This window comes from Micromonospora ferruginea (assembly GCF_013694245.2).
Lineage (GTDB): Bacteria > Actinomycetota > Actinomycetes > Mycobacteriales > Micromonosporaceae > Micromonospora > Micromonospora robiginosa.
Genome location: NZ_CP059322.2, coordinates 2,687,139 through 3,042,500, shown reverse-complemented (window position 1 = coordinate 3,042,500; position 355,362 = coordinate 2,687,139). Strand labels below are relative to the sequence as shown.

The 355,362-nt window shown below is 74.0% G+C and carries 311 protein-coding genes, 1 tRNA gene, 2 rRNA genes and 3 pseudogenes (2 of these 317 running past the window's edge); 199 read left to right on the top strand and 118 right to left on the bottom strand.

The annotated features are described in order from the left end of the window. The 5 genes from H1D33_RS12890 to H1D33_RS12870 all read left to right on the top strand — a co-directional run. Window positions 1-2,877 (top strand): 23S ribosomal RNA (locus H1D33_RS12890); it begins 233 nt to the left of the window's first position. A gap of 74 nt (window positions 2,878-2,951) precedes the next feature. After that, window positions 2,952-3,068, top strand: a 5S ribosomal RNA gene (gene rrf, locus H1D33_RS12885). A gap of 203 nt (window positions 3,069-3,271) precedes the next feature. After that, on the top strand, window positions 3,272-4,957 hold the full coding sequence (locus H1D33_RS12880) for a hypothetical protein (protein ID WP_181572960.1): 1,686 nt from the start codon (window positions 3,272-3,274) through the stop codon (window positions 4,955-4,957). 35 nt (window positions 4,958-4,992) lie between these two features. Next, window positions 4,993-6,000, top strand: a complete 1,008-nt coding sequence (locus H1D33_RS12875) for a Replicase polyprotein 1ab (protein WP_246412226.1) — start codon at window positions 4,993-4,995, stop codon at window positions 5,998-6,000. Window positions 6,001-6,062: 62 nt separating this feature from the next. Then, on the top strand, window positions 6,063-7,055 hold the full coding sequence (locus tag H1D33_RS12870) for an HAD-IIA family hydrolase (protein WP_246412228.1): 993 nt from the start codon (window positions 6,063-6,065) through the stop codon (window positions 7,053-7,055). 12 nt (window positions 7,056-7,067) lie between these two features. On the opposite strand, the gene H1D33_RS12865 is transcribed toward H1D33_RS12870, so the two are convergent. Continuing rightward, window positions 7,068-7,403 (bottom strand): SCP2 sterol-binding domain-containing protein, encoded by a 336-nt coding sequence (locus H1D33_RS12865; RefSeq protein WP_181567837.1) that lies wholly within the window; start codon window positions 7,401-7,403, stop codon window positions 7,068-7,070. A gap of 111 nt (window positions 7,404-7,514) precedes the next feature. Between H1D33_RS12865 and H1D33_RS12860 the strand changes: the two genes are divergently transcribed. The 13 genes from H1D33_RS12860 (at window position 7,515) to H1D33_RS12800 (ending at window position 23,013) form a co-directional block, all read left to right on the top strand. Next, window positions 7,515-8,117 carry a phasin family protein gene (locus H1D33_RS12860; protein ID WP_181567838.1) on the top strand — a complete coding sequence of 201 codons (603 nt, stop codon included), beginning with the start codon at window positions 7,515-7,517 and terminating at the stop codon, window positions 8,115-8,117. Then, window positions 8,114-8,362 (top strand): hypothetical protein, encoded by a 249-nt coding sequence (locus H1D33_RS12855; RefSeq protein WP_181567839.1) that lies wholly within the window; start codon window positions 8,114-8,116, stop codon window positions 8,360-8,362. The genes H1D33_RS12860 and H1D33_RS12855 overlap by 4 nt, the downstream gene beginning before the upstream one ends. Window positions 8,363-8,385: 23 nt before the next feature. Further along, entirely contained in the window at window positions 8,386-9,234 is an 849-nt protein-coding gene (locus H1D33_RS12850; protein WP_181567840.1) for a TlyA family RNA methyltransferase, read from the top strand. After that, entirely contained in the window at window positions 9,231-10,115 is an 885-nt protein-coding gene (locus tag H1D33_RS12845; RefSeq protein WP_181567841.1) for an NAD kinase, read from the top strand. Before H1D33_RS12850 ends, H1D33_RS12845 begins: the two co-directional genes overlap by 4 nt. Window positions 10,116-10,566: 451 nt before the next feature. After that, window positions 10,567-12,324: a DNA repair protein RecN gene (recN, locus tag H1D33_RS12840; protein ID WP_181567842.1), complete on the top strand. Its 1,758-nt coding sequence runs from the start codon at window positions 10,567-10,569 to the stop codon at window positions 12,322-12,324. A gap of 118 nt (window positions 12,325-12,442) precedes the next feature. Then, the gene (steA, locus tag H1D33_RS12835) at window positions 12,443-13,621 is read left to right on the top strand and encodes a putative cytokinetic ring protein SteA (protein ID WP_181567843.1); all 1,179 of its coding nucleotides are present in this window, start codon (window positions 12,443-12,445) and stop codon (window positions 13,619-13,621) included. Window positions 13,622-13,649: 28 nt separating this feature from the next. Further along, window positions 13,650-14,591: a copper transporter gene (locus H1D33_RS12830; protein ID WP_181567844.1), complete on the top strand. Its 942-nt coding sequence runs from the start codon at window positions 13,650-13,652 to the stop codon at window positions 14,589-14,591. Between the two features lie 61 nt (window positions 14,592-14,652). After that, window positions 14,653-15,516 (top strand): hypothetical protein, encoded by an 864-nt coding sequence (locus tag H1D33_RS12825; RefSeq protein ID WP_181567845.1) that lies wholly within the window; start codon window positions 14,653-14,655, stop codon window positions 15,514-15,516. Between the two features lies 1 nt (window position 15,517). Next, window positions 15,518-17,215, top strand: coding sequence for a murein biosynthesis integral membrane protein MurJ (gene murJ, locus H1D33_RS12820; protein ID WP_181567846.1), 1,698 nt, complete (start codon window positions 15,518-15,520; stop codon window positions 17,213-17,215). Further along, entirely contained in the window at window positions 17,212-18,345 is a 1,134-nt protein-coding gene (locus H1D33_RS12815; protein WP_181567847.1) for a glycosyltransferase family 4 protein, read from the top strand. Before murJ ends, H1D33_RS12815 begins: the two co-directional genes overlap by 4 nt. Continuing rightward, complete coding sequence (locus tag H1D33_RS12810; RefSeq protein WP_246411403.1) at window positions 18,345-20,783, top strand: hypothetical protein; 2,439 nt, start codon at window positions 18,345-18,347, stop codon at window positions 20,781-20,783. The genes H1D33_RS12815 and H1D33_RS12810 overlap by 1 nt, the downstream gene beginning before the upstream one ends. Continuing rightward, window positions 20,681-22,411: a CTP synthase gene (locus tag H1D33_RS12805; protein WP_181567848.1), complete on the top strand. Its 1,731-nt coding sequence runs from the start codon at window positions 20,681-20,683 to the stop codon at window positions 22,409-22,411. The genes H1D33_RS12810 and H1D33_RS12805 overlap by 103 nt, the downstream gene beginning before the upstream one ends. After that, window positions 22,408-23,013 (top strand): NUDIX domain-containing protein, encoded by a 606-nt coding sequence (locus H1D33_RS12800; protein ID WP_181567849.1) that lies wholly within the window; start codon window positions 22,408-22,410, stop codon window positions 23,011-23,013. Before H1D33_RS12805 ends, H1D33_RS12800 begins: the two co-directional genes overlap by 4 nt. A 67-nt stretch (window positions 23,014-23,080) precedes the next feature. On the opposite strand, the gene H1D33_RS12795 is transcribed toward H1D33_RS12800, so the two are convergent. Beyond that, entirely contained in the window at window positions 23,081-23,395 is a 315-nt protein-coding gene (locus H1D33_RS12795; RefSeq protein ID WP_414685539.1) for a TM2 domain-containing protein, read from the bottom strand. Between the two features lie 228 nt (window positions 23,396-23,623). On the opposite strand from H1D33_RS12795, the gene ald reads away from it, so the two are divergent. The 9 genes from ald to H1D33_RS12750 all read left to right on the top strand — a co-directional run bounded on the left by ald (window position 23,624) and on the right by H1D33_RS12750 (window position 32,407). Next, the gene (gene ald / locus H1D33_RS12790) at window positions 23,624-24,739 is read left to right on the top strand and encodes an alanine dehydrogenase (protein WP_181567851.1); all 1,116 of its coding nucleotides are present in this window, start codon (window positions 23,624-23,626) and stop codon (window positions 24,737-24,739) included. Next, window positions 24,736-25,722 (top strand): site-specific tyrosine recombinase XerD, encoded by a 987-nt coding sequence (locus H1D33_RS12785; protein WP_181572765.1) that lies wholly within the window; start codon window positions 24,736-24,738, stop codon window positions 25,720-25,722. The genes ald and H1D33_RS12785 overlap by 4 nt, the downstream gene beginning before the upstream one ends. Window positions 25,723-25,891: 169 nt before the next feature. Continuing rightward, a complete protein-coding gene (locus tag H1D33_RS12780; protein ID WP_091070788.1) occupies window positions 25,892-26,815 on the top strand; it encodes a ParA family protein in 924 nt (307 codons plus the stop codon). A gap of 41 nt (window positions 26,816-26,856) precedes the next feature. Next, complete coding sequence (locus H1D33_RS12775) at window positions 26,857-27,825, top strand: segregation and condensation protein A (RefSeq protein ID WP_181567852.1); 969 nt, start codon at window positions 26,857-26,859, stop codon at window positions 27,823-27,825. 4 nt (window positions 27,826-27,829) lie between these two features. Then, window positions 27,830-28,840, top strand: coding sequence for an SMC-Scp complex subunit ScpB (gene scpB / locus H1D33_RS12770; RefSeq protein ID WP_181567853.1), 1,011 nt, complete (start codon window positions 27,830-27,832; stop codon window positions 28,838-28,840). Next, window positions 28,827-29,597: a pseudouridine synthase gene (locus H1D33_RS12765; RefSeq protein WP_181567854.1), complete on the top strand. Its 771-nt coding sequence runs from the start codon at window positions 28,827-28,829 to the stop codon at window positions 29,595-29,597. Before scpB ends, H1D33_RS12765 begins: the two co-directional genes overlap by 14 nt. 172 nt (window positions 29,598-29,769) lie before the next feature. Then, entirely contained in the window at window positions 29,770-30,450 is a 681-nt protein-coding gene (cmk, locus tag H1D33_RS12760) for a (d)CMP kinase (protein ID WP_181567855.1), read from the top strand. A gap of 333 nt (window positions 30,451-30,783) precedes the next feature. Then, window positions 30,784-32,166 (top strand): ribosome biogenesis GTPase Der, encoded by a 1,383-nt coding sequence (gene der, locus H1D33_RS12755; protein ID WP_181572766.1) that lies wholly within the window; start codon window positions 30,784-30,786, stop codon window positions 32,164-32,166. 167 nt (window positions 32,167-32,333) lie between these two features. Further along, window positions 32,334-32,407: transfer RNA gene (locus H1D33_RS12750), tRNA-Pro, on the top strand. 25 nt (window positions 32,408-32,432) lie between these two features. On the opposite strand, the pseudogene H1D33_RS12745 reads toward H1D33_RS12750, so the two are convergent. The 4 genes and pseudogenes from H1D33_RS12745 to H1D33_RS12730 form a co-directional block, all read right to left on the bottom strand. Next, a pseudogene (locus H1D33_RS12745) lies at window positions 32,433-32,888 on the bottom strand (tyrosine-type recombinase/integrase); the annotation flags it as partial. A 178-nt stretch (window positions 32,889-33,066) separates the two neighbouring features. After that, the gene (gene cutA, locus H1D33_RS12740; protein ID WP_246412232.1) at window positions 33,067-33,282 is read right to left on the bottom strand and encodes a divalent cation tolerance protein CutA; all 216 of its coding nucleotides are present in this window, start codon (window positions 33,280-33,282) and stop codon (window positions 33,067-33,069) included. A gap of 591 nt (window positions 33,283-33,873) precedes the next feature. Beyond that, a complete protein-coding gene (locus H1D33_RS12735) occupies window positions 33,874-34,095 on the bottom strand; it encodes a hypothetical protein (protein WP_181567857.1) in 222 nt (73 codons plus the stop codon). A gap of 620 nt (window positions 34,096-34,715) precedes the next feature. Then, window positions 34,716-35,060, bottom strand: coding sequence for a hypothetical protein (locus H1D33_RS12730; protein WP_181567858.1), 345 nt, complete (start codon window positions 35,058-35,060; stop codon window positions 34,716-34,718). A gap of 94 nt (window positions 35,061-35,154) precedes the next feature. Here H1D33_RS12730 and H1D33_RS12725 point away from each other — a divergent pair, with 94 nt between their 5' ends. From H1D33_RS12725 to H1D33_RS12710, 4 genes are all read left to right on the top strand, one after another. After that, entirely contained in the window at window positions 35,155-35,424 is a 270-nt protein-coding gene (locus H1D33_RS12725; protein ID WP_181567859.1) for a hypothetical protein, read from the top strand. A gap of 406 nt (window positions 35,425-35,830) precedes the next feature. After that, window positions 35,831-36,337, top strand: a complete 507-nt coding sequence (locus H1D33_RS12720; RefSeq protein ID WP_181567860.1) for a type 1 periplasmic-binding domain-containing protein — start codon at window positions 35,831-35,833, stop codon at window positions 36,335-36,337. Window positions 36,338-36,576: 239 nt separating this feature from the next. Continuing rightward, window positions 36,577-47,958: a LamG-like jellyroll fold domain-containing protein gene (locus H1D33_RS12715; RefSeq protein WP_181567861.1), complete on the top strand. Its 11,382-nt coding sequence runs from the start codon at window positions 36,577-36,579 to the stop codon at window positions 47,956-47,958. Window positions 47,959-47,999: 41 nt separating this feature from the next. Then, complete coding sequence (locus H1D33_RS12710) at window positions 48,000-48,755, top strand: hypothetical protein (RefSeq protein WP_181567862.1); 756 nt, start codon at window positions 48,000-48,002, stop codon at window positions 48,753-48,755. A 499-nt stretch (window positions 48,756-49,254) separates the two neighbouring features. On the opposite strand, the gene H1D33_RS12705 is transcribed toward H1D33_RS12710, so the two are convergent. From H1D33_RS12705 to H1D33_RS12680, 6 genes are all read right to left on the bottom strand, one after another. Continuing rightward, window positions 49,255-50,979, bottom strand: a complete 1,725-nt coding sequence (locus H1D33_RS12705) for a PQQ-dependent sugar dehydrogenase (RefSeq protein WP_181567863.1) — start codon at window positions 50,977-50,979, stop codon at window positions 49,255-49,257. Window positions 50,980-51,013: 34 nt separating this feature from the next. Continuing rightward, a complete protein-coding gene (locus H1D33_RS12700) occupies window positions 51,014-51,868 on the bottom strand; it encodes an SMP-30/gluconolactonase/LRE family protein (protein WP_246411408.1) in 855 nt (284 codons plus the stop codon). Between the two features lie 418 nt (window positions 51,869-52,286). Then, window positions 52,287-54,077 carry a vWA domain-containing protein gene (locus H1D33_RS12695; RefSeq protein WP_181567865.1) on the bottom strand — a complete coding sequence of 597 codons (1,791 nt, stop codon included), beginning with the start codon at window positions 54,075-54,077 and terminating at the stop codon, window positions 52,287-52,289. Between the two features lie 85 nt (window positions 54,078-54,162). Further along, a complete protein-coding gene (locus tag H1D33_RS12690; protein ID WP_181567866.1) occupies window positions 54,163-55,428 on the bottom strand; it encodes a serine/threonine-protein kinase in 1,266 nt (421 codons plus the stop codon). Between the two features lie 246 nt (window positions 55,429-55,674). Further along, a complete protein-coding gene (locus H1D33_RS12685) occupies window positions 55,675-57,132 on the bottom strand; it encodes an SDR family NAD(P)-dependent oxidoreductase (RefSeq protein ID WP_181567867.1) in 1,458 nt (485 codons plus the stop codon). Between the two features lie 156 nt (window positions 57,133-57,288). Continuing rightward, window positions 57,289-57,795: a hypothetical protein gene (locus H1D33_RS12680; RefSeq protein ID WP_220138666.1), complete on the bottom strand. Its 507-nt coding sequence runs from the start codon at window positions 57,793-57,795 to the stop codon at window positions 57,289-57,291. 179 nt (window positions 57,796-57,974) lie between these two features. Here H1D33_RS12680 and H1D33_RS12675 point away from each other — a divergent pair, with 179 nt between their 5' ends. Next, window positions 57,975-58,391: a DUF7919 family protein gene (locus tag H1D33_RS12675; protein ID WP_181567869.1), complete on the top strand. Its 417-nt coding sequence runs from the start codon at window positions 57,975-57,977 to the stop codon at window positions 58,389-58,391. Window positions 58,392-58,476: 85 nt separating this feature from the next. After that, on the top strand, window positions 58,477-59,001 hold the full coding sequence (locus H1D33_RS12670) for an HAD domain-containing protein (RefSeq protein ID WP_181572767.1): 525 nt from the start codon (window positions 58,477-58,479) through the stop codon (window positions 58,999-59,001). A 211-nt stretch (window positions 59,002-59,212) separates the two neighbouring features. Here the strand turns inward: H1D33_RS12670 and H1D33_RS12665 are convergent, their stop codons facing one another. Next, window positions 59,213-59,419 (bottom strand): hypothetical protein, encoded by a 207-nt coding sequence (locus H1D33_RS12665; RefSeq protein WP_181567870.1) that lies wholly within the window; start codon window positions 59,417-59,419, stop codon window positions 59,213-59,215. A gap of 341 nt (window positions 59,420-59,760) precedes the next feature. On the opposite strand from H1D33_RS12665, the gene H1D33_RS12660 reads away from it, so the two are divergent. Together H1D33_RS12660 and H1D33_RS12655 are read left to right on the top strand one after the other, a co-directional pair. Continuing rightward, window positions 59,761-60,249 (top strand): hypothetical protein, encoded by a 489-nt coding sequence (locus H1D33_RS12660; protein ID WP_181567871.1) that lies wholly within the window; start codon window positions 59,761-59,763, stop codon window positions 60,247-60,249. Between the two features lie 183 nt (window positions 60,250-60,432). Continuing rightward, the gene (locus H1D33_RS12655; RefSeq protein WP_181567872.1) at window positions 60,433-61,548 is read left to right on the top strand and encodes a hypothetical protein; all 1,116 of its coding nucleotides are present in this window, start codon (window positions 60,433-60,435) and stop codon (window positions 61,546-61,548) included. Between the two features lie 158 nt (window positions 61,549-61,706). On the opposite strand, the gene H1D33_RS12650 is transcribed toward H1D33_RS12655, so the two are convergent. The 8 genes from H1D33_RS12650 to H1D33_RS12615 all read right to left on the bottom strand — a co-directional run bounded on the left by H1D33_RS12650 (window position 61,707) and on the right by H1D33_RS12615 (window position 69,350). Next, a complete protein-coding gene (locus tag H1D33_RS12650) occupies window positions 61,707-63,476 on the bottom strand; it encodes a CocE/NonD family hydrolase (protein WP_181567873.1) in 1,770 nt (589 codons plus the stop codon). Window positions 63,477-63,639: 163 nt separating this feature from the next. Beyond that, entirely contained in the window at window positions 63,640-64,881 is a 1,242-nt protein-coding gene (locus H1D33_RS12645) for an MFS transporter (protein WP_181567874.1), read from the bottom strand. An 8-nt stretch (window positions 64,882-64,889) separates the two neighbouring features. Beyond that, complete coding sequence (locus H1D33_RS12640; RefSeq protein ID WP_181567875.1) at window positions 64,890-65,147, bottom strand: hypothetical protein; 258 nt, start codon at window positions 65,145-65,147, stop codon at window positions 64,890-64,892. Between the two features lie 7 nt (window positions 65,148-65,154). Then, entirely contained in the window at window positions 65,155-66,393 is a 1,239-nt protein-coding gene (locus H1D33_RS12635) for a YcaO-like family protein (RefSeq protein ID WP_181567876.1), read from the bottom strand. A gap of 172 nt (window positions 66,394-66,565) precedes the next feature. Continuing rightward, on the bottom strand, window positions 66,566-66,976 hold the full coding sequence (locus tag H1D33_RS12630; protein ID WP_181567877.1) for a DUF4260 domain-containing protein: 411 nt from the start codon (window positions 66,974-66,976) through the stop codon (window positions 66,566-66,568). Between the two features lie 63 nt (window positions 66,977-67,039). Then, window positions 67,040-67,726, bottom strand: a complete 687-nt coding sequence (locus H1D33_RS12625) for a GOLPH3/VPS74 family protein (protein ID WP_181567878.1) — start codon at window positions 67,724-67,726, stop codon at window positions 67,040-67,042. Further along, window positions 67,723-68,442: an ABC transporter permease gene (locus H1D33_RS12620; RefSeq protein ID WP_181567879.1), complete on the bottom strand. Its 720-nt coding sequence runs from the start codon at window positions 68,440-68,442 to the stop codon at window positions 67,723-67,725. The genes H1D33_RS12625 and H1D33_RS12620 overlap by 4 nt, the downstream gene beginning before the upstream one ends. A gap of 26 nt (window positions 68,443-68,468) precedes the next feature. Then, entirely contained in the window at window positions 68,469-69,350 is an 882-nt protein-coding gene (locus tag H1D33_RS12615) for an ABC transporter ATP-binding protein (protein WP_181567880.1), read from the bottom strand. Window positions 69,351-69,457: 107 nt separating this feature from the next. On the opposite strand from H1D33_RS12615, the gene H1D33_RS12610 reads away from it, so the two are divergent. The 3 genes from H1D33_RS12610 to H1D33_RS12600 all read left to right on the top strand — a co-directional run bounded on the left by H1D33_RS12610 (window position 69,458) and on the right by H1D33_RS12600 (window position 72,614). Further along, on the top strand, window positions 69,458-70,612 hold the full coding sequence (locus tag H1D33_RS12610; protein ID WP_181567881.1) for a sensor histidine kinase: 1,155 nt from the start codon (window positions 69,458-69,460) through the stop codon (window positions 70,610-70,612). Continuing rightward, a complete protein-coding gene (locus tag H1D33_RS12605) occupies window positions 70,609-71,211 on the top strand; it encodes a response regulator transcription factor (RefSeq protein WP_181567882.1) in 603 nt (200 codons plus the stop codon). The genes H1D33_RS12610 and H1D33_RS12605 overlap by 4 nt, the downstream gene beginning before the upstream one ends. Window positions 71,212-71,405: 194 nt before the next feature. After that, window positions 71,406-72,614, top strand: coding sequence for a phthiocerol/phthiodiolone dimycocerosyl transferase family protein (locus H1D33_RS12600; protein WP_181567883.1), 1,209 nt, complete (start codon window positions 71,406-71,408; stop codon window positions 72,612-72,614). 33 nt (window positions 72,615-72,647) lie between these two features. Here H1D33_RS12600 and H1D33_RS12595 read toward each other — a convergent pair whose 3' ends face one another. Continuing rightward, window positions 72,648-73,310 (bottom strand): TetR/AcrR family transcriptional regulator, encoded by a 663-nt coding sequence (locus H1D33_RS12595; RefSeq protein WP_181567884.1) that lies wholly within the window; start codon window positions 73,308-73,310, stop codon window positions 72,648-72,650. A 70-nt stretch (window positions 73,311-73,380) separates the two neighbouring features. On the opposite strand from H1D33_RS12595, the gene H1D33_RS12590 reads away from it, so the two are divergent. Together H1D33_RS12590 and H1D33_RS12585 are read left to right on the top strand one after the other, a co-directional pair. Then, window positions 73,381-74,649 (top strand): FAD-binding oxidoreductase, encoded by a 1,269-nt coding sequence (locus tag H1D33_RS12590; protein WP_181567885.1) that lies wholly within the window; start codon window positions 73,381-73,383, stop codon window positions 74,647-74,649. A gap of 15 nt (window positions 74,650-74,664) precedes the next feature. Further along, the gene (locus H1D33_RS12585; RefSeq protein WP_181567886.1) at window positions 74,665-75,396 is read left to right on the top strand and encodes a helix-turn-helix domain-containing protein; all 732 of its coding nucleotides are present in this window, start codon (window positions 74,665-74,667) and stop codon (window positions 75,394-75,396) included. Window positions 75,397-75,510: 114 nt separating this feature from the next. Here the strand turns inward: H1D33_RS12585 and H1D33_RS12580 are convergent, their stop codons facing one another. Next, window positions 75,511-76,224, bottom strand: coding sequence for a DUF3159 domain-containing protein (locus H1D33_RS12580; RefSeq protein ID WP_181567887.1), 714 nt, complete (start codon window positions 76,222-76,224; stop codon window positions 75,511-75,513). Window positions 76,225-76,511: 287 nt separating this feature from the next. Between H1D33_RS12580 and H1D33_RS12575 the strand changes: the two genes are divergently transcribed. Both H1D33_RS12575 and bla read left to right on the top strand, forming a co-directional pair. After that, the gene (locus H1D33_RS12575) at window positions 76,512-78,029 is read left to right on the top strand and encodes an alpha/beta hydrolase (protein WP_181572768.1); all 1,518 of its coding nucleotides are present in this window, start codon (window positions 76,512-76,514) and stop codon (window positions 78,027-78,029) included. Between the two features lie 170 nt (window positions 78,030-78,199). Further along, window positions 78,200-79,108 (top strand): class A beta-lactamase, encoded by a 909-nt coding sequence (gene bla / locus H1D33_RS12570; RefSeq protein WP_414685522.1) that lies wholly within the window; start codon window positions 78,200-78,202, stop codon window positions 79,106-79,108. Window positions 79,109-79,182: 74 nt separating this feature from the next. On the opposite strand, the gene H1D33_RS12565 is transcribed toward bla, so the two are convergent. The 3 genes from H1D33_RS12565 to H1D33_RS12555 form a co-directional block, all read right to left on the bottom strand. Further along, a complete protein-coding gene (locus H1D33_RS12565) occupies window positions 79,183-80,097 on the bottom strand; it encodes a serine hydrolase (protein ID WP_181567889.1) in 915 nt (304 codons plus the stop codon). Continuing rightward, window positions 80,094-81,011, bottom strand: coding sequence for a LysR family transcriptional regulator (locus tag H1D33_RS12560; RefSeq protein ID WP_181567890.1), 918 nt, complete (start codon window positions 81,009-81,011; stop codon window positions 80,094-80,096). Before H1D33_RS12560 ends, H1D33_RS12565 begins: the two co-directional genes overlap by 4 nt. Window positions 81,012-81,080: 69 nt before the next feature. Next, entirely contained in the window at window positions 81,081-81,950 is an 870-nt protein-coding gene (locus H1D33_RS12555; protein WP_181567891.1) for a Rossmann-fold NAD(P)-binding domain-containing protein, read from the bottom strand. 288 nt (window positions 81,951-82,238) lie between these two features. Here H1D33_RS12555 and H1D33_RS12550 point away from each other — a divergent pair, with 288 nt between their 5' ends. The 3 genes from H1D33_RS12550 (at window position 82,239) to H1D33_RS12540 (ending at window position 84,999) form a co-directional block, all read left to right on the top strand. Continuing rightward, window positions 82,239-83,066, top strand: a complete 828-nt coding sequence (locus tag H1D33_RS12550) for an SAM-dependent methyltransferase (RefSeq protein WP_181567892.1) — start codon at window positions 82,239-82,241, stop codon at window positions 83,064-83,066. Window positions 83,067-83,105: 39 nt separating this feature from the next. Further along, window positions 83,106-84,056: a hypothetical protein gene (locus H1D33_RS12545; RefSeq protein WP_181567893.1), complete on the top strand. Its 951-nt coding sequence runs from the start codon at window positions 83,106-83,108 to the stop codon at window positions 84,054-84,056. A gap of 202 nt (window positions 84,057-84,258) precedes the next feature. Next, entirely contained in the window at window positions 84,259-84,999 is a 741-nt protein-coding gene (locus H1D33_RS12540) for an alpha/beta hydrolase (protein ID WP_181567894.1), read from the top strand. 106 nt (window positions 85,000-85,105) lie between these two features. On the opposite strand, the gene H1D33_RS12535 is transcribed toward H1D33_RS12540, so the two are convergent. Continuing rightward, window positions 85,106-87,037, bottom strand: coding sequence for an ATP-binding cassette domain-containing protein (locus H1D33_RS12535; protein ID WP_246411410.1), 1,932 nt, complete (start codon window positions 87,035-87,037; stop codon window positions 85,106-85,108). Between the two features lie 209 nt (window positions 87,038-87,246). Here H1D33_RS12535 and H1D33_RS12530 point away from each other — a divergent pair, with 209 nt between their 5' ends. The 3 genes from H1D33_RS12530 to H1D33_RS12520 are packed head-to-tail and all read left to right on the top strand — an operon-like array spanning window position 87,247 to window position 90,729. Then, the gene (locus H1D33_RS12530; protein ID WP_181567895.1) at window positions 87,247-87,438 is read left to right on the top strand and encodes a hypothetical protein; all 192 of its coding nucleotides are present in this window, start codon (window positions 87,247-87,249) and stop codon (window positions 87,436-87,438) included. A gap of 42 nt (window positions 87,439-87,480) precedes the next feature. Next, on the top strand, window positions 87,481-90,069 hold the full coding sequence (gene lanL, locus H1D33_RS12525) for a class IV lanthionine synthetase LanL (protein ID WP_181567896.1): 2,589 nt from the start codon (window positions 87,481-87,483) through the stop codon (window positions 90,067-90,069). Between the two features lie 24 nt (window positions 90,070-90,093). Next, a complete protein-coding gene (locus tag H1D33_RS12520) occupies window positions 90,094-90,729 on the top strand; it encodes a GyrI-like domain-containing protein (protein ID WP_246411412.1) in 636 nt (211 codons plus the stop codon). A gap of 49 nt (window positions 90,730-90,778) precedes the next feature. On the opposite strand, the gene H1D33_RS12515 is transcribed toward H1D33_RS12520, so the two are convergent. After that, the gene (locus H1D33_RS12515; protein WP_181567897.1) at window positions 90,779-93,190 is read right to left on the bottom strand and encodes a glycoside hydrolase family 10-like protein; all 2,412 of its coding nucleotides are present in this window, start codon (window positions 93,188-93,190) and stop codon (window positions 90,779-90,781) included. Window positions 93,191-93,358: 168 nt separating this feature from the next. On the opposite strand from H1D33_RS12515, the gene H1D33_RS12510 reads away from it, so the two are divergent. From H1D33_RS12510 to H1D33_RS12440, 15 genes are all read left to right on the top strand, one after another. Beyond that, window positions 93,359-94,669: an ABC transporter substrate-binding protein gene (locus tag H1D33_RS12510; protein ID WP_181567898.1), complete on the top strand. Its 1,311-nt coding sequence runs from the start codon at window positions 93,359-93,361 to the stop codon at window positions 94,667-94,669. A 67-nt stretch (window positions 94,670-94,736) separates the two neighbouring features. Beyond that, window positions 94,737-95,621 (top strand): carbohydrate ABC transporter permease, encoded by an 885-nt coding sequence (locus tag H1D33_RS12505; protein WP_220138668.1) that lies wholly within the window; start codon window positions 94,737-94,739, stop codon window positions 95,619-95,621. A gap of 35 nt (window positions 95,622-95,656) precedes the next feature. Beyond that, window positions 95,657-96,571: a carbohydrate ABC transporter permease gene (locus tag H1D33_RS12500; protein ID WP_181572771.1), complete on the top strand. Its 915-nt coding sequence runs from the start codon at window positions 95,657-95,659 to the stop codon at window positions 96,569-96,571. Beyond that, the gene (locus H1D33_RS12495) at window positions 96,568-97,296 is read left to right on the top strand and encodes a GntR family transcriptional regulator (protein ID WP_181567899.1); all 729 of its coding nucleotides are present in this window, start codon (window positions 96,568-96,570) and stop codon (window positions 97,294-97,296) included. Before H1D33_RS12500 ends, H1D33_RS12495 begins: the two co-directional genes overlap by 4 nt. After that, window positions 97,293-98,207, top strand: coding sequence for an ROK family protein (locus tag H1D33_RS12490; protein ID WP_181567900.1), 915 nt, complete (start codon window positions 97,293-97,295; stop codon window positions 98,205-98,207). Before H1D33_RS12495 ends, H1D33_RS12490 begins: the two co-directional genes overlap by 4 nt. Continuing rightward, window positions 98,204-99,682 carry a DUF4127 family protein gene (locus H1D33_RS12485; RefSeq protein ID WP_181567901.1) on the top strand — a complete coding sequence of 493 codons (1,479 nt, stop codon included), beginning with the start codon at window positions 98,204-98,206 and terminating at the stop codon, window positions 99,680-99,682. Before H1D33_RS12490 ends, H1D33_RS12485 begins: the two co-directional genes overlap by 4 nt. Beyond that, window positions 99,669-101,339 carry an FAD-dependent oxidoreductase gene (locus H1D33_RS12480; RefSeq protein ID WP_181567902.1) on the top strand — a complete coding sequence of 557 codons (1,671 nt, stop codon included), beginning with the start codon at window positions 99,669-99,671 and terminating at the stop codon, window positions 101,337-101,339. The genes H1D33_RS12485 and H1D33_RS12480 overlap by 14 nt, the downstream gene beginning before the upstream one ends. Further along, complete coding sequence (locus H1D33_RS12475; protein ID WP_181567903.1) at window positions 101,336-102,025, top strand: N-acetylmannosamine-6-phosphate 2-epimerase; 690 nt, start codon at window positions 101,336-101,338, stop codon at window positions 102,023-102,025. The genes H1D33_RS12480 and H1D33_RS12475 overlap by 4 nt, the downstream gene beginning before the upstream one ends. Then, the gene (locus tag H1D33_RS12470) at window positions 102,022-104,532 is read left to right on the top strand and encodes a glycoside hydrolase family 38 N-terminal domain-containing protein (protein ID WP_181567904.1); all 2,511 of its coding nucleotides are present in this window, start codon (window positions 102,022-102,024) and stop codon (window positions 104,530-104,532) included. Before H1D33_RS12475 ends, H1D33_RS12470 begins: the two co-directional genes overlap by 4 nt. 103 nt (window positions 104,533-104,635) lie before the next feature. Continuing rightward, the gene (locus tag H1D33_RS12465; RefSeq protein WP_246411415.1) at window positions 104,636-105,445 is read left to right on the top strand and encodes an ABC transporter ATP-binding protein; all 810 of its coding nucleotides are present in this window, start codon (window positions 104,636-104,638) and stop codon (window positions 105,443-105,445) included. After that, the gene (locus H1D33_RS12460; RefSeq protein WP_181567905.1) at window positions 105,430-107,283 is read left to right on the top strand and encodes a hypothetical protein; all 1,854 of its coding nucleotides are present in this window, start codon (window positions 105,430-105,432) and stop codon (window positions 107,281-107,283) included. Before H1D33_RS12465 ends, H1D33_RS12460 begins: the two co-directional genes overlap by 16 nt. An 89-nt stretch (window positions 107,284-107,372) precedes the next feature. Continuing rightward, a complete protein-coding gene (locus H1D33_RS12455) occupies window positions 107,373-108,548 on the top strand; it encodes a cellulose binding domain-containing protein (RefSeq protein WP_181567906.1) in 1,176 nt (391 codons plus the stop codon). A gap of 88 nt (window positions 108,549-108,636) precedes the next feature. Next, window positions 108,637-109,263 (top strand): M23 family metallopeptidase, encoded by a 627-nt coding sequence (locus H1D33_RS12450; protein ID WP_246411418.1) that lies wholly within the window; start codon window positions 108,637-108,639, stop codon window positions 109,261-109,263. Window positions 109,264-109,417: 154 nt separating this feature from the next. Then, entirely contained in the window at window positions 109,418-111,364 is a 1,947-nt protein-coding gene (locus tag H1D33_RS12445) for an elongation factor G (protein WP_307755402.1), read from the top strand. A 107-nt stretch (window positions 111,365-111,471) separates the two neighbouring features. Further along, window positions 111,472-112,314: a hypothetical protein gene (locus H1D33_RS12440; protein ID WP_181567909.1), complete on the top strand. Its 843-nt coding sequence runs from the start codon at window positions 111,472-111,474 to the stop codon at window positions 112,312-112,314. Between the two features lie 92 nt (window positions 112,315-112,406). Here H1D33_RS12440 and H1D33_RS12435 read toward each other — a convergent pair whose 3' ends face one another. The 3 genes from H1D33_RS12435 to H1D33_RS12425 are packed head-to-tail and all read right to left on the bottom strand — an operon-like array spanning window position 112,407 to window position 114,816. Further along, window positions 112,407-112,871 (bottom strand): OsmC family protein, encoded by a 465-nt coding sequence (locus H1D33_RS12435; RefSeq protein WP_181567910.1) that lies wholly within the window; start codon window positions 112,869-112,871, stop codon window positions 112,407-112,409. Between the two features lie 50 nt (window positions 112,872-112,921). After that, a complete protein-coding gene (gene def, locus H1D33_RS12430; protein ID WP_181567911.1) occupies window positions 112,922-113,455 on the bottom strand; it encodes a peptide deformylase in 534 nt (177 codons plus the stop codon). Window positions 113,456-113,508: 53 nt separating this feature from the next. Beyond that, window positions 113,509-114,816, bottom strand: a complete 1,308-nt coding sequence (locus H1D33_RS12425; protein ID WP_181567912.1) for an alpha/beta hydrolase — start codon at window positions 114,814-114,816, stop codon at window positions 113,509-113,511. Between the two features lie 166 nt (window positions 114,817-114,982). Here H1D33_RS12425 and H1D33_RS12420 point away from each other — a divergent pair, with 166 nt between their 5' ends. After that, window positions 114,983-115,831 carry a hypothetical protein gene (locus tag H1D33_RS12420; RefSeq protein ID WP_181567913.1) on the top strand — a complete coding sequence of 283 codons (849 nt, stop codon included), beginning with the start codon at window positions 114,983-114,985 and terminating at the stop codon, window positions 115,829-115,831. Between the two features lie 7 nt (window positions 115,832-115,838). Here H1D33_RS12420 and H1D33_RS12415 read toward each other — a convergent pair whose 3' ends face one another. Both H1D33_RS12415 and H1D33_RS12410 read right to left on the bottom strand, forming a co-directional pair. Beyond that, window positions 115,839-117,806 carry an acyl-CoA dehydrogenase family protein gene (locus tag H1D33_RS12415; protein ID WP_181567914.1) on the bottom strand — a complete coding sequence of 656 codons (1,968 nt, stop codon included), beginning with the start codon at window positions 117,804-117,806 and terminating at the stop codon, window positions 115,839-115,841. Window positions 117,807-117,889: 83 nt separating this feature from the next. Further along, window positions 117,890-119,299: an alpha/beta fold hydrolase gene (locus H1D33_RS12410; RefSeq protein ID WP_246411419.1), complete on the bottom strand. Its 1,410-nt coding sequence runs from the start codon at window positions 119,297-119,299 to the stop codon at window positions 117,890-117,892. A gap of 136 nt (window positions 119,300-119,435) precedes the next feature. Between H1D33_RS12410 and H1D33_RS12405 the strand changes: the two genes are divergently transcribed. Then, window positions 119,436-120,113, top strand: a complete 678-nt coding sequence (locus H1D33_RS12405; protein ID WP_181567916.1) for a DUF6891 domain-containing protein — start codon at window positions 119,436-119,438, stop codon at window positions 120,111-120,113. Here H1D33_RS12405 and H1D33_RS12400 read toward each other — a convergent pair. After that, window positions 120,102-121,064, bottom strand: coding sequence for a hypothetical protein (locus H1D33_RS12400; RefSeq protein ID WP_181567917.1), 963 nt, complete (start codon window positions 121,062-121,064; stop codon window positions 120,102-120,104). The two genes, H1D33_RS12405 and H1D33_RS12400, sit on opposite strands and share 12 nt — an antisense overlap. A gap of 172 nt (window positions 121,065-121,236) precedes the next feature. Between H1D33_RS12400 and H1D33_RS12395 the strand changes: the two genes are divergently transcribed. The 7 genes from H1D33_RS12395 to H1D33_RS12365 are packed head-to-tail and all read left to right on the top strand — an operon-like array spanning window position 121,237 to window position 127,852. Then, on the top strand, window positions 121,237-124,071 hold the full coding sequence (locus H1D33_RS12395; RefSeq protein WP_181567918.1) for a Na+/H+ antiporter subunit A: 2,835 nt from the start codon (window positions 121,237-121,239) through the stop codon (window positions 124,069-124,071). Beyond that, window positions 124,068-124,532, top strand: a complete 465-nt coding sequence (locus H1D33_RS12390; protein WP_181567919.1) for a Na(+)/H(+) antiporter subunit C — start codon at window positions 124,068-124,070, stop codon at window positions 124,530-124,532. The genes H1D33_RS12395 and H1D33_RS12390 overlap by 4 nt, the downstream gene beginning before the upstream one ends. Further along, window positions 124,529-126,100, top strand: coding sequence for a Na+/H+ antiporter subunit D (locus tag H1D33_RS12385; protein WP_181567920.1), 1,572 nt, complete (start codon window positions 124,529-124,531; stop codon window positions 126,098-126,100). Before H1D33_RS12390 ends, H1D33_RS12385 begins: the two co-directional genes overlap by 4 nt. After that, the gene (locus H1D33_RS12380; RefSeq protein ID WP_181567921.1) at window positions 126,097-126,702 is read left to right on the top strand and encodes a Na+/H+ antiporter subunit E; all 606 of its coding nucleotides are present in this window, start codon (window positions 126,097-126,099) and stop codon (window positions 126,700-126,702) included. Before H1D33_RS12385 ends, H1D33_RS12380 begins: the two co-directional genes overlap by 4 nt. Then, a complete protein-coding gene (locus tag H1D33_RS12375; RefSeq protein ID WP_181567922.1) occupies window positions 126,699-126,962 on the top strand; it encodes an MrpF/PhaF family protein in 264 nt (87 codons plus the stop codon). The genes H1D33_RS12380 and H1D33_RS12375 overlap by 4 nt, the downstream gene beginning before the upstream one ends. Then, window positions 126,959-127,384: a monovalent cation/H(+) antiporter subunit G gene (mnhG, locus tag H1D33_RS12370; RefSeq protein ID WP_181567923.1), complete on the top strand. Its 426-nt coding sequence runs from the start codon at window positions 126,959-126,961 to the stop codon at window positions 127,382-127,384. Before H1D33_RS12375 ends, mnhG begins: the two co-directional genes overlap by 4 nt. A 42-nt stretch (window positions 127,385-127,426) precedes the next feature. After that, window positions 127,427-127,852 (top strand): cold-shock protein, encoded by a 426-nt coding sequence (locus H1D33_RS12365; protein WP_414685538.1) that lies wholly within the window; start codon window positions 127,427-127,429, stop codon window positions 127,850-127,852. On the opposite strand, the gene H1D33_RS12360 is transcribed toward H1D33_RS12365, so the two are convergent. Together H1D33_RS12360 and H1D33_RS12355 are read right to left on the bottom strand one after the other, a co-directional pair. After that, window positions 127,849-128,892: a polyprenyl synthetase family protein gene (locus H1D33_RS12360; RefSeq protein WP_181567925.1), complete on the bottom strand. Its 1,044-nt coding sequence runs from the start codon at window positions 128,890-128,892 to the stop codon at window positions 127,849-127,851. The two genes, H1D33_RS12365 and H1D33_RS12360, sit on opposite strands and share 4 nt — an antisense overlap. A gap of 7 nt (window positions 128,893-128,899) precedes the next feature. Further along, window positions 128,900-129,310: a hypothetical protein gene (locus tag H1D33_RS12355; RefSeq protein ID WP_181567926.1), complete on the bottom strand. Its 411-nt coding sequence runs from the start codon at window positions 129,308-129,310 to the stop codon at window positions 128,900-128,902. Between the two features lie 163 nt (window positions 129,311-129,473). On the opposite strand from H1D33_RS12355, the gene H1D33_RS12350 reads away from it, so the two are divergent. The 5 genes from H1D33_RS12350 (at window position 129,474) to H1D33_RS12330 (ending at window position 134,706) form a co-directional block, all read left to right on the top strand. After that, window positions 129,474-130,436, top strand: coding sequence for a hypothetical protein (locus H1D33_RS12350; RefSeq protein WP_181567927.1), 963 nt, complete (start codon window positions 129,474-129,476; stop codon window positions 130,434-130,436). An 82-nt stretch (window positions 130,437-130,518) separates the two neighbouring features. Then, window positions 130,519-132,072 (top strand): phenylacetate--CoA ligase family protein, encoded by a 1,554-nt coding sequence (locus H1D33_RS12345; RefSeq protein WP_181567928.1) that lies wholly within the window; start codon window positions 130,519-130,521, stop codon window positions 132,070-132,072. A gap of 3 nt (window positions 132,073-132,075) precedes the next feature. Beyond that, window positions 132,076-132,516: a DUF4188 domain-containing protein gene (locus H1D33_RS12340; RefSeq protein ID WP_181567929.1), complete on the top strand. Its 441-nt coding sequence runs from the start codon at window positions 132,076-132,078 to the stop codon at window positions 132,514-132,516. Further along, window positions 132,513-133,595 (top strand): GNAT family N-acetyltransferase, encoded by a 1,083-nt coding sequence (locus H1D33_RS12335; RefSeq protein WP_181567930.1) that lies wholly within the window; start codon window positions 132,513-132,515, stop codon window positions 133,593-133,595. Before H1D33_RS12340 ends, H1D33_RS12335 begins: the two co-directional genes overlap by 4 nt. Window position 133,596: 1 nt before the next feature. Continuing rightward, window positions 133,597-134,706 carry a nitroreductase family protein gene (locus H1D33_RS12330; protein WP_307755401.1) on the top strand — a complete coding sequence of 370 codons (1,110 nt, stop codon included), beginning with the start codon at window positions 133,597-133,599 and terminating at the stop codon, window positions 134,704-134,706. Here the strand turns inward: H1D33_RS12330 and H1D33_RS12325 are convergent. Then, window positions 134,646-135,686, bottom strand: a complete 1,041-nt coding sequence (locus H1D33_RS12325; protein WP_181567931.1) for a LacI family DNA-binding transcriptional regulator — start codon at window positions 135,684-135,686, stop codon at window positions 134,646-134,648. The genes H1D33_RS12330 and H1D33_RS12325 overlap by 61 nt on opposite strands. A gap of 405 nt (window positions 135,687-136,091) precedes the next feature. Between H1D33_RS12325 and H1D33_RS12320 the strand changes: the two genes are divergently transcribed. The 3 genes from H1D33_RS12320 to H1D33_RS12310 are packed head-to-tail and all read left to right on the top strand — an operon-like array spanning window position 136,092 to window position 141,623. Then, window positions 136,092-137,480: a glycoside hydrolase family 43 protein gene (locus H1D33_RS12320; RefSeq protein ID WP_181567932.1), complete on the top strand. Its 1,389-nt coding sequence runs from the start codon at window positions 136,092-136,094 to the stop codon at window positions 137,478-137,480. Window positions 137,481-137,491: 11 nt separating this feature from the next. After that, on the top strand, window positions 137,492-138,778 hold the full coding sequence (locus H1D33_RS12315; protein WP_181567933.1) for a CE1 family esterase: 1,287 nt from the start codon (window positions 137,492-137,494) through the stop codon (window positions 138,776-138,778). 22 nt (window positions 138,779-138,800) lie between these two features. Beyond that, entirely contained in the window at window positions 138,801-141,623 is a 2,823-nt protein-coding gene (locus tag H1D33_RS12310; RefSeq protein ID WP_307755400.1) for a glycosyl hydrolase family 95 catalytic domain-containing protein, read from the top strand. Window positions 141,624-141,686: 63 nt separating this feature from the next. Here the strand turns inward: H1D33_RS12310 and H1D33_RS12305 are convergent, their stop codons facing one another. After that, window positions 141,687-142,403: a hypothetical protein gene (locus H1D33_RS12305; RefSeq protein WP_181567935.1), complete on the bottom strand. Its 717-nt coding sequence runs from the start codon at window positions 142,401-142,403 to the stop codon at window positions 141,687-141,689. A gap of 73 nt (window positions 142,404-142,476) precedes the next feature. On the opposite strand from H1D33_RS12305, the gene H1D33_RS12300 reads away from it, so the two are divergent. Next, a complete protein-coding gene (locus H1D33_RS12300; RefSeq protein ID WP_181567936.1) occupies window positions 142,477-143,304 on the top strand; it encodes a PIG-L family deacetylase in 828 nt (275 codons plus the stop codon). A 19-nt stretch (window positions 143,305-143,323) separates the two neighbouring features. Here H1D33_RS12300 and H1D33_RS12295 read toward each other — a convergent pair whose 3' ends face one another. Both H1D33_RS12295 and glnA read right to left on the bottom strand, forming a co-directional pair. Further along, window positions 143,324-144,463, bottom strand: coding sequence for a carboxylate-amine ligase (locus H1D33_RS12295; RefSeq protein WP_181567937.1), 1,140 nt, complete (start codon window positions 144,461-144,463; stop codon window positions 143,324-143,326). A gap of 158 nt (window positions 144,464-144,621) precedes the next feature. After that, window positions 144,622-146,046, bottom strand: coding sequence for a type I glutamate--ammonia ligase (glnA, locus tag H1D33_RS12290; protein ID WP_181567938.1), 1,425 nt, complete (start codon window positions 146,044-146,046; stop codon window positions 144,622-144,624). Window positions 146,047-146,203: 157 nt separating this feature from the next. On the opposite strand from glnA, the gene H1D33_RS12285 reads away from it, so the two are divergent. From H1D33_RS12285 to H1D33_RS12275, 3 genes are read left to right on the top strand one after another with little or no spacing between them, the layout of a single operon-like run. Then, a complete protein-coding gene (locus tag H1D33_RS12285; protein ID WP_181567939.1) occupies window positions 146,204-147,985 on the top strand; it encodes an N-acetylglutaminylglutamine amidotransferase in 1,782 nt (593 codons plus the stop codon). An 18-nt stretch (window positions 147,986-148,003) separates the two neighbouring features. Then, window positions 148,004-148,267 carry a YegP family protein gene (locus H1D33_RS12280; protein WP_181567940.1) on the top strand — a complete coding sequence of 88 codons (264 nt, stop codon included), beginning with the start codon at window positions 148,004-148,006 and terminating at the stop codon, window positions 148,265-148,267. 50 nt (window positions 148,268-148,317) lie between these two features. Continuing rightward, window positions 148,318-149,193 carry an alpha/beta fold hydrolase gene (locus H1D33_RS12275; RefSeq protein ID WP_181567941.1) on the top strand — a complete coding sequence of 292 codons (876 nt, stop codon included), beginning with the start codon at window positions 148,318-148,320 and terminating at the stop codon, window positions 149,191-149,193. On the opposite strand, the gene H1D33_RS12270 is transcribed toward H1D33_RS12275, so the two are convergent. From H1D33_RS12270 to H1D33_RS12220, 11 genes are all read right to left on the bottom strand, one after another. Then, complete coding sequence (locus tag H1D33_RS12270) at window positions 149,133-149,876, bottom strand: aspartate/glutamate racemase family protein (RefSeq protein ID WP_181567942.1); 744 nt, start codon at window positions 149,874-149,876, stop codon at window positions 149,133-149,135. The genes H1D33_RS12275 and H1D33_RS12270 overlap by 61 nt on opposite strands. Continuing rightward, complete coding sequence (locus H1D33_RS12265) at window positions 149,876-151,153, bottom strand: NAD(P)/FAD-dependent oxidoreductase (protein ID WP_181567943.1); 1,278 nt, start codon at window positions 151,151-151,153, stop codon at window positions 149,876-149,878. The genes H1D33_RS12270 and H1D33_RS12265 overlap by 1 nt, the downstream gene beginning before the upstream one ends. 12 nt (window positions 151,154-151,165) lie before the next feature. After that, window positions 151,166-152,044 (bottom strand): family 3 encapsulin nanocompartment shell protein, encoded by an 879-nt coding sequence (locus H1D33_RS12260; RefSeq protein ID WP_181567944.1) that lies wholly within the window; start codon window positions 152,042-152,044, stop codon window positions 151,166-151,168. A 14-nt stretch (window positions 152,045-152,058) separates the two neighbouring features. Next, window positions 152,059-152,898 (bottom strand): class I SAM-dependent methyltransferase, encoded by an 840-nt coding sequence (locus H1D33_RS12255; RefSeq protein WP_181567945.1) that lies wholly within the window; start codon window positions 152,896-152,898, stop codon window positions 152,059-152,061. 31 nt (window positions 152,899-152,929) lie between these two features. Further along, window positions 152,930-153,760 carry an SDR family NAD(P)-dependent oxidoreductase gene (locus H1D33_RS12250; RefSeq protein ID WP_181567946.1) on the bottom strand — a complete coding sequence of 277 codons (831 nt, stop codon included), beginning with the start codon at window positions 153,758-153,760 and terminating at the stop codon, window positions 152,930-152,932. Between the two features lie 5 nt (window positions 153,761-153,765). Further along, entirely contained in the window at window positions 153,766-154,728 is a 963-nt protein-coding gene (locus H1D33_RS12245; protein WP_181567947.1) for a sulfotransferase, read from the bottom strand. Further along, window positions 154,725-155,903 carry an MFS transporter gene (locus tag H1D33_RS12240; RefSeq protein WP_181567948.1) on the bottom strand — a complete coding sequence of 393 codons (1,179 nt, stop codon included), beginning with the start codon at window positions 155,901-155,903 and terminating at the stop codon, window positions 154,725-154,727. Before H1D33_RS12240 ends, H1D33_RS12245 begins: the two co-directional genes overlap by 4 nt. Continuing rightward, a complete protein-coding gene (locus H1D33_RS12235; RefSeq protein WP_181567949.1) occupies window positions 155,900-157,213 on the bottom strand; it encodes a DegT/DnrJ/EryC1/StrS family aminotransferase in 1,314 nt (437 codons plus the stop codon). Before H1D33_RS12235 ends, H1D33_RS12240 begins: the two co-directional genes overlap by 4 nt. Window positions 157,214-157,936: 723 nt before the next feature. After that, window positions 157,937-158,671, bottom strand: a complete 735-nt coding sequence (locus tag H1D33_RS12230) for a protein kinase family protein (protein ID WP_181567950.1) — start codon at window positions 158,669-158,671, stop codon at window positions 157,937-157,939. A gap of 42 nt (window positions 158,672-158,713) precedes the next feature. Beyond that, window positions 158,714-159,715, bottom strand: a complete 1,002-nt coding sequence (locus H1D33_RS12225; protein WP_181567951.1) for an Acg family FMN-binding oxidoreductase — start codon at window positions 159,713-159,715, stop codon at window positions 158,714-158,716. Between the two features lie 163 nt (window positions 159,716-159,878). Next, window positions 159,879-161,108 (bottom strand): PucR family transcriptional regulator, encoded by a 1,230-nt coding sequence (locus tag H1D33_RS12220; protein ID WP_181567952.1) that lies wholly within the window; start codon window positions 161,106-161,108, stop codon window positions 159,879-159,881. Between the two features lie 83 nt (window positions 161,109-161,191). Between H1D33_RS12220 and H1D33_RS12215 the strand changes: the two genes are divergently transcribed. The 11 genes from H1D33_RS12215 to H1D33_RS12165 all read left to right on the top strand — a co-directional run bounded on the left by H1D33_RS12215 (window position 161,192) and on the right by H1D33_RS12165 (window position 173,784). Continuing rightward, window positions 161,192-162,283: a ferredoxin reductase gene (locus H1D33_RS12215; protein ID WP_181567953.1), complete on the top strand. Its 1,092-nt coding sequence runs from the start codon at window positions 161,192-161,194 to the stop codon at window positions 162,281-162,283. Window positions 162,284-162,295: 12 nt separating this feature from the next. Then, a complete protein-coding gene (locus H1D33_RS12210) occupies window positions 162,296-163,435 on the top strand; it encodes a fatty acid desaturase family protein (protein ID WP_181567954.1) in 1,140 nt (379 codons plus the stop codon). Between the two features lie 173 nt (window positions 163,436-163,608). Next, complete coding sequence (locus H1D33_RS12205; protein WP_307755426.1) at window positions 163,609-165,132, top strand: glycosyltransferase family 4 protein; 1,524 nt, start codon at window positions 163,609-163,611, stop codon at window positions 165,130-165,132. A gap of 680 nt (window positions 165,133-165,812) precedes the next feature. Beyond that, complete coding sequence (locus H1D33_RS12200) at window positions 165,813-166,985, top strand: alanine--tRNA ligase-related protein (RefSeq protein WP_181567955.1); 1,173 nt, start codon at window positions 165,813-165,815, stop codon at window positions 166,983-166,985. Window positions 166,986-167,050: 65 nt separating this feature from the next. Then, window positions 167,051-168,523: an ATP-binding protein gene (locus H1D33_RS12195; protein WP_181567956.1), complete on the top strand. Its 1,473-nt coding sequence runs from the start codon at window positions 167,051-167,053 to the stop codon at window positions 168,521-168,523. A 17-nt stretch (window positions 168,524-168,540) separates the two neighbouring features. After that, complete coding sequence (locus H1D33_RS12190) at window positions 168,541-170,352, top strand: acyl-CoA dehydrogenase (RefSeq protein WP_181567957.1); 1,812 nt, start codon at window positions 168,541-168,543, stop codon at window positions 170,350-170,352. Window positions 170,353-170,423: 71 nt separating this feature from the next. Continuing rightward, window positions 170,424-171,614 (top strand): helix-turn-helix domain-containing protein, encoded by a 1,191-nt coding sequence (locus H1D33_RS12185; protein WP_181567958.1) that lies wholly within the window; start codon window positions 170,424-170,426, stop codon window positions 171,612-171,614. 89 nt (window positions 171,615-171,703) lie between these two features. Beyond that, the gene (locus tag H1D33_RS12180; protein ID WP_307755399.1) at window positions 171,704-172,069 is read left to right on the top strand and encodes a hypothetical protein; all 366 of its coding nucleotides are present in this window, start codon (window positions 171,704-171,706) and stop codon (window positions 172,067-172,069) included. Window positions 172,070-172,142: 73 nt separating this feature from the next. After that, window positions 172,143-172,361, top strand: a complete 219-nt coding sequence (locus H1D33_RS12175) for a hypothetical protein (RefSeq protein ID WP_181567959.1) — start codon at window positions 172,143-172,145, stop codon at window positions 172,359-172,361. Between the two features lie 42 nt (window positions 172,362-172,403). Beyond that, window positions 172,404-173,126 (top strand): GNAT family N-acetyltransferase, encoded by a 723-nt coding sequence (locus tag H1D33_RS12170; RefSeq protein ID WP_181567960.1) that lies wholly within the window; start codon window positions 172,404-172,406, stop codon window positions 173,124-173,126. Window positions 173,127-173,130: 4 nt separating this feature from the next. Beyond that, window positions 173,131-173,784, top strand: coding sequence for an AAA family ATPase (locus tag H1D33_RS12165; protein ID WP_181567961.1), 654 nt, complete (start codon window positions 173,131-173,133; stop codon window positions 173,782-173,784). An 18-nt stretch (window positions 173,785-173,802) separates the two neighbouring features. Here H1D33_RS12165 and H1D33_RS12160 read toward each other — a convergent pair whose 3' ends face one another. From H1D33_RS12160 to H1D33_RS12150, 3 genes are all read right to left on the bottom strand, one after another. Further along, window positions 173,803-174,384, bottom strand: a complete 582-nt coding sequence (locus H1D33_RS12160; RefSeq protein WP_181567962.1) for a dihydrofolate reductase family protein — start codon at window positions 174,382-174,384, stop codon at window positions 173,803-173,805. 64 nt (window positions 174,385-174,448) lie between these two features. Beyond that, a complete protein-coding gene (locus tag H1D33_RS12155; RefSeq protein WP_246411422.1) occupies window positions 174,449-174,850 on the bottom strand; it encodes a helix-turn-helix domain-containing protein in 402 nt (133 codons plus the stop codon). A 103-nt stretch (window positions 174,851-174,953) separates the two neighbouring features. Further along, on the bottom strand, window positions 174,954-175,361 hold the full coding sequence (locus H1D33_RS12150; protein WP_181567963.1) for a nitroreductase family deazaflavin-dependent oxidoreductase: 408 nt from the start codon (window positions 175,359-175,361) through the stop codon (window positions 174,954-174,956). 69 nt (window positions 175,362-175,430) lie between these two features. Between H1D33_RS12150 and H1D33_RS12145 the strand changes: the two genes are divergently transcribed. From H1D33_RS12145 to H1D33_RS12130, 4 genes and pseudogenes are all read left to right on the top strand, one after another. Next, entirely contained in the window at window positions 175,431-175,970 is a 540-nt protein-coding gene (locus H1D33_RS12145; protein WP_181567964.1) for a P-loop nucleotide/nucleoside kinase family protein, read from the top strand. A 68-nt stretch (window positions 175,971-176,038) separates the two neighbouring features. Next, window positions 176,039-176,389, top strand: a pseudogene (locus tag H1D33_RS12140) (MFS transporter); the annotation flags it as partial. A gap of 65 nt (window positions 176,390-176,454) precedes the next feature. Next, on the top strand, window positions 176,455-177,264 hold the full coding sequence (locus H1D33_RS12135) for an MFS transporter (protein WP_307755425.1): 810 nt from the start codon (window positions 176,455-176,457) through the stop codon (window positions 177,262-177,264). Window positions 177,265-177,462: 198 nt separating this feature from the next. Beyond that, window positions 177,463-178,287, top strand: a complete 825-nt coding sequence (locus H1D33_RS12130; RefSeq protein WP_181567965.1) for a hypothetical protein — start codon at window positions 177,463-177,465, stop codon at window positions 178,285-178,287. Window positions 178,288-178,306: 19 nt separating this feature from the next. Here the strand turns inward: H1D33_RS12130 and H1D33_RS12125 are convergent, their stop codons facing one another. Further along, window positions 178,307-178,912 (bottom strand): YdeI/OmpD-associated family protein, encoded by a 606-nt coding sequence (locus H1D33_RS12125; protein ID WP_181567966.1) that lies wholly within the window; start codon window positions 178,910-178,912, stop codon window positions 178,307-178,309. 22 nt (window positions 178,913-178,934) lie between these two features. Between H1D33_RS12125 and H1D33_RS12120 the strand changes: the two genes are divergently transcribed. The 5 genes from H1D33_RS12120 to H1D33_RS12100 all read left to right on the top strand — a co-directional run bounded on the left by H1D33_RS12120 (window position 178,935) and on the right by H1D33_RS12100 (window position 182,360). Continuing rightward, window positions 178,935-179,840, top strand: coding sequence for an aminoglycoside phosphotransferase family protein (locus tag H1D33_RS12120; RefSeq protein ID WP_181567967.1), 906 nt, complete (start codon window positions 178,935-178,937; stop codon window positions 179,838-179,840). A gap of 34 nt (window positions 179,841-179,874) precedes the next feature. Then, on the top strand, window positions 179,875-180,519 hold the full coding sequence (locus H1D33_RS12115) for an alpha/beta fold hydrolase (protein ID WP_181567968.1): 645 nt from the start codon (window positions 179,875-179,877) through the stop codon (window positions 180,517-180,519). Between the two features lie 155 nt (window positions 180,520-180,674). After that, entirely contained in the window at window positions 180,675-181,073 is a 399-nt protein-coding gene (locus H1D33_RS12110; protein ID WP_220138671.1) for an OsmC family protein, read from the top strand. Between the two features lie 9 nt (window positions 181,074-181,082). Beyond that, on the top strand, window positions 181,083-181,691 hold the full coding sequence (locus H1D33_RS12105; RefSeq protein ID WP_181567970.1) for a class I SAM-dependent DNA methyltransferase: 609 nt from the start codon (window positions 181,083-181,085) through the stop codon (window positions 181,689-181,691). A 63-nt stretch (window positions 181,692-181,754) separates the two neighbouring features. Beyond that, the gene (locus H1D33_RS12100; protein ID WP_181567971.1) at window positions 181,755-182,360 is read left to right on the top strand and encodes a GNAT family N-acetyltransferase; all 606 of its coding nucleotides are present in this window, start codon (window positions 181,755-181,757) and stop codon (window positions 182,358-182,360) included. Between the two features lie 4 nt (window positions 182,361-182,364). On the opposite strand, the gene H1D33_RS12095 is transcribed toward H1D33_RS12100, so the two are convergent. Further along, window positions 182,365-183,345, bottom strand: coding sequence for a HEAT repeat domain-containing protein (locus H1D33_RS12095; RefSeq protein WP_181567972.1), 981 nt, complete (start codon window positions 183,343-183,345; stop codon window positions 182,365-182,367). After that, complete coding sequence (locus H1D33_RS12090; RefSeq protein WP_181567973.1) at window positions 183,342-184,640, bottom strand: MFS transporter; 1,299 nt, start codon at window positions 184,638-184,640, stop codon at window positions 183,342-183,344. Before H1D33_RS12090 ends, H1D33_RS12095 begins: the two co-directional genes overlap by 4 nt. Window positions 184,641-184,731: 91 nt before the next feature. On the opposite strand from H1D33_RS12090, the gene H1D33_RS12085 reads away from it, so the two are divergent. The 4 genes from H1D33_RS12085 to H1D33_RS12070 are packed head-to-tail and all read left to right on the top strand — an operon-like array spanning window position 184,732 to window position 187,408. Then, window positions 184,732-185,676, top strand: a complete 945-nt coding sequence (locus tag H1D33_RS12085) for a LysR family transcriptional regulator (RefSeq protein WP_181567974.1) — start codon at window positions 184,732-184,734, stop codon at window positions 185,674-185,676. Between the two features lie 33 nt (window positions 185,677-185,709). After that, window positions 185,710-186,348, top strand: a complete 639-nt coding sequence (locus H1D33_RS12080) for a class I SAM-dependent DNA methyltransferase (RefSeq protein ID WP_181567975.1) — start codon at window positions 185,710-185,712, stop codon at window positions 186,346-186,348. A gap of 18 nt (window positions 186,349-186,366) precedes the next feature. Next, window positions 186,367-187,023, top strand: a complete 657-nt coding sequence (locus H1D33_RS12075; protein WP_181567976.1) for a hypothetical protein — start codon at window positions 186,367-186,369, stop codon at window positions 187,021-187,023. A gap of 22 nt (window positions 187,024-187,045) precedes the next feature. Further along, window positions 187,046-187,408, top strand: a complete 363-nt coding sequence (locus tag H1D33_RS12070) for a hypothetical protein (RefSeq protein ID WP_181567977.1) — start codon at window positions 187,046-187,048, stop codon at window positions 187,406-187,408. Window positions 187,409-187,515: 107 nt separating this feature from the next. Here the strand turns inward: H1D33_RS12070 and H1D33_RS12065 are convergent, their stop codons facing one another. Beyond that, the gene (locus H1D33_RS12065) at window positions 187,516-188,607 is read right to left on the bottom strand and encodes a winged helix DNA-binding domain-containing protein (protein ID WP_181567978.1); all 1,092 of its coding nucleotides are present in this window, start codon (window positions 188,605-188,607) and stop codon (window positions 187,516-187,518) included. A gap of 65 nt (window positions 188,608-188,672) precedes the next feature. Beyond that, window positions 188,673-188,900: a hypothetical protein gene (locus tag H1D33_RS12060; RefSeq protein ID WP_181567979.1), complete on the bottom strand. Its 228-nt coding sequence runs from the start codon at window positions 188,898-188,900 to the stop codon at window positions 188,673-188,675. A gap of 625 nt (window positions 188,901-189,525) precedes the next feature. Here H1D33_RS12060 and H1D33_RS12055 point away from each other — a divergent pair. Further along, on the top strand, window positions 189,526-190,200 hold the full coding sequence (locus tag H1D33_RS12055) for a hypothetical protein (RefSeq protein ID WP_181567980.1): 675 nt from the start codon (window positions 189,526-189,528) through the stop codon (window positions 190,198-190,200). Between the two features lie 16 nt (window positions 190,201-190,216). Here the strand turns inward: H1D33_RS12055 and H1D33_RS12050 are convergent, their stop codons facing one another. The 8 genes from H1D33_RS12050 to H1D33_RS12015 form a co-directional block, all read right to left on the bottom strand. After that, a complete protein-coding gene (locus tag H1D33_RS12050; protein WP_181567981.1) occupies window positions 190,217-191,896 on the bottom strand; it encodes a long-chain-fatty-acid--CoA ligase in 1,680 nt (559 codons plus the stop codon). 90 nt (window positions 191,897-191,986) lie between these two features. Continuing rightward, window positions 191,987-192,166, bottom strand: a complete 180-nt coding sequence (locus tag H1D33_RS12045; RefSeq protein WP_181567982.1) for a hypothetical protein — start codon at window positions 192,164-192,166, stop codon at window positions 191,987-191,989. A 72-nt stretch (window positions 192,167-192,238) separates the two neighbouring features. Then, the gene (locus H1D33_RS12040; protein WP_181567983.1) at window positions 192,239-192,949 is read right to left on the bottom strand and encodes a polyamine aminopropyltransferase; all 711 of its coding nucleotides are present in this window, start codon (window positions 192,947-192,949) and stop codon (window positions 192,239-192,241) included. 81 nt (window positions 192,950-193,030) lie between these two features. Continuing rightward, on the bottom strand, window positions 193,031-193,639 hold the full coding sequence (locus H1D33_RS12035; RefSeq protein WP_181567984.1) for a class I SAM-dependent methyltransferase: 609 nt from the start codon (window positions 193,637-193,639) through the stop codon (window positions 193,031-193,033). Then, window positions 193,578-194,474: a sulfite exporter TauE/SafE family protein gene (locus H1D33_RS12030; protein ID WP_181567985.1), complete on the bottom strand. Its 897-nt coding sequence runs from the start codon at window positions 194,472-194,474 to the stop codon at window positions 193,578-193,580. The genes H1D33_RS12035 and H1D33_RS12030 overlap by 62 nt, the downstream gene beginning before the upstream one ends. After that, window positions 194,471-195,058, bottom strand: a complete 588-nt coding sequence (locus H1D33_RS12025; protein ID WP_181567986.1) for a rhodanese-like domain-containing protein — start codon at window positions 195,056-195,058, stop codon at window positions 194,471-194,473. The genes H1D33_RS12030 and H1D33_RS12025 overlap by 4 nt, the downstream gene beginning before the upstream one ends. Window positions 195,059-195,132: 74 nt before the next feature. Further along, complete coding sequence (locus H1D33_RS12020) at window positions 195,133-196,533, bottom strand: MBL fold metallo-hydrolase (protein ID WP_181567987.1); 1,401 nt, start codon at window positions 196,531-196,533, stop codon at window positions 195,133-195,135. 126 nt (window positions 196,534-196,659) lie between these two features. Beyond that, window positions 196,660-196,929 (bottom strand): metal-sensitive transcriptional regulator, encoded by a 270-nt coding sequence (locus tag H1D33_RS12015; protein ID WP_181567988.1) that lies wholly within the window; start codon window positions 196,927-196,929, stop codon window positions 196,660-196,662. A gap of 145 nt (window positions 196,930-197,074) precedes the next feature. Here H1D33_RS12015 and eccB point away from each other — a divergent pair, with 145 nt between their 5' ends. Next, window positions 197,075-198,457 (top strand): type VII secretion protein EccB, encoded by a 1,383-nt coding sequence (gene eccB, locus H1D33_RS12010; RefSeq protein ID WP_181567989.1) that lies wholly within the window; start codon window positions 197,075-197,077, stop codon window positions 198,455-198,457. 13 nt (window positions 198,458-198,470) lie between these two features. Here eccB and H1D33_RS12005 read toward each other — a convergent pair whose 3' ends face one another. From H1D33_RS12005 to H1D33_RS11990, 4 genes are all read right to left on the bottom strand, one after another. Further along, window positions 198,471-199,073 (bottom strand): class I SAM-dependent methyltransferase, encoded by a 603-nt coding sequence (locus H1D33_RS12005; RefSeq protein ID WP_181567990.1) that lies wholly within the window; start codon window positions 199,071-199,073, stop codon window positions 198,471-198,473. A gap of 63 nt (window positions 199,074-199,136) precedes the next feature. After that, entirely contained in the window at window positions 199,137-200,003 is an 867-nt protein-coding gene (locus H1D33_RS12000) for a carbohydrate ABC transporter permease (protein WP_181567991.1), read from the bottom strand. Continuing rightward, window positions 200,003-200,962, bottom strand: coding sequence for a carbohydrate ABC transporter permease (locus H1D33_RS11995; RefSeq protein ID WP_181567992.1), 960 nt, complete (start codon window positions 200,960-200,962; stop codon window positions 200,003-200,005). Before H1D33_RS11995 ends, H1D33_RS12000 begins: the two co-directional genes overlap by 1 nt. Beyond that, on the bottom strand, window positions 200,959-202,350 hold the full coding sequence (locus H1D33_RS11990; RefSeq protein WP_181567993.1) for an ABC transporter substrate-binding protein: 1,392 nt from the start codon (window positions 202,348-202,350) through the stop codon (window positions 200,959-200,961). The genes H1D33_RS11995 and H1D33_RS11990 overlap by 4 nt, the downstream gene beginning before the upstream one ends. A gap of 122 nt (window positions 202,351-202,472) precedes the next feature. Between H1D33_RS11990 and H1D33_RS11985 the strand changes: the two genes are divergently transcribed. The 3 genes from H1D33_RS11985 to H1D33_RS11975 are packed head-to-tail and all read left to right on the top strand — an operon-like array spanning window position 202,473 to window position 205,672. Next, window positions 202,473-203,510 (top strand): zinc-binding dehydrogenase, encoded by a 1,038-nt coding sequence (locus H1D33_RS11985; RefSeq protein ID WP_181567994.1) that lies wholly within the window; start codon window positions 202,473-202,475, stop codon window positions 203,508-203,510. After that, a complete protein-coding gene (locus H1D33_RS11980; RefSeq protein ID WP_181567995.1) occupies window positions 203,511-204,332 on the top strand; it encodes a sugar phosphate isomerase/epimerase family protein in 822 nt (273 codons plus the stop codon). Continuing rightward, on the top strand, window positions 204,314-205,672 hold the full coding sequence (locus H1D33_RS11975; RefSeq protein WP_307755398.1) for an MGH1-like glycoside hydrolase domain-containing protein: 1,359 nt from the start codon (window positions 204,314-204,316) through the stop codon (window positions 205,670-205,672). Before H1D33_RS11980 ends, H1D33_RS11975 begins: the two co-directional genes overlap by 19 nt. 25 nt (window positions 205,673-205,697) lie before the next feature. Here H1D33_RS11975 and H1D33_RS11970 read toward each other — a convergent pair whose 3' ends face one another. After that, window positions 205,698-206,402 carry a CBS domain-containing protein gene (locus H1D33_RS11970; RefSeq protein WP_181567996.1) on the bottom strand — a complete coding sequence of 235 codons (705 nt, stop codon included), beginning with the start codon at window positions 206,400-206,402 and terminating at the stop codon, window positions 205,698-205,700. A gap of 307 nt (window positions 206,403-206,709) precedes the next feature. After that, window positions 206,710-208,890 (bottom strand): molybdopterin-containing oxidoreductase family protein, encoded by a 2,181-nt coding sequence (locus H1D33_RS11965; RefSeq protein ID WP_246411424.1) that lies wholly within the window; start codon window positions 208,888-208,890, stop codon window positions 206,710-206,712. A 97-nt stretch (window positions 208,891-208,987) separates the two neighbouring features. Here H1D33_RS11965 and H1D33_RS11960 point away from each other — a divergent pair, with 97 nt between their 5' ends. The 11 genes from H1D33_RS11960 to H1D33_RS11910 all read left to right on the top strand — a co-directional run bounded on the left by H1D33_RS11960 (window position 208,988) and on the right by H1D33_RS11910 (window position 238,304). Further along, window positions 208,988-209,719 carry a maleylpyruvate isomerase mycothiol-dependent enzyme family protein gene (locus tag H1D33_RS11960; RefSeq protein WP_307755397.1) on the top strand — a complete coding sequence of 244 codons (732 nt, stop codon included), beginning with the start codon at window positions 208,988-208,990 and terminating at the stop codon, window positions 209,717-209,719. A 92-nt stretch (window positions 209,720-209,811) separates the two neighbouring features. Continuing rightward, window positions 209,812-210,207: a DUF2267 domain-containing protein gene (locus H1D33_RS11955; RefSeq protein WP_307755396.1), complete on the top strand. Its 396-nt coding sequence runs from the start codon at window positions 209,812-209,814 to the stop codon at window positions 210,205-210,207. A 338-nt stretch (window positions 210,208-210,545) separates the two neighbouring features. Then, complete coding sequence (locus H1D33_RS11950; RefSeq protein WP_307755395.1) at window positions 210,546-214,001, top strand: AMP-binding protein; 3,456 nt, start codon at window positions 210,546-210,548, stop codon at window positions 213,999-214,001. Beyond that, window positions 213,998-217,225, top strand: coding sequence for a thioesterase domain-containing protein (locus H1D33_RS11945; RefSeq protein ID WP_181567998.1), 3,228 nt, complete (start codon window positions 213,998-214,000; stop codon window positions 217,223-217,225). Before H1D33_RS11950 ends, H1D33_RS11945 begins: the two co-directional genes overlap by 4 nt. After that, window positions 217,222-219,528, top strand: a complete 2,307-nt coding sequence (locus H1D33_RS11940) for a lantibiotic dehydratase (RefSeq protein WP_181567999.1) — start codon at window positions 217,222-217,224, stop codon at window positions 219,526-219,528. Before H1D33_RS11945 ends, H1D33_RS11940 begins: the two co-directional genes overlap by 4 nt. Continuing rightward, the gene (locus tag H1D33_RS11935) at window positions 219,525-223,025 is read left to right on the top strand and encodes a non-ribosomal peptide synthetase (RefSeq protein WP_181568000.1); all 3,501 of its coding nucleotides are present in this window, start codon (window positions 219,525-219,527) and stop codon (window positions 223,023-223,025) included. The genes H1D33_RS11940 and H1D33_RS11935 overlap by 4 nt, the downstream gene beginning before the upstream one ends. Before the next feature lie 36 nt (window positions 223,026-223,061). After that, entirely contained in the window at window positions 223,062-228,521 is a 5,460-nt protein-coding gene (locus tag H1D33_RS11930) for a type I polyketide synthase (protein WP_181568001.1), read from the top strand. Window positions 228,522-228,555: 34 nt separating this feature from the next. Then, a complete protein-coding gene (locus tag H1D33_RS11925) occupies window positions 228,556-229,509 on the top strand; it encodes a TauD/TfdA family dioxygenase (protein ID WP_181568002.1) in 954 nt (317 codons plus the stop codon). Between the two features lies 1 nt (window position 229,510). Then, a complete protein-coding gene (locus tag H1D33_RS11920; RefSeq protein WP_181568003.1) occupies window positions 229,511-229,699 on the top strand; it encodes an MbtH family protein in 189 nt (62 codons plus the stop codon). Then, window positions 229,696-232,815 (top strand): non-ribosomal peptide synthetase, encoded by a 3,120-nt coding sequence (locus tag H1D33_RS11915; RefSeq protein WP_181568004.1) that lies wholly within the window; start codon window positions 229,696-229,698, stop codon window positions 232,813-232,815. Before H1D33_RS11920 ends, H1D33_RS11915 begins: the two co-directional genes overlap by 4 nt. Further along, on the top strand, window positions 232,815-238,304 hold the full coding sequence (locus tag H1D33_RS11910) for a non-ribosomal peptide synthetase/MFS transporter (protein ID WP_181568005.1): 5,490 nt from the start codon (window positions 232,815-232,817) through the stop codon (window positions 238,302-238,304). The genes H1D33_RS11915 and H1D33_RS11910 overlap by 1 nt, the downstream gene beginning before the upstream one ends. Window positions 238,305-238,388: 84 nt before the next feature. Here H1D33_RS11910 and H1D33_RS11905 read toward each other — a convergent pair whose 3' ends face one another. Then, window positions 238,389-239,147 (bottom strand): GNAT family N-acetyltransferase, encoded by a 759-nt coding sequence (locus H1D33_RS11905; RefSeq protein WP_246411426.1) that lies wholly within the window; start codon window positions 239,145-239,147, stop codon window positions 238,389-238,391. Window positions 239,148-239,397: 250 nt separating this feature from the next. Between H1D33_RS11905 and H1D33_RS11900 the strand changes: the two genes are divergently transcribed. Next, window positions 239,398-239,682: a DUF2277 domain-containing protein gene (locus H1D33_RS11900; protein WP_181568006.1), complete on the top strand. Its 285-nt coding sequence runs from the start codon at window positions 239,398-239,400 to the stop codon at window positions 239,680-239,682. A gap of 15 nt (window positions 239,683-239,697) precedes the next feature. Here the strand turns inward: H1D33_RS11900 and H1D33_RS11895 are convergent, their stop codons facing one another. Further along, window positions 239,698-240,807 (bottom strand): FAD-dependent oxidoreductase, encoded by a 1,110-nt coding sequence (locus H1D33_RS11895; RefSeq protein ID WP_181568007.1) that lies wholly within the window; start codon window positions 240,805-240,807, stop codon window positions 239,698-239,700. Between the two features lie 30 nt (window positions 240,808-240,837). Here H1D33_RS11895 and H1D33_RS11890 point away from each other — a divergent pair, with 30 nt between their 5' ends. The 5 genes from H1D33_RS11890 (at window position 240,838) to H1D33_RS11870 (ending at window position 244,846) form a co-directional block, all read left to right on the top strand. Further along, window positions 240,838-241,557 (top strand): TetR/AcrR family transcriptional regulator, encoded by a 720-nt coding sequence (locus H1D33_RS11890; RefSeq protein WP_246411427.1) that lies wholly within the window; start codon window positions 240,838-240,840, stop codon window positions 241,555-241,557. A gap of 89 nt (window positions 241,558-241,646) precedes the next feature. Beyond that, window positions 241,647-242,084, top strand: a complete 438-nt coding sequence (locus tag H1D33_RS11885; RefSeq protein ID WP_246411428.1) for a GntR family transcriptional regulator — start codon at window positions 241,647-241,649, stop codon at window positions 242,082-242,084. After that, entirely contained in the window at window positions 242,081-243,085 is a 1,005-nt protein-coding gene (locus H1D33_RS11880) for an ABC transporter ATP-binding protein (RefSeq protein ID WP_246411430.1), read from the top strand. Before H1D33_RS11885 ends, H1D33_RS11880 begins: the two co-directional genes overlap by 4 nt. Beyond that, window positions 243,082-244,242, top strand: a complete 1,161-nt coding sequence (locus H1D33_RS11875) for an ABC transporter permease (protein WP_246411432.1) — start codon at window positions 243,082-243,084, stop codon at window positions 244,240-244,242. Before H1D33_RS11880 ends, H1D33_RS11875 begins: the two co-directional genes overlap by 4 nt. A 46-nt stretch (window positions 244,243-244,288) precedes the next feature. Next, a complete protein-coding gene (locus H1D33_RS11870) occupies window positions 244,289-244,846 on the top strand; it encodes a DinB family protein (RefSeq protein ID WP_181568008.1) in 558 nt (185 codons plus the stop codon). Here the strand turns inward: H1D33_RS11870 and H1D33_RS11865 are convergent. Next, entirely contained in the window at window positions 244,792-246,009 is a 1,218-nt protein-coding gene (locus H1D33_RS11865) for a serpin family protein (protein WP_181568009.1), read from the bottom strand. The genes H1D33_RS11870 and H1D33_RS11865 overlap by 55 nt on opposite strands. A 40-nt stretch (window positions 246,010-246,049) precedes the next feature. Further along, window positions 246,050-246,562, bottom strand: a complete 513-nt coding sequence (locus H1D33_RS11860) for an NUDIX hydrolase (RefSeq protein ID WP_181568010.1) — start codon at window positions 246,560-246,562, stop codon at window positions 246,050-246,052. Between the two features lie 114 nt (window positions 246,563-246,676). Here H1D33_RS11860 and H1D33_RS11855 point away from each other — a divergent pair, with 114 nt between their 5' ends. Then, the gene (locus H1D33_RS11855) at window positions 246,677-247,414 is read left to right on the top strand and encodes a class I SAM-dependent methyltransferase (RefSeq protein WP_181568011.1); all 738 of its coding nucleotides are present in this window, start codon (window positions 246,677-246,679) and stop codon (window positions 247,412-247,414) included. Between the two features lie 129 nt (window positions 247,415-247,543). Next, window positions 247,544-248,032, top strand: coding sequence for a type II toxin-antitoxin system PemK/MazF family toxin (locus H1D33_RS11850; RefSeq protein WP_181568012.1), 489 nt, complete (start codon window positions 247,544-247,546; stop codon window positions 248,030-248,032). Window positions 248,033-248,107: 75 nt separating this feature from the next. Here H1D33_RS11850 and H1D33_RS11845 read toward each other — a convergent pair whose 3' ends face one another. Continuing rightward, window positions 248,108-248,743 (bottom strand): GGDEF domain-containing protein, encoded by a 636-nt coding sequence (locus H1D33_RS11845; protein WP_181568013.1) that lies wholly within the window; start codon window positions 248,741-248,743, stop codon window positions 248,108-248,110. Window positions 248,744-248,964: 221 nt separating this feature from the next. On the opposite strand from H1D33_RS11845, the gene H1D33_RS11840 reads away from it, so the two are divergent. From H1D33_RS11840 to H1D33_RS11825, 4 genes are all read left to right on the top strand, one after another. Beyond that, window positions 248,965-249,222: a DUF397 domain-containing protein gene (locus H1D33_RS11840; protein ID WP_181568014.1), complete on the top strand. Its 258-nt coding sequence runs from the start codon at window positions 248,965-248,967 to the stop codon at window positions 249,220-249,222. Window positions 249,223-249,323: 101 nt separating this feature from the next. After that, window positions 249,324-250,211, top strand: a complete 888-nt coding sequence (locus H1D33_RS11835) for a helix-turn-helix domain-containing protein (protein ID WP_181568015.1) — start codon at window positions 249,324-249,326, stop codon at window positions 250,209-250,211. 93 nt (window positions 250,212-250,304) lie between these two features. Beyond that, window positions 250,305-251,153 (top strand): SAM-dependent methyltransferase, encoded by an 849-nt coding sequence (locus tag H1D33_RS11830; protein ID WP_181568016.1) that lies wholly within the window; start codon window positions 250,305-250,307, stop codon window positions 251,151-251,153. Between the two features lie 72 nt (window positions 251,154-251,225). Beyond that, complete coding sequence (locus H1D33_RS11825; RefSeq protein WP_181568017.1) at window positions 251,226-252,659, top strand: serine/threonine-protein kinase; 1,434 nt, start codon at window positions 251,226-251,228, stop codon at window positions 252,657-252,659. A 38-nt stretch (window positions 252,660-252,697) separates the two neighbouring features. Here H1D33_RS11825 and H1D33_RS11820 read toward each other — a convergent pair whose 3' ends face one another. Next, window positions 252,698-253,390: a carbon-nitrogen hydrolase family protein gene (locus tag H1D33_RS11820; protein WP_181568018.1), complete on the bottom strand. Its 693-nt coding sequence runs from the start codon at window positions 253,388-253,390 to the stop codon at window positions 252,698-252,700. 65 nt (window positions 253,391-253,455) lie between these two features. On the opposite strand from H1D33_RS11820, the gene H1D33_RS11815 reads away from it, so the two are divergent. Further along, window positions 253,456-254,202: a DedA family protein gene (locus H1D33_RS11815; RefSeq protein ID WP_181568019.1), complete on the top strand. Its 747-nt coding sequence runs from the start codon at window positions 253,456-253,458 to the stop codon at window positions 254,200-254,202. On the opposite strand, the gene H1D33_RS11810 is transcribed toward H1D33_RS11815, so the two are convergent. Then, the gene (locus tag H1D33_RS11810; protein WP_181568020.1) at window positions 254,166-255,554 is read right to left on the bottom strand and encodes an alpha/beta hydrolase family protein; all 1,389 of its coding nucleotides are present in this window, start codon (window positions 255,552-255,554) and stop codon (window positions 254,166-254,168) included. The genes H1D33_RS11815 and H1D33_RS11810 overlap by 37 nt on opposite strands. Before the next feature lie 88 nt (window positions 255,555-255,642). Continuing rightward, window positions 255,643-256,974 (bottom strand): NADP-specific glutamate dehydrogenase, encoded by a 1,332-nt coding sequence (gdhA, locus tag H1D33_RS11805; RefSeq protein ID WP_181572781.1) that lies wholly within the window; start codon window positions 256,972-256,974, stop codon window positions 255,643-255,645. Window positions 256,975-257,067: 93 nt separating this feature from the next. On the opposite strand from gdhA, the gene H1D33_RS11800 reads away from it, so the two are divergent. Genes H1D33_RS11800 through H1D33_RS11790 form a run of 3 tightly spaced genes read left to right on the top strand, consistent with a single transcriptional unit; the run spans window position 257,068 to window position 259,266 of the window. Then, on the top strand, window positions 257,068-257,412 hold the full coding sequence (locus H1D33_RS11800) for a MazG-like family protein (RefSeq protein ID WP_181568021.1): 345 nt from the start codon (window positions 257,068-257,070) through the stop codon (window positions 257,410-257,412). Window positions 257,413-257,441: 29 nt separating this feature from the next. Then, window positions 257,442-258,278: a hypothetical protein gene (locus tag H1D33_RS11795; protein ID WP_181568022.1), complete on the top strand. Its 837-nt coding sequence runs from the start codon at window positions 257,442-257,444 to the stop codon at window positions 258,276-258,278. A gap of 16 nt (window positions 258,279-258,294) precedes the next feature. Then, a complete protein-coding gene (locus H1D33_RS11790) occupies window positions 258,295-259,266 on the top strand; it encodes a pirin family protein (RefSeq protein ID WP_181568023.1) in 972 nt (323 codons plus the stop codon). Window positions 259,267-259,547: 281 nt separating this feature from the next. Here H1D33_RS11790 and H1D33_RS11785 read toward each other — a convergent pair whose 3' ends face one another. Continuing rightward, window positions 259,548-259,817, bottom strand: coding sequence for a DUF2795 domain-containing protein (locus H1D33_RS11785; protein WP_181568024.1), 270 nt, complete (start codon window positions 259,815-259,817; stop codon window positions 259,548-259,550). Window positions 259,818-259,961: 144 nt separating this feature from the next. Here H1D33_RS11785 and H1D33_RS11780 point away from each other — a divergent pair, with 144 nt between their 5' ends. Then, on the top strand, window positions 259,962-260,369 hold the full coding sequence (locus H1D33_RS11780) for a DUF2267 domain-containing protein (protein ID WP_181568025.1): 408 nt from the start codon (window positions 259,962-259,964) through the stop codon (window positions 260,367-260,369). A 452-nt stretch (window positions 260,370-260,821) separates the two neighbouring features. Here H1D33_RS11780 and H1D33_RS11775 read toward each other — a convergent pair whose 3' ends face one another. Together H1D33_RS11775 and H1D33_RS11770 are read right to left on the bottom strand one after the other, a co-directional pair. Further along, window positions 260,822-261,979, bottom strand: a complete 1,158-nt coding sequence (locus H1D33_RS11775; protein WP_281370366.1) for a CaiB/BaiF CoA transferase family protein — start codon at window positions 261,977-261,979, stop codon at window positions 260,822-260,824. Between the two features lie 22 nt (window positions 261,980-262,001). Further along, window positions 262,002-262,852, bottom strand: a pseudogene (locus H1D33_RS11770) (IS5 family transposase). Between the two features lie 285 nt (window positions 262,853-263,137). On the opposite strand from H1D33_RS11770, the gene H1D33_RS11765 reads away from it, so the two are divergent. From H1D33_RS11765 to H1D33_RS11750, 4 genes are all read left to right on the top strand, one after another. Beyond that, a complete protein-coding gene (locus H1D33_RS11765; RefSeq protein ID WP_181568027.1) occupies window positions 263,138-264,172 on the top strand; it encodes a TerC/Alx family metal homeostasis membrane protein in 1,035 nt (344 codons plus the stop codon). A 111-nt stretch (window positions 264,173-264,283) separates the two neighbouring features. After that, complete coding sequence (locus H1D33_RS11760) at window positions 264,284-264,883, top strand: sulfite oxidase-like oxidoreductase (RefSeq protein WP_181568028.1); 600 nt, start codon at window positions 264,284-264,286, stop codon at window positions 264,881-264,883. Window position 264,884: 1 nt separating this feature from the next. Then, window positions 264,885-265,640: a ferredoxin reductase gene (locus tag H1D33_RS11755; RefSeq protein WP_181568029.1), complete on the top strand. Its 756-nt coding sequence runs from the start codon at window positions 264,885-264,887 to the stop codon at window positions 265,638-265,640. 17 nt (window positions 265,641-265,657) lie between these two features. Continuing rightward, window positions 265,658-265,951, top strand: coding sequence for a DUF6510 family protein (locus H1D33_RS11750; RefSeq protein WP_181568030.1), 294 nt, complete (start codon window positions 265,658-265,660; stop codon window positions 265,949-265,951). 10 nt (window positions 265,952-265,961) lie between these two features. On the opposite strand, the gene H1D33_RS11745 is transcribed toward H1D33_RS11750, so the two are convergent. Then, window positions 265,962-267,656, bottom strand: coding sequence for a glycosyltransferase family 2 protein (locus H1D33_RS11745; RefSeq protein ID WP_246411433.1), 1,695 nt, complete (start codon window positions 267,654-267,656; stop codon window positions 265,962-265,964). Window positions 267,657-267,827: 171 nt separating this feature from the next. Next, window positions 267,828-268,484 (bottom strand): C39 family peptidase, encoded by a 657-nt coding sequence (locus H1D33_RS11740; RefSeq protein ID WP_181568031.1) that lies wholly within the window; start codon window positions 268,482-268,484, stop codon window positions 267,828-267,830. A 683-nt stretch (window positions 268,485-269,167) separates the two neighbouring features. Here H1D33_RS11740 and H1D33_RS11735 point away from each other — a divergent pair. Beyond that, the gene (locus tag H1D33_RS11735; RefSeq protein WP_246411435.1) at window positions 269,168-269,695 is read left to right on the top strand and encodes a GNAT family N-acetyltransferase; all 528 of its coding nucleotides are present in this window, start codon (window positions 269,168-269,170) and stop codon (window positions 269,693-269,695) included. 12 nt (window positions 269,696-269,707) lie between these two features. Here the strand turns inward: H1D33_RS11735 and H1D33_RS11730 are convergent, their stop codons facing one another. Beyond that, window positions 269,708-271,153, bottom strand: coding sequence for a M20/M25/M40 family metallo-hydrolase (locus H1D33_RS11730; protein WP_181568033.1), 1,446 nt, complete (start codon window positions 271,151-271,153; stop codon window positions 269,708-269,710). Between the two features lie 101 nt (window positions 271,154-271,254). Here H1D33_RS11730 and H1D33_RS11725 point away from each other — a divergent pair, with 101 nt between their 5' ends. After that, window positions 271,255-272,553, top strand: coding sequence for an NAD(P)/FAD-dependent oxidoreductase (locus H1D33_RS11725; protein WP_181568034.1), 1,299 nt, complete (start codon window positions 271,255-271,257; stop codon window positions 272,551-272,553). A gap of 9 nt (window positions 272,554-272,562) precedes the next feature. Here the strand turns inward: H1D33_RS11725 and H1D33_RS11720 are convergent, their stop codons facing one another. The 3 genes from H1D33_RS11720 to H1D33_RS11710 all read right to left on the bottom strand — a co-directional run bounded on the left by H1D33_RS11720 (window position 272,563) and on the right by H1D33_RS11710 (window position 275,665). Then, window positions 272,563-273,744 (bottom strand): AI-2E family transporter, encoded by a 1,182-nt coding sequence (locus H1D33_RS11720; RefSeq protein ID WP_181568035.1) that lies wholly within the window; start codon window positions 273,742-273,744, stop codon window positions 272,563-272,565. 79 nt (window positions 273,745-273,823) lie between these two features. Continuing rightward, on the bottom strand, window positions 273,824-274,609 hold the full coding sequence (locus tag H1D33_RS11715) for a spermidine synthase (protein ID WP_181568036.1): 786 nt from the start codon (window positions 274,607-274,609) through the stop codon (window positions 273,824-273,826). 84 nt (window positions 274,610-274,693) lie between these two features. After that, window positions 274,694-275,665, bottom strand: coding sequence for a DUF2267 domain-containing protein (locus H1D33_RS11710; protein ID WP_181568037.1), 972 nt, complete (start codon window positions 275,663-275,665; stop codon window positions 274,694-274,696). A 186-nt stretch (window positions 275,666-275,851) separates the two neighbouring features. Between H1D33_RS11710 and H1D33_RS11705 the strand changes: the two genes are divergently transcribed. Beyond that, window positions 275,852-276,151 (top strand): hypothetical protein, encoded by a 300-nt coding sequence (locus tag H1D33_RS11705; RefSeq protein WP_181568038.1) that lies wholly within the window; start codon window positions 275,852-275,854, stop codon window positions 276,149-276,151. Window positions 276,152-276,227: 76 nt separating this feature from the next. On the opposite strand, the gene H1D33_RS11700 is transcribed toward H1D33_RS11705, so the two are convergent. Beyond that, a complete protein-coding gene (locus tag H1D33_RS11700; RefSeq protein ID WP_181568039.1) occupies window positions 276,228-276,575 on the bottom strand; it encodes an STAS domain-containing protein in 348 nt (115 codons plus the stop codon). 43 nt (window positions 276,576-276,618) lie between these two features. Further along, a complete protein-coding gene (locus H1D33_RS11695) occupies window positions 276,619-277,005 on the bottom strand; it encodes an STAS domain-containing protein (RefSeq protein ID WP_307755394.1) in 387 nt (128 codons plus the stop codon). 204 nt (window positions 277,006-277,209) lie between these two features. On the opposite strand from H1D33_RS11695, the gene H1D33_RS11690 reads away from it, so the two are divergent. The 5 genes from H1D33_RS11690 (at window position 277,210) to H1D33_RS11670 (ending at window position 281,495) form a co-directional block, all read left to right on the top strand. After that, a complete protein-coding gene (locus H1D33_RS11690; RefSeq protein ID WP_181568041.1) occupies window positions 277,210-278,973 on the top strand; it encodes a PP2C family protein-serine/threonine phosphatase in 1,764 nt (587 codons plus the stop codon). Further along, entirely contained in the window at window positions 278,970-280,022 is a 1,053-nt protein-coding gene (locus H1D33_RS11685; RefSeq protein WP_181568042.1) for a cobalamin B12-binding domain-containing protein, read from the top strand. The genes H1D33_RS11690 and H1D33_RS11685 overlap by 4 nt, the downstream gene beginning before the upstream one ends. Before the next feature lie 76 nt (window positions 280,023-280,098). Next, a complete protein-coding gene (locus H1D33_RS11680; protein ID WP_181568043.1) occupies window positions 280,099-280,446 on the top strand; it encodes an STAS domain-containing protein in 348 nt (115 codons plus the stop codon). 68 nt (window positions 280,447-280,514) lie between these two features. Beyond that, on the top strand, window positions 280,515-280,961 hold the full coding sequence (locus H1D33_RS11675) for a response regulator (protein WP_181568044.1): 447 nt from the start codon (window positions 280,515-280,517) through the stop codon (window positions 280,959-280,961). A gap of 120 nt (window positions 280,962-281,081) precedes the next feature. Then, on the top strand, window positions 281,082-281,495 hold the full coding sequence (locus tag H1D33_RS11670; RefSeq protein ID WP_246411437.1) for an ATPase: 414 nt from the start codon (window positions 281,082-281,084) through the stop codon (window positions 281,493-281,495). Window positions 281,496-281,573: 78 nt separating this feature from the next. Here the strand turns inward: H1D33_RS11670 and H1D33_RS11665 are convergent, their stop codons facing one another. Further along, the gene (locus H1D33_RS11665; protein WP_181568045.1) at window positions 281,574-282,410 is read right to left on the bottom strand and encodes a hypothetical protein; all 837 of its coding nucleotides are present in this window, start codon (window positions 282,408-282,410) and stop codon (window positions 281,574-281,576) included. A gap of 329 nt (window positions 282,411-282,739) precedes the next feature. Here H1D33_RS11665 and H1D33_RS11660 point away from each other — a divergent pair, with 329 nt between their 5' ends. Beyond that, a complete protein-coding gene (locus tag H1D33_RS11660; protein ID WP_246411441.1) occupies window positions 282,740-283,690 on the top strand; it encodes an endonuclease/exonuclease/phosphatase family protein in 951 nt (316 codons plus the stop codon). Between the two features lie 9 nt (window positions 283,691-283,699). Here the strand turns inward: H1D33_RS11660 and H1D33_RS11655 are convergent, their stop codons facing one another. Both H1D33_RS11655 and H1D33_RS11650 read right to left on the bottom strand, forming a co-directional pair. After that, window positions 283,700-284,128, bottom strand: coding sequence for an OsmC family protein (locus H1D33_RS11655; protein WP_091058427.1), 429 nt, complete (start codon window positions 284,126-284,128; stop codon window positions 283,700-283,702). A 75-nt stretch (window positions 284,129-284,203) separates the two neighbouring features. After that, window positions 284,204-285,151: a serine/threonine-protein kinase gene (locus H1D33_RS11650; RefSeq protein ID WP_181568046.1), complete on the bottom strand. Its 948-nt coding sequence runs from the start codon at window positions 285,149-285,151 to the stop codon at window positions 284,204-284,206. Between the two features lie 136 nt (window positions 285,152-285,287). Here H1D33_RS11650 and H1D33_RS11645 point away from each other — a divergent pair, with 136 nt between their 5' ends. Further along, complete coding sequence (locus H1D33_RS11645; protein ID WP_181568047.1) at window positions 285,288-285,512, top strand: hypothetical protein; 225 nt, start codon at window positions 285,288-285,290, stop codon at window positions 285,510-285,512. A 6-nt stretch (window positions 285,513-285,518) separates the two neighbouring features. Here the strand turns inward: H1D33_RS11645 and H1D33_RS11640 are convergent, their stop codons facing one another. After that, on the bottom strand, window positions 285,519-286,316 hold the full coding sequence (locus tag H1D33_RS11640; RefSeq protein WP_181568048.1) for an alpha/beta fold hydrolase: 798 nt from the start codon (window positions 286,314-286,316) through the stop codon (window positions 285,519-285,521). After that, window positions 286,313-287,206 carry an SDR family oxidoreductase gene (locus tag H1D33_RS11635; protein ID WP_181568049.1) on the bottom strand — a complete coding sequence of 298 codons (894 nt, stop codon included), beginning with the start codon at window positions 287,204-287,206 and terminating at the stop codon, window positions 286,313-286,315. Before H1D33_RS11635 ends, H1D33_RS11640 begins: the two co-directional genes overlap by 4 nt. A 129-nt stretch (window positions 287,207-287,335) precedes the next feature. Here H1D33_RS11635 and H1D33_RS11630 point away from each other — a divergent pair, with 129 nt between their 5' ends. The 5 genes from H1D33_RS11630 to H1D33_RS11610 all read left to right on the top strand — a co-directional run bounded on the left by H1D33_RS11630 (window position 287,336) and on the right by H1D33_RS11610 (window position 293,993). Then, entirely contained in the window at window positions 287,336-288,076 is a 741-nt protein-coding gene (locus H1D33_RS11630) for a response regulator transcription factor (protein WP_181572784.1), read from the top strand. Continuing rightward, window positions 288,054-289,547 (top strand): sensor histidine kinase, encoded by a 1,494-nt coding sequence (locus tag H1D33_RS11625; protein ID WP_181568050.1) that lies wholly within the window; start codon window positions 288,054-288,056, stop codon window positions 289,545-289,547. The genes H1D33_RS11630 and H1D33_RS11625 overlap by 23 nt, the downstream gene beginning before the upstream one ends. A gap of 45 nt (window positions 289,548-289,592) precedes the next feature. Beyond that, the gene (locus H1D33_RS11620; protein WP_307755393.1) at window positions 289,593-291,947 is read left to right on the top strand and encodes a glycosyltransferase family 39 protein; all 2,355 of its coding nucleotides are present in this window, start codon (window positions 289,593-289,595) and stop codon (window positions 291,945-291,947) included. Between the two features lie 3 nt (window positions 291,948-291,950). Continuing rightward, on the top strand, window positions 291,951-293,174 hold the full coding sequence (locus H1D33_RS11615; RefSeq protein ID WP_414685520.1) for a glycosyltransferase: 1,224 nt from the start codon (window positions 291,951-291,953) through the stop codon (window positions 293,172-293,174). 93 nt (window positions 293,175-293,267) lie between these two features. Then, the gene (locus H1D33_RS11610) at window positions 293,268-293,993 is read left to right on the top strand and encodes a helix-turn-helix transcriptional regulator (RefSeq protein ID WP_181568052.1); all 726 of its coding nucleotides are present in this window, start codon (window positions 293,268-293,270) and stop codon (window positions 293,991-293,993) included. An 11-nt stretch (window positions 293,994-294,004) separates the two neighbouring features. Here the strand turns inward: H1D33_RS11610 and H1D33_RS11605 are convergent, their stop codons facing one another. Next, window positions 294,005-294,394, bottom strand: coding sequence for a VOC family protein (locus H1D33_RS11605; protein ID WP_181568053.1), 390 nt, complete (start codon window positions 294,392-294,394; stop codon window positions 294,005-294,007). 179 nt (window positions 294,395-294,573) lie between these two features. Here H1D33_RS11605 and H1D33_RS11600 point away from each other — a divergent pair, with 179 nt between their 5' ends. From H1D33_RS11600 to H1D33_RS11585, 4 genes are all read left to right on the top strand, one after another. Then, complete coding sequence (locus tag H1D33_RS11600) at window positions 294,574-294,723, top strand: hypothetical protein (RefSeq protein ID WP_172967795.1); 150 nt, start codon at window positions 294,574-294,576, stop codon at window positions 294,721-294,723. A gap of 4 nt (window positions 294,724-294,727) precedes the next feature. Then, window positions 294,728-296,143, top strand: a complete 1,416-nt coding sequence (locus H1D33_RS11595) for a class I SAM-dependent methyltransferase (RefSeq protein ID WP_181568054.1) — start codon at window positions 294,728-294,730, stop codon at window positions 296,141-296,143. Next, window positions 296,136-298,178: a sulfatase-like hydrolase/transferase gene (locus H1D33_RS11590; RefSeq protein WP_181568055.1), complete on the top strand. Its 2,043-nt coding sequence runs from the start codon at window positions 296,136-296,138 to the stop codon at window positions 298,176-298,178. The genes H1D33_RS11595 and H1D33_RS11590 overlap by 8 nt, the downstream gene beginning before the upstream one ends. Window positions 298,179-298,331: 153 nt before the next feature. After that, a complete protein-coding gene (locus tag H1D33_RS11585; RefSeq protein WP_181568056.1) occupies window positions 298,332-299,615 on the top strand; it encodes a citrate synthase in 1,284 nt (427 codons plus the stop codon). A gap of 178 nt (window positions 299,616-299,793) precedes the next feature. Here the strand turns inward: H1D33_RS11585 and H1D33_RS11580 are convergent, their stop codons facing one another. Beyond that, window positions 299,794-301,191, bottom strand: coding sequence for a glycosyltransferase family 4 protein (locus tag H1D33_RS11580; RefSeq protein WP_181568057.1), 1,398 nt, complete (start codon window positions 301,189-301,191; stop codon window positions 299,794-299,796). Window positions 301,192-301,479: 288 nt separating this feature from the next. On the opposite strand from H1D33_RS11580, the gene glgX reads away from it, so the two are divergent. The 6 genes from glgX (at window position 301,480) to H1D33_RS11550 (ending at window position 309,509) form a co-directional block, all read left to right on the top strand. Further along, window positions 301,480-303,600: a glycogen debranching protein GlgX gene (glgX, locus tag H1D33_RS11575; protein WP_181572785.1), complete on the top strand. Its 2,121-nt coding sequence runs from the start codon at window positions 301,480-301,482 to the stop codon at window positions 303,598-303,600. A 3-nt stretch (window positions 303,601-303,603) separates the two neighbouring features. Beyond that, complete coding sequence (treY, locus tag H1D33_RS11570) at window positions 303,604-305,904, top strand: malto-oligosyltrehalose synthase (RefSeq protein WP_181568058.1); 2,301 nt, start codon at window positions 303,604-303,606, stop codon at window positions 305,902-305,904. Then, a complete protein-coding gene (treZ, locus tag H1D33_RS11565) occupies window positions 305,901-307,634 on the top strand; it encodes a malto-oligosyltrehalose trehalohydrolase (RefSeq protein WP_181568059.1) in 1,734 nt (577 codons plus the stop codon). Before treY ends, treZ begins: the two co-directional genes overlap by 4 nt. Before the next feature lie 34 nt (window positions 307,635-307,668). Next, window positions 307,669-308,055, top strand: a complete 387-nt coding sequence (locus H1D33_RS11560) for a VOC family protein (RefSeq protein WP_181568060.1) — start codon at window positions 307,669-307,671, stop codon at window positions 308,053-308,055. A 162-nt stretch (window positions 308,056-308,217) separates the two neighbouring features. Next, window positions 308,218-308,862, top strand: a complete 645-nt coding sequence (locus H1D33_RS11555; protein WP_181568061.1) for a maleylpyruvate isomerase family mycothiol-dependent enzyme — start codon at window positions 308,218-308,220, stop codon at window positions 308,860-308,862. A 38-nt stretch (window positions 308,863-308,900) separates the two neighbouring features. Beyond that, window positions 308,901-309,509 (top strand): DUF6518 family protein, encoded by a 609-nt coding sequence (locus H1D33_RS11550; RefSeq protein WP_246411443.1) that lies wholly within the window; start codon window positions 308,901-308,903, stop codon window positions 309,507-309,509. 9 nt (window positions 309,510-309,518) lie between these two features. Here H1D33_RS11550 and H1D33_RS11545 read toward each other — a convergent pair whose 3' ends face one another. Further along, window positions 309,519-310,997 (bottom strand): glutamate-cysteine ligase family protein, encoded by a 1,479-nt coding sequence (locus tag H1D33_RS11545; protein ID WP_181568063.1) that lies wholly within the window; start codon window positions 310,995-310,997, stop codon window positions 309,519-309,521. Window positions 310,998-311,220: 223 nt separating this feature from the next. On the opposite strand from H1D33_RS11545, the gene H1D33_RS11540 reads away from it, so the two are divergent. Continuing rightward, window positions 311,221-311,568 (top strand): DUF3817 domain-containing protein, encoded by a 348-nt coding sequence (locus tag H1D33_RS11540; RefSeq protein ID WP_181568064.1) that lies wholly within the window; start codon window positions 311,221-311,223, stop codon window positions 311,566-311,568. A 47-nt stretch (window positions 311,569-311,615) separates the two neighbouring features. On the opposite strand, the gene H1D33_RS11535 is transcribed toward H1D33_RS11540, so the two are convergent. Further along, window positions 311,616-312,164 (bottom strand): hypothetical protein, encoded by a 549-nt coding sequence (locus tag H1D33_RS11535; protein WP_181572786.1) that lies wholly within the window; start codon window positions 312,162-312,164, stop codon window positions 311,616-311,618. A gap of 144 nt (window positions 312,165-312,308) precedes the next feature. Between H1D33_RS11535 and H1D33_RS11530 the strand changes: the two genes are divergently transcribed. Genes H1D33_RS11530 through H1D33_RS11520 form a run of 3 tightly spaced genes read left to right on the top strand, consistent with a single transcriptional unit; the run spans window position 312,309 to window position 316,282 of the window. Further along, window positions 312,309-313,433: a baeRF2 domain-containing protein gene (locus H1D33_RS11530; RefSeq protein ID WP_181568065.1), complete on the top strand. Its 1,125-nt coding sequence runs from the start codon at window positions 312,309-312,311 to the stop codon at window positions 313,431-313,433. Next, window positions 313,426-315,183 carry a thiamine pyrophosphate-binding protein gene (locus H1D33_RS11525; RefSeq protein ID WP_181568066.1) on the top strand — a complete coding sequence of 586 codons (1,758 nt, stop codon included), beginning with the start codon at window positions 313,426-313,428 and terminating at the stop codon, window positions 315,181-315,183. The genes H1D33_RS11530 and H1D33_RS11525 overlap by 8 nt, the downstream gene beginning before the upstream one ends. 55 nt (window positions 315,184-315,238) lie before the next feature. After that, the gene (locus tag H1D33_RS11520; protein ID WP_181568067.1) at window positions 315,239-316,282 is read left to right on the top strand and encodes an iron-containing redox enzyme family protein; all 1,044 of its coding nucleotides are present in this window, start codon (window positions 315,239-315,241) and stop codon (window positions 316,280-316,282) included. 53 nt (window positions 316,283-316,335) lie between these two features. Here the strand turns inward: H1D33_RS11520 and H1D33_RS11515 are convergent, their stop codons facing one another. Next, on the bottom strand, window positions 316,336-316,542 hold the full coding sequence (locus H1D33_RS11515; protein WP_181568068.1) for a CDGSH iron-sulfur domain-containing protein: 207 nt from the start codon (window positions 316,540-316,542) through the stop codon (window positions 316,336-316,338). A gap of 160 nt (window positions 316,543-316,702) precedes the next feature. Here H1D33_RS11515 and H1D33_RS11510 point away from each other — a divergent pair, with 160 nt between their 5' ends. Together H1D33_RS11510 and H1D33_RS11505 are read left to right on the top strand one after the other, a co-directional pair. After that, window positions 316,703-318,118, top strand: a complete 1,416-nt coding sequence (locus H1D33_RS11510; protein ID WP_181568069.1) for a hypothetical protein — start codon at window positions 316,703-316,705, stop codon at window positions 318,116-318,118. A 226-nt stretch (window positions 318,119-318,344) separates the two neighbouring features. Next, window positions 318,345-319,478, top strand: coding sequence for a SigB/SigF/SigG family RNA polymerase sigma factor (locus tag H1D33_RS11505; RefSeq protein WP_181568070.1), 1,134 nt, complete (start codon window positions 318,345-318,347; stop codon window positions 319,476-319,478). 91 nt (window positions 319,479-319,569) lie between these two features. Here H1D33_RS11505 and ctaD read toward each other — a convergent pair whose 3' ends face one another. From ctaD to H1D33_RS11480, 5 genes are all read right to left on the bottom strand, one after another. Next, on the bottom strand, window positions 319,570-321,573 hold the full coding sequence (gene ctaD / locus H1D33_RS11500; RefSeq protein ID WP_181568071.1) for an aa3-type cytochrome oxidase subunit I: 2,004 nt from the start codon (window positions 321,571-321,573) through the stop codon (window positions 319,570-319,572). Window positions 321,574-321,661: 88 nt separating this feature from the next. Beyond that, the gene (locus H1D33_RS11495) at window positions 321,662-322,393 is read right to left on the bottom strand and encodes an ATP-binding protein (RefSeq protein ID WP_181568072.1); all 732 of its coding nucleotides are present in this window, start codon (window positions 322,391-322,393) and stop codon (window positions 321,662-321,664) included. A 113-nt stretch (window positions 322,394-322,506) separates the two neighbouring features. Beyond that, the gene (locus tag H1D33_RS11490; protein ID WP_181568073.1) at window positions 322,507-322,971 is read right to left on the bottom strand and encodes a DUF4383 domain-containing protein; all 465 of its coding nucleotides are present in this window, start codon (window positions 322,969-322,971) and stop codon (window positions 322,507-322,509) included. Between the two features lie 105 nt (window positions 322,972-323,076). Beyond that, on the bottom strand, window positions 323,077-324,231 hold the full coding sequence (locus H1D33_RS11485; protein WP_181568074.1) for a glycosyltransferase: 1,155 nt from the start codon (window positions 324,229-324,231) through the stop codon (window positions 323,077-323,079). 28 nt (window positions 324,232-324,259) lie between these two features. Beyond that, window positions 324,260-325,240, bottom strand: a complete 981-nt coding sequence (locus H1D33_RS11480; RefSeq protein ID WP_246412236.1) for a glucosyl-3-phosphoglycerate synthase — start codon at window positions 325,238-325,240, stop codon at window positions 324,260-324,262. A 220-nt stretch (window positions 325,241-325,460) separates the two neighbouring features. Here H1D33_RS11480 and H1D33_RS11475 point away from each other — a divergent pair, with 220 nt between their 5' ends. The 7 genes from H1D33_RS11475 (at window position 325,461) to H1D33_RS11445 (ending at window position 334,025) form a co-directional block, all read left to right on the top strand. After that, window positions 325,461-326,462: a Gfo/Idh/MocA family protein gene (locus tag H1D33_RS11475; protein WP_181568076.1), complete on the top strand. Its 1,002-nt coding sequence runs from the start codon at window positions 325,461-325,463 to the stop codon at window positions 326,460-326,462. After that, entirely contained in the window at window positions 326,455-327,543 is a 1,089-nt protein-coding gene (locus tag H1D33_RS11470; RefSeq protein WP_181568077.1) for a zinc-dependent alcohol dehydrogenase, read from the top strand. Before H1D33_RS11475 ends, H1D33_RS11470 begins: the two co-directional genes overlap by 8 nt. Before the next feature lie 29 nt (window positions 327,544-327,572). After that, the gene (locus tag H1D33_RS11465) at window positions 327,573-329,318 is read left to right on the top strand and encodes an ABC transporter ATP-binding protein (RefSeq protein ID WP_181568078.1); all 1,746 of its coding nucleotides are present in this window, start codon (window positions 327,573-327,575) and stop codon (window positions 329,316-329,318) included. A gap of 53 nt (window positions 329,319-329,371) precedes the next feature. Next, entirely contained in the window at window positions 329,372-331,666 is a 2,295-nt protein-coding gene (gene secA2, locus H1D33_RS11460; protein WP_181568079.1) for an accessory Sec system translocase SecA2, read from the top strand. Window positions 331,667-331,873: 207 nt separating this feature from the next. After that, window positions 331,874-332,590 carry a GAF and ANTAR domain-containing protein gene (locus H1D33_RS11455; protein ID WP_414685537.1) on the top strand — a complete coding sequence of 239 codons (717 nt, stop codon included), beginning with the start codon at window positions 331,874-331,876 and terminating at the stop codon, window positions 332,588-332,590. 76 nt (window positions 332,591-332,666) lie between these two features. Next, window positions 332,667-333,173, top strand: a complete 507-nt coding sequence (locus H1D33_RS11450; protein WP_181568080.1) for a DUF2231 domain-containing protein — start codon at window positions 332,667-332,669, stop codon at window positions 333,171-333,173. 93 nt (window positions 333,174-333,266) lie between these two features. After that, entirely contained in the window at window positions 333,267-334,025 is a 759-nt protein-coding gene (locus H1D33_RS11445; protein ID WP_181568081.1) for a class I SAM-dependent methyltransferase, read from the top strand. Here H1D33_RS11445 and H1D33_RS11440 read toward each other — a convergent pair. Beyond that, the gene (locus tag H1D33_RS11440) at window positions 334,003-334,977 is read right to left on the bottom strand and encodes a DUF3500 domain-containing protein (protein WP_181568082.1); all 975 of its coding nucleotides are present in this window, start codon (window positions 334,975-334,977) and stop codon (window positions 334,003-334,005) included. The genes H1D33_RS11445 and H1D33_RS11440 overlap by 23 nt on opposite strands. 25 nt (window positions 334,978-335,002) lie before the next feature. Next, window positions 335,003-335,395 carry an ankyrin repeat domain-containing protein gene (locus H1D33_RS11435; protein WP_181568083.1) on the bottom strand — a complete coding sequence of 131 codons (393 nt, stop codon included), beginning with the start codon at window positions 335,393-335,395 and terminating at the stop codon, window positions 335,003-335,005. Window positions 335,396-335,462: 67 nt separating this feature from the next. Between H1D33_RS11435 and H1D33_RS11430 the strand changes: the two genes are divergently transcribed. The 10 genes from H1D33_RS11430 to H1D33_RS11385 all read left to right on the top strand — a co-directional run bounded on the left by H1D33_RS11430 (window position 335,463) and on the right by H1D33_RS11385 (window position 341,407). Then, on the top strand, window positions 335,463-335,840 hold the full coding sequence (locus tag H1D33_RS11430; RefSeq protein WP_181568084.1) for a cupin domain-containing protein: 378 nt from the start codon (window positions 335,463-335,465) through the stop codon (window positions 335,838-335,840). A gap of 106 nt (window positions 335,841-335,946) precedes the next feature. Next, window positions 335,947-336,399, top strand: coding sequence for a cysteine dioxygenase (locus H1D33_RS11425; RefSeq protein WP_181568085.1), 453 nt, complete (start codon window positions 335,947-335,949; stop codon window positions 336,397-336,399). Then, window positions 336,353-336,940, top strand: coding sequence for a rhodanese-like domain-containing protein (locus H1D33_RS11420; RefSeq protein ID WP_307755392.1), 588 nt, complete (start codon window positions 336,353-336,355; stop codon window positions 336,938-336,940). The genes H1D33_RS11425 and H1D33_RS11420 overlap by 47 nt, the downstream gene beginning before the upstream one ends. 52 nt (window positions 336,941-336,992) lie before the next feature. After that, a complete protein-coding gene (locus H1D33_RS11415; protein WP_181568086.1) occupies window positions 336,993-337,583 on the top strand; it encodes a winged helix-turn-helix domain-containing protein in 591 nt (196 codons plus the stop codon). 291 nt (window positions 337,584-337,874) lie between these two features. Continuing rightward, window positions 337,875-338,480: a winged helix-turn-helix domain-containing protein gene (locus H1D33_RS11410; RefSeq protein ID WP_181568087.1), complete on the top strand. Its 606-nt coding sequence runs from the start codon at window positions 337,875-337,877 to the stop codon at window positions 338,478-338,480. Between the two features lie 89 nt (window positions 338,481-338,569). After that, entirely contained in the window at window positions 338,570-339,199 is a 630-nt protein-coding gene (locus H1D33_RS11405; RefSeq protein WP_181568088.1) for a nucleoside/nucleotide kinase family protein, read from the top strand. Between the two features lie 187 nt (window positions 339,200-339,386). Beyond that, window positions 339,387-339,785: a TraR/DksA family transcriptional regulator gene (locus H1D33_RS11400; protein WP_181568089.1), complete on the top strand. Its 399-nt coding sequence runs from the start codon at window positions 339,387-339,389 to the stop codon at window positions 339,783-339,785. 31 nt (window positions 339,786-339,816) lie between these two features. Further along, window positions 339,817-340,686, top strand: a complete 870-nt coding sequence (locus tag H1D33_RS11395; RefSeq protein ID WP_181568090.1) for a DUF72 domain-containing protein — start codon at window positions 339,817-339,819, stop codon at window positions 340,684-340,686. Window positions 340,687-340,787: 101 nt separating this feature from the next. After that, the gene (locus H1D33_RS11390) at window positions 340,788-340,973 is read left to right on the top strand and encodes a hypothetical protein (RefSeq protein WP_181568091.1); all 186 of its coding nucleotides are present in this window, start codon (window positions 340,788-340,790) and stop codon (window positions 340,971-340,973) included. Between the two features lie 5 nt (window positions 340,974-340,978). After that, window positions 340,979-341,407: a DUF2267 domain-containing protein gene (locus tag H1D33_RS11385; protein ID WP_181568092.1), complete on the top strand. Its 429-nt coding sequence runs from the start codon at window positions 340,979-340,981 to the stop codon at window positions 341,405-341,407. Between the two features lie 51 nt (window positions 341,408-341,458). Here the strand turns inward: H1D33_RS11385 and H1D33_RS11380 are convergent, their stop codons facing one another. Beyond that, the gene (locus H1D33_RS11380; RefSeq protein ID WP_181568093.1) at window positions 341,459-342,202 is read right to left on the bottom strand and encodes a PIG-L deacetylase family protein; all 744 of its coding nucleotides are present in this window, start codon (window positions 342,200-342,202) and stop codon (window positions 341,459-341,461) included. A 190-nt stretch (window positions 342,203-342,392) separates the two neighbouring features. On the opposite strand from H1D33_RS11380, the gene H1D33_RS11375 reads away from it, so the two are divergent. Beyond that, entirely contained in the window at window positions 342,393-342,695 is a 303-nt protein-coding gene (locus tag H1D33_RS11375; protein ID WP_181568094.1) for a hypothetical protein, read from the top strand. Between the two features lie 9 nt (window positions 342,696-342,704). Further along, window positions 342,705-343,976: a cupin domain-containing protein gene (locus H1D33_RS11370; protein WP_181572789.1), complete on the top strand. Its 1,272-nt coding sequence runs from the start codon at window positions 342,705-342,707 to the stop codon at window positions 343,974-343,976. Window positions 343,977-344,092: 116 nt separating this feature from the next. On the opposite strand, the gene H1D33_RS11365 is transcribed toward H1D33_RS11370, so the two are convergent. The 5 genes from H1D33_RS11365 to H1D33_RS11345 all read right to left on the bottom strand — a co-directional run bounded on the left by H1D33_RS11365 (window position 344,093) and on the right by H1D33_RS11345 (window position 349,136). Further along, entirely contained in the window at window positions 344,093-344,764 is a 672-nt protein-coding gene (locus tag H1D33_RS11365; protein ID WP_181568095.1) for a hypothetical protein, read from the bottom strand. Further along, the gene (locus H1D33_RS11360; RefSeq protein WP_181568096.1) at window positions 344,761-347,433 is read right to left on the bottom strand and encodes an FtsK/SpoIIIE domain-containing protein; all 2,673 of its coding nucleotides are present in this window, start codon (window positions 347,431-347,433) and stop codon (window positions 344,761-344,763) included. The genes H1D33_RS11365 and H1D33_RS11360 overlap by 4 nt, the downstream gene beginning before the upstream one ends. Beyond that, entirely contained in the window at window positions 347,426-348,304 is an 879-nt protein-coding gene (locus H1D33_RS11355) for a hypothetical protein (protein ID WP_181568097.1), read from the bottom strand. The genes H1D33_RS11360 and H1D33_RS11355 overlap by 8 nt, the downstream gene beginning before the upstream one ends. 10 nt (window positions 348,305-348,314) lie before the next feature. Beyond that, a complete protein-coding gene (locus H1D33_RS11350) occupies window positions 348,315-348,575 on the bottom strand; it encodes a hypothetical protein (RefSeq protein WP_181568098.1) in 261 nt (86 codons plus the stop codon). A gap of 183 nt (window positions 348,576-348,758) precedes the next feature. Further along, a complete protein-coding gene (locus tag H1D33_RS11345) occupies window positions 348,759-349,136 on the bottom strand; it encodes a hypothetical protein (protein WP_181568099.1) in 378 nt (125 codons plus the stop codon). Between the two features lie 115 nt (window positions 349,137-349,251). Between H1D33_RS11345 and H1D33_RS11340 the strand changes: the two genes are divergently transcribed. Genes H1D33_RS11340 through H1D33_RS11330 form a run of 3 tightly spaced genes read left to right on the top strand, consistent with a single transcriptional unit; the run spans window position 349,252 to window position 352,388 of the window. Further along, window positions 349,252-351,804, top strand: coding sequence for an ATP-dependent Clp protease ATP-binding subunit (locus tag H1D33_RS11340; protein WP_181568100.1), 2,553 nt, complete (start codon window positions 349,252-349,254; stop codon window positions 351,802-351,804). A gap of 60 nt (window positions 351,805-351,864) precedes the next feature. Then, window positions 351,865-352,038 (top strand): hypothetical protein, encoded by a 174-nt coding sequence (locus H1D33_RS11335; RefSeq protein WP_181568101.1) that lies wholly within the window; start codon window positions 351,865-351,867, stop codon window positions 352,036-352,038. After that, window positions 352,038-352,388: a DUF3140 domain-containing protein gene (locus tag H1D33_RS11330; protein ID WP_181572790.1), complete on the top strand. Its 351-nt coding sequence runs from the start codon at window positions 352,038-352,040 to the stop codon at window positions 352,386-352,388. Before H1D33_RS11335 ends, H1D33_RS11330 begins: the two co-directional genes overlap by 1 nt. A gap of 38 nt (window positions 352,389-352,426) precedes the next feature. On the opposite strand, the gene H1D33_RS11325 is transcribed toward H1D33_RS11330, so the two are convergent. From H1D33_RS11325 to H1D33_RS11315, 3 genes are read right to left on the bottom strand one after another with little or no spacing between them, the layout of a single operon-like run. Further along, a complete protein-coding gene (locus H1D33_RS11325; protein WP_181568102.1) occupies window positions 352,427-352,663 on the bottom strand; it encodes a hypothetical protein in 237 nt (78 codons plus the stop codon). An 18-nt stretch (window positions 352,664-352,681) separates the two neighbouring features. Beyond that, a complete protein-coding gene (locus tag H1D33_RS11320) occupies window positions 352,682-353,668 on the bottom strand; it encodes a LysR family transcriptional regulator (protein WP_181568103.1) in 987 nt (328 codons plus the stop codon). Window positions 353,669-353,717: 49 nt separating this feature from the next. Beyond that, a complete protein-coding gene (locus H1D33_RS11315) occupies window positions 353,718-354,335 on the bottom strand; it encodes a hemerythrin domain-containing protein (protein WP_181568104.1) in 618 nt (205 codons plus the stop codon). 130 nt (window positions 354,336-354,465) lie between these two features. Between H1D33_RS11315 and H1D33_RS11310 the strand changes: the two genes are divergently transcribed. Beyond that, window positions 354,466-355,362 carry the 5' portion of a M20/M25/M40 family metallo-hydrolase gene (locus H1D33_RS11310; protein WP_181568105.1) on the top strand. It continues 423 nt past the right edge of the window, so 897 of the gene's 1,320 nt are visible here — the first part of the coding sequence; its start codon is at window positions 354,466-354,468; its stop codon lies beyond the right edge, outside the window.

Sequence of the window (355,362 nt, the reverse complement as noted above, 5' to 3'; positions counted from 1 at the left end):
AGTGATTCCGTGAGTAGTGGCGAGCGAAAGCGGATTGAGGCTAAACCGGCGGCGTGTGATACCTGTCAGGGGTTGCGTGGTCGGGGTTGTGGGACCCTGCTGATTGTGCTGACACACAGTCGAGAAGTTACAAAGCCAGTGGTTAGTCGAACAGTCTGGAATGGCTGACCGTAGACGGTGATAGTCCGGTAGGTGAAAGCTGCTGGTCTTCTGTGGGTGTTCCCGAGTAGCGGCGGACTCCTGAAATCTGCCGTGAATCTGCCAGGACCACCTGGTAAGCCTAAATACTTCCTGGTGACCGATAGCGGACGAGTACCGTGAGGGAATGGTGAAAAGTACCCCGGGAGGGGAGTGAAATAGTACCTGAAACCGTTCGCCTACAATCCGTCGGAGCCTTACGGGGTGACGGCGTGCCTTTTGAAGAATGAGCCTGCGAGTTAGTGGCATGTGGCGAGGTTAACCCGGGTGGGGGAGCCGTAGCGAAAGCGAGTCTGAATAGGGCGTATTCAGTCGCATGCTCTAGACCCGAAGCGGAGTGATCTAGCCATGGGCAGGCTGAAGCGCGGGTAAGACCGCGTGGAGGGCCGAACCCACCAACGTTGAAAAGTTGGGGGATGACCTGTGGTTAGGGGTGAAAGGCCAATCAAACTCCGTGATAGCTGGTTCTCCCCGAAATGCATTTAGGTGCAGCGTCGCGTGTTTCTTGCCGGAGGTAGAGCACTGGATGGTCTAGGGGGCCCACAAGCTTACCGAAATCAGCCAAACTCCGAATGCCGGTAAGTGAGAGCGCGGCAGTGAGACTGCGGGGGATAAGCTTCGTAGTCGAGAGGGAAACAGCCCAGATCACCAGCTAAGGCCCCTAAGCGTGTGCTAAGTGGAAAAGGATGTGGGGTCGCATAGACAACCAGGAGGTTGGCTTAGAAGCAGCCACCCTTTAAAGAGTGCGTAATAGCTCACTGGTCAAGTGGTTCCGCGCCGACAATGTAGCGGGGCTCAAGCACACCGCCGAAGCTGTGGCATTCACATTTTAACTTCGCCAGGTCTTGATATCTGGTGCAGGTGTGTGGATGGGTAGGGGAGCGTCGTGCCGGGGGTGAAGCGACGGGGTGACCTAGTTGTGGACACGGCACGAGTGAGAATGCAGGCATGAGTAGCGAAAGAAGGGTGAGAAACCCTTCCGCCGGATGACCAAGGGTTCCAGGGCCAGGCTAATCCGCCCTGGGTGAGTCGGGACCTAAGGCGAGGCCGAGAGGCGTAGTCGATGGACAACGGGTTGATATTCCCGTACCCGCGAAAGAGCGACCCTGACGAACCTCGTTGTGCTAACCACCCGAGCTGCCGGATACCTTCGGGTTGATGGTGGGGAGCGTGGGAACCTGGCGGGTAGTAGTCAAGCGATGGGGTGACGCAGGAAGGTAGCTGAGCCCGGCCGGTGGTTGTGCCGGGGTAAGCGTGTAGGCCGTGCCGTAGGCAAATCCGCGGTGCATGTAGGCTGAGACGTGATGCCGAGCCGATTCAGGTGAAGTCAGTGATCCTATGCTGCCGAGAAAAGCCTCTAGCGAGTTCTTAGCGGCCCGTACCCCAAACCGACACAGGTGGTCAGGTAGAGAATACCGAGGCGATCGGGCGAACTGTGGTTAAGGAACTCGGCAAATTGCCCCCGTAACTTAGGGAGAAGGGGGGCCGGAGACGTGAAGCCCCGCGCGGGTGGAGCGTTGTATGGCCGCAGAGAGCAGGGGGAAGCGACTGTTTACTAAAAACACAGGTCCATGCGAAGAAGTAATTCGATGTATATGGACTGACGCCTGCCCGGTGCTGGAACGTTAAGGGGACCTGTTAGCTCTTCGGGGCGAAGCGGAGAACTTAAGCGCCAGTAAACGGCGGTGGTAACTATAACCATCCTAAGGTAGCGAAATTCCTTGTCGGGTAAGTTCCGACCTGCACGAATGGCGTAACGACTTCCCCACTGTCTCAACCACAGGCCCGGCGAAATTGCATTACGAGTAAAGATGCTCGTTACGCGCGGCAGGACGGAAAGACCCCGGGACCTTTACTATAGCTTGACATTGGTATCTGAATTAGCTTGTGTAGGATAGGTGGGAGCCGGTGAAGTCCATACGCCAGTATGGGTGGAGGCAATCTTGAAATACCACTCTGGTTGATTTGGGTATCTAACTTCGGACCGTTATCCGGTTCAGGGACAGTGTCTGGTGGGTAGTTTAACTGGGGCGGTTGCCTCCTAAAGGGTAACGGAGGCGCCCAAAGGTTCCCTCAGCCTGGTTGGCAATCAGGTGTTGAGTGCAAGTGCACAAGGGAGCTTGACTGTGAGACTGACAGGTCGAGCAGGGACGAAAGTCGGGACTAGTGATCCGGCACTGGCATGTGGAAGCGGTGTCGCTCAACGGATAAAAGGTACCCCGGGGATAACAGGCTGATCTTCCCCAAGAGTCCATATCGACGGGATGGTTTGGCACCTCGATGTCGGCTCGTCGCATCCTGGGGCTGTAGCAGGTCCCAAGGGTTGGGCTGTTCGCCCATTAAAGCGGTACGCGAGCTGGGTTTAGAACGTCGTGAGACAGTTCGGTCCCTATCCGCCGTGCGCGTAGGATACTTGAGAAGGGCTGTCCCTAGTACGAGAGGACCGGGACGGACGAACCTCTGGTGTGCCAGTTGTCCCGCCAGGGGCACGGCTGGTTAGCTACGTTCGGAAGGGATAACCGCTGAAAGCATCTAAGCGGGAAGCTCGCTTCAAGATGAGGTATCCCACCCACATTGTGGGGTAAGGCCCCCAGCTAGACGACTGGGTTGATAGGCCGGAAATGTAAGCCCGGTAACGGGTTCAGTTGACCGGTACTAATAGGCCGAGGACTTGACTACCAAGCTGCTACGCGTCCACTGTGCAACTCAGAACAAACAAACAACCCGAGGGTTGGTTGACATGTTCATAGAGTTACGGCGGTCATGGCGGAGGGGAAACGCCCGGTCACATTCCGAACCCGGAAGCTAAGCCCTCCAGCGCCGATGGTACTGCACTCGGGAGGGTGTGGGAGAGTAGGACACCGCCGGACAATCTTTCAGTCGAGGGCCGCCCCAGTAGGGTCGGCCCTCGACTGCGTTAGCGTTTCTGGCGGAAACGCCATCAGGAAGGATGCACCTGTGAGCTCTGGACCGCACGGCGGGGACGGCCCCCGCCGCTACGAGGATCGCGCCGACCGTGGCCAGGGGCGCGGCGACGCCCGCCGCGATGACCGCCCCTCGTACCGGGGTGGCCGTGACGACCGCGCCGGCGGCAACCGTGGCGGTGACCGCCGCGAGGGCGGCTACAGCCGCGACAACCGTGCCGGCGGTGCCCCCGGCGGCGAGCGTCGCGAGGGCGGTTTCCGCGGTGGCGAGCGTCGCGAGGGTGGTTTCCGTGGCGGTGACCGTGACGGTGGTTTCCGTGGCGGTGACCGCCGTGAGGGTGGTTTCCGTGGCGGTGACCGCGAGGGTGGTTTCCGTGGTGGCGACCGCCGTGAGGGTGGTTTCCGCGGTGGTGACCGCGAGGGCGGCTTCCGCGGTGGTGACCGCGAGGGCGGCTTCCGCGGTGGCGAGCGTCGTGAGGGTGGCTTCAGCCGGGACAGCCGTCCGGGGGGAGACCGCCGGGACGGTGGCTTCCGCGGCGGTGACCGCCGCGAGGGTGGCTTCCGGGGCGGCGACCGTCGTGAGGGCGGTTTCCGCGGCGGGGACAGCCGTCCGAGTGGTGACCGTCGCGAGGGTGGCTTCCGGGGCGGCGACCGCTCCGGTGGTGCGCCGGGTGGCGACCGCCGTGAGGGCGGCTTCCGCGGTGGCGAGCGTCGCGAGGGTGGTTTCCGTGGCGGTGACCGCGAGGGCGGTTTCCGCGGTGGCGAGCGTCGCGAGGGTGGCTTCAGCCGGGACAGCCGTCCGGGGGGAGACCGCCGGGACGGTGGCTTCCGCGGCGGCGACCGTGACGGTGGCTTCCGCGGCGGCGACCGTGACGGTGGCTTCCGCGGTGGCGAGCGCCGCGAGGGTGGCTTCCGGGGCGGCGACCGCTCCGGTGGTGCGCCGGGCGGTGACCGCCGTGAGGGCGGCTTCCGCGGTGGTGACCGTGAGGGCGGTTTCCGCGGTGGTGACCGCCGTGAGGGCGGCTTCCGCGGTGGTGACCGCCGTGAGGGTGGCTTCCGCGGTGGTGACCGCCGTGAGGGTGGCTTCCGCGGTGGTGACCGCCGTGAGGGTGGCTTCCGCGGTGGTGACCGCCGTGAGGGCGGTTTCCGCGGTGGTGACCGCCGTGAGGGTGGCTTCAGCCGGGACAGCCGTCCCGGTGGTGACCGTCGTGAGGGCTACGCCGGCGGCGAGCGTCGTGAGGGCGGTTTCCGCGGTGGCGAGCGTCGCGAGGGTGGCTTCCGGGGCGGGGACAGCCGTCCGGGTGGTGATCGTCGTGAGGGCTACGCCGGTGGCGAGCGTCGCGAGGGCGGTTTCCGCGGTGGCGAGCGTCGTGAGGGCGGTTTCCGCGGTGGTGACAGCCGTCCGGGTGGTGACCGTCGTGAGGGCTACGCCGGTGGAGACCGCCGTGAGGGCGGCTACCGCGGTGGCGACCGTCGTGAGGGTGGGTTCCGCCGGGACGACCGTGACGGCGGCCACCGGGGCGGCGACCGCCGTGAGGGCTACGCCGGTGGCGAGCGTCGCGAGGGTGGTTACCGCGGTGGGCGTCCGGAGCGGGACGGGGAGCGCCGGGGCTACGGCGACCGGCCGGACCGGGACGACCGCCGGCCGGGTAACTTCGGGCCGCAGCGTGAGCGGCAGGACGAGCGGGGCGAGGGGCGTACCGGTGAGGCGCCGGAGCTGCCGGACGACGTGGTCGCCGCCGACCTCGACTCGACCGTCCGGGCGGAGCTGCTCTCCCTCGCCAAGCCGGTGGCGGAGACCGTCGCCCGGCACCTCGTCGCGACCGGTCTGGTGATCGACGAGGACCCGACGTTGGCGCTGGCGCACGCGATGGCGGCCCGTCGGCTCGCCTCGCGGATCGCCGCCGTGCGGGAGGCGGTCGGGCTGGCCGCGTACCACGCCGGGGAGTGGCAGACGGCCATCGCCGAGCTGCGGACGTACCACCGGATGACCGGCCTCCAGATCCACCTGGCGGTCCTGGCCGACTGCGAGCGGGCGCTGGGCCGGCCGGAACGGGCGATCGACCTGTTCCGCGGCGCGGACCGGGAGAAGCTCGACCGGGCCGTCGCGATCGAGCTGCTGATCGTGGCCGCCGGTGCCCGGGGCGACCTGGGTCAGAAGGACGCGGCCGTGGCGATGCTGCAGGTCCGCGAGCTGACCGCCGAGTCGACCGAGCCGTGGGCGGCGCGGCTGCGTTACGCGTACGCGGACGCCCTGCTCGCGGTGGGCCGGCGCGAGGAGGCGCGGGAGTGGTTCTCCCGGGCCGCCGACATCGACTCGGAGGGCGAGACCGACGCCGCCGAGCGGCTGTTGGAGCTCGACGGCGTGCTCATCGAGGGTGACGACGAGGACGACGAGCCGGAGGGCGACGGGACCGCGTCCGCGCCGGCGGCGGGGACCGACGCCGACGACCTCGACGAGGACGACGACCGCGACGACGAAGACGATGACGACCTCGACGACGAGGACGAGGACGACGACCTCGACGACGAGGACGACGACCTTGAGGACGAGGACGACGACCTTGAGGACGAGGACGACGACGACCTCGAGGACGAGGGCGACGACGAGCGGGACGACGCGCGGTCCGTGCGGGCCGGCGACGACCGGGCCGACACGGCGGATGCCGGTGACGCCGCTCGGGCCGGCTACCGGGACCGCGACGCCGGCGACCTCGCCGACGACGCGCTGACCGACGCCGAGGCCGGCGCGCTCGCCGCTGCCGACGCGCCCGTCGAGGCGGACCGCGACCGGCCGGCGACCGAGGACACCCGGGCCGATGACGCCCGGGTGGACGACGTGCGGGCCGGTGGGGACGAGGCGGCGGAGCGCCGGTGACCGGGCAGGCCGGGGACTCCGGTCCCGGCGCGGATCGTGACCGCGCCGGGACCCACGGGCGGCTGGTCGACGGGTACGCCCTCGTCGCCTTCGACCTCGACGGCGTCATCTACCTGATCGACCGGCCGATCCCCGGCGCCGTCGAGGCGGTCGGCCGGCTGCGCGCGGAGGGGCGGGCGATCGCGTACGCGACGAACAACGCCTCGCGCCGCTCCAGCGAGGTGGCCGACCTGCTCACCGGCATGGGTGTGCCGGCCGAGCCGGCGGAGGTGCTGACCTCCGCGGCGGCCACCGCCGAGCTGCTCGCCGACCGGTTGCCGGCCGGCGCGCCGGTGCTGGTGGTCGGCGCGGAGGCGCTGCGGGCCGAGCTGCGCGCGGTGGGCCTGCGGCCGGTGTCGACCGCCGAGGAGCAGCCCGCCGCGGTGGCCCAGGGGTACGGCCCGCAGGTGGGCTGGTCCGACCTGGCCGAGGCGTCGCTGGCGGTACGGGCGGGCGCGCCCTGGTACGCCACCAACACCGATCGCACGCTGCCCAGCCCGCGTGGCCCGCTGCCCGGCAACGGTTCGCTGGTGGCGGTGCTGCGTACCGCGCTCGACCGGGACCCGGACGTGGTGGTGGGCAAGCCGGAGCCGGCGTTGTTCGCGACCGCGGCCCGCCGGGCCAGGACCGGTCGCACCCTGGTGGTGGGCGACCGGCTGGACACCGACATCGAGGGCGCCCGCCGGGCCGGGCTGGACAGCCTGCTGGTGCTGACCGGCGTGAGCGACGCGGCCGAGCTGCTGGCCGCGCCCGATTCGCGCCGGCCGGCGTACGTCTCCTTCGACCTGGCCGGGCTGTTCGACCCGGAGGCCGTGGTGGCGGTGCCCGGCCGGGCGCGGACCGGCGGCTGGTCGGTGACCGAAGCCGGCGGGGAGTTGACGCTCGACGGCGCGGGCCGGCCGTTGGACGCGCTCGCGGCGCTGTGTGCGGTGGCCTGGTCCACGTCGGCCGGACCGGTGCGGGCCGCGTCCCCGGCGGCGGCGGAAGCGCTCGCCGCGTTCGGCCTCGGCGACTGAGCGGGCGGCTCCTCAGAGCAGCTTGCGGAGCTTCATCAGGTCGAACGGGTTCGCCTTGACCGAGACCCGGCGGGACGCCACCGCGGACATGATGTCGAGCTTGCCGTGCACCAGGGCGACCAGGTCGTCGCTGGCGGTGCTCAGCGCGATCTTGGCCTTGGGGTCGTCGCCGTCGGTCAGCCCGAGCAGCCGGCCGCCTTCGAGACGCCCGTGGAACGCCGTGTCCAGGTCGGTGATCCGGCAGGCCAGGGTGCGGTCGAGGTCGATGCGTCCCTGTGCCTCGACGTGCCGGTCGAGCCGGTCGGCCAGGTCCTGCAACGCCTGCCGGCAGTCGTCCACGCTGGCCACATCGTCTCCTCACCACGAGCCGTACCGTTGCGGGCACCGTACCGCAACGGTGCGTCCCAGGTGCCCGGTAGCGTGGCACCTGCACACCCCGCCCCGCGGAAGGAATCAGGCATGCAGGACGCGTGGCGCGCCTACCTCGAGCTGGCCATGGGCCTGACGGAGGCGCCCCGGAAGAAGGCGCAGGACGCGGTGAAGCGGGTCGTCGGCCAGGGTGGCGTGACGGCCGGTCAGCTCCAGTCGCTCGCCGAGGAGCTGGTCGCCACCGGCCTGGCGAACCGGGAGGCGCTGACCAAACTGGTCCGCTTCGAGGTCGACCGGGCCCTCGGCGCGGTCGGGCTGGCCACCGCCGACGAGGTCGCCGAGCTGACCCGTCGGGTGCACGACCTGGAGCGGCAACTGCGCGAGGCACGGACCGTCCCGGTGCCGGCCGCCGCCGGGACGTCCGCCCCGCCCGCCGCCGACGCCGGGAGCCGGTCTGACGCCGGGAGCCGGCCTGATGCCGGGAGCCGGCCTGATGCCGGGAGCCGGCCCGGTGCCGCGAGTCCGGCCGGTTCCGCGCCGGCGACGAAGGCCGTGGCGAAGAAGGCGGTGGCCAAGAAGGCGATCGCGAAGAAGCCCGCCGCGACGGTGGCCCGCACGCCGGCCGACGGGGCGCCCGCCACGCCGGCCCGGCCGGCGAAGAAGACCGCCGGGCGCCCGGCGGCCGCGTCGTGACCGCGCCCCACCGGCCCGGCCCGCCGCCGCGTCCCGGCCCGCCGCCGGGGGCCCGCCCCGGCCTGCCGCCCGGGATCCGCGCGGCGGCGGTCGAGGAGGTGGGCGAGGCGTCGCACCCGGCCGTGGACGCCGCGGTACGCGGCATGGCCAACGCCGAGGCGCTCGCCCCGGCCGACCAGATCGCCCAGTACGAGGCGGCGTACGAGACGCTGCGCGAGACGCTGGCCAGCATCGACCAGGCCTGAGCAGAGGCGGAGAACGAACACCGATGGCTCGTCGTACCCGGTTGGACGCGGAACTCGTCCGGCGTGGCCTGGCCCGCTCCCGCGAGCAGGCCGCCGCGCTGGTGGAGGCCGGTCGGGTCCAGTTGCGTGGAGTGCCGGCCCGCAAGGCCGCCGCGATGGTCGACCCGGCCGACCCGTTGCTGGTCACCGGCGAGGACCCGGCGGAGGACTACGTCTCGCGCGGCGGCCACAAGCTGGCCGGGGCGCTCGCCGCGTTCGCCCCGGGCGGGCTGGCCGTGGCCGACCGGCGGTGCCTCGACGCGGGCGCCTCCACCGGCGGCTTCACCGACGTGCTGCTGCGCGCCGGCGCGGCCGAGGTGGTGGCCGTCGACGTCGGCTACGGGCAGCTCGCCTGGCCGCTGCGCACCGACGAGCGGGTGCGGGTGTTCGAGCGCACGAACGTGCGTACCCTCACGCCGGAGGCGATCGGCGGCCCGGTCGAGCTGACGGTGGCCGACCTGTCGTTCATCTCGCTGCGGCTGGTGCTGCCCGCGCTGGCCGCCTGCACCGCGGCAGAGGGTGACCTGGCCCTGATGGTCAAGCCGCAGTTCGAGGTGGGCAAGGAGCGGGTCGGCGCCGGTGGGGTGGTGCGCGATCCGGCGCTGCGCGCCGAGGCGGTGCTCGACGTGGCCGCCGCCGCCGCGCGTCTCGACCTGGGCCTGGCCGACGTGGCGGCCAGCCCGCTGCCCGGCCCGAGCGGCAACGTCGAGTTCTTCGTATGGTTGCGGCGGGGCGCGCCGGCCGCCGACCCCGACCGGGTGCGTGCGGTGGTGGCCGCCGGCCCGCAGGGCGCCGCCGCGACGGCGGCCACGACCGAGGAGGTGTCCGGGTGAGTCGGACCGCGCTGCTGGTGACGCACACCGGCCGGCGACGCAGCACCGAGCACGCCCGCGCGGTGGCCGCCGACCTGATCGCCAACGGCTTCGAGGTGCGGGTGGTCGCCGAGGAGGCCGACGACCTCGACCTGCCCGGGGTGGTGCCGGTGACCGGCCCGGAGGCGGCCGATGGCGCGGAGATCGTCTTCGCGCTCGGCGGGGACGGCACGTTCCTGCGCGCCGCCGAGCTGGCCCGCCCGGCCAAGGCGCCGTTGCTCGGCATCAACCTGGGCAAGGTCGGTTTCCTGGCCGAGGCGGAGATCAACGACCTGGACACCGCGGTGCGCGACGTGGTCGGGCGCAACTACACCGTGGACGAACGCCTCACCCTCGACGTGACCGCCGAGTTCGACGGCGGGCCGACCATCGAGTCGTGGGCGCTCAACGAGATCAGCGTGGAGAAGGGCGAGCGGGCCCAGATGCTGGAGCTGCTCGTCGACGTGGACGGCCGGCCGCTGTCGCGCTACGGCTGCGACGGCGTGGTCTGCGCGACCCCGACCGGCTCCACCGCGTACGCGTTCTCCGGCGGGGGGCCGGTGGTCTGGCCCGAGGTGGAGGCGCTGCTGCTGGTGCCGATCAGCGCGCACGCGCTGTTCAGCCGCCCGTTGGTGACCGCGCCGACCTCCACGTTCGCCATCACGGTCGACCCGTTCACCACGCTCGCGGTGCTGTGCTGCGACGGCCGGCGGGTCTACGACCTGCCGCCCGGCGCCCGGGTCACGGTGCGCCGGGGCGCGTTGCCGGTGCGCATCGTCCGGCTGCGGGCGCGCCCGTTCACCGATCGGCTGGTGGCCAAGTTCGACCTGCCCGTGCAGGGTTGGCGCGGCAACCGACGCTGATCGGCGGCTCAGGACGACGCGATTCGGCGGGTGCGCGGGTTACGGTGGGCGTACGGGCCGCGTCGAGGTGAGTCCGGGTGCGGCGGTGAGGCCCGCCGTCTCGGGCGACGCGCGGCCCGCGGGTCGCGGCTCAGGCCAGGGGGTGGTCGGGCCGCGACGGGTCGGGGCGCCGGAGCGTCGCGGCCGGCCGCGGCGGGCGGACCGGCGCGCCGTGCCCGGTCGGGTGTCGACCCCGGTCGGGCCGACAGGTCGACGAGCCGCCGCCGGAGGAAGCGGCGGCACGCGAGCTGGGCGACGACGCGACGCCGGGCGCCCCGACCACCCACCCGCCGACGGGCGCCGTCGCGGGTGGACCGTCGGGCCGCCCGCGACCAGGTGTGACCGGCACGCCGTCGGCGGGACACCGTGCCGGCTGGTCAACTGTCACCCGGCGGGGCTACTGTCGGGTGCTGTGCTGGAAGAGCTGCGCATCACCGGACTGGGCGTCATCGAGGACACCACGCTGCCGCTGGCCGGCGGGATGAACGTCATCACCGGCGAGACCGGCGCCGGCAAGACCATGGTGGTGACCGGCCTCGGCCTGCTCTTCGGCGGCCGGGCCGACGCCGGGCGGGTGCGGGCCCAGCCAGGCCGCGCGCTGGTGGAGGGGCGGCTGCGGCTGCGCGGCCGGGTGGCCGAGTCGGTGCACGCCCGCATCGTCGACGCCGGTGGCGAGCCCGACGACGACGGCTCGCTGCTGCTCAGCCGCAGCGTCACGATCGAGGGTCGGTCCCGGGCGCACCTGGGCGGGCGCAGCATGCCGGTGGCGACACTCGGCGAGGTCGGCGAGCAGGTGCTGGCCGTGCACGGCCAGTCCGACCAGTTGCGCCTGCTGCGTCCGGCGGAGCAGCGCGCCGCGCTCGACCGGTTCGCCGGCGGCGAGCACGAGAAGCTGCTCGACGGGCTGCGCGAGGCGTACGGGCGGTGGCGGGCGGTGGTCGACGACCTGGCCGACCGCCGGCGCAACGCCCGCGAGCGCAGCCAGGAGGCCGACCTGCTGCGGTTGGGCCTCGACGAGATCACCCGGGTCGACCCGCAGCCGGGGGAGGACGACGAGCTGAAGGCGGAGGCGCAGCGGCTGGAGCACGCCGAGGGGCTGCGCACCGCGGCCCAGCTCGCGCAGCAGTGCGTGGCCGGCGGGGTGGAGGCGACCGACGACACCCCGGACGCGGCCGTGCTGCTCGGCACCGCCCGCCGCACGCTGGAGGCGCAGGCCGGCACCGACCCGGCGCTCGGCGAGCTGGCGGCCCGGCTGGAGGAGGCCGCGACGCTGGTCACCGACGTGGCCGCCGAGCTGTCCACCTACCTGACCGCGCTGGACGCCGACCCGGCCCGCCTGCAGACGCTCTACGAGCGCCGCGCCGCGCTGCGCGCGCTCACCCGCAAATACGCCGACGACGTCGACGGCGTGGTGGCCTGGGCCGAGCGGGCCCGGACCCGGTTGTCCGATCTGGACACCTCCGACGAGCTGCTGGACGAGTTGGACCGGGAGGCGGCGCGGCTGGCCGGTGAGGTGGCCGACCTCGCCGGCCGGGTGTCGGCGTCCCGGCAGGAGGCGGCGGTGCGGTTCGCCGAGCAGGTCACCGTCGAGCTGGCCGGCCTGGCCATGCCGCACGCCCGGATCGAGGTCGCGGTGCTGCCCCGGCCGGCCGGGCGGGCCGAGCCGAGCCTGCCGGTCAACGGCGCCGAGGCGGGCGTCGGCCCGGACGGCGCCGACGAGGTGGAGCTGCGGCTGCTGGCCCATCCGGGCGCGCCGGCGCTGCCGTTGCAGCGGGGCGCCTCCGGCGGTGAGCTGTCCCGGGTGATGCTCGCCATCGAGGTGGTGTTCGCCGGGTCGGGCGGGCCGCCCACGCTGGTCTTCGACGAGGTCGACGCCGGTGTCGGCGGTCAGGCCGCGGTGGAGATCGGCCGGCGGCTGGCCCGGTTGGCGCGCAGCCACCAGGTGCTCGTGGTGACGCATCTGCCGCAGGTCGCCGCGTTCGCCGACCGGCACCTGGTGGTGGCGAAGGACACCGGCGGCGCGGTGACCACGAGCGGCGTGCGGGTCGTGGAGGACACCGAGCGGTCCCGGGAGCTGGCCCGCATGCTGGCCGGTTTGCCGGACTCCGATCTGGGTATCGCCCATGCCGAGGAACTCCTGGCCGTGGCGGCCAAGGAAAGGCGTCCGTGACGCCCCGATTGTGAGCGCAAGCACACCGGGGTGCGCTCCGGTGTGCTTCCCTGGGTAGGCGGCCCTGCTCAGGCATGTCGCGACAGCAGAACCTGCCCCACATGCCAGGATGGTCACGATGCGTCTACCCACACTGCGCCGGAGCCGGAACGCGGAACCGGGCTCGATCCTCGGCACCGCGCGCCTCGACCGCCGGACGAAACGGCTGGTCGGTCGCCTGCGTCCCGGTGACATCGCGGTCATCGACCACGTCGACCTGGACCGGGTGGCGGCCGATTCGCTCGTCGCGGTGGGTGTCGCCGCGGTGCTCAACGCCAAGCCGTCGGTGTCCGGCCGTTACCCCAACCTCGGGCCGGAGGTGCTGGTCGCGGCCGGCATCCCGCTCCTGGACGACCTCGGCGAGAGCGTCTTCGAGCAGGTGCGCGAGGGCGACCTGGTGCGGATCGAGGGCAACACGGTCTTCGTCGGCGCCGAGCCGGTGACGCACGGCGCGTTGCAGGACGCCGAGACGGTGGCCAAGTCGATGGCCGACGCCCGCGAGGGCCTGTCGGTGCAGTTGGAGGCGTTCGCCGCCAACACGATGGACTATCTCCGGCAGGAGCGCGACCTGCTGCTCGACGGCGTCGGCGTGCCGGAGATCCAGACCCAGGTGCAGGGCCGGCACTGCCTGATCGTGGTCCGGGGTTACGACTACAAGGCCGACCTGGACGTGCTGCGTCCCTACATCCGCGAGTTCAAGCCGGTGCTGATCGGCGTCGACGGCGGCGCCGACGCGCTGGTCGAGGCCGGCTACACGCCCGACATGATCATCGGCGACATGGACTCGGTCACCGACGACGTGCTGCGCTGCGGCGCCGAGGTGATCGTGCACGCCTACCCGGACGGGCGGGCGCCGGGGCTGGCCCGGGTCAACGGCCTGGGTGTGCCGGCGATCACGTTCCCGGCGGCGGCCACCAGCGAGGACCTGGCCATGCTGCTGGCCGACGAGAAGGGCGCGTCGCTGCTGGTGGCCGTCGGCACCCACGCCACCCTGGTGGAGTTCCTCGACAAGGGCCGCGGCGGCATGGCCTCGACGTTCCTCACCCGGCTGAAGGTGGGCGGCAAGCTGGTCGACGCCAAGGGCGTCAGTCGGCTCTACCGGCAGAGCATCTCCGGCTCCTCGCTGCTGCTGCTGGTCCTCTCGGCGGTGGCCGCGATGGCGTCGGCGGTGGCGGTCTCCACCGTCGGGAAGGCGTACCTGGGCGTGGTCTCCGAATGGTGGGACAATTTCGTGTTCCAGCTCGGCCAGCTCTTCTAGCTCCCCCGACGATCAAGAGGCTGCAAGCGTGATCAACTTCCGCTACCACGTGGTGTCCCTGACCGCGGTCTTCCTCGCGCTGGCGATCGGCCTGGTGGTCGGCACAGCCGCCCTCAACGGCCCGGTCGCCGACTCGCTCCGGGAGAACGTCAACGGCCTGCGCAAGGACAACTCGCTGATGCGCCAGTCGGTCAACAGCATGCAGAAGCAGCTGGAGACCGAGGAGGACTTCGCCGCCGAGATGGCCGAGGTCGTCCTGCCCGGCAAGCTGACCGGCCGCCGGGTGGTGGTGGTCAGCCTGCCCAGCGGGCGGGACCAGACCGAGGGCGTGGTGAAGATGCTCCGCACCGCCGGCGCCGACGTCACCGGCCGGGTCGACGTGCAGGACAAGTTCATCAACCCGGACAGCAACAACAACCTGCTGGAGCTGGCGGTCACCGCCGCCCGTCCGAACAGCGCGTCGACGACCAACCTGCCGGGCAACGGGCACGGCGTGGAAACCTCCAGCGCGCTGCTGGCCAACGTCCTGCTGGACCGCCCGGCGGGCAGCCCCGCGGTCAGCGAGACCGACCGCCGCAGCGTGCTCCAGCAGTACGCCGCCGCCGGCTACCTCACCCCGGAGGACAAGATCTCCGGCCCGGCCGAGGCGGTGGTGCTGGTCACCGGCCAGCCGTACGTGGACAAGGACTCGGCGAAGAAGGACGAGTCGGTCGTGAAGATCGCCGACATGTTCGACCGCGCGGGCGCCCTCGTGATCGCCGGCATGGGCTCGACCGGCGGCAACGTGGTGGCCGTGGTCCGCGGCGACCCGACGCTGTCACAGACCATCTCCACCGTCGACAACGCCAACACGGTGCAGGGCCAACTGGTCACCAGCCTCGCCCTCGCCGAGCAGGTGGGCGGCAAGAAGGTCGGCCAGTACGGCGTGGGCGACAACGCCGCCTCGCGACTGCCTAAACTGCCCCAGTGACCGCGCCGGGCCGGAAGGTCCGTGCCGCGTCGCGTGGAGAGTCCGGATCAGGAGGGGTCGCGTGAGACTGGGTCGGCTGCTGGCCGTGGGCGCGGGGGCGCTGGCCGCCCGCTACGCGCTACGGGAGGTGCGTACGTCGCCCGGCGCGCCGGCGCTGGAGCGCACCAACTACCGGGGCCGCACCGTGACCCTGGCCGCCGGCCCGGCCCTGGCGGTCGGCGCCGCGACCGCGGGCGCGCTGGGCGCCGGCAGCGCCCCGGCCGGCGCCGCCGCGCTGCTGGCCGGCGTCGGCGCGGGCGCGGTCGGCCTCTACGACGACGTCGTCGGCGCGCGCCCGGAGCAGAAGGCGGCCAAGGGCTTCGCCGGGCACCTCGCCGCGCTGCGCGCCGGGCGGGTCACCGCCGGGCTGGTCAAGGTCGCCGGGGTGGGCGCGGCCGGGCTGGGCGCGGCGATGCTGCTCGCGGCCGACGCCCGGGTCGCCGCGCACCCCCGCCGGCAGCGCGCCGGCACGCTCGGCCGAGGGCTGGACGTGCTGCTCGGCGCCGGCGTGGTGGCCGGCACGGCCAACCTGGTCAACCTGCTCGACCTGCGGCCCGGCCGGGCGTTGAAGTCCGGCATGCTGCTCGGCGTCCCGCTGTCCACCGGCCCGCACGGCGGCATCGCCGCGGGCGCGGTCGGCGCCGCCGCCGGGCTGGTCGGCGACGACCTGCACGAGCGGGTGATGGTCGGCGACAGCGGCGCCAACGCGCTCGGCGCGCTGCTCGGGGTGAGCCTCGCGGCGCGCACCGGGCCGCTGGGACGCGCCGGCACGCTCGCCGTGCTCGCCGCGCTCACCGCGGCCAGCGAGAAGGTCAGCTTCACCCAGGTCATCGCGCGGACCCCGGGGTTGCGACACCTCGACGAGCTGGGTCGGCTCGCCGACTGACGTGACGAAACCGGCACCCCTCGCCGCCGCCGGCCGCGTCGCCGGGGCGGCCGCCCTCATCGCCGTGCTCACCGTGGTCAGCCGCCTCGCCGGCTTCGGGCGCACCGCCGTGTTCACCTGGACGCTGTCCACCAGCGACCTGGGCGGCGCCTACCTGGTCGCCAACTACGTCCCGAACTTCATCTTCGAGATCGTCGCCGGCGGGGCGCTGGCCAGTCTGGTCGTACCGCTGCTGGCCGGCGCGGTCGAGGCGGGCGACCGGCGGGCGGTCGCCGCCACCACGGGGGCGCTGCTGACCTGGACGCTGAGCCTGCTGGTCCCGCTGGCGGTGCTGGTGGCGGTGTTCGCCGACCCGCTGATGGGGCTGCTGGGCCACGGCCTGAGCGAGGCCCAGCAGGCGTCCGGCGCGCGGATGCTGCGGCTGTTCGCCCCGCAGTTGCCGCTCTACGGCGTGGGGATCGTGCTCACCGGCGTGCTCCAGGCGCACCGGCGCTTCGCCTGGCCGGTGATCGCGCCGCTGCTGTCCAGCGTCACCGTCATCGCCGTCTACCTCAGCTTCACCGCCGTCGAAGGGCTCGGGGCCACCATCGGCGAGGCCGGTCGCGCCGGCGAGCTGCTGCTCGCCGGCGGCACCACCCTCGGTGTGGTGGTGCTCTCGCTGTCGCTGCTGATTCCGCTGCGCCGGCTACGACTGCGGCCCCGGCCGGGCTACCGGTTCCCGGCCGACGCCCGGGCCCGGGTCGGTGGGCTGGTGGTCGCCGGGGTGGTCACCGTGGCCGCGCAGCAGATCGCCCTCGCCGTCACGCTCAACCAGGTCACCTACGGCCGGACCGCCGACGTCGTCGTCTACAACCTGGCCCAGACCGTCTACTTCCTGCCCTGGGCGGTGCTGGCGGTGCCGCTCGCGATCGCCGCGTACCCGACGCTGGTGGCGGCCCGGGCGAGCGGCGACGAGCGCGCCTACCGCGACACCCTGGCCCCGGCGGTGCGCGGGGTGGTGCTGTTCAGCCTGCTGGGCGCCGCCGCGCTGGTCGGCGTCGCGATCCCGGTCGGGCACTTCTTCTTCGCCGACCCGGTCGCCGCCCGCACCGCCGCCGCCGGGATCGCCGGATTCGCGCCCGGCCTGCTCGGTTACGGGCTGTTCGCGGTGCTCACCCGGGCGCTCTACGCCCGGGGCGAGACCCGCTCGGCCGCCGTCGCCACCGCGCTCGGCTGGCTGAGCGTGCCGGTGCTGGCGATCCTGCTCGGCCAGGTGCTGCCGCTGGCCGACCGGGTGCTCGCGGTGACGCTTGCCACGTCCGCCGGCATGGTGCTGCTCGGCGCGCTGCTGGTCGCCGCCGTGCGCCGCGCCGCCGGGCCGCGGGCACTGGCCGGCCTGGGTCGGGCCGCCGCGGCCGGGCTGCTGGCCGCCGTGGTCGCCGCGGCGGGCGGAGCGGCCACCGCCGGGGGGCTCGCCGGGGCGACCGGCGGGACCCCGACGACATTCGAGGCCCTCGCGCAGGGCATGCTGTCCGGGGTCGTGGTCGGCGTCCTGTTCCTCGCCGTCGCCTGGCTGACCGACGCCCGCGACCTTCGGCCGCTGCTCGCGGCCGTGACCCGCCGGCTGCGGCGCCGGCGAGCGGCCGGCCCGGCCGACGGCCCGTCGGCAGGCCAGCACCCCGGCGACCGGGGTGACGGAAAGGAGACCGTTTCCTCATGACGGACGCCTCGCCGGCACCGCGCTGGCCCGGCTCGGTCGCCCTGGTGCTCGCCTCCAGCACCGGCGGCGTGGGGCAGCACGTCCGCTCCGTCGCCCGGGGGCTGACCGAGGCCGGCGCGACGGTGCTGGTCTGCGGGCCGGCCGCCACCCAGGACCAGTTCGACTTCACCGGGGCGGGTGCCCGGTTCACCCCGGTGGAGATCCCGGCCACCCCCACCCCCTCCGACGCGCGGGCGGTCACCGCGCTGCGCCGGGCGCTGGCGGACACGCCGGTCGACGTGGTGCACGCGCACGGGCTGCGCGCCGGCCTGGTCGCGGCGCTCGCCCGTCCCGCCGTGCCGCTGGTCGTGACCTGGCACAACGCCGTACTCGCCGGTGGGCTGCGGGGCGCGGTGTCCCGGCTGGTCGAGCGGATCGTCGCCCGGTCCGTCCGGGTCGCGCTGGGCGCCTCCGCCGACCTGGTCGAGCGGGCCGCCGCGCTGGGCGCCTCCGACGCCCGGCTGGCCCCGGTCGCCGCGCCGACGCTGCCCGCGCCGCGCCGCCGCCGCGCCGCGGTGCGCGCCGAGTTCGGCGTGACCGGCGAGCGGCCGTTGATCGTGTCGGTGGGCCGGCTGCACCCGCAGAAGCGGTACGACGTGCTGATCGACGCCGCCGCCCGGTGGCGCACCCGGACCCCCGCCCCGGCGGTGGTGATCGCCGGCAGTGGACCCGCCTACCTGCCGCTGGCCGCGCGGATCTCGGCGGCCCGCGCGCCGGTGACGCTGCTCGGGCACCGCACCGACGTGGCGGACCTGCTGGGCGGCGCCGACCTGGCGGTGGTCACCAGCGACTGGGAGGCCCGCCAACTGTTCGCGCAGGAGGCGCTGCGCGCCGGCGTACCGCTGGTCGCCACCGCGGTCGGTGGCCTGCCGGAGCTGGTCGGCGACGCCGCGGTGCTGGTCCCGGCCGGGGACGTGGACGCCGTCGACACGGCGGTGCGGGCGCTGCTCGACGACCCGGCGCGCCGCGCCGAGCTGGGCCGCCGGGGCGCGGCCCGGGCCGCGGCGTGGCCCACCGAGGCGGACACCGTGGCCGCGCTCGCCGACCTGTACGCCGAGCTGACGCCGCAGCGCGCACCGGGAACCCGCTGATGCTGCGCCGACTGACCCCGGTGCTGCTGACCCTGGCGGTGGTGGTGCTGGGCGTCACCGCGCTGGCCGCCCGCCCGGACGACGGCACGCCCCGACGCAGCGCCGACTTCGTGGTGCTCGTCGGCGCGGCCGGCCTGCGCTGGGACGACGTGGACCCGCAGAACACCCCGACGTTGTGGAAGATGGCCGAGCAGGGCGCGATCGGCTCGCTGTCGGTGCGCTCCGCGCATCGCCCCACCTGCCCGGTGGACGGTTGGCTGACCCTCGGCGCCGGCAACTTCGCCGCCTGGAACGGCAGCCGTCCGGGTGGCGGCTGCCCGGCCAGCGGGGTGACCGTGGAGGAACCCGACGGCATCGGCGCCAACCTGCCCGACCAGCCCGGCGTCGTCGCGTACAACCAGGACAAGCTGGCCTGGGGCGCCACGCCGGGCGCGCTGGCGGAGTCGGTGCGCTGCTCGGTGGCGGTCGGCCCGGGCGCCGCGGTGGCCGCCGCGCGCCCGTTCGGCCGGGTCGACCGGTACGAGGCGAAGCTGCCCGACGACCCGGCGGAGCTGCTCGGCTCCTGCGTGCTCAGCATCGTCGACGTGGGCACGGTCGACGACGACGACCCGCGGGTGCGGGCCGCCCAGGCGCGCCAGGCCGACGAACGGCTCGCCCGGGTGCTCGCCGCCCGGCCGCCACGCTCGCTGGTGCTGGTGGCCGGCGTCTCGGACACCGACACCCCGGCGCGGCTGCACGTGGCGGTGGCCGACGGACCCGGCTGGAACGGCGGCTGGCTGTCCTCGCCCAGCACCGCCCGCTCCGGCTACCTGCAACTGGTCGACCTGGCGCCGACCGCGCTCGCCGCGCTGGGCCGGCCGATGCCGGAGCGGCTCTTCCTCGGCCGGCCGGCGGTGACCGTCGACGACCGGCCGGACGACCTGCGGACCGCGATCGAGGCGCCGGCCGACGCCGACCGGGAGGCCGCCGCCCAGCGGCGGGTGGCCGGCTGGTTCTTCACCCTGCTCGCCGCCGCCCAGATGGCGCTCGCGGTGGCGGTGCTGCCGCTGCTGCGCCGGGCTCGCCGGCTCGCCGGCCCGCACTCGCCTGCGCCGGTGTCCCCGCGGGTGGTGGCGATGGTGGAGCTGCTGCTGATCGCCGCCGCGCTGGCCGTGCCGGCGGCGTTGCTGGCCGACGCGGTGCCGTGGTGGCGGGGGCACCACGCCGGTTGGTGGTTCGCCTCGGTGACCGCGCTGCTGATCGTCGGCGGCACCGCCGCGGTGCGGTTCACCCCCGGGCACGACCGCACGCTCGGGCCGCTCGGCGCGGTCGCCGGGTTGGCCACCCTGGTGGTCGGCGTGGACGTGCTCACCGGCTCCCGGCTGCAACTCAACGGGGTGGTCGGCTACTCCGCGCTGGAGGGCGGCCGGTACGCCGGGCTGGGCACGGTGGGGCTGGGCGTGTTCATCGCCGGCTCGCTGCTCTGCGGCGGCTGGCTGGCCCAGCGGGTACGCCGTGGCTGGCGGCCGGCCGTCCTGGTGGCGGTGGGCGGCGCGGCCGTGGTGGTGGTGGGCAGCCCCTACCTGGGCGCCGACTCGATCGGCGCGATCGCGTTGACCGCCGGGTTGAGCGTGGCGGCGGCGATCTGCACCGGCGGCTGGCTGACCGTCAGCCGGCTCGCCTGGGCGACCATGGCGGGGTTGGCGGTGACCATCGGTTTCGCGCTGGTGGACCTGGACCGGCCGGCGGCCGAGCGGGGCAGCCTGGGCCGGTTCCTGGCCGCGCTCGGCGACGGCACCGGCGGGCTGACCGTGCACCGCTCCAGCACCTCGAACTTCCAGACCCTGGTGAACAGCCCGCTGACCGTGCTGGCGCTGGCCGGGGCGGCGCTGGTCTGGCTGGCGCTGCTGCAGCCGTGGGGCGGCCTGATGCGGCTGTTCGGCATCTACCCGGCGATCCGGGCGGCGATGGCCGGCACCGGGGTGGCCGCCGGGCTCGGCGGCGTGCTGGGCGGTTCGGCGCTGGACGTGGCCGGCGCGGCGGGCGCCCTGGTGGTGCCGATGGCGGCGCTGGCGGCGTTGCGCGTGCTCGACCACTCCACCGACCGCACCGTGCCCGACGGCGGGCGCGGCGGGGGAGAGGGCGGCGCGGCGCCGCCCCGCGGTTCCGGCCCCGGGGACACCGGTCCGTCGGGTGGGTCGGGAGCGCCGGATCGGGCCTCACGTGCGCCGACAGCGGGTGCGACGGCAGCTCACGGTCCGGAAGGTGTTACCGTGGAATCCCGTGGATCGCGTGATCACTTGGCTGATCGGCACGGCGGTTCGCACGACCGCTACGGACGACACGGGAGCAGGCCTTGGCCCCTTCAGCACGGACGACCAGGCACATTTTCGTCACCGGGGGAGTCGCCTCCTCGCTGGGTAAGGGCCTCACCGCCTCCAGCCTCGGCAACCTGCTGACCGCGCGCGGTCTGCGCGTGGTGATGCAGAAGCTCGACCCGTACCTGAACGTCGATCCCGGCACGATGAACCCGTTCCAGCACGGCGAGGTGTTCATCACCGAGGACGGGGCCGAGACCGACCTCGACGTCGGCCACTACGAGCGGTTCCTGGACCGGGACCTCTCCGGCAAGGCGAACGTCACCACCGGGCAGATCTACTCGGCGGTGATCGCCAAGGAGCGGCGCGGCGAATACCTGGGCGACACGGTCCAGGTCATCCCGCACATCACCAACGAGATCAAGGCCCGGATCCTCGGCATGGCCGACCCGGACGCCGACGGCCAGGTCCCCGACGTGGTGATCACCGAGGTCGGCGGCACGGTCGGCGACATCGAGTCGCTGCCGTTCCTGGAGTCGATCCGCCAGATCCGGCACGACCTGGGCCGGGACAACTGCTTCTACCTGCACGTGTCGCTGGTGCCCTACCTGGCGCCCTCGGGCGAGCTGAAGACCAAGCCGACGCAGCACTCGGTGGCGCAGCTCCGCAGCATCGGCATCCAGCCCGACGCGCTGGTGCTGCGCTGCGACCGGGAGATCCCGGACAAGGTCAAGGAGAAGCTGTCGCTCTACTGCGACGTCGACCGGGAGGCGGTCACCGCCGCCCCGGACGCGCCGAGCATCTACGACATCCCGAAGGTGCTGCACCGCGAGGGCCTGGACGCGTACGTGGTGCGCCGGCTCGGCCTGTCGTTCCGCGACGTCGACTGGACGAGCTGGGACGACCTGCTGGAGCGGGTGCACCAGCCGCGCCACACGATCACCGTCGCCCTGGTCGGCAAGTACGTCGACCTGCCCGACGCCTACCTGTCGGTGAGCGAGGCGATCCGGGCGGCCGGCTTCGGCCACCGCGCCCGGGTGCAGCTCAAGTGGGTGCCCAGCGACGAGTGCGTCACCCCGGCCGGCGCGGCCGCCGCCCTGGCCGGCGTAGACGGCGTCGTCATCCCCGGCGGCTTCGGGGTGCGCGGCATCGAGGGCAAGGTGGGCACCGCCCGCTACGCCCGGGAGAACGGCGTCCCGCTGCTCGGCCTCTGCCTCGGCCTGCAGTGCATGACCATCGAGGTGGCCCGGCACCTGGCCAACCTCGACGGCGCGAACTCGCTGGAGTTCGACGAGGAGGCCGTGCACCCGGTCATCGCCACCATGGCCGACCAGGAGGACATCGTGGCCGGCCGGGGCGACCTGGGCGGCACCATGCGGCTCGGGGCCTACCCGGCGACGCTGGCCGAGGGTTCGATCGTCGCCGAGGCGTACGGCAGCACCGAGGTCAGCGAGCGGCACCGGCACCGCTACGAGGTGAACAACGCCTACCGCGACCAGCTCACCAAGGCCGGCCTGACCATCTCCGGCACCTCGCCGGACGGCCGGCTCGTCGAGTTCGTGGAGCTGGACCGCAACCTGCACCCGTTCTTCGTGGCCACCCAGGCGCACCCGGAGCTGAAGAGCCGCCCCACCCGCCCGCACCCGCTGTTCGCGGCGTTCGTGGGCGCCGCGGTCGCGTACTCCGAGGCGGACCGGCTGCCGGTGGACCTGGACGGCGCGCCGAAGAAGACCGGCCGCGGCGGCGCCGCGAAGGCAACCGCCCAGTGAGCGGCGTGGAGCACCGGTACGAGGTGACCACGCGTCGCGACGTCTGGTCCGGCCGGATCTTCTCAGTGGTCAGCGACGACGTGACCATGCCCGGCGGCGGGACCGCGACCCGCGACTACGTGCGGCACGTGGGCGCGGTGGCCGTGGTGGCGCTCGACGACGCCGGCCAGGTGGTGCTGATCCGGCAGTACCGTCACCCGGTCGGCCGGCACCTGTGGGAGCTGCCGGCGGGCCTGATGGACGTCAGCGGGGAGGACCTGGCCGCCGCGGCGGCACGGGAGCTGGCCGAGGAGGCCGACCTGACCGCCGGGCGCGTCGACGTGCTTGTCGACCTGCACAGCTCGCCGGGCTTCTCCGACGAGGTGGTCCGGGTCTTCCTGGCCCGCGGCCTCGCCGAGGTGCCCGCCGGCGAGCGCCACGAGCGCAGCGATGAGGAGGCCGACCTCCAGGTGGTCCGCGTCGACCTCGACGAGGCGGTCCGGATGGTCCTGGCCGGGGAGATCACCAACGCGTCCTGCGTGGCCGGGCTGCTCGCCGCCGCGCGGGCCCGGGAGACCGGCTTCGCCGAGCTGCGCCGCCCGGAGGCGCCGCTGCCGCGCTGATCGGGAACCGACGACGAAAGGGGCCGTGCGGCGTGTGCCGCGCGGCCCCTTTTCGGTGTCGCCCCGATCAGTCGCGCAGCGGGCGGCCCTGGCCGTCCACGCCGCCGTTGACCAGGATCAGGATGCCGTCGATGAGACCCCAGATGGCACCGAAGCCACAGGTCACGAGCGTGACCACGAGCTGGATCACGCCGGTCTTGGTGTCGCCCATGTAGAAGCGGCCGATACCGAAACCGCCGAGGAGGATCTGGAGGATGCCCGCGACGACCTTGCTCTTGTCCGAGACGCCGTACGGGTGCTGCTGGTAAGGAGTGGTCATGAGCGGACACCATAGTGATCCACTCGCGTCCTGTCCGCATCGGCACCCCGACGGTGCGAGGATATTTACCGAAGTCTGTCCTGTCGGCTGACGGCCTCTCGGCCGGCCGGCCCGGCCCATGCCTGACACTCCGTCAGCACCACCGGGCACCGGATGTCACTGTGTTGGCGTCCGCCGGCCGCCCGCACGCCTAGACTGCCGCCGGCGGGACCGGTGGACCGCGTCGGCAACGGAGCCGGCGGGACGCCGTGCTGTCGGGGGTGAGCCGCCCCGGAGGAAGGTGTCTGCATCGTGAAGGTCGGAATCCCCCGCGAGGTCAAGAACCACGAGTACCGGGTGGCGATCACGCCGGCGGGCGTCAACGAGTTCACCCGCCACGGCCACGAGGTCTTCGTCGAGGCGGGCGCCGGGGTCGGCTCCAGCATCACCGACGACGAGTTCGCCGCCGCCGGGGCGAAGATCCTCGCCACCGCCGACGAGGTCTGGGAGACCGCCGAGCTGGTGCTCAAGGTCAAGGAGCCGATCGCCGAGGAGTACCACCGGATGCGCGAGGGGCAGGTGCTCTTCACCTACCTGCACCTGGCCGCCTCCCGCGACTGCACCGACGCGCTGGTCGAGAAGAAGGTCACCGGCATCGCCTACGAGACGGTCGAGCTGCCCGACCGGTCACTGCCGCTGCTCGCCCCGATGTCCGAGGTGGCCGGCCGGCTCGCCCCGCAGGTCGGCGCGTTCTACATGATGCGCACCGGCGGTGGCCGGGGCGTGCTGCCCGGCGGCGTCTCCGGCGTGTACGCGGCCAAGACCGTGGTCATCGGCGCCGGCGTGTCCGGCCTGAACGCCGCCGCCATCGTGCTCGGCCTGCAGTCCGAGGTGCTGCTGCTGGACAAGAACGTGGCCCGACTGCGCTCCGCCGACGCCATCTACCGGGGCCACCTGCAGACGGTCGCGTCCAACGCGTACGAGATCGAGCGGGCCGTGCTCGACGCGGACCTGGTCATCGGCGCGGTGCTGGTGCCCGGCGCGAAGGCCCCGAAGCTGATCTCCAACGAGCTGGTCTCCCGGATGAAGCCGGGCAGCGTGCTCGTCGACATCGCCATCGACCAGGGCGGCTGCTTCGAGGACTCGCGCCCGACCACGCACGCCGACCCGACCTACAAGGTGCACGACTCGATCTTCTACTGCGTGGCGAACATGCCCGGCGCGGTGCCGAACACCAGCACCTACGCGCTGACCAACGTCACCCTGCCGTACGCCCTCGAACTGGCCAACCAGGGCTGGCGGGAGGCGCTGCGCGCCGACCCGGCGCTGGCGCTGGGCCTGAACACCCACGACGGCAAGGTCGTCTACGGCCCGGTCGCCGAGGCGCACGGCATGGACGTGCTGCCGCTGGCCGAGGTGCTGAGCTGACCGAGACGACGCCACGGGCCGGCGCGCAACCCGCGCCGGCCCTGCGTCGGGCGGTCCGCGGCTACCTGGACCACCTCACCGTCGAGCGCGGGCTGTCCGGCCACACGCTCGCCGCGTACCGCCGGGACCTGGACCGCTACCTGACCACGCTGGCCGACGCCGGGGTGACCGACCTGGCCGCCGCCGGCGCCGCCCAGGTCGAGGCCCACCTGGCCCGGCTGCGCGCCGGCGACGACGCGCACCCGCCGTTGGCCGTCTCGTCCGCCGCCCGGGCCGCCAGCGCGGTCCGCGGCCTGCACCGCTTCGCGCTGCGCGAGGGCCTGACCGGCGACGACCCGGGCCGCGACGTCCGGCCGCCCACGCCGCCGCGCCGGCTGCCCCGGGCGCTGCCGGTCGACGCCGTCCTGCGGCTGCTGGAGGCCGCCGGCGCGACCGCGGCCACCGGCGACGACGCGCCCCGCGCGCTGCGTGACCGGGCGCTGCTGGAGTTCCTGTACGGCACCGGCGCGCGCATCTCCGAGACGGTCGGCGCGGCCGTCGACGACCTCGACCTGGACGCCGGGACGGTGCTGCTGCGCGGCAAGGGCGGCCGGACCCGCCTCGTCCCGGTCGGCGGGTACGCCGCCGACGCGGTGCGTGCCTGGCTGGTCCGCGGCCGGCCGGCGCTGCTCGCCGCCGGGCGGGGCACCCCGGCGCTGTTCGTCAACGCCCGCGGCGGACCACTCACCCGGCAGGGGGCCTGGGGCGTGCTGCGTGCCGCCGCCGGCCGTGCCGGCCTGCCGGTCGACGGGCCGGAGGCGGTCTCCCCGCACACGCTGCGCCACTCGTACGCCACCCACCTGCTCGACGGCGGCGCGGACGTGCGCGTGGTGCAGGAACTGCTCGGCCACGCGTCGGTGACCACCACCCAGGTGTACACATTGGTCACGGTGGAACGGCTGCGCGAGGTGTACGCGACCGCGCACCCGCGCGCCCTGCCCTGACGGGTCGCCGACACGCCGACCCGGTGCCGAAGCTGCTGCTGGCCCGTGGCGTACAGTCGGCATCGGCGCGGGCCTCCAGGTGCGACGGACCGGGGGTGCGCAGCGGCGCCGCGAGGGACGTCGGACGGCTCCGACGCCGGGGTGGTCGTCGGGAGGGGGCAACGAGGACATGGCAGGAAACGGTGACCGTGCCGAGACCTGGACGTCGGAGCTCCGTGAGCAGCAGGCGACGCTCGGCGCCGACCTCGGCCCCGCCGACCCGGCGGCCTACACCATGCGCAAGCCGATCCCCGAGCCGATGCCGACCGACCGGCACGGCCCGGCGCGGATCATCGCGATGGCCAACCAGAAGGGTGGCGTCGGCAAGACCACGACCACCATCAACCTGGGCGCCGCCCTCGCGGAATACGGCCGCAAGGTGCTCCTGGTCGACTTCGACCCGCAGGGCGCCCTCTCCGTCGGCCTGGGCGTCAACCCGCACAACCTCGACCTGTCGGTCTACAACCTGCTCATGCAGGACGACGTCACCGCCGAGGACGTCCTGATCAAGACCGACGTGGCCGGGCTGCACCTGCTGCCGGCCAACATCGACCTCTCCGCCGCCGAGATCCAGCTCGTCAACGAGGTCGCCCGGGAGATGGCCCTGGCCCGGGTGCTGCGCACCATCCGCAAGGAGTACGACTTCATCCTGATCGACTGCCAGCCCTCGCTGGGCCTGCTGGCGATCAACGCGCTGACCGTCGCGCACGGCGTGCTCATCCCGCTGGAGTGCGAGTTCTTCAGCCTGCGCGGCGTGGCGCTGCTGCTGGACACCATCGACAAGGTGCGTGAGCGGCTCAACTTCGACCTGGAACTCGAAGGCATCCTCGCCACCATGTACGACAGCCGCACCACCCACTGCCGGCAGGTGCTGCAACGGGTCGTGGAGGCGTTCGGCGACAAGGTCTACCAGACCGTCATCACCAAGACCGTGAAGTTCCCCGAGTCGACGGTGGCCGGCGCGCCCATCACTACCCTCGACCCAGCGTCCTCCGGCGCGCGCAACTACCGGCAGCTCGCCCGAGAGGTGATCGCCGCCGAGGCGGACCGGTAGGGCGCACGCCGCCCGCCCGCCGCGTCGACTACGGTTTCCCGGTGACCGCGCCGCCCCTCGACCCGCACGCCGGTCCGGCGGACGTCGCCGGACTGGCCGCCGAGGTCGACGGCGTCGTCCCCGCTGACGCCGCCGTGGTCGAGGAGACCAGCGGCTTCACCGTCCGGCTGGACAACTTCACCGGCCCGTTCGACCTGCTGCTCCAGCTCATCAGCAAGCACAAGCTGGACGTCACCGAGGTCGCCCTGCACAAGGTCACCGACGAGTTCATCGCCTACCTGCGGGCCATGGGCGACCAGTGGGACCTGGACGAGACCAGCGAGTTCCTGCTGGTCGCCGCCACCCTGCTCGACCTCAAGGCGGCCCGGCTGCTGCCCTCGGCCGAGGTGGAGGACGAGGAGGACCTGGCGCTGCTGGAGGCGCGCGACCTGCTCTTCGCCCGACTGCTGCAGTACAAGGCGTACAAGGAGGCGGCGGCGCACATCGCCGAGCTGGAGTCCGTCGGCGGCCGGCGCTACCCGCGCGCGGTCACCCTGGAACCCCGGTACGCCGAGGCGCTGCCCGACCTGGTGCTCGGCATCGGCCCGCAGCGGCTGCTCAAGCTGGCGGTGAAGGCGATGAGCCCGAAGCCGGTGCCCGAGGTGTCCATCGCCCACGTGCACATGGTCCGGGTCAGCGTCCGGGAGCACGCCGGCATCATCGCCGACCGGCTGCGCCGCGCCGGAGTGGCCACCTTCTCGCTGCTCTGCGCCGACTGCGAGATGACGCTGGAGGTGGTGGCCCGGTTCCTGGCGCTGCTGGAGCTGTACCGGCAGGGCCTGGTCGCGTTCGTGCAGGAGCAGGCGCTGGAGGAGCTGACGGTCCGCTGGACCGGCCCGGTTGACGGCGACGCCGAGCTGACCGTCGACGAGTACGCCGGCTCGCCGGAACCGGCGGACGCCGCACCACCCGCTGCCGCCGCGCCGCCCACGGGCGGGCCGGCGGACGAATCCGCACCGACGCAGGAGTGAGCTGATGAGCGACGAGGAGCGCGGGGACTCCCTGGCCGACCAGGCGGCCGCCTGGGTGCCGCCGTGGGCGCGCCCCGCGCCCGATCCTGCCCCCGACGACGCCTCCGTCGCCGAGCAGGAGGCCCCCGAAACAGATCGTGGAAGCGGAGGGCCCCCAGAGGGGCCGCATCCTTCCAAGATCGCCGCAGCCGGGTCGGATCTTGGTACGGGGGCGCCCTCGGAGGGGCGGGACCGTACCAAGATCTCGGAGTCGGGCGGGACTGGGGACGCCGGTCTCATCGCGGGCGGCGGAGCCGGGGTCGGGGTCGGGGCTGGCCTGGCTGTCGAGTCCCTTGCCCAGGTGGCTGTCGACGCCGGCGTCGAACCGGCTGTCGACCGCGTTGCCGGCGCCGCCGACGCGGGTGGGGGCGTACCCCAGAAGCGCGGACGGCGGCGGGCGGCGCCGGAACCGCCGCCCGCGCCGGTGCTGGACGACGCGGAGCTACGCGGCGCCCTGGAGGCGATCCTGCTGGTGGTGGACCAGCCGGTCAGCGAGCTGGTCCTGGCCGACGTGCTGGAGCAGGCCCCGGAGCGGGTCGGGGCGATGCTCGACGAGATCGCCGCCGGCTACACCGCCGCCGGGCACGGTTTCGAACTGCGCCGGGCCGCGGGTGGCTGGCGTCTCTACACCCGGCCGGAATACGCCACCTATGTCGAGAGGTTCGTGCTGGACGGGCAGTCGGTCCGGCTGACCCAGGCCGCGCTGGAGACCCTGGCCGTGGTCGCCTACCGCCAGCCGGTGACCCGGTCGCGCATCTCGGCCATCCGGGGTGTCAACTGCGACGGGGTGCTCCGTACCCTGGTGGGTCGCGGCCTGGTCGAGGAGTGCGGCACCGAAGCGGACAGCGGTGCGTTCCTCTACCGGACCACCACCATGTTCCTGGAGAAGCTGGGGCTCAACTCGGTGGACGACCTGCCGCCCCTGGCCCCGTTCCTTCCCGACGACGTAGAAGAGCTTGCCGATGCGACGCGATGACCGTGCCCCGAAGCCCGACGCCCCCGTCTACGAGGGCGCCGAGCGCCTGCAGAAGGTGCTCGCCGCCGCGGGGGTGGGCTCGCGGCGCGCCTGCGAGGACCTGATCTTCCGGCGGCGGGTCACGGTCAACGGCCGGGTGGCGCAGCTCGGCGACAAGGCCGATCCGGCGCGCGACGTGATCTTCGTCGACGGGGAACGGCTCCAGGCCGACGTCCGCCTGGTCTACGTGGCGATGAACAAGCCGCGCGGCGTGGTCACCACCATGGCCGACGAGAAGGGCCGCACCGAACTCGCCGACTTCATCGGCGCGCGGCTGGAGCAGCGGGTCTACCACGTCGGGCGACTGGACGCCGACAGCGAGGGCCTGCTCCTGCTCACCAACGACGGCACCCTCGCCCACAAGCTCATGCACCCGTCGTACGAGGTGCTCAAGACCTACCTCGCCGAGGTGTCCGGGCCGATCCCGCGCAACCTGGGCAAGCGGCTGACCGGCGGCGTCGAGCTGGAGGACGGGCCGGTGAAGGTCGACGGGTTCAAGGTGGTCGACACGCTGGGCAAAACCGCCCAGGTGGAGCTGACCCTGCACGAGGGGCGCAAACACATCGTCCGGCGCCTGATGGCCGAGGTGGGACACCCGGTGTCCCGGCTGATCCGTACCTCGATCGGCCCGATCAAGCTCGGCGACCTGCGCACCGGGCGGCTGCGGCGGCTGACCAACGCGGAGGTCGCCGCCCTGTTCAAGGCCGTGGGTGACTGACCCGGTCGATCGGGTACGGCTCCCGGTAGGCTTCGACGCGGCCCGCCGGCCGGCACGCACGCGCCCCGGCGGGACGCCCGCGCGGCGCGGGCATGATTGACGACGAGAACCATCCGCTCAACGGCGCCGGGGAGACCGGCGACCCGCGAGGTACGGGCTGAGGAGGACAACGGTGGAGGAAAACGTACCGGCCGGGCGATGCGTGGTCGCAGTGGACGGACCGTCCGGTTCGGGGAAGTCCACCGTGTCGCGGCGACTGGCGGTGAGCCTCGGCGCCCGCTACCTCGACACCGGCGCCATGTACCGGGCGCTGACCTGGGCCGTGTTGCGCTCCGGGGTCGAGCTGACCGACGCCGAGTCGGTGGCCAAGGTCGCCGGCGAGGCCGACCTGCGCATCGGCACCGACCCCCAGGGGTACGCGGTGACCGTCGACGGCACCGACGTGTCCTCGGACATCCGCGGCGCCGAGGTGACCGGCGCGGTCTCCGCGGTGGCCGCCGTCGGCGCGATCCGTGAGCTGCTGGTCGACCGGCAACGGCGGCTGATCGCCGAGGCCGGCCGGATCGTGGTGGAGGGCCGCGACATCGGCTCCGTGGTGGCGCCCGACGCCGACCTGAAGGTCTACCTGACCGCCTCCGAGGCGGCGCGCGCCCAGCGGCGCAGCGCCGAGGACGCCGCCGACGTCGCGGCGACCGCCGCCGACCTGGCCCGGCGCGACCGGCTCGACTCGACCCGCACGGTCAACCCGCTGCAGCAGGCCGCCGACGCGGTGGTGCTGGACACCACCGAGCTGGGCATCGACCAGGTCGTCGCCCGCCTGCGCGAGATGCTCACCGAGCGGGGCGTGGCGTGAGCGCGAGGAGTGAGCCGGTGTTGCGAGCCCCGCAGTCGCGAACGAAGGGTGGCGTGGCGTGAGCGCGAGGAGTGAGCCGGTGTTGCGAGCCCCGCAGTCGCGAACGAAGGGTGGCGTGGCGTGAGCGCGAGGAGTGAGCCGGTGTTGCGAGCCCCGCAGTCGCGAACGAAGGGTGGCGTGGCGTGAGCGCGAGGAGTGAGCCGGTGTTGCGAGCCCCGCAGTCGCGAACGAAGGGTGGCGTGGCGTGAGCGCGAGGAGTGAGCCGGTGTTGCGAGCCCCGCAGTCGCGAACGAAGGGTGGCGTGGCGTGAGCGACGACGACTTCGGCGGCTGGGTGGAGCTGCGCGAGCCGGAGGTCGACGCCGGCGAGCCCACCGGCCCGCAGCCCGTGGTGGCCGTGGTGGGCCGCCCCAACGTGGGCAAGTCCACGCTGGTCAACCGCATCATCGGCCGCCGGCAGGCGGTCGTCGAGGACATCCCCGGCGTGACCCGGGACCGGGTGCCCTACGACGCGCAGTGGAACGGCCGTGCGTTCACCGTGGTGGACACCGGCGGTTGGGAGCCCGACGCCAAGGACCGCGCCGCGGCCATCGCCGCCCAGGCGGAGACCGCCGTGGTCACCGCCGACGTGGTGCTGTTCGTGGTGGACGCCATGGTCGGCTCGACCGACGTGGACGAGGCCGCGGTGAAGATGCTGCGCCGCAGCGCCAAGCCGGTGATCCTGGTGGCCAACAAGGCCGACAACACCACCATCGAGATGGAGGCGACCTCGCTGTGGTCGCTCGGTCTCGGTGAGCCGTTCCCGGTGTCGGCGCTGCACGGGCGCGGCTCCGGCGACCTGCTCGACGCCATCATGGCCGCGCTGCCCGAGGCACCGAAGATCGTGGAGAACCGCCCGCGCGGCCCGCGCCGGGTGGCCCTGGTGGGGCGCCCCAACGTCGGCAAGTCCAGCCTGCTCAACCGGTTCTCCGGCGAGGAGCGCGCGGTGGTCGACTCGGTGGCCGGCACCACCGTCGACCCGGTGGACAGCCTGGTCGAGATCGGCGGCGAGACCTGGCAACTGGTGGACACCGCCGGGCTGCGCAAGCGGGTCGGCAAGGCCAGCGGCACGGAATACTACGCCAGCCTGCGTACCGCCTCGGCGATCGAGGCGGCGGAGGTGGCCGTGGTGCTGCTGGACTCCAGTGAGGTGATCAGCGAGCAGGACCAGCGGATCCTCACCATGGTGGTGGAGGCCGGCCGGGCCCTGGTCATCGCGTTCAACAAGTGGGACCTGGTGGACGCCGACCGCCGCTACTACCTGGACAAGGAGATCGACCGGGAGTTGCGGCGCATCCCCTGGGCGATCCGGCTGAATCTGTCCGCGCAGACCGGCCGCGCCGTCGACAAGCTCGCCCCGGCGCTGCGCAGGGCGCTGGCGAGCTGGGAGACCCGCGTCCCCACCGCCCACCTCAACCAGTGGCTCACCGCGTTGGTGCAGGCCACCCCGCACCCGGTACGCGGTGGACGCGCCCCGCGCATCCTGTTCGCCACCCAGGCCGGGGTGGCGCCCCCGCGGTTCGTGCTGTTCACCACCGGCCCGCTGGACGCCGGCTACCAGCGGTTCGTGGAGCGCAAGCTGCGCGAGGAGTTCGGCTTCGAGGGCAGCCCGATCGACATCTCGGTCCGGCCGCGCAAGAAGCTGGGCCCGGGCGGCCGAGGCAAGGCGCACGGCTGACCGTTCCACCTGGAAGCCGCCGGGGCACCGCCCCGGCGGCTTCTTTCCTAGGACGCTCTAGGGGGAGTGGCGTGGTGGCGCGCGGCGCGGTGGGGGCCTGTGCGTACCGTGCGAAGATCTTGCGCTAAGCTGTACCGGCTGCTGCGGGGGAGACCCCGCGGGGGCATCGGGACGTGGCGCAGTTTGGTAGCGCACTTGACTGGGGGTCAAGGGGTCGTCGGTTCGAATCCGGCCGTCCCGACGCAGGTGGAAGGGCATTCGCGCGATCATGCGATGCCCCGCTGGGGACCTTTTGGGGACCTCAGGCCGGTGAGATGCGAAGACAGCGCCTCACCGGCGGCCCGGATCGACTGACGATCTGGATGCAGATACCGCTGGGTCGTCATCAGCGAGCCGTGACCGGCGATCTTCCGTAGGACGTGCACCGGCACGCCGGCATCCGCCATCCAGGTCAGCCCGGTGTGCCGCCGCAGGTACTCGAAGCCCAGCGAGCTGACCACCTCGTCCCAGTGCGTCGCGTCGCGCAGCACCGCCGTGCTGATCCGGCCGCCGCGCGGGCCGACGAAGAGCCGGCCGTCGTCCTCGGCGATCCGGTCGAGCTTCGCGGCCACCATCGGCCGCAGCTCGTCGATGATGGGCATCTGCCGTGCCCGCTTGCCCTTGGTGCCCTTGTCGACCAGGCCGCCGGGGCCGGTGGTGGTCTGCCGGCGCACCGTCCACAGGCCATGGCGGGGGAGCCGGAGGAAGCCGCCCGGGTCGCCGGCCGCGTACTCGACCTCTCCGAAGGCGTTGCCTCCGTGCGACCACGCCAACGTCTCAACCCGGTCCTACAAACGGCTCAGGGACCATGCCGCTATGCCGGGAGTGCGAGAGGTGCTGGAGCGCGCCAGGGGGTAGCCGCTACAGCTCCACGTCGAGCAAGAGCGTCCTGCTGACCCAGGCAACGTACTCGTCCGAACTCATCACGACCGGCACCGCCGCGATCTCGGGGTTCTGCCAAGGGTGGTTGTCCTGGAGAAGCGCCCGCAGGTCCTCGAAGCGCTGGGCATGCGTCTTCAGGAGAAGCTGCCACTCCTCGCCCGTGCCGAACTCGCCCTGGCGCCAGAAGGCGGAGATGACCGGCCCGACGATCTGCGCGCCGGCCGCAAGCCTCGCCTCAACGACGAGGCGCGGCTTGCTCGACGGCCGCGTCCCGCGTCTCCATCGCCGTCGAGACTTGCAGGACAGTCCAGGGCTGACCGTTGCTCACGTCAGCGGCGCGACCTCCCGGGCCGGGGGCGACCCTCGTGCCATGACGTGATCGTCTGCGGGCGCCACAGGTGGGTGCGGCCGAGGGTCTTGTCAGGCTCCGGCATCTGCCTGCGGTTTCGGTAGGAACTTACGGTGCCGACTTGGACGCCGAGGTACTCGGCGACCTCCGACGTCGTCCACCACTCCGCGTCTGGATCAGGGCTCGTCAACGTCTGTCATTCTGCCTGGGTTGGGCGATCAACGCACCTGCGCATCCCGCCGCTCTTGGGGCCACCCCGCCGCGCATGTAGCGATCAGGCAAGACGAATAGGGTGCGACTGTCCATATGGCCCTAGCTCCATCAAGGCGGTCGCGCAGCGTTCGAAGCTCAGGGTGTGCCGGCTCGTGATCTCGGCGCAAGAAGGAAGGGGACTCGCACCAGATGTTGCGAGGCCCCTTTCTTCTTGCAATTGATGTCTAGCAGTTAATCCTGACGCCGTCGATCTGGTTTACCAACTTAAACTGCCAGCCGACACTCCACGCGGGCACGGTTCCCCAGTCGACCCACTTGGATCCGTCCCAGTTATACACGGTCATGCTGTTGCCGTGGGTCGTTGCCGAATTGGCCCAGTCGTTGTAGTAGAGGCCTGAACCGTCGTCCCGCCAGTACGTGCCCAAGTTGTAGAAGCCGCAGGTCATTTCGATATGGTATTGGCCGGAGCCATAGTCGCCGTTGAAGAGGCAGGGGTATCCATAGCGGCAGCCCTCCCAAGTGGAGTACCGCCACAACGGAAGGTCGGTCCCCACTTGCAGCGCGCCAGACGGCGCGAACGATGCCCTGTCCGTCGTTGTAGCGCCAAGGGCCGGACGCGCCGCAACCCGAGGAACAGCGGACCCGGACCCGTCCGCATGCGCCGCCCCCGCCGTGACGGCGGTGCTCGCGACGAGCAGTGTGGCGATCGCAGCGAGCTTCAGGAACCTTGCTCTGAACACAGAATTTCTCCGCTCCCCCGTGTGCCCGATGATCTTTATCGGCCAGCGTTGCCGAATAGTATCCCATCTATCTATGTGAACCGGGGACCCACACGGTGCGGGTTGGCGTCTCGGCAGACCGGGCGTGGCGCGGCGGCCCTTGGTGATCGCCGATGTGGCCTTGCCGGTGAGAACTTTCCACACGTCTTCAAGGTGGCCCTTCGGGCCGCGTAGCCGGACCCTGCCGGTTCCGCCTTATTGCCTGTGGCAACGGCGGACCGGCAGTCGGGCGCAAGGATGCCCCGCGCCGCTTGGAACTCAGCGCAGGGCATCGAGGATCGGTTGGGTCAGCCCGGCTCAGGCGCACCCGGCTCAGTGCGGTGTCGACTCATCTCGGCGAAGGCCAGTCGCTCAAGGCGTCGCTGGATCGCACTTGGCTGCCGCTCGAATGACACCGCCAGCTCGTCAATGCTGCGTCCAGCCAGGTAGCCCTTCACCAGGGCCGAGTCAGCCTGACGTGTCCATTTGTCGTACGCCTGTGGGTGATGCTGCCGGATCGCGGCGATCCCAGACGGGTGGCCGTTGGGGCCGGTGCCCGTGTCGGCCAGGTCGTACCCGTCCTCCCCGGCCGGCGGGTCGTAGACCCAATCGGGCTCGCCCCGCTCCTGCTCGTTCCAGTCCGGTTCATCCATGACTATCAAGGTAATGACACCACCGTGAGCAGGGAAGCACAGATCGTGACAGCGGCATGCCGATCAGTGAAGTTGAACCGGAGGAGGACGAGGCGTGAGCTACGAGGACGACGGCTGCGTGGCGTACGTACCCGTGAAGGTCTACGACGGCGGACTGGCAGTGCCGTCAGGGACCAAGTTCTACACCGACCGGGAACAGACGCAGGCGTACGTCGCCTGCTTGAACGCGAAGGCGAAGGCAGAAGGTGACGACGCCAGTTACCGCGTGGGAGGGCTCGCACCGCTTCGCGACGTCCCGATCGGCCGCGACTACACCGGACCGTTTCACTCCATGACTGACGACTGCTCCCATGGTGACCAGTAGGTAGGAACCGGTCGGGGACCACCCGTCTGACACGGACCGCAACGGACAGCCCAACCGCCGACGATGTGCCGCCGGGCAAACCTTTGCCTGCCGCTTCGTCTGTGTTCTGGACGGGGCGGCATTGTGTTCTCTTGATTCCGCGTCAAGAGCTTGCAGCTGTTGCAGCCTGTCGCTACGTCGTGTGGCTCGACGGTCGACTGCGTGCGACGGGATCGTCGGCTGGACCCTCTCGGGGTTCCGGTTGGTTGACTGCGGGCCAGGGGTGCCCGCATCGACGTCGAAGGGCCAGGCCGGCTGGATGCCTGGCAGCGGTCGAGGAATCGCTCGTCTAGGATGCGCGGCGCCGGTCGCTCACCCCTGTGAGTTGCCCGTGAAGCAGTTCGGCATCGGGAGTGAGGGGTAGGGGATGACTTCTGCGATCCAGTGGCGTCGTTGGGGCCCGGTGGTCGCCGTGGTGGTTGCGGTGCTGGCAGTAGTGATTTGGATTACAGCTAAGGGTGAGGAGCAGCCGCGCGCCCGCCAGTACAAGGCCTTCACCAGCTGTCTGCTGACTGACGACCGCGGGGTGGCCGGGGACCTCGCCGTGCAGGTGTGGTCCGGTATGCAGGACGCGTCGCTCGCGACCAGGACCAAAGTGGAGTATCTCTCCGTGATCGGCCCGCAGACCGCTGACAATGCGGGCACCTACCTCGCCAGTCTTGCGCAGTTCCACTGTGACCTCGTCTTCTTGGCCGGTGCCGCGCCGACATCTGCCGCACTGGCGGGAGCTGCCCGCTTTCCCGACCAGCGCTTCATTGCGGTCGGTGACCGGCCGGCGGAGGGTCGGCCGAACGTCACCTGGCTGGGCGGGTCGTCGCAGGACGTGCGCCGCGCGGTGTCATCGGCCATTCGCGAGGCGGCAGGGCGGGACTAGCTTCCCGACCACTCCATAGCAGAAGGGGAGCCCGGACGACCTGTCCACTCAGGTCGACTTCTCCAGCGCTTCAGCTCTGGCTCGCAACCGCTCGTGTCTCCATGATTCCTTCTCGTCACTGTTGGACCATACGGGGAGGTCCGTCGATGTCGCGACGCCTGTCGTCAGCTGGGCGGTATCGACGGCGAACGCCGAGCCGTCGCGTCAAGGGTCGGTTGGCCGTCCTCACCGCGGTGGTCATGGCACTGACGGTGGCGGTTCCGCCCGGGGCAGTGCCGGTTGACGGTGACTTCCCGCTGTCCTGGCTGTGGTCCTGGCTGCCGCAGCGGGCCGCCTGGTCGGCTCCGGGGCCGGACGGTCCGCAGCAACGGGCAGCCGGCGGGGCGGATGGTCGATCCCACCAGGCCTCGGCGGCGCAGACCACAGCGAACGGCGGTCGCGGTCGCGCCCCCGGGCACAGCCCGCAGGCCGCTCCGGCTGATAAGCGCGTCCCGCCGAAGGTGGCAAAGGCGACCACACCGTCGATCCCTGGGCGGACGGGGTTCGACCCGCGGCGCAGCCAACGCGCGACCGACAAGACCGAGGCCCGCGCCGACGTCTACGAGAACCCCGATGGCTCGGTCACCCGTCAGGTGCACGAGTTGCCGGTCAACTACCGCCGCGCCGATGGCTCCTGGCAGCCTATCGATCGCACCCTTGTCCGCTCGGGTGGTCGACTCAAGCAGAAGGCCAGCCCCCTGCCTGCCGATCTCGCGGCGACCGCCGCTGATCCACGTCTTGCCACGCTCGGCCTCGGCGAGGAGCGATCCCTGTCCTACGGCCTCCAGGGGGCGGCTCCGGTCGCGGCCGAGATCTCTGGGGCGTCCGCCCTCTACCGCGCGGCCCTGCCGGAGACCGACCTTCGGCTCACCGTCCGCTCAGGTGGGGTCAAGGAAGAGTTGATCCTGCATTCCGTGACCGCTGGCAACTCCTGGGTGTTCCCCCTCCGCGCGAAGGGTGTGACACCTACCGTGGAGCAGGACGGTTCCGTCGCCCTGCGGAATCGGTCCGGCGAGGTGGTCGGCCAGATCCCGGTGGGCTTCATGCACGACTCCTACATGGCACCGGGGTCCGGTGAATTCACCAACTCGCACGCCGTCGCGTACGACCTGACGACGACGGAGAGTGGTCAGCCGGCCCTGCGAATGACGGCGGATGCCGAATGGTTGCGCGACCCGGCCCGCGTCTTCCCCGTCACGGTCGACCCGTCGGTCACCGCCGGATACGACACCACCGATGACACCTACGTTCAGTACGGCGACGACACCAACCATTCCGGGGACGACAACCTCGCTGTCGGCACCTGGGACAGCGGCACCCACCGGTCGATCTCGCTGCTGGCCTTCTCAAACTACGGATCAGCCTTCAACTACAAGAAGCTCAGCTCGGTCAAGCTGAAGCTCTACCTGACCTGGCAGTACAACTGCACCGCTCAGGAATTCTGGGTGCAACCGCTCACCACGAGCTGGTCCGCCTCGACCGCCCGCTACAAGGGCCTTCCGTACGCCGGGCCCGGCCTCGGCAGCGAACTGGTCCGCGCGTCGCCGAACTCCGCGAAGGCATGCGGCAACAAGGTGGGTGACCGGTCCGTCGGTGAATGGGTGACGGTGAATCTGCCGATCGCCACTTTCCAGGACTGGGCCAACGGCGGCGCCAACTACGGTCTCGCGCTGAACACCAGCCAGACCAACAACCCCCAGTTCAAGCGGTTCACCTCGCGTAACGGTCCGAACGCCGTCTTCACGCCGTACCTGGAGATGACCTACACCGACAACGTCGCGCCGCAGGTGAACTCCCAATATCCGCCGCACGGCCACCAGGTGAGCACCCTGACGCCGGAGTTGCTGGCCAACGCCTCTGACCCGGACCTGTTCCCCTCCGCGTTGAGCTTCGACTTCCTGGTCTACGACCGCACCGCCACGAAGATCGCCGAGTCGGGCTGGCAGCCGTACATGACGTGGGCGGTGCCGGCGGGCAAGCTGAAATGGAGCGAGGCCTACACCTGGACCGTCATCGTCAAGGACGGAAATCAGGCCAGCACCTCCCAGAAGCTCCAGTCGTTCAGCACCGGGGCGCAGCAGCCGCTGCTGACCGGCGAGTTGACGCAGAACGGCGAGCGGCGCTTCGACCCGGGCAAGGGCAACTACACCTTCTCGGCCACCGACGCGGCCGTGCCCACCGCCGGCCCACCCCTGTCCATCGTGCGCTCCTACGACAGTCGCTCGGCCCGTCGCGGAGCGTTCGGCGAGGGCTGGTCCAGCCTGCTCGACATGCGCGTGGTGGACCCCTGGTCATCCATCAAGAGCCCACCGCCGCACGTCCTGGTCACCTACCCGACCGGTCAGGTGGTCTCGTTCGGCCGCAACCCGGACGGCAGCTTCGTTCCGCCGTCGGGCCGGTTCGCCACCTTCACCGAGCAGCCGGGTGGTTACGAGCTCGTCGACAAGGACGGCACCACGTACACCTTCCGTGGCGGCATCTCGGTGCCCGGCCAGTACGACATCAGTGCCATCACCGACAGCAACGGCCGTACGCTGACCTTCCACTACACCTTCGACTCGGTGGTGGGGCGGGCGACCACCATCACCACCTCGTCGGGGCGATCGCTGCGGCTGCGCTGGAGCACGGGCGCCGCGCAGCGCGTGCTCTCGGTGACCACGGACGCCGCCACCCCGGGCGATGACACCACATCGTCCACGTGGAACTACGCGTACACCGATGGCCTGCTCACCCAGGTCTGTCCCCCGACGTCGACGACCAGGTGCACCACCTACACGTACGCGACGAACAACCGTTATCCGGCGGCGGCGCTCGACGCCCGCCCGCGCGATTTCTGGCGGCTCGGCGAGTCGTCGGGGACGACGGCGGCCAACGGGGTGCCCGCCTCCACGGGTATCCGCAACGGCACGTACTCCGGGGTGACCCTCGGCCGGCCCGGCGCGTTGCCCGGCTCGTCCGCCACGGCGGCCGGATTCAACGGCAGCTCCTCCTACGTGAGCCTGCCGGTGCAGGACGTGGACCCCGCCGGCTACAAGTCGGTCAGCCTGTGGTTCCAGATGACGGCCGGCTCGACCGCGGGCGGTACCCTTTTCGCCTACCAGACGGTGCCGATCACCTCGGCTGCCGCGCAGAACTGGACGCCGGCGCTCTACGTCGGCACGGACGGCAAGCTCCGCGGCGAGTTCTGGACCGGAGCGGTCGAGCCGATGGTCTCCGGCAGCGTCGTCAACGACGGAAAGTGGCACCACGCCACCCTGGTCGGCGACAAGACCAGCCAGACGCTGTACCTGGACGGGGCTCCGCAGGCGACGCTCGCCAAGCCGCTCGTCCAGACCCCGACCCTGGCGAAATACGTCTACGTCGGTGCGGGCGAGACCTCAAGCTGGCCGTCGCGGCCGACCAACAGCAAGGGCTTCTTCCCGGGCTCGATCGGCGAGGTCGCCTACTTCGACCGGGCGCTCAGCCGGTTCGACGTCAACGATCTGGACAGCGCGAACATCGCCGCTCGGCCGGTCGAGTCGGTCGTCCGTCCCTCCGGCAACGTCGAGGCGACGGTCACCTACGATCCGGCGGCCTCGCGGGTCACCCAGGTGGTGGACGAGAACGGCGGAGTCTGGAAGGTCGGCGCCGGCAGCGTGACGGGCTCCTACGCGGTGCACTCCGGGGCGGTGCTCGGCGCGAACCCGGCCGACTACTGGCGGTTCGCCGAGAGCGGCACCACCGAGGCCGTCAACGAGGTCAACGGGGGGACCGCCACCTACAACGCGGTCACCCTCGGCACCCCCGGCGGGCCGTTCGATGATCCCGCCCGCGGCGACGACGACACCACCGTCGCGACCTTCAACGGCACCTCCTCCTTCGTCGAGCTCCCCGTCGAGGACGTGCCAGGTGTCGGCCCGCAGTCCGTGGCGCTGTGGTTCAAGACGCCCGCCGGCTACACGGGTGGTGGTGTGCTGTTCGGTTCGCAGGTCAACGACGTCGACGGCGCGGCGTCGCAGACCGGTGGCTACAGCCCGAATCTGTACGTCGGCACGGACGGAAAGCTGCGCGGCAAGTTCTGGAACGGCGCGAACACGCCCATCACGTCGACGGCTCTGGTGAACGACGGCAAGTGGCACCACGCCGTGCTCAGCGCGAAGAGCACCAGCCAGACGCTCTACCTGGACGGGGTGCCCGTCAGCACGATGGCCGGCAACCTGGCCAGCTACGGCGCCCTGAAGGCGTACGTCGGTGCCGGGCAGGCGGCGACCTGGCCCGCAGCCCCGACGAACACGCGCGGCTACTACAAGGGTGACATCGCGGAGGTCTCCTACTACCGCGCCGAACTCACCGCCGCGGACGCCGCGGCCCAGTTCGCCGCCCGATCGAAGTCGTCCGGCGTACTGGTGAAGACGTACGAGGTGACCGACCCGGGCAACAAGCGGCTCCGCTACGTCCACGACCTCGCCGATCGCAAGATCGAGGAGACGGACGCGCTGGGTGGCAGCACCAGGTACGGCTATGACGTCAACGGGTTCCTGCGGACCACGACAGACCCGAACGGCAATGTCACCACCACCGAGCACGACCCGCGCGGCAACGTCGTCTCCTCGACGACCTGCCAGGACCGGTCGGCCAACAAGTGCTCCACGAACTACTACACGTACTTCGTCAACTCGACCACACCGGCGATGTGGAACAACACGTCATTGCTCTTCTCCCCGGGTGACTTCGACGGCGACGGCGACACCGACCTCATCTACCGGAACGACACCGACACCCAGCTCTACCTCATGCGGGGCAACGGTGAGGGCGGCTGGTTGACCAGCGTCCCGGTGCAGATCGGGGCACCGGGCTGGAACACCGTCGACCAGATGCTGTCTCCGGGTGACTTCGACGGCGACGGCAAGCCGGACATCATCTACCACCTGACCGGAGACGCCAACTTCTACCTGCTGCGTGGTGATGGGAAGGGATGGTGGAAGTCGAGTGAGTCCCTCAAGATCACCTCGACGTTCGGCGCCACCGCCCAGATGGTCTTCTCGCCGGGCGACTTCGACGGGGACGGCAAGCGCGACATCCTCTTCCGCAAGTCGACCGACAACAACCTCTACCTGGTGAAGGGCAACGGCGCCGGCGGCTGGCTGACGGGTACGCCGGTGCAGGTCGGCACCGGCTGGGGCAGCGCGGAACTGATCTTCTCGCCGGGCGACTTCGACGGGGACGCGAAGCCGGACGTCCTCTACCGCAAGTCGACTGACAAGGGCCTCTACATCGTCAAGGGCAACGGCACCGGCGGCTGGTTGACGGGCACCTCCGTTCTGGTGACCGCCGGATGGTCCGGTTTCGACGCGCTCCTCTCGCCGGGCGACTTCACCGGCGACCGTAAGGCTGACGTGATCCGCCGCGGCAGCACCGACCGGGACCTCTACCTGCTGCGCGGCAACGGAACTGGTGGTTGGGCCACCGGAAGCCAGGAGAAGCTCGGCGCGGGCGGCCCGGACCCGCGCAACGACGCACTGCTGACGGTCCGCGACGGTCGCTCGTCGTCGGCCACCGACAACCAGTTCCTCACCAGCTACGGCTACGACCGCGGTGGCCACCGGATCTCGGTGACCGATCCGCTGGGACGGGTGACCGCGACCTCGTACACCGACGGTGCCGACCCCGCCCAGGGCGGCGGCGTGGCACCGGCCGGCCTGGCCTCCGTCGTCACCTCGCCCGGTGGGGCACGGCAACGGATCACCTATTTCAGCAACGGGGACATCGCCCGGATCGTCGACGCCGTGGGCAAGGTGACGGAGTACACCTACGACGGCCTCGGTCGGGTCCTCACCAAGACCGAGAAGACCGAGACCTTCCCCGCCGGCCTCGTGACCCGGTTCGAGTACGACGGCCTGGGACGCGTCGTGACCCGCACCGATCCGGCGGTCACCAACCGGGTAACCGGGGCCGTCCACACCGCGGTCACCACCAGCACGTACGACGACGACGGCAACATGCTCTCCGAGACGGTCAGCGACGCCACCGGCGGGGACGCGTCGCGGACCGAGTCGGCCACCTACAACAGTCGAGGGCAGCAGGAGACGTCGACCGATGCCCGGTCGAAGACGACCCGGGTGGAGTACGACAGCTTCGGTCGGCCGGTGAAGGAGATCGCGCCCGACGGCGGCGAGGTCGTCACCGAGTACGACGCCAACGGCCAGCAGGTGTCGACCACGCTGCGCGGCTGGACCGGCAACCCCGGCAACCCGTCGCCGCCCCGTGACCTTGTGCTCTCCTCGCGAGCGTACGACCCGGCGGGTCGGCTCGCGTCGGAGACGGACGCGATGGGCTGGTCGACGGTGTACACGTACACGGACAACGGGCTGACCGCGACCGTGACCCGGAAGGACCCGAGCAACGGTGCGACGTTCGTGGCCGAGCGCACCGAGTACGACGGTGCGGGCAACCCGTCCACCCGTACCACCAACGATGGTGCCACCACCGTGGTGAACACGGTCGACGCCGCCAACCGGGTCACCCGGAGTCTGCTGGACCCGAACGGGCTCAAGCGCTACACGGACTACGAGTACTCGGCGGATGGCCAGGTGGCCGGCCGTCAACTCTGGACCCCCGAGGCCACCTGGGCCCGCTACCAGACCCACTACGACGCGGCCGGCCGGAAGCTGGCGGAGACCGTCTACCTGGGCGGCGCGCCGCTGGGCCGGTGGAAGTTCGACGGCACCACCGACGCGGCGCGTACCTCCGACGGGACCGGCAACAGCTCGTTGACGGCCAACGGCACCGTCGCCTGGTCCGCCGACCGCGACGGGGCGGCGGATCTCTCCGGGGCGGGTAGCCTCAGCACCCGGTCCGCGATGATCGACGCGGCGCGGGACTTCACCGTCAGCGCCTGGGCGTCGCCGGCGGACGTGACCGGCACCCGAAAGGTGCTCGCCGGGAGCGGAACCGCCCAGGACGCCTTCGACCTGCGTCTCGACGGTGGCCGATGGAAGTTCGTGCTGCGAGCGGTCGACGACCCGGACGCCACCACGGTGGCGGCGACCTCGACCAGCACCCCCACGGCCGGTGCCTGGACGCACCTGGCGGGCACGTACGACGTCAAGACCGGAACCATGCGGCTCTACGTCAACGGGGTGCTCGAGGACACCCGTACCGGTGCCCGGTCCTTCACCACGCGGGCGCCGTTCCGGATCGGCGCCGGCTCGTCCGCCGGAGTGCCGGCCGACCTGTGGACCGGCAAGATCGACGACGTCCACGTCTATCAGCGACTGCTCTCGGACAGCGACATCGCCAGGGTGACCGCGGGCACCGCCCCGGCGGGCAACGAGTCCGTCCAGCGCACCAGCTACACGGTCGACAACGGCGGCCTGGTCCGTTCGGTCACCGACGCCAACGGCCTCACCACGGACACCGAGTTCGACGAGGCAGGCCGTCCCACGGTGACCGTCCAGCCCGCCGTCAACGTCGAGACCGGGGGATCGTCACCGGTCAGCGCCCGCCCGATCTCCTCAGCCGGATACGACACCTTCGGCTCGGTCGTCGAGACCAAGGACCCCAACGGCAACGTCACCGTGCAGGACTACGACGCTGCCGGCCGGGTCACCGCGACCCGGATGCCGAGCTACACGCCACCAGGGGGCACCCCCGTCGAGCCCGTCGTCAGGCGCAGCTACGACGCGCTGGGGCAGCTCGAGACCGAGACGGATGCCCTCGAGAAGGTCACCGACTACGAGTACGACCAGTTGGGCCAGCTCACCGCGGTGACCGCGCCGGACGGTGGCGTCACCCGTTACACCTATGACCTGGCCGGAGACCGGTTGTCCACGACGGACCCTACCGGCGGACGTACCGAGGCGACCTACGACTACATGGGCCGCGTCCTGACGTCCACCGACGTGGTGCGGCAGACCGGAGCCAGCTACTCCAGCTCGTACTCGTACGGGCCGGGCGGCTGGCTGGCGTCGCAGACCTCGCCGGACGGGGTCACCGGCGCCACCACCTACAACGCGGCCGGGGAGGCGATCACCCAGACCGACGGCGCCGGGAAGACGACCCAGTTCGGCTTCGACGGAATCGGTCGGCCGAACCGGACCACCCTTCCGGACGGCACCTACACCACCGCAACCTACGACATGGCGAGCCAACCGTTCACCACCACCTCCTGGAGCGCGACCGGTAGCTCCCTGCGGACCGAGAAGCGGTACTACGACCGGGGCGGTCGAGTGGTCTACCAGGTCGATGCCCGGGAGACTGCGACCCGCTTCGGATACGACGCGGCGGGCCGCCTCAGCTTCCAGGTCGAGCCCATCTCCGCCTCCGACAACATCACCACCTTCTTCGGCTACGACGCCGCCGGCAACCAGACCCGGATGACCGACGGGCGGCAGAACCGGTTCATCACCACGTACAACTCGTGGAACCTGCCGGAGTCCCGCATCGAGCCGGCCACCTCCGCCACCCCGGGCGCGGCCGATCGCACCTTCACGGTCAGCTACGACGCGAGCGGCAGGGCGGTCACGCAGCGGTCTCCCGGTGGGGTCAGCGTCACCAACAGCTACGACGAGGTCGGCCGGCTGACCCAGCAGGTCGGCGCCGGCGCCGAGGCGACGAGCCCGGACCGCGTCTTCGACTACGACCGTGCCGGCCGGCTGACCTCGGTCTCCGGCACCACCGGCACGAACACCTTCACCTATGACGACAGAGGGCTGTTGCTCTCGACCGAGGGGCCCTCCGGTGCCTCGTCGTTCGCCTGGTCAGGCGACCGCAAGCTGGCAAGGCGCACCGACGCGGCCGGCGTGACCACGTTCGGCTACGACTCGGCGGGTCGACCGGCGACGGCGTCGAACCCCACGACCGGAGTCGCGACGAGCTACACCTACAACCTGCTCTCGCAGGTGCAGACCATCGGGTACGGCTCGGGTGGCAACGTCCGCACGCTGTCGTACGACGACCTGCACCGGCTGACCGGGGACGTGCTGAAGACCGCGGGCGGGCAGACCGTCGCATCTGTCGGCTACGGCTACGACGCCAACGGCAACGAGACGTCGAAGACGACCACGGGCTTCGCCGGATCGTCGACCAACACCTACACCTACGACCTGGCGAACCGCCTGACGGGCTGGGACAACGGCTCGACGCCGGTGGTCTACGCGTACGACAAGTCAGGTAACCGGGTCCAGGCCGGTTCGGTCACCTTCAGCTACGACCAGCGCAACCAACTGACCAGCTCCAGCAACGGAACCACCTACCGGTACACCCCGCGCGGCACGCTGGCCTCGGCCACCACGGCGGCCGGCGAGATGCTCACCGCCACGGACGCCTTCGGTCAGGTGCGGTCGCAGGGCCTGAGCGGCGGCGGCAGCCAGGCCTACGACTACGACGGTCTCGGGCGGCTCGTCCGCGCTGGATTCCAGTACACCGGAACGGGCAACACGCTCGCCGCCGACGGAGTCGCCCTCTACACCCGAGACATGACCGACGACCTGGTCGGCGTACGGTCGGCCGAGGAGAACCGGTACGCGTGGACCGACCGCCACCAGGACGTGGTGGGTCAGTTCGGCGGCACCGACCCGGCGCTGAGCGGCTCCACCGCGTACGACCCGCTCGGCCGCAGGCTCGCCGGCAGCGGGATGCTCGGCAACCTCGGCTACCAGTCGGAGTGGACCGACTCGTCGAACGGCCGGGTCAACATGTGGTCGCGTTGGTACAACCCGGATACCGGCCAGTTCGACACCCGCGACTCGGCCACGCTGTCGCCGACACCCACGTCGGTCACGGCCAACCGGTTCGCCTACGCGGACAACAACCCGCTCACGGTCACCGACCCGACCGGTCACTGGCCCAACTGGGGCAACACCTTCTCGTCGATGAAGTCCGGCCTGAGCAGCGCATGGAACTCCACCGCGAGTTCGCTCTCATCGGCCTGGCACGCGACGACAAGCACTCTGTCGTCCGCCTGGAACGCCACCACCAACTGGGCCTCACAGCAGTGGAACAGGGCGAAGAGCTGGGCCTCACAGCAGTGGGACAGGGCGAAGAACTGGGGGTCGCAGCAGTGGAACAGGGCGAAGAACTGGGCCACCGACACCTATCACAAGGCGCAGAAGAAGGTCGATGACGGTCGCAAATGGCTGGCCCAGAAGGCCGCCGAGGCCAAACGCAAGGCACAACAGCTAGCCAGCAACATCAAACAGGCCGGTAAGAACATGGTCACCAAGGTGATGAGCAACAAGCTCGTCGCCAAGACCGTGAACGGCATCGCCGACGCCTACAAGGCGACCGAGAAGTGGGTCCAGGAGCACAAGGCCGACATCGCCGGGTTCATCGTCGGCGCGGCCGTCGGCATCGGCTGCGGCGCCTTGATCGGCTGGACCGGCGTCGGGGCTATCGCCTGCGGCGCGCTCGCCGGGGCGGCCGGCTCACTGGTGACCGGCCTGATGAACGGTGAGCGGGGCATGGACCTGCTCAAGACCACCGCGCTGGGCGCTCTCGGTGGGGCGGTCGGTGGTCTTGGTGGCATCGTCGGGGGCCGGCTCGCCGCCGCCGTGGGCAGCCGTCTCAGCGGCTTCGCCGGAACCCTCGGCGGACGGGTGTTGGGCGGCGCGATCGGTGGTGGCACCGCGGATGCGATGACCCAGTTGGCCACCACCGGCCGGATCAACGTGACGCAGGTGGCGCTCGCTACGGGCGTCGGCGCCCTCGCCGGTGGTCTGAGCAAGGGTCGCGGTTCCTGCCACAGCTTCGAACCCGGAACGCGCGTCCTGATGGCGGACGGGACCACCCGTCCGATCAGGGACGTCAACATCGGGGACAGGGTCAAGGCGACCGATCCGACGACGGGCAAGACGGTGGCCAAGCCGGTCACCGCGCTGCACCTCAACCGAGACCGCGACCTGGCCGACGTCACGGTCTCCATTCGCCCCAAGGGCAAGGCTGCGACGCAGGCCACGCTCAAGACCACCCAGAATCACCCGTTCTGGAGTCAGTCCGGACGTCGATGGGTGACGGCCGGCGCGTTGGCGGTGGGTACCGCCCTGCTGTCCATCGGCGCGAGCAGTGCTGCCGTCGCCGACGTCCGCAGCCACACCGGCGCCCAGAACATGCGGGACCTCACGGTCGCCGACGTTCACACGTACTATGTCCTCGCTGGCACAACCCCGGTGCTCGTCCACAACTGCGGCACGGAGCCGATCAAACCGACCCGTACATTCCGCACCGAATCAGCCATTGACAATGAGCCGCAAGGTCCGCTTCCCCGGTCAGCCTTCAACGAGAATGGCCGGAACTTGGCGGATGGTGACCATCATTACGTGGTAATGAGGGACAATTCAGTGCGATCGATGCACAGCGACGATATGTTCGCGATCGACGAAACGTCTGGTCATACCAGCCTGTCGGGGGGTGAGCCAGTTTTCATGGCTGGGCACTTCCAGGCCTCGGGGGGTCGTATTAGCGAGTTTGACAACTGGTCCGGTCACTATTCACCGAACAATGCAATTCCGGGTTATCGGCCTATTTCGGACGTTGCCAGAGCGGCCCTTGAAAATAACGGATTCCCAGGCGCTCGAAGTGCGGCATGGGATGATATTACGGAGTGAGATTTGCAGATCTATCCATAGTGAAAGGCACCGGTTGTCCAATGAATCGTGATGGACGCACGGCGGATCGGGCGAACTTCCTGGCGATGATCGAGCGGCTTTCCCGGGCTCGCGGTGAGGGCCTCGGCGATTTGATGCGAGTCGGCGGAGTTGATCAGTCCATGATTGAAGCGGCCTTCAAGGTTGACGTGTTCGGTCAACCGGGCCTTCAGCGCCTTGCGCATGCGCTTGGTATGCATGCGGCTGATCTCTTCGTGCTGGCCGGCATCGAAGTGCCGAACAACCTTGCGCCATCCTCGACTCCGGCTGATTCGATCTTGGATCGTCTCGTGAGAACGGCTCTTCGCCTGCCCGCGGAGCGGCGTGAGCAACTTCTCGGGGTGGCGAGATCGGTGCCACGACGGGACTCGGTTCCGTCGATGGTCCGAAAGCGCGACAACTTTCCCTACGGGCCGGGATCGATGATCGTCGGCATGCTTCGTAACCGAAATTTGAACAACTTAAACTCGGTGAAGATGTTGTATCGTTTAGCTCGAATCGGGCCGTTGTCGGCGGCAACAATACACGCTTTTGGATCCGGCCGCAAAGATATTAGTCCGGAATTTCTATTCGGTTTCGCGACTGTGCTCGGCTTCCGGCCCGATGAACTGTCGGCGCTGCTCGATATCGAGTTTGTTAACGTTCGAAAGCCCGTGGATGCGGCAACACGTCAGATGGCGGAGTTGCTTTGGGACGTACGCGACATGAACTCCGATCAGCTCCGCAACCTTTACGAGGAATTCGGCCCGGTCGGCTGATCGTAACGTCTTGGACGGGGTTGGTGAGACAATTTTGAAAGGCGACTGCTAAAAGCGCGCTTCGGTTTGCTGCCGATCAGGCGTGTTCGAGGTTAGATCTTCGATCCTCGTCCACATCGGCGAGGGTCCGGAACGGCCTGGTATCGCTAGTATGCGGCCCGCAGTCGGCGGCAACGCGAGCCACCATTACCAGGTCGCGAACCTGGCCCCTGCGAGCGGATCTGCATCCGGCGCAGGATTGAGGTCTCGGCCGATGGGAGTGAGGGCGTCAACACGCATCCTGGATGCGAAAGTATGTCGGCAATTCTGGTCGTAGCCCAACCGTTCTCGGTTTTGGAGGTGCCGGACAGGACTCGCGGCTTCATCAATGCGAAGACTGAGGGCGAGTTCAACAGGTAGGCCGACATGTCGTTGCAGTACCAGCCAGGAACGGCCGGAGGGTGCCCGCGCGGCGCGGGCACCCTCCGAGGGCTGGCGGTGCGGGAGCCCCGGCTCGCCCTCAGTTCGTGGGGCTGGACGCTGCCCCGCCGAGGGTCACCTTGAGGATCTTCTCGTTGCTGTTGTTCGGGATGCTGTCCTTGTCGCCGCCGGTGCTCGTGGTCAGCCAGAGGTTGCCGTCCAGGGTCGGCTCGACGGTGCGCAGCCGGAAGTACGTCCCGACGAAATACTGCTGGATGTTGGTGAGCGTGCTGCCGCTGATCTCCGCACGGTACATCCGGTTGCCACGCAGGCAGGCGATGTAGAGCACGTCCCGGACGATCGCGATGCCGCTGCATGAGCCTTCGGCCACCGGGTACGTCCGGACCGGGGCCCTGAAGTTCGGGTTGGCGCAGTCGCCGGAGGTGCCCTCGCAGGCGGGCCAGCCGTAGTTGCCGCCCTTGACGATGATGTTGGTCTCGTCCATGACGTTGTTGCCGAACTCCTGCTCGAAGAGTCGACCCTGGGAGTCGAAGGCGAGTCCCTGCGGGTTGCGGTGGCCGTAGCTCCACACGTAGTTGCCGAAGGGGTTGTCCGCCGGCACGGTGCCGTCGGGGTTGAGCCGCAGCACCTTGCCGCCCAGGTTGTCGGTGTCCTGGGCCACGTCCGGGTCCTGTCCGTCGCCGGCCGAGGCGTAGAGCTTGCCGTCGGGGCCGAAGCGTAGCCGGCCGCCGTTGTGGTACTTGTTGCGCGGGATCCCCGTGACGAGCACCTGCTCGGTGCCGGTTTGCAGCGTGCCGTCGTAGCGGATGCGCACGATCCGGTTGTCGGTCGTGGTGGTGTGGTAGATGTACAGCCAGCGGTCGGTGCTGAAGGTGGCCGGGACGGCCAGCCCGAGCACGCCGCCCTCGCCGTTGGTGCCGGCCACGTTCGGCACGGTGCCGATGCTGCGCTTGTCGGTGCCGTCCGGTCTCATGGCGACGATGTCGAACAGGTCGCGCCGGCCGTAGAGGACCGTGCCGTCGGGCAGTTGCACCAGGCCCCAGGGCAGGTCCTTCTCGGTGGTGATCGCCGTGGCGCCGCAGACCGGGCTCGTGCAGCCCGAGCCGGTGTGCGCGGTGACCACGGCGCTCGCCCCCGAGACATTGCCCTGGGCGTCCCGGGCGGTCACCGTGTACCGGTAGTCGGTGTCGGGCGTCAGCCCGGTGTCGGTGAACGTGGTCGCCGGCGGGTTGCCGGCGGTGCCGGTGGTGGAGCCGACCGCCGTACCGTTGCGCAGGATGGTGTAGCCGGTGACCGCGACGTTGTCGGTGGAGGCCGACCAGGTGAGGGTCACGGCCGTGCCGTTGACCGTCGCGGCCAGGTTGGTCGGTGTGCTGGGCGCAGATGTGTCCTGCTGGCAGAACGGCGGGGTGACCGAGAGCGTGGAGCTGGCCTGCGAGACGTTGCCGGCGGCGTCGCGGGCGTTGACGTACCAGCCCCAGGTGACACCCTGCACGACACTGAGCGTGGCGGTCAGCGTCCGTCCCGAGACCGAGGTGACGAGCTGGCCGTCGTGGTAGATGTCGTAGAAGGCGACGCCGACGTTGTCCCGGGAGGCGTACCAGGAGAGCGTGACGGACTGGCAGGTCAACCGGGTGCTACGCAGGCCGGTCGGCCGGGTGGGCGGGCTGGTGTCGGCGGCGAGCCGGGCCGCCGGCCGGCTCCCGGTCGCCGGCGCGGCGTTGGCGGGTACGCCGGTCAGAAGGGTGCCGGCGCAGATCAGCAGGGCGAGCGGGACGCGGTGTCGGAGCTTTCGAGGAGTCATCCGCACGGGTGCTCTTCCTTTCCGGGGTGCTTGGTCAGTACGGGTAGCCGGGGACGTTGAGTCGCACGCTGTACAGCCCGGAGTCGTTCGTTCGGCCGGAGGTGATGTACAGGGTCTGCCGGTCGGGTCCGCCGAACGCCACGTTGGTGGTGCCGGCGCCGCCGGAGCGGATCGTGCCGAGCTGCGCGCCGGCGGGCGAAAAGGCGTGGATCAGCCCGTCCGAGCCGGAGGCCCAGTACACGTTGCCGGCGCAGTCGATGGTGACCCCGTCGGGACCGCCGAGGTAGTTCACGAAGACGCTGCGGGCCCCGGTGCTGCCGTCGGGCCGGACGACGTACTTGTAGATCTTGTTATCGGAGTAGGCGCCCACGTAGAGCGTGCTGCCGTCGGGGGAGAGCGCGATGCCGTTGGGTTGCCGCAGCCGGTCGTCCACCAGCGACACCTGGCCGCCGGAGACGCGGAAGACGCTGGTACGTCCGCTCATCTGGTCGGGTCGGTTGCCGCGCTGGAAGGTGGGGTCGGTGAAGTAGACGACGCCGTCGGAACGGACCGTGACGTCGTTGGGTGAGTTGAACGCCCGGCCCTGGTAGTCGGCGGCGACGGTGCGGCGGGTCTGGTCGCTCAGCCGGTATGCGGAGACGCTCCGCTGGTCGTGGGTGGCGGCGATGATCTGCTGCGCGTCGGGGCTGAGCGCCAGGCCGTTGCTGCCGGCGTCGGCGACGAAGGTGTCGAAGGTCGACGGCGGGGTGAACCGGCGGATCGTGGAGGGCTGTACGTTGTTCGGCCCGGTGCCCGCGGCCATGTCGGACATCAGCAGGTAGCCGCCGTCGGCGATCCAGACCGGTCCTTCGAGGAACGAGAACCCGCTCTGGATCTTCGTCGCGGACAAGGAGCTGGCCGGCAGGGGCGGGCCGTACCCGGTGCCGCCCGGGCAGACCCCGAGGGGCGCGCCGGGTGGGCCGGCGAGCGGGTTGGTGTGAGCGTTAACATGAACAGTGCGCCGAGGCGACGGGGGTGCGGGTGCGGCACTGGCGGGGCCTGGTGTGGTGGCGAGTGTGAGGCACAGGCCGGTAACCGCGGCGATAGCTGGACGCCAGGTCGTCATCGGAGTACTCCAATCAGGATCGGTGGGCGCGAGGCCGGTGGTTGGCGGTGAACTGGCCCCGGTCACCTACACCTATCATCGACCATCTTCGATGCGTATGGGACGCAGCCTAGGCGAGGAAGCGGCGCCCCGCATCAGTTCCCCGCGACCACCTTCGGCGCATGCCCCGAAGGCGCCCGGCGGCGACGTCCTCGGCGGAGCCTCAGAAGCTGCTGACCAGTTTGACGAACGCTTCATCGATCTTGGCGGGATCGGTCGCGTCGAAGGCCTTGCCTGACGACGCCTTGGCGATCCGGTCCAGCGTGGCGAAGTCCGACTCGCGGTCGAAGGCGATGCAGAACACCTTCACCGGGCGCTGCGGATCGAGGGCGACCTCGGCGAGCAGCCGGTCCAGATCGTTGTCCTTGCCGTACTCGTTCTTGCCGTCGGTGAGCACGACGATCGCGTTGATCCGCTGTGGGTCGTACCGGTCGAGCAGTTCTCGGTGCGCGGCCCGGACCGTCGCGTAGAGCGCGGTGCCGCCCGCGACGTGCAGGCCGGCGATCTTGCTGTTGATCCGCTTCTGGTCGAACTCGCCGAGGGGAACCTCCGTCCGGTACGGGCTCTTCGGCCGCTGCTTGGTCTCCGAGGAGAACGACCAGAGCCCCACCCGGTCCTCGGTGTTGAGCAACGCGAGACCCTTGCCCGCCGCCGCCGAGGCGACCTGGAAACGGGTGCGGGTGCCGACCGTCACCTGCATCGAGCCCGACGTGTCCAGGGCCAGCAGGATGTTGGCCTTCTTGCGGAGTGTGCGCCAGCCGTCGAGCATCGCGCCGACCACCTGGGGGTCCGGGGGCTCGAAGTAGGTCAGGCCGCCGGTGGGCTCGGCGCCGACACTGGCGAGCAGTTCCGCCGAGGCTCGGCGCTCGTGGTCCCGGAAGCCGAGGCGGGCGAAGCTCTCCTGCTGGGCGTCCTCGGTCAGGAAGTCCTGGAAGTCGGCCGCCGCCGCGCGTTGCCGCTCATCGGCGGAGGGCAGCACCACGAACGGATGGTCCAGGTTGAAGGTGCCCTCCTTGGGATGGACGGCGACGAGCGGGACGTTCGGCCGCCGACCCCGCTCCTGCCCGTCCTGCCGGGGGCTCAGCGCACCCGTGTTGTAGAGGTCCACGAGTTCCTCCTGCAGGACGATGGCACTCATGTCGCCGGTACTGCCCGCGCCGCCGGACAGGTCCGCCTCGGCGAGGCTGCGCAGCAGGTCCACCGAGTCGTCGCTGTAGTGCGACACGTTGGCCTCGATCCGGCGGACGAACTGGGTGACCGCGGGGTCGGCCAGATCGGACCTGGTCAGGTCGCTGGACCGTTGCACCGCCGCGTAGTAGGTGGCGATGGTCGCCGCCAGACCGGAGGTGGACAGGTTGGGGTTGTCCTTGCCGAAGGTGAAGCGGCCCCACTCCGGTTTGCCGAAGCCGGCCCACCCGTTCCGCCCGGAGAGGCCCAGGATCTCTCCCCAGCCCAGCGGTCCGTGCTGGCGCACCAGGTCGGCCTTGGGTCGCGGCATCGCGATCACCAGCGGGCTGTTGGCTATCGACGGGTACCGGTCCGGTGTCTGCGGCGCCCGGCCGGCGGCCTGGTCGAGCATCCGGAGCTGGCCGGTCCACAGGCTTGACGTCGGCAGCCAGACCTGCGGCTGTGGTAGGCCGGTGCCGGTCCAGCCGCTGGCCAGCGCCTCGGTGGCCCGGCCCGAGTTGAGCGCGCTGACGTGCACCCGGGCGCAGCCACCCCCGTCGATCGACCGGTCGCTGCGGTTGTACCGCTCGGCCAGGTCGATCACCAGCGCCGCCTTCTCTGTCGAGGAGTTCACCTCCAGGACGGTGGCGCAGTTGCCGTGGGCTTCTCCGCCGCCCGCTTCGCGCTGCCGGACGAAGACGAACGCCCCGGCGACGACCACCAGTCCGGCGGTGACGGCGGCGGTGTAGGGCAACCACTGCCGGGTACGCGTAGCGGACAAGGCCATCGGGAGGTCCTCCTCGGCGGGCGGCTGGTGGCAGTCAACCTATCGATCCGGCGCCAGCCGGCGGCCCACACCCCACCGCAGCGCGTCACCCGCGGTCGGGCCCACCGCCGACCGCCGCCGCGACCAGGAGCCGAACCAGGTAGACCACGACGAAGGCGACCGCCCCGGCCGCGGCGGCCGGACCGATCGCGCTCGACGCGACGTAGCCGGCGGCGGCACCCGCCGAACCGAGGAAGATCGCCGTCGAGATGCCCCAGGCGTCAAGGGCCTCACCGCGTATCCGTCGCCACGCTCCGCCGGGCCCGGCACCGACGCGGGGCTCCACCGCCGTCAGGTGTGCCGGCGGCGTCGGCGGGCCCTGGAGTGGAACCGTCGGTCGAGCCGGAGCGTGCGGCGATGTGGGGCGCGGCTGCGGTGCCGTCGGCGCGGGTTGCGGAAGCGGGTGGTTCGGCGTCGGTGCGCCCGCCGTGTCGTTGCCGACCTCGAGGAGGCTCTCCCGAGGCAGCGGCGCGGTGACCGTGGCGTCCTGCCGGAGCAACCGCACCAGCACCCGCTCGGCATCCGGCCGATCCGCCGGATCCTTGGCCAGGCACTCCCGGATCAACTCGTCGAGCACGGGAGGCAACGCGGGCAGCTCGGGTGGATCGTGCAGCACCCGGTGCATCACGGCGAAGAGGGAATCGCTGCCGAAGGGTGGAGAACCGCCGGCGGCGAAGGCGATCGTGGCCGCCCAGGCGAAGACATCGCAGGGCGGACCGACCGCGTCGTTGCGGAACCGCTCGGGCGCCATGTACGCAGTCGTGCCCATGACCCGGCTGGACGCCGTCTCGGTCACGCCCAGCGCACGGGCGATGCCGAAGTCGATGACCCGAGGGCCGTCCTTCCCGAGCACCACGTTGTCCGGCTTCAGATCGCAGTGCACCACCCCCGAGCCGTGGATGGCGGCGAGCGCGGTGGCCGTACCGACCGCGAGTCGATGCAGGGCGTTGCCGGTCACCGGGCCGCGCTCGCGCACGTGCCGGTGCAGAGTCGGGCCCTCGATGAACTCGCTGACCACATAGGGCTGCTCACCGTTCACCTCGGCGAAGAGCACCTGCGCGGTGCAGAACGGTGCGACGCGGCGCGCGGCGGCGATCTCCTTCACGAACTGCGACCGCGTCCGTGGATCACTCAGGTCGATGTTGACCACCTTGACCGCGACCCGGTTGCCGGCGTCGTCCTCGCCGAGATAGACGACCCCCTGCCCGCCCGCGCCCAGCCGGCCGAGCAGCCGATAACGACCGGCGGTGGTCGGATCGTGTGTCCACAGCCTCGTCAAGCCCGGAACGGGCGCGCCGGCCAGTTCTGCCATCCCGACTCCATCATTGTCGTGCCCGGCCACCGGCGGCGCAGGACACGGCCATCGTGTCACGTCCCCGGCGGTGGCCGAGCGAGCCGGACCTCGGCTCAGGGCCGGCGGACGCCGCTCGCACGAGCGCGTCCCGCGGAATTGTGCAGGTCACCACGACGTGGGCTTCCCGATCGCGTCCGAGATCGACATTTCGGAGAGGCGGGCGCAGCGGGCGCCGGCAGGCATGGGTGGTCGTGGGCGTGCTGATCACCAGGCGCAGGGCGCGTAGTCCTTCAGGAAGCAGCCGTAGAGGTCTTCGCCCTGTTCGCCGCGGACGATCGGGTCGTAGACCCGGGCCGCGCCGTCGACCAGGTCCAGGGGGGCGTGGAAGCCGGCGTCCGCCAGCCGCATCTTCGTCGGGTGGGGTCGCTCGTCGGTGATCCAGCCGGTGTCGACGCTGGTCATGAGGATGCCGTCGGCCAGCATCTCCTGGGCGCTGGTTCGGGTGAGCATGTTCAGCGCGGCCTTGGCCATGTTGGTGTGCGGGTGCCCCGGCCCCTTGTAGCCGCGGGCGAACTGGCCCTCCATCGCCGACACGTTCACCACGTACTTCCGGCGGGCGGTCGCTGCGGCCATCGCCGGTCGCAGTCGGCTGACCAGCACGAACGGCGCGGTCACGTTGCAGAGCTGCACTTCGAGCAGTTCGACCGGGTCCACCTCGTGCACCCGCTGCACCCAGCTGTTGACCGGGTCGAGGTCCGGCACCAGACCGCCGGCGTCGATGGCGGTGGCTGCCGCGATCCGTTCCGGCGAGGCGGAGCCGCTGGTCAGCGCCAGCGCGGTGAGCGCCTGCGGGGTGACCGTGGCCGACTGCGGCGGGGCGATCATTCCCGCCGGGTCGCTTTGGCCGGTAGGTTTGGCGAACGTGATCAGCTCCGGCAGGGGGCCGTCCGGCAGGGCCGCCGCCTCCGCGGCGACGAGCTGCGCGTACGCACCGGGCGTGCGGCGGACGGTCTGCGCCGCATTGTTGATCAGGATGTCGAGTGGTCCCTGGGCGCTGACCGAGTCGGCGAGGGCGATCACCTGGGCGGGGTCGCGCAGGTCGATCCCGACGATCCGCAGGCGGTGCAGCCAGTCCCCGCTGTCCGGCATCGCGGCGAATCGGCGGACCGCGTCGTGCGGGAACCGCGTGGTCACCGTGGTGTGCGCGCCGTCGCGCAGCAGCCGCAGCGCGATGTACATGCCGATCTTGGCTCGGCCGCCGGTGAGCAGCGCGCGCCGGCCGGTCAGGTCGGTGCGGGCGTCGCGGCGCTCCCGGTTGAGCGTGGCGCAGGGCGGGCAGAGCTGGTGGTAGAACGCGTCCACCTCGTGGTAGCGCTGCTTGCAGACGTAGCAGCCGCGCGGATTGTGCAGGAATCCGGCCGTGGCGCCGACGGTGGGGGAGGCGAGCGGGATGCCCTGGGTCTCGTCGTCGATGCGGCCCGGGGCTCCGGTGGCGGTGGCCGCCGTCACCGCGCGGTCGGCCGCCGCGATGGCATCCCGCCGTTCCTCGCGTCGCCGTTGCTTGATCACCTTGTAGAGCTTCGCGGTGGCCCGTTGCACCCGCACCACGTCGGGATGATCGGGAGGCAGGGACTCCAACGCCTCGAAGACGCTGAGGCAGGTCTCCAGCCGTTCGCGGTCGATGCCGTGGTGACCTGTTTCGGTAATGTTGTCCGGCGTCATGCGTCGTCGTCTCGTCCCGTTCCCTGTGCCGGATCCTCCCGGCCACCCCAAGTCCGACCCGGAACTGTACGCACCGCACGGCCTCCGACGCATTCCTGCGTCTGTTCCACAGCCTCGTCCGGTGTACGGAGCGCTTGACACGAAGACGCCGCCCGGTCAGTCCGGCAGTTCGACGATCGGTCGGTCGCTGACCACCGCCACGATGATCATCGGGGCGTCGCCGTCGCACTGGTTGACGGACATCGCCACCCATCGCCGGTCGGCGGCCACCGGGCCCCACACCGCCAGGTCCCCGTAGCAGTCGGCGTCGCACAACGCCCGGAACAGCGGCGGCATCGGCTCGCCGGCCTGGGCGCGGAACAACGGCACCCGCATGGAGACCGACCGGTGGGGGCCCCACCGGCGCTCCAACTCCCGGACGACGAGGGCCAGGTTCTCCGTCGCCGCCTCCTCCGCGTCGGTCCAGGCACTCCCGTACACGCCGGTCAACGCGTCGCTCTCCCAGATCGGCCTGATCCGGAAGCCGTCGCCGCTGGTGGCGGTCCATTCGCCGGTCTCCGGGTCGCCCTCGCTGACCGTCGGGCCTCCGATGGTCAGGTCCACGGCGAGCAGCGCCTCGACATCGGATACGGCCAGGTCTGGGGAGAATGCCACCTCTCGCATGCCGTCCATTTTCCGCTCGTGCGTGGGCAGGACACCGCCGGGTCCGAACACAGAATTCGGCCGGACGGGATCGTCCGGCTGCATCCCCGCCGCGTGCGTGGCCGCCGGGACATAGTGAGCGCTCTCGGCTCTGCCGATGGGAGTGCGGTAGGTCCGTGCCCGAGTGCAATGATCGACGCGTGACGCACATCCCGGATCTGGCGCCCTATGACTACTACCCGGGTGCCCCGGACGCCGTCGCCATCGGTTGGCTGGATTCGAGCATGCCCTTCACCACAGGAGTCTGCCCGCAAGACGTTCGGGACCGCTTGGTGAGTCTCGGCGCCAGTCCGGTACGGCTCATGCGTGGGTACCACTACTGTCAGTTCTGCCTGGCTGTGACCGAGCCTCCGCGCCGGGCGGATGGTCGGTTCTACGAGGCTCCCGATGTTGCCCGCGGGAACGGCGAGATCTGGCTCACCGGTGGGGACGGGACGAACTTCGCCGCACCGGCGCTGATCGGTCACTACGTTGACGAGCATCGCTACCTGCCACCTGGCGGCTTCATCGAGGCGGTTCGGGTCGGTGTCCCCACCCCCGGCGTCGCACAGCGGTGATCCGGCTTCTGGTGCGGCTCGACGTTCGGCCGTACCGAGAAGGGGGCAGGTGCCCGGATCGGCGCCACGATACGGTTCGAGCGTGATGCCCGGCCTGACCCACCGACCCTTGATCTTCCTCGATGTGGACGGACCACTGATCCCGTTCAGAGCCCGGCCGGACGGCCGCAGAAGCTCCTTGAGCGGTGCCGGCACGCAGCCACCGGAACGGACCGGTAATCCGCTGCTCGATCGGCTCGACCCACGTGACGGTCGCAGGCTGTTGGCCCTGGGATGCGAGTTGGTCTGGGCAACGACGTGGATGGCGGATGCGAACGAGATCGTCGCGCCACGGCTCGGGCTGCCGGACCTCCCGGTGGTCGATTGGCCGGACGGCGACCAGGACCCGGGGCGCGGCCTGCACTGGAAGACCGTGTTCCTGACCCAGTGGGCCGCAGGACGATCATTCGTCTGGCTCGACGACGAGACAACCGATGCCGACCAGCGATGGGTCATGGCCCATCACCCCGCGCGGGCGCTGCTGCACCGAGTCGACCCGTACACGGGCCTGACCGAAGCGGACTTCTCAGTCATCGGTCAATGGCTGGCGCAGAATGGCAACGCGGCTTGACCGCCTACACGCTCACGCCGTCCGTCCAGGAGTACGGCCCGAGCAGCACTCGAAGGACAAGCCGCTACTCGCCCGGGGAGGCGATCCAGGTGGCTCGGACAGGGCCGTGCCGCTGCGTCTCCACCCGGGTGCCGATCAGCGCTGCGGCGCTGATCGGCCCGGTGGGAGCGAACCTGAACCCCGTGTCGTGGACGTCGAGCCGGTCCGACGATCAGCCGCTTCGACGGTTGCCGTACTGGCGAGGACTCTGCACCGTGCCGGAACGGCCGTGGGCGCGGCTCGCGGTACCCCCGATGTGGTTGGCGGTGGCCTTGCCCTTGGACCGGCGTGCCGCTCGGTTCTCGAAGGGCTGCGGCTGCTCCTCGGTTCCCGCTTCGGCGTCAGCGGTGGGATCGGCGTCGCTGGTGGCGTCGGCCATCGGTGTCTCCTCGTGTTGTTCAGGACTGGGCTATTTCGCTGCGGATCTGGAAGCGTGGCGCGATACGCAGACGGTAGCGGGCAGGCCGACCTGAGTCGGGACCGACTGCCCATCCGAGCACCCGGTTTTGCCGCGCCCTGCGTAACGGAGCGTAGCCGGCTGACGCCGGGTTGGGGCGTCCGGACGTGTCGATGTGAGTGCATCGACCTGGGCGGCACCCGATCACCCAACGCAAACGGCCGCCGAGAACTCCCATACGATCTCGGCGGTGGGGGCGGCCCTCCATCGCATCTTGAGACGGCTTGTCACCATGCCGCCGGACTCGCGACGCAGAGGGTGGGATGAGCGACCTCTATATCCGGGTAATCCCCACGGATCCGGCATGGCAGCCGACGTCCGAGGCGGCCGCTCGCGCGGCGAAATACATCGCTGATCTCTTCGCCGGGCCGGGCGATCATGTCGAGGTGGTCGAGCCGGTGTTCCACGAGCGCATCACTTTGATCGATGGCGGGGAGTACATGGAGGAGGTCTTCTGCCCTCGGTGCGACGCCGCCATCGGGCTGGACTGGTTCTGGGATCTGCTGATCGCGAGAAACGGCGGGCGGTGTGTCGACGAACCGACCATCGACGACCTGGGTGTGACGGTTCCATGCTGCGGAGCAGCGCTTTCGTTGCTCCAACTGCGCTTCGAGGCGCCGGTCGGATTCGCGCGGTTCGAGGTGAGCGCGATGAACTGGACCCGGCATGTCTGGGACCTCAGCGACAAAGAACTGACCGCCGCCGGTGAGATCCTGGGCCATCCGGTGACGCAGGTCCACGCGCACTACTGAGCAGGCATCACCCGTGCGCACGCGCATCGCGATCGGACATGCCTTGGCGGTCGGCGCCGTGGCGTACGCGGTGACCGGCGGCCATGGTCACGCAACGGGAGCTGGGGTGGACCGGTTGCCCGGACCGGTTCCGGCTGGAATCATCATCTCCATGATCGACAGAATCGAGTCCTCCGTCCGCCGATGAGCGAGACGACCGCGCCTGGCTCGGCCGGACCCCACACCACCCTGTTCGCCCACGCCCTGCGGCTGCACCGGCAGCACCCGGACTCACCCGTGCCGCGTGACGGGGAGCCGTATCCGGACGACGACCGGCACGACCGCCGGCGGTGGCGACCGCCCACCCACGAGGATCGGCGGCTCGACGGCGCCGACGTCGCCGCCGTCCTCGACAGGCACTTCAGCAGGCCCGACGCGTCACCGCGTGACCTCGCCGAGGCGTTCCACGATCTCGACGTGCCGATCCACCGCAACGAGCACATCACGGCGGCGGCGTTGCGCGCGGACCGGCAGCGGGTCCGGCTGACGGGCCGGTGGCTGGTGCGGCACAGCACGGACCGCTGCGCGGCCACCGTCGGGCTGGCGCTGCTCGCCGCGGACTGGACATCTGAGGACATCCCGCTGATCCAGACGATCGGCCTGCTGTCCAACCGGTTCGGGCCGCTGGCCGCCGAAGCGCTCGGGCGCCGGCGCGACGGCGGGGAAGCGTTGTTGTGGCTGGCCCAACGCGTCGCCGGGTGGGGCCGGGTCTACGTCATCGAGGCGCTCTGCCGCAGCAGCACCCGGAGCTCGCGTTCGTGGCTGCTGCGCCATGCCTGCGACGGTGACTTCCTCAACGGCTACTTCGCCGGCGAGGTGGCCACCGCGGCTCACCTGCACGAGGCGATCGTGGGTGGCGAGGTCGACGACGAGCTGGTCGACCACACCGGCCGCCTGCTGAGGATCATGGCCGGCTGCGGCGGCATGGGCATGACCCTCGAGCACTATCCGCCGGCACCGGTCGTCCTCGCCGCGCACGTCGCTCACCTGGCCCGCCAGGCACCCACCGTCGACAGGTACGTCGACGCGGCGACCATCGCCGACCACCTGGCCGACAACGCACCTGACCGGTCCGGATGCACCAGCGGGCAGCGAGACGAGCTGGTGCGGCAGTACCTCGCGGTCCTCGATCGGCGGGACTGGTGCGACACGGCTCGCGGCGGCCTGGACCCGACCAGCGACTTCTTCGCCTGGTTCGCTGCCCAGGTGGCCGCGCGACTGCACCTGCGAGCGTTTGCCGACCTGACCGGTGGTGACTGATGCGTACCGCGTAGGTCGACGGTTCGATTCCGTCAGGCGGCTCAAGGAGAGGCCCTGACCAGCATCAGCGCTGGTCAGGGCCGCATCATCGATGAGGACTCGAGTCGCCCCCGAAAACGCCCGCCGGTGCCAGCGGAGTGGGCGGTCCCATCTCGGGTTCAGCGACGGGGTGCGGGGACGGTGAAGCTGGGCTTGCCGACGGGCATCTTCCCGGTGGTGGAGAGAGCGGTGTAGGTGTCGAGGTACACGGCCCGGTCGCCAGCCGTCGGGCGGTCGTCGCGCGGGTCGTCCAGGTCGAGGTGGAGCCGGACGTCCTCGACGGTGATGGTCCGGTTGGAGGGCGTGTCGGTCCAGTCGCTGAACAGTCCGGGGGCTTGGATGGTGCCGATCTGCACGGCGAGGCGGTGGCCGGCGGCGAGGGTCCAGTCGTTCGATTTGAGGTCTAATGCGAGCCTGCCACCGTTCACCAGCGCCACCTGTTCGTTGAAGAAGACCCCGGTGCCGTCGGGGGCGACGTCGTAGAGCCGGACCATCAGGTTGCCGTGGCCACGGGCGGTGAGGGAGAGGCGGGGGGTGCCGGTCACCCGGGTGGCCTGGCGCAGCGGCCGCGACCAGCGGTAGAAGCTGTTGCCGGTATCGACCTCGGGGTCGCCTTCGGCGCTGTCGTCGAGGTATCGACCGCCGGGCAGCGCGAGGGTGGGCGAGCTGTCCACGACCGGCCAGGTGTCCTGGGCGCGCCACCGGCCGTTGTTGTCCTGGATGGCGTACGGGGGATAGGCGACCGTCGGCTTGACGCCGAGCAGGTACTGGTCGAAGAAGGAGATGGTTTCCGCGAACCAGCCGTCGCGGCCCATTTCCAGCCGGCCGTCGGCGGCACGTTCGTTACCCCGCTTGTGGTCCCACGGTCCGAGCCAACCCCGCTGCGGTCCCTGGTGGTTGGTGAGATATTCCTCCATCGCCTCGGGTTCGGTGTTCCACTCGGTGAAGCCCTGGGTGATGAACAGCGGGGTGTCGCTGCCCTTGGCCTGCCGGGCCAGGTCGCGGGTCTGCCAGAACTCGGACTCGTAGGCGGCGGTCAGGTACTGGATCGAATTGACCGCCACGCAGGGGTGCGTCTTCTCGTACGCGGCGTTGGTCCGGTAGCGCTCGTCGTCGTCGGGCAGTGGGGGCAGGGTGGCGATCCGGTTGTAGCTGGTGGCCACGTTGCCGATGGTCGAGCGGGGCACGCCGTTGGAGCGGATGTTGCGGTACAGGTCCCAGATGGGTTCCTGGGCGACGACCGCCTTGAGGGCATCCTGGTTGAGGTTGTTGCCGATCAGGCCGGTGATGGCGTCGTAGGACTTGCCGTACATGCCGACGGCGCCGGTGGACCAGGGCTGGGTGGCGGCCCAGTCGATCGCCGCCTTGACGTCGGCCTGCTCGCCGGGGCCCTGGAAGTCGAGGCATCCGGTGGAGCCGCCGAAGCCGCGCTGGTCGACCATGACGAACGCGTAGCCGCGGGAGAACAGGTCGGTGCCCTCGATGAAGTCGTAGAAGCGGTTCGAGGGGCCGGTGTGCGGGTGCTTCTCGTCCTCGAGCTGCCCGGAGTGCCCGAAGTAGGCGCCCACCGACAGGACCACCGGCACCTTCTCGCCCTCGGGCAGGTTCTCGGGCAGCAGGACGTCGGCGTGCAACTCGACGTCCGACCCGTCGGAGGAGGGGAAGTAGTGCTGTGTCCACCGGGCCCCCTTGGCCACCCGCTCGTTCTCGGCGTGGGTGACCGCATCCTCGGCGGTGGCGACCGCCGGCGCCGCCGAGGAGGACTGCGACCAGGCGCCGAGGCCGACCAGCAGGGACATCGCGGCGCCGGCAGCTACGAGGCGGGCCGCAGTGATCCGCGATGTGGGCGGCTTCTTCGGGTTGACGTCGATGACGGGTGAGGTGGACATGCACCCATCACAGCGCGGACGACGCCGGCCCGGCAGTGGCGCCGCGTCACCGCCGGATGTGACGTGGTGTCACTGCCATGGTCCGTGGGCCACCTGCGCCGACGCGGTTCGCTGCGCGGACGGGCCACGGCGGCGACCACGGGATGCGGACGATCGCCGCAAGCTAGTCGACCCTGATCCGTAGGCCGGGCACCGGTGAGGCGATGACCAGGGCCAGGCTGAGCACGACGGGCACCGCCAACAGAAGGTACGCGACCCGGGCCCCGTAGGCGTCCGCGGCCAGCCCGCCGATCAGGGCGCCGAACGGCGTACCGCCCCAGGCCAGCATTCGCCCGGTGGTGTTGACCCGGCCCTGCAGCGCGTCGGGTGTGAGCAGTTGGCGCACGGTGATGCCGTTCGCGTTCACGGTCAGGCGTGCCACGGCCCAGACCGCCCACCACACCAGCGCCAGGGCGAACACCGACGTGCCGGCCAGGCCGACGAGGGCCGCGACGAAGATGACGAGCCCGGTGACGGACACCGTTCCCTGGCCGGCCCACCGGCTGGCCCTGGGCAGGATGACGGCGGCGACCAGTGAGCCGACCGCGGCGGCCGCGTAGAGCAGACCCAGGCGCCGGTCCTCCGGGCTGAGGTCGAGCACCTCGTCGGCGTGGACGACGAGCAGACCCACCACACCGCCGGCGGCGACGTTGAGTCCGAAACCGGCAGCGGTCAGCGTTCGTAGGACCCGCGTCCGCCAGAGGTGGCGCAGTCCCTCGGCGATCTCGGCGCGCAGCCGGCGGGCCACCGCCGGTTCTGGATCCAACCCGGTGCGGATCCGGGCGAGCAGCGCCGCGGACGCCAGGTAGGTGGCGGCGTCGACGGCCAGCACCAGGGTGGGGTCGGCGATCGCGGCGAGCAGTCCGGCGGCGGCGGGCGCGGCGATCTCCAGCACGATCTCGGTGGACCAGATGAGGCTGTTCGCCCGGGTGACCCCCGGCTTGCCGACGATGCGGACGAAGGCGCCCCACGCCGCGGCGTCGAACCAGCAGAAACCGCAACCCACGCCGAACGCCACGACGAGCAGGTAACCGGGGGTCAGCACGTCGAACAGCGCGGCGAGCGGCACGGTGGCGAGCAGCAGCGCGCAGCACACGTCCGCGACGATCATCATGCGCCGACGCCGCAGGCGGTCGGCGGCGGCGCCGGCGAAGAGCCCGAACAGCAGGTACGGCAGGGCTTCGAGCCCGACCACCGCCGCGGTCAGCGTCGGGGACGCGCTCGTCCGGTAGACGAGCAGCGGCAGGGCGACGGCGCTGGCGGCGGTCCCGGCGACCGAGATCGACCGGGCGAGGTACCAGAGGCAGAAGTCACGGTGAAACAGCCGGCGTCCGTCGACGCCGGCTGTCTCGACGAGCCGTGTCACGACCTGCGTCAGGCCAGCACGGCGAGTTGCTGGTCGTCGATGCCGGTCAGCGCGAGGTGCAGGTCCGCCGCCAGATCGTCGGCGAGTCGCTCCGTCGGCGTGCCGTCCGCGTCACCCGGGTGGAAGCAGGCCTGGCCACCACCGCCACCGGGGCCGACTGCGAGGTGCTGAGCCGTCGGCTCGTCGATGTCGTCGCCCGGGTGGAAGCACAGGTTGCCGCCCGGGCCGCCGGGCCCGGGGTGGAGGTGGTTCTCCTCAGTGGACATGTATCCCTCATCTCGTTCGGACCGGGTGTGGTCGGCTGATGATCGCCCGGTCCGGCGACGGCCACAAGGGCCATCCCCGCCCGGTCGGGATGACGGGCACCCCGTGCCGCACCAGGCTGAAGCGCTCCAGCCCCGGGGCGATGGTGGTGGCCACCGCGATCGGGGAGCCGACCGGCGCGACCTCGCACACGTGGTCGACGATGCCGTGACGGGCCAGAGCCCGCCGGACGCCCGCCAGCCCGCCACCCGGGCTGCCGTCGCCGACGCCGTCCGCGCGCAGCGGCACCGTCCGCACCGGGCCGGAGAGCAGTTCGTCGAGTGGCATCAGGGCGCATCGTCGCAGCGCCGGCCACTTCGCCAGACGCTGCGCCGCGGGCAGGCCGGCGCCGGACGGGGAGAGCGCACAGACCTGGATCAGCTCGTCGAGGGCTCGCGACGCGGCGTCGGTGGCCCAGAGCGAGGCGCCGGCTCCGAGCCGGGTCGGCTCGCCGCCGGCCGCCGGGCTGACCGCCAGGTACACCGGCACGTCCAGGTCGGTCGTCACGTCGAGCAGGTGTACGGGTGCGCCGGCCGCCCGTACGGCCCGCTCGTGCAGTGCCCGCAACCCGTCCGGCAGCTCCCCGACCGGCACCAGGTCGACGTCCGGCACCCCGGCGACGTACCACCGGAGCAGCGCCTGCCCGAGCCCGTCGTGTTCGATCAGCTCGCAGAGGCCGTGATAGACGGCCTCCGCCAGGTCGACGCCGGCGGCGGTGCCCAGACTGGACGAGTACCGCAGCAGACCGCGGTACGGCCGGACGTCGTCACCCGCCACCGGCCACCGGTAGTAGCGCGGGTCCGTGAGGAAGGTGGGATAACGGACCTCGCCGTACGGCGCGCATGCCGCGACGGAGTCCGGGAACTCCGTCGCCCACCGCCGCACCACCAGATCGGGCTCCAGGGCGGACTGCCCGGCCACGACGCGCGCCGGCAGGAGCCTGGTGGCGTCCGTACTCCATCGGCGGTTGTCCCGAGCCGACATGAAATAGCGCTCCAGGGCCTCGAAGTGCGCGCTCGCCGCACCCTGCGGACCCGCTCCCTTTCCCGCGCCCACGGCGACCCGTGTCCCGTCCCGGAACAACGCGACGCGCATGGTCGGCGACGCGGCCGGGCCGTGGACCGCCACCCGTGCCGTGAGGCCGAGCCGGTCGATCTCGGCCGAGGCGGTGGCGAGGGCGGACTCGGCGGGCACGGATCGGAAAGGCATCGCGACCTCCCCCCGAGCACTCACCGGTCCGGACTGTGTCAGCGGACCGCATCGATGTCAACGGTCGGCGGAAGGATCGATGCCTGCCCGGCGGCCTCCTCGGTGCGCGAGGGTCTGGCGGCGGCGATGCGGGGCAAGCCACGCATCGACTTCCCGCCGGCGCCGGCGGACCTCACGAGCTGGTGACCGACCCGGACCGCCGGGACCTGCCGATCAGACCGAGGTGGGTGTGCTCGAATCCCTCGGCCGTCTTCAGGCCGTAACCGAGTCCACGATCGACGGCGATGTGGAACACCCAGGCGAGGGCCAGGACTCCGAGCCAACCAGCCCGGTCGTCGAACCCCGCCGTGGCCACGGCTACCGCGCCCAGCACCGCCGGCAGCGTGTAGGAGTGCGCCAGGTTGTAGCAGAGGGCACCGAGCCGTGGCCCGCCCAGGTAGCCGAGCATGGACAGGTCGAAGACGAGGAAGAGGGCGAGCAGCGACCACCACGGGTATCCGGCGGTGACGGTCACGACGACGGTGAGGGCCGCGACGGCGAGGCCCTCGACGCGCTGGGCGGCGATCGGACTCAGAAACGGCATCTCACACCTCGATGTCGGTCACGGAAGGTGGCGGGCGGTGACCCTCCCGCGAGGGTACGGGCATCAGCTTCGGGGCAGCACGGTGATGGCCGCGATGGCGCCGTTGACGACCGTCGCCGTCACGGTGCGGGTCACCGCCTGCGCCGCGGCGTCGGCGCCCCAGTCGCCACGTTCGAGTTCCTTGGCCCGGGTGATCACCGGCGACGTCCACGGGATCTCGCGGTGGAACTGCGGGAGCGTGCCGCTGGCCGAGAGCAGCGCCGCGAGCGCGGCGACGCGGATCGACGGTTGCGTACCGTCGGTGAGGGCGCGCCGGACGTCGGCGAGCAGACCGGCCCGGCGCCCGGTCCCGCCCTCCCGCAGGGCCGTCGTGCGGAACAGGCCGAGCACCCTGCGCGGCGCGCGGGCGATGTCGCCCCGCGCGACGAGCCGGTCCAACACCGGCTCGCGCAGCGGCGGACCGATCGCCGCGAGCACGGTCTGCGCGCCCCTCGGCTTCTCGGCGAGGTAGTCCCACGCCGGGCGCAGCAGGTCGTCCGACGGTGGGCGACCCGCCACGCCCCGGACCCGACCCCGGTCCTCGACGGCCAGGTGGTCGCCGAGGGCGAGCTCCGCGAGGACGGCTCCGCCGAGGACGTAGAACAGCGTGTTCTCGCCCGCGACGGTCCCGGAGTCGGGTTGGAACAGGAGCAGCAGGAGATCTTCCGCCAGGGTCGGCGGGTGGACCGGCGGGTGGGGCTCGGTGGTCATCGGCGGGGCTCCCAGCGGAAGAGTCGGGTGGCGAGGGTGACGGCGACGGCGACCCAGGCCAGGGTGGGCGCGAGCAGGAGCAGGGAGTCGGCCACGGCGACCCCGCCGTTCCAGGCGTTCAGGGTCAGTTCGGTGGCGGCGCCGCCGGGCAGGAGTCGCTTGAGCCAGGTGAGGTCGGTGGTGCCGGTGATGCCGATCCAGGTGCACACCGCGATCACGCCGAGCGTGACGGGCAGGGTGGTGACCTGGGCGTGCTCGGGTGAGTTGGTCAGCCCGGCGGTGGCCAGGGCCAACGCGGTCATCATGGCCAGGGTGGCGATGGTCGCCACCACGAGCAGCATCACGTCGGCCGGACCGCCGGCGACCAGGGCCAGGGCGATCAGGATCGCCGTGATCTGGAGCACGGCGAGGACGACGACGGGCAGCAGCAGGCCGGCGAGGATGCCGGTGTCGCCGGCGGCGGTGGAGCGCAGCCGCTTGAGGAAGAGGTTCTGCCGTCGGGAGGCCAGGGTGGTGACGGCGGTGGCGTAGAGCCCGAACGCGGAGATCGTGAACATCACGATCGCGGCGATGTAGCCGAGGCTGCCGAGGGCGGCGTAGGTCTCGTGCTGGCGGACGAAGAACGCGCTGACGACCACCGGGATGATGAGGCTGGTGATCAGCACCAGCCGGTTGCGGAAGATCTGGATCAGCTCGCTCGCGGCGATGGGCAACACGGTGTCACTCCTGTCGGGACGGCGGGTCACTTGCTGATGGCGCGGAAGACGTCGTCGAGGCGGGTCGGCCCGGCCTCCAGGCCCTGCAGTTCGATGGCGTGGTCCTGGGCCCATCCGAGCAGGACGTGCAGGTCCTTCTGCAGGGCGAAGGTCTCGACCACGACGTTCCCCTCGGCCTCGGTCGCGGCCGGGAGCGGCAGCGCCCACGCCCCGGCCGGGAGGGAGAAGCGGATGACGGCCGGCAGGGTGCGGGTCAGCTCGGCCACGGTGCCCTCGCGGTGGAGGGTGCCCTGGTGCATCAGCCCGATACGGTCGGCGCGCTGCTGCGCCTCCTCCAGGTAGTGGGTGGTCAGCACGATGGTCGCACCGTTCTCCCGGAGCCGGTCGACGGTCGCCCACACGGCGTCGCGGGACTGGATGTCCAGGCCCGTGGTCGGCTCGTCCAGGAAGATCAGCTCCGGGGTGCCGTAGACGGCGGTCGCGAAGTCCAACCGCCGCTTCTCGCCGCCGGAGAGCTGCGACACCTTCCGGCCGGCCCGGCCGGTGAGGTCGACCAGGTCGAGCACCCGCTCGACGTCGTCGCCGCGCCCGCTGAGCCGGCCGATGAGTCGGACGGACTCACGAACCGTGAGGTCCGGGGAGAATCCGCTCTCCTGGAGCATGACGCCCATCCGGGGACGGACCTGACGGCGGTCGCCCGGGTCGTGCCCGAAGACGCGCGCCGTGCCGGACGTCGGCCGGCGGTGGCCCTCGATGATCTCCAGGGTCGAGGTCTTCCCGGCGCCGTTGGTGCCCAGCAGGGCGTACAGCTCGCCGGGGCGGACCTCGAAGGTGAGGTCCTTGACGGCGGGGAAGTCGCCGTAGGTGAGGTTCAACCGGTCGACTTCGATGACGGGTGTGGTGGACATGCACCCATGACAGCGCGGGCGCGGCCGACCCGGCAGTGGCACCGCGTCACGACCGGAGGTGACGTGGTGTCACTGGTCGTGGCCGGTCGCTGCCGGATACTGGGACGGTGACCGCACGATCGCCGCGCTTCACGGAGTCGACGCAGGGACGACTGCGCCGGCTCAACCTGGTGGCGTCCCTGCCGCCGGTCGCGATCGCCGCCGTGGTCCTGCTCTACACCGACGCGCGGAGCTGGTGGCACCTGCTCGTCCTGGCCCCGGGCGCGGTGGCGGCCCTGGTGGCCTTCGAACGGTGGACGGCCAACGACCTCGCCCGGTTCGTGCTGCCCTGCCTGGTGGTCGCGGGAGCGGTGTGGCCGCTGGGGGTGCTGGTGACCGGCAGCCCCAACGCCTACTGGGGGTTCTGCGCCGTCGGGTCGCTCGCCATGCGGGAGGTACGGCGGCGTCGGGTCCTGGCGATGGGCGGGCTGTTCGGCTACGTCGCCGTCGTCGGCGCGGCGCGGCTGCTCGTGCAGCGCGACGACGTGGCCGGCGTGCTGGTCGCCTACGTCCTCGTGCCGACCGGGCTCACCGTCGTCGTGACGGTCCTGACGGTGCTGGGGGAGCGGTTCTACGACCTCATCCGGGAGCTGGAACAGACCCGGGAGCGGGAGGCGGAGCTGGCCGTGGTCCGGGAGCGGGTCCGGTTCGCCAGCGACCTGCACGACATCCAGGGGCACACCCTGCACGTGGTCAAACTCAAGATCGCGCTGGCGCAGCGGCTGCTGGACCGCGACACCGCCCGGGCGGAGAAGGAGTTGCGGGAGACGTACGCGCTGGTCAGTGACACCATCGCGCAGACCAAGGAACTCGCGTACGCCCAGCGGCGGCTGAACCTCACCGCGGAGATCGAGAACGCGAAGAACCTCTTCGAGGCCGCCGGCATCCAGGTCCGGGTGAGCCGGGAGGCCGAGGTCGACACCCGCGTCAGCGAACTGCTCGGCCAGGTGCTGCGGGAGACCACCACCAACATCCTGCGCCACGCGCAGGCCACCCAGGTGCGGATCACGCTCGCCGAGACCGGCATCACCATCGTCAACGACGGCGTGACCGCCGCCGGGCCTCCCGAGCTGAGAGGACTGGCGGCGCTGCGGCAACGGGTGGCCGGCGACGGTGGCGAGCTGTCCGTGGAGGAGTGCGACGGGCGGTTCCGTACGGCTGTGGTCTTCCCACCCGTCCGCGCCGGCGCGGCCCCGACGGTTTCGAGGGAGGACGCCCGATGACGACCATCGTGCTCGCCGACGACGAGGCGTTGTTGCGGACGGCCCTGGCCGCGCTGCTGCCGATGGAGGGCGACGTGACCGTGCTCGCCGAGGCCACCGACGGCCGGACGGCGGTCGCCGCGACCCTGCGACACCAGCCCGACGTGCTGGTCATCGACCTGGAGATGCCGGGCATGGACGGCCTGGACGCGGTCGCGGAGATCCGTCGCGCGCGGCCGGAGCAGGTGATCCTCATGCTGACCCGGCACGCCCGCCCGGGCGTGCTGCGCAAGGCGTTGCGACTCGGTGTGCAGGGCTTCGTCAGCAAGTCCGCCGAACCGGCGCACATCACCTCGGTCCTCGCCACCCTGCACGCGGGCCGGCGCTGGATCGACCCGGACGTGTCCGCGCTCGCCGTCACCGAGGACTGCCCGCTCACCGAGCGGGAGGCCGACGTGCTGCGGGTCACCGGTGAGGGCTACTCGGTCACCGACATCGCCGCCCGGCTGCACCTCGCTCCGGGCACCGTGCGCAACTACCTCTCCAACGCCATGCGCAAGACCCAGACCCGGACCCGCCACGACGCGGCCCGGTACGCCCGCGAACACGACTGGCTGTGAGCGCGCCGATCGGACGGCGGACCATCGACCTGTTGACATGGATCACACGAGTGCGGGCTTGAGTGTGCCGCTACGGCCGGGTGTCTGATCGAAGCCGTACCTGGCCGCCGATGTCGCCGCGAGCGTCGGCACCGGGCCGGGCGGTCCGCGGACCGACGCGGCCAGCCGATCCACCCGTCGATCCGAAGGACAGCATGCGCCACTTCTCCGCACACCGGACCGTCCGCCCGCTGGGTGCGTTCGAGCACATCATCGACCTCTACATCAGTCGCAACCCCGTACAGTTCACGCTCGTCGTCGAACTCGCGTCGCCGATCCCGGCACCCCGGTTGGAGAGCGCGTTGGCGCGTCTCCAGCAGACGCACCCGCTGTTGGCCGTCGGCATCGATCGCACCGGCGACCGCCCGACCTTCCGGGAGTCGACCGAGCCGGTCCCGTTGCGGCAGGTCCGTGCAGACGACTGGCGCGAGGTGGCGGCGCAGGAGCAGACGCTCCCCGTCGACGCCGGCGGGAGCCCGTTGGCGCGGGCGACGCTGGTCAGTGGCGCCACCGACGACCGGGGAACCGTCCTCCTCCTCACGTTCTCCCACCAGATCACCGACGGACGCGGTGCGCTGCGCGCAGCACATGACCTGCTCGCGATCCTCGACGGGCAGATCCTCGCGGCCCGACCGGCGCCCGTCGACCAGGAGAGCCTGCTCGCGCGCCTGCCCCAGGTCGAGCGGCCGGCCGCTGCCGGCCCGGCCCCGACGGCCGCGCCGACGGTCGCCACGATCCGCCCGTTCGACGGCGCGGCACCGACCGTCGAGATCGCCGAACTCGATCCCGCGACGACCGCGCACCTTCGTTCCACCGCGCGCGCCAACGGGTCGACCGTCCAGGCCGCACTCTGCGCCGCCGCGGCGCAGGCACTCTCCGCGACCACCGGTGCCGAGAGCTTCCGCATCAACGTCCCCATCGACCTCCGCTCCGCGCTCGGCCTGGACGACGACGTCGTGAACCGCTTCACCGCGACGACCGTGGTGCTGCGGGAAGTCGCCGACCGCACGCTGTGGTCCCTCGCGCAGGACGCGACGGCGCAGCTGCGCGCGGCACGCGACACCGCGCGCGAGGCGGCACTGATGTTGGCCTCGCTCGATCCCGCCGACGCGGTGCAGGCAGAGGCGGCGATGCTCGCCGCCACCGGCGCCGACCTGGAGATCACCAACCTGGGGGTGACCGGGCCCGACACGTCGTCCGCGGTCGCGATCTGGGGGCCGACGATGACCACGCAGGTCCGCGACGAGCGGATCCTGGGCGTCGTCACGCACGCCGGATCGCTGCGGCTCGTACTGACGGCGCACGGCGAGGTCAGTGGGCTTCCCGCCGACATCGCCGGTCGCCTGAGCGCCCTTCGGGGTTGAGGCGACCGGGTTCGGGTGGCCGTGCCGCCGAGGCTAACCGCGACCCGACCGGCCGGTCAGACCCGCGGCCGGCCCGGTGGCGGCCGGTTCTCCGCGGAGCGCCGTGGCGGCCTGGGCGACCAGCCAGCGTTCCGAGCGCTCGAAGGTCCAGCCGTTGTCGTCGAGCAGGGTGAAGTAGCCGGAGTATCCGAAGTAGAACCAGAGGATGTCGGTCGCCTCCGCGACGCCCATTCCGGCATCGAGGCCGCCGACATCGCGCAGTCGGACGGCGACGACTTCGACGGCGTCCCGGTAACGTCTCGTGGCCAGCCGCAGGGCCTCGGCGACCTCGGGGTGGTGCGGCGCCGTCGTCAGCATCAGTCGGATGATGTCGCCGTACGTCTCGCGCATGGCGCGGACCGTGGCCGCCGTGTTCCGCAGGATCTCGTCCGGGTCGGTGAGGGTCTCGTGCCGGGCGAGGGTCTGCGCCACGATCGGCGCTTCGCTCCACAGGTCGACCAGGGTCCGGATCAGCCCCTGCTTGCCACCGGTCACCGCATACACCGTGGCCGGTGCGACGCGGGCCTCCGCCGCGATGTCCTCGATCTTCGTCGCGAAGTATCCGTTGCGGGCGAAGAGCAGGCGCGCCGCGTCGATGATCGCGGCGCGGGTGGCCGCGGCGTACTCCGCCCGGCGGCTTTTCGGTGCTTCTGTCATGGTCGGCCGAGCATAGCCCGAACCACTCATCAGAGTTGGACTCTGACGAGTAGATGGCTACCATGATCACATGGGTGACATGCTGACGTCCGGAACGGAATACGAGGCGGCTCGGACGATCTGGAACGGCGCGGTGACCAGCCGCCCGCTCGCCGTCCTCCGGTGCGCCGACGCGGCCGACGTGCAGGCCGGGGTGCGGACCGCCCGGGAAAGAGGCCTCGCCCTGTCGGTGCGTGGTGGCGGGCACGACTGGGCCGGGCGCGCGCTCGCCGACGCCGGCCTGACGCTGGACCTGAACCCGATGCGGCAGGTGAGCGTCGACCCGGAAACCGCGGTCGCCACCGTGGCCGGCGGCGCCACCTCGGCCGACGTGGCCGTGGCCGCGCAGCGGGCCGGTCTGGTCGCGGTGACCGGGACGGCCGGTTCGGTCGGCATGGTCGGTCTGACGCTCGGCGGTGGTTACGGGCCGCTGAGCGGCCGGTTCGGCCTGGCCGCCGACAACCTGCTGTCGGCCGAGGTGGTGCTCGCCGACGGCACGCTGGTCACCGCGGACGAGGAGCACGATCCCGAGTTGCTCTGGGCGCTGCGCGGCGGGGGCGGCAACTTCGGCGTGGTCACCTCGATGCGCATCCGACTGCACGCGGTGCCGGCGATCCTGGCCGGGATGATCATGTTTCCGTTCGACGTGCTGCCGGCGTTGGAGGAGTCGCTGCTCCGCGGGCCGGACGAGCTGACCGTGCAGGCCGGCTTCATCACCGCCCCGACCGGTGAGCCGGTGCTCTTCGCCGCGCCGACCTGGTGCGGCGACCCCGAGGTCGGGACGACGGCGCTGCAGCGGCTCACCGAGCTCGGCGAGCCGCTGACGGCGCAGGTGGGCCCGACCACGATGACCGACCAGCTCGCGCAGATCGACGCGATGTTCCCGGCGGGCCGCCACGTCGAGATCGGGTCGCGCACGGTCACCGGGTTCGACCGTACCGTCCAGGACGTCCTGCTCGACGCCGCCCGCGCCAAGACCTCGCCGCTGTCGGCGATCTCGCTGCACAGCCTCCACGGCGCAGCCGCCCGCGTCCCCGCCGACGCCACCGCCTTCCGCAACCGGACGCCGCACCTGATGGTGGAGACCATCGCGGTCTGGGAACCCGGAGACGCCGCCGAGGATCGACACCGGACCTGGGTACGGGGAACCGACCGGCTCCCGGGCGGCTATCCCAACCTGCTCGGTCCGGACGACACCGAGCGCACCGCCGCCGCCTTCGGGTCGAACGCCGAGCGCCTGCGCGCCGCCAAGAAGCGGTACGACCCCGACCTGGTGTTCCACGCCCCGGGACGGCTCTGAGAACGGAGGTGCGCAGTGGCCTGGAGCACCCGGGAGATCGCTCAACTCGCCGGCACCACGCTGCGGGCGGTACGCCACTACCACGACATCGGCCTGCTGGCGGAACCCCACCGCCGCGCCAACGGCGACAAGCAGTACGGGGTGGCCCACCTCGTCCGGATCCTGCGGATCAGGCGCCTGACGGAGCTGGGTTTCTCGCTGACGCAGATCGCCGCCATGCCGGACACCGACGATCAGCCGGTCGAGGCGCTGCGCACCCTCGACGCTGAACTCGCGGCCACCATCGAACGGCTCCAACGGGCCCGCCTCGAACTCGGCGCCATCCTGCGGCAGCCCACGTCGGCGGAGTTGCCACCCGGCGTCGTCGCACCCGGTGTCGTGTCGACGATGCCGCACGCCGACCGTTCCTTCATCGTCGTGCTGACCCGGGTGCTCGGCACCGAGACCATGCGGGCCTGGGCGGACATGCTCCACAAGCCCGTCACCGACCCGGTCGCCGAACGATTCACCACGCTTCCCGCCGACGCCGACGAGCAGACCCGCGCCGCGGTGGCCCGGGACCTCGCCCCCTACGTGAGAACGCTGTACGCGCAGAACCCCGGCGCGCGGATCACGAACGCCGGCACCCGGTACAGCGCGCACTACGTCCAACAGGCCGTCAGCAAAGCCCTGGCGGAGCTCTACAACCCGGCGCAGTTGGACGTCCTGCGGCGCACCAACCGCCTGCTGTCCGAGCCGCACGACTGATCCTCCGTGGCTCGACGCCCGCTGGCGCTCGCCGTACCAGCGGTCCCGGCGGTGCGCGGCGTGGCCGCCTGTGCGTCGCCGGACCGGCCGGGCACGACGTCGGCCGCCCGAGGCTCAGCGGTCGCCCGACACCTGGTCGGGTCGCCGGTCGCGGCCGGCGCTGCCGGCCGCGGTGAGGCGTCTGGTGCTGCGCCGGAAGCTCCACACGACGACCAGCGCGGCCAGCACGGTGAGCGGCGTGCCCATGACGATCCGGGCGACGCCCAGCCCGCCGGTGCTGTCGCTCAGATAGAGCCACTGCTGCACCACGAACCGCGAACCGAACACCGCCGCCGCGGCGAGGGTCGCGAGATCGTGGGCCACGCGTACGGCCCGGTCGGCCCGCCACGCGTGCCCTCCGCCGTGCAGGACGTTCCAGATGACACCGGTCAGCGGCCGACGTGCCAGCAGCGACCCGAACGTGACGACGAACCCGGCCAGCGAGGCCCAGATCCCGATCACGAAGAAGTCCCGCGCGGAGCCGGTCCACGCGACGAGCCCGGCGGCCACCGCCACGCCGAGCAGGCTGCCGAGCGCGGACAGGGGACGCTCGCCGCGCCGCAGCCGAATGACGAACAGCGCCAGCCCGGTCGCGAGCGCGACCCCGATGGCCACCGGCAGCGGCAGGAACGCGTTCGCCGTCACGAACACGATCACCGGAACCGTCGAGTAGACGAACCCGGCCACGCCGCCCATCTGGTGCAGCAGGGCGGGCTGGGCACTGCCGTCGGGACGGGTGGGGCTGTGGTGCCGCTCCGGCAGCCCGTTCGGTTCGACCTCGTTCAGCATTGATCCATTAGCTGGTGTGCCGCAGCGGCATACTCAAGCCCGTACGACACGGTGTGTCGAACCTCATGGGGCGACCGGGCGTCACCGAACAGATCACACCCGGGCGGGGTTGAGTGTGCCGCTACGGCCGGGTGTCTCGTCGAGGACGCACACCTCCAGGACGACTCGATTCGGAGAATCCGATGGCCCTGTTCGACTCCGGCCCACCCATGGGCCGATCCGCCCCGCCTGCTTCCCGGCGTACCGCCGCTCGCGTCGGCACCGGGGTGGGGGTGACGGCGGTGCTCATGCTGTCGGCCGCCTGCACCGGCGCCCCGACCTCGGCGGAGTCCGAGCCGCGGCCGTCCGCCGGCGGGCTGGAGGCGTACTACGGGCAGAAGCTGTCGTTCGGCTCGTGCGCGGACTACGGCACCACGCCGGGGGAGAAGAAGCAGTATGTCGCGCCCTTCGAGTGCGCGCGGCTGACGGTGCCGCTGGACTACCAGGATCCGAAGGGCAGGACCATCCAGGTCGCGGTGCTCCGGCTCCCCGCCCAGGGCGATCCCGGGCAGCGCATCGGGTCGCTGGTGCTCAACCCGGGCGGTCCGGGCGGTTCGGGCATGGCCCAGACGCCGGCCTTCAGCGTCGCGCACGCGAAGAGCCCACTGCTGCAACGGTTCGACGTGGTGGGGTTCGATCCGCGCGGGGTCGGCTCGTCCACGCCCGCGATCAGATGTTTCACCGACGCCGAACGCGATCGCGGTGAGGACCAGACCACCCTGCTGGCGTCCGCGGGCCAGTGGACCGGGGAGGACACCCGGCGCCTGGCGGAGCGCTGCGCGAAGGGCTCCGGCGGGACGGAGATGCTGGCTGCGGTCGGCACCCGCAACGTCGCCCGGGACATGGACGTCCTGCGCGCGGCCCTCGGTGATGACAAGCTCACGTTCGCCGGGCAGAGCTACGGCACCCGCCTCGGCGCGGTCTACGCCGAGATGTTCGGCAAGAACGTGCGGGCGATGGTGTTGGACGGCGTGATCGACCCCACCCTGCAGAACCCGCAGCGGCGGCTCACCCAGCAGGCCGGGTTCCAGCAGAACTTCGACAAGCTGGCGGCCGCCTGCGCGGCCGGCAAGGACTGCCCGCTGGGCGCCGACCCGACCCGGGCCACCGAGGTGTTCCAGAAGCTGGTCCAGCCACTGATCGACAAGCCCGTCCCGGCCGGCGACGGGCGCACACTGAACTTCAACCAGGCCATCGGCGGCGTGACCGCCGGCCTCTACTATCCCGAGGCGTGGCCCGCGCTCATCAAGGGCCTCGCCCGGCTCAAGCAGGGCGACGGGTCGCAGATCGTCAAGGTCGGCGAGGTGTTCGGCGGTCGGGACCCCTCCGGCGTGTGGACCAACTTCCTCGAGGCCAACCTCGCCGTCAACTGCAACGACGAGGTGCGCCGCACCCCCGAGCAGGAAGCCCGGCTGCGCGCCGACATCATCCGGATCAGCCCGTACGTGGCCACCGGTCGAGAGGTCGACGGGGTCACCCGGGACGCGTGCGAGTCCTGGCCGGGCAAGCCCAGCCTCGGCATCCCCTACGCGCAGGACGTCAAGGGCCTGCCCGCGAGCCTGATCATCTCCGTCACCGGCGACCCGGCCACCCCGTACGCCGCGGGCAGGGTGCTGGCCGACGAGATCGGCGGCACGGTGCTCACCGTCGAGGGCGCCCGGCACACCGTCGCGCAGGAGGGGGTCAACCCCTGTGTCAACGCCGCCTTCGCCGCCTACCTGGTCGACCTGAAGGTCCCCGCGGAGGACCGACGCTGCCGGCTCTGACCGGACCGCCGGCCTGACCTCGCCCCGGGACCGCCCTCGCCGTGCGTCGATACCCGATCAGCATGAACCCCGCTGCTTCTGTCTTCGACCGCATGGCGGACCACTGGCAGGGTCAGATCCGACCCGACCGGGGCCGTCCGGCCTCCGGCCCACCCATCGACCGAGGAGCATTGATGGTGTCTTCGACACGCCGCCTGGTGGCCGCGGTTGCAGTGGTCTCCCTGGCCGCCTGCAGTCCCGCTGACGCCGCCGAACAGCCGGCACGAGACAGCGCGACGACCGCCCCCGCGTCGTCCGCGCCGGACCGGGACCGCGAGTTCCGGCAGTTGGAGGAGAGGTTCGACGCGCGGCTGGGGGTGTACGCGATCGACACCGGCACCGGCCGGACGGTGCAGTACCGGGCCGATGAGCGGTTCGCGTACGCCTCGACGTTCAAGGCGTTGGCCGCCGCCGAGGTCCTCGACGAGACCACCGACGCCGAGCTGGACAAGGTGGTGCGGTACTCGGCGGACGACCTGGTCACCTACTCGCCGATCACGGAGCAGCACGTCGACGAGGGCATGACGCTGCGCGCGATCGCCGACGCGGCGGTGCGCTACAGCGACAACACCGCCGGCAACCTGATGTTGCGTCGGCTCGGTGGACCGCAGAAGTTCGAGAAGGAACTGCGCGAGATCGGCGACAAGGTCACCGACCCGGCGCGCTGGGAAACCGCGCTCAACGAGGCGAGGCCCGGTGACCGGCGGGACACCAGCACCCCGCGGGCCATGGCCGGGTCGCTGCGGGCGTACGCCGTCGGGAACGCCCTCGAACCGGCGGACCGTGACGTGCTCACCGGTTGGCTGCGGGGCAACACCACCGGCGGTGAGCTGATCCGCGCCGGCGTTCCCGCCGGGTGGGTGGTCGGGGACAAGACCGGGTCCGGCGGCTACGGCACCCGCAACGACATCGCGGTGATCTGGCCCCCGGACCGCGCACCGATCGTCCTCGCCGTGCTGTCCAGCCGCGGCGAGAAGGACGCCGAGTACGACAACGCCCTGATCGCCCGGGCGGCCGAGGTCGTGGTCGCCGCGTTGTGACGGCGCGGTCCGACCTCGCCGTGGTGGCGCTGGTCCGGCTCCGCGACCGGCGCCCTTCCGGAGGTGGGCGCGGGCTAGCCCCACCAGGGCGGGGCGCCGGTGCGGAGGTGGTCGTGCAGGGAGCGGGCGACCTGCGCCATCGTCGCCTCGCTGCCGGGCTGGGCGACGGCGGGCACCCGGGAGGCGGTGAACGCGGCGACCGCGTACGACTGCCCGTCGGCGTGGTCGACCACGCCCACCTCGTGGCGCAGGTGCAGCAGGGTGCCGGTCTTCGACGACCATCGGGAGGCGTCCGAGGTGAAGTCCGGCGCGAGCCGCTGCCGGTGCAGGTTGTCGCCGAGCAGGGCGCGTACCCGGGCCGCGGTGTCCGGGTGGATCGCCGACGGCCGCCAGAGGGCGTGCAGCAGGTCGACGAAGGCCCGGGCCGACCCGGCGTTGGCGCGGGTGACGTCGAGCTGTGCGACCGGGTGGCCCTGCCCCGGGGTCGCCGCGCCGATGGCGAGGGAGTGGGCCAGGTGCACCTGGTCGGGGCCGAGGCGTTCCGCGGGCGTGTCGGTGAGGTCGGCGGCACGGTGCCGGACGGTGATGCCGTCGATGCGCAGTCGCCGCAGCTCGTCGGCGACCGCGGCCGGTGGGACGAGGTCGAACAGGGCGTCGGCGGCGACGGAGTCGCTGACCGAGGTGCTCAGGTAGAGCAGGTCGTCCACGGCGATCCGCGCCGGATGGCGGAATCGGCTCAGCCCGGTCGGGCCCGGTGTGGTGATCCGGCCGGGCCGGACGTCGACAGGCGTCGCCGGGTCGAGGTCCCCGCGCGCGATCCGTTCGAGCGCGGCGACCGCCAGCGGCACCTTCACCAGCGACGCCGTCGGGTACGGGGTGTCCGTCTCGAAGCCGATCTCCGCGCCGGTGTCGAGGTCGCGGACCAGGAACGCGCCGTCGAGTCCCGCCTCGTCGAGCAGGTCCCGCGCGTGCCGCACGACCGCACTCACGTGGGTTCCCCGGCCGCACGGCCCCCGGCCGGACCCGGGTCCGGGTCGGGCGCGCCGAGGCAGTGGGCGATCTCCGCGTACAGGACGGTGCCGAGCTGGTCGCGGTCCTCGCGGACGCCGCCGGCGACGTCGTAACCCCGCACCAGGCGGGGGTCGGCGACGGGGCGCCAGTGCAGGGCGAAGTCCTCGGCCTGCTGACGGGAGCAGAGCAGCAGGTCGGGGGAGCCGAGGGCCGCCGCCGCGGCGTCGACCAGCGACGGCGCGACCGTCACCTGGGCCGGCACCAGACCGGCGAACTGCCCGGCCCGGGTCAGCGGGTCCCGCAGGTGCGCGACGTCGTCCTCGGGTTGGATCAGGATCCGCCGGCGGGCCTGCGTCCGGGACCGTCCGCTGCGCAGCGTCTCCAGGAACACCGCCGGCGCCGGGATGGGGGTCCGGGCGGCCAGCCCCAGCGGCACCCGCCAGGCCGCCGTCGCCTCCGGAACCGCCACGATCCCGGCACCCACCTCCAGGGTCCGGCAGAGCCGTTCCCGTTCCGGCGGGCCGGCCGGTCGTACCTCCAGGTGGATCCGCTGCCGCCGGGCCGCGACCACCAGCTCGGCGAGGCGGCGCGGCGGGCAGGTCTCGGGGACGGCGACCCGCAGCGGACGCAGCCGGGCCCGCTCGGCGTCGTCGCCCATGGCGTCGGCCAGGTCCACCAGCCGTCGCGCCGAGGGCAGCATGTCCTGCCCGAACGACGTCAACCGCACCGCCCGGGACGACCTGTCGAACAGCCGCGCCCCGAAGTGCTCCTCCAGGGCGGCGACGCGGCGACTGGCGACCGACTGGGGGATGCCCGCGGCAGCGGCGCCGGAGGTGAAGCTCCCGTGCCCGCTGACCGCGACGAAGGCCCGGCAGGCAGCGACCACATCCACCTGTCGAACCTATACCCGGGAAGCATGGACGAGCCGGTGCGGTGCGGCCGGCGCCGGCCCGTTCCCCCGTCAACGGCTCCCGGGTCGCACCATCGGGCCGGTGTCGGCGAGGAAGTCCCGCAGCGTCCGCGCCGGCCGGCCGGTGACCCGCGCGACCGTGTCGGTCGTCGCCGCGAAGCGGCCCGCCCGGACACGCTCGAACGTCAACACGGAGAGATCCCGCTCGAACCCCGCCATGCCGGCGACCGCCTCGGCGACGGTCACCTCGCGGTGGGTGACCGGCCGCCCGGCGGCGGGCGAGAGCAGGGTCGCGGTGCTCGGCAACGACAACGACTCCGGGCCGGAGAGTTCGTACACCCGACCGTCGTGCCCCTCGTCGAGCAGTGCCCGCTCGGCCACGGCCGCGATGTCCCGCGCGTCGATCCAGGCCACCGTCGCGCCCCCGCCGGGGAAGGGAAGTTCCCCGGTGTCGACGATCGGGTCGCGGTAGAAGCGCGGGTCGGTGAAGACCTGCATGAACCAGCTCGGTCGCAGGATCGTCCAGGTCCGGCCGCTGTCGCGTACCGCGCGCTCGGCACGCGGCGCCCAGCCGTCCGGCCCGGTGTGGTCCGGGTCCCGTTCGGAGAGCAGCACGACCCGGGCCCGCGCCGGCATCTCGGCCAGCAGCGCGCCGATCAGCTCCGGCGCGTCGGCCCGATCCGGCCGGACCACGTACGCCGCGTCGACGTCCCCGGCCGCCGCCGCCCACCCGGACGGATCGTCCCAGGAGAAGGCGGTCGGACGGACGCCGGCGAGGTGGACCGTCGACGGATCGCTGCTTCCGCCGCGCACCTCGACGCCGGACCGCGCCCCGAGCAGCTCCGCCAGCGGCACCCCCGTCTTGCCACGGACCCCGGTCACCAGCACGCGCGTCGTGCCGGCCGAGTTCGCGTCCCGCACTGTGCACCACTCCTCAGGTCGTTGATCAACGACGGTGCCGGTCCCCGCCGGCTGTCGATGGCCGGGTGGCGCCGGGCCCGCGCCGCCGCCCACGGCGACGGCGCGGTCACCACCTCCACTATCGGCCACCCCGCCCGGCCCGACACGCCGGTCGGCGTCGATCGGCGTGCTTCCTGGTCGCGGGGCCGATCCGCTGGGAGCGATACCAGCGGGGCGACGATCCCCACCGTCCGATCGCTACACTCCCGGAAAAGTCGGAGTCGCCCACAGAATCGGACGGAGAAGGCGTTGACCCGCGACAAAGCCGCACCCCCCGGAATCGACCTCACCGTTCCCAGCGTGGCCCGGGTCTACGACTACTTCCTGGGCGGCAAGGACAACTTCGAGGTCGACCGGCAGGTCGCCCAGCACGCCTTGCGGATCACTCCGGACGGGCCGGCCGCCGGCCAGGCGAACCGGGCCTTCCTGCGTCGGGTGATCCGCTTCCTGGTCACCGAGGCCGGCATCGACCAGTTCCTCGACATCGGGTCGGGGTTGCCCACCCAGGGCAACGTGCACGAGGTCGCCATCGAGCACGACCCGGGCGCCCGGGTGGTTTACGTGGACAACGACCCGATCGTGCTGACGCACGGGCGGGCGCTGCTCGCCGCGGAGGGCACCGCGACGGTGGTCCAGGCCGACGTCCGGCGACCCCGGGAGATCCTCGACGATCCGGACGTGCGGCGGTTCCTCGACTTCGACCGGCCGATCGGTCTGCTGCTCTTCGCGATCCTGCACCACCTCGGCGACGACGAGCGGCCGCGGGCGGTGTCGGCGGAGTTGATCGACGCACTGCCGTCGGGCAGTTACGTGGCGATCTCGCACTTCCGCGACCCGGGGGAGCGGGACCCGGAAGGCTCCCGCAAGGCCCGCGAGGTCGAGCGGGTCTTCAACGAGTCGCTGGGCACCGGCCGCTGGCGTACCGACGAGGAGATCCTCTCCTTCGCCGACGGGCTGACGCTGGTGGATCCGGGGTTGGTGCCGCTGGCCGAGTGGCGCCCGGACCCGGGCACGCCCGCGCCGCAGCAGACCGACACCTACCACACCTTCGTCGGACTGCTCGCCCGCAAACCGTAGGGCCGCCGGCGCGTCGGTGGGTCTCGCTAGCATCGCCGGGTGATCGAGGAGCTGATCGACAAGGCCGCCGGCGGCGACGACGAGGCGGTCGAGGAGCTGTGCGTGATCGCCGACGCGGATCCGGGCAGGCTGACGCCGCACCTCGGCGCGCTGCTCGACCGCGACGTGCTGTGGCCGGGGAGGCTTTACCGGGCGGCGGACGCCGAGGTGGTCCGCCGGGTCGTCGAGCGCGTCGACGGCGGTGCGACGCCGAGCCGGCTCAACCAGTTGCTGGTGATCCTGGCCCACTCCGGTCACCCGGTGGCCGAGAGCGCGCTGCGTCGCTGGTCGCAGCGCCGGCCGGCCGGCGCGGACAAGCTGCACGTCGACGCGCTCGCCTACGCGCGGGAGGGCGGCTGGACGGTCGGGCCGGACGGGCGCCGGCGGGAGCTGTGCGGCGACGCCGCGTACGCCTGGGTCATGGATGGGGCGCGGCGCCGGCCCGACGGCGCGACCTGCCCGTGGTGCGCGTCGCCGCGGTGGACCGCCGCGGAGCTGGACACGGCGGACCCCGCCGTCGGCACGGCGCTGGCCCACACCGGCTGGTCCGGGCGGCTGCTGATCGAGACCTGCCACTTCTGTGCCTGCTACGCGACGCTCTACAGCCGGGTCGACCCGGCCGGCGGCAGCGTCTGGTGGTCCGGCAACGCCCGTCCGAGCTACCTCGGGGTCACCGAGCCGGAGGACCCGCCGGCGTCGGTGCCGGTCCCGGGAGAGCCCCGGCCGAGCCCCTACCAGGCCAGCGCCTGGGCGCGGGGCGGTTCGACGCTGGGTGGCCGGCCCGACTGGATCCAGGACGCCGAGCACCCCGACTGCCCCGGCTGCGGCCAGCCGATGGACTACCTGGGTCTGATCGGCGGCGCGGACCTGGACGACTACGGCGAAGGCGCCTACTACCTGCACCTGCACCAGCCGTGCGGGTTCGCCGCGGTGAACTACCAGCAGAGCTGACGCCGACGATCCCGGGTCCCGGCACCCCGGCGGAAAACGGTTGGCGGATCACGGCGGCCGTTGCTAGGTTGCGGAGGCCGTGCGAGAGACCGAGGAGGTGGTACCCGTGAACATGTCGACGTGGGTGCTCCCCTCCGGGGTCACGGTCGGGCGGTAGGTCGTCCGGGAGCGCCGTTCTCGAGCACTCCCGAAAGGCACGACCATGCGATTCACCTCTGAGCAACACCTGGCCGACGGCGTCCTGGAACGCGAGTTCACCCTCGGCGACATTCCCGGCTTCCTGTGGACGCCCGCATCCGCGTCCCCGTCCGCGCCGCTGCCGCTGATCCTGCTCGGCCACCCTCCGCTCGGCCTGCGCCGGATGTATCCCCGCCTGGTGGCCCGGGCCCGGCACGCCGCGGCGGAGGGCTTCGCCGCCGCCACCGTCGAGCTGCCCGGCAGCGGCGACCGGCCGCGCTGGCCGGCACTCGATGAGGCCCGCGCCGACCTGCGCCGGACCATGGCGGCCGGTGAGCCGGTCGTCGACGCGCTCGTCGACGCGCTCGTCCTGCCCCTCGTCGACCGGGCGGTGCCGGAGTGGCGGGCCACCATGGACGCCCTCCTGTCACTGCCCGGGATCGGCGGCCCGGTCGGATACTCGGGCGGAGTGATCTCGATCGGGGTCCGGCTCGCGGTGGTCGAGCCGCGCATCGTGGCCGCCGGCCTCTTCGCCGGAAGTCTCGTACCGCGCGTCATGTTCGAGGAGGCCCGGCAGGTCACCATCCCCCTGCACGTCCTGCTGCAGTGGGACGACGAGGGCAACGACCGGCAGGCGGCCCTGGACCTGTTCGACGCCTTCGGCTCCGCGGAGAAGACGCTGCACGCCAACATGGGCGGACACGCCGGGGTGCCGGAGTTCGCCGGGGAGGACGCGGCCCGGTTCTTCGCCCGGCACCTGCGCTAGCCGTGGGCGGGGCGCCCGCCCGGCACCGGTGGGCGCCCCGGTCCGGCGGTGCCGGACCGCCAGCAGCGCGGTCACCACCTCCGACGGCCGCTGGTCGTCGGTGTCGTCACGCGCGGTAGCCCGCCGCCTGCAACGCGAACAGCTCGGCGTACCGGCCGTCGGCGGCGACCAGGTCGTCGTGGCTGCCCTCCTCCACGAGCGCGCCGTCGTGCAGCACGAAGATCCGGTCGGCGTGCCGGACGTTGGCCAGACGGTGGGTGATGAGGATGGTGGTGGCGCGCCCCTGCCGCTCCCGGATCGCCTGGAACAGGGCCTCCTCGGCGCGCGGGTCGAGAGCGGAGGACGGCTCGTCCATGATCAGCAGGTCGGCGTCGCGCAGGAAACCCCGGGCCGCGGTGATCCGCTGCCACTGCCCGCCGGAGAGGTCCTGGCCGTGGGCGAAGGTGCGGTCGAGCAGCGTCTCGTACCCGTACGGCAGCTCCGTGATCATCTGGTGGGCGGCGGCCCGGTCCGCCGCGGCCTCGATGCGCTCCCGGCGGGGCTCGCCGCCGACGTCGCCCAGCGCGATGTTGGTGGCCGCGGTGAACGGCCAGCGGTGGTGGTCCTGGGTGACCACGGCGATCCGCGACCGTAGGTCGTCGGTGTCCCACTCGGCCAGCGGTCGCCCGTTCCAGCAGACGGCGCCGGCGGTGGGCGTGCGCAGCGTGGCGATCAGCGCGGCCAGGCTGGTCTTGCCGGAGCCGTTCTCCCCGACCAGGGCCACCGTCTCGCCGGCCCGGACGGTCAGCGTCACGTCGCGCACGGCGGTGTCGTCGCGGCCGGGATAGCGCAGGCCGGCGTGACGGACGCTCAGCTCGCGCAGCGGTCCGGGCCGGTCCCCGCCCGCGGCGTCCGGCAGGTACGCCGCCGCGCGGGTCAGGAACCCGGTGTAGTCGGCGAAGTGCAGCCCCTCGGTGTAGACCTTGTCGGCCTGCGTGGTGGCGGTGGTCAGCGAGCGCTGCGCGGCCTGCAGGGCGAGCACGCAGGTCGCGGCCGCGGCGAGCGGGATGTGCCCGCCCACCAGCAGCAACCCGAGCAGCAGGTAGACCGCGCCGGTCGCCACGCCGCCGGTCAGCGAGCCCACGGTGGTGGTCGTGGTGACCCGGCGGGCGAGGGTGAGCTGGACGTCGGTCTCCGCACCCATCACGCGGTCGTACTGGTCGAGCAGGAACCCGCGCAGCCCGTAGGAACGCAGCTCCGGCGCCGAGACCCGCTCGGCCATCAGGCGGTGCAGGATCCAGATGCGGCGCCGGCGCACCGAGCCGGCCGCGTACGTCCGGTACTGCAGGTGCCCCGCCCGCAGCGCGGCCCAGGCCCGGGGCAGCGTGGCGATCAGCAGCGCCGGCAGCAGCAGCGGGTGGATGACCACCACCGCGACCGCGACGGCGGCCAGCCCGGCCAGGCCGGCCAGCAGGTTCGTGGCGGCCTGCACCAGCCCGGTCGCCGACTCCGGGCCCCGCGACGCCCGTTCCATGTCGTCGGCGAACGCGTCCGCGTCGAACGCCTCCAGCCGCACGGCCGTGCTGGTCTCGAACAGGCGGCGCTCCACGTCCCGGCTGACCCGCGGCGTCAGCCCGTTCTGCGCGTACCCGGTGGCGATGCCCAGGCCGGCGCGCAGCGCGGTCGCGCCGGCCAGCGCCGCGAGCGCGGGCAGCGCGGCGACCACCTTGTCGGCGGTCGGGCCGCCGGCGAACAGCTCGACCAGCACCCGCTGCGTGGCCAGCAGCCCGAATGCGGCGAGCAGGCCGCCGCCGACCGTCGCGGCGGCCACCGTCGCGGTGCGGGCCCGGTCCGCCCGCCAACTGATCCGCATCGCGGCGCCGACCAGGCGGGGCAGCTCGGCCAGCACGGTCAGCAGGCCGGCCTCGGCCCGGGCCCGCAGGCCCGTCTCCCACCACATCTCGCGCAGCTCCGGCAGCACCGACTCCGCGGCGGGCGGGCCGCCCCCGGGGGTACGCGGGCCGGCCTGCCGGTCGTTCGCGACGGCGGCCTCGGTCATCGGTGCGCCTCCTCCCGCTGCCGCCCGGCCGCGCCGGGGCCCGGGCTGGAGGTCGAGAGTAGAGCATCGCCGGCGTCGATGGCTCGACACCCTTCGTGATCACCTCCTCATTCTTAGTGATTGCTTAGCGGGCTGCACTAGCGTCCCGAACACCCCAGGGGCCGGTCGGCAACCAGGCCGTCGTGCCCCGCTACCTCGATGGAGGCGACATGACCCAGAGACTGCAGGCGACCCTGCTGGAGCTCGCGCCGCGCAGCGGCGGACCGGCCACCGTGGAGCCGCGGATCCACTTCGAGGAGGTGCAGCAGTCGCTGCACTCCGCGAACCGCTGCCCGTACACCTGCGGGCCGTGCACCGACCGCTACAGCGACCGGTGCGTCGCCACCGGGCGCACCGTCTGATCCCGGCCTGACCGCCCCTGCTGTCCGAGGAGGTAGATCTCCGTGTCCGACTGGGAACCCGCGCCGTTCATCCAACGGCTCGTCGACGAACGGTACGGCGGCCGGTTCACGGTGCGCCTCGGGCCGCAGTGGTGCTATGTCGACCGCGAGGGCGTGCGGCTTCCGGACCACGGCTGGAAGCTGCACGTCTCCTCGCGGGCCGAGGACTTCCCGGCGCTCGCCGCCCGGGCGGTGCCGTTCCTGCTCGACGCCGGGTGCAGCTTCAAGCTCGCCGCCGGCGGCGACGTGCTCACCGGGTTGAACTACGGCATCGACTCGCCGGCCACCGTCGGCAAGGCGATGACGATCTACCCGGAGCCGGACCGGGTCCGCGAGCTCGGCCTCGCGCTGGCCGCGCTGCTGCGCGGGCACCCGGGCCCGCGGGTGCTCAGCGACCGCCGGGTCGCCGACGACGCCCCCGTCTACTACCGCTACGGCCCGTTCGTGGCCCGCTGGTACCGGGGCGAGCGGGGACGCCTGGCGATGCGGATCCCGGGACCGGACGGGGAGTCGTTCGACGCCGTCGCCGACCTGGACTACCGCCAGCCGGACTGGGTGAGCGACCCGTTCCGGCCGGACGACGACGAGACGCCGGCGCTGCTCGGCGACCGCTACCGGCCGGAGGCCGGCCTCCAGCGCACCGCGCAGGGCAGCGTCTTCCGCGCCCGGGACACCGCCACCGACCGGGTGGTCGTCGTCAAGCAGGCCCGGGCGTACGTGGGGGACTCCGGCAACGGACTCGACGCCCGCTCCCGCCTGCGCAACGAACGCCGGGTGCTCACCGCCTGCGACGGCGTGCCGGGGGTGCCCGGGTTCGTCGACCACTTCGCCCACGGCGAGGACGAGTTCCTGGTCACCACCGACGTCGGCGAGCAGGATCTCGCCTACCGGGTCGGCAACCGCGGCGCCATGCTGCGCGCCGGCACGCCGGTCTCCGCCGAGTTCACCCGGACGGCGGGCGAGCTGGCGCGTACCGTGCTGGCGCTGCACGAGCGCGGCGTGGTGATGCGCGACGTCACCCCGCGCAACGTGGTGCTCGGCCCGGACCGGGCCCACCTGGTGGACTTCGGCATCTCCGCCCTCGACGGGCTGCACGTGCCCGGCGGCACCCACGGCTACGCCTCCTGGGACCAGATGCGTGACGGGCCGGCGACCGTCTCCGACGACCACCACGGCATCGGCATGACCCTCGCGTTCGCCGCCACCGGCCTCGCGCCGGTCGTCGGCGAGACCGAGCGCGGCCTGTCGGCGCTGCGGACGCTGCAGTCGCTGGACCGCATCCTCGGCCCCGCGCACGCGGCCTTCGTCGACCTGGTCGACGACCTGCTGCGGGGTGCCCCGGCGCGGGCCGACGAGGCGCTGCGGGCGCTGGCCGGCGAGCGGTGGGCGACGGGTGCCGCGCCGGCCCGCCGCCGGGCGGCGCCGCACGCCGACCCGGTCGCGGTCGAGCGGCAGGTGCTCGCCGAGCTGATGCGCGACGTCGACATGCGGCAGTTGCGGCAGCCGGCGTCCGCGTTCGCCAACGTGGACGGCAGCGTCTACACCGGCAGCGCCGGGGTGGGCCTGGAACTGCTGCACCACCTGGACACGCCGGGCGTGCCGGAGCTGCTCGACCGGCTGGCCACGCACACGGTCCGGGCCAACGCCCGTACCGACGTGCCGCCCGGCCTGTTCCTCGGCTCCACCGGCAGCCACCTCTTCCTCGCCCGGCTGCGGCAGGCCGGCTTCGATGTGACGTTGCCCGCGATCCCGGCGACGCCGTACGACACCGACGACGAGCACGACGACATCATGACCGGCACGGCCGGCGCCGGCCTCGGCCACCTCCACCTGGCCGACGTGCTGGACGACGCGGCCCACCTCGACGCCGCCCGGGTCTGCGTCGAGCGGCTCCTCGGCAAGAGCGAGCTGACGCTGTCGGTGACGCTCGACGCCGGCCTGCCCGAGGAGATCGACACCGACCCGACGGCCAGCTACTCCCACGGCCGGGCCGGGCTCGTCGACCTGTTCCTCGCGTACGCCGCGCGCACCGGCGACCCGGGCGTGCTCGCCGCCGCCGGGGAACGGTCCCGGGAGCTGCGCGAGCGCACCGAGGTGCTGGTCGCCCGCGCCCGTGACCCGCGCGCGATCCCGCTGTCGGTGTCCTGGTGCCAGGGCCTCGCCGGGATCGGCCGAACCCTGCTGCACGCCGCCGAGGTGCTGGACGACAGCCGGTTCACCGAGACCGCCGTGGCGGCGGCCGACGCGTGCGCCGACTGGATTCCCCGCCTGGCCAACCTCGGCCAGTGCTGCGGCGTGACCGGTGTCGGCGGGTTCCTCGTCGACTGCGCCCGGCACACCGGCGACGACCGGCACCGGCGGGCCGCCCACGCGGTCGTCGCGCACCTGCTCACCCGCAGCCACGGGCCGGACGACGCGCCACGGTTCGTCGACGCCGAGCGGCAGGACGCGCCGTGGTCCTGGGCCACCGGCAACGCGGGGGTCCTCTGCTTCTTCCGCCGGCTCAACCGTCCCGACACCCCGGAGGTGGTGCCGTACAGCCACCTGCCGCGCGCCCGGGCGGGGGAGCGCCCCGCACTGGTCCGCGGCTGAGCGTCGCGGCACTAGACTGCCGCGGTGACCGACCCCACCCCGGGCAAGGTCGACTTCAGGAGGACGCTCGACGCCTACCGGGCGCGACGGGGCGTGTTCCGGACGGTCGACGTGCCGGACATGCGCTATCTCATGGTCGACGGCCAGGGCGACCCGAACACCTCGCCGGCCTTCACCGGGGCGGTCGAGGCGCTCTACCCGACGGCGTACAAACTGAAGTTCGCCAGCAGGCGCGATCTCGGGCGCGACTACGTCGTCCCGCCGCTGGAAGGGCTGTGGTGGGCCGACGACATGGCCGCCTTCACCACCGCGCGGCAGAAGGCCCGCTGGCGCTGGACGCTGATGCTGATGGTCCCGGACTGGATCGGCGAGTTTATGGTCGCCGCCGCCGTCGAGCAGGCGGGGGCCGGGAACCGGCCGGCGCGCCTGGACGACGTCCGGTTGGCGGGCCTGTCCGAGGGGCGGTGCGTGCAGACGTTGCACGTGGGCTCCTTCGACGACGAGGCCGACGTGCTCGCGCGACTGCATCACGGGTACGTCCCCGACCACGGGCTGCGCCTGGCCGGCACCCACCACGAGATCTACCTCAGCGACTTCCGGCGGGTCGCGCCGGAGCGGCGACGCACCATCCTCCGGCAGCCGGTCGCGCCCGCGCGGTGACACGGGCGGTGGGGCGCGCCGACTCCCGGCACGCCCCACCGCCCACCGGTCAGGCCAGGTCGGCCCAGCGGGCGTACATGCGCAGGTCCCGAGCGGTGCGCCGGCTCAGCTCCGGCTGCACCGCGTCGCCCCAGCCGGCCGCCGATTCGGCGGCCTTCGCGAGTTGCCGGGCCGCCGCGTCGACCGCCGGGGCGGGCATCCCGTCGGCCAGCAGCCGCTCGGCCGCGGCGAGCCGGGCCCGGACCTCGGCGGTACGCGCCGCGGGCGCGCAGCCGGTGGCCCGCTTCAGCGTGGAGCGCAGCGCGGCGACCCCGGCGCGCGCGGCGGCCCGGTAGTCGGCGTGCGGGACCACCGCGCGGGTCCGGAACGTCCCCTCCCGCAGCGCCTCCTGCTGGCGGGCGTTGAGCTGGTTGTACGCGAACAGCGCCGCGCCGTCGGAGTCGGCGTCGTTCACCGCCTGCACCTGGTCGAGCATCAGATCCGGCGAGGTGCCCCGCAACGGCCCGTAGGTGGCGGTGTAGAGCGGCACGTCCCCGACCCGCTTCCGCATCACGGCGGTGTCGTGGCCGACGGAGTCGGCCGAGGTGCCGAACGACATCCCGGTGAGGAAGTCGAGCGTGCCGGCGTCGACCCAGGCGCCCCAGTTCTGGAACTTCTTGGCCAGGCCGTCGGTCGGGTCGGCGAAGACGGCGGCGGAGAGCTGCCGGTCGGCGGCGACCCGCCGCTGCATCGTGCGGACCTGGTCGACGAAGGTGGTGATCTGCTTCTCCCGCCAGGCGTTCCAGGTGGGCCACTGCGGCGAGTCGGGCGTCAGGGTGTACGGGTCGACGCCGTGCTCGGCGGCGAACGTGGTGCGGCTGTACGCGGAGTAGGAGAAGTCCGCGCCGTAGGGCAGCGAGACCGGGTAGCGGATGTAGTCCAGGTGCAGCCCGTCGACGGCGTAGCCGCGCAGGATCTCCTCGAACGTGGCGAGCACGTGGCTGCGCACCGCGGGCAGGGCCGCGTCCATCCAGTAGTAGCCCGGTTCCATCCGGGACGGCTGCGGACCGGCCTTGCCGACGTCCTCGCGCTCCACCGCGGCCCAGTCGGGGTGGGCGGTCAGCACCGGTCCGCCGCCGCTCTCCACGCCGACGAAGAAGGTGTGGGTCCAGGCGTGCAGCTCGATGCCCCGGGCGTGCGCCTCGTCGACCCAGACCTTCAGCGGGTCGAAGCCGCGCATCTCGGGCCGCTGCGCCGGCATGCCGGCCCGTTCGGCCACCGCGCTCGGGTAGATCGTGTATCCGCCCCAGACCGTCTCCAGGAACACCATGTTGAAGCCGGCGGCGGAGATCCGGTCGAGTGAGGCGCGAATCTGCTCCGGGCTGGTCTCGATGGGGCGTACCCACAGGCCGCGGCCCTCGACGGGGCGGGATTCCCGGCTGCGGTAGCCGGCCACGTCCGCGCGGCGGGTGGCGTCGCGGGCCAGCTCGGCGGCGCGTTCCGGCGCGTCGCCGGCCGCCTCCCGGGCCCGGGCGAGCAGCTCGGTGGCCTCGCCGAGCGCGGCGTCCACGGCGGCCGGGTCGATGTCGAGGCAGCTCGCCACCGCGGCGGTCTTCCCGGCGCGGGCGGCGGACACCGCCCGCTCGGCGCCGAGCAGGAAGCTCTGCGCGTCGACGTCCACCGTGACGGCGTCGCCGTCGACGGTCACCTTCGCGCCGAGCGGGGCGTTGCCCTCCAGCCACGAGCCCCGCGAGCCGTGCCCGGAGAGCACGAACCCGCCGGCCGGGATGGCGCTGTCGCCGCCCTGCCGGGAGACGACCCGGCCGTCGCGTACGCCGATCTCGAACCCGTAGTCGTTGGTGCCGGTGCGGTCCCGGCCGGCCGCGGGCGTGTAGGCGACGAGTTGTTCGGCGCCCCGGCACCCGGGGAAGCACTCGCCCTTGGCCGGGTCGACGCCGGGCGGGTTGCTGGCGGCGGTCGGGTCGGTGGCGTCGAGGGTGGCGGTGGCGCGCCGGATCAGCAGGTTGCGCACCTGCACCCGGTCGCCGGCACGCAGGTGCTCGCGCAGCCACCGGCGGTCGTCCACGCCGCCGGTCTCGGGCGGGGACGCGGAGAGCACCATCCCGTCGGACGGGATGGCGTTGTTGCCGGGTTTCGGGCAGGAGTCGAGCGCGGTGCAGACGCTCACCACGTCGTACGCGCCGTCGCCGGCGGCGCGCAACACCGCCTCGCCGCCGAACGCGTTGGTCTTGGTCTCGGCGCCGGAGTCGGGCGTGTAGAGGGCGAGGACACCGGCTGCCCGCGAGGACGGGTCGAGGGCGTCGATGGTGGCGGTGGCGCCGTCGGCGGCGGTGACCGTGGGCAGGCCGGGATCGGCGGTGGGCGCGGCGCCCGCCGCGGCGGGTGCGGCCAGCAGGCCGAGCAGGACCACGCCGGCGGCCGCGGAGACGGCGGTCCGGCGCAGGGGTGTGGGGGATGGCATACGGCCCATCGTTGGCGCACTGGTACGGACAAGTCAAGGGTTCTCGTCGATGTCGAAACCGGATCCCTTATGTAAAAGCTCAGCTAGGGCTTGACCCGGCGGCGATCATGAGTAAAGCTCTGGCTCACTGGTCCGTACCACTTCACCCCCCTTGCATGGAGGACCCACATGAGGCGTACCCGCGCCTTCGCCGCGGCCGCAGTGGCCGCCGCGCTCTTCCTCAGCGGCTGCGGCCTGTCCAGCGGCGACGACGCCGGTTCGGCCGGCTCCGACGACAAGATCAGCGGCGAGGTGAAGGGTGAGATCACCTTCGCCACCCTCGCGCTCAAGCCCACCTTCGACGACTACATCAACGGCCTGATCGCCGACTTCCAGAAGCAGCACCCGGGCACCACCGTGACGTGGATCGACCTGCCGTTCCAGGGCGCGCAGGAGAAGATCACCAACGACGCGCAGGCCGGCACGCTGCCCGACGTGGTCAACCTGAACCCCAACTTCGCCCAGAAGCTGGAGAAGCAGGGCGTCTTCGTGGACATGGAGACCAACGCCGGCGACGCGAAGAGCACGTTCGTGCCCGGCGCGTGGGACGCCTTCAAGGTCCCCGGCCAGCCCGGCTCGTACGGCCTGCCGTGGTACCTCACCAGCGAGGTCACCATGTACAACAAGGACCTCTTCGCCCAGGCGGGGATGGCCGACGCCGCCCCGCCGAAGACCGTCGACGAACTGCTCACCCAGGCGGAGAAGCTCTCCGCCGCCGGCAAGGGCCGCTTCTACGGCTGGCACCCGGCGCTGGAGAACAGCTTCGTGCCCAACCTGGCGAAGCTCGGTGTGCCGCTGCTCAACGACGACGCCACCGCGTGGACGTTCAACACCCCCGAGGCCGTGCAGTACGTGACCCGGGTCCGCGACCTGTACGCCAAGAAGGCCATCGCCCCGGACTGGCTGACCCAGGACCACGCCAAGGAGACCGAGGCGTACTCCGCCGGGCGGGTCGCGCTGTTCCCCTCCGGGCCCAACTTCCTCAAGGTGGTCGGCCAGAACGCCCCCGCCGTCGCCAAGGCCACCGGGGTCGCCCCCCAGATCGCCAGCGCCGACGGCACCACGAACATGTCGGTGATGGGCCTGCTCGTGCCGAGGAAGAGCAAGAACCCGGCGACCGCGCTGGAGTTCGCGAAGTTCGTCAGCAACGCGCAGAACCAGCTCGCCTTCGCCAAGATCGTGACGATCCTGCCGTCCACCGCGGACTCGCTCAAGGACCCGTACTTCACCCAGGTGGACCCGGCCGACCCGACCTCGCCGGCCCGCAAGATCTCCGCCGAGCAGATCGCCAAGGCCGAGAACCTCACCCCGGTGCAGTGGGACGACCGCACCAAGGCGGTGGTGATCGGGAAGATGCAGCTCGCCGTCAAGGGCGACCTCGACCCGAAGGCCGCCCTGGACCAGGCCGTGGCCGAGGCCAACAAGCTGCTCGCCCGCTGACCGCGCCCGGCGCCGCCCGGCACCCCGCCGGGCGGCGCCACCACCCCGACGACAGGAGCTTCCCGACGTGATCGGCCGTCGCTGGTACGTACCCTGGCTCTTCCTGGCTCCGGCGCTGCTCGTCACCGCGCTGATGACCTGGGGACCGCTCGCCAACACCGGCGTGCTGGCGTTCACCGACGCGCAGGCGCTCGGCGGCGGGCAGTTCACCGGGCTGGACAACTTCGTCCGCCTTGCCGACGACACCGACTTCTTCCGGGCGCTCGGCAACACCGCGCTCTACCTGGTCGTCGTGGTGCCCGCGCTGGTGCTGCTGCCGCTGCTGCTCGCGCAGCTCGTGCACGCCAAGCTGCCCGGCATCGGGGCGTTCCGGGCGGTGTTCTACACGCCGGTCATCGCCTCGATGGTCGTGGTCGGGCTGATCTGGAGCTGGCTGCTCTCCTCCGACGGCCTGGTCAACGCCGTGCTGGTCAAGCTGCGGGTGGTCGCCGAGCCGCTGCCGTTCCTCACCGACGCCACCCTGCTGCTGTTCTCCTGCATGCTGGTGACGGTCTGGAAGGGCCTCGGCTACTACATGGTCATCTACCTGGCCGCGTTGTCCAACGTGCCCGGCGAGCTGCACGAGGCCGCCCGGGTCGACGGCGCCGGCGCGGTCCGCCGGTTCCGCTCGGTCACCGTGCCCACCGTCCGCCCCACCATGCTGCTGGTCGGCACGCTCGCCGCGATCTCCGCGACCAAGGTCTTCGCCGAGATCTACGTGATGTCCTCCGGCACCGCCGGACCCGGCGGGCAGGCGAAGTCGATCGTCTACTACATCCGCGAGGTCGGCCTCGGCGTCGACGGCGAGATCGGGTACGCCTCCGCGATGAGCCTGACGCTCTTCGTCGGCACGCTCGGCCTCTCCGTCCTGGCGCTCGTGCTGCGCCGCCGCAGCGAGAGGAACACCGCATGAGCGAGCGCACCGAGCGGAGCGAGGGCCGTGAGGGCATGCCTGGTGGGCAGGGCGTGAGCGAGCGCACCGTGCGCGAGCGGGCGCCCGAGCCCTCGGCGGTCCGCCCGGCCCGGCGACGTGCCGGCGTCGGCCGCGTCGCCGGACCGGCCCTGCGCTACCTGCTGCTGCTGGCGATGGCCCTGCTGCTGGTCGGGCCGTTCCTCTGGCAGCTCTCCACCGCGCTGAAGGGCACCGGCGAGCCGATCTACGGGCCGGACACGACGCTGCTGCCGGCCGAGCCGACCCTCGGCAACTTCGGCAAGGTGGCCGAGGTCATCCCGGTGTGGCGCTACATCGGCAACTCGGCGCTCGTCGCGGTCGCCAGCGTGCTGACCAACTGCCTGCTCGGCGCCATGGCCGGTTACGCGCTGGCGCGGATGCGCTTCCGCGGCCGGGGCGCCGTCTTCGCCGCCGTGCTCGCCTCGCTCGTGGTGCCGTTCGAGGTGATCATGGTGAACGTCTTCCTCACCGTCCGCAGCCTCGGGCTGGTCGACACGCTGCTCGGCGTGCTGCTGCCCGGCGCCGTCTCCGGACTGTCCATCCTGGTCATGCGGACCGCCTTCCTCGCCCTGCCGAAGGAGACCGAGGAGGCGGCGGCCATCGACGGGGCCGGGGAGTGGGCGCGGTTCTGGCGCGTCGCGCTGCCCAGCGTGCGCGGCTCGCTCGCGGTGGTCGGCGTGTTCAGCTTCCTGTTCGCCTGGGACGACTTCCTCTGGCCGTTGATCGTGCTGAAGAGCCCGGACAACTTCACCCTCACCGTGGGGCTGCAGTATCTCTCCGGCACCTTCACCAACGACCAACGCGTGGTCGCCGCTGGCACGATGATCGCAGTCATTCCGTTGCTCGCCGTCTTCTTCGCCCTGCAGCGGATGTTCTTCCGCGGCATCGGAGAGGGAGGGGTGAAGGGGTGACCGCCACCGGCAGCAGGACCGCCTTCAAGCACGAGGCGCTGTACACCGCCCTGCGCACCGAGATCGGCTCGTCGTTGCGACCGCACGACCCGCTGCCCAGCGAACGGGAGCTGGTCACCCGGTTCGGGGTCAGCCGGGCCACCGTCCGGCAGGCCGTCGGCCGGCTGGAGGAGGAGGGCCTGGTCTACCGCGCCCAGGGCGCGGGCACGTTCGTGGCCGACCCGGCGACCATCTCCAAGTCGCTGGCCCTGACCTCGTTCAGCGAGGACATGCGCAGCCGCCGGCTCAGCCCCGACTCGCGCCTGCTCGACCTCACCGTCGTACCGGCGGGCGTGGCGGTGGCCCGCGAGCTGTCGCTGTCACCCGGCGCGCGGGTGGCCCACGTCCGGCGGCTCCGGCTCGCCGACGGGTTGCCGATGTGCGTCGAGGACGTGTGGCTGCCCACCGAACGGGTCGGCGACCTGGACGCGGTCCTGGTCAGCGGCTCGCTCTACGAGGTGCTCGCCGCGCGCGGGGTCCGGCCGGACCACGCCGACCAGGTGATCTCCGCGACCGTGGTCGACGCCGACCAGGCCGCGCTGCTCGGCGTGGCGCCGTACTCGCCCGCGCTGCGGGTGGACCGGACCACGTACGACGACGCCGGGGTCGCGGTCGAGCGCGCCGAGAGCATCTACCGCGCCGACCGCTACGACTTCCGCATCACCGTGACCCGAAGGACGCCGTGACCGCCCCGCTCCTGGCCGCGCTCGACATCGGCGGCACGAAGACCGCCGCGGCCCTGGTGCGGGCCGGCGCCGTGCTGACCCGTACCCGGGCCGCCACGCCGGCCCGCGACGGCGCCACCGCCGTCCTCGACCACGCCGCCGCCCTGGTCCGCTCGCTCGGCGGGGAGCCGGTCGCGGTCGGCGTCGGCGCCCCCGGCCTGGTCGACCCGGCGACGGGCCTGCTCACCGCCGCCACCTCCTCGATCAGTGACTGGTCCGGGGTGGACGTGCCCGGCGGGCTGCGCGACCGGCTCGACCTGCCCGGCGTCGTGCTCAACGACGTGCAGGCGTTCACCCTCGGCGAGGCCGTGCACGGCGCCGGGCGCGGGTTGCCCACCGTCGTCGGGGTGGCCGTCGGCACCGGCATCGGTGGTGGCGTGCACGCCGCCGGCACCCTGCTCACCGGCCGGTCGGGCGCCGCCGGGCACGTCGGCCACCTGCCCGTGCCGCAGGCCGTCGGGCGGCCCTGCCCGTGCGGCGCCACCGGGCACGTGGAGGCCGTCGCCGCCGGTCCGGCCGTCGCCGCCGCCTACACCGCGCGCACCGGTGAGCCGGTCGACCTGCCCGAGGTGGTGCGGCGGGCCCGCGCCGGAGACGAGATCGCCCGCGCTCTGCTGGCCGACGCGGGCGCCGCGCTCGGCACCGCCCTCGCCGGCCTGGCCAACGTCCTCGACCCGGACCGGATCGTGGTCGGCGGCGGCGCCGCCGTACCGGAGCTGCTCGCCGCCGCCGCGCCGGCGTTCGCCGCCGCCTGCATGCCGGTGCTCGGCCCGGTGCCGCTGGTCCCGGCCGCGCTCGGCGCGGACGCCGCCCTGGTCGGCGCCGCCGAGGCCGCGCTGCGGGCGCTCGGTTCCGGCGCGGTGACCCGATGATCGACATCGCGCTCGTGCCGCTGGACGACCGGCCGGTCTGCCGCACGCTGCCGGCCATGGTCGCCGCCGTCGCCGGCGCGCGCGTGCACACCCCGCCGGCCGACCTGCTGCCCGCCGGGCGTCGACCCGGCGACCCGGACGGGTTGGCCCGCTGGCTCGCCGAGCGCCGCGCCGACGCCGCCGTGGTCGCGCTGGAGACGCTCGGCCTCGGCGGCCTGATCGCGTCCCGGCTGCGCGACGACCCGGTCGGAGTCGTGCTGCGCCGGTGGGGTGCGCTGGCCGAGGGACCCACACCGGTGTACGCCGCCACCGTCGTGCAGCGCACCCCGGACGCCGACGACGCCGGCGAGGAACCCGACTACTGGGCGCGGCACGGCCGGGCGCTGCACGCGTACTCGGCGCGGCTGCACCGGGCCGTCGGGACGCCGGACCTGCCGACCACCGACGTGCCGGCGCCGATCCGCCGGGACTTCCTGCGCCGGCGGCACCGCAACCACGTGCTCAACCAGGCCGCGCTGGGCCTCGCCGCCCAGGGCGTGCTGGACACGCTCGTGGTGGGCGCCGACGACACCGCCGTCGCCGCGGTCGGCACCGCCGAGTGGCAGTGGCTGCGGACCTGGACGTCCTGGCTGGAGGTCGGCGACCGGGTGCTGGCCCACCCGGGCGCCGACGAGATCGGCGCGGTGCTGGTGGCCCGCGCGCTCACCGCCGCCGCCGGCCACGCGCCGCGGATCGCCGTCGCCTGCGCCGAACCGGACGGCCTGGCGCGGGTGGCCCGCTACGAGCCGGTCAGCATCGGCGACGGCATCGCCAGCCAGGCCGCCGCGACCGGGGCGCACCTGGTCGACCGGGCCCACGCCGACGCGGTGCTCGTGGTCCACCCGCCGCAGCCCGGCGACGCCGACTGGGCCACCGCCCCGCCCTCCGACACCGACCCCGCCGCGGCCGCGCGTACCGCAGCCCTGGTCCGCCGGCTGCTCGCCGAGGGACGACCGGTCGCGCTCGCCGACTGCGCGCTGGGCAACGGGGCCGACCCGCGCCTGGTCGCCGACCTGACCGGCGACGGCGGTTACGCCGGGCTGGTCGGCTTCGCCGGCTGGAACACCGCCGGCAACACCGTCGGCAGCGCCCTCGCCACGCTGGTCGCGTACCAGGTCGGCGCGGTCACCGGCACCCTCGACGCGACCGCCGCGCGGCGGCTGCTGGCGCACCGGCTCGTCGACGACCACGTCTGGATGTCGTACGCCCGGCCGCGGTTGCGCCACGAGCGCGGCACCGACCCCACCCGCCACGACCACGTGCCGGACGCGGAGACCGCCGTGGTCACCGCGCGGATCGAGCGGTTGCTGCGCGAGCGGTGGGGACAGCTCGCCGCGTTGCCCGGGTGGTCCGTCGCGCCCGGCTCGGTGACGCTGCCGTGGCACCGCACCTACGAGATCGACTTCGTCCTGGAGGAGACCGGTGAGCAGTCCTGACCCGACCCTGACCGCCGACGTGGCCGTGGTCGGCGGCGGGCTCGGCGGGGTGGCCGCCGCGCTCGCCGCCGCCCGGGCCGGCGCCTCGGTGGTGCTCGTGGAGGAGCTGTCCCGGATCGGCGGCCAGGTCACCACGCAGGCGCTGCCCGCCCTCGACGAGCACCCGCACATCGAGAGCTTCGGCGCCTCGGCGAGCTACCGCGCGTTCCGCGACGCCGTCCGCGCCCACCACGGCGGCGTCGCCAACCCCGGCGGCGGCTGGGTGAGCCGGCTCTGCTTCGCGCCGGCCGTCGCTCAGCGGGTGCTCGACGCCGCCCTGGCCGAGGCGGGCGTGACGGTGCTGACCGGCCGGGCGGTGGCCGCCGTACGGGCCGAGGCCGGGCGGGTCCGCGACGTGACGCTCACCGACGGCACCGTGCTGGCCGCCGCCGTCTTCTGCGACGCCACCGAGCGCGGTGACCTGGCCCCGCTCGCCGGGTTCGCCACCGTGACCGGCTCCGAGGGGTGCGACGCGCACGGCGAGCCGGACGCGGTGCCCGGCGGCCCCGACCCCGCCGCGCAGCAGTCGTTCACCTGGTGCGCCCTGGTGGAGCACCACCCCGGCGCGGACTTCACCGGCCCCGAACCGGCCCGCTACGCCGAGCTGCGGCACCGGCTGTCCTTCGACATCGCCGGCTGGGACGGCGGCGTGCACCGCTACCGGATGTTCACCGACGGTCCGGACGGCCGCCCGCCGTTCTGGACCTACCGGCGGCTGCGCGCCACCGCGCCGGAGCTGGCGGTGCTGAACTGGGCGTCCAACGACTGCGCCGGCCAGGACCCGATCGGCGATCCGGCCGGCGCGGAACGGGCCGGCCGGGAGCTGACCGCCGCGTTCGTGCACTGGCTGCGCACCGAGGCGCCCCGCGAGGACGGCGGCCGGGGCTTTCCCGGGCTGCGCCTCGCCCCGGAGGCGGCCGGCACGCCGGACGGCTTCGCCGAGGCGCCGTACCTGCGCGAGTCGCGGCGGATCGTGGTCGACCGGCTGGTCACCGGCCACGACCTCGCCCCGGTGGCCGGGCAGGCCCGGGCCCGCCACCTGCCCGGCTCGCTCGGCGTCACCTGGTACCACGTCGACCTGCACGAACGCACCGGCCACCCGGAACCGGTCTACCGGGAGACCGCGCCGTTCACCATCCCCGCCGGCGCGCTGGTCCCACGCGGCGCGGTCAACCTGCTGGCCGCCGCGAAGAACCTCGGCGCCACCCAGGTCGCCGCCGCCGCGTACCGGGTGCACCACGGCGAATGGGCGGTCGGTGAGGCGGCCGGCGCGCTCGCCGCGCGGGCCGCCCTGGACCGCCGCCCGGTCGGCGCGGTCCGCGACGACCCCGCCTTCCTGCTCGCCGTGCAGCGCGACCTGGTCGCCGCCGGCGTGCCGCTGGCCTGGGTCGCCGACGTGCCCGCCGGCGACGCGCGGTTCGCCGCGGTGCACCTCGCCGCCGCCCACGGCGCCCTCGGCGGTGAGCGGGCCGCCGGGCTGGCCGTCGAACCCGACCGGCCCGCCGGAGCGCGGGACCTGGCGGCGCTGCGCGCGGCCGCCCGGACGCTGGGCGCCGACCCGTCCACGGTCGACCCCGAACGCGCCTTCGGCGCACTGATGGAGGACCTCACCCGATGACCGTGCTCGACACGATCCACGGCCGGCTGGTCGTCTCCTGCCAGGCCGACCCCGGCGAGCCGCTGGACGACCCGGCGCACATGGTGGCGCTGGCCCGCTCCGCGCTGCGCGGCGGCGCCGCCGGGATCCGCGCCCAGGGCCTGCCCGACCTGCGCGCCCTGCGGGCGGCCCTGCCCGACACGCCGCTGATCGGGCTGGTCAAGCACGGCGGCAGCGGCGTCTACATCACCCCGACCCTGGCGCACGCCGACGCGGTCGCCGCGACCGGCGTGGACGTCGTCGCGCTCGACGGCACCCGCCGTCCCCGCCCGGACGGGCGCACGCTCGCCGAGACGGTCACCGAGCTGCGGCGACGTCACCCGCGGGTGCTGGTGATGGCCGACGTCGCCGACGCGGCGGACGCCTACGAGGCGGTCGCCGCCGGCGTGGACCTGGTCGGCACCACGCTCTCCGGGTACACCGGCGGCGCGGTGCCCCACGACCCCGACCTGGCGCTGATCGCCACGCTCGCCGGCGCGCTGCCGGTGCCCGTCGTGGCGGAGGGCCGGATCAACACCCCCGACGAGGCCGCCGCCGCGCTGCGCCACGGCGCGCACGCGGTGGTGGTCGGCACCGCCATCACCCGGCCCGCCGTGGTCACCGCCCGTTTCGCCGCCGCGCTCGTCACCGACCGGGAGATGTCATGACCGTGCACGTCGTCAGCCACACCCACTGGGACCGTGAGTGGTACCGGCCGATGGAGTCGTTCCGCGCCCGGCTCGCCGAGCTGGTCGCCCGCGTCTGCGACCAGCTCGACGCGGGCGAGCTGGGCCGGTTCCACCTCGACGGGCAGACCGTCACCGCCCTGGACGCGCTCGCCGTCCGGCCCGACCTCGCCGACCGGATCCGCGCCCACGCCGCCGCCGGACGGTTGCACGTCGGGCCGTGGCACGTGCTCGCCGATAACCAGCTCGTCTCCGGTGAGAACCTCATCCGTAACCTGCTCGCCGCCCGCCGGGTCGCCGCCGACCTCGGGCTGGCCCTCGCCGATGTCGGCTACTGCCCGGACGCCTTCGGCCACCCCGCCGACCTGCCCCGGGTGCTGCGCGGCTTCGGCCTGGACACCGCCCTGGTCTGGCGGGGCGCGCCACCGCACCTGGCCCGGTTCCGCTGGCGCGCGCCGGACGGCTCCGAGGTGCTCGCGGTCAACCAGGGCTACTACGAGCCGGAGGTGCTCTGGGAGGCGGCGTCCGCGCCGGACCGCCTCCGCGCGTTCCGGGAGAAGCAGGCCGGCCGGGACGCCGACGGGCCGTACCTGCTGCTCAACGGCGGCGACCACCTCGCGCCGCGCCCGCTGCCCGCCGGGCTCGCCGACGGCGTGGCGGTGGAGAGCACGCTGGCCGACTACTTCGACGCGATCCGCGACACGGTCCCGGCCGGTGACATGGTCACCGGGGAACTGCGGTATCCGGGGGACTGGCTCACCTTCGTGCTCGCCGGCACCCTGTCCGCCCGCCTGCACCTCAAGCAGGCCAACGCCGCCACCGAGACGCTGCTGGAGGCCTGGGCCGAGCCGCTGACCGTACGCGCCGGACGCGCCGAGTCGGTCGGGCTGCTCCGGCACGCCTGGGACCAACTGCTGCAGAACGCGCCGCACGACTCCATCTGCGGCTGCTCGGTCGACGAGGTGCACCGCGAGAACGAGGTGCGCTTCGCCCGCGCCCGGCAGGCCGGCGAGCACCTGGTCGAGCGGGCCCTGCTCGACCTCGGGCTGGACACCCGGCTCGCCGGCGACCCGGTCGCCGACGCGGCCGCGGTCGTGGTGGTCAACCCGCACGCCGCGCCGGTGCGCGGGCCGGTCGAGGTGGACGTGCACACCGCGCCCGGGCACACGCTCACCGGCCTGCGCGACGCGGCCGGCGCGCCGGTCGCGTACGAGCTGCGCGAGACCGAGCCGACGCCGCTGTTCTGCGCCGACCTGGACATCCTCCCGGACACCCGGGACACGCTGCGGCACCGCGTCGCGTTCGTCGCCGACGCGCCGGCCGGCGGCTGGACCGGCTACACCGCCACGGTCGCCGCCGGGGAGCCGCCCGCCGTGCCGGCCGGCGTCCCGGGCCGCACGGTGACCCGAGGCGACTGGACGCTGACCGTCGCCGACGACGCCTCGTTCACCCTGACCGACGCGGCCACCGGCCGTACCCTGCCGGGGCTGGGCCGCCTGGTCGACTCCGGCGACGCCGGGGACACCTACACCTACGACCCGCCCCGGGCCGACGAGACGGTCACGCCGGTGCTGCGCGAGGCGTGGGTGCACGACAGCGCGGTCGCCTCCCGCCTCGTCGTCCGGGCCGACCTCGACATCCCGGCCGGCCTCGACGCGGACCGCGGGTCCCGCGCCGCCGAGCGGGTGGTGCTGCCGCTGACCGTCACCGCCACCATCTGGGCCGGCGTGCCGGAGCTGGACTGGCGGCTGGAGTTCGACAACGCCGCCGACGACCACCGGATCCAGGCCCACTTCCCGACCGACGCGCCGGCCACGAGCTGGACCGCCGACGCCCACTTCAGCCTGCTCACCCGGCCGCTCAAGGCGCCGCTGGGCCCGCTGCCCGAGGAGCGCGGCCACGAGGCCGACGCCGGGGTCGCCCCGGTCCGCTCCCTGGCCACGCTGCCCGGCCTGGCGGTCCTCGCTCCCGGACTGCCCGAGGTCCAGGGCATCGCCGGCGACCGTCCGTCGCTGGCCGTCACCGTGCTGCGCGCGGTCGGCTGGCTGTCCCGGCCGGACCTGCGCGCCCGCACCGCCGGCGCCGGCCCGCAACTGCCCACGCCCGAGGCGCAGTGCCGCCGCCGGATCACCGCCGCCGTCGGCGTACGACTCGACGACGGCGAGGCCGCGGTGACCGAGGCGGCGGCCCGTCGACGCGCGCCGCTGCGGGCCTGGCAGTTGCGTCCCGGTGCCGCGACGCCGGCCGCGACGCCCGGGCTGCGGGTGGACGGGGCGCAGGTGTCGGCGTACAAGCCGGCCGAGGACGGCGACGGCGCGGTCCTGCGACTGGTGAACCCCACCTCCGCGGAGGTGGTGGCCACGGTGTCCGGGGTGGACGGGCGGCTCGTCGAGTGCGACCTCGCCGAGCAGCCGGTGGGCGGGGCCGCGGCCGGCGCCGCGATCACGCTCGGCCCGTTCGCCACGCGGAGCTTCCGGGTCACGGGGTGAGCGGCGGCCGGCCGGTCGACCGACCCGCCCGGCGCCGTCTGCTTCCCTCCACCGGGCACGTCGGTGAGACTGGGGCCGCCACCTAGTCGCACCGAGGGGATCCATGGAGTCGTCGACCACGCAGTACGCCGCAGCGGACGATCCGGACGCGGACGGGCGGCCGGCGGCGCTGCGGCTGTCCGGTCTGCACAAGCGGTTCGGCTCGACCACCGCCGTCGACCACGTCGACCTGGTGGTGCCGCAGGGCTCGTTCTTCGGCCTGGTCGGCCCGAACGGGGCGGGCAAGACGACCTCGTTGTCGATGGCGGTCGGGTTGCTCCGCCCGGACGAGGGCACCGCGCGGGTGTTCGGGGTGGACGTGTGGGCCGACCCGGTCGAGGCGAAGGCGTTGCTGGGCGTGCTGCCCGACGGGCTGTCCATGCCGGAGCGGCTGACCGGGCGCGAGCTGCTGACGTACCTCGGGCAGTTGCGCGGCATCGAGGCCGGCGTGCTGGCCGGCCGGGTCCAGGAGCTGCTCGACGTGATGGAGCTGGGCGCGGCGGAACGCACCCTGGTGGTCGACTACTCGACCGGCATGCGCAAGAAGATCGGGCTGGCGACGGCGCTGCTGCACGGTCCCCGGCTGCTGGTGCTGGACGAGCCGTTCGAGGCGGTCGACCCGGTGTCCGCGGCGGCCCTCAAGGCGATCCTGAACGGGTTCGTCGCCGCCGGTGGCTCGGTGGTGCTCTCCAGCCACGTGATGCCGCTGGTCGAGCAGTTGTGCGACACGGTGGCCGTGATGGCCGCGGGGAAGGTCGTGGCGGCCGGCCCGCTGGCCGAGCTGCGCGGCGACAGCACCCTGGAGCAGACGTTCGTCCGGCTGGTCGGCGGCGACGAGCACACCCGGAAGGGACTGTCGTGGCTGGCGTCCTGATCCGGATGAAGCTGTCGATCATCAGGAACTCGATGACCGGTGGCCGCGCCGCGTGGATGCTGGTGGGGGCGGTCCTCGGCCTGCTGTTCGCGGCCGCCACGATCTGGCTGTCCCTGGTCGACCTGCCCGACGAGGTGCTGGGCGACCTGCTGGCCGGAGTGTTCGGAATGTGGACGCTCGGCTGGCTGATCGGCCCGCTGTGGGGCGGCTCGGCGGTGCTGCGCGCCGACCACTTCACGCTGCTGCCGGTGCCGCGCCGCCGGCTCGCGGTGGGGCTGCTCGGTGCGGCGTTCGTCGGGATCACCACCGCGGTCACCGCGCTGGGCTTCGTCGGCCTGATCACGTACGCGGCGCGGCAGGGCCTCGGCCCGGCGCTGCTGGCGGTGCCGGTCGCGACGCTGCAACTGGTCTTCGTGGTGCTGCTGTCCCGGGTGGTCCACGCGCTGTTCGGCGTCGTCGCGGCGTCCCCGGTGGGCGCGGCGATCACCGGCGTGCTGTTCGCCGCGATGCTCGTGCTCACCCAGTCCGGCTGGATGATCGTCGTGGCGGTGATGTACTCCGACGTCCTGCGGACCGGGTTCTCCGACACCACCACCGTCACGCTGCGGGCGGTCCCGTCGAGCTGGGGCGTGGTGGCGGTGGACGCCGCCGGGCGCGGCGACTGGCCGCTCGCGCTCGCCGCGCCGGCCGGCCTGGCCCTGCTCTGCGTGCTGCTGCTGCTCGTCTGGTCGGTCGAGCTGGGCACCCCGCGCCGCGCCCGGGTCACCGTCCGGGGTGGCGCCGGGCGCGCCCCGGTCGCCGGCGGCCCGCTCGCCGGCGCGACCGGCGCGGTCGTCCGCAAGGAGCTGCGCACCTGGTGGCGGGACCCGCTGCGGACCACCACCGCGGTGGTGCCGGTCGTCTGGGCGCTGGGCACCGTGCTGCTGCCGCTGACCTTCGACGCGCGGCTCCTGCTGCCGTGGGCCGGTCCGGCGGTCGCGCTCTTCGCGATCACGTCCGCCTGCAACCTCTACGGCCAGGACGGCACCGCGCTCTGGCAGACCATCACGACCGGCACCGAACGCGCCGACGTGCGCGGGCGGCAGTGGGCGTACCTGCTCGTCTTCGCGCCGCCGGCCGTCGTCCTGGGCGTCGCGTCCGCCTGGTGGAGTCCGATCGCCTGGACCTGGCCGTGGGTCGCCGCGGCGGTGCCCGCCCTGCTCGGCGGCGGCGCCGGCCTGGCCGTCCACTCGTCGGTGTTCGGCCTGGTCCCGGGCCCGGACGCGCACAAGCGGCCGAGTAACCCGCTCGAGCGCGCCGACACCACCGGCCGGTCCAACGTGCTGTTCTGGGTCGGGCTGCTGCCACCCGCGCCCGCGCTCACCCTGGTCTACCTGGGCACCCGGTTCGACAGTCCGTGGCTGACCTGGTCCGGGGTGCCGGTCGGCGTGCTGACCGGCGTCGCGGTCGCCTGGGCGCTGGGCGCGGCGGCGGCCCGCAAGCTCGGCGCCGACGGGTCCGACCTGCTGCACACCATGCGCACCGGCCGGCCCACCGTGGTCCGGACCGCCGGCGCCGACGGGTCCCGCAGGGGCGGCACGGTCGAGGGACTGAGCTGGGGCCTCGGCTCGATCCTGCTGATCCCGCAGGGGATCGTCCCGCTGGTCTTCATCCTGTCCGGCGTCACCGTCAGGTCCTGGTTCCTGGCGATGTACGTGCGGCCGGCCTTCGGCGTGCCGATCGCGGTGGCGAGCATCCTGGCCGGCCTGGCCCTGTACGCGCGGGCGCTGATGACCCGGGTCGACAAGCGGGCCGACGCGCCGGCGACGGCCGGGGACCGCGAACTCGAATCGGTCTGACCGGCGACCGGCCCACCGTGCTCCGGACCGCCGATCCGAGTCGTGGGACACGTTGGCGATCATCGATGCGTTGGCGGCATCGTCGAGGCATGACAGGCGTCCTCCCGTCCCCGTTGCTCCGCCGGCTGCGCCCCGGCCCGCTGGCCGCCGCCGTCGCGGTGTCGGCGACGATGCTCGCCACCGCGCTGGTCGCCGTGCCGGCCGCCGGCGCCGGCGCCGCCGCGCCCGCCGCGTACCCCCGGGTCGCCCCGGCGCCCGGCGGGGCGGCCGCGCCGGCCGCGGAACCGACGCCGACCACGGCGGCCAGCACACCGAACACCTCGCCGTTCCCGCCGAGCGCGCCCACCAATCTGACCGCCACCGCGGTACGGTCCGGGTCGGTCACCCTCGCCTGGACGGCCGCCACGCCCGGCTGCTGCGCCATCGCCGGCTACGACATCACCTACTACCAGGCGTTCGACGACGTCGTCTACAGCGCCAGCGTCGGGGCCGTCACCACCACCACGATCACCAACTACCTTCAGCCGGGCCGGCAGTACTCCTTCCGGGTGGCCGCCCGGGACACCCTCGGACACCGCTCGCCGTCGACGGACACGCTGACCGTGGTCACCCCGGTGACCGACACCGGCGGAGACACCACCCCGCCGAGCGCGCCGCGGGACCTGACCGTCGGCGAGGTGACCGCGTCCACCGCCGGCCTGTCCTGGTCGCCGTCGACGGACGACGTCGGCGTGCTCGGATACAACGTCTACCGCTTCGACGGCTGGTTCTCCTCGACGCTCGTCGCCACCGTGCCGGGCACCACGTACACGGCGTCGCTGCCCCCGTCGACGCCGCTGCGCAACCTCTACTACGTCCGGGCCCGGGACGCCGCCGGCAACGTGTCGATCGCGTCGAACACGGTCACCCTGCCCACCACGTCCACCCCGACACCCCCACCGCCGTCGACCTGCCGGGTGACCTACCGGAACCAGTCCGAGTGGTCCGGCGGCTTCGTGGCCACCGTGACGGTGCAGAACACGTCGACGGCGCCCGTCGACGGCTGGATCGTCACCTTCGGCTACCCGGGCGACCAGCAGGTCACCTCCGCGTGGAACGCCACCGTCGGCCAGACCGGGGCCGCCGTCACCGCCCGCAACGTCGACTGGAACCGCGTCCTCGCGCCGGGCGGCTCCGCGACGTTCGGCGTCCAGGGCCGCTGGGGCGCCAGCGACGCGCCGCCGACCGGCTTCTCGCTCAACGGCGCCGGCTGCGCCGTCGGCTGAGCGAGGCGAAGGAAGTCCCATACGCGCCACGTCGTCGGCCCGCGCGGACGCCCTGACCGTCGCGGACGCGCGTGTCATGCTCGGAACGGTGACCGCCGAAGCTCCGCAGAACGTCCGCCCCCGCCGCCGGGCGGCCCGCGCGGCGGCGGTCGTCGTCGCCCTCGCGGCGCTGGTCGCCGGCGCGGTGCTCGTGGTGCCGCTGCTGACGCGACCCGGTCCACGGCCGGCGTTCCAGCTCCCGGTGGCCTGCGGCGAGACGTGGCGGCTGTCCACCTATCCCGGGCACGACGACTACGACGTCGACCTGTTCCCGACCACCGGCGCGGCCTGGGGCCGGCCGGTGCTGGCCTCCGCCGACGGCACGGTCGGCGTGGCCGGGATCAACGGCTCGCTCGGCGGCCGGACCCCGCAGGACCCGGACGGGCCGAAGGGCCGGGGCGGCGGCTACTGGGTCACCCTCGACCACGGCGGGAGGTGGGAGACGCAGTACCTGCATCTGCTGGAGCCGCCGCTGGTGCGCGCCGGGCAGCGGGTGGCCCGCGGCCAGCAACTCGGGCGGGTCGGCAGCACCGGCGACTCCGGCGCGCCGCACCTGCACTACGAGCAGCGTCGGGGCTGGACGAAGGTGGAGACCCACTTCGACGGTGTGCCGTCCGGCATCACCTCCGACGACCGCGAGCGTACGGTCCGGCGGAACAGCGCGAACTGCCCGTAGTGGCGGAGCCGAATTCGGTGGCGACGGCCGCCGGTCGCGTGTGAGCCTGGTGACGGCACACCGCCGCGACCACCACGACGAGGAGAGACGATGCGAGCAGCTTCCACGCCCCGGACCCTGACCCGTCCTACCGTGGAGTTCTGCCTTGGCGTTGTTGAACCTCGGAATCGTCGCCCATGTTGACGCCGGAAAGACCAGCCTGACCGAACGCCTCCTCTACGAGGCGGGCGCCGTCACCCAGCTCGGCAGCGTCGACGCCGGCACCACCCGCACCGACTCGATGGAGTTGGAACGCCGGCGTGGCATCACCATCCGCGCGGCCGTCACCTCCATCGCGATCGGTGACCTGCGCGTCAACCTGCTGGACACCCCCGGTCACCCCGACTTCATCGCCGAGGTCGAGCGGTCGCTCGCCGTGCTGGACGCCGCCGTGCTCGTGGTGTCGAGCGTGGAGGGGGTCCAGCCGCAGACCGTCGCGATCTGGCGGGCGCTGCGCCGCATCGGCGTACCCACGGTGTTCTTCCTCAACAAGGTGGACCGCCGGGGCGCCGACGTCGACCGGGTGACGGCCCAGATCCACCAGCGGCTCGGGGCGCGACCGGTTCGGCTCAGCGCGGTCACCGGCCAGGGCGCCGTCGAGGCCCGGGTACGCCCGGTGGCCCTCGACGCCGCCCCGGTGGTGGAGGCCGTGGCCGAGATCGACGACGCGGTGGCCGCGCGGTGGTTGGCGGACGAGCCGGTGCGCGTACGCCACGTCCGGCGCGTGATCCGCGACGCGGTGCGCCACGGCCGGCTCAACCCGGTGGCGTGCGGCTCGGCGATCACCGGCGCCGGGGTCCGGCACCTGTGCGACCTCCTCGCCGACCTGCTGCCGCGGGGCGCGCAGCGGGACGGCGCACTGGCCGGCACGGTCTTCGCCGTCGACCGGGACGGGCAGGGCCGGCGGGCCTGGCTGCGGTTGTGGTCCGGGCGGTTGCGGGTGCGCGACCGGGTGCGCCTGGCCGACGCCCGCCCCCAGACGGTGACCCAGATCGCCGTCATCGAGCCCGCCGGCGTCCTCGTGCGCCCGTCGGTCTCCGCCGGGCAGATCGCCGCGGTACGCGGTGTGTCGGCCCGAATCGGCCAGCACATCGGGGAGCCCCCGCGACGGCACGCCTACCGGTTCCCGCCGCCGACCAGGCAGGCCGTCGTCGAGCCGGTCGAACCGGCGCAGCGCCTGGCGATGTTCGCCGGCCTGGCCGAGCTGGCCGACGAGGACCCGCTGGTGGACCTGCGACTCGACGAGGCGCAGGCGGAGGCGGTGATCCGCCTGCACGGCGAGGTCCAGAAGGAGGTGCTGGCCGCCCTGATGGCGGACCGGTACGGCGTCCGGGTGCGGTTCTCCGGCACGTTGACCGCGTGCATCGAGCGGGTCGTCGGCGCGGGGTGCGCCGACGAGCGGGTCCGCGAGCGCGGCAACCCGTACCTGGCGGGGCTGGGGTTGCGCATCGAGGCCGCCCCGGTCGGGCACGGCATCGAGTTCCGTCCCGGCGTCGAGCCCGGCCGGCTCCCACCGGCCTTCGTCGCGGCCACCGAGGAGGGCGTGCGGGCGGCGTTCCGTCAGGGCCGGCACGGCTGGCCGGTCACCGACTGCGTCGTCACCATGACGGCGTCGACGTACTGGCCGCGGCAGAGCCGGCCGCACCAGAAGTTCGACAAGTCCATCTCGACCGTGGCGGCGGACTTCCGCCACCTCGCCCCGGTCGTGGTCGCCGCGGCGCTGCGCGCGGCCGGCACCCGGGTGTGCCAGCCGATCGAGCGGTTCGACGTCAACCTGCCGCAGCACACCGTGGAGGCGGTGCTGGCGTTGCTGGGCCGCCGGGGCGCGATCGTGCACGACACCGCCGTCGCCGGCGGATACCTGGAGGTGAGCGGCACCCTGCCGTCGGCGCGGATTCCGGAGGTCGTTGCCGCGCTTCCCGACCTGACCGGCGGCGAGGCGGTCCTGACCACCACCTTCGACCACTACGCGCCGGTCACCGGGGAGGAGCCGCCGACGCTGCCCCGCCGGGGACCCGACCCGGAGGACCGGGAGGTCTGGTTCCGGGCCGTGCCGCGGTAGGCCGGTGGACGTTCGGTCAGCACGGGCAGATCGGCTGCCTGGTCACCGTCGAAGCGCTGGTCAGGGGGCCGGTCTCCCCGGGTCGGGCTCGTGACATGATGGCGTCCATGGGGAAGCGGCAGGGCGTCGGCGATGGCAGCGCGGCAGCGACCGGCGACGGTGTCGACGGCCGGCTCGCCCTCGCGCGGGACCCCGCCACGACACACCTGACCCTCATCGACCTGGCGGCCGACCCGTCGGCCGTGGTCCGCAAGGCGGTGGCGACCCGCACCGACGCGCCGGCGCAGGCGCTCCGACCGCTGGCCCGGGACCACGACCGGCACGTCCGGGAGGCCGTGGCGAGGAACCCCTCGACCTCGGTCGGCAATCTCCTCCGACTGGTCAAGGACGCCGACCGATGGGTCCGCTGGGCGGTCGCCGGCAACCCGGCCTGCGACGAGTCGGTTCGCCGGGTGATGGCCGAGGCCCCCGACAAGGAGTTGCGCGGTCTCCTCGCGGAGACGCGCGAGTTGGAGCCCGAGCTGGCCGCGCGGCTGGTCGACGACGTCTCGCCGGAGGTCCGGGAACGGCTCGCCACCCACACCCACGACCCCGACGTGATCACGGCCCTGACGGCCGATCGGACCGCACGCGTACGCAAGGGGCTCGCCCGTAATCCGCGAACCACCACCGCTCAGCGCAGCGCGCTCGCCCAGGACCCGGTGGTGGACGTCCGCGTCGCGCTAGTGCTCGCGGTCGAGCTGGACGAGGTGGACCTGCGGCGCCTGCTCGACGACCGCTCGGTGCAGGTCCGGATGGCGATGGCGAGGTCGGAGGTGGTTCCGGCGCACATCCGGCAGGCGCTCGCTCGCGATCCCGACGAGATGGTCGCCGACGTCGCGCGCGAGTTCCGCCCCGGGTCGAGCGGCACCCCTGTGGTACGCACCGGCCACCGTTCCTCCGGCACCTGACCCACCAGCGCTAACCGGCGTCGTGCCGCGCCGCCGTCGGCCGATGGCAGGGCCGACGCCGGCGACGGGATCGCGGATGTCCGCGACGTCGGTCACGACGGGGACGGCAGGGCTGCGTCGTCGCCCGCGTCGGCGACGTCGACGATGGTGACCGGCGTGCCAAGCTGCACCGTCCGGGAGACGGTGCAGAGCCGGTCGTGCGACTGCCGCAGGGAGCGCGGCAGCGCCTCGCGTGCCCGGTCGCCGTCCGGTCCCGCCGGGAAGGCCACGGTGAACTCCACCCGGATGTCGCGCATCCGGTTGCCGCCGGACTCGTCCTTGATCTTGTCGCCGCTGACCACGACGGAGAAGCCGTCCGGCTCGGCGCGACGGCTGGTGATGTGGTCGACGTCGACGGCGGTGCATCCGCCGATGGCGGCCAGCAGCAGCTCCACCGGGGTGAAACTGTCGCCCTGGCCCGAGCCCATGGAGATCGACCCGCCGCGGGCGTTGCGGACGGTGTAGCTCGCCAGGCCGGTGCGCTCGATCTCCACCGAGCGGAACGTGTCGTCACTCATGACCACGAACCTACCGAGGCGCGCCGGACGCCGGACGCGGTGCCCGGGCCTCAGTGCGGGCTGGTCCGGATCCGGGCGTCCGCCCAGGCCGCCTCGCGCAGGGTGGCGAGGATGCGTTCCTGGCCCTGCGGATCCTGCCGGTCGATGAACAGCACCCCGTCGAGGTGGTCGGTCTCGTGCTGGATGCAGCGGGCCAGCAGGCCGGCGCCGACGACCTGCACCGGGTCACCCTGTTTGGTGAACCCTCTGGCCGCCACGTTCATCCGTCGTCTGGTGTCCAGGTAGATCCCGGGAATGGACAGGCAGCCCTCGGGCCCGTCCTGCTCCTCGTCGTCGGGGAAGTCGAGGCCCGGGTTGACGAGGTGGTCGAGCCGCAGCTCGTTGCCGGGCAGGTCCGGGTTGATGGCGAAGACCCGGAGGCCGACACCGATCTGCGGGGCCGCCAGGCCGGCGCCACGCGCGGCGGCGAGCGTCTCGGTCAGGTCCCGGACCAGCGTGGCCAGCTCCGCGTCGAACGTGGTCACCGGGTCGGCCACCCGGCGCAGCACCGGGTCGCCGACCCGACGGATGTCCAGCACGGTCATCGGAACACCTCCGCCGCCAGGCTACTTGTGTCCGTGCCGGTTCCGCCGGTCTGTCAGGGGACGAAGACGACGTCCGGGAGGCACCGGGACGGCCCGTCCAGCAGGTGGCCGTCGCGGTCCCGCAGCCACCTGTCGAAGAACGCGGCGACGAAGGTCTCCTCGCTGCGGACGGCCCGGTGCGGGTCGACGTCCCCGATGACCCCGGTGACGAAGCTGTCGGGAAGGTCGAGCTGCCGGGCGATCTGGGGGAGCAGCGGCACGGTGTCCTTGTAGGAGTCCTCGCCCCTGGCCCCGGCGAGGTGCAGGTCGACGCGCCAGCCCGTGCTGTTGTCCCACACCATCCGCCACGACGGCGTCCGGTGGTGGTCGGCCCCGGGGTCGCCGACGAGCATGAACGGGCGGTCCAGGCCCTGCCGCGCGACCGGCCACAACCCGATCGGGTCCGGGACGAGCGGTGACTCGATGGTGCCGCCGAGGTCGGCCGCGGCCCGGATCCGTGGTTCGTCGTGCATGGCCTGCAACGCGGTGAGCCCACCCGCGGAGATGCCGACCATGCCGGTCCGGCGCAGGTCCAGCGCGCCGGCCAGACCGGCAGGCAGCGCCCGCCCCTGCGCATCCGGGTTGGTGCCGCCACCCAGGGCCGCCAACCGGTCGAGCACGAATCGGGTGTCGGCGAGCCGCGTGTCGAACACCGTGGCCGCCAGCCGCTGGAAGTCGTCCGGCTGCTGGGCCTCCTGGGACAGCCGCGCCAGCATGCCGGTGACGACCCGGCCGCCGGGGAACTCCACCTCGGAGGTCTCGTGGGTGTGGTCGACGGTCACCACCACGTACCCGCGGCTGGCCAGGTCCTGCACGAGCGTGGTGGCCCAGGTGCGCGGGTCGCCGGCGCCGGGCGAGTACAGCACCACCGGGAACGGCCGCCGGTGCCGCGCCACCGGCGCGCCCAGGTGACCGGCGGTCCGGGTCGCGGCGAAGTCCACCCGCCCGGCCGGTATGCCGTACAGGGCGGACGCGGCGCCGTCGACGCCGCCGAAGTGCGCCGCCGCCCCCGGCGCCATGTGCGGTGCCCGGGGGAAGCGGCCCACGTCGCGGGCCGGGTACCAGACGCTGACCATCAGCTCGCGGTGGGTCGGGACCGCCGTCCACGGATCGCTGCGGGAGCGGTCGACCAGGTGCAGGTCCGTCGTGCCGACCGGGTACGGGCCGGTCGGCGCCGGCAGGGTCAGCCGAGGCGCCCGCTCGTCTCCCACCGGGCCCGGTGGCCCGCCCCGGTGGGAGGCGGACGAGGGTGTCGCCGCGGTGACCGTGAGCGTGCACGCGACCAACGACGCGACGAGCGCCGCGCGGATCCTCCGTACCATGACTGCCTCCCGGACCGGGGGCCGCGCCGACCGGCGGCCCGTCACGCATCACGCTATGGACCTCGCGGGCCGGGGATAAGGAGGCCAGCACCCGTCTCCGGCCCGGGGGAAAGCCCCCGGCGTCCGGCCCGGCGACGTGGTGGCGGTCGATGCCTACCCTGACCCGGTGGGCTTTCTGACGGTCGTTGTCGCGGTCGCCGGATTCTTCGGATACGCGATGCTGGTGCTGACGCCGGTCCTGCTCGCGCTGGCCGTGTCGGAGGGCCGCCAGCACCGGTGGGTCCGCCGGCACGCCGTCGCACCGTGTGCCGCGTTGCGCCCCGGGACCGGCCTGCCCCGCCGGTTCGCCGTGTACGGCCGGACCGTGCCCGGCCCCGACGGGACGGTCGTCGCGCCGTTGTCCGGCACCGAGGCGGTGTGGTTCCGTACCATCGTGTATTCCACCGTCAGCGTCGGCGACCCCGGCCTCACCCAGACCGAGATCCTCTGGGAACGGTCCGCGGGCGACCCGTTCGGGGTGGCCGACCGCACCGGCACGGCCGCCGTGACGGCGAAGCTGCTCCAGGCGTCCGTCACCGACCCCCACCTGTCGCTGTGGGCGAGCACCCGGCTGCCGGTGGCGCACGCCGCTCCCACGCCGGTGCTGACCGTCGTCAGCGAGGAGACCACCAGCCATCGCCGCAACGGTCGGTGGCTCCAGCACCTCGTCGACCGGGGAGCGGTCCCGGCGGACGCGGCGAGGCGCGTGGACGCGGTGTGGGTGGTCGAACAGATCGTGCCGGCCGGCGTCGAACTGCACGTGATCGGCCAGCCCGTGGTCCTCGCCAACGGGCTCGCCGCGCTCACGCTGCCCAGGACCGGCCGCTACCTCGCGGTGAGCCAGGAACCCGCGGAGACCGTGCGGAAACTCGCCGGCGACCGCACGTACGGCATGGGGTGTGCGCTCTGGGCCGCGGTGGCCGGCGTCGCCTGCCTCGCCGTGGTCTGGGTGGTCAGCTCCGCCGTGGGCCGGTGACGAGGGGTCAGCTCGTGGCGTCGTGCGCGGCCATGCTCTCCTGCCGGTCGGGTTCCTCGCGCAGGATCGCGCAGTGCAGCCAGGCGTCCGGGATGGCGAAGCCGTCCACCAGCGTCCGCATGTGCGGGCGCAGCTCCTTGAGCAGGCCGTTGACCACCCCGGTGATCGCCTTGGCCCGGGCCGGGGTGAGCCGGCCGTGCTCCAGCAGCCAGCCCTTGTCGGCCTCGATGACGCCGAGCGCGTACAGGTCGCAGACCCGCGACAGCAGCGCCCGCGCGGCCGGGTCGGCGGTGGCGTCGATGCCGGCGACGAACGCCTCCAGGGTCACCCGGTCGATGTGCGCGGCGGCGACGGCGAGGACGTGGTCCTGCACGTCGTTGAAGATGTCGAACGGGTGGTCCTTCTTCGTGGCGGCGCCGTTGCGCAGGCGGCGGACCGCGCCGTCGAGGCGGTGCCGCTCGCGGTCCTCGAAGACGGTGAGCTGCCAGCCCCGGTCGGTGACGGCGACCTCCTCGTCGCGGCCGGGCACGGCGCTGACCAGCCGCTCGATCAGCGCCCGCGCGGCGGTGCGTTCGAGGACCATGTCGCGGACCTGCTCGGCGACGAACGAGGCGCGACCCCAGCCGTCCAGCGAGCCGAACTCGTCGCGGTGGCCGGTGAGCAGTCCCTTGGCCACCAACTGCAGCAGCACCGTGTTGTCGCCCTCGAACGTGGTGAACACGTCGGTGTCGGCCTTCAGGCTGGGCAGCCGGTTCTCGGCCAGGTAGCCGGCGCCGCCGCACGCCTCCCGGCACATCTGGATGGTGCGCGTCGCGTGCCAGGTCTGCGCCGCCTTGAGGCCGGCGGCCCGGGACTCCAGCTCCCGCTGCCGGTGCTCGTCCACCGGCCCGTCGCCGCCCTGCACGTCGCTGAGCGCGGTGACCAGCTCGGCCTGGGCGAAGGTCAACGCGTACGTGGTGGCCAGCGCGGGCAGCAGCTTGCGCTGGTGGGCCAGGTAGTCGTTGAGCAGCACCTCGCGCTCGGCGTCGGGCGTGCCGAACTGGCGGCGGATGTCGCCGTAGCGCACCGCGATGGTCAGCGCCGCCTTGGTGGCGGCCGAGGCGGCGCCGCCGACGCTCACCCGGCCCCGGACCAGGGTGCCGAGCATGGTGAAGAACCGTCGGGAGTCGTTCTCGATCGGGCTGGAGTAGGTCCCGTCCGCCGCCACCTGGGCGTAGCGGTCGAGCAGCATGTCGCGTGGCACCGTCACGTGGTCGAAGCTGAGGCGGCCGTTGTCCACGCCGAGCAGGCCGGCCTTCGGTCCGGCGTCGCCGATGGTCACGCCGGGCAGCGGGTCGCCCCGCTCGTCGCGGATCGGGACCAGCCACGCGTGCACGCCGTGCCGCCGGCCGTCGATCACCAGTTGGGCGAAGACCACCGCCATCCGGCCGTCGCGGGCCGCGTTGCCGATGTAGTCCTTGCGTGCCGCCTCGTGCGGGGTGTGCAGGTCGAACGTCTGCGTCGCCGGGTCGTACACGCAGGTGGTGCGCAGTTGCTGAACGTCGGAGCCGTGGCCGGTCTCGGTCATCGCGAAGCAGCCGAACAGCTCACCCGAGACGATGTCGCGCAGGTAGGCGTCGTGGTGTCGCCGGGTGCCCAGGGCGGCCACCGCGCCGCCAAACAGCCCCCACTGCACGCCCGCCTTCACCATCAGCGACAGGTCCACCTGGGCCAGCATCTCGATGGCGACGATCGAGGCGCCGACGTCGGCGGCGCCGCCGTACTCGGTGGGGAAGCCACCGCCGATGCCCAGCTCGACCGGAAGCTCGCCGAGCAGCCGGCTGATCCGCTCGCGCGCCTGGTCACCGGTCTCGCCGTACACCGGCAGGAACCGCTCGTCGAGGTGCGCGCGGTGCGCGTCGCGGACCCGCGCCCACGGCCCGTCGAGCACGGCCCGCAGGTGGGCCGGGTCGACAGGGCCGGGAACGCTGCTCATGGCTACCTCGAGAGACGACGTCATGGGTACCGCTCGTACCCGGTCAACGCCGGTGACCTGCCAGGGTGACGCGGTGAGAACCGTCACGGCGCGGCCGGGCAGCGGGCGCCGGGCGCGGGGAGCACGCCGTCGACGAGATAACGGTCCACCACCGCGGTCGTGCAGTCGGTTCGCTGGTAGGTGCCGTGGCCCCACCCCTCGTAGGTGACCAGCCGCCCGTGCCGGCCCAGTTGTCGCGCGACGTTCGTCGCCCAGGCGTAGCCGGTGCGCGGGTCGTGGCGGGCGTTGAGCAGCAGCAACGGGGTGCGGGTGTGCACGCGCAGACGGTGCGGCGGATTCCGGACCGGGGCCGGCCAGCCGAGGCAGGTCTGCACCGCCAGCAGCCCGGCGCCGTAGCGGACGTCCGGCGCGGCGGCCGTCGCCTCCCGCACCAGACCGGCGTACTCGTCGTAGTCGCGCACCGGTGCCGGCCAGTCCGCGCAGAACACGCCGACCGCGACCGACAGCCTGAGCTCGCCCGGCGGGCTGCCGGCGTCCATGCCCCGGATCTCCGCGGCCAGTTGCGGCCAGCGCGGGCCGGCCAGCATGCCGAGGGCCACGGCCGTGACGTCGAAGGCGGTACGCGGCGCGTACTCGCCACGGTCGGCGCGGGCCAGCACGCCGGCCCAGACCGACCGCACGTCCCGCCCGTGCAGCACGCACTCGACCGACCGGTCGCACCAGGCGACGAACTCGTCGAACGCGTCCTGCAACGCGGCGGCCTGGGTGCGCACGAACGCCCGCACGCCGAGGCTGTGGTCGAACACCCCTTCGAGCACGACCGCCCGCACCCGGTCGGGGTACCGTTCGGCGTACTGCTGGCCCAGCAACGTCCCGTACGAGCTGCCGTGGAACGTCAGCCGCCGCTCGCCCAGCGCGCGGCGCAGCGCCTCCAGGTCGTGCACGGTGCTCAGCGTGTCGGCGTGGTCGAAGACGGCGCTGGTCGGACGGCAGCGTTCCCACAGCGCCTGGTTCCAGGCGACCGCGGCGGCGAAGTCGGCCGGACCGGCCAGCGGGATCGGCGGCCGGCGCGGCGCCGGATCCGGCGCGCAGACCGGCGCGGCGCTGCGTGCCACCGTACGCGGGTCGAAGCTGACCAGGTCGAACCGGTCGAGCAGTTCGTCGCTGAACCGGTCGCCCCGGCGGATGCGCTCCACCCCGGAGTCGCCCGGGCCGCCCGGCCCGAACACCAGCGTGCCCACCCGCCGCGCCGGCACGCGCGCGGCCCGGCGCGCCACGGCCAGCTCGAACGTCGGCCCGTGCGGTCGGGACCGGTCCACCGGCAGGCGCAGGCGGGCGCACCGCACGGCCGGGTCGAGCGGGACGTTCGGCAGGTCGTCCGCGCACTCGCCCCAGACCAGGCGCGGCGGCGCGGGGTCGGCGCGGGCCGGTGCGGGGGCCCCGCCGATCAGGACGAGCACGGCGACGGCCAGGGCCGACGATCGACGGTTCACGGCGCCTCCTGTGATGTGGACGTCCGTCCATCCTCGACCGGCGCCGCACCCGACCGGCATCGGCGAACACCCGGATCCGACCCTGAGGTTCGGGGTCCGGGCCGGGTTGTCACAGGCGCATGTGAGGATCCTCGCCGTGACCGACTGGATCTACAACGACCGCCCCGAGGGCGCGCGGTTCCTCACCGACCGGATCGCGGAGCCGGGCCGTGCCCGGATCGAGGATGAGATCTGGAGCTGGGTGGTGCGGGGCGAGGACGACGCCGCCGAGTTCGTCGACTACTTCGACGACGAGGAGGACCGGCACGGCGCCACCGACGAGGAGCTCACCGCGGCCTACGGGTCGGCGCTCGCGGCGCGGCGGGAGCAACAGCGCGGGTGGGGCGCGGTGGGCAGCAACCTGACCCACGCGTTCGCCGAGCTGAACGAGGCCGGCGTGCTGGCCCGGGCAGACTTCAGTTGCTGCGGCACCTGCGCGTCGGCGGAGATCCACGACGAGCGGGACGACTCCCGGCACTGGCTGGGCTATGTGTGGTTCCACAACCAGGACACGGAGTCGCTGATCGCGAGCGCCGACGGCGAGGTCTATCTGGGCTACGGGGCCTACCCGCCGGCCGACTTCGACGAGGCCGCCTACGACGCGCTGCCGCAGGCCGAGCAGCAGGCCCGTTACCAGGCCGACCTGGAACGGCTGCTGGACGACAGGGTCTTTCCGGTGCTGCGTCGGCACGGCATGCGGGTGCAGTGGAACCGCCAGCAGTCGAAGCGCGTCCTGGTCACCGGCGCCCAGTGGTATGCGCCGCTACCTGCGTGACGCCGCCGCCGGGTCGACGACGAGCGCCGGGCCGACCCGCCGCTCACCTCCGGGCCCCTGGGTGAGCCGCTGCGCCGCTCGCGCCGGGTCGTCGTCGCGGACCATCTGACCGAGCATCGTCGCCGGGTCGTCCCGGTGTGCTTCGGCGACGACGGCGACGCGCCGGGCGGTGACCGGGGTGGGCGTCACCCCGTCGGCCGTGGCGGTCGACCCGATCGCCGGGCCCGCCGGCACCCCGGCGAGGCTCGCGTGGTCCCGGCCCGCGACGACGAGGTCCGGTGAGCCGCAGCGCGCCGCCTCCACCTGCCCGTCCCGGTCGACCTGGACGATCGTGGCGCGCAGGTGCCCGGCCGGCGCGATCTCGCGTACCACGGTGTCGAGTGCCTCGACCACCTGCGGCAGCGACCGGCGGGTCCGGCCGGCGTGACGGCGGAACGCCAGCTCGATCGCCCGCCGGCCGGCGGGCGTGGCCAGCGTGGGGCCGGTCACGGTGCCGACCAGGACGCGCAGCCCGCCTCCGCGCAGCGGGACGGCGGCGCCGATCTCGCCGGGCGTGCCGCAGATCGCCAAGGCGGCCCGGCCGGGGCCGGCCGGCATGGTGAACACCGCGACGTCCGGCGGCGTGGTGGCGCGCACCACCGCTGCCGACCGGCGGCGCCGCCGGGCCCAGGCCAGGGCGGGCGCCGCGGCCAGGGCGAGCGCGGACGCGACCAGCGCCGTCGGGTCGCTGCGGTGACCGGGCACGACCGGTACGACCACGGACGCCAGCACCAGCACCCCCGCCCAGGCCGACACCAGCGCGGCGACCCGGGGCCGGGCGGACACGCCGAGCAGGCCGGGCAGCAGCACCCAGCCGAGCGGGCTGCTGATCTCGGCGGCGCCCATCAGCATCGCGTTCCCGGTGGTGCCGGCCAAAGCGGTCCGCGTGGACAGCAGGGCCTTGCGGGGCATGATGCCGTCTCCTCGTCGTCTCGCCGGGCGGCGAGCCTATCCGGGAAACCTGGGTTCCTACCCGGCCCGGCCGGCGCCGATACGCATCGGCGGAGGTGACGCTCTCGACGTGGTCGATCCCGTCGACGCCGGTTAGGGTTGACTAACCGGATGTCGATCTTGAGGGGGATGTGTGCTGGTTCTGGTGGCGGTTCATGCGCTCGCAGCCGTGGCCGCCCCGGCGCTGGTACGCATCTGGGGACGGCACGCGCTCTACCCGCTGGCGGCCGTGCCCGCCGCGGCCGGGATCTGGGCACTGACCCGCACCGGCCAGGTGCGCTCGGGCACACCGGTCGTGGAGACCGTCACCTGGGTGCCGCAGCTCGGCCTGGACCTGGCCCTGCGGATGGGCACGCTCTCCTGGCTGATGGTGCTGCTGGTCGGTGGCGTCGGCGCCCTGGTGCTCGCCTACAGCGCCCGCTACTTCTCCTCCGACGACCCCGGTCTCGGCCGCTTCGCCGCGGTCTTCGTCGCGTTCGCCGGCGCGATGCTCGGCCTGGTGGTCGCCGACGACCTGCTGCTGCTCTACGTCTTCTGGGAACTCACCACCGTCTTCTCCTACCTGTTGATCGGCAGCGACCCGGCGAAGCGGGCCAGCCGGCACGCCGCGATGCAGGCGCTGCTGGTGACCACGCTGGGCGGGCTGGCGATGCTCGCCGGGTTCGTGATGCTCGGGCAGCACGCCGGCTCCTACCGGTGGTCGGAGATGTCGCAGAACCTGCCCGACGGCGGCTACCTCACCGTCGCCCTGGTGCTGATCCTGCTCGGCGTGACCAGCAAGTCGGCGATCTTCCCGTTCAGCTTCTGGCTGCCGCGCGCGATGGCCGCGCCCACACCGGTCAGCGCGTACCTGCACGCCGCCGCCATGGTGAAGGCCGGCGTGTTCCTGGTCGCGCTGATGGGGCCGGCGGTGGGTCAGGCCACCGCCTGGCGGGTGGTGCTGGTGGCCGGCGGCCTGGTCACCCTGTTCCTCGGCGGTTGGTCGGCGCTGCGGCAGACGGACCTGAAGCTGTTGCTGGCCTACGGCACGGTGAGCCAGCTCGGCCTGCTGATGGTGGTCCTCGGCGCCGGCACCCGGGACACCGCGCTGGCCGGCGCCGCGATGGTGCTGGCGCACGCCCTGTTCAAGGCCACCCTGTTCCTGGTCGTCGGCGTCGTCGACCACGTCGCCGGCACCCGCGACCTGCGGGAGCTGAGCGGCCTGGGCCGGCGGGCGCCGGCGCTGGCGGTGGTCGCCGGGCTGGCGGCGGCCTCGATGGCCGGGCTGCCGCCGCTGGCCGGCTTCGTCGCCAAGGAGGCGGCGCTTGAGGCGTTCCGGCACGGCGGCGCCGTCGACCTGGTGGTCCTCGCCGGGCTGGTGGCCGGCTCGGCCCTGACCGTCGCCTACACGGGGCGCTTCCTCTGGGGCGCGTTCGCCGGCAAGCCCGACGTGCCCGACACCCGACCCGGGCCGCTCGACCGGGCGTTCGTCGCGCCCGCGGCGGTGCTGGCGGTCGCCGGCCTGGCCGTCGGCGTCCTCGCCCCGGCCGTGGACCGGGTGCTCGCGCCGTACGCGGACCAGTACCCGAGCACCGACCCCGGCTACCACCTGGCGCTCTGGCACGGCCTGACCCCGGCGCTGGGGCTGTCCGCGCTGGCCGTCGCCGCCGGCGTCGCGCTGTTCCTGCTGCTGCACCGGCGTCGGCCGCGCCTGCCGCGCCTGCCCTTCGACGGCGCGACCGGCTACGACCGGATGGTCGCCGCCGTGGACCGCGCGGCGGTGGAGCTGACCGGCGCCACCCAGCGTGGTTCCCTCCCGTTCTACCTGGGCGTCATCCTGCTGGTGCTGGTCGTCCTGCCCGGCGGCGCGCTGCTGGTCGGCGTGCCGTGGTCGCAGCGCCACCAACTGTGGGACACGCCGTTACAGGCCGCCGCCGGCGCGGCGATCGTGGTGGCGGCGGTGGCGGCGGCACGGGCCCGGCGCCGGCTGACCGCGATGATCCTCGTCGGGGTGACCGGCTACGGCACGGCGCTGATGTTCGTCCTGCACGGCGCGCCGGACCTGGCGCTGACGCAGTTCCTGGTGGAGACCGTCACGATCGTGATGTTCGTGCTGGTGCTGCGGCGGTTGCCGAGGAAGTTCTCGGCCCGCCCGATGCGCTCCAGCCGGCGGGTGCGCGTCGCGCTCGGCGTGGCGGTCGGCGTGGTCACCGCCGGCATGGCGTACGTCTCGGCGGGCGCCCGGGTGGCCACGCCCATCTCGGTCGGCTTCCCCGAGGAGGCGGTGTCCTACGGCGGGGGCAAGAACGTGGTCAACGTGACGCTCGTCGACATCCGGGCCTGGGACACGATGGGCGAGATCGCGGTGCTGGTGGTGGCCGCGACCGGCGTGGCCAGCCTGATCTTCCGCCGCTCCCGGGCGCTGGACATGCGCAGCGGCATCCCCGGCGCGGGCCGGCAGAGTTCGGTGCGCCCGCGCTGGCTCACCGGCGGCGCCACCACGCGTGCCCAGTCGGTGATCCTCCAGGTGGTCACCCGGCTGCTGTTCCACGCGATCCTGCTCTTCTCGATCTACCTGCTGTTCTCCGGCCACAACCAGCCCGGTGGCGGGTTCGCCGCCGGGCTGGTCGCCGGGCTGGCGCTGGCCGTGCGCTACCTGGCCGGCGGCCGTACCGAACTCAACGGCGCGGCGCCGGTGGACGCCGGTCGGGTGCTCGGCGCGGGGCTGTTCGTCGCCGTCGGCACCGGGGTCACCGCGATGCTGCTCGGCGGTGAGTTCCTGCAGAGCGCGATGCTCGACCTCCACCTGCCGGTGCTGGGTGACGTCCACTTCGTCACGTCGGTCTTCTTCGACGTCGGCGTCTACCTCATCGTGGTCGGCCTGGTGCTGGACATCCTGCGCAGCCTGGGCGCCGAGATGGACCGCCAGCAGGAGGTCGACCAGGACGAGAGCGCCCCGAGCGACGTACGGGAAGAGGAGTTGGTGTGAGCCCGAACCTGGTCTACGTCGTGGTGGTCGGCGTCCTCTTCGCCGCCGGGGTGACGCTGCTGCTGGAGCGCAGCCTGACCCGGGTGCTGATGGGGGTCATCCTGCTCGGCAACGGCGCGAACCTGCTGCTGCTCACCGGCGGGCGGGCCGGCGGCCCGCCGATCGTCGGCACCACCGCCGAGGGGGAGATGGCCGACCCGCTGCCGCAGGCGATGGTGCTGACCGCCATCGTCATCACGCTCGGCATGACCGCGTTCCTGCTCGCCCTGGCCTACCGCAGTTGGCACCTCAACGGGCACGACGAGGTGCAGGACGACGTCGAGGACCGCCGGATCATGGAGCTGGCGGACCGGGACGAGGGTCCGGGCACGGCCGACCCGGAGACCACCGACCGGACCCCGGCGGCCGTGGCGCACGACGACCGGCCGGTGGCCGCCGGTGGGTCGGGGAGGACCCGATGACCTGGCTCGTCCCGCTGCCGGTGGTGATGCCGCTGTTCGGCGCCGCCCTGACGCTGCTGCTCGTGGGCCGGGCCCGCGCCCAGCGGTGGGTCAGCATCACCGTCCTCGCCGCCACGGTGGCGGTCGCGGCGCTGCTGCTGGTCCGCTCCACGCTCGACGGCCCGCTGGTGGTCGAGGTGGGTGGCTGGGTCGCGCCGCTGGGCATCGTGCTCGTCGCCGACCAGCTCGCCGCGCTGATGCTGGTGGTCTCCGCCGCGGTCACCCTCTGCGTGCTGGTCTACTCCATCGGGCAGGGCATGGCCGACGGCAACGAGGAGACACCGCTGTCGGTCTACCACCCGACCTATCTGGTGCTGACCGCCGGCGTGTGCAACGCGTTCCTCTCCGGCGACCTGTTCAACCTCTACGTCGGCTTCGAGATCCTGCTGGTGGCGAGCTACGTACTGTTGACGCTGGGCAGCACCGAGAACCGGATCCGGGCGGGCACCACGTACGTCGTGGTCAGCCTGCTGTCTTCGTTGATCTTCCTGGTGGCGATCGGCCTGATCTACGCGGCCACCGGCACGCTCAACCTGGCCCAGCTCGTCGACCGGCTGGACGCGCTGCCGGACGACCTGCGCCTGGTCCTGCAGGGCATGCTGCTGCTGGCGTTCGGCATCAAGGCGGCGGTGTTCCCGCTGTCGGCGTGGCTCCCGGACAGCTATCCGACCGCGCCCGCGCCGGTCACCGCGGTCTTCGCCGGCCTGCTGACCAAGGTCGGCGTCTACGCGATCATCCGCACCGAGACGCTGCTGTTCCCCGGCGGCCGCACCGCCGACCTGCTGCTGGTGATCGCGGCGCTGACCATGGTGGTCGGCATCCTCGGCGCGGTCGCCCAGTCGGACATCAAACGGCTGTTGTCGTTCACCCTGGTCAGCCACATCGGCTACATGCTGTTCGGGGTCGGCCTGACCACCGCGCTCGGCCTGTCCGCCGCGATCTTCTACGTGGTGCACCACATCACCATCCAGACCACCCTGTTCCTCGCCGCCGGCCTGGTCGAACGCCGCGGCGGCAGCACCGCGCTGGACCGGCTCGGCGGGCTGGCCCGGCTGTCGCCGGTGCTGGCGGTGCTCTTCTTCGTGCCCGCCCTCAACCTGGCCGGCATCCCGCCGTTCTCCGGGTTCCTCGGCAAGGTCGGCCTCGTGCAGGCGGGCGTGTCCGACGGCGGCGTGCTGGCCTGGGCGCTCGTCGCCGGCGGGCTGCTCACCAGCCTGCTCACCCTCTACGCCATCGCCCGGGTGTGGAACCTCGCGTTCTGGCGCGCCCCGCACCCGGACATGCCCGAACCCGGCGACGGCGTCCGGTCGGCGCGCACCGACGGCGCGGAGCAGCCGCACGACGACGCGGCGCCGTCCGGCGCGGCGCTGCCCCGGCTGATGACCGCCTCCACCGCCGCCCTGGTGGTGCTCGGGCTGGGGCTCACCGTGGTGGCCGGGCCGCTCTTCGACATCAGCACCGACGCGGCCGACGACCTGCTGCGCCGCGCCCCGTACGTCGAGGCCGTGTTCCCGGGGGGTACGCCGTGACCACTCATCCGCGTGCCCCGCTGACCCGACGCGTCCGGTGGCGCAACCGGGCCGTCGCGGTGACCGGACTGGTCACCGTCTGGGTGCTGTTGTGGGGCACCTTCACCTGGGCCAACGTGATCAGCGGCCTGGTGGTCGCGGCCGTGCTGCTGGTGGTCTTCCCGCTGCCGCCGGTGACGTTCGCCGGGCGGCTCCGGCCGGTGCCGCTGCTGCGGTTCCTGGCGCGCTTCCTGTGGGATCTCGTGGTCGCCTCCGCCCAGGTCGCCTGGCTGGCGGTCCGGTTCGGGCACACCCCGCGCGGGGCGATCATCGCGGTGCGGCTGCGGGTGAACACCGACCTCAACCTCACCCTCACCGCCGAGGCGCTGTCGCTGGTGCCGGGCAGCCTGATCCTGGAGGCCGACCGGGAGACCGGCACGCTCTACGTGCACGTCATCGGCGTCCGCACGCGCGACGAGGTGGAACGGTTCCGGCACGGCGTGCGGGAGCTGGAGGAGCGCGTCGTCGCCGCCGTCGGCTCGGCCGAGGAGCTGAGCCGGCTCCGCCAACCCGATCCCACCGGCCCGAGCGAGCCGGTCGACCTGGAAGGGGCACCGACGTGACAGTCGTCGCCGTGATCGTCACCGCGCTGCTCACCGTGGCCGGTGGACTGACCCTCGTCCGCATCATCCGCGGGCCGTCGATCCTCGACCGGGCCGTCGCCACCGACGTGCTGCTCGCGGTCGCGGTCGCCGCCATCGCCACCGAGGCCGCCTACAGCCGGGACGCCACCGCGCTGCCGGTGCTGGTGGTCCTCGCCATCGTCGGCTTCGTCGGCTCGGTCAGCGTCGCGCGGTTCGCGGCGCGGAGGGACCCGAAGTGACGGTCGACGCCGTCCTCGACACCGTCGCCGGCGTCTGCCTCGTCGCCGGCGCGCTGCTCAGCCTCGCCGCCGGCATCGCGCTGGTCCGCTTCCCGGACGTGCTGTCGCGGATGCACGCCGCGGCCAAGCCGCAGGTCCTCGGGCTGCTGCTGGTGCTGCTCGGCTGCGCGCTACGGCTGCGGTCCGGGGTGGACGTCACCACGCTCGTGCTGGTCGGCATGTTCCAACTGGCCACCGCGCCGGTGGCGGCGCACATGGTCGGGCGGGCCGCGTACCCCCACCACGACATCCGGCGGGACCTGCTGGTCACCGACGAACTCGCCGGCGACCTCGACCGGCTGCGCGCCCGGCGGACCGGCGGGCCGGAAGGAGCCGCGAGCCGTACGGCGGTGGGCACCCCCGGACCGGCGTCCGGTCGGTAGGCTGTCCACGGCGTTGTTTCTGGTTCGGGTGGTGGGGTGGTTGTGGTGGAAAGAGGCACGATCGTTCGTTTCGACGACGTTCGCGGTTACGGGTTCATCGCGCCGGCACGCGGCGGTGACGACGTGTTCGTGCACGCGAACGACTTCGGCGACCAGCGGCACACGGTCGCCGTCGGGATGAAGGTGAGCTACGAGGTCGTGCAGTCTGACCGTGGTCTCAAGGTCGCGAGCGTGACGCTGGACGCGCCGCCGGTGTCGCTGGGCACGGCGAGTCAGGCCGTGCCGGCGCGCGCCGCGTCCTCGCCGGTGGCCGACGACGAGTTCGACGTGCTGACCGTCGGGCAGTTCGAGGCCTCGTTCACCGAGCTGCTGCTGGCGAACGTGCCCACCATGACCGGCGCGCAGATCGTCCAGGCCCGGCGGGCGCTGGTCGCGATGGCCCGGCAGCACGGCTGGGTCGAGGACTAGCGGTTGCGCTCCACCACGTAGTCGGTCAGGTCGAGCAGGAAGCGGCCGTCTTCGGTGTCCGCCGCGGCGCCCAGCGCCTGTTCTCCCGCGCGTCGCGCGGCCCGCGCGAGTTGCCGGGCGCTGTCCCGCGCCGCCTCCACGCAGTCGTACGCGAGCAGGCGCCCGTGCAGCCAGCGCACCTCGGAGGCGGTGCGCTCCGCGCGGGTACGGCCCAGGAAGGCCGTCACCCGGTCGCGTTCGTCCGGGGTGCATCGGCGCAGGAAGTCGATCAGGATGAGCGTCCGCTTGCCCTCGAACAGGTCGCCCGCGATCTCCTTCCCGTAGCTGGCGTAGTCGCCGGTCAGGTTGAGCGCGTCGTCCTGGATCTGGAACGCGGCGCCCAGGTACCAGCCGTAGCGGTCCAGCACGTCGACCGCGTTCTCCCGGCCGGTGGCGACGAGGATGCCGGTCCGGCACGGATAGATGCAGGTGTACCAGGAGGTCTTCTTCAGGCACATCCGGTAGTAGTCGTCGGCGTCCAGGTCGCACGCGTTGTCGCGGATCCAGCCGATCTCGATCGCCTGGCCCTCCAACGAGTGGCGCATCATCAGCTCGGTCTCGGTGAACAGCCGCCAGGCGATCCCCGAGCCGAGCGCCGCCCGGTTCGCGGCGAGCCGCCGCAGCGCCAGCAGGTTCGTCATGTTGCCCACGTTCAGCGCCACGCCGACGCCGTACTCGGCGTGCAGGGTCGCGGCGCCCCGCCGCTGCTCGCTTTCGTCCTGGATGTCGTCGTGGATGAGGAACGCGTTGTGGAACAGCTCCACGGTCACCGCGGCGTTGAGCCCCACGACCTGCCCGCCGCCGAACGCCCGGCAGGTGGCGAGGCACATCGCCGCCCGCAGCCCCTTGCCCCACCGGCGCGGATACTCCGCGACCAGGTCGTAGAGGTAGCGCGGCCCGCCGTCGGGCAGGTCGTCGAGCAGCGCGTCGAGGGCGAGCCCGCGGTAACGCTCCAGCACGGCGGCCACGGACCCGCCGGCCACCCCGGTGGTCGGCGCCATCGCGCGGCTACCGGTCCGTCGTGCTTCTCGGTGCCGGCGGGGCCAGCCGGTCCGCGAGCCCGTTCGCCACGTCGGGCGCGAGCCGGGCGAGATTGAGTACGGTGTCCAGCGCGTCGTGCGCGTCCGACGTGTACCGCCGGATGACCTCGCCACGCTGGTCGTCCGCCATCTTCACCTGCCCGACCACGGTGTCGATCAGGGCGTGCCCGTCGGTGCGGACCCGCGCGACGAGTTCGTCGAACGCCTCCGGGTCCACCCGCCGGCTCTCGCTCAACTTCTCCTCGAGCCGCCGGGCACCGGCCAGCCCCGCCGCGAGTTCCTCCTCCAGCACGGTGGCCGCGTGGGTCACCGTCTCGGAGGTCTCCTCGGCCACCTTCTCGAAGCGCTCGTTCGTGCGCTCACGCTCGCCGTCTGTCATGGCCGAAGTGTCACCGGGCCGCTGGTGGCACGCCAGAAGAGTGTCGCGATGGTGACTCAGCGTCGCCGGTCGGCGGGTGGGCGACCGGACCGGCCGAGTCGGTCAAACCGGTGGCCGGGGCGCGGCGGGTCGGCGACCATGGTCGGATGACGCGGGACCGGGCATGAGGCTGCCCCTACAGGGTGGCCTGCCGCCGACGGAGGCGCCCACCGGCGCCGTCGTGGAGATCGCCTGCGACGAGTCGGGGTTCTCCGGCACCAACCTGCTCGACCCGGCCACCCCGCTGATCAGCCACGCCAGCGTCGACCTGACCGTCGAGGAGGCCACCCGGCTGCTCGCGTCCCTGCGCTCCGGCTTCCCGTGGTCGGCGCACGAGTTCAAGTCCCGGCAGTTCCTCCGCCGGCCGGAGGCGGCCGACGCGCGGGAGTGGTTCCTCGCCCAGTTGCGCTCACGGGCGCACGTGCACCTGGTCGACAAGCAGTTCTTCCTGGTCACCCGCGTGGTCGACCTGTTGCTGGAGGAGCCGTCCTACGCCGCCGGCACCCGCCTGGCCCCGGCGCGCCGGGCCGACGCGCTCGCGCTGCACCGGGCCTGCCGCGCCGCCGGTCCGGACGGGGACGCCTTCCTGGCGGCGTTCGTGGAGATGCTGCGGACCAAGCGGCGGGACCGCTCCGGCGACGGCAGCGTCGACCGGTTCTTCGCGGCGCGCGACGCGCTGCTGCGCCACGCCCCGGCCGACGCGGTGCTCCACGCGCTCGACCGGTCCCGGGTGGCCGACGTGCAGGCCCGGCTGTACGCCGAGGACCGGTCGATCCCGCCGCCGCTGGAACCGCTGCTGCCGGCGCTGGCCGAGACCGTCCTGTTCTGGAGCGGCGGCCGGCGGCGGGTGCTGGTGACGCACGACGAGCAGAGCGCGCTCACCGCCGACCGGTTGCGCCGCCTCCAGCGGGCGCTGGCCGAGGGCGGCGGACTGCCGGCGGGGGAGTCGCCGCTGGCCGGGCTGGTGATGACCGACTCCCGCGACGACCCACGGGTGCAGGTCGCCGACCTGTTGGCCGGCGTGGCCCGGCGGATGCCGGGCGGCGTCGACGACGGCCCGCGCCGGCCGCTGCTCCCGTCGCCGTAGCCGCCGCTGGGTACCCGTACTCAGCCCGATTCCCGTCCCACGGCTCAGGTGCCGGCGCCGCCGCGTCGGCAGGATCCTTGTCATGGCCGAGACACTGCACCGACCCGCCGCCCTGCGTACCGTCGAGATGTCGTTGCCGGGGGAGGAGGCCGCCGGGCGCACGGTGGCCGCGCTGGTCCGGCTGGTCGGCCGGCATCCGGCCGGGTGGCGGTGGCTGGCCCGGCGGCATCACCCGGTCCTGGACCGGCTGGCCGAGGCGAACGCGCGGTCGGTGTGCGTCCGTGCGGCCCGGCGGGTGCCGGCCTACCGATCGTTCCTGCGGGCCCGCCCGGTGGGCGTCCGCCGCCGGCTGCGGGACTTCCCGGAGACCGACAAGCTCGGGTACGTGGTGGGCCACGACGCCGCCGCGCGGTGCTGGCGGGGGCGGCTGCCGGAGCGCGGGGTGGTGGTGGACGAGTCGGCCGGTTCGTCCGGCCGGCCGTTCAACTGGCCGCGCGGCGAGCGGGAGCTGCGGGCGGTGCACCGGGACATCGTCGGCTACACCGGCCTGGCGTTCCCGATGCGTCGGCCGTTCGTGATCAACGCCTACTCGATGGGTGCCTGGGCGACCGGGACCACGACCGGCGCGGCGATGGCCCGGATCGCGGTGGTGAAGAACACCGGCCCGGACCTCGGCAAGATCATCGACACGTTGCGCGAGTTCGGGCCGGACTTCGACTACCTCGTCACCGCGTACCCGCCGTTCCTCAAGCACCTGCGGGACCGGCTGGACGCCGAGGACTTCCCCTGGTCGCGCTACCGCATCTTCGGTAGCTGCGGCGGCGAGGGGATGACCGAGGCGCTGCGCGACTACCTGGAGCAGCGGTTCGTCCGGGTGCGCTCGGCGTACGGGGCGTCGGACCTGACCATCGGCATCGGCGCGGAGACCCGGTTCACGGTGTGGCTGCGGCGGCGGCTGCGCACCGACGCCGCGCTGCGCGCGGAACTGCTCGGCGCCGGTGAGCAGCGGCTGCCGATGGTGTTCCAGTACAACCCGTTCGCGACCTGGTTGGAAACCAACGAGCGGCGGGAGCTGGTCTGCACCGTGGGCAGCCCGGACGTGCTGCAACCCCGGCTGCGCTACAACGTCGGCGACGAGGCGGTGCTGGTGCCGTACCGGCGGATCGCCGAGCTGGCCGCGGACGACCCGGTGCGCGCGGCCGAGTTCCGCACCGCGGTGGCCGACGAGCGGATGACGCTGCCGGTGCTGCTGCTGTTCGGCCGGCGTGACTCCACGGTGTCCTACCTGGGCGCGAACCTCTATCCGCAGGACGTCGAGTACGGCCTCTACAGCGGCAACCCGCACGCCGCCGCGATCAGCCGGTTCTGCCTGGCGCTGGTCGAGGACGAGGCGCTGGAGACCCGGCCGGTGATCCACGTCGAGCTGCGCGGCCCGCTGGCCGCCGCGGACCGCGCGGCGCTCGCCACCGCCTGCCGCGACGGGGTGCGCCGACACCTCACCTCGGTCTCGCGGGACTTCGCGCAGTCCCTGGTGGAGGACCCGACCGCCGGTGACCTGCGGGTGGAGTTGCACGACCCGGGCACCGGCCCGTTCGCCGGCCCGCAGAAGATCAAGAACGCCTACCTGGTGAGGTGACCCATGCGTACCCGAGATTTCTCCCTGGCCCCGGCGCAGGCCCGCGCGGGCGCGATGTTCATCGGCGGCACCCGGTACGCGAACCCGCTGGTGCTGCTGCGACTGGCCCCCGACTGGTTCCGGATGGTGCGGGACATGCGCCGGATGTCCGGCTACCGCTGGCACACCGTCTACTGGCAGTTCCCGCTGACGTTGGGCACGATCGCGTTCTTCGCCGACCGGGACGCGATGCTGCGCTTCGCCCGGACCCGGCACCACCGCAAGTTGATGGCGTGGCTGACCGACGGCAACCGCAACGCGACGGCCGGGTTCATCCGGCTCTACAGCGCCGACCCGGACGGCTACTCCAACGGGGCGTGGCGGGCCGAGGACGGCGCGATGGGCCACATCGAGGAGTTCACCCCGCTGGGCGTGGAGACGGCCGGGCCGGCGGTGCGTCGGTGAGCGGGCACCGGTTCGAGCGGGTCACCGGCCGGCGCGCGCTGACCCAGTTCCTCGCGTTCACCGACCGGCTCTACGCCGACGAGCCGCGCTTCGTGCCGACGCCCCGGCAGCAGATCCGCCGCTGGTGGGGCGAGGGCGTGCCGATGTACGTGCTGCGCGACGCCACCGGCGCGGTGGTCGGGCGGACCACACTGCACACCGACGCGGACCTCGACGCGAAGGTGGGCCGCCGGTGCCAGTTGTTCGGGCTCACCGAGTTCACCGCGCCGGCCGGCCCGGCGCTGTTCGACGCGATCGACGCGCACGCCGCCGCCGACCGGGAGCTGCTGTTCGGGCCGGTGGCGCTGCTGCCCAACCAGGCCGGCGGCGTGATCACCGACGGCTACGCCGACCGGGGTTTCGTGGACAGCGCCTGGAACCCGCCGCGCTACCCGGCCGCCTACGAGGCGTACGGGTTCGCCCGGCGGTTCGTCTCGGACACCTGGATCTGCCCGGTGCCGCCCCCGGTCGGTCCGGCGCCGGCGCTCGGCGCGCAGCCCGACGGCGCGCGGCTGGAACTGCACCGGGGGAACGTGCGGCGCCTCGACGAGCAGCTCGACCTGCTGCGCGGGATGCTCAACGACTCGTTCGCCCAGCTCGGCTACTACACCCCGATCTCGGCGGCGCAGTTGCGCCGGCAGACCGACGGGTTGGCGTACCTGCTGGACGAGTCACTGCTGCTCTACCTGACCCGGGATGGGCGACCGGTCGCGTTCGTGCTCTGCGTGCCGGACATCAGCGAGTTCCTGGTCCGGGTGCGCGGCGACCTGAACCCGGTCAACCAGGTGCGGCTGCTGGCGACCCGTCGCCGCCACCGCCGCGAGGCGGTGCTGATCATCAAGGGCGTGCGGCCGGAGTTCCAGGGCCGCGGCTACCAGCGGCTGCTCGCCGCGCACCTGCACCGCAACCTGCACGCCGGCGGCTACACCACGCTGCGCAGCACCTACGTCGGGCGGGACAACCCGGCGTCGGCCGCGCCGTACCGCCGGCTCGGCGGCCGGCCGCTGCACGGCTACACCTTCTACGCCAAGGAGCGCTGACATGGACCTCGCCGCGTTCCGCGCATTGGAGCCGCTGTGCTGGCGGGCCCCGAGCGCGCACAACACCCAGCCGTGGCGGCTGCGCTACGAGCGCTGGGCGATCACCGTCGGCTGGGACCCGGCGGACGCGCTGCCGGCCGGCGACCCGACCGGGCGGGACCTGCGGCTGTCCCTCGGCGCGTTCGTGGAGACCTGCCTGATCGTGGCCGCCGACGCGGGACTGCGACTGGACTGGGTCGCCGACCACGACGACGCGGAGCATCGGGTGGGCCGGCTGCGCCCGGCGCGGCAGCCGTACCGGACGCCGTTCCACGCCGGCGACGTGGCGGACCGGCGTACCCACCGGGGCCGGTTCACCGACGGCCCGGACGCCGGGTTGCTGACCGCCGTCGACGAGGTGGCCCGGCAGGCCGGCGGCGCGGTGCACGTCGTCCCGGCCGGGCGGCTCGGCGCGCTGCGCCGCGTCGCCGACCGCCGGGTGTACGCGGACCCGGCGGTCACCGCCGAGCTGCGGCGCTGGTTGCGCCTGGACCCGGCGCGGCCGGAGTACCGGTCGGACGGGCTCAGCGACCGGTGCCTCGGGTTGTCCCGCCCGGCGGCCGCCGGGCTGCGGGCGGCGCTGGCCGCCTATCCGGTGCTGCGCCCGTTGGGGCTGCCCCGCCTGCTCGCCGCCGGCGACGACCCGCTCGCGCGCGGCGGCACGGTGCTGGCGCTGGTCGCGCCGCCCGACCTGGACGCGGCCGGGCAGGTCGAGTTCGGGCGGGTGCTCATGCGGATGTGGCTGACCCTGCACGCGGCCGGCCTGGCCGCGCACCCGTTGAGTCAGCTCGTCGACGTCGGCGCCACCCGCGACGCGATCGGCGCGTCGCTGGACGTCGCGCCGGAGCGGATCCTGCACGTCACCCGGGTAGGTCGGCCGGTGGCGCCGGCGCCCCGCTCGGCCCGCCGGGTCGGGCCCGGCGGGGGAGCGCGGAGGCGCTCCGTGGCGGCGCGGGTGGGCCAGGCGTTCGGGTCGGGGACGCGGCCGGCGGGGGCGGGACCGCCCGGGCATCATCGCGATGACGGCGGCGCGGTGCTGCCCCGCACGACGAGCGTGGTGCCGAGTTCGTAGCGCTCCTGGGCCGGGGCGTGGCCGTCGGCCATGGTCAGGGCGAGCCGGGCGGCGGTGGCGCCGATCTCGGCGAACGGTTGCCGCACCGTGGTCAGCGGCGGCGCCAGCCAGGCCGCCTGCTCGACGTCGTCGAAGCCGACCACGCTGAGGTCGTCCGGTATCCGCAGGCCGGCGTCGCGGGCGGCCGCGTAGACGCCCATCGCCTGGAGGTCGTCGCCGCAGACGACGGCGGTCGGCGGGTCGGGCCGGGCGAGCAACTGGGTGGCGAGGTCGCGGCCGCTCTCGAAGGTGAACACGCCGTGCCGTTCGAGGCTCTGGTCGAACGGGACGCCGGCGTAGTCCAGCGCGGCCCGGAAGCCGTCGGAGCGGGCGCGCGCGGACAGGTCCCGGACCGGTCCGGTGAGCACGCCGACGCGACGGTGGCCGAGGTCGAGCAGGTGCCGGGTGGCGGCGAGCGCGCCGCTCCAGTTGTTGGACCCGACGGCGGGCGTGGGGAACAGGTCGCCGACCGGGTCGATGGCGACCAGCGGTATCCCGTCGGCCGTGAACCGTTCGCCGTCCTCGGCGGTGACCAGGGAGAGCACGGTGATGACGGCGGTCGGCTGCCGCGCCAGCAGTTGGTCCGCCCAGGGCAGCCCGGCCGACACGAGCCGGTGCACGTCGGTGAAGCCGACGGTGTGGTCGTGGGCGCCGGCGACCTCCTGGACGCCGCGCAGGATCTGCATGGCGATCGAGGAGAGCATCTGGTGGAAGACCACCTCGACGCAGAGGGCCGCGCCGGTGCTCTGTCGCCGCCGGTAGCCGTGGTCGCGCAGCAGCGCCTCGACCCGCTGCCGGGTCTGCTCGCCCACCCCGCGCCGGCCGTTGAGGACCTTGGAGACGGTGGGTGGGGACACCCCGGCGAGTTCGGCGATCGTCGCGAGGGGAAGGTCGCCGCGCCGTGGTTTGCGCAGGTGCGGACGCGGTCCTTCTTCGATCACCAGGGAAGTCTATGGCCGGCGGCGCGGGGGCGAGTCCGGGCCGATTCGGCCGGCTGCGAAAGGTTATCGATAACATTTCGCGCTTCGGGCTGTGCCGCCGGCTGACCGGCGATCGGAAGGAACTTTCGCGAAACCTCCGCGCCATGTCTTGACGCTGGACGGTTCCATCCATGAGAGTCCATATAGGCAGATGTGGCGCGCGGTCGGGAGCCCGGGGCGCCGGCAGGTCGCGAGGCGTGTGTGGATGGATGCCTGGGCAGCATCCTGTTAGCGCTAACAGCGATCGTTGACGCCGATCACCAGAAGCCGCTCGACGGTCCGGCCCATGCCGTCCGTCCATCCCGAGCAACCGCGCACTCCGACCAGTTCACGCGATCCGGCGTGACGGCAGAAGGGTTCCGATTCGTGGCGATCAGTCGACGAGCACTCATCAAGGCCGTGGCCGCCTCCGGCGCGCTCACCGCAGCGTCGGTCACCGGCCTGCCCGGCGTCGCCTGGGCGGCCAACACCGCCTACGCGATGGCCTACTTCACCGAGACGCCGAACTTCCAGGGCGCGGACTACGGCCTGCACCTGGCGGTGAGCCGGGACGGTCTCCACTGGACGCCGCTGAACCAGAACAACCCGGTGGTCACCCCGACACAGGGGCAACTGGGCCTGCGGGACCCCTTCGTGCTCCGCAAGCAGGACGGCACGTTCGTCATCCTGGCCACCGATCTCAAGGGCACCAACTTCGGCCTGAACAGCCAGTACCTGCACGTGTGGGACTCCCGGGACCTGACCAACCTCACCGGCTACCGCCGGATCCGGATGCACACCTTGCCCGCCTCGCACACCTGGGCGCCGACGGCGTTCTGGGACGCCAACCGCGGCCAGTACGGCATCGTCTACTCCTGCAACAGCGGCGGCGACGTGCTGATGGTCAACTACACCAGCGACTTCGTCACCGTCGGCCCGCAGCAGGTGTTCTTCAGCCCCGGCTTCGGCGTGCTCGACGGCGACGTCGTGGTCGACGGCGGCACCACCTACCTCTACTACAAGAACCTCTCCACCGGCCTGCTGTACGGCGCCCGCTCCTCGACCGGCGCGCCGAACAGCTTCACCACCTACACCAGCGGCCTGCGGCAGGGCAACGCGATCGAGGCGCCGCTGCTGGTCAAGAACAACGAGGGCAGCGGCTGGCGGCTGTGGGGCGACTCTTTCAGCCCGGTCAACGCCGACTACTACATCTGGTCCACCGCCAGCATTGGCGGCAACTCGTGGACCGCGCTCAACCAGCGCGACTACACCCCGCCGCTGAACGCCAAGCACGGCTCCGTCGTCGGGATCAGCGACGCCGAGTACACCGCGATGGTCTCCCGGTGGGGCACCCCGAACTGGGTCCGGCTCAAGTCGTCGAACCTGCCCGACTCCGTGGTGCGGCACAGCAACGGCGTCGGCCGCCTCGACGCCTACCCGTTCGACCCCTACCAGGACCAGATGTGGCGGATGGTGGCCGGCCTGGCCGACTCCACCGCCGTGTCGTTCGAGTCGGTGAACCGGCCGGGCAACTTCCTGCGGCACTACAACTACGCCATCCGCCTCGACCCGAACGACGGGTCGGCGACGTTCCGCGCGGACGCCACCTTCCACCGCACCGCCGGCCTGGCCGACGGCGCGTGGACGTCGTTCCGGTCCTACAACTTCCCGGACCGCTACCTGCGCCACGCCAACTACCTGCTGCGCATCGACCCGCTCAGCTCGGCCTCCGGCGCGAGCGACCGGCAGGACGCCACCTTCCGCATCACCCCCTGAGGAGTCACCTGATGTCGAGACACGCAACGAGATTCGGGTCGGTCGCGGCCGCGATCCTGCTGGCCCTGGGCATGGGCGCCGCCGTGGTCGGCGGCGGGCTCGCCGGCAGCGCCCGGGCCGCGGACGTCGGCGCGGCGGCCGCGACGGCCGGCTGCGGCAAGGCCCCCACCCTGGGCAACGGCACCTACACCATCACCAGCAGCGGCAAGAACCGCAGCTTCATCCTGAAGCTGCCCGACTCCTACGACCGCAACCGCCAGTACCGGCTCGTCTTCGGGTTCCACTGGTGGGGCGGCACCGCGGTCGACGTGGCGACCGGCCAGACCGTGCAGCGCGACGTGTGGTCCTACTACGGCCTGCTGCGGCTGTCGAACAACAGCACGATCTTCGTGGCGCCGCAGGGCCTCGACAACGGCTGGGCCAACTCCGGCGGCCAGGACGTCACGTTCGTCGACGACATGCTCCGGCGGATCGAGGGCGACCTGTGCGTCGACACGACGCAGCGGTTCTCCGTCGGCTTCAGCTACGGCGGCGGCATGAGCTACGCCCTGGCCTGCGCCCGGCCGAACGTGTTCCGCGCGGTCGCGGTGCAGTCCTCACCCGGCACGCTCAGCGGATGCAGCGGCGGCACCCAGCCGATCGCGTACCTCGGGGTGCACGGCATCGGTGACAACATCGCCAGCGGACGTGCGCTGCGGGACCGCTTCGTCGCCACCAACGGCTGCACCGCGGCGAGCCCGCCGGAGCCCAGATCCGGCAGCCTGACCCACACGGTCTACAGCTACTCCGGCTGCCGGTCCGGCTACCCGGTGGTGTGGGCGGCGTTCGACGGCGGTCATATCGCCGCGCCGCAGGACGGCGCCGGCGGCGACAGCGGCACGCGGACCTGGGTCCCGGCCGAGGTGTGGAAGTTCTTCACCCAGTTCGCCGGCACCACGCCGACCCCGTCGCCCACCGTCTCGCCGACTCCGTCGCCCACGACCTCGCCGACCACGCCGGTTCCCGGCGGCTGCGCCGCCACCTACCGGACCGCCACCGAGTGGCCGGGCGGCTTCCAGGGCGAGGTCACGGTGACCGCCGGCGCCGCCGCCATCGGCGGATGGCGGGTCAGTTGGACGCTGGCCGGCGGGCAGAGCATCACCCAGCTCTGGGGCGGACGCAACGCGCCCTCCGGCAGCACCCAGAACGTCTCCAACGAGGCCTGGAACGGCAGCCTGGCGGCGGGCGCGTCCACCACGTTCGGCTTCACCGCCAACGGCTCGGCGACCACACCGTCCCTGACCTGCACCCGCGTCTGATCAGACGGACCAGGAGAAAGTCATGTCCGACGTGACCCGAAGAAACGTCCTCAAGGCCGGCGCGGTCGGGGCCGGCGCCGCGATGGTGCCGGCCGCCTGGAGCGCGACCGCCCGCGCCGGCTCCGTGGCGCCGCCGCAGGTGCTGGCCGCGAACGACCTGGCGCTCTGGTACGACGAGCCGGCCGGCACCGACTGGCTCCGCGCGCTGCCGATCGGCAACGGGCGGCTCGGCGCGATGGTGTTCGGCGCCGTCGACACCGAACGGCTCCAGCTCAACGAGGACACGGTCTGGGCCGGCGGCCCCTACGACTCGGCGAACACCCGGGGCGCGGCCAACCTGGCCGAGATCCGACGCCGGGTCTTCGCCGACCAGTGGACCTCGGCGCAGGACCTGATCAACCAGACCATGATGGGCACCCCCGGCGGCCAGCTCGCCTACCAGACCGTGGGCAACCTCCGGCTCGCCTTCGGCTCGGCCGGCGGGGCCACCCAGTACGTCCGGGCCCTCGACCTGACCACCGCCACGGCGACCACGACGTACGTCCTCAACGGGGTGCGGCACCAACGTGAGGTGTTCGCCAGCGCGCCCGACCAGGTGATCGTGGTCCGGTTGACCGCCGACCGGGCCAACTCGATCACCTTCTCCGCCACCTTCGACAGCCCGCAACGGACGACCGTGTCGAGCCCGGACTCGGCCACCATCGGGCTCGACGGTGTCTCCGGCGACCAGGAGGGGGTCAACGGCTCGGTGCGGTTCCTCGCGCTGGCCAACGCCGCCGCGACCGGCGGCACGGTCAGCAGCTCCGGCGGCACCCTGCGGGTGTCCGGCGCCACCAGCGTGACCGTCCTGATCTCGATCGGGTCCAGCTACGTCAACTACCGCACCGTCAACGGCGACTACCAGGGCGTCGCCCGCAACCGGCTCGACGCCGCCCGGAGCGTCGCCGTCGACCAGTTGCGCAGCCGCCACGTCGCCGACTACCAGGCCCTGTTCAACCGGGTGACGATCGACCTGGGCCGCACGGCCGCGGCCGACCAGACGACCGACGTGCGGATCGCGCAACACGCGAGCGTGAACGACCCGCAGTTCGCCGCGCTGCTGTTCCAATTCGGGCGCTACCTGCTGATCTCGTCGTCGCGGCCCGGGACCCAACCGGCGAACCTCCAGGGCATCTGGAACGACTCGCTGACCCCGTCCTGGGACTCGAAGTACACGATCAACGCCAACCTGCCGATGAACTACTGGCCGGCCGACACCACGAACCTGTCCGAGTGCTTCCTGCCGGTCTTCGACCTGGTCAAGGACCTGACGGTGACCGGCGCGCGGGTGGCCCAGGCGCAGTACGGCGCCGGCGGTTGGGTCACCCACCACAACACCGACGCGTGGCGGGGCGCGTCGGTCGTCGACGGGGCCCTGTGGGGCATGTGGCAGACCGGTGGCGCCTGGCTGAGCACGCTGATCTGGGACCACTACCAGTTCACCGGCGACCTCGGCTTCCTCCAGGCCAACTACCCGGCCCTCAAGGGCGCCGCCCAGTTCTTCCTCGACACCCTGGTCGTCCATCCGACGCTCAACTATCTGGTGACGAACCCGTCGAACTCGCCGGAGCTGTCGCACCACGCGAACGCCAGCGTCTGCGCCGGACCCACCATGGACAACCAGATCCTGCGGGACCTGTTCGACGCCGCGGCCCGGGCCGGCGAGGTCCTCGGCGTCGACACCACGTTCCGGTCCCAGGTGCGTACCGCCCGGGACCGGCTGCCCCCGAGCCGGGTCGGCTCCCGGGGCAACGTGCAGGAGTGGCTCGCCGACTGGGTCGAGACCGAGCGGACGCACCGGCACGTCTCGCACCTCTACGGCCTGCACCCCAGCAACCAGATCACCAGGCGGGGTACCCCGGCGCTGTACGAGGCCGCCCGCAAGACGCTGGAGCTGCGCGGCGACGACGGCACCGGCTGGTCGCTGGCCTGGAAAATCAACTTCTGGGCCCGGTTGGAGGACGGCGACCGCGCCCACAAGCTCCTGCGCGACCTGGTGCGGACCGACCGGCTCGCGCCGAACATGTTCGACCTGCACCCGCCGTTCCAGATCGACGGCAACTTCGGCGCCACCTCCGGCATCGCCGAGATGCTGCTGCACAGCCACGCCGGTGAGCTGAACGTGCTGCCCGCGCTGCCGAGCGCGTGGCCCACCGGGCGGGTCGCGGGCCTGCGTGGTCGCGGGGGATACACCGTCGGTCTGTCCTGGAGCGACGGCCAGGTCGACGAGGTCGCGGTCCGCGCCGACCGCGACGGCACGCTCCGGGTACGGTCCCGGCTCTTCACCGGCGCCTTCGCGCTCGTCGACACCACCGACGGCAGCACCCCGACCACCACCCGGCCGGAGGCCGACGTCGTCCAGCTCACCGTGCGCGCCGGGCACACCTACCGGGCGGCCCGGCCCGGCGTGACGCCGTCACCGACCCTGACCGCCACCCCCACACCCACCCCCACGACGAGCACGTCACCGACCCCGACGCCGACCACCAGCACGCCCGCCCCCTCGGGCGCCCGGGCGACGTACACGGTGACCGGCTCGTGGTCGGGCGGCTTCCAGGCCGAGGTCACCGTCACCGCCGGCGCGACCGCGATCCGCGGCTGGACGGTGTCCTGGACGTTCCCCAACGGGCAGGTCGTCAACCAGATCTGGGGCGGCACCCACACCCAGAGCGGCGCGAACGTGACGGTGCGCAACGCCGACTACAACGGCGCGCTGGCCGCCGGCGCGTCCACCACGTTCGGCTTCATCGGCTCGGTGACCGGCGCCAACAACCCGCCGACGAACCTCACCTGCGCCACGTCCTGAACGGAACGCGACGCGCCCCGGTCGTCCCCGGGGCGCGTCGCGCCGTGGACGATGCGCCGGCGGTCAGGCCAGCAGCGTCTCGCGCAGCCGCGCGCCCAGGTTGATCCGGCCGACCACCCGGGGGCCGGCCGGGTCGTACACGTCGATGCTGTGGTTGCGGCGCATCATCTCCCGCACCGCCGGCGGCAACCGGGGCGGGTCGTCCATCGCGGCGAGGACCTGCGCGGCGGTGTGGGTCAGCCGCTCGACCAGGGTGGTGCTGTCGGTGTCCACCCGCACCCGGCCGAACTCCCAGCCGGCGGTGGTGAGGTCGAGCACCTCGAACAGGCGGACCACGAACGGCTGCGGGTCGGTCACCCGGTCCAGGCGCTTCGCCCGGCCACCGACCACGGTGGCGGCGGCGGTCACCTGCGCGTACGGGTGCAGCCCGCTGGGCAGCGCGCCCAACGGCCAGCGCAACGAGGGTCCGGCCTCCTTCCACAGGGGCCGGTAGTTGCGGCGGTGCACCAGCAGCCGCCGGCCGGTGCGCCGGTAGACCTCCTGGGCCTGGAACTGGAGGTCGGCGTGGGCCTCCTCGGCGGCCTCGCAGACGATCCCGGCGGCCACCACCAGACCGTCGTCGTCGGACAGCAGCCGGCTGATCGCGTCGACCTGCTCGGGGAACCGGATCCGGGCGTGCGCGCCGTAGGAGTGCCGGACGTCGCGCAGCAGCTCCTGCTGGCGTCCCGGGTCCAGTTCGACCCCACCGCCGCCGCCCAGCAACCGCCGGAGCCAACCCATCGTGCCTCGCTTCCGTCGCCGTCTGCGGACCGGGCAATGCTAGTGCGTCGGGGGATGCTCGTATGGTGACGGGGTGGCAGAGCGATCCCTGACCCTGATGGCGGTGCACGCGCACCCCGACGACGAGGCGACGAGCACCGGCGGCATCCTCGCCCGCTATGCGGCGGAGGGCGTCACGACGGTGCTCGTGACGTGCACCGACGGCCGGTGCGGCGACGGGCCCGGCGGCGTCAAGCCGGGCGACGACGGGCACGACCCGCAGGCCGTGGTGGCGATGCGCCAGGCGGAGCTGGCGGCCAGTTGCGAGGCGTTGAAGGTCACCCACCTGGAGACGCTCGACTACGCCGACTCCGGGATGATGGGCTGGGCGACCAACGACGCGCCCGGCGCGTTCTGGAACACGCCGGTGGACGAGGCGGCCGACCGGCTGGCCGAGCTGATCCGGCGGCACCGCCCCGACGTGGTGGTCACCTACGACGAGAACGGCTTCTACGGCCACCCGGACCACATCCAGGCGCACCGCATCACGATGGCCGCGGTCGAGCGCACCGGCATCCCGGCGAAGGTCTACTGGACCACCGTGCCGCAGAGCGCGTTCCAGGAGTTCGGCAAGGTCATGCAGGAGATCGGGGTGGAGTTCCCCGAGCCGGACGCGGCCGACGAGATGCCGGCGCTGGGCCTGCCGGACGACGAGATCACCACCTGGGTGGACACCCGGGCGCACGGCGGGCAGAAGTTCGCCTCCCTGGCGGCGCACGCCAGCCAGGCGGAGAACATCTTCTTCCTGCGCCTGGGGCAGGAGCGGTTCACCGAGCTGATGGGGATGGAGACGTTCGTCCGGGTCCGCGACAGCACCGGCGCGCCGACACCGGAGGACGACCTGTTCGCCGGTCTGCGCTGACGGCACCGGGCCGGCCCGCTCAGGCCGCGACGGTCTGCGCGGCCAGGTGCGCGAGCACGGCGCGGACGTCGCCGCCGGTGTCGGCCATGAGTTGGCGTTGCCGGGTGGCGCCGGTGCCGGTGCGGCGCAGCCGGTCCACCTCGCGCAGCACCAGGTCCAGGTCGCCGTGGCGGCGCAGCGCGGGCGCGACGGCGACGATCAGGTCGTCGACGAGGTCCCACGCCGGCCGGGGCCGTCCGCTGCGCAGGTCGACCAGGTCGCCGTCGACCCCGTCGTGGGCGGCCCGCCAGTGCGCGGCGGCGACCAGGCAGTCGCGGATGCGGGGGGCGGGCACGCCGGCGTGGATCTCGTCGATCATGGTGGCGACGAGCGCCCGGACCAGCCCGGCGACGAGGACGGTGTCGTCGACGGTGGGGCAGACGTCGCCGACCCGGACCTCCACGGTCGGGTAGGCCGCCGACGGACGGGCGTACCAGTAGACCATCGCCGCGTCGAGCATGATCCCGGCGGTGATCAGGTCGCGCACCGTGGCGTCGTAGTCGGCGGCGGAGTCGAAGTGCGGCGTGGGGCCGATGCTCGGCCAGCGTTCCAACTGCATGGAGCGCCAGCTCGCGTGCCCGGTGTCCCGGCCGTCGTGCAGCGGGGAGTTCGTGGTGAGCGCCTGCACCACCGGCAGCCACGGCCGCAGGTGGTTGCAGACCTGCACGGCGAGTTCCCGGTCGGGCACGCCGACGTGGACGTGGCAGCCGCAGACGGCCGGGTCGTGCGCCACCGGCCCGAACCGGCGGGACATGTCGTGGTAGCGCTGTTCGTCGGGGACGGTGCGGTGGGCCTCGCAGACCGGGGTGGCGCCGACCGCGACGAGCCGCGCCCCGACGGCGTCGGCGGCGCGGGCGGCGGCGCGGCGCAGCGCGACGAGGTGCTCCCGCAACGCCGCGAGGTCCGGGCTGACCGGGGTGACCATCTCCACCATGCTGTGCCGGAACTCCTGCCGGCTCTGCTCGCGGGCGGTCCCGGACAGCGCGTCGCGGACCCGGTCGGCGACCGGCATGCTCTCCCCGGTCACCGGGTCGAGCAGCAGGAACTCCTCCTCCACCCCGAGGGTGAGGGTGGTGGGGGTCGCCGGGGTGGAGGTGGCGGTGGCGGGCCGCGGCCTCACCGACGACCTCCGCGTCGCACGGGTCCGTTCGGCGCGTCGTCGTTCGGCGGGGTCATGCCCTGACGGTACGAGGCCGACGACCTCCGAGCTGCCGTTTTGCGTCTACCACCGCCCCCGCGGGCGACCGGCGGGGGCGGTGGTGGACGGATGCCGCGGCGTCAGCAGTCGTAGTACATGGCGAACTCGTGCGGCGTGGGCCGCAGGCGCACCGGGTCGACCTCGTTGGCGTTCTTCCAGTCGATCCAGGTGGAGATCAGGTCGTCGGTGAAGACGCCGCCGTCGAGCAGGTAGTCGTGGTCGGCCTGGAGCGCCTCCAGCGCGTGCGACAGCGAGCCGGGGACCTGCTTGACGTCGCCCCACTCCTCCGGCGGGAGGTCGTAGAGGTCCTTGTCGATCGGGGCGGGGGGCTCGATCTTGCTCTTGATGCCGTCGAGCCCGGCCATGAGCATGGCGGAGAAGGCGAGGTAGACGTTTGCCGACGGGTCGGGAACGCGGAACTCGACGCGCTTGGCCTTGGGGTTGCTGCCGGTGACCGGGATGCGGGTGCACGCGGAGCGGTTGCGCTGGGAGTAGACCAGGTTGACCGGCGCCTCGAAGCCGGGCACGAGCCGCCGGTACGAGTTGACGGTCGGGTTGGTGAAGGCGAGCAGCGACGGCGCGTGGTGCAGCAGGCCGCCGATGTACCAGCGGGCGGTATCGGACAGGCCGGCGTAGCCGGTCTCGTCGTAGAACAGCGGCTCGCCGTTCAGCCACAGGCTCTGGTGCGTGTGCATGCCGGAGCCGTTGTCACCGAACAAGGGCTTGGGCATGAACGTGGCGGTCTTGCCGTTGGCCCACGCCTCGTTCTTGATCAGGTACTTGAAGAGCTGGAGCTGGTCGGCCGAGTGCAGCAGGGTGGAGAACCGGTAGTTGATCTCCGACTGCCCGCCGGTGCCCACCTCGTGGTGCGAGCGCTCGACCGTGAAGCCGGCGTCGACCATCCGGCGGACCATGTTGTCGCGCAGGTCGGCGTAGTGGTCGACCGGCGGCACCGGGAAGTAGCCGCCCTTGTAGGCGGTCTTGTAACCGCGGTTGCCGCCCTCCTCGACCCGGCCGGTGTTCCAGGCGCCCTCGATCGAGTCGATGTAGTAGAACGACTGGTGCGCCGACGTCTCGTGCCGGATCGAGTCGAAGATGTAGAACTCCGCCTCGGCGCCGAAGTAGGCGGTGTCCGCGATGCCGCTCGCCTCCAGGTACGCCTCCGCCTTCTTCGCCACGTTGCGCGGATCCCGGGAGTAGGCCTCGCGGGTGAACGGGTCGTGCACGAAGAAGTTCAGCGCGACGGTCTTCTGCTTCCGGAACGGGTCCACGAAGGCGGTGGCCACGTCCGGCAGCAGCAGCATGTCCGACTCGTGGATCGACTGGAAACCGCGGATCGACGAGCCGTCGAACGCGAGGCCGTCGGTGAAGACGCTGTCGTCGAAGGACTCGACCGGCAGGTTGAAGTGCTGCATCACGCCGGGCAGGTCACAGAAACGTACGTCGACGAACTTCACGTCCTCGTTCTTGAGGTAACGCAGGAGTTCCTCGGGATTGGCGAACACACGTCCTCCTGGCAGGCGTTGTTGATCTCCGGCCACGTCCCGTGGCCGGACCGCCCGGGGACGTGGCCCGTACGGCCACCGTACGACGGCTCGCCGTTCGCGGCTCGCCAACCGCCCATCCCGGGTTTCCTCCGTCACACGCCGGGTAGTCGCCGACATGTGCGGGATCAGCGGTGAGGCCCGCTTCGACGGGGCGACCCCGGACGCCGACGCGGTCGACCGGATGACCGAGGCCATGCGCTCCCGCGGCCCGGACGGCGAGGGCCGGTGGAGCGACGGCTGGGTGACGCTCGGGCACCGCCGGCTGACCGTCATCGACCTCTCCGAGGCCGGCGGTCAGCCGATGGCCCGCGACGACCTCGGCCTGGCCCTGGTCTTCAACGGTTGCGTCTACAACTATCCCGAGCTGCGCGACGAGCTGCGGGCCCTCGGGCACACCTTCCGGTCCACCAGTGACACCGAGGTCGTCCTGGTCGCGTACGCCCAGTGGGGTGAACGGTTCGTCGACCACCTGGTCGGCATGTTCGCCGTCGCGCTGGTGGACCGGCGGCGGCGCCGGCTCGTGCTGGCCCGCGACCGGTTGGGCGTCAAGCCGCTCTACCTCGCCGAGACCCCCGGCCGGCTGCGGTTCGCCTCCACGCTCCCGGCGCTGCTCGCGGCCGGCGACGTGGACACCGGCATCGACCCGGTGGCGCTGCACCACTACCTGTCCTGGCACTCGATCGTGCCGGCGCCGCGCACCGTCCTGCGCGGGATACGCAAGCTGCCCCCGGCCACCGTCCGGGTGGTGGAGGCCGACGGGCGGACCCGCGAGCACGTCTACTGGCGGCCCGAGTACCGGCGCGACCCGGCCCACGACGGCATGGACGCCCACGACTGGCGGGCCGCGATCGGCGACGCGCTGCGCACCGCGGTCCGCCGGCGGCTGGTCGCCGACGTGCCGGTCGGGGTGTTGCTCTCCGGCGGCCTCGACTCCAGCATGATCGTGGCCCTGCTCGACGGGGCCGGGCAGCACCACCTGCAGACGTTCAGCATCGGCTTCGACAGCCGCGGCGACGAGGCCGGCGACGAGTTCCACTACTCCGACCTGGTGGCCCGCGCGTTCGACACCGACCACCACCGCATCCGTCTCGCCGACGGCGACCTCGGCCCGGCGGTACGCGCCACCGTGGCGGCCATGACCGAGCCGATGGGCAGCCACGACGTGGTGGCGTTCCACCTGCTCAGCGAGCAGGTCGCCCGGCACGTGAAGGTGGCCCAGTCCGGGCAGGGAGCGGACGAGGTCTTCGCCGGCTACGGCTACCACCACCGCCTCGCCGAGGCGGCCCGCGCCGACGCCGCCGCCGAGTTCACCGCCGCGTTCTTCGACCGGGACCACGCCGGGCTGAACCGGGTGGTCGACCCGGCGTACGCCTGCGACGCCGACGTCAGCGGCGATCTGGTCGCCGCCGACCTGGCCGCGCCGGGCGCTCAGACCGCGGTGGACGCGGTGCTGCGCCTCGACACCCACCTGATGCTCCCCGACGACCCGGTCAAGCGGGTGGACAGCATGAGCATGGCCTGGGGGCTGGAGGTGCGCACGCCCTTCCTCGACCAGGACCTGGTGATGCTGGCCGCCGCCTGCCCGCCCGAGCACAAGCTGGCCCAGGGCGGCAAGGGCGTGCTCAAGGAGGTGGCCCGCGAGGTGCTGCCGGCCGAGGTGATCGACCGGCCCAAGGGCTACTTCCCGGTGCCGGCGCTGCGCAACGTCGACGGGCCCGTGCGAGAGTTGGTGGTGGAGGCCCTGGGCGCGCCCGAGGCACGCCGGCGCGGCCTGTTCCGCCGCGCGTACGTCGACGAGCTGCTCGCCGAGCCGGACCGGGCACAGGCGGCCGCCGGCAGCAACAAGCTGTGGCAACTGGGCCTGCTGGAGCTGTGGTTGCAGTCCCACGGCGTCTGAATCGGCGGGAGGAGCGCGGTGAAGTTCGTCATCGAGAGCGAGACCGACGGCCGGGTGGGGTTCACCGTGCTGGGCGGCGACGGGCAGGTGCTCGCCACCGGCCGGCCCTGCCCGGACAAGGGGTCCGCGCTGGCCGCCATCGGCGAGCTGATGCACGGGCTGGGCGACGCCTGCATCGAGGACCGCACCGAGGCCACCGCCCCGCCGGCGCCGACCGCGACCAGCGAGATCGGCGGCGGCGACATGTCCGCCATCGGCCGCTCCGGCATCCCCCCGGTCTGACCGCCGCGCCCGCCCCGAGGATGTCGTATCCGGGTCGTAGGGTCGGCGGCATGACGACGACCCGGACCCACACGCTCGCCGTGCCCGGCGCCGACCTGGTCTACGACGTGCGCGGCCCGCTCCCGCCGTCCGACGGCCGCCCGGTGCTGCTCATGATCGGCCAGCCGATGACGGCGGAGGGTTTCGCCGCGCTCGCCGCGCTCGTCGCCGACCGCACCGTGGTCACCTACGACCCGCGCGGCCTGGGCCGCAGCCGGCGCACCGACGGCCGGTCCGACCACACCCCGCAGCAGCAGGCCGCCGACCTGCACCTGCTGATCGAGGCGCTCGGCGCGGGCCCGGTCGAGGTCTTCGGCAGCAGCGGCGGCGCGGTCACCGGGCTGGAGCTCGTCGCCACCCACCCGGGCGACGTCGTCACGCTGGTCGCGCACGAGCCGCCGATCAACGCGGTGCTCCCCGACGCGGCGCACGCCGAGCGGGCCCGGGCCCGCTTCCACGACGCCTACCGGGCCAGGGGCTCCGGCGCGGGCATGGCCGACTTCATCGGTATGACGTCCTGGCAGGGCGAGTTCACCGACGCCTACTTCGACCGGCCGGCCGCCGACCCGGCGGCGTTCGGCCTGCCCGCCGACGACGACGGCACCCGCGACGATCCGCTGCTGTCGAAGAACTCGTGGGCGGTCACCGACTACCGACCCGACCCGGCCCGGCTCACCGCCGCACCGACCCGCATCGTGGTCGCGGTCGGCGAGGAGTCCGCCGGCACCTACACCGCGCGCACCGCGCTGGGCACGGCGGCGCTGCTCGGGCAGGAGGCGGTGGTGTTCCCCAGCCACCACGGCGGCTTCCTCGGCGGGCACGCCGGCTACGCCGGCAAGCCGGCCGAGTTCGCCGCCCGGCTCCGCGAGGTCCTCGCCGGATCGTAGGGCCGTCGGGTGAGCGTCGCGTGGGCCATCGTGGTCAGCGTGACGATGTCGAACACCGGCACCCGCAGCCGCGCCTGGATCCGGTGGGCGAACGGCACCAGGTCGGTGCACTCGATCACCAGCGCGCCCAGGTCCGGATGGGCCCGCGCGAGCGCGTCCACCCGGCCGTCCACCTCCGCGGCCAACCGGTCCACGTCGAGCGCGTCGCGCCGCCCCTGGAGCATCACTTCGCGGAACTCCGGCTGCCCGGCCATCCCGGTGACCGCCACCGGCACGTCCGCCGCGCCCACCGCGGCCAGGTGCCGTGCGGTCAGCGCCGCCTCGTCGGCGACCAGCAGCCCGACGGTGCGCCCGACCATCCGGTGCACCATCGGCACCTGGAGCAGGCTGGACGACCACAGCGGCACGTCCACCGCGGCGGCCAGCTCGGCCTGGAACAGCACCAGGAAACCGCACGCCCCGGTGATGCCGGCGACCCCGGCAGCCTGCAGGTCGCGGGCGGCGGCGACGAACGGCTCCAGCAGCGTCGGGTCGGCCTCGCGCACCAGCCGCTGCGGGGTGGCGCCCTCGACCACCCGGTAGCGCACCGGGAAGTCGAACGTCGCCGGGTTGCGGATGTGCCCGGGGATCTTGTCGAAGCTGGTGTCGAGGCAGAGCACCCCGATCTCCGGCCGGTCGTCCATCAGATCCCCCTCCGGAAGCGGTCCAGGGCGAACGTCCGCGCCGGCAGCGCCGGCTCGGTCCCGCTGACGATCTGGGCCAGCAGTTCCCCGCCGGCCGGTGCCAACCCCATCCCGATGTGCCCGTGGCCGGTGGCCACGCTGACGTTGTCGAAGCCGCCGGCCCGGCCGATCAGCGGCAGGCTGTCCGGCGTGCACGGACGCAGGCCGCTCCACACGTCCAACCGCCGGTCGGTCTCCAGCGCCGGCAGGTAGCGCCGGGCGGTGTGCAGGATCCCGTCCACCCGCCGTGGTGACACCGAGGCGTCCAGGCCGGACAGCTCCAGCGTGCCGCCGATCCGGACCCGGTCACCGAGCGGCATCACCGCGACCTTGCCCTCGCTGAGCAGCACCGGCCGGGTGGGCGTGCCCGGGCCGGCCGGGACGGTGACCGTGTAGCCCTTGGCCGGTTGCAGCGTCAACCCCACGCCGAGCATCCGGGCGCAGGCCGTCGACCACACCCCGGCGGCGATCACCACCTCGGCCGGGCGCAGGTCGCCCCGGGCCGTCCGCACGGCGCGCACCCGCCGGCCGGTCACCTCGAAGTCGCGTACCTCGGCGCCGGTGACGATGTCCACGCCGCGGGCCCGCAACGCGTCGGCGAGGGCCACCAGGAACGCCGGGATGCGCAGCGCGGCGCCCTCCTCGTTGAGCAGGGCGCCGGCCACCGCGAAGTCGACCCCCGGCTCCAGCCGGGCCAGCTCGGCGCGGTCCAGGTCGCGCAGCGGCACCCCGCGCGCGGTCGCCGCCGGGATCGTCCTGCGCGCCCGCGCGTACCCCTGCTCGGTGTGGCAGGCCAGGATCATGCCGCGTTCGGTGAGCGTGCCGGCCAGCCCGTCGGCGGCGCAGATCTCGCGCAGCAGCGCGAGGCTGCGTTGCTTGAGCGCGAGCAGCGTCTCGAAGCCGGCGCGCGCGTGCCGTTCGGTGCAGTGCCGGCGGAAGTGCCACAGCCAGGCCAGCAGCGCGCCGTCCAGGCGTGGCTTGACCGAGAACGGGCTCTCCGGGCTGAACAGCCAGCGGACCCCCTTCGCCGGCACCCCGGGCTCGGCCAGCGGCGCCGAACCCTGGGTGCCGACGAAACCGGTGTTCCCGGCCGAGCAGGCCGCCGGGTCGCCGACCTCGCCCCGGTCCACCACCGTGACGGTGTGCCCGGCGCGGCTCAGGAACCAGGCGCAGCACAGCCCGACCACGCCGGCGCCGATGACCAGCACGTCGGGGTCGCGGCGGTCGGAGGTCGTCATCGTCGCCGCCGGTCAGAGCGTGACGACGAAGAAGCAGGTGGGCAGGTTCACCACGACCCGCTCCCAGATCTCGGCGCGCAACGCCACCCCCGGCTCGGCGAACGTGCCCGGCGGCGGTTCGGCGAAGCCGATCCGGGACCGGCCGGCGTCGAACAGCAGCGCGCCGTGGCCGAAGTCGCCGACGATCGCGGTGCCCGGGTCGACCAGGCGGGTACGCACGATGAAGACGCCGTTGTCCTCCACGTCGCGCATCAGCGAGCCGCTGCCGAGCAGCCGGTAGTAGTCGGCCGGGTTGATGATCAGCCCGTCGGCGGTGCTGCCCATCTGCTCGACCTCGTTGCAGGCGGACAGGATGGTCGAGCCGAACGGCCCCGGGTCGGTGAGCCGACCCAGGTCCGGCATGCCCAGCAGCCCGCCCTCGCCGCGCAGGATGGTGTGGTTCTCGGCGGTGGCCAGCCGCACCACCAGCCGGTAGTCGACGAACTGGGCGAAACTGACCGGGTCCTCCCAGAGGGTGTCCGGCACCTGCACCCACGCGGTGGTGGTGAGCAGCGGCGGGATGGGGGAGCGGTGGAAGTGGTTGGCCGCCTCCCGGCGCAGGTCGGCGCCGTCGACCGCCGGGTCCCCCTCGCGGGGCGGGCTCTCGTGCCAGTAGAACTCCTGCGGGTCCTCCGACAGGTTGACCACCTTCAGCACGTTCCGCGACGGGTAGCGGGGCTTGCGGCGGGAACTGGTCAGCGAGTCGGTGATCGTGACGTCGTAGTCGACGCTGGTGTCGAAGCCGTCCTTGGCGAACGCCTCGACGAACAGCCCGCCGGGCGACATCTGCGTCTTGCGCGCGGCGACCACCTCGGCGATGGTCCGCTTCACGGTGTCTACGGGTTGCGGCATCTGGTGTCCCTTCCTCAGGCCGGCTTGCGGGCGACGAACATGCCCCAGCCGAACTCGCCCCGGTCGATGGCCGCCTGGATCTCGTCGCAGGAGTCGGCGAAGTTCCCGATCCAGGTCCGCGCCGCCTCATCGGTCGTGGCCGCGGCGCGTTCGCGGGCGGTGCGGCCCAGCACCCGGTACGTCTGGCGGATGTGCGCGTCGAGGCTGCGCGCCACCACGTCCACGAACCCGGCCTCGATCAACGCCTCGCGGTAGCCGTCCAGCGAGTAGCCGCCGTTCCACCGCACCCGGTCGTAGACGTGTCGGCGGGCCGCCTCGCCGATCCGCTCGGTCGGCTGGAGGAAGTCGGAGACGGCCAGCACCCCGCCCGGGGCGAGCACCCGGAACATCTCGGCGTGGCTACGCGGCTTCTCGGGCACCAGGAACAGCGCGTCCTGGCTGACCACGTGCGTGAACGTGCCGTCGGCGTACGGCAGGGCGGTGGCCGAACCGTGCCGGAACGTCACGTCCAGCCCGGCGCCACGCTCGGCGCGCCGCTGCTCGGCGAACCGGATCCGCTCGATGCTCAGGTCCAGCCCTTCGCCCCGGCACCCGGTGCGCGCGGCCAGCCGCAGCAGGAAGTTGCCGCAGCCGCACCCGACGTCGAGCACCCGCGACGACGCGTCGATCCCGGCGTCGTCGGCGAGGATGTCCGAGGTCCGGTCCGCCGCCGCGTGGTAGTCGGCGTCGTCGTCGCCGGCGAAGTAGCCGGTGTGCAGCACGCCCTCGCTGTCCCAGAAGCTGAGGTACGTCTGCGTGGTCTGGTCGAAGAACTCGGAGACGTCGCGCTCGGTGAACTGGCTGGTCGTGGACATGGGCACTCCCTTGTGCGGCGGTCGGGTGGACTCAGGCGTAGGTGTCCTTGCGGACCCCGGTCAGGTGCGGCAGGTCGGGGCCGGTGGCGGCGGCGCCGCCGTCGATCAGGTGCACGCCGGCGGTCACGTACGACGCCCGCTCGCTGGCCAGGAACGCGGCCAGCGCGGCCACCTCCTCGGGGCGGGCCAGCCGGCCGACGGCGCTGTGATGGCCCATCGCGGCCAGCCGGGCCTCCACGTCGCCGTCGTCGCCGGCCAGCCGGGCCGCCGCGCGTTCCATCGGCGGGGTACGCACCCCGCCGGGCGCGAGCACGTTCACGGTGATCCCGTCCCGGCCCACGTCCACCGCGAGCCCCTGGGCGAAGCGGACCAGCGCGGCCCGGGTCACCCCGGACAGCACCAGCGGGCCGATCGGCACGCAGGCGGTCTCGGACGCGACCAGCAGCAGCCGGCCCCGGCCCGCGGCGCGCATGTGCGGCACCGCGGCCAGCGACAGCGCGACCGCGGGCAGCAGCACCCGGTCGACGGCCGCCCGGTAGTCGTCGGTGTCGAAGCCGGTGGCGGTGCCGATCGGCGGGCTGCCGCCGCTGGCCAGCAGCACGTCCACGCCGCCGAGGTCGATGGCGGCGTCGTCGACCCAGCGGGCGGCGGCGTCGGTGTCGGTGAGGTCCACGCCGGTCGCGCTGACCCGCCCGGTCGCCACCGCGCCCAGCTCCCGAACGGCGGCGGCGAGGCGGTCCGGGTCGCGCCCGCAGACCGCCACGTGCGCGCCCTCGGCGGCGAACTCCTTCGCGCAGGCCAGCCCGATGCCGCTGGTGCCGCCGGCGACCAGCGCCACCCGACCCTTGAGCCCCAGATCCACGTCCGTCACCCTCCCGTCTCGCCGACGCGGGTCGCCGCGCCGGTGGTCCCGGCCGGCCGGCCGGACCGGTAGCCGTAGCGGGTGGACTGCGGCCAGGCCAGCGCCGCCACGGCGAGGCGCTGCCGGCCGGTCAGCGTCCGTCGCCACCCGTCGTCGGTGTCCCGGATGACCGTCGCGCCGGTGCGGAACCGGTCCGGGTTGCCGGTCACCGTGTGGTTGCCGCGCAGCTCGACGGTCCGGTCGCGGACCGGGTTGCCGCCCGGGTCCGCGCCGACGAGCCGCAGCAGGGCGTCCACCGTGCCCGCCGGGTCGGCGGTGAAGTCCTCGTAGCGCAGGAACGTCGACCGGTCGGGGTGCCGGCGGTTGATCGCCGCCGAGGCCAGGTTGAACCCGTGCCAGTACGCGGTGCTGCGCGCCGCCGACATGGCGTACACGTAGTCCTTCGGCTCCCGCCAGGAGTGCGCCACCGCGCGCGGGTCGCGCACCAGGTGCAGCCAGTACGGCTCGACGCCGGGCACGTGCGGCAGCAACGCCGACTCGCCGGGAATCTTGGTGCTGTCCACGATGACCCGGGCGCCGGTGCGCGCGGCGATCTCCCGGTAGACCGCGCCGAGCAGGTCGGCGTGCGCGCGGGTGTCCGCGTCGTACGCGCCCCGGCGCAGCACCCGCCAGGTGTGCCGGGTCCGCAGCCCGGCGCGTTGCCGCCGGATCACCTCGGCGGCGTGCGCGTCCGGGGACGTCCCGGCCGGTCGGCCGACCGGCAGCACCGCCGACCACAGCGGACAGGCGGTCAGCGCCGCCCCGCAGCCGCACCTGTCGTTGACCCCACGGCCGGTGGAGTTCTTCCACAGGAAGTGCAGTTCGCCGACGTGCACCACGCCGGGCGCCTCACCGAGGACGTTGCCGATGATGGTGCTGCCGTTGCGACACCACCCGGTGACGCTGAGCACGGTCACGGGAGCATTCACGCGCGAACCTCCACGGGCTGCCCGACGGCGACCGGCTTGCCGATGCGCAGCGCCATGGCGGCGGCCACGATCGCGCCGGCCGCGCCGGCCACGAACACCGCCGGGTAGCCGAACCCGGCGGCGACCAGGCCGGTCGCCGGCCCCCACACCGCCAGCCCGAGATCCCAGAACGAGGTGTACGCCCCGATCGCTGCGCCCTGCCGCGCCGGGTCGGTGCGGTTCATCACCATCAGCGCCAGCGACGGGTGCAGTAGCGAGAACCCGACGCCCATCACCACCGCGCCGGCCACCGCGACCGGCAGGTTCGGCGCGACCGCGATGACCAGCAGCCCGACCGCCTCGCCGACCCCGCACCAGGTGGCCACCCGGCGCGGGCCGAGCCGGTCGGGCAGGTGCCCGATGACCAGCCGGGTGCCGGCGTAGACCGCGCTGAAGCAGCTCAGCACCACCACGCCGTGGCCGATCCCGCGCTCGTCCAGGTGCAGCACCACGAACGCGGCCAGTCCGGCGTACCCGGCGGCGCCGAACGTCAGCGCCACGCCGGGCAGCAGCGCGGGGCGCAGCAGCAGCCCGCCGCCCTTCGCCGCCGGCGCGGTACGCGGTGGCGCCGGCACCAGCGCGACGAGCGCCGCGCCGACGGCCGGGGCGGCCGCGCTGAGCACCCACACCGCCGGGTACCCGGCCTGCTGCACGGTCGCACCGAGGAACGTGCCGGCGGAGATGCCGCCCCACATGCTCACCCCGTACAGGCCGATGAGCTGGCCGCGCCGGTGGTGCGGGGCGAGCTGGACGATCCACACCGCACCGGCGGTGAACAGGGCCGCCTCACCGGCGCCGAGCAGCAGCCGGACCGCCACCAGCGCCGGCACACCCAGCGGCGCCAGGTACAGCAGCCCGCCGGCGGCCACCACCAGCGCCCCGGTCAGCATCACGGTGCGGTGGCCGTACCGGTCGGCGAGCGCCCCCGCGACCGGCCGGACCAGCAACGCGGTCACCGCGGTCACGGTGACCACGACGCCGACGGTGAGGTCGCCCGCGCCGTGCCGCTCCCGCAGGAACCCGGGCAGCACCGGGATGACCGCGGTCAGCCCGAGGTAGCCGGCGAACAATCCGCCGAGCAGCCCGACCAGCGCGAGCCGGGGCAGCGGCTGCTCCTCGGTGGCCGCGCCGCTCACGGCCGCGCCAGCGCGGCGTCGCGGGCGTCGGCCACCTTGCGGACCGCGCGGACCAGGTCGTCGCAGTCGTCCGGGGTGAGGTTGGACGACAGCGGCACGTCGACGGTCTCGGTGAGCAGCCGCGCGGTGCGCGGCAGCATCGCCCGGACCTCCCCGGGGTCGGCGCTGTCGTAGAGGAAGCGCCAGTTCCAGAACGCCCGGACGTTGAGGTCGTCGTCCGCGCCGATGTTGCGCGCGTCGATCCCCTCCGCCCGCAGCGCCCGGGTGAACCACCCCGCGTCGCCGCCGGGCACGCGGAACAGGAACGCCTCCCCGAGGTACGCCCCGGGCGCGACCGGCCGCCGCGCCACGATGCCGGGCACGTCGGCCAGGGCCCGGGAGACGTGCGCGTAGTTGCGGTGGAACAGCGCCAGCCGCTGCGGCAGCCGGGTCAGCTCGGCCCGCAGCAGGGCGGCCCGGATCTCGTCCATCCGCAGGCTGAGCAGGGGCAGGTCCAGGCCGGTGAGCGTCGGCTCGCCCGCCGGGAAGTGCCGCCGCAGCCGCCCCTCGTACGCCCCGGACAGCGCGACCGCCCGGGCGAAGAGCGTGCTGTCATCGGTGACCAGGAAGCCGCCCTCACCGCAGTTGAGCGCCTTGTCGGACTGGGTGCTGAACGCCCCGGCCGCCCCGAACGTGCCGAGCTTGCGGCCGTTGAGTTCCGCGCCGAGCGCCGGTACGGCGTCCTCGATCAGCGGCACGCCCATCTCGGCGGCGAAGGCGGCGAGCGCCTCGACGTCGGCGGCGAACCCGCGCATGTGCACCACCATGACCGCGCGGATGTCGGGCCGCCACCGCCGGCGCAGGTCGTCGAGGTCCATCCGCAGGTCGTCGTCGACCTCGACCAGGAATGGCCGGCAGCCGGCCAGCACAATGGCGCTCGGCGTGGCGACAAAAGTGAATCCGGGGCAGGCGACCAATGAGCCGGCCGGCACTCCGGCGCCCATCAGGGCGAGGGCGAGCGCGGCGGTGCCGCTGGAAACCGCGAGAGCGTGCCGGGTGCCGAAATAGCGGCACAGTTCGTCCTCGAATCGGCCGCATTCGGTCTCGTTCTGCGGCCGGTGGTCGTATCGGAAGTAGAGATGACTGCGGATGGCCCGAATTGCGGCGTCCTCGTCCTCGGCGTGTACGAATACCGCGCCTTTGTCGTAGGTGGGCCACGGCGTGCGCCGGACCGGCCGTCCGCCGTGCAGGGCGAGCTGTCTTTCCAGCTCAGCGCCGTGCGAAGCCGGCCTCGGCCGACTCGGGGCGGGAGCGTCGTTGTTCCCGTTCACCGGCGGACTCCTCGGGCGAGCGGTGGCAATTCCTATCCGATCGATAGGATTTACCGGGCGCGCGCCGGGCACGATTGCCCGGCGGAATCTCGCGGTCCCGGCGCGATCCCGTCGAGGGGTGGGAAATGCCACCAGATCCGACATTGGCATGCGGTGGATCCAGTGACCATCATGATTGTCCTCCGGATCGCCACCGTCAACATCTCGAAGAATGGTTGCTGACAGTGACAGTGGACAATAAGGAACTGTCCCTCGTGGTGCGTGCCGCGCCGGTCGGCTCGTCCCGCCGCACCCGCTCGTGCCGCCGCTCTTGTCGTCGCACCTCCCCGCCCCTCGGGCGCGCGGCCCGTCGGCCCCGGCCGGCCCGCGTCGACCCTCGTCGGTCGGTGACGGATTGTGAGCGGGAGGGCGGGCCGACGACCCCTCGCCCCACTGCCTTTGCTCTGCAGCCGCGGACGCATCGGTGACGCACGGCCACCGCTGCGCGGATGGCTGCAGAGCAAAGGCAGCGAGCGCCGCACCCTGCCGGAACGACGTATTCCCGGGCAATGCCTGGTCAGGGAGGCTTTGCATCGAACGCGCGCCGTTGACATGCAGGCGGACGTCCGTCACCCCACGTGACCGCTCCGGCGGCGTACCCTTCCTCACCGAGCGTCACCGGACCGGGGTCGTCGGCCGACCGGCGGAGACCGGCGCGCCGGCGGGCGGCGCGGCGACCGGCCGTCAGGCGTTCCGCCAGGCCTTGACCAGCTCGGGCACGGACGCGTACCGCGCGCCCGGGTCGGCCCGGGTGGCCCGCTCCACGACCGCCGCGGCGCGGTCGCCGCCGCGCCAGCCCGACGGCCCGTCGAGCAGGTGGTGCAGCGTGCGGCCCACCGCGTGGACGGTCGTGCGCTCGTCGATCACCGCGCCCCGGGTCAGCTCCTCCGGCGAGAGGTAGCGGCGGGAACCGGGCAACCGCTCGGAGTCCAGGACGAACGGGCCCGGCCGGTACTCGTCCAGGTCGATCAGCCGCATCCGGCGCGCGTCGAAGTCGTAGAGGAAGCATCCGTCGTACAGGTCCACCGCGACGTAGCCAGCCGCGCTGACGGCCAGGTGGGCGTCGAGGATCACCGCCAGGGCCGCGCGCACCTCGGCGACCGGGAGGCGCTGGAAGCGGGCCAGGCCGGTGCGGTCCGAGCCGTGCACGGTGGCGTGATTGAGCACGGTGCCGTCGCACCACGGGTACACCAGCGTGGGCCCGTCGGTGCCGTCGCGCACCAGTTCCGGCCGGACGATGCCCGGGTGCCGGACGGCGGCATGCAGGCCGAGGACCCGGGTGAGCGAGGCCCGCGCCTGCGGTGTCCGGGCCCGCTTGACGAACCAGCGCCGGCCCGCCGCCCGCACACCGTAGGAGACGCACCCGGAGTCCTGGTCGCCGAAGACCACGAACGCGTCGGCCGGGTCGAACGCGAACACCCACCCAGGCTAGCGCCGGGGCAGCGGCGTCCGGGCGGATGTTCACCCCGGCGTGACCACCTCGATGACGTCGGCCGGCGTGCGGCGTGGCGCCGGCGGCAGATCCTCGTCCGGCCCCCAGCCGACCCGCACCACCAGGTAGGGGTCGCCGATGCCGGCGAGCAGGTCACGCATCATCCGGCGCGGCCAGGCCAGCTCGATCGCATCGCTGAGCGGCGCGCCGGCCAACCCCTCGGCGGTCGCGGTGAGCAGCAGCGCCGACAGTGCCTCGCCGCCGCGCAGCCAGGCCCGCGGCTCGTCCCGGTCGCCGAACAGGATCAGGTACGCCGCGCCGCGGTCGAAGTCCGCGCCGGCGGTCAGCCCGGCCGCCCCGCCGGGTGCGTGGTCGCGCAGCGGGACGCGCCGGGGCGCCGGCCGGACCGCGGTGGTCGTGGGCACGCCGTCGCCGCTGCCCGCCGGGCGGTTCGTCCACCGGCGCAGCTCCTCCCGGTACGCCGGGTCGGCCAGCTCCGCGTCTGCGGCGCGACCGGTGGACACGGCCAGCATCGGCATCTGGTCCGGGCGGACCACGTGCAGGTGCGCGCCCTGCGCCTCGACGGCGTCGGTGAGCCGGGTCAGCACCCACTCGGGGACCGGCCGGTCGCCGTACGCGCGTCGGTCGGTACGGCGGCGCGGGATCGCCTCGACCAGCCGCAGCGCCGCCACGTCCAGCGCGGTCGGGCCGGTGGCGCGCAGTCGCGCCAGCAGCGTCGGGTCGGCCGGGTCGGGCAGCCGCTCGACGGTGACCGCCCAGCCGGCGGCGGCGAGCGACACCCGGGCGTGGTGCAGGGCCGCGCCGCAGCTCAGGATCAGCAGCCGGCCGTCCGGGTCGGTGTGCGCGAGTTGCCGGTCCGGGTCGGCGCGCAGCTCCAGCGTGTCCGCGTCGACGCGCCACCGCCACGGCTGGGTGTTGAACACCGAGGGGGCGTGCAGGGATTGCCGGGCGGCCGCCTCCAGCACCCGTACCGCCGGATTCTGCTGCGTGCGGGTCGATGACCGGTCCATGGCGGCGCCTCCTCGTTGCTCGTCCCCCTTCCGAGGCTGCCCGCTGCCGGCGCGAGGGCACAGGGCCGGAGGACCCGGTCCACCCGAGCCCTGCGACCCGGGTGGCCCGGGTGGCCCGGGTGGCCCGGGTGGTTAAGCGGGGGCCCCTGCTTTACCGGGAGCGTTAAGCGGGGGCCCCGCCTTGCTCCGGGGGAACGGCGAGGGCGATGGTCAGGTCGAGGACCGTGGCGGGGTCGTGCAGGCGGTCGCCGAACAGCTCCCGCAGCTTGCCCATCCGGTAGCGGACGGTCTGCGGGTGCACGAACAGGTCCGCCGCCACGTCGTCGCGGCGTCCCTGGTGCAGCAGCCACGACCGCAGCGTCTCGGCGAGGCGGTGCGCGGTGGCCGGCGGCAGCGCGGCGAGCGGGGCCAGGGCCTGGGTACGCAGGTCGGCCAGCGCCTCCGGGTCCATGCTGAGCAGCAGCGCGGCGAGGTGCCGCTCGGTGTCGACCGGCCCGGCGTCCGCCTCGCCGAGGCCGAGCGCGAGGGCCCTCGCGGCCCGCTGGTAGGAGGTGGCGACCCGGTGCCAGGGGCGGGCCGGGCCGAGCACCGCCCGGTGGCCGTGCAGCAGCCGGACCAGTTGCCGGCGCCGGCCGCCGTGCGCGTCCGGCACCAGCAGCACCACCATCTCCTCGGCCGGGCGCATCCCGGGCAGGTCCTCGCCGCTCTCCAGCGTCTGCGGGCCGAGCAGAGCGAGCACCGCGCGCAGGTGCCGGCGGGGCAGCAGCACCACGGTCAGCGTCTGCGGCGGCGGCCAGTCGGCCCGCTCCGCGCTGCGCCGCAACGACTCCTCCGGCTCGCCGGCCAGCAACTGCCGGGTGAGCCGTTCCAGGTCCCGGCGGCGTACCCGGCCGGCGCTGACCAGCTCGTCGGCGTGCCCGGCCACGCTGGCCGCGGACAACTCGTCGATGTAGGCGAACATCAGCTCGGCGAACTCGGCCACCGTCTCGGCGGCCAGCCCGCTGCGCACGGTGGTGGTGGACACCTCCCGCCAGGCCACCCGGGCGCCCACCCGGTACGCGGCCAGCAGCGCGTCCATGCTCCGCCCGGCGCGCGCCTCGCCGCTGCCCAGCGCGTACGCGGCCTCCAGCGCCGGGGCCAGCGGAGTGCTCGGGTCGAACGCCTGGGTACCCTCGATGAGCTGGAGGAACGTGCCGAGCGCGATGCGTACCGCGTTCTCGATCTTCTCGCGCATGGTGCCGGTGAGCGCGCCGGAGTAGTCCGGCACCTCGGCGGTGATCGCGGTGACCGTCCGCTCGGCGACCATCGGCAGCCGGCCGCGCAGCATCGCCGCCACCTCGGCGTCGAGATCGAGATGGGCGGCGCGCGGCCCGGTCCCGGTCCCCTGCGTCATCTTGTTCCCTCCGAACAAAAACCTGTGGCCGTTTCACCTTTGCCGGTCAAGATGTTATGCGATCCCGCAGCCACGCTGGTCATATGACCACAACTGCGCCCCGCCGCTCCCAGAAGGTCTCCTTCCGGGACAGGCTGCTGCGGCTGGCCGGCACGGTCACCACCCCGCTGCTGCCGGGCGACTACCTCGACCTGGTCGCGCCGCTGCGGGCCGGTGCGCCGCTGCGCGGCCGGATCGTCGCCGTCCGCCCGGAGACCCGGGACGCGGCGACGCTGGTGATCCAGCCCGGTCGCGGCTGGCAGGGGCACCTGCCGGGGCAGTACGTGCGCCTCGGCGTGGACGTCGACGGGGTGCGGCAGTGGCGCGCGTACTCGGTCACTTCGGTGCCCGGCGCGGCGGACGGCCGGATCTCCGTGACCGTGAAGGCGATCCCCGACGGCAAGGTCAGCAACCACCTGGTCCGCCGGATCCGGCCCGGCACGATCGTCCAGCTCGATCAGGCGCAGGGCGACTTCGTGCTGCCCACGGCCACGCCCGAGCGGGTCCTGTTCCTCACCGCCGGCAGCGGCATCACCCCGGTCATGGGGATGCTGCGCGCCGGCCTCACCGACCGGGCCGACGTGGTGCTGGTGCACTCGGCGCCCACCCGCGACGACGTCATCTTCGGTGCCGAGCTGCGGGCGCTGGCCGAACGCGGCGCGGTACGCCTGGTCGAGCGGCACACCGACACCTCCGGCCTGCTCGACGTGGCCGAGCTGGACGACCTCGTACCCGACCACGCGCAGCGGCACACCTGGGCCTGCGGGCCGCTGGGTCTGCTCGACGCCGCCGAGGCGCACTGGGCGCGGCGCGGGTGCGCGGAGAAGCTGCACACCGAACGGTTCCGACCGACCGTGATCACGCCGGGCGACGGCGGCACGGTGACCTTCACCGGGGCGGGGGTGACCGTCGAGGCCGACGGCGCCACCACCCTGCTCGACGCGGGGGAGAACGCGGGGGTGCTCATGCCCTCGGGCTGCCGGATGGGGATCTGTTACGGCTGCGTCGTGCCGCTGCGCCAGGGCGCCGTGCGCGACCTGCGCAACGGCGACGTCACCATGGCGGTGCCGGGCGACGGCGTACGGATCCAGACCTGCGTGTCGGCGGCCGCCGGTACCTGCGACATCGAACTCTGAGGAGCCACCGACGTGACCGTGATCCAGAAGAAGGCCGACAACCCGATCGCCCACCTGAGCGCCGAGGACATCGAAATCATCGGCAAGGAGCTGGATGCGATCCGGGACCGGGTCCTCGCCGACCGGGGGGAGCGGGACGCCCGCTACATCCGCAAGGTGATCAAGACCCAGCGGACGCTGGAGATCAGCAGTCGCGCGGTGCTGCTGTTCTCGCTGTTCCCGCCGGCCTGGATCGTCGGCACGGCCGGCCTGTCGATCGCCAAGATCCTCGACAACATGGAGATCGGGCACAACGTCCTGCACGGCCAGTGGGACTGGATGCGTGACCCGAAGATCCACTCCACCACCTGGGACTGGGACCACGTCTCCCCGGCCGACCAGTGGAAGCAGTCGCACAACGAGCTGCACCACCGCTTCACCAACGTCGTCGGCAAGGACAACGACCTCGGGTACGGCATCATGCGCGTCGACGAGGACCAGCCGTGGCACCCGATGCACCTGGGCCAGCCGGTGTGGAACCTGCTCAACGCCGCGTTCTTCGAGTACGGCATCGCCGCGTACGACATGGAGCTGGGCGACCACCTCAAGCAGAAGCGGCTGAAGGACCCGAAGTTCCGGGCCAAGGCGAAGGCGGTCGGCCGCAAGATCCGCAAGCAGGTGCTCAAGGACTACGTGGTCCACCCGCTGCTCTCCGGCCCCTCGTTCCTGTCCACGCTCGCCGCCACGTTCACCGCCAACCTGATCCGCAACGTGTGGAGCCACTCGGTGATCATGTGCGGGCACTTCCCGAGCGGCGTGGAGACGTTCGAGAAGACCTCCATCGAGGGCGAGACGCGCGGCGAGTGGTACCTGCGGCAGATGCTCGGCTCGGCCAACATCAGCGGCCCCCGCCTGCTGCACATCATGACCGGCAACCTGTCGTTCCAGATCGAGCACCACCTCTTCCCCGACCTGCCGAGCAACCGCTACCAGGAGATCGCCCCGCAGGTGCGGGCGCTGTTCGACAGGTACGGCCTGCGCTACACCACCGGCCCGCTGCCCAAGCAGGTCGCCTCCGCCTGGTGGAAGGTCATCCGCCTGTCGCTGCCCAACCGGCGCGACCGCCGCCAGCCGGTCGCCCCCGCCCCGCTGGTCCCCACCGCTGCCGCCTGACCGGCACGTGCACGGCCGGTGAACTTCCCCCCACCGGCACCCGCATAGTCGGTGTCTTCGCAGCTCAGACCGCTTTTTGCGGTCGTCGGGCCAGCCCTGTGTCCCCGTACACTCGCGCCATGCCGATGCAGCGGGACGCCGCGCCGCCGCCGGGCGCCGGCCGGCGGGTGGTGATGCTCGTCGACAACGCGGTCGAGGGTGACTCGCGGGTGCAGAAGGCCGCCCGGTCCGCCGCCGACGCCGGCTGGCACGTCACCCTCCTCGGCTGCGCCCGCACCGACACCGGGCGCCGCTGGCAGCTCGGCGACGCCGACGTACGCGTGCTGCCGCTGGACCCGCCCCCCACCGTGGCCGCCGAGGTGCGCGCCCCGCACCACGCGGGCACGGCCGCAGCCGGCCTGCGGGGGCGGCTGGTGGCGCACGGCGGGCTGCCGTTGCGGGCCGCCCGGCTGGCCCGCCGACCGGTGGAGCACGCCCAGGTCCGCTACTGGCAGGCACGACTCGGCGACCGGGCCTGGCGTCGGCTGGAGCCGGGGCTCTGGGACTACGAGCGGGTCGCCGGCCCGATCCTGGACGAGCTGGACCCCGACCTGATCCACGCGCACGACTTCCGGATGCTGGGCGTGGCCGCCCGCGCGGTCGAACGCGCCCGTGCCCGGGGACGCTCCGTGAAGCTGGTCTGGGACGCCCACGAGTGGCTTCCCGGCGCCCGGCCCCGCCGCGACGACGCCCGGTGGCTGCCCGCCCACCTGGGCTACGTCCGCGAGTACGTGGGCCACGCCGACGCGGTCGTCACCGTCTCCGACACGCTCGCCGACCTGCTGGTCCGCGACCACGACCTGCCCGAGCGACCCACCGTCGTGCTCAACGCGCCGGTCGCCGGGAACGAGCCGGCCGGCGAGCCGGCGCCCGACCTGCGCGCCCGCTGCGGCGTGGCCGCCGACACCCCGCTGCTGGTCTACAGCGGGGCGATGGCCGTGCAGCGGGGCGTGGACACCGTGGTCGACGCGCTGCCCCGGCTGCCCGGCGTACACCTGGCCCTGGTCGTCGCCGACCCGTCCGCCCGGTACGTCCGCCAGGTCGTCGCCCGCGCCGCCCGGTGCGGCGTGGCCGAGCGGGTGCACGTCGTGCCGTACGTGCCGCACCGGCAGCTCGTCGCGTTCCTCGGCGGCGCCGACGTCGGGCTCATCCCGCTGCACCACTGGCCCAACCACGAGATCGCGCTGATCACCAAGTTCTTCGAGTACGCGCACGCGCGCCTGCCGATCGTGGTCAGCGACGTCCGCACCATGGCCGACACGGTCCGGGCCACCGGCCAGGGTGAGGTGTTCCGGGCCCGGGACGCCGCCGACCTGGCCCGCGCCGTCCGGGCGGTGCTCGCCGATCCGGCCCGCTACCGCGCCGCGTACCAGGCGCCCGACTCACCCCTGCCCACCTGGACCTGGGAGTCCCAGGCCGAGCGCCTCAACGCCCTCTACCGCCACCTCCTGACCCCCAGCCCCGCCCCCACTCCCACCCCTGACCAGCCCACCCGCCCTCACCCCCGCCCACCCCGCCCTGCCCCTGCCGGCCCCTGCGCCCCGTCCTGCCCCGCCCACCCCGCCCTGCCCCTGCCGGCCCCGCCCGCCCCGTCCTGCCCCGCCCCGCCCCGCCCCGCCCCGCGATCTTGGACTTGTGGCACCTCGCAAGAGCCATGAATGCCGCATGTCAGGCGCCACAACTCCAAGATCGACGACGTGGTGGCGGAACCGGGGTCGCCCGGCGCGACATGAGGAACCGGGTCGCATGCTCCCGACCTGCGCTCGGCGTGACCCCGGCTTCCAGCCGGCTGGAACGTCATGGGTGTCTGCGGGGCTGGTTGGCACCCATGACGTTCCACTCGTCGCGCCAAGGCGCTCGGCATCGACGTTGACCATGAAGTTGACGGCGACAAATCGGGCACCAGAAACTGCTAACTTCATGATCGATTGGGCAGGGCAGGGCAGGGCAGGGCAGGGCAGGGCAGGGCAGGGCAGGGCAGGGCAGGGCAGGGCAGGGCAGGGCAGGGCAGGGCAGGGCAGGGCAGGGCAGGGCAGGGGCCGGGCGGGGGCCGGGCGGGCCGGGGCCGGGCGGGCTGGGTCGGGCCGGGCGGGCTGGGCAGGGCCGGCGGCAGGGCGGGGAAAGGGGTGGGCGTGGGGGAGAGGGTGGGTTAGCGTTGAGGGCATGCAGAGCAGGCGACTGATGACCGCCGCAACCGCGCGAGCTTCTTGCTCGCCGGTTGCCGCCGCCTGACCTGCCCCATCCCCACGCCGGCGACCGGAAACGGTCCGTCGGCGTCGTCGTGTCACGCCACCTTTCGGCGGACCGTCCGGACGCCCGTACCCGGAAGGCACCCGCCATGACACCCGACGAGATCATCCGTACCTTCGAGGACCACTACCACCGCCTCGGCCACTCCGACGCGCCGGAGAGTTCCCTGGTGCCGCCGCCCGGCGACCCGGTGCTGTTCACCACGTCCGGCATGCACCCGCTCACGCCGTACCTGCTGGGGCGCCCGCATCCGGGTGGACGCCGCCTGGTCAACGTGCAGCGGTGCCTGCGCACCACCGACCTGGACGAGGTCGGCGACCGTACCCATCTGACCGTGTTCCAGATGCTCGGCTCCTGGTCGCTCGGCGACTACGACATCGTGACCAGCCTGCGCTGGGGCTTCGAGCTGCTCACCGACGGCTACCGCATTCCGCCGGAGAGGCTGCACGCGACGGTGTTCGGCGGCGACGACCACCTCGGCCCGGACGAGACGGCGCGCGAGACGTGGACCGCGCTCGGCGTGCCGGTGGAGGCGCTCGGCGAGGACAACTGGTGGTCCAACGGGCCGACCGGCCCGTGCGGGCCGGACTCGGAGATCTTCGTGTGGACCGGTGACGGGCCGCCCACCGGCACCCCGAGCGGCGACGATCGCTGGGTCGAGGTGTGGAACCACGTGCAGATGCGCTACCACCGCCACCCCGACGGCCGGCTCACGCCGTTGCCGCTGTCCAGCATCGACACCGGGATGGGCCTGGAACGGCTGGAGATGGTGCTGCGCGGAGAGACGTCGGTGTTCACCGGCGACGGGCTGCGCCCGTGGGTGGACGCGGTCCGCGAGCGGTGGGACCTGCCCGAGACCGACCGGCGGGTGGTCGCGGACCACCTGCGCTCCGCGGTGGTCGTGCTCGCCGACGGGGTACGGCCGGGCAACACCGGCCGCGGCTACGTGCTGCGCCGGCTGGTGCGCCGGGCGTTGACCGTGCTGTGGCGCGACGACGAGACGCGCAGCCTGGCGGAGTTGCCGCCCGGCGGGTACCCGGACACGCTGCGCCGGTTCCGCCGGCCGGTCGACCCCGGCCCGCTGCGGGAGGTGCTGGGCGACGAGGAGCGCCGGTTCCGCGAGCTGTTGCGGCGCGGCCGGCCGCTGGTCGACCGGGTCCGCGCGCGGGGTCCGCTGACCGAACGTGACTACCACTGGCTGCACGACACCCACGGGCTGCCCCGCGAGCTGGTCGACGGCCTGCTCACCGACGCGGCCTGAGCGGTGGCCGCCCGGGCCGGCCGGTGCCAGACTCGGGGCAGACGTCGCGCGAGGGAAGAGGGCCCATGACCGGGTACGAGGTGCGGCCGGACGAGGAGACGGTGTCGTTGCTCGGCGCCGAGGTGCACGTCACCGACCCGGTCGGGCTGCTCGCCGCAGCCGTGGACGGGCCGGTGGAGTTGCTGGCCGGCGCGAATTTCCCCGCCCCGGTGCGGGAGGTGCGCTGCACCGTGCGCGCCGACACCGACGACGGGCGGCCGGTGCACCGCTTCGAGGCGTACCTGCGGGTGGAGGCCGCGCCGGCGGGCCTGCTCGCGCTCGGGTTGGCCGGCCCGGTCGGCCTGCTGCTCGCCGAGCGGCTCGCCGCGCGCGCCGGCGACGGCCCGGCCGCCGCCGCGGTGGGCCGGGCCGCGGCCGAGGCGAGCCGCCGGCTCGGGCTGCGGCCCGCCGGCACCGCCCTCGCCACGCCGCCGCGTGACCCGGCCGGCCGGGCGGTGCTGGCCGCCGCCGAGGCCGCCGGCGTGCGACCCCGCGTCGAGCAGGAGAACGGCACGGTACGCATCCGCGTCGACGTGCCGAGCGCCGAGGTGGGGCCGGAGCACCTGCGCGCCGTGCTCGGCCTGCTGTTCCAGGCGGTCCGCGAACTGACCGGCGACAGCGTCGAGCCGACCGTGCTGCGCGGGCGGACGTACCTGGTGGGGCGGCGGCCGGTGGCGGTGGCCGCGCCGCGCAGCGAGACGGTGACCCTCGACCAGGTCGGCGGCCTGGCCGACGTGGTCGCCCGGTTCCGCGAGGTGGCGGTGTCGTTCCGGCATCCGCAGGCGATGGCCCGCTGGGGCGCGCGCCGGCCGCAGGGCATCCTGATGTACGGGCCGCCGGGCACCGGCAAGACCATGCTGGCCCGGGCGCTCGCCAACGAGGTCGGCGCGGACTTCGTGGAGATCCGCACCCCGGAGATCCTGGACAAGTACCTCGGCGGCTCCGAGCGCAACATCAAGCGCATCTTCCGCGACGCCCGCCGCTACCGCCGGCCCACCGTGATGCTCTTCGACGAGTTCGACTCGATCATCAGCTACGCCGGGGCCGGTGGCGACGCGGCCAGCCAGGCCGTCAACGCGGTCGCCGGCATCTTCAAGCAGGAGATGAACACGCTGTTCGAGGAGAACCCGGACGTCATCGTGGTGGCCACCACCAACTTCCCGCAGCGCGTCGACGCCTCGCTGATCCGCTCCGGCCGTTTCGACCTGAAGATCGCCATCCCCGCCCCGGACGACACCGGCCGCGCGGAGATCCTCGGCAAGATGATCCGGGAGCTGATCGAGCGGCACGAACGCCCCGGTTTCCGGATGTTCGCCGACGACGTGGACCCGGCCGCCCTGACCGCAGACACCGCCGGGCTCACCGGCGCGGACCTCCGCGAGTCGCTGCGCCGGGTGCAACTCGCCAAGGCGCTGCGCGAGGCCGCGGAGGGTGCGCCGCCGGCCCCGATCAGCCAGGATGATCTGCGGGAGGCCGTCGCCGGGTTGCGCCGCGGCTGAGGAGGAAGGGGCCCGCGTTGTCGTCGTCCGAACTGTTGCTCTCCCGTCGCGACCTGGCGTTCCTGCTGCACGACTGGCTGGACGTGAGCCGGCTGACCGAGCGGCCCCGCTACGCCGAGCACTCCCGGGAGACGTTCGACGCGGTGCTCGACCTCGCCGCCCGGGTCGCCGCCGAGCGCTTCGCCCCGCACAATCGGGCCGCCGACACGAGCGAGCCCACCGTCGACGGCGGACGGGTGCGCACCCTCCCGCAGGTCAAGGCGGCGCTGGACGCGTTCGCCGACACCGGTCTGTTCGCCGCCACCCTGGACGAGTCGGTCGGCGGCATGCAGCTCCCGCACGCAGTGGCCGCCGCCGCGTTCGCCTGGTTCCAGGCCGCCAACGTGGGCACCTCGGCGTACCCGTTCCTCACCCTCGGCAACGCCAACCTGCTGCTCGCCCACGGCAGCGCCGAGCAGGTCGACACCTGGGTCCGGCCGATGGTCGAGGGCCGGTTCTTCGGCACCATGTGCCTGTCCGAGCCGCAGGCCGGCAGCTCGCTGGCCGACCTCACCACCCGCGCCGAACCGCAGGACGACGGCACCTACCGGATCACCGGCACCAAGATGTGGATCTCCGCGGGTGACCACGAGCTGGCCGAGAACATCGTCCACCTGGTGCTGGCCCGCATCCCCGGCGGGCCGCCCGGCGTGAAGGGCCTGTCCCTGTTCGTCGTGCCGAAGGTGCTGCTCGGCGACGACGGCGCGCTCGGCCCGCGCAACGACGTGGTGCTGGTCGGGCTCAACCACAAGCTCGGCTACCGGGGCACCACCAACACGCTGCTCAACTTCGGCGAGGGCGTGCACCGCCCGTACGGGCGGGCCGGCGCGGTCGGCCAGCTCGTGGGGCAGCCGCACCAGGGGCTGGCGCTGATGTTCCACATGATGAACGAGGCGCGCATCGGCATCGGCGCCGGCGCCACCGCGCTCGGCTACACCGGCTACCTGAAGTCCGTCGCGTACGCCCGGCAGCGCCCGCAGGGCCGCCCGCTCGCCGACAAGGACCCCACCACGCCGCAGGTGCCGATCGTCGCCCACCCCGACGTACGTCGGATGCTGCTGGCCCAGAAGAGCTGGGTGGAGGGCGCGCTCGCGCTGGTGCTCTACTGCGGACGGCTGCTCGACGAGGAGAAGACCGCGCCCACCGAGGCCGACCGGGAGCGCGCGCACCTGCTGCTGGACCTGCTCACCCCGATCGCCAAGAGCTGGCCGTCGCAGTGGTGCCTGGCCGCCAACGACCTGGCCATCCAGGTGCACGGCGGCTACGGCTACACCCGCGACTACGACGTCGAGCAGCACTGGCGGGACAACCGCCTCAACCCCATCCACGAGGGCACCCACGGCATCCAGGCGCTCGACCTGCTCGGCCGCAAGGTCACCATGCGCGACGGGGCGGCGCTGGAGCTGCTGACGGAGACGATGCGCGCCACGATCGACCGGGCCTGGAAGGCGGACGGGTCCGCCACCGAGCTGGCCGGGCCGCTCGCGGCGGCGGTGGACCGGATCGCGGTGGTGACCCGGCGGCTGTGGGCGACCGGCGATCCGGAGCTGGCGCTGGCGAACGCGTCGGTCTACCTGGAGGCGGTCGGGCACGTGGTGGTCGCCTGGCTGTGGCTGGAGCAGGTGCTGGCGGTGGAGGCGTCCGGGTCCCTGGAGGAGGGGTTCGCCGCCGGGAAGCGGGCGGCGGCGCGCTACTTCTACCGGTGGGAGCTGCCGAAGGTCGGGCCGCAGTTCGACCTGCTGGAGAGCCTGGACCGAACCACGCTGGACATGCGGGAGAGCTGGTTCTGAGCCCTGTGAGCCGAGAGCCATCTCCCTCCCCGCCGAGGACTACCGATTGTGGATCGTGGAGGCGGACGAGTATGGCCAGGAAGACCGACACGATCGGCGCCCGGATTCGTTACTGGCGGATGCGCCGTGGCGGGATGAGTCAGGCCGTCCTCGCCGGGCTGGCCGGAGTCAGTCAGTCCTACATCTCCCAGGTCGAGTCCGGCCGCAAGACGATCGACCGGCGGTCCACGTTGGTTTCGGTCGCCGCCGCGTTGCAGGTGACGGTCGCGGATCTGCTCGGTCAGGGCGCCGAGACCGGTGACCCGGCCCGCGAGCGCGCCGCCGAGTGCGTGCCGGCGATCTGGTCCGCGCTCATCGAGATCGAGGACGGCGAGCGGCGGCCGGCCACGCGCACGGCACGGGAACTGGCCGCTGACGTCGGGCGCAGCGAGCAGCTTCGTCATCGCTCGAACTTCCCGGCTATGGCTCAGATGCTGCCGGGCCTCCTGCTGGAGGCTGCCGCGGCGGGCGGGACCGCGCTCGCGCAGGTGGCGTACCAGGCGTCGGCCTGCCTGCGGCACCTCGGGTACCGGCACCTGGCGCTGAACGCGGCCCGGGTCGCGGTGGCGGCAGCCGAGGACACCGAGGATCCGGCGTGGCTGGGCGCGTCCCGCTTCGCGTACGCGCAGAGCCTGCCCATCGAGTCGGCGTCCCTGGCGGCCCGGGCAGCCGACCGCTCTCTGGCGGAACTCCACTCCGTCGCCTTCGATGAACGGGTTCGGCAGATGCTGGGCCAGTTGCACCTCTCGGCCGCTCTGGCGTCAACGGTGAGCGGACGGCCTGATCTGGCGCGCGACCACCTGACCGAGGCGGCTCGGGAGGCCGCGACGTTGGGAGATCCCCAGGACGGGATGGGGTTCAACGGCTGCGGGTTCGGGCCAACCAACGTGGCGTTGTGGGAGATGTCGATCGCCGGTGAGTCGGGCGAGCCCGGCCGGGTGATTGAGCTGTCCCGAACGGTGCGTCCTCAGGTTCTCGCCGCCTCGATCCGGCAGATGTCGTACTGGCTCGACCTCGGGCGCGCGCTGGCCGATTCTGGTCGCCGGGATGCCGAGGCGCTCGCGGCGTTCATCCGCGCGGAGCAGGCCGCGCCGGTGCCGTTCTCGCTCAATCCGCTCGCGCAGGATGCGGTTGTCGCGATGGCCCAGCGGGCCAAGCGCCGCGCTCTGCCCAACGACCTTCGCCTGCTGGCCGGACGTCTCGGGCTCACCCTCGCCCCATAACCAGGGGTAATTGTGTCCCCACCCTCCGCTCCTAACGTCCGCTGTGGGTGAGGCGGAAGCCTCATCCTCCTCAGCAGACGGAGGTGGGCATGGGCGGTCGGCGAAGTCGGACCGGAAGCCGCAGCGGTCAGCAGATCCAGGCTGCGGAGTGGGAGGCGGCCAAGAGGAGAATCCTCGACCTGGCCGGATCGGGCCAGCCTCAGAGCGTCCCACCGGCGCCGACGGACGGGACGTTCGCGACCAGCAGCGCGGCACCTGCCCTGCCGCGTCGGCGCTTCGTGCCGTACGAGGACTACCTGCTCGCCATCGCGCGGACGCTCGTACGCCGCCACCGGCCGGCCTGGTCGTGGCGGAAGTGGCGGTGGGTGTGCCGGTGCGGTGCTGACCTGCCCTGCCGGGTTCGCCACCGGGTGCCCATCGGGCGGTCGCAGTGGCTGCCGGGTGAACGCCGATGAACGGCAGGCGGGAAGACGGCATCCGTGTGGGGGATCGGTCGCTCTTGACCGCGTACCAGTGTCGGGGGTGGGGGTGAGCGGGCACGGGCCGGTGCTGCCGGTCTGGACGTGCGACGCGTGCGGGGGACCGTGGCCGTGCGCGACCCGGCGGCGGGAACTGCTGGTGGAGTACGAGGGCGCGCCGATCTCGTTGGCGTTGTACCTGGGGGCGCAGTTGGCGCGGGCGACGGCGGACCTGAGCTGGGCGCCGGCCGGGGCGTTGCACCGCCGATTCCTGGGCTGGCTGCGGTGAAAGGACTGGCGGGACTGCCGGGCCGGGCGTGAGGATGCGTTCATGGCCGCTGATCCGTTGCTCGCTCGCGCACGGGCGGCGTGGCTCGGCCTGGCCGGCACGCCGATGGCCTTTCCTGCGGCGGGTGGCGTCGAGGTGGCCGCCTCGGCCGGGTCACTGCTCTGCCCGCCGGGCTGGGTCGGGATCATGCGGTTGGGCGATGCCGCCGTCGTCACCGTACCGTCGGATGGTCTGGTGGGGACGGTGCGCGAGGCGCTGCGGCGGCTGCCCGTCGCGGAGCTGACCGACGCCGGCCGGCTGCGGGCTCTCCTGCCGGTGGCCGGGGTGCTCGGACCGGCGAGCCTGGCCTACGTCGACGAGAACCGGTTCCGGCCGGCGACGTCCGACGAGGTGGGAGTGGTTCCGGGGGAAGCTGCCGACCTCACCGCGCTGCTGGCGTCCGTCCCGGCGGACGACGCCGACGAGTGCGGGTTGGCCGACGTCACCTCCCGGGCGTTCGTGGTTCGCCACGGGGATCAGGTCGTGGCTGCGGCCGGCTACCGGCGGTGGCCGGGGCGGGTGGCCCACCTGTGCGTGCTCACCCGGGCGGACCGGCGTGGGCGCGGGCTGGCGTGTGCCGTGGCCTCGGCGGCGGTCGCGGACGCGTTGACCAACGGACTGCTGCCGCAGTGGCGGGCCCGGCCGGAGCCGTCGCGCCGGGTGGCCCGGGCGCTGGGCTTCCGGCAGCTCGGCGCGCAACTGAGCCTCGCGCTCACGGGGGAGTGACGGCATGGCGTACGGCACCCGCGACGATCTGCTCCGCCACCTGGCCGACGCGGTCGAAGGGGTGAGCGCCGGGCATCCGACGCGGGTGGCCGTCGACGGGCCGCCCGCCGCCGGCAAGACCACGCTCGCCGACGAGTTGGCCGGTGTCCTGCGCGCGCGGGGCCGGCACGTCGTCCGGGCGACGGTCGACGACTTCCTCGTCCCCCGGGAGCGGCGCTACCGGCGGGGGGAGTTCTCGGCGGAGGGCTGCTACCTCGACGCCCACGACCACGGGGCGCTGAACCGGGTGCTGCTCGATCCGCTCGGCCCGGGCGGGGACCGACGCTTCCGGCACGCGGTCCACGAGGATGCCGCGACCTCGACGGCCCCGGTCGACGCGGTGCTGGTCTTCGACGGCGTCTTCCTCCTGCGCCCGGAACTGGTCGACCGGTGGGACCTGTGCGTCCTCGTGTCGGTCACGCTCGACCGGCTCGTGGCTCGTGCCATGGTCCGGGAGGGCCGGGTGTCGTCGCGGGCCGAGATCGAGCGGCGCTGGCGGGAGCGGTACCTGCCCGCCCAGCAGCTCTACGCCGCCACGGCCCGCCCGGGCGAGCGCGCCGACGTCGTCGTGCACAACGACGAGCCGCAGCGGCCGGCCTGGGAGACCCGGGCGCGCTGACGCCCGACGACTCCGCCGTCAGCGGCGTACGCGGTAGCGCAGGTGCAACACCCGGTTGCCGCGGATCACCACGTCCGGATCAGCCAGCAGGTGCTGCGCGTCCACCGACCCGAAGTAGCGCTTGCCGGACCCGAACACGACGGGTACCACGTCCATCCGTACCTCGTCGACCAGGCCGGCGGCGAACACCTGGCCGCCGACGTCGCCGGCGGCGACCTCGACCACCCGGTCGCCCGCGAGCTGCTGCGCCCTGGCCACGGCCGCCTCGACGCCGTTGACGAAGTGGAACGGCGCCTCGCGGTCCCAGCCCTCGGGCGCCGGCCGGTGCGTCACGACGACCACGTGCGCCACCCCGCCCGGCGGCTTGCCGTCCCAGCCGTCGGTCAGGTCGAAGACGTGGCGGCCGACGACCGTCACGCCGATCTCGTCCCAGTACGGCCGCGTGTAGTCGTAGGACGTCTGCGACACCGTCAACGCGCCGCTGTCGTCCAACGGGACGTCACCGCCGGACAACCAGTCGAACAGCGGTCCGGGCTGGTCGTTCTCGTCCGCGACGAAGCCGTCCACCGACACCGAGCTGTACATGACCACCGCGCCCACGGGTTCTCCTCTGCCTGGAATGCCCCCAAGGTAGCGGGCCGCGACCGGCGGCTCTTGTAGGAAATCAATCGATCGGCAGCGGCCAGCCGTCCAGCACGTGACCGGGATGTTCGCGCAGGAAGCGTCGCCGGACGTCGACGTAGCGGGTCGGTGTGAGCCCGGTGAACGCCCGGAAGTCGTGGCCGAAGTGGGCCTGGTCGAAGTAGCCGGCGCGGGCGGCGAGGTCGGCCCAGTCGACCGGCCCGGCGGGGTCGATCGCGAACACCGTGGCGGCGAAGCGGTAGGTTCGGGCCAGCCGCTTCGGCGTGACGCCGACGAGCTGCTTGAACCGCTGCGCCAGATGGGTGCTGCTCACCCCGGCCGCTACGGTCAGGTCGCCGATCGCCACCGCCCCGCCGGTGTCCGCGATGACGCTGCTCGTCCGGCGGACCAGCGCCACGCCGTCCGCCTCGCGCAGCCGTCGCATCAGCTCCGCCTCGAGCAGGCGTACGGCGGCGAGCCGTCCAGGAAGTAGACGTCGTCGATCAGCTCGTCCAGCTGCGGTCGCGGCGCTCTGGACACGTACCGCACTACGGCGCGGGCTCCAGCACGACGACCGGGATCTGCCGGCTCGTCTTCCGCTCGTAGTCGGCGAAGCCCGGGTACGCCGCCTTCTGCGCGTCCCAGATGCGCTCCCGCTCGTCGCCGTCGGCGACCCGGGCGACCAGGTCGACGGTGTCCGTGCCGATCTCCGCCGTGACCTTCGGGTGGGCGAGCAGGTTGTGGTACCAGTCGGGATTGGTGGGCGCACCGGCCTTGGACGCGAACACCGCGTAGCCGCCGTCCAGCTCCTGGTACATCATCGGGTGGACCCGGGGCTCGCCGCTGCGGGCGCCGACGGTGTGCAACAGCAGCAGCGGCGCGCCGGCGAACTGGCCGCCCACCCGGCCGCCGTTGGCCCGGAACTCAGCGATGATCTTGTCGTTCCAGTCGCTCACGTCTGCTCCTCCACCCGGCCGGTCGGCTGTCCGAACACTACCCTGATCGTTACCCAACAATCGGCGGCGATGATGAGGCGACCCACACTGTTCCTGACCGTGGGACTTCCGTGCACGGGGAAGACCACCGCCGCTCGCCGCATCGAGGTCGAGCAGCAGGCGCTTCGCCTCACCAAGGACGAGTGGGTGAAGGCGCTCTACGGGCCGGAGAACCCGCCCTCCGCGCAGGACGTGATCGAGGGACGGCTCATCCAGGTCGGGCTGCGCGCCCTCGAACTCGGCACCAACGTCGTGATCGACTTCGGCCTGTGGAGCCGGGACGAGCGGTCCGCCCTCCGGCAGGCCGCGACCGACGTCGGCGCGGCGGTGGAGCTGCGCTACTTCGCCGTCACCGCCGCCGAGCAGCGCAGGCGGGTCGACCGGCGGCAGGCCGAGGCGCCGCACACGACCTGGCCGATGTCCGACGAGGAACTCGCCGGGTGGGCGGCCGTCATCGAGATCCCGACGGCCGGTGAACTCGACGGCAGTGAACCCGTCGGCGACCCGCCGGCCGGATTCGCGACGTGGCGGCAGTGGCGCGCCCACCGCTGGCCCCCGTCGATCTCCTGACACCCCTCGCCCCCGGCGCGCCCTACCGTGGTGAGGTGACCGCTGCCCCCGGCACGCCACCGGCGACGATGAGCCGCCGGCTGACGTTCCTGTTCGCGGTGACGGCCGGCGCGGCGATCGGCAACCTCTACTGGACCCAGCCGCTGCTCGGCCTCATCGCGGGCGACCTGGGGACCGCCACCGCGGCGGCCGGCTGGCTGGTCACCGCGACACAGATCGGGTACGCCGCCGGCGTGCTGCTGCTCGTGCCGCTCGGCGACGTCCTCGACCGCCGCCGGTTCGTCCCGCTGATGCTGACCGCCTCGGCCGCCGCGCTGCTGCTCTGCGCGTGGGCGCCGTCGACCGGGGTGCTCCTCGCCGCCCTCGGTGTGCTCGGCGTGACCACGATCTCCGGTCAGATCCTCACCCCGCTGGCCGGGGACCTCGCCGGTGACGCCCACCGTGGCCGCGTCGTCGGCGTCGTCGGCTCCGGGACCTCACCGGCATCCTCGCCTCCCGTACGGTCGGCGGCCTGGTCGCCGACACCGCCGGCTGGCGGGCGCTCTTCGTCGTCGCCGCCGTCGTCGCGGTCCTGCTCGCGGTCCTGCTCCACCGCGCGATCCCACCGCTGGCACCGCGGACGCGCATGGCGTACCCCCGGCTCGTCGCCTCGGTCGGCGCGGTGGTCGTGCGGGAGCGGGCGGTCCGGTGGACGCTGGTCCTGGCCGCCACCGGCTTCGCCACGTTCTCGCTGTTCTGGACGGCGCTGACGTTCCTGCTCAGCGGCCCGCCGTTCCGGTATCCGGCGCCGGTGATCGGGTTGTTCGGGCTGGCCGGCCTCGCCGGTGTCCTCGCCGGACTGCGCGGCGGCCGGTTGCACGACCGTGGCCGGTCGCTCCCGGCCACCGGCGTCGCCTGGGCGTTGGCACTCGGCGCCTTCGTCGTCGCGGCGTTCACCGGCCGTTCCGTGGTCCTGCTCGTCGTCGCGGTCGTCATGATCGACGTGGCCCTCCAGACCCAGGCGCTGCTCAACCGGGCGCGACTGTTCGCCCTCTCCGACGAGGCCCGCAGCCGACTCAACACGGCGCTGGCCGCCGGCAACTTCGTCGGCGCCGCCGTCGGCTCCGCCGCCGCGACCACGCTGTGGGCCGTCGGCGGCTGGACCGCGATCACGATCACCGGAGCGGCGCTGTGCTGCCTCGCGCTCACCGTGTGGGCGCGGGGGCGCCGGGGACCGCTGGTGGTCCGGGTAGCCGGGGCCGTACACGTCGAGCAGCGCCGGCGGCGGGTGCAGGCCGCCGCCAGTCGCCACTAGTGGGTGGCATGGGGGAAGCCCGGGGGGCCGTCCCGGATGTCCCGGGGCCTGGCCACGGGCCAGGCTGAGGGCGTGACCCTGCCCGCGTTCCCAGCCGCCGACGACCCGCCGACGTCCCGAGTGCGTCGGCTCCGGGCGCATCGACCGGTCCGCGACGAGGGCGGCGCGGACCGGTTCACGCTGTTTCTCGTCGCCGGGGTGCTCACCATCCTGGTGACCCGGGCGTTCCTGCACCTGACCGGCTATCCGCAGGTCGGCAGCGGAGGGCTGCACATCGCGCACGTGCTGTGGGGCGGCCTCGGGATGCTCGTCGCCCACCTGATGTCCATGCTGTTCATCGGCGTCGGAGTGCGAAACGCCGCAGCGGTCGTGGCCGGAGCCGGCTTCGGCCTGTTCATCGACGAGGTCGGCAAGTTCCTCACCGCCGACAACAACTACTTCTACGAACCCGTCGCCGCCGTCATCTACGCCGTTTTCGTCGCGACCTACGCCGTGGTGCGGCTCGGCGTCAACCGCCGGCCCCTGAGCGAACGCGAGCGGCTCGTCAACGCGGCGCACCGGACGGCGGACGGCCATGCCGGCTCGCCGGCAGGTGGTGAATGGCCGACGCGCATCCGTGAGCGATGGCGGTCGGCGCTTGCCGACTTCTGCCGACGGCCGCCGCTGCGCCGCTGGACCGCGCCGGCGATCGGGTTGTTCACCCTCTTCTCGCTGGGCCGCCCGCTCGTGCTGCTGTCCCGGGACGCGAACCTGCCCAACCTCGTCCACGCGACGTTCGCGTGCACCGCGTTCGTGCTCGCGGTCCTCGGGCTGTGGCGCTCGACCCGTGGCCGGTCGGCAACCGACCTGTTCGAGGTCGCTCTGATGATGGAGCTGTTGGTGGTGCAGGTCTTCTGGCTCCTGGACAGCGAGTTCGCCGGGATCCTGCCGGTCGCCTGGACCGTGGCCCTGCTGACGCTGAACCGACGACACGCCGCCCCTGCGCCGCCCGATCGCGCTACCTGCGGTCCGGTTGCACGCTGAGGAGCATCGGCCCTCCCGGTCACGGTGCGGCCGGAGGTTTCGCCCGCTGTGGATGGAACGTCTCGTGGCGGGCCAGCATGGCGACGAACTCGTCGATCTTGCGGGCCCGGGTCTCCGCCCGCTTGACCGCGTTGAGGCGGTGGATCAGCGCGAAGCGGTTGCCCTTGGTGAGCACGTCGAACATGGCCTGCGCCGCGGGCTCGGCGGCGACGGCGGCGAGCAGGTCGGCCGGCACCTCCGCCTCCGACGGCGGCGCGTAGGCCGCGGCCCACCGCCCGTCGGCCTGCGCGGCCTCCACCGCCGCGCGGCCGGCGGGCCGCATCCGCCCCTGCTCCTCCAGCCGGGCCACGTGCGCGACGTTGCGTCGCGACCAGATACTGCGCGGGCGGCGCGGGGTGAACCGGATCCAGGAGCTGTGCTCGTCGCGCTTGCGGGCCTGGCCGTCGATCCAACCGAAGCAGAGCGCCTCGTCGACCGCCTGCTGCCAGGTCAGCGTGGTCACGGTGCCGCCCTTCCTGGTCAGGGCCAGCCACACGCCGGGTGACGTGGCATGGTGGGCCGACAACCACGCGCGCAACTCGTCGGCGTCCCCGACGACCAACTCGTCCAGCTCGGCGCTCGGCATGACGGAAGGCTAACCGGTCGGTATGACACCCGAGATCAGCGCCGGGCTGGTCCGCGATCTGCTCCGCGACCAGCATCCCGACCTCGCCGACCGCCCGATCCGGCTGGCCGCGCGCGGGTGGGACAACCAGATGTGGCGGCTCGGCGACGACCTGGCGGTGCGGCTGCCCTGGGCGACCGAGACGGCGGGACTGCTGCTGCGCAAGGAGCACCGCTGGGTGCCCACGCTCGCACCGCGCCTCCCGCTGCCGGTTCCCGTCCCGCGTCGGCTCGGCGAGCCCTCCCCGCGGTTCCCGCACCCGTGGCTCGTCACGACCTGGATCCCGGGCACGCCCGCCGACCGCGCTCCGGTCACCCGCGCCGTCGACGCGGCGAGGTCGCTGGCCACCTTCCTGTCGGCCCTGCACCGACCGGCCCCCGACGACGCGCCGACCAACCCGAGTCGTGGCGGGCCGCTGGCCGAGCAGGCGGAGGGCGTCGCCGCGGCGCTCCGCGAGGCCACCGGGCGAGGGCTGGTCGACGACCCGGACGCGGTACGTGCCGTCTGGGCCGACGCGGTCGCCGCGCCGCCGTGGACCGGCCCGCCACTGTGGTTGCACGCCGACCTGCATCCGGCCAACGTCCTGGTCGCCGACGGCACACTTCGCGGTGTGATCGACTTCGGGGATCTCTGCGCGGGTGACCCGGCGTACGACCTGGCCGCCGGCTGGCTCCTGCTGCCGGACGGGGCAGTGGACGACGTCCTCGCGGCCTATCGGCCGGGTGCGGACGCCGCCACCCGGCGACGCGCCCGCGGCTGGGCGGCGGCCCGCGCGCTCGGCGGCGTCCTCATCGGCGACAACGGCGTCCACGGTCGTCCCGGCGGCAAGCCCACCTGGGGTCCACCCGCCCACGCGGCGCTGCGGCGCCTGGTCGCCACGGTCCGCTGAGGAGGTGTCGTACCCGGATGGGACGCTCCCGGGCATGGCGACGTTCGTTCTGATCCACGGCGGCGGGGGCAGCGCCTGGGACTGGCACCTCCTGGCGCCGGAGCTGGTCGACCTCGGCCACGACGCGGTGACGCCGGAACTGCCGATCGGGGACCGGTCGGCCGGCTTCGACGCGTTCTGCCGGGCGGTCGTCGACGCGGTCGGCGACCGGCGCGATCTCGTGGTGGTCGGCCACTCCTACGGCGCGTTCACCGCGCCGCTGATCGCCGCGAGGCTGCCGGTCCGGCTGATCGTCCTGCTCACCCCGATGATCCCGAGGCCGGGGGAGAAGCCCGGCGACTGGTGGGCCGCCACCGGCTACCGGGGTGTGGAGGGGCTCAGCGAGGAGGAGCAGTTCTACCACGGCGTGCCGGCCGACGTCGTGGCCGAGGCCCCGGCCCACAGCCGCGAGCAGGTCAGCGCCGAGGGCGACGAGCCCTGGCCGCTGGACGCCTGGCCCGACGTGCCGACCAGGGTGCTCGTCGCCCGCGAGGACCGGTTCTTCCCGGCGGACTTCCTGCGCCGGGTGACCGAGGATCGGCTCGGTTTCCCACCCGACGAGGTGGACGGCGGCCACTCGGTGGCGCTCAGCCACCCGAGGCAACTCGCCGACCGGCTCGACGCCTACCTGCGGGCCTGACGCCGGATTCCGGGCGGCGCGGTCACCGCCGAGCAGCTCGCACACCGTGCGGGCGCTCGACCGGCGGCGGTGAGGCGGGACGGCGTCTGGCCCGGATCGGGTGCGCGGGGGCAGAATGGCCCGGTCCGATGTGGCGCGAGGGGACGGGGCAGGCCGTGGATCAGTTCGCCGTGGTGGTCGGTGCCGGCTCGCTCCGGTCGAGCGCGGCCGACGTGGTCCGGTTCCCGCACCGCTGGACGCCGGAGGGCGTGACGGTCGCCGCCGACTTCACCGGGGCGCACCTCCTGCACGTCGCCGCGGCGGGTTGCGTGCTCAACGACGTCTACCGGGAGGCCGGTGAGCTGGGCATCCGCGTCGACGGGGTGCGGGTGACCGCCTCGGGCGGCTTCGACACGCGGACCTGGGCCTCCACCGGCATCACCTACCGGGTGGAGCTTCGGTCGCCCGCGTCCGCCGACGAGCTGGACCGATTGCTGGCGCGGGTCGACGAGGTGGCCGAGATCCCGCGCGCCCTGCGCGCCGGCGCCCCGGTGCGACGCGCCGACCTGCCCTAGGGTCGTCGGATGACCACGGAACAGGTCCGGCAGGCGTACGCGTCGGTGGCGGATCTCTACATCGACCTGTTCGGGACGAGCGGGCAGGTCCACGCCGACGACCTCGCGTTCATCCGGCGGCACCTGGCCGGCCGGTCCGGGCCGGTGCTCGACCTGGGCTGCGGACCGGGCCACCTCACCGACTTCCTCCGCTCCCTCGGCGGCGACGCCACGGGGTTCGACATCGTGCCCGAGTTCGTCGCCCACGCCCGGGCCACCCACCCGGGCGGCCGGTACGTGTTCGGGTCGATGGAGCGGCTCCCGGTCGCCGACGGCGGCGCCGCCGGCATCCTGGCCTGGGGCTCGGTGATCCACCTGCCGCCGCCCGACCTCGACGGGGTGCTCGCCGAGTTCCGCCGGGTGACCGCGCCGGGCGCGACAGTGGTGTGCGGCATCTTCGTCGGCGACGAGGTCGCCGCGTTCGACCACAAGGTCACCACCGCCTACCGCTGGCCGGTGGACGAGTTCTCCGCCCGGCTGGCGGCGGCCGGCTTCACCGAGGTGGAGCGCCTGCACCGGCCCGGTGACGGCGCCCGCCGCCCGCACGCCGCCGTCGCGGCGGTCCGGACCGCCGACTGAGTCGCGCCGGCCGGCCGCGGAAACCGATCGCCCGGGCCGGCGGCGCCGTGCGATCGTTGCCGGATGCCCCAGCCGATCTTGCGTACCGACCGCCTGCTGCTGGTTCCCCTGGCCGACCGGCACCTCGAGCTGGAGGTACGGCTCGACTCCGACGCCGAGGTGCTCCGCTACCTGTTCAGCCGGCCGCACCCCAGGGACGTGGTGGCGGACTACCACGCCCGACGGATGGCCCAGGCCACCACGGTCGACGGTCTGGGCTTCTGGATGGCGTTCGGATCCGGCGACTGCGGGCGTGAGTCGATCGCGCCCGCGAGCGAGGACGAGGGCGAGTTCGTCGGGCTGATGATGCTCCCGCCGGCGCACGGACCCGACCAGCCCGACGACCCCACCGTCGCGGAACTGGGCTATCGCCTCGTCCGTCGGCACTGGCGCAAGGGCCTCGCCAGCGACGCGTCCCGGTGCCTGCTGCGGCACGCCTTCGACACCGTCGGGCAGCGCCGGGTGATCGCGCAGACGATGGCCGTGAACGCCGGCTCGCGGGGTGTGATGGAGGCGGTCGGCATGCGGTACGTCCGCACCTACTTCCCCGACTGGGACGAGCCGCTGCCGGGCGCGGAGCGGGGCGAGGTCGAGTACGAGATGACCCGCGAGATGTGGCAGGCCCGCTGACGGGTCAGCGCCCGCCGTCGGTGTCGCGCAAGGCCGCCGACGCGGTCGCCCGCACGGTCGGGTCGGTGTCCTCGCTCAGCCGGCGCAGCAGTGGACGGCCTCCCGGCCAGCGTCGCAGCCCGGTGGCGAGGACGCCGGCGACGGCCGCCCGCACCCACCAGTCCGGGTCGTCGAGCCGGGTCCGCAGCGCGTCCAGCGGCACGCCGAGCAGGCCGAGGCCACGGACCGCGCCGGCCCGTACCGCCGACTCGGGGTCGGCGAGCAGCACCCGCAGCGCGGCGTCCGCCGCCGGGACCCGGTCGCTGTCCGCGGCCCGGCGGCCGATCGCCTCGCCCAGCACCGACCGGACGTACCGGGCCGGATCGGGGACCAGCGGCACCAGGTGGTCCACCACCGCCGGCGGCGCGGACCAGGCGAGCAGCAGCACGGCGTGGTGCCGGACCCACTCGTCCGGGTCGCGCAGGGCCGCGAGGACCAGCGCGTACGCCTGCGGGTCGCTGTTCACGGCCGGCAGCGAGTTCAGCGCGGTCCGCCGGATCACCGGGTCGGGATCGGTCAGCGCCTCGCGCAGCGTCGCCAGGTCGGACGGCTCGTAGACGTCGTCCAGCGCCCACAGCGCGGCCCGGCGCATCAGCGGGTCGGGGTCGTGGAGCATCGGCAGGACGACGGACCGGGCGGCGGCGCGATCCGCGCGGGTGGCCCTGCTCACCGCCATGCCGAGCTGCTCGCCGTCGTCGGCGTCCTCGTCGCGGTGGGCGAACGCGTGCAGCAGCAGCGGGAAGGCGTCCCCGCCGGACAGCCCGGCCAGGACGTGGGCGACCAGGTCCCGGCCGTACCAGTTGCGCTCGCGCACGCACCGCTCGAACGCGGCCCGCGCCGGGGCGGCCAGGCCGGCGTCGCCGCCGGCGGCCAGCTCCCGCACCAGCGGCCACGGGTCGTCGTCCCGGGTGCCGTCGGCGATGTCGAGCAGGTCGGCCAGCGTCACCGGGGTCCTCCGTCGGGGTGGCCGGACGCGCGGGCGTGCCCCGCCGCGCGGCCGGGCCAGCGTACCGCCGGACGTCCTGGCCCGCCGGAGCTGACCGGCACCGGACGGGCGGTTCGCGGCAGCAGGAGCGGGGTGGCGAGCAGGAGCACGCCGGAGACGGTGATCGCGGCCAGCGGGCCGACCAGGGCGGCGAGCACGCCCCACCCCACGGTCAGCGTGGCCTGGGTGAGCCGGCTGCCGACGCTCCACGCGGCCAGCACCCGGGCCGTCCGGTCCGGGGGAGCGCGGCGCAGCCGTTCGGTGGCCAGGAGCGGGTTGAACACGCCCATGCACACGATCAGCAGGGCCTCCACCACGATCACGGTGACCAGCCCGCCGACGCCGGGCCGCAGGAACGCCAGCCCGAGCGGGAACACCGAACGCAGCCAGCCGGACGCGGTCATGACCCGGTGCCGGCCGAACCGTCGCACCAGGCGCGGGGAGAGGCGGGCCCCGACGAACCCGCCCAACGCCGGCAGGCCGAACGCCAGCCCGTACTGCCAGGCCGGGAAGCCGTACTCGCCGAGCAGCAGCACGGCCAGCAGCGGCACGGTGGCCGTGATCAGCGCACCGACCAGCACCGAGTTGAGGAACAGGCGCCGCAGCACCGGCTCGTGGCGGACGAACCGCCAGCCGGCGAGCAGGTCGGCGCCGCGTACCCCGCCGGCCCGGGGCGTCGCCACGTCGCCGCCGCGGATGCGGCGCACCGCCAGCGCGGAGAGCAGGTAGCTCAGCGCGTCGGCGGTGACGGTGACGACCGGGCCGAGCAGCCCGACCAGCGCGCCGCCGAGCGGCGGGCCGACCGCCGTCGCCACCCAGGCGGTGCCCTCGAACCGCCCGTTCGCCACCAGCAGCCGGTCGCCGGGGACCAGATGCTTCAGGTACGCGCCGGACGCCGCGCCGAACGCGATGCCGGCGCTCCCGGACACCACCGCGACCAGCAGGAGCTGACCGTAGGAGAGCAGGCCCAGGGCGTACGCGACCGGCACGCTCGCCAGCGCGACGAAGCGGACCAGATCCGTGGCGATCATCACCGGGCGCTTCGGCCGGTGCTCCACCCAGGGGCCGAGCGGGATCGCGACGAGCGCCGCCACCGCCAACCCGGCCGCCTCCAGCAGCGACACCGCGAACGCCGACGAGTCCAGCACCCGCACCGCGATCAGCGGGAACGCGCCGAAGGCGAGCCACGTGCCGTAGGTGCTAATCGCGTAGGCCGACCACAGCCGACCGAAGTCGGCCCCCAGTTTCTCCCGCACCCGGGCATCAGACCGGCCGCCGGTGTGCGGGAGCAAACAACCGCCGGTCGGCGAGCCACAACCATCGGTGGGGCGGCCCTAGGGTGGGCCGGTGGACACCGAGGCAGTGCGATCGTTCGTCCGGGCGGCCGAGCTGGGCCAGTTGCAACGCGCCGCCGACGAACTGGGCGTCACCCAGCAGGCCGTCTCGAAGCGCGTCGCCGCCCTGGAGCGTGAGCTGGCCGTCCGCCTGTTCACCCGTACCGCCCGGGGGGTCGACCTGACGCTCGACGGCCGGTCGTTCCTCCCGCACGCGCGCCGCGTCGTCGCGCACGCCGACCGCGCCGTGGCCGCGGTCCGGCCCGGCTCGCGGGCGCCGCGCGTCGACGTGCTCGGCCTGCGCAGCGCGCAGGCCGTCCTGCTGCACGACTACTGGCGGTCGCGTCCCGGCGTGCACCTCGACGTGGTGACGCTGCGGCTGGACGACCCGCGCCGGGTCGCCGCCGCCGTCGCGGCCGGTGACCTCGACGCCGCGTTCCGCACCGTCACCGACCCGGCCACCCTGCCGCCCGACGTGCGGATGGTGCACGCGTTCGACTCCCCGCTGGAACTCCTCGTCGGCCCCCGGCACCCGCTCGCCGCCGCCGGCACGCTCACCCCGGCCGAGCTGCGCGGGCACCGGATCTGGGTGCCGGGCATCGTGGCCGGCAGCGAGTGGTCGGAGTTCTACGACCGGCTGACCGCCGCGTTCGACCTGCGTATCGACGCCACCGGCCCGAACTTCGGCACCGAGGTCCTGCTCGACACGCTGGCCGACTCCGCCGACCTGGCCACCCTCGTCGGCGCCCGCGACCGCTACCTCTGGCCGGCCGGGCACGACCTGCGGCGTATCCCGATCGAGGGGCCGACGCTCGCGTACCCGATCTCGCTCCTGCTGCCGGCGGACCCGCACCCGGCGCTGCGCCCGATCATCGACCACTTCGCGGCCCTGCCGCCGCTTCCCGAGCCGGTCTGGCGCCCGGCCTGGCCACGGGTCAGCCCGGCGGCGCGGCGGTGACGCGCGCCGCCGCCGACGGTTAGGGTGCCGACGGTGGACGAATCCGACTGGCTCGCCGACACCCGGACCTCCTACGACACGGTGGCGGCCGACTACGCCGACCTGCTGCGCGACGCGCTCGCCGAGGAACCGTTCCAGCGCGGGATCCTCGCGCTCTTCGCCGAGCTGGCGCGGGCCCGGGGAAGCGGCCCGATCGCCGACGTGGGCTGCGGACCGGGCCGGCTCACCGGCCACCTGCACCGGCTCGGCCTGGACGCGTTCGGCGTCGACCTGTCCCCGGCGATGATCGAGGTGGCCCGACGCGACCATCCCGGCCTGCGGTTCGAGGTGGGCACCATGACGTGCCTCGACCTGGCCGACGAGAGCCTCACCGGGCTGCTCGCCTGGTTCTCGCTCATCCACGTCCCGGACGCCGAGGTGCCCACGGTCCTCGCCGAGTTCCACCGGGTGCTGCGGCCGGGCGGCGTCGTGCTGCTCGGGTTCCACGCCGGCGACGGCAGCCGGCTCAAGACCGAGGGGTACGGCGGTCACCCGATGCGCGTGTACGTGCACCGCCGGCCGCCGGAGCGGGTCGCGGGCTGGCTGGCGGCGGCCGGGTTCACCGTGGAGGCCGAGATGGCACACCATCCGGCCCCGGGTGTCGAGGGCGGGTTCGTCTTCGCCCACCGCTGAGCGCGCTACCGTGCCCGGGTGACTGAGGCTTCGGTGACGTCGGTCGCCGTGACGTCCACGCTCGACTACTACCTGCTGGATCCGCATTCCCCGCGCGGGCTGCTGGTCGAGGAGTTCGAGCTGGCCGACGACCTGTCGGCGACGCGCCTGCGTACCGCCGGGTGGACGCCGGCCGACGGCGGCTGGTGGAGTTCGGCGGCCTTCGCCCGCGCGGTCCGCGCGGACCCGGACGTGCGGGCCCGGGTACGCGCGGTCACCCGCGCCGGCGCGGCGGAGACCTACCGCCGGCTGGGCGGCGGGACGCTGCCCGACGAGGAGACGCTGCGCGGGCGCTTCCGCGACGACGTGATGCTTGCGGGCGCGGCGCCGCTGCGGCTCGGCGTCGGTCCGCCCGTGCACCGGGTGCTGTTCGCCGGTGGGCTCGACGCCGAGCGGCTGGCCGCGGTGCGGTCGGCCCTGCGCCTCGACGGGCGGACGGACCAGGGCGTCGGCCGGCTGCGCGTCGACGGGACGGCGTTCCGTTGGGAGCTGCGGCACGCCGGCGGGGTGGCGTGGTGCCTGGACGTGACGGCCGAGCCGCTCGACCGGGAGGCGCTGCGCCCGCTGATTGGCCGGCTCACCGGCGTCGTGCGCGGCCACGGCCTGGTGCCCGCGACCGTCGAGTGCCTCGGCTGACGCGTGTCCCTACGGTGGACGCATGGGCATGTACGCGTCGGTTCGCGGTTGGTTGGAGATCGACTTCAAGCAGCGGAGTGCGGCGGAGGAGATCATCCAGCGGCATCACGACGAGCTCTACTCCGGTGGTTGGGCCTTCCCGACGGCACCGTTCAACTGGACGCTCTATCTCTTCTACGGCGGGGACATCCGCGAGGCGCGGCTGCCCTGGCTGCGCGCGCAGCTCGACGAGTTGGCGGCGATGCGGCCGGTGGACGAGGACGGTGACCGGCCGGTCGGCCTGTTCCTCGTGTCCGACGAACACGGTGGCGCCACCGGGTGGGAGGTGCGCGACGGACGGATCCGGGAGGAGGCGACACCCTCGCTGTCCTGGCTCCGAGAGTGATCACCGGTTGAAGCCGAAGCTCTGATGGAGCGTGGCCGCCGCCTCGACGTCGGCGATCCGCAGCGCTACCCGCACCGGCGGTTCGTCGCCCATCGCTGCGGCTCCCCTCAGTCAGCGAACTCGACCCCGGCGAGGGTGGCCGAGCGGTGCGCGGCGAGGCGTTCGGCCTGCTCGCCCACGTCGCGACGCTGGGCGGCGGTCAGCTTTCCCCACGGCTGCACGGCGACGGTCAGCTTCGCGCCGGACTTGCGGGGCCGCCAGGCGCCGACCAGGTCACCGTCGGCCAGCACCGCGCCCGGTCGACCCAGCACCGGCCACAGCTCCTTGGCCCGGGCCGGGTCGGGCGCCAGGGTCGCCCGGTCCTTCGCCTGGAGGAAGAGGTCGAACGGGCCGAGCAGGCGGGTCGGGGTGCTCCCGGCCGACGACAGCGCCGCCTCGTCGGCGGCCAGCAGCCAGCGGGTCTCGCCGTCCACGGTCACCTCCACCGCGTCCTGCGGCCAGCGCGCCTTGACGTCCTTGACCGGGGCGTCGAGGTAGTCGGCCACGTGCTTCGGCGTGGCCGGGCCGAGCAGCCGCAGGTAGGCGCGGACGAGGTCGAGCCGGTCTCCGGGGGTCGCCGCCGGGCGGAAGGCCGGGATGCGGCGCAGCACCGGCGGCGAGGTGCCGGGCGTCAGCTCCAAGCCGGCCCGCACGGCGGCCAGCCGGAACGGCATCTCGTAGAGGTGGATGACGCCGCAGGGCCGGCAGAAGCGCAGGTAGGGCTCGGGCAGCAGGTCGGCGAGGCGGCCGGAGACGTCGCCCTTGACCGTCGGCTCGGTGACGATCGTGCGCATCCCCGCAGCCACCTCGTCGAGGGCGGCGACGATGCCGATGCCGGCCGCCTTCAGCGGCTTGGCCGCGTCGTAGATGCGCTTGGCCGCGTCGGCGTCGGAGAACGGCGCGACGGCGGCCGCCACCCGGCCGACGTCGGCGCGACGGTAGAGGTGGGGAGCGCCGCGCACGGTCCAGAGCAGGACCAGGTCGTCGCCGGCGGACGCCGACGCGTCGACGCCCCGCAGGGCCAGTGCCCAACGGGCGCCGTCGGGGCCGGTGTCCTGCGCGCCGAGGTCGAGCAGGGCGGTGTCGGCGAGTGTGCCCTCGGCGCGGTCGAGCTGCTGGGCCCGGACGCGGAAGCTCATCACCTGCCGTCGGTCGATCACCGCCCCAGCCTAGGCGCAGGCACCGACACCGGCCGCGAGACGTGGCCGGTGTCGGGCCGGCGTGCCTACCGCCCCGCGACCGGCACGGAGGTCGAGGCCTCCGCCCGGCGCGGACCGCCGGAACGCTTGAGCGCGAACACCCCGCCGCCGATGAGCACCGCGCTGAGCACGATCCCGACGAGGTTGGCGTCGACGAGGCTGCTGAACGCCATGAGTAGCCCGATGATCACCGACACCCCGCCGACAAGTCGCAGAAGATACCGCCCGACCGCCTTGCCCCGTGAATCCATCATGGACGCCCGTCTACCCGTGCCACCGAGCCCGCAAACCGGGTGACCTGTGTACCGACGGACCGGGTGTCGCCGGCCCTGCCCGCGTCGCCACCGTCCGCCCACCGCCTCGGACATGGGCGACGACGCGGTACGACCGGCCGCGCTGACCCGGACTACGACGGCGGCGCGGCCGTCGGATTCCACCGCGAACGCACCCGCCGTGCGACAAGGTCAAGGAGGGACGTCTCGCCCGGACCGTTCGCCCTGTCCGTCCCCCGCCCACCCCACACGTGATCAAGGACTTCGCGTCACCGCCGAGATCCACCCGGCACAAAACTCCTTGATCACTCCTGGAGGTTCCGCCGGCAACCTCGTGATCATCCGGTCCGGGGCGGGTGCCGCCTACCCTTCCGTCGATCTTGGAGTTGTGGCACCTCGCTTTTCCCGCGAAGGGGGCATTCCTTGGCACCACAAGTCCAAGATCGGCGAGGCGAGGCGGGGCGAGGCGGGGCGGGGCGGGGCGAGGCGGGGCGGATCAGGGCGTCGCGGCCGTGGGATCGATCGCTTCGTGCACCGCCGAACGCGTCGCGGTCGACGAGGGCCTTCCCGCGCTGGGCGCCGATGACGGAGCGGATAGGGTCGCGCCGTGACCGCGTACGACATCGCCGCGAAACTGCCGGACATCGGCGTGCTCCGACGGCGGTGCCGAGCCCTGGCCGTGCTGGACCGCGTCCTAGACGGCAGGTATCCGTACTACGCCTTCGATCCGGCGTGGGGCCCGGACGAGGCGGCGTTGATGAGTAACGGCAGCGGCGACGAGTGGGCCGTGGTGTTCACCGCCGACGGCGCGTTCATCCGGGTCTTCGACCACGAGTCGTCCATGTCGCCGTACGCCGACGAGGACCGCGAGCTGTGGCCGGGCCTGCTCGACGGCATGCCGGACGTGCTGCGCCCGATGGTGGCCGAGCCGGCGTTCGGCGACGAGGAGGGGCATTTCGTCGCGACCGCCGTGCTGTGGCGACTGACCGGCGACGACCGTTGGCACGCCGGTGCGGACATCGACTTCCCGCCGCTCGCCGGCCCGTACGACGATGTCGGGCCGGACGGGTCCGGCATGCTGACGATCCTGCTCGACGACATCGTGGACCGGTACGTCGCGTTCGCCGGCGACTACTACGAGGTCGCGGTGGACCGGGCCGCCGTCGCGCACGTGGTCGCCCACCGGCCGCTGACCGACGCGGTGACGCGGGCGCTGAACCCCCGCCTCGCCCTCGCCGACGTCCGGGAGGACGTCGTGGCGACCGGCTATCCGGTCGACTGACGCGCCGACCGGCGGGTCAGCCGTCGGCGAGGAGCCGGTCGCGGACCTCGCGACGGAGGATCTTGCCGATCTGGGAGCGGGGCAGGTCCTCGACCACCACCACCCGGCGGGGCACCTTGTAGCCGGCCAGGTGGGTGCGGCACGCGGTGCGGATCGCCTCCGGCGTGCCGGCCACCGCGACGTCGAGCACCACGGCCGCGATCACCTCCTCGCCGTCGGCGGTGGGCACGCCCACGGCGGCGGCCTCGACCACGCCGGGGATGCGGCGCAACGCCTCCTCCACCTCGGACGGGTAGACGTTGAAGCCGCCGGTGATGATCAGTTCCTTGATCCGGTCGACCACGGTCACGAAGCCGTCGGCGTCCATGGTGACGATGTCGCCGGTGCGCAGCCACCCGCCGGGCAGCAGCACCCGGGCTGTCTCGTCGGGCCGGTTCCAGTAGCCGGAGAACACCTGCGGGCCGCGTACCAGCAGCTCGCCGGCCTCACCGGCGGGCCGGTCGCGGGTCGGCTCCTCGGGGTCGACGATGCGGACCTCGGTGGAGGGGAACGGCACCCCGACCGTGCCGGGCCGGCGGGTCGGCGCGACCGGGTTGCCCAGCGTGATCGGGGACGTCTCGGTCATCCCGTAGCCCTCGACCAGCAGCCCGCCGGTCACCTGTTCCCACAGGTCCACCGTGGTCGGCGGCAGCGCCATCGCGCCGGAGATGGCGTACCGGATCGAGGTGAGGTCGGCGCCGCGCTCGCGGGCGGCGGTGGCCAGCCGCGCGTAGACCGGCGGCACCGCCGGCAGGAACGTCGGCGGGCGCCGGCGGGCCGCGTCGAGCACCTGGTCGGCGTCGAAGCGCGGGAACAGCACCAGCGTCGCGCCGATGCCCACGGCGAAGGTGAGGCAGAGCGTCAGCCCGTAGGCGTGGAACAGCGGCAGCACCGCGTACACGGTCTCGGCGCCGTCGCGCAGGCCGGGCACCCAGGCCCGGCCCTGCGCGGCGTTGGCCCGCAGGTTGCGGTGGGTCAGCACGGCACCCTTGGGCACGCCCGTGGTGCCGCCGGTGTACTGCAACAGCGCGACGTCGTGCACGTCCGGGCCGGGGTGCGCGGCCGGCAGCGGGTCGGCGGCGGCGACCAGGTCGGACCAGCGCAGCGCGCCGGGCGCCGGGCCGGTCATGGCCGCGCGGGCGGCGCGGACCTTGGGCAGCGGCAGCCGCAGCGCCCACCGCTTGAGCCGGGGCAGCGCCGCGGTCAGGTCGACCGCGACCACGGTACGCACCGCGCCGCGCCCCGCCACCAGTGGCGCGATCCGGTCCCACACGACCGCCACCTCGGCGCCGTGGTCGGCGAGCTGCCGCTCCAGCTCGTCGGCGGTGTAGAGCGGGTTGTGCTCGACCACCACCGCGCCGAGGCGCAGCACCGCGTAGAAGGCGACCACGTGCTGCGGGCAGTTCGGCAGCACCAGTGCCACCCGGTCGCCCGGCGCGACGCCGAGCCGGCGCAGCGCCTCGGCGGCGCGGGTCACCTGGTCGGCCAGCTCGGTGAAGGTGGTGGTGGCGCCGTAGAAGTCGAGCGCCACCCGAGGCCCGAACCGGGCCGCCGCGTCGGTGAGCAGGTCGACCAGCGAGCCGTCGGGCTCGGCGATCTCGGCCGGCACCCCCGGTGCGTAGCTGCGGGTCCAGGGCCGCCGGTCGGTCGCGTCCATCGCCGTCTCTCCTCGCTGCGCGGATGACGGCCTCAGCCTAACGTGACCGGCGGGTAACTTACGCCGGCGTAGGTTGCCGGGTTGGTCACATCAGCGGTGGGTCGCCGAGTGCCGGTGCGCCACCCGCCGGGTCTTCACGATCGCGAAGACGACGACCGCGGCCAGCGCGACCACGCCGATGATGATCAGCCAGCGGACCGCCTCCAGCAGCAGCCCGAGCAGGATGAGCACGCCGGCGACCACGCCGACCACCCAGAGCAACGCGCGCATGTGGTGCCTCCCGTCTCCTGCGGTGGCCGCGCGCTTTCCCGCTCCGCCGGCGACCATGCCGGCCGGCGGGCGCTAGCGGCGGGCCACGTAGACGGTGTTGGCGGCCTCCCGGCCCTGCAACGGGTTGGCGAACCGGACGACGTGCGCCACCGAGGTCGGGAACACCTCGGTCAGCGTGCGCTGGAACTCCGAGTCCGGCGGGTCGTTCGACCAGAGCGCGAACACCCCGTCCGGGTGCAGCAGTGCGGCGAGCCGGCGCAGCCCGTCAACCGTGTAGAACGGCGCGTGGCTCGGGTGCAGCACGTGGCGGGGGGAGTGGTCCACGTCGAGCAGCACCGCGTGGAACCGCCGCCCGGGCTCGTCGGGGTCGAGACCGCCGCCGGCGACCGCGGCGAAGAAGTCCGCCCGGACGAACCGGGTACGCGGGTCCGCGGCCAGGCCGGCGGCGAACGGCAGCAGGTCCCGCCGGTGCCAGTCGATCACGTCCTCGATCGCCTCGACCACCACCAGCGACCGCACCCGGGCGTCCTCCAGCGCGGTGCGCGCGGTGTAGCCGAGCCCGAGGCCGCCCACCACCACGTCCAGCGTCTCGCCGGTGAGCGGGGCCAGCCCGAGCCGGGCCAGCTCGATCTCCGCGACCGGGAAGGCGCTGGACATGAGGAACTCGTCGTCGAGCTTCACCTCGTAGACGTCGGCGTCCAGCGCCGGGTCGCGGCGGCGGCGCAGGCTGATCTCCCCGATCGGGGTCTCCCGCCAGGCCAACTCCTCGAAACGCACGCCCACCCGGTGTCCTCTCCGCCGATCCGTCACCGGATGTTACCGGCCGGCCCGGCGCGCGGCCCGGTGAACGGTCCGCAGCCGGCGTCAGTCGGCGGGGCGGGTGGCCACCACCACGGTGTCCAGCGCGTCGACCGTGCCGCCGTCGCTGGTCGGCACCGGGCGGCGGGCCGTCTCGGCGCGGCGGATGCGCAGCCCGGCCAGCCCGTCGACCACCGCCTCCGGGGTGAGCAGCACGGTCGGGTCCTGCGGGCCGCCGGTGCCGCCGGAGAGGTTCGCCAGGTCGTGGCCGACCACCACGAGCGTGCCGCCGGGGCGCAGCGCGGACCGGGTCGCGGCGAGCACCCCGGCGAAGTCGGCGGCGGGCAGGTGCAGGTAGCTGATCAGGACCAAGTCGTAGCTGCCCGGCACCGGCCGGTACGCGGTCACGTCGGCGACCCGCCAGTCGACCGTGACGCCCCGGGCGGCGGCCAACTCCCGCCCTCGCTCGATGGCCACGGTCGAGAAGTCCACCGCGTTGACCCGCCAGCCCTGACCGGCCAGCCAGACCGCGTTGCGTCCCTCGCCGGCGGCGATGTCCAACGCCGACCCGGGACTCAGCCCGGCGACCGACTCGACCACGAACCGGTTGGGCTCAGCGCTCCACACCAGTCCGGATGCGTTGGCGTACCGGTCGTCCCAGGCGCTGCTGTCCACTGTGTCCCCTCCTTCGGCGGCCCCACACCGCCACCGTGACCGTACCGGCTACGGCAAGAATGGCCAGCGCGAGTCCCGCGACCGGCGGCAACTGCCGGGCCAGGACGAACACCCCCATCGCCACGACGAACCAGCCGAACGCCCGGCGCAGCACGTCCTCCGGGACGCGGCCGGCGAGCCGGCCGCCGAGCAGGCTGCCGACGACCGCGGCGGCGGTGACGGCGCCCGCGAGCCCCCAGTCGACGTGCACGTCGGACAGGTAGCCGGCCAGGCCGGCGAACGACTTCATCGCGATGACGACGAGCGAGGTGCCGACCGCGACCGGCATCGGCAGCCCGCCGAGCAGGGCCAGGGCGGGCACCACCAGGAAGCCGCCGCCCGCGCCGACCAGGCCGGTGACCAGGCCGACGACCACGCCGTCCAGGACCACCCGGAACGTCGGCAGCTCGCGTGGCGCCGGACGCCCCTCGACCGGGCGTCGGCCGCGGATCATCGCGACCGCGGTGGCGAGCATCATCAGGGCGAACCCGGTGAGCAGGACGCCCGCCGGCACGAACGCGGCCAGCCGGCCCCCGGCGTACGCGCCGGTCATGCCGGCCAGGCCGAAGACCAGCCCGGTGCGCCAGCGCACCCGGTGGGCGCGGGCGTGCGGCAGCACGCCGACGGCGCTGGTGGCGCCCACGACGAGCAGCGAGGTGGCGATGGCCTCCTTGGCCGGCAGGCCGGCGACGTAGACCAGCAGCGGCACGGCGAGGATGGACCCGCCGCCGCCGAGCAGGCCCAGGCTCACGCCGATGAGCACCGCGCCGGCCACGGTCAGCGCCAGGGTGGTCACGCCGGCCGCCCGGCGTCGCGCAGCCGGCCGACCACGGTGTCCAGGTCGCACCGCGCGCCCCGGTTGTAGGGCAACCGGCTCAGCAGCATGCCCATGGCGCAGGTGTTCGAGACCGCCGCGAACGTGAGGCCGGCGCCGATGAACCCGGCGACCCACCTGAGGCCCGGCACCCACGCGGAGCCGACGACGGCGGCCAGCACGATCGAGCCGGCGACCAGGCGGACCTGGCGCTCCAGGTCCCAGCGCGACCGGCCCTGGTTGACCGGGGCGTTCACGGCCTGCCAGGCCAGCATGCCGCCGTCGAGGACCTTGAGGTTGGGTAGGCCGACGGTGGCGAGCGCCTGCTCCGCCTGGGTGGCGCGGGCGCCGGAGCGGCAGATCAGCACCACCTCCTCGTCGAGGTGGTTGCGCAGTTCCGCGCGGTGCTCCCGGAGCAGGTCCAACGGCACGTTGTACGCGCCGGGGACGTGCGCGGCCTCGAACTCGCCGGGGGTGCGTACGTCCAGCATGCGCGGGGCGCGGCCGGCGGCGATCAGCTCCCGCAGGGTGGCCGCGTCGACGGTCGACGGGGTCGTGGTGGTCATGCGTTCTCCTTCGAAGGGCAGGGGGCGTCGCCGGCCGGCGCGGTGGCGCGCCGGCCGGACGGGGAACGGGGAGATCAGGCGGTCGACGCCATCCGGACGCCGGCGGCCTCGGCCCGGCCGAACATGTCGTCGATCAGCACGACGTCGCGGCCGGCGTTGGCCAGCAGGGACGCGGCGGCGGTGGCGCGGTAGCCGGAGCCGCAGTGCACCCAGACCGTTCCGGCGGGCACGTCGGCGAGCCGGGTGGGCAGGTCGGGCAGCGGGACGTGCACCGCACCGTCGACGTGCCCGGCCTTCCACTCGTTGGTCATCCGCACGTCCAGGACGACCTGCGGGGCGCGCAGCCCGGCCGGGGTGTCGCCGGCCTGCGCGGCGGCCAGCGCGTCGAAGTCGGCCACGGTCAGCTCGCGCACCTCCGACCGCGCGGCGGCCCACTGCTCGGGCGCGCCGGTGGCCTGGGCGGCCGGTCGGTCGATGCCGATCCGGACCAGTTCCCGCTGGGCGTCGGCGACCTGGTCCGGCGTCTCGGCCAGCAGCGTGATCGGCGCACCCCAGTCGATCAGCCAGCCCAGCCAGGTCGACATCGGCCCGTCCAGGCCGAGGCCGACGGTGCCGGCGAGGTGCGAGGCCGCGTACGCCTTGCGGTGCCGCAGGTCGACCACCCACTCGCCGGCGGCGATCCGGCGGCGCAGTTCGTCGGCGTCGGCGCGGGCCACCGGGGTGAGGTCGACCGGTGCCGGACCGGCGGCGTTGGCCACGCCCATGTGGGCGTAGTAGGCCGGGTAGGCGTCCAGGCCGGCCAGTGTCTCGGTGACGAACCGGTCGGCGGCCAGCCGCAGCACCGGGTTGGCCGCCCGTTCCCGGCCGATGGTCGACTCGGGGGCGTCGGCCTGGCTGGCCGAGCAGAAGCTGCCGAAGCCGTGCGTCGGCCACACCTGCGCCCCGTCGGGCAGCAGGTCGGCCAGCTTGCGGGCGGAGGCGTGCTGGTGGTGGGCCAGGTCGTGGGCGTGCCGCTGGCCCAGCAGGTCGGTGCGGCCGGTGGTGCCGAACAGCAGCGAGCCGCCGGTGAACACGCCGACCGGGGACCAGCCGCCGTCGCCGGCCTCGTCCAGCACGTACGACAGGTGGTGGAACGTGTGGCCCGGCGTGCCGACGACCCGCAGCCGCAGGTCGTCCGAGACCGGCACCGCGTCGCCGTCGGCCACCGGCATCCGGTCGAAGCCGACCCGGTCGGCGGCGGCCACCAGGTAGTGCGCGCCGGTGATCCGGGCCAGTTCGAGACCGCCGGAGACGTAGTCGTTGTGGAGGTGGGTCTCCACCACGTGGGTGACGCGCACCCCCTTCGCCCCGGCCAGGTGCAGGACGCGGTCGATGTCGCGCTGCGGGTCGACCACGATCGCCACCCGGCCGTCGGAGGCCAGGTAGCTGCGGTCGCCGAGCGAGGACGTGGCGATGACGGACACCTCGACGGTCACGTAACGTTCTCCCCTCCTCGTCGCATACCCCCGGGGGTATGCGGATGGCAGACTCCGGCCCGGGTTCCCGGGCACGGGGCTACCCGCCCGGGCCGCGATCACGCGGCCCGGGTCGGGTGGTGGGTGCTAGGCCAGGGCGAGGAAGAGCTTCTCCAGCTCCTCCTCGGTCATCTCCGGCTCCTCGCCGTCGCGTCGGGCGGTGCCGCAGTGCCGCATGCCGGAAGCGATGATCTTGAAGCCGGCCCGGTCGATCGCCTTGGAGACCGCGGCGAGCTGGGTCAGCGCGGCGCGACAGTCCTCGCCGTTCTCCATCATCTCGATCACGGCGTTGAGCTGCCCCCGGGCCCGCTTGAGCCGGGTCAGCGCGTCGCCGGTCATCTCAGGTCGTAGCTTCACGTCCCACCTCCTGAACCAAACATACCCCGGGGGGTACCCAATCGACCACCCACCCCGCTGAGGGCCGGGCGGCGGGTACGGAGGGTCGCCGGACGGTCGACGGAGCGCTTATCCTGTGCGCCGGTGATCCGGCGGAGGGGACTCGATGGCGTCGCGGCAGGACCAGCTGCACTCGTACCAGTTCACCGTCCAACGGGCGGTCGCCGCGCTGGTGATGCGCGAGACCGACCCGCCGCAGTCGCCGTTCCGCCGGCTGGCCGGCGCCGGCCTGGCCAGCGTGCTGGTGGCGGCGATCGCGCTCGGCGGGGTCGCGCTGTACGGCCTGTTCACCGGCGGCGGCAGCTCCTGGCGCGACACCCGCGCGGTGATCGTGGAGAAGGAGTCCGGCGCCCGGTTCGTCTACCGCGACGAGAAGCTGCACTCGGTGCTCAACTACGCCTCCGCCCTGCTGATCATCGGGGCCGACCGGCCGAAGACGGTGCTCGTCACCCGGCGCGCCATCGAAGGGGTGCCGCGCGGCCTGCCGCTCGGCATCGCCGACGCCCCGGACTCGCTGCCCGCCGCCGACCGGCTGGTCCGCGACGGCTGGACGCTCTGCTCCGCGGTGACCGCGGAGGCGGGGCGGGCCGAGGCCCGGTCCGCGCTGCTGATCGGGCGCGGCGCGCCCGGCGGGCGGGTCCTCGGCGACCAGGGCCTGCTGGTCCGCCACCCGGACGGCGGGCTGCACCTGCTCTGGCACGACCGGCGCTACCTGCTGCGCGACACCGACCGGGTGCTCGCCGCGCTGGCCGCCACCCGGGAACGGGCCGTGCCGGTCGCGGCGGCGCTGCTCAACACCGTGGCGGCCGGCGCCGACCTGGTTCCGCCGCCGGTCGGCGACCTCGGCGCCCCCGCCGCGCGGGTGGGCGGGGCCGCCGTGGGCGACGTCTACCTGGTGCGCAACTCCGGCGGCGGCCGGCAGTACGCGGTCGCCACGCGCGGCGGGCTGGCCGGCATCACCGAGCTGCAGGCCGCGCTGCTGCTGGCGCGCACCGGCCAGGGCGAGCCCGAGCCGATCACGCTCGGCCGGTTCGCCGCGCTGCCGAAACTGCCCGACCTGGTGCCGTCCGGACCGACCGCGCCGCCCGCCGAGCCACCCCGGCTGGCCACGCCGGAGGGCGGCGCGCTCTGCGCCCGGGCCGGCGACGACGCGGGCGTACGGGAGATCCGGCTCGGCGTGACCGCGCCGGACCTGGGCGCCGCCACGCGTACCGCCGGGGGTCGGGGTGGGCTGGCCGACCAGGTCGTGGTGGAGCCGGGGCGCGGCGCGCTGGTGGAGGCAGCCGCCGCCCCGGGCGCCACCGGCGGCACGGTCTGCGTCGTCACCGACCTGGGCCGACGGTACGCGCTGGCCGGTGCGGACGTGCCGGGCATGCTCGGCTACGCCGGGGTGCGGCCGGTGCGGCTACCGGCGAGCCTGGTCGACCTGCTGCCGGCGGGCGGCCCGCTCGACCCGGAGGCCGCCCGCGCGGTGGCCGCCCCGGCCTGAGGAGCGCCTCGACTCAGGCCGGCCGGCGCAGCACGGTGACCGCGAAGTCCGCCTCCTCGTGCCAGGGCCGCAGGTCCCAGGTGGCGAAGCGGTGCTCCGGGCGCAGCCCGGCGGCCACCGCGTCGGCGTCCAGATCGGCGAGCGGGTAACCCCGGTCGGTGCCGAAGCCGACCACCACCACGCCGTCCGGGCGCACGTGCGCGGCGATGTGGGCCAGCACGCCGCGTTCGGTGCCGGGGGCGACGAAGGTCATCACGTTGCCGGCCACCACGGCCGCGTCGAACGGCGCCGGCTCACCGTGGGCGGGCAGGTCCAGCTCGGCGAGGTCGGCGACCAGGAAGCGGGGGCCGGGGTGGTCGGCGCGGGCCGCCTCGACGAGCGACGGGTCGGCGTCCACGCCGACGACGGCGTGCCCGCGCGCGGCCAGCGCGGCGGCCACCCGGCCGGTGCCGCAGCCGGCGTCGAGGATCCGCGCGCCGGGCGGCACCAGCGCGTCCACCAGCCGGGCCTCGCCGGCCAGGTCGGCGCCCTCGGCGGCGAGGCGGCGGAACCGGTCGACGTACCACTGCGAGTGGCCGGGTTCGGTGTCGGTCGCCCAGCGGGTCGGCTTGCCCATGACCCCATGTTAGGCGGGGGCCCCGCCTCTACCGAATGCGTTAAGCGGGGCCCCCTCCTTGCTTCAGCCCTTCTCCGCGCCGCTGGTGAGGCCCTCGGTGAGCAGGCGTTCGCCGGCGAAGAAGAGCACCACGATCGGCAGGGTGAGGATGACCGAGCCGGCCATCAGCACGGTCTTGGGCACCTCGACGCCGTCGGCGAGCAGCGACAGCCCGAGCGAGACGGTCCACCGGTTCGGCCGGTCGACCAGGAACAGCAGCGCGAACAGGAACTCGTTCCAGGCGATCATGAAGTCGTAGAGCGCGACCGCCATCACCGACGGCGCGGCCAGCGGCAGGCTGACCCGCCGGATGATGCCGAGCCGGCCGGCCCCGTCGATCGCCGCCGACTCCTCCAGGCTCACCGGGATGGTCTCGAAGTAGTTCTTGAGCATGTAGACCGAGACCGGCAGCGTCTGCGAGATGTAGACCAGCACCAGCCCGAACAGCGACCCGCGCAGCCCGGCCCGGCTGAACACCACGAACAGCGGGATCGCGATGACGATCGACGGGAACAGGTAGACCGCCAGGAACAGCGCGCTGACCTGCCGGCGGCCGAAGAATCGCAACCGGGAGACCGCGTACGCGCCGGGAATGGCCACGATCAGGGTGAGCACGGTGGCGGCCAGCGCCACCAGCCCGCTGTTGCGGATGAACGTGAGGAACCCCTGGCCGCCGTTCTCCACCGACCGCAGCACCTCGGCGTACGTGGCGACGGTCAACTCGCCGAACGGCACCCAGAGCGAGCCGGGGTCGAGCAGCAGCCGTTCGATCGGGCGCACCGAGAGCACCAGCATGTACCAGAACGGCAGCAGCGTGACCACCAGGAAGCCGGCGATCACCAGCCGGCGCAGCCAGCGCAGGCTGATCGTCTCGATCCGGTCCCGATCCATCACGCCTCCCGTTTCGCGCCGAAGAAGCGCAGGTAGATGGCCACGAACACGAGCAGCACCACGGCCAGCACGACGGCCTGGGCGGCGGCCGCGCCGATGTCGGTGCGGGCGGTGAGGAACTGGTAGACCCGGACGCTGACCACCTCGGTGCCGGCCGAGCCGCCGGTGAGCAGGTAGACGTCGTCGAACTTGTTGAACGTCATGATGAAGCGGAGCACGCCGATCAGCGCGATCACCGGCATGAGCTGCGGCAGCAGGATGTGCCGGAAGCGCTGCGTCGGCGTCGCCCCGTCCACCCGGGCGGCCTCCTCCAGCTCCGCCGGCACCGCCTGGAGCCGGGCCAGCAGGAACAGGAACGCGAACGGGAAGTAGCGCCACGCTTCGAACGCGATCACCGTCCACAACGCGGTGGACTCCTGGGACAGGAACGCCACCGGGGCGTCCCAGCCGAGGAAGCGTTGCCCCCAGTCGTTGACGATGCCGAGCTGCGGGTCCAGCATCACCTGCCAGACGAACGTCATGGCGACCACCGGCGCCACGTACGGCAGCAGCATCGACGCCCGCACCAGCGTACGGCCCCGGAACGGCCCGCGGACGGCCAGCGCGGCGGCCAGCCCGACCACGATCGAGCCGACCGTGCCGCCGACGCTGTAGAGCACGGTGGTCCAGAGCGTGTCGGCGAACCCGGGGGTGTGCAGCACCCGGTCGACGTTGTCCAGCGTCAGCTCGCCGAACAGGCCGGTCTTGCGCAGCGTCGCCAGGCGTACCCGTTGGAAGGCCAGCACCACCGTCCACACGATCGGGATGCCGATCACCGCGAGCACGACGAGCAGGGTGGGCGCGACCAGGGCGAGCCCGGCGCGGGACTCGCGGCGGCGCAGGGTCAGCGGGCGGCGGCCGGGCCGGCGGGGCCGCTCCTCGGTGGGGGAGCGGCCGGCCTCCGGCGCGGTGGTGGTCAATTGACACCCTTGGCGATGGCCTCGACGTCCTTCTTGGCCCGCTCGGCCGCGGCCTGGGCGTCGGTCTTGCCGCCGACCACGTCGGCGAGCGCCTTCGGCACCGGCAGCTCGCCGAGGATCGCCCCGACCAGCTTGCCCTGGCCCTGGGTCAGCCCCCAGCGCTGGAACTCCTCGGGGCTCTCCCGCAGGGTGGCCAGCACGTCGTCGCCGTAGACGTCGGAGAGCGGCTTCTTCGTGTCCACCCCGGCCTGGCTGGTGTTCCAGGCGGTGCGGAACTTCTGCTTGTCGTCCTGGGTGCCGGTGCGCACCGGGAAGCGCCCCTCCGGGGACATGCCGAACCAACGCGGGTAGCCGTCGGAGAGCATGTACTCCACGAAGGACTTCGCCGGGTCGGCCGCGCCGTCGAGCACCGCCCAGGAGCTGACCTCGCCGTACTGCGCCGGCTCGGTGCCGTTCGGGCCCTTGATCGCGGTGACGAACCCGCTGTTCTTCGCCAGCCAGGCCGGGTCGGACTGGCACTGCGGGCAGGTGGGCCGGGCGTCGTTGCGCAGGCCGGCCAACTCGTCGAGGACGAACGGTGACCAGATCAGCATGGCCGCCTTGCCGGCGAAGTAGGTGGCCCGGGTGGTGTCGACGTCCTGCGCGCCCTTCACCGAGTTGTTCCGCATCAGGTCGCCGTAGAACCGGAACGCCTCCACGCACTGCGGCGAGTCCAGGGTGACCTTGCCGGAGTCGTCGGTGAGCTGGCAGCCGTTGGCCAGCGCCAGGTGCTCGAACGTCTGCTGGGTGAACACGTCGCCGGGGGCGGTCGCCGCGGTGATGCCGGCGACGCCGCCGGTGTTCAGCTTCGCCGCCGCGGCGGCGATCTTCTCGTACGTGTCAGGGGCCGGCAAACCGGCGGCGTCGAACAGGTCCTTGCGGTAGACCAGGAGCTGGCCCCAGCCGTCGCTGGGCACCGCGAGCTGGGTGCCGCCGTCGCTGGTCAGCTCCAGCGCGCGGGGGGAGAACGTGTCCCGCCCGAGCTTCTCCACCACCGCCTTGTTGGCGTCCGGCTCCAGCAGCTCGTTGCCGGCGAGCGTGCGGACGCCGGCCAGCGACACCGAGCCGACCACGTCGGGCAGGTCGCCGGCGGCGGCGCTGGAGGCGATCAGGGACGGGAACTGGTCCTCGTTGACGGTGACCAGGTTGACCTTGACGCCGGTCTTCGCGGTGTAGTCGGCGATGATCGCCTTGGTGGCGGCGACCCGGTCCGCCACGTCCTCCAGGCTCCACACGGTGATCTGCGTACTGTCGGATTTCTGCCCGTCGTCGCTGCAGGCGGTCGCGCCGGCCCCGGCCAGTGCCAGGATCAGGCTCGACGCGAGCAGCCGTGTTGAGGGTGATGACATCGATGGCACCTTTCTCCAAGGAGCACGGCGCGGCATCAATACCCACGGATTCATCAATCTAATCACATATGCCCATTTTTTGGGGTTAGCATGGAGGCCGGCACTTCCTTCGGAGCGACGCCATGAGCAACTGGGTTGTCTCTCTGGCCGGGCCCCGGCACGTACGCCTGGAGCCCTGCCCTCCGGACCGGCTCGGCCCGGGTCAGGTCCGCGTCCGCACCTGCTACTCCGGCATCTCCGCCGGCACCGAACTGACCCTCTACCGCGGCAGCAACCCCCGGCTCCGCAAGGACTGGGACGCGGGCGCCCGGATGTTCGTGCCCCGCCAGGCCGGACCCGCCTACCCGGTGGTCGGCTTCGGCTACGAGGAGGTCGGCGAGATCGTCGAGGTCGCCCCCGACGTCACCGACCGGCGCGCCGGGCAACTCGTCTGGGGCATCTGGGGCCACCGCGCCGAGGCGGTGCTCCCCGCCGCCGCGGCGCACCCGCTCACCCCCGGCCTCGACCCGCTCGCCGCCGTCTTCGCCCGGCCCGGCGCCATCGCGATGACCGCGGTGCTCGCCGGCGACCTGCACCTCGGCGACTGGGTCGGCGTCTTCGGCCAGGGCGTCATCGGGTTGCTCGGCACCCGGCTCGCGGTGCTGTCCGGGGCCCGGGTGGTGGCCGTCGACGGGGTGCCCGGACGGCTGGCGCACGCCGCCCGCCTCGGCGCCCGCCGGGTGGTCGACGCCACCGGCGACTCGGCCGCCACCGCGCTGCGGGCGGCCACCGACGGCCGGGGCGCCGACGTGTGCCTGGAACTGTCCGGCGCGTACCCGGCGCTGCACGAGGCGATCCGGGCCACCGCGCACGCCGGCCGCGTCGTCGCCGCCGGCTTCTACCAGGGGTACGCCCACGGGCTGGAACTCGGCGAGGAGTTCCACCACAACCGGATCCACCTGGTGGCCGCCCAGGTCTCCGGGCCCGACCCGGCCCCCGGCACGGCCGGCCGGTGGACCGGGACGCGGATCGCCGACACGTTCATGGACCTGGTGGCGGAGGGCAGCGTCGACCCGCTGCCGCTGGTGAGCCACGTCGTCGACGCGGGCGCGGTGGCCGACGCCCTGGCGTTGCTCGACCGCGGTGACGGTGACGTCCTCCAAGTGGTGCTGAGGTTCTGAATGGACATCCCACTGGCCTGCCAGGAGCAGTTGCTCCCCGGCGCCGACCTGATCGACAAGTACGCCCTCGCCGTCTCCCTCGGCTACCAGGGCATCGAACTGCGCGGACGGGGGGACCTGGGGCTGGCCCGGCGGCTGCCGGAGCTGCGCCGGGCCCACGCCGCCGGGGTGGTGACACCGACCGTCTGCGTCGAGATGGACCACTTCATCGGTGACTTCGACCCGGACCGCTCCCGCGACGCGGTCCGCAACCTGCGCTCCCAACTCTCGGTGATCGCCGAGCTGGGTGGCGTCGGCGCGATGACGCCGGCCGCCTGGGGCATGTTCTCCCGCCGGCTGCCGCCGTTCGAACCGCCCCGCACGCCCGCCGGCGACCGGCGGGTGCTCGTCGACGCCCTCGGCGAGCTGGGCGAGCACGCCCGCACCGAGGGGGTCACGCTCTTCCTGGAACCGCTCAACCGGTACGAGGACCACATGGTCAACCGCCTCGACCAGGCGGTCGAGCTGTGCCGGGCGGTCGGATCGCCGGCGGTGCGGGTGGTCGCCGACACCTACCACATGAACATCGAGGAGGACGACCCGCACGCCGCGCTACGCGCCGCCGCGCCGTACCTCGGGCACGTGCAGGTCAGCGACTCCAACCGGCACCAACCCGGCGCCGGGCACCTGGACTGGCCCGCGCTGCTGGGCACGCTCACCGACCTCGGCTATCCCGGCTGGCTGGCGCTGGAGTGCCGGCTGCGCGGCGAACCGGTCGCCGCGCTGCGCCAGGCCGCCACCGTGCTGGGCCACCCGGACCGGCCGTGGCGGGCCGCCGCGTGACCGGCAGCCTGGCGGCCGGCGTACGGGCCGGCGCCGAACGGGACGCCCGGCTGCGCCGCCTCGCGCTGGCCACCCTGGACGCCAACTGGGAACACGACCACACCGTGCCCTCACGCACGCTCTACCCGCACCAGTGGAGCTGGGACTCGGCGTTCATCGCCGTCGGGCTGGCCCACGTACGCCCGGACCGGGCCTGGCGGGAACTGCGCACGCTGTTCGCCGCGCAGTGGGTCGACGGGCGGGTGCCGCACATCGTGTTCAACCCGGCGCTGCGCGTCGGCTCGTACTTCCCCGGCCCCGAGTTCTGGGACTCCGGCCGCGCCGAGGGCGCCCCGGCGGCGCCCACCTCCGGCATCGTGCAGCCGCCCGTGCACGCCCCGGCCGCGTGGCTGGTGCACCGGCGGGCGCCCTCCGAGGCGTCGGTGGCCGCGCTGCGCCGGCTGTATCCCCGGCTGGTCGCCCAGCAGCGCTACCTGACCGGGCGGCGCGACGTCGGCGGGGGCGGGCTGGCCGCCATCGTGCACCCGTGGGAGTCCGGCCTGGACAACAGCCCCGCCTGGGACACCCCGCTGGCGGCGGTGCCGGCCGACGAGTCGGTGATGCGCGCGTACCGCCGGCACGACACCGCGCACGCCGACGCCGCGCACCGGCCCACCGACCTCGACTACGCGCGCTACGTCGCCCTGGTGGACAGCTACCGCACGGGCCGCTACCGCGACGAGGCGCTGCTCGGCCGGCACCCGTTCCTGGTGGAGTGCCCGCTGGTCAACGCCGCGCTCGGCGTCTCCGAGTACGCGCTGGCCCGCATCGCCACCGTCGTCGGCGCGGACCCGTGCCCGCACCGCGACCGGGCGGCCCGGATCACCGAGGCGCTGGTGACCCGGCTCTGGGACCCGGTCGCCGGCACGTTCCGCCCGCGCGACGTCCGCACCGACCGGCTGGTCGGCCCTCGGACCGTGCTCGGGTTGCTGCCGCTGGCCCTGCCCGACCTGCCCGAGCCGCAGGTGCGGGCCGTGCTGGCCGAGGCGTGCTCACCCCGGTTCGGCCTGGCCGCCCGGATGGACCGGCCGCTGCCCACGCTCGACCGCACCGCGCCGGGCTTCGAGCCGCTGCGCTACTGGCGCGGGCCGAGCTGGGTGAACACCGGTTGGCTGCTGTGGCAAGGGCTGCGGACCCACCGCCGGGCCGACCTGGCGGCCGGGTTGCGCGAGTCGCTGCTCGACCTGGTCGACGGCGCCGGCTGCCACGAGTACTTCCACCCGGACACCGGCGCCGGTCTCGGCTCGCCGGCGTTCAGTTGGACCGCCGCGCTGGTGCTCGACGCGCTCGCCGAGGGCTGAGCGGGCCGGCGCGAGGCGGCGCGGCTCAGGCGATGCCGGCCGGCATGCCGCCGCCCAGCCGCAACGCCGAGTTCGGCGCGTCGTCGACCGCGTAGCCGAGCGCGTCGACCACCTCGACCACGCCGCTGACCTGCCGGGTCAGCCGCAACGCCAGGTGGACCGTGGACCAGCGCTCCAGTTGACCGGTGAGCGTCACCACGCCGCCGTGCACGGTCACGTCCACCACGCCGTCCCGCACGCCGAGCGTGCGCCGCAGCACCTCGTCGACCACGTCCCGGCGGATGTCCGCGTCCGGGCGCAGGTGCACCTTCAGCAGGTCGCCGCGGGTCACGATGCCGACCAGCCGGCCCAGGTCGTCGACCACCGGCAGCCGCTTCACGGCGCGCGAGTCCATCAGCCGGGCCGCCTCGACGAGCGTGGCGTCCGGCGTCACGGTCACCGGAGGAGCGGTCATCAGGTCGGCCGCCAGCGTCGCGCCGGCCTTCGCCCGCGCCTCCCGGCGGTGCCGGTCGGGCCGGAGGTGCCGCTCGCGCGGCTGCCCGGACAGCTCCACCTTGTACATCAGGTCCGCCTCGGAGACCACCCCGAGGACCCGACGGGCGCCGTCCACCACCGGCGCCGCCGTCACCCGCCGGCCGGTCAGCACGTCCACGATCTCCCGGTACGCCGTGCCCTCCCGCACCGACGCCACGTCGGTGGTCATCACGTCCCGCACCTGCCACGTCCGCATGGCGTCCTCCTCGTCCCGGCGTCCCCTCCGGGTCGGCGCGTCTGACGCCGCGCCGCGACCCGGAGCTACCGTCTCCGACGCTAGGCGGCGGTGGCCGCGTCGAGCAGGGGCCCACGCACCGGTCGCCCGGGCCGTTGGTCCCGGTTCCCGGCTCAGTGCCGGTCTGGCCTGCCGTTCGGCGGTGGCCAGGATCGCCCTCTCCCGGTCGTCGCCGGTGGAGCGGCCGGCCCGCCGTCAGCGCCGGTCTCGGCCGGGGCCGGCTCAGCCCTGGGTCTCAGCCCGGGTCCGGCTCAGCGGCGGGTCCGGCTCAGCGGCGTGGCGCAGCGGTGCCGGCGGCCGTGACCGGCGCGGCGGGGTGCCCGGTGGCCGGTCCGGTGGGGTGTTCGGTGGCGGGCGTGGCCGGATGGTCGGCGGGGGGCTCGGTGGCCAGCAGTTCGGCCGGCACCGGCTCCACCTCGACACGGCAGTCGTGGAACGTCGGCGCCCCGCCCAGGTCCGCGTCGCGGACCGCGGTCACCGCGTTGACCGTGGACCGGCCGGGGCTCGACCGGGCCCAGTAGGCCTTGTAGGTGAACGCCAGCCCCGGCCGGGTCGCCTCGTCCACCGCGACCGCGGCGAGGAACGCGCCCCGGTCGTTGCGCACCCGCACCGCGTCGCCGTCGGCCAGCCCGCGCGCCGCCGCGTCGACCGGGTGCAGGTGCACGCGGGGCGGGCCGGCGCGGCGGGCGTGCCAGGGCAGCGAGGCGAACGTCGAGTTCATCAGGTACCGGCCCGCCGGGGCGAGCAGCAGCAGCGGGAACCGGTGGGCCAGGTCCGCGTCCGCCGCCTCGACCGGCGGCGTGTAGCCGGGCAGCGGATCCACCCCGAGCCGGGCCAGCGCCGGGTCGTGCAGCCGGGCCCGCCCGTCCGGGGTGGGGAAGCCGCCGTCGGCGAACGGCGCCGAGCCGACCGGCACGCCGGTGAGCCGGGCGTACGTGCGCTCGCGCAACTCCTCGAAGGTGATCGGCGTGCCGGCCAGCAACTGCCGGGCCAGGTCCTCGTCGCTGTCCCGGAACGCCGGATGGTCGACGCCGAGCGCGGCGGCGATCCGGCGGAAGATCTCGGTGTTCGGCAGCGCCTCGCCGGGCGCGCGGGTGACCGGCAGGTTCAGCGTCGTGTAGTGGTGCCCGTAGGACGTCTGCAGGTCCAGGTGCTCGGGCTGCATGGTGGCCGGCAGCACCACGTCGGCGTGGTCGCAGGTGTCGGTCCAGCGCTGCTCCAGCACCACGGTGAACAGGTCGGCGCGGCGCAGGCCGGCGAGCAGCCGGGTCTGGTCCGGCGCGGTGGCGGCAGGGTTGGCGTTGAACACCACGAGCGAGGTCACCGGCGGGTCGGCCTCCCCGGTGAGGACGGCGGCGAGCCGGCTCATGTTCAGCGACCGGGCCGGCGGCGCCGGCATACCCGCCGGCCGGATCACCGGGCCGTTGTCGACCGGGTGGTGCCCGCTGGTGGTCACCAACGCGCCGCCGCCGGGATACCGGAAGTCGCCGGTGAGCAGCGGCAGCGCGCAGATCGCCCGGATCGCCTGCCCGGCGCCGGAGTGCCGTTGCAGGCCGAGCCCGACGCGGATCGCGGTGGGTCGGGTGGTGGCGATCCGGTCGCCGAGCCGGCGTAGCACCTCGACCGGCAGGCCGCACTCGGCGGCGGCCCGCTCCACCGGCCACTCGTCGAGCCGGGCGGCCAGCTCGGCCCAGCCCACGGTGTGCGCGGCCAACCACGGCTCGTCGGCGGCCCCGGCGTCGCGCACGTGCCGCATCAGCCCGAGGGCGAGCGCCGCGTCGGTGCCGGGCAGCGGCGCGACGTGCTCGTCGCTGCGGGCCGCGGTGTCGGTGCGCAGCGGGTCGATCGTCACCACGTACGCGCCGTGCTCGCGGGCCTGCTGCACGAACGGCCACTGGTGCAGGTTGGTGACGAGCGGGTTCGAGCCCCAGAGCACGATCAGTCGGGCCTCGACGATCGACTCCGGCTCGAAGCCCACCGACCGCCCGTACATCGAGCGCGTCGCCGCGTTCGCCGCCGCCGTGCAGATGGTGGTGTCCAACCGGGACGCGCCCAGGTGGGCGAAGAGTCGTGGCCCCATGGTCCAGCCCTGGACGAGCCCCATGGTGCCGGCGAAGTAGTAGGGCAGCACCGACTCCGGGCCGTCCCGGTCGATGCTCGCCCGCAGCCCGGCGGCCACCCGGTCGACGGCCTCCGCCCAGCTCGCCGGCCGGTACGCCACCCGCCCGGCGCCCTTCGGACCGGTGCGGATCCAGGGCGTGGTGAGCCGGTCCGGGCCGTTGACCGCGTCGAGGTAGCGGTTGACCTTGCCGCAGAGCGCGCCCCGGGTGAACGGGTGGTCGCGGTCGCCGCGCAACGCCACGGCCCGGCCGTCGTCGACGGTGAGCTGCCAGACGCAGGTGTCGGGGCAGTCCAGGGGGCAGGCGCCGGGATGGGTGACGGGGGCCATGTCGCGGATGCTACCCACCCGGTCCGACTCGTCGGGGGCGACGGGACGCGGGCGGCTCGGGCAGGATGGGGCGCGAGCCGACCCGGGGGAGGACACGATGACGGTCACCGCCGACGACCTCGACCGGGCGGCCGCGTGCGTGGCCGCGGCGCTGGGGCCGGTGACCGGGGCGGACTGGTCCCGCCGCGCCGGCGGGCTGGACTGGGACTGTCGGCGGACGGCCGAGCATCTGGCCGACACGCTGCTGTCCTACGCCGCGCAGGTGGTGTCGCGCCCGGCCGACCGCTTCGTCCGTCTTGCCGCCGTGGTCGAGCCGGACGCCTCGCCGGTCGAGATGGTCGAGTGCGTGACCTGCGCGGCCGGGCTGCTCGCCCTGGCGGTGCGCGGCACCCCGGCCGGGGTCCGGGCGTTCCACCCGTCCGGCCAGGCCGATCCGGCCGGGTTCGCCGCGATGGGCGTGGCCGAGGTGCTGCTGCACGGCGAGGACATCGCCGCCGGCCTCGGCACGGCGATGGACCCGCCCCGCCCGGTCTGCGAACGGGTGGTGGCGCGACTCTTCCCCGAGGTGGCGCCCAGTCTGGCCGACGTGGACCCGTGGACCGCGCTGCGCTGGTGCGTAGGCCGCGCCGACCTGCCCCACCGCCCCCACCGCCACACCTGGCAGTGGCGAGCCGCCCCCTCAGCGGCTGACCCCTCCCTCCCTCCCTCCCTCCCTCTCCGCGGCGATCTTGCAGTTTGTGCCCTCGAGACGTCACATTGGTCGCTTTTGCCGGGGCAGGAAGTGCAAGATCGGCGCGGAGAGGGGTGTGGGTGGGGAGGGTGGGGGTGAGGGTGGGGGTGTTTGGTGGGGGTGGGGGTGGGTAGTCGCGGGGCCGGCGGGCGGCACGGGGTCGCGGGGTCGGTGGCGAGGGGAGGGGCGGCATGCGGTTTCCCCTGTTCGTCGACGCGGTGGCGCGTCGGGCCGAGTTGCCCACGGACGACGCCGCGACGATCTCCCGGGCGGTGTTGCAGACCCTCGCCGAGCGGATCACCGCCGACGAGTCGGCCGACCTCGCCGCCCAGTTGCCGGACGACGTGGGCGGCTACCTGTCGGCGCCGGACCGGGCCGGGGTGACCGGCGCCGCGGTGGACTTCCTCTACCGGGTCGCCGAGCGGGCCGCGGTGGATCCGGCGGTCGCCGAGGTGGGCGCGCGGGCGGTGCTCGCCACGTTGCGCGAGACGGTCACGGTCGGCGAGTTCCAGGATCTCGTGGCGCAGCTTCCCCGCGGCTTCGACGCGATGGTGGACCCGGTTCCGCGTCCGCCGTACGATGTCTGAGCAGGCTCCCCGCGATCCGGGTCGAGCTGCCGAGCGAAGGCCGTCACGCGAAGATTTGACGGCCCGAAAGTATTTTCACCGTAAAATAACTCGCCAGTAGCCACCTACGCGGTAAATCGTCTACGCGCTAGAGGGATGATCGGACGAAATCCTCCGTCCCGGGTACCAGGGGCCCTCCCACCTTCGGCTTGACCCGGATCGATGCTCTTCCGGTCGAGAGATTGAGCCTTATTCTGCTTCCAATGTGAAGTCCTGGGGGGGATCAATGGTCACATTCGTCGATTGCTGCGTGCCTGCCGTTTGTGGAGCGCAACCCGCTTCCTGACATGGCAGAGACGATGATCATCAATCGTTTCGGCGCGGTCGCAGCGGTCCACGGTGGCCGTCCGGCACTTCTCGGCGAGACCCACGAGGTCGGTTACGCCGAGTTGGCCGGTGCGGCCGGCGGGTACGCGGCCGTGCTCGTCGCCGCCGGTTTCCGGCCCGGCGACCGCATCGCGCTGCTCACCACGCACGGCGCGCCGACCGTCGCCGCGCTGCTCGGCACGCTCGCTGCCGGCTGCGCGTACGTGCCGCTGGACCCGGGCTTCCCGGTCGCCCGGCTGCGCCACATGGTCGCCGCCGCCGGGGTCACCGCCGTGGCGTGCGCCGCCGAGCACCGTGCGCTGGCCCGTGAGCTGGCCGACGGCCGTCGCGTGGTGTCGCTGGACGAGGTGCCGCCCGCCCCGCTGCGCCCGGTGCCGGTCGACCCGGACGCACTGGCGTACGTGCTGTTCACCTCCGGCTCCACCGGCGTGCCCAAGGCGGTCGGGCAGACCCACCGCAACCTCGCCCACGTGGTCGACAACCAGATCGACGCGCTCGGCATCGGGCCGGCCGACCGGCTCAGCCTGCTCGCCTCGTTCAGCTTCGACGCCGCCATCCCCGACCTCTACCCGGCGCTGCTCACCGGCGCCGCCGTCGTCCCGGTCGACCTGCGCCGGCAGGGCCTGGCGTACGCGGTCGAGCAGCTCGACCGGCACCGGACCACGGTGCTGCACGGCACGCCCACCGTCTACCGCTTCCTGCTCGACACGCTCGGCGAGCGTCGGCTGGCCTCGGTGCGCGCGGTGCTGCTCGGCGGCGAGCAGGCCACCTGGGCCGACGCCCTGCGCGGCCGGGACCGCTTCGCCCCCGACTGCGTGCTGGTCAACGGCTACGGCGCGACCGAGATGACGTTCGCGGCCCGGCACCTGCTGCCGCTGTCCGAGGTGGACCCGGGCGCCGCCGGGCCGCTGCCGATCGGCACCGCGTTCCCCGGTTACCGGCTCGACCTCGACCCGGACACCGGCGAGATCGTGGTCCACAGCCGGCACCTCGCGCCCGGCTACCTCAACCAGGACAGCGACCGCTTCGGCGTCGACGGGGGCGGCGTGCGGTCGTACCGCACCGGCGACCTCGGCCGGCGACTGCCCGGCGGCGAACTGCTCTGCCTGGGCCGGCTGGACCGCCAGGTCAAGGTGCGCGGGCACCGGGTCGAGCTGACCGAGATCGAGGCGGTGCTCGCCGGCCAGCCGGGCGTGGCCGGGGCGCGTGCCGTGGCCCGCGACGGCGAGCTGCTGGCGTACGTCCGGCCGGCCGCCCCCCGCACCGACCCGGCCGCGTTGCGGGCGGCCCTGGCCGCCGCCCTGCCCGACTACGCGGTGCCCCGCGCGGTGGTGGCGCTCGACGAGTTCCCGCTCACCGTCAGCGGCAAGGTCGACGAGCGGGCACTGCCCGACCCGGCGACGGACGTGCCCGCCGAGGCGGCGCCGGCCACCGACACCGAACGCGCGGTGCACGACATCTGGTGCGCGGTGCTCGGCCGCCCGGCCGTCGGCCGCACCGACAGCTTCTTCGACGTGGGCGGGCAGTCGCTGCTGCTGGGCCGGGTGCAGCAGCGCATCGCCGAGCGGTTCGGGGTGCGGCTGCCGATGCTGCGCCTGTTCGACCACCCCACCGTCGCCGCCCAGGCGGCGCTGCTGGACGCCCCGCCCGAGGCGGTCCGCGCCCCGCTGCTGCCCGCCCCCGTCGCGCCGCTGCGCGCGGCCCGCGACTACACCGGCGACGAGATCGCCGTGGTCGGCGTCGCCGGGCGCTTCCCCGGCGCGCCCGACGTGGCGACGTTCTGGTGGAACCTGTGCACCGGGGTGGACTCGATCCACGACCACACCGACGACGAGCTGGCCGCGCTCGGCATCGGGCCGCGCCTGCTCGCCGATCCCCGCCACGTGCGCGCCGCCGGGCGGCTCGACGGGGTGACCGACTTCGACGCGGAGTTCTTCTCCTTCGGCGCCGACGAGGCCGCCCGCACCGACCCCCAGCACCGGCTCTTCCTGGAGACCGCGTGGGAGGCCATGGAGGACGCCGGGCACGACCCGCGACGCTTCCCGGGGCTGGTCGGCGTCTACTCCGCCACCTCCGCCAACCGCTACTTCCTGTTCCACTTGATGGACAATCCGGCCGTGGTCGGCGACGTCGACCCGGACGACTGGGAGGCGCGGCTGGTCGGCCGGCAGTTCACCGACCACCTGCCCGGCCAGGTGGCCTACCGGCTCGGCCTGACCGGGCCCGCGCTGGCCGTGCAGAGCGCCTGCTCCAGCTCGCTGGTCGCGGTCTGCCTGGCCGCGCAGAGCCTCGCCGACTACCAGTGCGACCTGGCCCTGGCCGGTGGCGCCACGGTGATGTGGCCCCGGCACCGGGCCACCCCCGGCGGGCTCGCCTCACCGGACGGCCGGTGCCGCGCCTTCGACGAGGCCGCCGACGGCTCCGGCTTCGGCTCCGGCGCGGGCGTGGTCGCGCTGCGCCGGCTCGCCGACGCGCAGGCCGACGGCGACCGGATCTACGCGATCCTGCCCGGCTGGGCGGTCACCAACGACGGCCCGGACCGCGCCGGCTTCGCCGTGCCCGGCCCGGCCGGGCAGGCCGCCGCCGTGGCCAACGCGCTTGCCACCGCCGAGGTCGCCCCCGGCGAGGTCCGCCTGGTCGAGGGACACGGCAGCGGGACCCCGCTCGGTGACGCCATCGAGGTGGCGGCGCTGCACGAGGTGTACGCCGGCGCCGCGCCCGCCGGCACCTGCGCGCTCGGCTCGGTGAAGACGAACATCGGTCACCTCGACGCCGCCGCCGGTATCGCCGGCCTGATCAAGACCGTGCTCGCCGTCCGACACGGCGTGATCCCGCCGAACCTGCACTTCACCCGCCCGCACCCGGAGATCGACCTGGCCGCCGGCCCGTTCTACGTGCCGACCAAGGCCCGGGACTGGCCGGACGAGGGCCGCCGGGTGGCCGGGGTGAGCGCGTTCGGGCTGGGCGGCACCAACGCCCACGTGGTGGTGGAGCAGCCGCCGCCGGTCGAGCCGGTCGACCCGCCCGGGGACGGGCCGTGGCTGCTGCCGGTGTCCGCGCGTACCCCGGTGGCGTTGCGGGCCGCGCTGGCCCGGCTGCGGGCGCACCTGGCCGGCGCCGCGCCGGCGCTGCCCGAGGTGGCCGCCACGCTGGCGCTCGGGCGGCGGCCGTTCGCCCACCGGGCGGCGGTGGTCGCCGCCGACCTGCCCGCCGCGCTGGCCGCGCTGGACGTGCTGCTCGACACCGACGCCCGGACGGCCGGCGAGGCCGGCCCGCTGCGCGAGCTGGCCGCCGAGTGGGTGGCCGGGCGCGACGTCGACTGGGATGCCCTGCACCCCGAGGGCGCCGTCCGGCGCACCGGACTGCCCACCTACCCGTTCCAGCGCCGCCGGCACTGGATCGACCCCGTGCAGAGAGGCCCGCGGTGAACTGGTTCGTCTCCACCGGAAGCCGCCCCGAGGCGCCGGTGCGGTTGTTCTGCCTGCCCTACGCCGGCGCGGGCGCCAGCGCGTTCCGGCGCTGGCCGGCCGCGTTCGACCCGGACGTCGAGGTGCTGCCGGTGCAGTTGCCCGGCCGGGAGAACCGGATCACCGAGGACCCGCGCTTCGCCGTCGCCGACGTGGCCGACGCCATCGCCTCCCGGGCCGACCGCCCGTACGCGATCTACGGCCACTCGATGGGCGGGCGCCTCGGCTTCGAGGTGGTGCGGGAGCTGCGCCGCACCGGCCGACCGCTGCCGCTGCGCCTCTACGTCGGCGGCGCCCGCGCCCCGCACGTCGCCGCGCCCGGGCTCTTCGACGGGCTGTCCCGGGCCGGCGACGAGGAGCTGCTACGCCGCCTCGGCGACGGCGGCGGCCTCCCGGCCGAGCTGCTGGAGCACCCGGAGCTGGTGGAGCTGCTGCTGCCGTTGCTGCGCGCCGACTTCGGTCGGGTGGACGACTACCGCTACGTCCCCGGCGAGCCGCTGCCGGTGCCGATCGTCGCGTTCGCCGGCGACCGGGACCGGGCGGTCACCCGCGAGCAGAACGCGGCCTGGGCCGAGCACACCGCCGCCGGGTTCACCCTGCACGAGCTGGACGGCGGCCACTTCTTCCTGCACGACCGGCTCACCGAGCTGGCCGCGCTGATCCGGGCCGACCTGGCCGCCACGCCGGCCGCCGCGACCACGCCGGCCGCCGCGACGACGCCGGGGGCCGCGACGACGCCGGGGGCCGCGACGACGCCGGGGGCCGCGACGACGCCGGGGGCCGCGACCGCCGCGCCCGGCGCCCCGACCACCCGTGCCGCGAGACCGGGCGCGGGTCCGGCCCCGGTGCGCGCCGCCGGCCGCGGGACCGCCGGCGGTGCGCACCGGGTGCCACTCGGCGACACCGGCTGGTCGGTGTGGCGCGACGCGATGCTGCGGACCACCGGCTTCCCCGCCGACGGGCTGGAGCTGCTGACCGCACCGCGGGCCGCGGCGGCCGCCGACGAACTGCTCGACACCGGCACCGGTGAGGACCGCTTCGAGAAGGAATTCGACGAGGCGGTACGCGCCGGCGCCGAGCGGCTCGGCGCGCTGGCCGCCGACCCGCTGCTGCGCGAGGCGGTCACCTGGCAGAACCGGGGCGCCCTGGTCGCGCTGGACGGGCTGGTGCGCGGCGGGGCCGACGCGCCCCGCAACGTGCGCCGGCGCGACCGGGAGCGGGCGCTGCTGAAGTACTGGCAGCGCTACTGCGGCAAGAACGAGACGGTCGGCTTCTTCGGCCCGGCCTGCTGGGTCGCCGTCGATCCCGACCAGCCGGAGGTTGCCCTGGTCAACCCTGGTGACCGGCTGACCCGGCGGCGCTGGGTGTGGTTCGAGTCCTGGGCGCTCGCCGCGTACGCCGACCGGGTCGGCGCGGACCTCGCGGTCCGCCGCTGGTGGCCGCCGACGCTGCGGCCCCACCTGGCGATCCGGGACCGGGCCGTGCTGCGGCCCGGCCGCCCGCCGCTGACCCTGACCCCGGTGGAGGCCGCGCTGCTGCGGGCCGCCGACGGCCACCGCACCGCCGCCGACCTGGTCGCCGACCCGGCGATCGGCCTGCGCCGGCCGGAGGACGGCTACGCGCTGCTCGACCGGCTGGTGGAGCGGGAGCTGGTGACCTGGGACGCGGCGCTGCCGGTGAGCCCGGACGCCGAGCGGGTGCTGGCCGAGCGGATCGCGGCGATCGGCGACGAGCCGGCCCGCGCCGCCGCCCGGGCCGGCTTCGACCGGCTGCGGACCGCCCGCGACGCGGTGGCCGCCGCGGCCGGCGACCCGGTGTCGCTGCGGGCCGCGCTGGACGCCCTCGACGCCACGTTCACCGAGCTGACCGGCGTGCCCGCGGTGCGCCGCGCCGGCCAGATGTACGCCGGCCGCACCATCTGCTACGAGGACACCGCCCGCGACCTCGACGTGGTCTTCGGCGCCCCGCTGCTGGCCGAGCTGGCCGCCCCGCTGGACGTGCTGCTGCGCGCCGCCCGCTGGCTGGCCAACGCGCTCGCCGAGGCCTACCTGGACGTGCTGCGCGGCCTCTACGACGAGCTGCGCGCCGAGGCCGGCGGCCCGGTGGCGCTGGCCGACCTGTGGTTCCTGGCCCAGGGCCTGTTCTGGGGCGACGGGGAGCGGCCGGTCGACGCGGTCGCGGCCGACTTCGCGGGCCGCTGGGCCGGCCTGTTCGGCCTGGACACGCTGCCCGCCGGGGCGACCGGGGTCGAGCTGCGCGCGGCCGACCTGGCCGAGCGGATCGACGCGGTCTTCCCGGGCACCCGGCCGAACTGGTCCAACGCCGCCATGCACAGCCCCGACCTGCAGATCTGCGCCACCGACGCGGCGGCGCTGCGGCGCGGTGACTACACCGTGGTGCTCGGCGAGCTGCACGCCGCCTGGTCGTCGTTCGACTGTGCGGTGTTCACCCCGTCGCACCCGCAGGTGGAACGGCTGTGCGAGGCGCTCGCCGCCGACCTGGGCGAGCGGCGGGTCCGGCTGCTGTTCCCGGCCGACTGGCCGCGCCGGACCAGCCGCACCGCCGAGTCGCTGACCGGCCCGACCGACCGGCAGCTCGCCTTCCTCGACGCGCCCGGCGCCGACCCGGACCGGGTGCTGCCCACGGTGGACCTCACCGTCGACGAGGTCGACGGGACGCTGGTCGCCACCGCCTCGGACGGGCAGCGCTGGCCGCTCGCCGAGATCTTCGCCGAGGCGTTCAGCGCGCACGCGGTGGACGGCTTCAAGCTGGTCGCCGCCGCGCCCTACACGCCCCGGATCACGGTGGACAAGCTGGTGGTCGCCCGGCAGACCTGGCGTACCACGGTGGGGGAGAGCGGCCTGGCCACCGCCACCGGTGAGCGGCAGCGGTTCCTGGCCGTACGGGCCTGGCGCCGCCGGCTCGGCCTGCCCGAGCAGGTCTACGTCAAGCTGGGCACCGAGACCAAGCCGTGTTTCGTGGACCTGGCCGCGCCCGGGTTCGCCACCATGCTCTGCGCACTGGTGCGGGCCGCGCGCGTCGACGGCGGTGACGGGGTCTCGCTCACGGTCAGCGAGATGCTGCCCGCCCCGGAGCAGGCCTGGGTGCCCGACGGCGCGGGCCGCCGCTACTTCAGCGAGCTGCGCCTGCACATCACCGACGCCGGCCTGGAGGACGCGCGATGAGCCACCTGGTGCCCCTGGGCGAGACCGGCTGGTCGGTCTGGCGGGACGTGGTCCTGCGGACCGCCGGGTTCCCGGCCGCCGGGCTGGACCGGTTCGCCGCGCCGGAGTGCGCGGCCGCCGCCGACGCGACGCTGGCCGGCGCCGGCACCCCGGAGGTGTTCGACAAGACCCTGCGCGAGGCGTTCGCCGAGTCGTCGGCGGTGGCCGGCGAGCTGGCCGCCGACCCGCTGCTGCGCGAGGCGGTCACCTGGCAGAACCCGGACATGCTGATCGCGCTGGACGGCCTGCTGCGCACCGACCCGCAGGTGCGCAACGTGCGCCGGCGCAAGCGCGAGCTGAGCCTGCTGCGCTACTGGCAGCGCTACTGCGGCAAGGCCGAGACCATCGGCTTCTTCGGCCCGGTCTGCTGGGGCACGTTCGACCCGACGACGCGCGGCGTGCGCACCGCGCCCGGCGCGGCGCTGGTGCACCGACGCCGGGTGTTCTTCGAGGCGTGGGCGTTGATCGCGTACGCCGACCGGCTCGCCGACGACCTGGCGGTGCGCCGCTGGTGGGCGCCGGCGCTGCAACCGCACCTGACCGTCGCCGGCCGGGAGCTGCGCTGGCCGCTGCACCCGTCGATCGCGCTGACCCCGGTCGAGGCCCGCCTGCTGGCCGACTGCGACGGGCGCACCCCGGCGCGGGAACTGGCCGAGCGGCTGTGCGCCGAGGGTGTGGTGCACGGCGCCGACGACGTCTACCTGCTGCTCGACCGGTGGGTGGAACGCGGCCAGCTCACCTGGGGCGCGAACCTGCCGATCGCCCCGGACGCCGAGCAGGTGCTCACCGCGCGGATCGCCGCCATCGGCGACGGGCCGGTGCGCGACGCGACGGCGGCGGAGTTCGACCGGCTCCGGGGCGCCCGCGACGCGGTGTCGGCCGCGGCCGGCGACCCGGACCGGCTCGGCGCCGCGCTCGCCGCGCTGAACGCGGAGTTCACCGCGGTCACCGGCCGCCCGGCCACCCGCAACAGCGGACAGATGTACGCGGCGCGCACCGTCTGCTACGAGGAGACCGCCCGCGACCTGGAGTTCCGGATCGGCTCGGCGGTCACCGACGCGCTCGCCGAACCCCTCGCGGTGGTGCTGCGCACCGCCCGCTGGTTCACCGTGCGGGTCGCCGAGCGCTGCGGCGACCTCTTCACCGAGCTGCACGAGGAACTGGCCGCCGGCGGTGAGCCGGTGCGGCTGGCCGACCTGTGGCTGCTGGCGCAGGGCACGCTGATCGCTCCGGACGGCCCGATCGGCCTCGCCGGGAGGGAGCTGACCGAGCGCTGGGCCGAGCTGTTCGGCCTGCGCGACCTGCCGGCCGGGCAGGCGGAGCTGCGGGTGCGCGCGGCCGACGTGGCCGAGCGGGTGCGGGAGCTGTTCCCGGCCGAGACCCCCGGCTGGCCGTCGGCCCGGCTGCACAACCCGGACGTCCAGCTCAGCGCCGCGTCCCCGGAGGCGGTCGAGCGGGGCGAGTTCCTGCTGGTGCTCGGCGAGCTGCACCCCGCGTCGGTGGCGTTCGACAGCGCGGTGCTCAGCCCGTTCCACCCCGACCCGGCCGCGCTGCGCGCCGACCTCGACGCCGACCTCGGCCCGGTCCGGCTGCGGGTGCTCTGGCCGGACAGCTTCCCCCGCCGGACCACCCGCACCACGTACGCGCTGACCGGCCCGGCGGACCGCCAGCTCGGCATCGACACCGCGCACGGCGCCGACACCGACCGGCTGGTCCCGGCCACGGCGGTGGTGGTGGAGCGTGACGGGGACCGGCTCACCGCGGTCTTCCCGGACGGCGCCCGCTGGCCGCTGATGGAGGTCTTCGCCACCCTGCTCGGCTCGCTGCTGCTGGACGCGTTCAAGCTGTTCGGCGCCGCGCCGCACACGCCCCGGATCACCATCGACCGGCTGGTGGTGGCCCGGCGCACCTGGCGCACCACGGCCGGCGCGTGCGGGCTGGGCGGCCACGCCGACGAGCACGCCCGCTACCTGGCGGTCCGCCGCTGGCGGGCGGAGACCGACCTGCCCGAGCGGGTGTTCGTCAAGGTGGGCACCGAGATCAAGCCCTGCTACGTGGACCTGACCGGCCCGCTGTACGCGCAGTCGCTGTGCGCCATGGTGGACGCCGCGCTGCGTACCGGCCCGGACGTGCCGGTGGTGGTCTCCGAGCTGCTGCCCGCCCCCGCCGAGGCCTGGGTGCCCGACGCCCACGGCCGCGGCTACGTCAGCGAACTCCGCCTCCAGATCACCGATCCGGCCGAGCACCTGGGAGCACACCGGTGACCGACACCCTGACCATCAGCGCCGCCTCCGGGGCGGACCTGCCCTGGCCGGACGCCACCCTCGCCGACCTGATCGTCGACCGGGCCGCCCGGGTGCCGGACGCGGTGGCGGTGCGCCAGTGGGACGCCCGGCTCACCTACCGCCGGCTCGTCGAGCGGGCCGCCGGGGTGGCCGCCGCGCTGCGCGGGCGGGGCGTCGGCCGGGGTGACCGGGTCGGCGTGTGCGGCGCGCGCACCCCGGACCTGGTGGTGGACGTGGTCGGGGTGCTGCTGGCCGGCGCCGCGTACGTGCCGCTGGAGCCGGGCGGCCCGCGGGACCGGCTGCGCGAGATTGCCCGCGACGCGGGCGTGCGGGTGGTGGTCGGCGACGCGGCCGAAGCCGAGTTCGGCGACATGCCCGGCGTCGAGGCGCTCGGCCGGCCCGACCCGGCCCCGCTCGCGCCCTGCCCGGCGCGCCCCGGCGACCCGGCGTACGTGCTGTTCACCTCCGGATCCACCGGCCGACCCAAGGGCGTGCTCACCACCCACCGCAACGCGGTCGAGTTCGTCACCGGGGTGAGCGCGCTGACCGGCGCCGACGCGTCGGTGCGCAGCCTCGGCATCGCCTCGCTCGGCTTCGACGCGGCCACCATGGACCTGTTCGTGCCGCTGACCCTCGGCGGCGCGGTGCAACTGCTCGGCGCCGACGACCGGTCGGATCCGGCGCGGCTGGCCCGGTTCGTCGCCGCGCACGAGGTGACCTGGGGCTTCATCACCCCGACCGTGCTGGCCCTGCTCGACCCGGCCGACCTGCCGTCGTGGCGGGTGCTGCTCTGCGGCGGCGAGGCGGTGCCGGCCGAGCTGGTCGCCCGCTGGGCGCCCGGGCGGCGCTTCCTCAACGGCTACGGGCCGACCGAGACCACCGTGCTGGCGGTCAGCGGCGATCTCACCCCGGCCGACGCCGACCCGGTGCCGATCGGCCGCCCGCTGCCCAACCACCGCGCGTACGTGGTCGACGCGGACCTGCGGCCGGTGCCGCCGGGGGAGACCGGCGAGCTGCTGATCGGCGGGCCGGGCCTGGCCGACGGCTACCTCAACCGGCCCGCGCTGACCGCCGAGCGGTTCGTGCCGGACGAGTTCGGCGATGTCCCCGGCGGGCGGCTCTACCGCACCGGTGACCTGGTCCGGCAGGCGCCGGACGGCCGGATCGTCTACCTCGGCCGGGCCGACCGGCAGGTCAAGGTGCGCGGGCAGCGCATCGAGCTGGGCGAGGTGGAGGCCGTGCTGGCCGCCCACCCCGGCGTGGAGCGGGTCGCGGTGGAGGCGGTGCCCGGCCCGGCCGGCACCGAGCTGGTCGCGTTCCTCACCCCGGCCGGCGCGCCGGACGACGACGCGCTGCGGGCGTACGCCGAGCAGCGGCTGACCGCCGCGATGCTGCCGGCCCGGACGGTGCGGCTGGCCACGTTGCCGGTCAGCCCGACCACCGGCAAGCTGGACCGGCCGGCGCTGCGCGCGCTGGCCACGGCCGTCGCGCCGGAGCACGACACGCCCGACGGCGGGGACGGGGTGGAGCGCGCGGTCCGGCGACTGTGGACCCGGCTGCTCGGCGCCGCTCCCGGGCCGGACAGCGACTTCCTCGCCGCCGGCGGCAACTCCATCGCCGCGATGCGGCTGGTCGCCGCGCTGCGCGCGGAGACCGGCCGGCAGGTGGACACCCGGGTGCTGTTCACCGACCGCACCTTCGCCGCGCTCGTCGACCGGGTCCGCGCCGCCGACCCGGCCTGCGGCGACGAGCTGACCACCGGCAACCCGCCCACGCTGTCGCCGCCGCAGCGGCGGCTGTGGTTCATGGACCAGCTCGCCCCGTCCAGCGCGCCCTACAACATCGCGGTCGCGCACCGGCTGCGCGGGCCGCTCGACGTGGTCGCGCTCGGCGCGGCCCTGCGCGTGGTCGCCGAGCGGCACGACGTGCTGCGCTGGCGCATCGCGCAGTCCGGCGGCGTGCCGTACGCGGTCCGCGAGGAGCCCACCGACGTGGCCGTGCCGGTGGTCGACCTGACCGCCGCCGCCGACCCGGACACCGAGCTGGCCGGCATGCTCGCGGCCGGCGCCGGGCACGCGTTCGACCTGGCCACCGGCCCGCCCTGGCAGGTGACCGTCTACCGGCTGGCGGCCGAGGAGCACGTGCTGGCGGTGACCGTGCACCACGCGGTCTTCGACGGCTGGTCCGAGGCGCTGCTCTACGACGAGCTGGGTGCCGCGTACGCCCGCGCGCTGGGCCGCTCCGTGCCGGGCCGCGCGCCGCTGCCCGCCACCTACGCCGACTACGCGGTGTGGCGGGAGACCCGGGACCGTCGTCGTGGCGACGCCGACCTGGCCTGGTGGACCGCGCACCTGGCCGGCGCGCCGACGGTGCTGGACCTGCCCCGCGACCGGCCCCGCCCGGCGGTGCAGACGTACGCCGGCGCGGAGGCCGCGGTGGCGCTGGACGAGCCGGCCGACCGGGCGGTGCGCGAGCTGGCCGCGCGGCGCGGCACCACCGTCGCGGCGGTGCTGCTGGCCGGCTTCGGCGAGCTGCTGCGCCGGCTCACCGGCGGCGACGACCACGTGCTCGGCGCGATCGTCGCCGACCGGCGGCTGGCCGCGTTCGACGAGGTGATCGGCTTCTTCATCGACACCGTCCCGGTGCGGGTCCGGGCCGGCGGCACCTTCGCCGAGCAGGTCGACAGGTGCGCCGCCGAGCTGCACGACGTGACCGCGCACCCGGGCGCGCCGCTGGAACGCCTGGTCGAGGCGCTGGGCGTCGGCCGGGACACCTCCCGCGCGCCGCTGGTGCAGGTGCTGTTCAACGTGCTCAACTTCGTGCCGCCCCGGCTGGCCCTGGCCGACCTGACCGTCGAGCCGGCGCCGGTGCCGAAACCCGGGTCGCCGTTCGACCTGACCGTCTACGTGGTGGAGCGCGACGGTCGGGCCGGCGTCGAGGTGGTGCACAACCCGGACCTGTTCGACGGCGACCGGATCACCGCGCTCCTGGCCGACCTGGCCGCCCTGGTCGGCGCGCTCGCCGCCGACCCGGACGCGCCGGCCGTCGAGGTGGCCGCCGAGCTGCCCCGCCCGGCGGTCCGGGTGGCCGCGCTCGGCGCGATGACCGTGGTCGCCGCCGAACCGGCGCGGGCGCCGCTGCCCGCCGGCCCGGACGCGCTCACCGCGACCGAGGAGCTGATCGCCGGCATCTGGCGCGACGTGCTCGACCGCGACACCGTCGGCGTGGCCGACAACTTCTTCGACATCGGCGGCCACTCGATGGCCCTCGCCGCGGTGCACGCCCGTCTCACCGAGGCCACCGGCCGCTCGATCACCATGCTCGACCTGTTCCGCCACCCGACCGTGCGGGCGCTCGCCGCCAGCCTCGACGGTGCCGCCGAGCGGCCGGAACTGGCCCGCGCCGCGATGCGCGCCGCCGCCCGGCGGGGACGTGCCCGCCGTACCCCGCCACCCCGCAGACCTCACCAGCAGTGATGCCGCAACCCCGTGCGAACTGAAGGACGACCTCCCATGACTGACGACATTCCCGCCGCCGACGACGGCATCGAACCCATCGCCATCGTCGGGTTGGCCGCCCGCCTCCCCGGCGCGGCCGACGTCGACGAGTTCTGGCGCAACCTGGTCGACGGCGTGGAGTCGACGACCGAGCTGACCCGCGACGAGCAGATCGCCCGCGGCGTCAGCGCCGACGAGGTCGACGACCCGAGCTGGGTGAACCGGGCCCCGCTGGTCGACGGCTACGACGAGTTCGACGCCGGCCTGTTCGGGATGACCGCCCGCGAGGCCGAGATCACCGACCCGCAGCACCGGCTGTTCCTGGAGAGCTGCTACACCGCGCTGCAGGACGCCGGCTACGACCCGGGCCGCTACGACGGCGCGGTCGGCGTGTACGCGGGCACCGGCGGCACCACCTACCTGAACCGCTACGTGCTGCGCAACAAGCGGGTCGGCGGCAGTCCGCACGGCGCGGTCTCCATCGCCACCGGCAACTCGCCGAACTACGTGGCCACCAACGTGTCGTACCGGCTGGACCTGCGCGGGCCGAGCCTGACCGTGCACACCGCCTGCTCCACCTCGCTGGTGGCGTTCCACCTCGCCTGCGAGGCGCTGCGCAACGGCGAGTGCGACATGGCGCTCGCCGGCGGCGTGAACATCGAGCTGCCGCACGCCGGCTACATCGGCATGGACGGCTTCACCTCGCCGGACGGGCGGTGCCGGCCGTTCGACGCCGACGCGAACGGCACGGTCTGGGGCAGCGGCGTCGGGGTCACCCTGCTCAAGCGCCTCTCCGACGCGATCGCCGACGGCGACACCATCCGCGCGGTGGTGCTCGGCAACGCGATCAACAACGACGGCGCCGGGAAGGTCGGCTTCACCGCGCCCAGCATCGACGGGCAGGTCGAGGCCGTCGCGCAGGCCGTCGGGCTGGCCGGGATCGACCCGCGCAGCATCAGCTACGTCGAGGCGCACGGCACCGGCACCGCGCTCGGCGACCCGATCGAGGTCGCCGCGCTGTCCGCCGTCTACACCCGCGACACCGACGACCGGGGCTGGTGCGGCATCGGCTCGGTGAAGTCCAACATCGGCCACCTCAGCCAGCCGTCCGGCATCGTCAGCGTGATCAAGACGGTGCTGGCCATGGAGCACGGGCTGATCCCGCCGACCATCAACTACGAGACGCCGAACCCGGCCATCGACTTCGCCGACACCCCGTTCTACGTGGCGAACACGCTGACCAAGTGGGACGCCGACGGCGGGCCGCGCCGGGCCGGCGTCAGCTCGTTCGGCATCGGCGGCACCAACGCGCACGTGGTGCTCGAGGAGGCGCCGGCGGCGTACCGGTCCGAGCGGCGGGTCCGCCCCGCGCACCTGCTCCAGGTGTCGGCGAAGACCCCGACCGCGCTGGACGCCGCGGTCCGCGACCTCGCCGACCACCTGGAGCGCGCCACCGCCGGCGGCCCGGACCTGCTCGCCGACGTGGCGCACACGCTGCGGGTGGGCCGCCAGCGCTACCCGCACCGCGCCGCCGTGGTCGCCGGTGACCCCCCGACGGCGGTTGCCGCGCTGCGCGACCGGCGCAAGGCCCAGCGGGGCGTCGCCGACGGCCCAGCCCCCCGGGTGGCCTTCCTGTTCAGTGGGCAGGGCTCGCAGTATGCCGGCATGGGCGCCGAGCTGTACGCCGAGGACCCGACGTTCGCCGCCGCCGTCGACGAGTGCGCCGAGCTGCTCCACCCCGAGCTGGGCCTGGACATCCGGGACCTGATCCTCGGCCGGGACCCGGAGGCGGCGACGAAGCTCACCGAGACCCGCTGGACCCAGCCCGCCCTGTTTACCGTCGAGTACGCGCTCGCCGCCGCCTGGCGCGCCGCCGGCGTCTCCCCGGCCGCGATGATCGGCCACTCCATCGGCGAGTACGTGGCCGCCACCGTCGCCGGGGTGCTCAGCCTCCCCGACGCGCTGCGGGTGGTCGCCGCCCGGGGCCGGCTCATGCACGCCCTGCCGGCCGGGTCCATGCTGGCGGTGACGCTGGACGAGTCGGCGGTGGCCGACACGCTGCCCGAGGGCCTGTCGGTGGCGACCGTGAACGGCCCCGGCACCTGCGTGGTGGCCGGCGAGACCCCGCTGGTCGAGGCGTTCGCGGAGAGCCTGGGCAGCAAGAACAAGTCGAAGCTGCTGCGCACCTCGCACGCCTTCCACTCGCCGATGATGGACCCGATCCTGGACGAGTTCACCGCGCTGATGGCGACCGTGCCGCTGCGCGCGCCGGCCGTGCCGTTCGTGTCCAACGTGACCGGCACCTGGATCACCGACGCGCAGGCCACCGACCCGGCGTACTGGGCGTCGCACCTGCGCCGGCCGGTGCGCTTCGGCGCGTGCGTGGCCACCCTGCTCGCCGAGGGCACCTGGGCGCTCGTCGAGTGCGGCCCCGGCCGGCAGCTCGCCAACCTGGCCCGGATGCAGGTCGCCAAGGCCGGCGAGGCGCAGCGCGCGCTCACCCCGCTGGGCAGCCTGCCCGGGCCGGGCGAGCCCACCGGCGACCTGGCCACGCTGCTCGGCACCGCCGGCGCGCTCTGGTGCGCCGGGGCGCCGGTGGACCTGGCCGTCGACCCCGACGCGCGGCGGGTGCCGCTGCCCACGTACCCGTTCGAGCGGCGCCGCTACTGGGTCGACCCGGACCCGGTGCGGGAGGAGGCCGCGGCCCCGGTGGAGACCGGCCCCCGCCCGCTGCCGGAGTGGTTCGCCGTGCCGGTGTGGCGGCAGGCCGCGCCGGCCCGCGAGGTCGCGCCGCTGGGCCGCTGCCTGGTGCTGGCCGACGGCCCGCGCGGCGAGGCGCTCGTTGCCGCGCTGCGGGTCGCCGGCGACGACCCGGTGGAGGTACGCGCCGGCGGCGCGTTCACCGCGACCGCGACCGGCTTCCGGCTGCGCCCCGGTTCCCGGGAGGACGCCGAGGCGCTGGTCGCGGCGCTCGGCGCGGACCTGCCCCGGCGGATCGTGCACGCGTTCGCGCTCGACGGCGAGCCGGCCGGCACCGACGTGGCCGCCGCCTGGGCCGCCCAGGAGCGCGGCTTCTTCGGCGCGCTGCACCTGGTGCAGGCGCTCGCCGGCGCCGGCCTGACCGCCGACGAGGCGGGCGTGCACCTCGACCTGGTCACCGCCGGCATCGGCGACGTGCGCGGCGACGACCTGGTCCGGCCGGAGCACGCCACGCTCGCCGGCCTGGCCCGGGTGCTCCCGGTGGAGCTGCCCGGCCTCACCGTCCGGCTGCTCGACGCCGACCCGGCCGCGCGTGGCGTGGCCGCCCTGGCGGTGGAGCTGCGCAGCCCGGTCGACCCGGAGCACCCGGAGGTGGCGTTGCGGCGCGACCGGCGCTGGGTGGGCGGCTACGAGCAGGTGACCGTGGCCGCCGAGGACGAGCCGGGCGTGCTGCGCGAGGAGGGCCGCTACCTGATCACCGGTGGGCTCGGCGGCATCGGCGTCACCCTGGCCGAGGACTTCGCCCGCCGGACCCGCGCCAAGCTGGTGCTGCTGGCCCGCTCCGGCCTGCCCGAGCGGGACGACTGGGACGGGCACCTGGCGGTGCACGGCGGCGCCGACCGGGCCGGGCGGGCGATCGCGGCGATCCGCCGGATGGAGGCCGCCGGCGCGGAGGTGCTGGTGCTCGCCGCCGACGTCACCGACCCGGACGACCTGCGCCGGGTACGCGCCGAGGCGGAGCGCCGCTTCGGCGGGCTGGACGGCATCGTGCACGCCGCCGGCCTGCCCGGCGGTGGCATGGCCGAGGTGAAGGAGCGGGCCGAGGCGGAGCGGGTGCTCGCGCCGAAGCTCGCCGGCACGCTCGCGCTGGCCCAGGTCTTCGGCGACCTGCCGCTGGACTTCGTGGCGCTCTGCTCCTCGATCACCGCGGTGATCGGCGGTTTCGGCCAGGTCGACTACTGCGCGGCGAACAACGTGCTGGACGCGCTGGCCCGGTCCGGTGCCGGTTTCCGGGCGCCGGTGGTGTCGCAGAACTGGGGCGGCTGGGCCGAGGTCGGCATGGCGGTGGAGACCGCCGCGCCGGCCGCGTTCCGGGCCGCCGGGCGGGACACCGTCACCAGCGCGGTCACCCACCCGGTGCTGACCACGATGGTCGCCGGGCCGGACGGCACGGTGCTGCACGGCCTGGTCGCGGCGGACACCCACTGGCTGCTCGACGAGCACCGGATCGGCGGGGTGCCGGTGGTGCCCGGCACCGCCCACCTGGAGTCGGTGCGCGCCGCGGTGGTCGCCGCGCTGCCCGCGCCGGCGCCGGACGCCGCGGTGGAGCTGCGCGACGTGGTCTTCCTGGAGCCGTTCTCGGTGCCGGACGGCGCCGTGGCGCAATACCGGGTGGAGCTGGCCCCGACCGAGGACGGGGTGGACTTCACCGTGGCCAGCCTCACCGCCGGCCGGCTGCGCACGCACGTGCGCGGCGCGGCGGGGTGGACCACCGAGGCCGCGCCGCCGGCCGCCCCGGCCACCGTGGCCGGCCGGCGGGTCGACGACGACGCCTCGTTCGGGCGCGGACGCACCAGCATGCTCACGTTCGGGCCGCGCTGGGCGGCGCTGGCGGAGCACCACCTCGCCGACGGTGAGGAACTGGCCCGGGTGCAGGCGCCCGCCGCGGCGCGCGGTGACCTGCCCGCCTGGGGGTTGCACCCGGCGCTGCTGGACGTGGCCACCGCGTTCGGTCGGGGCCAGGGCAGCGGCACCTACCTGCCGCTGTCGTACGGGCGGATCGTGGTGCGCGGGGCGCTGCCGGAGCAGTTCCACAGTCACCTGCGGCACCGGCCGGCGGCCACCGACGAGGTGGTCGCCGCCGACCTGTCGCTGCGCGACCCGGACGGCCGGGAGCTGGTCGCGATCAGCGACTTCGTGCTGCGCCGGGTGGATCAGGGCGCGGTCACCGGCAACCTCGCGGAGGCTCCGGCGGAGGCCGACGCGCCGGCCGTGGTCACCGAGGACATCCGGCCGGTCGACGGGGCGGAGGCGTTCCGCCGCAGCCTCGGCGCCGGCCTGGGCGCGCAGGTGGTCATCGCCACCCGCACGGTGGCCGACATCCGGCGCCGGGCCGCCCGGGTGACCACGGACAGCCTGGCCGAGGAGACCGACGCCCCGACCGGCGCGCCGGCGGCGTCCGGTGGCGGCTCGGCCGCGCCGGGCACCGAGCTGGAGAAGACCATCGCCCAGGTGTGGCGGGACGGCCTCGGCGTCACCGACATCGGCGTGGACGACGACTTCTTCGCCCTCGGCGGCAACTCGCTGGTCGCCGTGCAGCTCATCGCCGCGATGCGCAAGGCGACCGGGGTGCGGCTGCCGATGCGCAGCCTCTTCGAGACCCCCACCGTGGCCGGTCTGGCGGCCCGGATCGAGGAGCTGCGCGCCGAGGCCCCCGCCGACCAACCGGCCGCCCCGGCGGCGATTCCGGCCATTCCGCGGCTGCCCCGCGGCTGACACCCCCCGACGCAACCCAAGGAGACACCGCATCATGAGCGAGACAACCGCCACGCTCCCGGTGGTCGTCGAGAACGACGGCCGGGCGCTGACCGACCTCATCGCGGCCCGGCGCGCCGAGCTGCGGGACACCCTCGTCGCCAGCGGCGGGCTGCTGTTCCGCGGCTTCGAGGTGGGTGGTGTGGACGGCTTCGACGCCGCCGTGCGCGCCCTGGCCGGCGAGCCGCTGACCTACACCGAGCGGTCCTCGCCCCGGCACTCCATCAAGGGCCGGGTCTACACCTCGACCGACTACCCGCCGGACGAGGAGATCTTCCTGCACAACGAGAACTCCTACCAGGCGCGCTGGCCGCTGACGCTGTTCTTCTACTGCGTCACCGCGCCGGAGACCCGGGGCGCCACGCCGCTGGCCGACGTGCGCCGGGTGTACGAGCTGATCGACCCGGCGGTGCGCGAGGAGTTCGTCCGGCGGCGCTGGATGCTGGTGCGCAACTTCCACGGCGACTTCGGCACCCGCTGGCAGGAGGTGTTCAACACCGAGAGCCGCGCCGAGGTCGAGTCGTACGCGGCGGCCAACGGGATCACCCCCGAGTGGGTCGGCAAGGACGGCCTGCGCACCCGCGCGGTGCGCGACGTGGTGCACCACCGGCCCGGCTCGGACACGCCGCGCTGGTTCAACCACGCCACGTTCTTCCACCTCAGCACCCTGCCGAAGGACTACCAGGAGGGGCTGCTGGCCATGTTCGGCGCGGACGGTCTGCCGTCGAACACCTACTACGGCGACGGCGGCGAGATCCCCGCCGACGTCATGGACCACCTGCGTGCCGCCTACCGGGCGGCCACGGTCCGATTCGACTACCAGCGCGACGACGTGCTGGTGGTCGACAACATGACGGCCGCGCACGGCCGGGAGCCGTTCACCGGCCCCCGGAAGATCGCCGTGGCGATGGCCGAGGCGTACACCCCCGACACCGCTGGAGCGAACTGACATGGCCGAACCCCGATTCCTGGTCGTCCGCAACGACGAGGAGCAGTACTCGATCTGGTCGGCCGACCGGGAGCTGCCCGCCGGCTGGCAGGACACCGGTTTCGCCGGCAGCCGCGAGGAGTGCCTGGCCCACGTGGACGAGGTGTGGACCGACATGCGCCCGCGCTCGGTACGCGAGGCGCTCTCATGAGTCAGCAGGAGTGGACCTTCCCGGCCTCGTACGCCCAGGAACGGGTGTGGATGGCCAACCAGCTCGACGCCGGCTCGCCGGTGTTCAACGTCTCCGTCCCGTGGGCCTTCCCGGCCGGCGTGGACGCGGAGACGGCGAGCGACGTGGTCAACCGGATCGTGGCCCGGCACGAGGCGCTCCGTACCCACCTGCGGGTGGACGACGGCGCGCTGGTGCAGGTGGTGCGCGCCCACGAGGCGACACCGCTGCCCACCGTGGACCTGAGCCACCTGCCGGCCGGCGAGCGGCTGGCCGAGTTCGAGCGGCTGCGCGCCGAGCTGGCCCGCACCCCGATCCCGCTGGACGCGGCGCCGCTGTGGCGGGCCCGGCTGATCCGCCTCGAGGACAACTGGGCGCTGGCGTTCGTGGCGCACCACGCGGTCTTCGACAGCCACTCGGCGGTGCTGTTCCACGCCGAGCTGCGCGCGACCTGCGAGGCCGTGCGCAGCGGCACCGAGGCCGCCGTGCCCGAGCTGCCGATCCAGTACGCCGACTTCGCGGTCTGGCAGCGCCAGCAGCTCACCGGCGACGAGCTGGCCCGGCAGCTCGCGTTCTGGACCGGTCACCTGGCCGGTGCGCCGGCGGTCACCGGCCTGCCGCTGGACCGGCCCCGCCCGGCGCAGCTCGGCTTCGCCGGCGACGAGGTGCGCTTCGCGCTGCCGGACGGGCTGCTCGACCGGATCGGCGCGCTGGCGGTCGGCGCGCAGGCCACGCCGTACATGGTGCTGCTGGCCGGTTTCGCGGCGCTGCTGTCGCGCATCTCCGGCGACACCGACGTGGTCGTGGGCGTCTCCACCGCGGGCCGGGACAACCCCGAGCTGGCGCCGCTGATCGGCATGTTCGTCAACCCGGTGGCGCTGCGCTGCGACGTCTCCGGCGACCCGACCTTCGCCGACCTGCTGGGCCGGGTCCGCAACGGCCTGATCGACGCCATGGAGCACGGGCAGACGCCGTTCCAGAAGATCGTCGAGGCGGTCGACCCGCAGCGCGACCCGTCGGTGCAGCCGGTCTTCCAGACCGCGCTGAACTGGATCCCGGACTCCGGCCTGGACCCGATCGAGCTGGGCACCACCAAGGACGACCTGGCGTTCGACATCACCACCGGCGAGTCCCGGCTGGTCTACCGCAGCGAGCTGTTCGACCGGGCGACCGCCGAGACGGTGGTGCGGCGCTACCTGCGGCTGCTCGCCGCCGCGGTGGCCGAACCGGAGCGTACGGTGGGCGCGCTGCCGCTGCTCACCGACGACGAGCGGAACCTCGTCCTCGGCGACGACACCGCGCGCGACGTGCCGGTGACCACCGTGGTCGACGAGGTGCAGCGGCAGGTCGCCGCCACCCCGGACGCGGCGGCGCTGGTCTGCGACGGCGCGACGCTCAGCTACGCCGAGCTGAACACCGCGGCGAACCGGCTGGCCCGGCTGCTGGTGGCCCGTGGCGCCGGCCCGGAGACCCGGGTCGCGTTGCTGCTGCCCCGCTCCTGCGAGCTGGTGGTGGCGATGCTCGCGGTGCTGAAGGCCGGCGCCGCGTACGTGCCGGTGGACCCGGCCTATCCGTCGGGCCGGATCGCCTACCTGCTGTCCGACGCCACGCCGGCGCTGGTGGTGGCCACCCCGGACACCGCCGCCTCGGCCGCCGGCGACACGCTGGTGCTCGACGGGGAGGTCGGCGCGGACCAGCCCGGCGGGGACCTGACCGACGCCGACCGGGTCGCCCCGCTGCGCCCCGGGCACCCGGCGTACGTGCTGCACACCTCCGGCTCGACCGGCCGACCGAAGGGCGTGGTGGTCGAGCACCGGGCGGTGACCGCCTACCTGGCCTGGGCCCGGGCCACCTACCCGGGGCTGGCCGGCGCGGCGTTGCTGCACTCGCCAGTCTCGTTCGACCTCACCGTCACCGGCCTGCTCGGCACGCTCACCGCCGGCGGCGCGGTGCGGCTGGCCGCGATCGACTCCCCGGCCGCGCGCGCCGGGGGCCGGCCGTCGTTCCTGAAGGTCACCCCGAGCCACCTGCCGCTGCTCGACGGCGAGCTGTCGCCCACCACCGACCTGGTGATCGGCGGCGAGGCGTTGAGCGGGGAGCAGCTCGCCGGCTGGCGGGCCGCGCACCCCGAGGTCGCGGTGGTCAACGAGTACGGCCCGACCGAGGCGACCGTCGGCTGCGTGGCGGCCCGCGTCGCACCGGGCGAGCCGGTCGCGCCCGGCCCGGTGCCGATCGGCACGCCCACCTGGAACACCCGGGCGCTGCTGCTCGACGGCGCGCTCCAGCCGGTGCCGCCGGGGGTGGTCGGCGAGCTGTACGTCACCGGCGTCCAGCTCGCCCGCGGCTACCACGACCGGCCCGGCCTGACCGCCGAGCGCTTCCTGCCCTGCCCGTACGGCCCGCCCGGCACGCGGATGTACGCCACCGGCGACCTGGCGCGCCGGCGTCCCGACGGCACGCTCGACTACCTGGGCCGCCGCGACGACCAGGTGAAGGTGCGCGGCATGCGTATCGAGCTGGGCGAGGTCGAGGCCGCGCTGCTGGCCCACCCGGACGTGCGGGCGGCCGCCGCGGCGGTCCGCACCGACGGCGGCGGCGAGCCGACGCTGGTCGGCTACCTGGTCGGCCCGGCGCACGAGGACTCGGTCCGCGCCGAGCTGGCCCGGGAACTGCCGTCGCACCTGGTGCCGGCCGCCCTGGTGCGGCTGGACGCGTTGCCGTTGACCCCGAACGGCAAGCTGGACCGGGCCGCGCTGCCCGCCCCGGCGGCCACCGAACCGACCGAGGACAGCTACGTCGCCCCGCGCACCGAGGCCGAGGCGCTGGTCGCCGAGGTGTACGCCGACATCCTCCAGGTGGAGAAGGTCGGCGCGCTCGACGACTTCTTCACCCTCGGCGGCAACTCGCTGCGCGGCATGCGGGCGATGGCCCGGATCCGCGCCGAGGTGGACGTCGACCTGCCCATGCGGGCGCTGTTCTCCAGCCCCGTGGTGGCGGACCTGGCCGCCCAGATCGAACAGCGGATCGCCGCCGAACTCGACGGCCTCTCCGACACCGAGGTCGCCGCGCTGCTCGCGGCGGAAGAGGGAACCAACTGATGACCGACCTGAAGGATCCGGCCCGCGAGGCGGCCCGGCAGGCGCTGATCGCCAAGCGGTTGCGCGCCCGCCAGTCTGTCCCGTCGGCCCGGATCACCCCCCGGCCCGAGGGCGCCGAGGTGCCGCTGTCCTACGCCCAGGAGCGGGTCTGGTTCATGGACCAGCTCGCCCCGGGCGAGGCCGCGTACCACATCGCGGTGCCCCTGCGGGTGCGCGGACCGCTCGACGTCGAGACGCTGCGCGCGGCCCTGGCCGCGCTCGGCGCCCGGCACGAGTCGCAGCGCACCCGCTTCCCGGCGGACGCCGACGGCCGCCCGACCGTGGTGGTCGCCGACACCGCCGACATCCCGCTGACCGTGGTGGAGGCGGCCGACGAGGCCGCCGCGCAGGCCCTGGTCGACGCCGCGGCGGCCGAGCCGTTCGACCTGGCCGACGGGCCGCTGCTGCGGGCCCTGCTGATCCGGTTGTCCGCCTCCGACCACGTGCTCTTCCTCGGCCAGCACCACATCGTCGGCGACGGCTGGTCGGTGGACGTGCTGCTGCGCGACCTGATCACGTTCTACCGGGGCGGCGAGCCGCCGGCCCTGCCGATCCAGTACGGCGACTTCGCCGCCTGGGAGGCCCGGGAGCTGGACGGTCCGCAGGCCCGGGCGCACGTGGACTACTGGAAGCAGCGCCTCGCCGGGATCACCCCGCTGGAGCTGCCGCTGGACCGGCCCCGCCCGGCCACCCAGACCTACCGGGGCGACTTCGTCGAGTTCCAGCTCGACCCGGCGGCCACCGAGGCGCTCAACACGCTCACCCGCGACAGCGGCGGCACGCTGTTCATGACGCTGCTGTCGGCGTACCAGGTGATGCTGGCGCGGCACGCCGGCCAGGACGACTTCGCCGTCGGCGCGTCGGTGGCCGGCCGGTCCGCGCCGGAGCTGGAGAACGTCGTCGGCATGTTCATCAACATGCTGCCGCTGCGGTCCGAGCTGGCCGGCGACCCGACCTTCACCGAGCTGCTGGCCCGCACCCGCCGCGTGGTGCTCGACGGCTTCGAGCACGCCGACGTGCCGTTCGCCAAGGTGGTGCACGAGCTGGGGCTGGCGCGCGACGTCAGCCGCTCCCCGGTGTTCCAGACCATGTTCGTGCTGCAGAACTACGAGATGGGCCGCTTCCGCGGCGTGTCCCGCAGCGACGAGGTCACCTTCGAGTGGACCCCGATGGAGCTGCAGGCGACCCGGTTCGACTTCGAGCTGCACGCGGTGGAGACCGTGGACGGACTCTGGGGCAAGCTGGTCTTCAACACCGACCTGTTCGACCGGGCGACGGTCGAGCGGATGGCCCGGCGGTGGACCGCCCTGCTGGACGCGGTGGTCGCCGCGCCGGACACGCCGGTGTCCCGGCTGCCGCTGCTGCCCGAGGGTGAGCGGGAGCTGCTGGCCGGCTGGAACGACACGGCGGCGGACTTCCCGCGCGACGAGACGCTGCACGGCCCGATCGAGGAGCGGGCCGCCGCCACCCCGGACGCGGTCGCCGTCACCATCGACGGGCACAGCCGCACGTACGCGCAGCTCAACGCGGACGCCAACCGGATCGCGCACCGGCTGCGCGCGGCCGGCGTCGGCCCGGAGACGCTGGTCGGGGTGTGCGCGGAGCGCTCGGTGGAGCTGGTCGCCGGCCTGCTCGGCGTGCTCAAGGCCGGCGGCGCCTACCTGCCGCTGGACCCGGAGTACCCGGCGGACCGGCTCGCCTTCATGGTCACCGACGCGGACGCGCCGGTGGTGCTGGTGCAGTCGCACCTGCGCGACGTGCTGCCGGCCACCTCGGCGACCGTGCTCGACCTGGACGACGCGACCGTCTGGGCGGACCGGCCGACCACCGACCCGGCGCCGCTGGCCGGCCCGGAGCACCTGGCCTACGTCATCTACACCTCCGGCTCCACCGGCCGGCCGAAGGGCGTGCCCAACACCCACCGGGGCATCGTCAACCGGCTGGACTGGATGCAGAAGACGTACGGCCTCGGCGCCGACGACGCGGTGCTGCAGAAGACGCCGGCCAGTTTCGACGTGTCGGTCTGGGAGTTCTTCTGGCCGCTGCGCACCGGCGCCCGGCTGGTGCTGGCGAAGCCGGGCGGCCACAAGGACGCCGGTTACCTGCGTGACCTGCTGGTGTCCGAGCGGATCACCACCGCGCACTTCGTGCCGTCGATGCTGACCGTCTTCCTCGCCGAGGAGGGCGTGGAGGCGGCCACCGCGCTGCGCCGGGTGATCTGCTCCGGCGAGGAGCTGCCGCTGACGGCGGCGGTCGACTTCACCGCCCGGCTGCCCTGGTGCGGCCTGCACAACCTCTACGGCCCGACCGAGGCGGCCATCGACGTCACCGCCTGGCCGTGCGAGCCGGCGCGGCTGGCCGAGGTGGACGCGGTGCCGATCGGCGCGCCGATCGCCAACCTGCGGCTGCACGTGCTCGACGGGTCCGGGGCGGTGTGCCCGGTCGGGGTCGCCGGTGAGCTGCACATCGGCGGCGTCGGGCTGGCCCGCGGCTACCACCGCCGGCCGGCGCTGACCGCCGAGAAGTTCGTCCCCGACCCGTTCTCGGCCGAGCCGGGCGCCCGCCTCTACCGCACCGGTGACCTGGCCCGCTGGGTCGTCGGGCCGGACGGCGCCGGGGTGATCGAGTTCCTCGGCCGGATCGACCACCAGGTGAAGCTGCGCGGCCTGCGCATCGAGCTGGGCGAGATCGAGAGCGCGCTGCGCGAGCAGCCGGGCGTCACCGAGGCCACGGTGATCGTCCGCGAGGACAGCCCCGGCGACAAGCGGCTCACCGCCTACCTGGTCGGGCCGGCCGAGCACGCCGAGCTGAAGGCGGCGCTCAAGGACACGCTGCCGGAGTACATGGTGCCGGCCGCGTTCGTCACGCTCGACGCGCTGCCGCTGACCCCCAACGGCAAGCTCGACCGCAAGGCGCTGCCCGCGCCGGTGGTCACCCGCGAGGCGTCGGTGGCGCTGGTCGAGCCGCGCGACGACACCGAGCGGGCCCTCGCCGCGATCTGGTCCGAGGTGCTGGGCGTGGCGACGCTCGGCATCGACGACGACTTCTTCGACCTGGGCGGGCACTCCATGCTCGCCACCCAGGTGGTCGCCAAGATCCGCAAGGCGGAGCTGGGCGGCCGGGCGGTCGGCGTGATGGACCTGTTCCAGAAGCGCACCATCCGCGACCTGGCCGCGTTCATCTCCGGCGACGCCACCCAGGAGGGCCCGCGCCGGCTGCTCTACGAGCTGACCAAGCCGATCCCGGTGGCCAAGCGGGTGCTGACCTACGTCTGCGTCCCGTACGGCGGCGGCAGCGCCATCGTCTACCAGCCGCTCGCGGACGCGCTGCCGGCCGGGTACGGCCTGTGGTCGCTCGCCATCCCCGGTCACGACGTGGGCCTCAGCGAGGACGCGTTGCCGTTCGACGAGCTGACCACCCGGGTCGCGGACGAGATCGTGGAGCGGGTCGAGGGCCCGATCGCGCTCTACGGCCACTGCGGCGTGGGCAGCGCGATCGTCGCCGAGGTGGCCCGCAAGGTGGAGGCGGCGGGCCGGGACCTGACGGCCGTCTACATCGGCGCGATGTTCCCGTTCGCCCGCCCGAAGGGCCCGTTCGCGGCCGCCCGCAACCGGCTGGAGCAGCTCCGCAGCAACAAGCACTACGCGAGCTGGCTCAAGTCGATGGGCGTGGACACCGACGAGCTGGACCCGGAGCAGGCCGACCGGATCATCAGCAACATGCGGGCCGACTCCCGCGCCTCGGAGGAGTACTTCACCGGGCTGCTCGACCGGCAGGCCACGAAGCTGCGCGCCCCGATCGTCTCGGTGGTCGGCTCCGAGGACCCGGTCACCGACTACTACCGCGAGCGGTACGCCGAGTGGCAGTTCCTCAGCGACACGCTGGGGCTGGTCGTGCTCGACCAGGCCGGGCACTTCTTCCTGAAGTACCGCGCCGAGGAGCTGGCCGAGATCGTCACCCGCACGCATCCCGCGGTGGTGGCCGGTGACCTGACCGGGCTCGACCCGGAGGCGCGGGGCGAGGACGCCGGCTGGGCGGTGCACGACATGCTGCGGGTCGGCGAGGACCGCAAGCCCGACACCACGGTCAAGCCGAGCATGGGCCGGTTCCTGGCGGTCACCGTCGGGCAGCTCGTCTCCAGCACCGGGTCCGCGCTGACCGCGTTCGCGCTGCCGATCTGGCTGTTCAACCGCACCGGTTCGGTGGCCGACCTGGGCCTGCTGTGGGCGCTGGCGCTGATCTGCGGCGTGCTCATGCTGCCGGTGGCCGGCGCCCTGGTGGACCGGGTCAGCCGACGCCGGATCATGATGCTGGCCAGCAGCGTCGCCGGCTCGATCCAGTTGGTGCTGGCCCTCCTGCTGTGGACCGACAACCTGGTGCTCTGGCACATCTACCTGCTGGTGGCGTTCAGTTCGGTGGCCGGGTCGTTCCAACGGATCGCGTTCCAGTCGGCGGTGCCGCAACTGGTGCCGAAGCGCTTCCTCGGGCACGCGATGGGCATCACCCAGCTCTCCACCGGCGTGGCCACGCTGCTGATGCCGGCGTTCGCCGCCGGCCTGCTCGCCGCGATCGAGCTGAAGGGCATCCTGATCGTCGACGTGGCCAGCTACGTCGTCGCGGTGCTCACCCTGGCCGTGGTCCGCTTCCCGGACCTGCTCGGCTGGCGGCCCCGGGAACGGCTGCTGGTGGCCATCGCGAACGGTTTGCGCTACTCCTGGCAGCACCGCGGCTTCCGGCTGATGCTCGGCTACTTCGCGCTGGGCAACATCTTCCTGGCGCCGGCGCTGGTGCTCACCACGCCGCTGGTGCTGTCGTTCGGCAGCCCCACCCAGGTCGCCCAGGTCGCGCTGGCCGAGGCGGTGGGCGCGGTGCTCGGCGGCGTGCTGATGTCGCTGTGGGGCGGTCCGCGCAAGCGGCGGATGATCGGCGTGCTGATCGGCAACCTGGGCACCGCGATCGGCTGCGTGCTGATCGGCCTGGACGCGTCGATCGTGATGATCTGCATCGGCTTCTGCTGGCTGGCCATGGCGATGACCACCGCGCAGTCGATCTACGCGACGATCGTCCAGGTGAAGGTGCCGCAGCGCTTCCACGGCCGGGTGTTCAGCCTGAACCAGACCATCGCCTGGTCCACGCTGCCGATCGGCTTCGCGGTGCTCGCGCCGGCCGCCACCGCCGTGTTCGAGCCGATGCTCGCCCCGGGCGGGTCGCTGGCCGGCTCGGTGGGCGCGGTGATCGGCACCGGTCCGGGCCGCGGCATCGGCTTCGCGTACGTCTGCTTCGGGGTGGTCCTGATCCTGATCACCCTGGGCGGCTTCGCGATCCGGTTGCTGCGCCGCTTCGACCTGGAGGTCGAGGACTCCCTGCCGGACGACCTGATCGGCGCCCAGGAGCGGGAGAAGCGCCTGGCCGCCAAGAAGGCGGAGACCCGGGAGGCCGTCCCGGTCTGACCCACCCCGCGTGTCCGGTCGATCAAGGAGTTCGCGTCGGTTCCCGGCTTCGGGGCCGACGCGAACTCCTTGGTCGACGCGGTGTCAGTCGGCGGCCACGTAGAGCCGTTCCCCGGCCGGCCGGTAGCCGACCCGCTCGTACACCCGCCAGGAGTCCGCGCCGCCGGCCTCCAGCCAGGCCACCTCGACGCCGGCGTCGAAGAGCCGGCGGGTGGTCGCGGCGGTGATCGCCCCGGCCAGCCCCCGCCGGCGGTACGGCTCGCGGACGGCGATGCCGGCGACCTCGCTCACCGCGTCGGCCGGCGGGGCCGCCCCGCCGCCACCCGCGCAGGCGCCGGACGAGGTGACCGCCGTGACTGCCACGCCACCGGCCGCCTGCTGGCGCCGCAGCCGGGCCACGTCCGCCCCGGTGGCCACCGCCGCCTGGCCGAAGGCCTCGTTCTGCGCGGCGACCAGCGCGGCCCGCTGGTCGTCGGTGCGCGGCTCGACGAGGTCGACGCCGGCGGGGGTGGGCGGCGTGCGCAACGTGTCGGGCAGGCAGACCAGGTAGGTGTGCCGGGCCTCCACGACGAACCCGGCGGCGGTGAGCAGCGCCTCCAGACCGGGGGCGCACCGGGCGACGTACTCCAGGCGGGGCTTGCGACCGGCGGCGCGGAACGCGGCGACCAGCGCGGTGACGTCGGCCGCGGTGACGGTCGAGCCCGGCCGGGGGGTGGCGTAGTTGATGTGCGGGCTGGTCGTGGTCGGGTCGACACCCACCACGAACGGCCCCACCGCCACCGGCGCGGGACGGGCCGACAGGGTGGCGACGACGCACTGCTGGACGCGATTGTCCAAGATCACGGGAAACCTCGACAAAGGAAAAGGACGGACGGTGGACGATCGATGCGTCGGACCGCCGAACCGATGGCCGAGCGGCGCGACGGTCCTCCGTCGCGCGGTCGACACTCAGGCGGCCGCTGGGCCTACCTGGATCACAGGCGTCATTCCCTCGTGCGTCGTGCCACGCCGAACGCGTGGTCGGCGGCAAGACTGCCGCAGGTCACGCCGGGCTGTCAAGCAAATAGTCGGTGCGTGCTGGCATGGTGGAGGCATGTGCCGGAACATTCGCGTGCTCCACAACTTCGAGCCGCCCGCGACCGCCGACGAGATCGAGGCCGCCGCCCTGCAGTACGTGCGCAAGGTCAGCGGCGCCACCCGGCCGTCCGCGGCCAACGAGGAGGCGTTCGACGAGGCGGTCCGCGCGGTCACCGAGGCCACCCGGACCCTGCTGGACCGCCTCGTCACCAAGGCGCCGTCGCGGGACCGCGAGGTGGAGGCCGCCAAGGCGAAGGCGCGCGCCGCCGACCGCTACGGCCCGCGCGCGGCCACGTCCTGACCGATCCCGGCGCGGTCAGTCGGCCGGCCGGGGCGTGAAGAAGCGGACCAGGTCGTCGGCCGCGGTGGGGGAGAGCATCATCGCCTGCACCCGGACGCACATCTCGGCGATCGGCTGGACCCGGGCGAACATCGCCTCCTCGTACGCCCGGATCGCCGCGTCCGGGTCGGCCGGGTCCGCGGCGAGCGCGGCGGCGAGGTCGGCGGCGTCGAGCATGGCCTGGTTGGCGCCCTCGCCGACCGGCGGCATCAGGTGCGCGGCGTCGCCGAGCAGGGTGACGCCGGGTCGGTGGGGCCAGCGGGTGCCGACGGGCAGCACCTCGGCCCGGTGCGGGACGGGTGGGCCGTCGCCGGCCTCGATGAGCGCGGTGAGGCGGGGATCCCAGCCGGCGAACAGGTCGAGCAGGGCCCGCTTGCTGCGGTAGGTGTCGAGGTCGCGGTCGTCGGCCGGCAGTGAGATCCCGACCCGGATGCTGCCGTCGCCGAGGCGTTGCCCGGACAGGATCCGGCGCTCGCCCACGCACCAGAGGTTGCCCGGGCCGACCAGGTCGGCGAGCGCCGGGTGGCGCCGGTCGGCGTCGTCGACGGTGAGCGACACCAGCGTGGACACGGCCGACGGCGTCGCGTCGGTCAGCAGCGGCCGGACCACCGAACGGGCGCCGTCCGCGCCGACGAGCACGTCGCAGTCGGCGTGCCGGCCGCCGTGGAACGCCAGCCGGAAGCCGCCGTCGGGTCGCGGCTCGGCGGCGACGAGCCGGTGATCCCACGCCACCGTGTCCTCGGGGAGCGAGTCGAGCAGCAGGTCACGCAGCACCCGACGGTCGATCTCGGGTCGGCCGGCGAACGAGCCGGGTCGCGGCCGGTGGTGCACGAGGACGCGCCCGGCCGGGTCGAGGATGCGGTGCTCCTCGCCCTGCGGCCTCGCCTCGGACCGGAACCGCGCCTCCAGGCCTGCGGCGGCCAGGGCCCGCTGCCCGGACTCCGGGTGCAGGTCGAGCGAGCCGCCCTGGGTGCGCTCGGCCCGGTGCGACTCGCGCTCGTACACCGCCGCGCCGAGGCCGTGGCGGTGCAGGATCCGGGCCAGCGTCAGGCCACCGAGGCCGCCGCCGACGATCGCGACGCGCATCGTCGCCTCCTTTACCGTACGCTGTATTTTGTGGATACGACGTACGGTAACGTACCCCTGCCGGTCTGGGAACGGCCCGAGCCCCGACCCCGCGCGACGCCGGTGCCGCTGACCCGCGCGAAGATCGCCGCCACCGCGACCCGGATCGCCGACGCGGACGGCCTCGACGGGCTCTCCCTCCGCAAGATCGCCAAGGAGCTGGGTGTCGGCCCGATGCGGCTCTACGACTACGTCCTCCACCGCTCCGAGCTGCTCGACCTGATGGTCGACGCGGTCTACGCCGGGATCGCCGGGACCGCCACCCAGGACGGGTGGCGTGCCGCCGCGCGCGCCCTGGCCTCGGCGACCCGCGAGGCCGCGCTCGACCACGAGTGGTTCGTCGACCTGCTCGGCGCGCGGCCACACCTGGGGCCGCACGCGCTCGCCGTCGGTGAGGCGACCGCCGCGGCGCTCGCCCGCGCCCCGGGCGTACGCGACGTCGACGACCTCCAGCGGGCGCTGGGCGCCTTCAACGCGTACCTCGTCGGGGCGCTGCGCCGGGAGGTCACCGAGCGGCGCACCGCGCGGGCGACGGGTGTCGACGTGTCCGCCTGGCAGTCCGCGCTCGGGCCCTACCTGACCCGCATGCTCGACACGGGTCGCTATCCCACGGTCGCCCGGCTCGTGGTCGACGGCGCGCACCTCGACGCGGCGGAGACCTTCCACCACAACCTGACCATCGTGCTCGACGGGATCGCCGGTCGCCGGTGAGCTGCGGTGCGGTCCTTGTCATGTTGGTTGGCTGGTGTTCTACTTAAGCAGAACAATTTGCGCCGCCGCGCGGGCAGGGAGGCCACCAGGTGATCAATTTCCACGTCGACCGGTCCAGCAGCGTCCCCGCGTACGCCCAACTGGTCCGCCAGGTGCGCGAGGGGCTGCGGATCGGGACGCTGCGACCCGGCGACCAGCTCCCCACCGTGCGCAGCGTGGTGACCTCGTGCACGGTCAACCCGACCACGGTGCTCAAGGCCTACCGGGAGCTGGAACTGTCCGGCCTGGTGGAGGCGAGGCAGGGCGCGGGCACCTTCGTCACCGGCACGCTCGGCGACGCCGACCCGCACGCCATGGCCCGCCTGCGCGCCAGCCTGGCCCGGTGGTTGGGCCAGGCCCGCGACGCCGGCCTGGAGGACGAGGACGTCCAGGCGCTGCTCGCGTCGGTGATCGTGGAGAACTCGACCCGGCCGGGCGCGCGCGTGGCGCCGGGCGGCGGGCTCCCGAAGAAGGAGGGCGCCGCATGAGCGAGGGCCGTGAGGGCGTGCCCGGTCGGTTCGGCACGGGTGAGCGCACCGAGCGCAGCGAGGGCCGTGAGGGCGTGCCCGGTCGGCACAGCATGAGCGAGCGGTCCGTCGCCGTGCGGGCGCGTGACGTGAGCCGGCGCTACGGCAGCGTCTGGGCGCTGCGGGAGTGCAGCTTCGAGCTGCCCGCCGGCCGCATCGTCGCGCTGGTCGGCGCGAACGGCGCCGGTAAGTCGACGCTGCTGAGCATCATCGCCGGCACGCTGGCGGCCACCCATGGCTCGCTGCTGGTCCACGGCCGGCCGGTGGCGCGGGGGGAGTCGGGCGACGCCGGGAGCCGGGTCGCGATCCTGGCCCAGGACAAGTCGCTCTACCGGGACTTCAACGTGTCGGACATGCTCCGCTTCGGCCGGTCGACCAACCGGGTGTGGGACCAGCGGCGGGCGCTGTCCTGGTTGGCGCGCTTCGACATCCCGCTGGACCGTCGCTGCGGCCGGCTCTCCGGCGGGCAGCGGGCGCAGGTCGCGCTGGCGGTCGCGCTGGGTTCCCGGCCGGTCGTGCTGCTGCTGGACGAACCGCTCGCGAACCTGGACCCGGTGGCCCGCACCGAGGTGACTGGCGAACTCATGGCGGAGGCCGCCGACGGCGACATGACGGTCATGCTGTCGACCCACATCATCGCCGAGCTCAGCGGCGTCGGCGACCATCTGCTGCTGCTCGACGCGGGTCGGCCCGTGCTCACCGGCGACGTCGAGGAGCTGCTCGACGGCCACGTCCGCATGACCGGACCCCGCGCGGACCAACCGCCCGGCCCGGGCACGGTCGTCCAGGCCCAGCACACCGACCGGCAGTCCACGTTCGTGCTCCGGCGACCGCCGGAGCCGACCGCGCACGCCGTCGTCGCCCCCGGCTGGACCGTCCAGCCCCTCACCCTGGACGAGCTGATCCTCACCCACCTGAAGGCGTCGGCGGCGGCGCACCGTGCCCGGGAGGCGGCGGCATGAGCGAACGCACCGAGCGGAGCGAGGGCCGTGAGGGCATGCCCGGCTGGCACGGCATGAGCGAACGCACCGAGCGGAGCGAGGGCCGGGCGGGCGCGGGCTTCCTGGTGGCCGACGCGGTCCCCGACCAGCGCCCGGAGGATCCCGGGTCCGGCGGCGGGCTGCGCGGCCTGCTGTGGCTGACCTGGCGCCAGCACCGCTGGACCCTGATCGGCACCCTCGTCCTGGCCGCGGTCCTGGTGGGCTGGATGACCTACCTGTCGACGGAGCTGACGGACCTGTGGCACCAGTGCCACGAGTCGTTCTGCCCGGACAACTCCCCGCAGAGCCGGCGGCTCGCCGGCTCCGGGGCGCTGGCGCTGACCCTGGACTCGCTGGCGCGGGTCGTGCAGTACATGCCGCTGCTGATCGGCCTGTTCGTCGGCGTTCCGGTGCTGAGCCGGGAGCACGAGCAGCGGACCCTGCTGCTGGCCTGGAGCCAGGACGTCTCGCCGACCCGCTGGCTGTGGAGCAGGCTCGGCGCGCTCGGCCTGTTCGTGGCTGCGGTGACCGCGGTCGTGGGCGGCGTCAGCGACCACCTCCAGCGGACGATCGCCCTGGTCGCGCCGGTGACCCTCTTCGAGTACCTGCCGTTTGTGAACACCGGGATGCTGCCGGTGGCGATCAGCCTCGCCTGGTTCGCGGTCGGCGTCGCGCTCGGCGCCGCGCTCCGGCGTACGCTCCCGGCCGTGTTCGTGGCGATCGCGGGCTTCGTCGGCCTGACCTACCTCGTCCAGTGGCGGTACCCCACGCTGATGCAGCCGCTGTCCGCGCACCGGCCCATCGGCGGGCCGAACCTGGACGTGCTGCGCGACAACGCCCTGGTCGTCAGCGGCGGCATGATCGACTACGGCCTCGACGGGCCGTCCGGCGCGTTCGACGCCTCCGGCCGCGAGCTCACCGGCGTGGAGCTGCAGCGGCTCTGCCCGCCGGACAACGGCAGCGGCGAGACGTTCACCTGCTTCGCCGACCACCATCTGCAGCAGCACCTGCAGTACCAGCCGGGCAGCCGGATCCCCGAGTTCCACCTGATCGTCGCGTCCGGCTATCTGGGCCTGGCCGCGCTGGCCCTGCTCGTCGTCTGGTGGCTCGTGCGTCGCACCGACCTCAGCGCGGGCTGACCCGGCCGGACGCCCGCGCCGGAGCACGTTCTGGCATGCTTCGGGCATGCCCGCCTTCCCACCCACCTTCGCGGACCGGGTCGTGGCGCTGCCGGCCGGCGGCCAGTTCGAGGCGTTCCTCGACGAGCACCGCGCGGCGCTCGACGGCTGCCTGGACGGGCTGACCGAGGAGCAGGCGCGCCGGTCGCTGGTGCCCTCCCGGACCACGCTGCTGGGCTTGGTGAAGCACGCGACGTTCGTGGAGAAGGTCTGGTTCGACGAGGCGGTCACCGGCCGGTCCCGCGCGCGGATCGGCATCCCCGAGCGGTCGGCGGACTCGTTCGTCCTCGACGACGGCGACACGATCGCCACGGTCCGGCAGGCCCACCGCGACGCCTGCGAGGCGTCGCGGCGGGCGACGTCGTCCCTCGGGCCGGACGACGTGCTGCGCGGGCACCGACGGGGGCCGCTCCCGCTGCGGTGGGTCTACCTGCACGTGCTGCGCGAGCTCGCGCAGCACTGCGGGCACGCGGACATCCTGCGGGAGCAGATCCTCGACGCCGACGGGCGTCAGCGGGCCTCGTCGGCCGGGACGTCCTCCGGGTCCGCGACCCAGGCGGAATAGACCGGGAGCGCGTGCCAGGGGCCGCCCGCGGCGTCGGTGGCGACCGCGACCACCGCGTACGGGTGGGCGAAGCGCAGGTCCGCCACGCGGGCGACGCCCTCCGGGGGCAGCCCGGCCACCATCCCGAACGCGGTCACCGCGGCGGCCTCGAAGCCGTACCGGCCGAACCGCGCCACCGCCGACTGGGCCGCGGCGAACGGCGGCTCGGCCAGCCCGAGCAGCTCGCCCAGCGCCCGCGCCGCCGCGTCGAAGCCGAACCCGGCCCGGGTCAGATCGTGCCGGCTGCGCGCCGCCCAGCACGGCAGCACGGCGGTGGCGCGTTCCTCCCGGCGGTCGGGGGCGAAGGTCCGGGTCGGCTCCTCCCGCAGCGTCCACAGCGGCCCCTCGCCCAGCGGCAGGTCGAACAGCGACCGTCGCCCCGGCACCGGCCCGTCCTCGACGGTGGCGGCGAGGACGGCCAGGTCCCGCGCGGCGGCCAGCACGTCGACGGGTGGCACGTCCGGCGCGGCGACGACCGACACCACGAGCATCCCGGCGCCGTCGTCGGCCTGGCGCGCCGGCGCCACGTGCACCGCCACGTCACCGGCCCGCTCGGTGGCCGACACCCAGCAGCGGTGCCCGACCGGGGGCGTGCGGAGCACCTGCCGCAGCCGGCCGGTCCAGGCGCTGCCCGGGCCCAGCTCGGCGGCCGGCGCGACCGCGAACGGGTCGGCCCAGGAGACGCGCGTGGCCAGCGCGTTGGCCAGGATCAGCAGCGTCTCCGGGGTGACGTCCACCGGGAAGCTCTCGATCAGGCCGCCGGTCCGGTCCCGGGCCCAGGCGTCCAGCGCCGCCTGGTCGGGCAGCGGACCCCGCTCGGTGGGCGCGGGCAGGGCGGCCCGCCACTCGGCCAGTTCCTCGAAGGGGGTGCGCTCCCACAGCGCGGTGGCCGCGGCGACCATCGGGTGCGGCGCGGCGAGCAACGCCCGCGCCGACGCGGCGGCGTCGTCCGGGTCGACGCCCAGCGCCTCGGCCAGCGCCGCCCGGGCTTCGCCGGTGGCGGCCGGGCCGGTCAACGCCAGCAGCAGCCAGGCGCCCAGCGGCGAGGCGACGTGGTGGGTGTCGCCGGCGGCGCGGTGCAGCCGCTCGGCGTACTGGGCCAGGGGTGCGTGGAGAGGAGTCACCGCTCCACTCTGCCCGCTGGCGCGCCGGCCGGCACCCCGGTCACGACCACAGTTCGAACGGCTCGTCGATCTCCGTACCGGCGAGGAACGCCGGCAGCAGCTCCGGCAGCCGGCCGGGATAGCAGCGCGGCCGGTCGGCGAGCACCTCGGCCAGCGGCCACCACCGGAACCCGAAGTAGTCCTCCACCTCGTAGTCCAGCCGGTTCGTCCCGTCCACCGCCGGTCCGGGGCCGGCCAGCCGCACCGGCACCACCACCTCGTCCTGCAGGTGTCGTCGCTGCCGGTGCCGGAAGCTGGCCCGCCGTCGCCAGGTCGGCGCGCCGATCTCGTCCGGCGCGACCACCATGCCGGTCTCCTCGCGCAGCTCCCGCACCGCCGCCTCCCGGTACGTCTCACCCGGGTCCAGGCCACCGCCGGGCAGCTCCCACCACACGCCCAGGTCGGGATGCTCCGGGTCGCGGGTGTGGAACAGCAGCACCCGGTCGGCGACGTCGAGCACCACCACCCGCACCGCCCGCCGCCGCACCACCGGATAGTCGTCAGGCAATTCCATGCCCGCAGCTTAAGGAGGGGCCCCTTCTTAACGCCTGCGGTAGAGGAACGGGACCCCGTTGACCCGACCGCGCGCGGCACCCGTGGACGCCGTTCGCGCTGGCAGGATGGGGGCATGTCGCAACTGTTCGGGGAGACGGCCGGCACCTACCACGAGGCGCGCCCGGGCTACCCGGCCGATTTCGCCGATGCGATCCGCGCCTACCACGGCGGCCCGCCGGAGACCCTGGTCGAGGTCGGCGCCGGCACCGGCCTGGCCACCGCGGCGCTGCTCGCCCTCGGCGCGGCCACCACCTGCGTCGAGCCGGACACCCGGATGGCCCGGGTGCTCGCCGAGCGGTTCCCGGGCGTGGACGTGGTGACGTCGAGCTTCGAGCGGTGGAGCCCGCCGCCCGGCGGCGTCGCGGCGCTGGCCTGCGCGATGGCCTGGCACTGGCTGGACCCGGCCACCCGTAACCAGCGCGCCCGGGACGCGCTGCGCCCCGGCGGCACGCTCGCGGTCCTCAGCCACCGCTACGCCTACGTCGAGGACGCGCAGGGCGAGGCGATCCGGGCCGCGTTCTCCACCGCCGACCCGGCCGACCGGGGCGACCGCCCCGACGGGTGGTTCCGCGACGACATCGTCGACAGCGGGTGCTTCACCGACGTGCGGCTGTCCCGGTTCCGTCGCGCGGTGCCGCTGGACACCGCGGCGTACCTGCGGTTGGTGGACACGTTCTCGCCGCAGTTGCGCCGCCCGCCGGAGCTGCGCGAGCGGGTCCGGGCCGCGGTCGGCGCGGCGGTCGACGGCTTCGGCGGCACCGTCGTGCTGGACCTGCGCACCAGCCTCGCCCTCGCCCGCCGCCCGGCCTGACCGGCCGGCGTGCCCGCCGGGGCCGCCGCCGGTCGGTCGGCGTCGATCACCCGGGCCACCTCGGCCGGCAGCGCCCGGCGGGCGACCGCCACCGGATTCCCCGGGTGCCGAGGGGATAGGCTGCCCGCCGTGGCAGGTCTGTTGAGGAACGTGGCGTCCCGGCTCGGTCGGATCACCGGGGCCGCGCCGGCGGGCGCCGGAGGGCCGATCCCGGCCCAGGTCGCGCGCCGGCGCCAGGTCAGCGCGTTGCAGCGCCGCGAGCTGTCGTACGCGCCGGAGCCGGACGGGCAGGCGGACCCGGGCGAGATCGTCTGGACCTGGGTGCCCTACGAGGACGATCCCCGGCAGGGCAAGGACCGGCCGGTGCTGGTGGTGGGCCGGCACAGCCGCACCCTGTTCGGGCTGATGCTGTCCAGCCAGAGCGACCGGGACGGCCAGCGGCACTGGCTGTCGCTGGGCCCGGGGGAGTGGGATCGGGAGAAGCGGCCCAGTTGGGTCCGCCTGGACCGGGTGCTCACCATGCGCGAGGACAGCATCCGTCGCGAGGGCGCGGTGCTCGACCGGTCCCGGTTCGACCGGGTCGGGACGGCGTTGCGCGCCGGCTACGGCTGGCGCTGACCGGGGCGGCCCGACCGGGGCGGCCGGACGTCGCCGGCCGCTGATCCGGCCGGCCCACCGGCAGCCGGGTGACCGTCAGTGCTCGGCGACGAGTTGGCGGGGCGCGCGGGCGGCACCGAGCGTCTTCGCCTCGTACATGGCGGCGTCGGCGCGGCACAGCGCGTCGGTGAGGTGCGCGGGGCCGTGGACCGGGGCGAGCCCGACCGAGGCGGTGACCCGGATGCTGCGGCCACCGAGCGGGATCGGCGCGGCGAGCGCCTCGTAGAGCCGGCGGGTGGCGTGCTCGATCCAGCGCCGGTCGGCCGTCGGGCTGGCCAGCAGGCCGGCGAACTCGTCGCCGCCGAGGCGGGCCACCAGGTTGTTGCCGGCGAACGCGGCCAGCCGCTGGGCGACGCTGACCAGGACCTGGTCGCCGGCGGCGTGCCCGAAGCGGTCGTTGATCTGCTTGAAGTCGTCGAGGTCGAGCACCACCGCCACCAGGGGCTGCCCGACGGGGTCGGTGAGCAGGGCGGCGGCCAGCCGGAAGAACGCGCGGCGGTTGGGCAGCCCGGTCAGCGGGTCGTGGCTGGCCGCGTGCCGTTCGGCGGCCAGCTCGGCCTGGAGCAGTTCGAGTTCGGACTCGGCGCGCAGGGCCCGCCGGCGCAGTTGCCAGGCGGAGAGCAGCGCGCCGGCGGCGGAGATGCCGGAGGCGACGGTCATCGGGTCCGGCACTCGCCCTCCTCACCACAGTCCCCGGCCGCGCGGGGCGGTCTCGGGGGCCGGGTTCGGGTCACCGAACGTGAGCGACCCGGCACACCGTACGTTCGGTTATCATGCTCGCAGTCCATTGCAGATGCAATAGCAGATGCACGTGCATCTCACTCCTCAGTCGACACTGTCGCCACCCACCGCTCCTCCCCGCGGCCTCGGCTGGCCTTCGAAGAAGGACGCCCATGCAATCGCCCCCCAACGGCGTGCCCGTGCCCCACCTGCCCCCGATGCGCTGGCTGAAGAGCCGCCGCAGCAATCCCAGCGGCAACTGCGTCGAGCTGGCCGAGCTGCCCGGCGGTGGGGGCATCGCGGTGCGCAACTCCCGCCACCCGGAGGGGCCGGCGCTGATCTACACCGTGGACGAGATCGCGGCGTTCGTGCTCGGTGCCCGGGACGGGGACTTCGACCACCTGATCCCGCCGTCCCGTACACGGGACTAAATAGACCGTCCGGGGGAGTTCACCTCACTGTCGGTCCATGGCATGCTTACTCGTCGGCCGGGAGGGCGCCCGGTCGGGAGCCGGGATGCGAGGGCGGTCAGGTGGCGACGGTGCCCGTCGAGGGCGGACCGACAAGCGGTCCGACGGTGCTGCGCATGCTGCTCGGGGCGCAGCTACGCCGGCTGCGCGAGGGCGCCGCGGTCAGCCGGGAGAGCGCCGGCTGGGAGATCCGCTCCTCCGAATCCAAGATCAGCCGGATGGAGCTGGGTCGGGTCGGCTTCAAGGAACGCGACGTCGCCGACCTGCTCACGCTCTACGGCGTCGCGGCGGAGGAGGACCGCGCCGCGCTGCTCAAGCTCGCCCGGGACGCCAACAGCCCGGGGTGGTGGCACCGCTACGGCGACGTGCTGCCGAGCTGGTTCCAGTCCTACCTGGGGCTGGAGGCCGCCGCCGCGCTGATCCGCACGTACGAGGTGCAGTTCGTGCCGGGCCTGCTGCAGACCGCCGCGTACGCGCGGGAGGTGATCCTGCTCGGGCACCGCGGCGCGGCGCCGGCGGAGCTGGACCGGCGGGTGGACCTGCGGATGGAACGTCAGGAGCTGCTGCGCCGCGCCGACCCACCGCAGTTGTGGGCGGTGCTGGACGAGGCGGCGCTGCGCCGGCCGATCGGCGGCCCCGCGGTGATGCGCGAGCAACTCGACGCGCTGATCGAGGCGACCGCCGCGCCGCACGTGCGGCTCCAGATCGTCCCGTTCACCGCCGGCGGGCACGCCGCCGCCAGCGGCGCGTTCAGCATCCTGCGCTTCGGCGACGAGGACCTGCCCGACATCGTCTACATCGAGCAGCTGACCAGCGCCATCTACCTCGACAAGCGCGACGACCTCGACTACTACGCGGAGGCGATGGAGCGGCTGTGCGTGGAGGCCGCGCCGCCGGAACGCACCCGGGAGCTGCTGGCCCGCATCCGCGACGAGCTGTACCCGGCCTGACCGCCGCGCCGGCGGGCGATACCATGGCCGCGAACCGGTGACAGTGGACGGACGTCATCCCACGGCGGTGGCGCGCGAGTCGTGGAGGCGGCGTTGACCAGCGAAACGAGCGGCACGGCGACCGAGCCGGGCCACCCGGCCGACCGGATCGACACGTCCGTGGCGCACCCGGCCCGGCGCTACAACTACTGGCTGGGCGGCAAGGACAACTTCCAGGCCGACCGCGAGTCCGGCGACGCGATGGCCGCCGCGTTCCCCACCATCCGGCTCAGCGCCCAGGAGAACCGGCGGTTCCTGCGGCGCGCGGTGCGGCACCTGGCCGCCGAGGCGGGGATCCGCCAGTTCCTCGACATCGGCACCGGCATCCCCACCGCGGACAACACCCACGAGGTGGCGCAGGGCGTCGACCCGCGCGCCCGGGTGGTCTACGTCGACAACGACCCGATCGTGCTGGCCCACGCCCGGGCGCTGCTCACCAGCACGCCCGAGGGCGCCACCGCCTACCTCGACGCCGACCTGCGCGACCCGGAGCGGATCCTCGCCCACCCCGAGCTGCGTCGCACGCTCGACCTCACCCGACCGGTGGCGCTGATGCTGGTGGCGGTGCTGCACTTCGTGCCGGACACCGACGACCCCTACGCCACGGTCACCCGGCTGCTGGACGCGCTGCCGCCGGGCAGCTACCTGGCCGCCTCGCACGCCACCCACGACCACCTGCCGGCGCACCTCGCCGCCGAGGCGAAGGCGGCCGCCCGCGGCGGCGGTCCGCACGGCGTGATCAACCTGCGCGGCCGGGACGAGTTCGTGCGCTTCTTCGACGGCCTCGACCTGGTCGAGCCGGGCGTCTGCTCGGTGGCCGAGTGGCGTGCCGACGGCGAGCCCGAGCCGCGCCCCACGGTGGTCGACGTGAGCATGTACGGCGGGGTCGCCCGCAAGTCCTGACCGGGCAGCGGACCAGGACGAACCGGGCTCGGATTGGTGTCGGCGGGGGCCGGCCGGGCAGACTGGGGCATCATGTCGCCGTTCAGTCCCGCCCTCCGGCTGCACGACCGGTACGTCCTGCGCGAACGCATCGGGCTCGGCGGCATGTCCGAGGTGTGGCGCGCCGACGACGAGGTGCTGCACCGCCCGGTCGCGGTCAAGGCGCTCGCCGGCCGGCTCGCCGCCGACCCGCACCTGCGCGCCACCATCCAGCGCGAGGCCCGCGCCGCGGCGCGACTCACCCACCCGCACGTGACCCAGGTGTACGACTACGGCGAGGCGACGCTGCCCGGCGGCGTGGTGACGCCGTACCTGGTGATGGAGCTGGTGCAGGGTCAGACGCTCGCCGACCGGCTCGCCGGCGGCCCGCTGGCCTGGCCGGACGCGGTCCGTACGGCCGGGCAGGTCGCCGCCGCGCTGGCCGCCGCGCACCGGATCGGCGTGGTGCACCGCGACGTCAAGCCGGCCAACGTGATGCTCACCGAGACCGGCGCGAAGGTGCTCGACTTCGGCATCGCCGCGCCGGCCGGCCCGCAGCACCCGGCGGCCGGACCGGCCGGCGAGCCGCTGGCCGGCACCCCGGCGTACTTCGCCCCGGAACGGCTCGACCCCGGCCCGACCCACCCGGCCGGCGACGTGTACGCGCTCGGTGTCCTGCTCTACCGCAGCCTCACCGGCCGGCCCCCGCTGCCGGTGCGGAGCTGGGACGACGTGGTCGAGCTGCGCGACCGCCGGCCGCCGGTGCCGCCGCCCCGGGTGCCCGGGCTGCCCGCCGACGTCGCCGACCTGGTCCTGGCCTGCCTGGCGGTGGACCCGTCCCGCCGTCCCACCGCCGCCGAGGTGGCCGACCGGCTGGGCGCGGGACGCCCGGTGGACCCGCCGACCGCGATCCTGCCCACCATGACCCCGGCGACCCATCCGCCGACGCTTGTCGAGCGGCCCCCGGCGCGTGCCGCGTCACCGGCCGTCCGCGCGGAGGTGCCGCCGAACCGGCTGACCGGGGCGCTGGTCGCCGGCGCGGTCGTGCTGCTGCTCGCGCTCGTCGGCGCCCTGGTGCTCGACGGCCGCTCCGGTCCGTCGCCCACCGCCGCGCCCACCGCCACGCCGACCGGCCGCCCGAGCGCCGTCGCCCCGCCGGCTGCCCCGCCGGCCGCCGCCCGGCCGACGCCGACCCGCGCGAGCGCACCCGCGCCGGTCACCGCGCGCCAGCTCCGGGACCGGTTCGCCGACCTGCTGGACCGGGCCCAGGCGGTCCGGCTGGTCGACCGCAAGACCGCCGACGACCTGCGGAAGAAGGCCACCGAGCTGGACCGGGGCCGGCCGAAGGAGCGGGCCAAGCGGATCGAGGACCTGCACGAGCGGATCGAGGACGCGGTCGACGACGACAAGCTCGACGGGACCACCGCCGCCGCGCTGCGGGAGCTGCTCGACGCCTACGACCGCCTGCGCGGCGGCGACCAGGGCTGACCAGGTCACCGTGTTCCGCCGCGCCGGGGCGACCGTCCTCAGTGCAGGGTGGCGGTGACCAGCTCGCCGGGGGCGGCACCGGCGCGCGCCACCGGCACGCCGGCCGGTGACCAGACGCCCGAGCCGCCGGCCGCCCGCGCGTATCCGCCGCCGGTCGACCCGGCGAAGCTCGCCGTCGCCACCCACACGCCGTGCGCGGCGGCGACCCGGCGGGCGCGTTCGTCCGGCACCGCCGCGTCGTCGGCCGACTCCAGCACCCCGGCCAGGTAGGCGTCCGCGCCGAGCGCCGCGGTCGCCGCCGCGTGCGCCGGCGTCCCGGTGTCCTTGCAGACCGCCAGGCCCAGCCGCCAGCCGTCGACGACGAGCACCGCCGGCTCCCGGCCCGGCCGGAACCGCTGCGGCTCCGCGCCACCGAGGAACATCTTCCGGTACGCGACCCGCGCGCCCTCGCCGTCGACCGCGAGCACCGCGATGTGCGGTCCGGCCACCGGCGCGCCGGCCAGCGCCAGCGTCCCGGTCCCGGCACACGCGGCCCGCAGCGCGGCGAGGCGGTCGTCGGCCGGGTCCAGCGGCGCGGCGGCCAGCTCGTACCCGGTCAGGGACAGCTCGGGGAAGACCACCACCCGGGTGCCGGCGGCCCGCACCGCGGCGGCGTGCCGCTCCGCGTTGCCGGCGACGTCCTCGGCGCGGGTGAGCGGCTGGGCGACCGCGATCCGCAGCGGCGTACGCATGGACCGCAGCGTAACCGGCGCCGCTTTCCGTGGCCGTCGGTCGATCCGCCCCGTAACGTGGTCGGATGATCGGAAACGCACAGCTGCTCGCCGGCCCCCGGGTGAGCGCCGCGCGGGCCGCCGAGCCCGCCGGCGAGGGACCCGTCGGCTGGGTCACCGGCCTGGTCGAACGACTCGGTGGCCCCGGCGCCGGCCTCGCGGTGGCCCTGGAGAACCTGTTCCCGCCCATCCCCAGCGAGGTCATCCTGCCGCTGGCCGGGTTCACCGCCAGCCAGGGCAGGATGAGCCTGTTCGGCGCGATCGCCTGGACCACGCTCGGGTCGGTGCTGGGCGCGCTGGCGCTCTACTACGTCGGCGCGGCGCTCGGGCGGGACCGGATGCGCGCCCTGGCCGCGCGGCTGCCGCTGATCAAGCTGGACGACGTGGACCGCACCGAGGCGTGGTTCCTGCGCCACGGCGTCAAGGCGGTGTTCTTCGGCCGGATGATCCCGATCTTCCGCAGCCTGATCTCGATCCCGGCCGGCGTGGAACGGATGCCGGTGCCGGTGTTCCTGCTCTTCACCGCGCTGGGCAGCCTGATCTGGAACACCGCGTTCGTGCTCGCCGGCTACCTGCTGGGCGAGAACTGGCACGTGGTCGAGGCGTACGTCGGCACCCTGCAGAACGTGGTCATCCTGGCGGTGGTGGCCGGGGTGGGCTGGTTCGTGGTGAGCCGGGTGCGCCGGTCCCGCCGGACCGCCGCCGACCCGGGCACCCCACCCCGGCCGGGCACCGTCTACCGGGGCGGCTGGTACGGCACGGACGAGGACTGACAGGCCGGGTAGAGGCGGCGGGTGCCGGTGCCGGCGGTCCACGCGGCCGGGTCGCTGAACCGGCAGCCGAAGTCGGCCGCCGCCACCGCCCGCGCGTCGGTGACCGGGTCGCCGGCCGGACGCTTGCCGGTGCGCACCCAGCGGGTCAGGTCGTCCCAGGCGGCGCCGGCCTCGGCCGGGCTGAACTCGCAGTGCTGCGCGGCCCGCACCGCCCGCTGCACCAGCAGCCGGGACCTCCCGTGCCAAGCCACGTCCCGGGCGTACGCCTGCTCCATGCCGAACGGGACGAACAGGTCGCCGAGGTCGTGCAGGCTGAGCACCGGAACGCCCGGTCGGCCGGCGATCCGGGGGACCTCGGTCAGGGCCGGCGACAGCCGCTGGCGCAGGTTCTCCGGGGCGACCCGCTGCACGGTGGCGTTCAGGTTCACCGGCTCGTTCGGGGTGTAGCGGGTGAACAGGTTGGTGGCGAGCTGCCCGGGGCGCTGCGCGGGGGAGTCGCCGCCGTCGGTGGTGGCGATGCCGAACAGGAAGTCCTTCCAGACCGCGAACGCGGCGTCGGCGCCCGGTCGGGGGCCGCCGGAGCGGTTCACGGTGACCGCGCGCAGTTGCTTGCCGAGCGCGTTGGTGGTGTCCGGGCCGGTGGGGGTGAGGCCGGCCAGCCCGGTCGCCACCTGGATCCGGGGCACCGCGTTGGTCAGGTAGTCGGCCGGCGGCGGGTAGGCGCGCACCCCGGTGAGCGCCTGCGCGACCAGGTTGTAGTCGAGGAAGTAGTCGAACAGCTCCTGGTCGCCGAGCACCCCGCACATCGGCAGCGCGCCGGCGTAGTAGCCGGGGTACTGCTCCAGCGAGCGGCCGATGACGTGCCCGCCCATGGAGACGCCGGCGATGAGCACCCGGTGCGGCCGCCGCACGGTGCGGGCGAACAGGTCGGCCAGGGACCGGGTGCCCAGCACGCCGGAGCGGATGTCGTAGCCGTTGCGGTCGTAGGAGGAGGACGCCCAGGCGTACCCCTGGGCCAGCAGGCGCTGCCGCAGGTCGAAGGCGGGCGTCTCGGGGGAGAGTTCGGTGCCCTGGCCGCGGTATCCGTGCGCCCACATCACCAGGTCGCCGTTCCACCTGGCCGGGACCTCGACGACGTAGCCGGCGTGTGCGTGCACGCCCTGCCGGACGGTGGTCGGGGCGCCGTCCACCACCAGCGGCGGCAGCGGCGGGTTGACGATGGTGTAGCCGGGCAGCGGCTGGCCGCCGTCGTCGCGGCCGGTGGCGGCGGCGGGCGCCGCGCCGGCCAGGCCGAGCGCGAGCACGAGGGCGGCGCCGGCGGCGAGCAGCCGGCGGGTGGGTGAGGTCTGCATCGCTGCTCCCCGGGGACAGGTCCCTACCGGCCGGTAGGGACCTGAACCTAGGCCGGACGTCGAGGGCTGTCAATCACTGACTGACCGGTCACACCAGACCGTGTGCCAGCATCGCCTCGGCCACCCGCCGGAACCCGTTGATGTTCGCGCCGGCCACGTAGTCGCCGGGCAGGCCGTACTCCTCGGCGGTGGCCCAGCACCTGTCGTGCACGTCCCGCATGATCTCGCGCAGCCGCTGCTCCGAGCGGGCGAACGTCCACGAGTCCCGGCTGGCGTTCTGCTGCATCTCCAGCGCGCTCACCGCCACCCCGCCGGCGTTGGCCGCCTTGCCCGGCGCGAACCGCACCCCGGCCCGCCCGAGGATCCGCACCGCCTCCGGCGTGGTGGGCATGTTCGCCCCCTCCACCACGGCGACACAACCGCCGGCGACCAGCGCGGCGGCCTCCGCGCCGCCGATCTCGTTCTGCGTCGCGCACGGCAGCGCCAGGTCGCAGGGCACCTCCCAGACGGTACGACCGGAGACCGCGACCGCGTGCGGCACGTGCGTCACGTAGTCGTCGAGCCGGGCCCGGCGCTCCTCCTTCAGCTCGCGCAGCAGCGCCAGGTCGATGCCCTTCTCGTCCAGCACGTACCCGTCCGAGTCGGAGCACGCCACCACCGTGCCGCCGAGCTGGTGCACCTTCTCCACCGCGTAGATGGCCACGTTCCCGGAGCCGGACACCACCACCCGCTTGCCGTCCAGGCTGTCCCCGGTCTGCTTGAGCATCTCCTCGGCGAAGAAGACCGCGCCGTACCCGGTCGCCTCCCGCCGCACCTGCGCGCCCCCGTACGCGAGTCCCTTGCCGGTGAGCACGCCGGCCTCGTACCGGTTGGTAATCCGCTTGTACTGCCCGAACAGGTAGCCGATCTCCCGGCCGCCCACCCCGACGTCCCCGGCGGGCACGTCGGTCTGCGCGCCGATGTGGCGGTACAGCTCGGTCATGAAGCTCTGGCAGAACCGCATCACCTCCCGGTCGGAGCGACCCTTCGGGTCGAAGTCGGCACCGCCCTTGCCGCCGCCGATCGGTAGCCCGGTCAGCGCGTTCTTGAAGATCTGCTCGAATCCGAGGAACTTCACGATGCCCAGGTAGACCGACGGGTGGAACCGCAGCCCGCCCTTGAACGGGCCGAGCGCGCTGTTGAACTCCACCCGGAAGCCGCGGTTCACCCGGACGCGGCCGTGGTCGTCCTCCCACGGCACCCGGAAGATGACCTGCCGCTCCGGCTCGCAGACCCGCTCGACCACCCCGGCGTACTCGGGGTTGCGGTGCAGCGCCGGACCGATGCTCTCCAGCACCTCCCGGACCGCCTGGTGGAACTCGGGCTCGCCCGGGTTCCGCGCGACCACCTTGGCGAACACCGTCTCGACGGTCTCCGGCATCACGGACACGTCCTTCCGCCTCCCGGCGCCGGCACCGTTGCCCGCACCGCCCCCGGATACGGATAGTGACCGCCGTCCGGTTCACTTGACCGGGTGGACGACATGATCTGGACCTCGGCGCGGGACGCCCGGGCCTGGCTGGACGCCGCCAACGGCACCGGCGACACGGAGCTGACCTGCCGCATCCTCAAGCTCGGCGAGGAGACCGGCGAGGTGGCCGCGGCGTGGATCGGCACGCTCGGGCAGAACCCGCGCAAGGGCGTGACGCACACCCGGGCCGAGGTGGCCGCCGAGCTGGCCGACGTGGCGTTCACCGCGCTGGTCGCGATCGAGAGCCTCGGCCTCGACGCGCACGCCACGCTCAGCGCCTGCGGGGCCAAGGTGCAGGCTCGACTGTCCGGGGGCGGAATGAACCGCGACGGAGACCCGCCCGTATGACCGGTGGGGACCGGTGAGAGGGGACGACCATGACGACTTCCGGGGACGACGACGCCGACCTGACCGAGACACGCTGGTCCGCCACCGCCCGGCTGCTGGTCGCCGCCGCCGTGCTGGTGGTGGCGCTGGGCGGGGTCGCGGTCGCGGTCACCCTGTCCAACCCGGCCCGGCTCGGCGTGGTGTTCTCCGGTGGGCCCGCGCCCTCGCCGGCCACCGGCGGCGGCTCGGGCGGCGTCGGCGGCGCGGAGGTCGCCGCCACGGAGACGCTCACCGCCCCGCGCGGGGACCGGCGTCGGGCGGACTTCGAGCTGGCCGACGGCCTGACCAGCTTCACCCTGCGCGTCGCCGACCTGGGCGACGACCTCTACCGGATCGGCGCCCCGGACGACGCGGGCGTGACCCCGCGCCCGCAGGTGACCGGCGACCGGGTCCGGCTGTGGATCCAGGAGAACGGCCGACCCGGCCCGTCCGCCGTGGAGGTGGTGCTCAACTCCCGGCTGACCTGGCGGGTGCGCCTGGTCGGCGGCGTCCGGGAGCAGCAACTCGACCTGGGCGCGGCCCGGCTGGCCGGCGTCGAGCTGGTCGGCGGCGCCTCCCGTACCGACCTGCGGCTGCCCCCGCTCGACGGCACGCTGACCGTGCGGATGACCGGCGGGGTGAGCGCGCTGAGCGTGTCGGTGCCCGGCGGGTCCCCGGTCCGGGTCCGGGTGGCCTCCGGCGCCGGCTCGCTGGCCGTCTACGACGAGCGCCGCGCCGGGGTCGCGGCCGGGGACGTGGTCAGCACCCCGGGCTGGGACCGGGCGGCCGATCGCCTCTACCTCGACCTGGTGGCCGGCGCGAACGCGGTGAGCGTCACCGCCGGCTGAGCGTACAGTTCGGGCGGTGGACCGCACCGAATCGATGCCCGCGCAGACGCTCCCACCCGGCGTCGGCGCCACCGACCCGGGCAGCGTGCTGCTGCCCGGCCACGACGTCCCCCTCGGCCGCTACACCACGGTGCGCCGGCTGCTGCCGCAGCGGCAGCGGCGGATGGTCGGCGCGTGGTGCTTCGTCGACCACTTCGGTCCGGACGACGTGGCCGAGCGGCCGGGCATGGAGGTGCCGCCGCACCCGCACACCGGGCTGCAGACCGTCACCTGGCTGCTCGACGGCGAGATCCTGCACCGCGACAGCCTCGGCAACGTGCAGCCGATCCGGCCCGGCCAGCTCAACGTGATGACCTCCGGGCGGGGCATCGCCCATTCGGAGCGCTCGCCGCTGGTCCACCCGCCGCTGATGCACGGCGTGCAGCTGTGGGTCGCGCTGCCCGACCCGGCCCGCGCCGGCGACCCCGACTTCGCCCACCACGCCGAGCTGCCCCGCTGGCGCGACGGCGACTGGGACCTGACGCTGCTCGTCGGCGAACTCGGTGCGGAACGCTCGCCCGCGGTCGCGTACACCCCGCTGCTCGGCGCGCAGCTCGAGGCCCGCGGGCCGGCGCCGGCCACGCTGCCGCTGCGCCCCGATTTCGAGTACGGCCTGCTGGCGATGTCTGGTTCGGCCGAGGTGGACGGTGTGGCGCTGGCCCCAGGTGCGCTGCTCTACCTGGGCGCCGGCCGGACGGCGCTGACCGTGCGCGCGGCGCCCGGCAGCCGGCTGCTGCTGCTCGGCGGCACCCCGTTCGAGGAGCCGCTGGTGATGTGGTGGAACTTCGTCGGCCGCTCGCACGAGGAGATCGCCGCCGCCCGGGAGGACTGGGCGGCCGGCCGCCGCTTCGGCACGGTCGCCGACGACGCGGCGGCTCCACTGCCCGCCCCCGCGCTGCCCACCACCCGGCTCAAGGCCCGCGACCGCAGCGGCGGCGTACGCGGCTGACGCCGGCGTGCCGCCGGACACACTTTCCCGAATATCAGCCATTCGGCTGATGTCGCGTCGTATGATGATCGTGGCAGTGATGCCCGCCCGGTTCGGGCGAACATCCACCACCTGGCGATCGCGACCCGGTTCGGGCGCGCACCGCCGGGCACAGGTGCTGCGTGGCGCCCCAGGTCGCGGTTCGTGACCCGGGGCGCCCGCCTGTCGAGGCGCCCACCCTTCCGCGAGCAGGCCATGCCGGCGCCCGGCCGCGTGTGCGACCGGGCCTCGTCGTTCCGGCGTCAGATGCCGCGCAGGTGCTGCGAGACGCGCGTGTGCGGGTCCCGCGCCTGGGCCGCCCGCTGCGACGGGTCCACCTCGGGGGCCGCGTCGATCCCGGCCGACCGGGCCACCTCGACGCCGTTGGCGTAGTCCACCGGCGGCAGCGCCCGCAACGCCCGCAACACGTCCGCCGGCGCGCCCTCCTGTTCGGCCGCACGGATGACGTCGTCCTTCCCGGCCGGGTAGTCCAGCGCGGACAGGTACTCAAGGACGTCCGAATAGCTCGCCATGGGTCGGGCTCCTCGCGCCAGTTCGTCGGGTCGTGGCCGCGCGGCGGTTACCCGTCGTGCGGCGGCTCACGCCCGTGATCTCCCGCCGTTTCCGCCGCCGGAGGACGGGTAGCCGCTCTGCCCGTACCGAAGGGGGTACCACCGATGGACCACCACACGTTCGTCGTCCGGGTCGCGCGGCTCTCCGGGACCGCCGAGGACCGGGCCGCGACGCTCACCGCCGCCACGCTGGAGACGCTGGCCGAGCGGCTGACCGGCGGCGAGGCGCTGGACCTCGCCGCGCAACTGCCGAAGCCGCTGTGGGGGATGCTCGACCCGCACCCAGGCACCGAGGCGGCCGAGCGGTTCGGCGCGGCCGAGTTCGTCGCCCGGGTCGCCCGGCGGGCGGACTGCGACGAGAACACCGCCCGTGGCGCGGCGCGGGCGGTGTTCACCACGCTGCGCGAGGCCATCAGCGGCGGCGAGTTCTCCGACGTCGTGGTGCAGTTGCCCCGCGACTACCGGGACATGGTGGAACCGGCGCTCGCGCCGGCCGCCACCCGCCGCCGCTGAGAACGCCCGCCGCCGGAGCCGCCCGCCGCCCGGGCCGTAACGCACGGCCGTCCGTGCGTCCGCGACGAAGGCCGATACCGTCCGTTACGAACGCTGCCAGTGGCGTATGTCCCCGCGACTGCCTTTGCTCTGCAGCCACCGGCGCATCAGGCACGGGGAGTGACAACGCTGCCCGGAAAGGCGCCCCGCGCCCTGTCGTCAAAGACCAGCTCAAGGCACTGCTGCGTCGACGGCTGCAGAGCAAAGGCGGTTCGGGGTGAAACTCGTAGCTCCGCCCGGCGGACACGGTGGGTGACAACAGCGGGAGCTACGGTAAGTGATTGCGGCCGTGGAGGCCGCGCGCGGGACGACCTCGCGGTGGATCTCCACGGGTGGCGCGCGATCGGATCGCAGCGGCGGGACGGGCGGCGGGACGGGCGGCGGGACGACCGGAGGAGCCGGGCGGCCCCGGGTCAGCCGACCGTGCCGGCGGCGCGCAGGGCGGCGATCCGCGCCGCGTCCACGCCCGCCTCGGCCAGCACCTCGTCGGTGTGCTCACCGGGGTGCGGCGGCGGGCGGCGCACCGCCGTGGGCGTGCCCGAGAAGCGCGGCGCGGGCGCCGGCTGGGTCACCCCCTCCGGCGCGACGAAGACGTCCCGCGCGGCGAGGTGCGGGTGGTGCGGGGCCTCGGCCCAGTCGAGCACCGGTGACACGCAGGCGTCCGTGCCGGCCAGCAGGTCGGCCCACTCGTCCCGGGTCCGGGTGCGGAACAGCCGGGCCCAGGCGGTCCGCAGCGCCGGCCAGTTCGCCGGGTCGTCCCGGTCCGGGGCCTCGTCGCCGTCGAGCGGGAAACCGGTGAGCCGGACCAGTTCGGCGTAGAACTGCGGCTCCAGCGCGCCGACCGCCACGTACCGGCCGTCGGCGCACTCGTAGGTGTCGTAGAACGGCGCGCCGCCGTCGAGCAGGTTCACCCCGCGCGGGTCCTGCCAGAGGCCGAGGCCGCGCAGCGCGTGGATCTGGGTGGCCAGCACCGACACGCCGTCCACGATGGCCGCGTCGACCACCTGGCCGGGCGCGCCGCCGCGCACCGCGTACAGCGCCGCGACCACGCCCAGGGCCAGCATCATGCCGCCCCCGCCGAAGTCGCCGAGCAGGTTCATCGGCGGCACCGGTCGCTCGCCGGCCCGGCCCACCCCGTGCAGCGCGCCGGTCAGCGCCAGGTAGTCGATGTCGTGGCCGGCCGTGCGGGCCAGCGGCCCGTCCTGCCCCCAGCCGGTCATCCGCCCGTACACCAGGCGGGGGTTGGCGGCCAGGCACTCCCGCGGGCCGAGCCCGAGGCGCTCGGCGACCCCCGGCCGGAAGCCCTCGACCAGCGCGTCCGCGCCGGCCACCAGGGACCGCACCAGATCCCGCCCGTCCGGGTGCTTCAGGTCCAGCGCGACCGAACGGCGGTTGCGGTTGAGCAGGTCGCCGGGGAAGGCGCCGAAGCCGCCGCCGCCCACCCGGTCCACGCGCACCACGTCGGCGCCCAGGTCGGCCAGCATCATCGCGGCGAACGGCCCCGGGCCGATGCCGGCCAGCTCGATCACCCGTACCCCGGTCAGCGGTCCCTGGCTGGTCACCCGCGTCACCCTAGGCCGTGTCTTCAAAGAGTTACAACCATTGCAGTAGCGCGGCGATGGTGACGGTGGCCTGGTACGACGTCGCGGTCTTGTCGTAGCGGGTGGCGACGCTGCGGCACTGCTTGAGCCGGTTGAAGCAGCGTTCGACGACGTTGCGCCGTTTGTAGAGCTGCTTGTCGAACATTGGTGGCCGGCCGCCCCGACTGCCTCGTCGGCGGCGGTTGGCCTGCTGGTCAGCGCGCTCGGGAATGGTGTGCCCGATGCCTCGTCGGCGCAGGTCGGACCGGATGGCCTTGGAGCTGTAGCCCTTGTCGGCGATGACGTGGTCCGGGCGGACTCGAGGCCGGCCGGTTCCTACCCGCTGGACACGGATGGCGGCCATGACGTGGGTGAAGCGGGTGCAGTCGTTGACGTTGCCACCGGAGAGCACGAACGCCAGGGTCCGACCCCAGCCGTCGCAGGCGAGGTGAATCTTGGTGGTCAGTCCACCTCGACTTCGACCGAGGGCGTGATCTTGTGGTTCGTCCGATTCCCGCCGCCCCCTTTAGCGCCGGCTGCGTGCTGGTGAGCGCGCACGATCGTGGAGTCGACCGACACCAGCCAGTCGATGTCACCAGCCGCGTCCGCGTCGGCCTGGACCCCGGCGAGCATCCGCTCGAACGTGCCATCAAGGGCCCACCTGCGGAAACGGGTGTAGATCGACTGCCACGAGCCGTAACGGGCGGGCACGTCCCGCCACGCTGCTCCAGCCCGGATCTTCCACACGATCCCGTTGAGCACCCGCCGGTCATCCGCCCGCGGCCGACCACCGGTCACCGCCGACGGCAGATACCTCGACAGCGCTTCCCACTCGACGTCAGACAACTCGTAGCGACGACCCACGCGCTACATCATCCGACACCAAGATCCTTTGAAGACACCGCCTAGGGGCCCGGGCCGCGCGGCGCCACGCCCCCGCCCGGCGCACAGCGGTTGACCAGGGCAATCATGCGCGCCCCGACTTGGCGTCCGGCCCCGGTTGGCCTAGCCTTGAACCCGCGAGGGGAGTACTTCCCACGAACCATTCCGGTCAGTACGGCGAGCCCCCGGAGGCGAGCCTCGGGTGGTTGCCCACGAAACCGTGGGTGAAGGAGACCTCGAACATGACACGGTGTTCGAGGAGGCCCCATGACCGAAGTGTCCTACCTGTCCGCGGGTGAGCTGTCGTCGATCGGCACGCCCACACTGTGGGCGGTGACGATCGCCGGCGTGCTCGCCCTGCTGGTGCTGGACTTCCTGGTCACCCGCAAGCCGCACGAGGTCTCCCTGCGCGAGGCGCTCGGCTGGTCGGCGTTCTACATCGCCCTGCCGCTGGCCTTCGGCGCCTGGATCTGGTCCCGCTGGGGTGGCCAGCAGGGCATCGAGTACCTCACCGGTTACCTGGTCGAGAAGTCGCTCTCGGTCGACAACCTCTTCGTCTTCATGCTGCTGCTGGCCGCGTTCGCGGTGCCCGCCGCGCTGGCCCAGCGGGTGCTGCTCTACGGCATCGCCGGCGCGCTGGTGCTGCGGGCGATCTTCATCGCGCTCGGTGCCGCCGCGCTGCAGACGCTCGACTTCGCCTTCCTGCTCTTCGCGATCATCCTCATCGCCACCGCGGTGAAGTTGCTGCGCGACGCCCTCTCCGGGCACGAGCAGGAGGTCGACATCAACAAGATGCGGTCGGTGAAGCTGCTGCGCAAGGTCATGCCGGTGGTCGAGGAGTACCACGGCACCAAGATGACCATCCGCCAGCACGGCCGCCGGGCGCTGACCCCGTTCGCGTTGGTCGTGGTCGCGGTGCTGGCCACCGACATCGTCTTCGCGGTCGACTCGGTGCCCGCCGTCTACGGCATCACCGAGGACCCGTACCTGGTCTTCGCGACCAACGCCTTCGCGCTGCTCGGCCTGCGCGCCCTCTACTTCGTGCTGCACGCGGCGCTCAGCCGGCTGGTGCACCTCAGCTACGGCCTGGCCGTCATCCTGGCGTTCATCGGCCTCAAGCTCGGCCTGCACTGGGCGCACGGCATCTGGAAGGGCGTGCCGGAGATCCCGACCCTCGCCTCGCTCGGCGTGATCGTCGGCGTCCTGGTGATCGTCACCATCACCAGCCTGCGCGCGACCCGCGACAGCGGCGACGGCGAGCGCACCGTCGTGCACGAGACGCAAGGCGGGGGCCCCGCTTAACGCTTTCGGTAGAGGCGGGGGCCCCGCTTAACACGCCGGTGTTAAGCGGGGCCCCCGCCTTGCACCGGGGAAGCGGTGTGCGGGCGCACCCGGGGGTGGTAGGACTGACGGGTGGGAATCGTCTCGCCGGGCTTCCAGGGCCGGCCCCGTTCGTCCGCGCCGGACCTACCGCCCGGGCAGTACCTCACCGAGGACTTCCCGGTGCTCTCCGCCGGCCCGACGCCCCGCGTGCCCACGGACACCTGGGAGTTCGTGCTGACCACCGAGACCGGCGCGGAGCACCGCTGGTCCTGGGCCGAGCTGATGAACCTGCCGCAGGACACGCCGACGGTCGACCTGCACTGCGTCACCCGCTGGTCCAAACTCGGCACCACCTGGCAGGGCGTCTCGCTGGACACGCTGTTCGACGCCGTGGACACCGACGCCCGCTACGCGCTGGCCCACTCCTACGGCGGCTACACCACCAACCTGCCCCTGGACGACCTGCGCGGCGGGCGGGCCTGGGTGGTGCACACGTACGACGGGGGCCCGCTGCCGGCCGAGCACGGCGGCCCGGCCCGGCTGCTCGTGCCGCACCTCTACCTGTGGAAGTCCGCCAAGTGGGTGCGCGGCATCCGGCTGCTCGTCGACGACCGGCCGGGCTTCTGGGAGACGGCCGGCTACCACGACTACGGCGACCCGTGGCGCGAGCAGCGCTACCAGGGCGACTGAGGTGGCGGCCCCGACCACCGGCCGGGTGGCGCCGCTGACCTGGCGGGTGGCCCGGCTGGTCGAGCGACGGATCGAGACGCCGACCGCACAGACGTTGCTGCTGGACGTGCCGGGCTGGCCGGGCCACCTGCCCGGGCAGCACGTCGACCTGCGCCTGACCGCCCCGGACGGCTACCAGGCGGCCCGGTCCTACTCGCTCGCAGGTCCCGCCGACGGGGAGCGCATCGAGGTGACCGTGCAGCGGGTGCCGGACGGCGAGGTGTCGCCGTACCTCGTCGACACCTGGACCGAGGGCGACCCGGTGGAGGTCCGCGGACCGGTCGGCGGCTGGTTCGTCTGGCGGACCGACGAGACCGCGCCGGTGCTGCTGGTGGCCGGCGGCTCCGGGGTGGTGCCGCTGATGGCCATGGTCCGGGCCCGCCGGGCCGCGGGCAGCCGGACCCCGTTCCGGCTGATCTACTCGGCGCGCACCCCCGACGACGTCATCTACGCCGACGAGCTGCGCCGCCGGGCCCGCGACGACCAGGGCCTCGACGTCGCGTACGTCTACACCCGGCAGGCGCCCGACGGTTGGCGCGGGGAGCCGCACCGGATCGGGCTGGCGGACGTGAACAGCCACGGCTGGCCGCCGGACCTGGAACCGCTCTGCTACGTCTGCGGCCCCACCGGGTTCGTGGAGACCGTGGCCGACCTGCTCGTGGGGCTGGGCCACCCGACCCGGCGGGTGCGGACCGAACGGTTCGGGCCGACCGGCTGACGACCCGAGGAGGGCGCATGACCGACATGACCTACCTGGACGGCAACATGCTCGACGGGCCGCTGCGGGAACTCCTCGCGGTCGACCTCAGCGCCACCACCGGCCGCTGCGACAACTGCGGCATGGTCGGCCCGATGGCCGGCCTGCACGTCTACTCGCACGCCCCGGGCCTGGTCGGTCGGTGCCCGGCCTGCACCGGGGTGATGGTGCGTCTGGTTCGCGCGCCCGAACGGGCCTGGCTGGACCTGCGCGGCACCACGTACCTCCAGGTCCCGATGACGATGGAGCAGGGCGTCCGCGCGCCGCGCTGACCTGCCGGGATCAGGACGCGGCGGTCAGGTGGCCGACCTGCGCCGGACCCGGCTCGGCGTGGTGGCCCGCGCGTTCCGGCGCGCTCGCCGCCGGAGCCGCGCCGAGACGTGACGGCACACCCGTCGGAGCCGGGCGGGACGTGCCGGCGATCCGGCGACGCAGCCGGCCGACGAGCTGGGCCACGGTAACCGGCACCACCGACAGGACGAGCTGGCCGCTGCGCGGGTCGACGGTCGCCGCCACCCCGTACAGCCGGGTGCCGCGCCGCAGCAGCCGGGGCCGGCCGGCGGCCAGCCTCGGCGCCCGTACCGGCGCGCCGCCCCGACCCCGGTCGCCGTCCACCTCGGCGCGGACCGGGTGGCGCCGGCCGCCGGCTGCGCTGACCGCGAGGAGCCGGTCGACCGGGAAGTCGGTGCGCACGGTCCGCCCGGTCGGGTCGGTGGCGTCCAGCCGGGTGACACCGGCGACCGGACCGGCCACCAGCCGCACCGGCCCGGCCTCCGCGGCGAACCGGGGGTACGGGCTGCGCGCGGTCACCGTGACGGTCTGCCCGTCGGTCCAGCTCACCTCGACGGTGTCCAGCCGGGCCAGCCAGTCGGCGCGTACGTCGGTGACGTCGGTCCAGGCGGCCGGCGCGCCCGGGTAGCCGGCGTGCCAGCGGCCCGCCTCGACCACCGTGGCCGGCACGCCCCGCTCCGCGTCCTGGTCGATGACGGCCAGCAACGCGTCGACGTCGCCGCCGCGTACCGCGCCCAGGCGCAGCCGGGCCTCGATGCCGAGCCGGTCCCGCAGCCCGTCGGTGACGTACCGGTCGACCAGCCCGCGGACGGTCGCGTGCACCCGTTCCTGCGTGGCCCGGTCCAGCCGGCGGAAGTCGTCGCCGACCAGGTTGGCCAGCTCCAGCCCGACGTGGCGGCACAGCACCGCGTCCCGGCGCGCCCCGGCCGGGATCAGCCCCTCGACGAACGCGAACAGCCGCTCCACGCTGACCAGCCGCTGCTCGACGCGGCTGTGGTAGGTGATGTTGCGGGCGTCCAGCCGGCGTACGGCGTGGTAGTAGTCGTAGTCGGCAAGCGCCGTGACCCGGCGGGCGTGGTAGCAGGCGGCCAGCGTGAAGGGCTGGTCGCTGAGCACCGGCATGTCCTCCGGGAACCGCAACCCGAGCCGGTCGACCAGGTCGCGGCGGAACAGCTTGGTGTTCGCCAGCGACCACGGCAGCGCCGAGTCGAACAGGCTCACGTCGACGGCGTTGCCGGCGGCGAACACGTCGGAGAAGACGTGCCGGCCGTTGACGCCGACGACCCTGCCCAGCACCACGTCCGAGCCGTACCGGTCGGCGGCGGCGACCAGCCGCTCCAGCGCCTCGGGGCCGAGCCGGTCGTCCGAGCCGAGGAAGAAGACGTGCCGGCCGGTGGCCAGCTCCAGCCCCCGGTTGCAGGGCGCGGCCGGGCCGCCCGAGTTGGGCTGGTGGACCACCCGGAGGGTCCCGGGGTGCCGGGCGGCGAGCCGGTCCAGCAGGCGACCGCTGCCGTCGGTGGACCCGTCGTCCACCGCCACGATCTCCATCCGGTCGGTGCCGATGGTCTGCCGCAGCACCGAGTCGAGGCAGGCTCGCAGGTAGCGCAGCGTGTTGTAGACCGGCACGATCACGCTCACGTCGGGGCGGGTCGTCCGCGGGCGGTCCGTCGCCACCTCGGCTGTCACTGCTGGCCCTCCGTCGGTCGTCCGGCTCGTCCGGCGCGACCCAGCGTGGTGGAGTGACCCGTCCTGGTGACGACGCCGACGTGACGGCGAGGTGACCAGCACACGGCCGTTGGACACGCAGGAAGGGCCCGACCCCCTCGTGGGGTCGGGCCCTTCCTGCGTGTGTGGGTGTCAGCTGGTGCTGTAGCCGCGGGTGGCGATCCAGTCGGCGAGGTTGTCCACGCTCATGCGGTAGGAGGCGGTGTCGGGGTTGGCGCTGTCGGCGATGGTGACGGTCTTGCCGCCGTCGCGGTAGCCGATGACGCTGATGTAGTGCCCGCCCTCGAACGAGTGCGTGTTGCCGTCGGTGTCGGTGGCGGTGCCCGCGATGTTGGCCACGACCGCGCGGCCGTTGTCGACCGTGCGCACGACGTCGGCGCGCAGCTTGTCGGTCTGCTTGTCGTCGGCCTTGGGGCTGCGGATCTCGACCGACCTGTAGGCGTCCTTGCGGCCGGTCTCCTTGTTCAGCACCGGGGTGATGTCGTTGATCGAGTTGGTGCCGGACTCGGTGGTGCCCATCTCCTTGGCCATGGCGTCCACGTCGATGTTCTTGCCCTGCACCGACAGCGCGTTGCGGGCCGCGGCCGGGCCGCAGAAGTAGAAGTTGGGCTGCGCCTCGTAGCGCACGTCCAGCTCCCGCTCGCCGTGGCCGCGCCGGTCGGTCTGGACCTGGGCGGCGCGCTCGGCGGGGGTGGCCTGGGCGGCGATGGCGGGTCCGGCGATGCCGCCGGTGGTGGCGGCGATACCGGCAGCGGTCAGCACAGTCTTACGTAGCAGGGTGGTAGCCATGATGGTTGCCTCCCAAGAGGGGGTTGGGGATGCACGCGGCCGGGGGCCTGCGTGGAGGGAAAGTCTGGGGTGGGCTCGGCGGCCGGTTGGCCTGCTCCGGGGCCCGCACGCCGGGGCCACGGGGGTGGCCTGCTCGGCGGTTCAGGGGATGTAACGACGGCCGGCGGCCGGTCATTCCGACGCCTGCCGGGTCACGGGCTCGCCGGCTCGGGGATGTAACGACGGCCGGCGGCCAATCATTCCGACCGGAGCTGCCGGCGGTCAGGGCCGGGCTCCACGCGGTCTGCCAGGTATAACGCCCCGCCCCGGGCCCCGATTCCGCCCCGCGATGACGCCCACCACACCACCTCGACCCATTGGGACAAAAATCGCATAACGCCCACCAGTTCCGGATCTTCGCCCCCGAAGCGCCACCTCCTCGTTGATCATGAAGTTGCCGTGCCGGAGAGCGCTCCCTCGCGCGGTCAACTTCATGATCAACGAGATGGGGGCAGTCGGAGGTGGGCAGGCGGGGCCTCAGGGTGGGGGCGTCGGTGATCAAGGAGTTTGTGTGAGCGTTGATCTCTGTGGGGACACAAACTCCTTGATCACCAGGCGGCGAGGCGGGAGGTGGCGAGGCTGGAGGCGGGACGTGGGGAGGGGTGAGGGGACGCGGGTGGTGGGGTGGTGGAGAGTGGGGCGCTGTGAGGTATCTGCGTAGCGACGGTCGGGTCGCCATCCGCCGGCCCCGGCCGGGCGACGAGGCGGAGTTCGTGGCCGCCGCCCGGCGCAGCCGGGACCTGCACCACCCGTGGCTGTCCGCGCCGGGCGACGCCGAGCAGTACGCGGCGTACCTGCGGAAGACGCGGCGACGCGACACCGAAGGGTTCCTGTTCTGCGACCGGGCCACCGGCCAGATCGCCGGGTACGCGAACATCGGCGGCATCGTGCTCGGCGCGCTGCGGGGCGGCTACCTCGGTTATGCCGCGTTCCGCCCGTACGCGGGGACCGGTCACGCCTCGGCCGGCGTGGCGCTGGTGGTCGCGCACGCGTTCGAGGCGCTCGGGCTGCACCGGCTGGAGGCGAACATCCAGCCGGGCAACGAGCCGTCGAAGAAGCTGGCCGGCCGGCTCGGCTTCCGGCTGGAGGGCTTCTCCCCGGACTACCTGTTCGTCGACGGCGCGTGGCGGGACCACGAGCGCTGGGCGATCACGGCCCCGCCGACGCCCTGACCGGCCGGCGTCTCAGCTTCCCGGTTTCGGGAACGCGACCGGGCTGCGGTGCCCGGCCCGGTCCACCGCCCGCACGCCGAAGAACACGTTGTCCTTGGACAGGTCGATCGTCACCTCGGTGACGTCGCCGACCGCGAGGACCTTCTGCCACCGGTCGGCGGTGGTCTCCCGCCACACCACCTCGTAGCCGGCCAGGTCCTCCTCGGTGCCGCGCTGCCAGCGCAGCGTGGTGTCGTTGGTGAGGTTGGTGGTGACCACGATCGTCCCCTTCGGCGTGCCGGGGGCCTGGGCGAGCGACCACAGCGTCGCGGCGTTCACCCGGGCCACCCGGGTGATGTAGTCGAAGTCGCAGAACTCGGGCAGGTCGCCGTACTGCACGCCGTCGACCACCCGGACGTCCTGGTGCTGGTGGGCGAAGTCCTCGGCGGGCTCGGTGAACCGGCCGGCGGGCCAGCCCTCGCGCAGGAACGAGATGTGGTCGCTGCCGCGCAGGTAGCGGTCCCGCCGGTAGATCACCCGGACGTCCATCCCGGTCGCGCCGTTGTCGGCCACGTCGCTGACGAACCGGGCGAGCTGCCGCGACGGGGAGTCGTTCTCGCCGCCGACGGACTGCCGCACGCTCGCCTCGGCCGGCGTCTCCGCGGTCGGCACGCCCTCGGCGAACAGCCGCACGGTACGCGGGTCGCGGGTGCCGTCGTCGGCGGTGCTGCTGCCGACGATGTCGTTGCTGAACATGCCCTGCACGTCCACGCCGGCGGCCTTCAACCGCCCGGCGAGGTACGCCGAGCCGTACAGTCCCTGCTCCTCGCCGGCGACGGCGGCGAGCACGATGGTGGCCTCGCTGCGCCGGGTGGCCAGCACCCGGGCCAGTTCCATCACCACGGCCACCCCGGACGCGTCGTCGTCGGCGCCGGGCGCGTCGCTGGTCGCGTCCATCACGTCGGTGGCGCGGGAGTCGTAGTGGCCGGTGATGACGTACACCCGCTCTCCGGTGACGTCGCCGCGCAGCGTCGCCACCACGTTGGTGATGGTGGTGGCGGTGGGGATCCGGGACGCCGGCTCCTGCACGTAGGACTGGAGTTCGACGGTCATCCGGCCGCCGGAGGCGGCGGCGTACTCGGACAGCCGGGCGTGGATCCAGTCGCGGGCGGCGCCGATGCCGCGTACCGGATCGTCCTGGCTGGAGAGGGTGTGCCGGGTGCCGAACGCGGCGAGCCGCCGGACGGTGGCCTCGATCCGCCGCCGGTCGATCTCGCGCAGCAGCGCGGTCAGCTCGCGGTCCGGCGGTTGCGGCCGGGCCGGCCGGCCCGGGCCGCGCGGGACGGCGGGCGCGGCGGACGCGGGGTCCGCGGCGAGCGGCGTGGCGACGGCGGCGGCGGTGGCCGCGGCGGAGGCGGTGAGGAAGGTACGCCGGGTCGACCTCGTGGGTCGGCCCTCGGCGGTCTCGTGGTTTCCCATCCCGGCATCCTCGCGCCGATCACGAGGAATGTCCATATCGGTACGGGTGGATGGATCATCGCTCACGTTTGCCGCAGGCCTGCCCGGGAACGGCAGCAGACATGACGAAACCACGTGTGGTGATCGTGGGGGCCGGGTTCGCCGGGTACCACGCGGCCAAGACGTTGCGCCGGCTGGCCCGCGACCGGGCCGAGATCGTCCTGTTGAACACGACCGACTACTTCCTCTACCTGCCGCTGCTGCCCGAGGTGGCGGCCGGCGTGGTCGAGCCGACCCGGATCTCGGTGCCGCTCGCCGGCACGCTCGACGGCGTGCGGGTGGTGGTCGGTGAGGCGGACCGGGTCGACCTGCAGAACCGCTGGGTCGGTTACCGCTCCGCCGAGGGCGACCACGGCCAGCTCGCGTACGACCGGTTGATCCTCTCCGTGGGCAGCGTCAACAAGCTGCTGCCCATCCCCGGCGTCACCGAGTACGCGCACGGCTTCCGCGGCCTGCCCGAGGCGCTCTACCTGCACGACCACGTGGTCCGCCAGGTGGAGCTGGCCGAGCTGACCGACGACCCGGCCGAGCAGCGGGCGCGTACCACGTTCGTGGTGGTGGGGGCCGGCTACACCGGCACCGAGGTCGCCGCGCACGGGCAGCTCTTCACCGACCGGCTGGTGGCCCAGCGACCGCACCTCAAGGTCCGGCCGCGCTGGATGCTGCTGGACGTCGCCCCCCGGGTGCTGCCCGAGCTGGACCGGCGGATGTCCGTCACCGCCGACCGGGTGCTGCGCCGTCGCGGCGTGGACGTGCGGATGGGCACGTCGGTGGGCGAGGCCACCCCGGACGGGGTGCTGCTCACCGACGGCGAGTACGTGCCGACGTGCAGCCTGATCTGGTGCGTCGGCGTCCGACCCGACCCGTTCGTGGCCGAGCTGGGGCTGCGCACCGAGAAGGGCCGGCTGGTGGTCGACGAGTTCCTCAACGTCCCCGGCTATCCCGAGGTGTTCGCCTGCGGGGACGCCGCCGCCGTCCCCGACCCGACCCGGCCCGGTCAGGTCTGCGCGATGACCGCGCAGCACGCCCAGCGGCAGGGCAAGCTGGCCGCGCACAACATCGCCGCCTCGTACGGGCAGGGCACCCGCAAGTCGTACAAGCACCACGACCTGGGCTGGGTGGTCGACCTGGGCGGCAAGGACGCGGCGGCGAACCCGCTGCACGTGCCGCTGTCCGGCCTGCCGGCCAAGGCGGTCACCCGCGGCTACCACCTGCTGGCCATGCCCGGCAACCGGCCGCGCGTCGCCGCGGACTGGGCGCTCGACGCGACGCTGCCCCGCCCGGCGGTGCAGCTCGGCCTGATCCCGGCCAACGCGGTGCCGCTGGAGAGTGAGTCGCCCGAACTGGTCCACCGAACCTGACGTCGGCGCTCAGCCACCGGCCGGCGGGCGGTCCCGGGTGCCGGGAGCCGACCCACCGGCCGGTGGCCGTGGCGCCGTGCGGGGGTCTGATCCGCCGGCCGGTGGCGGGTCGCCGGGCCGACCGGCACGCTGGTCCGGCCCGGGGTCGGCCGGGGCGGCCAGGGCCAGCCGTCCGGCCGGGACGAACTCGCGCAGCAGCACCTGGACCACGCCGGCCGCCGGGATCGCCAGCAGCGCGCCGACCAGGCCCGCCAACTCGGCCGCCAGCAGTACGCTGACCAGCACGGTCAACGGGTTCAGCCGGACCGCGCGGGCCATGATGACCGGCTGGAGCAGATGGTTCTCCACCTGCTGGTAGACGACGAAGAAGACCAGCACGACGATGCCGGCGGTGGGCGAGCGGGCGAACCCCGCGCCGGCCGCGACGATCGCCCCCAGCGTGGCGCCCACCAGCGGGATCAGGTCGACCACGGCGACCACCAGGGCGATCACCGCGGCGAACGGCACCCCGAGCAGGAGCAGCACGCCGAAGGTCAGGCCGCCGCAGATCACGCTGATCAGCAGGTTGCCGCTCAGGTAGCCGGTGACGATGCGGGACGTGTCGCGGCCGATGCGCCGCAACCGCTCCGCCGGGCCGTCACCGACCAGCCGCAGCGTGCCCGCCACGATCCGCGGCGCCTCCAGCACCATCAGGTACGCCAGCACCACCACCGTGACCAGCGCGGCGACGGCCTGCGCCACGCCCCGGACCAGTCCCACGGTCGGCTCGCCGAGTCGGGAGCCGTACTGGCGCAGCCGGCCGGGCTCGGCGTACCGGAGCAGGTGCAGGCGGTCCAGCAGCTCGCCGACCGGTCCCCGTCCGGCCTGCGCCTCGTGCACCACGTGCGGCGCCCGGTCGGCGAGCCGGCCCAGCTCGTCCACCAGCGGCACGACGATCAACGCGCCCAGCGCCGCGAACAGCGCGAACGCGGCCAGGAAGACCAGCAGGGTGGCGAGCGCGCGCCGGCGGATCCGGCGTTCCAGCCGGTCGACCAGCGGCTTGAGGGCGATTGCGAGGAACGCCGCGACCAGGCCCCAGACGAGCACCCGCCGAGTCGCCCAGACCAGCGCCAACCCGACCACGGTGGCCAGCACGAGGCCGATCACGATCAGCGTCCGGCGGGCGGTGGACCGGTCCTCGGCGACGCTCATCCGGCGCGGCTACCCGCCCTGCCCGGCGGAAAACCCGGCCGCCCGCCGGGCCGGTCGGAGCGGGCCGGCTCAGGTCAGGTCAGGTCAGGTCGGCGTCGGTGACCGGCCAGGCGTCGGCGGCGAACGCGTCGAGCGTCGCCGCGTGCAGCACGGTCCCGGGCACCGGGTCGGCGGCGACCCGGGTGGCGAGGCGGCGCACCGGCAGTCGCCCGGGACGCGGCGTGCCGGCGAGCACCACGTTGCCGTACCGCCGGCCGCGCAGCATCCGCCGGTCGGTGACCAGGTAGACGTCGCCGAAGACGGCGCGCAGCGTGGCGACCTGGGCGCGGGTGTGCGCCAACGGCGGCAGGTCGGTGAGGTTGACCAGGTAGACGCCGTCCGGGCGGAGCACCCGGGCCACCTGCGCGGCGAACTCCACGGCGGCGACGTGCGCCGGCATCCGGGCCGCCCGGTAGACGTCGCCCACCACCACGTCGTACGCCTCCGCCGGCGCCTCGGTGACCGCCTCGCGGGCGTCGCCGAGCGTGACCGCCACCTCCGGCGGCACCGGCGGCAGCCGCCGGCGGACCAGCTCCACCACGCCGGGGTCGCGCTCCACGACCCGCTGCGCGGAACCGGGCCGGGTCGCCGCCAGCCAGCGTGGCAGGGTGAGCGCGCCGCCGCCCAGGTGCAGGGCGGTCAGCGGCCGGCCGGGTGGCGCGGCCAGGTCGATCACGGCGGCGATCCGCCGGACGTACTCGAAGTGCAGGTGGCGGGCGTTCGCCACGTCCACGTAGGACTGCTCCACCCCGTCCGCGAGCAGCGTCCGGCCGGTGGGGCGGGCCGGGTCCACGACGATCTCCAGGACCTCGGCGCCGCTCTCCACCTTCGGCACGCTACCGGGCCGTGCAGATGTTAGGCGGGGCCCCCGCCTATACCGGAGGCGTTAAGCGGGGGCCCCTCCTTATGCTCAGCCGGCGGCCATGCCGGCGCCGGCCTCGTCGATCGCGGCGTCGACCCGGTGCGCCAGGTCCACGTCCGCCGCCGTGACGGCGTCGACCTGCTGGGTCCGGACGGTGAGCACCGCGTTGTCCGGGTCCGGCCGGCCGATCTGCGGGCCGCGCCCGCCGGCGGCCTTGAGCCGGTCCAGCCGGTCGAGCACCCGGTCCAGGTTGCCGCCGGGCAACTCGATGGTGCGCACCAGCGACCGCCGGTCACTGGACCAGTAGGGGAGCGAGGCCAGCGCGTCCCGCAACTCCGGCTCGGTCAGCGGCGCGGTGGCCGAGGACACGCCCACCAGCCCGCCGCCGTAGTCGGCCGGCGCGAGCAGGTCCCGCAACCCGTCCGGTACGCGCAGCGAGCCGACCAGTTCGGCGTCGGCGTCGGCCAGCGCGGCCAGGGTCGCCTCGGCCTGGTAGCGCGCCTGCTCCGGGGTGAGCCGGCTGCGCCGCCCGACCTCGGCCAGGAAGCCCGGCAGGTCCTGCCGCCGCTCGATGCCGTCCACCGGCACCACGTCGTGCAGCTTCACCGGCACCGCGTCGAGCAGCCGTTCCCGTTCGGTCTCGTCGAGTGCCCAGGCCAGGGCGAGCACGGTGGCCTCCGCGGCGACCTTCGCCTCGGCGAAGTCGACGCCGGCCCGCCGGCTCACCGCGTCCACGAGAGCCCGGTAACCCATCGGGGTGGCCGCGTCCGGCAGCGGGTCCGGCAGCGGGCGTGGGCGTTCCGCCACCCCGACCGGCGGCGGCGCGGGTCCGCCACGCGTGCTGTCCGGCTTGTGCCGGCCGGCCGGCGGCGGGCCGGACCGGTCGTGCCGGTCCAGCGAGGTGACCTGCTTGGACGCGCTCAGGCTGGCGCCGGTCCGGCTCGGCCGCAGCCCCTGTTCCCGGGCCTGGCGGGCGAGGGCCCGGCGGCGCTGGTTGTCGCCCTCCATCTGCTTGCGCATCTCCTCGCACCTCGTTCCTGGGTCGGTGACGCTTGCGCCGGAGGCGTTCCCGGCGCTGCCGGGAAGCTAACGGGCGCCCGCGGAGCGACCCGCTTCATTCGCTGCGGGTGAGGGGCGCTCACCCGGCGGGGCCGCAGGATCGCAGGGACCGGACAACTTCCGACGCACGCGGAAGGGCAGGTCGTCATGAAACGGATCGTGGAGATCGTCCCCGCCCGCCCCGGCTGGTACGCCCGCTGGCGTCTCGGCCCGGACGCCACCCGGTGCTACCCGGTGACGTTGTGGGCGTTGCTGGAGGAGAACGACGGCGGCGGGCGCGAGGTGGTCGGCGTCGACTGCGTCGGCCAGTGGCCCGGCGAGGACGACGACGCGGACGCGAACTTCGTCCGCTATCTGTTCCAGACGCCCGATTCCGGCGTGCCGGAGGACGCCGAGCCGGCGCCGGCGGGACGGGCCGGGTCGCGCCCGGCCGTGCCCGCCGCCTGAGCCATCCTCCCGGCCCCCGACCCCTGGTCCCAGGGTCGGGGGCCACCCCCGTCCCGGGATCCGGTCGCGGATTGCCTCAGCCCACCTCGCGGGCGTCGCCCGGCGCGGCACGGGGCGGCGTGGGCAGCAACTCGGCCAGACCGGTGCGGTCCAGCAGTTGCCGGACCCGCGGGGTCATGTCGATCAGGTGGACACCTCCGGTGCCGGACCGGTGGATCACCACCAACGCGCTCAGGCCGGACGAGTCGCACAGCGTCACCCCGGCGAAGTCGAGCCACAGCTCCTGGTGGCCGGCGCGGCGCAGCTCGGCGGCGGCGGCGACGAGTTCCGGGGCAGTGTCGAAGTCGAGCTCGCCGGCCAGCCGCAGCCGGGCGGATCCGGCATCGAGCCGATCCACCTCGATGGTCAACAGCGGGGAGAGCATGCGTCCATGTTCCCAGTCGACCGTGGTGCGGAAACCCCCGGGGTCACGCGGAGGCGGCCGAACCGGATGCGGAGCGGCCGTCGACCGGCGAGCGGTCCAGCAGACCGGTGACCCCGGTCATGTCGAGGATGGTCTCCAGGAAGCGCGGAACCGCCCGCAGCTCGATCGCGGTGCCGGCCTGCTGGCCCTCGCGCCAGGCGTGCACGATCACGGACAGGCCGGTGCTGTCGCAGAAGTTCAGGCCGCCGAAGTCGAACACGAGCGCCGCGGGGCGCTCGGCGAGCAGCCGGTCGACCTCGGCCCGCAGCGGCGCGGACGTGGCGTAGGCCAGGTCGCCGCCGACGCCGACCACCGGGGCGGCCGGGTCGGAGCGGTCCACGGAGATGGTCAGCGGTGCGGCTTCGGGCTTTCTCCGTTGGGATACCACCATCACGCCTTTCCGCAGGCTGCCGGTCGGGCAGGGACGACCGGATCGTAACAATGCCGGGCCCTGCCCGCGCGGCGCGTGCCGGGCGCCCACCGCTCGGCCGAGTGGCGGTACGGGTGGACCGGCGTAGGGTGGGGTGACGAGATGTGACCACAGGCGCCGCTCCGGCGCCTCGCGGATGTCGACGAGGAGAGTGGGGCTCAGCTGGTGACTGCTGCCGACGTCAGGGGTTCCGACCCGGGCGACGGACGGATCTCCACGCCGAGTGCCGCACGGGCTTCAGCGTGGCCGGCCGCCGTCTCGATGACGTCTGCCCTCCCGCCGCTGGCCCCCGACCACGAGGTCACCGCCGTCCCGGACTGGTCCGAGGTGGTCGAGCACTTCCGCGAGGGGCTCATCGTCTGCGACGCCGAGGGTGTGGTCCGTCACGTGAGCCCGGTCGCCGAGCGGCTCGTGCCCGAGGTGGTGGCCGGTGAGGTGCTCGCCGCCGCCGGCGTGGCGCCGCTGAGCGGCGACGGCCCGGCCGAGTTCACCCACCACCGGCGACGGCTGCGGGTGCGCCCGGTGCCGCTCTCCTTCGCCCGGCGCTGCTGGTACGTCGAGGACGTCACCGAGAGCGTGAGCCGGGCCGACGCGCTGCTCGCCGAGCGGGCCCGCTCGCTCTTCCTCGCCGTGGTCGGCGAGAAGCTCGGCAATCCGCTGCACCCCGACCGCGCCGCGGCCGCCGTGGCCCGCCTCGCCGTGCCCACGATCGCCGACGTGGCGGTGCTGGTGCTGGCGCCCCGCTCCGGCCGGGCCCGCTGGTGGCGGTCGACCCGCGTGGACGACGAGGCCCCCGCGGTGGACAGCGGCGTGCTGCCGGCCGCGGCGCTGCCCGCGGCGATCGAGGCCGGCCTCTCCGGCACCGAGCCGCACGCGTTGGACTGGCTGGTCGAGCAGGCCGCCGAGGCGGGCTGGCTGCCCGGTCTCGACGTGCCGGGCGCGACCGCCCGGGTGGTGCCGTTGCCCGGCCGTGAGGCCCCGGCCGGCGTGCTGCTGGTGGCCCGCCGTGCCGGCCGCTGGTACGACCAGGCCGACGTCGACCTGGTCCGCGCGTTCGCGGCCCGGGCCGGGGCGGCGTTGACCACCGCCATGCTCTACCGCGACCAGGCCGAGGTCGCCGACACGTTGCAGGCCAGCCTGCTGCCGGTGGAGCCGGCGGCGGCCTCGGGCGTGCAGTGGGGCACGGCCTACCGCCCGGCGCAGGCGGGGTTGCGCATCGGCGGCGACTTCTACGGTTCGCACCGGCTCGCCGACGGCGGTTCGGTCTTCTTCCTGGGCGACGTGTCCGGCAAGGGTGTGGAGGCGGCGGTCTTCACCGGCCAGCTCCGCCAGTGCCTGCACGCCCTGCACCGGGTCGAGAGCCAGCCGGGCCGGCTGTTGAAGCTGCTCAACGACGCCCTGCTGGAGACCACCCAGGCGCACGGGCAGGGCCGCTTCGCCACCATGGTGCTCGGCGTGACGCGTCCGCACCGCGACGGCGGCCTGACCCTGACCCTGGCCGGCGGCGGGCACCTGCCGCCGCTGGTGCTGCGCGAGTCCGGCGAGGTCGAGGTGGTGCCGTTGAGCGGCATGCTGATCGGCGTGGTGCCGGACCCGCGGATCGGCGAGACCACCGTGCACCTGGCGCCGGGGGAGACCTGCCTGCTCTACAGCGACGGGGTGACCGAGGCGCGCGGCGGGTGGCGCGGCGACGAGCAGTTCGGCGCCGACCGGCTGCTCAACGCGGTGACCGGCTGCCACCGGATGCCCGCGCCGGCGCTGGCCGAGCGGATCGAGCAGGTGACCTGCGACTGGCTCGCCCACGGCGACCACGACGACATCGCGGTGCTCGCGTTGCGGGCGACCGGCCCGGCCGGTCGGGCGACCCGTCACCTGCACGCGGTGCCGGAGCCGAGGAACGCCGACCGATCGAGGGAGCTGCCCGCGTGAGCGCGACGACCGTCGGGGCCGATCCGGCCCACGCCTTCCCCGGCTACCTGGAGTGCCTGGCCGAGGCCGACGAGCAGGCCGCGGTGGCGGTGGCCCGGGGGCTGCTGGAGGCCGGCGTGCCGGCCGAGCGGGTGCTGCTCGACCTGGTCGCCCCGGCCCAGGCCGAGGTGGGGGAGCGGTGGGCGCGCAACGAGTGGAGTGTGGCCCAGGAGCACGCCGCCACCCACATCAGCGAGCGGGTGGTGGCGGCGGTGGCCGCGTACGCCGATCCCCGCCCGACCCGCGGCCGGATCGTGATGGCCTGCATGGACGGTGAGTGGCACGCGCTGCCGGCCCGGCTGGTCGCCGAGGTGCTGCGGCTGCGCGGCTGGCAGGTCGTCTTCCTCGGCGCCAGCGTCCCGGCCGCGCACCTGGTGTCCTACCTGCACCGGTACGACGCCGACGCGGTGGCGCTGGCCTGCGCGCTGCCGATGCGGCTGCCGCACGCCCACCGCATGATCGAGGCGTGCCGCCGCTCCGACGTGCCGGTGGTGGTCGGCGGCCGGGGTTTCGGGGCGGACGGCCGTTGGGCCCGGGTGCTGGGCGTGCCGTGGGCGCCGGACGCGCCGGCCGCGGCCGACCTGGTCGCCGACGACCGGGCGTTGCGCGCGACGCCGCCCGCGCGACTGGACCACCTCGCCGACGACGAGTACGCCAGCCTGGTCAAGCGCCGTGGCGAGCTGATCGACAGCGCGCTGGCCGACCTGCGCGAGCGGGTGCCGGCGGTGGCCGACTACACCCCGGCGCAGCTCGACTCCACGGTCGGTGACCTCGGCTACATCGTCGACTTCCTGGCCGCCGCGCTCTACGTCGACGATCGGACGCTGTTCACCGAGTTCGTCGAGTGGCTGGTGGAGATCCTGGTCAGTCGCGGCGTGCCGGCGGGCGCGGTCGGCCTGACGCTCGACCACTATGGACAGGAGCTGCGCGACTTCCCCCGGGCGGCGGCCTTCCTCGACCGGGGCCGGGCCGTGGTCGGCGGGCTGTCGGCGGCGACCGCGGGCCGCTGACTCGCGGCCGGCCCGCCGGCCCCTATACTTGCTGCACTGCAAGGGTTCGCCTGCGGTGGGAGCGAGAGGGGCCACGGTGACGTTCACCGTCACGTACGCCCAGCGGGGCGAGGCCGGCGCCGGTCTCCGGCTCGCCGGTGAACTCGACCTGAGCACGGCCGGCGAGCTGAACGCGACGATCGACCGGCTGGTCGCCGAGGGCCGGCGGGAACTCCTGGTGGACCTCACCGAGCTGACGTTCTGCGACTCGACGGGCATCGCCGCCTTCGTCCGGGGGGACAACCTCGTCGCCGCCGACGGCGGCTGGCTGCGGCTGACCGGGGCGAGCGGCCGGGTGGCCCGGGTGCTCCAGGTGACCGGGCTGGCCGAGGTGCTCGCACACCGCCGCGACCCGACCGACCCGACCGCGTCGGCCTGCTCCTGATCGGATAGATTTCCCCGCCAGCGGCCGGCCGCGTGCCGGCGCCCTCCCCGAGACGAAGCAGGTGCCCCATGGGCCAGCCCCGACCCAACCCCGTACGCATCCTGGTGGTGGACGACGACCCGGGCGACGTCCTGATGATCGAGGAGGCGCTCGAGGAGTCGGACGTCGACAAGGTCATCGACGTGGTCGCGGACGGCGAGGAGGCGATGGAGTTCCTCCGCCGCGAGGGCCGGCACACCGAGGCGCAGCGGCCGGACGTCATCCTGCTCGACCTGAACATGCCCCGGATGGACGGGCGGCAGGTGCTCGGCGAGGTCAAGCGGGACGAGGACCTGCGGACCATCCCGATCGTGGTGCTGACCACCTCGAACGCCGACACGGACGTGGTCAGCAGCTACACGCTCCAGGCCAACGCCTACGTGACCAAGCCGATCGACTTGGACGACTTCAACGACGTGGTGCGCCGCATCGACGAGTTCTTCGGCCGGGTGGTCGTGCTGCCCAAGCACGCCTGACGGCCCGCCGGCCCGCCCCTGGCGGATGCTGAACATTTTTGCGTGAACGGCCGTCCCCGGCCCCGCCCGCCCCGCAGGATCGTCGGTGGGGGTACGTACGCGGCTGCCTGGGGGGCGACGATGAGGTTCTCGATGGTGGAGTCCGGTTACGACCGGCGTCAGGTGGATTCCTGCCTCGACGAGTTGGACCTCCAACTGGGCCGGCTGGCGGCGCGCGTGGAGGGCGCCGCGGGCTCGGGCCGGGAGTGGGACCAGATCCGGCTGGACGCCCGGCACCTCGGCGACTTCCTCAGGCGTCGCGCCGCGCCGGCCGAGGACGCGACCGCCGCCGCTCCGGGCGCCGCCGAGCGGGAGGCCGCCGCCCTGCTGGCCCGCGCGCGCGCCGAGCTGGAGGCCGCCCGGGACGAGGCCCGCCGGGTGCGCGAGGAGGCGTACGCCGAGGCGGTGCGGGCGCGTCGCGAGTTCGAGGCCGCGCTGCTGGCCCGGCGACGCCACGAGGCCCGCGTCGACGACATCCTCTCCGGCGTGCGGTGAAAGGAAGGGCCCCCGCTTAACGCTTTCGGTAGAGGCGGGGCCCCCGCCTAACAGGCGCAGGCGCAGGCGCAGGCGCCGTCAGGTCAGTGCCGCCACCACGCTGGTGGCCCGGTCCTCGTGCTTGGCGTAGGCGTCCGGGAACGCGGAGACCTGCACCGCCTGGGCGGCCCCGGTGACGCTCATGTCCTCCCAGCCGGGCACCTCGGCCAGCGCGGTGTAGAACGCCCGGGCCGCGTACGCGGGACGCATGAGCTGGGCGACCGTGCCCCAGCCGCTGCTCGGGCGCTGCTGGAACAGCCCGACCGAGTCGTGGTCGGAGCCGCTGCCCTGGTGCGGGTGGTCGAACGACTCCGGCAGCACGTCGCTGGCCAGGTTGTAGAGGTCGCTCTCCTGCATGGCGGTGGCCACCGCCACCACCAGCGCCCGGCGCGGCAGCTTCATGTCCCGCCCGACGTCGACGACGGCCTTCGCGTTGTCCATCTGCCGCTGGTCGAGTCCGGCGACGGGGCGCGGGTGCGTGGGGCGGACCGCCTTGCGCGGCGCCTTCTTCCGGGCCGGTACGGGGCTCGGCGTGGCGGACGGCGCCGGCGGCGTCGGTGCGGCGACCGGCGGCGCGACGCGGGTGAAGTCGCGGGAGGCCCGCTGTTCGACGGCGGCGCGGTCGGCGAGCGCCTCGCTGACCGTCAGGTCCGGCGGTGCGGCCTCGCCGACGCCGACCACGCCGACCAGGCCGAGGCAGCAGGTCACGCCGGTGGCGACCGCGATCCGGCCGGGGGTGGAGCGTCCCGGGCCGCGTCGGGGCGGCTCCGGGGCGCGATGCCGGCCCACCCTCCGTTCGGCCGATGTCGGGTCGATCGTTCGGCGAGCCGGGCGAGTCGCGGACAGGGGCTGGGGATCGGAGTGGTCGGGGTGCACTCGCCGAGGCTAGAGATCTTCCCGGCGCTTGCCATCGGGCTACTTGGTGGGGTGCGCCACACTTTGCCGGAATCCGCCCCCGCATTACCGTCGGTAGATCACGAACCGCACCAACCTCCGGTCTCCGGAAGATCCCGCATGTCGGTTTTGACGGCAGGAAAACGACATCCGCCGGTCTGCGACGCCGCCGCTCATGGCCTCCCCCGTTCGGCCGAGGGCACCCGGTTCACCTGGGTCTCCGCCACCCACCGGGTCGCCGAGGGCGCGAGGGGCCCGGCGTACCGGAATCGGCCGCCCGGAACGTCCGTCCGCTCGATACGATGCGGACGGTGACGGAGCAGATGGTCGACGAGCGGGCCGCCGGGGAACCCGCCGGCCGCCGGGGTCGGCGGGGGATCGTCGTCGTCACCTGTGCCGTGCTGCTCACCGCGCTCCTGCTCGGGCACCGGGCGGTGCCCAACGTGCAGGGCCTGGGCAGCCTGGTGGACAGCGTCACCCCGCTGCTCGGTCTCGGCGTACCCCTGCTCGGGCTGGCGGCGCTGCTGCGCCGCTCCCGCCGCGCGCTGCTCGCGGTGCTGCTGCCGGCGCTGGTCTGGGCCGGCCTCTTCGGCCGCGCCTGGCTGCCCCCGGCCGCCGGCGCCGACGGCACCGCCGTGCGGGTGGCCAGCCAGAACCTGCGCGCCGGAAACCCCGACCCGGCCGCCACCGTCGGCGCGCTGGCCGGCGACGCCCCGGACCTGATCGGGCTGCAGGAGGTCGACGACGACCAGCGGGTGGCGCCCGCGCTGGCCGGCCGCTACCCGCACCGGACGTCGGTCTCCACCGTCGCCCTGTGGAGTCGCTGGCCGATCCGCGAGGCGCACGGCGTGGACACCGGGCTGGGCTGGGACCGGGCCCTGCGCGCCGTGGTGGCCGCGCCACCGGGCGACCTGACCGTGTACGTCGTGCACCTCGGCTCAGCCCGGGCCGGTCACACCGCCACCCGGGACGAGACGGTGACGGCACTGGCCCGCACGGTGCGCGCCGACCCCGCCGAACGGCTGGTGGTGCTCGGCGACCTGAACACCGCCACCACCGACCGGGCCTTCACCCCGCTGACCCGGCTGCTCGGCGACGCCCAGGCCGAGGCCGGTCAGGGCTTCGGCTTCACCTGGCCGGCGCAGGTCCCGCTGACCCGCCCGGACCACGTCCTCTACCGGGGGCTCACCCCGACCACCGCCGGCGTGGTGCACACCCCGGACACCGACCACCGCGCGGTCACCGCCGGCTTCCGCTGGTGAGACGCGCGCTCAGTGCCGGCCGTTCTCGGCCGGGGTGACCGTGAGCCGGTGCCGGCTCGGGTCGCCGCTGGAGAACGGCCAGAGCCGATCGGCGTACGCCACCAGGTCGGACAACTGCTCGCGGGTGAGCCCGGCCGAGGAGATCTCGGCGTGCACGTCGGCCCGGTAGCGGCCGTCGTCGTCGCGGCCCAGCTTCGCCTCCGCGGTCACCTGCACGGTGTGCGCCTCGTCGGTGATCTCGCCGGCCGCCTCCACCGCGGCGTGGTGCAGGCACGAGGCGAACGCGGCGGCCAGGAGCTGCTCCGGCGTCAGTCCGGTGCAGTGCGGCGCCAGCGGGGACGCCAGGGCGGAGGAGAGACCGCCGTCGTCGGTGCGTACGTGACCACCCGCCGCGGTCGCCGTGGCCGACTCGGCCAGCCAGGAACTCGGATCCGGCATCGCGTGCCTCCCGTCACTCACCGGCAGGCGTTCCCGGCCCCCGAGCGGCGAAACCGCGGCCGGGCCGGCAGTACGTCAGCGGATCCCGCCGCTGGTGGCGGCGTCCACCGCCATCGCCTCGGTCTCCTCCGCGGCGGCCCGGTCGGTCCACGGCGACACCTCCCGCACCCGCTGCCGGGGCAGCAGCACGGTCATCGGCACGTAGATGCGCGCGTCCACCGCCTCGGCCAGCAGCAGCGCGGCCATCGGGCTGGTCGGCCGCGCGGCCGGATCGGCGTCGAGGCAGCGGTCGCACAGCTCCGCGACCTCCGGCGGCAGCCCGGGGACCTCCGGCAGCGGCTGCGGCGGCCGGCGGCGACGCGCGCCGAGGAGCTGGGTGGTGCTGCCGGCCTCGTACGGCAGCCGGCCGGTCAGGCAGTAGTAGAGCAGCACGCCGAGCGCGTACATGTCGGCGGCCGGGGTGGCCGGCTGCCGGTCGAGCTGCTCCGGCGCCAGGTAGGCCGGGGTGCCCACGACGATCCCCTCCGGCGTGTGGTCCGGCGCGCCGGCCGGGGTGGCGATGCCGAAGTCGAGCACCTTCACCCCGGACGGGGTGAGGATCACGTTCGCCGGTTTCACGTCCCGGTGCACGATGCCGTGCCCGTGCGCGGCGGCCAGCGCGGCGCACACCTCGGCGCAGACCCGCACCGCGATGCGCCAGTCCAGCGGACCGGCGCGCAGGTGCGCGGCGAGCGTCTCCCCCTCGGCCAGCTCCATCACGATGTACGGCACCGGCCGCCCGTCGGGCAGCGTGGCGGTGCCGAAGTCGTGCACGCTGGCGACGTTCGGATGCACCAGCCGGGCCGCCGAGCGGGCCTCGGCCTGGATCCGTTCCACCGAGCCGGCGTCGCCGTCGAGCCCGGGCGAGATCAGCTTGATGGCGACGGTCCGGTCCAGCACGCGGTCGTGCGCCCGCCAGACCTCCGACATGCCACCAAGGCCGGCTCGCTGTTCGAGCTCGTACCGCCCGCCCAGCGTCCTCATCGATGTCTCCTCGCCCTCATCCGGTGCCCCCGGGTTCCGCTACCCGGCCTCCGAGCTGTGCAAACCGCCGAAGGCGAGCCGGTGGGCGGGGTAGCTTCGCGAACGGAGGTGTCGACGCGGGGACGGAGGGTGAGCGGTGACGCTGGTGCGCGTGCGGTTCGTCGGCGGGCCGGCCGACGACCTCGTCCGGGAGCTGCCGGCCGAACCGGACGGCGCGCCACCGGCCCGCTGGATCATGCGCCACCCGGACCGGCCGGCCGACGGGGTGGCGGACCACCTCTACGAGCGCGGCGGGCGCGCCGGGGCGGACGGCTGGACCATGCGCTACGTGCGTACCGACCCGTTCGGCGCGAGCGAGTGACCCGGTTCAGGCCGGCCCGGCGCCGGTGGTGCCGAGGATGACCGAGGCGACCAGCTCCGGGTCGTCGTGCATCGGCACGTGCCCGCAGCCGGGCAGGTCCAGGTGCCGGGCGGTGGGCAGCCGGGTGCGGGCCAGCGCCGCCTGCCGGTAGGGCAGGATCCGGTCCCGGGTGCCCCACGCCACGGTCACCGGGACGGTGGGCGCGCCGGCGAACGCGTACCCCCGGCCGGCCCGGGCGACGGCGCGGAACGCGCGCGCCTCGCGCAGCGCGCGGGCGTCGGCGAGCGCCACGTCGAGCGCCATCCGGTTGGGCCGGGCCAGCAGCATGCCCATCGCCAGCGCGCGCAGCGCCGGCGCGGCGAACAGGTGCCGCAGCACCGGCTCGGGCAGCCGGGCCGCGTTGCGGTGCAGCGTGAGCACGGTGAGCGCCCAGCGCAGCTCCCGCGCGGTGCAGAAGCCGGCCGGCGACAGCGCGGTGGCCGAGGCGACCGCGCCGGCGGCGGCCAGCTCCAGCGCGATGGCCCCGCCGAGGCTGTTGCCGGCCACGTGCGGGCGTTCCAGCCCGAGCGCGGCGAACAGCTCGACGATGCCGGTCACCAGCGCGGGCATGTCGGCGGGCAGGCCGGCGGCGGGCACCGGCGAGCGGCCGAAGCCGGGCAGGTCGACGGCGATCACGTCGTGCGTCTCGGCGAGCCGGTCCAGCACCGGCAGCCAGGCGCCCCAGTGGTGGCCGATGCCGTGCAGCAGCACCAGCGTCGGCCCGGCGCCGCGCCGCTCGAAGACCACCTCCACTCCGGCGGTCACGGCCGGGCCTCCGGCGTGCTCACCCCGAAGCCCCGGCCCAGCGCCCGCGCCTGTTCCTCGATCAGCGGTACGGTGACCCGGGCGGTCCGCCCGACCAGCCGGTCGGCCAGCGGGCTGACCAGCACCGACCGCACCGCCTGCACGGCGCCCACGGCGCGTGGCACGTAGACGCGGCGGCGTCGTCGCTCGATCGCCCGGACGAACGCCTCGGCGCACTCGGTGACCGTGGTGGTGCGCCGCATCGGCCAGGGCAGCCGGGCCAGCGCCGACTCGAACGCCGGCAGGTCGGCCCGGGCCTCCCGGACCAGGTCGGTGTCCACCCAGGACGGGTGCGCGGTGCCCACCGCCACGCCGCGGTGCGCCAGCTCCAGCCGGATCGCGGTGCCGAAGTGCTCGACGCCGGCCTTGGAGGCGCAGTAGGCGGCCATTCCGGGCAGCGCGGCGAACGCGGCGGCCGAGGAGACGATCAGCAGGTAGCCGCCCCGGTCGATCAGCGCCGGCACGGTCGCCGCGGCCGTGCGCATCACCCCGACCAGGTTGACCTCGACGGTGCGGACCAGCGCCTCGACGTCACCGACGGCGATGGTGCCCCGGTTGGCGACCCCGGCGTTGGCCACCACCGCGTCGATCCCGCCGAGCGCGGCGAGGGTGCCGTCGACCGCCGCGCCCAGCGCGGACTGGTCGGTGACGTCGGCGGCGAACCAGACGTGCCCGGGACCCAGCTCGGCGGCGAGCGCGGCGAGCCGGTCGGGTTCCAGCCCGACGAGCGCCAGCCGCGCGCCCCGGGCCGCGGCGAGCCTGGCGGTGTGCGCGCCGATGCCCCGGGCCGCGCCGGTCACCAGCACCACCTTGCCGGCCAGCGGGCCGGCGGGACGACCGTCGATGGACATGCCGGCAAGTTACCACCGGGTAGCCGGCCGGGAAAGCCCCGGTACGCGCCGCCGCGACCGGCCACAGCTGGTACACAGGATCGGGACAGCAGCGGTTCAGCGGGCGCGTCCACGATGGGGAGCATGGTCATGAACGGGCAGGCCGCGCAGGGCCGGATCGAGTTGCGCCGACCGGACGGCGAACCGGTGCGGGTGCTGGTGGTCGACGACGAGCCGACCCTCACCGACCTGCTGTCGATGGCCCTGCGCTACGAGGGCTGGCAGGTGACCACCGCCGGCAACGGGATGGCCGCGATCAGCGCGGCCCGGCAGTTCCGGCCGGACGCGGTGGTGCTCGACGTGATGCTGCCCGACCTGGACGGCTTCCAGGTGCTGCGCCGCCTGCGCGAGCAGTCGCCCAGCGTGCCGGTGCTCTTCCTGACCGCCCGTGACGCGGTGGAGGAGCGCATCGCCGGGCTGACCGTCGGCGGCGACGACTACGTGACCAAGCCGTTCAGCCTGGAGGAGGTCATCGCCCGGCTGCGCGCCCTGCTGCGCCGCTCCGGTTTCGCGGTGGCCGCCCGGGAGGAGGCGGTCCTCACCGTCGGCGACCTCAGCCTCGACGAGGACAGCCACGAGGTCCGCCGCGGCGACGACCTGATCACGCTCACCGCCACCGAGTTCGAGCTGCTGCGCTACCTGATGCGCAACCCGCGCCGGGTGCTCAGCAAGGCGCAGATCCTGGACCGGGTCTGGAACTACGACTTCGGCGGCCAGGCCAACGTGGTCGAGCTGTACATCTCGTACCTGCGCAAGAAGATCGACGCCGGCCGGGCCCCCATGATCCACACGCTGCGCGGGGCGGGTTATGTCCTCAAGCCCGCCCAGTGACGCACGCGGGCGGCTGCGGCGCCGGCTGGCCGGCTGGTCGCTGCGCCGCCGCCTGGTGCTCTCCGTGGTGGCGCTGCTGGCGCTGGTCAGCCTGGGGGTCGGCGGGGTGACCACGGTCGCCCTGCGGCACTTCCTGATCGGTCGGATCGACGACCAGCTCACCGGCGGTGAGTCGCGCCGGCACGTGCGGCAGCCCTCACCCTTCGACCTGCCGGAGCCTCGGCCGGACAGCTTCCGCCCGGGGTTCCCGCCCGGCTACCCGGCCGAGTCGGTGGCGGCGCGGGTGCTCGACGGGAAGGTCGACGTGGCGTTCCGGCAGACGTCCGCGCAGCCGGCCGCGGTGCCGGTGGACGAGGTCGCCGCGCTGGCCCGGCTCCGCGCCGGCGACGCGCCGCGCACCGTCGCGCTCGACGGGCGCGGTGACTACCGGGCCGCGGCCCGCCAGATGCCCGACGGCGACGTCCTCGTCTTCGCCATCCCGCTGTCCGAGGTCGACGAGACCGTCATGTGGATGGTGGTGGCCCAGGCCGGGGTGATCGGCGCCGGCCTGGTCGTCGCCGGCGGCCTCGGCGCGCTGATCGTGCGCCGCACGCTGCGCCCGCTCAACCGGGTCGCCGCCACCGCCGCCCGGGTCACCGAGCTGCCGCTGGACCGGGGCGAGGTGGCCCTGTCCGTCCGCGTACCGGCCGCCGACACCGACCCCCGCACCGAGGTCGGCCAGGTCGGCGGCGCGCTCAACCGGATGCTCGGCCACGTCGCCGCCGCGCTCGCCGCGCGGCAGGCCAGCGAGACCCGGGTACGCCAGTTCGTCGCCGACGCCAGCCACGAGCTGCGGACGCCGCTGGCCGCCATCCGCGGCTACGCCGAGGTGGCCCGCCGCGGCCGGCAGGAGGTGCCGCCCGACGTGGCCCACGCGCTGCGCCGGGTCGAGTCGGAGAGCACCCGGATGACCAGCCTCGTCGACGACCTGCTGCTGCTCGCCCGGCTCGACTCCGGCCGCCCGCTCGCCGCCGAGCCGGTCGACCTCACCGCGATGGCGGTGAACGCGGTCAGCGACGCGCACGTGGCCGGCCCGGAGCACCGCTGGCGGCTCGACCTGCCGGACGAGCCGCTCGCCGTCACCGGCGACGCGCACCGGCTGCACCAGGTGCTGGCGAACCTGCTCGCCAACGCCCGCGTGCACACCCCACCCGGCACCGCGGTGACCACCCGGCTGGCGGCGGCGCCGGGCGGGGTCGAACTCCGGGTCGCCGACGACGGGCCGGGCATCCCGGCGGACCTGCAACCGGAGGTGTTCGAGCGGTTCGCCCGGGGCGACAGCTCCCGCTCCCGGGCGCACGGCAGCACCGGCCTGGGCCTGGCCATCGTGGCCGCCGTGGTGGAGGCGCACCACGGCCGCGTCGAGGTGGCCAGCCGCCCCGGTCACACCGCGTTCACCGTGTGGCTGCCGGGATCCACAGCGCAGGCATAGCCGGTTCACGGGGGTGCGCCAGCGGGCCTGGTGAGGCTGGCCGGCATGGACAGAACCGAGAGCCTGCTGACCGGCCGGCCCGCGCCCGCGACCGCCAACCGGCCCGCGCCCGCGACCGCCAACCGGCCCGCGCCCGCGACCGCCGGCCCGCCCCCGACCGCCGCAGCCGCCGGCCCGCCCGCCACCGCCGTCGGTCCGCCCGGGCCGGCCGCCGCGCCCGTACCCGAGCCGACGCCGACCCCGGCGGACCCGCGCTGGGCCCGCCCGGCCCTGCTCGGCCTGCTCGCGGCCACCGGCCTGCTCTACCTGTGGGGCCTGGGCGCGTCCGGCTGGGGCAACGCGTTCTACGCGGCGGCCGCCCAGGCCGGCTCGGAGAGCTGGACCGCGTTGTTCTACGGCTCCTCGGACGCGGCCAACTCGATCACCGTGGACAAGACGCCGGCCTCGCTCTGGCTGATGGCGCTCTCGGTACGTGTATTCGGGCTGAACAGTTGGTCGATCCTGGTGCCGCAGGCGCTGCTCGGCGTCGCCTCGGTCGGCGTGCTGTACGCGGCGGTCCGCCGCTGGCACGGCCCGGCGGCCGGCCTGCTCGCCGGCGCGGTCCTCGCGTCGACCCCGGTGGCCACGCTGATGTTCCGGTTCGACAACCCGGACGCGCTGCTGGTGTTCCTGCTGGTGGCCGCCGCGTACGCCACGGTGCGGGCGGTGGAGAGCACGAGCACCCGGTGGCTCGCGCTGGCCGGCGTGCTGGTCGGCTTCGGCTTCCTCACCAAGATGCTCCAGGCGTTCCTGGTGCTCCCGGTGTTCGCCGGCGTCTACCTGCTGGCCGCGCCGACCGGCCTCGGGCGGCGGATCCGCCAGCTCCTGCTGGCCGGGGCGGCCGTGCTGGTCTCCGCCGGCTGGTGGGTGGCGATCGTGGAGCTGGTGCCGGCGAGCGCCCGCCCGTACATCGGCGGCTCGCAGGGCAACAGCATCCTGGAGCTGACCCTGGGCTACAACGGCCTGGGCCGGATCACCGGCGACGAGGTGGGCAGCGTCGGGCCGGGCGCCGGCGCCGGTGGGCCGTTCTCCGGGCAGGCCGGCCTGCTGCGGATGTTCGACACCGAGGTCGGCGGGCAGATCTCCTGGCTGCTGCCGGCCGCGTTGATCCTGCTGGTGGCCGGACTGTGGCTGGTCGGGCGGGCGCCACGGACCGACCGGAGAAGGGCCGGCCTGCTGCTCTGGGGCGGCTGGCTGCTGGTCACCGGGCTGATCTTCAGCTTCATGTCCGGCATCTTCCACGCCTACTACACCGTCGCCCTGGCTCCGGCCGTCGGCGCGCTGGTCGGCATCGGCGGCACCGGTCTCCACCGGGCCCGCACCGCACCCGGCCGCCGGCGCGGCTACGCCGCCACGCTGGTCCTGGCCGGCACGCTCGCGGTGACCGCCTGGTGGTCGTGGCGCCTGCTCGGCCGCAGCCCCGACTGGCAGCCCTGGCTGCGCCCCACCGTGCTCACCGCCGGCCTGACCGCCGCCGCCCTCCTCGCCCTCGTCGACGCCCCGGTGACCAAGGGGTTCGTGTCGCGCCGGACGGCCCGCGGTGACGCGAACTCCTTGATCGACCCGTCACCGGGCCCGAGGTGGGCGCGGTGGGCGGCGGTGGGGGTGTTGGCGCTGGGCGTCGTCGCGGGGTTGGGCGGGCCGGCGGCGTACGCGGTGCAGACCGCGGCCACCCCGCACACCGGCTCGATCCCGAGCGCCGGCCCGTACGTGGCGGGCGGCTTCGGCCCGGGTGGCCGGGGCGGCTTCCCGGGCGGGCGGATGCCGGGCGGCGGGGAGTTCCCCGGCGGGGCGTTCCCGGGTTTCCCGGGCGGCGGCACCGGCCGGAACGGCGCGTTTCCCGGCTTCCCGGGCGGCGGCCAGCCACCGGGCGCTCCCGGCGGGACCGGCCAGGACGGCGGGACCGGCACCGGGACCGGTCAGGACGGCGGGACCGGCACCGGCGGCGGCCGGGACGGCGGGACCGGGCGGGGGCAGCGCGGCGGTGGGATGGGCGGGCTGCTCGACGCCCGCGAGCCGAGCGCGGAGATGACCGCGCTGCTGACGGCCGACGCCGGGGACTACACCTGGGTCGCGGCCACGGTGGGCTCGAACAACGCCTCCGGATACCAGCTCGCCACCGGTGCGCCGGTGATGCCGGTCGGCGGCTTCAACGGCAGCGACCCGTCGCCGACGCTGGCGCAGTTCCAGCGGTACGTGGCCGACGGGCGGATCCACTGGTTCCTCGGCGGCGGCGGGTTCCGCGCCAACGGCGGCAGCAGCGCCTCCGCCGAGATCAGCACGTGGGTCGCCGAGAACTTCACCCCGCGAACCGTCGACGGGGTGAGCGTGTACGACCTGAGCAGCGGAAAGCAGGGCTGAGCGATGATCCTCATGCCCGAGCCGAGGGCCGCCGTGCAGGCCCGGCCCGCCGCCGGCACGCCGGTGCTGGACGTGGTGGTGCCGGTCTACAACGAGGAGGCCGACCTCGGCCCCTGCGTCCGGCGGCTGCACGCGTACCTGGGCGCGCAGTTCCCGTACCCGTTCCGGATCACGGTGACCGACAACGCCAGCACCGACGGCACCCGGGCGGTGGCCGAGGCGCTCGCCGCCGACCTGCCCGAGGTGGAGCTGGTGCACCTGGCGGAGAAGGGGCGCGGCCGGGCGCTGCGGGCCGCCTGGTCCGCCTCGCCGGCGCCGGTGCTCGCGTACCTCGACGTGGACCTCTCGACCGACCTGGCGGCGCTGCCGCCGCTTGTCGCGCCGCTGCTGTCCGGCCACTCCGACCTGGCCATCGGCACCCGGCTGGCACGCACCAGCCGGGTGGTCCGGGGCGCCAAGCGGGAGGTGATCTCCCGGGGCTACAACCTGCTGCTGCGCGGCACGCTCGCGGCGCGTTTCTCGGACGCGCAGTGCGGGTTCAAGGCGATCCGCGCCGACGTGGCGGCCGAACTGCTGCCGCTGGTCCAGGACACCGGCTGGTTCTTCGACACCGAGCTGCTGGTCCTGGCCCAGCGGGCCGGGCTGCGGATCCACGAGGTGCCGGTGGACTGGGTGGACGACCCGGACAGCCGGGTCGACATCGTCGCCACCGCGCTGGCCGACCTGCGCGGCATCGGGCGGCTGGGCCGGGCGCTGGTCACCGGGGCGCTGCCGCTGGCCCGGCTGCGCGCCCAGCTCGGCCGGGGGCCGCTGCCGGCGCCGCCGGCGCAGGTGCCCCGCGGGCTGCCCGGCCAGCTCGCCCGCTTCGCCGCGGTGGGGGTGGCCAGCACGCTCGCGTACCTGCTGCTGTTCCTGGTGGCCCGCGGCCCGCTCGGCGCGCAACCGGCGAACCTGCTGGCGCTGCTGCTGACCGCGGTGGCGAACACGGCGGCCAACCGGCGGCTGACCTTCGGTGTCACCGGTCGCCGCCACGCCGGCCGGCACCACGTCCAGGGGTTGCTCGCGTTCGCCCTGGGTCTGGCGCTGACCAGCGGCTCACTGGCGATCCTGCACGCGCTCACGACCCCGCCGCGCGTCGCCGAGCTGGCCGTCCTGGTGGCGGCCAACCTCGCCGCCACCGCGCTGCGCTTCCTGCTGCTGCGCCTGGCCATGCACCACCGCCCCTGACGTGCCCTCGTCGATCATGAGGTTGGCGGTCGCGACACGCCACGACGCCGACCGCCAACTTCATGATCGACGGTGAGGTGGCAGGGTGGTGGGGTGTACCGGGAATGGGAGGCGGTGGGGGTCGGCGGGGCGGTGCGCTGGGTGAGCGTCTCGTCCGCCGGCGGGGCGGTGCGGGTGCTGCCGGACGGGTGCCTGGACCTGCTCTGGTCCAGCCGGGCCGGCCTGCTGGTCGCCGGGCCGGACCGCACCGCGCAGGTCGGGCGGTCGGTGCCGGGGGAGCGGTGGATCGGGCTCCGGCTGCCGCCGGGCGTCGGGCCGGCCGTGTTCGGGGTGCCCGCCGAGGAGGTGCGCGACCGGCGGGTCCCGCTGGTCGACCTGTGGGGTCGCCCCGCTGCCGAGCTGGCCGAGCGGGTCGAGGCGGCGGCCGACCCGACCGTTGCGGGCTGGTCGGCGGCGGGCGGCGCGATCCTGGAGGAGGTGGCGCGGGCGCGGCTGCGGGCCGCCGGCGGGCCCGACCCGCTGGGCGCGCGGGTGGCCGCCCGGCTCGCCGCCGGGGCGACGGTCGCCGCGACCGCCGCCGAGGTCGGCCTCGGCGCGCGGGCCCTGCACCGGCGCAGCCGGCTCCTGTTCGGGTACGGCCCGAAGACGCTCGCCCGCATCCTGCGCATGCGCCGCGCGCTCGACCTGGCCCGGGGCGGTGCGCCGCTCGCCGAGGTTGCGGCGCTCACCGGGTACGCCGATCAGGCCCACCTGACCCGCGACGTGCGCGAGCTGGCCGGGGTGCCGCCGACCCGGCTGCTCGCCCCGTCCGAGGGCTGACGGGTTTCCGCTCAGAGCGGCGCGAACAGGTCCACGCCGTTGCCGTCCGGGTCGTGCACGACCGCGTACCGCTGGCCCCAGAAGGCGTCCCACGGTGGCAGTTCCCCGTGGTGACCGGCTGCGGTCAGCTCCGCGTACCAGCGGTCCACCTCGGCCGGGTCGGCGCAGCGGAAGGCGAGGCTCATCCGCGAGTTGCCGCCGCTCGGGTCGAAGCGCGGGTGGAAGCTGCGGACCGTCTCGACGGTGTCCCAGGCCAGCCGTACGCCGCCGGGCAGGGTGACCTCCACGTGCGGTTCCGACTCCGCGCCGGCCGGGATGGGCAGCCCCAGCCGGCGGTAGAAGTCGAGGGTGCGGGCCATGTCGGTGACGACGCTGCCGACGAGATCGAACTGTGGTGTCATGCCCGCCACGCTAGGCGCGCCCGGGCCGGCCCGTCTTGAACGGATCGGACGGACAGAGGTGGGCGGTGTGTCCGCGCGTGTCCGATCGACAGCGTACGGTAGGGGACGAGTCCGGCTTCGAGCAATAAAGCTCGCATACCGGGCCGCGTACCGATGACCGGCGAAGGAAGGAACGAGCCGTGACGCACCTGGCCTACCTGGACGCGGGATCCGGCAGTCTCATCGTGCAGGCGGTGGTCGGCGGGGTGGCCGGGGTGGCGGTGGCCGCCAAGCTCTACTGGCGCCGACTGGTGAGCCGGTTCCGTCGCCAGCCCACCGACCAGGGCTGACGGCGTGACGGTCCCCGACACCGGCGTCCGCGTCGAACCCGGCTCCTTCCGCGACCCCGGCAACCGGGTCTACCACCGAGGCACGGAGGTGCTGCGCGGGCTCGACGAACGGTCCGCCCGCGACTGGCGGGCACTGGCCGCCAGCGACCTCTTCCGCGACCTCACCGCCGCCGGCCACCTGGTCGGCACCGAGGAGCTGACGCCCACCCCGGTCGACACGCCCTGGGCCGCGGTGCTGCGACACGATCGCATCCCGTTCGTCTCGCACCCCTACGAGTGGTCCGCCGCGATGCTGCGCGACGCGGCGCTGCTGCACCTGGACGTGCTGCGCGCGGCGCTGGCCGCCGGCTTCACCACCAAGGACGGCTCCGCCTACAACGTGCAGTGGCAGGGCGCCCGGCCGGTGTTCATCGACGTCGGCTCGTTCGAGGCGCTGCGCGACGGCGAACCCTGGGCCGGCTACCGGCAGTTCTGCCAGACGCTGCTCTACCCGCTGCTGATCCAGGCCCACCTCGGGCTGGACTTCCAGCCGTTCCTGCGGGCCCGGATCGACGGCGTCGAGGCGGACCAGATGCGGCGGCTGTTCGCCGGCACCCGCCGCTGGCGCGCCGGGGTGCCCACCCACGTGCACCTGCACGGCGCCATGCAGGCCCGCAACTCCGGCGCCAGCACCAGCGACGTCCGCGCCCAGCTCCGCGCCGCCGGGTTCACCCGCGAGCTGGCGCTGGCCACCGTGCGCGGGCTGACCAGGCTGGTCCGCCGCCTCGACCACCGCCCCGGCGACAGCCACTGGTCGGACTACCAGCGCACCTGCGCCTACTCGGTGCCGGACCGGCAGGCCAAGGAGGCGTTCGTCGACCGCGCGGTGGCCGCCGTCGGCCCCGGATCGGCGCTGGACCTGGGCGCCAACGACGGCCGGTACGCCCGCATCGCGGCCCGGCACGCCGGGTACGTGATCGCCGTCGAGCAGGACCCGGCCGTGGTCGACGCGCTCTACCGCGCGCTGCGCGACGAGGGGGAGCGGCGGATCCTGCCGCTGGTGATGGACCTGGCCGACCCGTCACCCGGCGGGGGCTGGCGGGGCGTCGAGCGGGCCGCGTTCGTCGACCGGGCGCGCGCCGACGTGGTGCTCGCCCTCGCCGTGGTGCACCACCTGGCGATCGGCCGCAACGTGCCGCTGCCGGAGGTGCTCGACCAGCTCGTCGCGCTCACCGAGACCGGCGGCAGCCTGGTGGTGGAGTTCGTCCACCCGGACGACCCGATGGCCCGCCGGTTGCTGGCCAACAAACCCGACGGCCTCTTCCCCGACTACCGGCGGGACGCGTTCGAGGCCCTGCTGTCCCGCCGCGGCCGGGTGGCGGCCCGCACCGAGCTGCCGTCCGGCACCCGCACGCTCTACCAGGTGGTGGTGGGTGGCTGAGGACACCCTCGCCCCACCACGGGAACGCCCGGCCGGCACCGACGCGCCCCGGCGGCGCGGCCCCTGGCGGGCCGAGGCGGCGCGGCTGGCCGAGGTGGTGGCGCTGGTCGGCCTGGTGGTCACCCAGCCGCTGCTCGACGTGCTCGGCCGCAGCCCCGACTTCTTCCTGTTCCACCGGGCCACCCGGGGCGACGTGCTGCTCCTGGTCGCCCTGATCGCGCTGGCGCCCACGCTGCCGTTCGCGGCGCTCGGCGCGCTGGCCCTGCCCGGCGGCCGGGTCACCCGCGCCGCCGTGCACACCGTGCTGGTCGGGCTGCTGCTCGCCGCGCTCGCGGTCCAGGTCGGCCGGCACCTCACGCCGCTGCGGGGCGTACCGCTGCTGCTGGTGGCCGGCGTGGCGGGCGCCGCCGCGGCGGCCGCGCACCGGCGGTGGCGGGCGCTGCGCCGGGTGCTGCGGGTCGCCGCGGTCGGCCCGGCGGTGTTCGTCGGGCTGTTCCTGTTCGCGTCGCCGGCCTCGGCGGTGGTGCTGCCCCGCGGCGACGGCGGCGCGGCCGGGGTGGCCGGGGCGGGCGCCCACCCGCCGGTGGTCATGATCGTGCTGGACGAGCTGCCGCTGGTGTCCCTGCTCGGTCCGGACGGGCGGATCGACGCCACCCGGTATCCGAACTTCGCCGCGCTGGCCGGCGGCTCGACCTGGTACCGCAACGCCACCGGCGTCAGCGGCTGGACGCCCTACGCGCTGCCGGCCATGCTCAGTGGCCGCTACCCGGAACGGGCCGTCGCGCCGCACTACTCGCAGTACCCGGACAACCTGTTCACCGCGCTCGGCGGCCTCTACCAGATCAAGGCCGAGGAGAGCATCACCCGGCTCTGCCCGCCCAGCCGCTGCGAGCAGGCGGCCAGCCCGCAGCAGGGGATCGGGGTGCTGGCCCGGGAGAGCGGCAAGCTGCTGCGCCAGCTCACCGCGCCGGTGGACAGCCGGGTCGACCCGGAGGACTCCTACCGCGAGCAGACCGCCGCCGAGGCCGGGGTGGACGCCGCCGAGCCGGTGCCCGACGACCCCAAGTTCCGCTGGGACACCCTCGACGACAACCAGCCGGCCCGGTTCACCTCGTTCCTCGCCGGGCTGCGCCCCGCCGCCCGGCCCACGCTGCACTTCCTGCACCTGCTGATGCCGCACTCGCCGTGGGCGTACCTGCCGTCCGGGGCGCACTACGACGCGCCCGAGGACCTGCCCAACGACGGCGCCGGCTGGGTGGACCTGGCCCGTGCCCGGCACCTGGCCCAGCTCGGCTACACCGACCGGCTGATCGGCGAGACGCTGCGTACGCTGCGGGCCACCGGCCTCTACGACAAGGCGTTGGTGCTGGTCACCGCCGACCACGGGGTGAGCTTCCGCCAGGACTGGCAGGGGCGGGGGATGGGCGCCATCGAGCACGCCGCCGACCAGGTGGCCTGGGTGCCGATGTTCGTCAAGGAACCCGGCCAACGCGCCGGCCGGGTGGACGACCGCAACTGGGAGCACGTCGACCTGCTGCCCACGATCGCCGACGAGACGCACGTGCGGGTGCCGTGGCGGATGGACGGCGTCTCGGCGAAGACCGCCCCCCGTGGGCGCGCCGACAAGCGCTTCTACGACCGGCCCGGGCAACCGGTGACGATCACCGGTGGGGTGCCCGCGCCGGTCCCGCTGCCCGCCGTCGACCCACTGGTCGGCACCCGGGTCGGCGCGACGCCGACCGGCGGCACCGCCACCGTGGCGAACCGGGCCGCGTTCGACGCGGTCGACCCTCGACGAGGGCTGCCGGCGCTGGTCTGGGGCACCGTGCCCGACACGGTGCCGGACGGCGCCCGGCTCGCCGTCGCGGTCAACGGCACGGTCGGCGCGGTGGTGCCGGTGGTGCCCCGGGACGTCGGCGGACGACGGTTCGCCGCGTTCCTCCCCGACGACCGGCTCTTCGCCGCCGGCGCCAACCGACTCGACCTCTACCGGGTCGAGGCGAACGGGACGCTGCGCCGGCTCACCCTGTCCTGATCCACGCTCACCGCCGGTTTCCGACCCAGCAAGTCGGGAATGAGGTGACGCATACCTCACCCCCAAACCATGCCGAGCATTGTCCACCGCACCGTGATTACGGTAGAAGCGAAGGCAATTCAACGAAGATCTTGCCGGCGAAGCGAGGAACAGATGACGGAAGTCAAGCTCGACCACCCCGGTGGGCAGCTGTCGATGCCGGTGCAGTCCGCGGTCGAGGGGCCCGCCGGGATCGGCGTGAGCAAGCTGCTCAAGGAAACCGGGATGACCACGTACGACCCCGGTTTCGTCAACACCGCGTCCTGCTCGTCCGCGATCACCTACATCGACGGTGACGCGGGCATCCTGCGGTACCGCGGCTACCCCATCGACCAGTTGGCCGAGAAGTCCTCCTTCCTGGAGGTCTCCTACCTGCTGATCTACGGCGAGCTGCCGAGCCAGACCCAGCTCACCGAGTTCAGCGAGCGGATCCGGCGGCACTCGCTGCTGCACGAGGAGATGCGCCGCTTCTTCGACGGCTTCCCCCGCGAGGCGCACCCGATGGCCGTGCTCTCCTCGGCCGTCAGCGCGATCTCGACCTTCTACCAGGACAGCCTGGACCCGTTCGACTCCGAGCACGTGGAGATGTCCACGGTGCGGCTGATGGCGAAGGTCCCCACCATCGCCTCGTACGCCTACAAGAAGTCGATCGGCCAGCCGCTGCTCTACCCGGACAACTCGCTCGGCTACGTCGAGAACTTCCTGCGGATGACCTTCGGCGTGCCCGCCGAGCAGTACGAGGTCGACCCGGTCGTCGCCCGGGTGCTGGACATGCTGTTCATCCTGCACGCCGACCACGAGCAGAACTGCTCCACCTCGACCGTGCGCCTGGTCGGCTCCAGCAACGCCAACCTCTTCGCCTCGGTCTCGGCCGGCGTGAACGCGCTGTTCGGCCCGCTGCACGGCGGCGCCAACCAGGCCGTGCTGGAGATGCTCCAGAAGATCCAGGCCGACGGCGGCGACGTCCGCACCTTCGTGCAGAAGGTGAAGGACAAGCAGGACGGCGTGAAGCTGATGGGCTTCGGTCACCGGGTCTACAAGAACTACGACCCGCGCGCCGCGATCGTGAAGAAGGCCGCCCAGGACGTGCTCGGCCGGATGGCCAAGCCGGACCCGCTGCTGGACCTGGCGATGCAGCTCGAGGAGATCGCGCTGGCCGACGACTTCTTCGTCTCCCGGCGGCTCTACCCGAACGTGGACTTCTACACCGGCCTGATCTACAAGGCCATGGGCTTCCCGACCAAGATGTTCACGGTGCTGTTCGCGCTGGGCCGGCTGCCCGGCTGGATCGCCCAGTGGCGCGAGATGATCAACGACCCGGAGACGAAGATCGGCCGCCCGCGGCAGATCTACACCGGCGCCCCCGAGCGCGACTACGTCCCCGCCGCCAACCGCTGAGGGCGTAAGGAGGGGCCCCCGCTTAACGCTTTTGGTATAGGCGGGGCCCCTTCTTAACGCCACCGACGAGTGAGGCCGCCGACCCGCGTGAGGTCGGCGGCCTTTCGCGTGCTCCGGGCGAGGGGTGTTAAGCGGGGCCCCCGCCTCTACCAAAAGCGTTAAGCGGGGCCCCCGCCTTTCACCTCAGGCCGGCGGCGGTGAGGAGGTTGCCGGTGGGGACGGTGGGGCGGGTGAGGCCGGCGGCCATCCGCTGCTCGGTGCGGGCGGCGGTGAACGCCGGGTCGCCGGCGATGGCGGCGGCGTACGCGGCGGCGGTGCGGGACGCGATGGCCGACCAGCCGTACTTGTCGTGCACCAGGGCGCGGGCCCGGCGGGCCAGCGCGCGGGCCCGGTCGGTGTCGGCGAGCAGCGCGTGCACCGCTTCGGCGAGCCCGTCCGGGTCGTGCGGCGCGAACGTCGTGCCGGTGACACCCGGCTCGACGATCTCGGCCAGCCCGCCGGTACGCGACACGGCCAGCGGCGCGCCCGCGGCGGCCCCCTCCAGCGCGACCATGCCGAACGGCTCGTAGATGCTGGGCACCACGAAGCAGTCCGAGGCGGCCATCACGGCGGGCAGGTCGGTGCCGCCGAGGAAGCCGGGCATGCTGACCGTGTCGTCCAGCCCGAGCCGGCGCACCTCGGCCTCCAGCTCCGCCTTGTACGGCCCGTCGCCGACGATCACCGCGCGCAGCCCGGGGTGCCGCTCCCGCAGCCCGGGCAGCCCGGCCAGCAGGTGCTGCACGCCCTTCTCGTAGACCAGCCGGCCGGCGAACGTGACCAGCGGGCCGTCGCCGGCGAAGCGGGCCCGGGCGGCGGCGACCGCCGAGGCGGGCACCCGCCAGCGGTGCGGCTCGACGCCGTTGGGGACCACGTCGACCCGGGACGACGGCACGTCGAACAGCGCGCCGACCTCGTCGCGCATGTAGCCGGAGCAGACGATCACGCGCCCGGACTCGCCGGCCAGCCAGTGCTCGACGCCGTGGATGGTGCGGTTCATCTCCTCCGGCAGCCAGCCCTGGTGCCGGCCGGCCTCGGTGGCGTGGATGGTGGTCACCAGCGGCACGTCCAGGTGCTCGCGCAACGTCATCGCGGTGTGCGCGACCAGCCAGTCGTGGGCGTGGATGACGTCGTAGCCGCCGGACTGGGCGGCGCGCAGCGCGGCCCGGGTGAGCGTGTGGTTGAACGCCATCGTCCAGGCCAGCAGCGAGCCGGTGGCGAGCGGGAACGTGACCGGGTCCTCGGCGGCGCGGACGATGCGCACGCCGTCGGCGTACTCCTCCAGCGGCGCGCCCTCGGCGTGCCGGGTGACGACGGTGACCTCGTGCCCGGCGGCGGCCAGGGCGACGGAGAGCGCGTGCACGTGGCGGCCGAGGCCACCGACGAGCACCGGCGGGTACTCCCACGACAGCATCAGGATGCGCCGGCTCCGGGGCGCGACGCCGGGCTGCGGCGGCGCGGTCGGGCGGGAGGTGAGAGTGGGCCGGTGGAGCCGGTCCGTCGCGGTGGCGGTCTGCGCGCCGACCCGCAGAGAGGTCACGTCGATCTCCGTCCATGCATGGGGGGACACGCCGGCATCGGTGGCGGCGGGGAGCAGCGGTGAGGGTGGCCGAACGGCCGGTGGGAACGCGCGGGCGCGCGTCCGCGCTCAAGGAAAGTGCATCCGGCGCGAACGCGCATCTCCAATGCGACGATCGTGACGGACGACACCCGCTTCCGTCGGTTACCGTCCGAACGGGTGGATTGGTGGCGGGTACGCCGGGGCATCAACGGCGTGCGCGCCGGCCACCCGTCCGGTGCGCTCACGATCATGGCCCGAAGGAGCGACATGCAGGTCTGGCCGGGCGACAGCTACCCCCTCGGCGCCACGTACGACGGGATGGGCACCAACTTCGCGATCTTCTCCGAGGTGGCGGAGAAGGTCGAGCTCTGCCTCTTCGACGAGTGGGACATCGGCACCGAGCGCCGGGTGGAGCTGCGCGAGGTCGACGCGTACGTCTGGCACGCCTACATCCCCGGCGTGGAGCCGGGCCAGCGCTACGGCTTCCGGGTGCACGGTCCGTGGGACCCGGCCAACGGGGTGCGGTGCAATCCGCACAAGCTGCTGCTCGACCCGTACGCGAAGGCGGTCGACGGGGAGGTCTCCTGGGACCCGGCGGTCTACGACTACGAGGTGGGCGGCGACCCGGACCGGATGAACACCGCCGACTCGGCGCCGTTCATGCCGAAGTCGGTGGTGGTGAACCCGTACTTCGACTGGGGCAACGACAAGCCGCCGCGCACGCCGTACCACCACTCGGTGATCTACGAGGCGCACGTGCGCGGGTTGACCATGCGGCATCCGGACATCCCGGAGGAGCTGCGCGGCACGTACGCGGGGATCGCCTCGCCGGTGATGATCGAGCACTTCCAGCGGCTCGGCGTGACGGCGGTGGAGCTGATGCCGGTGCACGAGTTCGTGCACGACCACCGCCTGGTCGACCTGGGGCTGCGCAACTACTGGGGCTACAACACAATCGGCTTCTTCGCCCCGCACCACGGCTACTCCGCGCTGGGCCGGCTCGGCCAGCAGGTGCAGGAGTTCCGCGGCATGGTCAAGGCGCTGCACGCGGCCGGCATCGAGGTCATCCTCGACGTGGTCTACAACCACACGGCCGAGGGCAACCACCTCGGGCCGTCGCTGAGCTTCAAGGGCATCGACACGCCGAGCTACTACCGCCTGTCGGAGGAGGATCGGCGCTACTTCGTCGACTACACCGGCACCGGCAACAGCCTCAACGTGCGCAGCCCGCACTCGCTTCAACTGATCATGGACTCGCTGCGCTACTGGGTCACCGAGATGCACGTCGACGGCTTCCGCTTCGACCTGGCCGCCACCCTGGCGCGCGAGTTCTACGAGGTGGACCGCCTCTCCACGTTCTTCGAGGTGGTGCAGCAGGACCCGGTGGTCGGCCGGGTCAAGCTGATCGCCGAGCCGTGGGACATCGGCCCGGGCGGCTACCAGGTGGGCAACTTCCCGCCACAGTGGACCGAGTGGAACGGGAAGTACCGCGACACCGTGCGCGACTTCTGGCGCGGCGAACCGGCCACGCTCGCCGAGTTCGCGTCGCGCATCTCCGGCTCCGCCGACCTCTACCAGGACGACGGCCGCCGCCCGTTCCACAGCATCAACTTCGTCACCTGCCACGACGGCTTCACGCTCACCGACCTGGTCTCCTACAACGACAAGCACAACGAGGCCAACGGCGAGGAGAACCGGGACGGCGAGAGCCACAACCGCTCCTGGAACTGCGGCGTCGAGGGCGACACCGACGACCCGGGCGTACGGGCGCTGCGCGACCGGCAGCGGCGCAACTTCCTGGCCACGCTGATCCTGTCGCAGGGCGTGCCGATGCTCGGGCACGGCGACGAGCTGGGCCGCACCCAGCACGGCAACAACAACGCCTACTGCCAGGACAGCGAGCTGGCCTGGGTGGACTGGGAACGGGCCGACGACGAGCTGCTCGGCTTCGTGCGGCGGCTCACCGACTTCCGCAACCGGCACCAGGTGTTCCGCCGCCGGCGGTTCTTCACCGGGCTGCCGGTCGGTGGCCGGGCCGCCGGTTCCGGCCTGCCCGACCTGGCCTGGTACACCCCGGACGGCCGGGAGATGACCGGCGAGGACTGGGGCAACGACTTCGGCCGCTCGGTGGCCCTGTTCGTCAACGGCGACGGCATCCCGGAACGCGGCCAGTACGGCCAGCGGCACCGGGACAGCTCCTTCCTGCTGCTGTTCAACGCGCACGACGCGGCGCTGGACTTCACGCTGCCCGGCGAGGAGTTCGGCCCCCGGTGGGAGCTGGTGATCAGCACCGCGGATCCGGATCCGGAGAAGACGACACTGGTCGAGGCGGGTGGCACGGTCTGCGTACCGGACCGCTCGCTGCTGGTCCTGGAGAGGACGGCCTGACCCATGCCCGACACCCCTCGCTCCACCTACCGCGTGCAGGTGCGCCCCGGCTTCGACCTGGACGCCACCGCCGACCTGACCGACTACCTGACCGCGCTCGGCGTCACCCACCTCTACACCGCGCCGCTGCTCACCGCCACCCCCGGCTCGTCGCACGGCTACGACGTGGTCGACCACCGCGCGGTCAACCCGGAGCTGGGCGGCGAGGCGGGCCGGCAACGGCTGGTCCGGGCGTTGCGCGCGGCCGGGCTGGGCCTGGTCGTGGACATCGTGCCGAACCACGCCGGGGTGGCCCGGCCGGCGGCCAACCTGGCCTGGTGGGACGTGCTGCGCCGGGGGCGCGACTCGGCGTACGCGGGCTGGTTCGACATCGACTGGGACCGCGGCCGGCTACTGTTGCCGGTGCTCGCCGACGCCCCGGACGCGCTGGACGACCTCAAGCTGGTCGACGGGGAGCTGCGCTATCACGAGCACCGCTTCCCGGTCGCCGACGGCACCGGCGACGGGACGCCCCGGCAGGTGCACGACCGGCAGCACTACGAGCTGGTGAACTGGCGGCGCGGCGACGCCGAGCTGACGTACCGCCGGTTCTTCGCCGTCTCCGACCTGGCCGGCCTGCGGGTGGAGGACCCGGCGGTCTTCGACGCCACCCACGCGGAGATCCTGCGCTGGGTCGACGCCGGGGACGTCGACGGCATCCGGGTGGACCACCCGGACGGCCTGCGCGACCCGGCCGGCTACCTGGCCCGCCTGCGCGCCGCCGCGCCGGGACGCTGGCTGGTGGTGGAGAAGATCCTGGAGTACGGCGAGGACCTGCCGGACTGGCCGGTCGACGGCACCACCGGCTACGACGCCCTCGCCGCGGTCTGCGGGCTCTTCGTCGACCCGGACGCCGAACCGGATCTCACCGCGCTCGACGGGCGGGTGACCGGCCGGCACACCTCGTGGGAGGACCTGACCCACGCCACCAAGCTGGAGGCCGCCACCCGACTGCTCGCCGCCGAGCTGACCCGCCTCGCCGCGCTCGTCCCCGAACTGCCCGCCGAGCAGGTCCGCGCCGCGCTGGCCGAGCTGGCCGCCTGCTTCCCGGTCTACCGGGGCTACCCGCCCGAGGGCGTCCGGCACCTGGCCGCCGCGCGCAGCGAGGCCGGCCGGCGCCGACCCGACCTGACCGGCGTGCTCGACCAGGTCACCGCCCGCCTGCGCGACCCCGGCCACGAGCTGGCCGCCCGGTTCCCGCAACTGACCGGCGCGGTGATGGCCAAGGGCGTCGAGGACACCGCCTACTACCGGTGGAGCCGGTTCGTCGCGCTGAACGAGGTGGGTGGCAGCCCGGCGCACTTCGGCGTGCCCCCGGCCGAGCTGCACCGCTTCGCCACCGCCCGGCACGTGCGCTGGCCGGCGAGCATGACCACGCTCTCCACCCACGACACCAAGCGCGGCGAGGACGTCCGGGCCCGGCTCGCGGTGCTCAGCGAGCTGCCCGGGCGCTGGGCCGAGCGGGTCGGCGACTGGATGTCCCGGGCGCCGCTGGCCGACCCCGCGCTGGCCCACCTGCTCTGGCAGACCGCCGTCGGGGCCTGGCCGGTCGAGCGGGACCGGCTGCACGGGTACGCCGAGAAGGCCGCCCGGGAGGCGTCGGTCAGCACGAGCTGGGCCGACCCCGACCCGGCCTTCGAGCACGAGCTGCACGCCCTGGTCGACCGGATGTACGACGACCCGGAGCTGCACGCCCAGCTCACCGCCTTCGCCGACGAGATCACCCCGGCCGGCTGGTCGAACGCGCTCGGGCAGAAGCTGGTGCAGCTCGCCATGCCCGGCGTGCCGGACACCTACCAGGGCACCGAGCTGTGGGAGAACTCGCTCGTCGACCCGGACAACCGCCGCCCGGTCGACTTCGCCGTACGCCGGGACGTGCTGGCCCGGCTCGACGCCGGCTGGCAGCCGGCGGTGGCCGCCGACGGCGCGGCGAAGCTGCTCGTGGTCTCCCGGACGCTGCGGCTGCGCCGCGACCGCCCGGAGCTGTTCGGCGGCTACCGGCCGGTGCCGGCGCGCGGCCCGGCCGGCGCGCACGCGGTCGCCTTCGACCGGGGCGGGGCGGTCGCGGTGGCGACCCGGTTGCCGCTGCGGCTGGCCCGCGACGGCGGCTGGCGGGACACCACTCTGTCACTTCCCGTTCATCGGATGACCGACTTGTTCACCGGTCGGGTCTACAGTGGTGCTGAGCTGCTCCTGGATGATCTGCTGAGCACCTATCCCGTCGCCCTCCTCGCACCCACCGAGCCTGTGGAGGCCGCCGCATGACCGAGTTCACGGTGTGGGCGCCCGAGGCCGCCCGGGTCCGCCTGCGCCTGCCCGGCGAGGCCGACCGCGACCTGCGCCCCGGTCGGGACGGCTGGTGGCGGGTGGAGGCGCCGGACGCCGGGCCGGGCACCGACTACGCGTTCCTGCTCGACGACGACGCCCAGGCGCTGCCCGACCCCCGCTCGGCGTGGCAGCCGGCCGGCGTGCACGGCCCGAGCCGCGTCTACGACCACGCGGCGTTCGGCTGGACCGACGGCGCCTGGACCGGTCGGCAACTGCCCGGCAGCGTCCTCTACGAGCTGCACGTCGGCACGTTCACCCCCGAGGGCACGTTCGACGCGGCGATCGCCAAGCTCGACCACCTGGTCGACCTCGGCGTCGACCTGGTCGAGCTGCTGCCGGTCAACGCGTTCAACGGCGAGCACAACTGGGGCTACGACGGGGTCTGCTGGTATGCCCCGCACGAGCCCTACGGCGGGCCGGACGGCCTGAAACGGTTCGTGGACGCGGCCCACGCCAAGGGGCTGGGGGTGATCCTCGACGTCGTCTACAACCATTTCGGGCCCTCCGGGGCCTACGCGCCGCGGTTCGCGCCCTACCTCACCGAGCAGAGCAACACCTGGGGCCGCACGGTCAACCTGGACGGCCCGCACTCCGACGGGGTCCGCCGCTACATCGTCGACAGCGTGCTCATGTGGCTGCGCGACTACCACGTCGACGGCCTGCGGCTGGACGCCGTGCACGCCATGCCGGACGGCCGGGCCACCCACTGGCTGGAGGAGGTGGCCGTCGAGGTCGAGTCGCTGTCGACCGCGCTGGGCCGCCCGCTGTCGCTGATCGCCGAGTCCGACCTGAACGACCCGACCCTGATCACCGCCCGGGAGGCCGGCGGTTACGGCCTGCACGCCCAGTGGAACGACGACGCCCACCACGCGCTGCACACGCTGCTCACCGGCGAGCGGCAGGGCTACTACGGCGACTTCGGCTCGCTGGAGTGCCTCACCGACGTGCTGACCGGCGCGTTCTTCCACGCCGGCACCTGGTCCAGCTTCCGGGGCCGCAGCCACGGCCGCCCGGTGGACCGGCAGCGCACGCCCGGGCACCGGTTCGTGGCCTACCTGCAGAACCACGACCAGATCGGCAACCGGGCCACCGGCGACCGGATCTCCGCCACGCTCTCCGCCGGGATGCTGCGGGTCGGCGCCACGCTGCTGCTGACCGCGCCGTTCACCCCGATGCTGTTCATGGGGGAGGAGTGGGCCGCCACCACGCCGTGGCAGTTCTTCACCAGCCACCCGGAGCCGGAGCTGGCCGTCGCGGTCGCCACCGGCCGCCGGCGCGAGTTCGCCGCGCACGGCTGGGCCACCGACGACGTGCCCGACCCGCAGGACCCGCAGACCTTCCTGCGCTCCCGGCTCGACTGGGCGGAGCTGGACAAACCCGAACACCGCGAGATGTACGAGTTCCACCGCCGGCTGATCGCGCTGCGCAGGTCGCGGCCCGACCTGTCAGACCCCCGGCTGCACCGGGTCGAGGTGCGCCACGGCGACCAGTTCCTGGTGGTGCGGCGCGGCGACACGCTGGTGGTGGCCAACCTGGCCGAGCGTCCGCAGCGGGTCAACCTGCCCGGGGTGGTGCGCCGGGTGCTGCTGGCGACCGCCGAGGGGGTCTCGGTGATGCGCGACGGCCTCCAGCTCCCGGCGGAGAGCGCGGCGATCGTCTCCCTCTGAGCCGAGCGGTGCGGGATGGGGCAGACTGGCGCGCATGGTCTCGGTGGTGCAGAACGTGGCGATCGACTGTGCGGACGCCTATCGGCTGGCGCGGTTCTGGAGCGAGGTGACCGGCCGGCCGCTGCACCCGGAGGACCGGCCCGGTGACCCGGAGACCCAGGTGCTGCTGCTCGCCGACGGCCCGGTGCTGCACTTCAACCAGGTGCCCGAGCCCAAGCAGGTCAAGAACCGGCTGCACCTGTGCCTGCGTCCGGAGACGTCCCGGGACCAGGAGGTCGAGCGGCTGCTGGGCCTCGGCGCCACCTTCGTCGCCGACCACCGGAACCCGGACGGCTCCGGATGGGCGGTCCTCGCCGACCCGGAGGGCAACGAGTTCTGCGTGCTGCGCAGCGACTCCGACCGCGCCGCGACGGCTTCCTGACGCCGGTCACGCGCCGGTGCGACCCTCGGCGGAGGCAGCGTGAGCCGCTGCACGACCCGCAACCGCCGGCGCTCGTCGGGCTGACCCGCTGACCGTCGCGCCGATGAGTCCGGGGGCGGGGCGCGGTCCTATCGGGGACGGCTCGACCCCCTGGAGGCTGCCATGTCCGACACGCTGTCCCGCGACGACCTGTGGGCGCTCGCGCACGCCGAGCGGGCCGCCCTCGCCGACGACCTGGCCGGGCTCGACGCGGCGCAGTGGGCGCAGCGGTCGCTGTGCGGCCGGTGGACGGTGGAGGAGGTGGTCGCCCACCTGACCGCGGCGGCCAGCGTCGGCCGGGTCCGCTGGCTGGCCAGCGTGCTGGCCGCCCGGTTCGACTTCGACCGGCACAACGACCGCCGGCTGGCCGAGCGCCGGGGCGCCGACCCGGCGGGGACCCTCGAACGGTTCCGCCGCGTCATCGGCAGCACCACGTCGAAGTTCGGCCCGACCGAGGCGTGGCTCGGCGAGGTGGTCGTGCACGCCCAGGACATCCGGCGCCCGCTCGGACTGGGCCGTACGCCACCGGTCGGGACCGTCACGCCGGTCGCCCGCTTCTTCGCCGGGCGGGACTTCACCGTGGCCGGGCGTACCGCCGTCGCGGGGCTGCGGGTGGAGGCGACCGACGGGCCGTTCACCGCCGGGGTCGGTCCGCTGGTCAGCGGCACCATGCTGGCGTTGACCATGGCGATGGCCGGGCGGGCGGCCTACTGCGACGATCTCACCGGGCCCGGAGTACCCACGCTGCGGGAGCGCTGCGCCGCCTGACCGATCGCGCCGAACGCATACTGAGTATGCTCGCGGCCATGTCACCCGCATCTCGCACCCTGGCGCTCGTCGCCCCGGTCGCCGGCTTCCTGCTCGGCTTCCTCGACTTCGTCTGGATCACGCGGGTGCCCTACCCGTTCGCCGAACTCGGCAACTCGACCGCCACCTGGGCGGTCGCCGCGTTCGCGCTGGGCTGGTGGGTCCGGGTGGGCGTCGTACGAGCCGCCGTGGCCGCCGTCGTGCTGCTCGTCGTCGCCGTGCCCGCCTACTACCTGGCGGCGGCGCTGCTCCAGGGCGACGACCCGGCCGTCATCGTCGCGCCCACCTCACTGCTCTGGATGGCGTCCGGCGTGCTCGCCGGCGTGGTGTTCGGCGTCGCCGGTGTCTGGGCGCGGACGACCGGGTGGCGGCAGGTGGTGGCGACCGCGCTGCCGGTGGCCGTGTTCGTCGAGGAGGCGCTGCGCTTCGTCGGAAGGGCCCGCACCGGCTATCCCGGCGCGTGGTGGAACGTGGTCATCGACCTGGGGCTCGCCGCGCTGCTGCTGGAGCTGGTCGGCCGCACCCTGCGGGTACGGCTGCTCGCCGCGGCCGTGGCGCTCCCGTTGGCCGTCGTCGGTACGTTCGTGTTCGCCGCCGTCGGCGGGTGACCGGACGCGTCAGGGGATCGGCCACTCGTGCACGGGACGGTTGCTGTGCATCAGGTCGACGTAGTGGCGGACCACCTCGCGCAGCGCCGCCGGCCGGTCCAGATGGTCGGCGGACTCCAGCCGGTGCAGCGTCTCCACCTGCCAGGTCGCGCCGTTGCGGCCGGTCAGGCAGCGCTGCTCGATGATGCCGAGCAGCCGGTCCCGCTCGCCCGGGTCCAGGCCCCACCGGTCCAACCCGTGGTGGGCCAGCGGCAGCAGCCGGCGCAGCACCAGCTCGGTCACCGGCAGGTAGCCCAACGCCGGCCAGAACACCTGGGCGTCGATGCCGTGCCGGGAGCAGGCGGTGAAGTTCTCCTCGGCGGCGCTGAAGGACATCTGCGACCAGAGCGGACGGTCCGACTCGGCCAGTGCCCGGACCAGGCCGAAGTAGAACGCGCCGTTGGCGACCGTGTCCAGCACGGTCGGGCCGGCCGGCAGCACCCGGTTCTCCACCCGCAGGTGCGGCCGGCCGCGCAGCACGTCGTAGACCGGCCGGTTCCAGCGGTAGATGGTGCCGTTGTGCAGGCGCAGCTCGGCGAGCTTCGGCACGCCGCCGCTGGCCAGCGTGGCCGCCGGGTCCTCCGGGTCGCACACCGGCAGCAACGCCGGGAAGTAGCGCACGTTCTCCTCGAACAGGTCGAACACCGAGGTGATCCAGCGTTCCCCGAACCACACCCGCGGGCGTACCCCCTGGGCCTTGATCTCCTCCGCCCGGGTGTCGGTGGCCTGCTGGAACAGCGGGACCCGGGTCTCGCGCCACAGCTCCCGGCCGAAGAACAGCGGGGAGTTCGCGCCGAGCGCCACCTGGATGCCGGCGACCGCCTGGGCGGCGTTCCAGTAGTCGGCGAACTGGGCCGGGCTGACCTGCAGGTGGAACTGGGTGCTGGTGCAGGCCGCCTCCGGCGTGATGCTGTCGGCGGTGGTGGCCAGCCGCTCCACCCCGCTGATCGCGATCGGCAGGTCCTCACCGCGGGCGGCGAGGATCTGCTCGTTGAGCAGCGCGTAGCGCGGGTTGGTGGAGAGCGTCTCGGCGGTCAGGTGCTCCGGGCGCAGGGTCGGCAGGATGCCGATCATCACCATGTGCGCACCGACCGTGCGGGCCTTCTGCTCGGCCGCGTTGAGGCTGGCCCGCACGTGCTCCTCGAACTGGGCGGTGCCGGTGCCGGCGAGCCGGCGCGGCGCCACGTTGATCTCCACGTTGAACCGGCCCAGCTCGGTCTGGAACGCCTCGTCGGCGATCGCCTCCAGCGCGTCGGCGTTGCGCATGGCCGGGTCGAAGCTGTCGTCGACCAGGTTCAGCTCGATCTCCAGGCCGGTCATCGGCCGCTCCACGTCGAACCGGGACTCGCGCAGCATCTCGGCGAAGACGTCCAGGCACCGCCGGACCTTCTCCCGGTAGCGGGCCCGATCCTCCCGGCTGAAGGTGCGTACGCCGACGTCCTCGCCCATGGTCACCGCCTTGTCACCGTTGGTCCTCCCAACCTGGCACGAAGCCGCCGGTCAGGAAAGGCCCGAAGGACCTTTCCTGTACCCAAAAACGCCTTCCCTCACCCTGCGGGGGTAAGGCGGGGCCCCCGCTTAACGCCTTCTGCATAGGCGGGGGCCCCTTTTAACACCTGGCCACAGCCGGGGCGGCTACCATGGCCGCCGGCTTCGACAGGGGGAGTACGGGATGCGTGACGGCTGGGTCCGGGCGTTCGTGGTGGCGGCGATCGCCGAGGCGTGCTCGTGGGCGGCGCTGCTGGCCGGCATGGCGGTCAAGTACGGGCCGCCGCGCAACGAGATCGGCGTGCAGGTGTTCGGCCCGATCCACGGCGGGCTCTTCGTGGCGTACGGGCTGCTGGTCCTCGTGGTGGCCCGGCGCCGCCGCTGGTCCCTGGTGCAGACCGGGCTGGCGCTGGCCAGCGCCGTGCCGCCGTTCGCCACGGTGCTGTTCGAGCGCTGGGCCCGCCGCCGCGGCCTCCTTGGCGCCTCCGTCACCGCTCCCGCCGAGCGCACGCTCACCGGCGTCGGCGGTTAACAGGGGGCCCCGCCTATACCGGAGGCGTTAACCGGGGCCCCCGCCTTTCACGTCAGCGCGGAGCAGGCGGCCACGGTGAGCACCAGGAGCGCGCCGACAAGCGCCTGGATCAGCAGCGCCGGACCCAGGTGCGACCAGAGCGTCGCGGTACGCGGCGTGAGCAACTGCCCGGTGGTCAGGTTGACGATCCGCTCGATCCGGGGCGGCAGGTCGGCGTCGCGCTGCGCGCGCAGCGTGAGCTGGACGTGGTCGCCCGGGTGCAGCGCGCTCTGCGGCAGGTGCCCGTGCAGCTCCACCTCGACCAGCCGGTCCGCGGCGTCCCGCACCCGCACCGGGGTGACCAGGAACTCCGGACCCTTCTTCAGGTCCTTGAAGCTGCGCTTCGCGCCCCCGCCGCCGCTGCTGAGCAGCGCGCGGAGCACCCGCAGCAGCAGCCCCACCACGCCGGCGGCGGTGAGCACCGCGACCAGCACCGGCTGGCCGACGCGTACCTCCCGGGCGTAGCCCTCCATCAGCCGGACCAGGCGTCCGGTGACGACGCGTTCGGTCGGATGCGCCGGGCGTCGGGTGTGCAGGTCCGTGTCCATGTTCACCACCGAGAGTTCCGTTGCGTGCACAGATGGTATCGATCCTTCGGGTTGAACGACGTGAATGAACGGCGGTCACGCCCCGGCGCGGGACGCAGGTGACAACGGCCGGGGGCCGGGTATGCGTGCGGCCGAGCCGGAAAGGGGTCGAGCATGCAGCTGTCCTTCCTGCGCCCGCTCTACGACCGTCCCGGGCCGTGGTGCTCGGTCTACCTGGACGCCTCCCGGGACACCCACGACTCCCGCCCGCAGGTCGACCTGCGCTGGCGGGCGCTCAAGGGTGACCTGTTGGCCCAGGGCGCCGACCAGGTCACCGTCGAGGCGGCGGAAGAGGTCGTACGCCGGCACGAGCCGATGCCCGGCGACTACGGCATCGCGGTCTTCGCCAGCCGGGGTCGGGTGGTGCTCACCGAGTACCTCTCCGCGCCGCCGCTGCGCGACCTGGCCACCTGGGCCGCGCTGCCGCACACCATGCCGCTGGTCGCCCAGCGCGGCGAGCAGGTCGCCTGGGTGCGGGTGCTCGCCGACCGCACCGGCGCGGACGCGGTCGCGGTCAGCGCCGGCGGGGTCCCCCGGCGGGCCCAGGTGACCGGCCGGCAGAGCCGGCAGGTGCGCCGGGCGCAGCCGGGCGGCTGGTCGCAGTCGCGCTACCAGCGCGCCGCCATGGAGGCGTGGCACCACAACGCCGGCGACGCCGCGGCGGCCACCGCCGACCTGGCCGAGCGCGTCGGCGCCGACGTGGTCGTGGTGGCCGGCGACATCCGGGCCACCGGCATGATCGCCGCCCAGCTCCCGGAGCGCTGGCAGGACGTGCTGGTCCGCACGGACGCCGGGGCGCGTACCGGGGGCGCGGACGACACGCTGATGGACGACCTCACCGTGCAGACCGTCGCCGAGGTCGCCGACCGGCGGATCGCCGCCGCGCTGGACCGCTTCGGCGTCCAGGAGGACGTCGGCGCCGGGTTGGACGCGGTGGTCGCCGCGCTGCAACGTAACCAGGTGGACACCATGCTGCTCGTCGACGACGCGTCCGCCGACGGCGAGCTGTGGGTCGGCCCCGAGCCGACCGAGATCGCCACCGACCCGGCGCAGCTCGCGGACATGTCGGTGGCCGACCCGCAGAAGGTACGCGCCGACGCCGCGCTGCTGCGCGCGCTGATCGGCACCGACGCGGACCTGACCGTGCTCGCGCCGGAGGAGGCGCCGGAGCTGACCGACGGGGTCGGCGCGGTGCTGCGGTACGTCGACGCGGGCACCCCGGGGCGGGGCGATGGCTGACCGTACCGTCGCCGATCTGGTGGTCGAGCGCCTGCGGGCCTGGCGGGTACCGCGGGCCTTCGGCTACCCCGGCGCGGCCCTCGCCCCGCTGCTGGCCGCGCTCGACGACGCGGGCGGCGACCCGGCGTTCGTCCCGGCCCGGCACGAGGAGACCGCCGCCTACATGGCCACCGGCCACGCCAAGTTCACCGGCGGCATCGGCGTGTGCCTGGCCACCCAGGGGCCCAGCGCGGTGCACCTGCTCAACGGTCTCTACGACGCCAAGCTGGACAGCAAGCCGGTGGTGGCGATCATCGGCGAGGACGTCAGCGGCCCGCTCGGCGGCGCGCACGAGGAGATCGGGCTGAGCCGGCTCTTCGGCGACGTGTGCAACCAGTTCGTCCGCTACGGCCGCAGCCCGGAACAGGTGCCGGCGCTGCTGGACCAGGCGTTCCGCACGGCGGCGGCGACACGCAGCCCGACCTGCGTGGTGCTGCCCCGGGCGTTGCAGGTGACCGCCGCGCCGGACCTGCTGCCGCAGACCGCCGGCGTGGTCACCGCCACGCCCGGGGAGCCGCTGGCCCGGGTGCTCCCGCACGAGGCTGACCTGGACGCGGCCGCCTCGCTGCTCGGCGCCGGCCGCCGGGTGGCGCTGCTGGTCGGCCAGGGCGCGCACGGCGCGGCCGAGGAGATCGTCGCGCTCGCCGACCGGCTCGGCGCGGGCGTGGCCACGTCGCTGCTCGGCAAGCCGGTGCTGGACGAGCGGCTGCCGTTCCACGCCGGCGTGCTCGGCGAGGTCGGCACCACCGCCGCCGCGCAGCTCATGGGCGGCTGCGACACGCTGCTGATGGTCGGCACCAACGACCCGTGGACCGACTGGTTCCCGGTGCCGGGGCAGGTACGTACCGTCCAGATCGACATCGACGGCCGGCGGATCGGCACCCGGTACCCGGTCGACGTGCCGCTGGTCGGCGACACCGCCGAGACGCTGCGGGCGCTGCTGGCGCGGGTGCCGGAGCGGCCCGACCGGCAGTGGCGCGGCGTGGTGGAGAGCGCGGTGGACCGCTGGCGGACCGCCGCCGCGGACCGCGCCGCCGCCCCGGCGGAGCCGATCAACCCGCAACTGGTGCTCCGCGAGCTGTCCGCCCGGCTGCCGCAGCGCGCGTCGGTCGCGGTCGACGTGGGCTCGGTCGTCTACTGGTACGCCCGGCACCTGGAACTGCCGCCCGGCGTGCAGGCCCGGCTCTGCGGCACGCTCGGCTCGATGGGCTGCGCCCTGCCGTACGCGGTGGCCGCCAAGCTGGCCCACCCGGACCAGCCGGTGCTCGCGCTGCTCGGCGACGGGGCGATGCAGCTCAACGGCCTGGCCGAGCTGATCACCGTGGCGCACCACTGGACCGACTGGCCGGATCCCCGCCTGGTCGTGCTGGTGCTGAACAACCGGGACCAGTCCGGCGTGGGCGGTGGCCGGCCGCCGGGCACGGCGGTGGACCGGCGGCCCGACGTGCCGTACGCCGGTTGGGCGCGGCTGCTCGGCCTGCACGGCGTCCGGGTGGACCGCCCGGACCTGGTCGGCGCGGCGTGGGACGAGGTGCTCGCGGCCGACCGGCCCAGCGTGCTGGAGGCGGTGGTGGACCCGGCGGTGCCGCTGGACGTGCCGGAGCCGGCGCTGGCCGACCTTCGTGGCCTGATGGCCGACGGCGACGCGGCCCGGCGGGTGCGGGAGCGGGTGATCCAGACCGAGGCCATCGCGGCGGAGGACCTCGTTTAGCCGGCCTGGGCTGGGGCACTGCGAACAGGTGTTCGACAGCCCCGGGAGGTCCCGCTTGTCCACCACCGATCGCCGTTACGGCCCCGCCCCGCTGCCGCCGGCGCGCGGGCCGGTCTCCGCCGCGCTGCTCGACGCGCTGCGCGGCTCGCCGGGCGAGTTGCCGGCCGGGCTGGGCGACGGATTCGCCGCGGTGGCCGCGCCGCTGACCGACGAGGACCTCCAGCTCACCCTCTTCCTCTGCTACGAACTGCACTACCGGGGCTGGCGGGACGTCGCCGAGGAATGGGAGTGGGAGCCGTCCCTGCTGGCGCTGCGGGCCCGCGCCGAGCGCTTGTTCGAGGCGGCCCTGCGGCGACTCGCCGGCCCGCTGCCGGCGGTGCTGCCCGCCGCGCTGCCGGCGACGCTGGCCGACCTGGTCGCCGCCGACGACGGCCCGCCGCTCGCGGCCACCCTGCAACGCCGGGCCGACCTCGATCAGTTCCGCGAGTTCGTCACCCACCGCTCGATCTACCACCTGCGCGAGGCCGACCCGCACAGTTGGGCGCTGCCCCGGCTCGGCGGGCCGGCGAAGGCGGCGCTCGTCGAGATCCAGATGGACGAGTACGGCAACGGCCGGCTGGACCGGATGCACGCGGAGCTGTTCCGCACCACCATGGACCGGCTCGGGCTGGACACCGGGTACGCCGCCCACCTGGACCGGGTGCCGGCGGTCACGCTGGCGGTCAACAACCTGATGTCGCTGTTCGGGCTGCACCGGCGGCTGCGCGGGGCGCTGCTCGGGCACCTGGCCGCATACGAGATGACCTCGTCGCTGCCGAACCGCCGCTACGGCAACGGGCTGCGCCGGCTGGGCTTCGACGCGACGGCCACCCGGTTCTACGACGAGCACGTGGAGGCCGACGCGGTGCACGAGCAGATCGCCGCGTACGACCTGTGCGGCGGGTTGGTCCGCGCGGAGCCGGCGCTGGCCGCCGACGTGCTGTTCGGGGCGGCCGCCGGGCTGGCGGTGGACCGCGTGTTCGCCGAGCACGTGCTGTCCGCCTGGTCCGCCGGCGAGTCCTCGCTGCGCGCGCCCGAACGCGCCCTCGCCGCCGCCTGAGGCGTTAGGCGGGGCCCCTTCCTCTACCGGAAGCGTTAAGCGGGGGCCCCGCCTCAACCCCGGAAGTTGGCGACCTTGTGGGTGCCGTCGCAGAACGGCTTGATCGCGCTCTTGCCGCACCGGCACAGCGCCACCGTGCCCCGGCGCCGCTCGATCGGCTCGCCCTCCGGCGTGACCAGCGCGAAGTCACCGCGCACCAGCAGCGGTCCGTCCCGGTACGGGGTGATGGTCGCCGCCGGGGTGCTCTCGTCGTCGGGCATGCGCCGAGCAGTGCCCGTCCCGCCGACGCCCAAACCCGCACCGCCGCGCCGTTGCGCCCGCGACGGCGGTTCGGCGGCGCGACGACACCCGACCGGGCGTTGGTCCGCGCCGTGGGGAGATGACCCGTTTAGACCCCAGAGGGACGGGAAGCCGGGCCGCGTGGCGAGCGAACGAGGCGGACGGGGCCCGGCGGAGGACGCCGGGCTGCCCGGCGAGCGGGTGGTGGCGGCGGGCAGCGCCGCCCGTACCCTGGTCGCCGCGACGGCCCGGGCGCTGCGCGGCGACGACTGCGGCGACCTCGGTCACCCGGGGCCGCTCGGCCGGCTTCCCGGCACGCCCGATCCGGTCCGCCGCGCCGCCGCGAGCCGCGCCGCCGGCCGGGCCGCGCTGACCGCCGCGCAGGTGGCCCGGGTCGACACGGAACGGGTCGCCGGCTGGTTCGTCGACCAGTACCCGGACCGGCGCTGGCCGGGGGCGGTGCTCGGCTCGCCGCACGGCGCGGCGGCCCACCTCGCGGTGGCGCTGGGCGTCCCATGGTTGCCCGCCGGCTTCGACCTGACGGCGCAGTGGGGCCGGGGTGCGGTGGACCGGCCCGACGCCGCGCTCGACCACGGGGCGGCGCTGGCCGGGCGACTGCTCGCCGGCAACCCCCGGGTGCACGTACGCCAGGTGCACTGCCCGGCCAGCCGCGGCGTGACGGCCGGCGCCACCGTGACGCTCACCGCCCGCTGGCGGACGCTGCCCGGGGCGTACGCGCGGTTCCTGGCCGACCGGCTGGAGCCGGCGGCGCCGGTGCTGCTGTTGCACGACGCGCGCACGTGGCCGGTCCGGGACGACGGCGCCGGGCACAGCTTCCAGGCCGGATGTCCGGGCAGCGGCCTCGACCCGGTCGACTTCCACCCGGACGCGCACGCGCTGCGCCACGTGCTGCGCGCGGCCGGCGGCGACGAGACCCGCTGGCGCGCCCCGGAGGTCACCGTGTCGGCGGGGTTCGCCGAGCACGGCGTGGAGTCCGGTTTCGAGCACGGCGCGCGGGAGTGGGGCGACGGGCACGGGCACCCGCTGCACCGGGTGGTCGTCCCGCAGCCGGACGCGTTGAGCGCGGCCACCGCCGACCTGTACCGGCGCTGGCTGCGCCGGGCCGGCAAGACCGGGGACCGGCTGGTGGTGGAGTGCGGCCGGCTGCTCGACCCGGGGCAGGTGCTGCGCGCCGGCCTGGTGCCCTACTGGTGCGAGAACGCCACCCGCCGCCGGGTGGAGGGCGTCGAGTGGTGGCTGGCCGGCAGCGAGCCGTTCAGCTCGGTGGACGTGCTGCCCGAGCCGCCCGGACTGCGGTCGCCCGCGCTCGCCGGCCTGCCCCAGTGGCTGGCGGTGGCCGGCTTCGGACGCCGGCGGCGGGCGCTCGACCGGGGCGCGGCCCGCGGCTACCCGGTCGCCTCGGTGCCGACCCGACGTGCCACGGAGGTGTTGCGTAACCAACCCTGCGACCTGCCCGTGCCGCCGCCGCTGGGGATGACCGAGGCCCTCGCCGCGCTCCGGGACGCCGGCGCCCACCAGGGGCTGCTGGTCTGCTGACCGGCAACCTGGCGAAACATCCTCGCGATCCTACGGTCCGTGATTGAGTACCTACGGAGCGGGAAGACCGCTCGCCGTGCACCGGCCCACGACGCCGCACGGCGGGCAGCCGCCGCTTCCGACGTAATCCGTCACGTAACCCAACTTCCTCACCCGGTGCGTGGCTCGACCACGCGCACGACCGGTTTCCGACCGGGCGGGGGACCCTTCGGCGAGGGAGGCGCGGATGTTCGGACAGACCGCCACACCCACACCACCGACCACCGACCGGGGTCTGGAGGACCTCGACGCGGCGGCGCTCGCGTACGCGGCCCGGATCGAGGGCCTGCCACCCGAGCGGCGGCAGGAGGCGCGCGACGATCTGGTCCGGTTCGCGTTGCCGTTCGCCGGGCGGCTGGCCCGCCGCTACCGGGGCCGCGGGGAGCCGCTGGAGGACCTGGAGCAGGTCGCCCGCCTCGGCCTGGTCAACGCCGTCGACCGGTACGACCCGGAGCGCGGCTCGTTCACCGCGTACGCGGCGATCACCATCGTCGGCGAGATCAAGCGGCACTTCCGCGACCGCACCTGGGGCGTGCACGTGCCGCGCCGGCTGCGGGACCTGATCCTCGAGGTGGGGCAGGCGACGGCGACGCTGACCAGCGAGCTGTCCCGGGCGCCCTCGGTGGCCGAGCTGGCCGAGCGGCTGGAGACGCCGGAGGAGGAGATCCTCGCCGCGCTGGAGTCGGCCGCCGGCTACAGCCCGGCGTCGCTGAACGCGCCGGTGGGCGGGGAGAGCTCGGCCGAGTTCGGTGACCTGGTGGGCGAGTCCGACAACGCGCTGGAGTCCGTCGACGACCGGGTCACGGTCAGCGGCCTGCTGCACCGGCTGCCCTGGCGGGAACGGCGGATCCTGGCCATGCGCTTCTACGGCAACCAGACCCAGGCGGAGATCGCGGCCCGGTTCGGCATCTCGCAGATGCACGTGTCCCGGCTGCTGTCCCGGGCGTTGACCTGGCTGCGCCAGGCGATGCTGGCCGAGGCGCCGCCGCCGTGGCAGAACGGCGCCGCCGAGGCCGAGCCGGCCAAGACCCGGATCTCGGTGCGGCAGAACGGCGACCGGGTGGTGGTGGAGGTCGGCGGCGAGATCGACCGGGCCGGGGCCGACCAGTTGCGCCGGGCGGTGCTGGAGGCGGTCACCGGGCAGCCCCGCGAGGTGGTGGTCGACCTGGTGGGCGCCGGCGGCTTCGACGCCGGCGGGATCGCCGCGCTGATGGCCGGCCGGGACGCCGCCGCCCGGACCGGGGTGCCGCTGCGGCTGACCCGGGTGCAGCCGGCGGTGCGCCGCTCGCTCGCCGCGGCCGGCCTGCCCGCCGCCGACTGAGCACCGCACGCCGCGCGCAGCGCGGCGTGCGGTGTCCGTGTTAAGCGGGGCCCCCTCCTATGCCGTAGGCGTTAAGCGGGGGCCCCGCCTTTCAGTTCTCCGGGGTGTCGCCGTGGCCGCGCGGGTGCCGCCAGCGGTCGTTGGGCTGCTCCTCGCGGTCGGCGCCGAGGATCGTCTCCTCCGGCTCGTCGGTCTCCTCGAAGCTGGGCCGGCGCACCTGCTCCGGCTCCGGCACGTCGACCGGCCGGGCACCGGACTGCGGTGCCGGCTGGTACTCCACCGCCTCACGGGCGCCGTGCGCGCCTTCGGCGGCCGGTGACTCCGGCGTCCGGGTGACGTGGTGGAACTCCTCGCTGAGGCGCTGCGGCGGCTTGGTGGTGCGCTGCGGCAGGTCCCGGCCGAGGTCGGAGACGAGCGGGCCGTACTTGGCGTCGAACGCGGGGCGCTCCGAGCGGATCCGGGGCATCCGGTCGAAGTTGCGCAGCGGCGGCGGGCAGGTGGTGGCCCACTCCAGCGAGTTGCCGAAGCCCCACGGGTCGTCCACGGTGACCATCGCGCCGTACCGCCAGGACTTCCACACGTTGTAGATGAAGAAGAGCGTGGACGCCCCGAGGACGAACGACCCGATGCTGGAGATCTCGTTCAGCCCGGTGAAGCCGTCGCTGGGCAGGTAGTCCGCGTACCGGCGGGGCATGCCTTCGGCGCCGAGCCAGTGCTGCACCAGGAACGTGGCGTGGAAGCCGATGAACATGGTCCAGAAGTGCATCTTGCCCAGCCGCTCGTCGAGCAACCGGCCGGTCATCTTCGGGAACCAGAAGTAGATGCCGCCGAACGCGGCGAACACGATGGTGCCGAAGAGCACGTAGTGGAAGTGCGCCACCACGAAGTAGGAGTCGGTGACGTGGAAGTCCACCGGCGGGCTGGCCAGCAGCACGCCGGTTAGGCCGCCGAGCAGGAACGTGACCAGGAAGCCGACGGCGAACAGCATCGGCGTCTCGAACGTGAGCTGGCCCTTCCACATGGTGCCGATCCAGTTGAAGAACTTCACCCCGGTCGGCACCGCGATCAGATAGCTGAGGATGCTGAAGAACGGCAGCAGCACCTGGCCGGTGGCGAACATGTGGTGCGCCCAGACCGCCATCGACAGCACCGTGATGGCGAGCGTGGCCAGCACCAGCCCGGTGTAGCCGAAGATCGGCTTGCGCGAGAAGACCGGGATGATCTCGGTGATGATGCCGAAGAACGGCAACGCGATGATGTAGACCTCGGGATGGCCGAAGAACCAGAACAGGTGTTGCCACAGCATCGGCCCGCCGGTCGTCGGGTCGTAGACGTGCGAGTGCAGGATCCGGTCCGAGGCGAGCGCGAACAGCGCGGCGGCCAGCAGCGGGAACACGAAGATCACCAGGAGGCTGGTGAGCAGCAGGTTCCAGGTGAAGATCGGCATCCGGAACAGCGTCATGCCGGGCGCCCGCAGGGTCAGCACCGTGGTGATCATGTTGACCGCGCCGAGGATGGTGCCCAGACCGGAGATGGCCAGCCCGACCACCCACATGTTCGCGCCGACGCCGGGGGAGTGCTGCGCGGTGCTCAGCGGCGTGTACGCGGTCCAGCCGAAGTCGGCCGAGCCCTGCGGGGTGAAGAAGCCGCCGACCGTGATGGCGGCCCCGAAGAAGTACAGCCAGTACGCGAACGCGTTCAGCCGTGGGAAGGCCACGTCCGGCGCGCCGATCTGCAACGGCACCAGGTAGTTGCCGAACCCGAACACCATCGGCGTCGCGAACAGCAGCAGCATGATCGTGCCGTGCATGGTGAACATCTGGTTGTACTGCTCCGGGGAGAGCAATTGCATCCCGGGTCGCGCCAGCTCCGCCCGGATGAGCATCGCCATGAACCCGCCGATGATGAAGTACGCGAACGACGTGCCCAGATAGAGCAGGCCGATCAGCTTGGCGTCGGTGGTCCGCAGCAGCCGCCACAGCGAGTTGCCGTGCACCGCCTCCCGGACCGGGCCGGGATACCCTCCGAACCGGGCCGGCGCGAGGATCGCGGGCCCCCGGTCGTGTGCCGGATCCGTGACTACCCGCTTGGGCATGGCATCTCACCCCGTGTGACGACAGACAGGACGGGCGCGCGTACCCGTCCCCTCTGCCCATAAAACCAGGCGAGAGCGGAGAATTCGGTCAGTTCGCCGGGAGCATGGCCCAGACGACCTTCCCGGCGCCGACCGGCGTGCTGCCCCAGCGCTGGGTCAGCTCCCGCACCAGCATCAGCCCGCGACCGCCCTCGGCCGACAGGTCGCGACCGGTCGCGGCCCGCGCGTCGGCCGGGCTGCCGTCCATCACCGCCACCCGCAGGTACGGCCGGCGCAGCGTCAGCGTCACCTGCATCGGCGTGCCGGCGTGCCGGACCACGTTGCCGACCAGTTCGCTGAGCACCAGCGAGGCCGGGCCGATGAGCTCCGGCACGTTCCACCGGCCGCACGCCTCGGTGACCAGCTCCCGGGCCCGGCGGCAGGCGCCCGCGACCGGCTCCAGCCGGGCCCGCATCCGGGGCGCGGCGGTGGTGCCGGCCAGCGCGGCGGCCTCGGCGCAGTCCCGGCGCACCGGCACCACCCGGCAGGCGGTGGTCTCGTTCAGCCAGGCCGCCACGTCCCGCGGCGGGGCGGAGAGCACCAGCGGCACCGCCGGCCAGTCGTCGGCCCGCCGGCAGGCGGCGGCGAAGACGGAGAGCGCCAGCGGCTCGACGACGTCGACGTCCTCCAGGTCGACCACGAGCGCGTCCGGCTGCGCGGCCAGGCACCGGTCCAGCACCTCGTGCACCGCGCGGGTGGTCCCCAGGTCGAGCGCGCCGGACAACCGGACGACGGTGACCGGGGACTCGTCACGGACCTCGCACCTGATCCGGGTCGACATCGGGCCCTCGTTTCCAACTCGTCGGAGGACTACCGACGTACCCGGGCCCCGGAGGACCGAAACCGGGCGCCGGGCGCGTCACGTCCCCGCCGGGCGGTGTTCCTCCGCCCAGGTCAGCGGCGGTGCTCGCGGCGCCCGGTGAACAGCCCCAGGGCCAGCATGGCGACGCCGAGCAGCAGGTGCAGCCAGCCGTCGGCGGGATTGACCGCCAGCACGTTCGCCGCGCTGCGCCGGTCGACGGCCAGGCCGTAGAGCCAGAGCACCAGATAGACCGCGCCGGCGCCGAGCAGGAACGCGCGGGCGCCGGCGACGGTGCGGGACAGCGTCAGCCCGGCCGCGCCGAGGACCAGGTGGACGAGGTTGTGCAGCGCCGAGACCTGGAACAGCCCGAGCAGCCGGGCACCCGAGCCGGGGCCGGCGAACCGCAGGTCGGCGTAGGAGGCGGTGATGCCGGGCACGAAGCCCAGCGCGCCGAGCAGCAGCAGGAGCACGGCGATGCCGGAGGCGGCCCGGCGCACCGGCGCCCGGCCGTCGGCCGGGTTGCGCCGCGCCCGGGAGTGCGCCGTCGAGTTCGTCACGCCGGTCTCCTCGCCACCGTGGGGACCGCCGGTTTCCCGGACCCGTCGCGGGCAAACCGCCGCCGGCCCGGACGCGCGGGGGCGTCCGGGCCGGCGTTCGCGCGGTCAGGCGAGCTGCAACGGCCTCGCCGCGCCCCGGCGGACCCGGTCGTACAGCTCCACGTACCGCTCGGCCATCCGGGCCGGGGTGAACCGCTCGGCCGCCACCCGCCGGCACTCGCCGGCCTCCAGCCGGCCGCCGGCGCGCACCAGCTCGCCCAGCTCCTCCTCGTCGGTGGTGAGCAGGCCGGTGCGGCCGTGCTCGATCAGCTCCGGCAGGCAGCCGCGGGCGGTGGCCACCACCGGCGTGCCCAGCGACAACGACTCCACCACCGCCGTGCCGCCGGGCTCCTCCCAGCGCAGCGGGAACAGCGACACGCGGGCCGAGGCGACCAGGTCGTCGCGCTCCTGCCCGGCCACCGTGCCCACCCAGCGCACCAGCTCACCGTCGACGTACGGGGCGACCTGCTCGTGGAAGAACCGCACGTCCGGGTTCTGCCGGGCCTCGTCGCCGGCCGCGGCCAGGTCCTCCGGCCGGTGGTACGGGCCGACCGGGCCGGCCAGCACCAGCGGGAAACCGACCCGGTGCGCGAGCCGGGCGCCCAGGTCCTGCCCCTTGCCCGGGTTGATCCGGCCGAGGATCACCGCGTGGTCGCCCTTCGCCACCGCCGGGCGGCGGTCCGCGTCGACCGCCAGCGGGGTGGACAGGTGCACGTGGCCCACCGAGTGCTCCCGCAGCGCGCGCGGCGCCCGGGCCAGTTGCGAGGCGGACACCCCGTTGACCCGCACCCGGTCGCCGCCGTCCAGGTTGCCGTACAGCTCGGGGTGCTTGGCCAGGTCCCAGTGCAGGGTGTGCAGGACCGGCGGCGCGTCCGGGCCCATCGCGGCGAGGGTGGCCAGGCCGACCGCCTCCACGTGGTCGTGCACCAGGTCGACGTCGTCGCGGGCGTGCAGCGCCCGCACCACGCCGGCCAGGTGCGCCTGGGACACGCCGCAGACCTGGTTGTACGGCCGCTGCAGGGCGGGGAACTGGCCGTCCGGGAAGACCGAGATCCGCTCGTCGACCGGCAGCGTGCTGCTCTCCACCGAGGCCAGCACCACCCGGACGCCGAGCCGGCGCAGCTCCGGCACCAGCGTGGCGATCACGTTCTCGATCCCGCCGTAGCCCGGCGGCGGCACGGACAGCCACGGACCGGCGTTCATCAGCACGGTGAGCGTCATGCGCTGCCCCATCTCTCGGAAGTGGTGGTCATGCGGCGACCCGTCGGTGGGGGATGCGGTGGCGCAGCTCGGCCAGCGGCGGGCGTTCCTCGACCGAGACGTCGTTGACCACGATCTCCCGGTCCAGGTTGGGTAGCGCCTCCGAGCCGCCCCGGCGGAACTGCGTCAGCAACGGCGTCGGGGTGGTGCCGGGCGCGGCCCAGCCGCGTCGTTGCAGCCGCGACCAGGCGGTCAGCATGATCTGCGCCGACATCCGGCCCAGCGCGGCGGTGTCCTGGTGCCGGTGCTTGCGCTCGCCCAGGTCGACCTGGGCGAGCGCGTCCAGCCCGACCAGCTCCAGCAGGTCGATGAGCATCGCCGTCTCGACGCCGTACCCGGTGACGAACGGCACCCGCTCCAGCACCTCGCGGCGGCCCGCGTACTCGCCGGCCAGCGGTTGCACGAAGCCGGCCAGTTCCGGCCAGAACAGGTTGAGCAGCGGCCGGGCCATCAGCTCGGTCACCCGCCCGCCGCCGTCGGGCTCCACACTCGTCGCACCCACCAGCGGACGGTGGTAGAAGCCCTTGACGAACTCCACCCCCGGGTCGGTGAGCAGCGGGCCGAGCAGGCCGGTGACGAAGTGCGGCCGGAACTCGCGCAGGTCGGCGTCGATGAACGCGACCACGTCCCCCTCGGCCGCGGCCAGCCCGGCCCAGAGCGCGTCGCCCTTGCCGGTCAACCGCGGCAGCCCGCGGGTCATCGCGTCCTGCCCCACCACCTCGGCGCCGGCCGCGCGGGCCACCTGGGCGGTCCGGTCGGTGGACCGCGAGTCCACCACGATCAGCTCGTCGACCAGCGACACCCGGTCCATCAGGTGCTCCCGGATGGTCGACACGATCGCACCGACCGTGGCCTCCTCGTCACGCGCCGGCAGCACCACGCTGACCCGGCTGGTTCCCTTGGCCCGCACCAGCCGGTCGGCCGGCCAGTCGTCGGCCGCGCTGGTGCGATACGTGGCCCACGCCTCCACCACCGGTGAGACGGTCGAATCTGATTCCCGCACGGGCACCCCCCATTAGTTGCGGAATCGCAAGTGTCTGTTTCCCAGTTCGGAACCCGCGCTAACCGATCCTGCCCAACGGTGTGATCACGGGGATGAACGTCACGTTGCGCGCGAGGTCGCGTTTGCCGCGTCAGCGCCGGGGGGAGTGCTGTGCGCAGCATGTCAGTCACGGTGAGAGGGCGGTCGGATGCGGGTGGGACTGGTCGGGGCCGGCGGGGTGGCGCAACGCCACGCCCGCGTGCTCACGGGCTTCGAGGACGTGGAACTGCTCGGCGTGACGGACGTGGCCCCGGAGGCGGCGCGGGCGCTCGCCGGCACGTACGGCGGTCGGATCTTCTCAGACGTGGCCGAGCTGCTCGCCGCCGGTCCGGACGCGGTCTACGTGTGCGTGCCGCCGTTCGCGCACGGCCCGGCCGAGGAGGCGGTCGTCGCCGCCGGCGTGCCGATGTTCGTGGAGAAGCCGGTGGCGGTCGACCTGGAGACCGCCGAGCGGATCGGCGGCCTGGTCGAGCGGGCCGGGCTGCGCACCGGCGTCGGGCACCACTGGCGCTACCTGCACGTGGTGGAGGAGGCGCGGCGGCTGCTCGCCGACCGTCCGGTGCGGATGGTCAACGGCGCGTGGCTGGACAAGGTGCCGCCGGTCGCCTGGTGGGCGCGGCGGGACCGCTCCGGCGGACCGGTGGTGGAGCAGGCCGCGCACGTGCTCGACCTGGTCCGGCTGCTGGCCGGCGAGGTCACCGAGGTGACCGCGTACGGCGACGGCACCCCGCCGCCGGTCGACGGCGCCGACATCGACTCGGTGACCGCGGCCACGCTGCGGTTCGCCTCCGGCGCGGTCGGCACGCTCGCCGCGGCCTGCGTGCTCACCTGGAAGCACCGGGCCGGCCTGGAGATCCTGGCCGACGGGCTGGCGCTGTCGCTGGCCGAGGACGGCCTGACGATCCGCGACGCCGACGGCGAACGCCACCTGCCCGCCGACCCGGACGCCGCCCGGGTCGCCGTCGACCGGGCCTTCGTCGACGCGGTGCGCGGCATCGGCGACGACGTGCGGGTGCCGTACGCCGAGGCGTTGCGGACCCAGCGGCTCGCGCTCGCGGTGGCCGAGTCGGCGCGGACCGGTCGCCCGGTGGCGCTGCCGACCGGCCCGGCGGCCCGGTCGACCGACGCGGGGGTGCGAGTCGATGCGTGACCGGGTGGTGGTGGTCAGCGCGCCCGGCCGGGTCGAGCTGGTCGAGCAGGACGCGGCCGAGCTGCGCGACGGCACGTTCCGGGTGGAGACGCTCTTCAGCGGCGTGTCCGCCGGCACCGAGCTGAGTTTCGTCAAGGGCACCAACCCCTACCTGCACGTCACCTGGGACGCCGGTCTCGGGCTGTTCCGGCCCGGTGAGGCGAGCACCCCGTACCCGGTCACCCGGCTGGGCTACATGCAGGTCGGTCGGGTGGTGGAGAGCCGCACCCCGGCGGTCGCGGTGGGCACGGTCGGCGCGATGACGTACGGCCACCGCAGCGGCTGGGTCGCCGACCCGGTCGCCGAGCGGTTCGTGCCGCTGCCCGACGACCTCGACCCGCTGCTCGGCGTCTACGTCGCGCACATGGGACCGATCTGCGCCAACGGGCTGCTGCACGCCGCGGCGGACCTGTGCGGCACCGACGTGCGTACCCTCGGCGACGGCGTCCGGGGACGGCGGGTGGCGGTGGTCGGCAGCGGCGTGGTCGCGCTGCTCACCGCCCTGTTCGCCCGGCGGCACGGCGCCGCCTCGGTGGTCGTGGTGGACCCCACCCCGGCGCGGCGGCAGGTGGCCGAGGCGCTCGGCCTGGAGACGCTCGACCCGGAGGCGGACGACCCGGCGGTGGTGCTCAAGACCCGGTGGAACCACGCCGCCGGCGACCGGGGCGCGGACGTGGTCTTCCAGTGCCGGGGTCAGGACTGGGCGCTGCAACTCGCGCTGCGCCTGCTGCGACCCCAGGGCACGGTGATCGACCTGGCCTTCTACCAGGGCGGCGCGGACGCGGTCCGGCTCGGCGAGGAGTTCCACCACAACGGGCTGTCGCTGCGCTGCGCGCAGATCGGGCGGGTGCCGCGCGGGCTCGCCCCGACCTGGGACCGGGAGCGGCTCTCCGCCGAGACGGTGGAGCTGCTGCGCCAGTACGGCGACCAGATCCGCAAGCACCTGGTCTCCGCGGTGGCGCCGCTGGACGAGGCGCCGGCCCTGCTCACCGACCTGGCCGAGCGACGCCGGTCGGAGCTTCAGGTGGTGCTCACCGGCTGATCCGGCGCGGCTCCGGCTACGGTTCGGTGATGACCGCCGAAGCCGGCCCGACGCCGGGGCTCGCCGCGTTGCTGCCCTACCTGCGCGCCCACCGCGGCACCCTGGTCGCGGTGGGCGCGCTGTCGCTCACCGGGTCCGCCGCCGCGCTCGCCCAGCCGCTGCTCACCCGCACCGTGCTGGACCGGATCACCGCCGACCGGCCGGCCGCCGCGCTGGTGGCCGCGCTGGTCGCCCTGGTGGTGGCCGGCGCGCTGCTCGGCGGGCTCCGCGACTACCTGCTGCAACGCACCGCGGAGGGGCTCGTCCTGGGCGTCCGCCGCCGGCTGGCCGGGCACCTGCTGCGGCTGCCGATCGTGGAGTACGACCGGCGCCGCACCGGCGACCTGCTGTCCCGGGTGGGCGCCGACACCACCCTGCTGCGGGCGGTGGTCACCTCCGGCCTGTTCGAGACCGTCACCGGCGCGGTGATGGTGCTCGGCGCCGGCACCGCGATGCTGCTGCTGGATCCGCTGCTGTTCGGCGTGACGCTGGCCGCCGTCGCGCTCGGCGTGGTCTTCGCGGTCACCGTCGCGCGCCGGGTGCGCGGGCTGGCCCGCCGCGCCCAGGAACGCGTCGGGGAGATGACCTCGGCGGTCGAGCGGGCGATCTCCGCGGCCCGGACCATCCGAGCCAGCCGCGCCGAGGGCCGGGAGACCGACACGGTGGTGGCGAGCGCGACCGCGGCGTACCGGGCCGGGCTGGGGGTGGCCCGCGCCGAGGCGGTGGTCGGCCCGGCCGGCACGGTCACCGTGCAGGGCGCGTTCCTGCTGGTGCTGGCCGTGGGCGGGGCCCGGGTGGCGTCCGGGGCGATCAGCGTCGGCGACCTGGTCGCGTTCGTGATGTTCCTGTTCTTTCTGGTGCTGCCGCTGGGCCAGGCGGTGCACGCGTACACCCAGTTGCAGAGCGGCCTGGGCGCGCTGGCCCGGATCGAGGAGATCCTCGCCGTGCCGGACGAGGAGACCGGCGACCCGCCCGCCGGGCCGGTCCCGTCGGCCGCCGGCGTGCCGGCGCGGGTCGAGTTCGACCGGGTCGGCTTCGGCTACCCCGGCGGTCCGAAGGTGCTGCGCGAGGTCAGCTTCACCGTGCCGGCCGGCACCCGGACCGCCCTGGTCGGTCCGTCCGGCGCCGGCAAGTCCACGCTGCTGGCGCTGGTCGAGCGCTTCTACGAGGTGGGCGAGGGCGCGGTGCGCCTGGACGGCGTGGACGTGCGGGAGCTGCCCCGTGACGCGCTGCGCGCCCGGCTCGGCTACGTCGAGCAGGAGGCGCCGGTGCTCGCCGGCACGCTGCGCGACAACCTGCTCATCACCGCGCCCGACGCCGGCGACGACCGGCTGCGCGCGGTGCTCGACGAGGTGAACCTGGGCCACCTGGCCGACCGGACCGGCGACGGGCTGGACGTGCAGGTGGGGGAGGGTGGCGTGCTGCTCTCCGGCGGGGAGCGGCAGCGCCTGGCCATCGCCCGGGCGCTGCTGGCCGGGCCGCCGGTGCTGCTGCTCGACGAGCCGACCAGCAATCTCGACGCGCGCAACGAGGCGGCGCTGCGCCGGGCGATCGACGCGGTGGCGGTGCGCCGCACCCTGGTGATCGTGGCCCACCGCCTCTCCACCGTGGTGGACGCCGACCAGATCGTGGTGCTCGACGGCGGCCGGGTGGTGGCGGTCGGCGCGCACGACGAGCTGACCACCACCAGCCCGCTCTACCGGGAGCTGGCCACCCACCAACTGCTCGTGGCCTGACTCGCCCGGGTCGGGGGTCACAATCGGCTGCGGTTCGCGTACCGTTGCGGCTCATGGGTGTGTCGCAACGGATGAAGACCAGGTTCCGCCGGTTCCTCCAGCGCCCGGGGACGACGGTCGACCTGGCGCCGCTGGAGAAGCTGCTGCCGGCGATCGAGGCCCGAGAGGCCGAGCTGGAGCAGCTCTCCGACGCCGAGCTGACCGAGGCCGCCGGCCAGGCCGAGAAGTACGAGGAGATCTGCGCGATCGGGCGTGAGGCGGCCCGCCGCGGGCTCGACCAGCGCCCCTACGACGTGCAGCTGCTCGGCGCCATGGCGCTGCTCTCCGGCAAGGTGGCCGAGATGGCCACCGGTGAGGGCAAGACGCTCACCGCCACTGTCGCCGCGTACGGGCACGTGCGGCTGGGCAACGGCCCGGTGCACGTGCTCACCGTCAACGACTACCTGGCCCGCCGCGACGCGGAGTGGATGGAGCCGGTCTACACCCTGCTCGGCCTCACCGTCGGCTGGGTCAACGAGGCCTCCACGCCGCAGGAGCGGCGCGCCGCCTACGGCTGCGACGTCACCTACGTCTCGGTCAGCGAGGCCGGCTTCGACTACCTGCGCGACCAGCTCGCCACCGACCTGGCCGACCGGGTGCAGCCGCCGCTGAAGACCGCGATCGTGGACGAGGCCGACTCGATCCTCATCGACGAGGCGCGGGTGCCGATGGTGCTCGCGGGCGCGGTTCCCGGCGAGCAGGATCCGGTGCACGCCGCCGCCGCGCTGGTGCGCGGCCTGCGCAAGGGCCGGCACTACACCGTCGCCGAGGACGGCCGCAGCGTCGCCTTCACCTCGCTGGGCCTGGCCACCGTCGAGGCGAAGCTGGGCGGCATCGACCTCTACGACGCCGAGCACGTGGGGCAGCTCTCCGCGGTCAACGTGGCGCTGCACGCGCACGCCCTGCTGCACCGCGACGTCGACTACATCGTCCGGGACGACTCGGTCGAGCTGATCGACGAGATGCGGGGCCGGGTCGCCCAGCGCCGCCGCTGGCCGGACGGGTTGCAGGCCGCGGTCGAGGCGAAGGAAGGGCTGGACGCCACCGCCGAGGGTGAGGTGCTGGGCACGGTCACCGTCCAGGCCTTCATCGCGCTCTACCCGACGGTCTGCGGGATGACCGCGACCGCGGTGCTCGTCGGCGACCAGCTCCGCGAGTTCTTCGGCCTCGAGGTGGCGGTGATCCCGCCGAACACCCCGTGCGTCCGGGAGGACGAGTCGGACCGGATCTACGCCACCCGCGCCGAGAAGGAGGAGGCGCTGGTCGACGAGATCACCCGTTGCCACCAGGCAGGGCGTCCGGTGCTGGTGGGCACGCTCGACGTCAAGGAGTCCGAGGGCCTGGCCACCGCGTTGCGCGCCGCCGGCGTGTCGTGCGTGGTGCTCAACGCCAAGAACGACGACGAGGAGGCGGGGATCATCGCCGAGGCCGGCGCGCACGGCGCGGTGACGGTCTCCACCCAGATGGCCGGCCGGGGCGTGGACATCCGGCTCGGCGGCAGCGACCAGTCCGACCAGGAGCGCGTGGCCGAGCTGGGTGGCCTCTACGTGATCGGCAGCGGCCGGCACGACAGCCGTCGGGTCGACGACCAGCTCCGGGGCCGGGCCGGCCGGCAGGGCGACCCGGGCGGGTCGGTCTTCTTCGTCAGCCTGGAGGACGACCTGGTGGTCCGGCACGCCGGCGACACCGTGCCGGCCTCGCCGCGGATGAACGCCGACGGCCTGGTCACCGACCCGCAGGTCGACTACGCGGTGGAGCACGCCCAGCGGGTCGCCGAGGGCGTCAACCACGAGATCCACCGCAACACCTGGCGCTACAGCCACGTGATCGAGCAGCAGCGCAAGGCCCTGGCGGAGCGGCGGGAGCGGTTGCTGACCACCGACATCGCCGCGCTGATGCTGCTGGAGCGGGTGCCGGAGAAGGCCAACGAGATGGACGAGGACCTGCTCGCCGACGTGGCCCGCAAGATCGCCCTCTACCACCTGGACCGGCTCTGGGCCGAGCACCTGGCCGAGCTGTCCGAGGTGCGCGAGGGCGTGCACCTGCGGGCGCTGGGCCGCCTCGACCCGCTGGACGAGTTCCACCGCAGCGCGGTGCCGGCGTTCAACGCGTTGATGCCCGAGATCGAGACGCGGACCATCGCCACGTTCGAGGAGACCGAGTTCGACGAGGGCTGGGAGCCGGACGCGTCGAAGCTGGTGCGCCCGAGCGCCACCTGGACGTATCTGGTGCACGACAACCCGTTCGGCTCGGAGCTGGACCGGTTGATCGCCTCGGTGGGCCGCCGGCTCATCTCCGGGTCCCGCTGACCCGACCGCGGGGGCCCCTCCGGCCGGTACGGCCGGAAGGGGCCCTTTTGCGCGGTTTCGATGCCGGGCCGGCGGGGTAGTAGGCCGAGGCTCGGCCAGAGGGAGGACGGACATGGCACAGGCAACGGCGCCGGAGCGGAACACCGCGTGGAGCGACGCGGGGGCGGCGGGGGCCGTGGCGCGGTGAACCTCGACACCTGCCAGCCGATGACCGACGACCTGGGTGTGCTGGAGACCGCCGCGCTGCTGCGCGAGCTGACCGCCGGCCTGATCGCGGTGGCCGACTTCGACGAGGCGCTGGACCGGCTGGTCCGGATCGCCCGCGACGCGGTGCCCGGGGTGGATTCCTGCGGCTTCACCGCGCTGCGGGCCGGTGAGCCGGCCGGGGTGGCCGCGTCCGACCCGCACCGGGCCGAGCTGGACGACCTGCGGCACGGCCCGGACACGCCGGCGCTGAGCGCCATCCGTCGCCGCGAGATGATCATCGCGGGCGGGTTGGCGGACGAGACGCGCTGGCCGGCCTGGAACGCGCGGGCCCGCGCGCTGGGCGTGCACGGGGTGATCTCCGCCCCGGTCGACGTCGACGAGCAGGTCATCGGCGCGATCAACCTCTACGCGCAGTCTTCGGAGGCGCTCACGCCGAGCCACCAGCTCACCGCGATGCTGCTGGCCGAGCACGCCGGGCTGCTGCTCGCCGCCGTCCGCGACCGGGAGCGGGCGACCGCCCGCGCCGGCCAGCTCGACGGCGCGCTGCTCGCCGAGGGGGTGGTCGGGCACGCGGTCGGGGTGATCATGACGCAGCGGGGATGCCCGGCGCCGGAGGCCCTCGACGTGCTCCGCAGCGCCGCCTCCTCGTTGGACATTCCGCTGCGCGAGGTGGCCGAGCGGCTCGTGCTCACCGTCTCCCGACCTCGGGACAACTGACCGACAGTCGTTTCGCCCCACGGGCCCCCGGGTAGCACCCTGGACTGGTGATCTGCGCCGACGTGGGGAGGACGCGATGGAGAGCCGACTTCGGGTGCAGGGGCACCCCATCCAACCGATGCTGGTGACGTTTCCGTTCGGGCTCTTCGTCAGCGCCGCCGTGTTCGACCTGGCCGACGTCGCCGGCGGCCCGGCCTTCCTCGGCGAGGTGGGCTACTGGACGGCGGTCGCCGCGCTGGTCGCCGCCGGGCTCGCCACGGTGGCCGGGCTGGTCGACCTGTGGGACGTGCGGATCGGCCGCGCCAACCGGACCGCCGTCACGTTCAATCTGGTCAACGCCGTGATGGCGGCGATGTTCCTGCTCACCTGCCTGATCCGGGCGCACGCCCCGCAGCGCGGCGCGACCGGGGGCCAGCTCGCCACCGAGCTGGTCGCGCTGGTCGTGGGCGCGGTCGGGGTGGGCCTGGGCGCGCGGCTGATGCAGCAGTCCGACCGGCGTCGCGCCGCCGAGCCGACCGGACTGGACGCCTTCGACGGCGTGCACGGCGCCACCGTCGAGATCGCCCGGCCCCGACCGTTCTGACCGTCGGGCGGCGTGGACCCGGCGCTGGCCGGCACGGCGACGGGAGCGGAAATCGCGTTGCCGGGCGCGGTCGTCCGGCGGCAGGCTCGGGCCATGGTCACCGATCGTGGATTCGACGAGCTGGTCGCCGAGGCCGAGGCCGCCCCGGTCGAGGGATGGGGCTTCTCCTGGCTGGCCGGGCGCGCCACCGAGGAGCGCCCGCCGTGGGGGTACGCGCGCCTCGTCGCCGCCCGGCTGGCGGCCGTGGACGCCGCCCTGGACATCGACACCGGCGGCGGCGAGGTGCTGGCCGAGGCGCCCACGCCGCCGCCGCTGCTGGTGGCCACCGAGGCCTGGCCCCCGAACGTGCCGGTGGCCCGGCGCAACCTGCGCCGGGTCGGCGCGCACGTGGTCCGGGTCGGCGAACGCCCGCCGCTGCCGTTCCGCGACGCCGCGTTCGACCTGGTGGTCAGCCGGCACCCGGTGGACACCTGGTGGGACGAGGTGGCGCGGGTGCTGCGCCCCGGCGGCAGCTACCTGTCGCAGCAGATCGGCCCCGGCACGATGCGGGAACTCAGCGAGGCGGTCCTCGGGCCGCTGCCGCCGCCGGAGCACCGCCACCCGGAGCAGGCGGTCGCCGCCGCCGAGGCCGCCGGGCTGACCGTGGTGGACCTGCGCAGCGCCACCCTGCGTACCGTCTTCCACGACGTCGGCGCGGTGGTCTGGTTCCTGCGCAAGGTGGTCTGGACCGTGCCCGGTTTCACGGTCGACCGGCACCGCGCCGCGCTGCGCCGGCTGGACGAGCGGATCCGGGCCGAGGGCCGGTTCGTGGCCCACGCCCGGCGGTTCCTCATCGAGGCCCGTCGCCGCTGACCGGCCGGTGCGCGGCGGCGTGGTGCGCGGCCAGCACGTCGGCGCCGAAGTCGCCGGCCGGGCGGCGCAGCACGGTGTGCGCGTGGTTGCCGTCGTCGGCGGTGTTGTCGTACTCGATCAGCAGGTCGTCGCCCTGCACCCGGTAGTAGTGTCGCCGGCCCGGCTCGACCGGGCCGGCCCAGGCGAAGTGCAGCTCGCCGCCGTCGAGCCGGTCGGTCTCCCGGGCGGCCAGCTCGGCCGGGAGCCGGTCCAGGTAGAGCGCGACCAGGCGGTCGAGCAGCGCGCGGCCGGTCGGGCCGAGTCGACCGCGCGGCACGCCGAGCGGGTCGAGCCGGCCGGGCGCGGTGGCCCGGGTGGCGCTGATGATGTCGGCCGGCGCCTCGGTGGCGATGATCGCGGCGGACCGCCCGCCCGCCCCGAGCGCGTCCAGCAGCTCGCGGGCCAGGTCCTCTTCCGGGCCCAGCGGGCGGGAGACCGGCCGGCCGGCGTGCCGGACGGTGGCCGGGTTCGCGCCGAGGAAGATCGGGGCGGGGGAGACCCGGTCGTCGGCGACGGTCATGCTCACCGACAGGTGGTGGCCCTCGAACCGCCACCCCCAGCGGTCGTCGCGCGCCGGGTCGCCGAAGACCGCCACCCAGTAGTCGCCGCTGTGCCGGCCGCGCCGCCAGCCCTCGGCCCGGTCGAGCACCTCCTCCAACGCCACCACGGCCATCGCCTGGGCGTAGGCGGCCGGGCTCAGCGCGGTGGCGAGCAGCCGGTGGGCGGCCTTGCGGGCGCCGACGTCGAGGTCGGCGACCGTCACGCCGGGTCGGGGGCGGGGCCGGTACTCCAGCCATCGCCGGGCCGGCTCGTCGTCGAAGTCGTGCCGGGCCCGCCGGCGGGCCGGTTCGTCGAGCGCCGCCAGCAGCGCGCCGGCCGCGACGCGCATCTGCTCGGGTACGGGATCCTCCACCGATCCTGTATACCCGCCCCGGGCGTCAGTCGCGGCCGAGCAGCGCCAGCATCTCGGGCAGCGCGAAGAACCGGGCGGTCTCGACCGCCGAGGGGCCGCCGTGTTCCGGGTCGGCGCCGGCGTCGAGCAGGGCCCGCACCGCCGCCGCGTTCTGCCGGAACACGGCCGCCGCCAGCGCGGTCTGGCCCCGGTCGTTGACCCGGGCCGGATCCGCGCCACGGGCGAGCAGCGCGGACACGGTCTCCGGGTGGGCGTGGTAGGCGGCCAGGATCAGCAGCGTGTCGCCCTTGGCGTTGGTGAGGTTGACCGGCAGCCCGGCGTCCACGTTGGCGGCCAGTTCCGCGGTCTCGCCGGCCCGCGCCAGGTCGAACATCCGGTGGGCGAAGTCGATCGTCGCGGCGTCCAGTTCGTCGGGCATCCGCCCAGGCTAAGGCGTGCCGGCCGGTCGTGCCTGGTAGCTTGCGCAGCCGGCACGGGAGGTGGTTGTGGACGATCGGGTGTACGTGGGCAACGCGGCGGTGGACGGGGCGGCCGACGCGGGCTGGTTGCTGGGGCACTTCAAGCCGGCGGGCGACGTGCGGCACAGTGCCGAGGTCGAGGTGAAGTGGGGGGTGCACCCGGCGGGGGAGACGCGTTCGCGGTGGGCCACCGGCGAGCGGCGTACCGCGTTGCTGGTGCTGGTCAGCGGCGCGTTCCGGGTCGAGTTGCCGGACCGCACGGTGGTGCTGCGCGCGCCCGGCGACTACGTGGTGTGGGGCCGGGGCGTGGACCACTCCTGGTACGCGGAGCGGGAGTCCACCGTGCTGACCGTCCGCTGGCCGTCGGTGCCCGGCTACCGGGTGGACCCGCCGGTGCGGCGCTGACGCGCGAACGGCGTCCCAGCATTCGGTATTACCTACTAAACCTATAGGGTTTACCGTCTAAAGTACGGGGGCACGCACCGCTCCGCACCGTGAGGACGTCCCGCCGATGACCAGCACCGATCCCACCGATCTGCGTACCGTCGCCGCCTGCTGGGCCGACCCGACCGGCTGGCCGGTGCCGCTGCGCTTCGACCGGTCCGAACGCTGGTACGCGCGCCTGCACGCCGACGCCGCGCACGAGGTCTGGGCGCTGAGCTGGCTGCCCGGGCAGGGCACCGACCTGCACGACCACGGCGGCTCGTCCGGCGCCTTCCTGGTCGTCGCCGGCGTGCTCACCGAGGAGACGGTCAGCGGCGGCCGGCTGCGCCCGCACCGCCTCGCCGCGGGCGCCGGCCGGCGCTTCGGCGCCCGGCACGTGCACCAGGTCACCAACCGCGGCGACCAGCCCGCGGTCAGCGTGCACGTCTACCGGCCCGCGCTGCGCCGGATGACCCGCTACCGGCTCGACGCCGGTGGGCTGCGGGTCGCCGAGGTGGCCGAGGCCGGCGTGGCGTGGTGAGCCGGCCGACCGTCCCGCCCCCGAATCCCGCCGAACGGAAGGACGCCACCATGGCGCAGACCCCCGCCCCCGCCGAGAGCTGTCCGGTCCCCCGCCCGGCTCGCGGGGCATCGACGACATCCTCGCCGCCGCCCGCGCCCGGCTGCGTCGTCTCGACCCGGAGCAGGCCCACCTGGCCTGCCGGGGCGGCGCGCTGCTGGTCGACATCCGCCCGGCCGGCCAGCGGGCCGCGCACGGCACCGTGCCCGGCGCGCTCACCGTCGAGCGCAACGTCCTGGAATGGCGCTTCGACCCGCGCTGCGCGGCCCGGCTGCCGCAGGCGGTCGGCTACGACGTGCCGGTCGTCGTGCTCTGCCAGGAGGGCTACACGTCGTCGCTGGCCGCCGCCGCGTTGCAGGACATCGGCCTGGGCCGGGCCACCGACGTGGTCGGCGGCTTCGCCGCCTGGCGCATCGCCGGCCTGCCCACCCTCGGCCCCACCCCGCCGCCCCGACCCTCGTCCACCGCGCCCCCGGTCACCGCCGGCCGGGCGCTCCGCTGACCGTCCCGCCGCACCCGGCGGGGCGGGGCGACCGCCCGCACAGGAGGCTCCCATGTCCGTCGTCGCCCTCGACAGCCGTCCGGCCCGACCGGGCCGTCCCGACCGGACGCCGCCGTCCCGGCCGCGTACCGCACCGACGCTGACCATCACGCTCGACCTGGGCGCCGGCCCGCTGACGCCCGGCCTGGCCCGGCTGGTCGATCTGCTGGACGAACTCGCCGCCGCCGGCGAGGCCCTGGTCCGCCCGGACGAGCACCGGGCCGTCCGGGCCGTGCGCGACCTGCGCCGGCCCGCCGCGCCGCCGGCCCCGGCCCGCCCGGCGGTCGCGCCGGGGGAGCCCGGTGGCGTCCGCCTCCTCACCGGCACCCGCCGGGTCCGGCACGGCGGCGTCGAGGTCGGCCTGACCCGCATCGAGTACGACCTGCTGCTGTTCCTCGCCGAGCATCCCCGCCGGGTGTTCACCCGGTTGCAACTGCTCGCCAACGTGTGGGGCTACGAGCACGCGGTGGCCCGGACCGTGGACGTGCACGTGCGCCGGCTGCGCGCCAAGTTCGGGCCGGACACACCGCTGGTGACCACCGTGTACGGCGTCGGCTACCGGCTCGCCGACGACGCCCCGATCGAGGTGGACCGCGACGCCTGAGCCGGTCGTGGCCGACCCGCGGCGTGCCCGGTCACCGGGCACGCCGCGTTCACGTTCGTGTCGCCACCCGCCATTGTGAACCGGCCGGGGACCCCCGGTAACGCCACGTCCGGCCGCTCTGCTCTAATCAACGAGCATCGTACGCAGAGCGAGCACCCGGCTCCGATGCGTTCGTCAATTGTCACATTCATGCAACGCAGCGGCCCCTTGACCCTCACGCGAGCGCCGGGAAGCATCGATGAAGCGGCGTCCCGGGCCGTGGGGAGATACCCGGACCAGCCAAGGAGGACCATGTCGGTCAGCCCCGCCTCGTCGCGCGCCGGATGGCATACGTCCCAACCCGCGGTCCCCGGCCGTCCGCCCGGCGGCCAACGCCGCCCCGCCAACACGGCCACCCCGGTGCTCACGGTGACCCTGAACATCCCGCTGGCCTGCGAGGAGTCGCTCGTCCCGGCCGCCCGCCGGCTCCTCGACGCCGCACGCGAGCTGCTCGAACGCGGCGACGCGGTGATCAGCACCGGCACCGCGACGGTGGACCGCCGGCCCGAGGTGCCGGCCGGTCGGGCCCCCGCGCGCTCGCTCGCCCCGACCATCCCGACCCTGCACATCCTGGCGTCCTCCCGGTCGGTGCTGCGCGACGGCGAGCCGCTGCCGCTGACCCGGCTGGAGTTCGACCTGCTGCTGCACCTGGTCGCCCACCCCCGCCGGGTCTTCACCCGGCTGCAACTGCTCAACGCGGTCTGGGGCTACGAGCACGCCGGCGTCCGCACCGTCGACGTGCACGTGCGCCGGCTGCGCGGCAAGGTGGGCGTGGACGTCCCGCTGGTCACCACCGTCTACGGCGTCGGCTACCGGCTCGCCGACGACGCCCGGGTGACCATCGACCGCACCGGCTGACCACCCGCGACCGCACGCCGGACGGAGCCCCGACCGCCCGGACGCGACCGCGAGGTGAGCCGGCCCCGCCGGCCGGGCAGGATGGTCGGATGGCCGTCCGCCCGATCAGCCCCGACCGGCTCGTCGCCGAGTTGGCCGCGCGTCTCACCCGCACCGAGGCGCCCGGCCGGCTGCGGGTGGCCGTCGACGGCCCGCCGGCCGCCGCGCCGGGCGCCCTCGCCGCCGCCCTCGTCGACCCGCTGCGCGCCGCCGGCCGGCCGGCGCTGCACGTCCGGGCCGACGACTTCCTGCGTCCCGCCTCGGTGCGCCTGGAACAGGGCCGCACCAACCCGGACGCCTACTACGAGGGCTGGCTCGACGAACCCGGGCTGCGCCGCGAGGTGCTCGACCCGGCCGGCCCGCACGGCAGCGGTCGGCTGCTGCCGTCGCTCTGGGACGCCGGCGCCGACCGGGCCAGCCGGGCCGCCTACCGGGACCTGCCGCCCGGCGGGGTGGTCCTGGTCAGCGGCGCGCTGCTGCTCGGCGGCGTGCTGCCGTTCGACCTCACCGTCCACCTGGTGCTCTCCCCGGCCGCGCTGGAGCGCCGCACGGACGCGGCGTGGCGCTGGACCCTGCCGGCCTTCGCCCGGTACGCCGACGAGGTCGACCCGGCCTCCTTCGCCGACGTGGTGGTCCGCGCCGACGACCCCCGGCACCCGGCCCTCGTGGAACGGCCCTGACCAGGCCGGACGAACTCACCGGAAAGTGCCAGGAAATCTCCGGTTTGGCCCGCCGGGGGCAGGGGTATTCGCCCGGCTCACAGAGCACGGGTGATCTCGCCCGCGCACCCGATGTCCCGAACCGGGTCCTCCGGCGCCTCGTCGCCTTGGAGGACCCGGCGTGAGACTGCAGGAAAGGCAGGCAGCGATGCTCGTCCACGAAACGACGGCCACCGGCCGCTCCCAGGCGGAGGTCGACCAGATCCGGCAGTCCCTGCGGTCCCGGTACGACGAGCTGACCGCGGAGTACGACCAGGCGGTCATGCAGAGCCAGGTGCTGCGACTGGTCGAGGTCGGCGACACCGCCGGCGACGACCAGGCCGACAGCGGCACCAAGACCGCCGAGCGGGACACCGCGCAGTCCCTGCTGCGCACCATCCTGGAGCGCCGCGCCCAGTTCGAGCGGGCGCTGACCCGGCTCGACGAGGGCACCTACGGTTTCTGCGAGGGCTGCACCGCGCCGATCCCGGTCGAGCGGCTGGAGATCTTCCCGTCCGCCACGTCCTGCGTGGCCTGCAAGCAGACCCGGGAGCGGCGGGCGGCCTGAGCCGTCCCGCCCCTCCTCACCGGTCGGTCCCATGGGTGAGATCAAGGTGGGCACCGCGTCGTGGACCGACCGGACCCTGCTCGACTCCGGCTGGTATCCGGCGGACGCCGACACCCCGGAGCGCCGGCTGTCCTACTATGCCCGGCGGTTCCCGCTGGTCGAGGTGGACGCCACCTACTACGCGCCGCCCGCCGAGCGCACCGCCCGGCTGTGGGCGGAGCGCACCCCGCCCGGGTTCACCTTCAACGTCAAGGCGTTCAGCCTGCTGACCGGTCACCCGACCCGGGTCTCCGCGCTCTACAAAGACCTGCGCCCGGAGACGGAGAAGCGCAGCGTCTACCCGGGCGACCTGCCGGCGCAGGCGTACGAGGAGGTCTGGACGCGCTTCCTGTCCGCGCTGGACCCGCTGGTCGACGCCGGCAAGCTCGGCGCGCTGCTGTTCCAGTTCCCGCCCTGGTTCACCATCAAGCGGGACAACAAGCAGTACCTGCTCGAGGTGGCCCGGCGGTGCGCCCCGCTGCGGCCGGTCTTCGAACTCCGGCACGCCTCCTGGTTCGACGGCGACAACGCCGACGAGACGCTGGACTTCCTGCGCGGGCACGAGCTGCCGTTCGTCTGCGTGGACATGCCGCAGGGCCACAAATCGTCCGTACCCCCGGTGCTGGCCGCCACCGCGGATCTCGCGGTGGTCCGGTTCCACGGGCACAGCGACAGGTGGACCAGCAAGGACATCCACGAGAAGTTCGGCTACGACTACTCCGACCGGGAGCTGCGCGACTGGGCGCCGAAGCTGCGCGAGCTGGCCGACCGGGCCGAGCAGACCCACGTGCTGATGAACAACTGTTTCCGGGACAACGCGCAGCGCAACGCCACCACGCTCGTCGACCTGCTGGCGCGCTGAGCGCGCCTCACCCGCACCGGGTGAGGCCGGCTCACCCGCCCGCCGCGCAGCATGGACCCGACGCGCGGACCACCGACCGCGCGGCGACCAGGAGGTGGGTCATGACGGTACGGGTGGTGGCGGATCGACGCCGCGGTGGCGTCCTGCACGTGGTCGGCAACTCCGACGTCCCGCCGGAGCGGGGCGGGCGGCCCGGCCGGTTCAGCCCGACCCGGCTGTGGCGGGGGCCCAGCGGCCCGCCGCGACGCGCCGACGACCGACGCTGGGAGACCGACGCCCGGGGGTGATCCGGATGGCTGAGCAGTTGATGTCCGCGTTCGAGTCCTCGCTGGACAAGACGAACGTGATCCTCAAGGAGATCGAGTCGGCGTACGGCTGGCCGCCGGAGCGGCGCAACCAGTCGTACGCGGCGCTGCGCACGGTGCTGCACCTGCTGCGCGACCGGATGCCGGTGGGCGAGAGCGCCGAGTTCGCCCAGCAGTTGCCGGTGCTGCTGCGGGGCATCTACTTCGACGGCTGGCAACCGGAGAACGTGCCGATCAGGCTCAACCGCGACGACTTCCTGTACGAGGTCCGCCAGGGCTTCCCGTACGACGTCGAGGGTGGCCCGCAGCGGGTGACCCAGGTCGTGCTGGACACGTTGCGGCGGCACGTCACGCAGGGCGAGTGGCAGGACGTCAAGTCGAACATGCCGCAGGGCCTCGGTCAGCTCATTCCCTGACCGGTCCCGCCGTGGCCCGTCCCGCCGGTGCGGTGGGACGGGCCACGGCCGTCAGGCCAGGTCGATCCGGAACACCTCGAACGCGGCGCCGAAGCGGGCGCCGAGCCGGGCGCCCGCTGGCCGGGCCATCCCCTCCAGGAACTCCTCGGCGTCGAAGCTGCCGTCGCCGAGCCCGCTCAGGTAGGCGCCGTGCGCCCGCAGCGACGCCACCCCGGCGTCGAAGGTGTCCGTCACGTCCACCCCGTGCCGGGCCACCGGCGACCCGGCCGCCCACACCTCGCGGACCCGGGACCACGGCTGCGTGCCGTCGGTGAGCTGCTCCGGGAAGATCCACCGGTTGCCGGCGTCGCGGACCGCGTCCAGGGTGGCCCGCCCGCAGGCGATGTGGTCGGCCTGGTTGAGCGCGTACCCGCCGTCCCAGGTCTCCCGGAAGTTGTTCGTGAGCACCACGTCCGGCCGGTGCCGGCGGACCACAGCGGCGATCGCCCGGCGCAGCGGCACACCGTACTCCAGCAGCCCGTCGGGCAGGCCGAGGAACTCGACCGCGGACACCCCGACCACGGCCGCGGACGCCCGCTGCTCCTCCTCGCGCAGCACCCGGCTGCGGTCCGGCGGCATCCCGTCGATGCCGGCCTCGCCGCTGGTGAGCAGGCAGTAGACGACCTCCTTGCCCTGCCGCGTCCAGCGGGCCACCGCGGCGGCGGCGCCGAACTCCAGGTCGTCCGGGTGGGCCACCACGGCCAGCGCCCGGTGCCAGTCCTCGGTCAGCGGGGTGAGCGGTTCCGGCTGCGTCACGTGCCTACCTCCTCGGGCGTTCTCCTCCGGCCATCCTGGCACCGACCGGTACCGGCCGGGTGCGGGCGCGAACCGTCGGTGCGCGCCGGTTCGGGCGTCTACCGTGTGGTTAGAGAAGATCGGGCGTGGGGTACCCCCCGCTGAAGACGGACCCCGGGAACACGCGGGGCGGCACACCGAGGGAGCACCCATGGCTTTGAACGACGACGACATCCAGACCAACGGCGGCGGCGGCCTGGAGGGCCCGGCCGACGGCGGTGCCACCCCGGGTCAGCACGACGGCGGTGCCGACGGTGGCGCGGAGGGTCCGGCCGACGGCGGCGCGACCCCGGGTCAGCACGACGGCGGCGCGGACGGTGGCGCGGAGGGTCCGGCCGACGGCGGCGCCACTCCGGGTCAGCACGACGGCGGCGCGGACGGTGGCGCGGAGGGTCCGGCCGACGGGGGCGCCACTCCGGGTCAGCACGACGGTGGCGCCGACGGCAGCGCCTGACACATGAGCATGACGCACGTCGACCCGCCGGGTGGCCACGGCCACCCGGCGGTTTCGTCCCCTGCCGCCGCGGCGCTGGCCCGGTGCGTGGCCGTGGAACCGGCCAAGTTCGCCGCCGACCACTGGGGGCGAAGCCCGCTGCTGTCCCGGGCCGCCGAACTGCCCAACCCGCACGGCTTCACCGACCTGCTCAGCCCCGCCGACGCCGACGAGCTGCTCAGCCGGCGCGGCCTGCGTACCCCGTTCCTGCGGGTGGCCAAGGACGGCCAGCTCGTGCCGGCGGCGCGGTACACCGGCGGTGGCGGCGCCGGCGCCGAGATCGGCGACCAGGTGCTCGACGAGAAGGTCCTCGCGCTCTACGCCGACGGCGCCACCCTGGTGTTGCAGGGCCTGCACCGCACCTGGCCGGCGCTCGTCGACCTGGCCCGCGACCTGGGCGCGGCGGTGGCCCAGCCGTTGCAGGTCAACGCCTACCTGACCCCGGCCGGCAGCCAGGGCTTCGCCACCCACTACGACACCCACGACGTGTTCGTGCTCCAGGTCGACGGCCGCAAGCGCTGGCGGATCCACCCGCCGGTGCTCACCGACCCGCTGGAGCGCCAGCCGTGGGGCGGCCGGGCCGACGAGGTCTCCGCCACCGCCGAGGGCCGGCCCGCGCTGGACGTGGTGCTCGAACCGGGCGACGCGCTCTACCTGCCGCGCGGCTGGCTGCACAGCGCCCAGGCGCAGGAGTCCAGCTCGCTGCACCTGACCGTGGGGATCCGGGCGCTCACCCGCTACGCCCTGGTGGAGGAGCTGGCGGCGCTCGCCGCCGAGGACGCCCGGCTGCGCGCCGGCCTGCCGTTCGGCCTGGACCTGGCCGACCCGGAGGCGATCGAGCCGGAACTCACCGAGACCGTCGAGGCGCTGCGCGACTGGCTGCTGCGGGCCGACCCGGCGGCGGTGGCCGCGCGGCTGCGGACCCGGGTGTGGCCGGCCGCCCGACCGGCGCCGATCCGCCCTCTCGCGCAGGCCGAGGCGCTGGCCCGGCTCGACCCGGACAGCCGGGTCGCGCCGCGCGGCGGCCTGCGCTGGCAGCTCGCCCCGACCGGGGACGGTCGCGTCACGCTGCGCCTGGTCGACCGCACGCTCACCCTGCCCGGCACCTGCGAGCCGGCGCTGCGCGCGCTGCTCGCCGGCGAGGCGACCCGGGTCGGCGACCTGCCCGGCCTCGACGACGACGCCGACCGCCTGGTCCTCACCCGCCGCCTGCTCAAGGAAGCCGTGCTGGTCCCGGCCTGACGCCGAGGGTTTCGTCGATCATGGACTTGTGGTGCCATGGAATGCCGGTATCAGCCCGGAATCTGAGGGACCACAAGTCCGAGATCGGCGGGACGGCCACCCGAACCCGGGCAGGGTCAGCGGGTGTAGGTGACCGCCAGCAGGAGCAGGGTGGTCGCCAGGCCGCTGGCGGCCACCAGGATCATCGGGCGGGGGGTCAGCACCGCGTGCCGGCGGTCGGCCAACAGTCGGGCCGGCGCCAGGCCGACCAGCGGGCCGAGCAGCGTGATCACCAGCGCCAGCACCGGCAGGCCGACCGCCAGGTCGCCGCCCGAGCCGGCGCCCAGCGCCCGCGCCCCGATCCCCAGCAGGTACGCCACCAGCGCGCCACCCACCCCGCAGGCGATCAGCAGCGGGTTCACCGAGCCGGGCAGCTCGCCCGGCTGGCCGGTGCGCTCCAGCAGTTCGCGTACGCCGCGCAGCAGCGGCACCGGATCACCGGCGGCGCCGCGTACCGGCCCCGGCGGGTCGCCCAGGCGCCGGGCGCCCCCACCGACCCGGGCCCGCACCTGCGCCCACAGGTGGGCGACCTCACCGTCGACCCGCTCCACCATCCGCCGCGCCGCGTCCACCTCCGCCTGCGCGCGTCGCACCTGCTCGGCCGCGTCGGCCACCGCCCGCTCGGCGGCGGCCACCTGCTGGGCGTGCCAGGTGTGCGCCTCGGCCCGCTGGGCGGACACCCGGGCGGTCAGCTCGGCGAGGCGGCGGATCTGGGCACTGTACGTCTCACTGGAGACCGGTTCGTTCATCGGGACGGACCATAAGGGATGATCACCTGTCCGGTGCGGTGCACCGCGCGGTCGAAGTAGAGACCGCGCCACGGCCGGGGATACCAGTCCGGCCCGCCGCTGCCCGGGTAGAGCGACGAGCCCAGCTCACCGCCCTGCACGTCGAGCGCCACCCAGGCCCCGATCTGGTCCGTGCGGGCCCCGGCGCCACCCAGGTCGGCGCGCATCCGGGCCACCCCGCGCCACCACGCGAACACGTGGGTGCGCCGCTCCGGCCCGTCGTGCAGGATCCGGCGCAGCTGCTCCAGCCCGGTGCGGGTGCCCGCCTTGCCGGCCAGCGCCCCGGCCGCCGCGTCCACCGCGTAGAGCAGCAGGAAGTGCGGCGTACGCGGGGTGCCCGGCGCGGCCAGCCCGTCGCCCACCTCGGCCATCAGCTCGGACACCGTCTCCTCGTCGTACCAGGACGGTTCGCCGGGCAGGTCCTCGTAGAGCGCGCGGGCGGCCGGGTCGGCGTCGGGGTCGAGGCAGGCGATGGAGAAGCGGGCGGCGCCCGGGGCGTACTGCCGGGCCAGTGAGCGGGCGGCGGCGTCGAGCACCGCGCACGCCTCGTCCACCCGGGTGCCCAGCACGGCCAGGTTCCGCCCCGGCGCCCGGGGCAGCCGCAGCGCCGCCGAGCGGGCCTGCACGTCGATGATCTCACCGAGCAGCGCCACCGGGCCGCGCGGCACGCCCTGCTCGGGGGCGGTCAGCGCGCGGAAGTCCGGCGCCTCGGCCAGCCGGGGGATCGCGTCGCCGTCGAAGAGCCGGGCCGGCGCCGCGTCCTGCGGGCGCATCCGCCACAGCCGGTGCTGCAGCTCGCTCCACGTCTCCCAGTCGCTGGCCGACGGGATGCGGGCCACCTCGTTCCCCTCGGCCAGGCCGGACTCGGCGTTGACCACGGCGTGGTGGCGGGGCAGCGACTGCGCGGCGTCGTTGCGTTCGGCCAGGATGCGCAGCGCCTTGGGCAGCGCGATGCGCAGGGTGAACTGGGCGACCAGGGCGGGCCGGCCCCACAGCGCCTCGATGCCGCGCACGTCCTGCGAGGCGAGCACCAGGTGGATGCCCTGCGAGCGGCCCCGCCGGGCCAGGTCCTCCAGCAGGTCGGCGGCCTCCCGGGCGACCACGTCCCGGCCGGCGAGCAACGCCTGGAACTCGTCGACCACCGCGACGATGCGCGGCCAGTGCCCGGTCGGGTCGACCGCGCGCAGCTCGGCCAGCTTGGTGACCTCGTGCTTCTTCGCCGCGTCGGCCCGCCGGCGCAGCTCCTCGGCGAGGAACCGCAGCAGGGCCAGGCCGAACTCGCGGTCGGTGTTGACGTTGATCCCGACCAGGCGCATGTGCGGCAGCCAGCTCGGGTCGCGCCGGCCCTGGGCGAACCGGGCGAAGGACACCCCCTCCTTGAAGTCGAGCAGATAGAACTCCAGCTCGGCGGGGGAGTAGCGGGCGGCGAGCGCGCCGATCCAGGCGAAGATCAGGTTGGTCTTGCCGGTGCCGGACGGGCCACCGATCAACGCGTGCGGCGGATAGTCGCCGAGCGTGAGCAGCACCGGCCGCCCGTGCGGGCCCTCGCCGACCGGCGCGCTGAGGCCGTGCGCCGAGTCCTCCCGCCAGTATTCGTCGGGCTCAGGGAGCAGGTCGGTGAAGGGCGTCGGCGGGGGACCGGCGGCGACCCGGGAGGCGACCGCGCGGCAGGTCTCGGTGACCAGGGCGGGCGGCGGCGGGTCGTCGAGCACCACCGGCAGCCCGGCGATCCGGGCGTCGTCCGGATCGACCACGATCCGGGTGACGGTCCGGTCGTCGGGCAGGTCGATGCCGCGGACCACCAGGTGCACGCCGCAGGCGCCCCCGGTGCGGACCACCCGGTCGAGCTGGCCGCGCTCGTGCCGGGACAGCTCGTCGCCGCCGAGCAGCACCGCCACCCGCCACGGCTCCGGCCGGCGGCCGGTGGCGGCGGCCAGCTCGCGCAGCGACGCGTACTCGCCGGCCAGCACCGTGGCGTTGATCCGGCGGATCTGCTCCACCAGGTCGTCCAGCAGCCGGCCCAGGCCGCCCGGGCCGACGGAGGTGAGCAGGCCGGCGGTGCCCAGCGGCGCGAACCCGGCCAGCCCGCCGCCCAGGTGCTCCGGGTCGTAGCCGTACACCCGCACCGCGCCCGGGTCGGCCCGGCCGACGGCACGCAGCAGCAGCGCGGGCACCACCGAGGCCAGGCCGTCCCGGTCGCCGCCGGCCAGGTGCGCGTGCCCGGCGTCGAGCAGCGGAACCAGCGCCGGCACGGGTTCCGCGCCGGCGATGCGTACCGTGCCGATCCGGAACGCGCCCGGCGGCTCGGCCCGGCCGGCGGGCGTGGCCTGCCAGCGGTCCCAGGGCTCGGACGCCGCGCCCGGCGCCTCCCGCCGGGCCGCGTCGGCGGCGCGGCGCGCCAGCTCGGCCAGGCGGGCGGTGTGCCGGGCGTCGATCTCGGCGAGCCGCCGGTCGCGTGCCGCGCCGACCCGGGCCGGCACCGCCGCGGCCGCGCGGCGGGTACGGTCCAGCCGCTCCCGCCCGGCGACCAGCTCGGCGTCGGCGGCGGCGAGCCGGGTACGGGTGACCCCCAGCGCCTCGGAGAGCATCCCCCGCACGCGGGTGACCAGTTGGGCGCGGACGTCAGCCACGCGACGGCTCCCGTTCCTCGGTGTCCTTCGGCAGGTCCCGGCCGAGCCGGTCGAGCAGCACGCCGGTGAGCACCCCGGCGGTGACCGCCGGGTCGGCGGCGTGCGGCTGCTCCGTGCCGTCGTCGCGGCGCGGCGGCGGCATCCGGCAGACCCGGGTGAGCAGCGTGTCCAGCACCGGCGGCGGCAGCCCGGGGAGCAGGTCGCGGACCCGCCCGTCCAGCTCGCGGCGCAGCCGGCCCAGGTCGTCCGCGCGGGGCGGGTGGCCGAGCAGCTCCCCGGCCAGGTCGCGCAGCATCGGCGGGGCGATCGCCGCCATCCCCAGCCCGACGTCGGCGTGGGCGCGGCGCAGCTCGGCGTGCAGCCGGTCCCGATCGCCGGAACGGATGCCGACCACCACCCGGCGCAGCAGCTCGCGGGAGTTCTCCACCCGCTGGTCCGGCTCGTCCGGGGCGCCCTCCCGCCCGCCGGTCAGCTCCGCCACCCGGACCGCCCACCAGCGGCGCACCGCGGGTGGCTCGTCCGGCTCGGCGGCCGTGCCGGGCGCCGGTGGGGGCGCGCCGCGCGCCGCGTCGTGCCGTGGTCGCCGCTCACCCGCCGGGGCGGTGGGCGCGCCGTCGGCGGCCAGCCCGATGGCGGCAAGGTACGCGCTGAGCTGCTCCTGCGCGACCCGCAGCGCGTAGCCGGCGGTCTCCGCGTGCTCGGTGGCCGCGGTCAGCTCCGGCACGCCCATCGGGTCGGCCGACTCCTGGCGCACCCAGCGCAGCCGTTCCTCGGCCTGGCCGAGCTTCTCCAGCGCGGCGGCGAGCTGCCCCAGCGGCAGCTCCTCGGCGGCGGCGCGGACCTGCGCGCCGATGTCCTCGACGATGGACACGGCCGGCCCTTCAGAGCGTCGCGACGTAGAGCTGTGCCTGCTCCACCGCCACCAGTGTCGCGGCGAGGCACTCCTCCAGCTCCTGGCTGGCCTGGGTCAGCGAGGCCTGCGCCGCCTCGACCGTCTCGTGGCCGCTGCCCTCCAGCGCACCGGCCAGGGTCTGCTGCGCCTCGGCCAGTTTCTCGCCGGCCGCCTGCACCGCTGTCTGGCCGTCACCGATCTGCTGGAGAGCGGCATCGATGGCGGCCTTCAGCTCGGCGACGCTCGCCACGGGGACCTCCTGGGGGCAAGGGAGATCTCCATTACAACCCATCCCGACGGTTGGGCGAACATCCACCCTCGCGTCGTTCCTGCCCGGGTGTCCGGTTACGCCGCTGACGTGCGCGAAGACCGCGTCCGGGCGGGTCGGCCGGTCCCACCCGCGGACAGCCGGGTCCCGCTCACGGGATCGGCGTCAGCGGCCCAGCCACCGCGGCCCGCGGACCTCCGCGCCCAGCGCGGTCACCCGGGCCCGCAGCTCCCGGTCGGCGGTGACCACCACCCGACGCCGGTCCGCCGCGGCGGCCACCAGCTCGACCACCGCGTCGTCGCCGGACCCGGCGGCGGACACCACGTCCACGTCGGGCGCCGGCGCCACGTGCCGGGCCGCGCCCTCCACCACCAGCACCACCTGCACCGGTGGTGGCAGCTCCGGTGGCACCCCGGCGCCGGCCAGCGGGGCGAGCGCGTCGCGCAGCCGCGCCGCCGCGCCGGCCCGATCCCGCCACCAGCCGTCCGGCCGCGACCCGACCACGTTCGCGCCGTCGACGACCAGCAACGCTCGGCTCTCCATGCCCCCCAGCCTGCCACTGGTGTCGCGTTTGTCGCGCACCCCGCCGGGTAGCCACCGCCGACCGCGCCGCGCCCCGTCGCGTCCCGGTCGTGCCGACCGACTGCGGAGGACGAAGATGATGGGACCCGGTGACTTCGGCAACGACCCGTGGGACGAGTTCCTGGCCCGCTACTTCGGCCGAGGCGAGGGCGGGCGCCGGCCGGCCCACCGGGTCGACATCACCCGACTGATGACCGCGGACGCCCGGGAGATGCTGGCCGACGCGGCCCGGCGCGCCGCCCAGAAGCACAGCAACGACCTGGACACCGACCACCTGCTCTGGGCCGCGTTGCAGCGCGAGCCGCTGCGGGACCTGGTCCGCCGCGCCGGCGCCGACCCGGACGCGCTGGTCAACGCGCTCGGCGGGCGCGCCGACGGCGGCGCACCCGGCGGCGAGGTGCCGCCGAACCTGTCGCTCACCCCGGCCGCGAAGCGGGCGCTGCTCGACGCGCACCAGCTCTCCCGGGCGATGGGCGCCAACTACATCGGGCCCGAGCACATCCTGATGGCGCTGCCGCTGAACCCCGAGTCGCCGGCCGGCCGGATGCTCGCCGCCGGCCGGATCCAGCCGGAGTCGTTGCAGGCGGCCAGCGCCGAGCGCGGCGCGGCGAACGGCCCGCGCCCGGACCGGGGCACCCCCACCCTCGACCAGTACGGGCAGGACCTCACCGAACTGGCCCGGATGGATCAGATCGACCCGGTGATCGGCCGGGCCGACGAGATCGAGCAGGCGGTGGAGATCCTGTCCCGGCGGACCAAGAACAACCCGGTGCTGATCGGCGAGGCCGGCGTCGGCAAGACCGCCATCGTGGAGGGGCTGGCCGAGCGGATCTGCGACGGCGACGTGCCGCAGACGCTGATCGGCAAGCGGGTCGTCCAGCTCGACCTGTCGGGCCTGGTCGCCGGCACCCGCTACCGGGGCGACTTCGAGGAACGCCTGAAGAAGGTGATCGACGAGATCCGCGCCCACCGCGACGAGCTGATCGTCTTCCTGGACGAGATCCACACCCTGGTCGGCGCCGGCGGCGCGGGCAGCGAGGGCGGGATGGACGCGTCCAACATGCTCAAGCCGGCGCTGGCCCGCGGTGAGCTGCGGGTGATCGGCGCGACCACGCTGGACGAGTACCGGCGCAGCATCGAGAAGGACGCCGCCCTGGCCCGCCGGTTCCAGCCGGTGCTGGTGCCCGAGCCGACCGTCGAGGACACCGTCGCCATCCTGCGCGGCCTGCGCGACCGCTACGAGGCGCACCACCAGGTCCGGTTCACCGACGAGGCGGTGGTCGCCGCCGCCGAGCTGTCCGACCGGTACGTCACCGACCGGTTCCTGCCGGACAAGGCGATCGACCTGATCGACCAGGCCGGCGCGCGGGTGCGACTGCGCACCCGTACCCCCGCCTCGGACGTGCGCGACCTGGAGCAGCAGCTCGACGAGGTGCGCCGGGACAAGGAGCAGGCCGTCTCCGACGAGCAGTACGAACGGGCCTCCTCGCTGCGCGACCGGCTCGCCGAGCTGGAGGACCAGATCCGCCGCGCCCGCGGCGACGAGGGCCCCAACCACGTCCCCGAGGTCGGGCCGAAGGAGATCGCCGAGGTGGTGTCCCGGGCCACCGGCATCCCGGTCACCCAGCTCACCGAGGAGGAACGCGACCGGCTGCTGCGCCTGGAGGGGCACCTGCACGAGAAGGTGATCGGGCAGGACGACGCGGTCGGCGCGGTGTCCGAGGCGGTACGCCGCTCGCGGACCGGGCTGGCCGACCCGGACCGGCCGATGGGCAGCTTCCTGTTCCTCGGCCCCACCGGCGTCGGCAAGACCGAGCTGGCCCGGGCGCTCGCCGAGGCGCTGTTCGGCGAGGCGGACCGGATGGTCCGGGTGGACATGAGCGAGTTCCAGGAGCGGCACACGGTCAGCCGGCTGGTCGGCGCCCCGCCCGGCTACGTCGGCTACGAGGAGGCCGGCCAGCTCACCGAGGCGGTCCGCCGCCGCCCGTACGCGGTGGTGCTGCTGGACGAGATCGAGAAGGCGCACCCCGACGTCTTCAACATCCTGCTCCAGGTGCTCGACGACGGCCGGCTCACCGACAGCCAGGGCCGGACCGTGAACTTCAAGAACACCGTCCTGATCATGACGAGCAACCTCGGCTCGGAACTGATCACCGGGTCCCAGCGCACGGTCGGGTTCGCCACCGGCGAGCCGGGCCAGCAGGAGGCCACCGAGCTGCGGGAACGGCTGATGCGCCGGTTGCAGGAGAACTTCCGCCCCGAGTTCCTCAACCGGGTCGACGAGATCATCATCTTCCAGCGGCTGGAGGCCGAGCAGTTGCGCGAGATCACCGGCCTGCTGCTGGAGGAGACCCGCCGCCGGCTGCACGCCCAGGACATCCAGGTGGAGATCAGCACCGCCGGCGTCGACTGGCTCGCCGAGCACGGCTACCAGCCCGAGTTCGGGGCTCGCCCGCTGCGCCGGGTGATCCAGCGCGAGGTCGACAACCGGCTGTCGCGGATGCTGCTGGAGAACGAGATCTCGCCGGGGCAGAAGGTCACCGTGGACGCCCGCGACGACCAGCTCGTCTTCGACGTGTCCGCCGGTGAGCGCGGATACACGGCCGCCACCACGTCCCATCCCCGGTGAACGGGACGGCCACCCTCGGCGGGCCGGCCCGGCCCGTCGCGCACGGATCGGAGGGCGGACATGACCGAACCCGAGGAGACCCGGGAGGACACCGCGGCCGGCGAACCGATCGAGGCGGCACCGACGGCGAACCCGTCCCGGGTCCGGGTGCCGCCGGAAGGTCTCACCCAGCAGACACCGCACGGCGAGGGCGATCCGGAGGAGTCCGGGCCGCCGCCGGGAGAGGAGGCGTGATGGTACGGGAGGCGCGACTCGACCCCGAGGTCGAGGTGATCTGGGACGACTTCCACGCCGAGGTGAACGTGCCCTCCGAGCAGCTACGACAGTGGCTGCTGACCCGCGGGTCGGGGGAGGAGGCGTTCGGCCCCGACCCGGACCTGGACCTGCCCGAGCCCGGCCGGCGGATCCTCGCCGTGCTGCGCAAGCGCAAGGTCGACCTCACCCCGGAGGACATCGAGGTGATGCGGGAGGCGATCACCCGGATCCGGGAGCTGACCGCGGAGAAACCGGGCCGGGGCAACGCCGACGACGAGTGGCGGCACGCGCTGCTCGACCTCGGTCACGACGTGCTCGTCGAACGCTGAGCCGGCGCCCGGGCGGCCGACCGCCCGGGCGCACCGGCCTACTCGGACTCCATGCTGGGCAGTCGCAGGCCGGCGGCGTCGGCCGCCGCCTGCCGGTCCGCCCGGGCCCGCTCCTCGCGGCTGAGCAGGTTCGCGTACTCGGTGACGTCCGCCGGGTCCGGCACCTCCGGCAGCCGGCGCAGGAACGCCTCCACGTCGGCGGTGGCGGCGGTGTGCGCGGTGGCCGCCTGGCGCAGCAGCTCCCGCTCGTCGGCGGCCGGATACAGATCAGTCATGCCGCGTGATACCCGCGTTCAGGCGGTTCGCACCCCGCCCACCCGGTGCGGCTGCACCCCGAAGTCCGGATGGGCCAGCAGCCAGGCCAGGTAGTCCGGGTGGTTGGCCAGCGCGTCGGTGTACGCCGCCACCGCCGTCTCCAGCACCGGCTCCGCTACCACCGCCGCCGGCGCCTCCGGATGCCAGCCGAACAGCAGCCGCCAGCGCAGCGGGGTGCCGGCCAGCCGGCGGGTGACCAGCCCGGCCACCGGACGGAAGGTGGCCTGGCACAGCGCCACCGCGGTGCCCGCGTCGACCAGGTCCAGGGCGGCCCGTACGTCCGCCTCGTACACCTTGCGGGGGGTGAAGCCGGCGCGCGCGCAGGCGGCGGCGAAGCAGTCGCCGAAGCAGCCGTCGCCCGGCGCCGCCACCCACTGCTCCCGCCGCAGGTCGACCAGGTCGATCTCGTCCCGGCCGGCCAGCGGGTGGGTCTGCGGCAGCAGCACGAAGACCGGGTCGACGGCCACCTCCCGCCAGCTCAACCCGAACACCGGTGACGGCGCGGCGTCCCCGCACACGCCGGTGAGCGCGAAGTCGAGCCGGCCGCCGGCCACCAGCTGGGCCAGCTCGTCCACCGACCAGGAGGCGTACGTGGTGATCTGCGCGTCGGCGCGCTCGGCGGCGAGCCGGTGCACCAGCCGGCCCAGGATCGGGCTGTTCACCCCGCCGAAGCGGTAGCGGCGCAGCGGGTCGCCCGCGCCGGCCAGCCGGGCCGCCTCGTCCTGCAGGCCCTTCATCGCCGGCAGCAGCACCCGGGCCCGGTCCAGCACCAGCTCGCCCAGCGCGGTGGGCCGGGCGCCACGCCGGTCCCGCTCGAACAGCGGCCCACCGAGCACCCGCTCGATCCGCTGGAGCTGGGCGGTCAGCGCCGGCTGGGCCAGGCCGAGCATCGAGGCCGCCTTGGTGACGCTCCCCGTCTCGGCGATCGCGCAGACCACCCGCAGGTGTCGCAGCTCCAGATTCATAGGGTGACGGTAGGACCACGAACGGGTGTCCGGGAAGGGGCGGATCGGCTCAGGCGTCCCGGCGGTGCTCCAGGTCGGCCAACCGGGTGCGCCGGCCGGTGACCGCGTCACGCACCTTGTCCAGCACCCCCACCGCCGGCTCGACGATCTTGTTCCAGGGCGGGGTGGCCGGGGTGCCCGGGTGCGGCCGGGTCGGCGCCGCCTCCTCCGCGATCTCCCACCGGTTGCCCAGCCGGATCAGCTCGGCGTCGCTGGCCACCTCGCGCAGCGGCGTGACCAGCGCGGCGACCCGGCTGACGTGCCGGCGGACCCGCTCGGCCACGTCGGCGACCACCGCGTCGTCCGGGCCGGAGAGCTGCTTCAACGCGGTCAGCAGCGCGGCGTCCGCCTCGATCTCCCGGGCGACCAGCTCGGCGCTCTCCGGCACCGCGGCGCGGGCGGCCGGGAAGAGATACTGCTCCTCGGCGGAGAGGTGCCGCGACACCGCCGCGGTCAGCACGTCGAGCACCCGGCGTCGGCCGGCCGGGTCCAGCCCCGGCTCGGTCACCCGGTCGGCCAGCTCCAGCAGGGTGCGGTGCTCGGCGTCCACGAGGTCGGCGAGGCTCCGCCCACCCGGCCGGTACGCGTCGTCGGCGGCGGGCGGGAGCGGCGGCAGGGGGACGGTCATGGTGCCCTCCTCGTGGTGGCCGGAATGTGGTGGCCGGAATCGATGTTCGGCGTTACCCGGCCACGCGTCGCGCGAAACCGGCCCGCACCGCGCCGGCCGCCGCGCCGCGTCCGGCTGGTATAAGGAAGCGATGACGACCTCCGCCTCACCCGAGCCCACCGACGAGGTCGTGGACCTCTGCCGGGACCTGCTGCGCATCGACACCACCAACACCGGGGACAACGACACCAGCGCGGGGGAGCGGCGCGCCGCGGAGTACGTCGCGGAGAAACTCGCCGAGGTCGGCGTCGACGCCGAGATCCACGAGTCGGCCCCCGGCCGGGCCAACCTGGTGGCCCGCATCCCCGGCACCGAGCCGGGCCGGGACGCGCTGCTCGTGCACGGCCACCTCGACGTGGTGCCCGCCGACCCGGACGAGTGGTCGGTGCACCCGTTCTCCGGCGAGATCCGCGACGGCTACCTGTGGGGCCGCGGGGCGATCGACATGAAGGACTTCGACGCCATGGTGCTCGCCGTGGTGCGCGGCTGGCAGCGCGCCGGCGTCCGGCCCCGCCGCGACGTGGTGCTCGCCTTCACCGCCGACGAGGAGGCCGGCAGCGACTACGGCGCGCACTTCCTCGCCCAGCACCACCGCGGGCTGTTCGACGGCTGCACCGAGGCGATCGGCGAGGTGGGCGGCTTCTCCTACTCCGTCGACGAGTCCCGCCGGCTCTACCTGATCGAGACCGCCGAGAAGGGCATCGACTGGCTGCGCCTGCACGCCAAGGGGCGGCCCGGCCACGGCTCGATGGTGCACGACGACAACGCGGTGACCGCGCTCGCCGAGGCGGTCGCCCGGATCGGCCGGCACCGGTTCCCGGTGGTGATGACCGACACCGTGCGGGCGTTCCTGGCCGAGGTCGCAGACGTGCTCGGCATCGAGATCGACCCGGACGACCCGGAGACCGCGATCGCCAAGCTCGGCCCGATCGCCAACATCATCGGCGCGACCGTCCGCAACACCGCCAACCCGACCCGGCTGGCCGCC

What these genes read in the sequence shown, in the direction of transcription:
- H1D33_RS12875 (WP_246412226.1), top strand. Translation starts at nt 4,993, where the DNA reads ATGGCGGCCCGTCGGCTCGCCTCGCGGATCGCCGCCGTGCGGGAGGCG.
- H1D33_RS12860 (WP_181567838.1), top strand. Translation starts at nt 7,515, where the DNA reads ATGCAGGACGCGTGGCGCGCCTACCTCGAGCTGGCCATGGGCCTGACG.
- H1D33_RS12850 (WP_181567840.1), top strand. Translation starts at nt 8,386, where the DNA reads ATGGCTCGTCGTACCCGGTTGGACGCGGAACTCGTCCGGCGTGGCCTG.
- steA (WP_181567843.1), top strand. Translation starts at nt 12,443, where the DNA reads ATGCGTCTACCCACACTGCGCCGGAGCCGGAACGCGGAACCGGGCTCG.
- H1D33_RS12815 (WP_181567847.1), top strand. Translation starts at nt 17,212, where the DNA reads ATGACGGACGCCTCGCCGGCACCGCGCTGGCCCGGCTCGGTCGCCCTG.
- H1D33_RS12810 (WP_246411403.1), top strand. Translation starts at nt 18,345, where the DNA reads ATGCTGCGCCGACTGACCCCGGTGCTGCTGACCCTGGCGGTGGTGGTG.
- H1D33_RS12780 (WP_091070788.1), top strand. Translation starts at nt 25,892, where the DNA reads ATGGCAGGAAACGGTGACCGTGCCGAGACCTGGACGTCGGAGCTCCGT.
- scpB (WP_181567853.1), top strand. Translation starts at nt 27,830, where the DNA reads ATGAGCGACGAGGAGCGCGGGGACTCCCTGGCCGACCAGGCGGCCGCC.
- H1D33_RS12765 (WP_181567854.1), top strand. Translation starts at nt 28,827, where the DNA reads ATGCGACGCGATGACCGTGCCCCGAAGCCCGACGCCCCCGTCTACGAG.
- H1D33_RS12735 (WP_181567857.1), bottom strand. Translation starts at nt 34,095, where the DNA reads ATGACCTGCGGCTTCTACAACTTGGGCACGTACTGGCGGGACGACGGT.
- H1D33_RS12730 (WP_181567858.1), bottom strand. Translation starts at nt 35,060, where the DNA reads ATGGATGAACCGGACTGGAACGAGCAGGAGCGGGGCGAGCCCGATTGG.
- H1D33_RS12720 (WP_181567860.1), top strand. Translation starts at nt 35,831, where the DNA reads ATGACTTCTGCGATCCAGTGGCGTCGTTGGGGCCCGGTGGTCGCCGTG.
- H1D33_RS12715 (WP_181567861.1), top strand. Translation starts at nt 36,577, where the DNA reads ATGGCACTGACGGTGGCGGTTCCGCCCGGGGCAGTGCCGGTTGACGGT.
- H1D33_RS12710 (WP_181567862.1), top strand. Translation starts at nt 48,000, where the DNA reads ATGAATCGTGATGGACGCACGGCGGATCGGGCGAACTTCCTGGCGATG.
- H1D33_RS12705 (WP_181567863.1), bottom strand. Translation starts at nt 50,979, where the DNA reads ATGACTCCTCGAAAGCTCCGACACCGCGTCCCGCTCGCCCTGCTGATC.
- H1D33_RS12695 (WP_181567865.1), bottom strand. Translation starts at nt 54,077, where the DNA reads ATGGCCTTGTCCGCTACGCGTACCCGGCAGTGGTTGCCCTACACCGCC.
- H1D33_RS12690 (WP_181567866.1), bottom strand. Translation starts at nt 55,428, where the DNA reads ATGGCAGAACTGGCCGGCGCGCCCGTTCCGGGCTTGACGAGGCTGTGG.
- H1D33_RS12685 (WP_181567867.1), bottom strand. Translation starts at nt 57,132, where the DNA reads ATGACGCCGGACAACATTACCGAAACAGGTCACCACGGCATCGACCGC.
- H1D33_RS12680 (WP_220138666.1), bottom strand. Translation starts at nt 57,795, where the DNA reads ATGCGAGAGGTGGCATTCTCCCCAGACCTGGCCGTATCCGATGTCGAG.
- H1D33_RS12670 (WP_181572767.1), top strand. Translation starts at nt 58,477, where the DNA reads ATGCCCGGCCTGACCCACCGACCCTTGATCTTCCTCGATGTGGACGGA.
- H1D33_RS12665 (WP_181567870.1), bottom strand. Translation starts at nt 59,419, where the DNA reads ATGGCCGACGCCACCAGCGACGCCGATCCCACCGCTGACGCCGAAGCG.
- H1D33_RS12660 (WP_181567871.1), top strand. Translation starts at nt 59,761, where the DNA reads ATGAGCGACCTCTATATCCGGGTAATCCCCACGGATCCGGCATGGCAG.
- H1D33_RS12655 (WP_181567872.1), top strand. Translation starts at nt 60,433, where the DNA reads ATGAGCGAGACGACCGCGCCTGGCTCGGCCGGACCCCACACCACCCTG.
- H1D33_RS12650 (WP_181567873.1), bottom strand. Translation starts at nt 63,476, where the DNA reads ATGTCCACCTCACCCGTCATCGACGTCAACCCGAAGAAGCCGCCCACA.
- H1D33_RS12640 (WP_181567875.1), bottom strand. Translation starts at nt 65,147, where the DNA reads ATGTCCACTGAGGAGAACCACCTCCACCCCGGGCCCGGCGGCCCGGGC.
- H1D33_RS12635 (WP_181567876.1), bottom strand. Translation starts at nt 66,393, where the DNA reads ATGCCTTTCCGATCCGTGCCCGCCGAGTCCGCCCTCGCCACCGCCTCG.
- H1D33_RS12630 (WP_181567877.1), bottom strand. Translation starts at nt 66,976, where the DNA reads ATGCCGTTTCTGAGTCCGATCGCCGCCCAGCGCGTCGAGGGCCTCGCC.
- H1D33_RS12625 (WP_181567878.1), bottom strand. Translation starts at nt 67,726, where the DNA reads ATGACCACCGAGCCCCACCCGCCGGTCCACCCGCCGACCCTGGCGGAA.
- H1D33_RS12615 (WP_181567880.1), bottom strand. Translation starts at nt 69,350, where the DNA reads ATGTCCACCACACCCGTCATCGAAGTCGACCGGTTGAACCTCACCTAC.
- H1D33_RS12605 (WP_181567882.1), top strand. Translation starts at nt 70,609, where the DNA reads ATGACGACCATCGTGCTCGCCGACGACGAGGCGTTGTTGCGGACGGCC.
- H1D33_RS12600 (WP_181567883.1), top strand. Translation starts at nt 71,406, where the DNA reads ATGCGCCACTTCTCCGCACACCGGACCGTCCGCCCGCTGGGTGCGTTC.
- H1D33_RS12595 (WP_181567884.1), bottom strand. Translation starts at nt 73,310, where the DNA reads ATGACAGAAGCACCGAAAAGCCGCCGGGCGGAGTACGCCGCGGCCACC.
- H1D33_RS12590 (WP_181567885.1), top strand. Translation starts at nt 73,381, where the DNA reads ATGGGTGACATGCTGACGTCCGGAACGGAATACGAGGCGGCTCGGACG.
- H1D33_RS12580 (WP_181567887.1), bottom strand. Translation starts at nt 76,224, where the DNA reads ATGCTGAACGAGGTCGAACCGAACGGGCTGCCGGAGCGGCACCACAGC.
- H1D33_RS12575 (WP_181572768.1), top strand. Translation starts at nt 76,512, where the DNA reads ATGCTGTCGGCCGCCTGCACCGGCGCCCCGACCTCGGCGGAGTCCGAG.
- H1D33_RS12540 (WP_181567894.1), top strand. Translation starts at nt 84,259, where the DNA reads ATGCGATTCACCTCTGAGCAACACCTGGCCGACGGCGTCCTGGAACGC.
- H1D33_RS12535 (WP_246411410.1), bottom strand. Translation starts at nt 87,037, where the DNA reads ATGACCGAGGCCGCCGTCGCGAACGACCGGCAGGCCGGCCCGCGTACC.
- H1D33_RS12530 (WP_181567895.1), top strand. Translation starts at nt 87,247, where the DNA reads ATGACCCAGAGACTGCAGGCGACCCTGCTGGAGCTCGCGCCGCGCAGC.
- H1D33_RS12515 (WP_181567897.1), bottom strand. Translation starts at nt 93,190, where the DNA reads ATGCCATCCCCCACACCCCTGCGCCGGACCGCCGTCTCCGCGGCCGCC.
- H1D33_RS12510 (WP_181567898.1), top strand. Translation starts at nt 93,359, where the DNA reads ATGAGGCGTACCCGCGCCTTCGCCGCGGCCGCAGTGGCCGCCGCGCTC.
- H1D33_RS12500 (WP_181572771.1), top strand. Translation starts at nt 95,657, where the DNA reads ATGCCTGGTGGGCAGGGCGTGAGCGAGCGCACCGTGCGCGAGCGGGCG.
- H1D33_RS12485 (WP_181567901.1), top strand. Translation starts at nt 98,204, where the DNA reads ATGATCGACATCGCGCTCGTGCCGCTGGACGACCGGCCGGTCTGCCGC.
- H1D33_RS12475 (WP_181567903.1), top strand. Translation starts at nt 101,336, where the DNA reads ATGACCGTGCTCGACACGATCCACGGCCGGCTGGTCGTCTCCTGCCAG.
- H1D33_RS12470 (WP_181567904.1), top strand. Translation starts at nt 102,022, where the DNA reads ATGACCGTGCACGTCGTCAGCCACACCCACTGGGACCGTGAGTGGTAC.
- H1D33_RS12465 (WP_246411415.1), top strand. Translation starts at nt 104,636, where the DNA reads ATGGAGTCGTCGACCACGCAGTACGCCGCAGCGGACGATCCGGACGCG.
- H1D33_RS12455 (WP_181567906.1), top strand. Translation starts at nt 107,373, where the DNA reads ATGACAGGCGTCCTCCCGTCCCCGTTGCTCCGCCGGCTGCGCCCCGGC.
- H1D33_RS12440 (WP_181567909.1), top strand. Translation starts at nt 111,472, where the DNA reads ATGGGGAAGCGGCAGGGCGTCGGCGATGGCAGCGCGGCAGCGACCGGC.
- H1D33_RS12435 (WP_181567910.1), bottom strand. Translation starts at nt 112,871, where the DNA reads ATGAGTGACGACACGTTCCGCTCGGTGGAGATCGAGCGCACCGGCCTG.
- def (WP_181567911.1), bottom strand. Translation starts at nt 113,455, where the DNA reads ATGACCGTGCTGGACATCCGTCGGGTCGGCGACCCGGTGCTGCGCCGG.
- H1D33_RS12425 (WP_181567912.1), bottom strand. Translation starts at nt 114,816, where the DNA reads ATGGTACGGAGGATCCGCGCGGCGCTCGTCGCGTCGTTGGTCGCGTGC.
- H1D33_RS12415 (WP_181567914.1), bottom strand. Translation starts at nt 117,806, where the DNA reads ATGAGCAGCGTTCCCGGCCCTGTCGACCCGGCCCACCTGCGGGCCGTG.
- H1D33_RS12400 (WP_181567917.1), bottom strand. Translation starts at nt 121,064, where the DNA reads ATGCCCCGCAAGGCCCTGCTGTCCACGCGGACCGCTTTGGCCGGCACC.
- H1D33_RS12385 (WP_181567920.1), top strand. Translation starts at nt 124,529, where the DNA reads ATGACCTGGCTCGTCCCGCTGCCGGTGGTGATGCCGCTGTTCGGCGCC.
- H1D33_RS12360 (WP_181567925.1), bottom strand. Translation starts at nt 128,892, where the DNA reads ATGGCGCCGACCACCGGGGTGGCCGGCGGGTCCGTGGCCGCCGTGCTG.
- H1D33_RS12355 (WP_181567926.1), bottom strand. Translation starts at nt 129,310, where the DNA reads ATGACAGACGGCGAGCGTGAGCGCACGAACGAGCGCTTCGAGAAGGTG.
- H1D33_RS12350 (WP_181567927.1), top strand. Translation starts at nt 129,474, where the DNA reads ATGAGGCTGCCCCTACAGGGTGGCCTGCCGCCGACGGAGGCGCCCACC.
- H1D33_RS12345 (WP_181567928.1), top strand. Translation starts at nt 130,519, where the DNA reads ATGGCCGAGACACTGCACCGACCCGCCGCCCTGCGTACCGTCGAGATG.
- H1D33_RS12340 (WP_181567929.1), top strand. Translation starts at nt 132,076, where the DNA reads ATGCGTACCCGAGATTTCTCCCTGGCCCCGGCGCAGGCCCGCGCGGGC.
- H1D33_RS12330 (WP_307755401.1), top strand. Translation starts at nt 133,597, where the DNA reads ATGGACCTCGCCGCGTTCCGCGCATTGGAGCCGCTGTGCTGGCGGGCC.
- H1D33_RS12315 (WP_181567933.1), top strand. Translation starts at nt 137,492, where the DNA reads ATGTCGAGACACGCAACGAGATTCGGGTCGGTCGCGGCCGCGATCCTG.
- H1D33_RS12310 (WP_307755400.1), top strand. Translation starts at nt 138,801, where the DNA reads ATGTCCGACGTGACCCGAAGAAACGTCCTCAAGGCCGGCGCGGTCGGG.
- H1D33_RS12305 (WP_181567935.1), bottom strand. Translation starts at nt 142,403, where the DNA reads ATGGGTTGGCTCCGGCGGTTGCTGGGCGGCGGCGGTGGGGTCGAACTG.
- H1D33_RS12285 (WP_181567939.1), top strand. Translation starts at nt 146,204, where the DNA reads ATGTGCGGGATCAGCGGTGAGGCCCGCTTCGACGGGGCGACCCCGGAC.
- H1D33_RS12275 (WP_181567941.1), top strand. Translation starts at nt 148,318, where the DNA reads ATGACGACGACCCGGACCCACACGCTCGCCGTGCCCGGCGCCGACCTG.
- H1D33_RS12270 (WP_181567942.1), bottom strand. Translation starts at nt 149,876, where the DNA reads ATGGACGACCGGCCGGAGATCGGGGTGCTCTGCCTCGACACCAGCTTC.
- H1D33_RS12265 (WP_181567943.1), bottom strand. Translation starts at nt 151,153, where the DNA reads ATGACGACCTCCGACCGCCGCGACCCCGACGTGCTGGTCATCGGCGCC.
- H1D33_RS12260 (WP_181567944.1), bottom strand. Translation starts at nt 152,044, where the DNA reads ATGCCGCAACCCGTAGACACCGTGAAGCGGACCATCGCCGAGGTGGTC.
- H1D33_RS12255 (WP_181567945.1), bottom strand. Translation starts at nt 152,898, where the DNA reads ATGTCCACGACCAGCCAGTTCACCGAGCGCGACGTCTCCGAGTTCTTC.
- H1D33_RS12225 (WP_181567951.1), bottom strand. Translation starts at nt 159,715, where the DNA reads ATGGACCGGTCATCGACCCGCACGCAGCAGAATCCGGCGGTACGGGTG.
- H1D33_RS12220 (WP_181567952.1), bottom strand. Translation starts at nt 161,108, where the DNA reads ATGACGCAGGGGACCGGGACCGGGCCGCGCGCCGCCCATCTCGATCTC.
- H1D33_RS12215 (WP_181567953.1), top strand. Translation starts at nt 161,192, where the DNA reads ATGACCACAACTGCGCCCCGCCGCTCCCAGAAGGTCTCCTTCCGGGAC.
- H1D33_RS12205 (WP_307755426.1), top strand. Translation starts at nt 163,609, where the DNA reads ATGCTCGTCGACAACGCGGTCGAGGGTGACTCGCGGGTGCAGAAGGCC.
- H1D33_RS12200 (WP_181567955.1), top strand. Translation starts at nt 165,813, where the DNA reads ATGACACCCGACGAGATCATCCGTACCTTCGAGGACCACTACCACCGC.
- H1D33_RS12195 (WP_181567956.1), top strand. Translation starts at nt 167,051, where the DNA reads ATGACCGGGTACGAGGTGCGGCCGGACGAGGAGACGGTGTCGTTGCTC.
- H1D33_RS12185 (WP_181567958.1), top strand. Translation starts at nt 170,424, where the DNA reads ATGGCCAGGAAGACCGACACGATCGGCGCCCGGATTCGTTACTGGCGG.
- H1D33_RS12180 (WP_307755399.1), top strand. Translation starts at nt 171,704, where the DNA reads ATGGGCGGTCGGCGAAGTCGGACCGGAAGCCGCAGCGGTCAGCAGATC.
- H1D33_RS12170 (WP_181567960.1), top strand. Translation starts at nt 172,404, where the DNA reads ATGGCCGCTGATCCGTTGCTCGCTCGCGCACGGGCGGCGTGGCTCGGC.
- H1D33_RS12165 (WP_181567961.1), top strand. Translation starts at nt 173,131, where the DNA reads ATGGCGTACGGCACCCGCGACGATCTGCTCCGCCACCTGGCCGACGCG.
- H1D33_RS12155 (WP_246411422.1), bottom strand. Translation starts at nt 174,850, where the DNA reads ATGCGACGGCTGCGCGAGGCGGACGGCGTGGCGCTGGTCCGCCGGACG.
- H1D33_RS12145 (WP_181567964.1), top strand. Translation starts at nt 175,431, where the DNA reads ATGATGAGGCGACCCACACTGTTCCTGACCGTGGGACTTCCGTGCACG.
- H1D33_RS12125 (WP_181567966.1), bottom strand. Translation starts at nt 178,912, where the DNA reads ATGCCGAGCGCCGAGCTGGACGAGTTGGTCGTCGGGGACGCCGACGAG.
- H1D33_RS12120 (WP_181567967.1), top strand. Translation starts at nt 178,935, where the DNA reads ATGACACCCGAGATCAGCGCCGGGCTGGTCCGCGATCTGCTCCGCGAC.
- H1D33_RS12115 (WP_181567968.1), top strand. Translation starts at nt 179,875, where the DNA reads ATGGCGACGTTCGTTCTGATCCACGGCGGCGGGGGCAGCGCCTGGGAC.
- H1D33_RS12105 (WP_181567970.1), top strand. Translation starts at nt 181,083, where the DNA reads ATGACCACGGAACAGGTCCGGCAGGCGTACGCGTCGGTGGCGGATCTC.
- H1D33_RS12100 (WP_181567971.1), top strand. Translation starts at nt 181,755, where the DNA reads ATGCCCCAGCCGATCTTGCGTACCGACCGCCTGCTGCTGGTTCCCCTG.
- H1D33_RS12070 (WP_181567977.1), top strand. Translation starts at nt 187,046, where the DNA reads ATGGGCATGTACGCGTCGGTTCGCGGTTGGTTGGAGATCGACTTCAAG.
- H1D33_RS12060 (WP_181567979.1), bottom strand. Translation starts at nt 188,900, where the DNA reads ATGATGGATTCACGGGGCAAGGCGGTCGGGCGGTATCTTCTGCGACTT.
- H1D33_RS12050 (WP_181567981.1), bottom strand. Translation starts at nt 191,896, where the DNA reads ATGGACGCGACCGACCGGCGGCCCTGGACCCGCAGCTACGCACCGGGG.
- H1D33_RS12045 (WP_181567982.1), bottom strand. Translation starts at nt 192,166, where the DNA reads ATGCGCGCGTTGCTCTGGGTGGTCGGCGTGGTCGCCGGCGTGCTCATC.
- H1D33_RS12025 (WP_181567986.1), bottom strand. Translation starts at nt 195,058, where the DNA reads ATGACCACCACGACCCCGTCGACCGTCGACGCGGCCACCCTGCGGGAG.
- eccB (WP_181567989.1), top strand. Translation starts at nt 197,075, where the DNA reads ATGGCGTCGCGGCAGGACCAGCTGCACTCGTACCAGTTCACCGTCCAA.
- H1D33_RS12005 (WP_181567990.1), bottom strand. Translation starts at nt 199,073, where the DNA reads ATGGGCAAGCCGACCCGCTGGGCGACCGACACCGAACCCGGCCACTCG.
- H1D33_RS12000 (WP_181567991.1), bottom strand. Translation starts at nt 200,003, where the DNA reads ATGGATCGGGACCGGATCGAGACGATCAGCCTGCGCTGGCTGCGCCGG.
- H1D33_RS11990 (WP_181567993.1), bottom strand. Translation starts at nt 202,350, where the DNA reads ATGTCATCACCCTCAACACGGCTGCTCGCGTCGAGCCTGATCCTGGCA.
- H1D33_RS11985 (WP_181567994.1), top strand. Translation starts at nt 202,473, where the DNA reads ATGAGCAACTGGGTTGTCTCTCTGGCCGGGCCCCGGCACGTACGCCTG.
- H1D33_RS11980 (WP_181567995.1), top strand. Translation starts at nt 203,511, where the DNA reads ATGGACATCCCACTGGCCTGCCAGGAGCAGTTGCTCCCCGGCGCCGAC.
- H1D33_RS11970 (WP_181567996.1), bottom strand. Translation starts at nt 206,402, where the DNA reads ATGCGGACGTGGCAGGTGCGGGACGTGATGACCACCGACGTGGCGTCG.
- H1D33_RS11965 (WP_246411424.1), bottom strand. Translation starts at nt 208,890, where the DNA reads ATGGCCCCCGTCACCCATCCCGGCGCCTGCCCCCTGGACTGCCCCGAC.
- H1D33_RS11960 (WP_307755397.1), top strand. Translation starts at nt 208,988, where the DNA reads ATGACGGTCACCGCCGACGACCTCGACCGGGCGGCCGCGTGCGTGGCC.
- H1D33_RS11955 (WP_307755396.1), top strand. Translation starts at nt 209,812, where the DNA reads ATGCGGTTTCCCCTGTTCGTCGACGCGGTGGCGCGTCGGGCCGAGTTG.
- H1D33_RS11950 (WP_307755395.1), top strand. Translation starts at nt 210,546, where the DNA reads ATGATCATCAATCGTTTCGGCGCGGTCGCAGCGGTCCACGGTGGCCGT.
- H1D33_RS11940 (WP_181567999.1), top strand. Translation starts at nt 217,222, where the DNA reads ATGAGCCACCTGGTGCCCCTGGGCGAGACCGGCTGGTCGGTCTGGCGG.
- H1D33_RS11930 (WP_181568001.1), top strand. Translation starts at nt 223,062, where the DNA reads ATGACTGACGACATTCCCGCCGCCGACGACGGCATCGAACCCATCGCC.
- H1D33_RS11925 (WP_181568002.1), top strand. Translation starts at nt 228,556, where the DNA reads ATGAGCGAGACAACCGCCACGCTCCCGGTGGTCGTCGAGAACGACGGC.
- H1D33_RS11920 (WP_181568003.1), top strand. Translation starts at nt 229,511, where the DNA reads ATGGCCGAACCCCGATTCCTGGTCGTCCGCAACGACGAGGAGCAGTAC.
- H1D33_RS11915 (WP_181568004.1), top strand. Translation starts at nt 229,696, where the DNA reads ATGAGTCAGCAGGAGTGGACCTTCCCGGCCTCGTACGCCCAGGAACGG.
- H1D33_RS11910 (WP_181568005.1), top strand. Translation starts at nt 232,815, where the DNA reads ATGACCGACCTGAAGGATCCGGCCCGCGAGGCGGCCCGGCAGGCGCTG.
- H1D33_RS11900 (WP_181568006.1), top strand. Translation starts at nt 239,398, where the DNA reads ATGTGCCGGAACATTCGCGTGCTCCACAACTTCGAGCCGCCCGCGACC.
- H1D33_RS11895 (WP_181568007.1), bottom strand. Translation starts at nt 240,807, where the DNA reads ATGCGCGTCGCGATCGTCGGCGGCGGCCTCGGTGGCCTGACGCTGGCC.
- H1D33_RS11880 (WP_246411430.1), top strand. Translation starts at nt 242,081, where the DNA reads ATGAGCGAGGGCCGTGAGGGCGTGCCCGGTCGGTTCGGCACGGGTGAG.
- H1D33_RS11875 (WP_246411432.1), top strand. Translation starts at nt 243,082, where the DNA reads ATGAGCGAACGCACCGAGCGGAGCGAGGGCCGTGAGGGCATGCCCGGC.
- H1D33_RS11870 (WP_181568008.1), top strand. Translation starts at nt 244,289, where the DNA reads ATGCCCGCCTTCCCACCCACCTTCGCGGACCGGGTCGTGGCGCTGCCG.
- H1D33_RS11860 (WP_181568010.1), bottom strand. Translation starts at nt 246,562, where the DNA reads ATGGAATTGCCTGACGACTATCCGGTGGTGCGGCGGCGGGCGGTGCGG.
- H1D33_RS11855 (WP_181568011.1), top strand. Translation starts at nt 246,677, where the DNA reads ATGTCGCAACTGTTCGGGGAGACGGCCGGCACCTACCACGAGGCGCGC.
- H1D33_RS11840 (WP_181568014.1), top strand. Translation starts at nt 248,965, where the DNA reads ATGCAATCGCCCCCCAACGGCGTGCCCGTGCCCCACCTGCCCCCGATG.
- H1D33_RS11825 (WP_181568017.1), top strand. Translation starts at nt 251,226, where the DNA reads ATGTCGCCGTTCAGTCCCGCCCTCCGGCTGCACGACCGGTACGTCCTG.
- H1D33_RS11820 (WP_181568018.1), bottom strand. Translation starts at nt 253,390, where the DNA reads ATGCGTACGCCGCTGCGGATCGCGGTCGCCCAGCCGCTCACCCGCGCC.
- H1D33_RS11815 (WP_181568019.1), top strand. Translation starts at nt 253,456, where the DNA reads ATGATCGGAAACGCACAGCTGCTCGCCGGCCCCCGGGTGAGCGCCGCG.
- H1D33_RS11810 (WP_181568020.1), bottom strand. Translation starts at nt 255,554, where the DNA reads ATGCAGACCTCACCCACCCGCCGGCTGCTCGCCGCCGGCGCCGCCCTC.
- gdhA (WP_181572781.1), bottom strand. Translation starts at nt 256,974, where the DNA reads ATGCCGGAGACCGTCGAGACGGTGTTCGCCAAGGTGGTCGCGCGGAAC.
- H1D33_RS11795 (WP_181568022.1), top strand. Translation starts at nt 257,442, where the DNA reads ATGACGACTTCCGGGGACGACGACGCCGACCTGACCGAGACACGCTGG.
- H1D33_RS11785 (WP_181568024.1), bottom strand. Translation starts at nt 259,817, where the DNA reads ATGGCGAGCTATTCGGACGTCCTTGAGTACCTGTCCGCGCTGGACTAC.
- H1D33_RS11780 (WP_181568025.1), top strand. Translation starts at nt 259,962, where the DNA reads ATGGACCACCACACGTTCGTCGTCCGGGTCGCGCGGCTCTCCGGGACC.
- H1D33_RS11765 (WP_181568027.1), top strand. Translation starts at nt 263,138, where the DNA reads ATGACCGAAGTGTCCTACCTGTCCGCGGGTGAGCTGTCGTCGATCGGC.
- H1D33_RS11750 (WP_181568030.1), top strand. Translation starts at nt 265,658, where the DNA reads ATGACCGACATGACCTACCTGGACGGCAACATGCTCGACGGGCCGCTG.
- H1D33_RS11740 (WP_181568031.1), bottom strand. Translation starts at nt 268,484, where the DNA reads ATGGCTACCACCCTGCTACGTAAGACTGTGCTGACCGCTGCCGGTATC.
- H1D33_RS11730 (WP_181568033.1), bottom strand. Translation starts at nt 271,153, where the DNA reads ATGGGAAACCACGAGACCGCCGAGGGCCGACCCACGAGGTCGACCCGG.
- H1D33_RS11725 (WP_181568034.1), top strand. Translation starts at nt 271,255, where the DNA reads ATGACGAAACCACGTGTGGTGATCGTGGGGGCCGGGTTCGCCGGGTAC.
- H1D33_RS11720 (WP_181568035.1), bottom strand. Translation starts at nt 273,744, where the DNA reads ATGAGCGTCGCCGAGGACCGGTCCACCGCCCGCCGGACGCTGATCGTG.
- H1D33_RS11710 (WP_181568037.1), bottom strand. Translation starts at nt 275,665, where the DNA reads ATGCGCAAGCAGATGGAGGGCGACAACCAGCGCCGCCGGGCCCTCGCC.
- H1D33_RS11705 (WP_181568038.1), top strand. Translation starts at nt 275,852, where the DNA reads ATGAAACGGATCGTGGAGATCGTCCCCGCCCGCCCCGGCTGGTACGCC.
- H1D33_RS11700 (WP_181568039.1), bottom strand. Translation starts at nt 276,575, where the DNA reads ATGCTCTCCCCGCTGTTGACCATCGAGGTGGATCGGCTCGATGCCGGA.
- H1D33_RS11695 (WP_307755394.1), bottom strand. Translation starts at nt 277,005, where the DNA reads ATGGTGGTATCCCAACGGAGAAAGCCCGAAGCCGCACCGCTGACCATC.
- H1D33_RS11675 (WP_181568044.1), top strand. Translation starts at nt 280,515, where the DNA reads ATGGGCCAGCCCCGACCCAACCCCGTACGCATCCTGGTGGTGGACGAC.
- H1D33_RS11670 (WP_246411437.1), top strand. Translation starts at nt 281,082, where the DNA reads ATGAGGTTCTCGATGGTGGAGTCCGGTTACGACCGGCGTCAGGTGGAT.
- H1D33_RS11655 (WP_091058427.1), bottom strand. Translation starts at nt 284,128, where the DNA reads ATGCCGGATCCGAGTTCCTGGCTGGCCGAGTCGGCCACGGCGACCGCG.
- H1D33_RS11650 (WP_181568046.1), bottom strand. Translation starts at nt 285,151, where the DNA reads ATGAGGACGCTGGGCGGGCGGTACGAGCTCGAACAGCGAGCCGGCCTT.
- H1D33_RS11635 (WP_181568049.1), bottom strand. Translation starts at nt 287,206, where the DNA reads ATGTCCATCGACGGTCGTCCCGCCGGCCCGCTGGCCGGCAAGGTGGTG.
- H1D33_RS11630 (WP_181572784.1), top strand. Translation starts at nt 287,336, where the DNA reads ATGAACGGGCAGGCCGCGCAGGGCCGGATCGAGTTGCGCCGACCGGAC.
- H1D33_RS11625 (WP_181568050.1), top strand. Translation starts at nt 288,054, where the DNA reads ATGTCCTCAAGCCCGCCCAGTGACGCACGCGGGCGGCTGCGGCGCCGG.
- H1D33_RS11620 (WP_307755393.1), top strand. Translation starts at nt 289,593, where the DNA reads ATGGACAGAACCGAGAGCCTGCTGACCGGCCGGCCCGCGCCCGCGACC.
- H1D33_RS11615 (WP_414685520.1), top strand. Translation starts at nt 291,951, where the DNA reads ATGATCCTCATGCCCGAGCCGAGGGCCGCCGTGCAGGCCCGGCCCGCC.
- H1D33_RS11605 (WP_181568053.1), bottom strand. Translation starts at nt 294,394, where the DNA reads ATGACACCACAGTTCGATCTCGTCGGCAGCGTCGTCACCGACATGGCC.
- H1D33_RS11585 (WP_181568056.1), top strand. Translation starts at nt 298,332, where the DNA reads ATGACGGAAGTCAAGCTCGACCACCCCGGTGGGCAGCTGTCGATGCCG.
- glgX (WP_181572785.1), top strand. Translation starts at nt 301,480, where the DNA reads ATGCAGGTCTGGCCGGGCGACAGCTACCCCCTCGGCGCCACGTACGAC.
- treY (WP_181568058.1), top strand. Translation starts at nt 303,604, where the DNA reads ATGCCCGACACCCCTCGCTCCACCTACCGCGTGCAGGTGCGCCCCGGC.
- treZ (WP_181568059.1), top strand. Translation starts at nt 305,901, where the DNA reads ATGACCGAGTTCACGGTGTGGGCGCCCGAGGCCGCCCGGGTCCGCCTG.
- H1D33_RS11560 (WP_181568060.1), top strand. Translation starts at nt 307,669, where the DNA reads ATGGTCTCGGTGGTGCAGAACGTGGCGATCGACTGTGCGGACGCCTAT.
- H1D33_RS11555 (WP_181568061.1), top strand. Translation starts at nt 308,218, where the DNA reads ATGTCCGACACGCTGTCCCGCGACGACCTGTGGGCGCTCGCGCACGCC.
- H1D33_RS11550 (WP_246411443.1), top strand. Translation starts at nt 308,901, where the DNA reads ATGTCACCCGCATCTCGCACCCTGGCGCTCGTCGCCCCGGTCGCCGGC.
- H1D33_RS11545 (WP_181568063.1), bottom strand. Translation starts at nt 310,997, where the DNA reads ATGGGCGAGGACGTCGGCGTACGCACCTTCAGCCGGGAGGATCGGGCC.
- H1D33_RS11540 (WP_181568064.1), top strand. Translation starts at nt 311,221, where the DNA reads ATGCGTGACGGCTGGGTCCGGGCGTTCGTGGTGGCGGCGATCGCCGAG.
- H1D33_RS11530 (WP_181568065.1), top strand. Translation starts at nt 312,309, where the DNA reads ATGCAGCTGTCCTTCCTGCGCCCGCTCTACGACCGTCCCGGGCCGTGG.
- H1D33_RS11525 (WP_181568066.1), top strand. Translation starts at nt 313,426, where the DNA reads ATGGCTGACCGTACCGTCGCCGATCTGGTGGTCGAGCGCCTGCGGGCC.
- H1D33_RS11515 (WP_181568068.1), bottom strand. Translation starts at nt 316,542, where the DNA reads ATGCCCGACGACGAGAGCACCCCGGCGGCGACCATCACCCCGTACCGG.
- H1D33_RS11505 (WP_181568070.1), top strand. Translation starts at nt 318,345, where the DNA reads ATGTTCGGACAGACCGCCACACCCACACCACCGACCACCGACCGGGGT.
- ctaD (WP_181568071.1), bottom strand. Translation starts at nt 321,573, where the DNA reads ATGCCCAAGCGGGTAGTCACGGATCCGGCACACGACCGGGGGCCCGCG.
- H1D33_RS11495 (WP_181568072.1), bottom strand. Translation starts at nt 322,393, where the DNA reads ATGTCGACCCGGATCAGGTGCGAGGTCCGTGACGAGTCCCCGGTCACC.
- H1D33_RS11485 (WP_181568074.1), bottom strand. Translation starts at nt 324,231, where the DNA reads ATGACGCTCACCGTGCTGATGAACGCCGGTCCGTGGCTGTCCGTGCCG.
- H1D33_RS11475 (WP_181568076.1), top strand. Translation starts at nt 325,461, where the DNA reads ATGCGGGTGGGACTGGTCGGGGCCGGCGGGGTGGCGCAACGCCACGCC.
- H1D33_RS11470 (WP_181568077.1), top strand. Translation starts at nt 326,455, where the DNA reads ATGCGTGACCGGGTGGTGGTGGTCAGCGCGCCCGGCCGGGTCGAGCTG.
- H1D33_RS11465 (WP_181568078.1), top strand. Translation starts at nt 327,573, where the DNA reads ATGACCGCCGAAGCCGGCCCGACGCCGGGGCTCGCCGCGTTGCTGCCC.
- secA2 (WP_181568079.1), top strand. Translation starts at nt 329,372, where the DNA reads ATGGGTGTGTCGCAACGGATGAAGACCAGGTTCCGCCGGTTCCTCCAG.
- H1D33_RS11455 (WP_414685537.1), top strand. Translation starts at nt 331,874, where the DNA reads ATGACCGACGACCTGGGTGTGCTGGAGACCGCCGCGCTGCTGCGCGAG.
- H1D33_RS11450 (WP_181568080.1), top strand. Translation starts at nt 332,667, where the DNA reads ATGGAGAGCCGACTTCGGGTGCAGGGGCACCCCATCCAACCGATGCTG.
- H1D33_RS11445 (WP_181568081.1), top strand. Translation starts at nt 333,267, where the DNA reads ATGGTCACCGATCGTGGATTCGACGAGCTGGTCGCCGAGGCCGAGGCC.
- H1D33_RS11435 (WP_181568083.1), bottom strand. Translation starts at nt 335,395, where the DNA reads ATGCCCGACGAACTGGACGCCGCGACGATCGACTTCGCCCACCGGATG.
- H1D33_RS11425 (WP_181568085.1), top strand. Translation starts at nt 335,947, where the DNA reads ATGACCAGCACCGATCCCACCGATCTGCGTACCGTCGCCGCCTGCTGG.
- H1D33_RS11415 (WP_181568086.1), top strand. Translation starts at nt 336,993, where the DNA reads ATGTCCGTCGTCGCCCTCGACAGCCGTCCGGCCCGACCGGGCCGTCCC.
- H1D33_RS11410 (WP_181568087.1), top strand. Translation starts at nt 337,875, where the DNA reads ATGTCGGTCAGCCCCGCCTCGTCGCGCGCCGGATGGCATACGTCCCAA.
- H1D33_RS11405 (WP_181568088.1), top strand. Translation starts at nt 338,570, where the DNA reads ATGGCCGTCCGCCCGATCAGCCCCGACCGGCTCGTCGCCGAGTTGGCC.
- H1D33_RS11400 (WP_181568089.1), top strand. Translation starts at nt 339,387, where the DNA reads ATGCTCGTCCACGAAACGACGGCCACCGGCCGCTCCCAGGCGGAGGTC.
- H1D33_RS11395 (WP_181568090.1), top strand. Translation starts at nt 339,817, where the DNA reads ATGGGTGAGATCAAGGTGGGCACCGCGTCGTGGACCGACCGGACCCTG.
- H1D33_RS11390 (WP_181568091.1), top strand. Translation starts at nt 340,788, where the DNA reads ATGACGGTACGGGTGGTGGCGGATCGACGCCGCGGTGGCGTCCTGCAC.
- H1D33_RS11385 (WP_181568092.1), top strand. Translation starts at nt 340,979, where the DNA reads ATGGCTGAGCAGTTGATGTCCGCGTTCGAGTCCTCGCTGGACAAGACG.
- H1D33_RS11375 (WP_181568094.1), top strand. Translation starts at nt 342,393, where the DNA reads ATGGCTTTGAACGACGACGACATCCAGACCAACGGCGGCGGCGGCCTG.
- H1D33_RS11370 (WP_181572789.1), top strand. Translation starts at nt 342,705, where the DNA reads ATGACGCACGTCGACCCGCCGGGTGGCCACGGCCACCCGGCGGTTTCG.
- H1D33_RS11365 (WP_181568095.1), bottom strand. Translation starts at nt 344,764, where the DNA reads ATGAACGAACCGGTCTCCAGTGAGACGTACAGTGCCCAGATCCGCCGC.
- H1D33_RS11345 (WP_181568099.1), bottom strand. Translation starts at nt 349,136, where the DNA reads ATGGAGAGCCGAGCGTTGCTGGTCGTCGACGGCGCGAACGTGGTCGGG.
- H1D33_RS11340 (WP_181568100.1), top strand. Translation starts at nt 349,252, where the DNA reads ATGATGGGACCCGGTGACTTCGGCAACGACCCGTGGGACGAGTTCCTG.
- H1D33_RS11335 (WP_181568101.1), top strand. Translation starts at nt 351,865, where the DNA reads ATGACCGAACCCGAGGAGACCCGGGAGGACACCGCGGCCGGCGAACCG.
- H1D33_RS11330 (WP_181572790.1), top strand. Translation starts at nt 352,038, where the DNA reads ATGGTACGGGAGGCGCGACTCGACCCCGAGGTCGAGGTGATCTGGGAC.
- H1D33_RS11325 (WP_181568102.1), bottom strand. Translation starts at nt 352,663, where the DNA reads ATGACTGATCTGTATCCGGCCGCCGACGAGCGGGAGCTGCTGCGCCAG.
- H1D33_RS11320 (WP_181568103.1), bottom strand. Translation starts at nt 353,668, where the DNA reads ATGAATCTGGAGCTGCGACACCTGCGGGTGGTCTGCGCGATCGCCGAG.
- H1D33_RS11315 (WP_181568104.1), bottom strand. Translation starts at nt 354,335, where the DNA reads ATGACCGTCCCCCTGCCGCCGCTCCCGCCCGCCGCCGACGACGCGTAC.